Origin of the sequence: Streptomyces sp. CA-135486, from assembly GCF_050936555.1 — a bacterium.
GTDB lineage: Bacteria > Actinomycetota > Actinomycetes > Streptomycetales > Streptomycetaceae > Streptomyces.
The window spans coordinates 3230793-3692165 of the sequence record NZ_JBNJMM010000002.1; the positions used below are offsets into that span (position 1 = coordinate 3230793).

At 69.4% G+C, this 461373-nt stretch carries 361 protein-coding genes and 5 pseudogenes (1 of these 366 cut by a window edge); 189 read left to right on the forward strand and 177 right to left on the reverse strand.

Features of this window, described 5'->3' with window-relative positions; translation table 11 throughout:
* The first annotated feature begins 38 nt into the window (after window positions 1-38).
* A complete protein-coding gene (locus ACQEVG_RS34410) occupies window positions 39-962 on the forward strand; it encodes a glutamate ABC transporter substrate-binding protein (RefSeq protein WP_432991222.1) in 924 nt (307 codons plus the stop codon).
* A gap of 184 nt (window positions 963-1146) precedes the next feature.
* Window positions 1147-1998, forward strand: a complete 852-nt coding sequence (locus ACQEVG_RS34415) for an SAM-dependent methyltransferase (protein ID WP_432991224.1) — start codon at window positions 1147-1149, stop codon at window positions 1996-1998.
* Window positions 1999-2073: 75 nt separating this feature from the next.
* Here the strand turns inward: ACQEVG_RS34415 and ACQEVG_RS34420 are convergent, their stop codons facing one another.
* Complete coding sequence (locus tag ACQEVG_RS34420; RefSeq protein ID WP_432993099.1) at window positions 2074-4059, reverse strand: APC family permease; 1986 nt, start codon at window positions 4057-4059, stop codon at window positions 2074-2076.
* Between the two features lie 166 nt (window positions 4060-4225).
* Window positions 4226-5524 (reverse strand): hypothetical protein, encoded by a 1299-nt coding sequence (locus ACQEVG_RS34425; RefSeq protein WP_432991226.1) that lies wholly within the window; start codon window positions 5522-5524, stop codon window positions 4226-4228.
* A gap of 125 nt (window positions 5525-5649) precedes the next feature.
* Between ACQEVG_RS34425 and ACQEVG_RS34430 the strand changes: the two genes are divergently transcribed.
* The 9 genes and pseudogenes from ACQEVG_RS34430 (at window position 5650) to ACQEVG_RS34470 (ending at window position 12994) form a co-directional block, all read left to right on the forward strand.
* Window positions 5650-5973 carry a cellulase family glycosylhydrolase gene (locus tag ACQEVG_RS34430; RefSeq protein WP_432991228.1) on the forward strand — a complete coding sequence of 108 codons (324 nt, stop codon included), beginning with the start codon at window positions 5650-5652 and terminating at the stop codon, window positions 5971-5973.
* 171 nt (window positions 5974-6144) lie between these two features.
* Window positions 6145-7443, forward strand: coding sequence for an alpha/beta fold hydrolase (locus ACQEVG_RS34435; protein ID WP_432991230.1), 1299 nt, complete (start codon window positions 6145-6147; stop codon window positions 7441-7443).
* A 28-nt stretch (window positions 7444-7471) separates the two neighbouring features.
* On the forward strand, window positions 7472-8206 hold the full coding sequence (locus ACQEVG_RS34440; RefSeq protein WP_432991232.1) for a PIG-L deacetylase family protein: 735 nt from the start codon (window positions 7472-7474) through the stop codon (window positions 8204-8206).
* A 12-nt stretch (window positions 8207-8218) separates the two neighbouring features.
* Window positions 8219-8314: pseudogene (locus ACQEVG_RS34445) on the forward strand (XRE family transcriptional regulator); the annotation flags it as partial.
* A gap of 81 nt (window positions 8315-8395) precedes the next feature.
* Entirely contained in the window at window positions 8396-9364 is a 969-nt protein-coding gene (locus ACQEVG_RS34450) for an NADPH:quinone oxidoreductase family protein (protein WP_432991234.1), read from the forward strand.
* Window positions 9361-10542, forward strand: coding sequence for an acyl-CoA dehydrogenase family protein (locus ACQEVG_RS34455; RefSeq protein ID WP_432991236.1), 1182 nt, complete (start codon window positions 9361-9363; stop codon window positions 10540-10542). The genes ACQEVG_RS34450 and ACQEVG_RS34455 overlap by 4 nt, the downstream gene beginning before the upstream one ends.
* Complete coding sequence (locus ACQEVG_RS34460; RefSeq protein WP_432991238.1) at window positions 10539-11618, forward strand: acyl-CoA dehydrogenase family protein; 1080 nt, start codon at window positions 10539-10541, stop codon at window positions 11616-11618. Before ACQEVG_RS34455 ends, ACQEVG_RS34460 begins: the two co-directional genes overlap by 4 nt.
* A 194-nt stretch (window positions 11619-11812) precedes the next feature.
* A complete protein-coding gene (locus ACQEVG_RS34465; RefSeq protein WP_432993102.1) occupies window positions 11813-12679 on the forward strand; it encodes a phosphatidylinositol-specific phospholipase C/glycerophosphodiester phosphodiesterase family protein in 867 nt (288 codons plus the stop codon).
* Window positions 12680-12799: 120 nt separating this feature from the next.
* Window positions 12800-12994, forward strand: coding sequence for a hypothetical protein (locus tag ACQEVG_RS34470; protein ID WP_360865410.1), 195 nt, complete (start codon window positions 12800-12802; stop codon window positions 12992-12994).
* On the opposite strand, the gene ACQEVG_RS34475 is transcribed toward ACQEVG_RS34470, so the two are convergent.
* Both ACQEVG_RS34475 and ACQEVG_RS34480 read right to left on the reverse strand, forming a co-directional pair.
* A complete protein-coding gene (locus ACQEVG_RS34475) occupies window positions 12984-13421 on the reverse strand; it encodes a hypothetical protein (protein ID WP_432991241.1) in 438 nt (145 codons plus the stop codon). The genes ACQEVG_RS34470 and ACQEVG_RS34475 overlap by 11 nt on opposite strands.
* A gap of 26 nt (window positions 13422-13447) precedes the next feature.
* On the reverse strand, window positions 13448-13804 hold the full coding sequence (locus ACQEVG_RS34480) for a DUF779 domain-containing protein (RefSeq protein WP_432991243.1): 357 nt from the start codon (window positions 13802-13804) through the stop codon (window positions 13448-13450).
* A 148-nt stretch (window positions 13805-13952) separates the two neighbouring features.
* On the opposite strand from ACQEVG_RS34480, the gene ACQEVG_RS34485 reads away from it, so the two are divergent.
* Window positions 13953-14519 (forward strand): dihydrofolate reductase family protein, encoded by a 567-nt coding sequence (locus tag ACQEVG_RS34485; protein ID WP_432991245.1) that lies wholly within the window; start codon window positions 13953-13955, stop codon window positions 14517-14519.
* A gap of 75 nt (window positions 14520-14594) precedes the next feature.
* Window positions 14595-15035 carry a nitroreductase family deazaflavin-dependent oxidoreductase gene (locus ACQEVG_RS34490; protein ID WP_432991247.1) on the forward strand — a complete coding sequence of 147 codons (441 nt, stop codon included), beginning with the start codon at window positions 14595-14597 and terminating at the stop codon, window positions 15033-15035.
* Between the two features lie 91 nt (window positions 15036-15126).
* On the opposite strand, the gene ACQEVG_RS34495 is transcribed toward ACQEVG_RS34490, so the two are convergent.
* Window positions 15127-15744 carry a TetR/AcrR family transcriptional regulator gene (locus tag ACQEVG_RS34495; RefSeq protein WP_432991249.1) on the reverse strand — a complete coding sequence of 206 codons (618 nt, stop codon included), beginning with the start codon at window positions 15742-15744 and terminating at the stop codon, window positions 15127-15129.
* A 107-nt stretch (window positions 15745-15851) separates the two neighbouring features.
* On the opposite strand from ACQEVG_RS34495, the gene ACQEVG_RS34500 reads away from it, so the two are divergent.
* The 5 genes from ACQEVG_RS34500 to ACQEVG_RS34520 are packed head-to-tail and all read left to right on the forward strand — an operon-like array spanning window position 15852 to window position 22447.
* A complete protein-coding gene (locus ACQEVG_RS34500; protein WP_432991251.1) occupies window positions 15852-17057 on the forward strand; it encodes an alpha/beta hydrolase family protein in 1206 nt (401 codons plus the stop codon).
* Complete coding sequence (locus ACQEVG_RS34505) at window positions 17054-18406, forward strand: MFS transporter (RefSeq protein ID WP_432991253.1); 1353 nt, start codon at window positions 17054-17056, stop codon at window positions 18404-18406. Before ACQEVG_RS34500 ends, ACQEVG_RS34505 begins: the two co-directional genes overlap by 4 nt.
* A 6-nt stretch (window positions 18407-18412) precedes the next feature.
* Entirely contained in the window at window positions 18413-19585 is a 1173-nt protein-coding gene (locus tag ACQEVG_RS34510; protein WP_432991255.1) for a thiolase family protein, read from the forward strand.
* Window positions 19585-21534: an AMP-binding protein gene (locus tag ACQEVG_RS34515; protein ID WP_432991257.1), complete on the forward strand. Its 1950-nt coding sequence runs from the start codon at window positions 19585-19587 to the stop codon at window positions 21532-21534. Before ACQEVG_RS34510 ends, ACQEVG_RS34515 begins: the two co-directional genes overlap by 1 nt.
* Window positions 21535-21592: 58 nt before the next feature.
* Complete coding sequence (locus ACQEVG_RS34520) at window positions 21593-22447, forward strand: MBL fold metallo-hydrolase (RefSeq protein ID WP_432991259.1); 855 nt, start codon at window positions 21593-21595, stop codon at window positions 22445-22447.
* On the opposite strand, the gene ACQEVG_RS34525 is transcribed toward ACQEVG_RS34520, so the two are convergent.
* Genes ACQEVG_RS34525 through ACQEVG_RS34555 form a run of 7 tightly spaced genes read right to left on the reverse strand, consistent with a single transcriptional unit; the run spans window position 22410 to window position 31595 of the window.
* On the reverse strand, window positions 22410-23216 hold the full coding sequence (locus ACQEVG_RS34525) for a thioesterase II family protein (protein ID WP_432991261.1): 807 nt from the start codon (window positions 23214-23216) through the stop codon (window positions 22410-22412). The genes ACQEVG_RS34520 and ACQEVG_RS34525 overlap by 38 nt on opposite strands.
* Window positions 23213-23452, reverse strand: a complete 240-nt coding sequence (locus ACQEVG_RS34530; protein WP_432991263.1) for an acyl carrier protein — start codon at window positions 23450-23452, stop codon at window positions 23213-23215. The genes ACQEVG_RS34525 and ACQEVG_RS34530 overlap by 4 nt, the downstream gene beginning before the upstream one ends.
* A gap of 2 nt (window positions 23453-23454) precedes the next feature.
* A complete protein-coding gene (locus tag ACQEVG_RS34535) occupies window positions 23455-25410 on the reverse strand; it encodes an HAD-IIIC family phosphatase (protein ID WP_432991265.1) in 1956 nt (651 codons plus the stop codon).
* Window positions 25407-26429 (reverse strand): 3-oxoacyl-ACP synthase III family protein, encoded by a 1023-nt coding sequence (locus ACQEVG_RS34540; protein ID WP_432991267.1) that lies wholly within the window; start codon window positions 26427-26429, stop codon window positions 25407-25409. The genes ACQEVG_RS34535 and ACQEVG_RS34540 overlap by 4 nt, the downstream gene beginning before the upstream one ends.
* Window positions 26426-29455 carry a type I polyketide synthase gene (locus ACQEVG_RS34545; protein ID WP_432991269.1) on the reverse strand — a complete coding sequence of 1010 codons (3030 nt, stop codon included), beginning with the start codon at window positions 29453-29455 and terminating at the stop codon, window positions 26426-26428. The genes ACQEVG_RS34540 and ACQEVG_RS34545 overlap by 4 nt, the downstream gene beginning before the upstream one ends.
* Window positions 29452-29766 (reverse strand): acyl carrier protein, encoded by a 315-nt coding sequence (locus ACQEVG_RS34550; RefSeq protein ID WP_432991271.1) that lies wholly within the window; start codon window positions 29764-29766, stop codon window positions 29452-29454. Before ACQEVG_RS34550 ends, ACQEVG_RS34545 begins: the two co-directional genes overlap by 4 nt.
* A gap of 29 nt (window positions 29767-29795) precedes the next feature.
* The gene (locus ACQEVG_RS34555; protein WP_432991273.1) at window positions 29796-31595 is read right to left on the reverse strand and encodes a fatty acyl-AMP ligase; all 1800 of its coding nucleotides are present in this window, start codon (window positions 31593-31595) and stop codon (window positions 29796-29798) included.
* Window positions 31596-32079: 484 nt separating this feature from the next.
* Between ACQEVG_RS34555 and ACQEVG_RS34560 the strand changes: the two genes are divergently transcribed.
* From ACQEVG_RS34560 to ACQEVG_RS34580, 5 genes are all read left to right on the forward strand, one after another.
* Entirely contained in the window at window positions 32080-32619 is a 540-nt protein-coding gene (locus ACQEVG_RS34560; protein ID WP_432991275.1) for a 4'-phosphopantetheinyl transferase family protein, read from the forward strand.
* A 143-nt stretch (window positions 32620-32762) separates the two neighbouring features.
* The gene (locus tag ACQEVG_RS34565) at window positions 32763-34361 is read left to right on the forward strand and encodes an MFS transporter (protein WP_432991277.1); all 1599 of its coding nucleotides are present in this window, start codon (window positions 32763-32765) and stop codon (window positions 34359-34361) included.
* Window positions 34362-35066 carry a TetR/AcrR family transcriptional regulator gene (locus ACQEVG_RS34570; RefSeq protein ID WP_432991279.1) on the forward strand — a complete coding sequence of 235 codons (705 nt, stop codon included), beginning with the start codon at window positions 34362-34364 and terminating at the stop codon, window positions 35064-35066.
* A 133-nt stretch (window positions 35067-35199) separates the two neighbouring features.
* Window positions 35200-36417, forward strand: coding sequence for an alpha/beta hydrolase family protein (locus ACQEVG_RS34575; protein WP_432991281.1), 1218 nt, complete (start codon window positions 35200-35202; stop codon window positions 36415-36417).
* A gap of 285 nt (window positions 36418-36702) precedes the next feature.
* Window positions 36703-37521, forward strand: coding sequence for an AfsR/SARP family transcriptional regulator (locus ACQEVG_RS34580; protein WP_432991283.1), 819 nt, complete (start codon window positions 36703-36705; stop codon window positions 37519-37521).
* Window positions 37522-37762: 241 nt separating this feature from the next.
* On the opposite strand, the gene ACQEVG_RS34585 is transcribed toward ACQEVG_RS34580, so the two are convergent.
* From ACQEVG_RS34585 to ACQEVG_RS34610, 6 genes are all read right to left on the reverse strand, one after another.
* Window positions 37763-38653: an RNA polymerase sigma factor SigF gene (locus ACQEVG_RS34585; protein ID WP_432991285.1), complete on the reverse strand. Its 891-nt coding sequence runs from the start codon at window positions 38651-38653 to the stop codon at window positions 37763-37765.
* 97 nt (window positions 38654-38750) lie between these two features.
* Window positions 38751-41288 carry a SpoIIE family protein phosphatase gene (locus ACQEVG_RS34590; protein WP_432991287.1) on the reverse strand — a complete coding sequence of 846 codons (2538 nt, stop codon included), beginning with the start codon at window positions 41286-41288 and terminating at the stop codon, window positions 38751-38753.
* A 57-nt stretch (window positions 41289-41345) separates the two neighbouring features.
* The gene (locus ACQEVG_RS34595; protein ID WP_432991289.1) at window positions 41346-45644 is read right to left on the reverse strand and encodes a HAMP domain-containing protein; all 4299 of its coding nucleotides are present in this window, start codon (window positions 45642-45644) and stop codon (window positions 41346-41348) included.
* A gap of 398 nt (window positions 45645-46042) precedes the next feature.
* Window positions 46043-46213 carry a hydrophobic protein gene (locus ACQEVG_RS34600; protein ID WP_405996981.1) on the reverse strand — a complete coding sequence of 57 codons (171 nt, stop codon included), beginning with the start codon at window positions 46211-46213 and terminating at the stop codon, window positions 46043-46045.
* A 126-nt stretch (window positions 46214-46339) separates the two neighbouring features.
* Complete coding sequence (locus ACQEVG_RS34605) at window positions 46340-47263, reverse strand: anti-sigma factor RsbA family regulatory protein (protein WP_432991292.1); 924 nt, start codon at window positions 47261-47263, stop codon at window positions 46340-46342.
* On the reverse strand, window positions 47260-47577 hold the full coding sequence (locus ACQEVG_RS34610) for an STAS domain-containing protein (protein ID WP_432991294.1): 318 nt from the start codon (window positions 47575-47577) through the stop codon (window positions 47260-47262). The genes ACQEVG_RS34605 and ACQEVG_RS34610 overlap by 4 nt, the downstream gene beginning before the upstream one ends.
* Before the next feature lie 196 nt (window positions 47578-47773).
* Here ACQEVG_RS34610 and ACQEVG_RS34615 point away from each other — a divergent pair, with 196 nt between their 5' ends.
* The 3 genes from ACQEVG_RS34615 to ACQEVG_RS34625 all read left to right on the forward strand — a co-directional run bounded on the left by ACQEVG_RS34615 (window position 47774) and on the right by ACQEVG_RS34625 (window position 49808).
* On the forward strand, window positions 47774-48670 hold the full coding sequence (locus ACQEVG_RS34615) for a SigB/SigF/SigG family RNA polymerase sigma factor (protein WP_432991296.1): 897 nt from the start codon (window positions 47774-47776) through the stop codon (window positions 48668-48670).
* 78 nt (window positions 48671-48748) lie between these two features.
* On the forward strand, window positions 48749-49003 hold the full coding sequence (locus tag ACQEVG_RS34620) for a DUF5133 domain-containing protein (RefSeq protein WP_432991298.1): 255 nt from the start codon (window positions 48749-48751) through the stop codon (window positions 49001-49003).
* Window positions 49004-49187: 184 nt separating this feature from the next.
* Window positions 49188-49808 carry an L-threonylcarbamoyladenylate synthase gene (locus ACQEVG_RS34625; RefSeq protein WP_432991300.1) on the forward strand — a complete coding sequence of 207 codons (621 nt, stop codon included), beginning with the start codon at window positions 49188-49190 and terminating at the stop codon, window positions 49806-49808.
* Between the two features lie 48 nt (window positions 49809-49856).
* Here ACQEVG_RS34625 and ACQEVG_RS34630 read toward each other — a convergent pair whose 3' ends face one another.
* The gene (locus ACQEVG_RS34630) at window positions 49857-52619 is read right to left on the reverse strand and encodes an ABC transporter substrate-binding protein (protein WP_432991302.1); all 2763 of its coding nucleotides are present in this window, start codon (window positions 52617-52619) and stop codon (window positions 49857-49859) included.
* A 179-nt stretch (window positions 52620-52798) separates the two neighbouring features.
* Between ACQEVG_RS34630 and ACQEVG_RS34635 the strand changes: the two genes are divergently transcribed.
* The gene (locus ACQEVG_RS34635; protein ID WP_432991304.1) at window positions 52799-53062 is read left to right on the forward strand and encodes a glycoside hydrolase domain-containing protein; all 264 of its coding nucleotides are present in this window, start codon (window positions 52799-52801) and stop codon (window positions 53060-53062) included.
* Here the strand turns inward: ACQEVG_RS34635 and ACQEVG_RS34640 are convergent.
* From ACQEVG_RS34640 to ACQEVG_RS34670, 7 genes are all read right to left on the reverse strand, one after another.
* A complete protein-coding gene (locus ACQEVG_RS34640; protein WP_432991306.1) occupies window positions 53041-53751 on the reverse strand; it encodes an ABC transporter ATP-binding protein in 711 nt (236 codons plus the stop codon). The genes ACQEVG_RS34635 and ACQEVG_RS34640 overlap by 22 nt on opposite strands.
* Window positions 53744-54559: an ABC transporter ATP-binding protein gene (locus ACQEVG_RS34645; RefSeq protein WP_432993105.1), complete on the reverse strand. Its 816-nt coding sequence runs from the start codon at window positions 54557-54559 to the stop codon at window positions 53744-53746. Before ACQEVG_RS34645 ends, ACQEVG_RS34640 begins: the two co-directional genes overlap by 8 nt.
* Complete coding sequence (locus ACQEVG_RS34650; RefSeq protein ID WP_432991308.1) at window positions 54559-55596, reverse strand: branched-chain amino acid ABC transporter permease; 1038 nt, start codon at window positions 55594-55596, stop codon at window positions 54559-54561. The genes ACQEVG_RS34645 and ACQEVG_RS34650 overlap by 1 nt, the downstream gene beginning before the upstream one ends.
* Window positions 55596-56489, reverse strand: a complete 894-nt coding sequence (locus ACQEVG_RS34655) for a branched-chain amino acid ABC transporter permease (RefSeq protein ID WP_432991310.1) — start codon at window positions 56487-56489, stop codon at window positions 55596-55598. The genes ACQEVG_RS34650 and ACQEVG_RS34655 overlap by 1 nt, the downstream gene beginning before the upstream one ends.
* A 15-nt stretch (window positions 56490-56504) precedes the next feature.
* Window positions 56505-57704, reverse strand: a complete 1200-nt coding sequence (locus tag ACQEVG_RS34660; RefSeq protein WP_432991312.1) for a branched-chain amino acid ABC transporter substrate-binding protein — start codon at window positions 57702-57704, stop codon at window positions 56505-56507.
* 217 nt (window positions 57705-57921) lie between these two features.
* The gene (locus ACQEVG_RS34665; protein ID WP_432991314.1) at window positions 57922-58362 is read right to left on the reverse strand and encodes a hypothetical protein; all 441 of its coding nucleotides are present in this window, start codon (window positions 58360-58362) and stop codon (window positions 57922-57924) included.
* Window positions 58363-58566: 204 nt separating this feature from the next.
* Window positions 58567-61461 carry a helix-turn-helix transcriptional regulator gene (locus ACQEVG_RS34670; RefSeq protein ID WP_432991316.1) on the reverse strand — a complete coding sequence of 965 codons (2895 nt, stop codon included), beginning with the start codon at window positions 61459-61461 and terminating at the stop codon, window positions 58567-58569.
* A gap of 290 nt (window positions 61462-61751) precedes the next feature.
* Here ACQEVG_RS34670 and ACQEVG_RS34675 point away from each other — a divergent pair, with 290 nt between their 5' ends.
* The gene (locus tag ACQEVG_RS34675) at window positions 61752-62717 is read left to right on the forward strand and encodes a LysR family transcriptional regulator (protein WP_432991318.1); all 966 of its coding nucleotides are present in this window, start codon (window positions 61752-61754) and stop codon (window positions 62715-62717) included.
* Between the two features lie 67 nt (window positions 62718-62784).
* Here the strand turns inward: ACQEVG_RS34675 and ACQEVG_RS34680 are convergent, their stop codons facing one another.
* Together ACQEVG_RS34680 and ACQEVG_RS34685 are read right to left on the reverse strand one after the other, a co-directional pair.
* A complete protein-coding gene (locus ACQEVG_RS34680; RefSeq protein ID WP_432991320.1) occupies window positions 62785-63978 on the reverse strand; it encodes a M6 family metalloprotease domain-containing protein in 1194 nt (397 codons plus the stop codon).
* Between the two features lie 250 nt (window positions 63979-64228).
* Complete coding sequence (locus tag ACQEVG_RS34685) at window positions 64229-65455, reverse strand: M6 family metalloprotease domain-containing protein (RefSeq protein WP_432991322.1); 1227 nt, start codon at window positions 65453-65455, stop codon at window positions 64229-64231.
* Window positions 65456-66014: 559 nt separating this feature from the next.
* On the opposite strand from ACQEVG_RS34685, the gene ACQEVG_RS34690 reads away from it, so the two are divergent.
* From ACQEVG_RS34690 to ACQEVG_RS34700, 3 genes are all read left to right on the forward strand, one after another.
* Window positions 66015-66572 (forward strand): ATP-binding protein, encoded by a 558-nt coding sequence (locus tag ACQEVG_RS34690; protein ID WP_432991324.1) that lies wholly within the window; start codon window positions 66015-66017, stop codon window positions 66570-66572.
* Between the two features lie 86 nt (window positions 66573-66658).
* Window positions 66659-68317 carry an FAD-dependent oxidoreductase gene (locus ACQEVG_RS34695; protein ID WP_432991326.1) on the forward strand — a complete coding sequence of 553 codons (1659 nt, stop codon included), beginning with the start codon at window positions 66659-66661 and terminating at the stop codon, window positions 68315-68317.
* Complete coding sequence (locus ACQEVG_RS34700) at window positions 68314-69780, forward strand: ATP-binding protein (RefSeq protein ID WP_432991328.1); 1467 nt, start codon at window positions 68314-68316, stop codon at window positions 69778-69780. The genes ACQEVG_RS34695 and ACQEVG_RS34700 overlap by 4 nt, the downstream gene beginning before the upstream one ends.
* 16 nt (window positions 69781-69796) lie before the next feature.
* Here the strand turns inward: ACQEVG_RS34700 and ACQEVG_RS34705 are convergent, their stop codons facing one another.
* Entirely contained in the window at window positions 69797-70762 is a 966-nt protein-coding gene (locus ACQEVG_RS34705) for a YihY/virulence factor BrkB family protein (protein ID WP_432991330.1), read from the reverse strand.
* 221 nt (window positions 70763-70983) lie between these two features.
* Here ACQEVG_RS34705 and ACQEVG_RS34710 point away from each other — a divergent pair, with 221 nt between their 5' ends.
* Entirely contained in the window at window positions 70984-72186 is a 1203-nt protein-coding gene (locus tag ACQEVG_RS34710) for a PP2C family protein-serine/threonine phosphatase (protein WP_432991332.1), read from the forward strand.
* Window positions 72187-72359: 173 nt separating this feature from the next.
* Here ACQEVG_RS34710 and ACQEVG_RS34715 read toward each other — a convergent pair whose 3' ends face one another.
* Window positions 72360-72866, reverse strand: a complete 507-nt coding sequence (locus tag ACQEVG_RS34715) for a MarR family winged helix-turn-helix transcriptional regulator (protein WP_432991334.1) — start codon at window positions 72864-72866, stop codon at window positions 72360-72362.
* A 413-nt stretch (window positions 72867-73279) separates the two neighbouring features.
* Here ACQEVG_RS34715 and ACQEVG_RS34720 point away from each other — a divergent pair, with 413 nt between their 5' ends.
* From ACQEVG_RS34720 to ACQEVG_RS34730, 3 genes are all read left to right on the forward strand, one after another.
* The gene (locus tag ACQEVG_RS34720) at window positions 73280-74197 is read left to right on the forward strand and encodes a YihY/virulence factor BrkB family protein (protein ID WP_432991336.1); all 918 of its coding nucleotides are present in this window, start codon (window positions 73280-73282) and stop codon (window positions 74195-74197) included.
* Between the two features lie 193 nt (window positions 74198-74390).
* The gene (locus ACQEVG_RS34725; RefSeq protein ID WP_432991338.1) at window positions 74391-78692 is read left to right on the forward strand and encodes a HAMP domain-containing protein; all 4302 of its coding nucleotides are present in this window, start codon (window positions 74391-74393) and stop codon (window positions 78690-78692) included.
* Between the two features lie 224 nt (window positions 78693-78916).
* Complete coding sequence (locus ACQEVG_RS34730; protein ID WP_432991340.1) at window positions 78917-81370, forward strand: SpoIIE family protein phosphatase; 2454 nt, start codon at window positions 78917-78919, stop codon at window positions 81368-81370.
* A 54-nt stretch (window positions 81371-81424) separates the two neighbouring features.
* Here ACQEVG_RS34730 and ACQEVG_RS34735 read toward each other — a convergent pair whose 3' ends face one another.
* A complete protein-coding gene (locus tag ACQEVG_RS34735) occupies window positions 81425-81814 on the reverse strand; it encodes an STAS domain-containing protein (protein ID WP_432991342.1) in 390 nt (129 codons plus the stop codon).
* A 308-nt stretch (window positions 81815-82122) separates the two neighbouring features.
* Between ACQEVG_RS34735 and ACQEVG_RS34740 the strand changes: the two genes are divergently transcribed.
* On the forward strand, window positions 82123-83313 hold the full coding sequence (locus tag ACQEVG_RS34740; RefSeq protein ID WP_432991344.1) for a PP2C family protein-serine/threonine phosphatase: 1191 nt from the start codon (window positions 82123-82125) through the stop codon (window positions 83311-83313).
* 94 nt (window positions 83314-83407) lie between these two features.
* On the opposite strand, the gene exaC is transcribed toward ACQEVG_RS34740, so the two are convergent.
* From exaC to ACQEVG_RS34770, 6 genes are all read right to left on the reverse strand, one after another.
* A complete protein-coding gene (gene exaC, locus ACQEVG_RS34745) occupies window positions 83408-84931 on the reverse strand; it encodes an acetaldehyde dehydrogenase ExaC (RefSeq protein ID WP_432991346.1) in 1524 nt (507 codons plus the stop codon).
* Window positions 84932-85034: 103 nt separating this feature from the next.
* Entirely contained in the window at window positions 85035-86597 is a 1563-nt protein-coding gene (locus ACQEVG_RS34750) for a GMC family oxidoreductase (RefSeq protein WP_432991348.1), read from the reverse strand.
* Between the two features lie 25 nt (window positions 86598-86622).
* On the reverse strand, window positions 86623-88311 hold the full coding sequence (locus ACQEVG_RS34755) for an APC family permease (protein WP_432991350.1): 1689 nt from the start codon (window positions 88309-88311) through the stop codon (window positions 86623-86625).
* Window positions 88308-89777, reverse strand: a complete 1470-nt coding sequence (locus tag ACQEVG_RS34760) for an aldehyde dehydrogenase family protein (protein WP_432991352.1) — start codon at window positions 89775-89777, stop codon at window positions 88308-88310. Before ACQEVG_RS34760 ends, ACQEVG_RS34755 begins: the two co-directional genes overlap by 4 nt.
* Before the next feature lie 162 nt (window positions 89778-89939).
* On the reverse strand, window positions 89940-91193 hold the full coding sequence (locus ACQEVG_RS34765) for a GAF domain-containing protein (protein ID WP_432991354.1): 1254 nt from the start codon (window positions 91191-91193) through the stop codon (window positions 89940-89942).
* A gap of 147 nt (window positions 91194-91340) precedes the next feature.
* A complete protein-coding gene (locus ACQEVG_RS34770) occupies window positions 91341-92054 on the reverse strand; it encodes a TetR/AcrR family transcriptional regulator (RefSeq protein ID WP_432991356.1) in 714 nt (237 codons plus the stop codon).
* A gap of 64 nt (window positions 92055-92118) precedes the next feature.
* Here ACQEVG_RS34770 and ACQEVG_RS34775 point away from each other — a divergent pair, with 64 nt between their 5' ends.
* Window positions 92119-93627, forward strand: coding sequence for a monooxygenase (locus tag ACQEVG_RS34775; protein WP_432993108.1), 1509 nt, complete (start codon window positions 92119-92121; stop codon window positions 93625-93627).
* Window positions 93628-93673: 46 nt separating this feature from the next.
* Here the strand turns inward: ACQEVG_RS34775 and ACQEVG_RS34780 are convergent, their stop codons facing one another.
* The 3 genes from ACQEVG_RS34780 to ACQEVG_RS34790 form a co-directional block, all read right to left on the reverse strand.
* Complete coding sequence (locus ACQEVG_RS34780) at window positions 93674-95050, reverse strand: esterase-like activity of phytase family protein (RefSeq protein WP_432991358.1); 1377 nt, start codon at window positions 95048-95050, stop codon at window positions 93674-93676.
* A gap of 121 nt (window positions 95051-95171) precedes the next feature.
* A complete protein-coding gene (locus ACQEVG_RS34785) occupies window positions 95172-96467 on the reverse strand; it encodes an SWF or SNF family helicase (RefSeq protein WP_432991360.1) in 1296 nt (431 codons plus the stop codon).
* On the reverse strand, window positions 96467-99340 hold the full coding sequence (locus ACQEVG_RS34790; RefSeq protein ID WP_432991362.1) for a DEAD/DEAH box helicase: 2874 nt from the start codon (window positions 99338-99340) through the stop codon (window positions 96467-96469). The genes ACQEVG_RS34785 and ACQEVG_RS34790 overlap by 1 nt, the downstream gene beginning before the upstream one ends.
* A 248-nt stretch (window positions 99341-99588) precedes the next feature.
* On the opposite strand from ACQEVG_RS34790, the gene ACQEVG_RS34795 reads away from it, so the two are divergent.
* Window positions 99589-99771 (forward strand): hypothetical protein, encoded by a 183-nt coding sequence (locus ACQEVG_RS34795; protein ID WP_360865215.1) that lies wholly within the window; start codon window positions 99589-99591, stop codon window positions 99769-99771.
* Window positions 99772-99871: 100 nt separating this feature from the next.
* On the opposite strand, the gene ACQEVG_RS34800 is transcribed toward ACQEVG_RS34795, so the two are convergent.
* Window positions 99872-100363, reverse strand: coding sequence for an SAM-dependent methyltransferase (locus ACQEVG_RS34800; protein ID WP_432991364.1), 492 nt, complete (start codon window positions 100361-100363; stop codon window positions 99872-99874).
* Between the two features lie 797 nt (window positions 100364-101160).
* Here ACQEVG_RS34800 and ACQEVG_RS34805 point away from each other — a divergent pair.
* Entirely contained in the window at window positions 101161-102003 is an 843-nt protein-coding gene (locus ACQEVG_RS34805; RefSeq protein ID WP_432991366.1) for a hypothetical protein, read from the forward strand.
* Between the two features lie 54 nt (window positions 102004-102057).
* Here the strand turns inward: ACQEVG_RS34805 and ACQEVG_RS34810 are convergent, their stop codons facing one another.
* The 3 genes from ACQEVG_RS34810 to ACQEVG_RS34820 form a co-directional block, all read right to left on the reverse strand.
* Window positions 102058-102861: a hypothetical protein gene (locus tag ACQEVG_RS34810; protein ID WP_432991368.1), complete on the reverse strand. Its 804-nt coding sequence runs from the start codon at window positions 102859-102861 to the stop codon at window positions 102058-102060.
* Window positions 102862-102999: 138 nt separating this feature from the next.
* Window positions 103000-103296, reverse strand: coding sequence for a hypothetical protein (locus tag ACQEVG_RS34815; RefSeq protein WP_432991370.1), 297 nt, complete (start codon window positions 103294-103296; stop codon window positions 103000-103002).
* A 182-nt stretch (window positions 103297-103478) separates the two neighbouring features.
* Window positions 103479-104093, reverse strand: coding sequence for a class I SAM-dependent methyltransferase (locus tag ACQEVG_RS34820; protein WP_432993111.1), 615 nt, complete (start codon window positions 104091-104093; stop codon window positions 103479-103481).
* 151 nt (window positions 104094-104244) lie between these two features.
* Between ACQEVG_RS34820 and ACQEVG_RS34825 the strand changes: the two genes are divergently transcribed.
* The 4 genes from ACQEVG_RS34825 (at window position 104245) to ACQEVG_RS34840 (ending at window position 108544) form a co-directional block, all read left to right on the forward strand.
* Window positions 104245-105066 (forward strand): MHYT domain-containing protein, encoded by an 822-nt coding sequence (locus ACQEVG_RS34825; protein ID WP_432991372.1) that lies wholly within the window; start codon window positions 104245-104247, stop codon window positions 105064-105066.
* Between the two features lie 40 nt (window positions 105067-105106).
* Complete coding sequence (locus tag ACQEVG_RS34830) at window positions 105107-107662, forward strand: nitrate- and nitrite sensing domain-containing protein (protein ID WP_432991374.1); 2556 nt, start codon at window positions 105107-105109, stop codon at window positions 107660-107662.
* Entirely contained in the window at window positions 107659-108081 is a 423-nt protein-coding gene (locus ACQEVG_RS34835) for a roadblock/LC7 domain-containing protein (RefSeq protein ID WP_432991376.1), read from the forward strand. Before ACQEVG_RS34830 ends, ACQEVG_RS34835 begins: the two co-directional genes overlap by 4 nt.
* A gap of 64 nt (window positions 108082-108145) precedes the next feature.
* Window positions 108146-108544, forward strand: coding sequence for a DUF742 domain-containing protein (locus ACQEVG_RS34840; RefSeq protein WP_432993114.1), 399 nt, complete (start codon window positions 108146-108148; stop codon window positions 108542-108544).
* A 63-nt stretch (window positions 108545-108607) separates the two neighbouring features.
* Here ACQEVG_RS34840 and ACQEVG_RS34845 read toward each other — a convergent pair whose 3' ends face one another.
* Window positions 108608-109195 carry a GNAT family N-acetyltransferase gene (locus ACQEVG_RS34845; protein WP_432991378.1) on the reverse strand — a complete coding sequence of 196 codons (588 nt, stop codon included), beginning with the start codon at window positions 109193-109195 and terminating at the stop codon, window positions 108608-108610.
* 330 nt (window positions 109196-109525) lie between these two features.
* Between ACQEVG_RS34845 and ACQEVG_RS34850 the strand changes: the two genes are divergently transcribed.
* The 4 genes from ACQEVG_RS34850 to ACQEVG_RS34865 all read left to right on the forward strand — a co-directional run bounded on the left by ACQEVG_RS34850 (window position 109526) and on the right by ACQEVG_RS34865 (window position 112507).
* Window positions 109526-110131, forward strand: a complete 606-nt coding sequence (locus tag ACQEVG_RS34850) for a GTP-binding protein (RefSeq protein WP_432991380.1) — start codon at window positions 109526-109528, stop codon at window positions 110129-110131.
* Window positions 110132-110214: 83 nt separating this feature from the next.
* Window positions 110215-110619, forward strand: a complete 405-nt coding sequence (locus tag ACQEVG_RS34855; protein WP_432991382.1) for a roadblock/LC7 domain-containing protein — start codon at window positions 110215-110217, stop codon at window positions 110617-110619.
* 136 nt (window positions 110620-110755) lie between these two features.
* Window positions 110756-111763 (forward strand): DUF6397 family protein, encoded by a 1008-nt coding sequence (locus tag ACQEVG_RS34860; RefSeq protein ID WP_432991384.1) that lies wholly within the window; start codon window positions 110756-110758, stop codon window positions 111761-111763.
* Between the two features lie 222 nt (window positions 111764-111985).
* Entirely contained in the window at window positions 111986-112507 is a 522-nt protein-coding gene (locus ACQEVG_RS34865) for a response regulator (RefSeq protein ID WP_432991386.1), read from the forward strand.
* 74 nt (window positions 112508-112581) lie between these two features.
* Here ACQEVG_RS34865 and ACQEVG_RS34870 read toward each other — a convergent pair whose 3' ends face one another.
* Entirely contained in the window at window positions 112582-112929 is a 348-nt protein-coding gene (locus ACQEVG_RS34870; protein WP_432991388.1) for an SH3 domain-containing protein, read from the reverse strand.
* Window positions 112930-113326: 397 nt separating this feature from the next.
* Between ACQEVG_RS34870 and tdh the strand changes: the two genes are divergently transcribed.
* Genes tdh through ACQEVG_RS34885 form a run of 3 tightly spaced genes read left to right on the forward strand, consistent with a single transcriptional unit; the run spans window position 113327 to window position 116482 of the window.
* A complete protein-coding gene (gene tdh / locus ACQEVG_RS34875) occupies window positions 113327-114355 on the forward strand; it encodes an L-threonine 3-dehydrogenase (RefSeq protein WP_432991390.1) in 1029 nt (342 codons plus the stop codon).
* Between the two features lie 34 nt (window positions 114356-114389).
* The gene (locus tag ACQEVG_RS34880; protein ID WP_432991392.1) at window positions 114390-115571 is read left to right on the forward strand and encodes a glycine C-acetyltransferase; all 1182 of its coding nucleotides are present in this window, start codon (window positions 114390-114392) and stop codon (window positions 115569-115571) included.
* Window positions 115568-116482 (forward strand): LysR substrate-binding domain-containing protein, encoded by a 915-nt coding sequence (locus ACQEVG_RS34885; RefSeq protein ID WP_432991394.1) that lies wholly within the window; start codon window positions 115568-115570, stop codon window positions 116480-116482. The genes ACQEVG_RS34880 and ACQEVG_RS34885 overlap by 4 nt, the downstream gene beginning before the upstream one ends.
* A 100-nt stretch (window positions 116483-116582) precedes the next feature.
* Here the strand turns inward: ACQEVG_RS34885 and ACQEVG_RS34890 are convergent, their stop codons facing one another.
* From ACQEVG_RS34890 to ACQEVG_RS34915, 6 genes are all read right to left on the reverse strand, one after another.
* Window positions 116583-117095: an SRPBCC family protein gene (locus ACQEVG_RS34890; RefSeq protein ID WP_432991396.1), complete on the reverse strand. Its 513-nt coding sequence runs from the start codon at window positions 117093-117095 to the stop codon at window positions 116583-116585.
* Between the two features lie 44 nt (window positions 117096-117139).
* Window positions 117140-118753, reverse strand: a complete 1614-nt coding sequence (locus ACQEVG_RS34895) for a cation acetate symporter (RefSeq protein ID WP_432991398.1) — start codon at window positions 118751-118753, stop codon at window positions 117140-117142.
* Window positions 118750-119163 carry a DUF485 domain-containing protein gene (locus tag ACQEVG_RS34900; RefSeq protein WP_432991400.1) on the reverse strand — a complete coding sequence of 138 codons (414 nt, stop codon included), beginning with the start codon at window positions 119161-119163 and terminating at the stop codon, window positions 118750-118752. Before ACQEVG_RS34900 ends, ACQEVG_RS34895 begins: the two co-directional genes overlap by 4 nt.
* A 206-nt stretch (window positions 119164-119369) precedes the next feature.
* Window positions 119370-119549 carry a hypothetical protein gene (locus ACQEVG_RS34905; RefSeq protein ID WP_432991402.1) on the reverse strand — a complete coding sequence of 60 codons (180 nt, stop codon included), beginning with the start codon at window positions 119547-119549 and terminating at the stop codon, window positions 119370-119372.
* Window positions 119550-119741: 192 nt separating this feature from the next.
* Window positions 119742-121922, reverse strand: a complete 2181-nt coding sequence (locus ACQEVG_RS34910) for an RICIN domain-containing protein (RefSeq protein ID WP_432993117.1) — start codon at window positions 121920-121922, stop codon at window positions 119742-119744.
* 159 nt (window positions 121923-122081) lie between these two features.
* The gene (locus ACQEVG_RS34915) at window positions 122082-123350 is read right to left on the reverse strand and encodes a ricin-type beta-trefoil lectin domain protein (RefSeq protein WP_432991404.1); all 1269 of its coding nucleotides are present in this window, start codon (window positions 123348-123350) and stop codon (window positions 122082-122084) included.
* Window positions 123351-123691: 341 nt separating this feature from the next.
* Here ACQEVG_RS34915 and ACQEVG_RS34920 point away from each other — a divergent pair, with 341 nt between their 5' ends.
* Complete coding sequence (locus ACQEVG_RS34920) at window positions 123692-124066, forward strand: peptidase inhibitor family I36 protein (RefSeq protein ID WP_432991406.1); 375 nt, start codon at window positions 123692-123694, stop codon at window positions 124064-124066.
* 296 nt (window positions 124067-124362) lie between these two features.
* On the opposite strand, the gene ACQEVG_RS34925 is transcribed toward ACQEVG_RS34920, so the two are convergent.
* The 4 genes from ACQEVG_RS34925 to ACQEVG_RS34940 form a co-directional block, all read right to left on the reverse strand.
* On the reverse strand, window positions 124363-126288 hold the full coding sequence (locus ACQEVG_RS34925; protein WP_432991408.1) for a transglycosylase domain-containing protein: 1926 nt from the start codon (window positions 126286-126288) through the stop codon (window positions 124363-124365).
* Window positions 126289-126357: 69 nt separating this feature from the next.
* Window positions 126358-127602, reverse strand: coding sequence for a sensor histidine kinase (locus tag ACQEVG_RS34930; RefSeq protein WP_432991410.1), 1245 nt, complete (start codon window positions 127600-127602; stop codon window positions 126358-126360).
* Between the two features lie 2 nt (window positions 127603-127604).
* Window positions 127605-128324: a two-component system response regulator CseB gene (cseB, locus tag ACQEVG_RS34935; protein ID WP_432991412.1), complete on the reverse strand. Its 720-nt coding sequence runs from the start codon at window positions 128322-128324 to the stop codon at window positions 127605-127607.
* A complete protein-coding gene (locus ACQEVG_RS34940) occupies window positions 128321-129019 on the reverse strand; it encodes a hypothetical protein (RefSeq protein ID WP_432991414.1) in 699 nt (232 codons plus the stop codon). The genes cseB and ACQEVG_RS34940 overlap by 4 nt, the downstream gene beginning before the upstream one ends.
* 72 nt (window positions 129020-129091) lie before the next feature.
* Between ACQEVG_RS34940 and ACQEVG_RS34945 the strand changes: the two genes are divergently transcribed.
* Window positions 129092-129289: a hypothetical protein gene (locus ACQEVG_RS34945; protein ID WP_432991416.1), complete on the forward strand. Its 198-nt coding sequence runs from the start codon at window positions 129092-129094 to the stop codon at window positions 129287-129289.
* Between the two features lie 225 nt (window positions 129290-129514).
* Here the strand turns inward: ACQEVG_RS34945 and ACQEVG_RS34950 are convergent, their stop codons facing one another.
* A complete protein-coding gene (locus ACQEVG_RS34950) occupies window positions 129515-130252 on the reverse strand; it encodes a VOC family protein (RefSeq protein ID WP_432991418.1) in 738 nt (245 codons plus the stop codon).
* A gap of 371 nt (window positions 130253-130623) precedes the next feature.
* Complete coding sequence (locus ACQEVG_RS34955) at window positions 130624-131106, reverse strand: hypothetical protein (RefSeq protein ID WP_432991420.1); 483 nt, start codon at window positions 131104-131106, stop codon at window positions 130624-130626.
* Between the two features lie 326 nt (window positions 131107-131432).
* Here ACQEVG_RS34955 and ACQEVG_RS34960 point away from each other — a divergent pair, with 326 nt between their 5' ends.
* The gene (locus tag ACQEVG_RS34960; protein WP_432991422.1) at window positions 131433-132182 is read left to right on the forward strand and encodes a dienelactone hydrolase family protein; all 750 of its coding nucleotides are present in this window, start codon (window positions 131433-131435) and stop codon (window positions 132180-132182) included.
* Between the two features lie 103 nt (window positions 132183-132285).
* Here ACQEVG_RS34960 and ACQEVG_RS34965 read toward each other — a convergent pair whose 3' ends face one another.
* From ACQEVG_RS34965 to ACQEVG_RS34985, 5 genes are all read right to left on the reverse strand, one after another.
* Window positions 132286-133077, reverse strand: coding sequence for a hypothetical protein (locus tag ACQEVG_RS34965; protein WP_432991424.1), 792 nt, complete (start codon window positions 133075-133077; stop codon window positions 132286-132288).
* On the reverse strand, window positions 133074-134696 hold the full coding sequence (locus ACQEVG_RS34970; protein ID WP_432991426.1) for a serine/threonine-protein kinase: 1623 nt from the start codon (window positions 134694-134696) through the stop codon (window positions 133074-133076). Before ACQEVG_RS34970 ends, ACQEVG_RS34965 begins: the two co-directional genes overlap by 4 nt.
* 225 nt (window positions 134697-134921) lie before the next feature.
* Window positions 134922-136643: an L-arabinonate dehydratase gene (gene araD / locus ACQEVG_RS34975; protein WP_432991428.1), complete on the reverse strand. Its 1722-nt coding sequence runs from the start codon at window positions 136641-136643 to the stop codon at window positions 134922-134924.
* On the reverse strand, window positions 136640-137551 hold the full coding sequence (locus tag ACQEVG_RS34980; RefSeq protein WP_432991430.1) for a dihydrodipicolinate synthase family protein: 912 nt from the start codon (window positions 137549-137551) through the stop codon (window positions 136640-136642). The genes araD and ACQEVG_RS34980 overlap by 4 nt, the downstream gene beginning before the upstream one ends.
* Window positions 137548-138192, reverse strand: coding sequence for a GntR family transcriptional regulator (locus ACQEVG_RS34985; protein WP_432991432.1), 645 nt, complete (start codon window positions 138190-138192; stop codon window positions 137548-137550). The genes ACQEVG_RS34980 and ACQEVG_RS34985 overlap by 4 nt, the downstream gene beginning before the upstream one ends.
* A 480-nt stretch (window positions 138193-138672) precedes the next feature.
* Here ACQEVG_RS34985 and ACQEVG_RS34990 point away from each other — a divergent pair, with 480 nt between their 5' ends.
* Complete coding sequence (locus ACQEVG_RS34990) at window positions 138673-140058, forward strand: FAD-binding oxidoreductase (RefSeq protein WP_432991434.1); 1386 nt, start codon at window positions 138673-138675, stop codon at window positions 140056-140058.
* A 176-nt stretch (window positions 140059-140234) separates the two neighbouring features.
* Window positions 140235-141266: an ArsR/SmtB family transcription factor gene (locus ACQEVG_RS34995; protein WP_432991436.1), complete on the forward strand. Its 1032-nt coding sequence runs from the start codon at window positions 140235-140237 to the stop codon at window positions 141264-141266.
* 53 nt (window positions 141267-141319) lie between these two features.
* Here ACQEVG_RS34995 and ACQEVG_RS35000 read toward each other — a convergent pair whose 3' ends face one another.
* Both ACQEVG_RS35000 and ACQEVG_RS35005 read right to left on the reverse strand, forming a co-directional pair.
* The gene (locus ACQEVG_RS35000; protein ID WP_432991438.1) at window positions 141320-144217 is read right to left on the reverse strand and encodes an AAA family ATPase; all 2898 of its coding nucleotides are present in this window, start codon (window positions 144215-144217) and stop codon (window positions 141320-141322) included.
* A 191-nt stretch (window positions 144218-144408) separates the two neighbouring features.
* Window positions 144409-146100, reverse strand: coding sequence for a S8 family serine peptidase (locus tag ACQEVG_RS35005; protein ID WP_432993120.1), 1692 nt, complete (start codon window positions 146098-146100; stop codon window positions 144409-144411).
* A gap of 549 nt (window positions 146101-146649) precedes the next feature.
* On the opposite strand from ACQEVG_RS35005, the gene ACQEVG_RS35010 reads away from it, so the two are divergent.
* A complete protein-coding gene (locus ACQEVG_RS35010) occupies window positions 146650-147435 on the forward strand; it encodes a VOC family protein (protein WP_432991440.1) in 786 nt (261 codons plus the stop codon).
* 20 nt (window positions 147436-147455) lie between these two features.
* On the opposite strand, the gene ACQEVG_RS35015 is transcribed toward ACQEVG_RS35010, so the two are convergent.
* Genes ACQEVG_RS35015 through ACQEVG_RS35035 form a run of 5 tightly spaced genes read right to left on the reverse strand, consistent with a single transcriptional unit; the run spans window position 147456 to window position 154764 of the window.
* Window positions 147456-148520, reverse strand: a complete 1065-nt coding sequence (locus tag ACQEVG_RS35015) for a trypsin-like serine peptidase (protein WP_432991442.1) — start codon at window positions 148518-148520, stop codon at window positions 147456-147458.
* Between the two features lie 10 nt (window positions 148521-148530).
* Window positions 148531-149655, reverse strand: coding sequence for a trypsin-like peptidase domain-containing protein (locus tag ACQEVG_RS35020; RefSeq protein ID WP_432991444.1), 1125 nt, complete (start codon window positions 149653-149655; stop codon window positions 148531-148533).
* Window positions 149652-152651 (reverse strand): ATP-binding protein, encoded by a 3000-nt coding sequence (locus tag ACQEVG_RS35025; protein ID WP_432991446.1) that lies wholly within the window; start codon window positions 152649-152651, stop codon window positions 149652-149654. Before ACQEVG_RS35025 ends, ACQEVG_RS35020 begins: the two co-directional genes overlap by 4 nt.
* Complete coding sequence (locus ACQEVG_RS35030; protein ID WP_432991448.1) at window positions 152632-153756, reverse strand: hypothetical protein; 1125 nt, start codon at window positions 153754-153756, stop codon at window positions 152632-152634. The genes ACQEVG_RS35025 and ACQEVG_RS35030 overlap by 20 nt, the downstream gene beginning before the upstream one ends.
* Window positions 153757-153804: 48 nt before the next feature.
* On the reverse strand, window positions 153805-154764 hold the full coding sequence (locus ACQEVG_RS35035; protein ID WP_432991450.1) for a hypothetical protein: 960 nt from the start codon (window positions 154762-154764) through the stop codon (window positions 153805-153807).
* Window positions 154765-154967: 203 nt separating this feature from the next.
* Here ACQEVG_RS35035 and ACQEVG_RS35040 point away from each other — a divergent pair, with 203 nt between their 5' ends.
* On the forward strand, window positions 154968-155819 hold the full coding sequence (locus ACQEVG_RS35040) for a caspase family protein (protein ID WP_432991452.1): 852 nt from the start codon (window positions 154968-154970) through the stop codon (window positions 155817-155819).
* 27 nt (window positions 155820-155846) lie between these two features.
* Here the strand turns inward: ACQEVG_RS35040 and ACQEVG_RS35045 are convergent, their stop codons facing one another.
* Together ACQEVG_RS35045 and ACQEVG_RS35050 are read right to left on the reverse strand one after the other, a co-directional pair.
* Window positions 155847-158042 carry an endonuclease gene (locus ACQEVG_RS35045; protein WP_432991454.1) on the reverse strand — a complete coding sequence of 732 codons (2196 nt, stop codon included), beginning with the start codon at window positions 158040-158042 and terminating at the stop codon, window positions 155847-155849.
* 221 nt (window positions 158043-158263) lie between these two features.
* Window positions 158264-159160 (reverse strand): LysR family transcriptional regulator, encoded by an 897-nt coding sequence (locus ACQEVG_RS35050; protein ID WP_432991456.1) that lies wholly within the window; start codon window positions 159158-159160, stop codon window positions 158264-158266.
* A 343-nt stretch (window positions 159161-159503) separates the two neighbouring features.
* Here ACQEVG_RS35050 and ACQEVG_RS35055 point away from each other — a divergent pair, with 343 nt between their 5' ends.
* The 11 genes from ACQEVG_RS35055 (at window position 159504) to ACQEVG_RS35105 (ending at window position 182127) form a co-directional block, all read left to right on the forward strand.
* The gene (locus tag ACQEVG_RS35055; RefSeq protein WP_432991458.1) at window positions 159504-166331 is read left to right on the forward strand and encodes an SDR family NAD(P)-dependent oxidoreductase; all 6828 of its coding nucleotides are present in this window, start codon (window positions 159504-159506) and stop codon (window positions 166329-166331) included.
* Window positions 166324-170853, forward strand: a complete 4530-nt coding sequence (locus tag ACQEVG_RS35060; RefSeq protein ID WP_432991460.1) for a beta-ketoacyl synthase N-terminal-like domain-containing protein — start codon at window positions 166324-166326, stop codon at window positions 170851-170853. Before ACQEVG_RS35055 ends, ACQEVG_RS35060 begins: the two co-directional genes overlap by 8 nt.
* On the forward strand, window positions 170843-171145 hold the full coding sequence (locus ACQEVG_RS35065) for an acyl carrier protein (protein WP_432991462.1): 303 nt from the start codon (window positions 170843-170845) through the stop codon (window positions 171143-171145). The genes ACQEVG_RS35060 and ACQEVG_RS35065 overlap by 11 nt, the downstream gene beginning before the upstream one ends.
* Before the next feature lie 7 nt (window positions 171146-171152).
* Window positions 171153-171962 (forward strand): alpha/beta fold hydrolase, encoded by an 810-nt coding sequence (locus ACQEVG_RS35070; protein WP_432991464.1) that lies wholly within the window; start codon window positions 171153-171155, stop codon window positions 171960-171962.
* On the forward strand, window positions 171959-173128 hold the full coding sequence (locus tag ACQEVG_RS35075) for a glycosyltransferase (protein WP_432991466.1): 1170 nt from the start codon (window positions 171959-171961) through the stop codon (window positions 173126-173128). The genes ACQEVG_RS35070 and ACQEVG_RS35075 overlap by 4 nt, the downstream gene beginning before the upstream one ends.
* The gene (locus ACQEVG_RS35080) at window positions 173125-174990 is read left to right on the forward strand and encodes a methyltransferase domain-containing protein (protein WP_432991468.1); all 1866 of its coding nucleotides are present in this window, start codon (window positions 173125-173127) and stop codon (window positions 174988-174990) included. The genes ACQEVG_RS35075 and ACQEVG_RS35080 overlap by 4 nt, the downstream gene beginning before the upstream one ends.
* A gap of 5 nt (window positions 174991-174995) precedes the next feature.
* Entirely contained in the window at window positions 174996-175871 is an 876-nt protein-coding gene (locus tag ACQEVG_RS35085; RefSeq protein ID WP_432991470.1) for a galactokinase, read from the forward strand.
* Window positions 175872-175953: 82 nt separating this feature from the next.
* Window positions 175954-177534: an adenosine deaminase family protein gene (locus ACQEVG_RS35090; protein ID WP_432991472.1), complete on the forward strand. Its 1581-nt coding sequence runs from the start codon at window positions 175954-175956 to the stop codon at window positions 177532-177534.
* Between the two features lie 77 nt (window positions 177535-177611).
* Complete coding sequence (locus ACQEVG_RS35095) at window positions 177612-178142, forward strand: hypothetical protein (protein ID WP_432991474.1); 531 nt, start codon at window positions 177612-177614, stop codon at window positions 178140-178142.
* Window positions 178143-178455: 313 nt separating this feature from the next.
* A complete protein-coding gene (locus ACQEVG_RS35100) occupies window positions 178456-181836 on the forward strand; it encodes a pyruvate carboxylase (protein ID WP_432991476.1) in 3381 nt (1126 codons plus the stop codon).
* A gap of 27 nt (window positions 181837-181863) precedes the next feature.
* The gene (locus ACQEVG_RS35105; protein ID WP_432991478.1) at window positions 181864-182127 is read left to right on the forward strand and encodes a zinc-binding dehydrogenase; all 264 of its coding nucleotides are present in this window, start codon (window positions 181864-181866) and stop codon (window positions 182125-182127) included.
* Between the two features lie 60 nt (window positions 182128-182187).
* Here the strand turns inward: ACQEVG_RS35105 and ACQEVG_RS35110 are convergent, their stop codons facing one another.
* On the reverse strand, window positions 182188-182712 hold the full coding sequence (locus ACQEVG_RS35110) for a hypothetical protein (RefSeq protein WP_432991480.1): 525 nt from the start codon (window positions 182710-182712) through the stop codon (window positions 182188-182190).
* A gap of 182 nt (window positions 182713-182894) precedes the next feature.
* Between ACQEVG_RS35110 and ACQEVG_RS35115 the strand changes: the two genes are divergently transcribed.
* The 8 genes from ACQEVG_RS35115 to ACQEVG_RS35150 all read left to right on the forward strand — a co-directional run bounded on the left by ACQEVG_RS35115 (window position 182895) and on the right by ACQEVG_RS35150 (window position 191711).
* The gene (locus ACQEVG_RS35115) at window positions 182895-183437 is read left to right on the forward strand and encodes a (2Fe-2S)-binding protein (protein ID WP_432991482.1); all 543 of its coding nucleotides are present in this window, start codon (window positions 182895-182897) and stop codon (window positions 183435-183437) included.
* A complete protein-coding gene (locus ACQEVG_RS35120; RefSeq protein ID WP_432991484.1) occupies window positions 183434-185821 on the forward strand; it encodes a xanthine dehydrogenase family protein molybdopterin-binding subunit in 2388 nt (795 codons plus the stop codon). Before ACQEVG_RS35115 ends, ACQEVG_RS35120 begins: the two co-directional genes overlap by 4 nt.
* On the forward strand, window positions 185818-186675 hold the full coding sequence (locus ACQEVG_RS35125) for an FAD binding domain-containing protein (RefSeq protein ID WP_432991486.1): 858 nt from the start codon (window positions 185818-185820) through the stop codon (window positions 186673-186675). Before ACQEVG_RS35120 ends, ACQEVG_RS35125 begins: the two co-directional genes overlap by 4 nt.
* 4 nt (window positions 186676-186679) lie before the next feature.
* Window positions 186680-187558 (forward strand): AAA family ATPase, encoded by an 879-nt coding sequence (locus ACQEVG_RS35130; protein ID WP_432991488.1) that lies wholly within the window; start codon window positions 186680-186682, stop codon window positions 187556-187558.
* A gap of 5 nt (window positions 187559-187563) precedes the next feature.
* Window positions 187564-188709, forward strand: coding sequence for a vWA domain-containing protein (locus ACQEVG_RS35135; RefSeq protein ID WP_432991490.1), 1146 nt, complete (start codon window positions 187564-187566; stop codon window positions 188707-188709).
* Entirely contained in the window at window positions 188702-189814 is a 1113-nt protein-coding gene (locus ACQEVG_RS35140; RefSeq protein WP_432991492.1) for an XdhC family protein, read from the forward strand. The genes ACQEVG_RS35135 and ACQEVG_RS35140 overlap by 8 nt, the downstream gene beginning before the upstream one ends.
* Window positions 189815-189824: 10 nt before the next feature.
* Window positions 189825-190454, forward strand: a complete 630-nt coding sequence (locus ACQEVG_RS35145; protein WP_432991494.1) for an SRPBCC family protein — start codon at window positions 189825-189827, stop codon at window positions 190452-190454.
* Window positions 190455-190739: 285 nt separating this feature from the next.
* Complete coding sequence (locus ACQEVG_RS35150; RefSeq protein ID WP_432991496.1) at window positions 190740-191711, forward strand: aminoglycoside phosphotransferase family protein; 972 nt, start codon at window positions 190740-190742, stop codon at window positions 191709-191711.
* A gap of 326 nt (window positions 191712-192037) precedes the next feature.
* Here ACQEVG_RS35150 and ACQEVG_RS35155 read toward each other — a convergent pair whose 3' ends face one another.
* Together ACQEVG_RS35155 and ACQEVG_RS35160 are read right to left on the reverse strand one after the other, a co-directional pair.
* Window positions 192038-192667: a pyridoxamine 5'-phosphate oxidase family protein gene (locus tag ACQEVG_RS35155; RefSeq protein WP_432991498.1), complete on the reverse strand. Its 630-nt coding sequence runs from the start codon at window positions 192665-192667 to the stop codon at window positions 192038-192040.
* Window positions 192668-192910: 243 nt separating this feature from the next.
* On the reverse strand, window positions 192911-193744 hold the full coding sequence (locus tag ACQEVG_RS35160; protein ID WP_432991500.1) for an alpha/beta fold hydrolase: 834 nt from the start codon (window positions 193742-193744) through the stop codon (window positions 192911-192913).
* A gap of 295 nt (window positions 193745-194039) precedes the next feature.
* On the opposite strand from ACQEVG_RS35160, the gene ACQEVG_RS35165 reads away from it, so the two are divergent.
* Window positions 194040-195050: a D-cysteine desulfhydrase family protein gene (locus ACQEVG_RS35165; protein ID WP_432991502.1), complete on the forward strand. Its 1011-nt coding sequence runs from the start codon at window positions 194040-194042 to the stop codon at window positions 195048-195050.
* A 58-nt stretch (window positions 195051-195108) separates the two neighbouring features.
* Here the strand turns inward: ACQEVG_RS35165 and ACQEVG_RS35170 are convergent, their stop codons facing one another.
* Window positions 195109-195876, reverse strand: a complete 768-nt coding sequence (locus ACQEVG_RS35170; RefSeq protein WP_432991504.1) for an acyl-CoA thioesterase — start codon at window positions 195874-195876, stop codon at window positions 195109-195111.
* Between the two features lie 244 nt (window positions 195877-196120).
* On the opposite strand from ACQEVG_RS35170, the gene ACQEVG_RS35175 reads away from it, so the two are divergent.
* From ACQEVG_RS35175 to ACQEVG_RS35190, 4 genes are all read left to right on the forward strand, one after another.
* Window positions 196121-196846 carry a hypothetical protein gene (locus ACQEVG_RS35175; RefSeq protein WP_432991506.1) on the forward strand — a complete coding sequence of 242 codons (726 nt, stop codon included), beginning with the start codon at window positions 196121-196123 and terminating at the stop codon, window positions 196844-196846.
* A complete protein-coding gene (locus ACQEVG_RS35180) occupies window positions 196843-197361 on the forward strand; it encodes a SixA phosphatase family protein (protein ID WP_432991508.1) in 519 nt (172 codons plus the stop codon). Before ACQEVG_RS35175 ends, ACQEVG_RS35180 begins: the two co-directional genes overlap by 4 nt.
* Before the next feature lie 548 nt (window positions 197362-197909).
* Window positions 197910-200129 carry a BTAD domain-containing putative transcriptional regulator gene (locus ACQEVG_RS35185; RefSeq protein WP_432991510.1) on the forward strand — a complete coding sequence of 740 codons (2220 nt, stop codon included), beginning with the start codon at window positions 197910-197912 and terminating at the stop codon, window positions 200127-200129.
* A 15-nt stretch (window positions 200130-200144) separates the two neighbouring features.
* A complete protein-coding gene (locus ACQEVG_RS35190; protein ID WP_432991512.1) occupies window positions 200145-201407 on the forward strand; it encodes an RICIN domain-containing protein in 1263 nt (420 codons plus the stop codon).
* Between the two features lie 21 nt (window positions 201408-201428).
* Here ACQEVG_RS35190 and ACQEVG_RS35195 read toward each other — a convergent pair whose 3' ends face one another.
* From ACQEVG_RS35195 to eccD, 9 genes are all read right to left on the reverse strand, one after another.
* Entirely contained in the window at window positions 201429-215756 is a 14328-nt protein-coding gene (locus ACQEVG_RS35195; protein ID WP_432991514.1) for a hypothetical protein, read from the reverse strand.
* 1 nt (window position 215757) lies between these two features.
* Window positions 215758-216129, reverse strand: coding sequence for a hypothetical protein (locus tag ACQEVG_RS35200; RefSeq protein ID WP_432991516.1), 372 nt, complete (start codon window positions 216127-216129; stop codon window positions 215758-215760).
* A gap of 4 nt (window positions 216130-216133) precedes the next feature.
* A complete protein-coding gene (locus tag ACQEVG_RS35205; protein WP_432991518.1) occupies window positions 216134-216637 on the reverse strand; it encodes a YbaB/EbfC family nucleoid-associated protein in 504 nt (167 codons plus the stop codon).
* Window position 216638: 1 nt separating this feature from the next.
* On the reverse strand, window positions 216639-219962 hold the full coding sequence (locus tag ACQEVG_RS35210; RefSeq protein WP_432991520.1) for an AAWKG family protein: 3324 nt from the start codon (window positions 219960-219962) through the stop codon (window positions 216639-216641).
* Between the two features lie 55 nt (window positions 219963-220017).
* Complete coding sequence (locus tag ACQEVG_RS35215; RefSeq protein WP_432991522.1) at window positions 220018-220530, reverse strand: type VII secretion system-associated protein; 513 nt, start codon at window positions 220528-220530, stop codon at window positions 220018-220020.
* A 150-nt stretch (window positions 220531-220680) separates the two neighbouring features.
* Window positions 220681-221004 carry a WXG100 family type VII secretion target gene (locus tag ACQEVG_RS35220; protein WP_432991524.1) on the reverse strand — a complete coding sequence of 108 codons (324 nt, stop codon included), beginning with the start codon at window positions 221002-221004 and terminating at the stop codon, window positions 220681-220683.
* 70 nt (window positions 221005-221074) lie between these two features.
* Window positions 221075-221416 (reverse strand): hypothetical protein, encoded by a 342-nt coding sequence (locus ACQEVG_RS35225; protein ID WP_360864977.1) that lies wholly within the window; start codon window positions 221414-221416, stop codon window positions 221075-221077.
* Between the two features lie 139 nt (window positions 221417-221555).
* Window positions 221556-223034: a type VII secretion protein EccB gene (eccB, locus tag ACQEVG_RS35230; RefSeq protein WP_432991526.1), complete on the reverse strand. Its 1479-nt coding sequence runs from the start codon at window positions 223032-223034 to the stop codon at window positions 221556-221558.
* 18 nt (window positions 223035-223052) lie between these two features.
* Window positions 223053-224453, reverse strand: a complete 1401-nt coding sequence (gene eccD / locus ACQEVG_RS35235; RefSeq protein WP_432991528.1) for a type VII secretion integral membrane protein EccD — start codon at window positions 224451-224453, stop codon at window positions 223053-223055.
* A 348-nt stretch (window positions 224454-224801) separates the two neighbouring features.
* On the opposite strand from eccD, the gene eccCa reads away from it, so the two are divergent.
* Window positions 224802-228770, forward strand: coding sequence for a type VII secretion protein EccCa (gene eccCa, locus ACQEVG_RS35240; RefSeq protein ID WP_432991530.1), 3969 nt, complete (start codon window positions 224802-224804; stop codon window positions 228768-228770).
* 14 nt (window positions 228771-228784) lie between these two features.
* On the opposite strand, the gene ACQEVG_RS35245 is transcribed toward eccCa, so the two are convergent.
* Window positions 228785-230005: a S8 family serine peptidase gene (locus ACQEVG_RS35245; protein WP_432991532.1), complete on the reverse strand. Its 1221-nt coding sequence runs from the start codon at window positions 230003-230005 to the stop codon at window positions 228785-228787.
* A gap of 43 nt (window positions 230006-230048) precedes the next feature.
* Here ACQEVG_RS35245 and ACQEVG_RS35250 point away from each other — a divergent pair, with 43 nt between their 5' ends.
* The gene (locus tag ACQEVG_RS35250; RefSeq protein ID WP_432991534.1) at window positions 230049-233363 is read left to right on the forward strand and encodes a right-handed parallel beta-helix repeat-containing protein; all 3315 of its coding nucleotides are present in this window, start codon (window positions 230049-230051) and stop codon (window positions 233361-233363) included.
* An 8-nt stretch (window positions 233364-233371) separates the two neighbouring features.
* Here the strand turns inward: ACQEVG_RS35250 and ACQEVG_RS35255 are convergent, their stop codons facing one another.
* The 5 genes from ACQEVG_RS35255 to ACQEVG_RS35275 all read right to left on the reverse strand — a co-directional run bounded on the left by ACQEVG_RS35255 (window position 233372) and on the right by ACQEVG_RS35275 (window position 239752).
* Window positions 233372-234133: a DeoR/GlpR family DNA-binding transcription regulator gene (locus ACQEVG_RS35255; protein ID WP_432993123.1), complete on the reverse strand. Its 762-nt coding sequence runs from the start codon at window positions 234131-234133 to the stop codon at window positions 233372-233374.
* A 146-nt stretch (window positions 234134-234279) separates the two neighbouring features.
* On the reverse strand, window positions 234280-236346 hold the full coding sequence (locus ACQEVG_RS35260) for a SpoIIE family protein phosphatase (RefSeq protein WP_432991536.1): 2067 nt from the start codon (window positions 236344-236346) through the stop codon (window positions 234280-234282).
* A 417-nt stretch (window positions 236347-236763) separates the two neighbouring features.
* Window positions 236764-237237 carry an ATP-binding protein gene (locus ACQEVG_RS35265; RefSeq protein WP_432991538.1) on the reverse strand — a complete coding sequence of 158 codons (474 nt, stop codon included), beginning with the start codon at window positions 237235-237237 and terminating at the stop codon, window positions 236764-236766.
* Window positions 237234-237428, reverse strand: a complete 195-nt coding sequence (locus ACQEVG_RS35270) for a DUF5999 family protein (RefSeq protein ID WP_432991540.1) — start codon at window positions 237426-237428, stop codon at window positions 237234-237236. The genes ACQEVG_RS35265 and ACQEVG_RS35270 overlap by 4 nt, the downstream gene beginning before the upstream one ends.
* Window positions 237429-237622: 194 nt before the next feature.
* Window positions 237623-239752 (reverse strand): ATP-binding protein, encoded by a 2130-nt coding sequence (locus ACQEVG_RS35275; protein WP_432991542.1) that lies wholly within the window; start codon window positions 239750-239752, stop codon window positions 237623-237625.
* Between the two features lie 152 nt (window positions 239753-239904).
* On the opposite strand from ACQEVG_RS35275, the gene ACQEVG_RS35280 reads away from it, so the two are divergent.
* Window positions 239905-242274 (forward strand): ATP-binding protein, encoded by a 2370-nt coding sequence (locus ACQEVG_RS35280; protein ID WP_432991544.1) that lies wholly within the window; start codon window positions 239905-239907, stop codon window positions 242272-242274.
* A gap of 50 nt (window positions 242275-242324) precedes the next feature.
* Here the strand turns inward: ACQEVG_RS35280 and ACQEVG_RS35285 are convergent, their stop codons facing one another.
* From ACQEVG_RS35285 to ACQEVG_RS35305, 5 genes are all read right to left on the reverse strand, one after another.
* Complete coding sequence (locus ACQEVG_RS35285; protein WP_371583691.1) at window positions 242325-243473, reverse strand: ISAs1 family transposase; 1149 nt, start codon at window positions 243471-243473, stop codon at window positions 242325-242327.
* A gap of 134 nt (window positions 243474-243607) precedes the next feature.
* Entirely contained in the window at window positions 243608-244444 is an 837-nt protein-coding gene (locus ACQEVG_RS35290; RefSeq protein ID WP_432991546.1) for a carbohydrate ABC transporter permease, read from the reverse strand.
* Window positions 244441-245421 carry a carbohydrate ABC transporter permease gene (locus tag ACQEVG_RS35295; RefSeq protein WP_432991548.1) on the reverse strand — a complete coding sequence of 327 codons (981 nt, stop codon included), beginning with the start codon at window positions 245419-245421 and terminating at the stop codon, window positions 244441-244443. Before ACQEVG_RS35295 ends, ACQEVG_RS35290 begins: the two co-directional genes overlap by 4 nt.
* Before the next feature lie 14 nt (window positions 245422-245435).
* Window positions 245436-246731 carry an ABC transporter substrate-binding protein gene (locus tag ACQEVG_RS35300; RefSeq protein WP_432991550.1) on the reverse strand — a complete coding sequence of 432 codons (1296 nt, stop codon included), beginning with the start codon at window positions 246729-246731 and terminating at the stop codon, window positions 245436-245438.
* A 78-nt stretch (window positions 246732-246809) separates the two neighbouring features.
* Window positions 246810-248042: an aminotransferase class V-fold PLP-dependent enzyme gene (locus tag ACQEVG_RS35305; RefSeq protein WP_432991552.1), complete on the reverse strand. Its 1233-nt coding sequence runs from the start codon at window positions 248040-248042 to the stop codon at window positions 246810-246812.
* A 438-nt stretch (window positions 248043-248480) separates the two neighbouring features.
* Between ACQEVG_RS35305 and ACQEVG_RS35310 the strand changes: the two genes are divergently transcribed.
* A complete protein-coding gene (locus tag ACQEVG_RS35310) occupies window positions 248481-249188 on the forward strand; it encodes a FadR/GntR family transcriptional regulator (protein WP_432991554.1) in 708 nt (235 codons plus the stop codon).
* Between the two features lie 77 nt (window positions 249189-249265).
* Here ACQEVG_RS35310 and ACQEVG_RS35315 read toward each other — a convergent pair whose 3' ends face one another.
* Window positions 249266-250012, reverse strand: a complete 747-nt coding sequence (locus ACQEVG_RS35315) for a TetR/AcrR family transcriptional regulator (RefSeq protein ID WP_432991556.1) — start codon at window positions 250010-250012, stop codon at window positions 249266-249268.
* 152 nt (window positions 250013-250164) lie between these two features.
* Between ACQEVG_RS35315 and ACQEVG_RS35320 the strand changes: the two genes are divergently transcribed.
* Window positions 250165-251388 carry a saccharopine dehydrogenase family protein gene (locus ACQEVG_RS35320; protein ID WP_432991558.1) on the forward strand — a complete coding sequence of 408 codons (1224 nt, stop codon included), beginning with the start codon at window positions 250165-250167 and terminating at the stop codon, window positions 251386-251388.
* A gap of 134 nt (window positions 251389-251522) precedes the next feature.
* Window positions 251523-252071: a hypothetical protein gene (locus tag ACQEVG_RS35325; protein WP_432991560.1), complete on the forward strand. Its 549-nt coding sequence runs from the start codon at window positions 251523-251525 to the stop codon at window positions 252069-252071.
* A 44-nt stretch (window positions 252072-252115) separates the two neighbouring features.
* Here the strand turns inward: ACQEVG_RS35325 and ACQEVG_RS35330 are convergent, their stop codons facing one another.
* The 5 genes from ACQEVG_RS35330 to ACQEVG_RS35350 form a co-directional block, all read right to left on the reverse strand.
* On the reverse strand, window positions 252116-253336 hold the full coding sequence (locus ACQEVG_RS35330) for an AI-2E family transporter (RefSeq protein ID WP_432991562.1): 1221 nt from the start codon (window positions 253334-253336) through the stop codon (window positions 252116-252118).
* A 229-nt stretch (window positions 253337-253565) separates the two neighbouring features.
* A complete protein-coding gene (locus ACQEVG_RS35335) occupies window positions 253566-254756 on the reverse strand; it encodes an ABC transporter ATP-binding protein (protein ID WP_432991564.1) in 1191 nt (396 codons plus the stop codon).
* A gap of 38 nt (window positions 254757-254794) precedes the next feature.
* Window positions 254795-255628, reverse strand: a complete 834-nt coding sequence (locus ACQEVG_RS35340) for a carbohydrate ABC transporter permease (RefSeq protein ID WP_432991566.1) — start codon at window positions 255626-255628, stop codon at window positions 254795-254797.
* A complete protein-coding gene (locus ACQEVG_RS35345) occupies window positions 255628-256569 on the reverse strand; it encodes a carbohydrate ABC transporter permease (protein ID WP_432991568.1) in 942 nt (313 codons plus the stop codon). Before ACQEVG_RS35345 ends, ACQEVG_RS35340 begins: the two co-directional genes overlap by 1 nt.
* On the reverse strand, window positions 256566-257885 hold the full coding sequence (locus ACQEVG_RS35350; RefSeq protein WP_432991570.1) for an ABC transporter substrate-binding protein: 1320 nt from the start codon (window positions 257883-257885) through the stop codon (window positions 256566-256568). Before ACQEVG_RS35350 ends, ACQEVG_RS35345 begins: the two co-directional genes overlap by 4 nt.
* Here ACQEVG_RS35350 and ACQEVG_RS35355 point away from each other — a divergent pair.
* From ACQEVG_RS35355 to ACQEVG_RS35365, 3 genes are all read left to right on the forward strand, one after another.
* On the forward strand, window positions 257884-258462 hold the full coding sequence (locus ACQEVG_RS35355) for a ricin-type beta-trefoil lectin domain protein (protein WP_432991572.1): 579 nt from the start codon (window positions 257884-257886) through the stop codon (window positions 258460-258462). The genes ACQEVG_RS35350 and ACQEVG_RS35355 overlap by 2 nt on opposite strands.
* A gap of 86 nt (window positions 258463-258548) precedes the next feature.
* Window positions 258549-259127, forward strand: a complete 579-nt coding sequence (locus ACQEVG_RS35360) for a hypothetical protein (RefSeq protein WP_432991574.1) — start codon at window positions 258549-258551, stop codon at window positions 259125-259127.
* A 251-nt stretch (window positions 259128-259378) separates the two neighbouring features.
* Window positions 259379-259720: a hypothetical protein gene (locus ACQEVG_RS35365; RefSeq protein WP_432991576.1), complete on the forward strand. Its 342-nt coding sequence runs from the start codon at window positions 259379-259381 to the stop codon at window positions 259718-259720.
* Between the two features lie 61 nt (window positions 259721-259781).
* On the opposite strand, the gene ACQEVG_RS35370 is transcribed toward ACQEVG_RS35365, so the two are convergent.
* Together ACQEVG_RS35370 and gdhA are read right to left on the reverse strand one after the other, a co-directional pair.
* Complete coding sequence (locus tag ACQEVG_RS35370; protein ID WP_432991578.1) at window positions 259782-260618, reverse strand: hypothetical protein; 837 nt, start codon at window positions 260616-260618, stop codon at window positions 259782-259784.
* Between the two features lie 182 nt (window positions 260619-260800).
* Window positions 260801-262156: an NADP-specific glutamate dehydrogenase gene (gdhA, locus tag ACQEVG_RS35375; RefSeq protein ID WP_432991580.1), complete on the reverse strand. Its 1356-nt coding sequence runs from the start codon at window positions 262154-262156 to the stop codon at window positions 260801-260803.
* Window positions 262157-262501: 345 nt separating this feature from the next.
* Here gdhA and ACQEVG_RS35380 point away from each other — a divergent pair, with 345 nt between their 5' ends.
* The 5 genes from ACQEVG_RS35380 to ACQEVG_RS35400 all read left to right on the forward strand — a co-directional run bounded on the left by ACQEVG_RS35380 (window position 262502) and on the right by ACQEVG_RS35400 (window position 271804).
* A complete protein-coding gene (locus ACQEVG_RS35380; protein WP_432991582.1) occupies window positions 262502-264346 on the forward strand; it encodes a glycoside hydrolase family 47 protein in 1845 nt (614 codons plus the stop codon).
* A 238-nt stretch (window positions 264347-264584) separates the two neighbouring features.
* A complete protein-coding gene (locus ACQEVG_RS35385) occupies window positions 264585-266042 on the forward strand; it encodes a DUF1996 domain-containing protein (RefSeq protein WP_432993126.1) in 1458 nt (485 codons plus the stop codon).
* 220 nt (window positions 266043-266262) lie between these two features.
* The gene (locus ACQEVG_RS35390; protein ID WP_432991584.1) at window positions 266263-269058 is read left to right on the forward strand and encodes an ATP-binding protein; all 2796 of its coding nucleotides are present in this window, start codon (window positions 266263-266265) and stop codon (window positions 269056-269058) included.
* Window positions 269059-269284: 226 nt separating this feature from the next.
* Window positions 269285-270379, forward strand: a complete 1095-nt coding sequence (locus ACQEVG_RS35395; RefSeq protein WP_432991586.1) for a terpene synthase family protein — start codon at window positions 269285-269287, stop codon at window positions 270377-270379.
* Window positions 270380-270382: 3 nt separating this feature from the next.
* Window positions 270383-271804, forward strand: a complete 1422-nt coding sequence (locus ACQEVG_RS35400; RefSeq protein ID WP_432991588.1) for a cytochrome P450 — start codon at window positions 270383-270385, stop codon at window positions 271802-271804.
* A gap of 40 nt (window positions 271805-271844) precedes the next feature.
* Here the strand turns inward: ACQEVG_RS35400 and ACQEVG_RS35405 are convergent, their stop codons facing one another.
* Window positions 271845-273947, reverse strand: coding sequence for a SpoIIE family protein phosphatase (locus tag ACQEVG_RS35405; RefSeq protein WP_432991590.1), 2103 nt, complete (start codon window positions 273945-273947; stop codon window positions 271845-271847).
* Window positions 273948-274243: 296 nt separating this feature from the next.
* Between ACQEVG_RS35405 and ACQEVG_RS35410 the strand changes: the two genes are divergently transcribed.
* Both ACQEVG_RS35410 and ACQEVG_RS35415 read left to right on the forward strand, forming a co-directional pair.
* Window positions 274244-274753: a mycothiol transferase gene (locus ACQEVG_RS35410; RefSeq protein WP_432991592.1), complete on the forward strand. Its 510-nt coding sequence runs from the start codon at window positions 274244-274246 to the stop codon at window positions 274751-274753.
* Between the two features lie 174 nt (window positions 274754-274927).
* Entirely contained in the window at window positions 274928-275728 is an 801-nt protein-coding gene (locus ACQEVG_RS35415; RefSeq protein WP_432991594.1) for an intradiol ring-cleavage dioxygenase, read from the forward strand.
* 85 nt (window positions 275729-275813) lie between these two features.
* Here the strand turns inward: ACQEVG_RS35415 and hemC are convergent, their stop codons facing one another.
* Entirely contained in the window at window positions 275814-276749 is a 936-nt protein-coding gene (gene hemC, locus ACQEVG_RS35420; protein ID WP_432991596.1) for a hydroxymethylbilane synthase, read from the reverse strand.
* A 200-nt stretch (window positions 276750-276949) separates the two neighbouring features.
* Here hemC and ACQEVG_RS35425 point away from each other — a divergent pair, with 200 nt between their 5' ends.
* On the forward strand, window positions 276950-277291 hold the full coding sequence (locus tag ACQEVG_RS35425; protein ID WP_432991598.1) for a hypothetical protein: 342 nt from the start codon (window positions 276950-276952) through the stop codon (window positions 277289-277291).
* A 123-nt stretch (window positions 277292-277414) separates the two neighbouring features.
* Here the strand turns inward: ACQEVG_RS35425 and ACQEVG_RS35430 are convergent, their stop codons facing one another.
* From ACQEVG_RS35430 to ACQEVG_RS35440, 3 genes are all read right to left on the reverse strand, one after another.
* Window positions 277415-278131, reverse strand: coding sequence for a CAP domain-containing protein (locus tag ACQEVG_RS35430; RefSeq protein ID WP_432991600.1), 717 nt, complete (start codon window positions 278129-278131; stop codon window positions 277415-277417).
* Between the two features lie 394 nt (window positions 278132-278525).
* The gene (locus tag ACQEVG_RS35435; RefSeq protein WP_432991602.1) at window positions 278526-278825 is read right to left on the reverse strand and encodes a hypothetical protein; all 300 of its coding nucleotides are present in this window, start codon (window positions 278823-278825) and stop codon (window positions 278526-278528) included.
* Between the two features lie 93 nt (window positions 278826-278918).
* On the reverse strand, window positions 278919-279287 hold the full coding sequence (locus ACQEVG_RS35440; RefSeq protein ID WP_432991604.1) for a low affinity iron permease family protein: 369 nt from the start codon (window positions 279285-279287) through the stop codon (window positions 278919-278921).
* Between the two features lie 199 nt (window positions 279288-279486).
* Here ACQEVG_RS35440 and ACQEVG_RS35445 point away from each other — a divergent pair, with 199 nt between their 5' ends.
* From ACQEVG_RS35445 to hypE, 15 genes are all read left to right on the forward strand, one after another.
* Window positions 279487-281271, forward strand: coding sequence for a hydrogenase maturation protein (locus ACQEVG_RS35445; protein WP_432991606.1), 1785 nt, complete (start codon window positions 279487-279489; stop codon window positions 281269-281271).
* 60 nt (window positions 281272-281331) lie between these two features.
* Window positions 281332-282420, forward strand: coding sequence for a hydrogenase expression protein HypE (locus tag ACQEVG_RS35450; protein WP_432991608.1), 1089 nt, complete (start codon window positions 281332-281334; stop codon window positions 282418-282420).
* 80 nt (window positions 282421-282500) lie between these two features.
* Window positions 282501-284285 carry a nickel-dependent hydrogenase large subunit gene (locus ACQEVG_RS35455; RefSeq protein ID WP_432991610.1) on the forward strand — a complete coding sequence of 595 codons (1785 nt, stop codon included), beginning with the start codon at window positions 282501-282503 and terminating at the stop codon, window positions 284283-284285.
* Window positions 284282-284887 carry a hypothetical protein gene (locus tag ACQEVG_RS35460; protein WP_432991612.1) on the forward strand — a complete coding sequence of 202 codons (606 nt, stop codon included), beginning with the start codon at window positions 284282-284284 and terminating at the stop codon, window positions 284885-284887. Before ACQEVG_RS35455 ends, ACQEVG_RS35460 begins: the two co-directional genes overlap by 4 nt.
* Window positions 284884-285552, forward strand: a complete 669-nt coding sequence (locus ACQEVG_RS35465; RefSeq protein ID WP_432991614.1) for a DUF5947 family protein — start codon at window positions 284884-284886, stop codon at window positions 285550-285552. The genes ACQEVG_RS35460 and ACQEVG_RS35465 overlap by 4 nt, the downstream gene beginning before the upstream one ends.
* Entirely contained in the window at window positions 285549-286247 is a 699-nt protein-coding gene (locus tag ACQEVG_RS35470) for a DUF6084 family protein (RefSeq protein ID WP_432991616.1), read from the forward strand. The genes ACQEVG_RS35465 and ACQEVG_RS35470 overlap by 4 nt, the downstream gene beginning before the upstream one ends.
* A complete protein-coding gene (locus ACQEVG_RS35475; RefSeq protein WP_432991618.1) occupies window positions 286244-287683 on the forward strand; it encodes a hypothetical protein in 1440 nt (479 codons plus the stop codon). Before ACQEVG_RS35470 ends, ACQEVG_RS35475 begins: the two co-directional genes overlap by 4 nt.
* Window positions 287680-288228: a hydrogenase maturation protease gene (locus tag ACQEVG_RS35480; protein WP_432991620.1), complete on the forward strand. Its 549-nt coding sequence runs from the start codon at window positions 287680-287682 to the stop codon at window positions 288226-288228. Before ACQEVG_RS35475 ends, ACQEVG_RS35480 begins: the two co-directional genes overlap by 4 nt.
* A gap of 10 nt (window positions 288229-288238) precedes the next feature.
* Window positions 288239-288376 (forward strand): DUF6893 family small protein, encoded by a 138-nt coding sequence (locus ACQEVG_RS35485; RefSeq protein WP_432991622.1) that lies wholly within the window; start codon window positions 288239-288241, stop codon window positions 288374-288376.
* 331 nt (window positions 288377-288707) lie between these two features.
* Entirely contained in the window at window positions 288708-289103 is a 396-nt protein-coding gene (locus ACQEVG_RS35490) for a hydrogenase maturation nickel metallochaperone HypA (protein ID WP_432991624.1), read from the forward strand.
* A gap of 3 nt (window positions 289104-289106) precedes the next feature.
* Window positions 289107-289883 (forward strand): hydrogenase nickel incorporation protein HypB, encoded by a 777-nt coding sequence (gene hypB, locus ACQEVG_RS35495; RefSeq protein WP_432991626.1) that lies wholly within the window; start codon window positions 289107-289109, stop codon window positions 289881-289883.
* The gene (hypF, locus tag ACQEVG_RS35500) at window positions 289880-292282 is read left to right on the forward strand and encodes a carbamoyltransferase HypF (RefSeq protein ID WP_432991628.1); all 2403 of its coding nucleotides are present in this window, start codon (window positions 289880-289882) and stop codon (window positions 292280-292282) included. Before hypB ends, hypF begins: the two co-directional genes overlap by 4 nt.
* 53 nt (window positions 292283-292335) lie before the next feature.
* Window positions 292336-292656, forward strand: coding sequence for a HypC/HybG/HupF family hydrogenase formation chaperone (locus ACQEVG_RS35505; protein WP_432991630.1), 321 nt, complete (start codon window positions 292336-292338; stop codon window positions 292654-292656).
* Complete coding sequence (gene hypD, locus ACQEVG_RS35510) at window positions 292653-293777, forward strand: hydrogenase formation protein HypD (protein ID WP_432991632.1); 1125 nt, start codon at window positions 292653-292655, stop codon at window positions 293775-293777. The genes ACQEVG_RS35505 and hypD overlap by 4 nt, the downstream gene beginning before the upstream one ends.
* Before the next feature lie 82 nt (window positions 293778-293859).
* Entirely contained in the window at window positions 293860-294909 is a 1050-nt protein-coding gene (hypE, locus tag ACQEVG_RS35515) for a hydrogenase expression/formation protein HypE (RefSeq protein ID WP_432993129.1), read from the forward strand.
* Between the two features lie 127 nt (window positions 294910-295036).
* On the opposite strand, the gene ACQEVG_RS35520 is transcribed toward hypE, so the two are convergent.
* Together ACQEVG_RS35520 and ACQEVG_RS35525 are read right to left on the reverse strand one after the other, a co-directional pair.
* Window positions 295037-295570, reverse strand: coding sequence for a hypothetical protein (locus tag ACQEVG_RS35520; protein WP_432991634.1), 534 nt, complete (start codon window positions 295568-295570; stop codon window positions 295037-295039).
* A gap of 49 nt (window positions 295571-295619) precedes the next feature.
* Window positions 295620-296906, reverse strand: coding sequence for a YncE family protein (locus tag ACQEVG_RS35525; protein WP_432991636.1), 1287 nt, complete (start codon window positions 296904-296906; stop codon window positions 295620-295622).
* Window positions 296907-297102: 196 nt separating this feature from the next.
* On the opposite strand from ACQEVG_RS35525, the gene ACQEVG_RS35530 reads away from it, so the two are divergent.
* Window positions 297103-297762, forward strand: coding sequence for a TetR/AcrR family transcriptional regulator (locus ACQEVG_RS35530; protein ID WP_432991638.1), 660 nt, complete (start codon window positions 297103-297105; stop codon window positions 297760-297762).
* On the opposite strand, the gene ACQEVG_RS35535 is transcribed toward ACQEVG_RS35530, so the two are convergent.
* Window positions 297690-298241, reverse strand: coding sequence for a hypothetical protein (locus ACQEVG_RS35535; RefSeq protein ID WP_432991640.1), 552 nt, complete (start codon window positions 298239-298241; stop codon window positions 297690-297692). The two genes, ACQEVG_RS35530 and ACQEVG_RS35535, sit on opposite strands and share 73 nt — an antisense overlap.
* A gap of 9 nt (window positions 298242-298250) precedes the next feature.
* Window positions 298251-298505 carry a hypothetical protein gene (locus ACQEVG_RS35540; RefSeq protein WP_432991642.1) on the reverse strand — a complete coding sequence of 85 codons (255 nt, stop codon included), beginning with the start codon at window positions 298503-298505 and terminating at the stop codon, window positions 298251-298253.
* Between the two features lie 225 nt (window positions 298506-298730).
* On the opposite strand from ACQEVG_RS35540, the gene ACQEVG_RS35545 reads away from it, so the two are divergent.
* Both ACQEVG_RS35545 and ACQEVG_RS35550 read left to right on the forward strand, forming a co-directional pair.
* Window positions 298731-299816 carry an S-(hydroxymethyl)mycothiol dehydrogenase gene (locus tag ACQEVG_RS35545; RefSeq protein WP_432991644.1) on the forward strand — a complete coding sequence of 362 codons (1086 nt, stop codon included), beginning with the start codon at window positions 298731-298733 and terminating at the stop codon, window positions 299814-299816.
* Entirely contained in the window at window positions 299816-300454 is a 639-nt protein-coding gene (locus ACQEVG_RS35550; RefSeq protein ID WP_432991646.1) for an MBL fold metallo-hydrolase, read from the forward strand. Before ACQEVG_RS35545 ends, ACQEVG_RS35550 begins: the two co-directional genes overlap by 1 nt.
* Window positions 300455-300484: 30 nt before the next feature.
* On the opposite strand, the gene ACQEVG_RS35555 is transcribed toward ACQEVG_RS35550, so the two are convergent.
* Complete coding sequence (locus ACQEVG_RS35555; RefSeq protein WP_432991648.1) at window positions 300485-301861, reverse strand: L-serine ammonia-lyase; 1377 nt, start codon at window positions 301859-301861, stop codon at window positions 300485-300487.
* 168 nt (window positions 301862-302029) lie between these two features.
* Here ACQEVG_RS35555 and ACQEVG_RS35560 point away from each other — a divergent pair, with 168 nt between their 5' ends.
* The 3 genes from ACQEVG_RS35560 (at window position 302030) to ACQEVG_RS35570 (ending at window position 304799) form a co-directional block, all read left to right on the forward strand.
* Window positions 302030-302392, forward strand: a complete 363-nt coding sequence (locus ACQEVG_RS35560; protein WP_360864803.1) for a bifunctional 3-phenylpropionate/cinnamic acid dioxygenase ferredoxin subunit — start codon at window positions 302030-302032, stop codon at window positions 302390-302392.
* Window positions 302389-303552, forward strand: a complete 1164-nt coding sequence (locus ACQEVG_RS35565) for an NAD(P)/FAD-dependent oxidoreductase (protein ID WP_432991651.1) — start codon at window positions 302389-302391, stop codon at window positions 303550-303552. Before ACQEVG_RS35560 ends, ACQEVG_RS35565 begins: the two co-directional genes overlap by 4 nt.
* A 113-nt stretch (window positions 303553-303665) precedes the next feature.
* Window positions 303666-304799, forward strand: coding sequence for an aromatic ring-hydroxylating oxygenase subunit alpha (locus ACQEVG_RS35570; protein ID WP_432991653.1), 1134 nt, complete (start codon window positions 303666-303668; stop codon window positions 304797-304799).
* 330 nt (window positions 304800-305129) lie between these two features.
* On the opposite strand, the gene ACQEVG_RS35575 is transcribed toward ACQEVG_RS35570, so the two are convergent.
* Window positions 305130-305927 carry an IclR family transcriptional regulator gene (locus ACQEVG_RS35575; RefSeq protein WP_432991655.1) on the reverse strand — a complete coding sequence of 266 codons (798 nt, stop codon included), beginning with the start codon at window positions 305925-305927 and terminating at the stop codon, window positions 305130-305132.
* Between the two features lie 143 nt (window positions 305928-306070).
* Here ACQEVG_RS35575 and betA point away from each other — a divergent pair, with 143 nt between their 5' ends.
* Window positions 306071-307732: a choline dehydrogenase gene (betA, locus tag ACQEVG_RS35580; protein WP_432991657.1), complete on the forward strand. Its 1662-nt coding sequence runs from the start codon at window positions 306071-306073 to the stop codon at window positions 307730-307732.
* Between the two features lie 2 nt (window positions 307733-307734).
* Window positions 307735-308562 (forward strand): 5,10-methylenetetrahydrofolate reductase, encoded by an 828-nt coding sequence (locus tag ACQEVG_RS35585; protein ID WP_432991659.1) that lies wholly within the window; start codon window positions 307735-307737, stop codon window positions 308560-308562.
* 161 nt (window positions 308563-308723) lie between these two features.
* Here ACQEVG_RS35585 and purU read toward each other — a convergent pair whose 3' ends face one another.
* Window positions 308724-309596: a formyltetrahydrofolate deformylase gene (gene purU, locus ACQEVG_RS35590; RefSeq protein ID WP_432991661.1), complete on the reverse strand. Its 873-nt coding sequence runs from the start codon at window positions 309594-309596 to the stop codon at window positions 308724-308726.
* A 220-nt stretch (window positions 309597-309816) separates the two neighbouring features.
* Between purU and ACQEVG_RS35595 the strand changes: the two genes are divergently transcribed.
* From ACQEVG_RS35595 to ACQEVG_RS35640, 10 genes are all read left to right on the forward strand, one after another.
* The gene (locus ACQEVG_RS35595; protein ID WP_432991663.1) at window positions 309817-311286 is read left to right on the forward strand and encodes an aldehyde dehydrogenase family protein; all 1470 of its coding nucleotides are present in this window, start codon (window positions 309817-309819) and stop codon (window positions 311284-311286) included.
* A 20-nt stretch (window positions 311287-311306) separates the two neighbouring features.
* Complete coding sequence (locus ACQEVG_RS35600) at window positions 311307-312395, forward strand: quaternary amine ABC transporter ATP-binding protein (RefSeq protein WP_432991665.1); 1089 nt, start codon at window positions 311307-311309, stop codon at window positions 312393-312395.
* Window positions 312395-314386 (forward strand): ABC transporter permease, encoded by a 1992-nt coding sequence (locus ACQEVG_RS35605; protein WP_432991667.1) that lies wholly within the window; start codon window positions 312395-312397, stop codon window positions 314384-314386. The genes ACQEVG_RS35600 and ACQEVG_RS35605 overlap by 1 nt, the downstream gene beginning before the upstream one ends.
* Before the next feature lie 47 nt (window positions 314387-314433).
* Complete coding sequence (locus ACQEVG_RS35610; protein WP_432991669.1) at window positions 314434-315432, forward strand: ABC transporter substrate-binding protein; 999 nt, start codon at window positions 314434-314436, stop codon at window positions 315430-315432.
* A gap of 196 nt (window positions 315433-315628) precedes the next feature.
* Window positions 315629-318067, forward strand: coding sequence for a GcvT family protein (locus tag ACQEVG_RS35615; protein ID WP_432991671.1), 2439 nt, complete (start codon window positions 315629-315631; stop codon window positions 318065-318067).
* A gap of 28 nt (window positions 318068-318095) precedes the next feature.
* Window positions 318096-318947 carry a bifunctional methylenetetrahydrofolate dehydrogenase/methenyltetrahydrofolate cyclohydrolase gene (locus ACQEVG_RS35620; RefSeq protein ID WP_432991673.1) on the forward strand — a complete coding sequence of 284 codons (852 nt, stop codon included), beginning with the start codon at window positions 318096-318098 and terminating at the stop codon, window positions 318945-318947.
* Window positions 318944-320221: a serine hydroxymethyltransferase gene (gene glyA, locus ACQEVG_RS35625; RefSeq protein ID WP_432991675.1), complete on the forward strand. Its 1278-nt coding sequence runs from the start codon at window positions 318944-318946 to the stop codon at window positions 320219-320221. Before ACQEVG_RS35620 ends, glyA begins: the two co-directional genes overlap by 4 nt.
* Window positions 320218-321450, forward strand: coding sequence for a sarcosine oxidase subunit beta family protein (locus tag ACQEVG_RS35630; protein WP_432991677.1), 1233 nt, complete (start codon window positions 320218-320220; stop codon window positions 321448-321450). The genes glyA and ACQEVG_RS35630 overlap by 4 nt, the downstream gene beginning before the upstream one ends.
* Window positions 321451-321463: 13 nt before the next feature.
* A complete protein-coding gene (locus ACQEVG_RS35635) occupies window positions 321464-324742 on the forward strand; it encodes a sarcosine oxidase subunit delta family protein (protein ID WP_432991679.1) in 3279 nt (1092 codons plus the stop codon).
* The gene (locus tag ACQEVG_RS35640) at window positions 324735-325328 is read left to right on the forward strand and encodes a sarcosine oxidase subunit gamma (protein WP_432991681.1); all 594 of its coding nucleotides are present in this window, start codon (window positions 324735-324737) and stop codon (window positions 325326-325328) included. The genes ACQEVG_RS35635 and ACQEVG_RS35640 overlap by 8 nt, the downstream gene beginning before the upstream one ends.
* 131 nt (window positions 325329-325459) lie before the next feature.
* On the opposite strand, the gene aspA is transcribed toward ACQEVG_RS35640, so the two are convergent.
* Entirely contained in the window at window positions 325460-326908 is a 1449-nt protein-coding gene (aspA, locus tag ACQEVG_RS35645; protein ID WP_432991683.1) for an aspartate ammonia-lyase, read from the reverse strand.
* Window positions 326909-327016: 108 nt separating this feature from the next.
* Complete coding sequence (locus ACQEVG_RS35650) at window positions 327017-328039, reverse strand: asparaginase (protein WP_432993132.1); 1023 nt, start codon at window positions 328037-328039, stop codon at window positions 327017-327019.
* A gap of 233 nt (window positions 328040-328272) precedes the next feature.
* Here ACQEVG_RS35650 and ACQEVG_RS35655 point away from each other — a divergent pair, with 233 nt between their 5' ends.
* Window positions 328273-328728, forward strand: coding sequence for an Lrp/AsnC family transcriptional regulator (locus ACQEVG_RS35655; RefSeq protein ID WP_432991685.1), 456 nt, complete (start codon window positions 328273-328275; stop codon window positions 328726-328728).
* 12 nt (window positions 328729-328740) lie between these two features.
* Here the strand turns inward: ACQEVG_RS35655 and ACQEVG_RS35660 are convergent, their stop codons facing one another.
* The 4 genes from ACQEVG_RS35660 to ACQEVG_RS35675 all read right to left on the reverse strand — a co-directional run bounded on the left by ACQEVG_RS35660 (window position 328741) and on the right by ACQEVG_RS35675 (window position 336112).
* Window positions 328741-329988, reverse strand: a complete 1248-nt coding sequence (locus ACQEVG_RS35660) for a PP2C family protein-serine/threonine phosphatase (RefSeq protein ID WP_432991687.1) — start codon at window positions 329986-329988, stop codon at window positions 328741-328743.
* 168 nt (window positions 329989-330156) lie between these two features.
* Window positions 330157-331602, reverse strand: a complete 1446-nt coding sequence (locus ACQEVG_RS35665) for an amino acid permease (protein WP_432991689.1) — start codon at window positions 331600-331602, stop codon at window positions 330157-330159.
* Window positions 331603-332084: 482 nt separating this feature from the next.
* Window positions 332085-333446: an NAD-binding protein gene (locus ACQEVG_RS35670; protein WP_432991691.1), complete on the reverse strand. Its 1362-nt coding sequence runs from the start codon at window positions 333444-333446 to the stop codon at window positions 332085-332087.
* Window positions 333447-333745: 299 nt separating this feature from the next.
* A complete protein-coding gene (locus tag ACQEVG_RS35675) occupies window positions 333746-336112 on the reverse strand; it encodes a chitinase C-terminal domain-containing protein (RefSeq protein WP_432991693.1) in 2367 nt (788 codons plus the stop codon).
* A 682-nt stretch (window positions 336113-336794) separates the two neighbouring features.
* Between ACQEVG_RS35675 and ACQEVG_RS35680 the strand changes: the two genes are divergently transcribed.
* From ACQEVG_RS35680 to ACQEVG_RS35690, 3 genes are all read left to right on the forward strand, one after another.
* Entirely contained in the window at window positions 336795-337154 is a 360-nt protein-coding gene (locus ACQEVG_RS35680; protein WP_432991695.1) for a UBP-type zinc finger domain-containing protein, read from the forward strand.
* Window positions 337155-337279: 125 nt separating this feature from the next.
* Window positions 337280-337639, forward strand: coding sequence for a CU044_2847 family protein (locus ACQEVG_RS35685; protein ID WP_432991697.1), 360 nt, complete (start codon window positions 337280-337282; stop codon window positions 337637-337639).
* A 101-nt stretch (window positions 337640-337740) separates the two neighbouring features.
* A complete protein-coding gene (locus ACQEVG_RS35690; protein WP_432993135.1) occupies window positions 337741-341772 on the forward strand; it encodes a trypsin-like peptidase domain-containing protein in 4032 nt (1343 codons plus the stop codon).
* Between the two features lie 15 nt (window positions 341773-341787).
* On the opposite strand, the gene ACQEVG_RS35695 is transcribed toward ACQEVG_RS35690, so the two are convergent.
* The 3 genes from ACQEVG_RS35695 to ACQEVG_RS35705 form a co-directional block, all read right to left on the reverse strand.
* Entirely contained in the window at window positions 341788-342606 is an 819-nt protein-coding gene (locus ACQEVG_RS35695) for a rhomboid family intramembrane serine protease (protein ID WP_432991699.1), read from the reverse strand.
* Between the two features lie 52 nt (window positions 342607-342658).
* Window positions 342659-343603 (reverse strand): DUF5996 family protein, encoded by a 945-nt coding sequence (locus ACQEVG_RS35700; protein WP_432991701.1) that lies wholly within the window; start codon window positions 343601-343603, stop codon window positions 342659-342661.
* Between the two features lie 154 nt (window positions 343604-343757).
* The gene (locus ACQEVG_RS35705; protein WP_432991703.1) at window positions 343758-345068 is read right to left on the reverse strand and encodes an alpha/beta hydrolase family protein; all 1311 of its coding nucleotides are present in this window, start codon (window positions 345066-345068) and stop codon (window positions 343758-343760) included.
* Window positions 345069-345227: 159 nt separating this feature from the next.
* Between ACQEVG_RS35705 and ACQEVG_RS35710 the strand changes: the two genes are divergently transcribed.
* Both ACQEVG_RS35710 and ACQEVG_RS35715 read left to right on the forward strand, forming a co-directional pair.
* Complete coding sequence (locus ACQEVG_RS35710) at window positions 345228-346217, forward strand: ArsR/SmtB family transcription factor (RefSeq protein WP_432991705.1); 990 nt, start codon at window positions 345228-345230, stop codon at window positions 346215-346217.
* A 195-nt stretch (window positions 346218-346412) separates the two neighbouring features.
* Complete coding sequence (locus tag ACQEVG_RS35715) at window positions 346413-346742, forward strand: hypothetical protein (protein WP_432991707.1); 330 nt, start codon at window positions 346413-346415, stop codon at window positions 346740-346742.
* Window positions 346743-346786: 44 nt separating this feature from the next.
* On the opposite strand, the gene ACQEVG_RS35720 is transcribed toward ACQEVG_RS35715, so the two are convergent.
* The 7 genes from ACQEVG_RS35720 to ACQEVG_RS35750 form a co-directional block, all read right to left on the reverse strand.
* Window positions 346787-348670 carry a sulfatase gene (locus ACQEVG_RS35720; RefSeq protein ID WP_432991709.1) on the reverse strand — a complete coding sequence of 628 codons (1884 nt, stop codon included), beginning with the start codon at window positions 348668-348670 and terminating at the stop codon, window positions 346787-346789.
* Window positions 348671-349004: 334 nt separating this feature from the next.
* Window positions 349005-349355: a VOC family protein gene (locus tag ACQEVG_RS35725; protein ID WP_432991711.1), complete on the reverse strand. Its 351-nt coding sequence runs from the start codon at window positions 349353-349355 to the stop codon at window positions 349005-349007.
* 36 nt (window positions 349356-349391) lie between these two features.
* Window positions 349392-350018: a class I SAM-dependent methyltransferase gene (locus ACQEVG_RS35730; protein ID WP_432991713.1), complete on the reverse strand. Its 627-nt coding sequence runs from the start codon at window positions 350016-350018 to the stop codon at window positions 349392-349394.
* Between the two features lie 75 nt (window positions 350019-350093).
* Window positions 350094-351602: a glutamate synthase subunit beta gene (locus tag ACQEVG_RS35735; RefSeq protein ID WP_432991715.1), complete on the reverse strand. Its 1509-nt coding sequence runs from the start codon at window positions 351600-351602 to the stop codon at window positions 350094-350096.
* Window positions 351603-351710: 108 nt separating this feature from the next.
* Window positions 351711-352028 (reverse strand): hypothetical protein, encoded by a 318-nt coding sequence (locus tag ACQEVG_RS35740; protein ID WP_432991717.1) that lies wholly within the window; start codon window positions 352026-352028, stop codon window positions 351711-351713.
* Window positions 352025-352528: a DUF2785 domain-containing protein gene (locus ACQEVG_RS35745; protein ID WP_432991719.1), complete on the reverse strand. Its 504-nt coding sequence runs from the start codon at window positions 352526-352528 to the stop codon at window positions 352025-352027. The genes ACQEVG_RS35740 and ACQEVG_RS35745 overlap by 4 nt, the downstream gene beginning before the upstream one ends.
* Before the next feature lie 152 nt (window positions 352529-352680).
* Complete coding sequence (locus tag ACQEVG_RS35750; protein WP_432991721.1) at window positions 352681-353529, reverse strand: HAD hydrolase family protein; 849 nt, start codon at window positions 353527-353529, stop codon at window positions 352681-352683.
* 214 nt (window positions 353530-353743) lie between these two features.
* On the opposite strand from ACQEVG_RS35750, the gene ACQEVG_RS35755 reads away from it, so the two are divergent.
* On the forward strand, window positions 353744-355429 hold the full coding sequence (locus ACQEVG_RS35755) for a ricin-type beta-trefoil lectin domain protein (protein ID WP_432991723.1): 1686 nt from the start codon (window positions 353744-353746) through the stop codon (window positions 355427-355429).
* Window positions 355430-355452: 23 nt separating this feature from the next.
* Here ACQEVG_RS35755 and ACQEVG_RS35760 read toward each other — a convergent pair whose 3' ends face one another.
* Together ACQEVG_RS35760 and ACQEVG_RS35765 are read right to left on the reverse strand one after the other, a co-directional pair.
* Window positions 355453-356334, reverse strand: coding sequence for a diacylglycerol/lipid kinase family protein (locus ACQEVG_RS35760; RefSeq protein WP_432991725.1), 882 nt, complete (start codon window positions 356332-356334; stop codon window positions 355453-355455).
* 28 nt (window positions 356335-356362) lie between these two features.
* Entirely contained in the window at window positions 356363-357958 is a 1596-nt protein-coding gene (locus ACQEVG_RS35765; RefSeq protein WP_432991727.1) for an FAD-binding oxidoreductase, read from the reverse strand.
* Between the two features lie 69 nt (window positions 357959-358027).
* Between ACQEVG_RS35765 and ACQEVG_RS35770 the strand changes: the two genes are divergently transcribed.
* The 4 genes from ACQEVG_RS35770 (at window position 358028) to ACQEVG_RS35785 (ending at window position 362003) form a co-directional block, all read left to right on the forward strand.
* A complete protein-coding gene (locus ACQEVG_RS35770) occupies window positions 358028-358627 on the forward strand; it encodes a TetR/AcrR family transcriptional regulator (protein ID WP_432991729.1) in 600 nt (199 codons plus the stop codon).
* Window positions 358624-360180, forward strand: a complete 1557-nt coding sequence (locus ACQEVG_RS35775; protein WP_432991731.1) for a glycerol-3-phosphate dehydrogenase/oxidase — start codon at window positions 358624-358626, stop codon at window positions 360178-360180. The genes ACQEVG_RS35770 and ACQEVG_RS35775 overlap by 4 nt, the downstream gene beginning before the upstream one ends.
* 218 nt (window positions 360181-360398) lie before the next feature.
* Window positions 360399-360839, forward strand: coding sequence for a hypothetical protein (locus ACQEVG_RS35780; protein WP_432991733.1), 441 nt, complete (start codon window positions 360399-360401; stop codon window positions 360837-360839).
* A gap of 144 nt (window positions 360840-360983) precedes the next feature.
* A complete protein-coding gene (locus ACQEVG_RS35785) occupies window positions 360984-362003 on the forward strand; it encodes a zinc-dependent alcohol dehydrogenase family protein (protein WP_432991735.1) in 1020 nt (339 codons plus the stop codon).
* A gap of 94 nt (window positions 362004-362097) precedes the next feature.
* Here ACQEVG_RS35785 and ACQEVG_RS35790 read toward each other — a convergent pair whose 3' ends face one another.
* Together ACQEVG_RS35790 and ACQEVG_RS35795 are read right to left on the reverse strand one after the other, a co-directional pair.
* Window positions 362098-362313 carry a helix-turn-helix transcriptional regulator gene (locus tag ACQEVG_RS35790; protein WP_432991737.1) on the reverse strand — a complete coding sequence of 72 codons (216 nt, stop codon included), beginning with the start codon at window positions 362311-362313 and terminating at the stop codon, window positions 362098-362100.
* Between the two features lie 11 nt (window positions 362314-362324).
* The gene (locus tag ACQEVG_RS35795) at window positions 362325-362753 is read right to left on the reverse strand and encodes a hypothetical protein (protein ID WP_432991739.1); all 429 of its coding nucleotides are present in this window, start codon (window positions 362751-362753) and stop codon (window positions 362325-362327) included.
* A 461-nt stretch (window positions 362754-363214) separates the two neighbouring features.
* On the opposite strand from ACQEVG_RS35795, the gene ACQEVG_RS35800 reads away from it, so the two are divergent.
* Both ACQEVG_RS35800 and ACQEVG_RS35805 read left to right on the forward strand, forming a co-directional pair.
* Window positions 363215-364741: a nucleobase:cation symporter-2 family protein gene (locus ACQEVG_RS35800; RefSeq protein WP_432991741.1), complete on the forward strand. Its 1527-nt coding sequence runs from the start codon at window positions 363215-363217 to the stop codon at window positions 364739-364741.
* 223 nt (window positions 364742-364964) lie between these two features.
* Window positions 364965-366212 (forward strand): RNA-guided endonuclease InsQ/TnpB family protein, encoded by a 1248-nt coding sequence (locus tag ACQEVG_RS35805; protein WP_432991743.1) that lies wholly within the window; start codon window positions 364965-364967, stop codon window positions 366210-366212.
* Window positions 366213-366225: 13 nt separating this feature from the next.
* Here the strand turns inward: ACQEVG_RS35805 and ACQEVG_RS35810 are convergent, their stop codons facing one another.
* Window positions 366226-367782: a M4 family metallopeptidase gene (locus ACQEVG_RS35810; protein ID WP_432991745.1), complete on the reverse strand. Its 1557-nt coding sequence runs from the start codon at window positions 367780-367782 to the stop codon at window positions 366226-366228.
* Between the two features lie 355 nt (window positions 367783-368137).
* Here ACQEVG_RS35810 and ACQEVG_RS35815 point away from each other — a divergent pair, with 355 nt between their 5' ends.
* On the forward strand, window positions 368138-368686 hold the full coding sequence (locus ACQEVG_RS35815; protein WP_432991747.1) for a CchlQ: 549 nt from the start codon (window positions 368138-368140) through the stop codon (window positions 368684-368686).
* Between the two features lie 21 nt (window positions 368687-368707).
* Here ACQEVG_RS35815 and ACQEVG_RS35820 read toward each other — a convergent pair.
* Window positions 368708-369091: pseudogene (locus ACQEVG_RS35820) on the reverse strand (alpha/beta fold hydrolase); the annotation flags it as partial.
* Window positions 369092-369205: 114 nt separating this feature from the next.
* Between ACQEVG_RS35820 and ACQEVG_RS35825 the strand changes: the two are divergent.
* The 4 genes from ACQEVG_RS35825 to ACQEVG_RS35840 all read left to right on the forward strand — a co-directional run bounded on the left by ACQEVG_RS35825 (window position 369206) and on the right by ACQEVG_RS35840 (window position 374453).
* Window positions 369206-369850 carry a TetR/AcrR family transcriptional regulator gene (locus ACQEVG_RS35825; protein WP_432991749.1) on the forward strand — a complete coding sequence of 215 codons (645 nt, stop codon included), beginning with the start codon at window positions 369206-369208 and terminating at the stop codon, window positions 369848-369850.
* A 58-nt stretch (window positions 369851-369908) separates the two neighbouring features.
* Window positions 369909-371594: a response regulator transcription factor gene (locus ACQEVG_RS35830; protein WP_432991751.1), complete on the forward strand. Its 1686-nt coding sequence runs from the start codon at window positions 369909-369911 to the stop codon at window positions 371592-371594.
* A gap of 199 nt (window positions 371595-371793) precedes the next feature.
* Window positions 371794-373179: an FAD-binding oxidoreductase gene (locus ACQEVG_RS35835; protein ID WP_432991753.1), complete on the forward strand. Its 1386-nt coding sequence runs from the start codon at window positions 371794-371796 to the stop codon at window positions 373177-373179.
* 125 nt (window positions 373180-373304) lie between these two features.
* On the forward strand, window positions 373305-374453 hold the full coding sequence (locus tag ACQEVG_RS35840; protein ID WP_432991755.1) for a serine hydrolase domain-containing protein: 1149 nt from the start codon (window positions 373305-373307) through the stop codon (window positions 374451-374453).
* A 42-nt stretch (window positions 374454-374495) separates the two neighbouring features.
* Here ACQEVG_RS35840 and nhaA read toward each other — a convergent pair whose 3' ends face one another.
* The gene (gene nhaA / locus ACQEVG_RS35845) at window positions 374496-376328 is read right to left on the reverse strand and encodes a Na+/H+ antiporter NhaA (RefSeq protein ID WP_432993138.1); all 1833 of its coding nucleotides are present in this window, start codon (window positions 376326-376328) and stop codon (window positions 374496-374498) included.
* Between the two features lie 204 nt (window positions 376329-376532).
* On the opposite strand from nhaA, the gene ACQEVG_RS35850 reads away from it, so the two are divergent.
* Entirely contained in the window at window positions 376533-377141 is a 609-nt protein-coding gene (locus ACQEVG_RS35850; RefSeq protein WP_432991757.1) for a rhomboid family intramembrane serine protease, read from the forward strand.
* A gap of 116 nt (window positions 377142-377257) precedes the next feature.
* Here ACQEVG_RS35850 and ACQEVG_RS35855 read toward each other — a convergent pair whose 3' ends face one another.
* Together ACQEVG_RS35855 and ACQEVG_RS35860 are read right to left on the reverse strand one after the other, a co-directional pair.
* Entirely contained in the window at window positions 377258-377476 is a 219-nt protein-coding gene (locus ACQEVG_RS35855) for a hypothetical protein (RefSeq protein WP_432991759.1), read from the reverse strand.
* Between the two features lie 666 nt (window positions 377477-378142).
* Window positions 378143-378838 (reverse strand): SDR family NAD(P)-dependent oxidoreductase, encoded by a 696-nt coding sequence (locus ACQEVG_RS35860; protein WP_432991761.1) that lies wholly within the window; start codon window positions 378836-378838, stop codon window positions 378143-378145.
* 135 nt (window positions 378839-378973) lie between these two features.
* Here ACQEVG_RS35860 and ACQEVG_RS35865 point away from each other — a divergent pair, with 135 nt between their 5' ends.
* Window positions 378974-379831 carry a helix-turn-helix transcriptional regulator gene (locus ACQEVG_RS35865; RefSeq protein WP_432991763.1) on the forward strand — a complete coding sequence of 286 codons (858 nt, stop codon included), beginning with the start codon at window positions 378974-378976 and terminating at the stop codon, window positions 379829-379831.
* Window positions 379832-379922: 91 nt separating this feature from the next.
* Here ACQEVG_RS35865 and ACQEVG_RS35870 read toward each other — a convergent pair whose 3' ends face one another.
* A complete protein-coding gene (locus ACQEVG_RS35870) occupies window positions 379923-381383 on the reverse strand; it encodes a M1 family metallopeptidase (protein ID WP_432991765.1) in 1461 nt (486 codons plus the stop codon).
* A 462-nt stretch (window positions 381384-381845) separates the two neighbouring features.
* On the opposite strand from ACQEVG_RS35870, the gene fusA reads away from it, so the two are divergent.
* The 5 genes from fusA to ACQEVG_RS35895 all read left to right on the forward strand — a co-directional run bounded on the left by fusA (window position 381846) and on the right by ACQEVG_RS35895 (window position 389072).
* A complete protein-coding gene (gene fusA / locus ACQEVG_RS35875; protein ID WP_432991767.1) occupies window positions 381846-383957 on the forward strand; it encodes an elongation factor G in 2112 nt (703 codons plus the stop codon).
* Window positions 383958-384190: 233 nt separating this feature from the next.
* Complete coding sequence (locus ACQEVG_RS35880) at window positions 384191-384850, forward strand: DUF4232 domain-containing protein (RefSeq protein ID WP_432993141.1); 660 nt, start codon at window positions 384191-384193, stop codon at window positions 384848-384850.
* Between the two features lie 285 nt (window positions 384851-385135).
* On the forward strand, window positions 385136-386884 hold the full coding sequence (locus tag ACQEVG_RS35885) for a S8 family serine peptidase (RefSeq protein WP_432991769.1): 1749 nt from the start codon (window positions 385136-385138) through the stop codon (window positions 386882-386884).
* Window positions 386885-387073: 189 nt separating this feature from the next.
* Window positions 387074-388003, forward strand: coding sequence for a class I SAM-dependent methyltransferase (locus ACQEVG_RS35890; protein WP_432991771.1), 930 nt, complete (start codon window positions 387074-387076; stop codon window positions 388001-388003).
* A gap of 112 nt (window positions 388004-388115) precedes the next feature.
* Entirely contained in the window at window positions 388116-389072 is a 957-nt protein-coding gene (locus ACQEVG_RS35895) for an aldo/keto reductase (protein WP_432991773.1), read from the forward strand.
* An 18-nt stretch (window positions 389073-389090) separates the two neighbouring features.
* On the opposite strand, the gene ACQEVG_RS35900 is transcribed toward ACQEVG_RS35895, so the two are convergent.
* The 3 genes from ACQEVG_RS35900 to ACQEVG_RS35910 all read right to left on the reverse strand — a co-directional run bounded on the left by ACQEVG_RS35900 (window position 389091) and on the right by ACQEVG_RS35910 (window position 393471).
* Complete coding sequence (locus ACQEVG_RS35900) at window positions 389091-389684, reverse strand: TetR/AcrR family transcriptional regulator (RefSeq protein WP_432991775.1); 594 nt, start codon at window positions 389682-389684, stop codon at window positions 389091-389093.
* A 162-nt stretch (window positions 389685-389846) separates the two neighbouring features.
* Window positions 389847-391838 (reverse strand): discoidin domain-containing protein, encoded by a 1992-nt coding sequence (locus ACQEVG_RS35905; protein ID WP_432993144.1) that lies wholly within the window; start codon window positions 391836-391838, stop codon window positions 389847-389849.
* A gap of 1153 nt (window positions 391839-392991) precedes the next feature.
* Window positions 392992-393471 carry a DUF6194 family protein gene (locus tag ACQEVG_RS35910; protein ID WP_432993147.1) on the reverse strand — a complete coding sequence of 160 codons (480 nt, stop codon included), beginning with the start codon at window positions 393469-393471 and terminating at the stop codon, window positions 392992-392994.
* A 47-nt stretch (window positions 393472-393518) separates the two neighbouring features.
* On the opposite strand from ACQEVG_RS35910, the gene ACQEVG_RS35915 reads away from it, so the two are divergent.
* Window positions 393519-394274 (forward strand): MerR family transcriptional regulator, encoded by a 756-nt coding sequence (locus ACQEVG_RS35915; protein ID WP_432991777.1) that lies wholly within the window; start codon window positions 393519-393521, stop codon window positions 394272-394274.
* A gap of 124 nt (window positions 394275-394398) precedes the next feature.
* Here the strand turns inward: ACQEVG_RS35915 and ACQEVG_RS35920 are convergent, their stop codons facing one another.
* Window positions 394399-395157, reverse strand: coding sequence for a FadR/GntR family transcriptional regulator (locus tag ACQEVG_RS35920; RefSeq protein ID WP_432991779.1), 759 nt, complete (start codon window positions 395155-395157; stop codon window positions 394399-394401).
* Window positions 395158-395362: 205 nt separating this feature from the next.
* Here ACQEVG_RS35920 and ACQEVG_RS35925 point away from each other — a divergent pair, with 205 nt between their 5' ends.
* The 6 genes from ACQEVG_RS35925 (at window position 395363) to ACQEVG_RS35950 (ending at window position 401453) form a co-directional block, all read left to right on the forward strand.
* The gene (locus tag ACQEVG_RS35925) at window positions 395363-397099 is read left to right on the forward strand and encodes an L-lactate permease (RefSeq protein ID WP_432991781.1); all 1737 of its coding nucleotides are present in this window, start codon (window positions 395363-395365) and stop codon (window positions 397097-397099) included.
* A 36-nt stretch (window positions 397100-397135) separates the two neighbouring features.
* On the forward strand, window positions 397136-397933 hold the full coding sequence (locus tag ACQEVG_RS35930) for a (Fe-S)-binding protein (protein WP_432991783.1): 798 nt from the start codon (window positions 397136-397138) through the stop codon (window positions 397931-397933).
* Window positions 397930-399372 carry a LutB/LldF family L-lactate oxidation iron-sulfur protein gene (locus tag ACQEVG_RS35935; RefSeq protein ID WP_432991785.1) on the forward strand — a complete coding sequence of 481 codons (1443 nt, stop codon included), beginning with the start codon at window positions 397930-397932 and terminating at the stop codon, window positions 399370-399372. Before ACQEVG_RS35930 ends, ACQEVG_RS35935 begins: the two co-directional genes overlap by 4 nt.
* The gene (locus tag ACQEVG_RS35940; protein ID WP_432991787.1) at window positions 399369-400013 is read left to right on the forward strand and encodes a LutC/YkgG family protein; all 645 of its coding nucleotides are present in this window, start codon (window positions 399369-399371) and stop codon (window positions 400011-400013) included. The genes ACQEVG_RS35935 and ACQEVG_RS35940 overlap by 4 nt, the downstream gene beginning before the upstream one ends.
* Window positions 400014-400046: 33 nt before the next feature.
* A complete protein-coding gene (locus tag ACQEVG_RS35945) occupies window positions 400047-400550 on the forward strand; it encodes an ATP-binding protein (protein WP_432991789.1) in 504 nt (167 codons plus the stop codon).
* Between the two features lie 87 nt (window positions 400551-400637).
* Window positions 400638-401453: an alpha/beta fold hydrolase gene (locus ACQEVG_RS35950; protein WP_432991791.1), complete on the forward strand. Its 816-nt coding sequence runs from the start codon at window positions 400638-400640 to the stop codon at window positions 401451-401453.
* Window positions 401454-401638: 185 nt separating this feature from the next.
* Here the strand turns inward: ACQEVG_RS35950 and ggt are convergent, their stop codons facing one another.
* Window positions 401639-403474: a gamma-glutamyltransferase gene (ggt, locus tag ACQEVG_RS35955; RefSeq protein WP_432991793.1), complete on the reverse strand. Its 1836-nt coding sequence runs from the start codon at window positions 403472-403474 to the stop codon at window positions 401639-401641.
* Window positions 403475-403755: 281 nt separating this feature from the next.
* Window positions 403756-404322, reverse strand: a pseudogene (locus tag ACQEVG_RS35960) (short-chain fatty acyl-CoA regulator family protein); the annotation flags it as partial.
* A 2-nt stretch (window positions 404323-404324) separates the two neighbouring features.
* Here ACQEVG_RS35960 and aceB point away from each other — a divergent pair.
* Window positions 404325-405795 (forward strand): annotated as a pseudogene (aceB, locus tag ACQEVG_RS35965) (malate synthase A); the annotation flags it as partial.
* Window positions 405792-406661, forward strand: coding sequence for a 3-hydroxybutyryl-CoA dehydrogenase (locus ACQEVG_RS35970; RefSeq protein WP_432991795.1), 870 nt, complete (start codon window positions 405792-405794; stop codon window positions 406659-406661). The pseudogene aceB and the gene ACQEVG_RS35970, both read left to right, overlap by 4 nt.
* 318 nt (window positions 406662-406979) lie before the next feature.
* Here ACQEVG_RS35970 and ACQEVG_RS35975 read toward each other — a convergent pair whose 3' ends face one another.
* Entirely contained in the window at window positions 406980-407864 is an 885-nt protein-coding gene (locus tag ACQEVG_RS35975) for a LysR family transcriptional regulator (protein WP_432991797.1), read from the reverse strand.
* Between the two features lie 264 nt (window positions 407865-408128).
* On the opposite strand from ACQEVG_RS35975, the gene ACQEVG_RS35980 reads away from it, so the two are divergent.
* Window positions 408129-409232, forward strand: a complete 1104-nt coding sequence (locus tag ACQEVG_RS35980; protein ID WP_432993150.1) for a M20 family metallopeptidase — start codon at window positions 408129-408131, stop codon at window positions 409230-409232.
* Window positions 409233-409309: 77 nt separating this feature from the next.
* Window positions 409310-409801, forward strand: coding sequence for a hypothetical protein (locus tag ACQEVG_RS35985; RefSeq protein WP_432991799.1), 492 nt, complete (start codon window positions 409310-409312; stop codon window positions 409799-409801).
* A 23-nt stretch (window positions 409802-409824) separates the two neighbouring features.
* Here the strand turns inward: ACQEVG_RS35985 and ACQEVG_RS35990 are convergent, their stop codons facing one another.
* Window positions 409825-410430, reverse strand: a complete 606-nt coding sequence (locus ACQEVG_RS35990) for a cupredoxin domain-containing protein (RefSeq protein ID WP_432991801.1) — start codon at window positions 410428-410430, stop codon at window positions 409825-409827.
* Between the two features lie 984 nt (window positions 410431-411414).
* Here ACQEVG_RS35990 and ACQEVG_RS35995 point away from each other — a divergent pair.
* Window positions 411415-411777 (forward strand): peptidoglycan-binding domain-containing protein, encoded by a 363-nt coding sequence (locus ACQEVG_RS35995; RefSeq protein ID WP_432991803.1) that lies wholly within the window; start codon window positions 411415-411417, stop codon window positions 411775-411777.
* Between the two features lie 173 nt (window positions 411778-411950).
* Here ACQEVG_RS35995 and ACQEVG_RS36000 read toward each other — a convergent pair whose 3' ends face one another.
* The 6 genes from ACQEVG_RS36000 to ACQEVG_RS36025 form a co-directional block, all read right to left on the reverse strand.
* Window positions 411951-412175, reverse strand: a complete 225-nt coding sequence (locus tag ACQEVG_RS36000; RefSeq protein WP_432991805.1) for a hypothetical protein — start codon at window positions 412173-412175, stop codon at window positions 411951-411953.
* A complete protein-coding gene (locus tag ACQEVG_RS36005) occupies window positions 412172-412570 on the reverse strand; it encodes a hypothetical protein (protein WP_432991807.1) in 399 nt (132 codons plus the stop codon). Before ACQEVG_RS36005 ends, ACQEVG_RS36000 begins: the two co-directional genes overlap by 4 nt.
* Window positions 412571-412627: 57 nt before the next feature.
* Complete coding sequence (locus ACQEVG_RS36010; RefSeq protein ID WP_432991809.1) at window positions 412628-414121, reverse strand: sensor histidine kinase; 1494 nt, start codon at window positions 414119-414121, stop codon at window positions 412628-412630.
* Entirely contained in the window at window positions 414118-414828 is a 711-nt protein-coding gene (locus tag ACQEVG_RS36015; RefSeq protein WP_432991811.1) for a response regulator transcription factor, read from the reverse strand. The genes ACQEVG_RS36010 and ACQEVG_RS36015 overlap by 4 nt, the downstream gene beginning before the upstream one ends.
* Before the next feature lie 175 nt (window positions 414829-415003).
* Window positions 415004-415462: a hypothetical protein gene (locus tag ACQEVG_RS36020; RefSeq protein ID WP_432991813.1), complete on the reverse strand. Its 459-nt coding sequence runs from the start codon at window positions 415460-415462 to the stop codon at window positions 415004-415006.
* Between the two features lie 137 nt (window positions 415463-415599).
* The gene (locus ACQEVG_RS36025) at window positions 415600-416364 is read right to left on the reverse strand and encodes an SDR family NAD(P)-dependent oxidoreductase (RefSeq protein ID WP_432991815.1); all 765 of its coding nucleotides are present in this window, start codon (window positions 416362-416364) and stop codon (window positions 415600-415602) included.
* A gap of 153 nt (window positions 416365-416517) precedes the next feature.
* On the opposite strand from ACQEVG_RS36025, the gene ACQEVG_RS36030 reads away from it, so the two are divergent.
* Complete coding sequence (locus tag ACQEVG_RS36030) at window positions 416518-416967, forward strand: PaaI family thioesterase (RefSeq protein ID WP_432991817.1); 450 nt, start codon at window positions 416518-416520, stop codon at window positions 416965-416967.
* 159 nt (window positions 416968-417126) lie between these two features.
* Here ACQEVG_RS36030 and ACQEVG_RS36035 read toward each other — a convergent pair whose 3' ends face one another.
* Window positions 417127-417303: a hypothetical protein gene (locus tag ACQEVG_RS36035; RefSeq protein ID WP_432991819.1), complete on the reverse strand. Its 177-nt coding sequence runs from the start codon at window positions 417301-417303 to the stop codon at window positions 417127-417129.
* 225 nt (window positions 417304-417528) lie between these two features.
* Between ACQEVG_RS36035 and ACQEVG_RS36040 the strand changes: the two genes are divergently transcribed.
* Both ACQEVG_RS36040 and ACQEVG_RS36045 read left to right on the forward strand, forming a co-directional pair.
* Window positions 417529-418407, forward strand: coding sequence for a hypothetical protein (locus ACQEVG_RS36040; RefSeq protein ID WP_432991821.1), 879 nt, complete (start codon window positions 417529-417531; stop codon window positions 418405-418407).
* A gap of 1067 nt (window positions 418408-419474) precedes the next feature.
* Entirely contained in the window at window positions 419475-419948 is a 474-nt protein-coding gene (locus tag ACQEVG_RS36045) for an SsgA family sporulation/cell division regulator (RefSeq protein WP_432991823.1), read from the forward strand.
* Between the two features lie 182 nt (window positions 419949-420130).
* Here the strand turns inward: ACQEVG_RS36045 and ACQEVG_RS36050 are convergent, their stop codons facing one another.
* Window positions 420131-420952: an alpha/beta fold hydrolase gene (locus ACQEVG_RS36050; RefSeq protein WP_432991825.1), complete on the reverse strand. Its 822-nt coding sequence runs from the start codon at window positions 420950-420952 to the stop codon at window positions 420131-420133.
* Between the two features lie 141 nt (window positions 420953-421093).
* Between ACQEVG_RS36050 and ACQEVG_RS36055 the strand changes: the two genes are divergently transcribed.
* Together ACQEVG_RS36055 and ACQEVG_RS36060 are read left to right on the forward strand one after the other, a co-directional pair.
* Window positions 421094-421675: a TetR/AcrR family transcriptional regulator gene (locus ACQEVG_RS36055; RefSeq protein WP_432991827.1), complete on the forward strand. Its 582-nt coding sequence runs from the start codon at window positions 421094-421096 to the stop codon at window positions 421673-421675.
* 145 nt (window positions 421676-421820) lie between these two features.
* Complete coding sequence (locus ACQEVG_RS36060; protein ID WP_432991829.1) at window positions 421821-422981, forward strand: PP2C family protein-serine/threonine phosphatase; 1161 nt, start codon at window positions 421821-421823, stop codon at window positions 422979-422981.
* Between the two features lie 33 nt (window positions 422982-423014).
* Here the strand turns inward: ACQEVG_RS36060 and ACQEVG_RS36065 are convergent, their stop codons facing one another.
* From ACQEVG_RS36065 to ACQEVG_RS36075, 3 genes are all read right to left on the reverse strand, one after another.
* A complete protein-coding gene (locus tag ACQEVG_RS36065) occupies window positions 423015-423521 on the reverse strand; it encodes a hypothetical protein (protein ID WP_432991831.1) in 507 nt (168 codons plus the stop codon).
* A gap of 179 nt (window positions 423522-423700) precedes the next feature.
* Window positions 423701-425674, reverse strand: a complete 1974-nt coding sequence (locus tag ACQEVG_RS36070) for a collagenase (RefSeq protein WP_432993153.1) — start codon at window positions 425672-425674, stop codon at window positions 423701-423703.
* A gap of 597 nt (window positions 425675-426271) precedes the next feature.
* The gene (locus tag ACQEVG_RS36075) at window positions 426272-427039 is read right to left on the reverse strand and encodes a TioE family transcriptional regulator (RefSeq protein WP_432991833.1); all 768 of its coding nucleotides are present in this window, start codon (window positions 427037-427039) and stop codon (window positions 426272-426274) included.
* A gap of 58 nt (window positions 427040-427097) precedes the next feature.
* Here ACQEVG_RS36075 and ACQEVG_RS36080 point away from each other — a divergent pair, with 58 nt between their 5' ends.
* The 6 genes from ACQEVG_RS36080 (at window position 427098) to ACQEVG_RS36105 (ending at window position 434500) form a co-directional block, all read left to right on the forward strand.
* Window positions 427098-428300 carry an erythromycin esterase family protein gene (locus tag ACQEVG_RS36080; protein ID WP_432991835.1) on the forward strand — a complete coding sequence of 401 codons (1203 nt, stop codon included), beginning with the start codon at window positions 427098-427100 and terminating at the stop codon, window positions 428298-428300.
* A gap of 856 nt (window positions 428301-429156) precedes the next feature.
* Window positions 429157-430221, forward strand: a complete 1065-nt coding sequence (locus ACQEVG_RS36085) for a phytanoyl-CoA dioxygenase family protein (RefSeq protein WP_432991837.1) — start codon at window positions 429157-429159, stop codon at window positions 430219-430221.
* Entirely contained in the window at window positions 430203-431528 is a 1326-nt protein-coding gene (locus ACQEVG_RS36090) for a DUF6271 family protein (protein WP_432991839.1), read from the forward strand. Before ACQEVG_RS36085 ends, ACQEVG_RS36090 begins: the two co-directional genes overlap by 19 nt.
* Entirely contained in the window at window positions 431525-432778 is a 1254-nt protein-coding gene (locus tag ACQEVG_RS36095) for an alanine racemase (RefSeq protein WP_432991841.1), read from the forward strand. Before ACQEVG_RS36090 ends, ACQEVG_RS36095 begins: the two co-directional genes overlap by 4 nt.
* Complete coding sequence (locus tag ACQEVG_RS36100) at window positions 432768-433337, forward strand: GNAT family N-acetyltransferase (protein ID WP_432991843.1); 570 nt, start codon at window positions 432768-432770, stop codon at window positions 433335-433337. Before ACQEVG_RS36095 ends, ACQEVG_RS36100 begins: the two co-directional genes overlap by 11 nt.
* Window positions 433338-433342: 5 nt before the next feature.
* Complete coding sequence (locus ACQEVG_RS36105; RefSeq protein WP_432993156.1) at window positions 433343-434500, forward strand: MFS transporter; 1158 nt, start codon at window positions 433343-433345, stop codon at window positions 434498-434500.
* A gap of 123 nt (window positions 434501-434623) precedes the next feature.
* Here ACQEVG_RS36105 and ACQEVG_RS36110 read toward each other — a convergent pair whose 3' ends face one another.
* The 6 genes from ACQEVG_RS36110 to ACQEVG_RS36135 all read right to left on the reverse strand — a co-directional run bounded on the left by ACQEVG_RS36110 (window position 434624) and on the right by ACQEVG_RS36135 (window position 441233).
* A complete protein-coding gene (locus ACQEVG_RS36110; RefSeq protein WP_432991845.1) occupies window positions 434624-435703 on the reverse strand; it encodes an ABC transporter ATP-binding protein in 1080 nt (359 codons plus the stop codon).
* Between the two features lies 1 nt (window position 435704).
* The gene (locus ACQEVG_RS36115) at window positions 435705-436793 is read right to left on the reverse strand and encodes an ABC transporter ATP-binding protein (RefSeq protein ID WP_432991847.1); all 1089 of its coding nucleotides are present in this window, start codon (window positions 436791-436793) and stop codon (window positions 435705-435707) included.
* Window positions 436790-437599 (reverse strand): carbohydrate ABC transporter permease, encoded by an 810-nt coding sequence (locus ACQEVG_RS36120; RefSeq protein WP_432991849.1) that lies wholly within the window; start codon window positions 437597-437599, stop codon window positions 436790-436792. The genes ACQEVG_RS36115 and ACQEVG_RS36120 overlap by 4 nt, the downstream gene beginning before the upstream one ends.
* Window positions 437600-437631: 32 nt before the next feature.
* Window positions 437632-438510 (reverse strand): carbohydrate ABC transporter permease, encoded by an 879-nt coding sequence (locus ACQEVG_RS36125; protein WP_432991851.1) that lies wholly within the window; start codon window positions 438508-438510, stop codon window positions 437632-437634.
* An 81-nt stretch (window positions 438511-438591) separates the two neighbouring features.
* Window positions 438592-440190: an extracellular solute-binding protein gene (locus ACQEVG_RS36130; protein ID WP_432991853.1), complete on the reverse strand. Its 1599-nt coding sequence runs from the start codon at window positions 440188-440190 to the stop codon at window positions 438592-438594.
* Between the two features lie 17 nt (window positions 440191-440207).
* Complete coding sequence (locus ACQEVG_RS36135; protein WP_432991855.1) at window positions 440208-441233, reverse strand: NAD(P)-dependent alcohol dehydrogenase; 1026 nt, start codon at window positions 441231-441233, stop codon at window positions 440208-440210.
* Between the two features lie 177 nt (window positions 441234-441410).
* Here ACQEVG_RS36135 and ACQEVG_RS36140 point away from each other — a divergent pair, with 177 nt between their 5' ends.
* The gene (locus ACQEVG_RS36140; RefSeq protein WP_432991857.1) at window positions 441411-443195 is read left to right on the forward strand and encodes a sigma-54-dependent Fis family transcriptional regulator; all 1785 of its coding nucleotides are present in this window, start codon (window positions 441411-441413) and stop codon (window positions 443193-443195) included.
* Here ACQEVG_RS36140 and ACQEVG_RS36145 read toward each other — a convergent pair.
* Window positions 443188-444057, reverse strand: a complete 870-nt coding sequence (locus ACQEVG_RS36145) for an alpha/beta fold hydrolase (RefSeq protein WP_432991859.1) — start codon at window positions 444055-444057, stop codon at window positions 443188-443190. The two genes, ACQEVG_RS36140 and ACQEVG_RS36145, sit on opposite strands and share 8 nt — an antisense overlap.
* Window positions 444058-444381: 324 nt before the next feature.
* Between ACQEVG_RS36145 and ACQEVG_RS36150 the strand changes: the two genes are divergently transcribed.
* Window positions 444382-444714, forward strand: a complete 333-nt coding sequence (locus ACQEVG_RS36150; protein WP_432991861.1) for a putative quinol monooxygenase — start codon at window positions 444382-444384, stop codon at window positions 444712-444714.
* Between the two features lie 93 nt (window positions 444715-444807).
* Here ACQEVG_RS36150 and ACQEVG_RS36155 read toward each other — a convergent pair whose 3' ends face one another.
* Window positions 444808-446622 carry a sensor histidine kinase gene (locus tag ACQEVG_RS36155; protein WP_432991863.1) on the reverse strand — a complete coding sequence of 605 codons (1815 nt, stop codon included), beginning with the start codon at window positions 446620-446622 and terminating at the stop codon, window positions 444808-444810.
* Window positions 446612-447307 (reverse strand): response regulator transcription factor, encoded by a 696-nt coding sequence (locus tag ACQEVG_RS36160; RefSeq protein WP_432991865.1) that lies wholly within the window; start codon window positions 447305-447307, stop codon window positions 446612-446614. Before ACQEVG_RS36160 ends, ACQEVG_RS36155 begins: the two co-directional genes overlap by 11 nt.
* Window positions 447308-447677: 370 nt before the next feature.
* On the opposite strand from ACQEVG_RS36160, the gene ACQEVG_RS36165 reads away from it, so the two are divergent.
* Entirely contained in the window at window positions 447678-448409 is a 732-nt protein-coding gene (locus ACQEVG_RS36165; protein WP_432991867.1) for a L,D-transpeptidase family protein, read from the forward strand.
* A gap of 77 nt (window positions 448410-448486) precedes the next feature.
* Window positions 448487-451252 (forward strand): hypothetical protein, encoded by a 2766-nt coding sequence (locus tag ACQEVG_RS36170; RefSeq protein WP_432991869.1) that lies wholly within the window; start codon window positions 448487-448489, stop codon window positions 451250-451252.
* A gap of 116 nt (window positions 451253-451368) precedes the next feature.
* Here the strand turns inward: ACQEVG_RS36170 and ACQEVG_RS36175 are convergent, their stop codons facing one another.
* The 7 genes and pseudogenes from ACQEVG_RS36175 to ACQEVG_RS36205 form a co-directional block, all read right to left on the reverse strand.
* Window positions 451369-451818: a MarR family winged helix-turn-helix transcriptional regulator gene (locus ACQEVG_RS36175; RefSeq protein ID WP_432991871.1), complete on the reverse strand. Its 450-nt coding sequence runs from the start codon at window positions 451816-451818 to the stop codon at window positions 451369-451371.
* The gene (locus ACQEVG_RS36180; RefSeq protein WP_432993159.1) at window positions 451805-451993 is read right to left on the reverse strand and encodes an oxidoreductase C-terminal domain-containing protein; all 189 of its coding nucleotides are present in this window, start codon (window positions 451991-451993) and stop codon (window positions 451805-451807) included. The genes ACQEVG_RS36175 and ACQEVG_RS36180 overlap by 14 nt, the downstream gene beginning before the upstream one ends.
* A 42-nt stretch (window positions 451994-452035) precedes the next feature.
* Window positions 452036-452410 carry an antibiotic biosynthesis monooxygenase family protein gene (locus tag ACQEVG_RS36185; RefSeq protein WP_432991873.1) on the reverse strand — a complete coding sequence of 125 codons (375 nt, stop codon included), beginning with the start codon at window positions 452408-452410 and terminating at the stop codon, window positions 452036-452038.
* 19 nt (window positions 452411-452429) lie between these two features.
* Window positions 452430-453350 (reverse strand): annotated as a pseudogene (locus tag ACQEVG_RS36190) (VOC family protein).
* Between the two features lie 19 nt (window positions 453351-453369).
* On the reverse strand, window positions 453370-454215 hold the full coding sequence (locus ACQEVG_RS36195; protein ID WP_432991875.1) for a fumarylacetoacetate hydrolase family protein: 846 nt from the start codon (window positions 454213-454215) through the stop codon (window positions 453370-453372).
* A gap of 30 nt (window positions 454216-454245) precedes the next feature.
* Entirely contained in the window at window positions 454246-455418 is a 1173-nt protein-coding gene (locus tag ACQEVG_RS36200; protein WP_432991877.1) for an acyl-CoA dehydrogenase family protein, read from the reverse strand.
* Between the two features lie 50 nt (window positions 455419-455468).
* Entirely contained in the window at window positions 455469-455999 is a 531-nt protein-coding gene (locus ACQEVG_RS36205; protein WP_432991879.1) for a flavin reductase family protein, read from the reverse strand.
* Window positions 456000-456145: 146 nt separating this feature from the next.
* Here ACQEVG_RS36205 and ACQEVG_RS36210 point away from each other — a divergent pair, with 146 nt between their 5' ends.
* The 6 genes from ACQEVG_RS36210 to ACQEVG_RS36235 all read left to right on the forward strand — a co-directional run.
* A complete protein-coding gene (locus tag ACQEVG_RS36210; RefSeq protein ID WP_432991881.1) occupies window positions 456146-456934 on the forward strand; it encodes a FadR/GntR family transcriptional regulator in 789 nt (262 codons plus the stop codon).
* 243 nt (window positions 456935-457177) lie between these two features.
* Entirely contained in the window at window positions 457178-458155 is a 978-nt protein-coding gene (locus ACQEVG_RS36215) for a TAXI family TRAP transporter solute-binding subunit (RefSeq protein ID WP_432991883.1), read from the forward strand.
* Window positions 458152-458856 (forward strand): class II aldolase/adducin family protein, encoded by a 705-nt coding sequence (locus ACQEVG_RS36220; protein WP_432991885.1) that lies wholly within the window; start codon window positions 458152-458154, stop codon window positions 458854-458856. The genes ACQEVG_RS36215 and ACQEVG_RS36220 overlap by 4 nt, the downstream gene beginning before the upstream one ends.
* A gap of 139 nt (window positions 458857-458995) precedes the next feature.
* Window positions 458996-459742, forward strand: coding sequence for a dienelactone hydrolase family protein (locus ACQEVG_RS36225; RefSeq protein WP_432991887.1), 747 nt, complete (start codon window positions 458996-458998; stop codon window positions 459740-459742).
* A gap of 49 nt (window positions 459743-459791) precedes the next feature.
* Window positions 459792-460775: a hypothetical protein gene (locus tag ACQEVG_RS36230; protein WP_432991889.1), complete on the forward strand. Its 984-nt coding sequence runs from the start codon at window positions 459792-459794 to the stop codon at window positions 460773-460775.
* Between the two features lie 30 nt (window positions 460776-460805).
* Window positions 460806-461373, forward strand: the 5' portion of a protein-coding gene (locus tag ACQEVG_RS36235; protein WP_432991891.1) for an alcohol dehydrogenase catalytic domain-containing protein. Its footprint extends 533 nt past the window's final position; the window shows 568 of its 1101 coding nt (coding positions 1-568); its start codon is at window positions 460806-460808; its stop codon lies beyond the right edge, outside the window.

Here is a 461373-nt window from a genome sequence, read left to right on the forward strand (position 1 = left end):
GAATCTGTTGAATCTGCTGAACCGAAGGACGCCCCACGATGAAGCCCCACAAGTCCGCCACGGCCTCGGCGATCGCTGTGTTCGCGATCGTACTCACCGCAACCGCCTGTGGTGGCACGTCCGACAACGCCGATGGCAGGCCCACCGGCGCTGCGGACGGCCTGGTTCGGCCGTCACTGCCCACGTACAAGGTCGCGACGAACGTCAAGATCGACTCTCCGACCCTGCGGAAGGCTCAGAAGGCCGGCAAGCTCGTCATCGGCGCCAAGAACGACCAGCCGTTCCTCGGGTTCGAGGAGGGGGACGGCAAGCGGTCCGGCTTCGACATCGAGATCGCCAAGATGGTCGCCGCCGACCTCGGCTTCTCGCCCGACATGATCGAGTTCAAGACGGTCGACACCAGCGTCCGCGAGAGCACCATCGCCGGGGGCGAGGTCGACCTGTACGTCGGCACGTACACGATGAACGACGAGCGCAAGAAGCACGTGGGGTTCGCCGGCCCCTACTTCATCGCGGGCGCCGACCTCCTGGTCCGCGAGGACGAAAGGACGATCGGAGGGCCGTACTCGCTGCAGGGCAAGAAGGTCTGCTCGGTCAAGGGCTCGACCGCGCTCCGGGAGATCAAGAAGTCCGACTACAACACCACGACTGTCGAGACGGCCAAGTACACGGAGTGCGTTCAGAAACTGCTCGACGACAAGGTCGACGCCGTCACCACGGACGACGCCATCCTCATGGGTTACGCCGCCCAGCGCCCGGACAAGCTGAAGGTCGTCGGTCAGCGGTTCACCGAGGAGCCCTACGGCATCGGCATGGACAGGGATGACAAGGCCCTGCGTGACGCGGTGGCGGACGCGATCGAGGCGCACGACGTGAACGGCGACTACAGGGCGGCGTTCAACGCGACCCTCGGTCTGTCCGGTTCCAAGTACGTCGGGCCGCCGATGGTCCAGCGCTACTGACACCACGCACGCGCGGTGCCGTCGACAGGGAACTCCGGCTGCGCGTGCCCTCGCGCCAACCCCCGTTGCACAATCGCGTGTTGGGAAGACCAGCGATCGGCCCACCCGGTTGTGGATCGGGGGTAATCTCGCCACGACGGAGCTGGGCAGCCCGCACGGATGCGGGAGAGGCGGAGAGCGCGCTGTGGTGAGTGACAATCGGTCCGAAGCGGCCTCGATACCCTTCGATGTGCCGACCTCGGCACGGGCCTACGGCTGGATGTTGGGTGGCAAGGACAACTACGACATCGACCGGAGCTTCCTGCTCTCCACGTTGCCGGACTTCCCGGAGTGCGTGGACATCGCCCGGCAGAACCGCCAGTTCCTCTTCCGCGCGGTGCGCTACCTGACGCAGGAAGCGGGAATCCGTCAGATCCTCGACATGGGCTGCGGACTGCCGACCGACAACAATGTCCACCAGGTCGCCCAGCGCTTCGCCCCGGACGCCCGCGTCGTCTATGTCGACATCGACCCTATCGTGCTCGCACACGGCCGGGCACTGCTGGCCGACGACGAGTCCACCACCGTCATCACCGCTGACATGCGGGACCAGCAGTCCGTGCTCGACCATCCCGAAGTGCGTCGACTGATCGACTTCCGCGAGCCGGTCGCGGTGCTGTTCTTGTCGGTGGGCCACCACCTCTTGGATGCCGACGATCCCCGCCGGATCCTGCGCACTGTTATCGACCAAGCGGCACCGGGCAGTTACCTGGGCCTTTCCCAGGTCGTCTCGGACGACCCGGCCAGGGGTGCCGAGATGTCCGCGCACATCTCGGGCAGCGGTATTCCCTGGCAGACCCGCACCCCGGCCGAACTCGACGCCTTTCTCGACGGGCTGGAGCCGGTGGAGCCGGGCCTGGTCAATCTCGCTGCCTGGCGCCCGGACTCCGATCAGCCGGCACTCGCCCCGGTGCAGCCGCCGCTGGCCCCCTACCTGGGCGCCACCGAGAACAACAAGACCATCTACGAGTACGGCGGGGTACTGCGCAAGCCCTGACGGTGCGGCAGTTCGTCAGTCTGCCGATGTGGGTGGCGCAGTGCCCGGGCCGGGCCGGGGGACCACCGGGCCCGGCTATCGATGCGTGGTGACCTCGCCGTTCCTCTCCGCGGTGGGTTCTCCGCGGCGGACCGAGCCGGGTGCGCGGGCGGCGGGGTGGTCCGCCCGGGCCGAGGAGCTCAGTTGCCAGGGGACGCTGATCACCATGACGCCCGGGGTGAAGAGGAGGCGGCTCTTGAGCCACAGGGCGGACTGGTTGTGCAGCAGGGTTTCCCACCAGTGGCCGACGACGTACTCGGGAATGAAGACCGCGACCACGTCCCTCGGGCTGTCGCGTCTCATGGAGCGTACGTACTCCACGACCGACCCGGTGATCTCGCGGTAGGGGGAGTCCAGAACCTTGAGCGGTACCCCGATGCCGTAGGCCTCCCACTGCCGTTGGAGCTCCAGAGCCGCGCCGCGGTCGACCGCGACGGTGAGAGCTTCCAGGTGGTCCGGTCGGAAGGCGCGGGCATAGGCCAGGGCGCGCAGGGTCGGTTTGTGGATGGTGGAGACCAGCACGATGGCCAGCACCCGGGTGGGCGGCGCCATTTCGCTGCGTGGGTCGGTGACGGCGAGTTCGGCGGCAACGGCGTCGTAGTGGCGGCGGATGCCGCGCATCATCCCGAACAGCACGATCGCGGCGAGTACGGCCAGCCAGGCGCCCTCGGTGAACTTGGTGGCCAGCACGATGATCAGGACCAGGCAGGTGATGACCGCGCCGGTGGCGTTGATGACCCTCGCGACCCGGTGGCGGCGGCGGACGGCCGGGTCGGTCTCGGTGCGCAGCTCGCGGTTCCAGTGCCGGACCATGCCGGTCTGGGAGAGGGTGAAAGAAGTGAACACGCCCAGGATGTAGAGGTGGATGAGGCTGGTGACGTTGGCCTTGAAGCCCCAGAGCAGCAGGCCTGCCACGATGGCCAGGGCGAGGATGCCGTTGGAGAAGGCGAGCCGGTCGCCGCGGTTGTGGAGCTGGCGTGGCAGGTAGCGGTGCTGGGCGAGGATCGAGGCGAGCAGCGGGAAGCCGTTGAAGGCGGTGTTCGCGGCCAGGATCAGCACCAGGGCGGTGGCGGCCTGCAGGAAGTAGAAGCCGAAGCTGTTCTCGCCGCCGAAGACGGAGGCCGCGAGCTGGGCGATGACGGTGCGCTGGGTGTACGAGTGGCAGTCGCCGGGCAGGCCGGTCAGCCGGCAGGCTTCGTCGGTGATGTGCACCTTGGCGACGATCGCGAGCGTGGTGACGCCGACGAACATGGTGATGGCGATGATGCCCATCGCGGCCATGGTGGTCGCGGCGTTCTGGGACTTGGGCTTGCGGAAGGCGGGCACGCCGTTGGAGATCGCCTCCACACCGGTCAGCGCGGTACAGCCGCTGGAGAACGCGCGCAGGACCAGCATCACCAGGGCGAGACCCGCCAGGTTCGTGTCCCCGGGCTGCGGCGTGATCCCGTACGCGGCGGTCTCGGCCACCGGCGCGTCCCCGACCAGATAGCGGAACAGGCCCGTGCCGACCATGATCAGTACGCCGCCGATGAACAGATAGGTGGGGGCGGCGAACAGCTGGCCGGACTCGCGTACGCCACGCAGGTTCATCGCGGTCAGGACGGCGACGAAGATGAGCGCCATCAGCACGCGGTAGTCGACCAGGGCGGGCACCGCAGAGATGATGTTGTCCACGCCGGAGGCGACCGAGACGGCCACGGTCATCACGTAGTCGACCAGCAGCGAGGCGGCGACCACCAGACCGGCGGAGGGGCCCAGATTGGACGAGGCGACCTCGTACGAACCGCCGCCGCTCGGATAGGCGTGCACCACCTGGCGGTAGGAGAGCACCACCACGGTCATCAGGGCGACGACCGCGCCCGCGATGTACGGCGTGAAGTGCAGATAGGCCAGGCCGCCCAACGTGAGCACCAGCAGGATCTCCTGGGTGGCATAGGCCACCGAGGACAGCGGGTCGGAAGCGAAGATCGGCAGGGCGAGCCGCTTGGGCAGCAGCGTCTCGCCCAGCTCCTCGCTGCGCATGGCCCGTCCGATTACCAGCCGTTTGAGTATTCCGGTCACGTTGAGCACGGCGCGAGCGTATGTCGCCCCACCAGTCCGAAAGCACGGTGAGAGGGGCCTGAGGCCATCAAGAACTCGTTAGGATTCCCCGTAGGTTCGTATATATGGCGCAATTGCGCCATATCTCCTACGCCGGGCGGCCCGAGTGCAGGCTCTCCAGCCGCCGTTGCAGCACCTGAAGCGCCCCGCGCTGACGCCCCGGAACGCTGCGCCGCAGCCTGACGAGCACCGGCGCGAGCGCCCGCGCCCGCTCCGGATCCCGGATCTGCTCCCACTGGTGATGGGCTCGGTCGACGGCGCCCTCGACGTCGGGATCGTCGGACGCCTGCTGACGGGCCAGCCGGGCATCGGCGGCGGCCATCCACAACTCGCAGCTGAGTCCCGGATCGCGGGCCAGCCGGGCGAGGTCGGCCCGCACTTCCAGCCAGTGAATGGCCTGCACGGAACCGGGCCCGTGGATCCGCAACTCCTGCTGCTCCCAGGCGCCGGCCGCGGCGGCGGCCTCGGCATGCCGCCCGGCCCGCGCGGCGGCGAGAATCGCGGGGTGGGGGTCGTCGGCCCGGGGAGCGGCCTGTGCGGCGGTGGCGAACTGCGGCGGGGAGGCCGCGTTTTGCTGGGCCGCGGGCGCGGCCTGTTTCGCGGGGGCCTGGGGCTGCCCGGGGGCGGGCGCCGGCTGCCCCGCCATGGGTGGCGCGTGCCCCGCCATGGGTGCCATGTGCTCCGCCATGGATGGCGCGAGCCGCGCCGCCTCAGGCGCGTCGACCGCCAGCAGGAGCGCTTCCTCCGCGTCCGCCCGTGCCGACGCCTGTTCGTGCAGCGTCGCCAGGGCCGGCCGTGCGCCGCTGCGCCAGATTGTCGCGTATGCCTTCAGATAGTCGGGACTCGCCGCGTCCCGCCGTTGCGAGACGGGGACGACACGCCCGTAGACCCGGATGCCGGGCCCGAGTGCAAGTCCCTTCGACGCGATGTACTGCCATGCCTCGGCATCGGCCGCCAGGTCGACGACCACCGTCGTCGTGCCGGGACGCCGGATCGCCACTTCGGCGGCGACCCAGTGCCAGGGGAGCGCCGTATAGCGCATAGTCGCCGGCGTGGACCTGGCCAGCGCGAGATGCAACAGGCGCTGTTTGCGGTCCAGTTGGAGCTGGCCCGCGATGTACAGGAAGAGCGGTCCCTCCGCCGCCGCGGCCGCCCGGATGCGGGTCAGAACGGTCTGCGGATCGAGGGGATCGGCGAGTTCGACCACCGTCGCCGCCGGTGTGCCGGTCAGTGCGCTGGGCGGGACCGCAGCGAGCGCGGGCAGCACGGAACTCGCGTCGACGAGACGCCCCTTGCCGACCGGCGCGGCCGCGATCAGCAGCGCGGTCCCCGGCGCCGCTGAGTCCCCTCCCGTGATCACCACACCCAGCACCGTAGCCGACTCCACGGACTGCCCCTGCCCGAAGGCCCCTTCACGCGTGCGCGACCGAGTCGACCGGCCAGTCACCGCCTTCGGCTCCAGCTGCACGCTGGAGTACCCCGCGCGCTGCGGTTGATGGTGGGGGAGCGGATATGGACCCGCGGCCGCCGCTGATTCTGGTGATGACCCCCTCGCACGGCACCGAGTATCTGAGCACCCTCTCCCGTGCCGCCGACAAACTCCCCATGTTCGTCACGGAGTTCGGGACCCAGACCGCATCCGGCGACGGAGGCAACAACTTCAGCAGGTCCCAGCAGTACCTCGATCTGATGGCGAGCAAGAAGATCAGCTGGTCCAACTGGAACTACTCCGACGACGAACGCTCCTGGCGCCGTCTTCAAGGGCGGCACCTGCAACAGAAACGGTCCCTGGACCGGCAGTGGGCCGCTCAAGCCCGCCGGCGTCTGGGTCCGTGACCGGGCCAGGACCCCGGACGACTTCCCGACCGGCTGATCCTGCCCGGCTGACCCCGGCCGGCTGATCCTGCCCGGCTCCGCGCCCGGATTCGTTCGTTGCCGGCTCCGTACTCTCCCCGTCCGCCCATGTGATCCCATGGGCGGACGGGGACGTACAGAACAGGAGCAGCAGTGACCAGCTACCGCCAGCCGGGAATCGTTCTCACCGACCGGCACTTCACCGTCCCGCTCGACCACGCCGACCCGGCGGGGGAGCAGATCGAGCTGTACGGCCGCGAGGTCGTGGCGAGCGAACGGGCCGGAGCCGATCTGCCCTGGCTGGTCTATCTGGAGGGCGGCCCCGGCTTCGGCGCCCGCCGTTTCCACGGCAAGCAGGCCTGGCTGGGACGCGCCGTGCAGGAGTACCGCGTACTCCTCCTCGACCAGCGCGGCACCGGGCGCTCGACCCCGCAGAACCGCCAGACCCTGCCCCGGCGGGGCGGACCGAAGGCGCAGTCCGAGTACCTCGCCCACTTCCGGGCCGACAGCATCGTGCGCGACTGCGAGACCATCCGGCCGCAGCTCACCGGGGGCGCGCCCTGGACCGTACTGGGCCAGAGCTTCGGCGGATTCTGCGCCACCCACTATCTCTCCACCGCCCCCGAAGGTCTGCGTACGGTGATCATCTCCGGCGGTCTGCCCGCCCTCGACGGCCACGCGGACGACGTCTACCGGGCCGCGTATCCCCGTATGCAGCGCAAGGCCGAGGCGCACTACGACCGCTACCCGCAGGACGTGCGACGGGCGCGCCGGATCGCCGCGCACCTCGCCGAGCACAAGACCGAGCTGCCCGGCGGCTACACACTCACCCCCGAAGCCTTCCAGTCCCTCGGCATCCTGCTCGGCGGCGGGGACGGCAGCCACCAGCTGCACTATCTCCTCGAGAACGCCTTCGTACGCACGGCAGGTGGGCACGAGCTCTCCGACGCCTTCCAGGAGTCCGTGCGCGCCACGCTCTCGTACGCCGCACATCCGCTGTATGCCGTGCTGCACGAGTCGATCTACGCCCAGGGCGCGGAGCCGACCGCGTGGGCGGCCGAGCGGGTCCGGGCCGAGTTCCCGCAGTTCGACGCCGAGACGGCGCTGAACGGTGACGAGCCGCTGTTGTTCACCGGCGAGACCGTCCACCCCTGGCACTTCGACGTGGACCCCGCCCTGCGCCCGCTGCGCGAGGCCGCCGACCTCCTCGCCGCCCGCACCGAGTGGGCGCCGCTGTACGACCCCGCGCGGCTCGCCGCCAACGGGGTGCCCGTCGCCGCCGCCGTGTACCACGACGACATGTATGTCGACACGCAGCACTCGCTCGGCACCGCCCGGGCGATCCGCGGGCTGCGCACCTGGATCACCGACGAGTACGAGCACGACGGGGTGCGCGCGAGCGGTCCGCGGGTGCTCGACCGGCTGCTGTCCCTCGCCCGCGGTGAAGCCTGACGCTCAGTCACCGCCCTATCCTTCGGAGATGACCGAGCAGCTTCAGCCCATGCCCGACGACTGGCAGCGCGCACTTGCCGTCGTCGCCCACCCCGACGACCTCGAGTACGGCTGCGCCGCGGCCGTCGCAGCATGGACCGACGGCGGCCGGGAGGTGTCGTACCTCCTCGCCACCCGCGGTGAGGCGGGCATCGACACGATCGAACCGGCCAGGTGCGCCGCGCTGCGCGAGCAGGAGCAGCGGGCGAGCGCGGCGGTCGTCGGCGTGTCGACGGTGGAGTTCCTCGACCACAAGGACGGCGTGGTCGAGTACGGCACCGGACTGCGCCGGGACATCGCCGCGGCGATCCGCCGGTACCGCCCCGAGCTGGTGATCACGCTCAACCACCGTGACACCTGGGGCGGCACCGCCTGGAACACCCCCGACCACCGGGCCGTGGGCCGCGCCACGCTGGACGCGGCCGCCGACGCCGGGAACCGCTGGATCTTTCCCGAGCTCATCTCCGAGCAGGGTCTTCAGCCGTGGAACGGGGTGCGCTGGGTGGCGGTCGCGGGCTCCAGCACGCCCACCCACGCGGTCGACGCGACCGCGGGTCTCGAGCGTTCCATCCGCTCGCTGCTGGAGCACCGCACTTATATCGAGGCGCTGACCGACAAGGACCCCGAGAAGTACTGCCGGAGCTTCCTCACCGGATACGCCCAGGCCGCCGCCGAGAGCTTCGGCGGCCGGCCCGCTGTCACCTTCGAGCTGTTCGGCAGCTGACACCGACGCGGGTTCGGCCCCGCGGGCGACGGGCCGGTGGAGTCCCTGAGACTGTTCGGCCCGCAGGGCGAGCGGACGGATGTGCGGGCCAGGATCAGGGGTGGCTGAGAGGGGTCTTCCCCGGAAGGCAAGCGACCGCTTAGTATGTATCGCAGCGTGGTACTGCCTACGGTTTGTGGAGGCCCCGAAATGCAGGCATGGCGAGTGCACCGGAACGGCGAGCCGAGCGAGGTGATGCGGCTCGATGAGGTGGACCGGCCCACGCCCGGCGAGGGGCAGCTGCTGCTGAAGGTCCGGGCCGCGAACATCAACTTCCCCGACGCGCTGCTCTGCCGCGGCCAGTACCAGGTGCGACCGCCGCTGCCGTTCACGCCCGGCGTGGAGATCTGCGGCGAGACCGAGGACGGCCGCCGGGTGATCACCAACCCCGCGCTGCCGAACGGCGGACTCGCCGATTATGTCGTCGCCGACGCCGCAGCGGTGCTGCCCGCGCCCGAGGCCCTCGACGACGCCGAGGCGGCCGCCCTGCACATCGGCTACCAGACGGGCTGGTTCGGGCTGCACCGTCGCGCGCACCTCCAGGCGGGCGAGACGCTGCTCGTGCACGCCGCGGCGGGCGGCGTCGGCAGCGCGGCCGTCCAGCTCGGCAAGGCGGCCGGCGCACGCGTCATCGGCGTCGTCGGCGGCGCGGACAAGGCGCGCACCGCGCGGGAGCTCGGCTGCGACGTCGTCATCGACCGCCGCGAGGACGACATCGTCGCCGCGGTCAAGGAGGCCACCGGCGGCCGCGGCGCGGACGTCGTCTACGACCCGGTCGGCGGCGACGCCTACGCCAAGTCCGTGAAGTGCATTGCCTTCGAGGGCCGGATCGTGATCGTCGGCTTCGCCAGCGGCACCATCCCCAGCCCGGGCCTCAACCACGCCCTGGTGAAGAACTACTCGATCGTCGGCCTCCACTGGGGGCTGTACAACCAGATGGATCCGGCGGCGATCCTCGGCTGCCACGAAGAGCTGACCAGGCTCGCCACCGAGGGCGCCATCAAGCCGCTGATCAGCGGACGCGTCGCCATGAAGGACGCGGCCGACGCCGTCCAGCGGGTCGCCGACGGCACCACCACCGGCCGCCTGGTCGTCATTCCGGAAGGAGAGAGCCGATGACGGACGCCGCCGCACTGCGCAGCCTTACCAAGGAGTTGCTGGCCGCGCACCCCCCGGCCACCACGGACCGTACCGACTTCCTCAAGGCCCGCTTCGATGCCGGCCTCGCCTGGGTGCACTACCCGAAGGGGCTGGGCGGCCTCGACGTGCCGCGCTCGCTGCAGGCCGTCGTGGACACCGAGCTGACGGCCGCAGGCGCCCCCGACAACGACCCGGGCCGTATCGGCATCGGCCTCGGCATGGCCGCGCCGACGATCCTCAAGTACGGCTCCGAAGAGCTGAAGCAGCGCTTCCTGCGGCCGCTGTGGGTCGGCGAGGAGGTGTGGTGCCAGCTGTTCAGCGAGCCGGGCGCGGGATCGGACCTCGCCGCGCTCGCCACCCGCGCCGTCAGGGACGGCGACGACTGGGTCATCAACGGGCAGAAGGTGTGGACGTCCAGCGCCCATGTGGCGCGCTGGGCGATCCTCATCGCCCGCACCGACCCGGACCTGCCCAAGCATCGCGGCATCACGTACTTCATCTGTGACATGACCGACCCCGGCGTCGAGGTGCGGCCGCTGCGCCAGATCACCGGCGAGGCGGAGTTCAACGAGGTCTTCCTCACCGATGTGCGCATCCCCGACGCACACCGGCTCGGCGAGATCGGCGAGGGGTGGAAGGTCGCCCAGACCACCCTGATGAACGAGCGTGTCTCCATCGGTGGCAGCCGACTGCCGCGCGAGGGCGGCATGATCGGCCCGATCTCGGCGACCTGGCGCGAACGCCCCGAGCTGCGCACCCACGACCTGCACCAGCGGCTGCTGACGCTGTGGGTGGAGGCGGAGGTCTCGCGCCTCGCCGGGGAACGGCTGCGCCAGCAGCTCGCGGCGGGCCAGCCCGGACCCGAGGGCAGCGGAATGAAGCTCGCCTTCGCCCGCCTCAACCAGGAGATCAGCGGCCTGGAAGTGGAACTGCTCGGCTCAGAAGGCCTGTTGTACAGCGACTGGACCATGAGCCGGCCCGATCACGTCGACTTCACCGGTCGGGACGCCGGCTACCGCTATCTGCGCTCCAAGGGCAACTCGATCGAGGGCGGTACGAGCGAAGTGCTGCTGAACATCGTCGCGGAACGCGTACTCGGACTGCCCTCCGAGCCGCGCAATGACAAGGACGTCGCCTGGAAGGATCTCGCGCGATGACTGACCTGCTGTACTCCGAGGCCGAGGACGACCTGCGCGCCGCCGTACGCTCCCTGCTCGCCGACCGCAGCGACACGACGTCCGTGCTCGTGCGCGCCGAGGACGGCGCGCCGTACGACGCCGAGCTGTGGAAGGCGCTCGCCTCCGACATCGGCGCTGCCGGTCTGCTCGTACCCGAGAAGCTCGGTGGCCAGGGTGCGAGCCACCGCGAGGCCGCGGTGGTGCTGGAGGAGCTGGGCCGCGCGGTCGCCCCCGCGCCGTACCTCACCAGCTCGGTGATCGCGACGGAGACGCTGCTGGGCCTCGACACCGGGGCGCCGGAGGTTGCCGAGCTGCTGACCGCGCTCGCGACCGGCCGCAGGACCGCCGTGCTCGCCGTGCCGCTGTCCGCCTCACCGCACGGCCCGCTTCCGGTTGACGCATCCACGATCACGGGGGTGGCGGACGCTGCCGTCGCCGATGTGCTGCTGGTGCTGAAGTCGGACGGCCTGTACGCGGTCGAGAAGTCCGGCGTCACTGTCGAGGCCCGGACCCCGCTCGATCTGACCCGCCCGCTCGCCGCCGTCACCCTCGGCGACCAGGCGGCGGCCATCCGCCTGGCAGATGCGGGCGCCGCCGAGCGGGCCGTGCGCCGCGGACTGCTCGCCGGTGCCGGGCTCCTCGCCTCCGAGCAACTGGGACTCGCCGAGTGGTGCCTGGAGGAGACGGTCCGGCACACCCGCGGGCGCCACCAGTTCAACCGGCCGATCGGCTCCTTCCAGGCGCTGAAGCACCGGATGGCGCAGCTGTGGCTGGAGGTCGTCTCGGCCCGCGCCGCGGCCCGCAACGCGGCGGACGCCCTGGCCACGGACAGCCCGGAGGCCGCTCTCGCGGTGGCCGTCGCGCAGGCGTACACCTCCCGCGTCGCCGTGCACGCTGCCGAGGAGTGCATCCAGCTGCACGCCGGCATCGGCATGACCTGGGAACACCCCGCGCATCTGTACCTCAAGCGCGCCAAGTCCGACGAGATCGCGCTCGGCACGCCCGGCGGCCACAAGGAGGCCCTGGCCGAACTGGTCGACCTGCAGGCTCCATAGCCGCTGCCTGCCGGCTTCCCGGCCGCCGCGCCGAACATCGGTGCGGCGGCCGTGGTATGTCACGGGAGCTGACGGTCCGTCACGACTGACGCCGGGTGACGGATGGCCGAACTCTTCGCGCTGCTCTGCCCATTGGGCCGCCCGGGACGGATACTCACCGATGTCCCTCCCGACCCGCAGAGCCCGGAGGCGCCATCGTGCTGACCACCCGCCGCACAGCCGTCACCACCATCGCCGCCGCACTGGCCGGCAGTATCGCCGCGCCCGCCTACGCGCAGGCCGCCGAGAAGAACGGCGGGCACAGCGGTCCACGGCCGCTGCGCCGGGCCCACGCCCACAACGACTATCTGCATGAACGGCCCCTGCACGACGCCCTGTCGCACGGCTTCACCAGCGTGGAGGCCGACATATTCCTGGTCGACGGGGAACTGCTCGTCGCCCATGAACCGGCGGACCTCGACCCGGCCCGCACCCTGCGCTCGCTCTACCTCGACCCGCTGCTCGCCCGGGTGAAGGCCAACCACGGCTCCATCCACCGCGGTTACCACCGGCCCGTCCAGCTGCTGATCGACATCAAGACGGACGGCGTCGCCGCCTATCTCGAACTCGACCGCCAGCTGCGGCACTACCGGCGGATGCTCAGCAGCTACGCGTACGGCCATGTGCGCCTCGGCGCCGTCACCCCGGTCATCTCCGGCGACCGCGCCGCCCGCGCGCCCATGGAGGCGCAGCGCGTGCGGTACGCCTTCTACGACGGGCGCCTCGAAGACCTCGGCACCGCCGCCCCCGCCTCGTTCATCCCATTGATCTCCAGCAACTGGACGCAGAGCTTCAGCTGGCTCGGTACCGGCCAATTCCCGGTCGCCGAACGGGAGAAGCTGCATGCGCTCGTCGACGAGGCCCATGGCAATGGTCAGCGTGTCCGCTTCTGGGCCACCCCCGACGCGGCCGGTCCCGACCGTGACGCCCTGTGGAGCGAGTTGCTCGCCGCCCGCGTCGACCACATCAACACGGACGATCTCGCCGGCCTCGAGCGTTTCCTCCGGTCCCACCGCGGTTAGGGCCGAAACCCGGGCAGAGAGCACCCGTACGGCGGACACGCCAGTCGGCCGTACGGGGCCTCGGCTGCGCCAGACTGACCGCCGAATGCCGCAATCCCGGCGCGGCGGAGGAGGTTGGCGATGGCCATTTCGATCTCGGTGGTGCTCCTGCTGACGGTTCTCGCAGTGATCTTTCTGCGGAACGGCGGGCTGAAGCTCTCCCATGCGGTGGTCTGCGCCCTGCTCGGGTTCTATCTCGCGAGCACCAGCATGGCGCCGACCATCCAGGAAGGAATCGCTGCCACCGCCAACGTGGTCGGCAGCCTCAGGCCGTGACGTCTGCGGGCAGTTCGAAATAGCTGCCGCACTCGTCGTCCACATGCACCACATGCCTGCCGACGCGGACGATCTGAGCCGTCCCCATGCGCCAGGATCCGCAGGCACCTGCGCTGTCCGGCAGCGGCGTCCACACTTCGCGGAACGTACTGCCGTCCGGGTTCACACCCGTCTCGATCATCCCGGCATCCGACGGCTCGAGTCTTCCCACATCCTCGCCGGGATCCCCGACGTCATGGTGGAAGCGCACCTCGCCGCCTTCGTACGTCGTGACGCCGGCGAAGCCGCGGCTGTCCGCGTAATAGGCGTCGATCTGCAGCCAGACCACGTGCTCGTTCTCCAGCAGTGGTCCGCCGTTCCGGCTGATTCCGGCGCGCAGCCATGCGCCGCGGGTGGGGACGTTCACGCTCACCAGCATGTCAGGCACGCTCGGCATTCTCCGGCCGAAGCCGATCAGCCGTCGACCACATGGGACCGGATCAGGAATCGCACCCCCTCCGGCGCCTCCAGCGAGAAGCCGCTGCCCCTGCCCTCGACGACATCGACGACGAGACGGGTGTGGTTCCACAGCTCGTACTGGCTCCTGGACATCCAGAACGAGACCGCCTCGTCGAGGCCCTCCACCCACAGGCTTTCGAGCAGGACGTCGGACTCGCCCGTGCGGAACTCCCCGTCCGGGTAGCACATGGGCGCGCTGCCGTCGCAGCAGCCGCCCGACTGGTGGAACATCAGAGGACCATGAGCGGCCCGCAGCCGCCGCAACAGCTCGGCGGCCGCCGGGGTCAGCTCCACGCGCGGGGACTGTGTCATCCGGCCAGCAGAGCACCGGCGAGGTTGCAATGCCGTTGCAGCCCCCTGGCAGAAGATTTTTCCGCCGGGGTGTCGATCGGGCGCGATCCCGTTCGACATACCTGTGAAGGCGCCCGCGGGGGCGCACCGCGCACCAGGAGGAACGGCCATGCGAAAGCTCATTCACTGGGTCCACACCTCGCTCGACGGACACATCGACGGTCCCGGCGGAGCCTTTGACTGGCCGGTGCTGGGAGCAGACCTCGCTGCGTACGGCGACGCCCTCCACGAGCGGGTCGACACCTTCCTGTACGGGCGCGTTGTCTGGGAGATGATGTCCGGCTTCTGGCCCAACGCCGAAGCGATCTCGAACGATCCGCACGACCTTGCCTTCGCACCCGTGTGGCGGCGCACACCGAAGATCGTCTTCTCCAGGTCGCTGCCGCAGCCCGAAGGGGATGTCCGGGTGATCCGCGACAACCTCGCCGAAGAGGTCACGGCCCTCAAGCAGAGCCCGGGCAAGGATCTGCTGCTCAGCGGCGGCTCGATCCTGCCGGCTGCCCTCACCGAGCTCGGCCTGATCGACGAGTACCACATCGTCGTGCACCCGGTGGTCCTCGGTGGCGGCAGGCGGCTGTTCCTGGAGCCCATGGGCCGACTGACTTTCGAGCTCGTCGAGTCCCGGACCTTCGACTCGCGGACGGTGCTGCTCCGCTATCAGCGCCCGGCGGGATGATTGCCCGGCCCCGGCACGTTGAAGGGGGCAAGCGTCTTCGACGACGAGTCATCGACGATGGGACGGAAGGAAATCATGCCTCTTGAGGGTGAGTACGAGCCGAGCCCGGAGAAGTGGGTACGTAACCAGGTCGAGCTGTACGAGAGCTCAGGCGGTACCAAGGGGACGACGTTGCGGGGCATGCCCGTCATCGTTCTGACCACCAAGGGCGCAAAGAGCGGCAAGATCCGCAAGTCGCCGCTGATGCGCGTGGAGCATGACGGCACCTACGCGGTGGTCGCGTCGCTGGGCGGCGCGCCCAAGCATCCCGTCTGGTACCACAACGTGGTGGCCGACCCGCACGTCGAACTGCAGGACGGCCCGGTGCGCCAGGACCTGACGGCCCGTGAGGTGACCGGGGACGAGAAGGCCCTGTGGTGGAAGCGCGCGGTCGAGGCGTACCCCGACTACGCCGCGTACCAGCAGAAGACGGAGCGCGAGATCCCCGTCTTCGTCCTGGAGCCGGCGGCACAGTAGCCCGGAGCCCGGAGCCCGGAGCGCAGATGGGCCTTGGACCGGCGCGCCGGTCCAAGGCCCTTGGCCTGCCCGCCGCGCGGGTCGGCGAGTCTCAGTGGCTGGCCGAGATGGCGGCCACTATGGCGTTGGTGAGCCGACTGACGTACGCGTCGTCGGTCGGCCCGCCGACGGCCAGCATGCGGAAGTACAGAGGGGCGCCGAACAGGTCGATGGCGAGGCTTGTGTCGATGTCGGACGGCAGTTCGCCACGGTCCGCCGCCCGGCGCAGGAGTGTCGACACCGCGGCACGGCGGGGCGAGAGGACCGCCAGATGGAGCGCCTCGTGCAGGGTGCTGTTGCGAGCCGATTCGGCCAGCAGATCAGGGATGATCCTGCCCACGAGCGGATGCCGCAGAGAGTCCATGGTCTCTTTGACGAACCTCTCGACATCGCCGCGGAGTGACCCCGTGTCCGTGGTCGTGGGGATGTGTTCGGCCGCCGCCTCGGACACCAGGCCCACCACCATCGCCTCCTTGGAGGGCCAGCGGCGGTAGAGCGCGGCCTTGCCGACGCCCGCGCGGCGGGTCACGGCCTCCATGGACATCCGGGCGTACCCGGCCTCCGCCAGCTCATCGAACATCGCCTGACGGATCGTCATGGTGACGGACTCCCGCAGGAGGGCGGCGCCGGTGCGGGGGCGACCGAGATCGCTGTCGCTGCTCATGTCCATGATCGGAGATTAACACGGAACGGAACGGTTGCGTTCCGTCATGGCCAGGTGTACGTTCCGGCCAACGAGGCGGAACGGTTCCGTTCCGTTCTGGGGAGAGGGGGTCCGTGGTGAAGTTCCTTTTCGACGACAAGGCGTTCTCCTTTCAGGCGCTGCGGACGGCGGGCCACGCCGCGTACGGGGGCGCCGATCTCGGCGAGGTGCTGGTCACCTGCCAGAACATCGCCGACGGTGACGAGGCGGCGTGGTGTCGTGAGTGGGCGGCCACCGCGGAACGGCTGCACCGGATCGGCGTCGAAGCCCGCAACGCCGGCCACTGGGTGAGTGCGCGCGAAGCCCTGCTGCGTGCCTCGAACTACTACCGGACCGCCGACTTCTTCCGCGTGGCGGACCGGGACAACGATCCCGAGTCGGCTCGCCTCGCCCGGCAGTCACGCAGGTCCTTCGCCCGGGCCGTCGAGCTGTTCGACATCCCGGCGAAGCGCCAGGAGATCCCGTACGAGGGCACCACCCTGCCGGGATATCTGTTCCTCTCCGGGCCGTCGGACGAGCCCCGGCCGACCCTGATCCACCACGGCGGGTACGACTCCACATTGGAGGAGCTCTACTTCATGGTCGGCGCGGGCGCACTGCGCCGGGGGTTCAACGTGCTCGCCTTCGAAGGGCCCGGCCAGCAGTCGGTACGACGCGAACAGGGACTGATCTTCCGGCCCGACTGGGAGAAGGTCCTCACGCCGGTGGTGGACCACGCGCTGACCCTGCCCGAAGTGGATGCCGCGCAGCTGGTGCTCTTCGGCACAAGCCTCGGCGGACTTCTCGCCGCCCGGGCCGCCGCCTTCGAGCAGCGCATCGCAGCCTGCGTTCTGCACAACGGGATCTACGACTTCTACGAACTCCTCCTGAGGGCCTTACCGCCCTTCCTCGCCGAATGGATCGCGGACGGCCGCGACGAGGTGGCCGGGCCCCCTCTCCAGCTCACCATGGCCCAGAGCACTGAGGCCCGGTGGTTCCTGCAGCACGGTATGTGGGTCTTCGGCGCCAAGTCGCCGGCCGAAGCCCTGCGCGCCTGCGCTCCGTACCAACTCGACGGTGTCGCCGAGCGCATCGCCTGCCCGACGCTCGTGCTCGACGCCGAGAACGATCTCGTCTGGCAGGGCGAAGCCGAACGAGTCCACGGCGCACTGCGCTCGCAGAAGGAGCTCATGCTCTTCTCCGCGGCCGAGGGCGCCGGGGAGCACTGCCAGGAAGGCGCGGCCCTGCGCTTCCATCAGCGGGTCTTCGACTGGCTGGACGAGCGGCTGGGCGCAGGATGACACTCGAAGCCGATGCGCCCCCCGACGGCGCGGCCGTCGACACCCGTCGGCGCGCCCGTACCGTCCTGGTCGTCCTGGCACTGTTCATCGTGATCAACGCGGCGGACAAGGCGGTCCTCGGCCTCACCGCGGACCCGGTCAGGGACGATCTGGGCCTCACCGCCAGCGAGTTCGGGGCTGTCGCCAGTAGCTTCTATCTGCTGTTCAGCCTCTCGGCCATCGGGGTCGGCTTTCTCGGCGACCGGATCCGCACCCGGCCGCTGCTTGCCGCGCTCGCACTGGTCTGGGCCGCGGCGCAGCTGCCGATTCTGCTCCCCGCGGCGGGCTTCGGCGCCCTCGTCGCCACTCGTGTGGTGCTCGGCGCGGGCGAGGGACCGGGGTATCCCCTGGCCAACTACACGGCGTTCACCTGGTTTCCGGAGAAGGAGCGTTCGCTGCCCTCGGCCGTGGTGGTCGCCGGGGGCGCGGGCGGCACCGTGGTGGCAGCCCCGCTCGTCATCCTGGTCAGCAACACCCTTGGGTGGCGTGCCGCGTTCGGTCTGCTCGGCGCGCTGGGGATTCTGTGGGTGATCGTCTGGCTGCGGCTCGGCGGAAGCGGGCCCTATGCCGCTCGGCTCGGCGCCGCCCCGGTCGTGGATGCCCCGGTCGTCCCGGTCTCGGATGCCCCGTCCGGGGCATCACGGCGCGCGGCCGCCGGTGAGACGCCTTTCCGGCGGATCGTCACCAGCGGGACCTGGCTCGGGGCCACGTTCTCCGCCTTCACCGTGATGTGGACCCTGGCCCTCGGCTTCGCCTGGCTGCCGCTGTTCCTGGAGGAACAGGCGGGGTTCAGCGATGCGGAGATCAGCGGGATTGTCGGGTTGCCCGCCCTGTCGATGGCTGTCCTCGTCCTCGCGGCCGGGGCCTTCGCCCAGCGGCTGCTGCGCCGAGGCAGCACCGCCCGCGTCGCCCAGGGCCTGGTGGGCGCGGTACTGCCGCTGCTCGCCGGGGCCTGTCTGCTGCTGACCACCCGGGTGGGGCCCGCCGCGCTCCTGCTGCCGCTGCTGGTGGTGGCGTTCTCCGCCGGCAACGGGCAGACACCGCTGACCAACTCGGCCATCGCGGACATCTGTCCGCCCGGACGACGCAGCGCCGCCCTGGGCCTGTCCTACGCACTCGCCGCCCTTTCCAGTCTGCTCGCGCCGTACGTCACCGGCCGGATCATCGACGCGGCGCCGAACGAGGCGCTGGGGTACGGGCGGGCATTCGACGTCGCGGCCCTGCTGCTGATCGCCGGCGGTGTGGTCTCGATGCTGCTCATCCGGCCCGACAGGGATGCCCTCTTGATACGTGCCACAGCGAAGGAGTGAGATCTGATGCTGCCCGACATCGCTGTCGTCCAGGGAGCTCGTACGCCCGTGGGGCGGTACAAGGGCGCGCTGCGTTCCGTCCCCGCCCACCAGCTCGGCGCCCTGGTGATCCAGGAAGCGCTGCTTCGCGCGCGCGTCGACCTGCACGCCGTCGATGAAGTGGTCATGGGCTGTGTGGGGCAAGTGGGGCCGGACGCGTTCAACGCCCGGCGCGCCGCGCTCCTGGCCGGGCTGCCGGTCCAGGTCCGTGCGTACAACGTCAACCGGCTGTGCGGGTCCGGACTTCAGGCCGTCTGGTCGGCCGCGCAGACGCTCGCCCTCGGCGAGGCCGAGACCATGGTGGCCGGGGGCAACGAGTCGATGACCCGTCAGCCGCTGCTCGACTACAGCGAGCGGGCGCCCGATGAACTCCTTGGGGAGCCCCGGATCGACGGCACCCTCTCGCTCGTCACCGACCCGTTCGGGCACGGCCCGATGGGCCTGACCGGGGAATGCGTGGCCGACCGGTTCGCCATCTCCCGGCACCGCCAGGACCGATGGGCCGCCGAGAGTCAGCGCCGGGCAGCCGTGGCTCTCGCGGAGGGGCGCTTCGCCGGCCAGATCGTGCCCATCATCACTCCGGACGGCGCGGTCGAGCAGGACGAACACCCGCGCCCCGGCACGACGGCGGTGACACTCGCGGCGCTCGCCCCCGCGTTCGCCGAGGACGGCACGGTCACCGCGGGGAACTCGGCCGGGATCAACGACGGTGCCGCCGCCGTGGTCCTGATGCGCGGAGCAGATCTCGCCCCCGGCGCAGCCCCCTTGTGCTGGCTGCGCGACACGGTCGTGACGGCCCTGGAACCGGAGATCATGGGATTCGCGCCCGCCGGAGCCATCGGGAAGCTGCTGCAGCGCGCCGGCCTCACCCTCGACGACATCTCGGTGATCGAGCTCAACGAGGCCTTCGCCGCCCAGGTCCTCGCCGTGGTGGACGACCTCAAACTCGATCCCGACCGGGTGAATCCGAACGGCGGGGCGATCGCGCTCGGGCATCCCATCGGCGCCACGGGCACCATCCTGCTGCTCAAGGCCGCGCATGAACTGCGCCGTACCGGCGGGCAGTTCGGCGTGATCGCCCTGTGCATCGGCGGCGGTCAGGGCATTGCCGCACTGATCGAGAACCCGGCAGGTGCCTGATGGGCGAGTATGTCTGGTCCCCGAGCCGTGAGTTGACCGAGCACAGCAATGTCGCCGCGTTCTGCCGCGCCCACGGCATCGACGGCTACCGCGAACTGCACGCCCGTTCCGTCGCCGATCCGGAGTGGTACTGGTCCCAGGCCGCCGGTGACATCGGCATCGTCTGGCACACCCGTCCCCAGCGCACCTGCGACGACCGCGGCGGGATCGCCACCACGCGCTGGTTCCCGGGCGGGCGCACCAATCTCGTCGACTCCTGCCTCGAACGCCATGTGCGGCAAGGGCGTGCCGACGCCGTCGCACTGCGCTGGGAGCGCGAGGACGGGACCGGGGGCCGGCTCGGCTACGGCGAGGTGGCGCAGCTCAGTGCCCGGATCGCCGGCGGACTGCGCGGCCTGGGGGTGGGGAAGGGGGACCGGGTGGCGGGATATCTGCCGCCCGGTCCCGAAGCCTTTGTGCTGCTCTTCGCCTGCGCCCGGATCGGAGCCGTACTGGTGCCGATGTTCTCCGGCTTCGGCTCCGAGGCGCTTGCCGTACGGCTCGCCGACGCCGAGGCGCGGGTGCTCGTCACGGCTGCCACCACGACCCGGCGCGGCGCCCGGCACGACATGGAGGCCCTCGCCCGTACCGCGGCGGAGAAGGTACCGGCCGTATGCCATCTCGTCGTCGTCACAGGAGAGTTGGCCGACGATTCGGCAGAAGGGATGTCTTCGGCCCGTCCGGTGACGACGACGTGGAACCGGCTGGCCGCGGCGGAGCCCGCCGGGATGCTCTCGCTTCCCGGCAGCGCCCCCTTCCTCCTCATGCACACGTCCGGCACCACGGGACGGCCCAAGGGCGCGGTCCACACCCACGGCGGCTTTCCGTTGCAGGTCGGCTCGGAGGTCCGCTTCAACCTCGACGTCCGGCCGGACGATGTGGCCTTCTGGGTCACCGACCCCGGCTGGATCATGTTTCCGCTCGTCGCCATCGGCTGCACCCTTGCGGGCGCGTCCGTTCTGACGTACGAAGGCGCGATCGACCACCCCGACCCCGCCAGGCTGTGGCGGCTGCTCGACGAGCAACGGGTCACGGTCTTCGGCAGTTCGCCCAGTCTGTCGCGGACGATGATGGCGCGCGGCGTGGTCCCGGCCGGCCCCTCCCGACTGAGGATCCTGGGCTCCACGGGGGAACCCTGGACCGAGGACGCGTGGCAGTGGTACTTCGCCGAACTCGGCGGCCGGCGCTGCCCCGTGATCAACATCAGCGGAGGCACGGAGGTCGGCGGCTCACTGCTCGGCTCCTCGCCCACGGTGCCGCAGTCGCCCTGCAGCTTCGCCGGTCCCTGCCTGGGCATCGATGCCGCCGTCGTGGACGCGGACGGAGAGGAGGTCGCCCGGGGAGAACTGGGAGAGCTCGTGGTCCGGCACTCCTGGCCGGGGATGACCCGAGGGCTCTGGCGGGCGCCGGAGCGTTTCGCCCGTACGTACTTCAGCCGCCGGCCCGGCCGGTGGTCCCACGGTGACCTCGCGTCCCGCGTCGGCGACGAGTGGTTCCTGCACGGCCGGTTGGACGACATCATCAAGGTGGCAGGCAAGCGGCTCGGACCCGCCGAGGTCGAAGAGGCCGTACTCGGGGACCCGGCAGTGGCCGAGGCCGCGGCCGTCGGGGTCCCGCACCGCATCAAGGGGGAAGTCGTCTGGTGCTTCGTGGTCCCCTCGCACGGGGCGCTGGACGCGGCTGACGCCGAACGCATCCGCGCGCGCGTGGCCGACGCGCTCGGTCACGCCTTCCGGCCCGACCGCGTGGTCCCTCTGCCCGAACTGCCCAGGACCCGCAGCGGAAAGGTGATGCGGCGGCTCATCCGCGACTGTGTCACCGGCCTCCCGCCCGGAGATCTGTCCACGCTCGTGAATCCCGGGAGCCTCGAAGCGCTCCGTGCTGCCGTCCCCGGCGCGCCGGACCACTGACCTCGCCGTGGACGCGAGGGGCGCACGCATCGACACCAGCCAGCGAAAAGGGAGTTCCATGCCGACGATCGACATTCTCCTGCCCGGCTTCGCCATCGACACCGACCAGGGCTATCCCGCCTTCTGCGGAGTGTTCCTGGTCCGGGGGGCCGACTCCGCGGGACGGGTACGCAACATCCTCGTCGACGCCGCACACGTCGGGCGGAGGCCCCATCTCTGGGACGCGCTCGCCGCCCGGCAGCTCACGGCGGCGGACATCGACACCGTGGTGCTCACCCACGCCCACTGGGACCACGTACAGAACATCGATCTGTTCCCGCACGCGACCCTGCTGATCCACGCCGACGAACGCCGGTACGCGCACACGCCGCACACCAACGACTGGGCAACCCCCGCTTGGACCGGGCTGCTGCTCGAACAGCTCCCCGTCCGCGAGATCGCGGACGGGGAGGAGATCATCCCCGGCGTCACCGCCATCGGTCTGCCGGGGCATTCGCCCGGCAGCATCGGGGTGCTCGTGGACACCGACGCCGGGCGCAGTGCCATCACCGGTGACGCACTGCACTTCGCCTATGTCGCCCAGACCCGCCACAATCCCCTGGTCTTCTGGGACGCCGAGCTGGCAACGCGCAGCATCGAACGTGTCGTCGAGCTGGCCGACGTCATCTACCCCGGCCACGACCGCCCCTTCCGGCTCACGTCCGCAAACGAGATCGACTACCTCGAACCGTTCGCACTGACCGTGACGGGGCTGCGGCCCGACACCGACGGCCTCGCCTTCGCGGACGGTTCGGCCCGCCCGCTGTGGGTCATGCCCGGCATCCAGGACCAGCGCACGATGTACGAGAAGAACGCCGAGGAGATCGCCCGCCGGATCACGCGGGTTCCGCGCGTCGTCCGCCCGGCTCGGTGATCAGTTCCGCCAGGGAGCGGTTGAGTACGTCGAAGAACGGCGCGGGTTGTTCGCGCGGGAAGAAATGGCCGCCCGGCACCGTGGACATCCGAAAGCGCCGGGCGTACCGCTCCCAGGACCGCACGGCCTCCGCGTCCACCAGCGGATCGTCCTGACCCGCGAAGGCATGGATGTCGAGCGGCAGCCGCGCCACCTCGTCGTCCGGATCCGGCAGCCCCGCCCGCCGGTGGCTGGCACAGATGCGCAAGTCGTCCCGGATGATGGGCAGCAGGGCCTGCAGCCAGTCGTCCCGGCCGAGGAACTGAGGGTTCAGCCCTCCGACGTCCACCAGGAAACGGGCGAGGTCCGCGTCCGCGTACCGGTCGGCCGGCGGCAGTGGGGGAGTGAGATGCGGGGCGCCGTAGGCGCCGACGTACAGCGTCCGCGGTGCCCGGCCACCGCCCCGCATCCGGGCCGCCACCAGGGCGAAGGCCACGAGGGCGCCCATGCTGTGGCCGTAGACGGCGTACGGCCGGTCCAGCCACGGGGCGAGTTCGCCCTCAAGAGACTCGGCCAGCCGCCCGGCATCGCGGAAACGGCGTTCCCGGAAGCGGGACTCGCGACCGGGCAACTGCACTGGCACGACGTCCACTTCGGGTGGCACCCGGTCGCGCCACGGGGCGAAGAAAGAGGCGCCGCCGCCCGCGTGGTGGAAGCAGAACAGCCGCAGTGGGATGCCCTCGCGGGGTGCCCGGACGAGGCAGGCCGGCGTCGCGGTGACCGTTGTCATGCGCGGGCCACCACGTCGTACATCTGGCGGAAGGTGGCGGCCTCCAGCAGTTCGGCCACCGGGATGCGCCGGCCGGTGACGCTCTCCAGGACGGTGACCAGGCGCAGCAGATGCACCGAGTCCCACTCGTGTACGTCGTCCAACGGACGGTCGAGGTCCTCGGGCGTGACGTGGAAGCCGAGTTCCTCCCCCAGGAGCGTGCAGAACTGCGAGGGGTCGGCGATTGCGGTGCTCATGTTCACTCTCCTACGAGGGCGGTGTGCAGTCGCAGATGGGCGGGGGCGGGGGCGAGGTCGCGCAGGTCGTGCCGGAAGAACGCGCCCTCGGGTTGGTAGGGGTCAGGACCGGCGGGGACGAAGCCGTGATCGGTGTAGAAGGAGGCGAAGGCGGCGTTCCTGGGCGTGGGCAGATAGCGGGCGGTCGCGCTGCGGGCGCCGGTGTCGCGGGCGTGTTCGAGCACCGCGCTCAGGCACGCGCTCTCGATGCCCCGTGAGAACACCCGGCAGCTCAGCACATAGTTGTGGATGCGCAGTTCCTCGCCCTCGCGGCGCAGAAACACCGCGCCGACCAGGCCGTGGTCGCCGAACCGGTCGCCGGCGCAGACCACGAGCACGTCGGCGCCGGGCTGTTCGGCCCACTCGAGCACCTGCGGCACCGGCAGGCGCTCGGTGGCGAGATGGAACTGGTTGGTGCGCAGGGTGAGTTGGGAGACGCGCGGAACCTCCGCCGGGGAAAGCGGCCGTACGGTGACCTCGATCCCGAGGCCGTCCAGATAGTCCTGGTAGGAGCCGACGTCCTCGCGGAACTCCTGCCGCCGGGTTTCCGTACGGTAGCGGCCCGCCCGCTCGCGGTCCTCCTCGGTGAGCCGGTGCAGATTGAACCAGCCGTCGGCGAGCAGCGCGGTCGGGTGCAGGGCGGGCTCCTCGTCGACGTGGATCACCGCGACCTCGGGCAGCTGCTCCCTGACCAGGCCGCATTCGAAGAGGCTGTCGTCGACGAAGACGAAACTGTCCAGGCCGAGGCCCAGCCGCTCGGCGATGTCGCGCAGATTGTCGTGCTTGGCCGACCAGTTGGCGTTGACGCAGACGAAGTCGTCCTCGCGCAGCCGCATCGCGGGATGGTCGCGCAGCGCCTCGCGCACCGCGCCCGCGTCGTTCTTGCTGCTGACGGCGAGCAGCACGCCCTGCGAGCCGAGCTGGGCGAGCACCCGCTGGAACTCCAGGAACGCCTCCCCGCGGAACCCGGAGCCGAGCTCGATGCCGTCCGGGCCCTCCTCGCCGAGGATTCCGCCCCACAGCGTGCCGTCCAGATCCAGTACCAGGCATTTACGGGTTCTGCCCAGGCGGCCCAGGACGAGATGGCCGGCCTCGCGTGCGTAGTCGGCGAGCAGCCCCTCGGACAGCCTGGCCCTGGCGTACAGGCCGGTGCGCGGCTCGTACGCTGGTGTGCCGAGGCTCACCAGCGGGTCGAGGTCGATGACGACCAGCCCGGGATGCTCGTGGGCGAGAGCGAGCAACCCGCTGTTGAACTCGCGCCACACGGCACCGAGCCGGGCCCGCGAGCGCAGGTCGACCAGCTGGTGCGCATGGCGGTGCAGCAGCGGCACGGTGTTGAGTACCAAGGGCCCCCGACCGCTGTCCTGGTGGGTGCGCACGGCATCCACGAGGAGCGCGAGTTTGCGCCGGGCCGCGGCCTCGACGTCCTCGACCGTCCAGGGGACGGCCACCTCCTCGAAGACCGTGTGCGGGTCGAGGATGCAGAGCGTGAGCGCGGGCTGCGCGGCACCGTCGCCGGGCGCCGCGGGACTCAGCAGGTCGTGCAGATACGAGCCGTAGGGCGACACCACCGGGTCCAGCACCAGTCCGTGCCGGGCGAGTTCGGCGGTGAGCGGGGCGGTGAGCGGGGCGACGGTGGACTGGCCGGTGACGGCGACGGTGACAACCGGCAGATCGGGGTGGTGCCGGTGGATCGCCTCCCGGTCGAGGCGGGCCAGCAGCTGGCCCGCCGCCGGCAGATCGCCCTGCGGCATACGGGCGAGCAGGGTGCGGACGGATCCGTACTCCGCCTCCAGTCGGCCGTCGGCGTACAGGCCGCGCAATGTGCGCAGCGCCGAGGGATCCTGCCATGCACCGCTGTCGCCCGTGCCGGCGACAACGGTGGTGGCGACGACAGCGGTGTGTTCCGTCGTGGTCATGTGCGCTCCAAGGCGATGCCGGACTTGATCCACTTGCTCGATTCGACGGCGATCGTGACGGCGCGTCCGGGCCCCTGCCACTGCTCGGTGAGCTCGGCGAGCTGGAGGAACGGGAGGGCGTTGCCGTTGTTGCCGACGGTGCGTACGACATTGATGCGCCGGGCGCCGGGGGCCGGCATCCCCTCGGAGATCCGGTCGCTCATCCGGCCGGAGAGCTGGGGCGGGAGCAGGTAGTTCACCTGGTCGGCCGTCCAGCCCAGGTCGGCGAGGAGTTCCCAGAACATCTGCGAGGCCAGGGCCGGCACCGCCGCTTCGATGGCCTTGTAGTCCTCGGAGACCACCGTCCGGTCCGTGTGCCGGTCGGCGAGGCCGAACCAGTCGATGACCTGTCCCGGCTTCTTGCCGAGGCCCACCAACCGGTTGAGCACCTGACGGATCTCGATGCGCTGCCCGAAGGACTCGGTGCTGAGCACGGCGGCACCTGCTCCGTCGCCGAAGAGCACATAGTTGACGAGTTCGGCGGAGGTGCGGGAGCCGGGGTCGAAGTCCGTCTCCAGATGTTTGGCACACACATCGCCGCCGATCACCAGCACGGTCGTACAGCGTCCGGCGAGCAGCAGGGTGCGGGCCACATCGAGTGCCTGAACGGCCCCGGCGCAGCCGGACTGGAGCTGGTAGGTGGGGACGTTGTCGATGCCCAGCCGGTCCGCGACGAGGTTCACGGTGGCGGGCATCAGCTGGTCCGGAGTGGCGGTGCCCATCACGATGCAGTCGATGTCGCCGGGGTCCAGGCCCGCCTGGGCAAGGGCCCGGTCCGCGGCGGTCGTGGCGATGTCGGTGAGGCTGTGCCGCACGTGACCGGTCGCGAGATCGACGGCGAAGTACCTGCTGGTGTTGCCGATGAGCATCTCGGCCCACTGCTCGTCGATGCCGACGAGCTTGGCCAGTGTCGCGTTGTCGACGGGTTCTCCCGGCAGACAGGTGCCGACCGAAGCCAGATGCGCTGTGGGTACGGTCATGAGCGCGTTCCTTCCGGTGCGGACGGTGTCTGGAGACGGTCGCGCAGATAGCCGGTGAGGTCGCCCACCGTTTCCAGGCTCGCGAGCAGCTCCTCGATCGGGAGAGTGCCGACCTGCGGGAGTTCGTTCTCGATACGGGTCTTGAGCTCCATCACCTGGATCGAGTCGAAGCCGAGGTCCTCGTGCAGGCGTGAACGGCTGTGTACCTGAGACGGTTCGTGCCCGCCGACCCGGCATACCAGACGGTGCGTCACCTCAGCCACGAGGTGCGGGGGGTCACCGGGGAGGGTCGGCGGGCACGATTCTCCGCGATCCGCCGTGGGCGGTACCGCGGCTGCCGCGTCCATTGAGAGGGGTGTGGACACGGTCAGTTCGGGGGCGTCGGCAGTGCGCCAGGCGCGAAAGGTGTTGTCGAAGACGTACGGCGGCAGACGGCGCGGCACCCGGGCCGAATCCTGGTACAGCGCGTCCCAGTCGGGGGTGAGTCCGGCGCACCACAGCTCCCCGAAGAGCTGGTGCATCCGGTGCTGTGGCGCGCGGTGTCCGGGGTGGGCGGCGTGGCAGCTCACCGGGTGGCCGGTGGCCGGCTTCAGCCGGGCGAGCAGCGGGGTGAGTGCGGCGCGCGGGCCGATTTCCACGATGTGGGTGGCTCCGGCGGCGAACAACCCGGCCGCCGCGTCGGCGAACCGTACCGGCGCGGTGATCTGCTGCGCCCAGTAGTCCGCGTCCATGACCTCGTCGTCGGCCAGCCGGCGGCCGTGCAGGGTCGAGAAGAAAGGCACGGTGGGCCGGTGCACCGGCACGTCGGCCTCGCGGCGGAAGTCCTCCACGACCGGCTGCATCAGCGGCGAGTGGAAGGCGTGCGAGACCGTCAGCGGGCGCGAGGCAATGCTCTGTTCGTCCAAAGTGGCGCGCAGCGCCTCGAGTTCGGTGAGATCGCCGGCAACGACTGTGCTGTCGGGCCCGTTGACCGCGGCAACGCACAGCTGTGCACGCTCAGCCAGCAGTGCCTGCACTCCGTCCGGGCCGAGAGGTACGGCGAGCATGCCGCCGCCGTCGGGGAGTGCCTCCATCAGGGCACCCCGGCGCGCGACCAGCCTGGCGGCGTCGGCGGCGTCGAGCGCACCGGCCGTGCAGGCGGCGGCGAACTCGCCGATGCTGTGGCCGATGACGAACGAGGGCCTGATCCCGGCCTCGACGAGGGTGCCCGCCATCGCGTACTCCACGGCGAACAGGGCCGGCTGCGCCAGGCCGGTACGGTCGATGCCCGGGTCGCCGTCCAGCACCGCGTCGCGCACCGAGAGCCCGAGGTGGGCGGCGAGCATCTTGTCGATCTCGTCGAACAGCCGCGCGTAGACGGGGGACGAGGCGTACCAGGAAGCGGCCATACGGGGGTGCTGTGCGCCCTGGCCGGTGAAGGCGAACGCCACCGCGGGTGCGGCCCTCCGGGCGTTGCCGGCCGGTCCGCCGTCATGGGGGCGCTCCGCCTCCTCGCGAAGCCCGGCCACCAGCTCGGGCAGACTCGCGGCGGCGACGGCCACGCGGTGCGGCAGCCGGGACTTGACCCGGTTGCTGGTCCAGCACAGCTGCGTCAGCCGGTCCTCGGGCACCCGGGCCAGGGCTTCGGCCTGGGCCAGCAGATTGGGGCGCAGTTGTCGCACGGAGCGGGCGGACACGGTGAACACCCCCGGTGCCCTGCCACCTGATGGGTGCGCCGAGCGAGGCGCGGAGGACAGGACCGCGTGCGCGTTGGTGCCGCCCATACCGAAGCTGCTGACGGCGGCGTGCACAGTGCCGGACGGAAGCCGCAGCGGGGACTTGAGCAGCGACAGCCGTCGCTCGGACAGCTGGAGCTTGGGGTTTTCGTTCTCGGCGAATCGGCTGGGCGGCACCGTCCGGTGCTGCAGGGCGAGCACCGACTTGACGAACCCGGCGATCCCGGCCGCTCCCTCCGCGTGGCCGAAGTTGCTCTTGACCGAGCCCAGGGCGATGCTCCCGCCGCTGCGGCCGGTGGTCAGGTGACCGAGCGCCTGCGCCTCCATCATGTCGCCGAGGAGGGTGCCGGTGCCGTGCGCCTCGATGAACTGGATGTCGTCCGCGGTGACCTCGGCCGACTGCCAGACCCTCTCGATGAGTTGCTGCTGGGCCCACCGGTTGGGGGCGGTGATCCCATTGCTGCGTCCGTCCTGGTTGACCCCGCTGCCGCGCAATACGGCGTACACGGGTTGGCGGTCGGCCAGGGCGTCACTGAGGCGGCGCAGTACGAGGACCGCGACGCCCTCGGCCCGTCCGATGCCGTCGGCCGAGGCGCTGAAGGGCTTGCACCGTCCGTCGGGCGCCGAGAGGCCCGCCTGGGAGTAGAAGATGTTGATGACGGGCGTCATGATCAGGTTGGTGCCCGCCGCGAGCGCGTAGTCGCAGTCGCCCGTGCGCAGTGCGCCGGCCGCGAGATGGACGGCGACCAGTGAGGACGAGCAGGCCGTGTCCACCGCCAGGCTGGGGCCTTTGAGGTCGAGGTGGTACGAGACCCGGTTGGCGCCCATGAAGTAGCCGTTGCCGGAGCCGTAGCGGGCGGTGATCCTGTCGTAGTCCGACAGCTGCAGATACGCCCACTCGTTGGCCATGACTCCGACGAACACTCCGGTGTTGCTGCCGGCCAGATCCTCGGGCGGGACCGTCGCGTCCTCGATGGCGCGCCAGGAGCACTGCAGCAGCAGCCGCTGCTGCGGGTCCATGGCGGCCGCCTCCCGCGGAGCGATGCCGAAGAACTGGGGGTCGAAGGAGTCCGGATCGTCGAGGAAGCCGCCGCGCACGGTGTTGCTGCGGCCGGGCGGCCGCGCCTCGGACGTACCGACGGGACCGGTCGGGGGCGCCGAATAGTAACGGTCCGCGTCCCAGCGCTGTTCCGGGATACGAAGGGTGCCGTCCCGGCCTTCCATGAGGAGTTCCCAGAACTCCTTGGCGTCGCGGGCACCGGGGAAGCGGCAGTCGAGGCCGACGACCGCGACCGGTTCGCGCTCGGTCATGACGCCGCTCCGGCTTCGCCGCCGAGGCGTTCGGCGAGGTGCGTACTGATCGCACGGACCGTGGGGAAGTCATAGGCGATCGTCGCGGAGACCGACAGCTGGTGGCGTGCCTCTATCTCGCCGCAGATACCGATGGCCGCGACCGAGTCGATGCCGTAGTCCGCGAGCGGCGTGTCCGGGTCGATCTCTTCGGCGGGCCGGTGCAGATGGAAGGCCACGCGATCGGTGAGCCACTGCTCGAGCTCCGATGCGGTCAGGTCCGGCAGCACGAGGTCCAGATTCTCGGTACGGGTTTCGGGGGCGATGGGCATGGCGTACCTCTCCCTTGGGGGTTCGGGTCTCAGCGGCCGGGGGCGGCGAGCGAGGCTGTCTCGGGGCTGCCGTCGGCGCCGCCGTCGATCAGGGCCGCGACCGGTTGTTCCAGACGTTGGTGCAGGGCGGGCAGAGCGCCGTCGAGGAAGAGCTGCCGCATGAGAGTGCGCTGTGTCTTGCCGCTGGTCGTCTTGCGGATCACACCCGGGCGCACCAGGACCACGTTCGCGGCCGGCAGCTGGAACTGGCGGCTCACCAACTCCCGTACCGACACGGCGAGTCCCGGCAGGTCCGGCTCGTCGTAGGCGTGCGGGCGGATTTCCTGCACCACGACCACGTGGTCGCGTTCGGCCTCGCTGCCGGAGACGGTGAACACGGCGCCTCCGCCCTTGCGGAAGGCCGGTCCCGAGTCCTGCACGGCATGCTCGATGTCCTGCGGGTAGAGGTTGCGGCCGTGGTGGATGAGCATCTCCTTGATCCGCCCGGTGACAAACAACTCCCCGCCGAGCAGGGCGCCGAGGTCGCCGGTGCGGAAGTACCCGGTGCGCCCGTCCGCTGTTGACGCCTGGAAGGACTCGGCGGTCGCCTCGGGGCGGTTCCAGTAGCCGGCGGCCACCGACGTGCCGCGCAGCCATATCTCGCCGACCCGGGATTCCGGCAGGACCTCCAGGGTCATCGGGTCCACGAGGAGTACTTCGGTGCCCACGGGGCGGCCGCAGCCGATGAGCGTCCTGGTCGCCCGACCGTCTCGTGCGGGCTGCAGCTCGTCCTGCTCCAGGCAGTGGGCGTCCACGGTCAGTTCGACATGCTGCCTGGCGGTGTCGCCTCCGGAGACCAGCAGTGTGTTCTCGGCCAGGCCGTAGCAGGGGAGCATGGCCTCGGGGCGCAACCCGTTCGCCGCGAAACGGGCGGTGAAGGCCCGGATCGTGTCGGCACGGACCGGTTCCGCTCCGTTGAGAGCCACTCGCAGGCTGGACAGATCGAGCCCGGTGGACTGTTCCTCGGTGGTCCGGCGGGTGCACAGCTCGTAGCCGAAGTTGGGCGACGCGGTGCCCTCGACCTGGTAGTCGTGAATCATGCGCAGCCAGCGGTGCGGCTGTTTGATGAAGGAGATGGGTGACATCTGGACGCTCGTACCGCCCATCCACAGAGGGTGCAGGGTCATCCCGATCAGGCCCATGTCGTGGTAGAGCGGCAGCCAGCTGCCTGCGACGACGCCCTGCTGGGTGTCCATGGCCCGCCGGATGGCTTCCTGATTGGCAGTCAGATTTGCGTGCGTGACCATGACTCCCTTGGGCGTGCTGGTGGAGCCCGAGCTGTACTGAAGGAAGGCCACGTCCTGGTCGCGGATCTGCGGCGGGAACCAGGCGTCGGGGTCCCCGTCGAAGTCGCCACCGGCCGCGAGACATGCCACCTCCTGTTCTCCGGAGGCGGCCAGCCAGGCGGAGAGAGCCTGACGGTGCTCGGGAAGCGTCAGCACCGCGCCCACCGAGGCATCGCGCAGGATGCCGCTCACGCGGGCGAGCCGCTCGCCCGGCTCATCGGGCAGCGGCGCGGGGATCGCCGTGCGCCCTGCGTAGAAGCAGCCGAGGAACGCGCTGACGAAGTCCAGTGTGGGCGGGTAGAGCAGCAGTACCGGGCGTGCGTCGCCCTTCTTTGACGCCTCGCGCAGACGAGTGGCCACGAGGCGGGCGCGGCGGTCCAGTTCCGCATAGGTGAGCCGCTCGGGCCGCATGATGCGGTCGTCTTCGTGCAGGTACACGAACGCGAGGCGCTCGGGGTGCTGTTCCACGCCGGCGCGTACGGCGTCCGTCAAGGTCCTGCGCATCTCATCCCCTGTCGATCGCTGTCGGTTGCTTCGCGGTACGGGATAGAGCCCGTACGGCACCAAGTGCCATCCGTTGGCCCCATCGTTGGAGAGCGGTGAAAAGGAGGCGTAAAGCCGGGCTTGATGCGCACGTCGCAGGTCCGACGTTCCCCGGACGGCGTCGCCCGAAGGCGCTAAAACAGTGGGTGCGCACTCGAGTACGCCACGTGTTGGCACGCGGTGCCGCTCTGATGTGACGCGGTGTAGGCGCAACCCACGTGAGGACGAGGGGAGGGTGGCGGTGGTGGAACGAGGCGCGGTGCCCATCTCTGCCGGCCCCCTCCTGCCCGATTCCGGGAACTGGGCTGCGGTCGGGGAGAGCGTGCGGCGGCATGGGTACGCGGTGTGTCACGGACGGCTGGCCGACTGGGCGTCCGCCCCGTGCACACCCGCGCGTGAACTACTGGGCGCGGACTGGCCGAGGTATCGGGCGACGCGTGAACCCATGTCGCGGGCGCGGCTGTTCGGCTCCCGGCTGCTGTTGCGCCGCGCCGTCGCCGCCGCGGGCGGCACCGATCCGGCGAACGTGATGCTGGAGCGGGGCGCGGGCGGGCGCCCCGGCGTACGCGTGCCGGCCGGCTTCGACGGCGGTATCAGTCACACAGCCGGTCTGCTGCTGGTGGGTGTCGCCAGAGGGCGCCGGATCGGTGTGGATGTGGAGGAGCGGGACCGGTCGCTGCTCACGCCGGGGCTGCCGGAGAAGGTCTGCCATCCGCAGGAGCTCGCCGCGCTGCGCATGCTCCCGTACGCCGATCGCAATCGCATGCTCGTACGTCTGTGGACGCTCAAGGAGGCGTATGCGAAGGCCTTGGGCATCGGGCTGGGACTGGACTTCTCGAGTGTGTCCTTCCGGCCGCGGTCGGTGGGCCGGGGTACCACTGTCTGGCGCTGTCCGGCCGCACCGGGCTGGCACTTCCAAAGCGGCACTGTCGGGGGCCACTTCGTTGTCGCGTGCGCGGTGGGCCCGCGGTCCGGGCCGCTCTGATGGCAAGATGCGAGTCAACGTTGTTTCGATTCAAGGTTGTTTCGATACACCATTGACTCGGTTGTGGGTCGGGCCTAGCGTCGAAGTGCACGGCATCAGACGGCAGTTCACGCAGCACCCTCTTCTTCCGAGGAGCGGAATCCGTGACGACGCAACCCCAACTCCGTACCGCCGAGACGCCCACCGCCTTCGACACCCGCCGCTGGTGGGTCCTGGGCGTGCTGCTCGTCAGCCTCCTGCTCGTGGTACTCGACACCTCCATACTGAGCGTGGCGCTGAAAACGCTTGCTCAGTCCGAACCCGTCGGCCTGGGCGCCTCGCAGAGCGCTCTGCAGTGGTCGGTCGACTCCTACACGCTCGTCTTCGCCGCGCTGCTGTTCACCACCGGTGTGCTCGCCGACCGCTGGGGACGCAAGCGCACGCTGCTCGCCGGGCTCGTCGTCTTCGGCGGCTGCTCGCTCTGGTCCGCCTACGCGGGCAGTGCCGACGAACTGATCGTCGCCCGCGCCGGTCTCGGGGTCGGCGGCGCGCTCGTGATGCCCGCGACTCTGGCGATCATCATGGATGTCTTCCCGCCCGCCGAGCACGCCAAGGCCATCGGCATCTGGGCCGGTGCGGCCGGCCTCGCCGTGGCCATCGGACCCATCGCCGGCGGTGTGCTGCTCGAACACTTCTGGTGGGGCTCCGTCTTCCTGATCAACATCCCGATCGTGGTGGTGGGAACCGTCGCCGCCCTCGCCGTCGTACCGGAGTCCAAAGACCCACGGCGCGGCGGCTTCGACCCGGTCGGCGTCGCACTGTCCGTCGTCGGCCTGACTCTGCTGGTGTTCGGAGTCATCAAGGGCGGTGAATCGGACGACTGGGCGGAAGCACAGGTGTGGGGACCCATGCTGGGCGGACTCGCCGTGCTGGCCGCCTTCGTCGCGTGGGAGCGGCGAAGGAGCCGTCCCGCCCTGGACATCGCCCTCTTCCGCATTCCCCGTTTCTCGGCGGCCGTGACCGTCATCGGCCTCGTGTTCTTCGCGCTGCTCGGCGGGACGTTCTTTCTCGTCTTCTATCTGCAGAGCGTGCGCGGATGGACACCGCTGGAGGCCGGGTACTGCCTGCTTCCGCTGGCCGTGGCGCAGTTGGCCTTCTCCCCGCCGGCCACCCTCGCCGCCAAACGGATCGGGGTCCGCCCGGTGTGCGTCACCGGCACGCTGCTGACCACGCTCGCGTTTCTCGCCGTGGGCACCGTCGATGAGCACACCGAGGTATGGGTCCTCGAAGCCATCCTGTTCGTCCTGGGTGTGGGCATCGCATGCGTGATGCCACCGGCCACGACCGCGGTCATGTCCGCGCTGCCGCGGGAGAGGGCGGGCACGGGCTCTGCCGTCAACACCACGTTCCGCCAGGTCGGCGGCGCTCTCGGCGTCGCCGTGCTGGGTTCGGTCCTGTCCACGGCCTATCGCTCCAACGTGGCGGACCGGCTGACGGCACTGCCCCGCGAAGTCCGGGACAAGGCGGAGGACTCGGTCGAGAGCACGCTCGCCGTCGCCGCCTCGCTCGGCCCGCGCGGCTCCGGAATGGCGGCCGCAGCCGTCGACTCCTACGTATCCGCCATGCATGTTGCCGCTCTTGTCGCCGCCGGGGTCACCTTTCTCGGCGCCCTCGTCAGCCTGCTGCTCCTGCCTGCCCGTACGAGCGAAGCCCGTCCGGACAGGGAGGCAGTGGCAAGAACCAGTCACACCACGGAGGTATGAATGGCACCACACGTTGAGCCGGAGGCCGAGGGCGGCATGCCCGACGGCCTCCGGCCCATGTCTGTATCCGGATCCGGGGACCGGTCCGGAACGACGGCCGTTACGGGGCGTACCGCCCGGGGCGGCCGCCAGCGCGATCCCGCCGCCGACCGGGCGATCCTGGAGAGCGCCCTCGGCCTGCTCGGCGAAGGGTGCAGCTTCAGCGCCCTGTCCATGGACCTGGTGGCGCAGCGGGCCCGGGTCGCCCGTGCCACCATCTACCGCCGCTGGCGCAACAAGGAGGAGCTGGTGCTCGCTGCCCTGGGCAGCCTCGACCTTCCCGTTCCCCCGCTGGACGAACTCCCGCTGCGGGACAAGCTCGTGACCCTTGTCGACCAGATCCGGCACCGTGGTGAGGACACCAACCTGCACCGCCTGCTCGCCGGACTGCTCGGCGAGGCGGCGCGACGCCCGCAACTGGTGGAACGGTTCGAGGACTCGGTGGTCGCCGCCCGGCGGGACGCGCTGCGCCGGGCGCTGCGCGCGGGCATCGCCGACGGAGAGCTGCGACCCGGCCTGGATGTGGACGAGGCCATCGAACTGCTCACCGGACCGATGCTCTCCAGGCTGATCCTGCGGCAGCGGCCACTGGTGTCGGCCGCGTTCGCCGAGTCGATCGTCGACACCTTCCTCAACGGGACGAGGACGCACCCCGAACCGCGGTAGGCGTCCCCTGCACATCAGCCACCGCAACCCGCAGCCGCACCAGCCACCGCAACCCGAACCAGCCACCGCAGCCGCACCCGCACCGCTCAACGTACGGCCCTGTACCACCCCCTCACTCTCAGGAGCCGCAGCCATGAAATTCCTCTTCGACGATCCAGCCTTCGACTACGAGGCGCTGCGCGCCGCCGGATACGCCGACTTCGGCGGCGCACAGCTCGGCGAGGTCATCGCCGTCGCCTCGCGCATCCCGAACGGCGACACCGATGCCTGGCGGCGCGAGTGGACCGCCCTGGCCGAGCGCGTACACCGGCTGGGCACGGTGGCACTCGGCGAGAAGCGGACCGTCGACGCCCGTGCCGCGCTGCTGCGCGCGCACAACTACTACCGGACCGCCGAGTTCTTCCTGCGCGACGACCCGGCACACGACCCTGAGGCCGGCCGCCTGATACGGCTCTCCCAGGACACCTTCGGGCAGGCCGCCAACCTGATGGAACGCCCGCCGCAGCCCGTCAGCATCCCGTACGAGAACGGATCACTTCCGGGCTACTTCTACCGCGCGGACGACTCCGATGGGCCTCGGCCCACCCTCATCCACCACGGCGGGATCGACTCCACACTCGAAGAGGGCTACTTCTTCGTCGCGGCCGCCGCTCTGGCACGGGGCTACAACTGCCTCTGCTTCGAAGGCCCCGGGCAGGGCTCGGTACTGCGCGAGCAAGGGCTCACCTTCAGGCCCGACTGGGAGAAGGTGGTCACACCGGCGGTGGACTTCGCCCTGGCACAACCGGGGGTGGACCCTGAACGCCTCGTGCTGATCGGCACGAGCCTCGGCGGCCTGCTGGCCGTACGGGCCGCGGCATTCGAGCACCGGCTGGCCGGATGTGTGGCGCACGACGCCGTCTGGCAGCTCGGTGATGTGGTGGCACTGCCGCCGTTCGTGCTGGAGTGGGTCGAGCAGGGATGCGACGACTTCGCCAATCCCGTCATGTACGGGATCGCCGTGCAGCAGACCTTCACTCGCTGGCTGCTGCGGCAGGCGCTGTGGACGTTCGGCGTGCAAACCCCCGCCGAACTGCTGCGCCGCATGCCCGCTTTCAACCTCTCCGAGGTCGTGGGTCAGGTGCGCTGTCCCGTTCTCGTGCTCGACGCCGAGGAGGACATGTTCTTCGCCGGTCTTGAACACGCGAAGAAGGTGTACACGGGGCTGAACAGCGCCAAGTCGCTGCACGTCTTCACCTCCGACGAGGGCGGGGGCGCGCACTGCCACTCGGGTGCCATGACCCTGTACCACGAGCGGTTGTTCTCCTGGCTGGCCGAGACACTCGCTCCTGAGCAGGTGTCCGTCGTCTGATGTGACGCACAGGCCCGACAAGAGGCGGCCCGCGAGGGGGAAATCCCCGAGCCGGCCGCCTCTTACCGCTCTGCCGCCAATAGTTCAACAATTCAATTCCGGCTGATTCAACGGCCGGAAATGAGACATTCGGGCCCCCGGGGCCGCTGTTATCTTCCATTTAATGACCACGTAACTACCGCCGGGCTATGGTGTTTACGGAAATAGCGTGCTCCGTCAGGCATCCTGGATTAAACGGGGGATTTCTAACTAGTTGAATGCGTCGCGCGCATTCAGGGGGTTTCTGTGTCCCTGCACTTCGCACAATCCGGCCAGCAGTTGCGCTACCAGGTGCTCGGCCGGCTGAGGGTGACCCGCGGCGATGTCGACCTGACGCCTGCGCCACCGAAGATCGCCAAATTGCTTGCACTGCTGACCGTCCGAGCGGGGGAGGCCGTACCGGGAGACAAGCTGGTCGCCGAGTTGTGGGAGCAGCGTCCGCCGCGCTCCGCGACGGCGAGCCTGCGCGTATATGTTTCGCAGTTGCGAAAACTCCTCGGTGAACCCGGCAGCGGGCCGCCGCCGATCATGACGGTGTCGCCCGGCTACATTCTGGATGTGCGGAGGGCTCAGCTCGACGTACGGCTGTTCGACGAGCTCTACGAGAACGGCAGAGTCCGGTACTTCGCGTCAGACTACGTGGGCGCCTCGGAGCACCTTGGACAGGCCCTCGCTCTCTGGCGGGGGCCTGTTCTCGACGGGATCGCGGGTTCTCTGGAGATCAACTCGTTCGCGGCGGTCGAGGAAGAAAAACGGCTCAACTGCATCGAGCTGAATATTGAGTCCGCCCTGGCGCTCGGCCGCCACTACGCCGCGATCGAAGAGCTCAAGGGTCTGGTGGTCCAGCATCCGTTGCGGGAGCCCTTCTACCGGCAGCTGATGGCCGCCCTGTACCGGGTGGGACGCCAGGGCGACGCACTGGGCGTGTACCGCAGGGCGCGCAAGATCATCAGGGATGAGCTGGGGATCGAACCGGGCCCACCGCTGCGCCTCGCGCAGGAGGCCATTCTCCGCGCGGACCCGGCCGGGCTCGTGGCCGGGGGCGTGACGCCGTCCCTTCGCTGAGGGTGCGGGGCGCGAGGGCGCCCTGATGCGTGCCTCGGCCCCCTCCGCCTCCGTGGAGGCTGTCCTCGCGGCCCTCGCCGGTGCCGTCGACGACCTCCTCCTCCTTGACTCCCTCGCTGACGGGGGTGGGCAGCTGCCCGGCATGGTCGTCGAGGAGGAGGAGCGAACGCCGACGGCGGCGGCGGTCGTGTTGCCGCGCGTCACACATGGCCAGATGTGCTCAGGGGACCGGTGCGGGTGGTCAGCGGTCGGAGAGCATGCCGGTCCGGAGCTTTTTCAGTGTGCGGGCCAGCAGGCGGGAGACGTGCATCTGGGAGATGCCGAGTTCCTCGCCGATCTGGGACTGGGTCTTCTCCTGGCCGAAGCGCAACTCGATGATGTGGCGTTCGCGGTCGTCGAGCCGGTCAAGGAGCGGGGCGAGGGCGTTGAGGTCTTCGACGAGTTCGATCGCGGGATCGCTGTCGCCGAGGATCTCGGCGTAGGCGGGGGCGTTGCCGTCGCCATCGTCGGCGGAGCCGCCCGGCGTGTCGAGGGAGCCGGCGGCGTATCCGTTGGAGGCGATGAGGCCTTCGACGACTTCGTCCTCGCTGAGACCGAGCTGCTCGGCCAACTCCGCCACGCTGGGCCGGCGGTCCAGGCGTGTGGTGAGTTCTTCCTTGGCCTTGGTCAGCTCGACATGCAATTCCTGGAGGCGACGGGGGACGTGGACGGCCCAGCTGGTGTCGCGGAAGAACCGCTTGATCTCGCCGACGATGCAAGGGATGGCGAAGGAGGTGAACTCGACTTCGCGCGAGAGGTCGAAGCGGTCGATCGCCTTGATCAGACCGATGGTGCCGACCTGGATGATGTCCTCCATCTCACCGTTGCCCCGGTTGCGGAAACGGCGGGCGGCGAACCGGACCAGGGTCAGGTTCATCTCGATGAGGGTGTTGCGCGCGTACTGGTACTCGTGGGTGCCTTCCTCGAGGACCCGCAGTCGAGCGAAGAACAGCTTCGACAACTCGCGCGCGTCCTTCGGTGCGATCTTCTCCGTGTCCTCGATCCACGGCAGTTCACCGACCCTGTCCTGGACGTTGTCCAGGGGCTGCGACTCCGTGTCGATGCGTCGTGTGGACGGTGTGGCTGTCGACATGCGTCATCCTTTCCAGAGTGAAGGTCCGGTGTGAACGCGCGTTCCCCGACTGCGCACAAGCATTCCCCCCGGCCGACCGCAACGTCGGAGTGCGCGATCACTCCACTCGGAGGCCGACGACGCATGTGTCGTCATCCGTGTCCGCCCGGCTGTGCGTGAGCAACCGGTCCAGTTGTTGTTCCAGCGACGGGGTGGCAACGCTCGCGGTGGCGATCAGATGCTGCAGCGAGTCGTTGATGGAGGAGTCCCTCCGCTCGACCAGTCCGTCGGTGTACATCAGCAACGTGTCGCCCACCTCGAGTCGTACTTCGCCCTCCTCGTAGTCCGTCTGTGCGACGGCACCGAGCAGCATGCCGCGGATGAGCGGCAGTTTCGTGGTCTCCTGCTCGGTCACCAGGACGGGCGGCAGATGACCGGCACGGGCCCAGCGCAGGATACGGCGGCCGGGATCGTAAAGACCGCAGACCGCAGTGGCGGTGACCGGCTCGGTCAGGTGGTGAGTCACCAGGTTGAGCCAGGTCAGCAGCTGCGCGGGGCCCGCGCCGGTGACAGCGAGGCCACGCAGGGCGTTACGGAGGACGATCATGCTGGTCGCCGCCTCGATGCCATGGCCCGCGATGTCACCGACGCATACGAGTACCTGCCCCGACGGCAGGACGAACGCGTCGTACCAGTCGCCGCCGACCAGGTGCTCGGTCTCCGCGGGCCGGTAGCGCACTCCGATGCTGAGCCCGGGCGCGTCGATCGGCCCCCGGGTGGGCGGCATGATTGCCTGCTGGAGTTGCAGAGCGAGGCGGTTGCGCTCGGCCGACTCCTGCTCTGTGTGGGCGAGTTGGTCACGTGTCGCTGCCAACGCCACCTCGGTCCAGTGCTGGGACGAAATGTCCTGGAAGGCACCTCGGACAGCGAGCAACCGATCGTCCGCGTCGAGGACCGGCTCGGCGACGACGCGGACGTGCCGGGTGACGCCGTCGGGACGTTGCAGGCGGAAGGCGGTGGAAGCGGCCCGCTGGTGCTGGAACAGGGTACGCAGAAAGCGGCCGATGGCGACTGAGTCGTCGGGGTGGGCGTGCGCGGGCAGTTGCTCCAAGGGGATGGGAGCAGCGGTGGGCGGCAGACCGTGGAGGCTGTGCAGTTGCTGGTTCCATGTGATCTTGCCGGTTGTGTTGTTCTCCTCGAATCCGCCGATGCGGCCCAGGCGCTGGGCGTGCTGCAACAGGCTGGCCAGCCGGCCTGCTTCGTCTTCTATCCGCCAGATGAGCAGTACGGCAGCGCCATGCCTGCTGATGCTGATGTCGGCGACAGCTTCGAGCGGCACCTGATCGACCAGCGCGGTGAGAGCCATCCGCTGGGCGTAGAAGGGTTCACCGGTGGCATGCACCCGCTCCACCTTCTCGAACAGTTCACTGTCGCCGGCGGCCATGGGGTAGGCCTCCAGAAGCATCGCTCCGCTGACGGCGCTGCGCGGTCGCCCGGCGGGATCGACGAAGTGCCGGTTTGTGTGATGGATGCGGAAGTCGGTCAGGTGCCCGTCGGCCTCGAGGTGGGGCAGCAGCACCAGAGCGGGATCGTGCAGGCCGTCGACGAGGTCGACCAATTCGGCGAGGTCTCGTTTCAGCGCGTTGGGTGCGCCTGGGAAACCGATGACTGCGGCCGTGTGCGTTTCCAGTGTGCGGGCACACAGTTCAGCGAGGGCTTCCACTTGACGCTGGATCTGGGGCGGCTGCGGCTCAAGCCGGTGCGGCCAGCAGATTTCCAGGACTCCGATGATCCGGCCGCCGGCGCCGGCCGGTACGGCCACCCGGCCGCCACCGGTTGCCTGATAGTCGCTGATCGAGGGAAGGCCCGCTTCTGCGAGTGCCTGGAACCACACGGTCCGGCGTTCGGTCAGCGCGCGGCGGGCCACGGTCTCCACACCGGGCGGCACATAGCGCCAGCGCCCGGCTTCTTCCGCGGCGAATCCGGCGTTTCCGGCGAGGGTGAGAGACGCGTCATGTCCTGCCGCCCAGATGGCGACCGCAGTGGCACCCAGCGGGGCGAGGGCGTGGTGCAGGACGGACTCGGCCACGGCCTGCGTGTCGTCTGCGGCCAGTGCGCCGCTCTCGGCCGCGCGCAGCCGCACCGCGACGGATCCGCCCGTCCCGTCGGAGGTCTCATCGGCACTGTTGGTCCGAGAAATGAAGTCGCGGGCCGCCTCGGTGAAACTGTCCTGTGCGGACTGATTGATGATGTCGGCAGCCAGCTCAAGCTGTGACATGCCCGTTTGTTCGGCCAGCCCAGCGAGGTGCCCGGCTGCCTCGGTAGGGCCGCAGTGGAACCGCTCGATCAGGACGCCCTTGGCGATCTCGATCAGGGCACGGCCATCAGCGGCGGCATGGGCCGCCTGGACTTCACGGCGAAGGCGATCCACCGTCGCGGCCAGTCGGCCGACCGCCGACGCGCCGGCCGGATTGTCGCCGACCTCGGCCTGGGCGTCCGCCACGACGGCGGAGAGAGCGGAACCCGCCTCGTCGTCGATGCCCACTTCCGACCGGGGCGGGGGCACATGGTTGACGCGGGCGTACTGGCGATCGGAGGCAGCCCCCAGCGGCCCGTCATCCCGGACGGGCTCTTCGGGCGGCTGGGGAGTATTCACCGTAGTGCTGCTCCTGACGGGATGGTCGACGCGCGACAGTGAGGGGCGGGGCGCCGGCTACGTGTTCACCCAGCGGCGGACGCACGCGATGAGTTCATCGGCGTCCAACGGTTTGGTGACGTAGTCGCTGGCTCCCGCGGCCAGGCACTTCTCGCGGTCCCCGGGCATGGCCTTGGCCGTCACGGCGATGATGGGCAGAGCGCTGTGGGCCGGCCTCCGCCGGATCTCGGCGGTGGCGGTATAGCCGTCCATCTCCGGCATCATCACGTCCATCAGAATCAGGTCGATGCCCGGGTTCTCGGCGAGCGTGTCGATGCCCTTACGGCCGTTCTCGGCCCGCAGAACGTGGACGCCGTGGAATTCCAGGATGCCGCTGAGGGCGTACAGATTACGGGCGTCGTCATCGACGACGAGGATGGTGCGCCCGGCCAGGGTCTCGTCAGTGTCCTGGGGCGATGCGTGTGCGGCTTCCTCGGGACGCAGGAGTGGCAGGACGTCGCCCGGCTGCTCGGCGGAGAGGTGCAGGGCGATGCGTTCCCGCAGTTCGTCCAGGCTGGAGAGCAGCTCCAGCGGTTGGGTCTCGACGCGCGACTGCAGTGTCCGTTCCTGTGCCGGATCCATACGTCGGTTGTTGTGGGCCAGGACGGGCACGCCGCGGAGTCCCGCGTCGCCGTCCATGGCGTCAAGGAACCGAAGAGCCTCGCCGTCGGGCATGTCAAGGTCCAGTACGACGCAGTGGCAGGATTCCGCGGCGAGCGCGGCGGCCGCTTCCTGGGCTCCGAGGGCGCTGACGACTTCCACTGAGGCACGCGGGTCGGTCAGTTCGCGGCTGTCGGTGAATTCGGCGACGGTGCTTTCGGCGACCAGCGTCATGAGTCCACGCGGCCGATCCTCGATCACCAGAAGGCGTCGCTGCCGCGGGGACGTGTGAAGGGCGGGGGGAGCGGCGGGACGAGGGGTGTCGTCGGATGATGTTTCACTGCTGACAATTTCAGCGCTCTGCGCCAGTGCGGCACGGTGTTCGAAGTCCGCGCGGCACGCGGGCAGATAGAGGGTGAAGGTGCTTCCCTCGCCCAGCGTGCTCTCAGCGGTGACCGCGCCTCCGAGCAGATGGGCAATCTCCTTGCTGATGGACAGACCCAGCCCGGTTCCGCCGTAATTCCGGCTTGTGGTCCCGTCTGCTTGCTGGAAGGCGCCGAAGATGGATTCCAGCTGCTGCTCAGCGATGCCGATTCCGGAATCCTTGACGCGGAACGCCACGGTGGGCCCGACCCGGCGCATGGTCTGGGGCAGTTCGCTTTCCGCGGCCGGCTCGATCCGAAGTTCGACGCTGCCGCGTTCGGTGAATTTGACCGCGTTGGACAGCAGATTGCGCAGTACCTGACGCAGCCGCGCATCGTCGGTGAGCAGATCGGCCGGCACTCCCGGGGCTGTGGTGACCGTGAAGCCGAGGCTCTTTTGAATGGTGAGTGGCTGGAAGGTGGCTTCGACGTACTCCAGGAGCCGGCGCAGCTGGACTCGCTCCGGATGGATGTCCATCTTGCCGGCCTCGACCTTCGACAGGTCCAGGATGTCGTTGATCAATTGCAGTAGATCGGAGCCGGCCGAGTGGATGATGCCCGCGTACTCGACCTGCTTGGGCGTGAGATTTCGCGTGGGGTTCTGCGACAGAAGCTGCGCGAGAATGAGGAGGCTGTTCAACGGCGTCCTCAGCTCGTGGCTCATGTTGGCCAGGAACTCCGACTTGTACTTCGAAGCGAGGGACAGCTGCTGAGCCCGGGCTTCCAACTCGCCGCGGGCCTGCTCGATCTCCAGGTTCTTGGCCTCGATGTCGCTGTTCTGCGCGGCCAGCAGCGCGGCCTTCTCCTCCAGCTCGGCGTTGGACCGTTGCAACTCCTCCTGCTGCACCTGCATTTCCTCCGAGCGCGCCCGGAGCTCGCTCGCCAGGCGTTGCGACTCACCGAGCAGTTCATCGGTACGGGCGTTGGCCACGATGGTGCTGACGTTGACGCCCACGGTTCCCATGAGCCGCTCGAGGAAGTCTCGGTGGACGCGCGCGAACGAGGCGAAGGACGCGAGCTCTATGACACCGAGGACCTGGTCCTCGACGAGAATCGGCAGCACGATCAGGCTGCCCGGCGAGGTGTGGCCCAGGCCGGACGACAGGGTGATGTAGTCGCCCGGAACCTTGTCCGTGGAGATGACGCGACGGCTGCGCGCGGCTTGGCCGACCAGGGATTCGCCCAGCCTGAACCGTGTGTCCGGGTCGGATCCCGCGGGGCGGCCGTAGGAGCCGACAAGCATCAGCTCCAGGCCCTTCTCCCCCTCCACGGCGAGATAGAAAGCACCGTACTGAGCCTCTACCAGAGGCGTCAGCTCATCCATGATGTTCTCAGCTACGACAGCCAGGTCACGATGGCCCTGCATCAACGCGGAGATGCGCGCCAGATTCGTCTTCAGCCAGTCCTGCTCATGATTGGCCCGGGTCGTCTCCCGCAGCGACCCCACCATCGAGTTGATGTTGTCCTTGAGCTCGGCGACCTCGCCGGAGGCGTCCACGGTGATGGAACGGGTCAGATCACCCTCGGCAACAGCGCTGGTCACCTCGGCGATGGCCCGTACCTGCCGGGTCAGATTGCCTGCCAACTCGTTGACGTTCTCGGTGAGGCGCTTCCACATGCCCGAAACACCCTCGACCTCCGCCTGGCCCCCGAGTCGCCCCTCGCTGCCGACCTCCCGGGCGACACGCGTCACCTCGGCCGCGAAGGACGACAACTGGTCGACCATCGTGTTGATGGTGGTCTTGAGTTCCAGGATCTCGCCGCGCGCATCGACGTCGATCTTCTTCGACAGGTCGCCCTTGGCGACGGCGGTGGTCACCAGGGCGATATTGCGTACCTGGCCGGTCAGGTTGTTCGCCATCGAGTTGACGTTGTCGGTGAGGTCCTTCCAGGTCCCGGCCACGTTGGGGACGTGCGCCTGGCCCCCGAGGATGCCCTCGGTACCGACCTCACGCGCCACGCGCGTGACCTCGTCCGCGAACGCCGACAGCGTGTCGACCATGGTGTTGATCACCCCGGCGAGCGCGGCCACCTCGCCCTCGGCCTCAATGGTGATCTTCTGCGACAGGTCGCCACGCGCCACGGCGGTGGCCACCTGGGCGATGGACCGCACCTGGCCCGTCAGGTTGGAGGCCATGACGTTGACGTTGTCGGTGAGATCCTCCCAAGTGCCCGACACACCGCGCACGGTCGCCTGGCCTCCCAGATTGCCCTCCGTGCCGACCTCGCGTGCGACGCGGGTCACCTCGTCGGCGAATGCGGAGAGTTGGCCGACCATCGTGTTGATGGTGTCCTTGAGCTCGAGGATCTCGCCGCGGGCGTCGACGGTGATCTTCTGGGACAGATCCCCCTGGGCCACCGCGGTGGCCACTTGCGCGATCGATCTCACCTGAGCGGTGAGGTTGCCGGCCATGAAGTTCACCGAGTCGGTCAGGTCCCGCCAGGTGCCGGAGACCCCCTTGACGTCCGCCTGCCCGCCGAGCCTGCCCTCCGTGCCCACGTCGCGTGCCATGCGGGTGACTTCGTCGGCGAATGCGGAGAGTTGGTCGACCATGGTGTTGATCGTGTTCTTGAGCTCGAGGATCTCGCCGCGGGCATCGACGGTGATCTTCTGGGACAGGTCGCCCTTGGCGACAGCCGTGGTGACCTGGGCAATGTTGCGGACCTGATTGGTGAGGTTGCCGGCCATGAAGTTCACCGAGTCGGTCAGGTCCCGCCAGACTCCACCGACACCGGGTACCTGCGCCTGACCACCGAGGCGGCCCTCGCTGCCGACGTCGCGTGCCATGCGGGTGACTTCGTCGGCGAATGCGGAGAGTTGGTCGACCATCGTATTGACGGTCTCCTTCAACTCCAGGATCTCGCCGCGGGCATCGACGTCGATCTTCTGGGACAGGTCGCCCTTGGCCACGGCGGTGGCCACCTGCGCAATGTCACGTACCTGTGTGGTGAGGTTGCCGGCCATGGCGTTCACCGAGTCGGTGAGATCCGCCCAGGTGCCGGACACGCCGGGTACCTCGGCCTGGCCGCCCAGGGTTCCTTCGGTGCCGACCTCGCGGGCGACGCGGGTCACCTCGGAGGTGAACAAGGAGAGTTGGTCGACCATGCCGTTGAAGACGGTGGCGATCTCACCGAGCAGGCCGTCGGCCTCACTGGGCAGCCGGGTGCCGAAGTCACCGTCGCGGACAGCGGTCAGCCCGGCAAGCAACTGCCGCAATTCCAGCTCACCGACCTTGGCGCCGCCGCGGGCAGCCGTGCTGCCCACCGCAGACCGTGATCCGGTCGTGTCAGCCATGTCTACCTCACTCGAATTCGGCCGCTACGAGAGCAGTACACGGAGTTACGAAGTGAACACCAAATTCGCCAAAGACTAGCCCAACAGCTGTGACGCAGACAAAGATCTGCGGAACCATGGATTCCGGCAGCGATGAGGTGTATGCGCGTCGCCCGGGGGCGAGCCGTCGGACGTGGCTGGAGGGGCCGGGAGTTGGTCCTGCGGACTGCTGTTCGAAGAGCCACGTGCCGGGCATTTGTGGACACTTACCGGAAATGGAGAAGTGCCCAGGAATGCAACCTTCTTCTGTCCTGGATTCGCTCCTGTGTGCACACCGTAACCCTACTTCGCCAGAATGGCGCAGGGCGGCCCCGGACATGAATGTCCGGGGCCGCCCTGCGAATCTGGTGTCGCGCCGGCTACCAGCGGTACCAGCGGCCGCGACTTCCTCCTGTTCCGGCGGAGCGCATGACGAAGCCGAGCAGCCACACGGCGAGCACGACCACCGCTACGATCCACAGTGCCTTCAATGCGAATCCAGCACCAAAGAGAAGCAGGGCGAGCAAGAGAACGAGAAGCAGGGGAACCATAGTTATCAACCTCCAGGACCTCGTGTGCCCAGGGGTTGGCCCTCCATGCGCGCGTTTTCAGGTGGCTCGCATTTCGCTCGGCACGCATTCCCTTCGCGTCGGGCCGGAGCCGCTGGACAATGGCGTTCAGTTCCCGAGGTGGAAGCGGATCGCGGTGCCCTCCGGACTCGTGTGGACACGCACCAGGTCGGTGAGGTAATTGACCATCAGCAGGCCCCGGCCGCCGAGTTGGTCGCGCAGAGGCGGACGACGGCCCGCCAGTGGGTCCGTCAGCTGCCCTGAGTCCCTGACTTCGCACAGGACCTGCCCGCCCTCGCCCCAGACCCACAAGCTGCCCGATCCACCGCCGTGCACCACGCTGTTGGTGGTCAGCTCGGCGACAGCCAGGGCGAAGTCCCCCAGACGCTTGCCCGCCAGACCCAGGTGCTGGGCCCGCTCAACCGCGAAGTCCCGTGCATCGGGGAGGCGTTCGGCATCAAAGGTGAACGCGTGGGCCCGCAACGGGCGTGCCAGCGGCTGGTTGTAGGCAGCCACGGCGCGGTCGGGGTCGTATGTATCGCTGTGCTCCTCACGTCCTCCGTCCACCACCACGGGGTGTGTGGCGTACGCGTCGGCCAGCACCGCGGCATCGAGCCCTGCGGCGTCATAAGGGCAGACGATGGTGACGTCCCGTTCGCGGAAAGCGATGTTGATCAGCGCCTCATGCTGGACACAGGCCGGGTATTCGTCCGGAGTACGGCCGGGCCAGATCGGCTCACCGATGATCCGCACCCGTCCGGTGGGATGGGCATCGGCAAAAGCCCGCAGCACCTTGGGAATGATCCGCCCCGGGTTGCGCCCGGCCTCTTTCATGTCGATGAATCGCACCGCTTCGGCGCTTTCCCCCAGCTCCGCGCGGAGCAGTTCGAGATTGCTCCCGGGTGCAGCCACCGCCACCGGTTCGCCCGCGGCGAGACCTTCCTGGATGAATGGCACCGTCCCGGCCAGGTACTCCTGGCTTCCCCGGTAGAACAGTGCCGGGTGGACGAAAGACTCAGCCCCGTGCGTCACGCCTTCACCTCGATCGCCGCCAAGCCGGGCCAGAACATCTCCAGAGCACGCCGTAGCGTGGGCGGCGGGCCCTCAAGAACCATGCGCCTCCCACTGCCCAGCTGTTGGGCGGCGACCGCCACGGCGGACGCACCCGCGACGTCGACGAACGTCACCGCGGACATATCCAGGTGCACGTCACCACCCCCGCCGACCAGACTCTCAAGTGCCCGCTCCCACGCCGTGCGCGTGGTCAGAGTGATCTCACCGGCCGCGTGCACTCCCGGCCGATCCGTCAGCGGACAGATCGCCAACTCGGCCAGCCTGTGCGGCACTGAGGCTGCCGGCGGGTCCGCTCCTCGTGAGGCATCCACACTCCCACCCCCTCCACACAGCATCTCACCCTCGCCCTTTCGTCATCCTCTACCCCGGATCGAATCGGCATACGAACAAGAGGACAACAGGCATACAGCACGCACGACCGGGCAGGCGCGGTCCGGGAAGAGAGCACGACGAGGGAAGGGTTGAGACATGACAGCGACTTCTGCACAGACGGCCGACGCCGTGCAGACGGATGCCGCAGCTTCTTCTCCGGTCGGCGCATCGGCCAGGGGCGATGTGCTGCCCTGGATCGAGGACGCGGGGAAGGTCGCCCCGAAGGACGCCAAGGCCCTTTCGAAGCTGTTCTTCGACCAGCTTCACGTCCTTGAGGAGGGCACGCACGAGTACCAGTACGCGCGCAACACCCTCATCGAGATGAACCTTTCTCTGGTGCGGTTCGCCGCGAACCGCTTCCGTAACCGCGGCAGCGGCGACATGGAGGACATCATCCAGGTCGGCACCATTGGGCTCATCAAAGCCATCGACCGCTTCGACCTGTCCCGCGAGGTCGAGTTCACCTCCTTCGCCGTTCCCTACATCGTCGGCGAGATCAAGCGGTTCTTCCGCGACACGAGTTGGGCCGTGCACGTCCCCCGGCGCCTGCAGGAACTGCGTGTGGAGATCGCCCAGGCGAAGGAACGGCTCGCCGGCAGCCTGGACCGCGACCCCACGGTCAAGGAACTCGCCGAGTATCTGAAGCTCAGCGAGGAGGAGATCATCCAAGGCCTCATTGCCTCCAACGGCTATACCGCAGGCTCCCTCGACATGCCCAACGACCCCGGCGACGACGGCCGGCCCAACCAGGGGCGCACGATCGCCGACCTGAGGGGAGAGCCGGACCCCGCGCTTGAGACGATGGAGGACCTGCACACCCTGGCCCCCCTCCTGGAACAGCTCGAGGACCGGGAGCGACGCATGATCGAGATGCGCTTCGGCCAGGAGATGACCCAGTCCCAGATCGGCGCCGAACTCGGCATCTCCCAGATGCACGTCTCCCGGCTCCTCACACGCACACTCACCAGGCTTCGCAGGGGCATGTTCGCCTAGCCACCAGGGCACAACGCGGCGCCAGGCGCCCTGTACGCAGGCGGGCCGAGATCGGCCCTTTCAGAAGGAGGACCACCCGTGCTGACGGCCCACCCCGCGTTACTGCGAAACCTTGTCGAGCAGTACCGGACCCTTCACGACCGGCATGCCGAGCAGAGCTCTCCCGAGATCCGACGGCAGCTGGAGGACGTCACCTACACGCTCTGCGTCTCCACCGGTACCTGCACCGCGGAGGAGGCCCTGACCGTGGCAGAACAGCAACTGGCCGCCGCCCTCACCAACCCACCGGCCACGCTGCGCCCGGCGCCCGGTGACGAGGAGCTCACCGCCTGACGGCTGGTCATGCCATCCGGCCGATCTTGCCGGGCTCGCGTGCCCTGGCACGCACTCCCCGTAGCCCTTCGGGCACGGGAGGTGCCCCCACCGCCTGGGCTCCATCCTCCGCCTTGCATCTGCCCGCACCAGACCCCGCTCACTGATCCGGCCAGATCGACCGGAAAGGACCTAGACTCGGCGGATGGCGAAGTATTTCGACGTGCACCCCGAGAATCCTCAGCGGCGCACCATCAGCAATGTGGCCGACAGTATCCGAGCCGGTGCGCTCGTCGCGTATCCGACGGACTCCTGTTACGCACTGGGATGCCGGCTGGGCAGTCGAGACGGCATCGGCCGGATCCGGTCGATCCGGAACCTCGACGACCGTCACCACTTCACCCTTGTGTGCCAGAACTTCGCGCAGCTGGGTCAGTTCGTGCACATCGACAATGACGTGTTCCGCGCGATCAAGGCGGCGACGCCCGGCAGTTACACCTTTATCCTCCCGGCGACGAAGGAGGTGCCGCGCCAGCTGCTGCACCCGAAGAAGAAGACCGTCGGAGTCCGGATTCCCGACCATGCCGTCGCTCAGGCCCTGCTCGCCGAACTCGGTGAGCCGCTCCTCTCCAGCACTCTGCTCATGCCCGACGAGGACGAGCCGATGACACAGGGCTGGGAGATCAAGGAACGGCTCGACCACGTGGTGGACGCCGTGGTCGACTCGGGCGACTGCGGCACCGAGCCGACCACGGTCATCGACTTCTCCGGCGGCGAACTCGAGATCGTACGCCGAGGGGCAGGCGACACCACGCGGTTCGAGTAGTCGCGTCGATGGCATCACCACGAGCCCTGCCCGCGTGAGCCGACGCGGTTACGGGCACCGGTGCTCCGTGCCCTTCGGCCCCCACGTCGTGCGTTCATCGCCGCGCGCCACCGTGCCGCACAGCAGCTCGGTCGTCGGCTCGGCGCTGCTGCCCCGCAGCACCGCAAGCAGTTTGTCCTCCGTCAGCCGTCCCCCGCCCGCTGCGCCGTGCGCGTCGATACGGCCGGTGGCGCCGTCGAAGCCCCCGCCGCCCAGGCCCTGGTAGAGCACCCCTTGCAGCAGCCCGCGGTCGAGGCGGTCGTCATGTCCGCCGGTGGTGCGCCAGGCCTGGTCGATGCCTTCGGCGAGATAGCGCAACGCGTCCCAGGCGAGCGCGACATGGCCGTCCTCGCGCATGGCCTTCGTCCTGGCGCTGTGGTCGCCGCCGTACGCACGGTCGTACGCCGCGAGGAACGCCGCGGCCTCCGGGCTCCGTGCCGCCAGCGTGGGCGCGTAGCCGTGCGAGACGTAGAAGAGGGTGAGGCCCTTGAAGTCGTCCCAGGGGCGCCGCTCCTCCGTCAGCGTGTTGGTGACGTCGTCGCCGCCGAGCACGCTGATCTTTGGGCAGTCGCCGGAGATACGGACGATCTCGGCCAGGAACAGCTGGAACTGGCTGGCCCGCGCCGACCACACCACCGCCGTCCGCGGCTCCTCGCGCACGGCCCGGCAGACCTCGCGGGCCAGGTCCTCCACGGTCGAGGCGGGTCGCCCGCCGAGCGCGCCCGGCACCGGTCCCGGTTCCGGTGCGTCGGTGGGGGTGTAGAGGAGCACGTCGGTGCGTCCCGGCCCGTATGAGGCACGGAAGGACGCGGCAAGGCTGTTGCTGTAGGCGTCGGTGGCGTCGGCAACGAGACTCACCCGGCGGGCCTTCTGTCCGCCCGTGGTCATCCCGGCGCTCGCAGCGAACGCCGCCATCAGCTCGGCTGCCCGCGCATCGGTGGGGGCCGTCTGGTAGTAGTGCTCGCCCTGGCGAAGGAGTTCATCGGCGGTGCCAGAGGTGCCGACCATGGGGATGCCGGCCTTGTCGAGGGTGCGTATCGCGTCGTACGTCTTGCGGCGGCTCTGCCCGATGCCGACGACGCCCGCGATGGACGGATCGCTCGCGGCGAGCTCCACGATCCGGTCGGCGACGGCGGGTGCGTCCTTGAAGCGGTCACCGGCGTTGGCGGCGAGCACCCGCAGTGGGACGCGCTCGCCGGAACGCAGCGCCTGGGCGTTGATGTGCTGCTGTGCCAGCGCGATGCCGCGCAGCTCCGCCAATGTGCCGCCGCGCACCGGGTCTTCGGCGTCCTTGCCGCCGGTGAGCGGGCCGAAGTAGACGACGGTGCGGCGACCGGGGCGCGGGTCGTCGCCGGGCCGGCCCGCGAGCTCCCTGTCGACCTCCTCGTTCTGCCGTTCGATCTGCTGGAGCACGGCCCGTACGGCCTGCTCACTGGGTTCCTTGCCGAAGCCGGCCGCGCCTTCGGCGACGCCGACGCAATGACCGTCCGTACCGAGGAAGGTGGAGCCCTGGCAGGGGTCGTCCTTTTCGCTGCTGCCGATGTCCGGTACGAGAACGAGGCCCGCGGCGAGTGCGAGTGCGAGCGTGCCGATGCCGAGCACTCCGGCCACCTCGGCGCCGGGACCCCAGCGCGGCGACGGCGTCACCAGTGTCGGCCAGCGGCCGAGCCAGTACACCGCCGCCTGGTCGTCCTCGGGTCCCTCGGCCACCGGCACGACGATGCCGGTCGGCTGACCCGGCGTCATCCCGCGCCGCTCGATGTTGATCAGCTCGGCGCCGGCGTGGGCGAGGCCCGTTGCGTCGATGTCGGGGATGCGCGAGGCCAGCGAGCGTACGCCGCCCGCCACCGCGAACACCGAGGTACAGCGCAAGTCCTCCATGGCGGAGCGGAGTTCACGCAAAAAGCGCTGGATGCGCGAGTCGGCGGGCCCCGCCTCGTCGAAGAGAAGCACGAAGCGGGAGGTGCGGCGCCGCCGCCAGGGGCTGAAGAGACGGGCCCGGCACGCCTGGTCGAGGTCGGCGAGCAGGGCGTGCATGAGCACTCGGTCCATACGCTCCGGCTCGTTGGCGGCCTCGCCGTGTACGAGGTCGAGCGCCGAGCGGAAGAAGTCGGTGGGCGGACTGCCGTGCTGACGGCGCACCCACTCCGCGTACCAGCTGCGGCTGCGGGCCCGCCCGAGCATGCGGCGGTTGGCGCGCCAGCCGTAGAAGGCGCGCGGCAGCCGCTGGAAGAGCGGGCCTGCGACGAAGTTCCACAGCAGCTCGAGCAGCGTGCCGCCGCTGGCCTGGTCGCGGCCGCCGAGCCACCACAGGGTCTGGGCGGTACGGGACCAGTTGCGGTACTCCGCGTAGCAGTGGTTGCGCAGCTCGGCGTGGCGGCGCTCCATGAGCCCCTCGATGGCGGGCGCGGTGACGACGGATCGCAGCAACCGGTAGCTGTGCAGCCGTAGTTCACCGGTGCCGGGCGGCATGGTCTCGGCGAGCTGAAGAGTCAGATGCTCGAAGAGTTCGAGCGGCGGCGGGTCGGCCCCGTCCGGGATCTGCGGGATGTACGCGTGCGGGGCGAGGACCTCGCTGCGGCCGCGCATACGTGACCGCAGCCCCGTGACGATCCGGCGTCCCGCATTGCCGCCGCCCGGCTCACTGAGCAGGACGACCGGCACTCTGCTGCGGCTGCGCCGCGGCTGTACCACCAGTTTGTCGAACGCGTCGATGAAGCGATCGACGCCCGGATAGGCCGGAATACGGCTCTGTGGATCCCCCGCAGTCATGAGCAGGCCCCCCTTGTTCCCCCTGAGAAGTAAGGGCTATTCCCCCTAACTGCCATACCCAAGCGTGGAGTTCGATCACTTGGCAAGTACGGTTTTCCCGCGGGCGTCCCCGCCCTCGGCTTCTTGAAGCCCTCGCGCGCCCGCACGAGCCGCGGCAGGCGGTGTGGGCGGCCGCAGGAGTGTGGCCCGCGGGACAGCACGGCATCGGCGCCGGAACGTACATTTACTTCGGGGTTGACTACGAGGCGAGGGACGAGGAGATCGGCACCAACGTGGTGCCGTACTTCAAGGGCGGACCGACTGAGCCACCATCGTCAAGCCGAGTCTCCGCGCTGCTCCCCGCTGTGATCGGACCGCGCAGAAGACGCCTGACGGGCGTCAGCCTGGTCAGGCGCCTTCGATCCGAGCCGTTCGTAGCCGGCTATGAAACCCCGCCCAGATAGGCCTGGACGACGCGGGGGTCGGCGGACAGATCGGCCGCTGTGCCCTCCAGCACCGTCTCCCCGTTCTCGATCACACATCCCCGATGCGCGATCTTCAGCGCAGCCGTGGCGTTCTGTTCGACGAGGAGCACCGACGTGCCGCCGAGGTTGATGTCCCTGATCACGTCCATCACCGCGGCGACCATGAGCGGGGCCAGGCCCATCGACGGTTCGTCCAGCATCAGAAGGCCGGGGCGGGCGACGAGGGCCCGGCCGATGGCGAGCATCTGCTGCTCCCCACCGGACAGCGTCCCGCCGTGCTGGGACCGCCGTTCGGCCAGCCGGGGCAGCAACTCGAAGACCTCCTCGACCCGTCGGGCGAGTTCGGCGCCGTCGCGCACCAGATAGCCGCCGAGCAGCAGGTTCTCATGCACGGTCAGCGTGCTGAAGATCCGCCGACCCTCGGGGACGTGCACCACCCCTCGCGCGACGATCTTCGGCGGAGAGGTCCGCGTGATGTCTTCACCGGCGTGCGTGATCCGGCCCGCGGCGGGTCGGACCAGCCCTGACACTGCCGACAGTGTGGTGGTCTTGCCCGCGCCGTTGTTGCCGAGGAGGGCGACCGTTTCCCCTTCGGCCACGCTGAGGTCGAGCCCTCTCAGTGCCCGCACTCCTCCGTAATGGACGTCGAGGCCGCGGATCTCAAGCATGGTGTGCCCCCTCTCCTTCCCATCCGGCGCGAGCGGCCTGGACTTCGTCATCGTCGGCCGCCCGGCCGAGATAGGCCTCGATGACGTTCGGGTCCTGCCGTACCTCCTGCGGACGACCGTCGGCGATCTCCTTTCCGAAGTTCAGTACGACCACCCGCTCGGACACCTCCATGACCAGGCCCATGTCGTGCTCGATGAGCGCGATCGCCACGCCCAGCTCCCGGATCCGGCGGACGAGGGCGAGCAACTCGGCCTTCTCGCCGTGGTTGAGCCCGGCGGCCGGCTCGTCGAGCAGCAGCAGCTTCGGCCGTCTGGCCAGGGCGCGGGCGATCTCCACCCGGCGCTGCTCGCCGTACGGGAGGTGACGCACCAGACCGGCCCGGTCGCCGCGGAGCCCGACGAAGTCCAGCCATGCGTGCGCCTCGTCGGTGCTCTCGCGCTCGCTGCGCCGGTAACGGGGGGTGTGCAGCACCGCGTCGAGGGTGCTCTGCCTCAGCCACAGATGGGTGCCCGCCCGCACGTTGTCCAGCACCGACAGCTCGCCGAACAGCCGCAGGTTCTGGAAGGTGCGGGCGAGGCCGCGGGCGGCGACCGCCGACGGGCGCAGGCCCGTCACCGCCTCTCCCGCCAGCCGGACGGCGCCCCCGGTCGGCTGGTAGAACCCGCTCACACAATTGAAGGCTGAGGTCTTCCCCGCGCCGTTGGGGCCGATGATCGAGACGATCTCGCCCTCACCGACCGAGAAGGTGAGGCCGTCGACGGCGCGGACTCCGCCGAAAGCCAGCCGCAGATCCGTTACTTCGAGCATCACGTTTCCTCCTTCGCCGGGGCGCCGGGTGCACCGGGCGTGCTCCGCGCCGCCGTGTGGCCGGGCTCGCGCGAACGGTGCGGCCAAAGGCCCTGCGGGCGGAGCAGCATCACGACGATGAGCAGCACGCCGAACACGAAGTAGCGGTAGTCGGCCAGGCCCCGCAGCAGCTCGGGCAGCAGACTGATGACCACGGCGCCGACCACGACGCCGGGGGTGGAGCCCATACCGCCGAGCACGACCGCCATCAGCACAAGGGCGGACTGCAGGAAGGTGAAGCTGGCCGGGGAGATCGCGGAGAGCTGGCCGGCGAACAGCACGCCCGCGAGCCCGCCCCAGACCGCACCCGCGACGTAGGCCGCCAACTTGACCCGGTAGGTATGGATTCCGCTGGCCTCGGCAGCGTCCTCGTCCTCTCTGACGAATCGCCAGGCGCGGCCGATACGGGAGCGGCCGAGCCGCGCGGCGAAAAGCACCGCGACCGAGACGATCAGTACGGCGGTGTAGTAGAAGACCACCGGGTCGGAGAGCGGGTCACCGAGCAGGCCGGGGATGCCGTAGATCCCCGATGGACCACCGGTGATGTCCAGATTGCTCGCGACGATCCGGATGATCTCCCCGAAGCCGAGTGTCACGATGGCCAGATAGTCGCTGCGCAGCCGCAGCGTGGGACCTCCGATCACCACTCCGGCCACCACGGTCACCACGACGACGACCGGTACGGTGGCCAGGAGCGGGACCTTCAACTCCGTGGCGAGTACTCCGCCGGTGTATGCGCCGACCGCGAGGAAGGCGGCGAAGCCGAGGTCGAGCAGGCCGCAGTAGCCGACGACGATGTTCAGACCGACGGCGAGCATCACGAAGATGACCGCGCTGGTCATCACGTTCATCGCGTACGGAGTGGCGATGACGAACGGGGCGAGCAGGGCGGTCATCAGCCCGGCCCAGCCCAGCCTTCGGCTTTCCAGCAGCCGTGAGACGGGCGAGGGGCCACGGCCCTTGACGGGCTTCACCGGTGGGTTCTGGACGGCCGTCATCACACTCGCTCCGTCACACGCTCGCCGAGCAGGCCGGTCGGCCGCACGGTCAGGAAGAGGATGAGGAAGCCGAAGGCGAACACATCGCGCCACTGGCCTCCGAGCCAGTCGGTGCCGAAGGACTCCAGCAGCCCCAGGACCAGGCCGCCCAGCATGGTGCCCTTCATATTGCCGATGCCGCCGATGACGGCCGCGGTGAATGCCTTGAGCCCGATGATGAAGCCCATCAGGAAGTCGATCTTTCCGTAGTACGCGCCGGACATGACTCCGGCGGCGCCGGCCAGGGCCGAACCGATGAAGAAGGTACGGGAGATGACCGCGTCGACGTTGATGCCCATCAGCAGGCACGCTTTCGGGTCGAGCGCGATGGCGCGCATCGCCCGCCCCTGGCGGCTGCGCATGACCAGGGTGTTCAGCGCCACCATCAGCCCGGCGGCGACCGCCATGAGTACGAGCTGCTGAATGGTGATCTTGGCACCGAGCACCGCCACGGCGGTGCCGTCGAGACGTACCGGATAGACCCTCGGGTTGGGGCCGGCGACGATGCGGACGCCGTACTCCAGCGCGAACGACGCGCCCACCGCGGTGATGAGCAGCGAGAGGCGTGGCGCCCCGCGCAGCGGCCGGTAGGCCACCCGCTCCAGTGCGACGCCGCCCAGACCCGTCGCCAGCATCGTCAGCACGAGCACGACGAACAGTGCGAGCAGCGAACTTGAGGGTACGAAGCCGCCCAGCGCGCCGAGCATCGCGAACCCGGAGAACGCTCCGAGCATGTAGAGGTCACCATGGGCGAAGTTGAGCAGCTTGATGATCCCGTAGACCATGCTGTAGCCCAGGGCGACCAGGGCGTAGAACGAGCCGACGAACAGCCCGTTCCAGATCAGCTGTGCCATGCGAGCTCCTCCGGGCTACTTGAGGGAATCCCGCAGGACGAACTGCCCGTCCTTGACGGCGAGGATCACGAAGCCACCGTTGCTCAGCGTGTGGTCGGCGGTGAACTTCAGCGGGCCGGAGAAGATCTTGAAGCCGTCCATCGCCTCCAGCGACGCGGTGACCTTGTCGCCGTCGGTGCTGCCGGCCTTACTGATGGCCTCGGCGGCGACCCGGACGGCGTCGTAGGACTGGGTGGAGTACGGGCCGGGTTCGGCGCCGAACTTCGCCTTGTAGGAGGCGATCCAGCTCTCGGCGCCCGGAGTGGTCTGGGGGGTCTGGGTCATGGTCGCGAAGGCGCCCTCGCCGTGTTCGGCGCCCGCGATCTTGACGAGCTTCGGGTCGACCGAGCCGTCGCCGACGAGGAACTTGCCCTTGTACCCGGCCTGGCGGAACTGCCGGATCAGCAGACCGCCCTCCTGGTAGTAGCCGGTCCAGTAGACGTAGTCGGGGGCCGACTTCAGCACGCTGGTGACATTGGGGCTGTAGTCGCTCTCACCCGGGTTGACCGCTTCCTCGACGGCCTTGGCCGGAGCGCCCGTGGTGCCCAGCTTGGCCCAGGTGAGGTCGGCGATGTCCTTGGAGTAGCTGGTGTTGTCATCCATGACGGCGACCTTCTTGGCCCCGTCCTTGCTCAGCCAGGCGACCGCGGCGGCAGCCTGCTGGCTGCCCGTGCCGTTGATGAGGAAGACATGCTTGAGGTGCTGGCTGACGAGCTGGTTGGAGTTGGCCGCTGGAATGACCATGGGGATGTTGCGCTTGTCGAAGATCGGCAGCGTGGGCAGGGTGGCGCCCGAACAGTAGCCGCCGACCGAGACGGCCGCGTGCGCCGCGACCAGCTTGTTGGCTGCCGCGACCGCGGTCTTCGGGTCGCAGGCGTCGTCTTCCACCTGCAGCCGCAGCTTCCGGCCGAGAACGCCGCCCTTGGCGTTGATCTCGTCGACCGCGAGCTGCGCACCGTTCTTCATGTACGGGCCGGTGTCCGCACTGCTGCCGGACATCGGTATGGCCATGCCGAGCACGATGGGGCCCTTGTCGTCACTCTCGGCGCTGCGGCCGACCAGTCCGTTGCAGCCCGTGGTGGACAGCGCGGCCACCGTAAGGAGCGAGGTCAGCGCCACGACGCGGCACGTGGTGCGGGCGGTGGAGGGCAGAGCGGGAATGGTGGGTCTCTTCACGGGACGCTCCTCTGCGAGGTAATGCGGACGGTCGGGAGTGACGACCTGGGGGGTTCGGTCACGGGAGTGACGACCTGGGGGGATCGGTCACGGGTGTGAGGATCCGGGGGGATCGGTGAGCGGGCTGCACGGCTATGGGCATTCGGTGCGCCGCGCAATGTGGCGTGTGACATTTCACATGGGGCCGCAGTGGTCGTCAATGGCTGGAACCCGACCGTTATCCCGCCCAGTCCTTCGCGAGCCTCTGCCGGCCCGCCGGACGGGCCGCAGACAGCGCCATCGCGCCCGGCGGCTCCGGTCCGGAGTGCCTCGGGACGTGAAGGGGCGGGAGTTCCAGCACCATGCAGCCGGAGCCAGTGATCCGTCCGAGGGTTGCGGAGGCCTCGAGATCGCGCACGGAGAAAACGAACGGCCCGGGTATCAGCAGCACGTTGTAGCTGCCGCAAGTCACCTGGTCCATAAGCCTTTCCAGGCCCGGCAGCGGCCCTCGGGAGCACAAGCCGTTGTCCAGATAGATCGTGGGCTCAGGCAGTCCAAGTTCTCCGGCGTACCTGCGAAGTGCGATCCGATGCGTTTCCATTCCCCAGATATCGAAGGGAAAGCACCGGAGGTACCCTGCGATCCTGACTGTGCCGGGCTCAGTATCGTCGAGGCTCACGAATGTCTCCTCTGCCGTCGGATTCTCCGGCCATAAGGGGATTTCCCCGGATACATGTGGCCGGTGATTCCAGGAGACAGAGAGCGGGCGGCCGAGTCCATGGCCGGACGAACACGGTCCGGTCACCGATGGCAGCCCGTACCGGGGATGGCTGGGTAGGGAGTACCGCCCGCGAAATGGAACGCTGGGTAGTACAGCGGCGACTTATGGGTTGTTGGTGGTCAGGGCGTCGCGGACCGCGTGGCGACTGGTGACCCCGAGTTTCTTGAGGACGCTGGCCACATGGTGTTCTGCGGTGCGGGGGGAGAGGAAGAGGGCCTGGGCGATGTCGCGGTTGGTGGCGCCGGTGGCGAGGAGGCCGGCGACTTCCTGTTCGCGGGGGGAGAGCTGCTCGCCGTAGCCGCGGCGTCCGACCGGGGGGCGGGCTTCGCCGAGGTCGCGCAGAGTGCGCTGGCAGCGGGCTGCGTCGAAGGTGGCGCCAAGGCGCCGGTAGATCTCGTCGATCTCGGTCAGGTCCTGCGCGGCACGGTGGGGCGTGGTGGGGATCAGGGTGCGGGCGGCGTGTTCGGCGGCCTGGGCCGCGGGGTAGGGGCGGCCGATGCCCTGGAAGGTGGCACGAGCACGGTCGAAGTGGTCGCGAGACCGGGCCGGGTCGTCGTCGCGCAGCAGCAGTCCGAGGCAGAGGTGAAGGTGGGCGATGCCGGCCGGCGCGTCCCGGCCTTCGACTGCGCGCTCGAACTCCCTGGTCAGCTGCGTGGCCGAGTCGGGCCGCCCGGTGGCCAGAGCGGCTTCGACGGCGACCGGAACCACGGATGAAGCTCTGAGCCAGGGCCCGTTGTGCCGCAGGCTGTCTGTCGCCGGGGCGCTGATCACCCACGCTGCCTCGGGCTCTCCCTGGGCAAGCCTGACCCGGCCGATACCGGCGGCCGCATCGGCGCTCCAGACCGCGTAGTCACTCGCCTCCCGCGCGGTGGTGTACCTCTTCAGCGCCTGGCTCCACTGTCCGCGGGCCTCGGCGAGCGCCCCGAGAACCAGCGATCCCTCGATCTCCAGCATCTGGATGTCCGGGATCTGAGCGAACAAGGACGCGTAGGCGGCCTCCAGATCGCTCCAGGCGCCCGAGTACCAGGCGAGTTCCTGGCGCAGTATGCGGCAGGTGACGTCAAGATGCGGCGCACCGGTGCGGTGGGCGAGGTCCCGGCTCTGTTCGAGCAGCGTGCCCACCCGATCGTCGTGGCCGAGATCCAGCGCGGCATCGGCCGCGTTGTACAGCGCCCTGGCGGTCTGCCTCAGAACGGCCAGGTCTCTGCCTTCCCGGGGCAGGCGGTCGACCAGCTCCCACACCTCCGGATGCCCGAGCTGGGCCAGCACCGCGATCTTGTTGGCGTGCACCGTGGCCCGTGCCGCCTCATCGGGACTTGCCTGCACAGCGCGCTCGGCGCGCTCGATCCAGGCCAGTGCTTCCGCGCCGGGCCGCCCTCTGAACGTCGCCCACAGGGCCAGATGACTCATCGCGTGCGCGGCGGTCTCGGGCCGCTGGTCGCTCAGCTCCTCGATGGCACTTTCCAGCTCCCGGATGCCTGCCGGGTCGCCGGCCTGACTGGTGAGGATGAGGCCGAGTCCGACGCGGATCTCACCGCGGGTGGTGGCCGGCAGCTGAGGGTCGGACAGGATTCGCTGCAGGACCGCCACCGACGCCGTGTACTCGACGCTGTAGGTGGCGGTGCGGCTGAGGGCCAGCGCTACGCGGGTACGCACATCCTCATCCAGTCCGGGTTCGGCGAGGATGGTGTGCAGAAGGGCGGCGGCGGTGCCCTGGTCACCCAGCGCGAGTGCCTGAGCGGCGGCCGCCTCGGCCTGTGTCAGCCAGCCCTCCCGGTCGCCCAGGGCACGGAAGTGATGGGCGATCTGCACCAGCGGGGGGCCGTCCAACGCGCGCAGGGCCGCGATCGACCGCTCATGCAGGCGGCGACGCTGCGGACCCGGGATGGTCTGGTAGACGGCCTGCTGGGCGAGAGCGTGGCGGAACCCGTACTGCATCGGCTGGTTCTCGCGCAGCACCGCGGCGCCCAGTACCTCCATCAAGGCCTCCATGCCCTGTTCGGGATCGAGATCGGCGACCTGAGTCAGCACCGGTTCGGCGGTGGGCACCGCCAGCACCGCGGCGGCCTCCACCACCGCCACCGCCTGCGCCGCCAGGCCTTGCACCCGTGTGGTGACCGCCTCCCGCAGTCCCCGAGGCACCACCGCCTGGCCGAGCCTGGTCACCGGATCGACCACCTCAACGCTCAGGTGTCCCCGATGTCCCTGTTCACTCAAGGTGATCAGGTCCTCCTCGACCACCAAGGGCAAGCCCGCACTGCGCTCGAACAGGATGCGGCCCAGTGAGTGAGTGGCGCGCGGGCCCAGGGCGGCGGCGGTCAGGTCATGGATGTCGGATTTGGTCAGCGGAGCCAGGTGGATCTCCGCGCCGCTGGTGCCCGGAGGGCGGCGATAGGCCGCGCCCAGGACGGGCGCGCGCGGCGGCAGCTCTTCCTGCCGGTAGGTGAGCACCAGGCCCAGGCGCGGTGGCAGGTCGCGGGCCAGGAGCAGCAGCAGCTCGCGGGTGGCTTCGTCCACCCAGTGCAGATCCTCGATGACCAGGATCGCAGTGCCGCAGGCCTCCAGGACCGTGCGCACCGCCCGAACCAGCTGGTAGCGCTCGGCCCCGGTCTCCTGTACGTCGGCGGGGGCGGGAGGCAAGTGGTCGGTCAGCTCCGGCAGCAGCGGCGCAAGGACGCCGGCCGGCGGGGACATCTCGGGGGCCGGCGGCAGGTAGGGGCCCGCCTGGCGCAGGGCGTCGATGACCGGCCCATAGGGAAAGGGTTCGCGCAGCGGGTGGCAGCACCCGTACAGGACCCGCCCGCCCTTGCCGACCAGGTCCGCGGTCACCTCGCTGACCAGGCGGGACTTGCCGACCCCGGCCTCTCCCTCGATCAGCACAACTGCGGGTGGATGTTGCAGCGCGCCCAGCAGCAGGCCGGACTCCTGTCGACGGCCCACAAAGGCGAAACCTCCGCCGCCCGCCGCGCGGGGGCTGGGATCGAGACTCACCATCATGACGCACCCAGCCGTTCTGGGCGGCCACGGGCCGGGCGGCTGCCCGTCACATCCCGCGTCACACCCGCAACCTCGTACTCACCACGCTAGTCCCGCTCCCGCGAAGCGAGAAAGGGACGACCGTCGGATGATCACGGCCTCGTTGATCAAGAGGACCCTCGCTTCGGCCCGGGCGCAGGGTCCTCGCGCTCGCATCGGACGTCTCCATGAATTACATGTGACATTTCACATAAGACTGGGGGAGTCCCTCCTCTGTTCGGGAGCTCCCGCCGGTTCATAACATCCGCGCCATGGATCTCGAGGTACGGCATTTGCGAGTGATCTGCTCGATCGCGGAGGCCGGGAGTCTCACCCGCGCCGCTGCGTCGCTGCGCATGACCCAGCCAGGGCTCAGTGCCCAGCTGCGGCGCCTCGAGACCATGCTGGGCGGGGCGATCTTCGACCGCGGAAAGGCCGGGGTCGTCCCCACAACGTTCGGCGAGCTGGTGCTCACGCGAGCACGTGCCATCCTGCCGGGCATCGACGACCTGCTGGCCGACACCGCTCGCGCCGCACGCTGCCGAACGACAACCGACCGCGTCCGCCTCGGATCGGTGGGCGCCCCGTTGCTTGCCGATCTCATCGTGGTGGTAAGGGAGTTGACGCCCCGATCGGAGGTGACGGTCCGATGCCAGTACTCCCCGTCGCCGCTGCTCGACGACCTCGCGGCGGGACGCCTGGAGGCGGCGGTCCTCGGTGACAACCCCGGCCAGGAGCTCTCGCCACGCGATGAGGTCGTGCTGCGCCCACTGGCCACCGAGCCCGTCTTCGCCCTGCTCCCGTCCGCCCACCCGCTGGCAGCGCGGGAAGAGGTGGGCTTGAACCAACTCGTCGAGGAGGACTGGGCCGTGCCCCACCCCGACACCGACCGCACCCGGGAGTACTGGGCGTCCGTCTTCGCCCTGGCGGACCGTCAGCCGAAAACGCCCTACGAGGCGGAGGGACGGCAGCTGATCGAGCTCGTACGGCGGGGCCTGGCCGTCAGCCTCTGCCAGGCCACGTTCATCGCGGTGCCCGGCGTCGCGGTCCGCCCTCTCGCCGGGAATCCGATCTGGTACCGCCATGTGCTTGCCTGGCGTCGCGACGGCCCGCTCGCCGCACACGGCGACGAGATCTTCCGCAGGGTCGGCAAGGGCTATCTGGCCACCTGCGCCGCCACTCCGGCATACGCACGGTGGCGCGAACGCCATCCGCGCTCGGTGCGGCTGCTGGACTGAGCCGGATGCCGCCGCGGTGGAGGGTGACCGAAGACAGCATGGTCGCCCTCCACCGCGGCAGCACGCCCTACTGCTTGGTGATCGATATGTCGTCGTGGAGAGCGCTGCTGCGCTTGACGTCGATCCGGACTCCGGTGGTGGGATCGGTGAAGGACTGTCCAGGTCGGAACGCGGCCATGTCCAGCGGCGCGCAGCCCGACGGCGGTGTGGCCTCGGGGTTGCCGTTGACGACCTGGATCGGACCGTCGCCCGTCTGGGTGGACGAGTCGACCTTGTAGATGAGCACGCCGGTGGAACAGGCCTTGGCATCGCCGCCGACGGCCTTGCGGGACTCGGCGACGTACGCGGTGGTCTCGCCCGTGCGGATCACCGCGATCTTGGTTCCGCCGGGCTTCTCGACGGCCTTCAGGTGGACGTCGTGGCTGCCGGCCGCGGACAGGCAGTTGACCTGTTCGTCGCGGATCCAGCCGAGCTTCCAGCGCTCCCAGCCGACGTGCTGCGGCGCGGGCCCGGCGATGTTGCCCATGAGGTCCCAGCCGCGGACGTAGCGGTGGTAGTCGGTTCCGGTGAAGGCATACAGGTCGGGCAGCCCGAAGATGTGGCTGGTCTCGTGGTTGGCGACCTTGAAGCCCCAGCGCCACATGTCCTGTCCGAACGTCACCCCCCACTTGACGCGCTTTCCGTCGGCGACGATGCCGGAGGTGGCGGGGTCGTACAGGTAGGTCGGGGAGAATTTGACCGCCTGCGCGGCCTTGGTCGGGACGATGTAGACCATGTCGTACCGGGAGAAGTCGGCATGCGGATCCGCGGCCTGGACAGCCTGACGCACGTACAACTCGTGCTGTTCGAAGGTGATCCCGCGGTCGAAGCCGTAGGTGGTGGACTCCTGCGGCATCCGCAGCCAGCGGCTCAGCGGGGTGATGTCGAGCTTGACCCGCCCGTAGGAGGCCTTCTGCATCCAGTCGGCCGCCGGGGCGAGTTCCTTGTAGTAGCCGGTGGTGGAATCGGTGGCCTGGGCGTCGGGGAAGTCGACGAACAGCATGAGGACGCGCTTGGTGCCGAGGGGCTGCTGGAACTGGTTGTAGTCGGTGTTGTGGCCCTCGTCGGTCCAGCCGGTCCTGCCGGGGAGGGCGCAGTCGGCGGCGGGGGTGGTGGTCGGGACCTCGGAGACCGCACTCGCCACTGGCGTGGCTGCCGCCAGCGGGATGAGCACGGTCAGGGCGACGGCGAGCCGCCGGACCTTGCGGGTGGGTCTGTCCATTTCCTCAATTCCTTCCTTGCGGTGGCTGCCGGATGTCGGGCCCGTCCGGTCGCCCTTGCCATGTGACATTTCACAGATTGGGGACAAGGTTGAACGCGACCAGTCCTTACGGACAGCCCCCGTATCTCCATAACTTGGCGTTATGGGGTTGCTCCGCGGGGGCATGTGCGACGCACGCCAGGACGGTGTGGCCGGCGCATGCCGCGCCGGCCACACCGTCCGTTGACCAGAAACATCCCGCGCTATGCGGTCACCACTTGTAGGTCCAGACGGTGTCGTTGAACGAGTCGGAGCTGCTCACGTAGATCCTGATGCGGGCCGTGTCGTCCTGGAACGACTGGCCTGGCTTCCAGGTCTGCATGTCCAGCGTGGTGCAGTTCCCGGTGGGTGCGGCGGCGGCGGGGTTCGTCACGATCCGGATCGGCCCGTTGCCGGTGGTGATGGAGGTGTCGACCTTGTAGATGACTACGCCGGTGGCGCAGGCGTTGGAGTCGTTGTTGGCGGCCTTGCGGGACTCGGCGACGTAGGCCGTGGTGGCGCTGGTCTTGATCACCGCCAGCTTGTAGCCGTTCCCCCCGTACTCCACCCCGTTCAGGGTGGTGGCATACGTGTTTTCAGTGGACAGGCAGGAGACCTGGCTGTCAGTGATCCAGCCGAACTTCCACGCGTGCCAGCCGAAGAACTGCGGAGCCGGGCCGTCGGCCTTGCCCATGATGTCCCAACCGCCGACGTACTGGTGCAGAGTGCCGCTGAAGGCGTAGAGGTCGGGCAGGCCGAAGGTGTGGCCGGTCTCATGGACGGCGACCTTGGAGCCCCAGGTCCACAGGTCCTGACCGAAGGTCACCGTCCAGCGGATCGTCACCCAGCTGTTCGTCTGCCCGTTCCAGACCCAGGTCACGTTGTTGGGGTCCTGGATGAAGGTGGGGGAGTGACTGATCGCGGCAGCGGTGCTGGTCGGCACGATGTAGAAGGTGTCGTAATTGGCGAGGTTGACGCCGGCACTGGCGGCGCCTGTGAGCGCGTCTTTGACATAGGTCTGGTGCGTGGCCCAGGAGAAACCGCGTTGCCAGTTGTAGTCGGTGGAGTTCTTCGGCATGCGCACCCAGTTGCCGTACGGGGCCTGCAGGTCCAGCCAGGTCTTGCCGTTGGAGGCGTTCCACAGCCAGTTGGCGGCGCCGGAAATCTGGTTGTAGTAAGGGGTGAGAGGCGTGCTGGTCCCGACGGCGTCGGGGAAGTCCACGTAGATCACGCCTACGCGCTTTGTGCCGACCGGGTTCTGGAACCGGGTGTAGTCGGTTTGCTGGCCCTCATCGGTGTAGCCGGTCGTCCCCTGGAGCGCACAGGTGGAGGTGCTCCCGTTGTATGCATGGGCGGGGTTGGCGGGGACGGTGACCAGGGTAAGCAGAGCGAGCAGGGCGGAGAGGAGGATCAGGGACGCCGCGGGGAGTGGGCGCCGCGTCCTGGTCGAAGAGCGCAAGGTATGCCTCCGGGGGGAGAGTGGTCCGGGTTCGGGCACGGCAGCTGCGACCCTCCGGCAGGCGACGTGGCGGCTGCCGATGGCGGGTGGGCGGGTCGCCGACTCGGCTCGCCGTCTCTTCGCAGCTAGTGCGATGTGGCGGAGGGCAGGTCGGCAGCTCGTTCAGGGGAGCTCTCACCTGTCCCGGGGATCGCACCTGGCATCGGAGGTTCGCCCTCCGGATCATCTGGGCGATCGCGGAGCGTACCTGCCCGTCCAGACTGGGTGCCGCCTGGAATTGCCGCTGAGCAGGATCCGCTTGACTGTCGGTTCGGGGACATGGTGCGGCCCGGTCAGCGCTTCAGGCAGCTCTCGCCTGTTCATCACATGGCGTTATGAACCTGGAAACCCGCCGCCTGTAGTCAGCGCACAACGGGGCAGTGATCACCGTACGTGCGTGCCCGGCCACTGCTCGAGAGCGCCGTATGCCTACCGCACCGCGCTACCCATCGTTCCCTCCACTTAATGGGTGCGCTTACGCGTTGATCTCTTGGTCGCCGCCGACGTTCTGTGGAGACAGATGTCCAAGACATCGGGAACGCGAAAGGGCGGCAGCAGCATGACGACCAATGAAGTGGATGGCCCGCTGATCGGCCGCCTGGCCCATGTCCTGGCCCACCTCACCCGCCTGGTTCCGAGGCCCTGCCGAGGTGAGAACAGATCTCAATGGTTCGATCGCCACCCCGCCTCCGTGGCCGCCGCTCGGAGCTTCACCCGCGACACCCTGGTCGAACAGCCCCTTGAGGAATCGGAAACCGCCGAGCTGCTCGTCAGCGAACTGGTTACCAACGCTGTACGCCACGGAGCCGGCCCGATCCTGCTGAGTGTGACTGTCCGCGGCACGTCACTGCGGTGCGAAGTCACCGACGCGCATCCGGCTGTCCCCCGTCTCGAGGCGGCCGGCGCTGACGACGAATCCGGTCGAGGCTTGCAGTTGCTCCATGAGCTGTCGCACCGCTGTGGCGTCCGACCGGCTCGCCAAGGAAAGACGGTCTGGTTCGAACTGCAGGCTCCGGGCATGACCGAAGCCTCCGTCCCAGCCTCCGTCCCCGCCCTCGGCCCCTTCGCCCACGCGTAGACAGCTCCGGGTTGTCGACCAGGTCCACGGCCGCTGCTTCCGGTGCCTCATCGCGTGCGTGCTCGGTGGAGAGCAAGATGGAGGGCATGGCGAAGCCGACGATCCTGACCGTCGATGACGATCCGGGCGTGTCCCGAGCCATCGCCCGTGACCTGCGGCGCCGGTACGGCGAGCGGTATCGGGTGCTCCGCGCGCCCTCCGGTGCGGAAGCTCTGGAGGCTCTGCGGGAGGTCAAGCTGCGGGGCGAGCCGCTTGCCGTGATGATCGCCGACTACCGCATGCCGACGATGAACGGAGTGCAGTTCCTCGAGGCGGCCATGGACCTCTTCCCTCTGGCCAGGCGTGTACTCCTGACCGCCTACGCCGACACGGGCGCCGCCATCGACGCCATCAACCTCGTGGACCTCGATCACTACCTCCTCAAGCCCTGGAGTCCGCCCGAGGAGAACCTCTACCCCGTCCTGGACGGGCTGCTGGAGCTGTGGGCGGCAGCGCCCCATGAGGAAGCCGGCGAGACGCGGATCGTGGGCCACCGTTGGTCGGCACCGTCCTTCGCCGTAAGGGAGTTCCTCGCCCGCAACCTCGTCCCCTATCGCTGGCTCGCGGCCGACGAGCCAGAGGGTATGAGGCTGCTGGAAGCGGCCGGGCTCACCGCGGGCGACGTGCCGCTGGTGATCACTGCCGACGGCAAGACGATGCAGGCGCCGAGCGAACCGGAACTCGCCGCGCACGTGGGACTGACCACCACCCCCGCCGCCGCCTTCTATGACGTCGTCGTGATCGGTGCGGGCCCCGCCGGGCTCGGTGCCGCCGTCTACGCGGCTTCCGAGGGACTGCGCACTGTACTGGTGGAACGCAGCGCGACGGGTGGGCAGGCCGGCCAGAGCAGCCGGATCGAGAACTATCTCGGGTTTCCCGATGGAGTGTCGGGGGCCCAGCTGGCGGACCGCGCCCGCCGCCAGGCCATGCGCTTCGGCGCCGAGATCCTCACCGCACGTGAGGTGGTGTCCCTGGAGGCCGCGGGTGCGGGGCGCGTGCTGCGGTTCAGCGACGGGACATCGATCGGCGCCCACACCGTCGTGCTGGCCACCGGGGTCTCCTACCGGCGGCTGGACGGTCCGGGACTGGAGGAGTTCACCGGGGCGGGCGTCTACTACGGCTCCGCTTCCTTCGAGGCGGCCAGTTGCCAGGACCAGGACGTCTACATCGTGGGCGGAGCGAACTCCGCGGGCCAGGCCGCGGTGTACTTCTCCCGCTACGCGAGCCAAGTCCATCTCCTGATCAGGGGATCCGGCCTGACCCAGTCCATGTCCCACTACCTGGTGCAGCAGATCGAGGCCGTCGCCAACATCGAGATCCACGCGCACACCGAAGTCGCGGGCAGCGAGGGCGAGAGACGCCTGCAACGCCTGATCCTGCGTGACAACGGGACGGACGCCCTCACCACGGTCCCCGCGTCGCACCTGTTCGTCTTCATCGGAGCCGAACCACCCACACAATGGCTGGACGGCGTCATCTGCCGCGACGCGCGGGGATTTGTCCTGACCGGCCCCGACCTGCTGGCCGACGGGGCCCGTCCCGCCGGGTGGCCGCTGTCCCGGGATCCGTACCACCTCGAAACCAGCGTGCCCGGCGTCTTCGCCGCCGGAGACGTACGCGCCGAGTCGGTGAAACGTGTGGCCTCCGCCGTGGGGGAGGGCGCCATGGCCGTCTCCTTGGTACACCGCTACCTGGAGGCGCAATGAACGCTCAGAGCGAGCGCACCACGCTCACCGCCGCCGAGCTGCGCGGGTTGTTCCTCTTCGAATCCCTCGACAGCACGCAGCTGGACTGGCTCGCCGAGCGTGGCCGGGTCGAGAATCGGCAGGGCGGAGCTCCTGTGTACTCCGAAGGCGAGCCCGCGACCTGCTTTTTCGTACTGCTCGGTGGCACCGTGGCCGTCCTGCGCCGTCTGCACGGCGACGACATCGAGGTCAGCCGCACGGACCAGACCGGCGTCTACGCCGGCGCCACGCAGGCCTATCTCGGAGACCGGGTGGACCAGGCCTACCCCAACACGCTGCGAGCCATCACCGACGTCGAACTGTTCGTCCTGCCCGCGGACGAGTTCGCCCAGGCCATCCGCACTTGGTTCCCCATGGCCCTGCACCTGCTCGAGGGCCTCTTCTTCGGCACCCGCGCCACCAACACCATCCTCGCCGAACGCGAGCGTCTGGTTGCGCTCGGCTCCCTGGCCGCGGGCCTCACCCATGAACTCAACAACCCCGCGGCAGCGGCCGTGCGCGCCACCGACTCCTTGCGCAGCCGGGTGACAGGAATGCGCCACAAGCTCGCCCTCCTCGCCGACGGCCGCCTCGACGGCAGCCAACTGCACCAACTGGTCGCCATGCAGGACGCGGCCATCACACGCGCCACCGCGGACCGTACGCTCTCGGCCATCGAGGCATCCGACGCCGAGGACGAACTCGCCGACTGGCTCGAGGACCACGGCATCCGCCAGGGCTGGGACATCGCGCCCACGCTCGTCGCCGGCGGCATCGACGCGACATGGCTGTCCGACGCCACTGCCGCGGTGGGGGAGGAGCACCGGGAAGCGGCAGTGCGCTGGCTCGCCTACACCATCGACACCGAGCTGCTGATGGGCGAGATCGAGGACGCGGTCACCCGAATCTCGGGCCTCGTCGACGCGGCACGCCAGTACTCGCAGCTCGACCGCGCCGCCCAGCAGCCGGTCGACGTCCACGAACTCCTCGACGCCACGCTGGTGATGCTGCAGGCCAAGATCCCGTCCGGTGTGAATGTGGTGAAGGACTACGACCGCGGCGTGCCGCCGATCCCGGCGTACGGCGCCGAGCTCAACCAGGTGTGGACGAATCTCATCGACAACGCGCTCGGAGCGATGGACGGAACCGGAACCCTCACCCTCGCGTCCCGGCGCGAGGGTGACAGCATCGTTGTCGAGGTGCGCGACACCGGACGCGGCATCCCGCCCGAAATCCGCCCGCGGATCTTTGAACCGTTCTTCACCACCAAACCGGTCGGCGAGGGAACCGGCCTGGGGCTCGACATCTCCTACCGGATCGTGGTCAACAAGCACCACGGCGACATCAGAGCGCACTCACGGCCCGGTGACACGAGGTTCGAGGTCTGCCTGCCCATCACACCACCGCTCGAGGAGCAGGACGCGCCCGTCGAGCGCGGTCAGTAACAGACACGACGGTTTGTCAGGAGCCTGGCCCGGGGTCCGGATGAACCGGATCGGTGATGCCCGCTCGCGCGGCCTCGAGCTGAGCGGCGAACGCCACGCCGAGCAACAGCGCGATGCCGGTGAGGTTCGCCCAGAGGAGCATCGCGACGAAGGCTGTCAGGGGACCGTAGACGGCTCCGAACGACCCACTGCGCTCCACGTAGAAGGCCAGCAGCCACGTCGCCGCGATCCAGAGAGCCAAATGTGCCGCTGAGCCGAACGCGAGCCATGTGTATCCCGGTTGGGTGCGCCGCGGCGCCCAGCGGAAGATCACGGCCGAAGCGATCCATGCCATGGCGACGCCGATGGGTATCTGCACCCAGTGCCACCATCCCGGCAGCCCGGAAGAGGTGCCGAACGATTCGACGACTGCCTCGGCGACCGTGTCGCCGGCCACCAGCACGAGGAAGCCGATTGCCATGGGCGCCCCGGCCGCGACCGAAAGGAGCAGGCTCCTGCCGTACTTGTGGCCAAAGGGGCGGTCGCGCTCGATTCCGTAAATGCGATTGGTGCCGCGCTCGATCTGCGCCATGGCCGACACCATGCTGACCACGGCGAAACCGAGGCCCACCCACATGGCGACCGCGCCCGCGGCATCCGTGTCCGCGCTGCGGCGCCCCTTCGCGAGAGCATCCTCGATCAGGCCGGAACTGGCACCGGGTGCGACACGCGTCAGGGTGAGCTCGACGACCCGGCCGACGCTCTCGGTGTGGAGAGTTGTCGCGACACCGACCAGAGCGATGGTGAAGGGCACCATCGCGAGAGCGACCTGGAATGCCAGTGCACGGGAATGGCTGAAACCGTCGGCGTACCGGAAGCGGAGGAAGGCGTCGACGAGGAGCTTCCGCCCGCCGTACCGCCTGAGCGCCGCCCACGCCTCGTCCGCCGAGAGCTCCTCGCCCACCATGTCCCGTGTCTGCGGAACATGCACTGCCGTACCCATTACCCGCCCGCCCTCGTCTCTGCTGACCGGTCGTCGGCGCAGGTCGCGCCCCCACGAGGAAGACAGCCGATTATCGTTGCCGTGTGGCAAATGTTGTCTCGGGTTCGTAGTATGGCCAGTGTAAATCGTGCCTCGCCCCGGCGTACGCTGGCGTCGACGGGCGCGCGCGTGGCCCGGCATGCAGGGCCGCGTGTTCCTGGCACATAGAGAAGCAGGATGACGTGGACAAATCCGCCGCTGTTGAGCGGGCTCTGCGCAGCGCTGCGCCGCACACCCTGCTGAGTGTGGTGACCGGCGCGCTCACGGAGCAGTACGGTGCCGAACGTGTCGAGCTCCGGTTGGCCGACTACGGTATGCGCTCGTTGCAGGCCGTGGAGAATGCTCGGTATGCGACGGAGCCCGTGCTGATCCACGGCAGTCCGCAGGGACGTGCTTTCGGCTCCCAGGAGCCGTGCGTGACGAAGGATGCCGGCGCGGTCGATGTCCATCTGCCCGTCACCGTCCGCGGGGACCGCACGGGCATCCTGACGGTGAGAATGCCGGAGGGGGCCTACTCGGGGTCGGTGCTGCCGGAGTTGCAGCACGTCTGCGAGGCGCTCGGCCACGAGATCCTGGTCGCCGAGCGCGACACGGACCTGTACGTCCTCGCGCGCCGCGCCGCACGGCTGACGCTGGCGGCGGAGATGCAGTGGCAACTGCTTCCCGGCCGATCCTGCGCCCGCGCGGAATTCGCTCTCGGTGCACACCTCGAGCCCGCCTACGCGATCTTCGGCGACAACTACGACTGGTCCGCCTCGGCCGACCAGCTGACTCTGACGGTCACCAACGGAATGGGGGAGGGGATCGAGGCCGCCCTGCTGACGAATCTCGCGGTCAACGCGCTGCGCAACGCCCGCCGTGCCGGTCTTGACCTCGCCGGACAGGCGGCTCTGGCGGATCAGGCCGTATATGCGCAATACCGCGGCAATGCGTACGTCTCCGTGCTGTTGCTGCGCATCGACCTCGGCACGGGCGATGTGGAAGCGGTGGATGCCGGTTCGCCCCGCATGTGGCGGTTGCGTGAGCGCTCGGTCGAGTCGATCCCCTTCGAGGCTCAGCTGCCGTTGGGGATGTTCGAGGACTCGGTCTATGTTCCCCAGCGTTTCACGGTGCAGCCCGGCGACCGTCTGCTGTTCGGGAGCGACGGTGTGTACGAAGCGTCATCCCCCGAGGGGGGACGCTACGGCGAGAGGGCGCTGGCCCGGTCTCTCCTGAGTACGAGGCTGCTGCCGCCGGCTCAGGTGCCGGGTGCTGTGCTGCGTGAGCTCGCCGGGTATCACGGGGAAACCCCTCTGGACGATGACGCATTGGTCGTCTGCCTCGACTGGAGGGGGCGCGAGGAAGGCGGCGACGGTGGTGGTGCACCAGACGCACCTGCGAACTGATCCGCGCCGGTCGTCAGCTATCGCCCACAGTTGCCGTTGGGTAACTGTATCCTTGAGACAACACCCTCGGGCTCGGGCCCGAGGGGGCCGATCGTGCTGTTCGGTATGACGAAGCGAGAACGAGAAGTGGGGCAGTGGCCAATCGACTGGGCTGTTGTCGTCGAGCGCGGGGGTCAGGCGGATCGGGCGCCTTTGGCCGACGGTCTTCGTCCTGGGACACTGCCTGCTTCGTCGAGTGCGTCCTTGAAACTCGTAAGCCCCTTCAGCAGCGCCTTGCGTGCCGACGGCGTCATCGTGGCGATCACCGACAGCAATGCCTCCTGTCGCTGGGCCCTCAGGTTGCGCAGGTACGCCTTTCCTCGACTGGTCAGATGCAGTTCCAGTTCCCGTCGGCTGACCGGGCTCGGGAGCCGCTGGACGAACCCGAGAGCCTCCAGCCGATCGCACAGGCGACTCACCGATGGCGGAGCGGAACCCAGCGCCTCGCCCAGAGTGCGGAGGTTGATTCCCCCGTAGCGGTCAAGGCTGTACAGGACACGAAGCTGGGACGCCGACACGGGGGCCGGGGAAACCATGTCTTTGCCGCGCTCCCACAACACCTCCAGGAGCTCGATGAGCTCGCGGGCCGCCTGAGCGGTCTCCTGCGGCCAGCTCTCAGAGGAAGCGGGCTTCGCGTCCATATCTAGTGACACTCCGAATCAGACGTCCTTGGCCGTTGGAGCCGGCCCCGCGTCGCGCTCCTGTTCTCCGCATCTCTCCGGAAGGCGGCGTTGGTTCGGTGGAGCGACGCGTGCTGGTGGAAAGCTTTTTGCGGGGAGCACCGGCGGTGGCTGTGGATTCGAGCCCGTGGGCCAGAATCTACTCCGCACAACAACCATATCTTTCCACCGGCGACGGGCCCACGGTGACGGCCTGCCTCCCTGTGTCGGTTCGAGGCGACCAGTGTGCGTTCTCGTGGTCACGATCTCCACGGGTACTTCACACCTGCCCATGCCTTCGGTCGGCACCTGTTCGACCGGTCGGCCCGGTGGCGGATGAAGGCTCGTGCCGTGGGGGTAACAGGGCGGAGTGACCCTCTGCCGCAGGAGACATCATGCACAGCGATCAGGCCGCGCACCCCGGAGCGCGAGAGAGCACAGGCGCAGCCGCCCAGGGCCTGCCTCCGTTGTCCGACGTGCTGAGCGCATTGCGCCGCACCCCTGTGTCGATCTGGACCGATGACGTCACCGACTGGGCGGCGGCTCTGACGTACTACGCGGTCCTCGCCCTCTTCCCGACCCTTCTCGTCACGCTGTCCTTCATTGGAATCGCCGACGCTTCGCAGACCGAGGCGCTCATCGAACGGGTGGCCGCAGTTGTCCCCGCGACATCCCGGTCGACCCTGGAGAACGCCCTGCAGGACATGGCAGGCCGCCAATCGGCTGCCTGGCTTCTCGCTGCCGCGGGCACCGGCGGCGCACTGTGGTCCGCATCCAGCTACCTTGCGGTGTTCCGCCGGGCGCTGCACTCGATGCACGGGGTGGAGGACCGTGGTGCCGTGTGGCGAACCGCCCCGCGCGTTGTCCTGACCGCTTGTCTGCTACTGGGTGTTCTTGTCTCCAGCGCGCTCGTGCTCATGCTCAGCGGTCAGCTGGCGGAAAGCCTCGGTCAGGCGCTGGGGTTGGGCGGCGTGGCAGCGGCTACCTGGGACGTCATGAAGTGGCCGCTTCTGTTCTGCCTGGTCGCCACGATGGTCCTGGTGCTGTTCCGCTCGGGACCCGCCCAGACCCGAGGAGTGCGGCGCAGGGCTCTCGGGGGTGCCCTCGCCGGTGTTCTCTGGCTCGCGTGCTCCGCGGGATTCGCCCTCTACACGTCCAGCGTCGAAACCTACGACCGCCTTTACGGACCTCTCGCCGGGTTCATCGTGTTCCTGGTCTGGCTGTGGGTGTCGAACCTCGCGCTGCTGACCGGCGCGCAATTCAACGCCGAACTGGCGAAGCTCAATTGCATCCCCGGCGATGAGGACGGGTGAGCAGGGCTTTCAGGCGCCACCTCTTGCTCGCTTTCCTCCGGGAGTCACGCCGGGGTACTCTGCCTCGACCTTTGCCGTACGACAACTATCGAGCCGACGGGATGAGGCGTCGAGGGGGGGCGGCCCGTGTCCTGGGCCGCGGCGGTGCCCCGTCTTCCGACGGGGTGCCCGGCGAGCGTAACGAGGATTGGTCATGTCTGAGACGACGGTCGAGAACTCGCCTCCGGTGCCGCGGTCACGCGCGCGCGGCGCGGGCAAAGTGGGGGAGCCGGAGCTGAGGCAGCTGCTGGCCGGGCTCACAGCGGTGCGCGACGGTGACTTCGGCACACGTCTGCCGGGCGAGGCGGGCGGTCTGCTCGGTGAGATCGCCACCGTGTTCAACGGCATGGTCGACCAGCTGTCCCTGTTCACCTCCGAGGTGACCCGCGTCGCCCGCGAGGTCGGTACCGAGGGAACCCTGGGAGGGCAGGCCGAGGTTCCGGGCGTCTCCGGCACCTGGGCGGACCTGACGGACTCGGTCAACGCGATGGCGGGCAACCTCACCACGCAGGTCCGCGACATCGCCCACGTGGCGACCGCGGTTGCCAAGGGTGATCTGTCACAGAAGATCGATGTGGATGCCCGCGGTGAGATTCTGGAGCTGAAGAACACCATCAACACGATGGTCGACCAGCTGTCGTCGTTCGCCGACGAGGTGACCCGTATGGCCCGCGAGGTCGGTACGGAAGGCATCCTCGGCGGCCAGGCCGACGTCAAGGGTGTCTCCGGAACCTGGCGGGACCTGACCGACTCCGTGAACTTCATGGCCGGCAACCTGACCGCCCAGGTGCGCTCCATCGCCCAGGTCGCCACCGCCGTCGCGAAGGGTGATCTGTCGCAGAAGATCGATGTGGATGCCCGCGGTGAGATTCTGGAGCTGAAGGAGACCATCAACACGATGGTCGACCAGCTGTCGTCGTTCGCCGACGAGGTGACCCGCGTCGCCCGCGAGGTCGGTACGGAAGGGCGCCTCGGCGGCCAGGCCGACGTGAAGGGCATCTCCGGCACGTGGAAGGACCTCACCGAGTCCGTCAATGTCATGGGCGACAACCTGACGGCTCAGGTGCGCTCGATCGCCCAGGTCACGACGGCCGTCGCCCAAGGTGATCTGTCGCAGAAGATCCGGGTGGATGCCCGTGGTGAGATTCTGGAGCTGAAGGAGACCATCAACACGATGGTCGACCAGCTGTCCGCATTCGCCGACGAGGTCACGCGCGTCGCCCGCGAAGTGGGCACCGAGGGCAACCTCGGCGGACAGGCCACGGTGCGCGGCGCCTCCGGCACGTGGAAGGACCTCACCGACAACGTCAACGTGATGGCCTCCAATCTGACCGGCCAGGTTCGCTCCATCGCTCAGGTGGCCACTGCGGTGGCGCGCGGTGACCTGTCGCGGAAGATCACGGTCGAGGCCAAGGGCGAGGTCGCCGCCCTCGCCGAGGTGATCAACACGATGGTGGACACCCTGTCGGCGTTCGCCGACGAGGTGACCCGCGTGGCCCGTGAGGTCGGCACGGAGGGCCGGCTCGGCGGCCAGGCTCGCGTGCCGAACGTCGCCGGCACATGGAAGGACCTCACCGACAACGTCAACTCCATGGCGAACAACCTGACGGGGCAGGTACGTAACATCGCCCTGGTCACGACTGCCGTCGCCAACGGAGACCTGTCCAAGAAGATCGATGTCGACGCCCGGGGCGAGATCCTTGAACTGAAGACGACCATCAACACGATGGTCGATCAACTGTCCTCGTTCGCCGCCGAGGTGACCCGCGTCGCCCGCGAAGTGGGCAGCGAGGGCCGCCTCGGCGGCCAGGCAGAGGTCGAAGGCGTGTCCGGCACCTGGAAGCGGCTCACCGAGAACGTCAATGAGCTCGCCGGTAACCTCACCCGCCAGGTGCGGGCCATCGCCGAGGTCGCCAGCGCTGTCGCCGAGGGGGATCTGACGCGGTCGATCACCGTCGACGCCTCCGGCGAGGTCGCCGAACTCAAGGACAACATCAACGCAATGGTCGGCTCCCTGCGCGAGACGACCCGGGCCAACCAGGAACAGGACTGGCTGAAGTCCAGCCTCGCCCTGATCTCCGGACTGATGCAGGGCCATCGCGACCTGGCCGTGGTGGCGGAGCTCGTCATGGACGAACTCACGCCCCTCGTCTCCGCCCAGTACGGGGGCTTCTACCTCGCCGAGGAGAGCTCGGACGGTATCGACCTCCGGCTCGTCGGCTCCTACGGGCGCCCCACGGACAGCACCGGCCACGAACGCTTCAAGCTGGGTGAGTCCCTGGTCGGTCAGGCGGCGCGCAGCCGCCGGATCATCGCCGCCGACGGTGTGCCCGGGGACTACGTCGCCATCTCCTCCGGACTGGGCCGGATGACACCGGGCAGTCTGATCGTGCTGCCGATCGTCGTGGACGACCAGGTTCTCGGCGTCATCGAACTGGCCTCCTTCACCGCCTTCACACCCGTCCACCGGGACTTCCTCGAACAACTCATGGAAACGGTGGGTGTGAACGTCGCCACCATCGTTGCCAATGCCCGCACCGACGAGTTGCTGGGCGAATCCCAGCGGCTCGCCGGTGAACTCCAGTCGCGCTCCGAGGAGCTGCAGATCCAGCAGGAGGAACTGCAGCGCTCCAATGCGGAACTGGAGGAGAAGGCCGCCCTGCTCGCGTCCCAGAACAGCGACATCGAGACCAAGAACCTGGAGATCGAGCAGGCGCGTCAGGAGCTGGAGGACCGGGCGCAGCAGCTCTCCCTCGCGTCCAAGTACAAGTCCGAGTTTCTCGCCAACATGAGCCACGAGCTGCGGACCCCGCTCAACAGCCTGCTGATTCTCGCCCAGTTGCTGGCCCAGAACCCGACGCGCAATCTGACCGCCAAGCAGGTCGAGTACGCGGGCATCATCCACTCGGCCGGTTCCGACCTGCTTCAGCTGATCAACGACATCCTTGATCTGTCGAAGATCGAGGCCGGCAAGATGGACATCAACCCCGAGCGCGTCGTACTCCGGCAGCTTCTCGACTATGTCGAGGCCACCTTCCGGCCCATGACCACCCAGAAGAGCCTTGACTTCACCATCACGACGGCACCCGGAGTGCCTGGGGACCTGCTCACCGACGACTCCCGGCTGCGGCAGGTCCTGAGGAACCTGATCTCCAATGCCGTCAAGTTCACCGAACGGGGGAGCGTGGAGCTCCGTATCGAGTCGGCCGCCGGCGATGAACTGCCGGCGACGGTGCACGGCGGCGGTGCCGTCGTGGCGTTCCGCGTCAAGGACACCGGCATTGGAATCGCCGAGCAGCAGCTTGAAGCGATCTTCGGCGCCTTTCAGCAGGCGGACGGTACGACCAGCCGCAAGTACGGCGGCACGGGACTCGGTCTGTCCATCAGCCGTGAGATCGCGCACCTGCTCGGCGGCGCCCTCACCGCCAGGAGCACACCCGGCCGGGGCAGCACGTTCACGCTGTACCTGCCCATCGCGCGCGCCGACTTCCGGGAGCAGCCGGCGGACGACCCGGCCGCCTCGGCCGGGGACGGCGGGATCGTCGTCGCCTCCGACGGGCAGCGCGCCGGCTCGGCCACGGCTGCGTCGTCGCGAAAGCCTCGCCGGCTGCTTGTGATCGAGGAGCGCGTGCGTGGGCTGTTGTCCCTCGTCGCCGAGAGCGCGGTCGCGGAACTCGCCGGCGGACGCGACTCCACCGACCGCGAGGACATCGAGGTCATCGCGGCGGTAGGACCGCAGGAAGCCGCGAGTGCCCTTGCCGCGCAGCCGTTCCACTGTGTGGTGCTCGAACTCGACATGGCCAACAATGAGGCGCTGCGCTTCCTCGACGCGATGGACGGCGATGCCGCTCTGCGGACTGTTCCCGTACTCGCGCACAACAACCGCCGCCTCGACGCGGCACACGAGCGAACCCTGCAACTGCGCGCACAGGAGCGGCCGATGGAGCTGCTTTCCAGCCTGGACGAACTGCGCGAACGGATCGCGCTGCACCTGTCGGCCGAGCAGCCGGGCGATGTCGTCCCCCTGGTGCGGGCCGAGGAACCCCGCACGCAGGCTCCGCACACCGTGGACGACGGTCTGCACGGCCGGACCGTCCTCGTCGTCGACGACGACGCCCGTAACCTCTATGCCCTCAGCGGCATCCTGGAGCTCCACGGCATCCAGGTCCTGCACGCCGAGAACGGCCGTGAGGGAATCGAGGCACTCGCCGAACACACGGACATCGATCTCATCCTGATGGACGTGATGATGCCCGAGATGGACGGCTACGCGGCGACCGCGGAGATCCGGCGGATGCCCGCACACACGGAGCTGCCCATCATCGCCGTCACCGCGAAGGCCATGCCCGGAGACCGGGAGAAGAGCCTCGCCTCCGGCGCCAGCGACTATGTCACCAAGCCGGTGGACGCCGACGACCTCATCGCCTGCGTCCGCCGCTGGCTGAACGACCGGTAGACGACGCTGTCTTCGCCAGGTCCCCATGCATGTGTCCATCCCACGGCAAGCAACCACCCCACCGAGGAGTCGGCGCCTTGAGTACTCCAGAGCACCACGGAGATTCCAACGGCGACGACCCGCCGGTGTCACCCGGCTCCGGGCACGACCCCTTGGCGGAATCGGTGTCCCGCACCGCCGACGCCGCTCCGCGGCCGGCTGCCGAGCTGACGCCAGGTGACCTCATGAGCGAGAGACGGCCGCACCTGCGGTCTTCTCACCCTTCGGCGGGCGGGGGAGAGGCGTCGACCGGCTCCGTTCCAGCGTCGAGGACCGGACCGGAAGAGACCCGCTCCGGTCGGACCTCGACAGTCGGTCGCCTGGCGGCCACTGTCGAACGACTCCGCGCAGAGGTGCGTGAGGCGCACGCTGCCGCCGACGGCCGGGCCCTGGTCGAACTCGCCAAGGGCGTCATGATCGAGCGGCTCCAATGCGGCCCGGCACAGGCGGCACGGCAGTTGGCCGAACTTGCCGATCAAGCCGGCCTGTCACAGCTGGAGCTGGCCGCGGACATCATCAACCAGGCCGCCTGCGACCAGGTGGCCGAAGTCGCGGGCGACTTCCTCAGGCGGGCGAGCGGCGATCCGCGGCACGAGGAAGAGGCCGGCTCGTCCGTCGCCGTGCGACTGCGCACCGCGGAGTGCGCCGCGCTCGCCGCCGCCGACACCCAGGCGGTCGCCGAGTCCCTGCTCGAACACGCGCTGGCTCCGCTGGGGGCCACGGCTGTGGCCGTGTGGGCCATCGGTTCGGACGCCTCGCTCACCCTGTACGGCCACGCAGGTTTCAGCGCCGACGAGGCCGGACGCTGGCGGTACGTGCCACCCGGTGTGGCGACCGTGGCCCGACAGGCACTCAGCGAGCGCCGCACCTTGCCGATCACCTCTCTCGCCGAGGCCGGCATTCCCTCCATCGGGCACAGCCAGGCCCCGGACGGTGGCCGGGTCGCGCTGCCCGCGGGCACGGGCGGCCGGATACACGGCGTTCTCGAGATCTGCTGGCCAGGGCCGCTCACACCGCAGTCGCCCGCCATAACCCGACAGCTCGAAGCCCTGGCCGAGCTGTGCGCCCACACCCTCGAGGATCTTCCCGGCTCCGGAGTGTTCCTCCCGGCAGCGCGGGAGCTGGTCGACGTCTCCGAACTGGTGGACCTGTCCGACGGGCTGTACGACCCCGCGCTGGTCCTCACACCACACCTCGATCCCGAGGGCCACCTCACCGACTTCCGTATTCGTCACGCCAACAGCAGCTTTGTCGACCCGGCCGGACGGCCCAGGAGCGCCGTCAACGGGGCGCTGCTGCTGGAGGCCTACCCCATGGCCGCCGGTCACAGCGATCTGTTCGAGAAGGTGGAACACGTCTACGCCACCGGTGAGCCCTTCCGCGCCCGGCGGATGACGCTCACCGCGCTGGTCGACCAGGTGCCGCTCGCCTCCGTCGCCGACCTCAGCATCAGCAGACAGGGCGACAGCGTCCTGCTCATCTGGCGCATCGAGGACGAGACCGTGCGGCTCGCCAGCCTGCTCCAGCACGCGCAACGCCTCGGCCGCATCGGCGGCTTCGAGGAAAACCTCGTCACCGGGGAGATCACCTGGAACGGCGAGCTCTTCGCCCTGTACGGGCGTACGGGCTCGGACAGCCCGGTGTCCCTTCAGGACCTCGCCGACCATGCCCACCCGGACGACGCCGTTGCCATCGGCCGCTTTGTCCAGTCGGTGCTCCACCATCGCCGTGCCACCTCGACGGCCTTCCGCCTTGAGCGCCCTGATGGAGTCACGCGCCATATCCGGGTGATCGCCGAGCCCGTCCTCGACGCCGACGACCGGCTCCTCGCGGTGCGCGGGGCCTACCAGGACATCTCATCCCAGCACTGGACCGAGGTGGCGCTCGCCGCCACCCGCGACCAACTCGCGTACACGGAACAGGAATCGGCCGAGCGCAACCGTCTCGCGCTGCAACTCCAGCACGCCATCATGCCGCCCACCCCGGACATCGTCGAAGCCCCCGGGCTGCAGGTCGCCGTACGCTACCGGCCGGCGGAGTCGGAGTCCCTGGTGGGCGGCGACTGGTACGACGCGGTCGTCCTGCCGTCCAAGCGCATCCTGCTGTGCGTGGGGGACGTAGCAGGCCACGGCATAGACGCGGCGACCGGCATGGTGGTCCTGCGCAACGCCATGCGCGGTCTCGCCGTCACCGGAGCGGGCCCCGGCCAGCTGCTCTCCTGGCTGAACATGGTGGCCCATCACCTCACCGAACAGGTCACCGCCACGGCCGTCTGCGGCCTGTACGACCCCGAGACCCGCATCCTGCGCTGGGCCAGGGCGGGACACCTGCCGCCGGTGCTGGTACGTGGCAACGACGCCGATACCCTGCCCGTGCTCGGCGGAATGCTCCTCGGTGCTCTCGCCGGGGCCCAGTACCACGAGGACGAGGTCCAGCTCGAGCCGGACGACACGCTGCTGATGTACACCGACGGCCTCGTCGAGCGCAGGGACACCGCCGTGCACGAATCCCTGGCCCAACTGATCGCCACCGCCCAGGCCCCCGCAACCACCCTGGAACGCCGGCTCGACCGACTGCTCACCCACAGCAAGTCCGATACGGACGACGACACCTGCCTCATCGGCATTCAGGTGTCGTGACCACTCCTGAGTGCGTTCAGCGGTTGGTCCGGCAGGGCTCTGCCGCTCGGAGGGTCATGTCGTCTCCTCGGCCTGAGGCGCGGAAGTCGCCGCTGTTGCGAGCGCCTTGTCGACGTTGGTGTGAATGGGCGTGGCAACGCTGAGGCCGGTGATCTCGAAGAGGCGGCGAACGGCAGGAGTGGGCGCGGCGAGGTGGAGGTCGCCCCCCGTGTTGCGCGCTTCGCGACCGGCCTTTATCAGCACGTTCAGACCCGATGAGTCCATGAACTCCAGATCCGAAAGGTCCAGAACGAGGTGGCGGCGTCCATGGACGAACTGGTTGGCCATGTGGTGGTGAAGTGATGTGGCGGTATCGATGTCCAGCTCGCCGCCAATGGTCAGGACGGCAGTTTCGGTGTCGTGGACGACGACCTCGATGTTGAGGTTGGTCTCCGTGCGGGACATTCTGCGGCCTCGTCTCCGTGGGTTCATCGACTGGTGCGCCTGTGCTGCGATCACAGCGATCGACTACTGCTGTGCCGCCACGCCTTTGTTGCTGCACGGCAAATGTTAGCCTGCGGTGCCCGCTGCTGATCCTGAGGTTCGTCCTGAGTGGCCGAGCTCTCCGCGGTCCGGGGTGGCGCGGCGTAGCCTGGGGTGCGGGGTACCACGGGCCTTGGTGAGCGTGCGTAGGCCGACTGCGGCGTGCACCGGCGGTCCACACCGCAGTCCCGCCGGGTCTCGGTTCCGGCCTACACGAGAAGCAGGATGACGTGGACAAATTCGCTGCTGTGGAGAAGGCGCTGCGCACGGCCGCGCCCCACACCCTGCTCAGCATCGTGACGGTCGCGCTCACCGAGCAGTACGCCGCGGAAAAGGTGGAGCTGAGGCTCGCCGACTACGGCATGCGCAGCCTCCAGGCCGTGGAATCCGTGCCCTTTGTCACCGAGCCGGTCCCCATCCACAACAGCCCGCAAGGCCGCGCCTTCGGGGCCCAGGAACCGGTGGTCACGAGCGATCCCGCCGACCGGTCGGTGGAGGTGCACCTCCCGGTCACGATTCGCGGCGACCGGATGGGCGTGCTGTCCGTGAGGCTGCCGGAGAACGGCTACACGCAGGCAGCCCTGCCGGAGATGCAGCACATCTGCGAGGCCCTGGGTCACGAGATCCTGGTCGCCGAACGCGACACCGACCTCTATGTTCTCGCCCGGCGTGCCGCCCGGCTCACCCTCGCCGCGGAGATGCAGTGGCAGCTGCTGCCGGGCCGGTCCTGCTCCCGCCCCGAGTTCTCCCTGGGCGCGCACCTGGAACCGGCCTACGCGATCTTCGGCGACAACTACGACTGGTCCGTCTCCGCCGAAAACCTGACGCTCTCCGTCACCAACGGCATGGGGCAGGGCATCGAAGCCGCCCTGCTCACCAACCTCTCCGTGAACGCCCTGCGCAACGCGAGACGCGCCGGTCTCGACCTCGCAGGCCAGGCCACCCTCGCCGACCAGGCGATCTACGCCCAGTACCAGGGCCGCGCCCACGTCTCCGTACTGCTGCTGCGTTTCGACCTCAACACCGGCGACGTGGAAGCGGTCGACGCCGGCTCACCCCGCGTGTGGCGGCTGCGCGACCGAACCGTCGACCGGATCTCCTTCGAGCAGCAGCTGCCCCTGGGCATGTTCGAGGACACCGTCTACACACCTCAGCATTTCACCGTGCGTCCCGGCGACCGGCTGCTCTTCGGCAGTGACGGGGTGTACGACGCCTCTTCCCCGGCCGGAGAGCGCTACGGCGAGCGGGCGTTGGCCCGCTCGTTGACCGGCACGAGACTTCTCCCACCGCCGCAGGTTCCCAGTGCCGTGCTGCATGAGCTCGCCGGACACCACGGGGAGAGTCCGCTCGACGACGACGCACTGGTCGTCTGCCTCGACTGGAACGGACGACCTGCCGGGAAGGCATCGACTGACGGGTAACGCCCCGCGCGGGGCGTCTCGCCCACGCACGGCCGGAACGGCAGAAGGCGCCTGACGGGGCAAAATCCCAGTTCAGGCGCCTTCGCTTGGGTCCCTAGAAGAAGCCCAGCTTCTTGGGGGAGTAGCTCACCAACAGGTTCTTCGTCTGCTGGTAGTGCTCCAGCATCATCTTGTGGTTCTCCCGGCCGATCCCGGACTGCTTGTAGCCGCCGAACGCCGCGTGCGCAGGATAGGCGTGGTAGCAGTTCGTCCAGACCCGGCCCGCCTGGATGGCGCGCCCCGCCCGGTAGGCCGTGTTGATGTCCCGCGTCCACACGCCCGCGCCGAGCCCGTACAGCGTGTCGTTCGCCGTCCTGATCGCGTTGTCGAAGTCCGAGAAGGATGTGACGGCCACGACCGGGCCGAAGATCTCCTCCTGGAATACCCGCATCCTGTTGTCACCCTCGAAGACCGTGGGCTGGACGTAGTAGCCACCCGCCAGCTCGCCGTCGTACTCGATTCGCTGACCGCCCGTCAGGATCTTGGCGCCCTCCTGCTGGCCGATGTCCAGATACGAAAGGATTTTCTGGAGCTGGTCGTTGGAGGCCTGGGCGCCGATCATCGTGTCGGTGTCGAGGGGGTGGCCCGGGAGGATCTTCTCGGTGCGGGCGATGCCCGCCTCCAGGAACTCGCTGTAGTGCCCCCGCTGGATCAGTGCTCGCGACGGACAGGTGCATACTTCGCCCTGGTTGAGGGCGAACATGGTGAAGCCTTCGAGGGCCTTGTCGCGCAGTTCGTCGTCCGCCGCCCAGACGTCGTCGAAGAAGATGTTCGGCGACTTGCCGCCCAGCTCCAGGGTGACGGGCCTGATGTTCTCTGAGGCGTACTGCATGATCAGCCGCCCCGTGGTGGTCTCACCCGTGAACGCGATCTTCGCGACGCGCGGGCTGGAGGCGAGGGGCTTGCCCGCCTCGACGCCGAAGCCGTTGACGATGTTGACGACTCCCGGCGGCAGCAGATCGGCGATCAGGCTCAGCCAGAAGTGGATCGAGGCCGGGGTCTGCTCGGCGGGCTTGAGTACCACCGCGTTGCCCGCGGCCAGCGCGGGTGCCAGCTTCCATGTGGCCATCAGGATCGGGAAGTTCCACGGAATGATCTGGCCGACCACGCCCAGCGGCTCATGGAAGTGGTACGCGATCGTGTCGTCGTCGACCTCGCTCAGTGAACCCTCCTGGGCGCGGAGGGCGCCGGCGAAGTAGCGGAAGTGGTCGATGGCGAGCGGGATGTCGGCGGCCAGCGTCTCGCGGATGGGTTTGCCGTTCTCCCAGCTCTCCGCGACGGCCAGCTTCTCGAGGTTCGCCTCCATGCGGTCGGCGATCTTCAGGAGGATGCTCGCGCGCTCCGCCGGTGCGGTACGGCCCCAGCCGGGCGCGGCCGCGTGCGCCGCGTCCAGGGCGAGTTCGACGTCCTCGGCGGTGCCGCGGGCGATCTCGGTGAAGGGGCGGCCGTTGACCGGGCTCGGGTTCTCGAAGTACTGGCCGCGGGCGGGCGGCACATACTCGCCGCCGATCCAGTGGGCGTAGCGGGACTCGTACGAGACGATCGCGCCGTCGCTGCCCGGCGCTGCGTATCGGGTCATCTCCATGGCCTCCCGGAGAGGGTGCCGCCGTCCGTCTTTGGACGGCGCTCGCCGCGACGCTAGGAGCCCGGACGTTGCAAGGAGGTTGCGGTGAGCCCGGCGCTCAGGTCCCCTTGATCATGTCGGCGCACTTCTCGCCGATCATCATCGTGGTGATGCACGGATTGACCCTGGGCATGAGCGGCATGATCGAGGCGTCGGCAACCCGCAGCCCGCTGACTCCCTTGACCCTCAGCTGCGGATCGAGCGGCGAGTCCGCGTCGTCCACCGCCCCCATCCGCACGGTGCCCGCCGGGTGGTAGACGGTGTTGTGCGTCTCGCGGATGTAGGAGAACAACTCGTCGTCGGACTCCAGCGACGGGCCGGGAGCCAGTTCCTTGCCTGCCCAGTCGGCCATCGGTGCCTGCCCGACGATCTCGCGGGCGAGCCGCAGGCCGTAGGTCATCACCCTGATGTCGTGCTCGTGCGTGAAGTAGCGCGGGTCGACCTTCGGCTTGTCCCGGAAGTCGCGGCTGCGCAGGCGCACCGTGCCCATGGACCGGGCGCAGGTGACGTTCGGCGTGAGACAGAAGGCGTTGTCGGAGGTGGGGAATCCGCGCCGGTAGGTGTTCATGTCGAACGGCACCGAGCCGTAGTGGAACATCAGGTCGGGCCGGTCCAGGCCCGGTTGTGTATCGGCGAAGATGCCGATCTCCCACCACTGGGTGGACGAGGTGACCATGGGCTGCTTCGCCTCCCACATGATCACGCCCTCCGGGTGGTCCTGGAAATGGGAGCCGACGCCGGGGGAGTCGACGCGCACCTCGACCCCGCTCTCCCGCAGATGCGCGGCAGGTCCGATGCCCGAGAGCATCAGCAGCTTGGGCGAGTCGATGGCGCCGCAGGAGACGATCACTTCGCGGCGCGCGGCCACCGACCCGCTGTGGATGGTGTCCGGCTCCAGGTACTCGACGCCCGTGCAGCGTCCCCCGTCGCCGAACAGCAGCCGCTTGGCCTGAAGCCCGGTGCGTACCTCCAGGTTCCTCCGCCTGCCGAGAATCGGGTGCAGATAGGACACGGAGGCGGACGAACGGGTGCCGTCCTCACGGGCGTTGATCTGGAACCGGTTCGCGCCGCGCACCACCGTGCTGCCGGCGTTGAACGGCGTGGTGGGGATGCCCGCCGCCGCGCAGGCCGCGAGCAGTGCGACTCCGCACGGGTCGTGCGGCGGCACGGTGCGGATGGTGACCGGACCCGAACGGCCGTGGTGCTCGCCCGGCGCGTCATTGCTCTCCAGACGCTTGTAGAGCGGGAAACAGTCCTTGGCGCTCCAGCCCGTACAGCCCAGCGTGCCCCATTCGTCGAGGTCCTCGGCGGGCGCCCAGAAGGCGATGCAGGAGTTGTGCGACGAGCAGCCGCCCAGCACCTTGGCGCGGGCGTGCCGCATAAAGCTGTTGCCGTTCTCCTGCGGCTCCACCGGGTAGTCCCAGTCGTAACCCGACTCCAGGAGGGCCATCCACCTCTCGAGCCGGAGGACGTTGTCGTCGCCGACGTCGGACGGCCCTGCCTCCAGCACGCAGACACTGACGTCCGGGTCCTCGGTCAGCCGGGCCGCGATGACGGCACCGGCCGTGCCGCCGCCGACCACCACATAGTCGAACTCGTCGACGGGGCTCTGTGCGGACATCGTTTCTCCAGGATCGAAAGGGGAGTCAGGAGGCGGCCGGCGGCGGCTCCTCCGCGACGACGGCACGGTGTTCGGCGAGCACTCCCGTACGGTGCCGCTGCACGAACCAGTAGTAGGCGAAGCCGCCGAGAGCGACGACGCCGATGAACAGGAATGCGCCCCAGCGCAGATACCAGTGCTGCGGGCCGGTGGCGTTGTAGACCTCGGCGCGCGGCCAGGCGAGGTTGATGGACATGGCCGCGCCCCACAGCACGGCCAGGATGTTGACGGGCAGTCCGAACCTGCCGAGCGAGAACTTGCCCTCGGCGGGCTGCCATCTGCCGCGCAGCCGCTGGATCAGCATGGGGACGGTGACCAGCAGATAGGCCACATAGATCATGATGATCGCGATGCTGGTGATCACCGAGAAGATCTGCGGCTGGTTGATGTTGATGACCAGGATGACGACGCCCACCAGACCGATCACCACGGCGGGCACCACCGGCGTCTTGAATCGCGGGCTGACGCGTGCCAGCAGCGAGCCGGCGGGCAGGTTGTTGTCCCGCGCCATCGCGAACATCAGCCGGATGCCCGCAGCCTGCACGGCCAGTACGCAGACGGTGATGGCGATGACCACGCACCACAGCACGATCTCGCCGATGGTCGAGCCGAGTGTCTCCAGCACGACGTACTGCAGACCTTCCGTGGAGAGCTCCTTCGCCTTCAGGTTCGGCACGGCCATCAGGGCGAAGAGCAGGATCAGGCCGCCGATGACGAACGATGCGACGAGGGCCCGCAGGATCGCGCGCGGCGCGTTGCGGCTCGGATCGTGTGACTCCTCGCCGAGCGAGGACGCCGTGTCGAAGCCGTACATGACATAGGCGGAGGCCAGCGAGGCGGTGAGGAACGCGCCGAAGTAGCCGAGACTCTCGCCGCTGCCGAGGCCGTACGTCTCGGTCAGGACGCTGCTGGGGCCGCGGGTGATATGGGCAGCGAGGAGGACGACGAGGGTGACGGCGGCGATCAGTTCGATGAACACACCCGCGGAGTTGACGGTGGCCATGAGCTTGACGCCGAAGGCGTTCACCAGGGTGGAGAACAGGATGAGGACCGTGCCCAGCAGAACGGCATTGGCAGCCGCGTCGGTCTTGCCGGTGCCGTCGCCCACGAACTGGAACCAGTCGTCGATCTGCGGCAGCGTGATCTGATAGGCGAGGGCCACGGCGGAGAGCGTCACCATGGTCGCCGTCATCATCATCCAGCCGCCGAGCCAGCCGACGTGCGGACCGCCCATGGTCTTGGCCCAGTTGTAGACGGACCCGGCGACCGGGTAGCGGGCGGCGAGCTCGCAGAAGCACAGGGCCACCATCAGCTGGCCGACGAAGACCATCGGCCAGGACCACCAGTACGCGGGTCCGCCGAAGGCGACGCCGAAGTAGAAGAGCTGGAAGGTGCCGGTCAGGATGGAGATGTAGCTGATCCCGGCGGCGAAGGTGTGGAAATTGCCGAGGGTGCGCTTGAGTTCGGGCTTGTAGCCGAGGGCGCCGAGCGCGTCGTCGTCATGCTTGCCCTGTGCCAGGAGCCCGTCGGCGCGGCTGCCCTGCACCGTGAGCCGTTCGGGGGGCCCTCCCTGATCCCGGTGTCTGCCGTCGTCGGCGGGCCCCGAGCTGTCCCGGTCCCTGCCGCTGCCGGCGGGATCTGTGCCGTCCCGGCCGCTGCCGGTGTCGCCGCTCATACGAACCACCTCTGCGGGCGTGGGGCGAGGTTGCGCCACATGTGTTTGGCCTCCTGGTACTCCGCCAGTCCCGTGGGGCCGAGTTCGCGGCCGAAGCCGGACTGCTTCATGCCGCCCCACTCCGCCTGCGGTACGTACGGATGGAAGTCGTTGATCCATACGGTTCCGGCGCGCAGCCGGGACGCCACCCGGTGCGACTGATCGACATCCTGCGACCAGACGGCCCCGGCCAGCCCGTAGACGGTGTCATTGGCGAGCGCGACCGCTTCCTCCTCGTCGCGGAACGTCTCGACGGTGAGGGCCGGGCCGAACGACTCGTCCCGTACCACGGACATGCCAGGGGCGCAGTCGTCCAGCACCGTCGGCAGGTAGTAGAAGCCGTCCCGCAGCGCCGGGTCGTCGGGCCGCGCGCCGCCGCAGCGCAGCACCGCGCCCTCGGCGATTCCTGCGGCCACATAGGCCTCGACCTTGTCGCGGTGGGCGGCGGAGATCAGCGGCCCGGCGCGGGCGTTCGGGTCGAAGGGTCCGCCGAGCCGGATCTGCTTCGCCTGCGCCACCACCGCGTCGACGAACCTGTCGTGCAGCTCGTCCTGGACCAGTAGCCGTGCTCCGGCCGAGCAGACCTGGCCGGAGTGCAGGAACACTGCCAGCAGCGCATAGTCGACCGCGGTGTCGAAGTCGGCGTCCGCGAAGACGATGTTGGGATTCTTGCCGCCCAGCTCCAGGGCGACCTTCTTCACGGTGGGTGCCGCGGCCGCCATGATGCGGCGTCCGGTGACGAGCCCGCCGGTGAACGAGACCAGGTCGACCCGCGGGTCCGCGCTCAGCGGCGCGCCCGCGACGGGACCCGCGCCGAGGATCAGATTGGCGACCCCGTCCGGCAGCCCCGCCTCGGCCAGCAGGCGCATCAGGATGATGGCCGTGTGCGGGGTCAGTTCGCTGGGCTTGAGAACGAAGGTATTGCCCGCGCCGAGGGCCGGCGCGACCTTCCAGGCGGTCTGCAGCAGCGGATAGTTCCAGGGGGTGATCAGCGCGCACACGCCGACCGGCTCGTGGACGATCCGGCTGTCCGCTTGGGGGTTGCCCGTGTCGACGATCCGGTCGTGGCCGCCGGCGGCTGTCAGATTGCCGAAGTAGCGGAAGCAGTTCGCGATGTCGTCCATGTCGTACTCGCTCTCCACCAGCCGCTTCCCGGTGTCCAGGGATTCGGCGCGGGCGAGTGCGTCCTTGTCGCGCTCCAGCAGCTCGGCGACGCGCAGCAGCAGCCGGCCGCGCTCGGCGGCCGGGGTGCCGGGCCATGGTCCGCTGTCGAAGGCGTCACGGGCCGCGGCGATCGCCGCGGCGGCGTCCTTCGGCCCGGCCTCGTCCACGGTCGCGACGAGAGTGCCGTCCGCGGGGCAGCGGATCTCGCGCACCTGCCCGTCGAGCGCCGCGGTCCACTGACCGCCTATGAACAGCTCCGGCATGAGGGCTCCTCCGGGTTCGGATGGCCGGGCAGCGGACGCGGGGCCGGCCGGGTCATGCCCTGTGGTGCTCCACCCATTGACAGTAAGGAGATCGGGCCGTGTCCGCAGCGTGGGCGGGTCAGCCGATGGGGAATGTAAACGGCGCAGGTGTTCGAATGACTGTCACGTTCCCTGCCAGCCATCCAGTTCGCGTACGCGCGCGAGCGCGGACGGACGCTGCTGTATAGGGAGCGCGGCGGCGAGCGCCCGCCACACCGGAAGATCGTCCTCGCCCCACGGGCTGTACGCCCAGTCGGCCAGCAGTCCCGGATCACCGCGTGCGATCAGCGCCGCCCGCAGCTGATCCTCCAGACGGTGGCGCAGCCTCGCCACCGCGGGCGCCTGCGAAGCGGGCAGCAGCGGACCGGCGTAGGCGCTCAGCGCCCCGGTCACCGCCCCCGAGACCAGCCGCCGGGTCACCGTGTCGAAGTCCGCGTCGACCGGCACCGCGAGCCGGTAAGGGCGCGAGCGCAGGAGCTCCGGTCCCAGCAGCCCGCGCAGCCGCGAAAGCTCGGCCCGCAGGGTGACCGGGGTGACCGACTCGTCCTCGTACAGCTCGACCAGCAGCTCGTCGCCGCCGACGCCCTCGGGGCGGTGGGCCAGCAGCACCAGGATCTCGCTGTGGCGGCGGCTCAGGCGCACCTTGCGCCCGCCGGCAACCAGCAGCGCCTCGTCCCTGCCCAGCGCCGACAGCCGCACACTGTCCGCGACGGGCGGCGGGGCGAGAAGCGCCAGCTGCGACTCGGCCGCCCGCGCCACCGCCCCCACGAACGCGAGGCTGTGCGGATGCGCCAGCCGGTCCCCGCCGGTGATGTCCACCGCGCCGAGCAGCCGCCCGGTGGCCGGGTCGTGGACCGGGGCGGCGGCGCACGTCCAGGCCTGCACGGGCCGCCGGAAGTGCTCGGCGGCGAACACCTGCACCGGCCGGTCCACGGTGATCGCCGTGCCCGGGGCGTTCGTCCCGACGACCGTCTCGGCCCAGCGGGCGCCCGGCACGAAGTTCATCCCGTCCGCCTTGCTGCGCGTGGCAGCGGGCCCTTCGACCCACAGCAGCCGCCCGTGCGCGTCGCAGACCGCAACCAGATGCTCGCCGTCCCGGGCATAAGCCCCCATCAGCTCCCTGACCAGCGGCATCACCCGCGCCAGCGGATGATTCTCGCGGTACGCCGCCAGCGCCTCGGCGTCCAGCTCGACACCCGCTGTGCCCTCCGGGCTGACGTGCGCACGGGCCGAGCGCCGCCAGGATTCGGCGACCACGGAACGTACCGGCCGCTCGACCCGTCCCGCCGTCAGATACGCGTCGTACGCCCTGCGCAGCTCGGCGATCCGCTCCGTGGGATCCGCGCCGGACTCAAGAGCCACCCATGCGTCGCTCAACTCGGCCTCCTGCGCCCATCGTGGCCCAGGCCGCTAAGGCCGACAAGCGTGCTCGCGTCAGGCGAAGTTCACGAGGCGGATGTCTCCGGCGGGGGAGTCAGGGGGTGGCGGCGGAGAGAACCGGTTCCGCACGGATGCCGCGGGCCCCTATGTGGTGGGCCTCGCCCGAAGGCGCGTTGATTCTTCCCGCAACCCCCCAATGAGCAGGCGAAGCCCGTACTCGAAGTGGGCTGCGAAGTCGGTGCTGGTGAGCACGTGAGCGGCCGCGGTCAGATGAGGGAAGTGGCCCTGTGCCAGTGCCTTGCGCAAGGACTCGACGTCTGCCGCCGCATCGTTCGCCCCATGAGGCAGCGCGGCTTGTTCTTCGAGGGTGTGGCCGATCGTGAAGTGGACGATCGCGTAGGCCGCCCGAGCCGCATCGTCGGCGGTGAAGCCTGCCTCGCGCAGAGTGCCGACCAGGGTGTCGGCGAAGCCCAGGGTGTTCTCGCCCGTCGAGTGGGTTCCGGCATGAACGCGCGCGCCGTCGCGGTGGCCGAGCAGCGCCGTGCGCATCCGGCGGGCCAGGCCGGCCAGCCGCTCGGTCCAGTCTTCCTGTGTCGGCGGCGGGTCCGCACAGGCGGCGAGCATCCGCTCGGCCATTGCTGTCAGCAGGTTCTGCTTGGTCGCGAAATAGCGGTAGAGCGCGCCGGCCTGGACGCCCATGGCGTCGGCCAGCCGCCGCATGGTGAGTGCGTCGAGCCCGGCCTCGTCCAGCAGTTCCAGGGCGGTCTCGACGGTGCGTGCCTGGTCCAGTCGCGCCGGGCGGCCTCGCGGCGCCCGGGCGGCGGCTTCGGTGCGGCGGGGGGTTGACGGGGAGCTCATGGATCTCACTATAGTGAACAACGTTCACGTGAACACTGTTCACTAAATGCGGGAGGAAGCACCGATGGACATCGATGTGATCGTCGTGGGAGCCGGCCCGACCGGGCTGCTGCTCGCCGGTGAACTGGCGCTGGCCGGCATACGCGTACGGGTCGTCGAGCGGCGTACCGAGCCCCAGCGGGACTCCAGGGCACTGACCCTGCACCCGCGCAGTGTCGAACTGATGGACCTGCGGGGGCTGGCCGACCGCTTCCTCGCCCTGGGCCCGCACATGCCCGGCTGGCACTTCGCCGGCCTGAACACAAGGCTGGACTTCACCGCCCTGGAATCCCGGCACGGATACACCCTCTTCCTGGCCCAGGCGCGCACCGAGGCGCTGCTGGATGAGCGCGCACGGGAGCTCGGCGTGGAGATCCTTCGCGGTCACCGGGTGGTCGGGCTGCGTCAGGACACCGAGGGCGTCGAGGCCGAGGTGCACGGCCCCAGCGGCGTCGAGACCATACGTTCCAAGTACGCGGTCGGGTGCGACGGCGGGCGGAGCTTCGTCAGGCGGGCAGCCGGCATCGACTTCCCGGGGACTGACGAGTCACTGACCGGGATGCTCGGCGACTTTGCGGTTGCTGACCCCGGCAACCTCGACCGGGCCCGGGAGCGTGGCGTGATCATCGCCCCGCTGGAGGGTGGGCTGACCCGGTTCGTCCTCCTGGATCCGGAGCGGATCCGCACGCCCGCCGCCGAGCCGGTGACGTTGGAAGAGTTCCGTGCCTCGCTGATACGGATCTGCGGCACCGACTGCGGTGTCGCAGCGCCCCGGTGGCTCTCCAGGTTCGGCAATGCCACCCGGCTCGCCGCGAGTTACCGCTCCGATCGCATTCTGCTGGCCGGCGACGCCGCCCATATCCACTTCCCCGCGGCCGGACAGGGGCTCAACACCGGACTCCAGGATGCGATGAACCTGGGCTGGAAACTGGCCGCCGAGATTCAGGGATGGGCGCCGCCCGGCCTGCTCGACAGCTACCACGAGGAGCGCCACCCGATCGGGCAGGCGGTCACCGCGAACACCGAAGTGCAGACGCTGCTTGCAGAGTTGACCCTCGTGCCCCAGTACCAGCGTCCCGCGACGGCCCTGCGCGCGCTGCTGGACGAGCTGTTGGGCATCAAGGAGGTCAACCGCCGCCTGGCCGGGCAGGTGTCCGCTCTCGACACCACCTACCCGCCCGCGGTCGCCGGCGCCGATCCCCTGGTGGGTCGGCGCATGCCCGACATCACGCTGAGCGCGGACGGTTGCGAGGCGGCAAGGGTCTACGAACTCCTTCACGCGGGTCGCTTCGTCCTGCTCCACCTCGAGGCTGCGGACACCTGCGTCAAACAGACCGCCGGCCCGGGGTGGGGTGCCCGAGTCGCCGTTGTTTCCGTCACCGAGCACGACGACCACCCGGACCTTGACGGCGTGGCCGAAGTCCTCGTACGCCCCGACGGCCATGTCGCCTGGGCCACCCGCACCACCGATGCGCACACCCGGCACACAGAGCGAGTCCGTGCGCTGACCGCCTGGGCCGGCGCACCCGAATGAAGGCCGCCCGTGATGAGGCGGGCCACCCTCCGCCCCCGCCGCTCGGTCAGCCGCGCAGCGGCCGCGGCAGGCGCACGTACGTCACCGTCGTCTCGATGCCGCTGTCCACCAGGCGGCCCCCTGCGTCGAAGGCATCGGGGCCGTCCGTCATGCCGAAGTCGTTGTCGTTGATGAGTGCGAGGGTGTCCCGGCCCACCAGCGCGACACCTTCGATCTTGCCGGGAACGCCCGCGACCTTGCCGAAGTCGGCCACCAGACTCTTGCGGAGCACCGGCACGCCCGCCGCCGAGGGGTCATCGAGCTGCTCGTACGAGGGGGAGGTCGCCGGGTCGTCCCATGCGCCGCCCAGGATGCCCGCGCCGTGCGGCAACGTGACGCGGTGCAGCCGGAAGGTCCTGTCCGTGCGCTCCTGGACCAGCATGCTGTCGCGCCCGATGGCCACGAGCGAGGAGATCTTGAGTTCCGAGGTGTCGTCCTCGCCCGGGTCGACGACGTCCACCGCGTCGAAGCGATAGGCGTACTCCGCCGTCGCGGCGCGCTTCTTCGGCGAGAAGCGCAGCAGCCGCGCGTTGCGGGACTTCTCGCCCGCGGCCGTGTCCGGCACGGACAGCGGGCTCTGCACCGCGAGCACCAGGTCGCCACCGGGGAGCTGGGCCAGCCCCTCGAAGCCCCGGTTGGTCTTGCGCTGGAGCACAATGCCCGGCAGCGACTCCACCACCGGATAGTCGGCGCCCTGGAGCTTCAAGCCCCTGGGCACATGGCGCGCGAGCACGTTGCCCTGGGCGGAGACATGCACGAGGGACGGGCCGTACTCGTCGGCGAGCCAGAAGGTGCCGTCCGCGGCACGCACGATGCCCTCGGTGTCGAGGCCGTTCGGGTGGTACGAGAGCGGGGTCTTCGCGTCGTACGTGTACGGAGCCTCGTCCCGCGCGGCCTGGTTGGAGAGACCGGTGACGGCCTTGCCGGACCGTGTGGTGATCGCGATCGCCTTGACCACATGTACGTGGTCGCCGACGACGCGGACCTTGACGATCGCCGGATCGAAGCCGGGGACGGGGAAGGTACGGCGCTTTGTGCCGTCCACCTTGATCTGGCCGTTGGGACCGCGGTCGGTCACCGTCCAGAACTCGCCCTTGCGGCCCGCGGGGTAGATGTCGCTGCCGATGCCGCCGAGGTCGACCCCCCGGTCGTCGGCGACCGAACCGGGCAGCAGCGCATTGCTGAACCGGCCCAGCGGCACGTCCCCGAGCACCGCGCTGCCCACGACGCGCGGAGCCCGCTTCTGTCCGCCGTCCTCGCCGCCCTCGTGACCCGGCACGCCCGTGGCGGTCCCGGCCACGGCGATCGCCGCGAGCAGGGCGATCGGCAGCCCCACGGCGAAGGAACGGCGTACGGTGCGCTGCTTGTGCGCATGCGGGGACATGGGGCCTCCTGGCCGACGGATCATGTGACAGAGGCCAGGCTGAGCGCTCCTCCCGAACGCCGTGGGACATCGGGATGAACACCGCCCGACGCACTGCCATCACGCACGCGGGCCGGGCTGTTCAGCCTGTCTCGGCCAGGGCATCCGCCAGTGCCGCCGCCGGATCGTGGTCGGCGGGACCGGCCGGCGCCCAGCGGCCCCGCTCCTTGCGACAGGGCCACCAGCGGCCGTCCTGCCCGAGGCGCAGCTGTGCATCGGCGCCCACAACCGTCCAGCGGCCGGAGCCGAGTGGACGCAGCTGCGGACGTTCGGTCTCCTCCCATGCCTCGGCGAGGGCCGTCCTCGCCCGGGCGAGAAGCTCCGGCTCGGGCGTCCACTCCTCCTCCAGTGCCGCGAGCGCGGTGGCACCGCCGAAGTGCCAGGCGCGTACGGCCAGGTCCAGTTCGGCGAGCCCGCGGCCCGTGCCCGTCGCCAGACGTCCGGCGATCGCCGGTCCCGGCGCCGCGGCCGAAAGCCGCACCGCGTCCGCGGCCGGAGTCAACTCCACCTCGGAGGAATGCTGTTGATGTGCCGAAGAGAGCGCTTCGGTGAGCATGCGGTGCGCCCGCGCCGCCGCATCCGCGGCAAGGAACTCCAGCGCCGCCGCGTCGACCCCGGGCGCCGGAGGGGTCTCGGTGTCCAGAGCGGGCGGCAGCCCCGGTTCGTCCGGCAGTGGCGGAAGAGCGGGCAGCGGCGGCCGGATGTCCCCTGCCGCGAACGCCTCGTCGGCCCGCACGCCCTCGGGTGTTTGAGCCGGTTCGGGCTCCGGTGCCGCCGCGGTCGCCCGCGCCATGCTCCGTATCTGCAGCTCATCGAGGAGACGGCGCTCCGAGCGCCCTCGCATCAGCAGCAGCACGAACGGATCCTGGTCGAGCAGTCGCGCCACCTGGTAGCAGAGTGCCGCCGTGTGCGGGCAGTGGTCCCATGCCCCGCAGGTGCACTCAGGCTCCACGTCGCCGATCCCCGGCAGGAGTTCGACCCCGGCCGCCGCCGCGTCCTCCACCAGGTGCGGCGGCATCTCCCGGTCCAGCAGGGCCGCGATGTGCCCCGCCCGGTCGACTGCCATGTCGAGGAAGCCGTCCCACTCGGCATCGCTCAGCTCCTGGAGCAGCACATCGCTGCGCTGCGGGGTGCCGTCCCGGTCCCGTACGACAGCGGTGATCCGCCCGGGGCGCACCGTAACCGCCCCGACCGCGCCCTCGCGCGCCTGCCGTCGGCCCCGCTTCAGCTGCTTGCCGTCGAGCGCCGTGTCCTCGAGAGCCTTGAGCCAGGACTGGCCCCACCAGGTCTGGGCGAAGCTGCGGCCGTGCGCGGGCGCCAGGGCGGCGAAGGTCCGCTCGTTGTCGTCCCGGCCGTGAACCTCGTCTGTGCCGCTCATCATCCGCTCCCTCGCAGCTCCACCAGATCCGCCAGCTCTGCGTCGGTCAGTTCGGTCAGTTCGGTCAGTTCGGTCAGCGCGGCTTCGCCGGAGCCGAGGACCGCGTCCGCCAGCTCCCGTTTGCGCGCCAGCATGGCCGCGATCCGGTCCTCGATGGTTCCCTCGGCGATCAGCCGGTGGACCTGGACGGGGCGGTGCTGGCCGATGCGGTACGCACGGTCGGTGGCCTGCGCTTCGACGGCCGGGTTCCACCAGCGGTCGTAATGCACGACATGCTCGGCGCGGGTCAGATTCAGTCCGGTGCCCGCGGCCTTCAACGAGAGCAGGAAGACAGGCACTTCACCGTCCTGGAAGCGCTGCACCATCGCCTCTCGCCCGGCGATCGGCGTGCCGCCGTGCAGGAACTGAGTCTCCACCCCGCGCGCCGCCAGATGCTGTTCGAGCAGCCGCGCCATCTGTACGTACTGGGTGAAGATCAGCACGCTCGCGTCCTGGAGCAGAATCGTGTCGAGCAGCTCGTCGAGCAGCTCCAGCTTCCCGGAGCGGCCCGGGATCCGCGGCCGCTGCTCCTTCAAATACTGCGCCGGGTGGTTGCAGATCTGCTTGAGGGCGGTCAGCAGCTTGACGACCAGACCGCGCCGCTCCATGCCGTCCGCCTCGGAGATCGCGGCGAGGGTCTCCCGCACCACTGCCTCGTACAGCCCGGTCTGTTCCCTGGTCAGCGAAACGGCCCGGTCGGTCTCGGTCTTGGGCGGCAGCTCGGGCGCTATGCCCGGGTCCGACTTGCGCCGGCGCAGCAGGAACGGCCGTACCAGCGCGGAGAGTCGCCGGGCTGCCGCGGGATCGTTGCCGCCTTCCACCGCTCGCGCATAGCGGGTACGGAAGGTGCCGAGCCTGCCGAGCAGTCCGGGCGTGGTCCAGTCGAGGATCGCCCACAGCTCGGAGAGGTTGTTCTCGACGGGGGTGCCGGTGAGCGCGACGCGCGCCTTCGCGCCGATGGTGCGCAGCTGCCTGGCGGTGGTGGAGTACGGGTTCTTGACGTGCTGCGCCTCGTCGGCGACGACCAGGCCCCACGCCACCAGGCCCAGTTTCTCGGCGTCGAGTCGCATCGTGCCGTATGTCGTGAGCACGAACTCCCCGTCGGCGAGGGAGGCGAGGCTGCGCGATGCGCCGTGGAAGCGGCGTACAGGTGTGCCGGGCGCAAACCTCTCGATTTCGCGCTGCCAGTTGCCCATCAGGGACGCCGGAGCTACGACGAGGGTGGGGCCCGCGGCCGACTCGTCCGTCTGGCGGTGCAGATGCAGCGAGATGAGCGTGATGGTCTTACCCAGGCCCATGTCGTCGGCGAGACAGCCGCCGAGGCCGAGCGAGGTGATCCGGTTCAGCCAGTTGAGACCACGCAGCTGGTAGTCGCGCAGGGTCGCGGCGAGGGCCGCCGGCGGGCCGATCTCCGGCCGGCCGCCCTCGGGATCGGCGAGTTGGTCACGCAGCCGCGCCAGCCAGCCGGAGGCTTCGACGTCGACGCGGCGTCCGTCGACCTCGGTGGAGCCGGTGAGTACCGCGCCGAGCGCGTCGACCGGGGTCAGTTTGCGGTCCTGGCTCTCGCGGGCGCGCCGGGCCTCCGCCGGGTCGATGAGCACCCACTGGTCGCGCAGTCGCACAACGGGCCGACTGGCCTCGGCGAGGCGGTCCAGCTCCTCGCGGGTCAGCCGCTGATCGCCCAGCGAGAACCACCAGTTGAAGGCGAGCAGGGCGTTGGCGGACAGGAAGGACGGCAGCCCCGAGTCGTCCTTGTGCGGGCCGTCGAACTCCTGTGGAGGGCCGATCACGGCGCGCGCGGTGAGCTTGCGTGCCATCTCCTTCGGCCAGTGCACCTGCACGCCCGTCGCCGCAAGCGCCCCGGCGGCCTCGCCAAGGAGCTCGGTCACCTCCTCGTCTGCGAGTTCGACCGCGTCCGGCACTGGGGCATGGAGCAGTGGATTCAGCGGCGTCCAGGCGCGGGCGGCGCGGCGCAGCGCGAGCAGGGCGTCCATCCGCGCGCGCGGCCCGAAGGCCGCACCGGATCCCCCCGCCCACAGATCGGCGGCATCGGCGACCACGGTTGGATCGCTGACGCTGTGCAGCTGCAGGACGGCGCGGAAGGCCGGACGCTCGCCCTCGGCCTGTTCGAGCCGGGGCACCTCGATGCGCAGGGAGAGCCGTACGCCCGCGTCATGGCCCGCGGCGACGTCCGCCGCCCAGGCGCGCTGTTCGGGCAGCCGCTGCGGCTCGAGGCCGGCAAAGGCGGGGCCGCCCGCGGCGATCGGTGCGGCCGGTGTGCGGGGCAGACCGTCGGCGACAGCGTCGAGGAACGCCCGCAGCAGCCGCTCCGGGTCGGGCAGCAGGAGCGGCTGGGCCCTCGCGTCGAGCGGCACGCAGTGCGCGGTGGGCGGCATCGAGGCCGCGAGCGTACGTACCCGTTCCAGATCCTCCGGGGTCAGCGGCCCGACCCGCCAGGCGTCGTGATCGGTGGCGGTCAGCCCCGGCAACAGCAGTCCGCGCGCGGCGAGTTGAAGGGCGAGGAGCGCCGCCGCGCCCCAGAAGGCGGCCGCGGGCGAGACGTCCGCACCGGCCCGCGCCCTGGTGAGCACCGGCAGTGCGTCCCGTACGGGCAGCAGCAGAGCCTGTACGGCGTGCGTGCCGGCGTCGTCGCCGACCACGGTCAGCCGCTCGACGGAGCCGGGCGTGGTGGAGAGTTCGCCGCCGTCAGTACGCCAGAAGGCGATACGTCCCGTACGCGGCGGATCTCCGGGCATGAAGACGGCGGAGCAGCGGGCGAGTTCGGTGAGGGCTTCGGTGGTCGGGGAGGGCGTTGCCGCGGGGGGTCTCTGCACAGCGATGACGCATTCCTCAAATTTGACTACTGGGGGCCGGAGCCGCCGAGGGTACTCCCCGCCGGCTCCGAACGGAGGCGACACGAATGTGACGTGGCCCACTCGGACTGGCAGGGTGTACACGGCGGTACCCCTGGGTCACGGGACGGGTCGGCGAAGCGCAGCGGACCAGCGCATAGTGGAACCGTGGAACGTGCGCGCACGTTCTCACCGCAGGAGCGGCCCGGGCCGCGGAGGAGGCGTCGAACATGTCGACACGTACGAAGCTCGTCATAGGGGGAGTGGCCGTAGGCCTGCTCCTGATGCCGTTGATCGGATTCTGGCTGTCGCTGCTGGTGGTCGTCGGAGTGCCGGCGGTGGCGTATTTCATGCTGGACCCCAGCCAGCGCCGCAGGCTGCGCCGTGTCTCCCGCAAGGAGATCGGCCGCTGACCCGCAGCTCGTGGGCCGTGCCGGGTGGCGCCGAAATCGATCACCGGCACGGCACGGCACAGCGCCCGCGGACGATCCGCGGGCGGCGCCGTGCGGCAGCTCAGTAGTAGTCGCGCATCAGCTCCACCGACCAGCGCGGCTGCACCGTCTCACCGATCGGCCCGAACTCCGCCATATACGGTTTGAGGTCCAGAACCGGCGTGCCGGCCACCGCGTCAAGACCCGTCACATGGATGTCGAGCCCCTCGACCTTCACCAGGCGGCAGCGCGAAACCCCCAGCCGATTGGGCCGGTTCTTCCCCCGCTGCGCGAAGATCCCCACCAGCGGCCACTCCGTATTGCCGCGCGGGTGACGAGCGCCCGTCTGGATCTTCTCCGGTGCCACCCGGTCGAAGTGAAAAACGACCTCCAGATGCGAGAAGTCCTCGAGACCGAACAGCACCTCGGGCCCGAACTGCGCGCCGTCCAATCGGATCACCGCGCTCTCCCGTCCCCAGTCGTCGTCCTCCACGAGGCTGCGACCGCCGACGACCCGGCCGACCGGGCGGCACTCGACCAGCCCGCCCTGTCCCTCCGCTGCACTGTCCGGCATGCCGGCTCCTCCCCGTAAACCCTGCGCGACGCCAAATCCGTTGCACCCGTGATCCTTCTGCTGTGAGTATGACGTGCATGATGACTGGAAGGGGGGCCTCGCGATCTCTCGGTGATCGCTGATGGCCGGACCCCGAACACCCCAGACCCCGCCCCAGCCCGAGCCGCTCACTCCGGCGCGGCTGACGGCTCACTTCGACGCACTGCCCTTCCCTGCCCGTTCCAGCGCCCTTGCGCGCTACGCACGGGCTCTCGCCCCGGACGCCTATGCCGCACTCAAGCGCGCACTGGACGCAGGCGACCCGGACCAGCGCCACACGGCGCTCTTCCTCGCAGTCGCCCGCCGCGATCTCGAAGCGGTGGCCACAGCTCTCGCCGATCCCCTGCTGCGCCGTCGTGCGCTCTCGGCGGCGATCCGGCTCCCGGTCCCTGATGCGACCCTGGCCGGGCTCGCGTTGAGCGAGATCAGAGCCGTACGCCACGAGACATACCGGGTCCTCGGGCTCAGCCGCCGCACCCACCTCGCCGACTCTCTCGTAGCGCGCGTGCACGAACGGCAGGGCGGTCAGGAGGCGGCGTACCTGCTCACCGCATGCTCGCCGGAGACGGTCGCGCAGTGGCTCCCCGCCTGTGAGCCCCCGCCCGGAGTCCTCGGCAGGCTCGCCCGCACCGCCCCGATGGCCGTGGCGGAACACCTCGCCCACGGATACGCGAGCGGACGGGGAACCTGGCCCGGGAGCTCGCCGCGCGCCACCAGGCAGCTCACGGAAGGACGTCGCGCAGCGGCTGCGGGACCACGTGCGGGAACCGGCTGTCCGGGATGTGGTGATCACGGCGAGGCCCGATGCCGTCCCGCGCACGGCGCACGCCGCGTACACCCGGTTCCTCGCAGGGCTCCTCGACTCCTGCGAGGAGGCCGACAAGGAGCTCGGGCACGCCGTGTGCTCCGCCCTGCCCACCTGGTCGGCCGCGGACCGGGAGACCGCGTACACGGCGCTGGCCGCGGCCGTTCTGGGGCCCGCGCACAGCGACTCCGTGTGGACGTCGGCCGTCACGCATCTGGGCGGGCACGGCGGAGACGAGCGGGCGAGCGGGCCCCTCATCGAGGCCCTCCGCACCCTGCTGGAGCGGACGCGCGACGAGAAGCCGCACACCAGAGCGTGGGCGCTACGGCGGCTCGACAGCTGTGCCGCCGCGCTCTGCCGGTTTCCGGCGGCCTCGGATCCGCTGCCACTCGCCGATCCGGTGGCCGAGATCCTGGAGGACGCAGGGCTGTTCGCCCGTTCCGCGCGTCTGCGCTGGGCAGCCGCACTCGCGTCCGTACGGAACGGAGATCCGGCGCCCGCCCCGTGGAAGCGGCTGCTGAGGCTGATCGAGGACCGGCCCGAGCGGCTGCCCCTGGACGACGACCACACCTTCGCACTCGACAACGACCCCCGGACGCTGCTGGGCTGTGTCCGGTGGCTGCGGGAACGCGGCACACCGGCTGCGGGCCGCTGCGCCCTCCACCTCGTGAACCGGATCGGCCGCACCACGTCGTGGCAGGAACCATGGCTCGGGGAGGTCGAGGCGCTGCGCGCCCATCCGGATCCGGACACAGCGCTGGCAGCGCTGCTGACGGGACCGGCGCCGAAACCCTGAGGGGCGACGGCCGCCGGCTCGGGCCGGGCGCACCGCTCGGGCCAGGCGCACCGCTCAGGCCGGGCGCACCGCCATCTTGTCGAGCGCAGCGAGCAGCGCGGGCAGCTGCGGCCCGCGACCCACCGGCAGCACCTCGCGGGGCTCCTCGTCCAGCAGCACAAAGGCGATGTCGTCGGTCCTGGCGACCATGGACCAGCCGGGACCGTCGGCACGCAGGGTGCGCGCGCCGCCGGGCGCGAAGCTGGAACGGACCCGCCCAACCGGCGGCGGCGACTCGACATAGCCGTGCGCTTCCTTGAGCGCCCGCTGCACGCCTTCGTGCGGTGCCTTGGGTTCGCCCTCGGGGGTGTCAGGCGAGGCCGATGTCTCGTCGTCGCCGATCTGCTGGCGCCATTCCGCCCACTGGAGCGCGATCTCGTCCGCCCCGAGGCGGCGCTGCGCGGGCCCCCACTCCTCGGTGCCGGGCGGCGCCAGCGGCGGCCGGTCGCCCTCCTCGGGCGCCGGATCGTGCGGCGCGGGCACACCGGGCGCGGAGACCGCGACGGGCAGCGGCCAGCCGGGGAGCGCGGCGACCACCGTGCGTTCATTGGGGGACAGCTCGTACTCCATCCCGCAGTCCCAGGACGCGATGGCGACGGCGACGAGCGACACATCGTCGATCGCGACCGTCCAGCGGGCACCGTCGGAGTCCTGACCGAGCACGAGGCCGTACCCCCGGGCGTACGGCTCCAGACCCAGCGCGGCGCACGCGGCCGGGAAGTCGTCGCCGAGCACGCTCGGGAACTGCGCTGGCGTCAGCAGCACCGCGGTCAGCACATACAGCGCGTCATCATCGACGGCTTCGTCCGTCCCGGCCACGTCACCCTCCCCATCCGATCGTTCGTCGGCGCACCATAACCAGTGGGTAACCCGGTCGTCGAGGGCTCGCGGTGGCGAAAATGTTTCGGTCCATTCCGCACGGGGGTCCCCTCAGGGCATGCGCCGGCGCGATCGACGTCACGCGGCGGGCAGGCCGAGGAGACTGCGGGCCACCGTCTGCGGCGACTCGTCCCGCTCGCGGGCGAGGGCGATCACCGCACGGCAGGCCAGTTCGCTTATTCCGAAGGACAGCGCCTCCGGGGACACCCAGGTCACCGCCTCGTCCATCTGCTCCTGATCGTCCTCCGCGCACCCGGCCACATAGACCGCCGCGGCCTCGAAGATGTTGTGCTGCCGCGCGTGCGGCCGGACGGGCGGCGCGTCCCCGGGTCGGGGTGCGAGGAACGTACGGAGCCTGCGGAGTCTGCTGAACACCCGGACCACCTTTCCCCTGGCGGCGGTCGCCGCCGATCTTCCAAGTCTTTCATCCTCGCGCGGAGTTGGACCTGCGGCGACGGAAAGGGAAACGGCTCGCGACCCTCCGCGGCCGCGGCCCGGACACCATGTTCCAACCCCGCCGCCTTCGTACGGGCCGCGCCTCCCGGCCCTGAGCGAGCTCAGTCCCGGCGGACGGCCAGTGCGAGGAAGCGGGCGTCCTCGTCCACGTACGAGACCATCCGCCAGCCCGAACCGGCCAGCAGGGAACGGAGGTTGGGCTCGGCGCGCAGATCGTCCTCGGTGATCCGACGGCCCTGGCGGGTGGCGAGGGCCGCCCTGCCGATGGGATGGAAGAGCGCCAGCTGTCCGCCCGGCCGGACCACCCGCGCCAACTCCCGCAGATTCTCGCCCGGTTGGGGCAGATGCGCGATCAGGCCTGCCGCGAACACGGCGTCCAACGACTCTGCCCGCAGCGGCATCCGGGCCACATCCGCGAGCACCAGCTGCCCGCTCTCGCCGCGCCCCGCACGCAGGCCCTCGGCCAGCATCTCGGGGGTGAGGTCCGCCCCGATGACGGTCCCCCGCGGTCCCACGGCGGAGCGCAGGAGCGGCAGGGCGCGGCCGGTGCCGCAGCCGGCGTCGAGCACGGCGTCGCCGGGGCGCAGCTTCAGTTCGGCGACGGCCATGGCAAAGGCCGGACCGTCGTCGGGGAAGCGCCTGTCCCAGTCGGCCGCCCGGGTGCCGAAGAATTCCTGCACATGTGTGTGGTCGTCGGCGGTGTGGTTGTCGGCCATGGGGACATGATCCCTCAGCAGTACGGTCGAGCGTACGGCGCACATGTTCGAGCGCGGCACGATCGTGCAGAAACCTCTCTCTGTCATATTCCATCAGCTTTCGAAATGCGCCCCAATAGTGCGCCCCCCGCGGGTCTACCGTCCCGGAGCCATGGGACACCTGGACCACGCCGCCTTCGGCTTGCTCACCCCCGTGCTGTCGTACGCGATGGCCGTCATCGGCGCCGCCCTCGGACTGCGCTGCACCGTGCGTGCGCTGGGCACGAGCGGCCGATCCCGCCGCAACTGGCTGATCACCGCCGCATCGGCGATCGGCACCGGCATCTGGACGATGCACTTCGTCGCGATGCTCGGCTTCGCCGTGCGCGGCACCGACATCCGCTACGACGTGTCGCTGACCATTCTCAGCCTGCTCGTCGCGATGCTGGTCGTCGGCGCGGGAGTGTTCTGCGTCGGCTTCGGCCGTGACCGTGTCAGATCGCTCCTGGTCGGCGGACTCACCACCGGGCTCGGCGTCGCCAGCATGCACTATCTCGGCATGGCCGCCCTGCGGCTGCACGGCTCGGTGCGCTACGACCCGCTGCTCGTCGTGCTCTCCGTGGTCATCGCCGTGGTCGCGGCAACCGCGGCCCTGTGGGCGGCGCTCAACATCAGGTCGCCGATCGCGGTCGCCGTCGCCTCGCTCGTCATGGGCGCGGCGGTCAGCAGCATGCACTACACCGGAATGCTCGCGGTCGGCGTACGGACCGACCCCGCCGGAGGCGAGCTCCCCGGGGCCACGGCGATGCAGTTCATCTTCCCCCTCGCCGTCGGCCTCGGGTCGTACCTCTTCGTCACCGCCGCGTTCGTCGCACTCTCCCCGACGGCACACGAGCGCGCCGCGTACACCTCGGCCGAGCGGCCGTCCGGTGGTGTCCCGGCCCAGCCCCCTGCGACCGGACCCGCGACGCCCACCACCACTGCCACCGCCTAGCCGGACCGGCTGCCGGCCCAGAAACCGGAACGAGGAGGCCATGCGCACACCCCACAGGATCCCGGGCGCCGACCCCGCACCGCCGCCCGCGCCGCCGTCGGCGCCCGCGCCGGCAGCCCGCGGACGACGCGCACACGCCGGTCCGCCCGCACTCGAACACACGGGACAGCAGCCGCCGGAGTACGACATCCCGCGCCCCGCCGTCGTACGCGGGCGATGGCTGCCGCGCCCCAGAACCGTACGAGCGAAGATCATCTCGCTGCTGATGGTGCCCGTTGTCTCGCTGCTCGCGCTGTGGGGATACGCCACGGTCAGCACCGCTCAGGAGGTGTCAAGGCTGCGCCAGCTGCAGCACGTCGACACCCGGATCCGCGAACCCGTCGCCGCCGCCGTCACGGCCCTGCAGGCCGAACGGCGCGCGGCCGTACGCCAGGTGGCGGCCCCCTCGGACGAGCGCGCTGCCGCACTCCAGCAGGAGGCCCGAAGAACACAAGAGGCCATCAAGAAGCTGCGGATCAACGACAGGGCAACCGTCGCCGCGGACGGCAGCATCCCGACGGGCGTGGCGAGGCGCCTCGACCAATTCGTCACCCGCGCGGAGAAGCTGCGCACCCTGCGCACCGCCGTCCTCGGCCACAACGCCGCCTGGGACACCACGTACGAGCAGTACAACGCCGCCGTCACCGCGGCCTTCGGCGTCTTCGGGGGGCTCACCGGCATCCAGGACGCCGGGCCAGGCTCCGACGCCCGCGTCCTGCTGGAATTCGCCCGGGCCGGCGAAATGCTTGCCCGGGAGGACGCCCTCCTCGGCTCGGCGCACCTCAGCAACTCTCTTGCCGCCGAGCGTCTGCGGCTGTTCACCGGAGCCGTTTCGACCCGCAGGAGCCTCACCGAATCGACCGTCGCCGATCTGCGCGGCCCCGAGCGCACAGCCTGGCGTGAACTCGCCACGCAGCGCGGCTACCGGCAACTGCGAACGGCCGAGGACAAGGTGCTCACCGCCCCCGCCGGCCGCAAGGCCGCCCAGGTCGTCCCCGCAGCCACCTGGGACGAAGCACGCACGGCCGTCGGCGACGGCATGCGTGCCATGGAGACGGACGCCCGCCGGAGCGCCGCCGACCGGGCGGACCCCGTCGCGGACGGCCTCCTCACCCCGGCCGGAGCCGCCGTACTCCTCGGACTCGCCGCGGTCGCCGCCTCGTTGGTCATCTCCGTACGCATCGGCCGCGGCCTCGTCGTCGAACTGATCAGCCTGCGCAACAGCGCACTGAGGATCGCCCGGCAGCAACTGCCGCACGCCATGCGCAGGCTGCGCACCGGAGAGGAGATCGACATCCAGGCCGAGGCCCCACCCGGACCTCCCGCGGAGGACGAGATCGGCCAGGTCGGCGAGGCTCTCGGAACAGTTCACCGGGCAGCGCTGAGCGCTGCGGTTGAACGTGCCGAACTCGCCGGCAGCATCTCGGGCGTCTTCGTCAATCTCGCCCGCCGGAGCCAGACCCTGGTCCACCGCCAGCTCACCCTGCTCGACACCATGGAGCGCCGAGCCGACGACCCGAACGAACTCGGTGACCTCTTCCGGCTCGACCACCTCACCACCCGTATGCGGCGGCACGCCGAGAGCCTGATCATCCTGTCGGGCGCCGCGCCCGGGCGCGCGTGGCGCCTGCCCGTACCGCTGACCAGCGTGGTACGAGCCGCCGTCTCGGAAATCGAGGACTACGCGCGCGTGGAGGTGCGGCAACTGCCCGAGACGGCCGTGGTGGGCGCCGCCGTCGCCGACGTCACCCATCTGCTGGCCGAACTGGTCGAGAACGCCGCCCAGTTCTCCCCGCCGCACACCAAGGTGCGTGTCAGCGGCGAGCCCGTGGGGAACGGCTACGCCCTGGAGATCGAGGACCGCGGACTCGGCATGGGCAGGGACGCCCTCGACGAGGCCAACCGCAAGCTGGCGGAGTCCGAGGCTCTGGATCTCTTCGACAGCGACCGGCTCGGCCTCTTCGTCGTCAGCCGACTCGCCTTCCGCCGCGACATCAAGGTCAATCTGCGTACGTCACCGTACGGCGGCACGACCGCGGTGGTGCTGCTGCCGACCGCACTGCTGCAGAGCGCCCTGACGGCCGCGGCGGACTCCGCTGCCGGGCCCGCTCCGGTCGGTCACGGCCCGGGCGCCCACGACCCGGGGGACGAGGCGTCGGCCCCGCCGCCCCGGTCGGCTCCGCGCACCCACGTCGCATCCGTCCCGCCGCCGGCCCACCGCCCGGTGCTCGAGGCGCAGCCTCAGCTTCCCACCACACCGCCAGGGGTCACCGCCCTGCGGCTGCGCGGAGCCCCGCCTGGGACCGAGACCGGCGAACTCCCGCGCAGGATCAGGCAGACACACCTCGTCGCACAGCTGCGCGCGGAGCCCCCGGCAGAGGAGCCGGACGACCGCGGGGCAGCCGCCGATGACACCCCGGAACGCACCCCCGAACAGGTGCGGGACCGCATGACGGCGTACCGCAAGGGCTGGGCCAGGGGCGGCGGCGCCGCGCCGGGCAAGGCCGTCCGCGACAGCGCCGCCCCAGACCCCGGCAGCGAAGGAGACAGAGCATGACCGAGTACGAGTCAGCCGTAGCCCGCCACACCTTCGGCGACCTCGACTGGCTGCTGGACGACCTCGTCCTGCGCGTCGGCGAGGTACGCCATGTGGTCGTGCTGTCCGGCGACGGCCTGCCGGTGGGCGCATCGAAGGCGCTGACCCGCGAGGACGCCGAGCATCTGGCGGCCGTCGCCTCGGGATTCCACAGCCTTGCCAAGGGGGCGGGCCGCCACTTCCACGCCGGTGGGGTGCGCCAGACCATGGTCGAGATGGACGGCGGCTTCCTCTTTGTGGCGGCCGCGGGCGACGGCTCCTGCCTTGCCCTGCTCACGTCGGTCACGGCCGACATCGGCCTGATCGCCTATGAGATGGCCCGCCTCGTCAAGCGTGTCGGCGAGCATCTGCGGACCCCGCCGCGCCTCACCGCGACGTGACGACATGACCGACGGTTCAGACAGGGCAGCCGACGCGTCGGCCGCGGCCGACGGGACAGGCAGCATGGGCAGCGGCGGCAGTCCGGGCAGTCAGTGGTACGACGCCGAGGCCGGCCCGCTGGTGCGTCCGTACGCGATGACCGGCGGGCGGACCAAGCCGGGACCCAGCAACGTACGGTTCGACCTCATTGCGCTTGTCGACATCGCCGCCGCCGCACCCGGCGTCGCCGAGGAGTCCCTGCTCGGACCCGAACACCGCGCACTGCTCAGCCTGTGCCGCTGCGAGACCCAGTCCGTCGCGGAACTCGCCGCGGACGCCGATCTGCCGGTGGGTGTCGTACGGGTGCTGCTCGGCGATCTGCTGGAGGCGGGCCATGTCAGGGTCAGTCGTCCCGTGCCGCCCGCCCAGTTGCCCGACGAGAGGATCCTCAGGGAGGTGATCGAAGGGCTGAGGGCGCTGTAGAAGCCGGCGGTGCCCCGTGTTGTCGGTTTGTCGGTTTGTCGGCGGTGTCCGCGCGGCGAGGTCTCAGCCGGTCTGCCGGCGCGTCCACGTCACCTGCTTCGCCTCCCAGGCGGACCTGGTGAGGGCGTACTCGACATCGCCGAGTTCGGAGCCTTCGATCGTGTCCGGCCACTCGTCGAAGAAGGTCCGCACGTAACGCAGACCCACCCTTTCCATCACGCGCCGCGAACGGGCGTTGACGGTCATGGTGTTCGCGGTGACGCGCTGCACACCGAGTTCCGTGAACCCCTTGCGGAGCAGGGCGTGTGCTCCCTCCGTCGCATAGCCACGGCCCCAGGCGGCCCGGCCGAGCCGGTAGCCGAGTTCGACCAGAGCCGCACTGTCGTCCTCGAGCGGCCGGAAGACGAACCAGCCCAGGAAATTGCCGGTCGTCCGCTCCTCGGCCGCCCAGAAGCCGCGGTTGGAGATGCACGGATAGTGATGGAGGAACCGTGGCAGGGAGTCGGCGCGGATCGCCTCAGCCGTGGTGGGCCGGCCTCCGTTGATGAAGCGCATGACCTCGGGGTCGTTGTCGAGGGCGAGCAGATGGTCCATGTCCGCCTCGGTGACGGGCCGCAGCGCCAGCCGGTCGGTCTCCAGGAAGTAGGGCATGACCCGATCCTCGGACACCGTCGGCTGCGCCCGCCAGCCCCTTTTTACCCGGTCGGCGAGGTCCATCCCCGTCGGGGAGAAGGCTGCCCGCTTCGGCGAGGTGGATCGATTTGGCTACAGAAATGGTCTTCGAATGGGCAGCCGAACAGTCAGAACGCTCTAAATATGATCCCTTCCCGCGGGGAAGGGCCGCCCTTGCCATGCTGGCTTGCGTACTGGCAGGGACCAACACTGAGAATTTGCTGACCCCGAGACCTCAAAGATGGTTCCGACCTGCGGTTTCAATAGCCGGACGGATATCTTGAGGCTCACTCCCGAGAGAAGTGACCGATGGCTTCCGAGAGCTCTCAAAGCACTGGTGGGGAGACCACCGACCTCGCGCTGAAAATACTCGTCGCCGGCGGCTTCGGCGTCGGCAAGACCACCCTGGTCGGTGCGGTCAGCGAAATACGGCCGCTGCGTACGGAGGAACGGCTCAGTCAGGCGGGCCGTACGGTCGACGACACCGGGGGAGTCGACCAGAAGACCACGACGACCGTCGCCATGGACTTCGGACGCATCACCATCCGCTCGGGGCTGTCTCTCTATCTCTTCGGCACTCCCGGACAGGACCGCTTCTGGTTTCTGTGGGACGAGCTTTCACAGGGGGCCCTGGGGGCGGTCGTCCTCGCCGACACTCGGCGTCTCGTGGACTGTTTTCCCGCTGTCGACTACTTCGAGCACCGCCGGATCCCGTTCGTCGTCGCGGTCAACTGCTTCTCCGGCGCCCGTACTTACGGCGCGCACGAAGTATCACGTGCCCTCGATCTGGAACGCGGAACGCCCGTTGTGCTGTGTGACGCACGCGACCGCGACTCCGGAAAAGAGGTGCTCGTACGTCTGGTCGAATATGCCGGGCGGATGCACACGGCTCGGCTGCTGGATTCGGTGGGCTAGCGGCACCTTGCCCTGTCGTCCCGCGTACGAAAGGCTTACGGAAAACGGGGCCACGGGGAACGTACGAGCGGGGAGGACCGACCATGCCGTTGGACAAGGGACTTGACTGGCTGCTGGACGACCTGACGAAGCGGATCGAGCACATACGGCATGCCTTGGTGCTGTCCAACGACGGGCTGGTGACGGGGGCGAGCACGGGGCTCGCGCGGGAGGACGCGGAACACCTCGCCGCGGTCTCCTCCGGACTGCACTCCCTCGCACGCGGGTCCGGCCGGCATTTCCGTGCGGGCAAAGCGCGCCAGACCATGGTCGAGTTCGACGATGCGCTGCTCTTCGTCACGGCGGCCGGCGAGGGAAGCTGTCTGTGCGTACTGAGCGCGGCCGAGGCCGATGTGGGTCAGGTCGCGTACGAGATGACGCTGATGGTCAACCGGGTCGGCGAGCATCTGGGCGTCGCGGCCAGGCAGGCGGGTGGAACCGACCGCTGAGCTGCGGGATTTCGGCCGGGCAGCGTCCGGTCCCACAGCTCGGTCCGGGAGTTATCCACAGGCCGGGCGGGAAGCCCCCGGGTCGGGCTACGGTCGTCACCGAGAGTATTCGCAACTCACGGGGGACCTGACCGACATGAAGGTGACGGAAGCAATGACGCCCGGCCTGGTGCTCAGCCCGGGAACGACGGGCACCCAGGCGGACATTCCGGAAGTCCGCAGTCTCGCGCTGGGCCGGGCGGCTCAGGAGCTGGAGCTCAAGCGAGGAGAGCTGGATCTCGCTGTCCAGTTGGGGCATGTCCGGACCATGCCCGGCGCGAGCGGCGGCCCGCCGCGAGTCGATCAGCGCGAGGTCGACCGGCTGCGCAGGGCGGATGGATTCCCGGATGCTCTGCGGGGGCGGGTGCGCACCATGGGCACGGTGGAGGGCGCGCGGCTCATCTCGATCACTTCGGCTCGTTTCACCCGGCTCGCCCGCACCGGCCATTTCACGCCGATCCGGTTCTATCTGAACCGGTATCGCGCGGTCGTCTGGCTCTATCTGGCAGAAGAGCTCAGCGACTTCGCGCTCGCTCATCCCGCCCTCCTGGCCGGCCGGACCCCACCCGCGCTGCGGACGATGCTGGATGCGGGCGAGGACAGGCGCGCACGCAACTGGCGGGGCAGACGGCTGGGGCTGCTGCTGCGCGCCACCCAGGATCCCTGGGAGCGGGCTGCGGTGATCACGTCCGTCCTCGACCCGGTCACGGTGGCCGAGGTGACGACCGATCCCTATGAGCGCTCGTATCTGCGAGTGCTCCGGCCCGAACTGGCTCCCGGCCGCCCTCAGACACCGGCCGCCGGAGAGGTGGTGGAGCGGCTGCTCCTGGCGGACCATCCGGACGAAATCCTCTGGCACCGGGTGAACCTGGCGGACGCGCTGCGCCGGGCGCGCGAGCTGCGGCCCGCACCACGTCCGGGCGCAAAGGCGCCGGGGCTCAGATCCGTAGTCGTACGTGAGCCGGTGGCGCCGTCTCCGCGTCCGCGCGGGCGAGGCCTGCTCAGGCGGCTGCGCGCATCGGCGGAGCGTTGTCAGAGCCGGCGGTCGCGGTTCCGGCCTGACGGGAAGCCAACGGAGTTCACCACTGCACTGCGGGGTTCGTGAGGCTGATGGTCCGACAGAAGCGGTTACGGAGCGCCCGGTTCAGTTCCCGGACAACAGGGGCGCGTTCCCGCCTGGTGCCTGAGGCGCCCCGAGGCTTCATACTGCCCCTACGACCCGAAGCCCCGCGGGAGCCGGAGACACGGACGGGGCCACCCTTGCCGCAGCGGGCGGCGTTCGCTGATGTGGCCGACTGTCGAGGGAGGCACAAATGGGGGTTGTGCCTTGAAGATTCTTGTGGTGGACGACCGCGAGGACAATCTCTTCGCGATCGAGAGTCTGTTACGGCCCGTGGGGCGCCCGGTGGTACGGGCGCGCAGCGGGGACGAGGCGCTGAAGACCGTTCTGCGCGGCGGTATAGCGGTGGTGATCCTCGATGTCGTGATGCCACAGATGGACGGCCTGGAGGTGCTGGCCTATCTCAAGCGCCTTGACCACACCCGGAATCTGCCGGTCGTGCTGATGACCGGCCTCGGCAGGGACGACGACCTGGCCGCCCGTGCGTACGGACTGGGCGTCTCCGACTTTCTGGTCAAGCCGGTCGACCCGTGGGTCGTGCGTACGAAGGTCAGGGCGCTCGCTGAGCTGTACATCGAGAACCAGGGCCTGCGTGCTCAGCTCAGCGCTCTGACCGATCGCAGAGCCGACGCATCCGCCTCCGACCTGCCGAACCTCGTCGACGCACGGGTACCGCGCCGGCCGGGAGGCAAGGGCGGCCGTGCCCGGAGCATCCGGGGCATCGACTGACGGCAGCGGCACCCGGCGGGGCCGGTGGAGCCGGCCCCGCCGGGTGCCGCAATCCCCCGTGCGGTGTTGCGGGATCAGCACTCGGCACTGGCCGGCAGGCCGCCGCGCGCGTCGCCCTTGAGGTACACGGCGCTGACATAGCCTTCGGCCAGCCGCACCCAGATGTCGTTGGAGTAACCGTTGTCCTTGATCAGCTGGCCGTGCTTCCAGCACGAGGCCCCACGGGGCTCGCCGGCCTTCACATGGCCGACGATGGCGCTCGCGGTCGTGGCTTCGGCACGGACGTTGACGTTCTCGTACGGAGTGACGGCGTAGGGCAGCCCCAGGGCGGATGCCTGGGCTGTGGCCGCACCGGTCATCAGCAGTCCGATGGAGAGTGCGCCGACGGCGATCGAAGCCATCGCCTTGGTCCTCTTCACCATGGTGTTCCTGTCCTTCCGTTGGTGAACGAGTTCGAGCATCGCGAAGCGGCAGATCGGCTCGCAATCATTTCGATGAGCGTTGAAGAATGAGCGGAGCCCCGGGCAAGGCAACAGACGGTCAGCTCGCTGAAGCCCTGGACCCACCGGTCCCCTCGGCACCGGCCGTTCGCCTCCCCGTTCGCCGTACAACCTGTTGGTGCTTCCGGGTGTCGCTCCCTCTCGGAAATTCCGGCCGACGCCCCTGCCCTGCCCGGCCTGCATGAAGCTGGGCTGTTGGCCCGCTTAAGAAATCCTCGATGGACTCTGCAGTCACGGCTGGGCAGATTGGTCCAGGTCCACTGACTGGAGCTGTCGAGCCGCCTGGCCTCGGCCCCCACCACGCTTGGAGCCGCCCCCGATGAAGGCACTTGTCAAGCAGCATGCCGAGCCCGGCCTCTGGCTCATGGACGTGCCCGAGCCGGGGACCGGCCCCGGCGATGTGCTGATCAAGGTGCTGCGCACCGGGATCTGCGGGACGGATCTGCACATCAGATCCTGGGACGGCTGGGCCCAGCAGGCCGTGAGCACGCCCCGTGTGCTCGGCCACGAGTTCGTCGGGGAGGTCGCCGCCGTCGGCGCCGACGTCCAGGACATCGAGGTCGGCGATGTGGTGAGCGGCGAGGGCCATCTGGTCTGTGGCAAGTGCCGCAACTGTCTGGCCGGCCGCCGCCATCTCTGCCGCAGCACCATCGGTCTCGGCGTCGGCCGGGACGGCGCGTTCGCCGAGTATGTGGCGCTGCCCGCGTCCAATGTGTGGGTGCACCGTACGCAGGTGGACCTCGACATCGCCGCGATCTTCGACCCGTTCGGCAACGCGGTGCACACCGCGCTCTCGTTCCCGCTGGTCGGCGAGGACGTACTGATCACCGGCGCGGGCCCGATCGGCATCATGGCCGCGGCCGTCGCCCGGCACGCGGGCGCGCGCAATGTCGTGATCACGGATGTCAGCGAGTCCCGCCTGGAGATCGCCCGCAAGGCCGGCGCCACGCTCGCGCTGAACGTCGCCGAGAGCGAGATCGCCGATGCCCAGCGGCAGCTCGGCCTCAAGGAGGGCTTCGACATCGGCCTGGAGATGTCCGGCCGCCCCGAGGCCATGCGCGACATGGTCGACAACATGACGCACGGCGGCCGCATCGCCATGCTGGGTCTGCCGGCCGAGGAGTTCGCCGTCGACTGGTCGAAGATCGTCACATCGATGATCACGGTCAAGGGCATCTACGGACGCGAGATGTTCGAGACCTGGTACGCGATGACCGTCCTGCTCGAAGGCGGCCTCGATCTCAGCCCGGTGATCACCGGCAGCTATGGCTACCAGGACTTCAACGCCGCCTTCGACGAGGCCGCCACCGCACGCAGCGGCAAGATCATCCTCGACTGGACCGTCTGAGCCTCTCGTCCGAGCTTTCGTAAGGAGCCCCACCATGTACGCGTCCGTCCGCGACGACCTGCGCAACACCCTCGACGAGATCCGCGCCGCCGGTCTCTACAAGCCCGAGCGGGTCATCGGCACCCCGCAGAGTGCCTCCGTCTCCGTCGCCACCGGCGAAGTGCTCAACTTCTGCGCCAACAACTACCTCGGTCTCGCCGACCACCCCGAGGTCGTCGCCTCCGCCAAGGAAGCACTGGACCGCTGGGGCTACGGCATGGCCTCCGTCCGCTTCATCTGCGGCACCCAGGACGTCCACAAGGAGCTCGAGGCGCGCCTGTCCGCGTTCCTCGGCCAGGAGGACACGATCCTCTACTCCTCCTGTTTCGACGCCAACGGCGGCGTCTTCGAGACCATCCTCGGCCCCCAGGACGCGGTCATCTCCGACGCGCTCAACCACGCCAGCATCATCGACGGCATCCGCCTGTCCAAGGCCCGCCGCCACCGCTACGCCAACCGCGACCTCGCCGACCTGGAGCAGCAGCTCAAGGAGACCCAGGACGCCCGCCGCCGCCTCATCGTCACCGACGGCGTCTTCTCCATGGACGGCTACGTCGCCCCCCTGGCCGAGATCTGCGACCTCGCCGACCGCTACGACGCGATGGTCATGGTCGACGACTCGCACGCCGTCGGCTTCGTCGGCCCCGGCGGCCGGGGCACCCCCGAGCTGCACGGCGTCATGGACCGTGTCGACATCATCACCGGCACCCTCGGCAAGGCGCTGGGCGGCGCGTCCGGCGGCTATGTCGCGGCCCGCGCCGAGATCGTCGCCCTGCTGCGCCAGCGCTCCCGCCCGTACCTCTTCTCCAACTCCCTCGCCCCGGTGATCGCCGCCGCCTCCCTCAAGGTCCTTGACCTGCTGGAGTCGGCCGGCGACCTGCGCGAGCGGCTGAACGCGAACACGGCTCTGTTCCGTACCAGGATGACCGAGGCGGGCTTCGAGATCCTGCCCGGCGACCACCCCATCGCTCCCGTCATGATCGGCGACGCGGCCGAGGCCGGGCGGATGGCCGAGCTTCTGCTGGAGCGCGGTGTGTACGTGATCGGCTTCTCGTACCCCGTCGTGCCGATGGGCCAGGCTCGGATCCGGGTCCAGCTCTCCGCCGCGCACTCCACCGAGGACGTGGAGCGGGCGGTGGCGGCGTTCGTCGACGCACGAGCGACAATGGCGGGGTGATCGACCCCCGGCGGCTGCGTATTCTGCGGGCCGTGGCGGACCACCGTACGGTGACCGCCGCGGCTTCCGCGCTGTATCTCACCCCCTCGGCAGTCTCCCAGCAGCTCAACGCGCTCGAGCAGGAGACCGGCCACGCCCTGCTGATCCGCAGCGGCAAGGGGGTGCGGCTGACGGCCGCGGGGGAGATCCTGCTGGCCCACACGCATGCCGTGCTCGCCCAGCTGGAGCGGGCGGAGGCAGAGCTCGCGGCCTACGCGGGCGGCGCGGCCGGCGAGGTCACGGTCGCGGCCTTCGCCACCGGCATCGCGGAGGTCGTCGCCCCCGCCATCGGGGCTCTCACGGTCAAGCACCCGGACATCCGGGTACGCGTACGGGACGCCGAGGGCGACGAGAGCCTGCCGCTCGTGCTCGACGGTGAGGCGGATCTGGCCGTCGCGGTCGAGTACCGGGGAGCGCCCCGCGAGGACGACCGGCGACTCGCGCGCGTGCCGCTGTACGCGGAGCCCTTCGACGCCGTGCTGCGCGCCGACCACCCCCTCGGCGTGGCCGAACGCGTCGAGCTCGCCGAACTCGCGGACAGCGACTGGATCGGTCCGTACCCCGGCAACCCGTGCCACGACATGGTCCTCCTCGCCTGTGAACTCGCAGGTTTCCAGCCCCGCTTGATGCACTTGTCCGACGACTTCCGCGCCGTGGTCGCCCTGGCCGGGGCGGGCGCGGGGGTCGCGCTGGTGCCGCGCTCGGCGCTGCGTGGGATGGAGCTGAAGGACACCGTCGTACGGCCGGTGGCGGGCCCGGCCGCGACCCGCCGCGTGTTCGCCGCCGTACGCAGCGGAGCCCAGGCACACCCGCTGATCCGGCCGGTGCTCGACGCACTGGCGGACTCCGCCGCTGGACTCTCCACCGACTGATCACGACCACCCGCGTCCCTCAGCAGGTCCTGACCAGACCGTTTTGAACGCCGGGCTCGCCCACTTCGCAGGGCGATGGCGAGCGGGCCGCACGCGAGTCTCAGAAGGCGGTGGGCGTCGCCTCCATCGCCTTCTTGAGGTTGCTCAGAGTGGTGCGTATGTTCGCGCGCTGGAAGTCGGCGAACACCTGTCCGCGGGTGGCGAGCCTGTCGAACGCGTTGGCCAGGGCATCGGGCCAGGCGCGTCGGTCGTCCGTCCAGATCTCGGTGACCCGCGTTCCGCCGTCGACCGCCTCGAAGCGATACTCCCAGGTGGCGATGCGACCGGGCAGCAGGGGCTTGCGCCTGCCGATCGCCCGCACTTGGAAGGCGAACCGCTCACCGGGATCCGCCACGGTCACCGTGCAGCGTGTGGTCCACCGCATCGGTCCCCGCTTGTTGTAGCCGTCGAAGACCATGCCCACGTACGCCTCCTGGGTGCCGTCGGGCACTGTCGCGCCCTGGTTCTCCGGGCTCCAGCGGCCCATCAGAGCCGGATTGCTGACCTTCGCGTAGATCTCCGAGGGGTCGGCGTCGATGACGACGCTGTCCGACACCGAGTACGTACGTGCCATGGAGCGACTCCGATCGTTGGCTTTGGCGGACAGGGTCGTCGGCGTCATCCCCGCGGTCGTCCCGCGTCGGCCAGGATCGAAGCGTCGACGTCGTACGCGTCGTCCTCTCGGCGGAGACCTTCTGCCCTGTTACGGGTGAGGTGAGTGCCGAGCCAGCCGGCGAGGAATCCGACGGGGACGGAGACCAGGCCCGTGGTGGTGTACGGGAACCAGGTGAAGTCGTCGTCGGGGAAGATCGCTTGAGGGGATCCCGACACGAGCGTGGTGCCGGTGATGAGGATCAGCACGCTCACCGTGCCGCCGATGAGCGTGCTCAGCAGCCCGCTGCGGTTGTACTGGCGCCAGAAGAGGCTGTAGATCAGCGCGGGCGCGATGGCCGAGGCACCCAGGCAGAAGGACAGCGTGACCATCGCCTGCAGGTTCACATGCCGCGAGACCGCCGCGAGGAAGATTGCGGCGAGGCCGATCGCGGCCGCCGTCCCACGGGCCAGCATCATCTCGGTGCTGTCGCGCGAAGCCTTCCTGCGGCGCAGACCGTGCGTGATGAGGTCGTGCGCAAGGGTATTGGCGCAGGCGAGCGTGATGCCGGCGACGGAGGCGAGCAGCGTCAGGAAGATCGCCGTCGTCATGGCCGTGAACAGCAGTGTCTCGAGGGCCGACACATCCGCGCCCATAACCGCCCGGCTGACCATGAGGATCGAGGTCTTGCCCTGCGGGTCGCCGAGCATGATCTGCTGGCGGCCGACGATCGCGGCGGCACCGAAGCCGATGACGGCGCTCAGCACGCACACGACGACGACGGTCGAGACCGCCCAGGACATGGAGCGCCGCACGGCTTGTGTGCTGCGGGAGCTGAACATACGCATCGTGATGTGCGGGAGGCATGCCGCGCCGAGGACGACGGTCAGCTGTGCGCTGATCATGTCGAGTCCGTCGCCGCCGAACTGGAGCCCGGGCGCGAGATACGCGTCGCCCGCACCGCTCCCGCGGGCCGCCGCGTCCAGCAGCGAGGGGATGCTGAAGTCGAAGCGGTTCAGGACGAGCGCGGCGATGGCGACGGCCGCGGCGAGCAGCACCACCGTCTTCACGATCTGGATGAATGCGGTGCCCTTCATGCCGCCGATGGCCGCGTAGATGATCATCAGCAGGCCGAGCAGCACGATGGACCCGGTCTTGAAACCCGCGGCGTTGATCCCGAGAACGAAGGCCAGCAGGTCCCCGGCGCCCGCCAGCTGGAAGATCAGCAGGGGGAAGAGGGCGAGGAGGGTGACGACGCACGCGGTGATGCGCACGGCGGGGCTCGGGGCGCGACGCGTGAGTACGTCGCCCATGGTGAACCGGCCGGCGTTGCGCAGTGGTTCGGCCAGCAGGAACATCAGCAGCACGAGGGAGAGCGCGGTGCTGAGGGCGAGTACGAGCCCGTCCTGGCCGAGTAGCGATATGACGCCGATGGTGCCCAGCACACTCGCGGCGGAGATGTAGTCGCCGGCGATGGCGAGGCCGCTCTGGACGGGGGACAGCGAGCGGGAGCCGGTGTAGAACTCCTCCAGGTCGTCGCGGTCGGGCCCGGTCATCACGCACAGCAGCAGGGTCACTGTGGTCACCGCGATGAAGGCGACGAAGGACATGGTCTGGGTCTCGGAGCCGAATCCGTTCATCGGCGTGCTCCCTGGGTGTTCGGGGCCGCCTGGAGGCGTACGGCTTCGGTGAGCGGGTCCACCCGCCGGCGCGCGGTCCTCTCGTACGCGGCGACGGCAATGAGGGTCACCGGGAGCTGGATCAGACCGAGCAGGAGGGCGATGTTGAGGCCGCCGGTGATCTTGCTCGTCATCAGTCCCGGCGCCCAGGCGGAAAGGAAGAGGAACAGCACGAAGTACCCGAGGGCTGTCAGGGTCGCGACCCGGCGCAGCCGTTTGTACGCGGCGCTCAGGGCGCGGATGTCGCGGTGGGGATCGACCGGCGGCTGCGGAGGCGGGGGCGGGGCCGCGGGCTCCTGCCAGGAGTGGAAGGAGCGTCCTTGTGGCTCGGGGAACTCGGGATATGAGGGTGGTGGGGAGTAGTACGACATTGCGTTGGTTCCTCGTGCCTGTGCGGTGCGGCAGGGGCAGGGCATGCTGGCGGAGCGGCTTCGTTACCCGTGGGTAGCGACGGCCGGTGCATTGTTGCATGAACTTTTCGGTCGGTCAGCGGGCGATTCAACTGGCGGACCGGGGTCCTGTCGGCCTCCGGATGTTCGGCGCTACGGGCCGCTGCCCAGCGCTCGGCGGCCCGTCGTCAGCGCACCGCGGTCGGCGAGCCGACGGCCTGCCCGGCTTCCACGAGCGGCGATGCGGAATTTGTCCGCTTCCGCCACCGCGTCAGACCGACACCGGCGAGCACGACGACCATCCCCGCGACGATCCGGAAGGTGAGCACCTCGTCCAGCACGATCGCCCCGAGTGCGATGGAGACCACAGGCGGCAGTCACTGGGCAACCGCCATCCCGGAGTCGTCGTACCCAAGGTCGGGGACCCGAACCGATCCGCACAATCCACGCGGCGGTGCGGAAGACCTCGCTGACCCGGCCCGCATTGCGCGGACTGCTCGACGCTTTGAGGGGGGCGGCTGCCCAGTAGGACCAGTAGGAATCGGACGAGACGGTCGGTGTCAGGGATGGCTGACGACATTGGCCACATTCGTCGAGGAGTTGGACGGTCCGCCCCGGTCATTGATGACATGACGGATCGTCCCCGTGCCGCCCAGCGATACCGTCACCATGCTCCTGAAGCGCACATTCGGAGTGTTCGGAGCCTCGAAGGCGCGCTCGGCCGTCACGCTCGGATTCGCGTTGAAGAAGCAGTAGCTGCCGAGCCCGAATGCCTCATGACTGGTCACCTGACTGCCGACCTTGTACGCGGCATAGCCCTGGCTCGAACCGTTCATCCACGCCGCCTGGTTGGGCGGGTCGTACGGCATCTCGTTCTGGTAGAAGTATGTGCGCCCGCCATTGCCGTTCCAGACCGTCTGATGCTTCTGGTAGTGCTCCACGAACAGCCCGTACATGGTGACGTCGTCGCCGTTGACCACAAGTCCGGTGTCCGCCGTGTTGCTGGTCCAGCCGATGCCGGTGCCGTGGTCGCCGCGCCAGATCCACATATGGTCGCCGATGACGTTGTCACTGTTGACCACCAGGCTCGTCGTCGCCCTGCCCACCGCGGCACCGCCGACCCGGAAGAAGACATCGTGCAGGGACGTCGGGTTTGCGGCGTGTCCCGCGGAGGAGCCGGACGGGCCGGCCTCCATCAGGGTCTGCGAGCTGGTCGTACCGGCGTCGAAGAGGATGCCCGCGACCTTGACGCCGTCGACGTCCGCGACAGTCATCGCGGTGACGCCGTTGTCCGGGACGAACGTGGCGAGGCCGAGCCCGAGGACCACGGTGTCCGGGCGGGTCACCCGCAGGGTCTGGTTCAGATGGTAGACACCGGGGGTGACCAGCAGGTTCTTGCCCTCCGCCAACGCGGCGTTGATCTGCGCGGCACTCGCGCCCGGCCTCACGACGAAGAACCGGTCCATGCCGAGGGAGGTGCCTGCGGCGTCGCCGCCCGCCCAGGTGGTGGCTGAGGAGTTGGCCCGCAGGGACGGTACGAACACCTTGTAGGCGCCGGCGCTGTCCACATAGAGGAAGGGCTTCTCACGGACGGTGGGTGACTGGTTCACGGTGGTGTAGGGAGGGCTGGGGAAGCTGGTGGTTGGGACGCCCTGGCTGCCGACGAAGACCATGTTCCAGTTGGCGCCGGTCCAGCTGCCGAGCTGGGAGTTACGGGTCAGCCACTGCTGCTGGGTACCGGACCGCACCTGGCCGTCGATCTTGGTGTCGGCCATGAAGCCGCCGCTGGCCCAACCGCCGTCGTCGAGCGCCAGATTGCCTCGGACGTGCATACGCCGGTAGGGAGCCGCCTGGGACACCGCCCATCGGTCCGTGCCGCCGGCCGGGTTGACCGAGAGGTTCTCGGCGCCGCGCCAGAAGTTCTGGGTGGCGTTCTGCGGCGGGAACCAGTCGGCCTCGACGTGCACCGAGCCGTTGATCGTCACCGAGTCGGGCGACTGGCCGAGGCCGAGGACCTGGGTGTAGAAGCCGACGTTGACATCGTTGTTGTAGGTGCCCGGCTTGAACATGACTGCGTAGCGCTGGGAGCCGAACTGGTTGGTCTCCTGCTGCTGGAAGATCGAGTCGAGCCGGTTCTGAATGGTCGACGACGGCATCGACGGGTCGAAGACGACCACGTTCGGACCGAGGTCGACATCAGCGGGAGGGGTGCTCACCGGTGCGACCTGGAACCGCTGGGCCGCTGTGCCGTTACAGGTGTACTGCACGAGCTGGACGCTGTCCGCCGTCGAGGCGGAGGGGACATCCAGGCACTTGCCGCTGTTGCGGTTGACGAAGTGGTACCCGCCCCCGCCCTCGTCCACCGGCTGCCACTGCTGGTTGCTGCCGCCGCCGTAGGCCCACAGGTGAACGGCCGCGTTGTCGGCGGTGGACACGTCGCTCACGTCCACCACCTGAGCCGGGTCATTGCGGTTGTCGATCCGGACGGAGCCGTCGCTGGTGGCGGTGAAACTCCACTGCTGGGCCGTGGTGTTGTTGCAGGCGTACTGCTGTACGGCGGTGCCGTTCGCGGTCGCGGCCGAGCGCGCGTCCAGGCACTTGCCACTGCCGCTGTTCACCACGGTGGCCCAACCGGTGGGCAACGCGGCCGCCCGGGCTGCCTTGTGAGGCGTCGCCGCCTCGCTGGACGGCACGGCGACCAGAACCGAGAAGGCCGAGGCCGCCACGGCGAAGGCGGCCACGAGGGGCCGGGTGCTGCGGCCGGCTTTGAAGGTGTGACGGCCCGCGCTGGGCCTGCGCTGCGATCGAAGCACGATTTCTCCTGTGCTGGTGGGGTCAGCGGTTGTACGGCGGTGAGGACACTTGTGAAGTCCAGGGGCTGCTGCGGGAGGCCCGCGGGCTCATCGGCCCGCCACCGTCCACTTCTGGTTGGCGGCTCCGGTGCAGGTCCAGATCTGCAGGCGGGTGCCGTTTGCCGAGCTGTTGCCGGTGGCGTCCAGGCATTTGCCGGCCTGGGGGTTGACGATGTCGTGGGCGGCGGTGACGTTCCAGCGTTGGGCGGCTGTTCCGTTGCAGTCCCAGAGTTGGGTCGGGGTGCCGTCGGCGGTTCCGCCGGAGGTGACGTCGAGGCACTTGCCGAGGGCCTGGAGGGTGCCGTCGCTGCGGACGTTCCATTGCTGGGCCGTCGTCCCGTTGCAGCCGTAGAGCTGTACGGGTGTGCCGTTGGCGCTGCCGGCCCCGGCGATGTCGACGCACTTGCCGCCAAGGCCCGTGATGCGGCCGGTCGTGCCCGGCCCCTTGTCGCTGGTGGTGACCCGTACATGGTCGACGACAAGCTGCTGAGGGAAGACGGTGCTGCCGTCCGGGTCGCCCGGCCAGTAGCCGCCGACCGCGAGGTTCAGGATCAGGAAGAACGGCTTGTTGAACACCCAGGTACGGCCCCCGAGATCGGCGGGCGTACGCCGCTGGTAGACCGCGCCGTCCACGGACCAGGTGACCGAGTCCGGGGCCCAGTCGACGGCGAACGTGTGGAACGCGTCGGCGAAGGCCTGCCCACCGGGCAGCGAGTAGGCGGCGCCGATGCCTCCGGAGCCGGAGTATCCCGGGCTGTGGAGCGTGCCATGGACGGTCGAGGGCTCGAAGCCGACGTTCTCCATGACGTCGATCTCGCCCGAGTCGGGCCAGCCGACCTGGCCGATGTCATTGCCCAGCATCCAGAAGGCGGGCCACATGCCCTGTCCGCGCGGCACCTTCAGACGGGCCTCGACATGTCCGTACGTCTGCGTGAACCTGCCTGCCGTGTTCAGCCGGGCGGAGGTGTACTCGCATCTGCCGTACCAGCACTGGTAGTTGGCCGGGTTCTCGCGACGTGCGGTGATGACCAGATGACCCTGGCCGTCGAGAGCGGCGTTGCGGTTGCCCCCCGTGTAGTACTGCCGCTCGTGGTTGTTGACGTTGTCGCCCGTCTCGATCTGCCACTTGCCGCCGTCGACGGCGGAGCCCGCGGGACCGTCGAATTCGTCGGCGAACGTCATGGCGGCCGGCGCGGCCGCGGCTGTCGGTGGCGCGGGGGCGGGGGCGCCCTGCGCCAGGCCGGTGGTGACAGCCGCCAGGGCGAGGACCGAGAGAACAGAGAGGAGCAGGCGTCGCGGTGAGCACGGGGAGTCCATGACTCTCCCTTCCAGGTCTGGCATGCATATGACAGACCACGGAACGGCGTGGGGGGCGTGGGGCTGGGCGGGGACACTTAGTTCACTCTGTGATTTAAGAAGTGAACTAAGGGCCTGTCAAGGTCTTGGTATGGACCACGCCGGGAAGCTTCGCCGCCGCGGCAGCCGCAGCACTCGCTGCCGCGAACCTCAACCGACCTTTGCCGCGTCGGACGTTTTAAGCGTCATCGAAAGGCGTGACGAGGTCATGTGGCCGCTGCCAGCATGAAATGCGGCTCCTGCCCGTTCCGGGGCCAGGAGCGAGAGCCCCCTTTCCGCAATGCATGCAAAGGAGCGCTACCGTGCGCAAACAAGTCCTGGGCATTCTCGCAACCGCCGCCGCATTCACCGGCGTCATGGCCGCCGCGCCGTCCGCTTCGGCCGAGCCGAACCCGCCCGGCTGTCCCAAGGGTTACTTCTGCGCCTACAGCGGCGAGAACCAGACCGGCTCACTCGTGGTGAAGGCGGCGGGCAACTGGTCCGGCAATGTGGCCTTCCGCTCCGCGTTCAACAACGGCGTGCGCTACCCCGGCGCCGACCACATCAACATGACGTACGCGGTGGAGGGCGGCACCGAGACCGTGTGCCTGCACTACAACCCGGGCCCCGGCACGTACAAGGGGAACGCCGCCCCCGGAACCCGGATCGTGAAGGTCGTCTGGCGCGGCGAGTGCTAGTTGCACCGTCGTGGACGACCGGGTTGACGACGGGGGCCTGCCGACATTCGGGTCGGCGGGCCCCGCGGTGGCCGACCCGATGCGTAACCTCGCTACGGAGAGGGGATGCCCCGGACGGCACTTGAGCCTCCTCCGCGCCGGCGCCGCACCCTGCTGCGCCAGGCGCACGGCGAGGGGCTCAGCACCGCCGAATCGGCTCTCATGACCGAATGGCTGGACCGGCTCTCGAACACCCCGTGGCCCCGGTGCCGCAGGACTCGGCCGTCGAGGAGCCGAGCCCGCGGGCGTGAGACGAGTCAGCGCGGCTCCGCTCCGTACAGTGCCCGCTTGGTGTAGGTGCCCCAGATCAGCGCGGGGTACCCTTCGCCGATGTTCTTGAGGGTCACCTGTTTCTGAGTTTTCGCGTCCTCGCCGAAGCGGCCGATCGCCGTGACGAGGTCGTCGGCGGAGCCGATGAACCACTCGGCCTTCCTGTCGTCCGTACGGCCCGAGGTCGTCGTCCCGGCTTTCTCTGCATCGGCCGCGAACGTGGGATCGCCCAGGTCGCGTCGGCCGAGGGTCCCACTGAGGTACGAGGTGACAAGCTCGGCGGTCTGGGAGGTGATCGCCTGCTCGCCTATCGCACTGCGCAGCTGGGTGCGTTCGCCGTCCCGCTCCGCGGACTTCACGATCGACGGGGTGACCTTCTTGCCGTCGTGGCGGAAGGAGGCGTAGGCGCCTGCCAGTTCCATCGGACTGGCTCCCATCAGCCCCAGCGACGACGCCTCCGGCGATGCGAATTCGTCCTTGCTCACGTCCATGCCGAGCGCCTTGGCGGTCTGCTGGACGTTGTCGTCCGTTGCCGACAGGCCTGACGGGTCCTCGTCGTTCTCGGTCTTGGCCTGCATGGAGGCGGCCATGGCGATGGGCCCGAAGGTGGGGCCGGCCTGGTAGTCGGAGCGGGTCGCGTTGCTGACGTAGTGGCGCAGATAGTCGCGGCCGCCGTAGAGAGCGACGATTCGGCCGGACTTCGGGTCCACCGATACGGCTCCGGCCTGCTGGTTGGCGTCGGCGGCCGCCGCCCCGGCCACCTCGCCCGACTCCGACTCCGACCCCGATTCCGGTTCAGGCCCCGCCACACCGCTGAGCCCCGAGGCGACGGCCTGCTCCAGCGCTCGCTGCTTGTCCGGATCGATGTTGAGAGTGATGCGCCAGCCACCGCCCGCCAGCTCCTGTTCGCTGACGCCGGAGGCCATCAGCTCACGCGTGGCGGCATCCACCAGATAGCCGGTCCGACCGGAGAGCCCGGACGCCGGCGCCGGCGCCGCCGGTACGGGGAACTTCATCGCCTGCCGCTTCCCCCTGTCCAGCCAGCCCTCCTCCACCATGTTGTCGAGTACGTAGTTCCAGCGCGCCGTGACCAGCTGCTTGCCTTCGGGACTCGCGATGGCCCAGTCGTACTGGCTGGGAGCCTGCAGCAACGCGGCCAGATACGCGCCCTGTTCGACGCTCAGCTCCTCGACCTCCCGGTGGTAGTAGGCGCGCGATGCGGCCTGCACGCCGTAGGCGAGGCGTCCGTAGTAGCTGCTGTTCAGGTACCCGGCGAGGATGTCGTCCTTCGAGTACTGCCGGTCGACCTTGAGGGAGATGACCAGCTCCTTCACCTTGCGGCTGACGGTCTGCTCCTGGCTCAGGTAGTAATTCTTGACGTACTGCTGGGTGATGGTCGAACCGCCCTGCTTGCCCTCGCCGGTGACCGTGCTGACGATGCCGCGGGCGGTCCCGGACAGTGAGACGCCGGAGTCGCTGTAGAAGTCCTTGTTCTCCGCCGCGACAAAAGCGCGCTGCACATCCTCGGGCACCCGGCTGAGCGGGACCGTCTCCCGGTTGATCTCCCCCGTGCGGGCGAGGCGGCTGCCGTCGCTGAACAGAAAGACATTGCTCTGCGCCTTGGCCAGTGCATTGGCCTGGGGGATGTCGATGGCGACGTAGAGGACGGTGAAGCCTCCGATCAGCAGGGCGATGACGCAGATCAGCGCGGTGAGTGCCTTCCGCCAGCTGAGGAAACGGCGGATTCCGGTCCGCTTCGGGGCGGGAGCCTTCCGCCGGCCCCGACGCGCGAACCGGCCCTCGCGGACCGTCCCTCTCGCCTCTGTGGGTGACCACGCCTCGCTTACCTCGTTGCTGATCTCGCTCGCCTTCTGCCGATCCACCGTCCGGTTCGGACTCCAACTGGTGCGCATGGCGCCATCCTCAGCGCCGAAGGTCTTCATAAACGCAAAGGGAGACATCGGCTGGGCCTCGGAGATGTATCAGCCGTGTATCGGACGCTCCGGTTCCGGGAGATGGAGGGTGGCGTGTGCACCGCCGCCGGGGGCGTTGGTGAACTCCAGTGCCGCGCCGATGACTTTGGCCTGACCCAGGGCGATGGTCAGCCCCAGGCCATGGCCCGTGCCGCGTTCGCGGGCGCCCGTACGGAAGCGCTGCGGCCCGTCCCGCAACAGCGAGTCCGGATAGCCGGCACCGTGGTCACGTACCGACACGGTCCTGCCGTCCGCCGCCACAGCGACGGTGACCGGAGCGAGGCCGTGCCGGTGTGCGTTGACGATCAGATTGGTGAGAATGCGCTCCAGCCGGCGTGGATCGGTCCACACCGTCGTCGTTCCGTCCGTGCCGTCCGCGCAGACGAGTCGTACGGACAGGCCGGTGCGGGCGGTGATGTCCTTCACCAGGAGGCCGAGGGGGCAGGGCGAGAGGTCGGCCTCTTCCGCGCCGGTGTCGAGCCGGGAGATCTCCAGCAGGTCCTCGACCAGCGCGGCAAGGACGCGCACCCGGTCGCGGACATACCCGGCAGCCTCGTCCCCCTCGGGGAGCAGTTCGGCGGCGGTGACCAGGCCCATCAGGGGCGTACGCAGTTCGTGGGCCACATCGGCGGTGAACCGCTGCTCGCTGCGCAGGCGTTGCTGCAGGGCCGCGGCCATGGTGTCCACGGCCGTGGAGATCTCGGCGATCTCGTCGCTGGGGCGCGCCGCGGCATCGATACGGGCGTCGAGGTCTCCGTCGGCGATTCGCCGCGCCGTGCCCGCGGCCGTACGAAGGCGCCGGCTCATCCGCCCCGCGCTGATCACACCGAGCGGCAGCACGGCCGCGGTGGTCAGGGCCCCGGCCCAGGCGATGGTCGCGTCGAGTGCGCTGATGTCACGCAGGGTGATGGTCATGTCGACCTGTACGGACAGCACTTGCTCGCCGGCGGGGCGGGCCGCCCACATGGCCGGACCGGCGGGACCCGTCGCGTACTGCGTCCCCTGCCGGCCGCGGGCCGCGAGGTTGCGCAGCCCCGCGGGCAGTCCGGGCGCGTCGAGCACGGCACCGGTGCCCTGCACCGTCCCGCTGCGGGTATAGGTGATGGCGGCCCGGTCGAGGGTGGTGCGGGCCGCCTCGCGGGCCTGGGACATCTCCCGGTCGCGGGAGGCGTGGTGGACGAGTACGCCGACGGCGACAGCGACCGCGCAGATGGCGGCGGCGACAAGGGCGGCGATTCGCCATCTCAACGGCATGGTCAGCGCCGCAGCTTGTAGCCGAAGCCGCGGACCGTTTCGATCCGTTCGGCGCCGATCTTCGCCCGCAGCCGCTGCACATGCAGATCGACGACACGAGTGTCGCCGTGCCAGGCGTGGTCCCACACGCGGCTGAGCAGCGTCCTGCGCTCCAGTACGACACCGGGCGACCCGCCGAATTCGAGAAGCATCCGCAGCTCGGTCGGGGTGAGGGCGAGCGGCTGTCCCGCGCGGTGGACTTCCATGCCACGGGTGTCGATCGTCAGGTCCCCGAACGTCATGGTGGCGGTGTCGGCGCCGCCCGCGTCCGCGGGGGAGGGGGTGAAGGAGGCGCGACGCAGCAGTGAGCGGATACGGGCGACGAGCACCGCGCTCTCGCACGGCTTGACGACATAGTCGTCGGCACCCGCTTCAAGGCCTGACACGACGTCGAGGGCGTCGCCGCGCGCCGACATCATGAGGATGGGGGCAAGGCTCAGTTCGCGGATACGGCGGCAGAGTCCGATGCCGTCGAGCTCCGGGAGCATGACATCGAGCAGCAGGAGATCCGGGCGCCGTTCGCGGAAGATCTCAAGCCCGGACAGTCCGTCGGCAGCGGTGGAGACGGTGAAGCCGTAGCGCTCGAGAAGCATCCGGACGGTGTTGCGGATGACCTCGTCGTCCTCGACGAGCAGCAGATGGGCCTCGGCGGCGCTGCCGGGCAGGGCGGGGGGAGAGGTCATCGGTCCGTCCTGGTAGTGGGGAGCGGTGACGGACTCGCCACGGTGCGGGGCTGGTCCTGTTGCACGGCTGCGGTGAGGACATTGCCGTCCCACCGGTAGCGGGTGGTGAAGCGGCCGTCGTTGCCGGTCGAGGTGAGAACCAGATCGCGCCCGAAGGTCTCGCCGGTGAGCCCGAGCGGCCCCCAACTGATCAGCACCGGCCGCACCGCGGTGCCGAAGGCCCCGTAGACCTGGATCAGCGTGAGCCCGGCCTCCTGCGCATCCAGCGCCACCACCAACTCGTCCTGCCCGTCCCCGGTCAGATCCCGGTAGACGGGCCGGCGCAGCCCGCAGTCGGGACCGGGGCAGTTCTCCATCGCGGCCTGCACCAGCGGGGGCACATTGGGGTCCTTCTCCAACAACTCCTTCACGGCTATGCGTTTCAGCCCGGCCGCGGGCACCTCGACACCCTTGATGCTCAAATACGGACGGTCGGGGCCGGTGGGCGTGGGTGTGGGCGGCGGGGCGTACTCCGGCCACAGCGGCGACGCGCTGGTGGGCGGCGACAGTGTGGGCGCCGGACCCCCGTCCCGTGCGCCGGCCTCCGCGGCACATCCGCCCAGGCCCACGACTGCCGCGCAGGCGGCGAGAGCGGTGATGAGCGTCCGCCTGCGGTGGTTCGGAGCGGTGCGGGGAGTGTGGGGGATGCGGAGCATAGGCGTATCAGCGTACCGGCGGGGGCGGGCGGGGCTGAGGCTGGACGTCCGCATGCTCGCGGGGCAGTGAAAGTGGCCCACTCGATCCTGGGGGGCGCTCAGTACGACATGGCCCAGACGGCCGACGAGTTCCTGGCGGGCGCGAACGCCTTCATCGTCGGCTGCCTTGCCGACATCGGCGCCGCGCTGCTGGCCGTCGTCGTCGTGCAAAGGCTCACGCGTATGCAGCTCACCAAGGCGGTGCGACAAGCGGAACAGGCCGCAGTATGACCCCCCGGGGGGCGGGCGGACTCGCGCGTCACCGCGACGGCCCCGACGGAGGGCGACGAGCGTCAACAAGTTGAGTGTTGTGGTTGGCGAGCGAGCTGATCTCGCCCCCCTACACGCAAGCTCTCAGCGCCCGAATCGACCGAGAGGCCGCAGCCCAACCCACCCGGGGTCATGGCGCATGATGCAGACAGGGCTCACGTGTCAGGGTGACGTCAAGGCTCCGCGTCAGGACCGGGCGAGGACGCAGAACTCGTGGCCCTCCGGGTCGGCCAGGCACGTCCACGGGACGTCGCCCTGGCCGAGGTCGAGGTCGGTGGCGCCGAGGGCCCGCAGCCGGGACACCTCCGCTGCTTTGTCGTCACCGGGGTCCGGCACCAGGTCAAGATGGACGCGGTCCGGCACCGTCTTCACGCCGGTGCGGAGGAACTCGAGATACGGGCCGACACCCTTGGCGGAGCGCCACACCGCGTGATCGTCGGTCACCTCGTGCAGGGTCCAGTCCATCGCCTCGTCCCAGAACCGGGCCATGGCCCGCGGATCCGCGCAGTCGACCACCACCCGGGCGATCGGCCCGGTGTCCCGGTAGATCTCCCGAGGCTCCAGCACGCAGAACTCGTTGCCCTCCGGGTCGGCAAGGACCGTCCACGGCACATCGCCCTGGCCCACGTGGGCAGGCGTCGCACCGAGAGCCTGGAGGCGGGCGACCAACTCCGCCTGATGGGCCGCAGAGGTGGTGGCGAGATCGAGGTGCACACGGTTCTTTGTCGTTGTCTTGGGTTCCGGGACGGCAATGACGTCGACGCAGACGGTGACCGGGTCCAGCCAATCGAAGCCGACGGGTTGAGCGGCGGTCGCGCCGGGTTCCTCGCTGGTAACACGCCAGCCGAGCGCCTCCGCCCAGAACCGGCCGACCGCCGAGTCATCAAGAGCCTTTATGTTCACCAGGACAGGTCGCAGTGTCATGCCGGCGATCCTATGCAGCCCCTCTGGCGCAGGCCCGGCAGGTGGCCAAGAACGCCGACGTGGCGACGTACGCCGACGCGGTGTCGGGGTACGCCGCCCTGGGAGCGTGGAATGGCGCCGAACGGCACCGGGCGACACCGGATGGCGTCAAGCTGCGCCACTGTGATGCCATGCGATGTTGCAAGGGAGTAACCTGCCCCCGCCTCGCGGTCTGCCACTGGGCCGAGCCCACCCGAGGCGGCATGATCGGGCCCGCCCCGCCTAGCCAGAGCATGCGGCTGCCACGGTGTGATCGTCTCGCCCCAGGAAGTGGCGCCGCTGCGACGTCCGCTGGGCCCGGAGCCGTTGATCGTCACGCCGGGAGCGCTCGTTCAGCCGGGCAGCGCCGATGATGGGCCCGGCTGAGGGCCGTCACCGTCGTAGGCGGCCAGCGCGGCCAGACGGCTCTCCATCAGCTCGCGCAGATCTTCGGGCGTCAGGTGCTCGTGCGCCAGCTTCACGCTTGCCCTGCCCTCCACGTCCGCCCACGCCTGCCGGGCGCGTTTGTTGGCCACGCGCCTGGCATCGCTCCGCAGGAAGCCGGCCCCGGCCGCCAACCCGGCAGAGGCCAGGGCGAGCAGCGCCGCGGGGACGCGTGCGTCCGCCGTGGCCAGTCCGGCGGCGCCGGCCACGCCCGCGAGCAGAGCCGCTGGGAAACCCAGCACGATGTGGGCCCTGTTCCAGAATTCGGCCCTTCGATGGGCCAGTGCCTTCTGTTGCGCCGCTTCGTCGTGCAACCGCTCGATCTCGGCGCGCAGGCGACGCGAGGGCTCGTCCGGGGCGAGTCGCGTGGATCCGTCGGCAGGAGTGGCCATGCCTGAAATTCCAACACGGTTGCGCCTGGGGGGACTTGGTTCGGTAGTGACAGGCTTGCCGGGCGCGAATGGTGGGCTCTCGCCAGAACCGTCCGCCCTCGAACGCGGTCACCTTGCGTATGCAGCACCACAGGCGTAGCGCTGTCCCTGCTTCCGGTGGTGAGTTGTCGCTGGATGTGCAAACTTCAATGCGTTTGGTCAAAGCCCTGCGGGTGCTTGAGGGGGTAGGCGAAGATCGGTTTTGGTGGGCATCGCCACCATCCGTGTTGACCTCAACCCTGATAGAGGCTGTGCACTGGCATCAGTCCAAGGAAGGAAGATCCGCCATGCCCACCAAGACGCTGCAGATTCCCACCACGGACGGCCAGGCCGACGCTTTCGCGGCCTTCCCCGACCGTGGCGAGCGGCGCCCGGGGGTGCTGCTGTACATGGACGCCATCGGCGTGCGGCCCGTGCTGCGGGAGATGGCCCGCGAACTGGCCGAGCACGGGTACTACGTGCTCGTCCCCAACCTCTACTACCGGCACGGCCCGGCACCGGTGATCGAACTTCCCGAGCACATCGGAGCAGAGATCCGGCCCGCGGTCTTCGCCCAGCTGATGCCCTTGATCGAGGCGCACACCACCGAACGTGCCCTGCGCGACGCCGACGCCTACCTCAGGTTCCTCACCACCCGGCCTGAGGTCAGCGCCGGACCGGTCGCCGTGATCGGCTACTGCATGGGCGCCGTCCTGGCGATGCGCACCGCAGCGGCCCACCCCGACCAGGTGGCCGCCGTCGCCGGATTCCACCCCGGCCCCTTGGTCACCGACGCGCCCGACAGCCCGCACCGCCTCGTCCCCAAGCTCACCGCCCAAGTCCACCTCGGCCTCGCCGAAAACGACCTGACGCCCGAGGCCATCAGCGAGCTCAACCAGGCCCTGGACGCCGCAGGTGTCGGCTACACCTCCGAGATCTACCCCGGCACCGTCCACGGCTTCACCATGTCCGACACCGACGCCTTCAACCCCTCCGCACTGCAGCTCCACTGGGACCGCCTGCTCCCCCTCCTCGACCGCACCCTGGCCAACGGCTGAGGCTCCGGCCCGGAAACCAATCCTGAAGTACCCGGCTCCGGAGTCCGGTGCACTGGGCGGAGAAGGCCGGAACCACGGCGGCGTACGCCGGTTGAGGCGGCAGTCAGGCGCAGCGGTAGGTGACCTGCGCGGCGGCCGTGTGCGCGGAAGGAGAGACGATGCGCAGTTCCGCCGCGGCCCGGTACTCGCCGCGGCCGTGGAACGTCCACAGCAGGTGCAGGCGTGCCTGCTTCTGGCCGCGCGTCAGCTTCTCGCGCAGCAGGCCCGAGGTGGTGCCGTCGCTGCGGATCCAGCGGTAGGTCACGGTGCCCGGCCGGCCGTTGGTCTTCACCACGCCCACCACATCTGCCGTGCCGTCGCAGCCCGGCCCCTCCGTGGAGGTCTGCACGGCCACGTTCTGTACGGCCAGGGCAGGTCCGTAACGCTGCCAGGCGAGGAAGACGAGCACGGCCAGGAGTACGGTGCCGGCCAGGGTGTACCGGCGCAGTCCGCCGCGGCGGCGTTCGCGGGGCTGCTCCGGACCGTCGGACTGGCCGGCCAGTGTGCCGTGCCAGATGGCGGCGGTGGTGTGGTGGGGGACTCGGCCCGCGACGACCGCGGTCACTCCCGGGCCGAAGCGGAGGACATCGCCCTCCACGCGGTCGGGTGCGACGTCGGCCGGCTGTCCGCCCTGGACCAGGGTGGCCTTCTCCGTCGCCGGCTCCGGCTGCCGCAATGTCTCCGGCTCCGGCCGCTCGAACCAGTGGCTGCCCAGAGCGGTCGCGCTGTACCCGTCGCTTTCGGCCTCGCCGTGAGCACGGTCGGCGGACAGACGCGCGGTGATCTGGTCCGGCACGTGCTCGTGCTCGTGTGTGCGGTCGTCGTCGCGGTCGTGGGGGATTCGTGGATCTCTCATGAGATGGTGCACCGCCGGGTCAGAATCTGCTGCGAGGAACTGCCGTTCGCGGCGGTTGGGATCGTCGTCGCCCGTACGCCCCAGTAGCAGCCCTGGCCCTGGAAGGTGTGCTTGAGGCCGATCGTGTACTGCGTCGCGCCGCTGCGTTCGAAGGTCTCCGTGCCGTCCGGCGTACCCAGTGCGCCCTTTTCCTGGCCGGTGAACCAGGTGACGACGATGGTCACGGGACCGGTCCCGTCCGTGGCGACGTCGATGGTCGCTGCCCCGCTCGTCGTACTCGTCTGCCGGAGGCTTGTGACGGATACGGACTTCACGCTCACAGCGGGCCTACTGGGTGCGGAAGGACTGGGCTCGGTCGACGGAGCGGAGGTTGACGGAGTCGGCGGGGAAGCGGGCGTCGAGGACACCGTGGGTGTGGGCGTGGTGGGCCCGGCGGTCGCGCTTGCCGAAGGAGAGGGCGAGCTGCTGGCGGAGGCGCTTGCCGACGGTGACGGGCTCGCGGATGCGGACGGGTCGGAAGGTGCATCGGTGTCCGTGCCCGGTACGGCACTGGTGGTGGCGAGGCTCTGAGCCGTCGCCTGCTTCGGGCCGTCTCCGGTGGCGTTCGCGGCGACTGCGACCATCACGGCCACCACCAGCGCGGCGACGCCCGTCAGAATCCCTCGCAGGCCCGGCTTCCAGCTGCCGCCCCAGCCGCCCGCGCCGCCGACCGTGGTCGTCGCCAGCTCGGTGGTCCCGGCGGCCTGGCCCCCGGCGGAGGGGAAGAGCAGCGGCAGCAGGGCGGCTAGCGCGGCCAGTTTCCGCTGGCCCCGTTCTTCCCAGTCCGGGCCGTACGCGGCCTGCGCGATGTCCTCCAGTTCGGCCACGAACGCCGCCGCGTTGTCGGGCCGCTCCTGCGGCTCCTTGGCAAGACCGCGCCGGATCAGGGGTCGCACCGGCTCCGGAGCGTCCTGATCGGGAACGGGTGCGCTGATGTGCTGCAGTGCCAGCTCGGCGAAGTTCTCACCGTTGTACGGTTTGCGGCCCGTCAGACACTCGTAGAACGTCGCGGTGGCGGCATAGACGTCGGCCGACGGCGAAGCGGGCTCACCGTTCCATTGCTCGGGTGCCATGTACGCGGGAGTGCCCGCCACGCCGGGCGTCGTGCCACGGCCCGCGGCGATGCCGAAGTCGACCAGCTTGGACGAGCCGTCCGCCGCGACCAGGACGTTCTCCGGCTTGTAGTCACGGTGCACCACGCCGGCCCGGTGCGCGGCGGCCAGTCCCAGCAGCGATCCCTTGAGTACGACCAGCGCCGCCTCCGGGCCGGTGGCACCCTCCTGGCGCAGCAGCGCGCGCAGCGCGATGCCGTCGACCAGCTCCATCACGATGGCGGCGCCCTGCGGCGCTTCGACGTACTCGTACAACCCCACCACATGCGGGGAGTCCAGCCCGCCGAGCAGCCGGGCCTCCGCCCGGAAGTCCCGGACGAAGCCGGAGTCCGTCCGCAGCCGCTCGCTGAGGTATTTGACGGCCACCGGCGTGCCGGTCGCGTCATGGACGGCCAGGACAACATGCCCACTGCCGCCCGAGCCCAACTCCCGGGTCTCGGTGTACCCGGGCACTGCCCATGCGTTCATCACGCCCCCCTGGCGCTGCTTCCGGCGGGGGACTGCCCACAGCCGTACATCTATGACCGCCGCACGGTAGCCCACGTCTTGTCCTCATGAGGGACACATTTCCGTTACGACTGGTTCCCGGGCCGGCATGAGGGTGGCGCTGCGTCCGGTGTCGGCAGGGGTGTGTTCACGCCGATTCAAGATCATGCGGGTGCGCTCTGATCGCGGCATCCGCCGTCCGGTGGCTCAGCCCGCGTACGGGTCGGGGATCTTGCCCCGTCTGGCCAGGAACTCGAAGTCACAGCCCGTGTCGGCCTGGGTGATCTGCTCGGTGTAGAGCGCTCCGTATCCGCGCTCGTACCGCTCGGGCGGCGGCGTCCAGGACGCCCTCCGTTCCGCCAACTCATCTTCGGGCACGCTCAGTTGGAGGGTGCGTGCCTCGACGTCGAGAGTGATCGGATCTCCCGTCCGCACCAGGGCGAGCGGTCCGCCGACGTACGACTCGGGGGCGATGTGCAGCACGCAGGTGCCGTAACTGGTGCCGCTCATCCGGGCGTCGGAGATCCGCACCATGTCCCGGATGCCCTGTTTGAGCAGGTGGTCGGGGATCGGCAGCATGCCGTACTCGGGCATGCCCGGGCCGCCCTTGGGGCCGGCGCCCTGGAGCACCAGCACATGGTCCGGGGTGATGCCGAGCTCCGGGTCGTTGATGGTGCGCTGCATCGTCCGGTAGTCGGGGAAGACCACGGCGGGTCCGGTGTGCTTGAGGAGACGGGGCTCGGCGGCGATGTGCTTGATGACCGCGCCGTCGGGACAGAGGTTGCCGCGCAGGACCGCCACTCCGCCCTCGTCGGCGAGGGCGTGGTCACGGGTGCGGATCACGTCGTCGTTGTGTACGAGGGCTCCGGCGAGCTGTTCGCGCAGCGTGTCGTGCGCGACGGTGGGCCGGTCCAGATGCAGCAGATCGGTGATCCGGGAGAGGAATCCCGGCAGACCGCCCGCAAAGTGGAAGTCCTCCATCAGATAGCGGCCGCCGGGGCGGAGGTTGGCCAGTACCGGGACGGTACGGGCGATCCGGTCGAAGTCGTCGAGCGTGAGCCGTACACCCGAGCGTCCTGCCATGGCGATCAGATGGATCACGGCATTGGAGGACCCGCCCAGGCCGAGCACGGTCGTCACGGCGTCCTCGTACGCGTCCCGAGTGAGCATCCGGGACAGCCTCAGGCCCTGGCGTACGAGTTCCACGATCCGTATCCCGGAGGCCGCGGCCATCCGGTGATGACCGGAGTCGACGGCCGGGACGGAGGAAGCCCCGGGCAGGGTGACGCCCAGCGTCTCTGCCGCGGCGGTCAGCGTGGCGGCGGTGCCCATCGTCATGCAGTGGCCGGGGGAGCGCGCCAGACCGCTCTCCAGCTCCGCCATCTCGCAGTCGCCGATCAGCCCGGCACGCTTGTCGTCCCAGTACTTCCACATGTCGGTGCCCGAGCCGAGGACTTCGTTGCGCCAGTGGCCTGGCAGCATCGGTCCCGCCGGCACGAAGACGGTGGGCAGGTCGACGGATGCGGCGCCCATCAGCAGCGCGGGTGTGGACTTGTCGCAGCCGCCCATCAGCACCGCTCCGTCGACGGGGTAGGAGCGCAGCAGCTCCTCGGTCTCCATCGCCAGCAGGTTGCGGTAGAGCATCGGGGTCGGCTTCTGAAAGGTCTCGGAGAGTGTGGAGACCGGGAATTCGAGCGGGAACCCCCCGGCCTGCCACACGCCCCGCTTCACGGCCTGGGCCCGGTCCCGCAGATGGACATGGCAGGGGTTGATGTCCGACCAGGTGTTGAGGATCGCGATGACCGGCTTGCCCAGGTGCTCCTCGGGGAGATAGCCGAGCTGGCGGGTGCGGGCCCGGTGACTGAAGGAGCGCAGCCCGTCCGTGCCGTACCACTGGTGGCTGCGCAACTGCTCGGGCCGCAGCGTCATACCCCCCACCCGGCCACCAGTCCGGCGACCGCCGCGCGATTGCCTTCGGGCAGGGTGCGGCTCGGCGGACGGATGTCGCGCCGGCAGAGACCGAGCGAGGCCAGTGCCTCCTTGACCACCGTCACATTGTCGGCGGACTGGTGGGCGGCGCGCAGTTCCTCGAACGGACGGATCCGTTCCCAGATCTTCATCGCTGCCGGGTAGTCCCCGGTGTGGAGTGCGGCCAGCAGGTTCAGCGAGACGGCGGGGGAGACGTTGACGAGACCCGAGGTGAAACCGGTGGCTCCGCTCGCGAAGTAGGAGGGGGCATACAGCTCGGCGAGGCCCGCGACCCACACGAACCGGCCCAGACCGGCGTCCCGCGCGAAGGCGGCGAACCGCGCGGCATCCGGCACGGCGTACTTCACCCCGATGACATTGGGACACAACTCCCCGAGCTCGGCGAGGCGGTCACCATCGAGCTGCGGATTGCGGATGTACGGGACGATGCCGAGCTCCGGCACGGCATCGGCGATCGTGCGGTGATAGTCCGTCCAGCCGTCCTGCGAGACATACGGATGGACGGGCTGATGCACCATCACCATCGCGGCCCCCGCGGCGCGGGCGTGCTCTGCGGCTGCGACAGCGGTCGGCAGATCGAGGCCGATACCGACCAGAACCGCGGCCCTCCCGCCCACCTCGTCGATCGTCAACTCCGTGACCGTGCGCCGCTCTTCGGGGCTCAGGGCGTAGTACTCCCCGGTGTTGCCGTTCGGCGTGACCGTGCGCACGCCGTTGTCGAGAAGGCGCCGCAGCAGCGCGCGGTGAGCGCCGGTGTCCAGGGTGTCCTCGGCCGTGAAGGGCGTGACCGGGATTGCCACGACATCGGCGAGCGCGTACCGCTGGGACGTGAAATCGGGGCTGCTCATACTTCTGCTCCTTCAGGAAACGCCCGTTGTACGAAGCCGGCGATGTGCTCCTGCAGGGCGCGCGCCGCGCAGTCGGCGTCCCCGGCCAGCGCGAGCCGCAGAATCTCCCGGTGCTGGGCGGCCTCTTGCTCCCAGGACGGCTCGGCGGCCCAGGCCACGGCGGAGACGAGGGCCGCCTGGTCGCGCACCTCGTCGAGCATCCGGGCGAGCAGCGGATTGCCGCACGGCAGATACAGGGCACGGTGGAACTCACGGTTGGCCAGCGAGCGTTCGGCCGGGTCGGCCGCCTCGTCCGCGCTGATGAGGGCGGACCGCGCGGGCTCCAGCGAGGCCCGGCGATTGACGGTCCGCCGCAGCGCCTCCGGCTCCAGCAGCAGCCGTACGTCATACACCTCGCGCGCCATGGCCGCGTCGACCATGCGCACGGTGGTGCCCTTGTACTGGCTCATGACGACCAGGCCGGTGCCCGCCAACGTCTTGAGCGCTTCCCGTACCGGTGTCTTCGACACCCCGAACTGCGCGGCGAGTTCGGTCTCGACGAGAGCCTGGCCGGGGCTCAGTCTGCCGGTGAGTATGCCGTGTTTGATCGCTTCCAGTACGAACTGGGTGCGGGAGGGGATCGGAGTCGGGACGAAGGCCATGAGCGCTCTCAGATCTCGCGTATCACGTCTCATATATGACGTACGAAATGCATCGCGGTGAAGCTAGAGCCGTGCCCGTGGTTCGTCAATGCTTCGCGCAGCAGCCGCCTGAAGTCCGACTGGTCGCTGTCGGGCCCGCTACTTGCGGCGGCGGTGCCACCAAAGGCGCGTCCGGGCCGACGCGATGGCGGCCCACGCTGGACGCTGGGGGTCTCGTCGTTGATCTGTAACACTCTGATGCCAATATTGGACCTTACGTCGTTCGCTGCGGCGCGTGGCGGAATTGCGACGCACCCCAGTCGGCGGGACGCTGGACATATCAGCCCCGCGGCGTCCGACTGCGCCTGCGGCCCGTGAAAGGTGCCCCGGACCAAGCTCCCGCCGGCGGGGGAGAACCGCAGCGGCGGGGCACCTGATGGTGCGGCCGGAACGGCCATGCGGCCGGCGGGTTGCGCTTCCCACCTCGCCTGGGAGAACGCCATGGACGGCACCATTCTGGAAGAGATGCGGACAGCACTGCGCGGCCCGGTCATCGGCCCGCAGGACCCGGAGTACAACGACACTCGCAAGATCTACAACGCAATGATCGACCGGCGCCCGGCCGCCATAGTGCGGTGCTCGGACGTGGCCGACGTCATGAACGCGGTCGACTTCATCCGCGACCACGGTCTCGAACTCGCCGTACGGGGCGGCGGGCACAGCGGCCCCGGCCTCTGCCTGGTGGACGACGGCGTCACCATCGACCTGTCGCCCATGCGCTGGGTGCGCGTCGATCCCGTATCGAAGGTCGCCTGGGTCGGTGGCGGCAGCCAGCTGGGCGACCTCGACCATGCCGCCCACGCCTTCGGTCTCGCCACTCCGGCCGGCATCATGTCGACGACGGGCGTCGGCGGCCTCACTCTCGGCGGCGGTCATGGGTACCTCACCCGCAAGTACGGACTGACGATGGACAGCCTGCTGGCCGCGGACGTCGTGCTCGCCGACGGCAGCTTTGTCACCGCGAGCGAGACCGAGCATCCCGACCTGTTCTGGGCACTGCGCGGCGGCGGCGGAAACCTCGGCATCGTCACCTCCTTCAGCTTCCGGATGCACCCTGTGCACTCCGTGGGCGTCGGCATCACCGTGTGGCCGGTCGACCAGACCCGCGAGGTGCTCCAGTGGTACCGCGAGTTCCTGCCGCAGGCACCCGACGACCTGTACGGCTTCTTCGCGCTGCTCACCGTGCCGCCGGGCCCACCGTTCCCGGAGGAGATCCACGGGCAGAAGATGTGCGGCGTCGTGTGGTGCTGGACAGGGGACCTGGCCCGTCTCGACGATGCCCTCACGGTCGTGAGCGAGCCCGGCCGGCCGGCCTTCCACTTCGCGACACCGATGCCCTACCCCGCGCTGCAGACCTTGTTCGACGGGCTGATCCCCACCGGGCTGCAGTGGTACTGGCGCGGCGACTTCTTCGACCGGATCACGGACGAAGCCATCGATGTGCACCTCAAGTACGGCGAGAACCTCCCCACCGACCTGACGACCATGCACCTCTATCCGGTCGACGGAGCAGCCGCCCGGGTCCCCAAGGACGACACCGCGTTCGCCTACCGGGACGCGGTCTGGTCCGGCGTCATCGGCGGTATCGACCCCGATCCGGACAACGCGGAGATCATCAAGCAGTGGGCTGTCGACTACTGGGAGGAACTGCACCCGTACTCGATGGGCGGTTCGTACGTGAACTTCCTCGGCGCGGGCGAGGGCCAGGACCGGGTCAGGGCGACCTACCGCGATCACTACGACAGGCTCGCGGAAATCAAGCGGATCTACGACCCGAACAATCTCTTCCACGCGAACCAGAACATCCAGCCTGCCGGGCAGAGCTGACCGCCGCGGTTTGCCGGGCGGCCGTCCCTCGGAGCCGAGGGACGGTCTGGCTTGTCTTCTTCGGTGCCGAGGACCGCGGGCAACCATGAGAGGGCGCCTGCTCGTCCCCACCTGTGGCCGCGCTGAACGGGGGGCGGCCGTGGGCCCGTACAGGGCCGGCGAGTGAAAGAGGCTGCATGCTCCGCATTCACTTCACCTCATCCGACCTCCAGAACATCCGCATCGCCTCGCAGCCCGATCCACTGTGGGAACTGGTCTGCAGTGTCTGCCGATTACAGACCGGACAGGGACGGCTCGACTTCGGCGACTGGCGTGGCTCGGCCCACCACAGGCTTCGCAAGGACCCGGTGGTGCACCGGTCCCTGCAACTGCTGCGGACCTTGATCCCCGCTTCCGGCTACATCCCGGACTTCCTCACACCGACCAACAGCGGCGCCGATCTCGCCGAGGGCCTGGAGCAGGTGCGCGGCACCCCACGCGGGCAGCTGGCCGACGAGATGATGCGGCTGGCCGCATCCCGCCCGATCCCGAACTGGACCCGTTCCCTGGGCCTGGGGCGCGTCGGGCTCAACTCCCTGACAGGCGCCCTGGCGACCTATCACGGGGCACTGCTGCGACCCTACTGGCCGACCATCCGCACCGCGGTCGGCAACGATGTCAGTCAGCGGGCACACGCACTGCTGGAAGGGGGCACCCAGACACTGCTGGAGGGGTTGCACCCGCTGGCGCGATGGAACTCCCCGGTGCTGGAAGTGGATTACCCCGTCGACCGCGACCTGCATCTGGAGGGGCGCGGTCTGCTTCTCGTCCCCTCGTACTTCTGCTGGCGCCGGCCGACCGCTCTTGCGGACCCCGAGCTGCCCCCGGTGCTCGTCTATCCCGTACCGAAAGCACCGCTCGACGTCGCGCGGGCGACGGAAGACGGCCTGGTGCGACTGCTGGGCCGCACCCGGGCGGCGGTCCTGACCGAGGTGGCCAACAGGCGCGCGCGGACCACGTCCGAGGTGGCCGAGGCGGTCAGAATTTCGCTGCCGAGCGTGAGTTACCAGATCAGCGTCCTGCGTGACGGCGGTCTTGTGACCAGCCGCCGCGAGGGCAAGTACGTTCTGCATGCGGTGACTCCCTTGGGCCTCAGGCTGCTCGGCGCCGGCCTGCCGGCCACGGCGGAGCCGCTCGGCGGCGGGAGAGCTGCCCAGCCGGCGACCTAGAGGTGTCACTGCTGCCCGGCGGGGACCTGCTTCATCCAGATCTGCACCGCTCGTCAGTCCGCCGCCGGGCCGTCCGTCGTGTCCGTCGGCGGCCGATGGGCGGGCCACGCGTTGAGGGCGCTTGCCAGCTGGGCACGCGAACGGACGTCCAGCTTCTGGTAGATGCGGGTGAGCCGTGCCTCGACCGTCTTCACGCTGAGGTACAGCTTCGCCGCCGCCTCCTGGTTGCTGGCTCCCTGGCCGACCAGCAGCGCGAGCCGCAGCTCCGCCTCCGTGAGCGAGGACACGGCGCCGCCGCGGGCCGGGTCGGGTTCGGTCGTACGGGACGGTGTCTCCGTCACCAGTGCCAGCCAGGGCGACGCCCCCGCCCGTTCGAAGACCGCGGCCGCGGCCTGCAGCGCGTTCTGCGCGGCCGACCGTCTGCGGCGGCGGCGTTCGACCCGGGCGAGCGCGATCAGCGCCCGCCCGCGTGCCAGCGGCAGCCCCGCCGCCGCGAAGCGATCGGCGGTCTCGGTGAGCAGCCCCGCTGCCTCGTCGGGCTTTCCGGCCGCCGCCAGATACAGGGCGTACGCGCGGTCGCAGCCGAGCAGCACCGTGGAGCGGCCCAGGCGTTCGGCGACGGGTCGCACATCGGCGAGCAGGGCCGCGGCCTCCTCGGGGGCATCGTTCGCGATCAGCGCCTCGGCCAGTTCCTCGTGCCAGCGCAGCATGGAGGGGTCGACGGTCGACTGGGCGCGCTCACCGGACTGCACCCGGCGCAGGGTCTCCAGGGCGTTCGCCACATCCCCGGTCACGAGCTGGACCCGGCCGAGTGCGTAGAGACTGCGGGAGAGGAAGACATGATCGCCCTCCTCCTCGGATGCCTGGACACTGCGCCGGGCGTAGCTCGCGGCGCGCGCGAAACTGCCACCGGCGCTCTCCGCGAGAGCCAGCATGTACCAGGCCGGCCCCGGCGAGAGGCCGGCCTCCAGTGTCAGGGCGAGCGACCGTCCGGCGTGCGCGAGCGACGCCGCGCATTGCCCCTGCCGGGCGTCGATCTCCGCGAGCGTACGGAACAGCTCGATGGCGTCCTCCACCGGGCCACGGCGCTCGACCAGCGGCAGCAGGGCGTTGAGCTGGTCGCGGGCGTCGGTGAGCCGGTCGTCGAACAGGGCATGCCGGATCGTCAGGATCTGCGCGGCGTTGCGGATGCCCAGCGGCCGCTCGACCATCTCGAGGGCTCGTGCCTCGGCGAGGACCCGCTCCGCGTCCGGCGAGCCGAGTACGCGGTCCATGCGTGCCTGGACGGTCAGCGCCGTGACCGCCGTCGTACGGTCGCCGACCGATCCGGCCAGCACCGCGGACTCGACGGCGGCGGCCCGGGAGCGTACGGGATCACCGTCGGCCAGCACGTGCTTCACCGCCAGCCGGAGTTGGACGGCCGCCCGCAGAGCCGCATCGCCCTCGGAGTCCTCCATGGCGTGGACGTAGATCTCGTCGAGGTCGGTCAGTCCCTGTCCGGCCGTGTCCAGCACCGCGAGCCGCGCACGAACGCGGTCGGCGGGCGCGGCGTCGCGGGCGAGGAGATCGGTCGCGGCGCGCATCGCAAGGTCCGCGCGGGCGGCGCGGGCGGCTTCCTCGGCGGCGTCGACGAGCCGGGCAAGCCGCTGCGCGCTGTGCCGGCCGGGCGTGGATTCGGCGGCGAGCAGGGCGAGTTCGGCAGCCAGGGCGCTGTTTCCGCGGCGTCGCGCCGTGTCGGCCGCGGCCGCGACCTCCGCCGCCAGTTGCTCGTCGGGGATGTCGGTGGCCAGCGCCCGGTGCCGTACGGCCTCGACGGGGTCGTCCACGACCCGCGCGAGCGCCGCATGACCGTCGCAGCGCTCGGCCCAGCCGGCGTCGTGCACCAGGGTGGAGGGCAGCAGTCCGGCCGTGAAGGCGACCGTCCCGTCCTCCGTGAGTTGGATGAGGTTCGCCCGCTCGGCGGCGGCGAGGTCGGCCTCGGCCGTGGGGCGGCCCGTGCGGCGGATCAGCGAAGCCGTCGGGCGCAGCGCCAGTGCGGCCAGCAGGAGTGTGTCCCGCACGTCGGGGGAGGCGGCGCCGAGCAGTTGACGGGCGAGATCGCGTGCGCGCCCGGACAGGGACAGTGCCTCGGCGTGGTGCACCGGCGTCCTGGCGTCGGCGAGGGACCGGCCGACGGCGAGCGCGAGACGCGGATTGCCGCCGCTGGCCTTGTGGATACGGCCGGCCATCCGGGACGGCAGCCGGTGGTGGATGAGGAGTTCGGCGATCTCGTCGGCGTGCAGCGGCGCCACGTTCAGGACGTCGGCCTCGGACGGCACCCACAGGGGCTCCGGGCAGGCAGCGTCCTGCGGCGAGGTACTGGGGGTGGAGGTGTCGGGTCCGTACGCCGCCGGGGTCTCGACGGCGACGACCCGCAGCGCCGACGGAGCCAGATGCAGGGCGAACCGCAGCAGGTCGGCGCTGTCGGCGTCGATGCGCTGGACGCCGTCGACGACGAGCAGGACGGGGCCGTGCGCGGCGAGCGTCCGCAGGATCCGGGCGAGGGCGAGCCGCAGGGCGATGGGGTCCCAGCCGTCGTCGGGCACGGGCGCCTCGCGGCACAGCATGGCGACGGCGGTCCGCTGCGGTCCGGGCAGTCCCGAGAGGATGTCGTGGCTGCCGGGGCCGTCGTGCGGCCGGGCCGCGGGCCAGGACGCGCAGGCCGAAACGGTCGCGACCAGGGCGGCGGCGGCCGCGCCGGGTATGTCCCGGTCGGCGGGCAGTGTGGCGAGCCACAGTACGGTCTCGCCGCGGGACTCGGCGCGCGCGGCGGCGGCCAGGGCGACCTCGGTCTTGCCCACCCCGGCAGGGCCGGTGAGCAGGGCGCGCCCGCGGGTGTGCAGGACCCGTTCGAGCCGTGTGAGGAGTTCCTCCCGCCCGACCGGTGCAGGGCGGTGCGCCGCCGTTGTCACCTCCCCACCACCCTCCATCTGGCCCGCGCGGGACTCTGCCCGTTGAGAGCAGAGCATACGAATCAGGCCACCGCAGTCCAGGCTTCGTTCCGGCATGCGGACCGGCGCGTCCGGACAGGCGGCGGGGCGCGCCCGCGGCGATATGCCACGAACGCGCCCTGACCAGCTGTGATGCGGTTGTTTGCGGTGGTTCAGAAGGTGAGACTCCAGGAGTCGATGTAGCCGGTGTCACCCGATGCCACATCGCGGACCTGAAGCTTCCAGGTGCCGCCTGCCACCTCGCTGGACGCGTCGACCGTGTACGCCGCGAGGACGTTGTCGGCGCTGTCGGACGACGACGAGGCCTTGAGGCTGCGCACCGTGCCGTCCGGCGCGATCAGGTCGATGACCAGGTCGCCGCGCCAGGTGTGCTTGATGTCCACGTTGACCTTGAGGGCAGCGGGGGCGTTGCCGGTGAGGCCGGTGACGGCGATCGACGAGCTGACGGTCGAGTTGTCCGCGATCGTCACGTCCGCCGTGTTGCTGAACGTCGTACCGCCGGTGGTGCCGGTGATGGCGTTCACGGTCTTCGCGGCGTCGGCGATGCCGGCGCCGCAGCCGTCGGTGCAGGTGCCCGGCAGCGGCCTGGCGTTGCTCTTGATCGCGGCCTCGATCTCGGCCGGGGTCAGAGTGCTCTTGGCCGACTTGAGCAGCGCGGCGAGCCCGGCGATGTGCGGGGCGGCCATCGAAGTGCCCTGGTAGGGCTTGTAGTTCTCGGTCGACTGGGTGGTGGCCCCGGAGTTCAGCGTGGAGAGGATGCCGTTCTGGGGGGTGGTGACGGTGCCCGGGGTGTCGGTGGCGCGGCGGGTCTCGCCGCCGGGAGCCGAGACATCGACGATGGAACCGAAGTTGGAGTAGAACGAGCGGTTGCCCTCGCGACTGGTGGACGCCACGTTGATGACGCCCGAGCAGTTGGCCGGGGTGAAGCCGGAGGCGTTGGCGTTGCTGTTGCCCGCCGCCACGACGACCGTGGTGCCGCGCGACACCGCGCCGTTGATCGCGTTCTGGTAGACGCTGGGGCAGCTGGCGCTGGCGCCGCCGAGGCTCATGTTGATGACCTTGGCCGGGTTCGGGTTCGCCGGGACGCCCGGGACGGTGCCGCCGGACGCCCAGGTGATCGCGTCGGCGATGTCCGCGGAGGAGCCGCCGCACTTGCCGAGCACACGGACCGGCTGGATCTTCGCGTTGTACGCGATACCCGCAACGCCCTTGCTGTTGCCCGCCGTTGCCGCGATGGTGCCCGCGACGTGAGTGCCGTGCCAGGAGGAGTCGCCCGCCTTGGAACCGGTGCCGCACTCGCCGTCGGTCGCGTTCCAGTCGCCCTCGTCCTTGGCGTCGCTGTCCCGGCCGTTGCCGTCCCGGGCGTCCGCGGCGGTCGAGATGAAGTCGTAGCCGGACACGACATTGGCGGCCAGGTCCGTGTGGGCGGCGTAGCCGGTGTCGATGACGGCGACGGTGACGCCGCTGCCGGTGGTCTTGTCCCAGGCGCCGGGCACGTTCATGCCGCCGGTGGCCTCGAACAGGTCCCACTGCTTGGTGTACTCGGTGTCGTTCGGGGTGACCGCCATCGCGTAGGCGCGGATGTCGGGCTCCACGGACGCGACCGACGGGTCGGCGCGGAAGGCGTCCAGAACTTCGGTGAGGTCCTTCTTGGACGCCTTGCCACCCAGGTCGACCAGAGCCGCGCCGCCGGCCAGCCGGCGCTCGAACGACAGGCTCTCGCCGGTCTCGGCGGCCTTGGCCGTCGCGTCGCTCCTGGCCGCCGTGTTGGAAGTGGCCTCGGACGTCTTGGACTTGTAGGTGACGATGACCCTCTCGACCGCGGCGACCGGCAGCGAGGTCATGGACTGCGAAGCCGGAGCGGGCTTCGGCGAGGGAGCCGGCGGGGTGGCGGCGAGTGCCACGGACGACGTGGCGGCGACGGCGGCGATCGTCGCGCTCGCGGCCACGACGGATATGAGTATCCGTCTGGAACCGTTCAAGGTGTTCCCTTTCAACTGACGGTGCGGAGGCGGCGGGCGGCGCGGGAACCGCGGTTCGCTGTGGGGGTGCGATCCGCGGTTCCCCGGGCCGGGTCGCCCTCGCGCCGCCGTCGACGCGACGGCCCCTGGTCAAGGGCCGTCGCGGCGGAACCGGCGATTTACATGCGCCTGACATCCAACGGTCAGGGGCTGGAATGCGCCGGTGCGGCAGACAGTAGGGAACGCCGAGATGAACCCGATACGGGGAAAACCCTTGTCACCCCGTGGCGGGATCCCTCAGCAGTGACCGGGGTGCGGCAGGGTCACGGCGTGTCGCGTCGCATGCAACGGCGGATGTCAGTGCGGGCTGGCACGCTGAGGGCGACTGGCCACAATCCGTCATCCCCGCGCGCGTACGGGAGGAGAACCGCGATGCTGACGACCACATACGTTCCGGGCGCGCCGAACTGGCTCGACCTGGGAACCCCCGACGTCGAAGCGGCCGCCGCCTTCTACGGAGCCCTGTTCGGCTGGGAGCTCACGACCATGGGACCGGAAGCCGGAGGGTACGGCTTCCTGCGGCTGAACGGGCAGACCGTCGCCGCGATCGGCCCGCTCACCGAGGAGGGCGCGGCCTCCGCCTGGACGCCGTATTTCCACACCGCCGACGCCGACGCCACGACCAGAGCCGTCGAGCAGGCGGGCGGCAGCGTCCGCGTCCCGCCCATGGACGTCTTCTCGGAAGGCCGGATGGCCGCGTACACCGACCCGACCGGCGCCCGGTTCGCCGCCTGGCAGCCAGGCGACACGAAGGGCCTGGAAGCGGTCAACGATGTGAACACGCTGTCCTGGACCGAGCTGTACACCACGGACGCTGCCGCCGCTAAGGACTTCTACCGCTCCGTGTTCTCGTGGGACTACGGGGACATGCCGCTCGCCGGAATTACCTACACCGTCGTCTCTCCCCAGGGCGGCGGCGAGAGGGCCACGCAGGGCGGCATCATGCAGCTACCGAAGGAGAACCTGGAAGCGGGCTCCCGCTCGGAGTGGCATCCGTACTTCGAAGTGACCGACGTCGACGCCACCTTCGCCGAGGCCAACCGGCAGCGTGCCACCCCGCTCATCCCGCCGATCGAGGCGGAGGGCGTGGGCCGGCTGGCCATGTTCACCGACCCCTTCGGTGCGCCTGTGGCCATCATCCGCGGCGCTGACCGCTGAGTCCGTGGCTGCCTCGGCGGTCAGACGAAGTTGACCTCGGCGCGCCGCAGCAGAGGATCGTCCACCATCCTCCACAGAGGTACGGCGTAGTTGCCGAGACCGTAACGGCCACCGAAGTGGAGGCCGAGAACGCGGTGGTCGGTGAGGTCGAAGACTGGGGAGCCGCTGTTGCCGCCCAGGGTGGAGCAGTCGTGCTTCACGACGTTCTGCTGGGACACGAGCTCCGTGGTGGTGCCGGGCTGGAGGCGTTTGACGTTGTAGATGTCCATGAAGATCCTGCTCATCGACTCCGGTTCGTTGCGCCGGCCGTCGTACGCCGGATAGCCGACGCAGTACACCGGATGTCCGGGCAGATCGGCGGGGGCGTCCGCGGCCACCGGGAGCGGGGTCGGCAGGGCCGGAACGCCTTCGGCGGGGGAGACCCGCAACAGGGCCATGTCGACGTCCTGGTGGATACCCAGTACCTCATCGACGTGGTACGCCGGTCCGCCGTCCACCTGGAGCGCGCCGTACTCCTCGGTCAGGTCGATCCGCGCGGTCATGCCCGGCTGGAAGGTCCACCCCGCGCCGTCGTCGCGAGCGAATTCCATCGCCACATGACGGTTCGTCATGACGATGTCCGCGCTGACGAGGAAAGCGGTGCCGAGCCAGTCCAGGCTGGCGTGCCCCGAGACCTCGACCCTTCCCACCCGCGCGATCGACTCGCGGATCGCGGCACGGGCGGCGTCGAGGACCGCCCAGTCGCCCTCCTGCGGCGCGAAGTCATGGTTCTGGATGAGGATGGCGGGTCTGCCCTCGAGCAGGACGATGGCCTCCATGCCGAAGGACTCGTCGTCGCTGATCTCGTCCGCGCGTCCCTCGGCGAGCTTGTCCAGGCCGTTCGCGCCCGCGGACAGCACACGGTCCCGTTCCTGCTGGGCGAACTGCGACATATGTCCGGCCAGCTGTTCCTCCGGGGGGAGTTCCTCCGACGATTCGGGGACTTCCCGCCACAGTCCCTCCCGTACCCGCCGCGCGACCTCCCGGAGGTCGGTGAAGACCTGCCGGGGGTCGGTGGCCACCGGTGACCTGCTGCGCTTGCCCATGTCGCCCTCCTCAGTCGTGCTGTGCCGTCTCGATCTCGGCATGGATGTCGGGGTTGTTGGCCTCCAGATGGCGCATGACACTGATCATCTGGGTACCGACGTTGACGAAGGCCGTCGCCCTGCCCTGGAACATCACGTCCTCCACGCGCCGCGTCCCCCGGTGGAGCGCGACCACCCTCCAGTCGTCCGTGAAGACAGGTGATCCGGAGGAACCGCCGCGGGTGTCGGTGAAGTAGCGGACATCGTGCTCGTCGGCTTCGTAGACGAGGTTGTTGCGCAGGGCGACGCGCTTCGGCCGGCCGCCGGGGTGCTGGATGATGTTGACCGCCACGAAATCACCCTGGGTGACGGCCAGTGGTTGCCTCGCCAGCCTCAGCACCGGCCGGGAGGGCTCGGCGGTCAGCCGGAGGATCGCGTAGTCGAGTTCCCCGTCCGCGGCGACGAGTTCACTGACGGTGGCCTCCTCCGTCTCCACGTCGTCCGTGTCGTAGTCGAACCGGGCGTACGCGTGCCGCGCCTGGAGCCGCAGGTCTTCGGCGTCGGCCCCGGGGCGGTCCTTGCCCGTACCGGTCCGCGCGTTGACCACATGGTGGTTGGTGATGAGCAGGGCAGGGGCGATGAGCCAGCCGGTGCCGGCGTGCGGGAAGCCGTTCGGCTGGAGCGGGGTGCCGCCCTGGTAGGGGGGAACCTTGAGGCGGGCGACCGCCATTCCGGCCAGGTCGCCGCCGCGGAGGAAGTCGAAGGGGACCGTGTCGTCGCGGTGGACTATCTCTTCCTTGATTTCCGGGGCGGGCAGCTCCGCGGTGATGTCCGGCTCGCCTCCGGCGCTGCGTGCGACATCGTCCAGGGCACGCTGCAGGACGGCGAGAGGTTCGGCCTCGGTGGTCTGGGCGACGGCGTTGCGCAGCCAGACCTCCAGTGGCACCGAGCCGTCCACCAGCCGCTCGACCCGGTTCATTTCGTTGAGGTCCGAGTGCACCTGCCGTCCGGGTGCGGGAAGCAGCGGCAGCGTGCCGCGGTACTTGGGCATGATGCCGTCGAACAGCAGCGGCCGGACCATCGGGTCGGCGAGCCCGGTCTCCAGAGCCGCGTCCCGCACCTGGAGGATCTCTTCCGGCGTGAGGTACGTGTTCATGCCCGATCAGGCCGTGGTGGGCCGTTCCCTTCGCGTCCGCTGTTCTTCATGGCCGCGCGGCGGGCGCGTGTCTGCGTCGCACGACCGCCGGCTCCCGCGCCCATGGCGGCGGCCACCCCGGCCGCGATCCCGCCGCGCTCGTCATGGACGGCAAGCAGCCGCCGGGCGAGGACGTCGAGGGTGCCGCGGTCGCGAGCCAGCCGCAGGATGTCGGTGGTGCTGGAGGGGCCGGCTCCCTCCGGCGAGCGGGCCGGTCCCGCGGCGTCGCGGAGGATGTCCATCAGGGTTCCGAGCAGCGCCGGTTGGCGGGAGGCCGCATGCCGTATCGCCGTGCCGAGGGTTTCCAGTGCCGCGTCGTCCGTCGGCATCCCCACGACCTCCACTGCGTGCTCCAGCGCCCCGGGATCCTGCGTGTAGACCTGCGACGCGACGGCGCGTACGAGTACGGGCTGGTCGGCGAGAACGGCGTCGGGCAACCGGCGCAGCTTTTTGGCGAGCTGGTTGTCGGCTTCGAGATCCGGGACCGCGGCGGCGGCCGCGAGACAGGACCGGGCGAGCAGCGCTCCCATCGCCTCGAGGTCCTGTCCGAGGCCGACCGCGATGTCCTCCGCCGTACGCAGGTCGCGGTCGGCGCCCGCCAGGTCGCCCGCGTCCTGAGAGAGACGGGCGGCGAGCAACAGCAGCTCCAGCTGACGCTCCGTGCATCCCGCGCTCTGAGCGGAGGCGATGGCGTCCGCTGTCGCCCTGCGGGCCTCCTCCCGCTGCCCGAGCCGGTTCAGGGTCTCGGCCAGCAGGGAGTGCAGTGGGCTGCACGGTGTCCAGGGCCGGCGTTCCCCGAGCCGGACGAACGCCTCGTCGGCGAGGCCCTGCGCCAGCAGATCCTCCACCTCGTGGGCGGCGATCCGCTCCCAGTCCTCCTGGTCGGCGCCTGCCATGACGTGGTCGGATGCCCCGCCGCCGAGCTTGGCGGTGAGCAGGCCGGCCGCTCTGGGGGCCATCTCCTGCTGTGCGCCGACGAGGAACCGCTCCACTCCGGGCAGCCACCGCTCCTCCACCGACCGCGGGTTCTCATTGAGCCGCAGCCGGTGGTAGATCTCCTCGGCGCGTGCCTCAAGACCGTCCCGCGCGGCGTAGTAGGCGACCGCGCGCCGTTCGACGGTGCGCATCACATCGGTGCGGTCGCTGCCCGGTAGCCGCAGCATGATGGCGCGTACGTCGCCGCGGTGCCGTACGGCCTCGGGCCCGGCCGGCTCCACCAGGTCGAGGCGGGAGAGCTCGTCGAAGAGGAGGCGGGCGTCGTCGAGGGTGTCCACCCGCAGGCCGCACGGCTCGGCGAGGACGTCCTTGATGATGTCGGGGGTGATGACCCGGAGCACCATCCCCGGATGGGCGAGACGGCGTACGTCCGGGTTCGCGATGTGGTTGAGGATGCGGTCGTAGAGGATGCCCTGGACGAGCATCTGGTCGACGCGGCGGAAGACGTGCCGGCGCCGGGCGGGCAGGCTGCGGATCAGTTCGCCCATCTGCTCGGCTTCGCTGCCGGCGAGTGTGGCTGCGCGGGCGGCCAGTTTCAGACTCAGCGGGTGGCCGCCGACCCGGTCGGCCAACGCCTGCGCCACATCGGGGTCCTTGATGCCGCAGGACATCAGGAGACCGACGGCTGCCGGCGGTTCGAGTTCGTGCAGTTCGATGTCCAGGGGTGTCATGGCGCCTGCCGGATGGCCGACAGGAGCCCGCCCGGAGACGACGACCCGCAGTCGGGGGTAGACGTACTGGAGCGCGACGCAGATCGCCCACATCCTCCCCACCACCGGGGAACCGCGGTACTGGGCCTCCTCGAACGAGTCGATGACCAGCACGAACGGCGGGATCTTCTGGTGTGCTGCCGCCACGGCGCGGACCAGGACGTCGGCGACCCGCCGGATGAGGTCGGTCTCGCGCGCGGTGGCGAGCAGCTGGAACTCCTGCGAGGAGCTGCGTCCGAGGACGGACCGGGTGGTGGCGAGCTCGTGCAGCTGTGTCACACGGTCCTGGCCCTCCCGTTGACTGCGCGCCGCCTGCTGGCACTCGTCCGCCAGGGCGTTCAGCTCGGCACGGTGAGTGGGGTACTGGATGCCGAGCTGCCGCGCGGCCTCGGCGATGAGGGTGACCGGCTCGTGGATCGAGAGCGTGGGCCGCTCGAAGTCGATGTAGGCGAAGGGGAAGCCGGCGGTGTGGCCGTGGACGCTGTTGAGGAGGAACTCGGCGAGGAGGGTGCTCTTGCCCATGCCGCCGGGCCCGTGGATGACCAGTGGGGGCACGGGTGCGCTGTCGACGCCGGCGGAGGAGGTACGCCCTGCCTGTTCCGTTCGGGCGGCATCGGCCTCGGCCTCGGTGGGCAGGTCGATGTAACTGCGCAGTTCGTCGAGTTCGCGGGTGCGCCCCTGGAACGTTCCCTGCGCGAGCCGTTCGAGGGGTTGCAGGAGTCTGGCCCGCTCCAGGGAGTGCTGGAGTTCGCCGGCGTCCGGCAGTCCGCTCATGCCCGGTATGCGCGACAGCCACAGCACCGCCTGGAGGGTGTCGGCCAGTTCGTCGGAGCTCTGGCCCGTCGGCGGCGGCCCGTCGCCGGAGAGATAGGCCACACAGATGCGCTCCGGCCCGGACTCCTCCTCCTGGAACTGGTCGAGGCTGCACTCCAGCGCGAGCCGGGCCGCTTCCGGGCCGGCGAGAGACCGCAGCGCGCGGTCCCGGACATCGGCCTTGAGGCTCCACAGGGCCGTGTCCTTCCTGCCCATGGTCGTGCAGTCGTCGACCAGCTCGAGGAGCGCGCCGCCGTGGGCGCGCTCCTCGCCGGGCAGCCGGAGCAGCATGGGATCGAAGTGGGTGAGCAGGCAGGCGGCCTGCCGGTAGGCGCCGCGGGTGTCCGAGACGGCGTGGGTGCGGTCGTCGCCGCCGCGCAGTTCCCGGCGCAGTCGTTCGGTGAAGATCTTCCGCGCCTCAGAGGGTTCGGTAGACACGAATCGCCCCCTCCGCTGCCGTGCAGATCTTCCGCATGTAGCTCTCGCCGCCGTTGGCCACTTCCGCCGCCCGGAGTACCTCTTTGACGGCCGTGTCGACGAACTCGGCGATCGTCGACTCCGCGGGTGGCCCGGCCTTGAGGAATGCGGGAGGGGATTCGTGGAAGTACTGGTCGAAGAAGCTGCGCAGATCGGCGGGGTCGGCGACCCGGGCCGTGTCCCAGCAGAGGCTTCCCCGCAGGTCGTACGGCAGTTGACGCATCGCGGGCCCGTAGCCGAGGAGCACCAGGCGGGGGGCCTGGTCGCCGCGTACCGCCGCGTGCTCGTAGATGGCGAGGGCCAGTTGGCCGATGAAGTCCCACACGTCGGAGCTGGGGGCGAGTTTGTCGCACTCGTCGAGGACGAGCCAGAAGCGGTCCTCTTCGGCCGTCGCCCGGCCGACCACCCAGTGCACGGCATCGTCGATCGAGGGCAGCAGGTCGTTCAGTTCGGTGGGGTTCAACGGTGACATTCCCGCGCCGGGATCGGAGACGAACTCCGCCATCCGGCGGATGACCTTGTCGGCGGAGGAGGTCTGACACAGGGTGACTCGTGCCGGACGGAATCCGTGGTGCTGCCCGATGTGGCGGATGAGGTTGTAGGTGTACGACCTGCCGCTGTCCGGTTCCCCGTCGACCAGCAGCACGGACTTCTCGGGGTCCTCGACGAACCGGCGCAGCGTTTCCCGCAGGTTCTGACGGTCGATGAAGACCTCTGTCCCGTTCTTGAGGACGCAGGTACGGAAGTTGTCCTCCGAGGCATGGGCGCGGCAGTCCTCGCGCAGCCGGTCGCGGAACTCTAGGGCCTTGGAGATTTCCGGCAGCACGGCCAACCGGTCGATCGAGGCGACGGCCTCGACGAGGGTGAGCTGCCGCTGGATATCTTTGCGTGAAGCTTGAACGAGTGCGCGAGCATTTTCCGCACTGACCGCCGTCAGAGCGAGGGCGGAGACGAAATCCGCGGAGAATCCGTACTGGGCGAGTTGGGTGTGGGGATCGGTGGTGTCGAGCAGGTACTCCCGTACCCAGAGGGTGACGAGGTCCCATTCCGTTTCGGCCAACGGCATAGCGCACCTACCCAGCCGCCCCCTGGGGAGCACGGGCCGGACCAACTGCTACTTGTCATGTTTACACCCGGTCTGTCCTCGTGCAACGTCGCTGAAGATCCGCTGGAAAGGCTCTCTGACCTTTGGGTTTCCCAAGTACTCGGCGATGCCGTGATGGTTGTGGCTGTCGTTCGTCACCAGCAGGTCGGTGACCCGTTCCGGCGGCGCGTACTCGGGCCGCAGTGTGTGGTCGAGGGCCACCAGATCCCGCAGGTCCGAGGCGTTGCGCCAGGCCCGTACGCCGGCCGGGACCGCGGGCGGCTTCGCCAGGTGGTCCTGGACCTCGGTGATCGCCAGCGGCGATCCGACCGTGGTGAAGAGCTCGACCTCCCGGCCCTGCTCCGCCAGTACTTCGTAGGCGACGATGGACCCGAGGCTGTGGCCGACCACTGCGAGGGGGGCGTCGTCCAGGCCCTCCAGGGTCTCCTGCACCACGCCGCGAATCGTCTTCCCCGCGCCGCCGAAGAAATAGGCGTGCACGTCCTTGAACGTGTGCTTGACGAGCAACCGGAACACCGCCTTGCGCGGTGTCGCGGGCAGTGGCAGCGCCTCGAGCGGGTGGCGGTCCGCCGGCCCGGCGTCCTCCATCTCGGCGAGTGTGTCCGCAAGAGCGGTCATTTCGCTCAGCCAGTCGACGAGCGCGTCCTTCTGCTCGCCGACCCCGGGCGTGGACTCGGGCCCGATGCCACCGGCCTCGAACCGTGCTTCGGCAAGGGTCCTCGCCACGAATTCCTCGGGCGGCTCGAACTCCACGGATGCGACCGTCTCCTCGATTTCCGCGGGTCCGCCGTCCAGAGGGCCGAGCCGGAAATCGGGCAGGGGCGTGTCGTACCGGACAGGAGCCCAATAGGCCATGCGCGAGAAGTCGGCCATGTCGCTGCCGAAAAGCGCCCGGTCCCACTGAGACTTGAGCAGTTCCGAGCGGACTTTGTTCCCGTTTCCATGGACATACACGACTCTGGGCCGCATGACTGCCTCCCGCCTCCGCACGGACGCCGGTCACTGTCAGTATTGGTTCGGGGGGATTCGATCGCCATTCGGCCGTCCGCGGCTCGTCCGGCGGCGCCCGACAGGCCCGTTCAGGCGGTAGCGGCCGCTGCCGGGTTCGGACGCTGGCGGCGCACGGAACGGATCCCGGTGATGCCCGTCGCCCCAGGTGCAAGGAGACCCCCATGGCCGCCGGCCTCTCCCTCCATGTCGGACTCAACAAGGTCGACCCAGCGAAGTACGGCGGCTGGGACGGCGAACTCGTCGCCTGCGAGAACGACGCCCGCGACATGGCCGGCCTCGCCCGCGAGGCCGGGTTCGACGAGACGACCCTTCTCACCACCGACGGCACCGTCGAGAACGTCACCGCCGAACTGAAGAAGGCGGCCAAGAGGCTGAAGAGCGGGGACATCCTGCTGTTCAGCTACTCCGGCCACGGCGGCCAGGTACCGAACACCGTCGGCTCCGACGACGAACCGGACGAGTTCGACGAAACCCTCGTCCTCTACGACCGTGAGTTTCTCGACGACGAGCTGTACAGAGAGTTCAGCCGTTTCGAGGAGGGTGTCCGGATCCTTGCGCTGCTCGACTCCTGCCACAGCGGCAGCGGCATCGAGGTACGCGAGATCCTCAGCCCCGAGGCCATGCAGAAGCAGTTCCAGACCCTGGACCCGGACCAGATCGAGAACACCTCACGGCTCATGCCGGTCGTCAAGCAGTACGAGATCTACCAACGGGACAAGGAGTTCTTCGAGGAGATCCAGCGCGGCCTCGGCCCGAAGAAGACCCGTGAGTCGGAAGTGAGCGCCCTGCTCATCTCCGGCTGCCAGGACAACCAGCTCTCCTCCGACGGCCCGGTCAACGGCAAGTTCACCGGCACCCTGCTGGAGGTCTGGGACGGCGGGACGTTCCGCGGCGGGTACCGGGCCTTCCACCGCGACATTCTGCGCAGCATGCCGGCGACCCAGAGCCCGAATTTCTATGTGACCGGCCAACCCGGTGACCGGTTCCTGGAGCAGCGGCCCTTCACCGTGTGAGTCGAGCAATCGAGGTGCGCGGCCTCGTCACGGCCAGGCGCCGGCGAAGTCGATCTGCTCGGCCCACTCCGGGTGATCGATCAGCGGATTGCGATTGCCCTGTATCTCTGCTATCGCCGCATTGCGGTGCCGCTCGTACTCGCTCACCGCGTTGTCACTGTGCCAGGACAGCAGCAGGCTCAGGCGCTCCCGCTGGAGCTCGCGTGCCTCGTCGCCGATCAATCCGGGGTAGCGCAGCAGGAAATACAGCGTCGCCCTGGCGACCGGGCCCTTGCCGGCCGACGGCTCGAACTTCTCCGGCTCACGGCGCCCACAGGCCTGCCGGACGACTTCCTCGCTGTCCGCGAAGTCGAAGTACGGGATGTTCCCGCGGAAGCTGTTGCACCCCGACTCACAGGCGAAGAGGTGATGCAGATCCCCGCGCATCGGCTCCTTCTTGGCGAACCAGGACTGGGGCACGACATGCTCGCAGTTGAACGGCAGCGCCGCCTCCAGGGCGTCGAACTGGGCCTCGAGAGCGGCAGGGCCGGGTGCACTCTCGTGCAGCAGGAACTCCTGCCAGCGTCCGATCCGGGCGGCCTCCACCGCGGCGTCGGCCTGTATGAGCTCTTCGGGCGTGAAGTCCTTGCCCGAGTAGATGCTGCGCAACTGCTTGTCCGGATGCAGGTCGACCCACGGGTAGACCATGCGCATCGGCTGGTACGCGGGCCGGTGCGCATGGGTGGCCTCGAGCAGTTCGGTGAGCGCGTGGCGCAGCCCGCTGGGGCGGTCGGCGCGGATGTTCGCGTAGTAGGCGTCGCGCGCGGTTTCGTCCGCACGCGCGTCGTAGTAGGGGCGTCCCCGTGCGGCCGTCAGGTTGACCAGCGCGGCAGCCAGGTCGGTCTCGGCGGGCGACTGACCGTCGATGCGGCCGACCCCGGAATCCGGCGCGAGAGGGGCGTCGGCTGCCGGCAGCGGCGGTGACTCGGTAACCTGGGCCTGCGCCTGGGCCTGGAGTGTGGCCGGGTCGAGGCTGACGCTGATGTGCAGCGGAACGCTCCAGCGCACGGTCCCGCCGGATGCCGACTGCTGTGCGGCCCCGTCAACTGCGAGGCTCTGGGGGACGACGCCGTTTGTCCCGCTCGTCGGCGGCGGTGACGTCTCCACCGGGTGGAGGGCCGCTCCGGCCGCGAAGAGCTCTTCGCGGAGTGCGGCGCCGGCGCCGGTCAGGGGGGCCTGCCGGAGCGCGCCGAGGACGCGGCTGATACGCACCCCCTCATTGGCCTTCCAGGCCAGCCGGTGCTCACCCATGGCCGGTTCCCAGCGGGACCCGTCGACGGCAAGGGGCTGGCCGTGTTCGTCGGTGCGCGGAACGCCGGCGTGATGCAGCGCCACGACCTCCCACTGGTCGTTGAAGACCGGCGACCCCGATGAGCCGGGTGCCGTGTCGGTCTCGTAGTGCAGGAACGTCTCCAGCAGGTCCACAACCCTGTTCTCACGCAGCGCGAGCTGCTTGGGCTCGCCGTTGGGGTGCTGGACGATGTTGACGATCTCTCCGAGGATGACCTTGCCCTCGGCCTCCTTGAGCGGCAGCCGGCCGAAGGACGACACCGGTCGGCCGTCCCGGGAGTGTTGGGCGACGGCGACCACGCTGAAGTCGAGGTCACGGTCCGTGACGAAGAAGGCCCCCGGCTCCAGTGAGAACACCACGGGCGCGAGCAGTTGTCCGTCCAGGCCCTCCTGGAAGTTGAATTCGACAACACCGCGGGCCGCTTCGTCAGCCGTGTGCAGCACATGGTTGTTCGTCATCAGCAGCGAGGGGGACACCAGAAATCCGGTGCCGTGGAAAGTTCCGCCTCCGCCACGGACAGTCACTCGCCCGATCGAGCGGGACGCCAGGAATCCCGCTTCGAGGAAGCCGACCCCGATGAGGTCATTGCGCCCCATCAGGCGCTCCAGCCCCAGCAGATCGGCTCCGGTCGTGTCAGGGTCCAGGCCCAGACTGCTGCCCGGGGTGGCTTCCTCGGGCGTCCGTTCAATCTGCTTGGCCATCGCCAGGTCGGCGCCCAGACGTGCCAGCCTCTTGGTGATCCGTTCCGGCGAGTCGGCGTACAGGATGCCGCTCTCGTCGAGCACCCGAAGATTGGTTGCCCGCTCCGCGGTGCGCATCGCGTAACGCTCGCCGGCTCGCTTCACTTGCGAGAGGTATTCCGCCTCCGCCCGGGACAACTGCTCCACTGTCATGGCGGCCCGACCTCCTCGTGGCCCTCGTCCGTATGTGGGTTTGGCAGGTTTTTTCGCCCCTCTTTCATTAGTGCACGGAATGTGCGGCACTGCTCACTCGAATGGGGTAATGCTTCGCCCTTCAACACTCGACACTGAAACAGTGCCAATTTCTCATTCCCGGGCCGCCGGTCGAGGTCAGGGCCAGTTGACGGTGAGGGGGAGGGCGGCTGCCCGCCGCCTCAACTGGCAGGTTCGCGTACGGGTGCGTAGTGCCGGGCGTGCGACAGGAAGGCGCGGGCGGGGCGGCTGAGCGGGCGGCGTGGGTGGACGATGCCGACGGCGCGCAGCAGCGGCGGGGTGAAGGAACGGACCTCGACGCGATGGCCGAAGGCCCGTAACACCATGTCCCGGTACCAGATCAGCGAGCCGAGCCCGTCCGTGACACTGGTGACCCAGGCCAGCCGCTCGTCCGCCTCCACCACCGGCACAGGGCGTACGCCGAGCCGGCCGAACATCGCCTCGAGCTCCGTGCGCCGGCCGGTGCCGGGGGTGGGCAGCACCATCCGCAGGCCGCTCAGCATCCGGTACGGCATGGGGTCGGGGAGCCCGGAGCCGCGCGGCGAGATCAGTACGACCTCGCGGTCCCGGAGATGGTGCGTCGACAACTCCTTGTCCACGGGCAGATCGACCAGGCCCAGCTCCGCCGCACCGTCGGTCAGAGCCCCGACAAGCGCCTCGCGGTTGTCGTGCTGGAGCAGCCGTACCTCGATGCCGGGGTGGCGTTCGGTGAAGGAGGGCACGAGGTCGGCGGCGAGGTCGAGGGAGAGTGTGGGGGTGACGGTGACGGTGAGCGTGCAGGCGCTCGAACTGCGGCCGCGTGGGGGGCGGATGTCCTCGATGGCCTCCACGGCCTCGAGGACGGTGCGGGCCAGTCGTACGACCCGGGCGCCCACGGGGGTCAGGGTCGCTCCCCGGCTCCTGCGGTCCAGGAGTTCCACGCCGAGGTCGCGTTCCAGGGATTGGATGGAGCGGGAGAGGGCGGGCTGGGCGATGTAGACGGAGTACGCCGCGGCGGTGATCGAGTGGCAGTCAGCGACGGCGACGAGGTAGCGCAGCTGCTGGAGTGTGGGGGTCATGGACGGACGGTAGCCGCAGGGCCTTGCGGGGGTAAGAGCCGCTCTATGAACAAATCCCGGTCCGCACAAGGAAGTTGATGCTCCGTCAGCAGGCTCCCATACCTCTGAGGCATGGGTGGCGGATGTGCTTGACAGCGCCCGCCGACCGCCGCAACGATTCTTCGCGGCAAGCAATGTTACTGCTGATTAGCTTCACTGGTGCCCATACACCTCTCAGCCCGCCGTGGTCCGACCTGCCCGGCCGTGGCGCCGCGCAGCCCTGTGTGCCGTGAACCACCGCTCGACGCTCCCTCGCCCGGCCCTGCTCGGAACCCCGGCCCTGCTCGGAACCCAAGGAGAGCCCGTGACCTCTCAGCCGACCCGGTACTCAGGCCGGGACCTCGTCGTCGTGCTCACCCCGTTCGAGGAGCCCAACGCCCCGATGGTCGCGGCCGCGGAACGGGCCGGCGCGCTGGGCCTGCTGGACCTCGGCAGGGACCGCGAACGGGCGCGCGCCGCGATGGACGGGCTGCGCGGGGGTTACGGAGTGCGCGTACCGGCCGGATGCCGGGTCACCCCGGCCGAACTGCCCGCCGCGGTGTACACCGTTCTGCTCGCCGAAGAGCACTGGCGCACGGGGACGGGCGAGTGGGCCGGGGGCGGCAGCCGCCGGGTGTGGGCCGAGGTCGTCAGCCCGGCCGAGGCCACGGCCGCCGTCGCCGCCGGAGCGGCCGGAATCGTGGCCAAGGGACACGAGGCGGGCGGCCGGGTCGGCGAACTGACCACGTTCGTACTGCTCCAATGGCTGCTGGCCGACCCCGAGATGACCGTCCCGGTCCTCGCGGCGGGAGGCATCGGCCCGCACACGGCGGCCGCGGCCGTCGCGGGCGGAGCCGCCGGAGTCGTACTCGACACACAGCTCGCGCTCACCACCGAGGGCGCCGACCCACTGCCCGCCGCGGTCGCGGCCGCCATCCGGTCCATGGACGGCAGCGAAACCACCCTTGTCGCGGGCCATCGCGTCTATGCCCGTCCCGATCTGGCACCACCGAAGGGAAACCTCGCCGGACTCCTCGGCGCGCGCGGCCTGCACACCCAGCCGCTGCCCGTCGGACAGGACGGTGCGACGGCGGCCCGGCTCTCCTTACGACACCGCACCACCGGCTCCGTCGTACAGGCCGTGCGGGCCGCCATCACCGGCCACCTCGAAGCGGCAGTCCGGGCCCGCCCCCTCCTGCCGCGCCCGGACGCAGGCCATCTGCCCGTTGCCCAGGGGCCCATGACCCGCGTCAGCGACCGGCCCGCCTTCGCCCGGGCCGTGGCCGACGCGGGCGGGCTGCCCTTTCTCGCCCTGGCCGTGATGGACGGCCGGGATGTACGAGAGCTGCTCACCGAAACCGCCGAGCGGCTGGCCGGCCGGGACTGGGGCGTCGGGCTGCTCGGCTTCGCCCCCGACGAACTGCGTCGCGAACAGCTCGCCGCCGTCGCCGACGTGCGGCCGCCGTACGCGATCATCGCGGGCGGCCGGCCCGCGCAGGCCGCCCCCCTCGAAGCAGCCGGGACCCGGACCTATTTGCATGTGCCCTCGCCCGGACTGCTGGAGCAGTTCCTCGCCGAGGGGGCGCGGCGGTTCGTCTTCGAAGGGCTCGAGTGCGGCGGACACATCGGGCCGCGCGCCGCCTTCCCGCTCTGGGAGGAGCAGATCGAGCGGCTGCTGGCATGCCCGTACGCCGCCGAGCTCGATGTGCTCTTCGCCGGTGGCATCCACGACGAACGGTCCGCCGCGATGGCCATGGCCGCCGCCGGCCCGCTGGCCGAGCGCGGCGCCCGGATCGGCGTCCTCATGGGCACCGCCTATCTGTTCACCGAGGAGGCAGTGTCCTCCGGAGCCGTACTGCCCGGCTTCCAGCGCACAGCCGTCGACTGCCGCGCCACGGAGCTGCTGCACACCGCCCCCGGCCACGCCACACGCTGCGCCGCCACCGCGTACGCCGAGGTCTTCACCGCCACCGCCGAGCGGCTGCGGCAGGACGGCGCGAGCCCCAGCGAGATCTGGGAGGAGCTGGAGAAGCTCAACCTCGGGCGGCTGCGCATCGCCAGCAAGGGCCTGCGTCACACCGCGGCGGGGCCCGTCGCCGTGGACGAGGAGGAACAGCGCGACGAGGGCCTCTACATGCTTGGCCAGATCGCCATCGCGCGCACCGCCACCACCACGGTCGCCGCCCTGCACACCCAGGTCACCGAGGGCGCCACACAGCTGCTCGCGGAGCGTCTGGAGGAACTGCGGGCCGAGGCATCCGAACCCGTGAGGGAGGAGGCTCCGCTCGACATCGCGGTCGTCGGCATGGCCTGCCGCTACCCCGGCGCCGACGACCTCGCCGGATACTGGTCGAACATCGTCGCCGGTACCGACTCCGTCACCGAAGTGCCCGCCGAGCGCTGGGACACCGCCGCCTACCACGACCCCGATCCGGCGCGGGCGGGGGAGCAGACTCCGTCCCGCTGGGGCGGCTTCCTGCAGCCCGCCCCGTTCGACGCGCTCGCCCACGGCATCGCCCCGGCCTCCCTCGGCAGCATCGAACCGGTGCAGCTGCTCGCCCTCGACATCGCCGCCAGAGCCCTCGCCGACGCCGGATACTCGGAGGAGCGGCACTTCGACCGCTCCCGCACCTCGGTCGTCTTCGGCGCCGAGGCCGGTACGGATCTCGCCGGGGCATACGGCTTTCGCGCCCTGCACCCCGGCTATCTCGGTGAACTGCCGCCCGAGCTGGACGCCCAACTGCCGCGGCTGACCGAGGACTCCTTCCCCGGAGTCCTCGCGAATGTCATCGCCGGACGCGTCGCCAGCCGGCTCGACCTCGGGGGCGCCAACTGCACCATCGACGCAGCCTGTGCCTCCTCGCTCGCCGCCCTCGACCTGGCCTGCAAGCAACTGCGCGACCGGGACAGCGACATGGTGCTGTGCGGCGGAGCCGATGTGCACAACGGCATCAACGACTACCTGATGTTCGCCTCCGTACGAGCCCTGTCGCCCACCGGCCGGTGCCGCCCCTTCGACGCCTCGGCCGACGGGATAGCCCTCGGCGAAGGTGTCGCCTGCCTCGTACTCAAGCGTCTGGCGGACGCCGAACGCGACGGCGACCGCATCTACGCCGTGGTGAAGGCCGTCGGCGCTTCCAGCGACGGACGTTCCCTCGGCCTCACCGCACCCCGGCCCGAAGGGCAGCGCCGCGCACTGGAACGCGCCTACCGGCGGTCCGGGATCGCGCCAGCCGAGATCGGTCTCGTGGAGGCGCACGGCACCGGCACGGTCGTGGGGGACAGCACCGAACTGGCCGTCCTCACCGAGGCCTTCGGGGGCTCGGACGCGGGTGGCTGCTCGCTCGGCTCGGTCAAGTCGCAGCTCGGTCACACGAAATGCGCGGCGGGACTGGCCGGGCTGATCAAGGCGGCCCGGGCCGTGCACTCCGGCGTACGGCCGCCGACTCTGCATCTGACCTGCCCCAACCCCGACTGGCAGCCGGACACGAGTCCTTTCTGCTTCGACACGGAGGCCAGGCCGTGGGCCGAGCCCGCCCGCCGACGGCTCGCCGCCGTCAGCGCGTTCGGATTCGGAGGCACCAACTACCACGCCGTCCTCGCCGGGTACGGGGATGCGGACGAGCCCGCGCACGGGCTGGACACCTGGCCGGCCGAGCTGTTCTGCTTCCGGGGCGCGGACCGTCCGGCCGCTCTGCGGGCGATCGACCGTCTCGCCGCCCGGCTGGACCAGAACGACGCGGCGGGACGGCCCTGGCCGCTGCGCGACCTCGCCGCTGAGACGTCGGCCGGGGAGGGTGAGATCCAGGTCGCGGTCGTCGCGACAAGCCTTGACGACCTGGCGTCCAAGCTGGACCGGGCCCGGGAGTTCGCCACCGCCGACGGCATTCATGTGCGCAACGCCGCCCAGGAGTTGGGCAGGACAGCCTTCCTCTTCCCGGGGCAGGGCAGCCAGCGTCCCGGCATGCTCGGCGACCTGTTCATCGCCTTCCCGCGGCTGCGGACGATGCTGTACGCGGCGGACCCTGCCCGCGTGACCAGGATGTTCCCGCCCGCCGCCTTCACACCCGAGGAGCGGGCCGCCCAGCGCGCCGCCGTCACCGACACCCGGACCGCCCAGCCCGCCCTCGGCCTCACCGGGGCGGCCGCCCACCTCCTGCTCACATCGCTCGGCATACGCCCCGACTGCACGGCTGGGCACTCCTACGGCGAGCTGGTCGCCCTCTGGGCCGCCGGCGCCTACGACGCCGCCACCCTCCTGCGTCTGAGCGACCGCCGGGCGGAGGCGATACTCACCGCCGCCGGAGTCGACCCCGGAGCGATGGCAGCGGTGCCCGCGCCCCCGGGAGCCCTGCCCGAACTGCCACCCGGCTGCGTTGTCGCCAACCACAACTCGCCGTCCCAGTGCGTCATCTCAGGGCCCACGCATGCGGTCGATGCCGCGATCGGCGCGCTGCGCGACGCGGGAATCGCGGCCGAGCGGATCCCGGTCGCCTGCGCCTTCCACAGCGAAGTCGTCGCCGGCGCCGCCGACGTGCTGGCAGCGGAACTCGCCGCTTCTGCGGTGGCCCGGCCGGCTCTCCCGGTCTGGTCGAACACCACGGGCCGCCCCTATCCCGCCGAGCCGGTGGGCGTACGGGAGTTACTGGCCCGACAACTCGCCGAGCCGGTGCGCTTCGCCGAGCAGATCGAGGCGATGTACGCCTCCGGGGTGCGGACCTTTGTGGAGGCCGGCCCGGGCCGGGTGCTGACCGGACTGGTCGGCCGCATCCTGGGCGACCGGCCGCACACCGCCGTCCCGCTCGACGTCCCGGGCGATCACGGCCTGACCCGCCTGGTGACCGCGCTCGCCGAACTCGCCACGGCAGGCGTCTCCTTCGACCCGGAGCCGCTGTTCAAGGGGCGCGCGGCGGCGCTGCCCGCCGAGCCGCCCCGGCGTGCCGGATGGCTGGTGGACGGCCATCTCGTACGGACGGCGGACGGACAGCCCGTCGCGGGTGGACTGCGCCCGGCCCAGCGGGTGGCGGTGGCTCGTCCCGCGGCTGCCGCGGACCGGCGGGAGGACGCCGTACTGGAGTACTTGCGCGGTGCGCGGGAACTGGTTTCCGCGCAACGTGACGTGCTGCTGGGCTACTTGGGCGCGGACGGCGCACCACCACCCGCGCCGGCGGTCGTGCCCGAGCCCGAAGCCCGAGAGGTCTCCGCGCCTCGGCCGGTCGCAGCCGGGACCGAGAGCCGCCCCCTCACGCGCGACGAGCTCATGGATGCCGTACTGGAGATCGTCCATCTGCGCACCGGGTACCCGAGGGAGATGCTCGACCCGGCCCTCGACCTGGAGGCCGATCTCTCGGTGGACTCCATCAAGCGGGTGGAGATCATCGGGGCGCTGGCGGACCGGATCGGGCTGCCGCGCGGTGCGGACGGCCCGGCGGAGTCGGCCGTCGAGGAACTCTCCCGGCTGAAGACCATCAGCGGCATCGTCGAGTGGATTGTGGCCCGCGGCGCGACGGCGGAGCAGGACCCGGGCGCGGGCTCGGCCGCCGATCTTTCGACCGAGCCGCCCGCCCGCGAGGACGGGCTTCGTCCAGCGCTCCCTGACCGCGAGGATGCCCCTCGCCCCACGCTCCCCGCCCGCAAGGACCGGCAACGTCCAACGCTCCCGGCCCGGCTCCTGGTCGAGGTCGCTCCCGTGGGGCCGCCCGCAGGCCGCGATCCCGCCGATGTGCTGCCCGGCCTGCGGTTCGCCGTCGTCGACGACGGTCTCGGGGTGGCCGTTGCCCTCGCCGCCGAGTTGGAGTCCCACGGAGCCGAGGTACGCACCCTCCACCCGGACCGTCTGGCGGACGCCGCCGGGGCCGACGGCGTGGTGGATCTGAGCGCCCTGCGCCCCGGCCCGGCACCCGTCCTGCCGGAGAACTTCGGCGCGCTGCGCGCGATCCTGACGGCGGGCACCGCCCGGCTGCTGCTCGTGACCGGCCGCGGCGGAGCGTTCGGCCGTACCGAGTCGTCACACGCATCGCCGGGTACGGCCGACCCGATCCCCGGCGCAGGTCTCGCCGGCTTCGCCCGTACCGCGGCGATCGAACACCCCGCCACCGCCGTTCGCGCCGTGGACGTCGACCCCAAGGACCGCCCCGAGCGGATCGCGGCCCATCTGGTCGCCGAACTGTGCGCCGCTGAGGAGCCCGTGGCCATCGGCTACACCAACGGCACGCGCAACACCCTGCGCACCGTCCCCGCTCCTCTGCCCCGCGGTGAAGCGCCACCACTGCTCCCGATCGGCCGTGACGCGGTGGTGCTGCTGACCGGCGGGGCACGCGGCATCACCGCCCGTACAGCCATCGCACTCGCCGAGGCCACCGGCTGCCACATCGAACTCATCGGCCGTACGCCACCGCCCGACGACGCCGAGGACCCGGCCGTCGCCCACGCCCATGACCGGGTCGCGCTGCGCGCGGCCCTCGTCCGGCACGGCCTGCGCACCCCCGCCGAGATCGAGACGGCCGCGAGCCGCATCCTCGCCGCCCGCGAGATCCGCAGCACGCTGGCCGCCCTCAGCGGCACGGCCGCTTCCGTGCGCTATCACGCGGCGGACGTCACCGACCGCGATGCCGTACGCGCTGTCGTCCATGACGTACGCATGCGGCACGGCCGGCTCGACGGCATCGTGCACGGCGCCGGCACCATCGAGGACAAGCTGCTGCGCGAGAAGGACCCGGCGTCCTTCGCGCGGGTCTTCGCCACCAAGGTCGATGGCGCACGCCATCTCGCCGACGCCGCCGCCGACCACGGTGACGGCCCGGCCCCCGGCTTCCTCTGCCTCTTCGGCAGCGTCGCCGGCGTCTTCGGCAACCGCGGACAGGCCGACTACGCGGCCGCCAACGAGGCCCTGGACACCCTCGCCACCGCCCCCGCCTGGTCGCGACGCTTCCCGGGCCGGGTCCTCGCCGTGGACTGGGGCCCGTGGGCGGCCGAGGCAGGCGGCATGGTCACCCCCGAGCTGGAGCGGATGTACGCGAGCCGCGGCGTCCCGCTCCTCGATCCGGCCGCGGGCACCTCCGCGCTCCTCGCCGAACTGGCGCGCGGCACCACCGGCCAGGTCGTCCTTCTTGCCGAAGAGAGCCGGGCCTCGGCGGAGGCCCACCATGGCTGACCGCGGCCCCCGTCCTACCGACGCCGCCATCATCGGCATGGGCGCCGTCTTCCCCGGGGCCGCCGATCTGGCGGCGTACCGCCGCAACCTCGTCGCCGGTACGGACGCCATCAGCGATGTGCCGCCCGGCCGCTGGGACCCCCAGGTCTACTACGACGCGAACGGCACCGAAGGACCTGCCCGCAGCGACCACTTCTACTGCCGACGCGGCGGCTTCATCGACGACCTCGCCGCCTTCGACCCGACCCGCTTCGGCATCATGCCCGCCGCCGTGGCCGGTGCCGAGCCCGATCAACTGCTCGCCCTGCGCGTCATCGCCGAGGCCGTGGCCGATGCCGGGGGCGAGGAGCGGCTGCCCGCCGACCGCTCCCGGATCGGCGTCATCCTCGGCCGCGGCGGGTTCATGGGCGTCGCCACCGCCCGCCTCGACCAGCGGGTGCGCACCGCCCACCAGTTGTCCGCGACCCTGCGCGAACTCGCTCCCGAACTGGGCGAGAAGCGCATCAGCCAGGTGCGCGAAGCCTTCCAGGCAGGGCTGGGCCCCGAACGGCCGGAGGCGTCCATCGGCCTCGTACCCAGTTTCACCGCGGCGAGGGCCGCCAACCGCCTCGACTTCCAGGGCCCCGCCTACACCCTCGACGCCGCCTGTGCCTCCTCGCTGCTCGCCGTCGAGCAGGCGGCCGGCCTGTTGGCCTCCGGCAGCTGCGACCTGATGGTCGCCGGAGCCGTGCACCACTGCCATATCGCCACCCTGTGGAGCGTCTTCACCCAGCTGCGTGCATTGAGCCCGAGCCAGCAGATCCGGCCGTTCGACCGCCGCGCCGACGGGACGCTGCTGTCCGAAGGCACCGGCGTCGTCCTGCTCAAGCGCCTGGCGGACGCCGAGCGCGACGGCGACCGCGTCTATGCCGTCGTACGCGGCGTGGGCGTGGCGGGCGACGGCCGCGCCGCGAGCCTGATGAGCCCCCTGGTCGACGGCCAGGTGCGCGCCCTCCACCAGGCCTGGGCACAGGCCGGGCTCGATCCGGCCGCGCCCGGCGCGCTCGGCCTGCTGGAGGCGCACGGCACCGGTACGCCGGTCGGCGACGAGGCCGAACTCACCACCCTGGCCCGCGTATTCGGTCCACGCACGACCGGCGCGGAACCGGTCGCGATGGGGTCCGTGAAGTCGATGCTCGGCCACACCATGCAGGCATCCGGGATGGCCGGGCTGATCAAGGCCGTACTCGCGGTGCACGACGGAACGCTGCCCCCGACCCTCCATCTCGAAGTGCCGCACGAGGGCTTCGCCGCGACGCGGATGCGACCCGTGACGGAGTCGGAGCCCTGGACGCGCGGGCACGCGCCGCGTCGGGCCGGCGTGAACGCCTTCGGCTTCGGCGGGATCAACGCGCATGTGGTGCTGGAGGAGGCACCGGGTGCGGGCGCGTTCGTCCCACCGGGCAGGCGTGGGTCGGACCGACGGGCCGCGATCAACACGTCCCCGGTGACCCTGCTCGCCGCTGCCACTCCGGGCGGACTCGGTCGCCTGGTCGACGAGTTGGCGGACTCGGGACAGTCCGCGCCACCGCCGTCGTCCGACTGGCCCTGCCGCCTCGCCGTTCTCGGTCTCACCCCGAAGCGCCGGGCTCTGGCCATGGCGGTCGTCGCCCGCGGAAGGCCGTGGCGCGGTCGCGGCGGTGTGTGGTTCACGCCGAGCCCGCTGCTCGCGGACGATGCGCGACTGGCGTTCCTCTTCCCGGGTCTGGAGCCGGACTTCACGCCGTACGTCGATGATGTCGCCGACCGCTTCGGTCTGCCCCGGCCCGCGCCGACCGGCGGCGGCACCCTCGTGGAACGGGCGGTGGACGCCATCGCCGTGGGCCGCTTCTTCGCCCGCGTACTGCCCGAACTGGGTATTCAGGCCGACGTGCTGGCCGGACACAGCCTGGGGGAGTGGACCGCCATGGTGGTCGCCGGGATGTATCCCCGGCAGGCCGTCGACACCTTCCTCGACTCGCTGCGGCCGGGCGATCTCGATGTGCCCGATCTCGTGTACGCGGCACTCGGCTGCGGGGCGCGGCAGGCCGGGGCCGCCCTGCACGGGCTGGACCGCGTCGCCGTCAGCCACGACAACTGCCCCCACCAGTCGGTGCTGTGCGGCGAACCGCGTCCCGTGACCGAGGCGCTGGCCAGGCTTGCCGGGCAGGGCGTACTCACCCAGGAGCTGCCCTTCCGGTCCGGCTTCCACACGCCCATGTGGGCGCCCTACCTCGATCAGGTCCGCGCCGCGTTCGCCGGACTCCCGCTCCGGCCGCCGACCGTGCCCGTCTGGTCGGCGACAACGGTTGCCGCGTACCCCCGCGGCGAGCGGGAAGTCCGGGAGGTGGTGCTGCGCCATCTGCTGGAACCGGTGCGCTTCCGGGAGTTGACCGCACGGCTGTACGCGGCGGGAGTACGGGCCTTCATACAGATGGGCCCGGGCAGCCTGCCCGGTTTTGTGTCGGACACCCTGCACGGCCGGGACCACCTGGCCGTCTCCGCGGGCGCGGGGCGGGGCGGCAGCGGTCTCGACCAACTGCGTCAGCTGGCCGCGGCACTGTGGACGGAGGGGCTGAACCCGCGCTGGGACCGGCTGGCGGAGGACGAGCCCGTGGCGGTCACCGCGCCTGCGGCCCCCGCGGCCGCGCCTGCCGCAATCGCCCCGCCCGCAGCGGACGGTGCGCCCGCGGCCCCCGAACGCGCGGCCCCCAAGCCCGCCCTCGTACGGCTCGACCTCGGCTCTCCGCTCGTCAGCCTGGGAGCCGCCGCGCCCCCGCTCGGTCTCACCCACTCGTCCCACCCGCCCCACTCGCCCCGGGCGACCACCCCAGATCAGCCGGTACTGCTGTCGGCCCTCGACGCCGTACTCGACGAAACGCATGACGCGGTCCGCGCCGTCGCCGATGCCTGGCGCGCGAAGCCCGCCTTGCAGCCGCGGGCGTCAGCTGCCCACCGCACCCGGCGACGGCTCTCCCTCCAGACCATGCCCTACGTCCGTGACCACTGCGTCTACCTCCAGCCCGACAGCTGGCCCGAGGCCTCGGACCGCTTCCCCGTCGTCCCCATGACCACCCTTCTCGAACTCGCCGCGGACGCCGCACGCCAGGCCGCCCCCGGGCGGGTCGTCACCGGCTTCGACGACGTGCGGGCCCTGCGCTGGCTGCCCGTCGCGCCTCCCGTCGACGCGGAGTTCCATGTGACTCCCGACCTCGCGGGCGACCGGGTACGCGTGGAGATCGGCGACTGCGCGACGGTCACCGTCGCTCTCGCGGACCGTCATACGGCACCTCCCGCCCCCGACCGCTCGGCGCTGACCCGCGAAGGGCCGCCCCCTGTCAGCGCCGAGGCTCTCTACCGCGACCGGTGGATGTTCCACGGCCCCGCGTTCGCCGGAGTCCACGCGGTGACCGCCGTCGCCGACGACGGCGTGCGCGGGGTGCTGCGCGCCCTGCCCGCGCCCGGTGCGCTGCTGGACGCCGCAGGACAACTCCTCGGCCACTGGATGCAGTTGCGGCTGCCCGCCGACCGGCTGGTCTTCCCCGCCTCGTTGGAACGGGTCAGCCTGTACGGACCCGCCCCGCGCGAGGGCGCCCTGCTGCGGGCCACCGCCCGCATCCGCGCCGTACGACCCGGCTCCGTACAGGGCGATGTGGAACTCGCCGCCGACGACGGGACGGTGTGGGCCCGCCTGGAGGGCTGGACGTACCGGCGTTTCGCCGCCGACGAGCGGGTGTGGCCGATGAAGTTCACCCCGGAGATCTGCGGTATCGGCGAGCCGCAGCCCGGCGGCTGGTGCCTGGCCAGGCGCCGCTGGACCGACCCCGCGTCGCAGGAGCTGGTGATGCGGCGCTATCTGGGTGCCGCCGAGCGAGCGGCGTACGAGAAGCGCCCGCCCCGGGCCCGCACGGCCTGGCTGCTGGGGCGGATCGCCGCCAAGGACGCCGTACGTCACCTCTTGTGGGACGGCGGCGCGGGACCCCTGTTCCCCGCGGAGGTCCCGGTCGGCAACGACGACGCGGGCCGCCCCCGCGCCGGGGGCCCGCTTGCCGCCGGGCTCCGGCTCTCCCTCGCCCACAAGGACCGGCTGGCCGTGGCCTACGCGCACCCATGTCACGCCGTCGGTATCGACATCGAGACCGTCACCGAGGACCCGGAGGCGCTGAGCCGCATCGCCCTCACCGCCGGCGAGTGCCGGCTCGCCGACCAACTCGCCGCGCGCGAAGGGTCCGGCAGGGCGCAGGCGCTCACCGCCCTCTGGTCCGCCAAGGAAGCCGCCGCCAAGGCCGAGGGCACCGGTCTGGGGGGAAGACCGCGGCAGTGGACCGTCACCGGCACCGGCCCCACAGGGCTCCGGGTGATCTCTCCCGAGGGTCGCGGCCACACCGTACGGATCAGCACGGTCGACGATCCGCCCGGCCCGGACAACCGCCCCACCACCCATGTTGTCGCCTGGACCGAACCCCCCATCCCCACCCCCACGGAGGCAAGCCATGGCATCTGATGCCACCGCCGAACAGATACTCGCCGAGATCACCGCCATGCTCGTCGAGACCGTCGGCGACGAGTTCCTCCTCGCGGACGAGGTCACCCTGGCGACCACCTTCAACGAGGACCTGGCGTTGGAGAGCATCGAGTTCGTCGCGCTCGCCGAGCTGCTCCAGAAGCGCTACGGGGCAGCGGTGGACCTGATCGCCCTCCTGGCCGAGAAGGACATGGAGGAGATCCTCGCCATGACGGTCGGCGACCTCGTGGCCCATATCGCCGCCGCACCCGCTTCGGCCCCGGCGCTCTGAGCCTGCCATGGCCGAGATCATCGCCAACTCCCTCCGCTTCCATGTCCAGCGCCTGCCCGCCGCCGACGCGGGCTCGGGCGCGACGGCCGTCTTCCTCCATGGCCTGGTCGTCGACAACCTCTCCAGCTTCTACGCCACGCTCGCCGTCCCCGCCGCCCGGGCCGGACACGACGTCGTGCTGTACGACCTGCGCGGCCACGGCCGCAGCGAGCGCCCGCCCACCGGATACGACACCCGGACCTCGGTGGCGGACCTGACGGCCCTGCTCGCCGCGATGGACCTCGAGGAACGCCCCGTACATCTCGTCGGCAACAGTTACGGCGGCACACTCGCACTGCACACCGCGCTCGCCCGCCCCGACCTCGTCGCCGGGCTCGTACTGATCGAGCCCCCGCTGAACGGGCCCTGGATCGAGAACATGCTCGACACGCTCTCCGTCGCCGCCCTCGGCCTCGAAGGCAGCCAGGTGCCGCGCGAACTCGCCTCGCTCGGCGCGCGCAAGGCCGCACGGCTGACCACCACGGCCGACGAACTCCTCAACCGCACCAGCCTGATCGACGACATCGCGGCGGCACGGACGTTCACGGCCGAGGACTTCGCCCGGGTGCGCTGTCCGGTGCTGGCCGTCTGCGGGGAGCACTCCGAACTCGTCCCCGGCGTCCGGGAACTGGCCCGCCACGCCCCCCGGTGCACCGTCCGCATCCTGCCGGGTCTCGGCCACGACGTCCTGCAGGGCGGCACCGGCGAGCTCCGCCGCGCGGTCCTCGACCGGCTGGCCGAGGCCGCGTTGCGGCAGCCCGAGGCGGTGACGGTATGAGGGTGCTGTTCGTCGTCCCGCCGCTCGCCGGACACCTCAACCCCACGGTCGCCGTCGCCACCGAACTCACCGCGCGCGGACACCAGGTGGCCTGGACCGGCCCCGCCGAGGTCCTGCCTGCTCTGCTGCCCGCACGCGCCACCCTCCTCCCCGCCGGCGACCGTACCGGGTCCGGGGGCTACGGCACGCTGCACGGCCGCTGGCGCGATCTGCGGGGCGTCGCCGCCCTGCGCTTTCTGTGGGAGGAGGCGCTCGTCCCGCTCGCCCACGCAATGCTGCCCGGAGTCGAGGCGGCGGTCGATGCGTACGCCCCCGATGTGCTCGTCGCCGACCAACAGGCCCTCGCCGGGGCGGTGATCGCCCGGCGGCGCGGACTGCCGTGGGTGACCTCCGCGACGACCACAGCCGAGTTCACCCGGCCCTTCGCCGGATTCCCCAAGGTGGGGGAGTGGGTGACGGACCGGATCGCCGGATTCCTGACCGAGGCCGGCGCGCCCGCGGACTGGGACCCGCGCTTCTCGGACCGATTGGTCCTGGTCTTCTCCACCCCCGAACTCCTCGGCGCGGACGATGCAGGTCCCGATCACCACGCCTTCGTCGGACCCGCGCTGGGCGTGCGCCCGGCAGACGCCTCGTCCTTCCCCTGGCGGCGGCTGGATCCCGTACGACGCCGGGTGCTGGTCTCGCTCGGCACCCTCAACCGCGAGGCGGGCGGCCGTTTCTACACCGCGGTCCTGCGGGCCGCGGAGCGCCTGGCCGACCAGGTCCAGCTGATCGTGGCAGCACCCGCGGACGTGGTCGGCGAGGTGCGTGCGGACCATGTCCTGCTTCAGGAGTACGTCCCCCAACTCCCGCTCTTGGCACACCTCGACGCCGTGATCTGCCACGGCGGGCACAACACCGTCTGCGAGGCACTCGCCCACGGTCTGCCCCTGGTCGTCGCGCCGGTCCGCGACGACCAGCCGATCGTCGCGCAGCAGGTCGAGGCGGCCGGGGCAGGCATCCGGGTGCGCTTCGGCCGCCCCCGCGCGGACGAGATCCACGCCGCTCTGAGCGCCGTTCTCGACGGCCCGGACCACCGCCGGGCCGCCCGCCGTATCCAGGCATCCTTCGCGGCGGCCGGCGGTGCCGCGGCCGCGGCCGACAGGTTGGAGAAGCTGCTATGACACAGTCCCGTACGCGCCACGTCCCGTGGGCGGCGCTCGCCGCCCTGACCGGCCTCACCGCAGGCACGGTGCGGGCCCGCCGCCGACTGGCCGCCGTACCCGTGCTGGATCCGGCGGCCCCCGCGGACGGCGTGTCCCTGGACGGCTGGCAGCTGATCACCGGGCAGGGCGTCGAGGTCGACAAGGCCACCCTGACCGCCGCCGTCGCCCACGCGGAACGCACCGGCCTGCAACTCCTCGACCTGTTCCCCGGTCGCATCGACACGGAGCGCGCGCTGGCCCTGCTCCGTGATCTCGACCTCAAGGACTCCCGCTTCGCCCGCACGGGCAAGCTGCGCGGCGCAGGACACGCCGTACTTGTCGCGGACGGCGTCCGGGACCGGTCGGGAACCGAGGCAGGGACCGACCTCGGCACCGCGGAACTGCACACCATGCTCTGCCGGTTGAAGGAGTACGCCACCGCCGCGACCGGCACCGCCATCGCCCCCGGGCTGACCGCCCCGGCCCCCGACCTCGCCGGGCGCGTCGCGGAGCTGCGCGCCCAAGGACTGCCCCCGCGTCTGGTGGCCGCCGCTCAACTGGCCGGCCTGGTCCTGCTCGTCCGTGCGGCCGCCAAGGACCGCCGCTGGGGCGCCGCCGCGCTGGCCCTCTACTGGCTGCAACCCGCCCTGGTCCTCGGCGGCCCGCGCAGCCCGCTGCGCCCGGCGGACCTGTCGCGCGCCACGGCCGCGCGCCCACTGCACTCCTTCGGCGCCGCCCTGGGCACCGCGGCGAGCCACGATCCGAGCTCGGCAGAAACAGTGTCCGCGCTGGCAGCGCTGCGGCCCGCCTACACCGCCGACCTCAAGGAGGGCACCGAGCGGTTCCTCGAACCGCGCCGTCCCGACTGCCCCTGGTGCGGCTCGGCCGAACTCACCGTACGCGTGCAGATGCCTGATCTGTTCCAGGGCAAGCCCGGCCACTTCACCCTCGAAGAGTGCGGTGACTGCGGGCATGTCTTCCAGAACCCCCGCCTCTCCCTCGACGGCCTCGACTTCTACTACCGCGACTTCTACGACGGCCTCGGTGTCGGCGGCGCCGCCCATGTGTTCGGCACGATGGGCGCCTCGTACCGTGGCCGCGCGGCCATGCTGAAGCCGTTCGGCACGCCTGCAGCCTGGCTCGATGTGGGCACCGGCCACGGCCACTTCTGCGACAGCGCGCGCGAGATCTGGCCCGGGACCCGCTTCGACGGCCTGGACATGTCGGACGCCGTGCGCGAGGCCGAGGCCCGAGGCTGGATCGGCACCGCTCACCGGGGCCAGTTCCCCGAGCTCGCCCCCGGACTCGTCAACCGCTACGACACCGTCAGCATGTACCACTACCTCGAACACACCCGGGACCCGCTCGCCGAACTCGACGCGGCCGCCGAGGTGCTGCCGCCCGGCGGGCATCTGCTCATCGAGCTGCCCGACCCCGAGTCACGGCTCTCCCGGCTCCTCGGCCCGTACTGGCTGCCCTGGTTCCAGCCCCAGCACCAGCACCTCATCCCGATCGGCAACCTCCGGCAGGCGCTCGCCGACCGCGGGTTCACGGTCCTGGCCGAGGAGCACGCCGAGGCCCATCAGGCGTGCGACTTCGTCGGCGCCGTGCTGCTCACCGCGAACCGGCTCGCCCCCAATCCGTACGCCCCGTGGGGAGCGGGCAATGCCACCGTGCCGCGGCGGGCCTTCCGCACAGCCGTACAGACCGTGGCGCTGCCGTGCTACGCCGTCGCCGCGGCCCTGGACAGAGTGCGCGCGGCAGTGGCCCGTGCCACCGACGGGGGCAACGCCTACCGACTGATCGCCCGCAGGACGCAGGCGGCCCCCGGGCCGCGGTGACGGGCATGCTGGACATCGCCCGCCGCCACACGGCCGACCCGCTCTTCCGGCTGGTCGCCTACGCCCTCGAATCGGCACACGACCGGCCTCCGGCCACGGTGTGGAGCGCCCCGCACGCCTTCCACCTCGGCTCGCCGCATCTCGTCGCCGCGGCCGGCTGGCCCGTGGCCGCCGCCGCGGCACCGCGCGAAGACGGCGTCGTACGGCTGAGTTCGCTCGGCCACCCCGCACACAGCTGCGAACTACCGCTCGGCGGCCCGCCGTCGCCCCACCCCGACTGGGCAGCCCGTACCTACGCCCTGCTGCGGACCATGGCCCGCCACGGATACGGCCGCGGCGGCATCGACCTGCACATCCACTCCACGCTGACCGCCGCGACCGGGCTGTCGAGCGCCGAACCGCTGGAGTGCGTGGTGGCGCTCGCGGTCGCCGACCTGCACGCCGGACGCAGCCGACCGCGCCCGCCGCGCGGCAGGCTCGCCGCCCTCGCGCGGGCCGCCGTGCCCGGCGGCGACGAGGCCCTGCGCGAGGCAGTGCTGTTCACCCGCCCAGGCCGGGCACTGCTGCTCGGCGAGCACGGCAGGCGCCGCGTTCGCTTCGACCCGGCCGAGTACGGGGCCCGGCTGATGCTGCTGGTGACCCGCGGCGAAAGCCCGGGCCCGGGCGAGATACAGCGCGTCGTGGCGAGCGCCCGGCGCGGGGGCGCGACGGCCGCTTGGTGGCCCGGGCTGCGGCCGGAGCGCAGCGCCCTGGTGCTGCTCCCGCAGGACCGGGTGAGTGACATCCGCACCACCGTCGCCGAGGAATTACGCACCGGCGGACACCGTGTGCCGCGCTTCGTGAACATCACCGTGGCGGGTGCGGCCCGCCGCGAGGAGTGAGGGCACCGGACGTGTCGGCTCTTTCAGGTGATCGTGGCCCGTCACCGGGGTGCTTCGGGACGGTGCTGGCCACTATGGCCACATGATCAACAAGAGTCACGGCCTTGCGCGGAGTCGTCGGTCGGTGCCGCTTGCCCTCGCGCTGACGATGCTCGCCGTAACGCCGGTCGCCGCCGCCGGTGCCGACACCGGTGCGGTCCCGGCTCCGGCCGCCGAGCGCCGCGTAACGGCCTACCTGGAGAGCATCCATGACCAGCCGGAGGAACTCGCCTCGTTCTTCCGCCGACTGCCCAAGGGCGGCGACCTGCACAGCCATCTCTCCGGCGCCGCGTCGACCGAACTGCTGATGCACCTGGCCGTCGCGGACGGTCTCTGCATCGAGAACGACACCCAGCGGGCTCTCCCGCCGCCCTGTCCGGCGAGCAGCCGGCCCGCCGCCGGGTTGAACACCGACGCCCGCTTCCGGCAACAGGTGCTGCGTGCCTGGTCGATGCAGGACTTCACACCCGGCGCCGAGTCCGGGCACGATCACTTCTTCGCCACGTTCGGCAAGTTCGGCGAGGCGACCTGGCGACATCCCGGGAAACTGATGGCCGAGGTCTCGAACACGGTGGCCGGGCAGAACCAGTTCTACCAAGAGCTGATGATCACGCCGACCAGCCAGGGTGCCAGGACACTCGCCGACCGGGTCGGCTACGACGCGAATCTGCCCCGGCTGCACCGCAAGCTGCTCGCCGACGGCGCGATGGACCGGGTCGTGCGGCAGGCCCAGGCCGAAGCGGACCGGGGACTCGCGGAGTTCCGCGCCGTCGCCCACTGCGACAGCGCACATCCGGACCCGGGCTGCGCGGTGCCGTTTCTGTTCATCTCGCAGGTGTCGCGGAACTCAACTCCGGAGCGGGTGTTCACCCAGATGGTGCTGGCCATGGAACTGGCCGAACGCGACCCGCGGTTCGCCGCGGTGAACCTGGTCCAGCCCGAGGACGGGACGGAATCCCTGCGGGACTACCGCCTGCACATGCGGATGCTCGACCATCTGCACGGCGTGCACCCCCGGGCGCACATCACCCTGCACGCCGGCGAACTGGCCCCCGGCCTGGTCAAGCCCGAGGACCTGGCCTTTCACATCCTGGAGGCGGTGAACGTAGCAGGGGCCGAGCGCATCGGGCACGGCGTCGACATCCGGCACGAGGACGGGAGGGACGAACTCCTGAAGACCATGGCCGCGCGCCATGTCGCGGTCGAGGTCCCACTCAGCAGCAACGACCAGATCCTCGGCGTGTCGGGCCCCGAACATCCCTTCCCGCTCTACCGGCAGCGTGGCGTCCCCGTCGTGCTAGCCACGGATGACGCGGGGGTCTCCCGGATCACCATCAGCGACGAATACGAGCGCGCGGCCCGGACGTACGACCTCTCCTACCGCGACCTGAAGGACCTGGCCCGCGCCTCACTCGAGTACGCCTTCCTGCCGGGCCGCAGCCTGTGGGACGCACCCGGCCGCTACCGCCGGGTGCGCGAGTGCCGCGCCGGGCGACCGGGGGAGCGCGAACCGGGCCCCGGCTGTTCGGCATTGCTCGCCGCCAGCCCGAAGGCGAGCGTGGAATGGCACCAGGAGGCGGCGTTCACGGCTTTCGAGCGGGAGGTTCTCGCGTCCCGGCCCTGAACGGATGCCCGGCCGGGGAGTGAGGCCGCCGGGGGGTCCACTGGTCTCGCACAGCTTCGTCGTCCATACTGCCCGCCGTGGACCAGCGCATAGATCCAGATATTCAGCTCGAGGGCACCGTTGGGACGGACCCGGCGTACATTCCCGGCCTCAGTCTCCCGCGCCCTGCCGGGACGGAGGAGGCAGACCCGGAGCAGACCCGGGAGGGAAAGCCCGACGAGGCCGCCCCGCAAGACGCCGAGCCGCACGACTCCCAGGCGGAGGGCGGCGCCGAAGATACGGCTGCCGTCGGTGAGAAAGCCGCCGCCACGGAGGCGGAGGAGGCAGGCGGTCCCGTCTTCGAGGTCAGCGACCGGCGTGGGTCGATCACCGTGGACCGCGACGGTGTCCGGTTCCGGCTGGACGACCAGGAGGCCGAGTTCCGGTGGGACGAGATCGGGGCAGTCGAGGTCAAATCGCCGCGATTCGGGCGCCGGTTCGCCGTCACGGTCCACCTCTCGACCCGCCGCTGGTTCGACGCCGAGGTCGAGGCCCCGGCCAGGAGCCTCCTCAAGGACTGGACGGCAGAGCTCGACGCGGTCCTCGACACCTACTTCGAGGAGACCTGACCGGCCCGTCCGGCGATCCCGCCGTCAGGGTCTCTCGCCGAGTGATGACGGCACGGGCGTGAACGGGTCGTAGCAGGTGCCCGCGGTGCCCGCAGCGTGTTCAACGCCACGGACGACTACCCGCGATCTGGTCAGAGGCCGTCGGGTACGGTGACGAACGCTCCGGCCTCCGAAGTATGGAGTCCGGCAGCACGGCCGATCGTCATCGTCGACGTCGGCCGATCTGGTGTACAGACCAGCAAACTCATCGACACCGTCCACGAGGACGCCGGATGCCATGGCGGCGCCCGGTGCGACACGACAGGGGAGTTTGATGTTCCGCAAGGTATTGGTCGCCAACCGAGGTGAGATCGCCATCCGCGCGTTCCGCGCGGCGTTCGAGCTCGGCATCTCCACGGTGGCGGTGTTCCCTTACGAGGACCGCAACTCACTGCACCGGGCCAAGGCGGACGAGGCGTACCAAATCGGTGAACGCGGCCATCCCGTACGGGCGTACCTCTCGGTCGATGAGGTGATCAAGGCAGCGCGCAAGGCCGGCGCCGACGCGATCTACCCCGGCTACGGCTTTCTGTCGGAGAACCCGGACCTGGCCGCAGCCTGCGCGGAGGCAGGGATCACCTTTGTCGGACCGCCCGCGTCCGTACTGCACCTGACGGGCAACAAGTCCCGTGCCGTCGCGGCGGCGCGGGAGGCCGGCGTCCCGGTGCTCGAGTCGTCGGAGCCGTCCACGGACGTGGACGTGCTGCTCGCGGCCGCCGACGGCATCGGTTTCCCGCTGTTCGTCAAGGCCGTCGCAGGTGGCGGCGGACGGGGCATGCGCCGGGTGGCCGAACCCGGGGAGCTGCGGGAGTCGATCGACGCGGCCATGCGCGAGGCGAAGTCCGCGTTCGGCGATGCGACGGTCTTCCTCGAGCAGGCCGTGGTGAATCCGCGCCACATCGAGGTGCAGATCCTGGCCGACGCGCAGGGCAATGTCGTGCACCTGTACGAGCGGGACTGCTCGGTGCAGCGGCGTCACCAGAAGGTCGTCGAGATCGCGCCCGCACCGCATCTGGACCCCCGCCTGCGCGAGCGGATCTGTGCCGACGCCGTCGCATTCGCCCGTCACATCGGGTACGTGAACGCGGGCACCGTGGAGTTTCTCGTCGACGAGCGCGGCAACCACGTCTTCATCGAGATGAACCCGCGCATCCAGGTGGAGCACACGGTGACCGAGCAGGTCACCGGCCGGGACCTGGTGATCGGGCAACTGCGCATCGCCGCGGGTATGACTCTGCGCGAACTGCGCCTGACCCAGGACGACATCGTGCTGAACGGCACCGCACTCCAGTGCCGCATCACCACCGAGGACCCCGCCAACGGCTTCCGGCCCGATACCGGCGTCATCTCCGCCTACCGCTCACCGGGCGGGCCCGGCGTCCGGCTCGACGGTGGCACCGTGCACACCGGCGCCGAGGTGTCGGCGCACTTCGACTCGATGCTGGTCAAGCTCACCTGCCACGGCCACGACTTCGCCAACGCCGCCCGCCGCGCGCGCCGGGCGATCGCCGAGTTCCGCATCCGTGGGGTCGCCACCAACCTGCCCTTCCTCGGCGCCGTACTGGACCACCCGGAATTCCGGGCGGGCCGCATCACGACCAGCTTCATCGACGAGCATCCGGAGTTGATGCGGGCCCGTCCGTCGGCCGACCGCGGCAGCCGCATGCTGAGCTACCTCGCCGAGACCACGGTCAACCGGCCCCACGGTCCCCGCCCGGACGTCATCGACCCCATCGACAAGCTTCCTCCCACGTCACTGGGCGCGCCGCCGCCCGACGGCTCCCGGCAGCGCCTCGCGGAACTCGGACCGGAAGCGTTCGCCGCCGCACTGCGCCGTCAGTCGGCCGTCGCCGTTACGGACACGACGTTCCGTGACGCGCACCAGTCCCTGCTCGCGACCCGGGTGCGGACCCGCGATCTGCTGGCCGTGGCTCCGCATGTCGCACGTACGGCGCCGCAGCTGCTCAGCCTGGAGTGCTGGGGCGGCGCGACCTACGACGTGGCGCTGCGATTCCTGGCCGAGGACCCCTGGGAGCGACTCGCGGCCATCCGGGAGGCGGTACCCAATGTCTGCACACAGATGCTGCTGCGCGGGCGCAACACGGTTGGCTACACGCCCTATCCGACGGAAGTGACGGAAGCGTTCGTCGCCGAGGCCGCAGCGACCGGGATGGACATCTTCCGGATCTTCGACGCGCTCAACGACGTCTCACAGATGCGCCCGGCGATCGACGCGGTGCGTGCCACGGGCACGGCCCTGGCCGAGGTCGCGCTCTGCTACACCGCGGATCTGTCGGACCCCGGCGAGACGCTCTACACGCTGGACTACTACCTGCGCCTGGCCGAGCAGATCGTTGAAGCGGGCGCGCACGTACTCGCGATCAAGGACATGGCCGGGCTGCTGCGCCCGCCCGCCGCCCGGACGCTGGTGACGGCGCTGCGCGAGCGGTTCGACCTCCCGGTGCATCTGCACACCCACGACACGGCGGGCGGACAGCTCGCGACGCTGATCGCCGCGATCGACGCGGGGGTCGACGCCGTCGACGCCGCGGTCGCCTCGATGGCGGGCACCACCAGCCAGCCGTCCCTGTCGGCACTGGTGGCGGCGACGGACCATACGGACCGGGCGACCGGGTTGTCGCTGCAGGCCGTCGGGGATCTGGAGCCGTACTGGGAGGCGACGCGGAAGGTCTACGCGCCGTTCGAGTCCGGTCTTGCCTCGCCCACGGGGCGGGTGTACCACCACGAGATCCCCGGCGGGCAGCTGTCGAACCTGCGCCAGCAAGCCATCGCGCTCGGCCTCGGCGACCGCTTCGAGCTGATCGAGGACTGCTACGCGGCGGCGGACCGGATGCTGGGCCGGCTGGTGAAGGTGACTCCGTCGTCGAAGGTGGTGGGCGACCTCGCGCTGCATCTGGTCGGAGCCGGGGTCGAGGCCGCGGACTTCGAGTCCGACCCCGGCAAGTTCGACGTGCCGGACTCGGTGATCGGCTTCCTGCGCGGCGAGTTGGGCGACCCGCCCGGGGGATGGCCCGAGCCGTTCCGCACGCGCGCGTTGCAGGGCCGCCCGCCGGAGGCGAAGGCCCCCACGCTGTCGGCCGAGGACCGGCGCAGTCTGCAGGACGCGCCCCGGGCGACGCTGAACCGGCTGCTGTTCCCGGGCCCGACCAAGGAGTTCGACACCCACCGTGAGGCGTACGGCGACACCTCCGTACTGCGTACGCAGGACTTCTTCTACGGCTTGGAACCGGAGACCGAGCACACGGTCACCCTTGAGCCCGGCGTCACGCTGCTGATTGAACTGGAAGCCATCTCCGAGGCCGACGAACGGGGCTTCCGCACGGTGGTGGCCACGCTCAACGGGCAGCTGCGGCCGGTGGCGGTGCGGGACAAGTCCATCGCCACGGAGGTCAAAGCGGCGGAGAAGGCCGAGCGGGGCAACGACCGCCATGTCGCTGCGCCGTTCGCCGGGGTGGTCACGCTGCAGGTTGAGGAGGGCGCATCGGTGTCGGTCGGGCAGACGGTGGCGACCATCGAGGCCATGAAGATGGAGGCCTCCATCACCGCCCAGCGTGCCGGCACCGTTCAGCGGCTGGCGATCGGCAGGATCCAGCAGGTCGAGGCAGGCGACCTGCTGATCGAGATCAACGGCTGACGCCGACATCGGCGACGACCCGAAGGCGTGGCGGTCGCCGCGTCTTCGGGTCATCGGGCGGACGGGAGGAGCCCACGGCGGCGCTCCTCGCACCGGAGCGGTGGCCGGGGCGCCCGGATCGGCTCGTTCCAGGCAGAGCCGGGCGATCTCGAGGACCTGGGGGCCCGGGCGGCGGACGGGCGGCTGCGGGTCGAGATCGGTGGCCGTTACGCGTTCGAGGACGCCGCGCAGGCAGTCCTCGACTTCGCCCAGAAGCACATCCGGGGCAAGGTCCTCATCACCGTGACATGAGTGAGGCGTGGGCGCCGGCGAAGTTCCGTACGCGCGCCTCCGGCCGGGCCGGGGGCGAGGTCATGCGGCGTCGGGGCCTTGCGCCCGTACCTGCTGAACGTGCTCGAGGGAGTCGCGCAGGTCGCCCAGCCACTCGTCCGCGTTGCGCTGCACCAGACGCACGCACCAGGCCAGCGCCTCGCTGCGGCTTCGGGCGACGCCGCCCGCGATCAAGGTGTCGAGTGCCTGGCGTTCGGGCTGGCGCAGTCGGGTCATCACGGGTGCCGCGACCGTGGTGTACATGGCTCGCCTGCCCCCGCACTCCACACCCCACGAGACCTTGCGCCCGAAGCGCTTCTCGGCCTCGCGCGCGACCGCGATGCGCTCATCCCGAGTTCGCTCGCGGAACTCCGAGATGCGCCCGTCCAGGGACGCGTCGCGTTCCACCTCGGATGCTTCCGCACCGAGTTCGGGCTCCGGGATCCGGCCGATGACGGTGATCTCCTCACGGTCCACGGTGACGTCGAGGAGTTCGACGAAGAGTCCCTCCGGCAGCCGCCCGGCGAACCAGCCGCGCAGCGCCTGTTCCTGCTCCTTTGTAATCACGTAATCCAGATTACGCCGCACGGGCGTGGAGGGAAGGGGCTCAGCCCAGGGCGTAATGCGGCGCTGCTCCCGTGCGCATCGGGCGGCGTCGGAGGGCTCGCGTGGCCCCATGCCCCGGCCTAAAGTTGCGTATATCGGGGCGGAATGACAGATACCTCCTGCCCGTGTCTCTGGGAGGGCACATGACCCGTATCTCGTTGGCGGTTGACGGCACGACGTACGAGGACGAGGTGGAGCCCCGTCTTCTCCTGGTGCACTACCTGCGCGACCGTCTGGGCCTCACCGGAACACCCGTCGGATGTGACACCACCAATTGCGGGGCCTGCACGATCGACCTCGATGGTGACAGCGTCAAGAGCTGCACGGTGCTCGCCGTGCAGGCCGACGGCTGCGAGGTGACGACCATCCAAGGGCTCGCCACCGACGCAGAATGGGATCCGCTGCAGACGGCGTTCCATCAGCAGCACGCCTTGCAGTGCGGCTACTGCACCCCCGGCATGATCATGGCCGCGCGGGACCTGCTCAAGGAGAACCCCGACCCGACGCCGGACGAGATCCGCCACGGTCTCGAGGGCAATCTCTGCCGGTGCACCGGCTACCAGAACATCGTCCGCGCTGTCCTCGCCGCGGCCGCCGAAGAGCGGCGCCGCCGCGCGCCCGCGCCCCATGCCGCGACAGAAACAGCCACGCCCAAGGCCCCGGCCGGGCGGGAGGCGCCGGTATGACCGATCAGCTTTCTGCCCCCGAAGCAACCGCCGAAGTCGGTCGCTCCCGCATCCGCAAGGAAGACGCCCGATTCCTCACAGGCCGGACCACCTGGACCGACAACATCGCCGTCCCGGGCCTGCTGCACATGGCCATCCTGCGCAGCCCCATGGCACACGCCACCATCGACCGCGTCGACGTCTCGCCAGCGCTCCGGCGCCCTGGCGTGATCGCCGCTTTCAGCGGACGCGACCTGGCCGACGAGCTCGGCTCCATGCCCTGTGTGTGGCCGGTGACCGAAGACATCGTCATGCCCGACCACCCACCGATCGCCGTCGACGAGGTCCGGTACGCCGGCGACCCCGTGGCCATCGTCATCGCGCGCGACAGCTACGCGGCGGCCGATGCGCTGGAAGCCGTAGAAGTCGACTACACGCCACTGCCTCCCGTACTCGACCTGGAGGCCGCACTGGCCGACGGCTCCCCGCTGGTCCACTCCGACAAGGGCACGAACCGCTGCTACACCTGGCCGCTCGCCACGGGCGACTACGAAGCGGAGAAGGCCCGGGCCGACCTGGTGGTCCGCCGCCGTTACACCCAGCAGCGCCTCATCCCGAACGCGATGGAGCCGAGGGCCGTCGTCGCCACTCCGCCCACAGCGTCCAACGAATACACCCTGTACTCATCGACCCAGGTCCCTCACGTGGCCCGGGTGACGCTCTCGATGGTCACCGGGATTCCCGAACACAAGCTGCGGGTGATCGCCCCGGACGTCGGCGGCGGCTTCGGCTCCAAGCTCCAGGTATACGGCGAGGAAGCCGTTGCCCTCGCCGTGGCCAGGCGGCTCGGCCGGCCGGTCAAGTGGACCGAATCCCGGTCGGAGGGCTACCAGGCCACCCACCACGGCCGCGGCCAGATCCAGGACATTGAGATCGCCGCGACCCGGGACGGCAAGGTGCTTGGCCTGCGGGTCGACCTGCTCGCCGACATGGGCGCCTACCTGATGCTGATCACACCAGGCACCCCGCTTCTCGGCGCGTTCATGTACTGCGGGATCTACAAAATGAACGCGTACGACTTCACGTGCACCGGCGTCTTCACCACCAAGACGCCCACGGACGCCTATCGCGGCGCGGGCCGTCCGGAGGCGACGTTCGCGATCGAGCGCACCATGGACGAACTGGCCGCGGAGCTCGGCCTCGACCCGATGGAGCTGCGCCGCCGCAACTGGATCGGCCACGACGAGTTCCCGTACACCACCATCGCGGGGCTCACCTACGACAGCGGCAACTACGAAGCGGCCACCGACCGGGCGCTCGCCCTCTTCGGCTACGACGACCTTCGGGCCGAGCAGCGCGCGCGAAACGAACGAGGCGACCCGGTGCGGCTGGGCATCGGCATCTCCACCTACACCGAGATGTGCGGCCTGGCGCCGAGCCGGATCCTGCGCGATCTGCGCTACGTCGCCGGAGGCTGGGAGGCGGCCAGCATCCATATGCTGCCCACCGGCAAGGTCGAGATCGCCACCGGCACCAGCCCGCACGGGCAGGGGCACGCCACCTGCTGGAGCCAGATCGCGGCCGACGTGCTCGGCGTGCCCTTCGACGACATCGAGGTGGTGCACGGCGACACCAAGGCGGTGCCCCAGGGCATGGACACCTACGGCTCCCGCTCCCTGGTGGTGGGTGGACTCGCCGTCCACCACGCCGCGCAGAAGGTGGTGGCCAAGGCGCGCAAGGTCGCCGCGCATCTGCTGGAAGCGAGCGAGGCCGACCTGGAGTTCTCCGACGGGACCTTCTCGGTGAAGGGATCGCCGGAGGCAACGAAAACCATCCAGGAAGTGGCCTTCGCGACGTTCTCCTCCCACGACCTGCCCGACGGAATGGAACCGACGATCAACGCCGAGCACCTGGTCGACCCGGACACCTTCTCCTTCCCGCACGGCACCCACCTGTGTGCGATCGAGGTCGACACCGAGACCGGCCGTGCCCGGATCCGCAGCTACGTGTGCGTCGACGACGTCGGAAAGACCATCAACCCCATGATCGTCGAGGGGCAGATACACGGCGGTGTGGCACAGGGCGTCGCCCAGGCGCTCTATGAGGAAGCGGTGTACGACACCGAGGGCAATCTGGTCACCGGCACCATGGCGGACTACCTGGTGCCCTCCGCGGTGGACCTGCCCGACTTCGTCACCGACCGCACGGAAACCCCGGCGACGTCCAACCCTCTGGGCGTCAAGGGCGCCGGCGAGACCGGCACCATCGCGTCCACACCGGCCGTCGTCAACGCGGTCCTGGACGCGCTGCGGCCGCTCGGTGTGACCGATGTGGACATGCCCTGCACGCCGCAGCGGATCTGGCAGGCCGTCCAACAGGCCAGGGCCGGGAAGGAGTCGTCATGATTCCCGCTGCATTCGACTACGCACGGCCGCAGACGGTCGACGAAGCGGTACGCGCCCTGGCGGACGGCGGCGAGGACGCCAAGGTCCTGGCCGGCGGGCAGAGCCTGATCCCCCTTCTGCGGCTGCGGCTCGCCTTCCCCGAACTGCTGGTGGACGTGGGCCGGATCCCGGAGCTGCGCGGCGTCCGCGACGACGGCGACGCGCTCGTCATCGGGTCCATGACGACACACCACGACGTCATCAACGATCCGCTGGTGCGCCGCCACGCCGGGCTGCTGGCCGCGGCGACCGCGACGGTCGCCGACCCCTCCGTACGCCATCGCGGCACGCTCGGCGGCTCGCTCTCCCACGCCGATCCGGCGGGGGACCTGCCCGCGGTGCTGCTCGCCCTGGACGGTGAGATGACCGCGCAGGGGCCCGAGGGCCGGCGCACCATCCCGGCACGCGAATTCTTCACCGACTACCTGCAAACAGCGCTGCTGCCGGACGAAGTGCTGGTCGAGGTCCGGATTCCGCTGAGCGACAACTGGGGTTTCCACTACGAGAAGTTCCATCAGGTCGCACAGGCCTGGGCGATCGTGGGCGTGGCAGCGATGGTGCGGCGCGACGACGGCCACCTCGTCGAATCCCGGGTCGCCCTCACCAACATGGGTGCAACGCCCCTGCGCGCGACCGCCACCGAAGAGGCGCTCGCCGGGGCGGACGCCGACCCGGCAGCGGTGGCGCGGGCTGCCGGGTCGGCAGCGGAGGGCACCCACCCGGCGTCCGACCTGTCGGCCTCGCCCGAGTACCGCGAACACCTCGCGCGCGTGCTCACCCGGCGAGCGGTGCTGGCTGCGGCCGGGATGGAGTGAGGGTGTGACACAAGGGCCGGACGAGCTGCGAGCTCGACTGGAGAAGACCGGCTATCTCGTCGACGACGGTCTCGCCATCGCATGCTTCCTGGCCCTGAAACTGCACCGGCCGATCTTCTGCGAGGGCGACGCGGGCACGGGCAAGACCGCGCTGGCCTCCGCCCTTGCGCAGGTCCTCGACGCACCCCTGATCCGTCTTCAGTGCTACGAGGGCATCGACGCCTCCCAGGCCCTGTACGACTGGGACTTTCCGCGCCAGCTGCTGCATCTGCGGGCCGCCGAAGCCGCCGGCGTCACCGATGCCGACTCGCTGGAGAGCGAGTTGTACAGCAGGCGCTTCCTCATTGCGCGTCCGCTGCTGCAGGCCCTGGAGACGCAGCCCTGCGTGCTCCTTGTCGATGAAGTCGACCGGGCCGACGACGAGTTCGAGGCCTTCTTGCTGGAACTGCTCTCCGAGTACAGCGTCACCGTCCCCGAGCTGGGCACCCTTGGAACCTCGTCGCCGCCCACGGTGGTACTCACCTCGAATCGCACCCGGGAGGTCCACGATGCGCTGAAACGGCGCTGCCTGTACCACTGGTTCGACCACCCCGGCTTCGAACGCGAACTCGCCATCGTCCGCAGACGGCAGCCCCAGGTGACCGAACGGCTCGCCGCTCAGGTGACCGCCGTCGTACAGACACTGCGCAACCAGGATCTGCTCAAGCCGCCCGGAGTGGCCGAGACCATCGACTGGGCCCAGGCCCTCGACGCACTCGGCGCGACAGAACTTGATGCGGAGCTGGCCCTCGCCACGCTCGGCTCGGTACTGAAATACCGCGAGGACGCGGAACGGGCCCGGTCCCTGGATCTGTCCGCGGTCCTCGCGGCGAGGGGAACGTGACCACCATGCCCGCAGCACCAGCGGTGGACGCGATCGCGGTCCTGGTCGGATTCGTCCGGGCACTGCGCGCGGCCGGAGTCGCCACCGGGCCGGACCGCATGCAGACCTTCCTGGGTGCGCTTTCCAGCCTCGGTTCCGAGCTGCGCTCCGACGTCTACTGGGCGGGCAGGCTCACCCTCTGCGGCAGCCAGGACGACCTGGAACGGTACGACCGCGTCTTCGCCGCGTACTTCGCGCAGCGACCGCACCCCGGCGACCAGGTGCGTCGGATCCCGGTCCCCGTGCCACAGTTCCGCCTGCGGGCCGCCGACGCCGCCCTGGCCGGTGGAACGGAAGGAGATGGCGGCACGGTGCAGCGGGCAGCCGCTCTGGCGAGCTCCGCGGAGGTCCTGCGCCACCGCGACATGGCCGAGTTGTCCGCCGCCGAGCGGGCTCAACTGCGGTGCCTGCTCGCGGCGTTCTCGTTGAGCGGGGAGCCGCGCCGCACTCCGCGTCTGCGGGCGGCCCGGCGCGGCGGCGTCGATGCCAGGCGCACCGTACGTGAGCTGCTGCACCGTGGCGGGGAGCCGGCCCGGTTGCGCTACCGTGCCCCCGGCGCCAAGCCGCGCCGTGTCGTACTGCTGCTGGACGTGAGCGGCTCGATGGCTCCGTACTCGGACGCCCTGCTGCGCTTTGCGCACGCCGCCACACACGGGCCGAAGTCTCCTGCCCCGACCGAGGTGTTCACCATCGGCACCCGCCTTACCCGGGTGACCCGGGAAATGGCCCACCGCGATCCGGACATGGCGCTGGCCGCTGTCGCGTCGGCGGTTCCCGACTGGAGCGGAGGCACCCGGCTCGGCGAGATGCTCCGCGCCTTCCTCGACCGGTGGGGGCAGCGTGGCGTCGCGCGCGGAGCGGTGGTCGTGCTGCTCTCCGACGGGTGGGAGCGTGGCGACCCGGCGCTGCTCGCGGCTCAGATGCGGCGCCTGCACCGGCTGGCGCACCGGGTGGTGTGGGCCAACCCGCGCAAGGCGCGCCCGGGTTACGAGCCGCTTGCGGCCGGTATGGCGGCGGCGCTGCCCAGCGTGGACGCGTTTGTCGAGGGGCACAGCCTGGGTGCCCTGGAGCGCCTGGCAGAAGTGGTGAGAGGCGGTGCGTTCAATGCGTGAGATCCTCCCTGTGCTGAGCGGCTGGTACGCATCCGGAACGCCGTTCGGGCTGGCCACCGTTGTCGCGGTCAGCCGCAGCGCGCCGCGCGGCCCCGGGGCGGCGATGGCGGTGGGTCCGGACGACGAAGTCGTCGGCAGCGTCTCCGGCGGCTGTGTGGAGGGGGCGGTCTTCGAACTGGCCAAGGAGGTCGCGGAGACCGGTCAGGCGCAGCTGCAGACTTTCGGCTTCAGCGACGAGGACGCGTTCGCCGTCGGGCTCACCTGCGGCGGTGAGATCACTGTCCTCGTACGTTCCGTGACGCCCGAGGCCGACGCCTCCTTCGCCGAGGTGGCCGAGTCGGTCGCCGAGCACCGGCCGGTGGTGGTGGCGACGGTGATCGACGGTCCTGCCTCGCGGGGCGCCACGCTCGCCGTGTGGCCGGACACGGTGTCCGGCTCTCTGGGATCGAGCGGCCTCGACGCGGCGGTCACGGCCGACGCGCGCGGGGAACTGGCGCAAGGGGCGACTGGACGGCGTCACTACGGGCCGCAGGGCGAGCGGCGCGAGGACGACGTCACCGTGTTCCTGCAGTCCTTCGCCCCGCCGCCGCGGATGCTGGTCTTCGGCGCGATCGACTTCGCTGCCGCGGTGGCCGGGATCGGCGCGTTCCTCGGCTACCGGGTGACGGTGTGCGACGCGCGCCCGGTCTTCGCCGACTCCCGCCGGTTCCCGGACGGGGTGGAGGTGGTGGTCGACTGGCCGCACCGGTATCTGCACGAAACGGACGTGGATGAGCGGACGGTGATGTGTGTGCTCACCCACGATCCGAAGTTCGACGTTCCGCTGCTCGAGGTGGCGCTGGACTCCCCGGCCGTGTACATCGGCGTGATGGGCAGCCGTCGCACACACGAGGACCGCCTGGCGCGGCTGCGGGAGAGAGGAATCGGCGAGACGGAACTGGCGCGCCTGCGCTCGCCCATCGGTCTCGACCTCGGTGCCCGTACGCCCGCGGAGGTGGCCGTCTCGATCGCCGCGGAAATCGTCGCCCTGCGCTGGGGCGGCAGCGGCAGCCCGCTGGCAGAGACCGCGGGAGCGATCCACCATCCGCATCTGAAGCCGGTGTAAGGAGGAGACCATGGAGCTGCACCACTCCTTCACCGTCCCGGTCCCGGTCGACGAGGCGTGGTCGGTGCTTCTGGACATCGAGCGGGTCGCCCCGTGCATGCCGGGCGCCAACGTCGAGGGCTTCGACGGCGAGACGGTCGAGGGAGCCGTGAAGGTGAGGGTCGGCCCGATCACGGTGACGTACCGCGGCACCGCGATGTTCCGGGAGAAGGACGAGTCGGCACACCGCATCGTCCTTGCCGCCCAGGGCAAGGAAGTCCGCGGCCAAGGCACGGCAAGCGCCACCGTGACCGCAACGCTGGCCGATCGCGACGGTGCCACGGCCGTCATCGTCCTCACCGATCTGACAATCACTGGCCGGCCGGCCCAGTTCGGCCGCGGGGTCATGGCCGAAGTGGGCGACAAGCTCATCGGCCGCTTCGCGGACTGCCTCTCCCGGCAACTGGCCGACACGGAACCGGCTGCGGCAGCGCCCGCCGAGACGGAGCCCGAGGCCGTCGCGAGCACCGGAACACAGGAGGCGGAGCCGATCGACCTCTTGCGCACGGCGGGCCTCCCGGTCGCCAAGCGCGCGGCGGGAGCTCTCGTCGTGGCCGCTCTCGTCGCGCTGCTGGTCATCCTCATCCGAAGAAGGCGGTGACGGGCGCTTCGGCTACCGCCGCACCTCGATGGACCTGCTCGCTCAAGCGGCAGGGATGTCCCGTCCCGCGTTTTCCATGCCTCGATCGGCGTGATCGGCAGGGCGAGCGGCGACAGCGGCTCGAGTGACGCGGACGGCAAATGAGTTGACGGGCGCTGTCCCCAAGCGGTTGGCTCGCGCTCGGTCCGCGGTCCGGAAAGCGCCGTCGGCCTGTCCCTCCGCGCAGTCGCGTCGCCCGCGTCGCCCGTTTCGCGCTGCGCCCTTACTCCGCTTCGGAAGGTGCCCATGCCCGCCGGCAAGATGCATGCGAACGAGCTCGACATCGATGTGTCCCTCGTACGCCGGTTGCTTGCAGCGCGGTTTCCGCAGTGGGCAGACCTACCCGTCGAGCTGGTCGACTCCCACGGGACGTCCAACGCCATGTACCGGCTCGGCGAGGACATGGTGGTGCGGCTTCCCCGTGTCGAGTGGGCCGTGAGCGATGTGGAGACGGAGCAGCGGTGGCTGCCGCGGTTTGCCGCGCCGCTTCCGGTGGCCATTCCCGTCCCGCTGGGGATGGGAAGGCCGACGGGGGACTATCCGTGGCCCTGGTCCGTGTACCGCTGGCTCGACGGCGAGACCCCGGCCGTAGGCCGGGTCGCCGAACAAGGTGTGCTGGCAAGGGATCTGGCGGAGTTCGTGACCGCGTTGCGCCTGATCGATCCCACTGGCGGGCCGTCCGCCAACCGCGGTGTGCCTCTGGCGACGCGAGACGCTCCGACGCGCGACGCGATCGGGAAGCTGCACACCGTCATCGACACCGACACGGCGACGGCTGCGTGGGAGGCAGCCCTGCGGGCTCCTCGGTGGACCGGCCCCGCGGTCTGGGTCCATGGAGACCTGCAGCCCGGGAATCTGCTGACCGTTCGTGGAAGGCTCAGCGCCGTCATCGACTTCGGGTGCCTGGGCGTGGGTGATCCGGCGGTCGACGCGATCGTGGCATGGAGCCTGCTGACTGACGACGCGAGGAGCGTCTTCCGCGCCGCGCTGGGGAGTGACGACGCGACCTGGGCCCGGGGTCGCGGCTGGGCACTGTCGATCGCGCTCATTGAACTCTCGTACTACCGGGAGACGAACCCGGTGATGGCGGCCATCGCCCGACATGTGATCCACGAAGTGCTCACCGATCACGAGCCGGCCGCACCCCATGGCGCGGATCTCAAGGCGCCTGAGCCGTATCAATTCACTCCGTCGTCGTCAGATGTGATGACAGGTTGAGCTGATTGTTGCTGAGTGACGGTTCAATTACATGACCGCGGATCGCAGTTCCGTTGGCCATGATGCGTCGTTGGGCGTGACATGGAGGTCTACGACAACGACCCGATCCCGGTCCCCGATGCGCGGCTCACGGGCGCGTACTGGCTGTCCTCTCGTATGCATGGCGAGGACAGCTGCACATGGTGTGCGCAGCTGAGGGAAGCCGACACCCGCGCCACCCTGGCAGCCGAGGAGAGAAAACGTTCCCCCGCGACCTGGGTCGTGCCGCCAGGTCTGCCACCCCGTCCGCAGTAGCGGGTGGACGCCGCCCGGCGTGCGCCCACGCGTCACGCAATACTGCTGGGGAACGCTCCGGGGCAAGCCGGCTCTCGTTCGGTGAAGTACGCGGCGTCCTTGGGGCGATGCACGTCCGAAGCGCGCGGCCGCGGGGCGGGTTCCAGGTGCGGGATGTGCTTGGAGCAGTGGACGTACGCCTCGTCGACCGACACGTGTATCCACAGCTGCGGCTGCCGCCCGGGTGCCGCGTCGCTCGGCAGGTGGGGATACCCGGCGCGCTGCTCGTCATCGGTGCGCAGCTGGGCGGACCCGTTGATGTGCAGGCCGATGTGGTCTCGGGTGAAGTCCATGAAGAGCAGGCCGAGACGGGGATTCTCGGTGATGTTTCCGACACTGGCCAGTACGCCGTTGCCGCGGTACTCGGGGTAGGTCAGCGTGCGGTCGTCCAGCACGGTGACGAATCCGGGCGGGCCGGCGCGAAAGGTGGAGTCGCAGGCGCCGTGAGCGTCGGCCGTGGCCAGGAACACCATGGTCTGGCGGGCTATGAACTCCCGCATGGAGGGTGTGAGGAAGTCATGCATCTGCCGGTCGTAGAAGTCGGCCGCGCGGTCGGAGGTGCCGAACTGCTTCTGCATCATGCGCTCGCCGTGGGAGCCGAGGGTTTCGTTGTGTCCGGTCACGGCTGACGGGTCTCCTCCTGAGGGCGGGCAAGGTCCAACTGCGAGGACAGGACGGGCACATCCCCCGGGGGGCGTATCGCATCCGCGCTCGCGGTGGTCCGCGCCGCCGCATGAGCGCATGGGCGGCGCGGCCATCTGGGTGAGCTTACTGAGACAGGGACTCATACTCGTCCGCGGAAAGGAGCTCGTCCAGCAAGTTGGGGCACTCGCTCGGGCGGAGGGGTTGGGCGGGCGCGGCGATGCTCACTTGGCGAGGAACGTGAGCAGGGCCTGGTTGACCTCCTCGCCGTGCGTCCACAGCAGACCGTGCGGTGCGCCTTCGATTTCGACGTAGGTCGCTTGGGGAAGGACCTTGTGGAACGGGCGGCCTGTCGCGTCGATGGGCAGAATGTTGTCTGCCGTGCCGTGCAGGATGAGCGCCGGTACGTCGATCTTCGGGATGTCGCCGCGGAAGTCCGTGATCCAGGTCGGCACGGCGGCGCTGGAGGCGAACCACGACGCTCCCGCCGCCACGTTCCAGCTGTTGCGCAGGGCCTCTTCGGACAAGCGGCTTCCGAGGGTGTCGTCGGTGTTGTAGAAGCTCTTGTAGAAGTCCGTGAAGTAGGCGTAGCGGTCGGCCTTGACCGCGGCGAGGATGCCGTCGAACACCTCCTGCGGTACACCGGTCGGGTTGTCGTCCGTCTTGAGCAGGAAGGGTTCAAGGGAGGCGAGGAACGCCGCCTTCGCGACTCGCTGCGAACCGTAGGTGCCGAGGTAGCGGCCTACTTCGCCGGTGCCCATCGAGAAGCCGACGAGGACGACGTCCGTGAGGTCGAGCGTGTCGAGGACGACCTTGAGGTCCGCTGCGAAGGTGTCGTAGTCGTATCCAATGGTGGGCTGGCTGGAGCGGCCGAAGCCCCGGCGGTCGTAGGTGATGACCCGGTAGCCGGCGTCGAGCAGGGCGGCGCTCTGCTTCTCCCACGAGTGCCCGTCGAGCGGGTAGCCGTGGATGAGGACGACCGGCTGCCCGGTTCCGTGGTCCTCGTAGTAGAGCTCGATGCTCGCGGTGTTCTCGGAGCCGACGGTGATGAATGGCATCGTGCTGTTTCCTTTCGCGAATCGTGGAGAGCGACTGTTGTCCACCCGTTGTTACGGCCTTGATCACGTCAGGCGCTGGTCGTCGACGGCACGGCCTCGCCGACTCCTGACGCTACGGCCTCGCGGGCCCACGGGCGCGTGGTCCCAGCGGCGCGTTGGGGAAGCCGCTCGCTCGCGCGCGTCGCACCGGCATGAACAGTTGGCAGGGGCAGTGTCATGGCACACCGGCCGGCTGCCGCGCGGGCAAGATGGCCCGCGAACCCCGACGACGGCCTGGCGGACAAGAGTGGTGACGATGACCCCGGACGACAGCAGCAGCCCGCAGCGAGCACCGCTCGGCACCTGGCCGACCCCGCTCGAACCCATGCCACGGCTGGCCCGTGCGCTGGGGCTCGGCGCGGACGACCTGTGGGTCAAACGTGATGACCTCACCGGCCTCGGCGGCGGCGGAAACAAGGTACGCAAGCTTGAGTGGCTCTGCGGTGCCGCGCTGGCCGACGGCGCCACCGTTCTGGTGACGATCGGAGCGCCGCAGAGCAACCACGCGCGGCTGACCGCGGCCGCCGGCGCCCGGCTGGGGCTCGACGTGGTCCTCGTACTCGCCGGCGCACCCGGATCGTCGACCTCGGGCAACCTCGCACTCGACGGGCTCTTCGGCGCCACCGTCGTATGGGCCGATGGTGACGACAAAGAGGCTCTCCACTTCACCGCCGAGCAGGTGGCCGCGCAACTGGGGCTGCGGGGCGCTGTCCCGGCCGTGATCCCCTTCGGCGGTTCCAGCGCGGTCGGCGCGCGCGGCTATGTCGAGTGCGCGCGTGAACTCCTCGCCCAGGCACCCGACTTGGCGATCGTCGTCGTCGCGGTCGGCTCCGGGGGGACCATGGCCGGCCTCGTTGATCAGCTGGGAGCGGAGCGAGTGCTCGGTGTCCACTGCGGCGCCGTCACCGATCCCGCCCGGACCGTGTCCGAGCTGACCTCCGGCCTGTCCGGCACGCCCTGCGCGCCGGAGACGTTGAGAATCCGGCTCGACCAGGTCGGCGACGGCTACGGCGCGTTGACCGAGCCGGTCATGGCCGCTCTGCTCCAGACCGCCCGCACCGAGGGCATCGTGCTCGACCCGGTCTACACCGGCCGGGCGATGGCCGGCCTGATCGCAGCGGTCCAGGAAGGCGACGTCGTCCCCGGGCAGCGCACGGTCTTCCTGCACTCGGGCGGTATGCCCGGCCTGTTCGGCCACGCGGAGGCGCTCGCGAAAGCAGAGGCCGCGCTGAACGTCGAAGATCATCGCGGTCTGCCCCGAGGGTAGTGGCGATGACCGGCCGCCACGGTCGACAGGCCCTAAGGGGGTGGGCGGCGTGCGGTGATCATGTCGGCGGGGCCAGGATGCGCCGGGCCTGACGACCCGAGCCGAGCAGTCGGCCGTCCGCCGCCCACACCGTGCTGTCGTCGACCGCCCAGCCGCTTCCCGCGTGATCGGTACGGATACGGACCAGCGCCCAGCCGTCCACGGGCCCACGGTCCAGGGCATCGCCGTAGTGGACGGTCAGTTCGGCCGAGGGAACGGGCCGCGGCGCGGTCCAGCGCGCGAAGAGCGCGGGAGGCAGGGCGTCCGCCAGGATGACGACCGCTCCGGCGTCCAGGCTGCGCCCGTCGGTGAAACGTATCCAGGCCGTCAGCTCGGCGCGGTCGCCGCCGCCCAGAGGCCGGGCCGGCGTCGCCGGACGTATCTCGAGATGCCTCGCGAACGCGGCCAGCCGCTCCGGCAGCTCCAGCGCCTCGCAGTCCTCGGCTCCGGGCACGCCGGGGGCCTCGCTGCCGTCGTAACCGGGGCCGGGGTGCGGCGTGCCGAACACCGCTGAGCCCCGCAGCACTACGGCGCCACCCTGCTCGGCGCTGAACGACGAGAACGAGGTTCCGCGCCCGGCACGCTCGACCGTGGCCCGGACCCGGAGGGGACTGTCGTCGACCGGCGCCAGGAAGTGTGTGGTGAGCGTCCGCGCCACGGGCGCCTCGCCGAGCAGGGCGCGCATTTCGACCAGGCCCTGCGCCGCCAGATACCCGCCGTGGACGCCCGCCCACGACCACCACGAACGACCGACGCTGACCGTAGTGCCCTCAGCCGTCATGCCCATGCCGCCGCCCTTATCGGAGTGAGTTTGAAAACTGGACTTAGGCGCTCACCATACTCCGGTCGGCTCACAGGGTGAACGCGCTGCGGAAACAAATGCCGCAGGCGAGGGGTAGATTTGCATCCGTAAAGGACGCCGGGGATCCGGCTCCATGACCGAAGGAACACGCTGCCCGGCCCGGGGCCGGTGCCTGTTCCGGTGCCGCTCCCGATGCGGAGTCGGGGTCGGGGCGCCTAGGCTCGACGGTGTGCTGCGCATCGTTGACGAACTGGCAGGCCGTGGGCCGCTGCGGATCTGCGCCCACGTGCCATCGCCTGGCGAGCCCGGCGGCCTCACCGGCCTGCGCGTATTGCTGGTCGCCGACGTGCTGGCGCGCGTCGTCGAGCTGCGCGGCAGACAGGTCCTGATGGGGTGGACCGGCCCGAGGGTCCCCTTCGCCACCGCTGTCGGTATCCGGCCGGCCGACGCCCACGGGACCGCGGACCAGATCGCCGACGTGCTCGGCGGCCCACCCGGCGTACACCTCACCCACCGCGCGTACGAGGGCGGAGGCGGTGCCTTTGTCCAGGTCGCAGAGGCGCGTACCTCGGTATCCCTGGCGGGACTTGAGGAACAGGACCTGCTCGCCGTCCGCCTGCTGCTGCTCTCCCACGCTCACCACGAGCCGGCCGCGCTGCGCCCCGAAGCCCTCGACGAGGCCCGCCGCACGCTGGCGCGATGGCGGCGTGCCGTGGCCGACTGGGCCGAGCAGCCCTCGAAGCCGATGCCCGCCGACCTCCTGAGCCCGGCCCGCAGCGCACTGGAGGACAGGCTGGGCACCCCCGACGTACTCGCGCTGCTACGGGATCTGGAGACGGCCGCGGACGTGCCGGCCGGAGCGAAGTTCGAGACCTTCGCCCACCTGGACCGCGTCCTCGGCCTGGAACTCGCCCGCGCGATCGGCCGCCCGCACCCCGCCGGAGCGCCGGCATGAGCCCGCTGCGGCGGCTTGTCGTACTGCGGCACGCCAAGGCGGCCCGGCCCGAGGGTGTTGCCGACCATGCCCGTCCTCTCGCGGAGCGCGGTCTGCGCGACGCCCCCGCCGCCGGCCGCTGGCTGGCAGCGGCCGACTGCGAGCCCGATCTCGTCCTGTGCTCCACCGCCCTTCGTACCCGCCAGACCTGGGAATTGGCCGCCACGGAACTGGGCAGTACTCCACCGGTCCGGTACGAACCGCGCGTCTACGCCGCGGACGCCGAGGAACTGCTCGATGCCGTACGTGAAGTGCCTGACCACATAGAGACGTTGCTGCTGATCGGACACAACCCCGGGCTTGAGGACCTGATCCTGCTGCTCGCCGCGGAGGCGCTCGGCGACACACTGCAGCGCGTACGGAGCAAGTTCCCGACCTCCGCCGTCGCCGTACTGACCTGGCAGGGCACCTGGTCGGACCTCGCACCGGGCGTCGCACTGCTGACCGATGTGGCCGTCCCGCGCGGACAGCGGTGAGCCCGCGTTTCAGACAGAGGAGGCGTTCGAGGCCGGCTGAGGACCGGGCCCGAAATGCCACCGCGCCCGTACTTCATGACTCCGGTGGAACGGGCTGAACGCCGCCCGCCCGGCGGGAAATTGAGGCTGCGATCGCGGACCCGTATCGCCCGGTCCCGTGCCCGCTTGCCGCCCGTTCACCCCCGGAAATACGTCGCTTACCGCGCCTACTTTGGACTTTTCGCCGCCCTGCACTGCCTGTTTCGCGCGGAGTCAATTGACTTTCCTGCCCGAAGCGAAATGGTGCGGCGGAGAACATTAAATGGATTGCTTGACATGAATACAGAGGGATCGATCCAATGGGCCCCTGACAGGCGAAGCAACAGCGGATGCAGAGCAGGCCGTGGCGGCCTCAGCGGCTCTCAATGCGCGCATTGATTCCGTTTCCGTGCGCGGCGTATCCGTTTCCTGACGGCGCCGCTCGACCAGCGGATAGGGGGACAGGGTGCCTGACGCCACGCACCGTTCACCGGGATTCAACTGCATTCGGCGAATGGGGGGAAGCGGACATGCTGGACCATGGACTTCGATTCGGACTCCTCGGCCCCCTCGAGGCGTGGCAGGGAGCCAAAGCCCTGGACCTGGGGCCCCCGAAGCGCCGGGTGCTGCTGGCCCGGCTGCTCATCGAGGCCGGCCGGCCCGTATCCGTCGAGCAGCTGTGCCGGGATCTGTGGCCGGCTGACCGCCGCCCTTCGGGGGCCGTTTCGTCGGTGCACGCACATATCAGCAGGCTGCGTACGGTACTTGAGCCAGGCCGTGCCCGTAATGAGCCGGCGACCCTGCTCGTACGCAGACCGGCCGGGTACGCCCTGGAAGTACCATCCGACTCGCTGGACAGCGTTGTTTTCGAAGCATCGCTCAACCGGGCCAGGGAAATGCTGAATTCGGGGCGTACGGCGAACGCACGTCAGGAGATCGATCGCGCATTGAAGCTGTGGCGGGGTCCGGCGCTGTGTGACGCCGCCGACCTTGCGTTTGCCGCACCGGACATCGCCAGACTCCAGGCCGGCCGTCAACTGGCCGAAGAACTCCGGGTGACCCTCCTCCTGGAAGGAGGTGAGGCTCAGGCCGCGGTGGGTCTCGCCGAGGGTCTGATCGTTTCCGCACCGCTGCGCGAGGCATCCTGGGCGCTGCTGATGAGGGCGCTGTATGCCACCGGGCGTTCGGCTGAGGCACTGCAGCAGTACGAGCGATTCCGCATCGCACTCGCCGAAGACCTCGGCGTCGATCCCGGGCCCGCGCTGCGCGACCTGCACCTTGCCATCCTGCGCCACGATTCCGCCGAGCTCCCCACGGCCCGCCCCCAGGGGACGGCGGGCGCCGGATGCGCCGAGGGGAAGGACAGCCAACTGCCCCTCGTCGGGAGGTCGTGGGAGTTGGCCCGGCTGGGTGCTCTGCTGACTGCGGCAGCCGGCGGGCGGGTGTGCTGGGCCGTGCTGTCCGGCGAGGCCGGTTCGGGGAAGACCCGGCTGCTCGAGGAGACCGCGGCACGTGCGGCAGAACAAGGCTTCGCCGTGGCCCGGTTGCGCTGCTGCCCCGCGGTCGACAACAGCCGCAAATGCGCCGGCCTCGGCCCCGCCGCACGACTGCTCACCGAGCTCCGCAGCCAAACACCCCTCCCGCAGGACTCGGGGGAGTGCCCCGCCGAGCCAGGTCCGCAAGACCGGTCCGAAGACACCCTCCTCGCCGAACTGGTACGGCAATTCGCTGCCCGGCCGGTGTTGTGCATGGTGGACGACCTCGACGGAACCTGTCCCGCCTGCCTTCGCCTGCTGCACCGACTCGCCATCCTGTTACGCCAGGAGAAGCTCGCCGTGCTGTGTGCCGTAAGCGCCCCGGACGAACCGGAGACCGGCCGGCTCCTGGCCGAACTGGCACGGCAGCGCGCGGCCCGCCTGCACCTGGCACCGCTGGACGTCCAAGACGTGGCCCAGCTGCTGACCGCTGCCGGGGAGGCCGACTCGATCGTCGAGGCGACCGCACTGCACCGCCGCAGCGACGGCAACCCGTTCCTGCTGCTCGAACTGCTCGAACTGCCCCCCGCCCAGCGCATGGGCCCCACCGCACAGATCCCCGCCGCCGTCCAGAGCGTGGTGCTCACCCGTCTCGAAGCCCTGCCCGACCAGGTACGCACCATGCTCGTGCACGCGGCCGTGAACGGTGAAGTCCTGGACATCGAAGTCCTCGCCCACCTTCAGCACCTCTCCCGCGAAGAACTGCTCGCGCTCATCGACAACGCCTGCCAGGCGCGGATCCTCCTCTGGCAGGACGCCCAACCGGACGGGCCCGCCGGACGCTACAGATTCCACGGCATGCTGCGCGACGCGGTCCTCGCCACCCTCACCCCCGCCGCCCGGCAACTGCTGCACGCGAACCTCGCCACCACCCTGGACACACTGCCGGGCCGTCATCCCGCCCTCACCGCAACCCACTTGCTACAGGCCGGACCAGTGGTGCCGGCCGAGGAACTCGCCCGTGCCCTCCTGAGAGCCGGACAGCGCTGCGCACGCGACCGGCAGGACGACGCCGCGATCGGAAGGTTCGAACAGGCCGCCGAGGCGGCCCGGGCGGAGCATCCGGCAATCCACCGAGAAGCCATACGCGCCGCACAGCCACTGACACCAGACCCCCACAACCGACGAGCACGGGCAGTGGGCACACCCACCCCCGCACTCGCCGTCGTACACCGGCTCCCACGCCCTGGCGGCCTACGCCCGGCGACCCGCTAGCCCACAAGGAGACCCATGCCCGAACAGCAGAACGCCGGCGAATCCGCCAGCACGCCCAAGACAGCCCCACCGTCCGGGGAAGCACCCTCCGGACAGCCGCCCGCCACCGAGCCGCCCGGCACCGGGTCGGCCGCCACCGAGCCCGCCGCCTCGGCTCAGCGGCCCGGCACCGAGCCCGCCGCCTCGGCCTCGACCACGGCCGGGGAAGCGACCTCTCCACCTTCGTCCGTCCCGGACACGGGCGGCACGGGATCTCTCCCCGCCGTCTCCGGCGAGACCTCCGCGCGATCCGGTGCTACGACGTCACAGGCCCCACAGACGTCACAGGCCCCGGAACCGGGGGCCACGACGCAAGAAGGGGAGCCCCGCGCGGCAGGGGCCTCGCCTGCGGCCGCAGGACTCGCTGCCGTCGGCGGTGTGCGCCCGGAGGAGCCGGATCCGGCCGGCGCGTCAAACGGCCCCAATAAGCCGGTCCTGGCCGGAGCAGCGATCGTCGGCGCCGTATTGGTCGCCATCCCTCTTCTGCTCACGGGTTCCGCTTCGGACGACGAAGAGAAGTCCGCCGCCGTAGTGGATGCGGCGAACACCGTCCTCGACGAAGAAGGCCCGGACCGGTCCGGTGCGTTCGTCCCACAGCCCTCGTCGCCACCCAGGAAACGGGCCCCCGCCGCTCCGCCCTTGAGCAAGGGACCGGCCCGTGAGGCGCCACCAGCCACCCGGAGGCAGGACAGCGGGACCACGGCGCGCGACCGGTCCCAGGCCCCGCGCAGGCGGGCGTCGGCCCGCCGGAGCGGCGCTACGGGCCCGGACCTCAGCCGGGTGCTGATCAAGAACTGGAAGAACCAGACCTGTGTGGACATACCTGCCTTCGGCAAGGGAGTTCAGGACGGTCCGGTCAACCAGTCGACGTGCAACAGCACGGCCGAGGACAACCAGCTGTGGAATCTGGAAGCCGCGAGCAGTGGGTCGGGGCCCGGTGGGGCGAAGCTCTACGTCATCCGGAATGTGAAGGACGGTCAGTGCCTCGACCTGCCCTACTACGGAGGCACCGGCGCCACGACTCGGATCACCGAGTACCCGTGCAACCGCACGACCGGCGACAACCAGTTGTGGTGGCTGCAGAAGAGGGCGAACAACACCTACTGGATCCGCAACCATGCGAGCAGTGATCTGTGCCTGGATGTCGCAGGCAGTAACGACCGCCGCCGGGATGTGCGCCTGACGCTGTTCTACTGCAGCGACACCGACGACCAGAACTGGCTGTTCACAAGCCGATAGCCGCTGCCGGACCGCCGGCTGTCAGCCGCTCGGCGGGAGCGGGGGCGGCGGAGGGGTCCAGAGCGCGGCGAAGAAGGGCCCGTCATCCGTCGTGCAGAGCAGAATCGGCACGCCGCCCAGCGGACCGAAGTAGTCGACCCCTTTGCTGCCGTCCACAGTCCGTCTGACGACTGCCAGCCGGATTCCGAGTTCATCGGCCACCAGCGTGGCGACCACCGGGCGGACTGCTTCGGACCAGTCCGCCCGCCGGTTCAGAAGCAGTCGGAACATGTCCATTCGGTCGAGCCCGGCCTCGGCCACCGTAAGAGAGCCCCCCATGAGGACCGCCTGCGTCCGCTGAACCGTCGGCAGCCGCACTTCGATGGCGTCCAGTTCCCCGAGCGACAGCTTGGCACTGGGATCCAGCAGCGGGATGTCGGCGGGTACGTCGGCCGCGGTGATGTGAGTGCTCACCCAGCGACGCAGCGTCGTCGAGGCGTCGGCGGCCGGTCCGCTGCGGCCCAAGGCGGAGGCGAGGGCGGAGACGCTGTCGAAGACCTGAGGCGCGTTCTCCCTCAGGGCATACGCCAGCGCCTCCGTGAAGCGGTCCCCGGCGCCCGCGACCTCGGCGAGCCGGTGCGGGAGCGTATCGGGTGCGGGCGGCGGGGGCGGCAGGGGCGGCTGCACCCGGGCGGGCTCCGGGTCCCGCGGTGCCGGGTCCTGAGGCTGTGCGGGTGTGGTCGGCTCCGCCGCACGCGCCAGTACGGTCAGATAGGTGCCGCCCCGCTCGTAGAGCATCACCTCGGTCAGATCGTCCGGCCCGGTGGCGGCCGGATGACTGTCGAAGCTTCCGTCCTCGTGCACCAGGGTGACGCGCACGCCGAGCACCCCGGCGGCCAACTGGGCTGCCAGCGCGGCGGTGGCCGGATCCCAGCGGCGGCCCGAACGCAGCTGGGACCGGATGAGCGCCGCGGTCTGCCGCTCGTCGAGCCCGGTGCCCGGCGGCAGCGTTCCGCCGCTTCCGTGGAGCGTGTCGAGGGTCGCGGCAGGCAGTCCGGCGTCGCCCACGCCGGGATCGCCGGCGCGGAAGACGGCCTGCGGATCCAGTCGCGCGTCCGACGGCAGTGCCGAAGCGGCGACCGCCATGGCGATGCCGTCCGAGGTTCTCGGGCGGTGCCGCCCCGGCGTGGCCGGACCGGCGGGCAGGGCTGCGGCGAGCGCGGTGTAGAAACGATTTCCGTCCCCCTGAGCCTCGACGAGGTCGTACTCCGCCCCGTCGGGACCCGTGAGGCGGAGATGGTCCGAAGCCGCGTCGAACCGGGGTGTGTTCTGAGCGTCGGACGGCGGCTGCCACGGGGGTGCGGCGTGCGCGGGGCGTACGGGCCCGGCCGGGGTCGCGGCCGGACGTGCCGAGGCGTCCGCGGCGCCGCTGTGGACGAGACCGCGCACCGCGGCCTGGAAGTGCCGGTCGGCCAGATACAGCACGACGGGCGGCGCCCCGGTGTCCGTCGCGGGCGGGAAGGTCTGGAATCGCCCCGCGTCGTCAACGACCGTCACCGGCACCCCGAATGTGCGGGCGGCCAGCGCGGGCAGCAGATCCGCCGCACCGTGGTCCCAGCCCGTGTCGGCCGTCGCTGCTCCCGGCCGCAGCAGCTGGGCTCTTGCCAGGTCCAGCCGGGAATCCGCGGACAGGTCGGTGGAGTGCGGGACGACACCGATGGCGTCGAACTCACGCCGTTCGGGGGTGTCCTCCGCCAAGTCGACTGAAGCCCGGGCGAGTTCAGCAGGGGAGAAGGTGTCCCGCTCGTCGGGCGCGACGGAGTCCAGCAGATCGGCGTTGGCCGGGTCGCGCAGCCGGCCGGCGAGCAGCGTCCGCAGCGCGGACGGATGCCCGGCGAGGGCGGCTGCCGCGCCTGGGCCGTCGTGGCGCACCCCTTCGGCGAGCGCGTGGAAGAACGACTCGCCGTCCGCCGGCACGTCCAGCAGGGTATGGCGCTCGCCGGTCGGGGACGTCAGCGTCGTGATCCCGTTCTCGCCCGTCTCCTTCGTGTACGTGGGTGCCTCCGGGTCGGCCTGGGGATCGGTGAACGTGACCTCGGGGGGCTCGGCCAGGTCCCCGAGCACGGCGCGGCCTTCGGGCGTCGAGTGGAGCACGTGCCAGCGGGTGAGCCGGTCGGCGGCCGACCGCACCTGGTGATACGTGCCGGCGAGTTCTTCCGCCGTGGCCAGCAGCGGGGCGAGCTCCCGCTGGTGGCCCTCGTACACCGTCTGCGCGCGGTGCAGCTCGCCGCCCGCGGCGTCCAGTTGGGTGCGGGCCGCGTCGCGCCGCGCGGTTGCGTCGGCGCGCCGCTGTGCGGTCTGTTCACGCGCCGCCGCGACCATACGGTCGGCCTCGGCGTCCCACTGGCCTGCCCGCGTCCGGTCGCGGTCGAACCGGTCCCTGGCCTCGGCGAGGTCCGCGAGAGCCTCCAGCGCTGCGGGCCCGGTGTCCGGGTCGGGCCCGGCCGCGAGCCCCTCCCGTGCCTCCGCGTCGATCCGTTCGGCCACCGCCTCCGCCTGCCGCAGCGCGGTCTGCGCCTGCTCACGCAAGGAGGTCGCCAGGCCCCGCACTGCGTCGGCCTCAGTGTTCGCGGCAACGAGCGGCCTGCGCGCGATGTCGTACTCGGTCCGGGCCAGCTCGTGTTCGGTTTCGGCCGTCTCGAACTGTCCCTGTGCCGCGGTGAACTTGGTATACGGGGTCGTACCGGCCTCCCGCCGGGCCAGCCAATACGCCTTGTCCGCGTCGGCCCATGCCTTTGACACGGCCTTGACGGCGTCCCAGGCCTTGCCGGCACGCTCGGGGAAGTTTGTGGCGTCGATCAGGCCGAGTTCCCGTGCGACGTCCTCGGCCACCCAGGCGAGAATGGCCGCATCGGTCTGGTACGCCTGTTGCCCCGCATTCCCGAAGTGGGCCGGCGCCAGTGCCTGCAGGGGCGAGATCAGGGCGCGGCCGATCCGGCCGTCCTTGAAGTGCCGGTGCACCGAGGCCACGGTCAGCCAGCTCGCCGGAACGGAGAACAGGAAGGCCCGGCCCTTGACTTCGACCTTCGTGTTGTCGGTGCTCGCCAGGCCGCCGGGCAGGGTGTCGGACCCGGCGGCGTTCGGCCCGGGCAGAGCGGCGCCCGGAGCGACGGTGCCCGCCCGCCCGGCGGGTACCACAGTCACCTCGCCGACCGAGCTGCTCGCGGACTCCGATCCGCTCACCGATTGCGAGCCTTCGGTGGTGCCGCGCCGGGAGTGTTCCATCTTCACGCCGTCGGCCACGGTCAGTAGTTGGGCACGGTCCAGATGCGGTTTGCAGTACACGGTGAGTTGCCCGTCGGCGCCGCCGACCACGCTGTCCTCGATGAGGCCGGGCACCGTGTGACCACCGAGCCCCAGGGCCTTGCCGGCGAAGGAGCTCAGCACCGTGCCCGTGGTGCCCTCCTCCAGGTTGTACGCGGAGCCGGTGCCGATCCGGGTGAGCGGGGTGTCTCCCCTCCACCTGGGGGCGGTCTGCGCGCTGTCGGTGTCCCGGAAGCGGATGTCGTACGCCTTGGCAAGGGCCCGCCCGGCAGCCTCCCTCACCTGCGCCGAGCCGATCACATCGCGGATGACGAAACCGTCTTCCGGCAGGACGAACGGCTTGACGCTGCCGTCCGGATGCCTGACCGCCCGCCAGTTGGCGTCACCGGTGAAAGCCGGCAGCGGCGCCAGGCGCACCGGACCCGGCGCGGGCGGAGTGAAGGGTGTGTCCAAAAGGGTCGTGGCGCCCTGGGCGGGCAGCGTCAGGCTCAGTGAGGTGTGGGTGCGCAACTCGCCCACACCGTCCTCCTGCACCACCCGCTGCTTGCCCCGGAAGGCCGCCGCGACGGGCCCGTGCGCGCTGCCGTCCGTGGTGTCGTCCTGGGCGCCCTCGACCTCCAGGGTCAGCCGCAGCCGGTAGGGCGTGACGTGCTCGGCGTACGGATCGGTCAGCTTCACGCTCCATGCTTCACGGGCCGCCTCGCTGCGGTTCGCCGACCTCGTCACGAGGCTGGACCCCGTTTCGCTGTACGTGGGGCCGACCAGAGGCGCGGCCGTATGTCCGGTCTGGGCGAACTGGGTCGTCGTCAACCCGAGTTGGGGCCCGCGGGTGCGGCTGATGCCGAAGCTCTTCGACTCGGTGGCGGACAGACTGTCCTTGAACTCGGCACTGTGGTCGATGCCGACGAACCGGCTTTCCCCCGGCAGGAGTTCGGCCCGCACCCGCACCTGTCGGCCGCCCACCCGCCCGATGTCCCAGCCCCACCGGCCGATCCGGGCCGGTACCGACGCACCTGCGCCGGACATCTCACCGCGCATCGCCCGCACGACCCGGCCGGAAACCAGCCTGCGTACGGTGTCGCGGTCGGACTCCCTGGCGAACAGCCGGCTCAGCTGCCGGTCGAAATCGGCGAGCACGGCCGCGGTGTTGAGGGCGTTGACCGGATAGCTGCCGAAGCGGCCGGTGGGCAGCCAGCCCTGGGGCGTCCAGAGGTGGTTCGCGTAGCGAGGGACCGGGCCGAAACCGTCCTGGATCAGGCCGAGCTCGACGGCGCTCTTCTCCGGCAGGTGCCCGATCCAGCCGCCGGGCACCAGCACCCTCCGTCCGGCGGCCCCGCCCAGCGACCGGGGCACCAGCGGCGAGTTGGCTGCGGACATCGTGCCCAGCGCGGTCGAGGCGGCCGCGACCTCGTGGTCGGCGTTGCCGCTCACCAGCACTTGGTGGCCGCTGTCGGAGCGGCTCACATCGGCGGACGCGGACAGGTTGAGGGTCTCACCGATCGCCCTGGTGTACGTCCACGGCATGAGCGTCGGGCCGATACCGAGGACGCCGCCGTCCCCGACGGCATGGGTGTTGGCCGCGACGATCGAGCCACCGAACGAGAACGTCAGCGACTTGGTGTTCTTCCCCGCCGTCTGGGTTCCGCCGGTCAGGGTGTGCCCGAGCGCGATCGGCGCGGGTCCCGCCAGTATCCGCAGGCCGCGCAGCACCATGCGGTGGGCCAGTACACCGCTGCGGTTGAGGTAGGGGCCGGGCGCCCACAACCCGCTCACCCGGTAGCCCGCGGGGCCCATGCTCTGATCCGAGTTGGCGGTTAGATACGGGGACTGGAAGACGGTCAGCGCCGCATCGTGCCCCGGCGCGCCCTGCTGGGTCTGATGCCAGGAGCCGCCCGAGGCCCGCTGCAGTACCGCTTCCGCCGCCGCGATCAGTTCGGGCCGGCCCACCACGATGAGGGTCTGGAAGGGATGGTTCTCGTACGGGGCCGGAATCCGCCCGGCAACGGCCCGCATCTGCGCGGGTGAGCCCGTCGCCAACTGGAACGCGTCCGAGTCGTGCATGGGCCGGTCGCGGACCGTGCCGGTCAGAACGCGGTACGGGTGGTCCGCGTCCGGGAGGTCCGGGTCGGCCTCGGAAGAGTGCTCGGCCGGCACGCTCAACAGCACCCGGCCGGTGAGCGCCCCGTCCGCCCCCTCACCTGTCGGCCCGCCGATCAGGGGCCGGTGCCCCTCGCGGAAGACGAAGGCCTGCGTGCCCAGCAGCCCCGCCGATATCGCGCCGCGCAGCAGCCCGGGCAGCCGCCAGTAGCCTCCCCGGCTCGCCGTGACGGACAACTGGTAGCTGAAGAGATGGGGTGGTGCGCTGCTGTCCGCCTCGATGTCCCTGGCCACCGAGGGTCCGAAAGCGCTGCTCTCGTCCCGCTGCCCGCCCCCGGTGCCGCCCAGCGTGAGTGTCCCGGCGTGCATCGAGACACCGATCTCGTTGGCCTTGGTGCCGCGCAGAGTGATCAGCGCCTGGATGCCGCCGTCCGCGCCGTGCGAGACACCGAGCTCACTGTCCAGTTTCTCCCCGCCCGCCGCGCTGAACTCGATCTTCCGGGTGCTGTCGGTGCCTTCGTAGCGGCGCCCCGTCAGTTCCCCGTCGAGCCAGATGTAGCGATAGCCGCGGTGCAGCCGTCCATGCTCGCGCAGATCGATGCGCAGCCCGGTCGTGGTCAGCGCCTCCAGGTTCGCGGCCATGCCGGTCTGCGCCAGCGTCGCGGACACCTCCAGGGCGTTGGACAGGGCCAGCTGGAAGTGGTCGGCATTGCGCCAGCGCGGGTTCGCCGGGTCCAGCTCGGAGAACGGGGCGACCAGATCGGGGTAGGCGCGGGAGGCCTCGGCCAGCACTCGATCCGTGAAGTGGTCGAGGAGGGTGCTGCTGTCCGGACCGTCGGGACCGTCATGGGTGAACTGCCCGTCGGAGAACGTGAACAGCTCCACCCGGCTGACCCCCAGCGTGGGCGGCCGGTTCTCGGTGAGATACGGCGGCGGAAACGGGTCGGGGCGCCCGCCGCGGGAGCGCATCGACGTGCCGTCGTCCCAGCCCGCGAGCCGCCGGGCCTCGGAGCCCGGGATCCGCTCCAGACTCCAGGTGGTGAACTCCTGTACGCCGTACTGGGGCTTGTCCCCGTTCTGCCGCGCAGGAGCGCCACGGTCCCGCCCGGTCCGCTGGACCCGGATGGTCTTCTGCACCAGATACAGGCCGGTGGCGGCTTTGTCTCCTGTCACGCCCGTCGCCTGTACGGAGCCGGAGCCGCCCGTGGTGGAGGCGCGGGAGCTAGTGTGCCCGAACCGCCCCGTGATACCGATCAGCAGCCGCAGATTGAGGCGGGCGTCGTTCAGGCCCATCCACTGGAGCAACGGCCCCACGGTCGGGGCGATCTCCTGCGTGTTGCTCTTGGTCAGCGAGCGGCTGTCGGTCTGGGTGAGCTGGGCCTGGCTCCGCAGTGCGTGCACGACGGAGTCGGTCAGCAGCAGGGCGCGCCGCGAGGTGGCCCGTACGGTGAACACACCGAGCGGCCGGGCGTTCTTGCCGTCGCCGTACAGTGCCGGAGTGGTGATCCGGCCGGTGGCCAGGAGGGGCGCCACGCGCTGGAAGTTGCGGGCGGAGAAGAACGCGTCGAGTTCGCTGTAGGCGCTGCTGCCCGGCTTGGCCCCGATCTGTCCGGCGGCCCAGTCCCTGATGTGCGCGACCGGTCCGTAGTTCTCGGTGCCGACCAGCCGGAGATCGGGCTGGCTGCTGAACTCCAGTGTGCGGGGGATCCGCCCGGGCTTGTTCTCCGCGGTCGTTCCGTCCGGCAGCCGGAGCGCCAGCCCGGACCGGACGGCGAAACCGGTCAGCCGGGGCCGGCCGTTCCTCGACCCCCGCTCAGTGACCGGGTTGCCGTCCGCGTCGGTGACGCTGAAGTCGTAGTACGTGTCATCGAGATGGACGTGGGACGCCCCGGACACCTTGCTCTCCACCTGGGCCGTCGCCTGAGAGTTGAGCGTGTACCCGAGTGAGCGGCCTTGCCCGAATCGCAGACCCAGGCGGGCGAAGACATGCGCCGGTTTGGTCACCGGGAACAGCGGCACCATCGGATTGAACATGCGGGAGGTATTGACCTTCGGGGTCTGACCCGTGGTCAACGCCGTCTGCCACACCTTGCCCAGAGAGGACGGGCCGGCGCCGCCCACGTCGGAGAACTTCTCCCACTGCCCGTACGGCCGCAGCCGGAGCTTGAGCACCCGGGGCCGTCCCTTGCTGTCCGTGTAGGGGAAGTCGCGTCCGTCTCCGACCAGGCCGTCGAGATCGTCTCTCAGCGCGGTGGCGACGTCGGCGAGCAGACCGGTGCCCGAGGGGGACTTGCCACCCGGCGGCTTGGGACGCAGCGCGGGAACCTCGTCGAGCTGCCGCGCGATCTCGTTCAGCGCGAGATCGGTTCCGCGCAGCGTGAAGTCCTTGAGCCCGAACCCCGTGGAACGCGATGCCACATCGGCCGGAAGATCCGGGATCAGGCTGCGTACGGAGTCGCCGAGCGCGGGCATTTGGGTGTTGTCGGAGTAGTGGACCGGCTGCGGCTGCAGGGCCGGTGGGGGCAGTTCGCCGTCGACGCGGGGCGGCCGGCGCAGCTCCAGTTGCCGTTCGATCGGCTTCTGCGCCGCCTCGGACGGCTTGAGGAGGGTGGAGAGGGCGCTGCCCGGGGCAGGACGGGAGTCGGCATGGCTGCCGGCGGAACCGGCCTCCGACTGCGGCGAGGCTGTGACCGGGGCCGACGGGGCTGATGGCGAGCGTGCCGGTTCGGGACCGGGCTGCCTGGTTGTGGGGGGCGGGGGCAGGGGCGTGGTCAGTGGTCGGGTGTGCTGTGCCAGGGTCTCGGCCATTTGCCGGACGGAGAAGGAGCCCTGGAACAGTTTCGCCAGGTCTTTGGTGACGACCGGCGAGAATCCCTGCTCCAGCAGGAGCTTGTGGAGGAGCAGATGGACGTTGACCCGCCGGTTGGCATCCTGGAACGGATGAATGATCTGAAGGGCGCGGACAGCCCTGGCGATCGCCGAGAGTTTCCCGAGATCGTCCGTCGACCGGGCAGCTTCGTCGTAGTACCGGTCAAACGCCTGGTCGACCAGTGCGGGTGCCTCGCCGGGCTGGTAATTGGTCTGCAGAAGCGCCTGGCCGGGCTTGGAGAATCGGTCCAGAGCCGTGATCGGGGAGACCTCCTTAGGCCCCGCCCAGTCGTATGTGGACAAGTCCAGCACCAGCTGTCGCCCGCCGAGTGTCTCCTCGAGGACGTCCTGGCTGAGATCCGCGTTGCGCAACGGGAAGCTGGTCGGCCCGCCGCCCGACCAGCCCGGCTTCTTGTCCAGATACTTGATCACCAGGCTGTGCAGCCTCAGATACAGCCCCGAGTTCATCCGATGCCCCACCCCGCGGGAGGAATCCATTGCCTCCCGATAGGCATCGACCATCCCCTGCCTGAATCCCGGGGACTGCTCACGTTCGTAGATGCCGCCGGGATCCTCGGGATGGAACTCAAGAGCGCGCTCATGGTCCCGCGGGTCGATGAAGAGTTGCCACCAGTCCTTCTCCGGCATGACCGCAGAAAGCCGCAGTGACCGTGAACCGGAAGGCGAAACGGACTCTTCGAACGTCACTTCATCCGACACCGAAGGCCCCGCCGCCCCCATGTCCGGTGCCGGAATCACCTCACCGGCCGGACTCGCAACCACATCCGGCCTCGGCCTCAAGCCGACCGCGAACAACCCGTCGTCCGATTCGTCGGACGGACTCGACGGAACATTGCCCTGCGCCCTCAACGGCACCGCGAACAGACCATCCTCCGAATCCGAGCTCTCGCTGCCGTTCGCCGGAGGCGGGGCCAACGGCGGCAGCGCGGGCGTGGACCCGGCCGCCGAGGTCGAGATCGCGGGCGCGGGATCGTGCGGCTGCGGCCGGTGGGTGTTCTCGACCTGGTCCCAGAACGCCCGGTAGCCGTCGTACAGTTCGTTCTCCCGCTGAGTGCGGTGGACCGGATTCGCCTGCCCGGAGTGAACGGCCACGGGATCGGTGCCGTACAGCCGCTCCAGGATCGGCAGCAGCGCGGGCTCGTGCTGCCGCACCCAGTCAGGGCCGTTGTTCCGCGGCTGGCCCGTGTAGGCGTCTGTCCCGGCGTTCGTCCCGAGGTAGGCGTTGGAGACCTGGGCGAAGTACTCGAACTCGTTGGTGGACGAGTAGTTGTACGTGGGCCGGCCGGCCGTGTTGTAGAGCGGTCCGTCCGGCCATGCTGCGGCGTGCCCGCGGGACAGCTTGTCGTGAAACACATCGGTGATGACCTGCCGGTCCGCGGCGGACAACGCCTTGGTGTGGATCGCGTGCGCGAACTCGTGCGTCGTCGTGGAGTAGCCGTCCGGGTAGAAACCTCCGGGCAGACTCGTGAGCTCACCGAGGAGGTTCTCCTCCGTCACCGCCGACATGAGGCCACCCGCTCCCCGTACGGTGTCCCACGTCCGGCCGTCGGACCCGCCGATCTGCTGTCCTGCCAGGTGGCGGAAGGGGGCCAGCGAGGTCATCGCCTCGCTCTTGGGCACGATGACCACGCGGGCGCCGCGGTTCAGCAGCTCCGCCGCGACCTGAGGGTCGCGCAGCATGCGCGCCATCTGCGCCTGCATCTCGTGCCGAGCCGACACCGGCTGATCCACCCCTGGCGACATCCGCATCATCAGCTGTGCGGCCGCGGCCGCGAACTCCGACGGGGGCAGTGCCGTCCGCAGCGCATCCACCAGCGTGGGATCCACCGCCAGCGACTCGAGTTCGTCGGCCGACAGCAACGCCAGCTCGGACGCCCGCTCGTCGGCAGGCATCCCCGGCAGGCGTGACCTCAGCTCCTCGACAAGTGCCGTGCGCGGTGCGCGGTTGGGAGGAGGCGTGGAGGTGGTCGCAACCGGGGGCGGGGGTTGGGTCGGGTCGGCGGTGGTCTGTCCGCTCGCAGGCGGCGGAGGCAGCGGGGAGGTGAGGGTCCGGGTGTGCTGCGCGAGGATTTCGGCCATCTGGGGTACGGAGTACGAGCCCTGGAACAGTTTCGCAAGGTCTTTGGTGACGACCGGCGAGAATCCTTGTTCGAGCAGGAGTTTGTGCAGGAGCAGGTGGACGTTGACGCGTCGGTTGGCGTCGTGGAACGGGTGGATGATCTGGAGGGCGCGGACGGCTCTGGCGATTGCTGAGAGCTTGCCGAGTTCATCCGTCGAGTTTGCGATTTCGTCGTAGTACCGGTCGAACGCCTGGTCGACCAGTGCGGGTGCCTCGCCGACTCTGTAGTTGGTTTGCAGAAGCGCCTGCCCGGGCTTGGAGAACCGGTCCAGAGCCGTGATCGGGGACACGTCCTTCGGCCCCGCCCAGTCGTATGTGGACAAGTCCAGCGCCAGCTGTCGCCCGCCGAGTGTCTCCTCGAGGACGTCCTGGCTGAGATCCGCGTTGCGCAACGGGAAACTTGTTGGCTCTCCGCCCGACCAGCCCGGCTTCTTGTCCAGATAGTTGATCACGAGGCTGTGCAGCCTCAGATACAGCCCGGAGTTCATCCGGTGTCCCACCCCGCGGGAGGAGTCCATTGCCTCCCGGTAGGCATCGACCATCCCCTGCCTGAATCCCGGGGACTGCTCACGTTCGTAGATGCCGCCGGGGTCCTCCGGGTGGTATTTGAGGGCCCGCTCGTGATCCCGCGGGTCGATGAAGAGTTGCCACCAGTCCTTCTCCGGCATCACCTCGGAAAGCCGCAGTGACCGTGAACCGGAAGGCGAAACGGACTCTTCGAACGTCACTTCGTCCGACACCGAAGGCCCCGCTGCCCCCGTATCCTCCGGTGTCGAAATCACCTCACCGGCCGGACTCGGAGCAACGTCCCTTTCCTGCCTCAAGCCAATCGCGAACAGGCCGTCATCCGAATCCGAGTCCTCGGACGGACTCGACGGAACATTCCCACGCAACCTCAACGGCACCGAGAACAGACCATCGTCCGAATCCGAATCGCTCCCCTTGCCCTGGGACGGCGGGTGAGCGGGGAAGCGGTCGGTGGGCGGGAGCAGGGATGCGGGGTCGGTGGAGGAGGTGGCGATGGCGGCCGGGGCTGACCGCGGGTGGTCGCGCACCACCGGGCCGGAGTCGATGACGTCCTCGATGGTCTGGACGTTGTCGAGCGGCACGGCCGGGCCGGGCAGCGTGTCCAGGTCGGCCATGATCCCGACCGGGTGGACCTGCCCGCCCGCGATCCGGCGGAACAGCGAGGAGTCGTCCTGCATCCGGTCCTTCAGCCCGGTGTAGTGCATCAGCTCATGCAGGGCGGTCGCGTCATTGCGCCGCCGGCGCCGGTCGTACTCGGACGGGTCGAGGGCCGGGTCGTCGGAGTACATCCGGAAGTGGAACTGGTCCGAGTCGGCCGGCTGGTCCGTCGCGCTCAGCTCGATCGCCTCAGGATGATCGGGCGCATGGACGAGGTTCACATCGATGTGGAGCTGGTCGCCGGAGCGCGGCAGCACCAGTCCATGGTTGAAGTGCTCATCGAGCAGACCCCGCATGTGATGCTCGAACTGCCGAAGTTGATCGGCGTGGAATCCGTCGCCGAAACGCACCGGAAGTTCCAGGGTCAGGTTCCGCACCCAGCGGCCGTCGTCTGCCTCAATACGCCGGATCCAGGTACGGATCACCGTGTCGTGCCCCGCCAGAGTGTGGGCCGTACGGTCCGGTCCCAGCGGATCGGCCGCCGGGTCGTACCGCTCGGTCCACAGGGGCGACGCGGGCGCGTCCTGCCGCCGGGGCCTCCACTGCTCCGGGCGTACGGGATCCGGCACCGGGTCGACCATCGCCGGCTGCGAGCGCGGTACGGGGGTGTGGATGGAGGTGTCGTGATGGACGGCGGGGCCGGTGGTCTCGGGATGCGTCGTGGTGCCCGGGGCTGACGTGGTGGCGGGGGCCGTGGACGGTGGCCCCGATTCCGTGCGCGGCCGGATGGGGTCCGCGGAGGTGTGGGCGGGAGTGGTGGCAGGTACACCGCTCCGATCGGGTGCGTGGGTCTCGATGTCCTGCGGAGTCTCGTCCGGCAGCTCCTCCGGAACCGGCTGCCCGGCCGACGACCCGTCGGGCGACGAGGTGGACGAGCCGGCGGGAGTGGGTGCTGGAGTGGCGGAGGGCAGGGACGTGCCGGGCGTGCTCGTGCCGCCCGCGGGCGACGTGGTCTGGTGCGGAGTCGCGGTGGGCGGCAGCGAAAGGTCCTCAGGAGAGTGCGACGGCTCATCGCCCTCCGTCGAACTCGGGGCAGTGGATGTGTCCGGCACGGTGCTCGGGCTCGGGGCCGGACTCGGAACAGGGCTCGGGACAGGGCTCGGGGCCGGACTCGGAACAGGACTCGGAACAGGGCTCGGAGCCGGACTCGGAACAGGGCTCGTACTCCAAGTCGGGCTCGGAGTCGGGCTCGTGACCGGCGGTGTGGTCAAGGCCGGACCGGTGCTCGGTGTCTGGCTGCCGACCGGCGCCGGGAGCGTGCTGCCTGCCGGAGCCGGAAAGACCCCAGGCGGTGTGACCGCGCCCGGAAGCACCGGAGAGGAAACCGGGCTTACGTCGGCGGCGGATCCGGTCGACCCGGTCGCCCCGGCCGCGCCGAGCGGAGGAATCGAGCGGTTCACCGGCGGCGGGGCACTGGAAATTCCGCTCGCGCCCGAGGGGACCAGTCCTGGACCGTACCCGGGCAGTGGAGGGTTGTCGGCCAGATCCGGAAGCGGCGTGGAGCCGGCCGCTCCATTCGCCACCGTGTCAGTGGCGCTGTGCGGACCGGGTACGGGCAAGGGGTTGTTCGGCACCGGATGCAAGGCCGCCGGAGCCGACGTACCGTAGCCGTGTCCCACGCCATTCGGCTGCGGTGTGGGTGGCGGGGGAGGTGTCGCCAGGCTGTTCGGCCCGGAGTCTGCGTAGTCGATACCGCCGCTCACCAAGTCGTTCCGGGGCAGGGGCAAGGGGGTTGCGCTGTCCGAGCCCGTCGAGCCACGGCCCCCGCCACCACCCGAATCGGGCAACTCGTTGTACTCGCTGAAGTTCTGCGGTCCGAAGAACTTGTTGTGCAGGAACAACCCGCCTGCGGCGACGCTGCCCATGACGACGAACTCGGAGATCGCGCTGAGCCCGGCGCCGAGGAAGGTGTCCCACTTCCACTCCCACTTCCCCTCGTAGGCGCCGTTGACGATGAACTCGGCCCCGGTCTCGCCGATGCCTTCGGACAGGAACTCCTGCCCCATCCGGCTGCCGCCCCACGCCCACTTGTTGTCGCCGAAATCGTTGAAGTAATTCTTGAAGAACTTGTTGAACGCGCCCGACAGGCCGCCGATGAAGAAGCCGGCGAGCGCACCGGCCGCCGCGGACTTGCCGATGTCACCCCAGTCGATCCCGTCCGGCCGGCGGTCGCCTGTGTTGAGCGACAGCATGGCCAGCCGCACCGCGAAGGTGGTGAACGCCTCCTGCAATGCCTCACTGAAGGCAGGCAGCAGATTGGTGCTCCTGAGCAGCCGGTCCAGAATCAGCAGAACGGTGAAGCGAGTCCTGGACTTGGCGAGCGCCGCCTCCCCGAACGAGAGACCACCGGTGAAGAAGGCCATCGCCGCGATAAAGGCCAGCTCTATCAACAGCTGGATGATCTCGGCGATGATCTCCCACTTGGACTCCATGATCTTTCTGGACTGCTCGACCTGTCCTTCTGCCAGGGCATCGAGCTGCTGGATGAACTCCTCGAAGTGGTCCACCCCGTTAGTGCCGGTGAGCGTCGACATCGCCTGGACGTACTGCTCCGCGACCTGCGGCGGCAGAGCTCCCTGAACGCTGGACACGGAGTCCGTGATCCTGTTGCGCAGGTCCATGAGCCGGTCCGCGAAGTCCAGGAACGGAACGCTGCTTCCGTACGCCAGGTCCGAGTTGGCCTGCAACGGCCGGTCGCCCAGGAGGACGAACAGCATGTCCCTGACTTCGTCGCTGAACTCGATGTCGGCCGGCACGTCAGCGCTTTCCGCCGCCCCCGCCGTCGGCGCCGATGCCCTTTGTGGCCGCGAGCGCCGCGTCGATGTTCTCCTGCGCGAACCCCTGCGCGCCGCTGATCTCCTTGAGCTCCAGGAGACGCCCGTTCACGATGGATTCGACAGCCTTGGCGATCGCTCCGCCGGTCTCCGTGACACCGAGCACGCTCTTGTCGAACTTGGCGCCGACCTCGATCGCGTACTCGTCGTCCACACCCTCCCAGCCGTTGTACGCCGCAATGGCCGTCGTGAACTCCCCGACCATGGCCAGGGCCTGGTGGGCGATGGCCTCGATCTCGCCGATCGCTGCCTGGATTCGACCCGGGTCCGCCTCGTAGGCATCGGACGCGACCATCGCGCTACCGCCCTTCCGCGTGCCCGCGGGCGGCGCGGCCCGGGGGCCGTGGGCTGGTTTCGTCGCCGGCGTCCTCGTGGATCTCGTCGCGCAACCGGCCGGCGCCCGCTCGGCCGGGAACGCCGTCCGCCGCGGTGGCCGACAGCGGCCCGAAAATCCTCTCCCACTCGATACCGGAACCCGCCACCTCCGGCAGGCGGCCGGCGCGCTCGGAGAGGGGCTGGAAGGCGTCGAGCACGAGCCGGGCCATCCGGGTGCGTCCCTCCCGAACGGCCTCCAGCACGGCGGCCGACAGTTGCGCGGATCCCATGTTCCGGTACTTACCGTCCAGGAACCGTATCTGCGTCAGCTCGCCCTGCGGCCCGACCGTGACCTCGACGGAGCGGTCCCGCGAGCGCACCGTCGCCGAGGCCGAGCGCATGCTCTCCTCGGCCTGCGCCACCGCCGCGTGGGTCCGCTTGAGTTCCGCCATGGCCTCGGTCAGGCGCTCCTGCATGGATTCCGTCACGTCAGTCCCTCCCAAGGGCGGCTGGAGCCCCGCCCTCATCGGTGCCCCATACGTCCTCGTCCTCGGCAACCCACGACTCCCTGTCGCGGTCGCTGCTCTGCGTCTGCGGCTGACCGCCACCGCCCGGTGAACCCGCCATCGGAGGCATGAAGGGCGTGCCGGCGTTGCTGGTCGCCATCCCTCCCCGCTGAGCCGCGCCCACCTCTTCGTACGCGGAACGCCCGGCACCGGACGCCGGGCGCCGGCGTGTGACGACCTGCTGCCCGTCGTCCAGCACGTTGCGCACTCGTTCGCCGTCGCTGCCCCCGCTGGTCGTGCCATTGATCCGGGTGCCCATCGGCAGCATCGGGCTGCCGCCCCCGCCCGGTGCGCCATAGCCGCCGGAATCCTGGGCCGTGGCCCCGAGGCCGGCCGGGGTGAGGGGCGAGCCCAGGTCGTCGGAGTAGTCCGGCAGCGTGTCGAACAACTCCTCCTCGTAGTTCGGGAAGTACGAGGAGGGGCCGGACTGGTGCGGATTGCCCGGGTGGCTGGGCAGCGAGTGTCCGGGCTCGATCGGTGAGGTGACGGATGTGCCGTCGGGGAACATCGTCGTTGTCGTGCCCTTGGCGGGGTCGACGACGGTGGAGCTCCCGTCGGGGAAGTCCGTGGTCAGCGTGTGGTCGGGGTTGAGCGTCGTCCAGCTGCCGTCCTTGTTGTGCAGCGACTCGCCGGGAGCGAGATCGCTGATCTCGCGGCTGCCGTCGGGCAGCCCCACCGTGGTCTCGCCGGTCGCCGGGTCGACCGTGGTGTAACTCCCGTCGGGGAAGTTCGTGGTGACCGTGCCGTCGCGATTGAGGCTCGTCAGCCCGCCCTCGGAACCGGGTACCGAGTCCGGTCCGCCAAAGGGGGGCTCCCACGACCTGCCGCCGGGGGCCAGGGCCTCGCGACGCTGCTGGTCGTAGCGGCTCTCGGCCTCGGACTGCCGCTGCTCCTGCTTCCGTTCCTGCTCGGCCTGCAGCTGGTCCTGCCTTGCTTGCTGTTCGGCCTGTTTCTGTTCCTGTTCGGCCTGGAGTTGTTCTTGCCGGGCCTGCTGTTCGCCTTCCTTCTGCTCCTGTTTGGCTTCCTGTTCGGCCTGTTTCTGCTCCTGTTCGGCCTGGAGTTGTTCCTGCCGGGCCAGCTGCTCCGCTTCCTTGCGCTCCTGCTTGGCTTCCAGCTCCGCCTGCTTCGCTTCCTGCTCCCGCTCTTTCTCCTGCTGCTTTGCCTCTTGCTCCTCCTGCTTCGCCTGGTATTCGGCCTCGGTCCTGATCTGACGCTGCTGCTGTTCCTGCTCCTTCTCCTCCTGCTCGGCCTCCAGTTCGGCCTGCTTCTGTTTCTGCTCGGCTTCCTTCTGCTCCTGCTTCGCTTCCTGCTCCCGCTCCTTCTCTTCCTGCTTGGCCTCCAGTTCCTGCTGCTTGGCTTCCTGTCTGGCTTCCTGCTCGGCCTGCTTCGCCTCTTGCTCGCGTTCTTTCTGAGCCTGTTCCTGTTTCTGCTGCTCCCGGTCCGCCCGCGCCAGATTGGTGGCGATGACCTGCTGCTGCTCCTGCTCGGCTTCCTTCTGCTCCTGCTTGGCTTCCTGCTCGGCCTGTTTCTGTTCCTGTTCGGCCTGGAGTTGCTCCTGCCGGGCCTGCTGTTCGGCTTCCTTCTGCTCCTGTTTGGCCTCTTGCTCGGCCTGTTTCTGTTCCTGTTCGGCCCGGAGCTGCTCCTGCCGTGCTTCCTGTTCGGCTTCCTTCTGGTCCCGTTCGGCCTTGGCCTGCTCTTGCTCGGCTTTCTGTTCCGCCTTCGCTGCTGCCGCCTCGGCTTTCTGTTCGGCCTTTTCGGCTTCGCGTTCGGCCTTGGCTTGCGCCACCTCCGCGTCGTGTTCGGCTTTTGCCGCTGCGGCGGCTGCTTCCTGTTCGGCCTTTTCTGCCTCACGTTCGGCTTTGGCCTGCGCCACCTCCGCGTCGTGTTCGGCCTTTGCTGCTGCCGCGGCTGCCGCCGCCTCGGCCTTGTCCGCATCACGCTCGGCCTTCGCCGCCGCAGCGGCGGCCTCCGCGTCGGCCTTGTCCTTGTCGGCCTTGTCGGAGGCGTACTCCTGACTCAGGTTCGTGCTGACCGTCGTGATGGGGGCGAAGGTCTGGCCGTTCCAGGAATTCTGCACATCGACGATGGCCTGCTTGCCCGCGACCACCAAGGTGTCGACGACAGACTGCTGCCATCTCCTGATCGCCTCCTCGCCGATCTTCTTCCAGGTTCCTTTGTCCTCCAACGCGCCCCAGTCGAGGTATCCGCCGCTGAATCCGTCGAACTTGACCTGGTGGTGACCCGTTGTTCCTGCCCGGCCGGCGGAGGTCACCTTGAAGCGGACCTTCTTGATGTTGTTGTTCCACACCTCTTCGCTCACGTCGAGCAGCACATCGTGCAGCCAGCGCAAGGGGTTTCCCGTGAGCAACTGCCAGCTGTCCCAGGTGTTGAACAGATTCTGGCCGGCCGTTTGGACCACCTGTCGGAAATCCCTGAGGTCCTGGCCGTATCGGGAGGTGGCCTCGGTGGCGAGAGGAAGCTGATCGCTGTACTTGTCGTAATTGCGGGCGAGGCCGTGGACCAGGTCGCGGAACACGCCGGCGGCCTGGCCCTTCCACGAGGCCTCTTCCGTACCGAGGTCGAATTCCCAGTCCTGAAGCTCTCGGTGCTGCGTGCGGAAGAAGGTCGCCGCCCTGTCGAACGCGTCGGCCGCCTCCTCGAAGGACTTGAGATTCACCGCGTTCTTGTTCTCCACCCGGAGGTCGTTCCACGAGAATCCGATGGTGGACTGCGCCTCTCCCAACAGATGATCGAGAGCCTTTCCACCTCCGTAGCTGTACTGGGAGAGCGCCTTGTTGCTCCACTCCTGGTGCGCGTCGAGGCCGTCGAATTCCTTGTCGTTGTTGCTCTTGAAGTCACTGCCCAGGACCGCGCCGCCGGCCGGTGGCGCGTCTGTCGAGGTGGTTCCCAAGAGGGTGATGCGCGCCTTCTTCATGACGACCTTGGTCCCGACGGACGCGGTCGTGATCGGGCCGTGCTTCCCGGAGTAGAACGGGATCACGAAGTCGGTGTTCTCGATGCGCCACCCTGAGTTCTGGGCCCGCCACCCCAGGGAGTCCGCGGCCTCGACGACGGCGTTCGACGGTTCGCCGTCGTAGTCGGAGAACTCGATCTTCATCAAGGGGATGCCCTGGTTTCCCAGCAACTTGTCGAAGAGCGATTCCCGCAGAGGCATCTCGTACCCCGTAAGCAGCTTGACCGCGAGATGCCAGTAGTCGTCTGTCGAGTACGCGGGGTGGACAGCCACGGGGGGAACCTCCTGGTGAGAGCGGATGGATCACGGGTGGTGGCGAGCGAGCGCCTTACGAGTTGCTGTCGTCCCCGTCGCCGCCGTTCCCGCCGCCCTTGTTGCCGCCCAGGTCGTCCGCGGTGTCCTCGAAGATGTCGAGGAACTTCTTGCCGTCGACATTGGTCAGGTTGGCATCCTGAGTGCTGAGCAGCGAGTCGATGGTCTCCTGGAGGTTCTCCTCGATGTCCGCGAACAGCTGTGTCTGCTCCTTGAGGATCTTGACGATTGACGCGGCCGCCTTCACGATGCCCTGGTTCAGGTCCTTGCCCTTGCCGCCCAGGTTGTCCGGCAGCGCCATGAATCCGATGGCCAGGGGCTTTCCGGTGCCGTAGGAGTCGAACTCGGCGCCCGGATCGATGTCGCCGTCTCCCAGGAGCGTGGCCATCGCGGGCCCGAAGTGGGGGTCGTCCACCCCCAGCTTCCGGATCTCTTCCTTGAAGGGCAGAACGCGGTTGGCGAGGAATTGTTCAAGCCCCGCCTTGTCCATGGCCAGCTTGCCCGTGCTCGGATTCGGGTCGTTCGCCATGCTCTCTCCTCTGCAGCTTCCGGCTCACCCGGCCCGGCGCCGGATCTGCGTTCCGGTGGTGTTGCTCGCGCGCCGGCCGGCCCGGGGGACCGGGCGGCCGGCGCGCAGCGACCGTCCGCAGCGACACCGGGGGTGTGCCGCTCGACGGCGTCAGCGGCCGATCTTCACCGAACCCCACATCTGCGTGAGGGAGCCCTCGCTGTAGCGGTAGCTCTCGGAGACGTCGGTCAGCAGCGCGGAGTGCTTGGTGAGGAGGTCCTCCATCGCCTTCACGGCGTTGTCCCAGGCCTGCTGCTTCTGGGTGTAGACATCGCGGTCGTCACCGATCCAGGTGTTGCGGAGTTCGCCCAGTTCCATTTCCAGATTGGACAGCGTGGTCGCGATCGCCTTGGTCTGCTGGACCATGTCGTCGGCCGCGTTGTTCATGTGCGAGTAGTCGACGTAGATGTATCCGTCGCTGAAGTTGTCCGTCATGGGAGCCGTCCTCGGGTCGCCGCGGGTGTACGGGGTGGGCGGACAGGCCGCACGCGCGGCCTGCGGGCCGTCAACCGGTCAGCGTGTCGAAGACCGACTCGGACTGGTTGTACGCGGTGTTGATCTGCTCGTTCGAGGAGCCCTGCTGGAGCCCGTGCTCGGTGAGCGTCTGGTTCAGCGTCTCGATCATGTCCTGGACGTTCTTCAGGATGACGTCGGCCTGTTCCTCCCATGCGGTGATCAGGCCCTGGAAGGCGCTGCCGTCACTGCCCTGGTAGCCGGAGGACAGGTTGAACTTCGTGGCCTCGACGTCCTGACGGCTCTTGACGATGCCGCTGAAGGCCATTTCCAGGGCCTGAACGCCATTCCGTGTCGCGTGCTCGGCCGACTGCTGCATTCCGTTGGCAGACACGTGTGCCCCTCTCGTGGTCGACCTGCCACCGGGCCTCTCGCGCCGGGCGGCGCGTACAGCCGAGCATGACCAGCCCGGCTGTTCCGGTGACCGGAGGCTAGGACGGGGCGTTTGCTTTTACGGCTTCAAAGGCATGCCGCTACCTTGTCGCGATCTTGTCGTCCCAGTCGCAGCGAGGCGCGGTGGCACTGCTGCGCCCCTGCTCGGCGGCGCGTGGGGACAGGTCGGGACCGGACGGCAACATGGCGAGCAACAGCGAGGGGAGGCCCAGGACTTCGGCCTTCTCATAGCCGAGCGCCTTGACCGCGTCAGCCGTCGCGATCCGGTACTTCACCCCTGTGTCCGTCACCAGGTACACGGTGCTGCCCAACTTCCCGCCTCCGGCACCGAGCGCATGGATCAGTGCCCCGCCGCCCGGCGGCACGGTGACGCGGTCGACGGGGAGGCAAGCGGCGGACACACCTTCAACCGCCGTCTGGACGGCCGGCCCCAGCGAGGGCTGGGTGGCGAGACTGATGCTGGTCCTCGGTCCCTTGTCGCCCCGGCTGTCGGGAGTGATCTGCACACAGGGGCCGTGCTCCACGGGTACGCCAACGGCCTTGGGGGGTGCGTCCGGCAGTCGGCCAGGACCATCGGACTCGGCGGTACGAGGAGCCAGCCGGCCCCGGAGCGCGTGGGAGCCGATCGTGGTGATGGTGGGGGAGGCGCCCTCGTAGGCCAGTTGCCTGGTGCGGGCATCGCCGAGCACCAGCGCGGCCAGGGTCGAGGTCAGCGGGGCCAGTCCGTCGCGCCGCAGGAGGTACAGCTGTGAGCCCGATCCGGGGACGGACACCGTGAAGACCTGCCCGACCCTGGTGGCACGGCCGCCCAGTTCGGCGGCGGGCTCACCGAGACCGGTAGTGGTCGGTGGGGTCAGGTCGGGGCCGGAGGGGAGCGCGCTCAGGAGTGCCCCGGACACCTTCACCGGGGTGACGGAGCCGTAGCCGAGCGCCTCGGGCGCGCCGGCCCTCCGGTCGAGGCGCAGCCGGCTCCCGCCCCACAGCAGATAGTCGGCGCCGTCGGGCCCGGAAACCAGCACGCCCTGGTGCTTGTCCAGGGGCGTGCCCACGGTCTTGCGGCCCACCGCGAGCGTGCCGGCCGTCTTGCCGTCCACGGTGGGGATGGAGCACACCTGCCAGGGATCCGGGCTGAGTTGACCGGCACCGGGCAGCGAGTCGGGGGCTCCCAGGATGCCCACCGGTGCGCCGTGCGGAGTTCCGTTCAGCGAAGCCGAGCCGACGGTCGCGGCTTTGAGGTCCGCGCCGCCGAGCAGCCGGGCCGACGCGTAGTTGCGTACCGGACGCAGCCGGCCGTCAAGGTACAGATAGCGGGAGCCCGTCTGCTTCTCGACGATGAGATCGCCCGAGCTCCGCCAGGATCCCTTCGTACCGGGCGACAGCAGGCCGAAGACGAAGGCTCCGGCCGAGACGAGCACGGCGAAGATCACTCCGAGGGCGATACCCCGGTTGGTGCGTCCCTGTGGGCTCTCCGGTGCGTCCGGGTCCGCGCGCAGCATTCCGGAGGTGAGGCGGCCCATGAGAAACATGTGGGCCTGTACCTGGTCGCGTTTGTTCTGCATCGTTCCCTTTTCCCGGCGTCAGCCGTTGAGTCCCCGCAGATATCCGTAGACGCCAAGCACCCACAGGGCCATGGGCAGCATGGCGATGGCGGTGGCCGAGTGCAGCAGCTCCGCGGCGCGGCCCCAGTAAGGGACCAGCCGCCGGCCCGGAACGGTCCAGGCGGCGATGGCGAGCGCGGCGGTGACCGAGAGCAGGGAGGCTGTCAGGAGCAGTCGTCCTGTCGGCGAGAACGTGACGACGGCGGAGTACACCAACAGGGCGGCCCCGGCGGCGGCGGGGCCGAGCAGGGCGAGCCGTTGCAGGGTGTTGCCCAGGCCTCGGCTGTGCAGGAGCAGGAGAGTTGAGAGTACGCCGATCATCAGGATCTCGGCCAGCCCCGGTTCGGTGGCCAGCCCGACCAGCGTGGCGGCGCACACCGCTCCGGTGGCTCCGTACAAGCCCGTCATCCACCCGTCGGCGACCACGGCGCGGGCGGCGACGGCCGACGGGGAGTGGGGTTCGATGCCCTCCTGGAGCTGCTGGGCGTTCGTCGGGAGCGGGGGCATGCGCAGTCCGGCCAGCCGGAACGACAGACTGGGTACGAAGGCGCCGAAGACGACGGCGAGCAGTGCGATCAGCCCTGCCGCGTGGGCCGGTGCCAGATCCGCCGCGACGATCAGCGCGCCGGCGAGCGCGCAGGCCGAGGCGATCACCGCGGCGGCGACGAACAGCGCGGCGAAGGAGGCGACGACCGCGACCGCCAGCATCGCGCCACCCGCGGCTGCCGCGCCGGACGCCAACAGCCGTGAGCCCAGCACCTCATGGGCGTGCGGGCCGGTCAGCGCACCGCCCGTTACCAGCCACCCGGCCAGCGCCAGGCAGCACACTGCGGGCAGGCCGAGTGCCGCGCCGGCACCGGCGTCTCCGACGGCGCGGCTGGCCGAACCGGCTCCGGCGAGCAGCAGTAACGCGGTGGCGGCGGCGCCCAACGCCCGTATGTCCGCGGAGAATCCGGGTATCGCGAGCACCACGAACGCGGCGGCCGATGCGGCTGCCGCAAAGGCGAGCAGCAGTCGTCGGGAGATCTGCGGCGTCCAGCTGTAGGGGCGGTCCTGCATGGTGGTGGCGATGCCGTCCACCAGATCGTCGAGCCGTACTTCCGGCAGCGCGTCGGTGTGCGGCCGCAGGTAGACGGTGTCGCCATCCCGCAGGCCGAGGGAGTCCAGGCTGCTCTCCTCGTCGAGGCGTTCTCCGTCCAGCCGTTGGAGCAGCCAGCCTCCGTGCTCCAGGCCGCTTTCCGCCAGATTCTCACCGGCGTACTCCACCAGGGTGGGCAGCAGGTCGATCACGGGGATGTCGGCGGGTACCGCCAGGTCGATCAGCTTCTCGGGTGCGTGCACCGTGAGGCGGCACAGCGCTGCGACTGTGTTGTCTGTCATGGATTGCTCACGATTCTCGATGTGCCGTGGCCACCGAACGGGCCGACGGACCGACGTGATGGATCAATCGTTGGACGTGCGCGGGAATCGGCTGCACACTACTTGCTGAACGTCTGCTCCTGTACGGGCCCCGATGCGGCACAGCCGCCGGTGGGGCCTGGCGCACCGCACCGTATCTCCCGCCGGCCCGCTTCCCCGGCCGGGAGAACCGACGGTTCGGCCGCACGGCCTCCTGCCGTGCTTCCTGACGCGTGCCTGCTCGCCGTATGAGTGATCCCGCCCACATTCGCTGTGCCGTGCGGGCCGATATGAGCATTCAGGTGTCAACGCGCCGAAGGAGAACGTTCGTTGAGTGTCGTGCTGTTCCGCAGGCCGGCCCGCCGTCCCGGTCCGGACATGCCCGAGGGGGAACTGAGCCTTCAGGAGCCGCCCACGCTTCCGGAGATGCTGCCCGACAGTTCCGCCGTGTGGCAGTACCTGCCCATGGCGATGATGTCCGCCTCGATGATGCTCATGTTCATGAGGCCCGGATCCCGCGGCGGATTCATGTATCTGGCGCTCGGCCTCATGGTCGTCGCGTCAGCGGCGATGGTCGTCGGCCAGTTCATGCGCCGCAGCGGTGAACGCAAGCAGCGGCTCAAGGCCGAGCGGCGCGACTATCTGCGCTATCTGACCCAGATCCGGCGCAAGGTCCGGGCGAGCGTGCGGGATCAGCAGCGCGCCCTGGCCTGGCGGCATCCGGAGCCCGCGGCGCTGTGGTCTCTCGTGGGCACCACTCGCCTCTGGGAACGACGGCCGGTCGACCCCGACTTCGGCGAGATCCGGGTGGCTGTCGGCGACCAGAAGCTCGGCCTGCGGCTGACCCCGCTGTCCACCAAACCGGTCGAGGACCTGGAGCCGCTGAGCGCCCATGCGCTGCGCAGCTTCATCCGCGCCTACTCCGTGGTCCCCGACCAGCCGATCGCCGTCTATCTGCGGGCCTGGGCGCGGGTCCTGTTCCGCGGTGACGAGGAGCGGATACGGGCCACGGTGCGTGCGATGCTCGCCCAACTGGCCACCCTGCACTCCCCGGAGGAGCTGTGGATCGCGGTCTGCGCGGCCGATGAGCGGCGGGCCGAGTACGAGTGGGTGAAGTGGCTGCCGCACAGCCTGCATCCGCAGGAGAACGACGGGGCGGGCGCCGCGCGCCGCATCGTCTCGTCGTTCAACGAGCTGGAGGACCTGCTGGGAGCCGAGTTCTCGGAGCGGCCGCCCTTCGACCCCGACGCCGTACCGGGCCGGGAAGAGCCCTTCACCGTGATTGTGCTGGACGGAGTCGCGGCCCCCGGCGGTCACCGGCTCGACGGCCCCGGACTGCGCAATGCCGTCGTGCTCGACCTCGGCTCCTCGCTGACCTGGCGGCCCGGCCGGGCGACGCTGCGGCTGGAGCTCTCCGACGGCCTGCTGCGCCTGATCCGTACCGACCGTGAGCGCAAGGAACAGACCACCGCACTCGGGCGGCCCGACCAGCTCGGCACCGTCGGTGCCGCCTCGCTGGCGAAACAGCTGGCGCCGTACCGGATGGGACTCGGCACGGACACGGCCGAGCCGCTCAGCACCAACGTCGAACTCACCACCCTGTTGGGCATCCCCGATCTCCACCGGCACGACCCGCCCGCGCTGTGGCAACGGCGCACCGGAGCCGACCGGCTGCGGGTGCCGATCGCGGTGGCCGCCGACGGGGTGCCGGTGGAACTGGACATCAAGGAATCGGCCCAGGGCGGCACGGGACCGCACGGCATGCTCATCGGCGCCACCGGCTCCGGCAAGAGCGAGCTGCTGCGCACCCTGGTCCTCGCGCTGGCCCTGACCAACTCCTCCGAGACACTGAACTTCGTCCTGGTCGACTTCAAGGGCGGCGCGACCTTCCTCGGCCTGGACGAACTGCCGCACACCTCGGCGGTGATCACCAACCTCGCGGACGAGGTGGCCCTCGTCTCCCGTATGCAGGACGCCCTGCACGGTGAGTTGATGCGCCGTCAGGAGCTGCTGCGCAGCGCCGGAAACTACACATCGGCCCTGGAGTACGAGAAGGCAAGGGCGGCCGGCACTCCGCTCGACCCGCTGCCCAGCCTGTTCGTCGTGGTCGACGAGTTCAGCGAACTTCTCTCCGCCCACCGGGAGTTCATGGAGCTGTTCGTCATGATCGGGCGACTGGGACGCAGCCTCGGAGTCCATCTGCTGCTGGCCTCACAGCGGCTGGACGAGGGCCGAATGCACCAGCTGGAGAGCCATCTGTCCTACCGGGTGGGACTGCGTACCTTCTCCGCGATGGAGAGCCGCGGCGTACTCGGTGTGCCCGATGCCTATGAGCTTCCGCCCCAGCCCGGCAGCGGCTTCCTGAAGACGGGAGTCGAAGCACTCACCCGCTTCCGGGCGGCCTATGTCTCCGGTCCGTACCGCAGGCGCGGTGGGGCGATCAACCAGGCGCGGGTGGCCAGCCAGGTGGTGCCGTGGACGGCCGGCTGGGTGGTGCCGAGGAATGTGCCCGACCCGGGGGCGACCACGCCCCCGCCGGTCGCGCCCGACGAGGAGGAGGGCGACTCGCTGCTGTCCGTGGCGGTGGAGCGGCTGCGGGACGCGGGACCGCCAGCTCATCAGGTGTGGCTGCCGCCGCTGGATCTGCCCGCGACGCTGGACGAGTTGCTGCCGCCGCTCGCTCCGCACCCCGTATACGGTCTGACCGCCGCCGACTGGCCCCGGCGCGGCACGCTGCGCGTCCCGGTCGGCATCGTGGACCGGCCGTTCGACCAGCTACGCGACGAACTGGTCGTGGACCTGTCCGGATCCGGCGGCCATGTCGCCATCGCGGGCGGTCCGCAGAGCGGCAAGAGCACGCTCGTACGCACCCTGATCACCTCGCTCACCCTCACCCACACACCCCGCGAAGTGCAGTTCTACTGCCTGGACTTCGGCGGCGGCACCCTGGCTGGCCTGGCCGGACTGCCGCATATGAGCGGTGTCGCCGCCCGCCTGGACGAGGAACGGGTGGGCCGGGTCATCGCCGAGGTCACCGCGCTGCTGGCGCAACGGGAGCGGCTCTTCCTGGACGAGGGCATCGACTCGATGGGCACCTTCCGCCGCCGCCGCGCCGCCGGGGAGTTCCCGCAGGAGGCACACGGGGACGTGTTCCTGGTCATCGACGGCTGGTCGACCGTACGCCAGGACTTCGACCGGCACATCCAGACCTTCAACGCACTTGCCGCGCGGGGTCTGAACTACGGCATCCATCTCATCGTCACCACCGCGCGGTGGGTGGAACTGTCCTCCGCCGTCCGCGATCAGGCGGGGACCCATCTGGAACTGCGCATGGGAGACGCGATGGACTCCGGGATCGATGCCCGCAAGGCGGCGACTGTTCCGCGCACACCGGGCCGCGGACTGACCCGGGAGGGCAAACTCCACTATCTGACGGCGCTGCCGCGCATCGACGGAAAGCCGGACTCGGACGACCTCTCCGAAGGTATCGCTGCCATGGTCGCCGCCGTACGGGACCAGTGGTCCGCCCCGCCCGCACCTCCCGTCCGCATGCTGCCGACCATGCTCCCGGCCGCTGAACTCCCCGCGCCCGAAGGGAAACTCCGCGTACCGCTGGGACTGGAAGAAGACCGGCTGTCCACGGTCTGGCACGACTTCACCGAGAACCCGCACATGATCGTCGTCGGCGACTCCGAGAGCGGAAAGACCAACCTCCTGCGGCTGGTGGCGGCCGCGATCATGCGCACGTACACGCCCGCCGAGGCCCGCATCATGGTGGTGGACTACCGGCGTGAGCTGGTGGAGGCCGTTCCGGACGAGTACCGGCTCGGGCACGCGGTCTCCATCGACGCACTCAAGGACCTGGTCGACGGCGCGGCGCGGGCCGTAAAGACCCGGCTGCCGGGACCGGACATCGCGCCGTCCCGCATGCGAGCGTGCGACTGGTGGACGGGCCCCCGGCTGTTCATCCTCGTCGACGACTACGACATGGTCGGCGGCAACCCGATGAACCAGCCGTTCGGCCCGCTCCTCGACCATCTCGCACTCGGCTACGAAGTGGGCCTGCACCTCGTCGTCGCACGCTCGGCGGCCGGTGCGGGCCGGGGACTCAACGAGTCGATGATGCGGCGCCTCCAGGAGGTCAACACGCCCGGATTGCTGCTGTCCTGCCCGCCGGCCGAAGGGTACGTGTTCGGCAATGTGAAGGGCCGCATTCTGCCGCCGGGGCGTGGCACCCGTATCGCGCGCCGCAAGAGCGTGCAGATCCAGACGGCGCTCGCCGGACCGGAGGAGTCATGACCGGAGGCGCCGGCTCAATGGCCCGCGGCACGCCAGCCGCGGGCCCGGCCACGGGGAATCACCGCCACCGCGCCGAGCACCAGCAGCCCGAGCACGCCTGCCGCTCCCGCGATCACCAGCGCCTTGGTGCGCGGGCCCCTGGGGGAGTGGGGAGTCATGTGGGCCTCGGCCGCCCGTGGAGCCTTCGCGGGCCTGCCGTCCAGAACCGCGGTCAAGGAGGCGTAGGGATCCAGACGGGGAGTGTCGGCCGGGTAGGCGGCGGCGACCAGCCGGCGGGCGACCTCGGCGGCGGACAGCTGCGGATACCGGGCGCGCACCAGGGCGGCCACGCCGGCGGCATGCGCGGCGGCCAGCGAAGACCCGGAACCGATGAAGTGGCCGCTGCCCTTCGGCCCGCCACCGACCACCGCATCGCCGGGCGCGGACAGATCCGGTGCGAAGGCACCGGGCGCGTTCGCCGGACGGCTGCCGTCGAGGCCGTGGTCGACGACCGAGAGGACCTGCGGTACGAAGGCGGGGAAGTACGGCCGTGCCGTGGTGTCGGGGCGGTGCGTCACGGCGTCCACGGGGGCGGTGTCCGGCGCCGCCGGCGCGACGACCAGCACATCCCGCTCGGTGGCGTGTGCGACGGCCGCGGTCAGTTCCGCCCTCCCGTCGAGCAGCGCCTGACCCACGTAGACCACGCGGGCGCCCCCGTCCACCGCCGACCGGATACCGGCTGCGACGGTCGCTCCTGTGCTCCGCCCGCGCAGGTCCGTGCCGCGCACGGCGAGCACCCGTGCCTGCGGGGCAACACCGGTCACCCCGCTCCCGGGCGTGGGTGCTGCGGCGATCAGACCTGCCGCGAAACTCCCGTGGCCCACACAGTCCTGCCCGGCGTCGCCCGCCGCCTCGACCCGGCCGGCCAGGGCGGGCAACTCCGTTCCGACGCCGGTGTCCACCACCGCCACCGGCACGCCGGCTCCCCGGGACAGCTGCCAGGACCGCGACAGACCCAGGGCCCGGCGGGTCCAGGGCTCGGCCTCGGCGGTGACCGGCGAGGGTCCGGTGCAGTCCTCGTCCGGGCCTATCCGGCCGCGCATAGCGGGCAGTTCCACGGGCTTGTCGTCCGCGGCCCGGGCAACAGGCAGAGCTGCCCGGGCGGTTACGGCCTCGGCGGGTGGCACCAGAGTCAGGGTCGGTACGGCGGCGGCAGCCGCGAGAAGCAGAACACGCGGGTAACGGTCGTGTCGCATGCGGCACATGATGCCACCCGTCGGCAATCAAGGAGGAACAGGCGTGTCACGGCAGGTACTTGTGGTCTCCCAGGAACAGCCGGACAGCTTCCGGACCATCAGTGAGGCGCTGGCTGCGGCACGCACCGGAGCCGTGATCCGCGTCCGGCCCGGCCGCTACGCCGAGAACCTCACCGTCAAGACCCGGGTGACCGTCGTTGTCGACGGCGAGCCCGGCAGCGTCGAGATCTGTCCACGGCGCGGCTCGGCCGTCGTCCTCGTCGCCGACGCGGTGATGCTCACCGACCTGGTCCTGCGAGGCGGCAGCGAGGACGTGGCGGTCGTCGACGCCGCGCGAGGCCAGCTGGCCATGGACGGCTGCACTGTCGCCGGTTCGGGCTGGACGGCGGTCCTGGCCCGGCAGACCGGCTCACTGGCGATGCGCAACTGCCGTATCAGCAACCCCGAAGGCGCCGGAATCGTGGACACCGCCCCCACCGGCAGTGTCATCGAGGACTGTGTCATCGAGAAGCTTGGCACGTCCGGAGTGGTCTTCAGCGAGCACTCACGCTCGACGGTTCGCAACTGCCGTATCCGTGACGCGCGTGGGAACGGAGTCCTCGCCAACGGCGAGGCCCAGGGCACCGTCGAGGACTGCGAGATCTCCAACACCGACAAGCCCGCCGTCGCGCTGGAGGGCAACAGCAGCACCCAGGTGCGGCGCGTCGCCGTCCACGACGTCGCGGTGGGTGTCTATCTCACCAGCGCCTCCCGGCCGGTACTGGAAGATGTCACCGTCTCCACCACCACCGGTCCCGGGATTGCCCTCTCCGCGGGTGCGGACCCGCTGCTCCGCCGCTGCCGCACGACCCGCACCAAGGGCAACGGGCTGTTCGTCACCGACCGTTCCCGGGGCACCTTCGAGGACTGCGAGTTCACCGGATCCACGGCAGCCGCGATCCAGGTGGCCGGCAGCAGCTCTCCCTCCTTCGCCCACACCGTCGTACGGGACTGCGCCGACGCTGCGGGGGCGGTGCTGCTCGCCGAGGAGTCGGCGGCGGAGTTCGACCGCTTGGAGGTGGTCGACGCGGCGGGCACAGCCCTCACGATCCGCTCGGGGGCCAACCCGCTCATCCGGCGTGCCAGGATCGTCGGCCCGGCCGGCACCGGGGTGGACATCGGTGACGACGGACGTGGACGCCTGGAGTCCTGCACCGTGGAGGGCGCCGGAGGAGCAGGCATACGCGTCGCGGACGGCGGCCACACCCACGTCAGTGACTGTGTGCTGCGCTCGGTGTCCGATGTCGCTCTGCTCGTCGGGGCGCAGGGCGTCGCCACCGTGCGCGACTGCGAGATCGAATCCAGCGGGGCTTCCGGTGTCCTGATCGCCGAGGGCGGCGAACTGACCCTGACCCGTGTACGTATCAGTGCGGCAGGCGCCCATGGCGTGCTCGTACCGGCGGGCGCCCGCGCCGATCTGCGGTCCTGTGAGATCACCGGCAGCCTCGGCGACGGCATCAGGACCGACAGCGCCGAGGCGGTCACCGTCACCGGCTGCTCCGTACGCGACAACCGGGGAGCCGGTCTGCGCCAGACACGGTCGGGGGACCGCCTGGAGGTGACCGATCTGACCAGTTCGGGCAACGGCGCCCCGGACGCCTGGGGCGCTGCGGCGGACCTCGCGGGGGCCGGCGGTGACGCGGGCCGCGGCGGCGCGAAGCCCGAACCCCGGGGCCCACTGGACGAGTTGGAGTCGCTCATCGGGCTCGACGCGGTGAAACACCAGGTCCGCACACTCGTCAACCTCAACCAGCTCGCCCAGCGCCGGATCAGGCTGGGCATGCCGGTGCCCACCATGAGCAGGCATCTGATCTTCGCCGGCCCGCCCGGCACCGGAAAGACCACCGTCGCCCGACTGTACGGCGGCATCCTCGCCGAACTGGGCGTACTGCGCTCCGGCCATATCGTCGAGGTCTCCCGCGCCGACCTCGTCGCGCAGTTCATCGGTGGCACGGCGATCAAAACGACGGAGGCCTTCACCGAGGCCCTCGGCGGAGTCCTGTTCATCGACGAGGCGTACACCCTGGTCTCCGACTCCAAGGGTTCCGGCGCCGACTTCGGCCGTGAGGCCATCGACACCCTGGTCAAACTGATGGAGGACCATCGCGACGACGTCGTGGTGGTGGCCGCCGGCTACTCCGCGGAGATGGAAGGCTTCCTGTCGGCCAACCCGGGAATGGCCTCTCGCTTCACCCGGAGCATTGAGTTCGCCAACTATTCGGTCCCGGAACTGGTCACCATCACCGAGAGCCTGTGCGCCGACAACCGATACGAACTCGGCCCCGGAACGTCGGCCGCGCTCGCCGCACACTACGAGGGGATGACCCGCGACGCCACGTTCGGCAACGGCCGTGCGGCCAGGCGGGTCTTCGAGGAGATGGTGGACCGCCAGTCCTTCCGGCTGGCCGCCATGCCCGATCCGGCCGAGAAGGACTTGACGCTGCTGCTGCCCGCGGACGTCGCTGACGAGACCGCAACGGCGGCGCAGCAGGCCGGTGGCCGGGAGGAGATGCTGGCCCAACTGGAGAACATGATCGGACTGGCCGCCGTCAAACGGGAGGTCACCGACCTGGTGAACCTCCTGGCCACGGCCAGACAGCGAGAGGCGGCGGGCCTGCCCGCACCGCGTATCAGCCAGCACCTGGTCTTCGCCGGACCACCCGGCACCGGAAAGACCACAGTGGCGCGTCTCTACGCCCAACTCCTGCATGCCCTGGGTGTGTTGCCCAAGGGGCAGCTGGTGGAGGTGGCCCGGGCCGATTTGGTGGGCCGCTATGTGGGCCACACCGCGCAGCTCACCAGGGAGGTCTTCCAAAGCGCCCTCGGCGGAGTGCTGTTCATCGATGAGGCCTATGCCCTCGTCCCCGAGGGCAACTCCTCGGACTTCGGCCGGGAGGCCGTGGACACGTTGCTGAAACTCATGGAGGACCACCGCGACGAGGTGGTTGTCATCGTCGCCGGCTACAGCGAGGAGATGGGGCGTTTCCTTGATTCCAACCCCGGACTCGCCTCACGTTTCTCGCGCCATGTGGCCTTCGAGAACTACACCACGGACGAACTTGTCACGATCGTGGAACGCCATGCCGTGTCGTCCGGATACGAGTGCCTGCCCGAGACCCTGGAAGCGCTCCGCGGCCGGATCGCCACCCTGCCCAGGGGCCGCTCCTTCGGCAACGCCCGGCTGGCCCGCCAGCTCCTCGAGACGATGATCACTCATCAGGCCCGGCGGCTCGGCACAGTGCGCGCCCCCGGCGTGGACGACCTGCGGATGCTGATGCCGCAGGATCTGCCGCCCCACCCGGTGGGCACCGCAGGCTGAGCGCACGGTCACACCCGCAGGACCTGGGGGCCCAGCAGCGCATAGCGCTGGGCCTCCACGGCGGTGAGCGAGGTGTCGGTGATGATGGCCTCGAACTCCCGTACTTCGGCGAAGCGGCAGAAACTCACCGCGCCGAATTTGGTGTGGATCCCCGAGAAGACCCGCCGCCGGGCGGACGTCATGGCCTGCGCCTTCACATGGCCGACTGCCGGGTCGGGGGTGGTCAGCCCGTACTCACGGGAGATTCCGTTGGCCCCGACGTAGGCAAGATCGATGACCAGGCCGGCCAGCATGTCGGTCACCCAGTGGTCCACAGTGGCGAGCGTGTTGCCCCGCACCCGGCCGCCCAGCAGGAGCACCTGGGTGTTCTTCCGAGGGGCCAGTATGCCCGCGGTGGTGAGCGAGGCGGTGACGATGGTCAGTGGCCGGTCCTGGGGCAGCGCCTCGGCGATCAGCTGTGGGGTGTAGCCCTCGTCGATGAAGACGGTCTCCGCGTCCCCGAGCAACTCGACGGCTGCCGTGGCGATGCGGGCCTTCTGCGGTACGTGCCGGGTGGTGCGGGCGGCGAGGGTCGTCTCGAATCCGGCGCTCTCGACGGGATAGGCCCCGCCGTGCCTGCGCCGGACGAGGCCGCTTTCCTCGAGCATCCGCAGATCGCGCCGGACGGTCTCCAGGGACACCGCCAACTCCGTGGCGAGGGCAGTGACTTCCACAGAACCGTCGCGTCGCGCGACGGTGAGAATTGCCCGCCGACGTTCGTCGCCGTCCAGGGTCTTCTCCTCCTTCGGTCGGAAGGGCCCTGGCCTCCCCGTTGAGCCTGCCAGGGTTCTCCGTAGGATCCTTCGGCATTCACCACCATGTCTGTACCGGGATTGAGTGTGATGAGCAGCACTGCTCTGTCGCTCCCACCCTCGTTCTAACCCGGGGGACGTCGAGTTCTGGCCAGGAGCACCGCCACATCGTCCTGGGCCGTGGAGGGCAGCAATCGGCCGAGGATACGGTCGCAGATCTCCTTCAACGGGTGATCGAGGTGTCGTAGCGCCTGGGCGAGCTGTTGCATGCCGTGGTCGATGTCCCTGTCGCGAGCCTCGACGAGTCCGTCGGTGTAGAGCACCAGCAGACTTCCGGGGGGCAGTGGCACCTGTTCGGTCTGGAAGTCCTGCCCGCCCGCGCCCAGGGGAGTACCGGAGGGGCCGTCCAGGAAAGCGATCGTCCCCCGGGCGTCGGCCACGGCCGGAGGCGGATGACCGGCCCTGGCGATCAGGCAGCCGCCGGCGGCCGGGTCGTGGACCGCGTAGACGCACGTCGCCATCTCGTTCTCGCCCAGGTCGGCCACGACAACATCCAGGGAGCGCAGCATCTGAGCCGGGGGGATGTCGAGCCGCGCCAGCGTGCGCACCGCTGTGCGCAGCTGTCCCATGACGGCCGCCGCATGGATTCCGTGTCCCATGACGTCGCCGATGACCAGCCCGGTCCTGCTGTCAGGCAGGGGGATGACGTCGAACCAGTCGCCGCCGACCTCGTGGTCGCTGGCGGGGAGGTAGCGCCCGGTGAGGTCCAGGTCTCGTACGTCGGGCAGCGCGCTGTTCGTCAGGCTGCGCTGCAGAGTGAGGGCCGCCGCACGCTGGCTGGTGTACATGCGCGCGTTGTCGATGTTCAGCGCCGCGCGGGCGACCAGCTCGTCGATGAGCACGCAGTCCTGCACGTCGAACGGCTCGCGGCCGCGCATACGCGTCACCACCACGGCGCCGAGCACTGTGCCGCGGGCGACCAGCGGGACCAGTCGCGCTGAGCCGACATTGGCACTGAGGTACGCACGCAGCCGCTCGGCGCTCGGATCGCTGACCAGCGCCGGGATGTCGGCCAGATAGAGGTTTATGGGGCGGCCGTCGGCGATGACCTGCTCGTACACCGAGCCGAGCGGGACCTGGAAGGTCATGCCCACCGCCAGGTGCTCGGTGGGGGCGGCCGGATCCGGGAAGGAGACCGCGATACGACGCACCACGCCGTGGGTGGATGCGGCGGCCTCATCGGGGTCGATCACCTCTGCCAGCAGTTGGACGTCGGCCGAGTCGGCCAGCTGGGGCACCAGTAGCTGCACCACCTCTTCGGCGGTCTGCCGCAGGTCCAGGGTGGTCCCTATCCGAGTGCCGGCCTCGGCCAGCAGCGCGAAGCGGTGCCTCGCGCGGACGGCATCGACGTGTGCCTGCTGGCCGGCGGTGATGTCGATGAGGGAAGCGATCAGTCCGAGCCTGTGGCCGGCGTTGTCGAGCAAGGGAGCGTAGGAGCAGGACCAGGTCCGGTCGTGGTCGGGATCGGCTGCGGTGCGACCTGTGCGGCGTACGTCGACCACCGGCTCGCCGCGATCCAGGGACTGCCGCATCACCGTCTCCAGTGCGGCGGCGTTGACATCCGGCGCGACCTCGACCGTGCGTTTGCCGATGTGCTCGGCCGCGGAGACGCCGTTCATCCGCGCCAACGCGTTGTTGACCCGCAGAAAGCGCAGATCGGGGCCGAGCATGGCCAGACCGATGGGGGACTGGGTGAACAGACCTTCCAGGGCCGCCAGCGAATCACGCATCCGCAGAACCGCGGAGGTCTCCACGGCGATGACCAGGACGCCGGTGCCTCCCTGCCGGTCCACAGCCGGGCAGATCCACATCTCCATCGGCACCAGATGCCCGTCGCGATGGCGCACCGGGAGAGTCGCGACAATGGCCTCACCCGCCACGACCTTCCGCGTCAGCTGCTCGGCCGGCTCCCAGTTGGCCTTGGGGACCAGCATCGGGATCCCGTACCGGCCCAGCAGCTCCTCCGGCGCGTAGCCGAGCAGGTCCTGAGCGGCGAGCGACCACTCGGCGATGCGCCCTTCCGCATCGGCCCTCCAGAGCGCGATCGGAAGCAGCTCGCGGAGCACCCCCGCGTACCCGATCGCCGTCAGGAGGTGATCCGGCGCGTCGCTCGTCGACTCGTGTATGTCCAAGGCAATGACCTCACCCCGGGGTGTGGGGGCCCTCTGCCTGCCGACCACTCCCTGGCTTCCGGCCGAGCGCTGCCGACGCATTGCCGATGCGGCGTCTTCGTCACAGCGACTTGGGGCGCAGCGCTTCTTCGGGTGCAATTGCTGACACATCAGCCTAGCCGAGGCGTCGGCAGGGGCGAGCGGAGCCGACGCGGTCACCTCCTGTCAGGAGGCTGTTCCGGTCGGCCACGGTGATCTCAGCGGAGCCGGGCGTGCCCCCGTTCGGTGAACGCGATCGTCAGGGCCATGGTGAGGCCCAGGGGTGGGAGGCTGCGATGGATCTCGTCTCCCCGACCCCTGGGCCCATTTCGATGGCCATCATGCTGTGTGCGTGTTGTGGCGTCGATAGGTCCTCCTTCCGTCGTCGGGCCCAGCCCGCTATGCGGGGCCGGCGCAGACATGAAGCTCGAACCACACCACCTTCCCGGCGCGTGTCCGGTGGCTGCCCCAGCAGCGGGACAGCAGGCTCAGCAGATGCATCCCCCGCCCCGCCTCGTCGTGCTCGCGGGCCTGGCGCCGCAGGGGGCCTGCCGGGTTCGCGTCTTCGATCTCGCAACGCAGCCTGCCGGCCTGGGAGGGCAGGGAGAAGGTGAGCCGGATCGGCCCCCAGGCGTGGCGCAGGGCGTTGGTGACCAGCTCGCTGACGAGCAGCTCCGTGTCGTCGATCTGCTCATGGAGCGCCCACTGAGTCAGCTGGGCGCGGGCGAGTCGCCGGGCTTCACGCACGGATGACGGGTCGGGGGGCAGAAGCCAGGAGCTTGTACGGGCTGGCTCGTCCTGGGTGGCGCCGAGCCCGGCCGACCGCGCCGCCACAGGCGCGGGCGGGGGCGGTGGCGCGGCGAACGGCTTCATACCGTCCTGCCCTCCATGGCCTGAACGACAGACGCGGAACTGCCGTCGGGCAGGAGCTCACCCATGTCCTCGAACACCGTCACACCGTTGCAGAGGAGGCCCCAGCCCTGCTCGGGGTGGTAGGCCACGAGGCGGGCGGCGTCACGGTCGGGCGCGGTCGAGGAGGGGCAGGACGGCTGGTGCTGGCACATTGCTCGGACCTTCGATTCTCCGCCCCGGCGGGGCGGATCTCGTATGACCCGACCATCCTGTGCCGACGGCAGGCGTGCCGGGGAGGGGATAAATCCCCGGATTGATACCTGGTACCACGGGTAGTGGATCCGGCGGGCTTCGGAGGGTGACGGTGGGCTTCGGAGGGTGACGGTTGGCTTCGAGGGTGATGGCGTCATCGCTCGGCGTGCGGTGCCGTCCCCGCATACAGGGCCCAATCGGCCGCCCCGTCGCGACCCATCCTCGCTCCACGCCGGACTGCCGCGGCGTATTTGCGCTCGCCGAGGTCGGTGCGGAGCCGGGATTCGGTCCTCCTGTGACCCGCGGCCAGGTGCCGGAACCCCGACTGCGAGATCCCAGTGGAACGCCACTCCACCTCTGCCGCGCCCAGCAGCCGGGCACCGCGCTCGGCCTCGCCGGCCGAGGCGGCGGTCCAGGCCAGCGCCTCCAGGCACAGGGCGATTCCCCACCCGTCCCCGACCACCCGGCGGGTCTTGAGGGCATCGCGGAGGAGCTCCGCCGCACGCAGTGGCTCGCCCTGGCGCCACAGGTGGAGGCCGAGCGCCCACAGGGCATAGGAGCGGGACCAGGGAGCGTGCGCCTCATTGCACAGGTCCAGGCAGTCCTTCCCGAAATCCGCGGCACGGGGATCGCCGGACATGGCGCAGGCCATGGTGAGCTGATAGAGGGCGGTCATCAGGCCATTGCGATCGCCCACCGCGCGGTGGCCCTCCACGGCCTCCTCCAGCAGACCGATGGCCCTGGGGAAGTCGCCCTCGTACAGCGCGCGTCCGCCCAGGAACTGCTTGGCGTGGATCAGGGTGGGGCCGTCGTGGAGCCGGAGCGCGAGGGCCCGGCACTCCTCCAGCTGCGGCAGCGCGGAAGCCGTGTCGCCCCGGAGCACCGACAGCCAGCCGTCCACCCACAGCGCCTTGCCGCGGGCCACCGTGTCCTGGTGTGCGAGGGCCAGCGCCCTGCCGAGCCAGTGGCGGCCCTCGCCGAGGAAGCCGCTGCACAGCCAGTGGAACCACAGCGACGCCGCGATCTCCAGCCCCGCCTGTGCCTGGCCGGGCTCACTGAGACAGAAATCCAGGGTGGTGCGTAGGTTGGCGTGCTCGCTCTGCAGCCGGGCGAGCCAGGTCTCCTGGCGCGGGCTCAGCCAGTCCGCCTCCGCGCGGTTCACCAGTTGCTGGTACCAGTCCCGGTGGCGGTACCGCAGGACCCGCGTCTCGCCGGCCTCGGCCAGGCGCTCCGCGCCGTACTGCCGGATCGTTTCCAGCAGGCGGTAGCGCACCTCGCTGCCCTGCTCCTCCCGGACCAGGACCGACTTGTCGACCAGCCCGGCCACCAGGTCGAGGATGCGTTCCTCGGGTATGCCGTCACTCGAGCAGACCGCTTCGACCGCCTCCAGCCCGCAACTGCCGGCGAAGACCGACGTGCGCGCCCAGACCCGCTGCTCAGCGGGAGAACACAGACCGAAGCTCCAGTCGATCGACGCGCGCAGGGTCCCGTGCCGGGGCAGGTCCGCGGTGGTGCCGCCCTCGGACAGCTCGAGGTGTTCGTCCAGGCGCCAGAGGATCTCCTCGGGCGTGAGCGCCCTCAGCTGCGCCGCGGCCAGCTCGATGGCGAGCGGAATGCCGTCCAGGCGCCGGCAGAGCTGGACGACCGTCTCCAGGTTCTCGGGGCCGAGGGTGAACTCCGGCGACGCCTCCGCAGCCCGCCGCTCGAACAGCCTGACCGCCGCATAGTGCGTGGCCGCCGTGGGGCGGAGGGCTCTACGGGGTTCCGGCACCGCCAGTGCGGGCACCGGGAGGACGGACTCGCCGTACACCCCCAGAGGCTGGCGGCTGGTGGCCAGCACGCACAGCCGGGGAGCCGCGCGCAGCAGGCGGTCGGTGAGCGCCGCGCAGCTTTCCAGGATGTGCTCGCAGTTGTCGAGCACTATCAGGGAGCGTGCGTCGCTCAGGTGGTCGCAGAGCAGGTCCAACGGGTGGCGGGCCGACTGGTCCCGCAGACCGAGTGCCGTCGCGACGGTCTCCGGGAGCAGTCCTTCGTCCTCCAGCGCGCCGAGTTCGACCAGCCATACGCCGTCCGGGAACGCCCTTCGCACCTCGTCGGCAACTCCTGCTGCCAGCTTGGTCTTGCCCACGCCGCCCACACCGGTCAGCGTCACCAGGCGGGAGTGCCACAGCATCCGTTTCGCCTCGGCCAGTTGCTGCCGGCGGCCGATCAGGGAGGACTCTTCGCCGAAGGCTGTGCCCCGCCGGAGACGGGGACCGGTGCCATTGGCGCCGTGGGCGGACATATCACCATGGTTGCACCCTGCCGCCCCAGGAGCAGGTTTCCACTTCGGCCTTCGCCGGACCGGCACGCCGGAGCCGCGGAGGAATAGGCTGGAAGGCGTCGGCCCGGTTCGCGAACGGATTGGTGCTCCGCGGATCGGACTCCGAGGAATCGATGGCTGTCGTGGCACCAAGCGTCTCGGCACGTCGGCAGGACGGCAAACTGCCCGCCGAGGTGACGAGCTTCGTGGGACGTCGGCACGAAGTGGCCGAGGTCCGCCGAAGACTGTCCGGCTCGCGCATGGTGACGCTCACGGGCGTGGGTGGCGTGGGCAAGACGCGGCTGGCGTCACGTGTCGCGGCCGAGGTCCGGTCGGCGTTTCCGGACGGCGTGTGGCTGGTCGAACTGGCGGCCCTGGAGAATTCCGAGCTGCTGGCCCAGACCGTGGCCGAAGCGCTGGAGATCCGTGACCACTCCTCCCGGCAGCCCTTGGACGTCCTCACCGACCACCTCCGGGACAAGCGCACGCTGGTGGTCCTGGACAACTGCGAGCATCTGCTGCCGCAGTGCGCGGTGCTGGCCGATTCGCTGCTGCGCTCCACCCCCGACCTGAAGATCCTGGCCACCAGCCGGCAGGTGCTGGGGCTCGCCTACGAGCACACCCTGGCCGTGCCGACGCTGGACCTGCCGAGCGCCGGGAACCACCGGCTCTCCATCAAGTCGCTGGCCCGGTGCGACGCCGTACGGCTGTTCATCGAGAGGGCGGGCGCCGTCCTGCCCGGCTTCGCCGTCACCGAGGACAACCGCGAAGCGGTGGAACGGATCTGCCGGCAGCTGGACGGTATCCCCCTGGGAATCGAGCTTGCCGTTGTGCGGCTGCGGGCCCTTTCCGTACAACAGCTGCTGGAGCGGCTGGACGACCGGTTCCAGCTGCTCACCGCCGGTTCGCGGGTGGTGCTCCCGCGCCACCGGACGCTGCGCGCGCTGATCGACTGGAGTTACGTCCTGTGCACCGATCAGGAGAGGCTGCTCTGGTCTCGCGCCTCGGTGTTCACCGGCGGCTTCGACCTGGAGGCGGCCGAGGAGGTCTGCTCCGGCGACGCCATCAGCCGCGAAGAGGTCCTCGACGTGGTGACCGGACTGGTCGACAAGTCCGTCCTGCTGCGGGAGGAGCCCCATTCGACGGTCCGCTACCGGCTGCTGGACACACTGCGCCAGTACGGCCGGGAGCGGCTCGTCGCAGCGGGGGAGACGGCGCCTGTGCAACGGCGCCACCGCGACTACTACCGGCGGCTGGCGGGCGACGCCCGTGCCGAGTTGTTCGGTCCGTCCCAGGTCGCCTGGTTCACACGGCTCCACCTTGAGCACACCAATCTGCGCACCGCCCTGGAGTACAGCTTCGCCGAACCCGGGGAGGCCGAGACCGGCCTGAGCATGGCCTCGGACCTGCTCTACCACTGGATCACCAGTTACTACCTCGGCGAGGGACGACGCTGGCTGGACGGGGGGCTCGCCGTCTGTACCGAACCGAGCCAGGTCCGGGCCCGAGCGCTGTGGACCAACAGCTGGCTGGCCGTCATCCAGTCCGAGACCGATGCCGCGGCGGCCATGCTCGCGGAGAGCGGGAAGCTCGGCGAACGACTCGCGGACGAGTCCGTGGTCGCCTACACCGCGCTGTACTCCGGCATGATCGCCATGTACCGGGGGGACGCCGAATCCGCGATTGGGCTCTACGAGGAGGCGGCTGCCCGGCACCGGGCCACCGGCGACCCCGTGGGGCTCGCGCTGTCGCTGATCCGGCTCTCCATGGTCCACTCGTTCCTCGGTGACTCGCCGCGCGCCATCTCCATCGGCGAGGAGTCCTTGAGGGTGTGCGACGCCTACGGAGAGGGCTGGCACCGGGCCTACACGACGATGGCGCTCGGAATCGAGGTCTGGCGCCAGGGCGACACCCGTCGCGCCGCCGAGCTCGAGAAGGAGAGCCTGGCCTTCAACCGTTCGCTCGACGATCCGCTGGGGGTCGGTGTCAACCTTGAGGTGCTGGCCTGGATCGCCGCCACCCAGGAGCAGTACGAGCGCGCAGCCCGGCTCCTGGGCGGCCTGCGCACCATCTGGCAGGCGATCGGCGCGCCGCTGTCCGGGTACGGGCACCTCGTCAAGTACCACGACGAATGCGAGTCCCGCACAAGCCGTGCCCTCGGCGCGACGGCCTTCCGTGCAGCCATCCGGAAGGGCTCCCAGCTCTCCTACGATGAGGTGCTCGGTTACGCGCTCGAGGAGCACCTGGTGGCGGTGGAACCGAGCGCGGAGGGTGAGCTGCCGTCCCCGCTCACCCGTCGGGAGACCGAGATAGCCCGTCTCGTCGCGCAGGGGCTGAGCAACAAGGAGATCGCGGCCACGCTGGTGATCGCCCAGCGCACGGCGGAGGGCCATATCGAGCACATACTGAGCAAACTCGGCTTCACCTCTCGTGCCCAGGTGGCTGTCTGGGTCTTCGAACACGACCGCACGGAAGCAGGCGGCTCCGCGGCACCTACCCCTTGACCGCACCCCAGGGCTGATTCAAAGTCCTGGTGATCATGTGGTGTTGCTGGTCAAGGCAGTCCGATCAGGTCCAGTGGGCGGGTGAAGGGCGTGTAGGAGAGCTCGCGCAGGCCGGCGGCGATGCTGTGGTGCCCAGCGGTGCGTAGGGTGCTGATCGCGAAGCTGCGCAGGGTGGCCATGTTCTCCGGTCCGTGGCCGGTGCGGATCTTCGAGGCGTCCTCGCCGAACGTGGTGTCTCTTACGTGGTGCACGGCCTCGATGCCCCATTGCGCGCGGGCGAGTTGGCCGATGGCCTGGGGAGATGCCGCACGCGCCGTCAGGTCGGTGATGGCGTAGACGGTCTCACGGGTGATCTTGCCGGTTTTGAGGTCGGTGCGATGCCGGTGGATCTTCGCGGCCTGCGCCACGTGCGGGAAGTCCAGCCCGAGACTGGTGACGGTGAGGGTGCGCACCGAGCGGGTCTCACGTCGCCCGTGCCCCGCCTCGCGGTCGTAGCGGCGGGCGGTCACCTCCTTCCACGGCAGCGAACGCAACGCGTTGTGCAGCGTCGGCTGGTTCCGCTTGACCACGAGCAGGTAGTGCGCCCTCTTCGCTTCGACCAGCCACCTGGCGTGGTCACGGTGGGTGTGCAGGGCGTCGGCGGTCACCACGACACCGGTCAGGTCGAACGGGGACAGCAGCTTCGTGAAGCCGGTGACCTCGGTGGTCTTGTCCGGCACCCGCAGCTGGCTGACGGTGCGTCCGCCTTCCAGGACGGCGGAGAGCAGGTGGGCGGCCGGGCCGGTGTCCGTGCGCGAGCCGCGGGCGGTCTTGCCGTCCATGGCCAGGTGCCGGCTGCCCGTGGGGTCGCATCCGAGTAGGTCGGCAAGCCCGCCGGGACATACGAGAGTCAGCAGACGGCGGATGGTTGAGCTGGACGGTGCGCGGCGCACGCCCAGTGGGCCGGTGGCGCGCACGCCGAGGCGGGCCAGTGCGTCCAGGGGCGCGTGGCGGGCCCACTGGCCCACGGCCAGATAGGAGCGAGCCCCGGCCAGCACCGCGCAGCAGGCGGTGAGCAGGACCGATGCCAGCGAATGGCGTCGTCCCCGCCGATCTCGCGGATCGCGAAGAACGGCCAGTCGTTCGGCGACACCCTTCACGCCTCGCTGGGCGGCGGTGGGCGACTTGGTCAGGCAGACAGTGGCAGACTGGCGGCACATCGAAGCTCCGGACGGGCAGGGCGACTTGGGAAGGTCACCCCGTCAACCGGAGCTTCGTTGTGTTCGTGACGGACTTCCGCCGGATCGTCGCACCTCCGCGACCTGCACGTTTCCATGACCCCCAAGACTTTGAATCAGCCCTGGACCGCACCCGAGGTGAGCCCCTGGACGATATGGCGGCTGGCGAAGGCGAAAAGCACCATGGTCGGCACAATCGTGAGCACGGCTGCCGCGGACATCGAGCCCCAGTCGATGTTGAAGCTCGAGATGAATCCGTTCAGCGCTGTCGGGATGGTCTTGTTGTCGTCGCTGTTCATGAGCGTGACCGAAAGGAAGAGCTCGTTCCAGCAGTTCACGAAGTTGAAGATGAACGCGGCGATGATGCCCGGCTTCATCACCGGCAGAAGTACCCGGAAGAGCGCCCCGAACCGCGAAAGGCCGTCGATCATGGCGGCCTCCTCCAGCGCGTCGGGGATGTTCGCGAAGAATCCGCGGAGCATCACCGTGCAGAAGGGGATGCAGACTCCGACGTACACCAGGACGAGACCGAGCCGGTTGTCGACCAGTTTCAGTTCGGTCATCATCAGATACAGCGGTCCCAGCGCGATGAACGAGGGGATCATCTGCGTGATCAGAGCCGCCATCAGCAGCGCGCTCTTGCTGCGGAACTCGAAGCGGGCGAGCACATAGGCCGACAGCATCGAGATCGCGGTCGCCACCACCCCCGCGGCCGTCGCGACGATCAGACTGTTCGTCAGATAGACACCGAACTGCGCATTGCTGAACAGTCCGGCGTAGTTCTCCAGGGAGAAGTGCTGTGGCCAGTAGGCGATCGGGAACGTGAAGATGTCGCCGGGGCGCTTCAGCGATGTGATGGTGATCCAGTACAGCGGGAAGACCGTGACGGCCAGCCAGAGCGAGAGGAAGAAGACTCTGGTGACACGTTCTGGAACGGACTCCTTGTTGATCACGAGTATGCTCCCTTCCTCTCGCGCGTTGCCAGGAGGTAGAAGACCGAGAAGACCAGCAGCACCGCGACGACGATGAGACCGAGCGCGGACGCCTTTCCGTAGTCGCCCTGTTGGGTAATCGTGATCATCCACGTGGTCACAATGTGCGTCTCGTTGTTCGGGCCGCCGCCGGTCATCCCGAAGATGATGTCGGGGAAGTTGAAGATCCAGATCACCCGGAGCAGCACGGTCAGCGCCAGCGTCATCCGGATGTAGGGAATGGTGACCTGGAAGAGCGTGCGGACCTTGCCGGCGCCGTCCAGTTCGGCTGCCTCGTACAGGTCATTGGGGATCGACTGCAGGGCGGCGAGGATCATGATCGAGAAGAATGTGACGCCGTACCAGATATTGGCGACGATGACGGCGATCATCGCCATCTTCGGATCCGCGAGCCAGGCGATCGGCTCGTCGATCAGTCCCGCCTTCTCCAGGAGGTCGTTCACCACCCCGAACTCACTGTTGAACATCCAGCGGAACAGGATGCCGATGAGGAAGCCCGATATGGCCCAGGGGAAGAAGACAAGGGCCTGGTACAGCCCGCGGAAGCGGAAACGGCGGCGCAGCCACAGCGCGATGGCGAAACCGATCACGAACTGGGGAACGATGGAGGCGAACACCCACAGCGCGGTATTGCTGAGTACGGTGCTCCATGCCGGGTCCGTGAAGATCGCCTGGAAGTTCCCGAAACCCACCCAGGAGGTGTCGGTGAGGTCCGTGAGGTTCCAGTGGCGGAAGGCCATCTGACTGCCCCGGAGCATGGGGTAGTAGATGAAGACAGCGACGAAGAGCGCGGCCGGGGCCATGTACGCGGCGATGACGAGTCCGCGGCGCGCGGTGAAGGCCGGCTTGCGCCGACGCTGACTGGGCGTTGCCGGTGCGGGCCGAGCGCCCCCCTTGAGGGAGGGGCGCTCCACCTGCTCGTAGGTCGATCGGGTCACGTCCCGCCTTCCCCTCAGCCCTGGCTCTTCCACTTCTCGGTCCAGTACGTGTCCCAGCTGTCGAGCAGCTGCTTCGGGGTCATCTTGCCGAGCAGCACCCGCTGGATCTCCGCGTCGGCCTTCTGGGACCACTCGGTCCACCAGGGCGCGTCACGGGGTTGTGTGACGGTGATGTACTTGTCCGGGTTCGCGGTCATCGTCACGTAACTGGCCCATGGACCGGTCTTGTAGAACTCGTCCTCGCTCGCCGCCTTGAGGATCGGGACCAGGCTGTTCTCCTTGCTGAAGGTGGTCGACGCCTCGCCCTGCGAGAGGAACTTGATCAGCTTGATGGACTCCGCCTTGTGCTTGCTGCCCTTGGCGATTCCCCAGCCGGCGGTCGCCAGCGGCTGGACGGCCTTTCCGCCGGGACCGGCGAGCAGGGGAGCGGTGGTCCACTGGTCCTTCTTGATCGCCTTCGACTGCCCCACCGTTGCGATCACTTCGGGGTCCTGCAGCAGAAAGGCGGTGGAGCCGTTCGAGAAGCCTTCGACCATCTCGGGGTATCCCCACGCGACCGACGACGGCGGCGACGCCTGCTTGAACAGCTTGAAGTAGGTGTTCAGCGCGTCGAGGGCCTCCGGTGCGGAGAAGATCGTGCTGCCATCGGTGAGCTTGTACCCGTTGGCGCGGTCGACCTTGTCGGCGACATACGCCTCGATGGCCGCGGTCACATTGCCGTTGGCATTGGTTCCGCCCCGGAAGGCATAGCCGTACTGGCGCTTGCCCTTGTCCTGGATCGCGCTGGCCTGCTCCAGCAGTTCGTCCCAGTTCGCGGGCGGACTGGTGGCTCCGGCCTTCTTGATCAGGTCGGTGCGGTAGAAGAGGCTCAGTCCGTAGAAGCCGTACGGGACGAAGTACGTGTTTCCCTTGGCGTTCTTGGCGGCCTTGGTGGCGTTCTCGGTCATGTCCTTCCAGCCGCCCCACCCCTGAAGGTCCTTGCCCATGTCGTAGAGCCAGCCGTTGGTCGACCATGGGCCGGCGGTGATGTCCCGTACTTCGAGGGTGTCGACGCCGCTGCCGGACTGGAGCATCTGCTGGATCTTCTGATCAGCCTGGTCAGTCGGCGGCGAGATCAGATTGACCTTGATCTTCGGGTTTTGCTGGTGGAATTCCGCGACCAGTTTCTTCAGGAGCTCCGTTCGGGCGGGGTTCGTCAGGCTCTCCACCATCTGAAGGGTGACGGTCCCGTCACTCGCACTCGTGGAGCAGCCCGTCAGTACCATCGCGGCGGCGATGCCGAGGGCGACTACTGCCTTCCTTCTTCTCAACTGTCCTCCTCCAGAGGTGTGAATCCGAGGGTGTGAATCCGCACAGCGGCATCGGGTGGGAACATGGCTCGTGCGCCGCTACGCTGCGGCGTCCGCAGTGCGGGCCCATGCGCCGAGCACCGGGACGCAGCGCTCGGCGAAGTACTCGAAGTCGGCGGCCGTGTTGTACACGTGCGTCGACAGGCGGATGTAGCCGGCTCCGTCGAAGCTGGTGAACGCCGCAGCGACGCCCAACTCCCGTGCCACCCGGTCGCGCAGCGCGTCGGCGGCGGCCGGGCTGGTCGCCAGGCCTTCGGGGAGACGCACCAGCCGCAAGGCGTTGACCGGCATGCCGACGTCGACTGCGCAGCTTTCACCCGTGAGTTCGGCGAAGGCGTCGCCGACGATCCGCTCCGCATAGTCGGCCAGATCCCTCATGTACGTACGTGCCGACTTCCAGCCCCAGGTGTGCTCGATGAAGTCGAGCGCGGTCGGCGCCGCCAGATAGCTGGTGACGTCCACCGTTCCCTGGGTGTCGAAGCGCTCGGGGAAGGGATCAGCGGCGCCCCACGAGTCGATCAGGGGATAGAGGGCGTCGCGCAGCCCACCGCGGGCGACCAGAGCCGACGTGCCACGGGGGGCGCAGCCGAACTTGTGAAGGTTGCCGATCCAGAAGTCGCACTCCACAGCGGAGAGGGGATCGTCGATCAGGCCCGGTACGTGTGCCCCGTCCACGAGGAGTGGGATGCCGCGCTTTCGTGCCTCCGAGCCGATCCGTTCCACGGGCATCCGGCGCGCGGTGGCCGAGGTGATGTGGTCCACGACGATCAGTTCCGTCGCGTCGCCGAGTTCGGCGGCCACCGCTTCGTAGGCCTGCCTCTCGTCGGCGTCGAGGGGAACCCTCACCGTGCGGACGGTGGCGCCGCAGCGCCGCGCGAGGCGCTGAGCCCCCATGGTGACGGCTCCGTAGCCGTGGTCGGTCACCAGGATCTCGCCGCCACGCCCGATCGGCTGGTTCGCGTAGACGACGCTCGCGCCGCCACTCGCGTTCGGTACCAGAGCGAGGTCTTCCACGGCGACGCGCAGAAACGCGGCGATGGCGGCCCTGGCGGTCGCGACCCGCTTGGGGAGCGCCGGGAACCACACCAGCGGGGACCGTTCCATCTCCCCGCGCAACCGCTCTTGTTCGCCCTGTGCGACGAGGGGGACCGCCCCGAACGACCCGTGGTTGAGATGCCTCTGCGCCGGGTCCAGCGACCACGCTTCCGCGGCGGCTCGGCCATCGGGGAGGAGCAGCGGGCGTGGTGCTGGGCTGAGGTGGGACTCGCTCACATGACTCCCAATCTCCCGTGATCTTCAAGATCCGCGTGCGACATCAGACGATTCTCAGAAGAGATATGATGACTTGGGGCGGCATCCTGGCACGCCCGCTCCGGCGAGGGCAATAGTCCCGCACCCCTCTTCGAGCTGTTGTGTCAGCCTGAAGGGCCGCGGGCAATCAGCCTCCCGTGCCGATATCCCGACTACGACCTGGTGAAACGGGGAAAGTTGGTGTTGTTGGCCTGCTGTTGCCCGCCGCCGCGTGGGGTATGACTGCGCGCCTGCCCGCTGCCGGTCCCGCGTCACGGGGCGGGTCGCGAAGGCGTCTCCGGCGATGCCCCTCGCCCTAAGTCATCTAATGACTTGCTGCTGATCACCATGCACTGTCTGATGACTCGGTAGACTGTCCCGGGACCGGGCGGTGCTGCCGGGTCATCCGGGGAGGAAGCGATGTCCGCAGTCGACAAGGCATTTCACGGCCTCAGACACATGATCGCCACCGGTCGTCTGGGCGCGGGGGAGCGTATTCCGCCCGAGAACGAATTGTGCGAGGAGCTTGGTGTGTCCCGGGGGCCGCTCCGCGAGGCGGTGCGGATGCTGGTGGCCCTGCGTATCGTCGAGCCGCGGCACGGCTCCGGAACCTTCGTCTCCCAGCTGCGGCCCGAAGACATCATCGGCAGCCTGTCGTTGACCGTCGACCTGCTGCCGCTGAGCGGGCTGCTCGAGGTGTACGAGATCCGGCGCGTTCTGGAATCCCACATCGCCGCTCAGGCGGCTGCTCGCGCGACCCCTGAAACGCTGAAGACGATCTTCGAACCCATCGAGGCGATGGAGGCGACGGAGGACCCGTCCGAGATCTCCGAGCTCGACAACCGCTTCCACTCGGCGATCGCCCGGATCGGAGGCAACCCGACGCTGGAGTCCCTGCTCGGCGTGTTCCGCGCGCGCTCCCGCGCCTACCAGTTGTTCACGCTTCCCGAGAGCGCCGAGATCAAGCGCGCAAGCGATGAGCAGCACCGGGCGATTGCCACCGCGATCGCCAATCGGGACCCTGTCGCCGCTGCCAGCGCGGCGGCGACCCATGTCGCTCACACGGAGAGGTGGCTGCACGTCTTTCTGCCGCCTGCGGAGGGGGACGGCCCGAGCGCGTCCTCGTGACAGCGGCGCATGCGCGTGCGGCCCGCCCGCAGGATTACGGCGGGACGCATTCGCAAGGATGCGGCATGTACGGCGGATCAGCTGCTCCCGCCTCCGCCTCCGCCTCCGCCTCCGCCACCGGCCTGCGCCTCGCTGAGCCGGCTGGACGCGCTGTCCAACAACATCGCCAGCGCGGTGGGATACGCACTGTGGTTCATCCGGGCGACCAGCAGATGCGCGGTCGCCGCGATGTTCGGATGGGTCGCGGCGGGCAGCCGGGCATACGTGGCCTGCCACACCTCCTCGTCCGCCGCGCGTGCCGCCGCCGGCAGCGCCAGCGAAGCGGCGTCCAGCGCGGCGAAAGCCAAGCTCTGGTCGATGAACGCGTGATAGATCCGGACCGCTTCGGCGTCCGGGAAACCGGCTGTGCGCAGCAGCCCCAGGATCGTCTCGTCGGCCGCCACCTCGTAAGCCTTGCCGGTCACACGGCTGGCGGTCAGCACCGCCGCCTGCGGATGTTCGAGATACGCGGCGTGGATGCGCAGCCCCAGCTCCCGCAGGTCGGTGCGCCAGTCCCCGGTGCTCTCCCACCCCGCCAGAGCACGTCCGATGAGCACGTTCCCGACGGCAAGCGTCAGGTCGTCGATGCCGCTGAAGTACCGGTACAGCGTGCTCGGGTCCGCCCCCAGGGCGGTGCCGAGGCGTCGGACGGTCAGGCCCGCGCTCCCGTGCTCCCGCAGCATCCGCAGCGCGGTCTCCACGATCAGCTGCTCCGAGAGCACCGCGCCGTTCTTTGTGGGGCGCCGCCGTCTCCGGGCCTCCTCCGGCACCACGGGCTTGGGCACGACACGCTCCTTCCGCCGCCTTCTCCAGGACTCCACCCACCTTATGCCAACATGATTGACGTTAAGCCCGAGGGGCGCGTTGGATCGGATCCGACAGGCGCCGCGCCCGCAAGCGGCACCCTGCACCCTGTGTCTGGGAACGGAGTTTGGCCATGCGTGTTCTTCTCGTGGGAGCCGGCGGCGTCGGCACCGCCATCACTCGGATCGCTGCCCGCCGGTCCTTCTTCGACCACGTGGTCGTGGCCGACTACGACCTCGCCCGCGCCCAGGCCGCTGTCGCGGCCCTGGAACCGGACGGCCGCTTCAGCGCCGAACGGATCGACGCGAGTGACGAGGGTGCCGTCACCTTCCTGCTGCGCCGCCGGGGCTGCGACGTCCTGCTCAATGCCACCGACCCCCGCTTTGTGATGCCGCTGTTCCAGGCGGCCCTGGCCGCCGGGGCGCACTACCTGGACATGGCGATGTCGCTGTCCCACCCGCACCCGGAGCGCCCCTACGAGCTGTGCGGCGTCAAGCTCGGCGACACCCAGTTCGAGCGGGCCACGGAATGGGAGAAGGCCGGATTGCTTGCCCTCGTCGGCATCGGTGTCGAACCGGGACTGTCCGACGTCTTCGCCCGCCATGCCGCCGACGAACTCTTCGACGAGATCGAGGAGATCGGCATTCGCGACGGGGCGAACCTCACGGTCGACGGCTACGACTTCGCGCCGTCGTTCAGCATCTGGACCACCATCGAGGAATGCCTCAATGCGCCTGTCGTCCACGAGGCCGGCCGCGGCTGGTTCACCACCGCACCCTTCAGCGAGCCCGAGGTCTTCGACTTCCCCGAGGGGATCGGCCCCGTCGAGTGCGTCAACGTCGAGCACGAGGAGGTCCTGCTGGTGCCGCGGTGGGTGGACGCGGGCCGCGTCACCTTCAAGTACGGCCTGGGCGAGGACTTCATCCGTACGCTGCAGACGCTGCATCTGGTGGGCCTGGACCGCACCGATCCGGTGCCGGTGCCCGCGGCGGACGGATCGGGCACGGTCCATGTCTCCCCGCGGGACGTGGTCGCCGCCTGCCTGCCGGACCCGGCAGCCCTCGGGGAGCGTATGCACGGCAAGACCTGCGCGGGCACCTGGGTCAAGGGCACCAAGGACGGTCGCCCACGCGAGGTCTACCTGTACCACGTGGTCGACAACCAGTGGTCCATGCGTGAGTACGACTGCCAGGCCGTCGTGTGGCAGACGGCGATCAACCCCGTCGTGGCCCTGGAGCTGATCGCCGCCGGCACCTGGGCCGGCAGTGGTGTCCTCGGCCCCGAGGCTCTGCCCGCCCGGCCTTTCCTGGATCTGCTGACGGAGTACGGCTCGCCCTGGGGCATGCGCGAGCAGTGAGGTGCCGTGTTCGGTCGGCTACCGTTTGTGACAGAAAAGTGTATTTAGTGCACATTGGCCTCACGTTGGAAGGGCGCACGCATGAATCCGAATCCGGCCGGCGCTGTGCTCGGTGAGCCCGGACCCATGTCGGCATGACGACACCGGAGCCGGAGCCGCGATCGCCCGACTCCGAGCACAGCGCCGCCACGGCAGCCCGGGCCGGCGACATCGCGGCCGGGCGGCTCAAGGAACGGATCTACGCGACCATCACTCTGACCGCGGTGGTGGTGACCCTGGCCGAGGCGGAGGCACCCGATCACCTCGAAGCCGGGCTCACCGTGGCGGTGTCGGCGCTCGGAGTCTGGCTGGCCACCCTGGTCGCCGACGAGCAGGCCCACCGTGCCGTGAGCGGGCGCAGCGCGAACCGGACGGAGATCCGGACGGCGTTGCATGTCTCAAGTCCGTTGCTGCTGAGCGCCGTGGGACCACTGGTGCTGATCGGCATGTCGGCGCTGGGCGTGGTGGGGCTGGAGACCGCGCTGATGACAGCCGCGGGCGTGGAAGTGGTGACCCTGTTCCTGTGGGGCTGGTGGATCGGCAGGCGGATGGGCAACGGGCCGCTGAGCGCGCTGATCTCAGGCCTTCTGGACACGGCGATCGGCGTTGGGGTCGTGACAGTGAAGCTCATCGCGGGGCACTGAGCCTTGCCCGTCAGCGCCCGGCCGCCGGTTTGCGCGCCTGACGGTCAGCCCCCGGCAGGTAGTCGCGCCTTGCGCAGCGCCTGGTGGACCGACCAGAGGACGGACACCAACGGCACGGCCACCACCGCCCCCACTACTCCGGCCGCGATGGCGCCGCCGATGACCGTGAGCGCGACCACCACCGGATGCAGCTGAACGGCCCAGCTCATCACAAGCGGGTGCAGCAGATGGCCCTCGATCTGCCCGATGACCACGATGAGGGCGACGACCAGGGCCGCGATCAGCGGGCCTTTGGCCGCCAGGGCCACCACGGCGGCGACCGCGAGGGCGATGGGTGAGCCGATCAGCGGAACGAAGGCGGCGAAGAACTCCAGCAGAGCCAGCGGGACCGCGAGCGGCACGCCGAGAGCGAAGAGGGCCACGCCGACCAGGATCGCGTTGGTCCCGGCCACCAGCACGATGCCGTGGGTGTAACCGGTGAAGGTCCGCCAGGCCGCGCTGCCCGCGGTCGACACCCGTTCCCGTGCGGTCGGCGGAAGCTGGTCGCAGAACCAGCTCCACTGCCGGTCGCCGGAGTGGATGAAGAAGACCGAGGAGAACAGCGCCAGGGCGAACACGGTCAGCACTTCGACCACCCGGCCGGCGCCGCTGATTGCCGTACTGATGAGGGTGGCCCGGTGGGTGGACAGGAACTTCCCGATCCGGGACTGGAGGTCGTTGAGTGCCCCCGGGTTGAGCCGGAGCGGCGGCCCCTCCAGCCAGCGCTCGATCCTCCCGAAGCCTGTCCGGAACTCCCGTACCAGCCCGGCCTGCTCTCCCGCCACCGCCTGGCCGACCAGCGCCAGGACCCCGAGGACGAGGAGGATGCTGCCGAGCAGGGACACGGCGACGGCGAGCGGTCGCGGCATGAAGCGCCCGAGGAGGTCGGCCACCGGCCGGAGCATGGCGGTGATGACCATGCCGAGGAAGGCGGCCACGGCGACCTCGTGGAACCGGCCCAGCAGCGAGAAGACGGTGTAGATGACGGCGCCCACGACGAGGATCCGCCAGGCGTACGCGGCAGTCGTCCGCAGGGTGGGGGACACCCGCAGCTCGACGCCGGGTGGCGAGTGGGGCGGTGGCCGCCGACCGCCCCGGTTCCCGGCCGGTGGGCGGGTGCTGCCGCTCAGTGCCTGACGCGACGCCGTACGGATCCGGTGCCGGCGCCCGGCGGACGGCGCGCCGGGGTCCGGATTCCTGGGCTGCGGATCCATTGGCCTGGACATCCACAAGCTCGTACCACCGCGAACCCTTCATGCCACGCCACCGGCGTGATATTCGCCCGAAGGCACCCGGACCGTTTGCCGGGGTCCACACAGCGAGGGGACCCACACAGCGATGGGACTGCGATGGCCCCGCCGTCGGCGCGCACTCGATCGGCCGCGTGGCCGAGCGCGAGCAACGCGGCCATGAGTGGAACGCTGTGGGCCGCTCGGCCGCGGCCCCCGTTCGGCCTCAGCCGCCGTTGTTCTCCCGGTGCGTGAGGTTCACACCCGTGCGCGGGTCGAAGACATGCATCCTCGTCGTGTCCACCCACAACTCGGCCCGGCTTCCCTCGTGGACGCGCGTCTCCGTGTCGAGCCGGGTGACGATCTTGTTGGCTTTGTCGCCGGTCTCGGTCAGGCCGGAGTCGGCTGCCAGCTCTTCGAGCTCCGAGGTCACGGTCGGCTCCCAGCCCTCCTCGGTGAAGTAGGCGAAGACATCCGATCCGAGGTACTCGACGACGTCCACGGTGGCGGTGAACCGCGTACCCTCCCGCGCCGGATCGACCAGCGAGGCGTCCTCGAACGCTTCGGGCCGCAGCCCGACGATGAGATCGCGCGGTGCTTCCTGGCGCTCCAGACTGCGACGAATCTCGTCGTTCACCGGAAACGCGCCGAGGGCGGTCTGCAGCCTGTTCTCCTCCAGCGTGGCGTGGATGAAGTTCATGGCGGGCGAGCCGATGAACCCCGCGACGAACAGATTGCGTGGCTCGTCGTAGAGGTGCTGCGGGGTGCCGACCTGTTGAACGACGCCGCTGCGCATCACGACCACGCGGTCCCCGAGCGTCATCGCCTCGACCTGGTCATGGGTGACGTACACGGTGGTGGTGCCAAGCCGCTGCTGAAGACGCGAGATCTGGGTGCGCATCTGTACCCGGAGCTTGGCGTCGAGGTTGGACAGCGGCTCGTCCATCAGGAACGCCTTGGGATTGCGGACAATGGCGCGGCCCATGGCGACGCGCTGGCGCTGGCCACCCGAGAGGTTCGCGGGTTTGCGGTCCAGATGATTCGTCAGGTCGAGGATGCGGGCGGCTTCCTCCACCTTGGTCCTGATGGTGTCCTTGTCGGCCTTGGCCAGACGCAGGGCGAAGCCCATGTTCTCCCGCACGGTCATGTGCGGATAGAGGGCGTAGCTCTGGAAGACCATGGCGATGTCGCGGTCCTTGGGCGCCTTGTCGTTGACGACCTGATCACCGATGCGGAGGGTGCCCTCCGTGATGTCCTCGAGTCCGGCGATCATGTTCAGGGTGGTGGACTTGCCGCAACCTGAGGGTCCGACCAGGATGACGAACTCCCCGTCGCCGACGGTGAGGTTGACGTCCCGCACGGCCAGGGCGCCGTCGGGATACCTCTTGGTGATGCCCTCGAGAACAATCTCGGCCACGGTCGGTGCTCCTTGTCCTGACGATCGGCTGCTGCCGGTCAGCCCTTGACGGCCCCGGACGTCAGTCCGGCGACGATGCGCCGCTGGAACAGCAGCACGAAGATGATGATCGGAATGGTGATCACCACGGCGGCGGCGGCGATCGAACCGGTGGGCTGCTGGAACTGACTGCTTCCGGTGAAGAAGGCGATGGCCGCCGGCACGGTGCGGGCCGCCGTCGTCGAGGTCAGGGAGATCGCGAACAGGAAGTCGTTCCAGCAGAAGATGAAGACAAGGATGGCGGTGGTGAACACGCCCGGTGCGGCCAGCGGCGCGATCACCATCCGGAACGCCTGGGCCTGGGTGGCCCCGTCGACCTTGGCCGCCTTCTCCAGATCCCAGGGGATCTCCCGGAAGAACGCCGAGAGGGTGTAGATCGCGAGCGGCAGGGAGAAGGTCATGTACGGGATGATCAGCCCCGGCCAGGTGTCGAAGATCCCCAGGATGCGCTCGATGTTGAACAGCGGGGACACCAGGGAGATCGGCGGGAACATCGCGATCAACAGCGACATACCGATCAGCAGCTTCTTGCCGGGGAAGCGCAGCCTCGCCACGGCATAGGCAGCCATCGTGCCCAGCACAACGGCGATCACCGTGGCGATCAGGGCGATGCCGATCGAGTTGATCAGGGCACGGGTGAACTCCGAGGTCTCGAAGATGCCGCGGTAGTTCTCCCACGTCCACTTCTGCGGGACGAAGTTGCCGTCCGTGAGGGTGCTCGGGTCCTTGAACGACAGTGCGGCGATCCACCAGACCGGGAACATCGCGTACGCGATCACCACGGTGTTGGCGATGGCCCAGCCTGTGACGTGCCTCTTGCCTGCGCCGGCCATCAGCGTCCCGCCTCCTGTGAACCGGGAGCGGCAGCCCCGAAGAGTTTGATGAAGGCGAAGGCGATCACACCGACGCAGATGAAGATGAGCACCGAGATTGCCGACCCGATGCCGAGGTTGAGCGCGGTGAACAGGTTGTCGTAGCCGAGGATCGACACCGATCCGGTGCCATGAGCGCCGGAGGTCAGGATGTAGATGTTGTCGAAGATCCGGAAGGCGTCCAGGGTGCGGAACAGCAGGGCCACCAGGATGGCCGGCTTCATCAGCGGCACCGTGACCAGAGTGAAGCGCTGCCAGGCGGACGCACCGTCGACCATCGCGGCGCGCAGCGTCTCCTCGGGCACCAGGGCGAGTCCGGCCAGCAGGAGAAGTGCCATGAACGGGGTGGTCTTCCAGACCTCGGCGAGGATGATCAGCCCGATGGCCGGCCACTGCTCGGTCAGCGGGGCTTCACCCGACGGAAGCAGTGCGGCGAGATAGCCGGTGTCCGGTGTCCAGGCGTACTGCCACGAATAGGCGGCGACCACGGTGACGATGCCGTAGGGGATCAGGATGGCGGTACGCACGCCCCCCCGGCCGAAGATGGCGCGATGCATGACCAGGGCCAGCGCGAAGCCGAGGACGAGTTCCACGGCCACGGAGACCGCGGTGATGAACAGCGTGACCCAGAACGCCTCCCACCAGAAATCGGAGGAGAGCACGGCCCCGTAATTGCTCAGGCCCACCCATTTCGCCTGGCCCGGGAAGCGCAGGTCGTAGCGCTGTAGGGAGAGATAGATCGCGTAGCCGATGGGGTAGGCCGTGACGGCGAGCATGACGACCACGGCGGGCGCGCAGAGCAGCCAGCCCAGGCGTCGTTCCTCGCGTGCGCCCTCGGACAGTGCTTTCGTGTCGGGGGCCGGAGCCGGAGCCGCCGTGGTGGCGGAGGTCGGGGTGTTCATGGGATCAGCCCCTTGGACTGAAGAGCGTCCTCGATCTGGCTGCCGATCGTGTCGATCGCACTCCGAGGTTTGATACCGACGGGCGGGGAGAGGGTGTGGGAGATCGCGATGGACACGTTCTGATAGGCGGGCGTCTGGGGGCGGGTACTGGCGTTCTCCAGTGCCGAGAGCACGTCGGAGGCGAACGGGTAGCTCTTGATGAGCCCCTTGTCGGAGTACAGGTCGCGCAGGGTGGGCGGCAGTCCGCCCTTCAGCGCCGCGGTCATCTGGTTCGGACGATTGCGCAGACACAGCGCGGCCTCGTATGCGAGGGCGGGGTGGCGCGAGAAGGCGCTGATGGCGAGGTCGATACCACCGATGGTGGGTTTCGAGGGCCGGCCGGGGTCCACCCCGGGGTAGGGCGCCCAGCGGAAGCTCTTGAACAGCTTGGGGTTGTTCGACTGCATCGACGGATACACGAAGGGGTAGTTCAGCTCGAACGCGGCCGTTCCCGACTCCATCGCCAGCCTGTTCTGGTCCTCCATCTGATTGGACAGGGAGGGGTCGGCGGCGGGCGAGGTGGCCAGATTGCGCATGATCGTGGCCGCCTGGACCGCGGGCGGTCCGAGCGATGGCGCTGTGGCGGCGGCGTTGAGGATGGAGCCGCCCGCGCTCTCCACCAGTGTGTTGAACCAGACCGTCAGCCCCTCGTACTGGGCGCCCTGGATCTCGACGAAGTGGGGCTTGCCCTGCTTCGCGAGGGCGCGTGCCATGCCCAGCATCTCGGCCCAGGTCGTGGGCGGCTTGGGCACCAGGTCGCTGCGGTACCACAGCAGTTGGGTATTGGTGTTGTACGGGACGGCGTACAGCCTGCCCTTCCACGTCGCCGTTTGCAGCGGCACTTCGAGGGTGCCCTCGGTGGCGCGCCGGCGATTGCTGCCCGTCCACGGCAGGATCCACTTGGCCTCGGCGAACTCCGCGGCCCAGGTGACATCGAGACCCAGGATGTCCAGGGTGCTGTCCTCCGCGGCGAGCCGCCGGACGAGCTGCTGACGCTGGCCGTCCGCACCGCGCGGGAGTTTGTTGTACGCGATGCGGTACCGCCCGCCCGAGGCGCGGCTGCAGTTGTCCGCCGCGCTGGCCAGGGCACCTGAGTCGTCGGGGAAGTTGTACCAGTTCACGGTGACCGGGCCGGCCTGGCTCGAACTGCACGAGGTGAGCAGCCCGGCCAGCAGGGGCAGCACGGCGAGGCTCCGCAGCCGCACCCCGGCGCCACGACCGGCGATCCGCGGCGATGCCTCGCCTCGCGCCCGTGCCGGGTGGGCCCGTCCGTTCATGCGCCTCACCACTCACTCCCCGATCCGGCGCGGCCACCAGGTGTCTGGTCACCCCGCGCAGCGCCTTCGTCGCCGTGAACCTAACGGTTCCTCCGCTGTTGCCAGGGGAGGGCGGCGTGTCGGCGACGGGAGATCCCCCGGATGGCCAGGGGGTGCGGGGCGTGGTGATGACGGACTTCCCGGGTCACGCTCTGACGCGGCGATCGTCCGCCACCAGCCCGGTGGGCTGTCCGGATATGTCCCCTCGGGCCTGTCCGGTAAGTGCCTCGACGCGTGCGGCAATTCGGGCGCGAACGGCACCAGGGCCGCGCTGTGGACGTGCAACGGCAGCGCAGCCCAGTTCTGGACGGCCCATCCCGACGGCACCCTCCGGATCAACGGCGGTTGCCTGGACGTGGCGGGTGGAATTCGGACGGGTGATCTGGACATGCCATGGCGGCGCGAAACCAGCAGTGGTTCCTGCGCTGGGCCGCCAGGCGTGCTCGGGTTCGGCGCGGCCTGTTCGTTCAACGGTGCGGACGCGGCCGTAGGGGGCTCGCACTACTTGTGCGCGTCGCTGTGCCGACAGTCACCTTGACGACGCTCGATAATTAGGTGAGCCTTACCTTCGCTCGCAACCGCAGTGGTGTGGGCTCCTGCCGCACGACACCACCTGGAGCAGCTGTGTTCGCCGCCGACGCACCCTCGACCGGGCGAAGATCTCGGCAGGAAGCCGAACTCCTTCGGCTGCCCCAGTGGTGCGGACCCGCGTTCGCCTCCCTGGCGGTGTGCGCCGGATGGGCAGCGAGCACCTGGGTCGCCGTCCACCTGCGCGCCGACGCCGCCCTCCACACTGCGGCCCTCTTCGTTCACCTTGCCAGTCTGGTGCTCGGATTCGGCGCCGTTCTCGCTGTCGACTACTACGGCGCCCTGTGGCTCGGGGGCCGGAAGACGCTGCGCGAGGTACTCGACTTCACCGCGCCCTTGCACACGCTCGTCTGGGCGGGGCTGATCGGCCTGATCGGCAGCGGAGCCCTTCTCCACCCCGACCTCGGCTCGCCGCTCACGTGCGTCAAACTCTGTCTTGTCCTGGTCATTGCCCTCAATGGAGTCCAGGCCGGCGCACTGCACAGACGCCTGGCAGCCCTCGACTGCCGACCCGTCAGCCGCTCACTGCTGCTCCGCGGTGCGGCCACCGCGTCCCTCTCGCAGGTCGCCTGGTGGGGTGCGCTCGTCATCGGCTTCCTCAACAGCCGGCACTGACGGGAGGTCCCGGCCCTCGAATGTGCTGCCGGCGTTCACATTCCGCGCGGTGTGTCGCACGGGACGGACGAGCTTCTTCAGGGCGTCGTCGTGGGGGCAAGGGCGAGCCGGAGCCTGCATCGGCGAGATGATGCCTGACACGAAGCGGCGTCGGACCTGTAGCCCGCCCGGCGGCGCACCGGATGCCGCCCCGCCCGGAACCCGGCAGGGTGGCATCCACCAGGACCATCCCGTACAGACGAGGACCGCCCATGTCCGTGACCCATCACCGGCGCTTTGGCGTCCTCGCCGGGGCAGCGCTCCTGACCATCGCCGTGGCGGGCTGCTCCGAGCTCGGCCGCACCGCGGTGGGCACCATCTCCTACGAAACCCCGAGCGCGCGCCATGTGAAGGTGTCGAATCCGCCGGTCAAGGGCTGCCACAGCCTCGGGTCCGTCGGCGCGACCACGGTCACCAACAACACGCTCGTCGACATCATCCTGCATCCCAGCCGGGACTGCTCCGGGGACGATACGACCTATCTGCCGACGGAGACGTCCGACACCATCGCGCCCCACGCACAGCCGTGGCGCAGCTACTCCCTGGTTCACTGAGGCCTGCCCGGGCGGGGCACCGGACCTTCGCCGGCTGCGCAGGCAGCTGCCCACGGCGGAGTCAGGGGCGTTCGAAGAGCTGCAGCACGCCGCCGATGGAGAAGCAGGCGGCGCCCGTCATGGTTCCCCAGTCGGAGACGGCGACGTTGAGCGGGTTTCCGGTGGACGGGTCGGTGAAGTCGGCCAGTGCCGAGACCATGAACAGCACCGAGCCGAGCTGGTTGACGGCCACGATCCACCAGCCGAGGCTCCGCACGCGCAGGCCGGGACGGCCGTGGCTGACCTCGACGAGGGCGAGATGCCCCGAGACCAGGAAGAGCAGGCACCCGATGATGTCGGGCGTCCAGATCAGCCGGTTCGTCTGCTGGACGGACAGTCCATGGAGAAACGAGTCGAGCAGGTTGACACCGAACACCAGCGTGCCTGCGAAGAGCACGAAGGTGCTCACCCAGTCGATCCGCAGGGGCTCGTAGCTCCACCACCGCCAGCGCCGGGAGACCAGGGAGCCGGTGCCGCTCGCGCGCCGAGGGGCGTTGATCGTCTGCAGCAGGGAGGCATAGGCGCCGGTGTTGAAGAACAGGCCCCCCGCGAAGTAGAGCGTGGCGCTCTGGAGCGGGTTGCCGGATCCGAACTGGGCGAGCGCGGCGCCGAGAGCGAACAGGCTCCCACCGGCCGTGAACGCCACCGCGGCCACGGTGTTCAGGGTCCGAAGCCGGTGGAGGGCTTCCTTGTCCGCGTACTGAGAGGTGGCCTGGGCGCCTTCGGGCCCGACCGTGAGGACCCCGCGCTTGCGTGCCGCGCGCGATTCCCAGATCGCGATGCCACCTTCGGCGAGGCGCCAGGTGAGACGGGTGGTGAACGGTCCTGCGCCCTCGGCGCGCTCCTCGGTGTGGCCCACGCGCCGAGCCTACGAGGGAGCGCGGGCATGGGCGCGGACCGCCTTGCGCATTCCTTGCGCACTGTCGTGCCCGGAGCCGCAGTCGATGGTGATCGCTGACAGGCGCTCAGCTCCCCGTCGTCCGGGATGCCGTCGCCGGCCGGCCACCCGGCCGTCGACGGCTACCATCGTCGACTGCTGCCTCAGATGAGCCCCTGGGCGAGCATCGCGTCCGCGACGCGCTCGAACCCGGCGATATTCGCTCCTGTCACATAGTCGCCGGGTGCTCCGTAGCGCTCGGCGGTCTCGTAGGTGACCCGATGGATATCGCGCATGATCCCCGCGAGTTCGTCCTCCACGCGCCCTGGTGTCCAGGAGTCCCGGGTGGCGTTCTGGCGCATCTCCAAAGCGCTGACGGCGACGCCGCCCGCATTCGCGGCCTTGCCCGGGCCGAAGGCCACCCCCGCGTCCTGCAGGATGCGAACCGCCTCCGGAGTGGTGGGCATGTTGGCGCCCTCGGAGACGGCCTTGACTCCGTTGCGGACAAGGGCGAGAGCGTCCTGGGCGTCGAGTTCGTTCTGGGTGGCCGACGGGAAGGCGACGTCGCAGGGCACCTCCCACACCCGGCCGCCGGGAACGTAACGGGCGGAAGCGCCACGGCGCTTGGCGTACTCGCTGACGCGTGCGCGTTCGACCTCCTTGATCTGCCTGAGCAGCTCGAGGTCGATTCCCTTCTCGTCCACGACATAGCCCTCGGAGTCGGAGCAGGTCATGGGATGGGCGCCGCTGCGCGTCAGCTTTTCGATGGTGTGGACGGCGACGTTGCCCGAGCCGGAGACCACGGCCCCTTGGCCCTCGAGCTCCTCACCTCGCCGACTCAGCATTTCGGCCGCGAAGAGCACGCTGCCGTAGCCGGTCGCCTGTGTGCGCATCGCAGAGCCGCCCCACTCTTGGGCCTTGCCGGTGAGGACTCCCGCTTCCCAGCGGTTGGTGATGCGTCGGTACTGGCCGAAGAGATAGCCGATTTCGCGGCCGCCGACCCCGATGTCGCCGGCCGGGACGTCGGTCTGCTCGCCGATGTGCCGGTGGAGCTCCGTCATGAAGGACTGGCAGAAGCGCATGACTTCGGCGTCCGAACGGCCTCGTGGCTCGAAGTCGCTGCCGCCCTTGCCGCCGCCGATGCCCAGCCCGGTGAGGGCGTTCTTGAAGATCTGCTCGAAGCCGAGGAACTTCACAACGCCCAGGTTCACAGAAGGGTGGAAGCGCAGGCCGCCCTTGTAGGGGCCGAGCGCGCTGTTGAACTCCACTCTGAATCCTCGGTTGACGTGCACTGCTCCATGATCGTCCTGCCAGGGCACCCGGAAGATGATCTGCCGTTCGGGCTCACAGAGGCGCTCGATGAGCCCTGGCTGCGCGTACTCGGGACGAGCAGCGAGCACGGGAGCCAGGGTCTCCAGCACTTCCCTTGATGCCTGATGGAATTCGGGCTGTGCCGGGTTGCGGCGCTCGAGTTCGGCGCGCAGGGAGGCCAGTTGGGCCTTCGAGGAAGACAGGGTCACAGCATGTCCCTTCCTGCCCGGCCGGCGGACGACAGCCCGGCCGTGGCGGTGACGGTCCAGGTGTCGTTGCCAGTCAGCAGTACGGCCTGGTCGCTCTTGCTGTTCATTGCAACAGCGGTTTCGAGTCATAGGTCACCACGTCATCTCCGGGGGAGTGACGGGACGGAGGTCATGAGATTCCGCGGCCTTCACCCAAAGGGTTGACGGTGGCATGCCATGTCTCCACACTCTGCTACCAATCGCAGCGGCGCTCTCAGTAGCCGTATCCCTCCCGCATTCGCACACATGAGCCGTGAGCGCCCGGCGACAACGTTGTCAACAGCCCGCCCCTGATGGAGGCACCGCATGACGACACCACTGAACGCCCGGTTATCGCGGCGCGCCCTGTTCCGTACCGCGGCAGGCGCAGGAGCCGCGCTCACTGTCGTTGGACTCGGGGCGCAGCCCGCGTTCGCCGCCCTCGGCCCGCCCAATCCCCAGCTGGCCAACGAGGTTCGGCAGGAGTTCCTCACAGCCTGGACCGCCTACCGCCGGCTCACCTGGGGCCGCGACGAGCTGCATCCGGTGAGCGGCACCGGTTCGGAGTTCTTCATCAGTGGCGTGCCGCTCGGCCTGACCATCGTCGAGTCGCTCGACACGCTGTACCTGATGGAGCTCGACGGCGAGCTGGATGCCGGCATCGCCTGGATCAGCGGCAATCTGAACGTCAATCGCAACGCCAGCGTCCATGTGTTCGAGACGATCATCCGGCTGGTCGGCGGTCTGCTCTCCGGGTACCACGCCACCGGCAACGCCGTGCTTCTGACCAGGGCCCGCGACCTGGCGGACCGCCTGCTGCCGGCGTTCACCTCGTCGCCGACGGGTGCCCCGTACCGGTACGTCAACCTCCGGACCGGCGCGGTCACCGGAAACCAGGTGCCGCTCGCCGAGATCGGCAGCAACATCACCGAGTTGGGCCTGCTGTCACAGCTCACGGGTGATCCGAAGTACTTCAACGCGGCGAAGAAGGCGCTGCGGGCCGTGTACGACCGGCGGTCGTCACTGAACCTGGTCGGCACGACGCTCAATGTGGAAACCGGCGCCTGGACCGACGCCACCGCCCGCGTCGACCCGCCGGTGGACTCGTTCTTCGAGTACCTCTGGGACGCGTACCAGTTGTTCGGCGACACCGAGATCCGCGGCTGGTACCAGACGCTGACCACAGCGGTCCTGCAACGCCTCGGCGAGACCTACAACGGCCGGCTCTGGTTCAGGGCCGTCAACATGAACACGGGCGCGCTGGCCGGTCGGTACCAGTCGGAACTGACCGCCTTCTACGCCGGGCTGCTCGCGCAGGGCGGCAATGTGAGCGAGGGGGAGTCGTATCACAGTTCGTGGGCAGCGGCGCTGGCCCAGTACCGGCTGCCACCGGAGGGCATCAACTACGCAACGCTCGCGGCGACGAGCAACGAGTACCAACTGCGCCCCGAATACGTCGACTCCGCGCTGTTCCTGTGGCTGCTCACCGGCAAAGAGGTCTACCGGGACCGCGCCCAGTGGCTGTGGAACGGCCAGAAGGCGCACTGCAAGGTCGCGGGCGGCTACACGATCGTCTCGAACATGACGACGACGCCCACGACCAAGGGCGACCTCACTCCGGGCTACTGGTACTCGGAGAACATGAAGTACTTCTACCTGCTCTGGGCGGGCGCGCCGCGGTTCGACTACGCGACCAACTACCTCACCACCGAGGGCAATGTGCTGCTTGGCATCAAGAAGGTCGCGGCCCCGTCCGTGAGTGCCACGTACCGGCTGGTCAACCGGGCGACGGGAGGTGCGCTCGATGTGAGCGGCGCGTCGACCTCCGACGGCGCCGCCGCCATCGCGTGGACCGTCAGCAGCGGCGCGAACCAGCACTGGATCGCGACCACTTCCGAGGGGTACACACGGCTGACGAGCCTGCACAGCGGCAAGCTGCTCGAAGTGCCGCAGTCGTCCACGACGAACGGCACAGGACTCGTGCAATGGGGACACAACGGCACCAACACGCAGCAGTGGACGCTCCAGTCCACGGGTGACGGATACCACCGGCTCGTCAACCGCAACAGCGGCAAGGCAGCCGACCTCGTCGGCACCGGCAACGGAGCGGCGGTGGTGCAACAGTCGCCGAGTGCCGCCGCCACCCAGCACTGGCAGCTGGTCAGGGTGTGATCGCGATGCGTGCCGTGGCGACGTCGCCGTGCGCCGTGGCCCCGCGTGCCCGGGACAACCCCCGTTCCTTCGACGCCCGCGCCGCGGGCGGACTTTCAAAACTCTTCGGTCATCGCTGAGCAACACCGCCCCGGTTTCCGTATCTCTGTGCGTTGAGCTGTGTTCTCGGCCCGACCGGTCGAGGCACAGTCCGACGCTGCCGAGGGGCAATGAAGCCCCCGGTATGCGACCACGAACAATGAGGGGCGGAGCCGTGAGGTACAGGCAGAGACACAAGCGGTCCAGATGGATCGGCGTGACAGTCGCCGCAGTGGCAGCGATGGCGGTGGGAGGCGGGGCTCTCCTGATGACCGACAACAACGCCTCGGCCGGTTCCGCGAATGCCACGCGCCAGGACGCCTGGGCACAGGCGCCGAAGACGATCAACTGTCCTGACGTCGCAGTCGGCTTGTCGAGCGTGCCGCAGCAGTCGCGGCCCACCGTCGACCAGGAACTGGCGCAGCTGGACAGCCAGGTCGCGGCGGCCTATGGGCAGCTCGCCGCGGGCGGCGCGAAAGCAGACCAGGACTGGGTGCGCACACGAGTGCTGGAGCCGCTGTCGTCCCAGCGCCGCCGCACGCTGGACCGTATCGCCGCCGAAATCTACCGGGCCTCGAACAGGCCGGACGGATGGAACTCGCTGGCCTCCTGCACTGTCAAGCGGGACGACGTGGCCCCCCTTGCGGCGTCCGGATCCCCCACCGGAACTCCGAGCGCCCCGGCTCCTGGTGCCTCCGCTCCGGCCGCGGGCGGAGCCGCAGCCGGTCAGGGGCAGGCCGGTCCCCGGAGGTCGGACTTCGTGAGCATCCGTACAGTCCGGCCCAATGTCGCCAACCCTCCTGTACAGCGCAATGGCTCCCGCGGCACCTTCCGTTCGCGCTGCGGGCGCAACGAGAACAAGCACTTCAACCCCGACAACGTGATCGTCGCCCCCGGGGTCAGCAACGGCGCCCACCACATGCACGACTACGTCGGCAATCTCGAGACCGACGCCTTCGCCAGCAATGACGACCTGGCCGCCGCTGGGACGACCTGCACCAACGGAGACCGCTCCACCCACTACTGGCCGGTCCTGCGACTGCGCAACGGAAAGAACGAGGCCGACGCGAACCTCCCCGGCGGAGGACAGGACGGCAACGTCGGACGCATTCTGCAGCCCGCTTCAGTGCAACTCACCTTCCGCGGCAGCCCCGTCAGCAAGGTGACCGCGATGCCCACCTTCCTGCGCATCATCACCGGCGATGCCAAGGCGTTCACCAACGGAACAGCCAACGCCAACGCCTCATGGAGCTGCACCGGCTTCGAGAACCGGCAGTTGAAGGACAAGTACCCGCTGTGTCCGCGGGGCAGCGATGTGGTGCGCACGTTCAAGTTCCAGAGCTGCTGGGACGGCAGGAACACCGACAGCGCGAACCACCGGACGCATGTGACCTTCGCCCGCGCCGACGGCTCGTGCCCCGAGGGATTCAAGGCCATCCCGCAGCTGGTCCAGCGGATCACGTACCGGGTTGCGCCCGGCTCGGTGTTCGCCGTCGACAGCTTCCCCGAGCAGTTGCACAAGCCGGTGACGGACCATGGCGACTTCATCAACGTGATGTCCTCGTCGCTGATGAGGAACGCGGTGAGCTGCATCAACAGCGGCCGGAGGTGCGGCTGACGCTCAGGACCCGGCACGGCGGACGCCTCGTTGCTGCCGGGTCCACCGCGGTGCGCCCGTTCGGTACACGCGTGGGAATCCGGACATTGTAGTGCCTGGCCACTCATGGGGAGTATCTACGTCACCTTTCTCTCACTAACTGCTATTCGGGGGATACGCTACGTGAAGAGCGAGGGAGAGATCGTCGACGTGCATGCTCACCGTCCCGGGAGGAAATCGGGTGGTCACGGATCGGTCCGGCAAGCAGCGAGCCGTAGCCCGGGCGGTGGACGACAAGCAGCGCGAGCGGGAGGCGCGGTTCGTTCCGAGAACCCTTGAGCGGGATGCCGAGCTGGTCACTGCCGAGTCGGCGGTGGACGCCGTGTGCGGCGGTTCGGCGACGGGTGCGGTGATCCCCTCCGTACGCTGCGGCGGACTGCTGGCGTTCACCGGCCCGGCCGGAGCGGGCAAGACGACCCTCCTTGAGGAGGTGCGTCGCCTCGCGGCCGAGCGGGACTGCACGGGGCTCTTCGCGAAGGCCGGCGAACAGGAGCAGAACCTGGCCTTTCACGTGGTGCGACAGCTGCTCCAGCCGCTGCTGGCCTCGTACTCCGAGAGCGAGCGCCGGGAAATGCTGGGCGACTGGTACGGCATCGTCGGTCCGTGTGTCGGCCTGTGTCCTGCCGCACAGGGCGCGGTGCCGGATCCGCAGGGCGTGCGGGACGGTCTGGACTGGGTGGTCACTCAGGTGGCCGTGCGGCGCGGCCCCTTGGTCCTGGTCGTCGACGACGCTCACTGGGCGGACGCGGAGTCCCTGACCTGGCTGACCTCCTTTGCCGGACGGGTCGAGGAACTGCCGGTCCTCGTGGCCGTCTCCTACCGTCCGGAGGAACTGCCCGATGAGGCCAGGGCGTTCGACGACATGGTCGGGCGGAACCGGGTGCGTCCGCTCGACCTGGCGCCGCTGACGCCGACCGCCGTCGCCGACGTGATGTGCGATGCACTGGGCACCGCGCCCGACGACGACTTCTGTCATGAAGCCTGGCTGGTCACCGGCGGCAATCCCTTCGAGACGGTCGAGCTGGCGGCGAAGGTACGTGACCGCCGGCTGGCCCCCAGGAAGGAGAACGCTTGCGCGCTGCGGGACCTTGCGGCCGAGATCAAGGGCGGCGGCGTGGCGGACCGGCTGGAGCAACTGGGCACGACCGCGGTGCGGCTGGCCTGGGCTGTGGCCGTCCTTGGTTCGGAGGCGACTTTCAGCATGGCCGCGTCCCTGGCGGCGCTGGGACCGGCCCAGGCCGCGGAAGCGACCGATGCGCTGCGGACCGAGCGGGTTCTGACGTACGGCATGAAGCCGGAGTTCGTCCATCCGCTGATCGCGACGGCGGTCTACCGGGCCATCCCGTCCGGGATGCGGGTGGCACTGCACGGCAAGGCCGCCTGGGAGCTCGTCGAGGCGGGCGAGGGCCCGGCCGCGGCGGCCCGACATCTGCTCGAGACACAGCCGGAGGGCGACGCCTGGGTGGCGGAGCAACTGCGCGACGCGGCCCGTGAGTATGTACGCCGCGGCGCTCCCGACGCGGCCCGGCGCTGTCTGAGCCGCGCACTGCGGGAGCCTCCGCCCGCGGGACTGCGGCCCATGGTGCTGCACGAACTCGGCGCCCCGGCACTGCTGCACGATCCGACGGTGACGGTGAACCACTTGCGGGCCGCGTTGGAGGAGCCGGATCTGCCGCCCGAATTGCGGCAGAGCATCGTGATCCGTCTCGGGCGGGCGCTGTCGTACTGCGACCGGCTCTCGGAGGCGGCGGAGGTGGCGATGGGGGAGGTCCGCATCGCCACGGACTCGCGAGTACGCCTGCGCATGCTCATGGAACACTTCATGATGTCGGCGTTCACCTCCGACGACCGGGAGGCCCCGGTCCTGTCGCGCCGGCTCAGCCACCTCACCCGGCGGCTCTCCGGGGAGAGCCAGACCGAGCGCTATCTCTACGGGCTGCGCGCATGGGACGCGATGGTGCGCGGCGAACCGGTGGCGACCGCCCTGGAGTTCGCGGAGCGGGCGCTGGGCCGCGACGGGATGAGCTGGACGGACGAGCAGTGGGGCTTCGAAGTCCCGTCCCTGGTGGCCCTCACCTTCCTTTACTGCGACCGCCCGGACCGGGCCGAGGAGCTGTACGCGGGAGCCATCGCGGAGTATGAACAGCAGGGCTGGCGCGGGGTGCACCTCTCGCTCGGCCACAGCCTGCTCGGGTACATCCGGCTCTGCAAAGGCCGGCTCACCGATGCCGAGGAGTTCGCACGCGCCGGGCTGCAGCTCGCGGACCGACTGGGGCCCGCGGGCATCCATGCGCAGTGGTACGCGATGTCGGGCCTGATCGAAATCCTGATCGCCCGCGGGGAGACCGAGGCTGCCCAGCAGCTCGCGGTGGAACGCCGGTTCGGCAAGCCGTTCCCGTCGGCCGTGACCCTTCCCGACGCCGAGACGGTCCACGGGGAGCTGCTGTTGGCGCGGGGCAGGCACAAGGAGGCTGCTGAGGAGCTGGCCGCGGTGGGCAGCCGCCTCGACCTGCGCGGTATGCGCAATCCGGCGTGGTGCCCGTGGCTGCCCCATCTCGCGCTGGCCACCCGGACGACGGATGCCGGGCGAGCGCTGGAGCTGGCGCAGGAGGCACTGCGCCGCGCCGAACGCTTCGGTACGGCAACGGCGGTGGGCAAGGCGCTGTGTGCACTCGCCCGGGTGACGAACGGGCCCGGGGAGATCGCCCTGCTGCGGCGTGCCGTCACCCGGCTGGAGTTGGCGCCGTCGCCGTACGAACTGGCGGTCGCTCTGGTCGAGCTCGGCGGCGCGCTGCGCCGTGCCGGACTTCTCTCGCAGGCTTCTGAGCCCCTGCACCGTGGTGTGGATCTGGCCGGTCAGTGCGGGGCCGGAGGCGTTGCGGCACGGGCGCGCGACGAGCTGGTGGCGGCGGGACTGAGGCCGCGCCGCCTGGAGGTGGTACGGCGGGGGCCCCTTAGCGGAGCGCCATCCGCGTAGTCAACGGCGCACGGTAGCCCGTGCAGGCCATGCCGTGCACCACATCGTTGGCCATGGTACGCCAGGGGCGGCATCGCCGGTTTCTGCCGGCGCCGAGTGGTGAAGCATCAAGGGCGAACGAAGGGGCCCTTGCTGTCCTGCGGGCCGCTCCCGCCCAACTCCGCCTTCTGCGAGCTCTGGTGGGCCGTCCCGACCTGACCGAGGAGCCCGCTTCTATGAGGACGTTATGACCGAATTTTTCCTGCCCGAGCTGCCTCGGCTGCTTCCGGTGGCGTACCACCCCAAGGCGGCGCAGATCGAGTTCCGTTCGAACGGCTGGGTGGGTAGCCGACTCGGCGAATGCTTCGCGAGTGAGGAGGACCTGCTGTGCTTCCTGCGTCAGCGGAACGGACTGTACGGGCCACTGACCGTGCCGTACGCCGATGAGCGGCGGGCGCTCGATGTCGCCGACTGGTACCAGTACGTCACCGTCATCGACAGCCTTGTTTCGGACCGCTCGGCGCTGGGAGCCGATGAGGCCAGTGCCCGCGACGTGTTCGCCGGAATCATGGACGACTTCCACGGTGACGGTGGCGGGAACGAGACATTTCCCTACGGCGTGGCGGGCAAGGAGCTGTGGCGTCGGATCAGCCCCGGGCTCGCTCCCGGACAGATACGAAGGTTCGCGGGTGCTCTCGAAGCCTTTCTGCGCGGGTGCGTCACCGAGATCCGTTTCAAGCTGACGGAGCGGGTGCCGGACTACGAGACCTGTATGACGGTGCGCCAGGACAGTTTCGGCTGCGACTTCATCCGGTTGATGACCGAATATGCGGCCGGCGTCGACATGACCGGACACGATCGGCTGCTCGCGGACGTACACACGCACTGCATGCGACAGATGATCACCGTCAACGACCTGCTCTCATGGCGCAAGGAGCATGCCCAGGACGACAGGATGACGGTGGCTCGCGTGCTGATCGAGCGCGAGGGACTCGGTCTGCAGCAGTGCGTCGACCGCCTTCGTGAGCTGGTCGATCACCATGAGAGGGCCTACATCGCGGCTCGCGACCAGGTGCTGAACGGTCCACACGGAACGCGCGCGGACATGCGGGCGTATCTGAACGGCCTGGACCATCTGATCGGCGGCAGTGCGGAGTTCGAGTACCTCACGCCCCGCTACTTCGGCGACGGCTACGTCTGGGACGGCTCCACCTCGGGCTGGATCAGCCTCACCGCTCCCGTCACCCGATTCCGGACACGACCCACCGCCGATGCCGATGTCGATACGGATGTCGAAAGCAGCGGGCCGCAGGCAGCGACACCCTGCATGACGAGGAGTTGAAGAGTGGCAGACACCGCACGTGTACGGCCGAGGACCCAGCCTTCGTCGACCGCCACGGCTGCGCCGTCGACGAACGGCAAAGCTCCCGGCCGGCTCCCCGTTCTCGGCCATGCGATTCCTCTGCGACGCCATCCGCTGGAGTTCTTGGCCGCCCTGCCCACACACGGCGACCTGGTCGAGATCCGTCTCGGCCCTCAGCCTGCCTACGTGGCCTGCCACCCCGAGCTCGTACGGGAGGTCCTGCTCAACCCGCGCACCTACGACAAGGGCGGCCCGCTGTTCGACAAGGTCCGGCCCCTTGTGGGCAACGGCCTGTTCACCGCCGCGTGGGCGGATCACCGATTGCAGCGCAGGCTGGTGCAGCCCGCCTTCCACCCCGGCCGGATGGCGTCGTACGCAGCCGTGATGTGCGAAGAGATCGATGGCATGCTCGGTTCCTGGCAGGAAGGCCGTGCCATCGACTTCGGCGCCACGCTGCATGCGCTGACGGTCCGGGTCACCACACGAACGCTGTTCTCCACCACCATCGGTGGCCGGGCCGTTGCCGACGTACAGCATTGTCTGCCCATCCTCCTTCGGGGCATCTACCAGCGGATGACCTCGCCGGTCGGTCTCCTGGAGAGACTGCCCACACCGCAGAACAGGCGCTTCGAGCAGGCACGCGGGAGGCTGCGCGCAGTCATCGACGAGACGGTCCAGGGCTGTCGGCGGTCGGGGGCGGACCATGGGGACCTGCTGTCGACCCTGGTCGGCGCCCGGGACGAGGAGAGCGGTGAGCGCTTCACCGATGACGAACTCCGCGACCAGGTGCTGACCTTGCTGATTGCCGGCACCGAGACCACCGCGAGCGTCCTGGGATGGGCCTTCCACCTCCTGGCGCGATACCCCGAGGCCGAGAAGCAGTTGCACGACGAAGCCGACCGCGTCCTCGATGGCCGACTGCCTGCCTTCGCCGATCTGTCCGCCCTGGACTTCGCCCGACGTGTCCTCACCGAGACGCTGCGCCTCTACCCGCCGGCCTGGCTGATCAGCCGGATGGTCACCGTCGAGACGGAACTCGCCGGGCAAAGGCTGAAGCCGGGCGCGAGCGTCCTGTACAGCCCCTACCTCCTGGGCCGCAATCCCGGCCTCTTCCCCGATCCCGATCGTTTCGACCCCGACCGCTGGCTTCCTGAACGGGCGGCATCAGTGCCCCGTGGCGCGATGGTGCCTTTCGGCGGTGGCAGCCGCAAATGCATCGGTGACGTCTTCGGCCAGGCCGAGGCGACCCTGGCTCTCGCCGCCATCAGCTCGCGCTGGCAGCTCCGTCCCGTGCCCGGGACGACGGTGCGGCCGAAGCCGGAAGCGGCCCTTGGCACGGGTCCCGTCTGCATGCTGCCGCAACCTCGCCGCCTCGGGGCAGGCTCGGAGCGCCCGGACCCCTGACGCCGACGCGCTCGCCGCTCGGGCTTGAGCCGGGCGGGCTTCAGGTCGCAGTCGTCGCCCCGGTCTCGGGACGGGGCCGGGCCCGGGCGATGAGCAGGGCCACATCGTCGTGGTCTCCCGGCCGGCGCAGCGCATTCAGAAGCAGGTCGCAGGTCTCGTCCAGGGATCGCTGAGGCTTTGCGAGGAGAGCAAGAAGATCGTCCAGACGCTCATCGATGGCCAGGTCGCGGGTCTCGACCAGGCCATCGGTGTAGAGGACGAGTTCGTCGCCGGGGTGCAGAGCGACGGTGGTGGTGTGGAACTCGACGTTTCCGACGCCGAGCGGGGCGCCGCTGGGGAGATCGAGAAGTTCGGGGAGCCGGCCGGGCCGTACCAGAGCGGGCGGCAGGTGTCCGGCGCTGGAGATGAGGCACTCGCTCCGGTGAGGGTCGTAGACGGCGTAGATGCAGGTGGTGATGGTCTGCCCCATGCGGTCGGTGATGCGGTCGAGGTGGCGCTGGACTTGGGCTGGGTCGAGGTCGAGTTCGGCCAGGGTGCGGGTGGCGGTGCGGAGTTGACCCATGGTGGCGGCGGCGCTGATACCGCTGCCCATGACGTCGCCCACAACGAGCGCGGTCTTGTCGCCCGTCAGCGGGATCACGTCGAACCAGTCGCCGCCGACTTCACTGGCGGCCTCGGCGGGCTGGTAGCGGTAGGCGATCTCCAGGCCGGGTTGGTCCGGTGGCTGCTGGGGGAGAAGGCTGCGCTGGAGGGTGAGAGCGGTGTTACGCACCTGCCGGTACCAGCGGGCGTTGTCGATGCACACCGCGGCCCGCGCGGCGAGCTCGCCGGCCAGGACCTCGTCGTCGGCGTTGAAAGGCTCCGGGTTGTGGGTGCGCTTCAGGTCCAGGGCGCCGAGGACTTCGCCGCGAGCGATCAACGGCACGGCCAGGTAGGAGTGCACGCCCGCGTCCGCCAGCAACGCGGCGGCTTCGGGACTGCGAGCGATACGCGACAGATCGTCGTGCTGCACTCGCGATACGCGGACGGGGCGACCGGTGTTCACGCAGTGGGTGACCAGCCGGTCGGCCTCGTACTGGGCAACCTCACCGGGCTGATCAGCCGCGCGTAGGGCGTCGGTGGAATGCGAGGCGGCCACGGCGAGAGCGCGGAATACCGCGGGGCCTTCGTGTATCACGGTGGCTGAGCGCCCGTTGAGGACGCTGTCGAGGACATCCACCGCGGCCACGTCGGCCAGCTCGGGCACCGAGACCGCGGCGAGTTCACGGGCAGTCTGGTCGAGGTCGAGCGTGGTGCCGATGCGTATGGATGCGTCGGCGACGAGCGCGAGGCGCTGCCGGGCCCGGGCGGCCTCGGTCGTGGCCACATGCCGCTCGGTGATGTCTACGACGGAGGTGGCCAGCCCCAGCACTTTCCCATTGGAGGACTCCAGCCGGTAGAAGGAGACCGACCAGGCGTGCTCTCGGTCCGGGTCGGCAGGGGTGCGCGCCACGGACTCGCGATCAAGGATCGGGATGCCGGTGGCGAGGACCTCGCGCATGGCGGCCTCGATGGCCTCGGCGTCCAAGAAGGGCAGCGCCTCACGGACATGTCGGCCAACATGCTCGGCGGCGGGCATGCCGTTGATGCGCTCCAGCGCCGGGTTGACCATGACGTACCGCAGATCGGTGTCCACGACCGCCAGCCCTATGGGGGACTGGGAGAACAGCCGGGTGGACAGCGCCAGGTCTCGCTCCACCCTCCGCAATGTCGTTTGCTCGGTGGCCAGGCCCAGGGCGTAGAAGTCCTTGTGGTCGTCCTCCAACCGCATATTGCGGAACTCCACCAGCATGGTGCTGCCGTTCTTGTGCCGCACGGGAAAGACACCCGTCCAGCCCTCCCCGCCCGCCATGACCTCGGTGAACCATCGGCGCACCAGTTCCATGTGCTTGTCGTGCACCAGCAGGCGACCCGCGTTCCGGCCGAGTGCCTCGTCGGCGGCATACCCGAACAACTCCGCGGCCTGGGGACTCCACAGCACGATCCGGCCATCCGCATCCAGCACCACGGCGGCGACGCTCAGCACATCCAGGAGGCCGCCCGGCTCGGACCTGCCTTCCCCGGACCGGGTGGGGTCGGCCGGGAATGACTCGATTGCACTCATCCCAGGCCCTCCGTCCGCCTGCCGCCATCCCTGCCCAGTGCCGACTCCGCCCCGGGCGCCGCCTGCCGCACCCGATCACTCCCATCGTCCACTGTCCTGGCCGAGACCGTACCCATGCCGAGCCCGGTACTTCGCGCGTGCCCGCCCGAGCAGGAAATATGGCTCAGCTACGGCGCCGCCACGGACCAGGCCCCTCTCGGCCATTCTGGCGGCTCTGCGGGGACAGCGCGTAGTGGTTGCCCAATGACGCGTGTCGTGACGCGATCACTTGAAGACGCCGTGCCAAGGATTCGTGTATGAACAGCGCAGATTTGCTGGCGGACGCGTTCGAGCGCGTCCGGGAGGCAGTCCATGCCGCGGTCGAGGGGCTGTCGCCGGATGACCTGAATGCCCGGCTGGACGCCGACGCGAATTCGATCGCCTGGCTCGTGTGGCATCTGACGCGCATCCAGGACGATCACATGGCCGATGCGGCCGCAGTGGAGCAGGTCTGGTTCTCCCAGGGCTGGGCGGATCGTTTCGAGCTGCCCTTTCCCAGGGGAGCCACAGGGTTCGGGCACTCCAGCAAGCAGGTCGCCGCGGTGCGGGTCCAGTCCGCCGAGCTGCTGCTCGGCTACTACGACGCTGTCCACGAGCAGACTCTGCGGTTCGTCCACGGCCTCGACGACGCGGCGCTCGACAGCGTTGTGGACGAGTCCTGGTCCCCGCCGGTCACCCTGGGTGTCCGTCTGATCAGCGTCCTGGCGGACGACCTGCAGCACGTGGGACAGGCGGCATTCGTCCGAGGTCTGGTGGAGCGCCGATAGGGAGCGGGGAGCAGAGCCACGCCTCGCGTACGCGCCCCCCGCACCCGTCGTCCGCCATACCGGTGGCCCATGAGACCCGGCTCCCGATCGCGAATCCCTGTACAGTCAGAGAATCGTTTGTGGCCAAAAGATGACCTTGTCATGGGCATGTCGGCCCACCTATCTTCTCGGGTCATGAGTGAATCCCCCCACCCCCAGAGCGAGCCGTCCAACGGCCGCGAGAGCTCATCCCGGCGCGCAGTCCTCACCGGCCTCGGCGCCACCGCACTGTCACTGGCCGCCGCAGGACTCGTGGCCCCCGAAGCCCTCGGCGCGAGCCCGCAGGGCAAGACATCGGCACCGGCGGCAACCCAGCTCGAAGCCGCATGCGTGCTGACTCCCGAGCAGACGGAAGGTCCCTACTACCTGGACCTGGAGACGGTCCGCAAGAACATCACCGAGGGCAAGGCCGGTGTGCCGCTCACCCTGCGCACGACGGTGATCGACACCAGAACCTGCGCCCCGATCCCCGATGTCGCCGTCGACATCTGGCAGTGCGACGCGGTCGGGATCTACTCCGGCTACGTCGCCGGCGGGTCGACCCCGGACACCACCTTCCTGCGCGGTGTGCAGCTCACCAACTCCAGCGGCGTCGCCGAGTTCACCACCATCTACCCCGGCTGGTACGTCGGCCGCGCCCTGCACATCCACCTCAAGACGCACGTCGGCGGCGCCGTCTCCGGCGGTACGTACGAGGGCGGCCACGTCTCCCACACCGGCCAGCTGTACTTCCCCGAGAACTACAACACCCAGGTCGCCGCCCTCACCCCGTACCGGACCAACACCGCCCGCCGCACGCTCAACTCCCAGGACGGCATCTACCGCAACGGTGGGTCGTCCACCCTGCTCGGTATCACTTTGGTCGGCAGCACGCTCAGCCAGGGCGTCATCGGCACAGTGATCCTCGGCATCAATCCCACCGTGACAAAACCCTGAGAGATTCGCTGACCGGAGGATCAGCTCGTGACAGCGCGGCCGTCCCCCAGCGGCTGCGCTGTCCCATGTGCGGTGGAGGCCCCCGTCAGTGCGCGATCGAGTCGATCAGCTCCCGTGCACCCTGGCGCAGGAGCGAGACGGCGACGGAGGTGCCGAGGGTGGCCGGGTCGAGAGGGCCCGCCCACTCGTGTGCGTTGAGGACGGTCTTCCCGTCGGGGGTGAACACGCAGGCCCGAAGGGAGAGGTCGCCATTGCGCCCGGCCTTGGCGTACCCGGCGATCGGGCTGTTGCAGTGGCCCTGCAGGACGTGGAGGAACATGCGCTCCGCGGTGGCCTCGCGGTGGGCATCGGGGTCGCCGAGGCCGCTGACCGTATCGATCAGCTCGGTGTCGCCCTCGCGACACTGGAGCGCCAGGATGCCCGCGCCGATCGGTGGGCACATCACCTCGGGCGCAAGGATTTCGCTGATCACGTCCGTACGGGCGATGCGTTCCAGGCCGGACACCGCCAGGAGCAGCGCGTCGGCCTCGCCCGCGGCGAGCTTGTCCAGGCGGCGGTTGGCGTTGCCGCGCATCGGGACGCAGATAAGCCGCGGGTGCGAGGCGGCGAGTTGGGCGATGCGGCGTACGGACGAGGTCCCGATTCTCGTGCCGGCCGGGAGCTGATCGAGGGTGAGCCCGTCGGGATGGATGAGGGCGTCGCGGATGTCGTCGCGCTTGAGGAACGCTGCGAACGTCGTACCGGCCGGCAGGGGCCGGTCGGCGGGCACGTCCTTGACGCAGTGCACCGCCAGATCGGCCTCGCCGGCGAGCAGAGCCGCGTCGACCTCCTTGGTGAACGCCCCTTTGCCTTCGACCTGAGAGAGGTCGCCCATCCACTTGTCGCCGGTCGTCTTGACGGCGACGACCTCGGTGCGGATGCCGGGATGGAGGGCGGCCAGTTCGCTGCGCACGCGCTCCACCTGGGCGAGCGCCATGGGCGAGTCCCGGGAGACGATGCGGATCAGTTCAGGGGTGGACATGGTCTCCACGATAGAGCGTCAGGTCTGCCCTTCCAGCACCGAAGCCGACCGCCATCTCAGCCCTGTGGAAAGCGTGTTGGGGCATCGGGCACCTGTGCGATGGAGTCACCGCACGCGAGAGGGCGCGGAGTCCGACTGTGTGACGGTGCTTCGTCTTGACGCCGTGCCGTTTGAACCTGGACGTTTTGAACGTCATGGCCATGGACTACTACCGCGGCATCGACTACGGCGACGCCGCGGTACAGGCGGCGCAGAGCACCTTCACCCAGCTGAAGTCGCTGTACCCGGCCAGGATCGACGCCCAGCTGTGGGCGTTGGTCGGCGTGACGCCGATGCTCGGCCAGAACGACGACGGACGCATCTACGACCAGGCCGACGCACGTCAGCTGGTCCCCTTCGCACAGGGCAAGCGCCTTGGAGAGCTTGCCTTCTGGGTGACGACACGCGACCGCAACGCGTGCACGGGCGCCCCCTACATGTGCACGAACATCCCGCAGTCTCCATACGAGTTCTCGAGGATCTTCGCGGCCTACACCGGCTGACGCCTGGCATTCCGTTCCTGGCAGCGTGATGAGGCGCCCCGGTCCCGGCGGGGACCGGGGCGCTTCGGAGTCCATGCCCGCGGGCCGCGGAGCCGGCCGTGGTTGCCGGACTCGTTGTGCTCGCTATCGGGCCGCTGCGAAGTCCTGCGTCCAGTAACTGCCGGGCTGCGCGAGGCCGACGCCGATCTCCTTGAACGAGCAGTTGAGGATGTTGCGCTTGTGGCCGGGGCTGGCCATCCAGCCCGCCATCACGCTCTCGGGTGTGGTGTACCCGTAGGCGACGTTCTCGCCGTAGGTGCTCCAGCTGTAACCGGCACGCTGGATCCGGTCGCCCGGAGATGATCCGTCGGAGCCCGTGTGGGACATGTTGCGATGGGCTGCCATGTCCTTGCTGTGATCCTGAGCGGCCTTTGCCAGTTTCGCGTCCACGACCAGCGGTGCGCACCCGACCTTGCTGCGCTCGCTGTTGACGAGTTGCACGATGCGGGCCGAAAACCCGGAAGCCGGGGCAGTGGTTTTCGGAGCGCTCGGAGCCGCAGTGGTTTTCCGGGCGCTGGGAGCCGCGGTGGTTTTCGGGGCCCTGGGAGGCGTGGTGGTTTTCGAAGCGCTCGGAGTCGCGGTGGGCTTCTTCGATGCTCGCGCAGTCGGCTTCGGGCCCCAATGGGCTTCGGTCCATCGGTGATCGGAGCGGGCACCCTTCCAATGTCCGTAGGACTGACTGCCCCCGTTCTCCTGGTGGTCCAGACAGGCCATGGCGACGGAGGGCACACCCACGGCGCCTATGGCGACGGCAGCGATGGTGATCTGCCGGTAGCGCGACTTCCTGCGATGCTTCCTCATGCGTGACCTCACTCGCTGATCGCGGAGCGTCCCTGAGTGGCCGGCTCGGCACAGACCATGCCTGAGCTGCGGAGACGCCTTGCGGGCCGTCATTCTTAGGACCGCGGCGGGCACAAGGCAACGGGGGTTAGTACTACCCCGGCTAGTAGTAGTGGAGGCCTCTTGCAATAGGCGCACAGTCGTGCTTGTCCGACCCAGGGGGGCTTCACGGGAAGTTCTGTCGCTCCGTCAGAAGTCCCTATGCACCCCATGGGCGGGCGAAAGGGCCGAGCGGATCGAATGCCGTCAAACGCCGTGCGGGATATGTCCAATTCAAGATGGACAAATCTCTTATGTCGCCGGAGTGTCATCTACTATCCAGCGGCCTCAGAACATGAAGTCGATGTGACGGTTGTCATGAGGCCGCGGGTTCGAGCACCATGATCCCCACCGCGGATGGCCGGGGGCGGAGTGCCGGACCCGGCTGGATCTCCTGGACGAAGGGCGGAACCTCGTCGCAGTGCGGTCCTTCCGACCCGGCCACGGCCAGTCGCTCCACCGGCGCCCCGGTACCGCGCTCGACGTCGCCAGTCAGGTGGCCGAGCCGGCCTTCCGCCAACAGCGCTGCGTGGACGGTCCGTTTGGTAGCGATCAGCCGCAGCCCCCATGCGTCAGGGGCGTCCTCACGCCAGTCGGCGTACGCCCGCCACCTCATTCAAACGACGGGCCACGGCGTACCTTCGATTGCGGTTTTTGTGATCATGTCGGGTCCGGCGCGCCTCAGGGGGCTCTAAGCCAGTCGTATCCGTCAGGTCTCCTCTTCGACGCGGATCGCCTTCCTGAGGTCGTCGAAGGCCTGGCCGGTTTTCCCTTCCTGCATCTCCAGCAGCGCTGCGGCGATGGCGTCGAGCTTGCGCTGGATCGCCCGCTCGGCCCGCCGTTCCGCGTTCTTGAGCAGGGCCAGGAGCAGCAGGGCGACGGCAGTCATCGAGTCTCCGGCGAGCAGCAGCCACTCGGACGGAAGTTTTACGGCGTGTGCGATGGCGGCGGCGGCCACCACGGCCAGGCAGAAGCCGAAAAAGGCCGGTGAGCTGGTGAAGTTCGAGGCGTGCTCCGCCAGCTGGGCGAACCATCCGCGCTTGTCGCCACCTCGGTCGGCGGGGTGCTGAAGAGTCATACGACGTGCCTACCCGACCCGTGGAGACCATGCGCGCCGGCCGCGACCGGTAGGACCCAAACCGCCGGGTGGCGGTCATTATGTCCGCTTTAGGGTGACCCCGCGGCTCCGCGTCGGCCATTGCCGGTCAGGCGTACTCGACGATCACAGGCGGCCGGGGGAGTCCCTGCCGGAGACGTTGCTCGCTGGGAGGACTGCCTTGCACATCCTGCTCGTCGCCGGCGCGTTCAACAGCCTCACCCAGCGGCTCCACGCCGAACTGGGGGACCGCGGTCACACCGTGGCGGTGGAACTCGCACTGCACGAGGAGTCCCTGCCGGACGCCGTACGCCGGCACGAGCCGCAGCTCGTCGTCGCGCCGATACTGAAGACGGCCATCCCTCGCGAGGTGTGGTCCGCGCACACGTGTCTCGTCGTCCACCCGGGACCCGTGGGCGACCGTGGGCCCTCGTCCCTCGACTGGGCGATTCACGAGAACGCCGGCCAGTGGGGCGTGACCGTCCTGCAGGCCAATGCGGAGATGGACGCAGGCGACATCTGGGCCTCGGTCGCCTGCCCGATGCCGCCGCTGTCCAAGAGCGACGTGTACCGCGGTGAGGTGTCCGACGCCGCGGTGGCGGCCGTACTGCTGGCGGTGGAGCGGTTCGCCGCAGGGACGTACACACCCCAGGCGCAGACCGCCGAGAGCGGGCGAGGAACCGGCCGCACCCGGCCATATCTCGATCAGAGCGTCCGGCGGATCGACTGGGCTTCGGAGCCCACCGAGGCGATCGCCCGCAAGCTGCGCGCCGCGGACTCGCAGCCCGGCGTACTGGACGAACTGCTCGGCGACGAGTGGTACTTGCACGGGGGCCACCCCGAGGACGAACTGCGCGGGCAGCCCGGCGAACTGCTCGCCACCAGAGCCGGGGCGGTCTGCAGGGCGACGACGGACGGCGCCGTGTGGATTCCCGAGCTGCGGGCCCGGCGCAGGCCCGGGCAGCCCGCCACGTTCAAGCTGCCTGCCGTTCAGGCGCTGGCCGGCAGGCTGCCCTCCCTGCCGGAGCGTCCCGCGCCCCTGCGTCCGGACGCGCAGCGCAGTACCTGGACCGACATCAGCTACCGGGAAGAGCGCAACGTCGGCTTCCTCTCGTTCTCGTTCCCCGGCGGCGCGATGAGCACCACGCAGTGCCGTCGTCTGCTTGCGGCCTACCGGGATGCCTGCTCGCGTCCCACCTCGGTGCTGGTGCTCGGCGGCAGCAGGGTCTTCTCCAACGGCATCCACCTCAACGTCATCGAGGCGGCCGAAGACCCCGGTGCGGAGTCCTGGGCCAACATCAACGCCATCGACGACCTGGTCGAGGCCGTCCTGACGACCACGGACCGGCTGGTGGTCTCCGCGGTCGGCGGGCATGCCGGTGCGGGCGGGGCGATGCTCGCACTCGCGGCGGACGAGGTGTGGTGCAGATCGGGCGCCGTGCTGAATCCGCACTACCGCCTGATGGGGCTGTACGGCTCGGAGTACTGGACGTACACGCTCCCGCGTCGCGTCGGGGCGGCGGTGGCCGAGCGTCTGACGCGCCAGGCTCTGCCGGTGAGCGGGACGGCCGCGCAGCGGCTTGGCCTCGTCGACCGGCTGATCGAATGCACCCCACAGGACTTCACCGAAGAGGTCGGCCGGCTCGCCGGGCACCTCGCGTCGCTGCCCGCGGTCCAGTCACGGATCGCTGCGAAGAAGGCGGAACGGGACCGCCAGGAGAGTCTCAAGCCGCTCGCTGCCTTCCGCGAGGAGGAGCTGGCCCGCATGCTGGCGACCTTCTCCGACCCGCGCGCCCCGTACCACGCCTTGCGACGCGCATTCGTCCTCAAGGAGAAGCCCCTGCGTACGCCGCCGCACCTGGATGTACCCGCGCCCCGGGGGAGAGCGAGGGATCAGCCCCGGCCGGAAGCCCGCGTCACTGGACCGGACCTCGAAAACTCGGCTCCGGCACCGGATGCCTGCTAGCAAGAAGGGTGGGTTCACAATGCGGACTTTCAACTCATACCTCCCCGAGAGGGCGCTCCGATGAATGCAGCCACGCCGACCGCAGCCGACGCCACGGACGCCACCGGGGCGCCCGCCGACGACGCTTCCCCCATCCACATCCTCTGGATCAACGCCGGACTGAGCTGCGACGGTGACTCGGTCGCGCTGACGGCAGCGATGCAGCCGAGCATTGAGGAGATCGTCACCGGCGCGCTGCCCGGCCTGCCGAAGATCGCCGTGCACTGGCCCCTGATCGACTTCGAATGCGGTCCGGTCGGGGGTGCGGACACGTTCATCGAATGGTTCTTCAAGGGCGAGCGCGGTGAGATCGACCCCTTCGTTCTGGTGATCGAGGGGTCCGTCCCCAACGAGGCGATCAAGCCGGAGGGCTACTGGTGCGGCTTCGGCGACAATCCGGAAACCGGCCAGCCGATCACCACCAGTGAGTGGATCGACCGGCTCGCTCCCAAGGCGCTGGCCGTCGTCGCCATTGGCACGTGTGCCACCTACGGCGGCATCCACTCCATGGCCGGCAACCCGACCGGCGCGATGGGCGTGCCCGACTACCTGGGCTGGGACTGGACGTCCAAGGCCGGCATCCCGATCGTGTGCGTGCCCGGCTGCCCGATCCAGCCCGACAACTTCTCCGAAACTCTGACCTACCTGCTCTACCAGGCGGCAGGCGCGGCTCCGATGATCCCCCTGGACGACAAGCTCCGGCCGACCTGGCTGTTCGGAGCCACCGTGCACGAGGGGTGCGACCGGGCCGGCTACTACGAGCAGGGACAGTTCGCGGAGGCCTACGACTCGCCCAAGTGCCTGGTCAAGCTCGGCTGCTGGGGTCCCGTCGTCAAGTGCAACGTCCCCAAGCGCGGCTGGATGAGCGGAATCGGCGGCTGCCCGAACGTCGGTGGCATCTGCATCGCCTGCACCATGCCGGGATTCCCGGACAAGTTCATGCCGTTCATGGACGAACCGCCCGGCGCCAGGGTCTCGAGCGCGGCGAGCGGAGCGTACGGGGCGGTGATCCGCAGGCTGCGGTCCATGACGCTCAAGACCGTGGACAAGGAGCCGAAGTGGCGCCACACGGGTCAGAAGCTGACCACCGGCTACCGGCCGCCCTGGTGATCCTCCATCTCATCCGAACCAGACCTCTCCGCGCGATCCGACCTCCCGCTTGAAGCTTGAAGAAGGGCACGGCACACACGATGGCACCGAAGACGAAGGCGGCCGGCGACGGCAGTGGCCTGGTGGAAATGTCCTGGGATCCGATCACCCGGATCGTGGGCAGTCTCGGCATCCACACAAAGATCGACTTCAAGCAGAAGCGGGTCGCGGAGTGCTACAGCACCTCGTCGGTCTTCCGTGGCTACAGCGTCTTCATGCGCGGCAAGGACCCCCGGGACGCGCACTTCATCACCAGCCGCATCTGCGGGATCTGCGGCGACAACCACGCCACATGTTCGGTGTACACACAGAACATGGCCTACGGGGTGAAGCCCCCACACCTCGGTGAGTGGATCATCAACCTCGGCGAGTCCGCCGAGTACATGTTCGACCACAACATCTTCCAGGAGAACCTGGTCGGGGTCGACTACTGCGAAAAGATGGTCCGCGAGACCAACCCCGGCGTCCTCGAACTCGCCGAGCGCACCGAGGCGCCCCATGCCGGGGAGCACGGCTACCGCACGATCGCCGACATCATGCGCTCGCTCAACCCGATCGAGGGCGAGTTCTACCGCGAAGCCCTCCAAGTGAGCCGCTACACCCGCGAGATGTTCTGTCTGATGGAGGGCCGCCATGTGCATCCCTCCACGCTCTACCCGGGCGGCGTGGGCACCATCGCCTCCGTACAGCTCTTCACCGACTACCTCACCCGCCTCATGCGCTACGTGGAGTTCATGAAGCGCGTCGTCCCGCTGCACGACGACCTGTTCGACTTCTTCTACGAGGCCCTGCCCGGCTACGAGGAGGTCGGCCGCCGCCGCGTGCTGCTCGGCTGCTGGGGCGCCCTCAACGACCCCGAGTACTGCGACTTCACCTACGCCAACATGACCGACTGGGGACGGAAGATGTTCGTCACCCCCGGCGTCATCGTCGACGGGAAGCTCGTCACCAACGACCTCACCGAGATCAACCTCGGCATCCGCATCCTGCTGGGCAGCTCGTACTACGACGACTGGCAGGGCCAGGAGCAGTTCGTCACCCACGACCCGCTCGGCAACCCGGTCGACCCGCGCCACCCGTGGAACCAGCACACCATCCCCGCCCCGCAGAAGCGCGACTTCAACGACAAGTACAGCTGGGTGATGTCCCCCCGCTGGTTCGACGGCACGGACTACCTGCCGCTGGACACCGGAGGCGGCCCCATTGCCCGCCTGTGGTCCACGGCTCTCTCCGGGCTCGTCGACGTCGGCTACGTCAAGGCCACCGGGCACAGCGTCCTCATCAACCTGCCGCGCACGATGACCAAGCCCGAAACCACCTTCGAGTGGAAGATCCCGCGCTGGAGCAACGCGCTGGAACGCAACCGCGCCCGCACCTACTTCCAGGCCTACGCCGCGGCCATCGCCCTGCACTGCGCCGAAAAGGGCCTCGACGAAGTACGCGCCGGCCGCACCCAGACCTGGGAGAAGTTCGAGGTGCCGGACGAGTCCATCGGCGTCGGATTCACCGAGGCCGTGCGCGGCGTCCTCTCCCACCACATGGTCATCCGGGACGGGAAGATCGCCAACTACCACCCCTACCCGCCGACCCCGTGGAACGCCAGCACCCGCGACACATACGGCACCCCCGGTCCGTACGAGGACGCCGTGCAGAACACCCCGATCTTCGAGGAGAACTCCCCGGAGAACTTCAAGGGCATCGACATCATGCGCACGGTGCGCAGCTTCGACCCCTGTCTGCCCTGCGGCGTGCACATGTACGTCGGCGGCGGAAAGACCGTGAAGTCGATGCACGTGCCCACCGGACTGAGCGGTCTCGCCGGATGAGCGCGACAGCCCACAACGCCGCGCCGCCGGCCGCCAGGGTGATGAACGCGGAGCAGGCCGGACGCCGCGTGGAGGAAGTGCTCGAACGGCTGGCCGCCACCGGAGACGAGTCGGCGCGTGCCGGGGCCGAGGAACTGGTCCGGGTCCTGATGGACTTCTACGGTGCCGGGCTGGCCCGTATCGTCCGACTGCTCGAAGCCCCCGCCGCCGGCAGACCCTCGGGCAGCGCCCTGGCCGGGCTGCTCGCGGACGAACTGGTCTCGAGCCTGTTGGTCCTGCACGACCTGAACCCCGAGGACACCGCCACTCGGATCGCGCGTGCCCTGGACACGGTCGGCGACCCTGCCTGGGAGGTGGTGGGCTTCGACGACGCCACGGCAACCCTGCGCCTGCGGTCTTCCGGCGGTGCGGGATGCGGCTGCGCGAGCACCGGTGCGGCGGCGCAGCAGGCGGTCGAGGACGCGATCGCCTGTTTCGCGCCCGAGGTGACCGCGGTGGAAGTGGAGCCGGTCGGCGTCTCCCGGGAGCCGGCTCTGCTCCAGATCGGGACAGCTCGCACGGCCGCCACGGCGTCCGGACCGGCCACGGCGAAGACGCCGTGAGCGCGCCTCTGGTCCGGCCGCAGCCTCGTGGGCCGGCCGGAGAACCGCGGGGCCTGCGCCGGTTTCTGACGGAGCGTCCACTCCGGCTGGAACGCTGCGAGCTGTGCGGCGTGGCGGTGGCCGACGACGGCCACCGCCACCTGGTGGACACGGAGAAGCGGGCACTTGCCTGTGCCTGCGTCTCGTGTGCCCTCCTGTTCGAGCGGCCGGGTGCCGCGGGCGGCCGCTTCCGGGCTGTTCCGGACCGCTATCTGTCCGACGCGGACCATCGCCTGGACGACAGTGCGTGGGAACTCCTGCAGATCCCGGTCGGCGTCGCCTTCTTCTTCCGCAACGCGGCGCTCGACCGGCTGGTCGCCCTCTACCCGAGCCCGGCCGGCGCGACCGAGAGCGAACTCGAGCCGTCCGCCTGGCAGAGCGTGCTCGGCGGCAGCCGGCTGGCCCGGCTCCTCGAACCCGACGTGGAGGCGCTGCTGTTGCGCCGCACGCAGGGCCGGGCCGAGTGCTATCTGGTCCCGATCGACATCTGTTACGAACTGGTGGGCCGCATGCGGCTGCTGTGGCAGGGCTTTGACGGCGGGGCCGAGGCCCGGGCCGATCTGGAGGCGTTCTTCGAGCATGTCGGGCGCCGCGCCCGGCCGGTGCAGGGAGAGGACCGGCCATGACGGAGTTCGCCTTCACCTGCACCGGCGTACGGGCCGACCAGTACGCCGCCGGTCCCACCCTCGTCTTCCGGCTGCGCATCACCGCGTCCGAGAACGCCCGTGTGCATGCGCTGGCCCTGCGCTGCCAGATCCGCATCGAGCCCGCCCGGCGCGGCTACGAGCCCGCGGAGGCCGACGGTCTCGCGGACCTCTTCGGAGAGCGCTCGCGCTGGGGCAGCACGCTCCAGCCGGTTCAGTTCGCCCAGGTCTCGCACATGGTCCCCGGCTTCACCGGGGAGACGGAGACCGACCTCGCCGTGCCGTGCACCTACGACATGGACGTCGCCGCCACCCGGTACTTCAACGCCCTCGAAGCGGGCGAGGTGCCGCTGCTCATGCTCTTCTCCGGAACGGCGTTCACCGGATCGGGCGGTTTCCGCGTCGAACCGGTGCCGTGGGACCGGGAGGCTGCGTTCCGGATGCCGGTGAAGGCCTGGCAGGAGATGGTCGAGCAGCACTTCCCCGGCTGCGGCTGGATCCGGCTGCCCCGCGACACCGTGGACGCGCTGCTCGCCTTCCGTTCCCGGCGGGCGCTGCCCTCCTGGGAGGCGGCCGTGAAGGCCCTGCTGGCCGAGGCGGGCGCGCCCGACCCGCCGGAGGGCCGCGCCCTGACCGCCGCCTTGCTGCCACGCGCCACCGGGAGGCCGGCACCGTGACGACAACTGCCTTCGCACCCGGGGCGGAAGCCCGGTTCGCCGTCGCGCGCCAGGTGGCCGACGCTGTTCTCTTCGAGGGCTATGTGCTGTATCCCTACCGGGCCTCGGCGGCCAAGAACCGGCTGCGCTGGCAGTTCGGGGTGCTCGTACCGCCCGCCTGGGGCGCCGAGTGCGAGGAGTACGACTTCCAGCGCACCGAATGCCTGATGGAACCGAAGGCGGGCGCGACGCTGACGGTCGAGGTGCGTTTCCTGCACGCCCAGCGCCGGACCGTGCAACGGGCCCGGCAGGACGGCGGCTTCGAGACGGTGCCCGAACTCCATCTCGAGGACCGCGTCCTGGTGCCCTGGGACGAGGGCGTCGAGGAACGTGTCGAGGTGGTCACCAGCGTGGCCGACCTGACCGGCGACGGTGTCTCGTTTGAATTCACCCGCCTCGCGCGCGAGGAGACCGAGCCTGTCCTCGACGCGGTCGGCCGGACAGTGGGCCGTCTGATCCGCTGTCGTGAGGAGATCAGCGGCGCCTTGCGGCTGTCCGCGCGTGAACTCGACGGGCCCTACCGGGTGTTGCGGCTGACGGCCGTCCTGGAGAACACCAGCCCATGGACCCCGCCGGACGGCACGACCGCGGACCGTGACGCCGCGCTGCCGCGCTCGCTGGTGGCCGCGCACCTCCTGATGGGCCTCAGCGCCGGGTCGTTCCTGTCGATGACGGATCCGCCCGAGTGGGCCAGGGGAGCGATCGCGTCCTGTCGCAATCTGCACACCTGGCCGGTCCTCGCCGGCGAACCCGGCCGCGCGGACGTGGTGCTGTCGTCCCCGATCATCCTGGAGGACCACGCCGCCATCGCCCCCGAGAGCCCCGGGGCGCTCTATGACGCCACCGAGATCGACGAGATCCTCGCGCTGCGCACCGCGGCCCTCACCGACGAGGAGAAGCGCGAGGCCCGGGGCACCGACGAGCGGGCGGCCGCGGTGATCGACCTGGCCGACTCGATGCCCCCCGAGGTTCTTGAGAGGCTGCACGGCGCGGTGCGTGCGCTGCGGGAGGTGACCGGACCCGACGCGTCGGACGCACCTTTGCCGGCCCCCGGCGGCTTCCCCGACGAGTACGGGGTTCAGGCGCCGGACACCCCGTGGTGGGACCCGGCGAGCGATTCCGGCTTCGACCCGGCGCGCGACCGGGTCGTGGTGGACGGCCGGTCGCTGGGCGCGGGCAGCCGCGTGCTGCTGCGGCCGGGTCTGCGGCGCACCGACGCACAGGATCTGTTTCTGCACGGCTGCAGCGCCAGGGTCGAGGCCGTGCTGCGCGACGTGGACGGGGCAGTGCACCTGGCCGTGACCGTGGAGGGCGATCCAGGCGCCGACATCCGCCGTGAGCAGGGCCGGTTCCTGTACTTCCAGCCCGACGAGGTCACCCCGCTGGAGGACGTATGAACCGGCTTCCGCACAGCAGCGACCGGACTCTCGTGGCGGGGGTGGGAAACATCTTCCTCGGCGACGACGGCTTCGGGGTCGAGACCGTGCGCAGGCTGGCCGAGGAACGGCTCCCCGAGCACGCCGAGGTCGTGGACATCGGCGTACGGGGCCTGCACCTGGCGTACCAGCTTCTCGACGGCTACGACACGCTCGTCCTGGTCGATGCCACCGCCCGTGGCGGTGTCCCCGGCACGGTGTATCTGATCGAACCCGACGGCACGGGCGGTATCGAGTCGCAGGAAGCGCTGCTCGACGGGCACCGGATGTCCCCCGACGCGGTCCTTTGCCTCCTGGAGACCCTGTGCTCCGGCACGGGCGCCCGCCCGCCGCGGCGCACGCTGGTCGTGGGATGCGAACCGGGCTGTGTGGAGGAAGGCATCGGCCTCAGTCCACCCGTGGCCGCCGCGGTGCCGGAGGCCGTACGGCTGATCATGGGCGTGCTGCGGGACGAGAAGCAGGGATCGCCCGCGTCGCGGGCTGCGGTCGGCGAGGCCGCGAAGTGAGGAGAACAGCATGAAAAAGACCGTCAACCACACCGCGACGACCGCCACAGCTGTGGCTGCGAGCGCGGTGACCGCCACCGCTCTGGCTGTGTTCGTCAAGCAGTTCCTGCCCGACATCATGCGCTATCTGCGCATCCGCAGGATGTGAGGCGACCGACCGCACCGCTGTGTCGGCGCAGGTCGCCCGCAGCAGCACCCCACTTCCTGTGGCCCGACGCGCTTGCGGAGTCGGTACGACTCGGCCCGCCCGCCGCGGCGGTTCGCCACCGCGCCCTTCGAGATGTCGCCCAGAAACGGCCGAGGGCTGCACCGAACGGTGTACGCGGCCGTGCGGTGTCGGCGTGCCGGTCTCCCCGCCGCCGGGTCCCCGCCTGTAATGGTGCCGAACGGGCCCCGGCGGTCCGCCTCGTAGGTGCCGGGCGCCGCCGATATGGGCCCAGGGCGGTCATTGCGGTCGGCCTGTGCCAGGACGGAGAGCGATGCACGAGATGTCCATCGCGGTGGCTGTCGTCGGCCAGGTGGAGCAGGCGGCGGCCGAGGCAGGCGGTGTCATCGCGGTGAGGTCCGTACGCCTCCAGGTCGGCGAGCTCGCCGGCGTGGTCCCCGACGCCCTCTCCTTCTGCTTCGAACTGGCCTGTGCCGGGACCGTTCTGGAGGGCGCCGAACTGGTCGCGGAGACCGTGACCGGCCGCGCCCGCTGCAGGCAGTGCGCGGACGAATGGGCGGTCGGTATGCCCCCGCAGCTGTGCTGCCCGGTGTGCGGCGAGGCGAGTGCCGAACTGCTCTCCGGCCGTGAACTGCAGATCGTCAGCGTGCACTGGGACGACGGCCAGGCGCACGAACGCACCCGTGAACACATCTCCGAGGAGCGCTGAAGCATGTGCCGTGTGGTCGATCTGCAACAGGCGGTGCTCGCCAAGAACGACGCGACCGCGGACGCGCTGCGCGCCGAACTCGCTGCCCGCGGGACCACGGTCGTCAATCTGCTGTCCAGCCCCGGCAGCGGGAAGACCGCGCTGCTGGAGGGTGAGCTGCTGCTCGCCCGGGGGCGGGGGGTACGGGTCGCGGCCCTGACCGCCGACCTCGCCACCGAGAACGACGCCGTACGCCTGGCCCGTTCAGGAGTCCCGGTCAAGCAGGTTCTGACCGACGGTCTGTGCCACCTGGAGGCCGGGATGCTGGGCCGGCACCTGGACGGATGGCTCCCCGAGGACACCCGGCTGCTGTTCGTGGAGAACGTCGGCAACCTCGTCTGTCCGGCCTCGTACGACCTCGGCGAGTCCCTGAGGGTCGTGCTCGCCTCCGTGACGGAAGGGGAGGACAAGCCGCTGAAGTACCCCACCGCTTTCGGTCTGGCGCACGTGGTGGTGGTGACCAAGACCGACATCGCAGGCGCCGTCGAGTTCGACGAGGCGGCATTCCGCGCGAACGTCGCACAGGTCAACCCGGGGGTGGAAGTGCTGCTGACCTCCGCGCGACGGGGCGACGGGGTCGGCGCGTTGCTCGACCGCGCGACGGCGGTGGCCGGCGGCGGGGCGGTCCACGCGCCTGTCATGGCCGGTCGGCAGAGTCTCCACCGCCACGAACATCGCCACGATCACGGGGCGCACACCGATGCGGCGGGCTCCGGCGCCATGGCGCAGTCCTGCTCGTGAGTGGTCCGCAGCCGGTCGTCGCCGTCGTCGAGGAGGCGGTTCAGCGCAGGAGGGTCACCGTCCGGGGCGTGGTTCAAGGCGTCGGATTCCGACCGTTCCTGTACACACTCGCCACCGGGCTGGACCTGGTCGGCCATGTGACCAACACCGGTGAGGGCGTTGTCGCGGAAGTCGAAGGGACACCGTCTGCCGTATCCCTGTTCTGCGAGCGGATCTCCGCGGATGCCCCACCGCTCGCCCAGGTGGAGTCCGTTGACCATCGGGAGGTCCCCGTCGCGGGCGGTGACGGGTTCATCATCGCCGGCTCCACGGCGGACGGGCCCGCGCGCACCCTGGTCTGCCCGGACATGGCAACCTGCGCCGCCTGTCTCGCGGAACTGGCCGATCCTGCCGACCGGCGCCACCGGCACCCTTTCATCACCTGTACGCACTGTGGCCCGCGCTTCACCATCGTGAGCGGCCTTCCGTACGACCGTTCGCACACGACCATGGCCGACTTCCCGATGTGCGCCCACTGCGCCCGCGAGTACGCCGATCCGGCCGACCGCCGCTTTCATGCGCAGCCCGTCGCCTGTCACGCCTGCGGCCCCCGCCTGCGGCTGCTCGTGGCGCCACCGGACACAGGCGGCCCGCCCAGATCCGTATCCGCCGCGGACCCCGTCGCCGAGGCCCGCAGGCTGCTGTCCCGCGGGGCGATCCTCGCCGTGAAGGGCCTCGGCGGCTACCACCTCGCCTGCGATGCCGCCAACTCCCGGGCCGTGGCCACGCTGCGCCGCCGCAAGGCCCGCGGAGACAAGCCGTTCGCCCTGATGGCCAGGGGGATCGCCGACATCGAGCACCTGGTGCACCTGGGCCCCGAGGAGCGAAGCCTGCTGACGGGCGACGTCAGGCCCATCGTTCTGCTGCGCCGCCGTGCCGGTGCTCCGCCGCGGCCGGGGCCTTGGTGCCCCTCGCGGGAAGTCGCCCCGAGAAGCCCCGATCTCGGGGTGATGCTCCCTTACACACCGCTGCACCATCTGCTGCTCGGTCTGCCCGGGGACACCGACGGGCCGCGCCTGCTCGTGATGACCAGCGGGAATCTGGCGGGGGAACCGATCGTCACCGACGACGCCGACGCGCTGACCCGGCTGGCGCACCTGGCCGACGCCTGGCTCACGCATGACCGCCGGATCCATGTGCCGTGCGACGACTCGGTGGTGCGTGTGTGCGACGGGGAGCTGCTGACGGTCCGCCGCGCCCGCGGCTACGCCCCCTTGCCTCTCGTGCTGCCCGTACCCGTGCGGGCGGCTCTCGCCGTGGGGGGCGATCTGAAGAACGCGTTCTGTCTCGCCGAAGGTCGCAGGGCCTGGCTGTCCGCCCATATCGGAGACATGGACGACCTGGCCACACAGCAGGCGTTCGAGTGCGCCGAAACGCAGCTGGAGTCGATCACCGGGGTGAAACCCGAGCTGCTGGCGGCCGACCGGCATCCCGGCTACCGGTCCGGGCAGTGGGCCGCGCGGCACGCGGCCGCCCGGCCGGTCGTACGGGTCCAGCACCATCACGCCCATATCGCCGCCGTGATGGCCGAGCACGGACTGGACGATGGCCGGCGGGTGATCGGGGTGGCGTTCGACGGCACTGGCTACGGTGACGACGGGTCGGTGTGGGGCGGGGAGATCCTGCTGGCGGACTACGCCGGGTTCACCCGCTTCGGGCACCTCGCCAACGTCCCGCTGCCGGGAGGCGACGCCACGGTGCGGCGGCCGTACCGTATGGCACTCGCACATCTGCGCGCGGCCGGCATCGCCTGGTCGCCGGACCTTCCGTGCACGGCCGCATGCCCTCCCGGCGAACTCCGCCTGCTGGAGCGCCAGTTGGAGCGGGGCCTGAACTGCGTGCCCACCTCCAGCATGGGGCGGCTCTTCGATGCTGTCTCGTCGCTCGCGGGCGTATGCCATCAGTCCGGATACGAAGCCCAGGCAGCCATCGAGCTGGAGGCCGCCGCCCTGAACGCGCCGGTGGACAACGGCGTCGGCTACGCCTTCGCCGTGCGGCCTTCGGATGCGCTCGGCGGGGGAGCGACCGCTGACCCTGCACCGGTCCTGGAAGCAGTCGTCGACGACGTACGGGCGGGCACGGCCTCGGCCCTCATCGCTGCGCGTTTCCACCGAGCGGTCAGCGGCCTCGTACGCGACTTCTGCGTCAGAGCGCGAGAACAGCACGGGCTGGACACGGTCGCCCTGACCGGCGGTGTGTTCGGCAACGCCCTGCTCTCCTCGGCGTGCGCACGGGCGCTGCGCGAGGACGGCTTCCACGTCCTGCGCCACCACCGGGTTCCTCCCAACGACGGGGGACTGGCGCTCGGTCAGCTGATGGTGGCCGCACATGCCGATGCCCCGCGCAGAGGCAGCGATTGACGACGCGTCCCGGCAAGACCGGGCGACGAAACACCGACAGCGAGGAGAGGCCCATGTGCCTGGCGGTACCCGGGAGAGTCCTGGACATCGAGGAACGCGACGGCACCCGAATGGCCAACGTCGATTTCGGCGGCGTCGTCAAGGAGGTGTGCCTGGAATATCTCCCGGACCTCCAGGTCGGCGAATACGCCATCGTCCATGTGGGGTTCGCCCTGCAGCGCCTGGACGAGGAGTCGGCCAAGCAGACACTCGAGCTCTTCGCCACGCTCGGGATGCTCCAGGAGGAGTTCGGCGATCCGTGGGAACTGGCGGCGGAGGCCGGCGGATCCCCGCTGCCCGCCGGCATCGACGTATCCCAGGAGGCACAGAAGTGAAGTACATCGACGAGTTCCAGGACCCCGACCTGGCGCGTCGCCTGCTCGACGACATCCACTCCACCGTGACCAGACCATGGGCACTGATGGAGGTCTGTGGGGGACAGACGCACACCATCATCCGGCACGGCATCGACCAGTTGCTCCCTGACCAGGTGGAACTGATCCACGGGCCGGGTTGTCCCGTGTGCGTCACCCCGCTCGAAGTCATCGACAAGGCGCTGGAGATCGCCTCCCGCCCCGAGGTGATCTTCTGCTCCTTCGGCGACATGCTCCGGGTGCCGGGTACGGGGCGCGATCTGTTCCAGGTCCGCAGCGAGGGCGGCGATGTACGGGTCGTCTACTCGCCGCTCGACGCCCTGAGGATCGCCCAGCAGAACCCGGGCCGGGAGGTGGTGTTCTTCGGCATCGGATTCGAGACGACCGCCCCGCCCAACGCCATGACGGTGTATCAGGCGCGCAGGCTGGGCATCGCGAACTTCAGCCTGCTGGTGTCCCATGTCCGGGTGCCCCCGGCGATCGAGGCGATCATGCAGTCCCCGAGCTGCCGGGTGCAGGCCTTCCTCGCAGCCGGGCATGTGTGCAGCGTGATGGGTGTCGAGGAGTACCCGGAGCTGGCCGAGCGGTTCCGCGTGCCGATCGTCGTGACGGGCTTCGAACCTCTCGACATCCTCGAGGGCGTGCGGCGGACCGTCCGGCAGCTGGAACGCGGTGAGCACACCGTCGACAACGCCTACCCGCGCGCCGTCCGCTCCGAGGGAAACCTCGCCGCCCAGACGATGCTCGCCGATGTCTTCGAGGTCACCGACCGCGCCTGGCGCGGCATCGGCACGATCCCCGGCAGCGGCTGGCGGCTGTCCTCGCGGTACCGGGACTACGACGCCGAGTACCGCTTCTCCGTCACCGGCATCCAGACCCGGGAACCGGCCGAGTGCCGCAGCGGTGAGGTGCTGCAAGGCCTGCTGAAACCCCATGAATGCGAGGCGTTCGGCACGCTCTGCACGCCCCGTACGCCGCTCGGCGCCACGATGGTCTCCAGCGAGGGCGCGTGCGCCGCGTACTACCTCTACCGGCGGCTGGACATCACGAACGCATCGCTGGAGGCGAGCCCCGTTGTCTGAGACCACTGAAGTACCGAAGCTCAACGCGCCGTTGAACGGCACCGCCGCACAGAACGCCGCGCCGAGGGCCGCCGCACCGCGGGTGCCGGACCTCACGGCGTGGACCTGCCCCGCACCCTTGCGTGACCAGAGCCGTGTGGTGATGGGCCACGGCGGTGGCGGTGCGCTCTCCGCCGAGCTCGTCCAGCACATTTTCGCGCCGGCCTTCGGGGGAGAGGTGCTCGGGCAGCTGGGCGACTCCGCGGTGGTCCCGCTCGGCGGAGTCCGGCTGGCGTTCTCCACCGACTCCTACGTGGTGCGGCCGCTGTTCTTCCCCGGCGGCAGTATCGGCGACCTGGCTGTCAACGGCACCGTCAACGACCTCGCCATGAGCGGCGCCCGCGCCGCCTATCTCTCCTGCGGGTTCATCCTGGAGGAGGGCGTCGAGCTCTCGGTGGTGTCAGGGGTGGCGGAGGCGCTCGGTGCGGCCGCGCGCACCGCGGGGGTCGAGGTGGTGACGGGCGACACCAAGGTGGTTGAGGCCGGCCACGGTGACGGGATCTTCATCAACACCGCGGGGATCGGCATCATCCCGACGGGCGTCGATCTGCGCCCGCAGCGTGTCGTCCCTGGCGATGTCGTGATCGTCAGCGGTGCCATCGGCGTCCACGGTGTCGCGATCATGAGCGTCCGCGAGGGCCTGGAGTTCGGCGTGGAGGTCGAGAGTGATTGCGCGGCGCTCGGCGGCCTGGTGGAAGCCATGCTCGCGGTCACCCCGGACCTGCATGTGCTGCGCGATCCCACGCGCGGCGGCCTGGCGGCCGTGCTGAACGAGATCGCGGTGGCCTCCGGCACCGGAGTCGTCATCCAGGAGCGCAACGTGCCGGTCCCCCCACCCGTGGCCAACGCTTGCGCCATCCTGGGGCTGGACCCGATGTATGTCGCCAACGAGGGCAAGCTGGTGGCCTTCGTGCCGCGCCGGCATGCGGACGCGGTACTGGACGCCATGCGCGCGCACCCCCTGGGCGCTGACGCCAGGGTGATCGGCGAAGCCGTTGAGGCGCACCCCGGCATGGTGGTGGCGCGTACCGGACTGGGCGGCACGCGCGTGGTGGACCTGCCGATCGGGGAACAGCTGCCGCGGATCTGCTGATGCCGGAGGGCGGACATGGCCGGGCGCTCCGGCAGTAGTTGCTGCCGGAGCGCTGGAGCCAAGCCCGGGCGAGTGCGCCACCGAGGACTGGCTCTGCCCCCCATGTCCATCACCAGGCGACGTTGAACTACGCGGCGGCAGCGACCGGCACCGGCGCGTCCGCCCGCACCGTCAGCGCCTCCAGCTGTTTGATCTTGCGGCGCACGACGTACAGCGGGATCACTCCGAAGACCCCGAACGACATGTCGATGACCGTCCACCACAAGGGGATCCCGCGGATCGGGCCGCAGACCAGGGCGAGCGGGATGATGCCGGCGCAGGCGATCATGCCGAACTCGATGACCCAGATGTTGCGTACGGGATCGCGGTACGGGCCGTAGAAGGCGACCGCGATGACGAGATGGGCGAAGGCGAGCCAGTCGGTGCCGTAGAGCACGAAGGGGTACTTCTCGTCGGTGGCGTCCAGCCCGACCCGCACCCGCTGGATCCACTCGAAGAGCCCCGGGAGCCGGCCCTCGACCCCCGTGGACTTCAAGAGGTCTTCCGCCCAGTGCAGTTCGTGCACCAGTGGGAAGGCCGTCAGCCCGCTCAGCACCAGACAGACGATGAAGACGGCCAACCACCCGCGTATACGCCGCAAGAGGGCTCTGGGTTCGCTCATGCCCGCAGCGTACCGCTGTATTGAACGTGTTCAAAACTGGCCTGCGAAGTCAGTCCGTGGAAGAGCTGCTCCAGTCGGCTGCCACCTGGGCGAGGCGCACGCGCTGCGGATGGTCGCCGACCGCTACGGACGCGACCTTCTTGCCGGTGGCGAAGTCGATCGCGGTGACGCGGTCGGCGCCGCTCTCGGAGATGACGCAGGAGGCGCCGTCGCCGCTCACGGTCGCCCAGTACGGTTTCGAGGCCGTCACCAGGGGCCCCTCCTGAAGCGAGCTCCGGTCGACGATCGTCGCGTAGTCGTCCATCGTCCCGGCGACGCACAGCTTGTCGCCGACGGCGTTCATCGACAGGCCGTGGTGACGGGAGTCGTTGACCCATGTGGTGCGGTCTTCGCTGGTCGCGGGGTTCTTCGGCAGCGTCTTCGCCCGGGTGATCCGGTCGCCGGCGACGTCGTACTCGAGGAAGCCGTTGAAGAAGGAGACCTGGAAGTAGAGCTTCGACTGGTCCGGTGTGAAGGCGACGGGCCTCACCGCGTCCGACAGGTCCTTGCGGCCGAAGGCGTCGAGCCGGGGGCGCATGTCGATGACCTTCATCTCTTTGAAGGTGGTGGCGTCGACGACGGTGATGCGCCGGTCGCCCTTCGTCCAGTCCATCGCGGGGTCGTCGAGGGCGGTGTTGACCTCGCCGATCGACATGTTCCACAGATACTTGCCGCCGTCGGTGAAGACGTTCTCATGCGGCTTGTCCCCGGTCTTGAACGACCCGAGCTGCCTGCCGGTCCGGATGTCGAGCACATGGACGGTGTTGGAGGTCGAGGCCGAGACGGCGACGCGTGTGCCGTTGGGGGAGACCGCCATATGGTCCGAGCGATATCCGGCGACGGGGAAGCGCCAGGTGATCCGGCCGGTGGCGAGGTCGATCGACACGACGTCGGCGAAGCTCGGGCGGGAGACGACCATGGCTGAGCCGTCGGGCGTGGAGTACATGTCGTCGACGAACTGGTCGTGTCCCTCACCGGGGCCGTTGCGGACGCCGAGGAAGTAGATGAGCTTGACCGGGTTGAGGTAGATCTCCGCGAGCCGCTGATCCTTGTCCGGTATGACGTTGACGCGGCCGATCCTGGCGAAGTCGCCGCGGGCTGCGATGACGTCAGCGGTGCCGTCCCAGTTGTTGCCCACGAACATCACCTCCTTGAGCCCGGTGGCACCGGCCTGGCCGGCGGCGGCGGGCGTTGCCCGGAGCGCGGCAGGGGCGGTGGACGCGGCGGCCGCCGTCACGGAACCTGCGACGGCCATGGTGAAGGCGGTGGCGAGAGCGCCGAGCGTGCGCAGAGACATCGTCGGTCCTTCCGTGGGGGCGGGCAGGGCCTCGTTGTAGGGGCGCTTGCGGTGCGGAAGTCGTGCTGGAGCGCGGCGAGTTGTGCAATCTGAATACGCTTCCGTTCAGATTGGGCTACTGGAAGGTAACGACAGGCGGGTTGCTCCACAAGGCTCACGACACGAGAAAATGGCGCGGACCGACGAGGGAGGGCCATTGGCGGGCAGGCTCAGACAACCGACCGGCCGTTACGCGGGCAGGTCCGCCGAGGAACGGCAGGCCGAGCGGCGTCAGCGGTTCCTTGCTGCCGGACTCCAGCTCTTCGGCGACAGCCCGGGCTACCGTGCCACGACCGTGGCCGCGTTGAGCGAGGCCGCGGGGCTGTCCACCCGTCAGTTCTACGAGGAGTTCCGCACCCTTGAAGACGTGCTCGCCGCGGTGCACCTGCAGGTCAACGACTGGGCGGAGGAGGCTGCCCTGGCCGCGCTCGCCGATGTCGGCGGCCTGCCGATCGCGGACCGCGCGGCGGCGGCCTTCCGCGCCTATGCCGCCAACGTCACCGGCGACCCACGTCGTATCCGGATCGCGTTCGTCGAGATCATAGGTGTCAGTCCGCGGCTGGAGGAGCAGCGTCTGGCTCGCCGCGCACGCTGGGTGGATCTCATCTGTGCCGAGGCCGCGGCGGCGGTCGAGCGCGGTGAGGCCGCGGCCCGTGACTATCGGGTGGCCGCGGCAGCCTTCATCGGAAGTGTGAACGGCCTCCTGCACGACTGGAGGGCCGGCTGGGTGGACGCGACGCTCGATCAGGTCGTCGACGAGCTGGTGTTGTTGCTGCTGGGCATCATCCGCCCGGCCGGCCAGTGGCCGGCCGGGTAGCTCGCGGTGGGAGTCTCCGTGGCCGCGGCGATGATACGAGCCACGTCCGTACCGGCCTTGAGCGACCGCGGGTCGGTTGTGGCCCGGAGGCGGCCGAGCGCCGGGTCGTACGTCATCGCGATGACTCCGGCATGATCCGTATCCAGCTCCTCGAACTGCACGGGCCAGTGCCGGGCGCGCAATGCGGTGTGGAGCTCACGGGAGTGGTGGCTGCCGACCACCGAGTCGGCCGACCCGTGTACGAGTCGGACAGGGACCGGCGACGCGGACGTCTCGGCAAGATCGTGAAGGGGGATGGACGCCGTGCTGCGGGCGGGCCGGTCGTAGGCACCGGCGATGCCGACCACCGCGGCGGGGCGCAGTCCGTCCGTCAGGTCCGGGCGCAGGGCCAGAGCAATCGCGGCGCCCGCTCCGGCCGACCATCCGGCCACCACGACGTGCCGCGCATCGGCGCCATGGGCCCCGGCGTTGTCCCGCACGTAGCGAAGTCACGCCATGAGGTGGGAACGGCCGCCGTCGGGAGCGTCCGGGCGCCAGTCGGGGACGAAGACGGTCCTGCCGTGTGAGGCCGTCTGCTGGGCCAATGCGGCCATGACGTGCCGTTCGTCGGGACCGACGCCGTGCCAGAGCAGTACGCACGGTGTCGGAGTGCGCTGCCCAGCGGTCCGGTACACATCGAGGTACTGGCTCGCCGGATCGTCCGCGCATAGATACGGCACGGTGTGGGCTTCGGTCGTCTGCATGTGCCACCCCCAGGTCTCCGACCGAGCCTAACGAAAGGGCGCCCCAAGGGCCGCTGCGGGTTCGATGGGTGGACGTGGGGCGGGAACGGCTGAATCCGGCAGTGGCTGATGCGCGGCTCCTTGACCGCGGGTCGGGCCTCCACGATGCTGTTGTTGCGACACGTGAGATGCGTGCCGTAATGAGCAACGCTTGCCCCATGGGTTCGTAACAGTCGAGGAGTGGCCATGACTCACCAGGTCCGTGCTGTTGTCGCGCGAGCGAAGGGCGCCCCCGTCAGCCTGGAGACGATCATCGTGCCTGACCCCGGCCCCGGGGAGGTGCTGGTGAATGTCGAGGCCTGCGGGGTCTGTCACACCGATCTGCACTACCGCGAGGGCGGCATCAACGACGACTTCCCCTTCCTGCTCGGCCATGAGGCGGCGGGCCGGGTCGAGGCGGTCGGCGAGGGCGTCACCGAGGTCGAACCCGGCGACTTCGTCATCCTGAACTGGCGTGCGGTCTGCGGGCAGTGCCGGGCCTGTCTGCGCGGGCGGCCCTGGTACTGCTTCAACACGCACAACGCCAAGCAGAAGATGACTCTGGCCGACGGCACCGAGCTGTCGCCCGCCCTCGGCATCGGCGCCTTCGCCGAGAAGACGCTGGTGGCTGCCGGGCAGTGCACCAAGGTCGACGAGCGGGCGTCGGCCGCGGTCGCCGGGCTCCTGGGCTGCGGAGTGATGGCGGGCATCGGCGCCGCGATCAACACCGGCGGCGTCGGGCGCGGCGATTCCGTCGCCGTTATCGGCTGCGGCGGCGTCGGCGACGCGGCGATCGCGGGATCCCGGCTCGCGGGTGCGGCGAAGATCATCGCGGTGGACATCGACGACCGGAAGCTGGCCACCGCGAAGAAGATGGGCGCCACCCACACCGTCAACTCCAAGGAGACCGATCCGGTGGAGGCGGTCCGCGAACTGACCGGCGGCTTCGGCGCGGACGTGGTCATCGAGGCCGTCGGCCGCCCGGAGACGTACGAGCAGGCTTTCTACGCCCGTGACCTGGCCGGGACCGTCGTTCTGGTCGGGGTGCCGACCCCGCAGATGAAGCTGGAACTGCCGCTCATCGACGTCTTCGGGCGCGGTGGCTCGCTCAAGTCGTCCTGGTACGGGGACTGCCTCCCGAGCCGGGACTTCCCGATGCTGATCGACCTCCATCTGCAGGGTCGGCTGGATCTGGACGCGTTCGTGACCGAGACCATCGCGCTCGACGACGTGGAGAAGGCCTTTGAGCGGATGCACCACGGTGACGTGCTGCGCTCGGTGGTGCAGTTCTGATGAACCCCCCAGACTGCGGGATCGACCGCCTGGTCACCTCCGGCACCTTCTCGCTCGACGGCGGTACCTGGGACGTCGACAACAACGTGTGGATCGTCGGCGACGACAGGGAGGCGGTCGTCATCGACGCCGCGCACGACGCGGAGGCCATCGTGGCCGCGCTCGGGGGCCGTACGCTCCGCGCGATCGTCTGCACACACGCCCACAACGACCACATCGACGCAGCCCCGGCGCTGGCCGAGCGGACCGGCGCGCCGATTCTGCTGCATCCGGACGACCTGCCGCTGTGGAAACTGACCCACCCGGACCGCGCTCCCGACGCCGACCTGGCCGACGGCCAGGTCATCACGGTGGCGGATGCCGAGCTGACGGTGCTGCACACCCCCGGCCACGCCCCCGGAGCGGTCTGCCTGTACGCGCCGGCGCTGAACGCCCTGTTCAGCGGTGACACGCTCTTCGCGGGCGGGCCGGGGGCGACGGGTCGCTCGTACAGCCATTTCGGCACCATCATCGAGTCGATCAGGGACCGGCTGCTGGCGCTGCCGGGCGACACCGTCGTGCACACCGGCCACGGGGACACGACGACCATCGCCGCGGAGGCCCCGCATCTGCAGGAATGGATCGACCGCGGGCACTGACCCCCGAGGCCGCCTCGCGGTGGCCTGCGGTCAGCACTCGATGACGTTGACCGCGAGGCCGCCGCGCGAGGTCTCCTTGTACTTCACCTTCATGTCGGCTCCGGTCTCGCGCATGGTCTTGATGACCTTGTCCAGCGAGACCACATGGCTGCCGTCGCCGTGGAGCGCCATGCGCGCCGCATTGATCGCCTTGACGGAGGCGATCGCGTTCCGCTCGATGCAGGGGATCTGGACCAGGCCTCCGACCGGATCGCAGGTCAGGCCGAGATTGTGCTCCATGCCGATCTCGGCCGCGTTCTCGACCTGCTCGGGCGTGCCGCCGAGTGCCTCGGCGAGACCGGCGGCCGCCATGGAGCAGGCGGACCCGACCTCGCCCTGGCAGCCCACCTCGGCCCCGGAGATCGAGGCGTTCTCCTTGAACAGCGCCCCCACCGCGCCGGCGGCCAGCAGAAAGCGGATCACTCCGTCCTCGTCGGCCCCGGGAACGAAGCGGGTGTAGTAATGGAGCACCGCAGGCACGATCCCGGCGGCGCCGTTGGTGGGCGCGGTCACGATGCGGCCGCCCGAGGCGTTCTCCTCGTTCACGGCCAGGGCGAAGAGATTGACCCAGTCCATGACCTTCAGCGGGTCCGCGGGCTGCGCGTCCTCGGTGAGGGCGCGCAGCAGCTGCGGAGCGCGGCGTGGCACCTTCAGCCGCCCGGGCAGGGTGGTCTCGGTCCGCGAGCAGCCGCGCTCGACGCACTCCTGCATCACCGTCCAGATCCGCAGCAGACCGGCCCGCACCTCGCTCTCGCCGCGCCAGGACAGTTCGTTGGCGAGCATCACTCCGCTCAGCGGCAGGCCGGACTCGTAGGCGCGCAGGAGCAGTTCGGACGCGGAGCCAAAAGGCAGGCGTACGGGTGTGTCGTCGGGTTTGATCCGGTCGGCTGCGGTCGCGCTCTCGTCGACGACGAAGCCGCCGCCGACCGAGTAGTACGTACGTGACCTCAGCTCGCCGCCGTCGTGGTCCAGGGCCTGGAACCGCATGCCGTTGGGGTGGAAGGGAAGGGCGCGGCGGCGGTGCAGCACCAGGTGCTCGCGCTCGCGGAAGTCCACTTCCCTGACGCCCAGGAGTCGCAGCCGGCCCGTCTCGCGGATCCGGCCCACCCGGTCGTCCACGGCGCTGGTGTCGACGGTCTCGGGGTCCTCGCCCTCCAGGCCGAGGAGTACCGCCTTGTCGCTGCCGTGACCGTGGCCGGTGGCGCCGAGCGATCCGAAGAGCTCCGCCCGAACCGAGTGGACGTGGGACAGCAGTCCGTCCTCGTCCAGTGCGGTGACGAAGAGGCGGGCGGCCTTCATCGGCCCCACGGTGTGCGAGCTGGAAGGCCCGATACCTACTTTGAACAGGTCGAAGACGCTGATCGCCACGTCGTTCCTTCCGGACGGGAAGTTGTGTAGTGCGCACAGCGTTGCGTAAAAAGCAACGGGGAACAAGGGGTCGGAGTGTCCGGGCGATGCCTTGACAAGGGTTTGGGGGGCGCTCCAGACTGTTGTTGCGCTTACCGCAATCCGTTTCGCTATATGCACCGAGGTGTCATGATGATTCCCGCGTGCCGTCTCGTGGATCTGCCGCGAGGCGAGGCCATCCGGCTCGACATCGATCCGCCCGTCTCGGTGTTCCACACCGACGACGGCGAGGTCTTCGCCATCGACGACACCTGCACCCACCAGGATGCGTCGCTCGCTGACGGCTGGCTGGAGGGGTGCGAGGTCGAATGCCCGCTGCACGCCTCGAAGTTCGACCTCCGTACCGGAGCCGTCGACTCGCCGCCGGCCAAGCTCCCGGTCCGCACCCACCAGGTCCTGATCGAGGACGGCATGATCTACGTGCAGCCGTCCACGGCGGCCCCGAATCTGCCCCCCTGCGTCGCGTCGCGGCTCGCCGGAGGTCTCGCGTGAGGACCGTGGCCGTGGTCGGCGCCTCGCTCGCGGGGCTGTCGGCCGCACGCTCATTGCGCAAACAGGGCTACGACGGACGGCTCGTCGTGATCGGTGACGAGCAGCACCGCCCGTACGACAGGCCGCCGTTGTCCAAGGAGTTCCTCGCCGGAAAGATCGGCGAAGTGGATCTCGCGCTGGAGGCGGAGGGCGAGGACCTGAGCGCCGAGTGGCTGCTCGGCGTGCGGGCCGCGGGATTCGACCGGGGCGACCGCGCGGTGCGGCTCGCCGACGGCCGGTCCGTCCGGGCCGACGGCGTCGTCATCGCGACGGGCGCGACCGCGCGCATGCTGCCGGGCGGCGAGGGCCTCGCCGGGGTGCATACGCTGCGCACCCTGGACGATGCACGCGCCCTGCGGGCCGACCTGGCCATGGGTGGGCGACTGGTGGTGATCGGCGGCGGGTTCATCGGCGCCGAGGTCGCCTCCACCGCGTACGGCATGGGGCTTGATGTGACGGTCGTCGAGGCCGCGCCGACGCCGCTGGCCGGACCACTCGGCGAGATCATGGGAGGCGTTGTCTCCACGCTCCACGCGGACCACGGCGTACGCCTGCTGTGCGGCGTCGGCGTCAAGGGGCTGAGCGGCCAGGCCCGCGTCGAGGCGGTCCTGCTCCAGGACGGCCGCAGCATCCCGGCCGACACCGTGGTCGTCGGTGTGGGTGCCCGCCCCTGCGTCGAGTGGCTGGACGGCAGCGGCGTCGCACTGGAGGACGGCGTCAAGTGCGGCGTGGACGGCCGTACAAGCGTGGCCGGTGTGGTCGCGGTCGGAGACTGCGCCTCCTGGTACGACCCTTACGCCGGGGTCCACCGTCGCGTCGAGCACTGGACCGGCGCACGGGAGCGGCCCGACGCGGCCGTGGCCACGCTGCTGTCCGGCGGTGCGGCAACGCCGGCGGCGCCCAAGCCTCCGTACTTCTGGTCCGACCAGTACGGCGTACGGATCCAGTTCGCCGGGCATTCCGCCGGGGCCGACAGCGTGACGGTCGAGGAGGGGCTCCCGGACGAGCGCAGCTTCCTGGCGGTCTACCGGCGGTCGGGCCATCCGGTCGCGGTCCTCGGGATGAACCAGCCGCGCCTGTTCACCCGCTGGCGCAAGCAGCTCGCCGCCGCCACCCCCTGACGCCGCTCCCGCGGCGTGACGCGCTACTGCCACCCCATTCATTGCATACCGCACAGCGCCGCTCGGACTTCCTGGTCCCACGGCGCGACGACGCCACCCGCGAGGAGTGCCCTGTGACCTCGACCAGCCTGCCGGACAGCCTGATCGCCACGCTCCCCGGCTCCTATTACACCGATCCCGGGATCTTCGCCCAGGAGCAGGAGCACATCTTCGAAGCGATGTGGTTCTGCGCCGCGCGCTCCTCCGACCTGGCCAAGCCCGGGGCCTTCCGGACCGTTGACGTGGGCCGCGAGAGCATCCTCATCACCCGGGCCCGGGACAACTCCGTCCGCGCCTACTTCAATGTCTGCCGGCACCGCGGCGCCAAGCTCTGCACCGAGGAGACCGGCGAGGTCAAGCGTGCCTTCCAGTGCCCGTACCATGCGTGGACGTACGACCTGAACGGCAAACTCGTCGCGGCGCCCAACCTCACGAAGATGCCCGACGTCGGCCGCACCGAGTACGGCCTGGCGAGTGTGGCCACCCGCGAATGGCTGGGCTATGTCTGGGTCTGTCTGGCGGAGAACCCGCCCTCGTTCGATGAACAGGTCGTCGGCGAGGTCGTCGCCCGGCTCGGCGACGTCGAGTCGATCGAGCGCTACGGCATGGACCACCTCGAGGTCGGCAGACGGATCGTCTACGACGTCAAGGCGAACTGGAAGCTCATCATCGAGAACTTCATGGAGTGCTACCACTGCGCCACGATCCACCCGGAACTCACCGAGGTCCTGCCGGAGTTCGCCGACGGCTACGCCGCGCAGTACTACGTCGGCCACGGCGCCGAGTTCGGCGCGGAGATCAAGGGTTTCACCGTGGACGGCTCCGAAGGCCTGGACCGCATCCCCGGGGTCCTGGAGGAGCAGGACCGCCGCTACTACGCGATCACCGTCAGGCCGCAGGTATTCATCAATCTCGTCCCCGACCACGTGATCTTCCACCGGATGTACCCGGTCGCCGCCGACCGCACGATCGTCGAGTGCGACTGGCTGTACCTCAAGGACGTGGTGGACAGCGGCAGGGACGTCAGCCGGTCCGTGGAGCTCTTCGACCGGGTCAACCGGCAGGACTTCGACGCGTGTGAGCGCTGCCAGCCCGCGATGAGCTCCCGGCTGTACGCCAAGGGCGGCGTACTGGTACCCAGCGAGCACCACATCGGCGCGTTCCACGACTGGATCCACGAGCGGCTCGGCACCCAGCAGCCGCAGTAGCGTCGGCGACGGCGCGCAAGGCGCCGCGAGAGGAGCCGGGGACGAGCAGGGGCAAGACCTGGGCCGCCGCGATCCCCGCGGTGACCCACGCCCTGTGCTAGGGCCTGTCTTCCGGATCCTGCCGGGCTCGCGTGCCCTGGCACGCACTCCCCCGTAGCCCTTCGGGCACGGGAGGTGCCCCCACCGCGTGGGCTCCATCCTCCGCCTTGCATCTGCACGCACCAGACCCCGCTCACTGATCCGGCCTGACCCGAAAGACAGGCCCTTGGCGCACGACCGGACGGTCGTGCACGGTCCAGCGGCTCCGCCCGGACGGGGAGTGCGCCGGGGTCAGCCCAGGTAGCCCATCCGGTGACTGATCTCTTCCGCACCCTGGATCAGGGCCGGGGCCAGCTCGCGCATACGCTCCTCGGTCAGCCGGTACGAGGGCCCCGAGGCACTGAGCGCCGCGATGACGTCTCCGTCCCGGGAGCGGATGGGCGCGGCCATGGCGTGAAGCCCGATCTCCAGTTCCTCCAGGGTCCAGGCGTAGCCGTGCTCTCTGGCGTCGGCGAGGTTCTTCTCGAGCTTCGTCTTCGCGGTCAGGGTGTTCGGGGTCACCTTCTTCAGGCCCGCCTGCGACAGGAGCTCGGCGCGCTCCTTGGCGGGCATGTGGGCCAGCAGGATCTTGCCGCTGGAGGTGGCGTGCAGCGGGGTCAGCTGGCCGACCCAGTTGTGTGCCGCGACCGCCGCCGGGCCGCGCACCTGAAAGAGATTGATCGCGAAGTGCTCCTGCATGACCGCGATGTTGACGGTCTCGCCGAACTCCTCTGCGAGGCGCTCACAGACAGGGCGGCCCTGCTGCGTGATGTCGATGCGGCCCGTGACCGCGCCGGCCAGGCGCACGATGCCGAAGCCGAGGCGGTACTTGCCGCGCTCGCCCGCCTGCTCCACCAGCCCGCGCGCCTCCAGCGCGCCGAGCAGGCGGAAAGCGGTGGATTTGTGGACCTCGATCTCGGCTGCCACGTCGCTGACGCCCACTTCACCGTGCTGGGCAAGGATTTCCAGCACGCTGATGGCGCGGTCGACGGACTGGACCCCGCCCGTCTGCGAACCGGTCGTTTCGGTATCTGGACTGTAGTTGCTCACAGCGAAACTATACGCGCAGTAAACAACGACGGTGTGAAGGACTCGTGACCCTGTAAGTTGCGTCGCTCGCAACCTGGTGCGTATAGCGCTACTCGTATTAGCATGCCACGCGTATCGAACGGCGCGATCGAGACGAGGCAGCCATGGCTTCCCAGCAGTACGACTTCGTCATCGTCGGCGGCGGATCGGCCGGCAGCGCACTGGCGAACCGGCTCTCCGCCGACCCGGGCAACCGTGTGCTGGTGCTGGAGGCCGGCCGGCCCGACTATCCGTGGGATGTGTTCATTCACATGCCCGCGGCGCTGACCTACCCCATCGGCAGCCGCTTCTACGACTGGAAGTACGAGTCCGAGCCCGAGCCCCACATGGGCGGCCGGCGCGTCTACCACGCCCGCGGCAAGGTGCTCGGCGGTTCCAGCAGCATCAACGGCATGATCTTCCAGCGCGGCAACCCCATGGACTACGAGCGGTGGGCGGCCGACCCGGGCATGGAGACCTGGGACTACGCGCACTGTCTGCCGTACTTCCAGCGGATGGAGAACTGCCTGGCGGCCGACCCCGACGACCAGTTCCGCGGCCACGACGGCCCCCTCGTCCTCGAACGCGGCCCGGCCTCCACCCCGCTCTTCCCCGCCTTCCTCGAGGCCGTCCAGGAAGCCGGCTACCCCCGCACCGACGACGTCAACGGCTACCGCCAGGAAGGCTTCGCCCCCTTCGACCGCAACGTCCACCGCGGACGCCGTCTGTCGGCCTCGAAGGCGTACCTCAAGCCGGTGAAGCGGCGGCCGAATCTCACCGTCAAGACCCGTGCCCTTGTCACCCGCGTGATCTTCGAGGGCAAGCGCGCCGTCGGTGTCGAGTACCGGCGCGGCCGCGGCAAGCCCCAGCAGGTCCGCGCCGGGGAGGTCATCCTCTGTGGCGGTGCGATCAACTCCCCGCAGCTGCTGCAGCTCTCCGGTGTCGGCAATGCCGAGGAGCTGAGCGCGCTCGGCATCGACGTCGTCCACGACCTCCCCGGCGTCGGCGAGAACCTCCAGGACCACCTGGAGGTGTACGTCCAGTACGCCTGCAAGCAGCCGGTCTCCATGCAGCCGTACATGGCGAAGTGGCGCGCCCCGTTCATCGGCCTGCAGTGGCTCTTCCGCAAGGGTCCGGCCGCGACCAACCACTTCGAGGCCGGCGGCTTCGCCCGCAGCAACGAGGACGTGGAATACCCCAACCTGATGTTCCACTTCCTGCCCATCGCGGTCCGCTACGACGGCTCCTCGCCGTCGGGCGGGCACGGCTACCAGGTGCACGTCGGGCCCATGTACTCCGACGCCCTCGGCTCCGTGAAGATCAAGAGCAAGGACCCGCGCGAGCACCCGGCGCTGCGCTTCAACTACCTGTCCACCGAACAGGACCGCCGCGAGTGGGTCGAGGCGATCCGGGTGACCCGCAAGCTCCTCAACCAGCCCGCGCTCGCCCCGTACAACGACGGCGAGATCTCGCCCGGACCGTCCGTGGAGAGCGACGAGGAGATTCTGTCCTGGGTCGCGAAGGAGGGCGAGACGGCCCTGCACCCCTCCTGCACCTGCAAGATGGGCACCGACGAGATGGCCGTGGTCGACCCGGAGAGCATGCGGGTGCACGGCGTGGAGGGGCTTCGCGTCGTGGACGCCTCGGTGATGCCCTATGTCACCAACGGCAACATCTACGCGCCGGTGATGATGATCGCGGAGAAGGCCGCCGACCTCATCCTCGGCAAGAACCCGCTGCCGCCGTCGAAGGCCCAGTACTACCGGCACCGCGACGCCGCCAGATAACCGTGCTCCGTTCATTGCTGGAGCACGTCCGCTACGAGGTGCTCCCCGCCAGGGCGACGCAGGACAAGGTGCTGGCCCATTTGCCGCGCGACGTGGTGGTCACGGTCACCGCGTCGCCGGTCAAGGGCCTCGAGCCGACCCTCGACCTCGCCACCCGGCTGGCGGCGCACGGCCATCGCGTCGTTCCGCACGTGCCCGCGCGGCTGCTGCGGGACGGCGCCCATGTGGCGGAGGTCGTCCACCGGCTGCGTGAGGCAGGGGTGGACGACGTCTTCGTACCTGCCGGGGACGCCGATGCGCCTGCCGGCCCGTACGAGGGCGCGCTGCCCGTGCTGCGGCAGCTCAGCGAGCTGGGCAGCCCCTTCGCGAGGGTCGGGATCACCGGATACCCGGAGAGTCATCCGCTCATCGACGACGACATCACCATCCAGGCCATGCGCGACAAACACCCCCATGCCACGTACATCGTCAGCAACATGTGCTTCGACTCGCGCGTGCTGGGGGAGTGGGTGACGCGGGTGCGGCGGCGCGATGTCACGCTGCCGGTGCATGTGGGCGTGGCGGGGCCGGTCGAGCGTACGAAGCTGCTGGCGATGGCGGCGAAGATCGGTGTGGGCGAGTCGACGCGCTTCCTGGCCCGGCACGCCTCCTGGTTCGTACGCTTCGCGGCGCCGGGCGGGTATGCGCCGGAACGGCTGCTGCGGCGGAGTGCGCCCGTGCTGACGGCGCCGGGGGCGGCGGTGGCGGGTCTGCACCTGTTCACGTTCAACCAGATCGCGGAGACGGAGCGGTGGCGGCGGGGCATGCTGGACCGGCTGGGGGGTTGTTAGCCCCCGCCCCTTCCCGTAACTGGGGCTCCGCCCCAGACCCGCCCCTCAATCGCCGGCGGGGCGCCCGCTGACGCGCGGCCGGGCTCGGGGTCCGGGGGCGGGGCCCCCGGTTACGGGAAGGGGCGGGTAGGGGGACAGACCCGCCCCCGATTGCGTACCGCTCAGCGGAAGACCACCGTACGGTTCCCGTCCACCATCACGCGGCTCTCGCTGTGCCACTTCACCGCATGCGCCAGCACCTGCGCCTCCACGTCCCGCCCGACCGTGACCAGCTCGTCCGGGTCGAGCGAGTGATCCACTCGGACCACGTCCTGCTCGATGATCTGCCCCTCGTCCAGGTCCGGCGTCACATAGTGCGCCGTGGCGCCGACGAGCTTCACGCCGCGGTCGTACGCCTGTCCGTACGGGCGCGCGCCCTTGAAACTGGGCAGGAAGGAGTGGTGGATGTTGATGGCCCGGCCCTCGAGCTGCTTGCACAGGTCGTCGGAGAGGATCTGCATATAGCGGGCGAGCACCACCAGATCGATGTCCAGGTCGCGCACCAGCTCCAGCAGGCGTGCCTCGGCGTCGGCCTTGGTGGCCTTGGTCACCGGGATGTGGTGGAAGGGAATGCCGTAGGTCCCGGCCAGCTCCTCGAACTCCTCGTGGTTGGAGACGATGGCCGGTACTTCGATATTGAGGGCGCCGGTGCGCAGCCGGAAGAGCAGGTCGTTCAGGCAGTGGCCGAACTTGGACACCATGATCAGCGTACGGGTCGGGGTCGAGGCGTCCCGCAGGGTCCACGAGATCCGGTAGGCCTCGGCGACGGGGCCGAAGCGGTCACGCAGATTTTTCACGTCGGTGTCCGGGTCGGACACATCGAAGTGGACCCTCATGAAGAAACGGCCCTGAAGTCGATCATCGAACTGCTGGCTCTCCAGGATGTTGCCGGAGTTCCTGACCAGATAGCCGCTCACGGCGTGAACCAGTCCGGCCTGGTCCGGGCACGAGAGCGTGAGGACGTATTCACGGCCAGGTTGCGGTCGAGGGGACATTCGCGGCCTCCGTTGGTGCGTATTGCACAACACGGTGAGTGATACGCAACATGGTCGGTCCCTCGGGGTCCGTGGTCAAGAGAGTCGGGACAACTGACACCCGGGGTGGAATCCGCGCGTCTCGCCCTCTTGACGTAGGTCACACGTTCGGGCCAATGTGTTCCACCACAAGCAATGCGGTGCATGATGCGCAACGAACTTCGGTCGAAGGGCTCCGCTCGTGGCAGACCTGTATCTGGACGGAGAATGGTGCGATCCGGTGGCCGGTGGCCACCGGGAGATCTGTTGCCCCGCAGATGGGACGCTTTCGGCGGTCGTGTCCGAGGGGACGCGGGCGGACAGTGAGGCCGCCATCGCCGCGGCCCGCCGGGCTTTCGACCAAGGCACCTGGCCGCGAACCCCCGAGCGGGAGCGCGGCGCACTGCTGCTGCGGACCGCCGATCTGATCGAGCGCGACGCCAAGGAGTTCGCCCGCGCCGAATCGCTGGACACCGGCAAGCGGCTGGTGGAGAGCGAGTACGACATCGCCGATGTCGTCTCCTGCTTCCGCTACTACGGCGGGATCGCGGGCACCAGTGCCGGCCGGGTCATCGACACCGGGCGCGACGACGCCGTCAGCCGAGTCACCTACGAGCCGGTCGGCGTGTGCGGGTTGATCACCCCGTGGAACTACCCGCTGCTCCAGGCTTCGTGGAAGGTCGCCCCCGCACTTGTGGCCGGCAACACGATCGTTCTGAAGCCGAGCGAGCTCACCCCCTCCACATCGATCCTGCTGATGCGGGCACTCGAGGAGGCCGGTCTGCCGGCCGGCGCCGCCAACCTCGTGCTGGGTACCGGTCCCGAGGTGGGCGCACCGCTGTCCGAAGACCCCGCCGTCGACATGATCTCCTTCACCGGGGGCCTGGACACCGGCCGAAGGATCATGGCCACGGCCGCCGCGACCGTGAAGAAGGTCGCCCTCGAACTGGGTGGCAAGAACCCCAACGTCGTCTTCGCCGACGCCGATTTCGAGGCCGCGGTGGACTTCGCTCTCACCGCCGTCTTCCTGCACTCCGGGCAGGTCTGCTCGGCCGGCGCCCGTCTGATCGTCGAGGACTCGCTGCACGACGCCTTCGTCGACGAGGTGGTGCGCCGTGCCGGGCGAATCCGGCTGGGCGGACCCTTCGACCCCGAGGCCGATACGGGACCGCTGGTCTCCGCACAGCACCGGGAGAAGGTCGAGGCATATGTCGCGGCGGGCCTCGCCGAGGGCGCCGTACTGCGCTGCGGCGGCAGCCGCCCCGAGGACCCCGCGCTCGGAGGCGGCTTCTACTACCCGCCGACCGTGCTCGACGAGTGCCACCAGGGCATGCGCGTGGTGCACGAGGAGTCCTTCGGCCCCGTACTGACCGTCGAGCGCTTCAGCGACGAGGACGAGGCGGTACGCATCGCCAACGACACCGAGTACGGACTCGCCGGAGCCGTATGGACGCAGGACGCCGGCAAGGCCCAGCGGGTGGCCGGGCGGCTGCGCCACGGCACCGTGTGGATCAACGACTACCACCCCTATGTGCCACAGGCGGAGTGGGGTGGCTTCGGGCACTCGGGCGTGGGCCGGGAACTGGGCCCGGCAGGCCTGGACGAATACCGCGAGCCCAAGCACATCTGGCAGAACATCCAACCCCGGCCGCAGCACTGGTTCCGCGGCTGAACGCCGAAGAGAGGTCGATCGTGACCCCAACGCAGACTGAACTGCCGCAGCGGCGCGGCATGTCCAAGGACCAGGACCGAACACCGGTCATCTCCGTGCGCGGGCTGTGGAAGGTGTTCGGGCCGAAGGCCGACCAGGTGCCGGGTTCCGAGGAGCTGTGCGGGCTTACGCGCCGCGAGCTCATGGACCGCACGGGATGCACCGCCGCCGTACGGGATGTGAACTTCGAGGTGTCCCCCGGCGAGGTCTTCGTCGTCATGGGCCTGTCCGGCTCCGGCAAGTCCACGCTGGTGCGATGTCTCACCCGGCTGATCGAACCCACCGCGGGCGAAGTCAACTTCGAGGGCGAGGACATCCGCGGCGCGGACGCCAGGCGGCTGCGCGAGCTGCGGCGCCGCAAGTTCTCCATGGTCTTCCAGCACTTCGGACTGCTGCCCCACCGCAGGGTCGTCGACAACGTCTCGTACGGCCTGGAGATCCGCGGCATGGCCAAGGCCGAGCGCGTCAAGCGGGCCCTGGAGGTCGTCGAACTGGTGGGCCTCGCCGGATACGAGAACTCCTATCCCGACCAGCTCTCCGGCGGCATGCAGCAGCGCGTCGGTCTCGCGCGGGCGCTCGCCGGCGATCCGGACGTGCTCTTCTTCGACGAGCCGTTCTCCGCGCTCGACCCGCTGATCCGCCGCGACATGCAGAACGAGGTCATCCGCCTGCACCACGAGGTCGGCAAGACCATGGTGTTCATCACCCATGACCTGTCCGAGGCACTCAAGCTCGGCGACCGCATCCTCATCATGCGCGACGGCAAAATGGTTCAGTGCGGCACGGGTGACGAACTGGTCGGCGCGCCCGCCGACGACTACGTCCGCGAGTTCGTCAAGGACGTGCCCCGCGCCGAAGTCCTGACCCTGCGCTGGATCATGCGGGCTCCCGAGCCCGACGACGCCCTCGACGGCCCCGAGTTGGGGCCGGACGTCGTGGTGCGCGAGGCGACGCGGGCGGTGCTCGCGGCGGACAAGCCGGTCAAGGTCGTCGAGGACGGGCGGCTGCTGGGGATCGTGGGCGACGAGGAGATCCTCGCGGTCGTCGCCGGACAGGAAGGCGGTGCGTGATGGCTGTCGCCGCCGACACGGCCGCCGCCCCGGTAGCGGCCGTACGCCGAGTGAGCCGGCGCGGGGTGGTGGCCGCGATCCTGATTGCCTGGCTGGTGCTGTTCGCCGTACTGCGCGGGCGGCAGACGCTGACGCTGGCGGCCGCCGACCTGACCGATCTGCACCGCTGGTTCAACTCGGTCAACGACACCATCGGGGCGAACCGCAACAGCAACCCGCTCTTTCTCTACTTCTTCAATGAGATCCGGCTGGTCATCGACAATCTCGTGACCTTCGTCCAGTCGCTGATCTCCCAGCCGCAGGGCGACCGTCCGGTCCCCGTCATCGGCTGGCTGGGTGTTGTCGCCCTCGCGGGCTATGTGTCCTGGGCCTTCGGGAACATCCGCGTCGCGGCGCTGGCCGTGGCCGGGTTCACTTTCTTCGGGCTGCAGGGACTGTGGCAGGAGAGCATGGACACCCTGGCCCTGACCCTGTCGGCGGTCTTCGTCTCCCTGCTCGTCGGGATCCCGCTCGGCATCTGGGCCGGACTCTCCGACCGGGTGAACCGCGCCATCACGCCCTTCCTGGACTTCATGCAGACGATGCCGACCTTCGTCTATCTGGCCCCGCTGACGCTGTTCTTCCTCATCGGCCCGGCATCGGCCACGATCGCCACGCTCATCTACGCGGCGCCTCCCGCCATCCGCATCACCGCGCACGCCATCCGGGGGGTGCCCGCCACCACGGTCGAGGCTGCCGAGTCGCTGGGATCCACCCGGCGGCAGACGCTCACCAAGGTGCTGCTGCCCATGTCCAAGCGGACCGTCGTGATGGGCGTGAACCAGACGATCATGGCCGCGCTGTCCATGGTCACCATCGCCGCCCTGATCGACGCGCCCGGCCTGGGCAAGACCGTCGTCAAGGCGCTTCAGACGCTCGACGTCGGCGTCGCCTTCAACGCCGGCCTTGCCATAGTCGTCATGGCCATCGTGCTGGACCGGGTGACGACCGCGGCAGGCGATCGGGTGGAGGCCGCCCGCAAGCGCGGCGCCGGCCGGTTCACCGAGTGGCGCCGGCCCCTGCTGATGGCCGGCGGCGCGGCGGCCGCGGTGTGCGTGTGGCTCTCCCACACCTTTGTGTGGGCCGCCGAGTTCCCCGGCGAGGCCGGAGTCGGCAGCGCGATCGCGCGTACGGCCGACTCGGTCACCCTCTGGACGCAGGACACCTTCGGCGGGCTGACCAACGGAATCAGGGACCTGATCTCCACAGTGCTGCTCAACCCCTTCGAGGCGCTGCTCACCGACTCCCCGTGGTGGCTGGTCGGCGCGGTTCTCGTCGCCGTCGGCGCCGTGCTCGGCGGATGGCGCGCGGGTTTCACTGCGGGGGCCTGCGTTGCCCTGCTCGTCGCGACCGGCGTGTGGTCGGACAGCATGACGACGCTGGCCTCCACGGCGGTGGCCACGCTGATCGTGCTGCTGTTCGGCGTCGTGGTCGGCGTCTGGATGGGCCGCAGCCCGCTGGCAGACCGGCTGATCAGACCCAGCCTCGACGCGGGCCAGACCATGCCCTCGTTCGTCTATCTGGTGCCGTTCCTGGCGCTGTTCGGCGCCACGCGCTTCACGGCGATCATCGCCGCGGTGGTCTTCGCGGCCCCCGTGACGATCAAGATCATCGCGGACGGTGTGCGAGCGGTGCCCCAGACCACGGTGGAGGCAGCCACGGCAGCCGGCTCCAGCACCTGGCAGATCATCACCAAGGTGCAGCTCCCCATGTCACGCAGCGCTCTGACACTCGCGACCAACCAGGGACTGATCTACGTCCTGTCCATGGTGGTCGTGGGCGGTCTGGTCGGTGCGGGTGCCCTGGGCTACGACGTCGTAGCCGGTTTCTCCCAGGGCCAGTTGTACGGCAAGGGCCTCGCGGCAGGACTCGCCATCGTCCTGCTCGGGGTCATGTTCGACCGGATAACCCAGGCAGCGGCACGGCGCACGACGCGACCCGGCGCACGCTGAGCCGGCCACAACCCAGCGGCCAGAGCACAAAGCACAGGAGGCAGCACATGTCAGGGAACTTCATCACCCAGTCGCGGCCCGCGAGACGGCGGGCCGTGGCGGCCGGACTGGCGCTGGGCCTGGCCGCGCTCACCGGCTGCGGCGGCGCCAAGGTCGGAGAGGCGGGATCGGACAAGGCGGGCGGCGCCTCCGGCAAATGCGGCACGTTCAATCTCGCGATCAACCCCTGGGTCGGGTACGAGGCCAACGCGGCGGTCATCGCGTATGTCGCCGAGAAGGATCTCAAGTGTCAGGTGACCAAGAAGGACCTCAAGGAAGAGGTCGCCTGGCAGGGCTTCGGCACCGGCGAGGTGGACGCCGTGGTGGAGAACTGGGGCCATGACGACCTGAAGAAGAAGTACATCTCCGACCAGCGGACCGCCGTGCAGGCGGGTACGACCGGCAACAAGGGTGTCATCGGCTGGTTCGTGCCGCCGTGGCTGGCCAAGGAGCACCCGGACATCACCGACTGGAAGAACCTCAACAAGTACGCCGCCAACTTCAAGACGTCGGAGTCGGGCGCCAAGGGCCAGTTCCTCGACGGCGACCCGTCGTTCGTCACGAACGACGCCGCGCTGGTGAAGAATCTCAAGCTGAACTACAAGGTTGTCTACGGCGGCAGCGAGGCGGCGCTCATCCAGGCGTTCCGGCAGGCGGAGGCGAAGAAGACCTGGGTGATCGGGTACTTCTACGCGCCGCAGTGGTTCCTGTCGGAGGTCGACCTGGTCAAGGTGAATCTTCCGAAGTATGCGGCCGGCTGTGATTCCGATGCGGAGAAGGTCGCCTGCGACTATCCCGAGTACCAGCTGGACAAGATCGTCAGCAGGAAGTTCGCCGGATCGGGCAGCCCTGCCTACGACCTCGTGAAGAACTTCAGCTGGACCAATGAGGACCAGAACCTGGTGGCGAAGTACATCGCCGAGGACAAGATGACGCCGGAGGCGGCGGCCAAGAAGTGGGTGGACGCCAACCGCGACAAGGTCGATGCCTGGATCAAGAAGAGCTGATCCGTAAGAGGGACCGGGACGTACAGCCGTGCCCGGCGGGCTGCCGTGACAGCCCGCCGGGCACGGCTGTTTTTTGCCCCGGTTACAGGGGTGAAGGCCCCTTGACACCCACCTCGGCGACCGGCATCGTGAGTTGCGCAACCTGAAGCATGTTGCGCTGACAGCAACTGGACTGCTTAAAGGCGGAGGTGCGGCGATGGCGGGACCCCGAGTGGTCATCATCGGAGCGGGCGTCGTGGGAGCGGCGCTCGCGGACGAACTGGCCTCCGCAGGCTGGAGCGACATCACGGTCGTTGACCAGGGCCCCCTTCCCGCCACCGGCGGGTCGTCGTCCCACGCACCGGGGCTGGTCTTCCAGACGAACTCCTCGAAGACCATGACCGAGCTCGCCCGCTACACCGTCGAGAAGTTCTGCAGCCTCGACGTCGACGGAGAGCCCTGCTTCCTGCAGGTCGGGGGACTCGAGGTGGCCACCACCCCCGAGCGCCTCACCGAGCTGCACCGCCGCCACGGCTGGGTCACCGCCTGGGGCATCGAGTCCCGGCTGCTGAGCCCCGAGGAGTGCATCGAACTGCACCCCCTGGTGGACCGTGAGCGCGTCCTCGGCGGCCTGCTGGTCCCCACCGACGGCCTGGCCAAGGCGGTGCTCGCCGTCGAGGCGCAGATCCGGCGGGCCACCGAGCGCGGCGTGCGCTTCCTCGCCCGCCACGAGGTCCTCGACGTCGTACAGAGCGAGGGCAGGGTCAGCGCGGTCGTCACCGACCAGCAAGAGATCCCCGCCGACATCGTCGTGTGCTGTGCGGGCATCTGGGGCCCGAAGATCGCCCGCATGGTGGGCATGAACCTGCCGCTCACGCCGCTCGCCCACCAGCTCGCCTGGACCGGCCCCGTCCCCGCGCTGGAGGGCCAGGCCGAGGAGGCCGTCCGGCCGATCCTGCGCCACCAGGACGCGGACCTGTACTACCGCGACCGCTTCGACCGCATCGGCATCGGCTACTACGGGCACCGGCCCATGCCCGTCGACCCGGCGGACATCGCTTCGGTGGACGAGGCCGAGCAGATGCCCTCCGTCCTGAAGTTCACCGAGGACGACTTCGCCGACGCCTGGGCCGAGACTCAGGCGCTGCTGCCCGCGACGCGCGACGCCAAGATCGAAGAAGGCATCAACGGCCTCTTCTCCTTCACCACCGACGGCCTGCCGCTGCTGGGCGAGTCACCGGACGTCAAGGGCTTCTGGGTCGCCGAGGCCGTGTGGGTCACCCACTCCGCAGGCGTGGCCCGCGGGGTGGCCGAATGGCTCGTGGACGGTCACTGTTCGACCTTCGATCTGCACGAGTGCGACGTCAACCGCTTCGAGCCGCACCAGCTCTCGCCCGAGTACGTCCTGGCCCGCGACTGCCAGAACTTCGTCGAGGTCTACGACATCCTCCACCCCCTTCAGCCGGCCGGCGCGCCCCGACCCCTGCGCACCAGCCCCTTCTACGCCCGCCAGCAGGAACTCGGCGCCCTCTTCCTGGAGGCCACCGGCTGGGAGCGGCCCCAGTGGTACGAGGCCAACGCCCCGCTCGTCGAGGGCCGTTCGATCCCCACCCCGAACGACTGGGCGGCGCGCTACTGGTCGCCCATCGTCGGCGCCGAGGCCCAGACCACGCGCGAGACCGTCGCGATGTACGACATGACGGCACTCAAGCGCCTCGAAGTCACCGGCCGCGGCGCCGCCGCCTTCCTCCAGCGTCTTGCCACCGGCAACGTCGACAAGTCGATCGGCTCGGTGACGTACACGCTGCTCCTCGACGAGGGCGGCCGCATCCGCAGCGACATCACCGTCGCCCGACTCGGCCGCGACCACTTCCAGGTCGGCGCCAACGGCAACCTGGACCTCGACTGGTTCGGCCGGCACCTGCCGGCGGACGGGTCGGTCCAGGTACGCGACATCACCCCCGGCACCTGCTGCATCGGCCTGTGGGGCCCGCTGGCCCGCGAGGTCCTCCAGCCGCTCGCCGACGCGGACTTCTCCAACGACGGTCTGAAGTACTTCCGCGCCAAGCGCGCCCACATCGGCTCCGTCCCCGTCACCGCGATGCGCCTGTCGTACGTCGGAGAACGCGGCTGGGAGCTGTACACCACCGCCGACATGGGCCAGAAACTGTGGGACACCCTGTGGCAGGCCGCCCAGCCCCTCGGCGGCATCGCCGCCGGCCGCGGCGCCTTCAACAGCCTGCGTCTGGAGAAGGGTTACCGCTCCTTCGGCACCGACATGACCTATGAGCACGACCCCTACGAGGCGGGCGTCGGCTTCGCCGTCAAGCTCGACAAGGACGACTTCATCGGCAAGGCCGCCCTCGAACGGCGCAAGGCCGCTGTGCGGCGCCGCCTGACCTGTCTGACCATCGACGATCCGCAGGCCGTGGTCATGGGCAAGGAGCCGGTGTACGACGGTGACCGCCCCGTCGGCTACGTCACCAGCGCCGCGTACGGCTACACGATCGGCAAGGGCATCGCCTACGCGTGGCTGCCCGCCGAGCTCGCCACGACCGGCACCGCCGTGCAGATCGGCTACTTCGACCAGCGCGTCGAAGCGGTCGTCGCCGACGAGCCGCTGTTCGACCCGTCCATGTCCCGCCTGCGCGGCTGAGCCCGCACCGCCCAAGAAGGGGAGCGATGTGAACGCACGCATCCTGGACGGCAAGCGGACCGCCGCCGCGATCCGCACCGAACTCGCCGAGCGCGTCGCCAAGCTGGCGACACTGGGGATCACCCCGGGCCTCGGCACCGTACTGGTCGGCGACGATCCCGGCAGCCACGCATACGTCGCCGGTAAGCACCGCGACTGCGAACAGGCCGGCATCGCCTCCATCCGGCGCGAACTGCCCGCCGACGCCACGCAGGAGCAGGTGGAGGCCGTCATCGACGAGCTCAACGCCGACCCCGCCTGCACCGGCTACATCGTCCAACTGCCGCTGCCGCGGGGCCTCGACGCCAACGCGGTACTGGAGCGCATGGACCCGGCCAAGGACGCCGACGGTCTGCACCCCGTCAGCCTCGGCCGCCTCGCGCTCGGCGTCGAGGCTCCGCTGCCCTGCACCCCGCGCGGCATCGTGGAACTGCTGCGCCGCCATGACGTCCCCCTCGCCGGAGCGCGGGTGTGCGTCATCGGGCGGGGCATCACGGTCGGGCGGCCGATCGGGCTGCTGCTCACCCGTAAGTCCGAGAACGCCACCGTGACCCTGTGCCACACCGGGACCAAGGGGCTCGCCTGGCATGTACGCGAGGCGGACATCGTCATCGCGGCCGCCGGATCGCCCGGACTGATCACCGCCGAGATGCTTCGGCCCGGTGCCGTCGTCCTCGATGTCGGCATCACCCGCACCGACGAAGGGCTGATCGGCGATGTGTACCCCGATGCCGCCCGAGTCGCCGGATGGGTCGCGCCCATGCCCGGCGGCGTAGGACCCATGACCCGGGCGATGCTGCTCGCCAATGTCGTTGAGGCCGCCGAGAGGAACGCCGCATGAACACGCTGAACGCGCCGCTCGCCGAGCTGGACCCCGAGGTCCACGCCGCCGTGTGCGCGGAGCTGGACCGCCAGCAGTCCACCCTGGAAATGATCGCGTCGGAGAACTTCGCTCCCTCGGCGGTCATGGAGGCCCAGGGCTCGGTCCTGACGAACAAGTACGCCGAGGGCTACCCGGGCCGTCGCTACTACGGCGGCTGTGAACACGTCGATGTGACCGAGCGGCTTGCCATCGAGCGGATCAAGTCCCTCTTCGGCGCCGGATTCGCCAATGTGCAGCCGCACTCGGGTGCCCAGGCGAACACCGCCGTCTTCTTCGCCCTGCTGAAGCCCGGTGACACCGTCCTCGGCCTCGACCTCGCGCACGGCGGGCACCTCACCCACGGCATGCGCCTCAACTACAGCGGCAAGATGCTCAACGTCGTGCCCTACCACGTCGACGAGACCGACACCCTGGTCGACATGGACGAGGTGGAGCGGCTCGCCAAGGAGCACAGCCCCAAGATGATCATCGCGGGCTGGTCGGCGTATCCCCGGCAGCTGGACTTCGAGGCCTTCCGGCGGATCGCCGACGAGGTGGGCGCGTATCTGATGGTCGACATGGCCCACTTCGCGGGCCTCGTGGCCGCCGGGCTGCACCCCAATCCGGTACCGCACGCCCATGTCACCACCACGACCACCCACAAGACGCTCGGCGGCCCGCGCGGCGGTGTCATCCTCACCAATGAGGCCGATCTCGCCACGAAGATCAACTCGGCGGTGTTCCCCGGTATGCAGGGTGGTCCGCTGGAGCATGTCATCGCCGCGAAGGCAGTGTCGTTCAAGGTCGCCGCGTCGCCGGAGTTCGCCGAGCGGCAGACCCGCACGCTGGCCGGCGCCCGCATCCTCGCCGAACGGCTCACCCGGCCCGACGCGGCCGCGGCCGGAGTCAGCGTGCTGACCGGCGGCACCGACGTCCATCTGGTCCTGGTCGACCTCAGGGAGTCCGCACTGGACGGCAAGCAGGCGGAAGACCTGCTCCACGACATCGGCATCACCGTCAACCGCAACGCCGTCCCCTTCGACCCCCGCCCACCCATGGTCACGTCAGGGCTACGCATCGGCACCCCGGCGCTGGCCACCCGCGGCTTCACCGAAGAGGACTTCGCGGAGGTCGCCGATGTGATCGCGCTCGCGCTCCAGCCCGCGCCGGATGTGAGGGCGCTCCGCGCCCGTACGCAGGCGCTGGCCGCCAAGCACCCGCTGTACCCGCACCTGTCAGGAGACGCCCGATGAGCCCCCGCACCCCGGGTGCCGACCTCCCCGAGCACCCCGACTGGCTGTGGCGCGCGCCCGAGCCGAAGCGTTCGTACGACGTGGTGATCGTGGGCGGCGGCGGACACGGTCTCGCGACCGCCCACTACCTGGCCAAGAACCACGGCATCACCAATGTGGCCGTGCTGGAGAAGGGCTGGCTCGCGGGCGGCAACATGGCCCGCAACACCACGATCATCCGCTCCAACTATCTGTGGGACGAGAGCGCCGGAATCTACGAGCACGCCCTCAAACTGTGGGAAGGGCTGGCGGACGAACTCGACTACCCGATCCTCTTCTCCCAGCGCGGCGTGCTGAACCTCGCCCACAGCCTGCAGGATGTCCGCGACAGCGTGCGCCGCGTCGAGGCCAACCGGCTCAACGGCGTCGACGCCGAATGGCTGGACCCGCAGCAGGTCAAGGACGTCTGCCCCATCGTCAACATCTCGCCCGATGTGCGGTATCCGGTGATGGGCGGCACCTACCAGCCGCGGGCCGGTATCGCCAAGCACGATCACGTCGCCTGGGGGCTGGCGCGTTCCGCCGACGCCGCCGGCGTCGACATCATCCAGAACTGCGAAGTCACCGGCATCGACATCGCCGGCGGTCGGGTCGTCGGCGTACAGACCACGCTCGGCCCCATCGCCGCGGGCAAGGTGGCGCTCTGCTCGGCCGGTCACTCCTCGGTGCTGGCCGCCATGGCGGGCTTCGAGGTGCCGCTGCAGAGCCACCCGCTGCAGGCGCTGGTCTCCGAGCTCCTCGAGCCGGTGCACCCCACGGTGGTGATGTCCAACGCGGTGCATGTGTACGTCAGCCAGGCGCACAAAGGCGAACTGGTGATGGGCGCGGGCATCGACGCGTACAACGCCTACACACAGCGCGGCGCCTTCCACATCATCGAGCACCAGATGTCCGCCGCCCTGGAACTCTTCCCGGTCTTCGCCCGTGCCCATGTGCTGCGTACCTGGGGCGGCATCGTCGACGTCAGCCCAGACGCCTCGCCGATCATCGGTCTCACCCCGGTCGACAACCTCTACCTCAACTGCGGCTGGGGGACCGGCGGTTTCAAGGCCACCCCGGGCGTCGGCTCGGTCTACGCCCACACCATCGCCCACGACTCCCCCCACCCGCTCAACGCCCCCTTCTCGCTCGACCGATTCACCACCGGCGCGCTCGTCGACGAGCACGGCGCGGCCGCGGTGGCCCACTGAGGAGCTTGAATCGATGCTGCTCATCCCATGCCCCTGGTGCGGGCCCCGTGACGAGTCCGAATTCCACTACGGCGGTCAGGCACACGTGCCCTATCCCGAAGACCCCGCCGCCCTGACCGACCAGGAGTGGGCGCGCTACCTCTTCTTCCGCGACAACCCGAAGGGCCCGTTCGCGGAGCGCTGGAGCCACGCGGCGGGATGCCGTCGCTGGTTCAACGCTGTGCGCAATACGGCGACGAACGAGATCCTGGCGGTGTACCGGGCGGGCGAGCCGAAGCCGGACCCGGCGGCCTCCCCTTCAGCCGGTAGGGTCGGTGGACAGGCCGCCCCGCACAATCCAGCCCCTCCGGCGTTTGAGGTGGGGGTCCCCCCACGCCCGCCAGGGCGTAGGGGGAGGGGTCCAGGGGCGGAGCCCCTGGTTACGGGAAAGGGCGGGGTGGGGGAGTCAACCCCCGCCCCCGCCGTCGGCACCGGCACTCAGCCCTTCCGCCTCACCACGGGCGGTCGCGTAGCCCGTACCGAACCCCTCACGTTCACCTTCGACGGCACGACATACGAAGGCTTCCGCGGCGACACCCTCGCCTCCGCCCTCCTCGCCAACGGGATCGTCCAGGCCGGCACCAGCATCAAGCTCGGCCGCCCGCGCGGCATCTTCTCCGCCGGAGTCGAGGAGCCCAACGCGGTCGTCCAGATCGAGGAGCCGTTCCCCGAGCCGATGCTGCCCGCGACGGCCGTGGAGCTGTACGACGGGCTCGTCGCGAGCAGCCTCCCCGGTCAGGGACGGCTCGCAACCGAGCCCGACCCCGCCCGCTACGACGCCGTCCACGCCCACTGCGACCTGCTCGTCGTCGGCGCGGGACCGGCCGGACTCGCGGCCGCGTCCGCCGCCGCCCGCAACGGGGCGCGGGTCATCCTCGCCGACGACCAGCCCGAGCTGGGCGGCAGCCTCCTCGGCAGTGGCCAACTCCTGGACTGGGCGGCCGAGAGCGAGGTGCTGCTCGAAGCCGCACCGGAAACCCGCATCCTCCGCCGCACCACCGTCTTCGGCTACTACGACGACAACCACGTCCTCGCCGTCGAGCGGCGCACCAACCACCTCGGCGGGGATGCCCCCGAGCACGTCTCCCGCGAGCGGGTCTGGAGGATCCGTGCCCGCCGTGTCGTCCTGGCCACCGGAGCCCATGAGCGCTCGCTGGCCTTCGCCGACAACGACCGCCCCGGCGTGATGCTGGCGGCCTCGGCCCGTACGTACGCCAACCGCTACGGCGTCCTGCCCGGCCGTCGCGCCGTCATCTTCACCACCAACGACAGCGCCTACGCGGCCGCGCTCGACCTGGCGGCGGCAGGCGTGGACATCACGGCCGTCGTCGACACCCGCCCCGAACCGGGGGAGTGGGCGCGCCGCGCCCAGGACGCCGGAATCGAGGTGCTGGCCGGGCACGCCGTGGTCGCGACCGAGGGCGAGCAGCGGCTTTCGGCGGTCACCGTCGCACCGTACGGAGAATCGGCGGGGCGCCGTGAGTTCGCCGTCGACCTGCTGCTGGTCTCCGGCGGCTGGAACCCCGTCGCGCATCTGTTCAGCCAGGCGGGCGGAAAGCTCCGCCACGACGACACGCTGGGCACATTCGTCCCCGACGCCTGCGGACAGGCGGTCGAGGCCGCCGGCTCCGCAGCCGGTGTCTTCGATTTGGCCGGCGTCCTCGCCGGGGGCGCCGCAGCCGGTGCCCGCGCGATCGAGGCCGAGGGCTATGTGGCCGACGCGCCCAGGCTCCCGGTCGCCGCCGACGAACCGCAGTCCCCGCCGATGCACGTCTTCCTGGTCCCCGGCGCACCCGGCGCGCCCCGCTTCGTCGACCTCCAGCGTGATGTCACCGTCGACGATCTCGCCCGCGCGACCAGCGCCGGTATGCGCTCGGTCGAGCACACCAAGCGCTACACCACCGCCGGCACCGCCAACGACCAGGGCAAGACCTCCGGCGTCCTCGCCAGCGGCACCGTCGCCCACCTCCTGGGCGTGGACATCTCAGCCCTCGGCACGACGACGTTCCGCCCTCCCTACACGCCTGTCTCCTTCGCCACCCTCGCGGGCCGCGACCGGGGCGCGCTGCACGATCCCGTCCGCGTGACCGCCCTGCACGACTGGCACGTCGACCACGGCGCACTCTTCGAGAACGTCGGTCAGTGGAAGCGGCCCTGGTACTACCCTCAGGACGGCGAGGACATGTTGGCCGCCGTGCTCCGTGAGTGCCGTGCCGCCCGCGAGGGCGTCGCCTTCATGGACGCCTCCACCCTCGGCAAGATCGACGTGCAGGGGCCGGACGCCGCCGTCTTCCTCGACCGGCTCTACACCAACATGATGAGCACCCTCAAGGTCGGCATGATCCGCTACGGCGTCATGTGCCGCCTCGACGGCATGATCTTCGACGACGGCACCGTCATCCGCCTCGCCCAGGACCGTTTCCTCGTCACCACTACCACCGGCAACGCGGCCACCGTCCTGGACTGGATGGAGGAGTGGCTGCAGACCGAGTGGCCCGAGCTGCGCGTCCACTGCACCTCCGTCACCGAGCAGTGGGCCACCGTCGCCCTTGTCGGCCCCCGCTCCCGCGAGCTGCTGGCCGGCCTCGCCCCCGAACTGGCCGTCGCGAACGACGACTTCCCCTTCATGGCGTGGCGCGACACGACCGTCGCGGAGATTTCGGCCCGGGTCTGCCGTATCAGCTTCTCCGGTGAACTGGCCTACGAGATCAATGTGTCGCCGTGGGACGCCCGCGCCCTGTGGGAGGCGCTGTACGCGGCAGGGAGCCCGTACGGCATCACCCCGTACGGCACCGAGACCATGCACGTCCTGCGCGCCGAGAAGGGCTATCCGATCATCGGTCAGGACTCCGACGGCACGGTCACCCCGCAGGACCTCGGTATGAGCTGGGTGGTGTCCAAGAAGAAGCCCGATTTCGTCGGCAAGCGCTCCTACGCACGTGCCGACACCACACGCCCCGACCGCAAGCACCTCGTCGGCCTGCTCCCGGAAGACCCGGAATCCTTCCTCCCCGAGGGCACCCATCTGGTCGCCGACAGCGTGCTCCCCGCGCCGCCGGTGCCGATGCTCGGCCATGTCACCTCCAGCTACCACAGCGCGGCTCTCGGCCGGACCTTCGCACTCGCCCTGATCAAGGGCGGCCGGGACCGCATCGGCGAGCGGCTGTATGCCCCTGTGGGCGACCGTCTGGTCCCGGTGACCGTCGCAAGCCCCGTCCTCTACGACTCCGAGGGAGCCCGCCGCGATGGCTGACACCGCAACCCGCCGAAGCCCCCTGGGGCACGTCGCCGGCCGTTTCGCCGCCGCCACCCGCGCCTCGGGCGGCGCCCTGCGCCTGGCCGAACTGCCTTTCCTCGCCCAGGTCAACGTCCGGCTCGACCCCAAGGGTCCGGCTGCCGACGCCGTCGGGCTCGCTCTGGGTCTCCAACTGCCCCTCGAACCCGACAGCGTGGTACACGCCGGTGACCGCTACGCCCTCTGGCTCGGCCCCGACGAACGGCTCGTCGTCGGCCCGCCCGGCAGCAGTGCGGATCTGGAGAATGAGATCCGGGCGGCTGCCGGCGACGAACCGGCAGCGGTCACGGACGTCTCCGCCCAACGCACCACCCTGCTCGTCGCGGGCCCGCGCGCCCGCGACCTGTTGGCCCACGGCTGTGCGCTGGACCTGCACCCGCGTGCCTTCGGGCCCGGGCGCTGCGCCCAGACCACCCTGGCCCGCGCCCAGGTCGTGCTGGTGGCACGGGACGAACTCAGGGCGGGGTTCTGGGTGCTGGTCCGTTCGTCCTTCGCCGAGTATCTGGCGGACTGGCTGCTGGACGCCGCGTCGGAGTACGTCTGAGTGCGACGGTGCCGCCGTCGGCGACGCGGCGCAGGGCGTCCAGGAACTCCCCGACATGGCCGACGCGGTCCCTCAACCGGCCCGCGAACCTCCCCACGGCCGCGCGAATCAGTCCCCCGATCGATCTCGGATCAACCGCCGAGCGCACTCGCCGCGGCGGCGGGGACGTGCGGACGGACGAGATTGCTCGGCAGCAGGATGAGCCGAAGCTCGGCCTGGGTCAGCAGCCCCTTGTCGAGGACGAGTTCATGGACGCTGCGGCCGGTCTGCAGGGCTTCCTGGGCCACGGCGGTGGCCTGCTCGTAGCCGATGTGCGGGTTCAGCGCCGTCGCCAGGCCGATGGAATGGGCGACCAGGTGAGCAAGGTGCTCCCGGTTGGCGGTGATGCCGGTGACACAGCGCTCGGCCAGGGTCAGACAGCCGGCCCGCAGGTGCGTCAGACTCTTCAGCAGGCTGTGGGCGATGACCGGTTCGAAGGCGTTGAGCTGGAGCTGGCCCGCCTCGGCGGCCATGGTCACGGCCATGTCGTTGCCGATGACCTCGAACGCGATCTGGTTGACCACCTCGGGCACGACAGGGTTCACCTTGCCGGGCATGATGCTGGAACCGGCCTGCACCGGCGGCAGGTTGATCTCGGCGAAGCCGGCGCGCGGTCCGCAGGAGAGCAGCCGCAGATCGTTGCAGGTCTTGGAGAGCTTGACGGCGATCCGCTTCAGCACTCCCGACAGCTGGACGAACGCGCCGGCGTCCTGAGTGGCCTCGACGAGATCGTGGGCGGTCGTCAGCGGAAGTCCCGTGATGGTGCGCAGATGCCGGGCGGCCCGCGCCGCGTACTCGTGATGAGCGTTGAGTCCGGTGCCGATGGCGGTGCCGCCGAGATTGATCTCGCGGATCAACTCACATGCCTCGGTGAGGCGTTTGTGGTCCTCCTCCAGCATCACGGCGTACGTGGCGAACTCCTGGCCCAGGGTCATGGGCACCGCGTCCTGCAGCTGGGTGCGGCCCATCTTCAGGACGTCCGCGAACTCCTCCGCCTTCGCGGCGAAGGCGGAGCGGAGCACCTCCATGGCGTCCAGCAGGCGCTGGGCGGTGAAGTCGAGGGCGATCTTGACGGCGGTCGGGTAGACGTCGTTGGTGCTCTGTCCCGCGTTGACGTCCTCCAGCGGGTGCAGGTGTGCGTACTCGCCCTTGTGGTGACCGAGCAGCTCCAGGGCGCGGTTGGCGACGACCTCATTGGCGTTCATGTTCGTCGAGGTGCCCGCGCCGCCCTGGATCACGTCGACCACGAACTCGCCGTGGAACCTCCCGGCGCGGATCTCCTCGCAGGCGCTCACGATCGCGTCCGCCTTGCGGCCGCCCAGCAGGCCGAGATCCCGGTTGGCGAGGGCCGCTGCCTGCTTGACACAGGCGAGGGCGGTGACGAGGTCCGGGTAGGCCGAGATGGGGGTGCCGGTGATGGGGAAGTTCTCCACCGCCCGCAGCGTGTGGATGCCGTAGTAGGCGTCGGCGGGGACGTCCCGGTCACCGAGCAGATCGTGCTCGGCGCGGACCTCGGCGTGTGGGTGGTCGTGCGTGGCCATGGAGGTGCGGACTCTCCTGTCGGGTGTGTACGGCGAGTGGCGGGATGAGCCGGCCTGAGGTGGTGGGGGCCGCTGGATCCGGGGGGAAGGGGAGCCAGCGGCCCCGGTCTATGCGGGGACGAGTTCCGCCGACGGGTCGGCGTCGGCTGAGACCGCCTCGCCGAGCACGTGGCGCAGGACCCGGTTCCGCTCCTGCGGGTCGGTGGCGGCGAGCAGCGCGGTGAGCACGGCGATCCGGGCCTGGCCGGCCCGCAGGGTGCCGGTCGGCACGGCGCCCGCGGCCACGAGGTCGACCCCGCCGCCGTGGGTGTAGATCTCGGCGACCGGTCCGGCGTGGACACGGGTCGTCAGGGCGACGAGCACGCCGCGCGCCGTGGCGGCGGCGACGGCCTCGACGATCTCGGGGGTGGCGTTGCCTGCGCCGGTGGCGACCAGGACGATCCCTTGGGCCCCCGCGTTCACGGCCGCGTTCAGCAGCAGCGGGTCGGCGTCGCAGTGGTGCATCACCATGTCGACGCGGGGCAGGTCGTCCGGGATGGCGGGCAGGGCCAGCGCGGCCGGGCGCTGGGGGTGGCGCAGTACGGAGATCCGGCCGAAGCCGACGTTGCCGATGCGGGGGCCGGACGGATCGCCGAAGGCGTCGGCGGCGATTGTCTGGGTCTTGACGGTGCCGCGGGCGGAGTGCACCTTGCCGTCGAAGGCGATCAGTACGCCGAGACCACGCGTCGTCGTGGCGGTCAGCAGCGCGTCGTGGAGGTTGCCCGGTCCGTCTCCGTCGGCCGCGTCGAGCGTACGCTGGGCGCCGGTGAAGACGACCGGTCGCGGGTCGTCGTGGTGGAGGTCGACCAGGAACGCCGACTCCTCCATGGTGTCGGTGCCGTGGGTGACGACAATGCCGTCCACGCCGGGGTCGGCGAGCACCTCGTGCACTGTGCGGAGCAGGGTGAGCTGGTGAGCGGTGGTGAGACGCGGGCTGTTCACGCTGAACAGATCGACGACCTCGATGGTGACGCCTTCGGGCACGGCGGCGGTCGCCATGATCTCCTGGCCGTGTGCGTCGGCGGCGAATCCCGAACCTTGCCAGCGGCTGGCTATCGTCCCGCCGGTGCTGATGACGACGACCCGTCCCACAGTGTCCACTCCTCGTCCGTGCCGCTGGTGAGCGGCGAATTCGTTCGTGCCGCGGGTGAGCGGCGCATGCGACGGGGCACGCGGCCCGGCCTCGCTCGTGGCCCCGACCGGGCTGCGCCCCATGGCTGACCCGGGGATGCCGGAGCAGTTGGACGCAATGATAGGAGCATTGCCCCGCAATATGATCGCAAATTTTGGCCTGGACGCAACATTGGGTGGTGGATAATCGCGTCATGGATGAGATCGACCGCGATATCTTGCGTGAGCTTCAGAATGATGGGCGGCTGAGCAACCAGGAGCTGGCGCAGCGGGTAGGGCTGACGCCCTCACCGTGCATGCGCCGGGTGCGGCAACTGGAGCAGGACGGGGTGATCCAGGGCTATCGCGCGGTGATCGACCCGGAGGCTGTCGGCCGGAGCTTCGAAGTCCTCGTCTCCATCGAGGTGAAGCGCGACCGGGAGGTGGTCGAGGCTTTCGAGGCGGGCCTCCAGGACATCCCCGACGTCATCGAGGCGTACCGGCTCTTCGGCAGCCCGGGATGCGTGCTGCGTATCGCGGTCGCGGATCTGCGCGCGTACGAGCGGCTGTGGATCGAGAAGCTGACCGCGCTGTCCGGCGTCACGGAGGTCAATTCGCAGATCATCATGAAGCGGATCAAAGAGCCTCGCGGTCTGCCGGTGGACGGCTGACGCCGGGAAGCGTCACAGCCGGACGACGACCAGGGCGATATCGTCCCGGGCGCCACCGCTGACGCCGAGGCGGGCCAGCAGGGCGTCGGCCAGGTGGTCCGGGCTGAGCCGGCCGAACTGGGCGAGGGCGTCGGTCAGACGGGCCAGACCGGTGTCGATGTCCTGGCCGCGGCGTTCGATCAGCCCGTCGGTGTAGAGGACGAGGGTGTCGCCCCGGGTGCAGTGCAGCTCCCTCTGCGGGCGGGCAACGTGTTCGGGGCGGGCGCCCAGGGGCGGGTCGGTGGCCTGGTCCAGCAGCTCGTGGGTGCCGTCGGCGTGGAGCAGGACGGGCGGTGGGTGGCCGGCGCTGCTGTAGGTGACCCGGGTGTTGCTGATGTCGATCACGACATTGACCGCGGTGGTGGCCAGCGCTCCTTCGACGGAGCGCGCGTACAGGCCCAGCACTTCCAGCGCTTTCGCGGGCCCGTCCACGGCGCGAGTGGCGGCACTCAGGGCGCTGCGGAGCATGCCCATGACGGTGGCGGTCTCCAGGCCGTGGCCGACGACGTCACCCACCGCGACGGCGAAGCAGTCTCCGGGCAGGTCGGCGACGTCGTACCAGTCGCCGCACACGTTCAGTGATCCGGTCGCGGGCAGGTATCGCACCGCCACGTCCTGGTGCCGGGCCAGGTCCGGGGAGTGCAGCATGGCTTCCTGGAGGGTGAGGGCGACCTGGCGCTCACGGGCATGGGCCTTGCGGAGTTCCTCGTTCAGCAGTTGCAGCTCACGCCCCCGGGCGTACAGCTCGGCCTCCATCGCCTCCGCACGCTCGCTCAGGTCTCCGCCCTGCCCTTGGTGACGGGAGCGGCGGGAGTGGACGAACGCGGTCACGTCCTCCACCCGGTGGATGATCAACGTCACCCTTCCGTCCGGCCCGAGGAGGGGGGTGTTGATCGGGGACCACCACCGCTCCTCGAACTCTCCGGGTCTGTGCGGGAGGGGGATGTCGTACTTCTGCAGCGCCATTGTGTCCGGCTTCCGGGTGGTCAGGACCCGGTGCAGCGAGGCGCTGAGGTTCTCCACCCCGTCGGCGTCGGGGTCTGCGGGATTGTCCGGGAAGGCGTCGAAGAGGTATTGCCCGATCAGATCATCCCGGGTCTGCTCGGTCGCCTCGAGATATGCCTGGTTGACGTCGACGATCACCAGGTCTGTGCCCAGCACCAGATAGGGACTGGGCGTGGCGGCGAAGAGTGCCGCGTAGTCGATCTGCTGTGATGCCACAGGCTGCCTGCCAGTCCTTTTCCGGCGACGGACCACCCATGCTGTCAATCTACGAGGTCTGAGGTCCCGGCGCCCGTCATGACGCCGCGAGCGCCCCGCGCCCACCGGCGGGCACGCCGGCTCGGGCAGGCCTTGTCAGGACGAGCCCGAGCGGCGCGGGGGGCCGTGCTACCGCGTGGTGAACGCGTCCTTCGTGTCCGCGCGCAGTCGGTCCCGGACCACCGAGATGGCCACGACGAGCGCCGCCACCAGTACGGAGAGGATCACCTGGTCACGTCCGGCGTCGTCCGTGAGCATGTAGACAAGGACGAACGAGATCATCGCGATGGTCGCCCACGTCAGGTACGGGACGAGCCACATCCGTACGACCAGCTTGTCCGGCGACTCGCGCAGCAGGATCGCGCGCATCTTCAGCTGGGTGAAGCAGATGACCAGCCAGACGAACAGCGCGACCGCACCGGAGGCGTTCAGCAGGAACAGGAACACCGTGTCGGGCCACTGGTAGTTGAAGAAGACGGCGACGAAACCGAAGACGACCGATCCCAAAATGGCGGCCTGCGGCACACCGCGGCTGTTCGTGCGGGCGAATGCCCTCGGCGCGTCGCCGCGCTCGCCGAGCGAGAAGGCCATGCGCGAGGCCGTGTACAGGCCCGAGTTCAGACAGGACAGCACAGCGGTGAGCACGATCACGTTCATGATCTGGCCGGCGTGCGGGATGCCGATCGTGTCGAGCGCCGCGACGTACGAGCCCCTCTCGGTAATCGCCGGGTCGTCCCACCTGAGCAGGGACACCACGACCAGGATCGAGCCGAGGTAGAAGATGCCGATCCGCCAGATCACGCTGTTGGTGGCCTTGGTGACGGCCCGACGCGGGTCCTCGGACTCACCGGCGGCGAGAGTGACGATCTCACTGCCCATGAACGAGAAGACGACCATCAGGATGCCGGTGAGGATGGCCCCGGGCCCATGGGGCAGGAAGCCGCCGTGGCCGGTCAGATTGGCCAGGCCCGAGGCTTCGTGGCCGGAGCCGGGCAGTACGCCGAAGACCGCCAGGCCGCCGATCACGATGAAGCCGGCGATGGCGACGACCTTGATGCCCGCGAACCAGAACTCGAACTCGCCGTACGACGACACCGAGGCGAGGTTCGTCGCCGTCAGCACGACCATCACGATGAGCGCCCAGCCCCACTGGGGAACCGCCGGTACCCAGCCCTCGAGGATCTTCGCGCCGGCAGTCGCCTCGACCGCCAGCACCACGACCCAGAAGAACCAGTACAGCCAGCCGATGGAGAAGCCGGCCCAGCGGCCGAGCGCCCGGTCCGCGTAGGCGGAGAACGAGCCGGACGTGGGGTGGGCCGCGGCCATCTCGCCGAGCATCCGCATGACGAAGACGACCATGGCGCCGACCAGCGCGTACGACAGCAGGATGCCGGGGCCGGCGGCCGCGATGCCGGAGCCGGAACCGACGAACAGGCCGGCGCCGATCACACCGCCGATCGCGATCATCGACAGATGACGGTTCTTGAGCCCGGCACGGAGGCCGTCCGCGGGGGGCGTCTGCCCGCTCTCGCGGGGTGGCGAAGCCACGTCGGTGTTCGTGGGTTGCGCGCTCATGCTCAGTCCTTACGGAGGGAAAGAGGGGCAAAACCGGCCTGAGGGGTCGCACACGTGCCGAGCACGGGTGGGACGACGGTGTGTGCGACCACCGGAGAGGCCGACCCCGCTGCAGCAGGTCGTGCCTGTTGGCAGTCCTGCTCGCCGTTGCCGGCGCCCACGTGCCGAGTGATGACGGTCGCCCGGCCCGGCGGCTCGCGTACTGCGAGCCGCCGGGGGGCGGACACGGGGCGGGTATGGAACGCCGGGGGGTGACCCGGCGCGCGGAATCGGGGTATGCAGAAGGTAGGAGCGAACGCGACCGGCCCACCATGGACAGATGTCACGCGTGGCCGAGCCCTCTTCAGACAAATGCTCAAACGCCGTCGTGCAGGCGCGGCGGAATCCGCTCCACGAGCACGCCGATACGGCGAAGGTCCCGGCAGCCGGTAGCTGCCGGGACCTTTTACGGACGGGTGGTGGGATGCCCCTCAGCCCGGCCGTCACGCACTGGCGGTGATCTCCGCCCGGGCATCGTCCTCCTGCGGGTGGTCGCAGCGGTCTGCGAGCGGCCACGGCACGAAGTCCCCGTCCGCGCGCTGCACCAGCAGCCGCTTGCCGTGTGTCACGACGCCCCGCGGCCGCAGTCCGCTCAGGCTCGCGGTCGTATACGCGGCGGTCAGGCTGTTGAGATCGTGCACGTCGCCGATCCTGAACAGGGAGCGGGTCTCCGCGATGGCCTCGTGCTCACCCGCGCGCATCACCACGCGCAATTCGGGCGCGACGGCCAGTGCCGCCACCGAGACGGCGATGTTGTCCAGGTCGTCGGAGGCGACGGCGGCCAGCGCCTGCGCCTGTTGCAGCCCGAGCGTGCTCAGCACGAACCGGTCGGTCGCGTCGGCGACGACCACGGGCACGCCAAGTGCCCTGGCCAGTCGCAGATTGGGCGCTGCCGGGTCCCGCTCGACCGCGATCACGCCGATGCCCAGGGCCTGCAGCTGGGTGCAAAGCCGCAGGCCGACCTGCCCGAGCCCGACGACGACCACATGGCCGGACCGGGGCAGGGCACGCGAGCCCACGATGCCCACCGCGCGCGGTCCCAGCAGGCGATCGACCATGCCCGCGGTGAAGACCGCGGTGAAGACAATGGTGACGAGCATCGCGACGGCGGAGAACACCAGATAGGCGTCAGAGCCATGGGCGGCCGCGGGGCCGACGGCCGATACGACCCGCGCTGCCTCGAACAGTGCCTCGACGGGCGAGCGGTGGTGGAAGGCCACGGCCCAGGCCCAGTCGGCCAGCAGCACCGTGAGCAGCCCGATCAGGCCCATCAGCATGATCCGCGAGCTGCCGTCGTGCGGTCGCAGCTGCCCTTGGATCCTGCCCAGCCGGGCCCGGTATCGCAGAGTGCGCGGTGGCTGCCACGGCTCCTGACGCACGGCGTCGTCCTGCCAGCGGGCGCCGATGTGGCCCGCATGTGTCCTGGTCAGGCTCAGCAGACCGGGCTGGAGGCAGGCGGCCAGGAGTACGGGGGCGGCGATATCGGCAGGGGAGGTGACCTGGCAATTGGGGAGGACACGCAGCAGCTGCTCGCCGACCGTACGGTCGAAGACCGTCACGACCAGCTTGACGTGGGGGCGGATGTGCTCGACGGCGAGTGCGTAGCGCAGGGACTCGACGTCGTCGTCGAGGAGGACCGCGACGCCTGCCACCTCCCGCCGCAGCGCCCGGCGCAGATCCTCGTCCGTGGGGCGGTCGAAGTGGCGCACGAGGTGCCCTGCCGCTTGCAGAAGCCCGCACACCCTGCGGGCCATGTCGCTGCCGATCACCACGAAGTACTGCTGTGGCGCTTCGTTCTCGGGCATCGCGTACGTGCTCCCTCGCCTCTCGGGTGGTGAGAACGCTATGGGTGCGGACCGTCCGTGTGCTTGTCTCCGCGGCTAACATCGATGGCCATTGGTTGTACGGAGTGCACAAGGCCGAAGAGGTGGGGGCATGGCTCATCAGGACGGTTTCCCGGTCCCGCCCGCGCAACTGCCTTCCGCCGTGGAGGCCGGGGTCAGCCTGCGGCATCTGCTCACGACGGCGGGCTCGTCCCGTCGATGTGCGAGGGCCCGGCGGCGGCAAGGGCCGGGTTTGCGCCGCCGGGCTGTCGGGGTGGGCGTCAGCAGGCGCCCAGGTCCTGCCAGACACCCCAATCACCAGTGGTGCCGGGTTCCTCGCCCTTCGTCCACCACTTGGACTTCCAGGTGTGCGACTTGTGGGACACGGTCGTGGGACTGCTGTACTCGGTCGCCGCGCTCCACGCCGGCGCGGTGCAGGTGCCGGGGGTGCCCGGACCGGTCGGGTCCGTAGCCGGACTCGGGCTTGAACTCGGGCTCGTGCTGGTGCTTGGGCTCGGGTTCGTGCTGGTGCCCGGCTCGACCACCGTCGTTCCGCGCGCCAGATCGCCGACGATCGCGTAGGTCTTGCCACCGAACGTCACCGTCCAGTTCGACGGTGTCGAGGTGGGCAGGTAGTACACGAAGTCCAGCTCGACGGACGCCCCCGGCGCCAGCGTCTGCCAGCTGGGCAGCTTCAGCGACACCCGGTTGAAGTCGCCGTTCAGCCCACCCACGTTGCTGCCGCTGTGGTCGCTGCGCACGATGGTCGTCCCGAAGCCGGACTGGTCCTTGGCATTGGCGGGAGCGGAGGTCGCGTAGTCGAACTGGAACTCCGTGCCGCCGGGCAGCGCCGTGTTCGTGTTGTTGGTGATCTTCAGCTTGGGGCTGATGGGGTAGTTGGAGTCGCCGAGGGGGAACTGGCCGAAGTCCACGTCCACTTTGATCGCCTCGCTCGGCAGCGCGATGCCGGACCGCTTCGCGCCGTACGGAGCAGCGGACTTGAACTTCTCGTACATCGCCGTGGTCAGCGTGTCACCGATCTCGTACTGCCCCTTGGCGGCGTTCCAGCCGTAGTCGCCCGCGAGCTCCCAGACCATCGTGCCGCCGATGCCCCGGTCCACCACGTAGTCCGCCTTGGCGGCGACCGACTGCTCGTCCTCGGTGGACAGGAAGACCTTCTTCTGCGCGTTCCACAGCCAGGGCGCGACCAGCGCCGAATCGAACTTGCGGGCATACGTACCGGTCAGCGTGGTGCTCGCGGGGAAGCCGTACTTGGTGACGTAGTCGCCGACGACGCCCTTCTCCAGGTTCTTCGCGTGCCACATGGGGTTGGAGCCGGCCGGGGACTCGTTGCCCGCCGTGTCCTTGTCGTGCCAGAGGTTGTCGATGCCGACCGCCCCGTCACCGCACTTGGTCAGACCGGCCCCGGCCGGGCAGCTGGTCGAAGGGGCCTTGCCCCACAGTCCGTCCGTGCCGCCCTCCACATTCTTGAAGCCGCGGGTGTAGTACGGGAGGCCGATGTTGATCCGCCCGGCCGGCATCGACCCGCGGAAGTAGTGGTACGCCCAGTCGGTGTTGAGGTATCCGATGCTGCCGTACTGTGAGGTGGAGTACACGCCCGCCGCGGCCAGTTCGGCGTCCTTGCCGTCGTCGAACAGTGAGGCGTTGGGCCCGACGTACTCGTTCCAGGCGCCGTGCAGGTCGTACGACATGATGTTGACGTAGTCGAGGTACTTCTGGACCTGGAAGGTCTCCATCCCGCGCAGCAGATAGCCGGACGACGGTGCGGCCACGGTCAGCAGATAGTGCTTACCGTCCGCCGCGCCGGCCCGGTCGAGCTTCTCCCGCAGGCTCTTCATGAGCGCCGCATAGCCCTTGACGAGACCTGCCCGGCGGGCGTCGGAGAGCTGGTGGTCGAGCGGGTTGCCCGCGTCCTTCATCGAGGTCGGGTACTCGTAGTCGATGTCGACGCCGTTGAAGCCGTATTGCTTGATGAAGGTGACGGCCGAGTCCGCGAAGGTGTCGATGCCGGTCTGGTTCACCGAACCGTCGGCGTTGGTAGCCATCGAGTAGAAGCCGCCGGAGTTCACCCGGGCGCCGCTGTCGTCGAAGTAGCCGCCGGTCTCGGCCCACCCGCCGACGGAGATCAGGGTCTTCACATTCGGGTGCTGCTTCTTGAATTTGGTCAGCAGATTGAAGTGGCCCTTGTACGGCAGGTCGGGGTCCATCTCGGCTCCGGCGACGCCGGGCCAGGTCATACCGGTGGCGGCGTTGTTCGCTCCGTCCGCGCCGACCGACAGTTTGTTGGCGGAGTCGATGTGCCCGAAGGCGTAGTTGATGTGGGTGACCTTGTCCCACGGAATGTCCGAGGCGAGGTAGGCGGGTGTGCCGTCCTTGCCGGTCCGCCAGCCGGTGAAGTAGCCGATGACGCGACGCTGGTGGTCCGCGCCCATCTTCTCGCGGCCCTCGGTGTCGTAGACGGAGCAGTACGGAACGTCGAGGCCCGGCGTCGTATAGAGCCCGTCGGGACGACATGCCTCCTGGTCGGCGGCCTGAGAAACGCCTGACGAGAGCGAGCCGGCCAGCAACGCGGCGGCGGCCGCGCCGACTGCGAGCAGCGATGCTCTCGTACGGGTGGGGGACGGCACGGTTGATCCTCCTGGTGGGGGTCTCCCTGCATCCGCCGGCGGCGCAATGTCTTTCGGCGGCGCGCAACTGGCCGGGGAGTGGGGGGTGTTGGGTCCTGGAGGTGCGCACGCACCACAGGACAGGATCGGAGAGGGTGACGCAGAGATTAAGAGGACTAGACCATCAGGTCAATAGGTCTGGACCATTTCTGAGTCACAGCGCGTCCCCCCGTCGCGAGGAAACCGGCGGGGCGGCGGCCCGGGCGGTCGTACCGGCGGCGGAGGTTCGACGTCTGCCGGAAGCCGAAGGGCGGTTCGTCCGGTACGGCCTCACGCGGCCAGTCGGCGGGAGGCGTGCGCCAGACCCGTGTCGATGGTCCTGTTCTTCAAAGTGTGCATAACCGGTCGCCGGATCGAAATCGCCAGGCCCCCACCGTTATTAGAGTCATAAACGCGGCAAAAGAAATCAGATAAAGGCGCCTGCTGCCCGCCCGGCGAAAGGAATTCGAAGATCGGCCTCTCGGAGAGTCGGCATTGGCGCGGGCGGGAAACTCAGTCGCGAGCCGTCGTGGGGTGCGTGCCGTGGTGGAGGCGCTCCGTGCTGCCCGGCCGGTTACGATGCAAGAAGGCGGTCCGATGACCTCGACACGCCGAGCCGGCCCCTATGGGCGCCTGCCTCGGCCTCGTCAGGGAGGCATGCCATATGGCACACGAACAGATCCCAGGTATCGATCCGACTGCGACTCCGAGCGGCGAGGGTTGCGTGGAGTGCCTCGCGGGCGACGGACCGGGATGGTGGTTGCATCTGCGGCGCTGTGCCGCCTGCGGGCACATCGGATGCTGTGATTCCTCCCCCTCGCAGCACGGTACGAAGCATGCACGCGAGGCGCGCCATCCTTTCCTGACCAGCTTCGAGCCGGGAGAGAGCTGGTTCTGGAACATCGAGACCGAGCAGTACTACGAGGGGCTGGAGCTGCCGCCGCCCACCTCGCATCCGACCTCCCAGCCGACCCCGGGCCCGCGGGGCCAGGTCCCCGCCGACTGGCAGCGGCACCTCCACTGACACTGCAATTGATGCTCAACTCGCCGTCGAACACCTCCTCGATCAGTTTGGGCGCGGCATGAAATACGCCGTTCGCGCACGTGCCAGGTGCCCGCGGAGTACGATCCAGTCTCGCTGGTCGGACAATGAACTTGTACAACACGGCGGGGGCGCACGTGTCCACTCAGGTTGTGGCCTATTCACTTGATGACTCGACAACGGTCGAGTTCGAGATTGACCCCGGTGACGACTTCCGGCCAGTCGGCTCCCGTGACGTGGCAGGCCGAGTTCGCGAGGCTGTAGGCCCGGCTGTGGAAGCCGCTCGTGAGATGCTGGATCGAGTAGCAGCGGTCAAACCGGCAGAGGTTCAGCTCAAGTTCGGTATCAAGGTCAACGGAACAGCCAACTGGCTGGTGGCGAAAGCGGCGTCCGAGGCCAACTTTGAAGTGACGCTGACGTGGCGGCCGGGTACGCGGCTCTCAGACGGGAGCGAGTCCTCCGAGTGAGTGGCATCGGAGGAGGCGGCACCGTAGAACCCGAGTCACGGCTGTGGATCGCGGCGGTACACGAGAGCGTCGACGATCGAACCCCGCGGGGCAGCGGCTTCGTGGTTGATACGGACCGCGTCTTGACCTGCGCCCATGTTGTGGCCAGAAGCCTGGCTGAGGGTGGAGCCCTGTGGGTCGCGTTCCCCCATGCGTGGGAGCTCGTGGACAGGCGCATCAGAGTCCGGGACGTCGTTCAGCCGTCGGCCACGGCCGAAGACGTCACCGTACTCAGGCTCGAGGAGCATGTTCCTGAAGAGCTTGTGGTGCAGCTTCGCTGCCCGTCTCCCGGAGACCTGCTGGGTGGACGCTGGTGGTCTTTCGGGTTCCCCCAGCGACTCGCATGGGAGGGCAACGCGTCGGCCGGCGTTGTCGGCGCAGAACTCGGTTATGGGGCACTACGCCTGGACACGGAGTCGACCTTTGCCGTCGAGCCCGGGTACAGCGGTGCCGGCCTCTGGTCTCCGGACTACAAGGCTGTTGTGGGCATGGTGGGCAAGGCGAGTGCAGGCAGCAAGGCGGCTACCGCCCTGTCGATGTCGTGGATCGACCGTTGCCTGCCGGAACAGAAGATCCGTTCACTTGCCGAGCGTTGGCGCGTCCAGGACGCCGGTGAAGCCGCTCTCGCGGCGTGGGGCTGGAGCCTGCAGCACGACCCGGAGGCAGGTCGGCACTGGAGACCCAGAGCGCGCGGAGTGAGCGTCGACTCTGAGCGCGGGTTCAGGTTTCGTGGCAGGGAGACGGCACTCAGGACTGTGATCGACTGGATCAGTGCGGCTCCCACACGTAGAGCCCTGCTGGTGACCGGGTCGCCGGGCGTTGGGAAATCCGCTGTTCTCGGAAGAGTTGTCACGACGGCGGACGCGGGTGTCGTGGCATCGCTGCCACCGGAAGACGATGCGGTGCGCGCGGGCATCGGGTCCATTGCTTGCGCGATCCACGCGAAAGGCAAGACTGCGCTGGAGGTCGCGACAGAGATTGCACGTGCCGCCTCCGCCCCGCTTCCCGAAATCGTGGAGGATCTTGCGCCGGAGCTACGGTCGGCGCTGTCGGGCGGAGAGTCTCGTCCGTTCACGATCGTGATCGACGCGTTGGATGAAGCTGCTACTCCCACACAGTCCCGCACGATCGTTACTCAGCTCGTCCTGCCGCTGGTTGAGACGTGCGCTGATGTCGGAGTGAAGGTTGTCGTGGGCAGCCGTCGGCGTGACGACGACGGAGACCTCCTGGCGGCTTTCGGGCTTTCGGCCGAGCTGATCGACCTGGATGAGGCTCGGTTTTTCGCGCAGGAGGACCTGCAGGCGTATGCCCTGGCGACCCTGCAACTCGTCGGCGACGAACGCCCCGGCAACCCCTATGCCGATCCTGAAGTGGCTCGTGCCGTGGCTGAACGCATCGCGGCCCTCTCGGATCAGAACTTCCTTGTCGCGGGCTTGGTCGCGCGCGGGCACGGCCTTTACGACAGCCAGGCTGTCGACCCCGGCGAAATCTCGTTCACGCCAACGGTCGACGCGACGCTGGCCAGTTACCTGGACCGTCTTCCCGGCATCAGCGGGGTGCCCGCCCGCACCGTACTGGCGGCGCTTGCCTACGCCGAAGCGCCTGGATTCACGACAGGGCTGTGGAGCACGGCAGTCGAGGCGCTCAATGGCAAGCGCCTGAACGAGCGGGAGCTGCAGTCCTTCGCGCAGTCATCCGTCGCCAACTTCCTCATTGAATCGAGCAGCGATACTCACAGCCGTGCATTCCGGCTCTTTCACCAGGCACTCAACGACTCACTCATCGCCACACGTGAGCGTTGCGGGTCCCGAGTCGCTGACGATCGTGCGCTGGCTGAGGCGTTTCGGCAGGCGGGGCAGTGTCAAGGCTGGGCCAGTGCCTCGCCCTACCTGTTGCGCTCCTTGGCCGGACACGCGTCTCGGGGACATGTGCTGGATGCCTTGCTGGGCGACGCCACTTTCCTGCTCCACGCCGACCTTCGCCGGCTGATCCCTCTCGAGCACCTTGCGGCCACGGACGAGGGTCGGCGGCGAGCCAGGCTGCTCCGCATGACGCCGGGGGCCATCGACGCCGGTCCCGCAGACCGCGCTGCTCTCTTCAGCATCACCGAGGCTGTGGAAGACCTGGGAAAGACCTACCAGAGAACTCGAGAGTGCACCCCGTACCGGGCGCGCTGGGCCGCGGCGGATCCGGACGCCGCAGTGGCGACGTTGATCGGTCACACCGCCGGAGTGCAGGTTGTATGTGCGGTACGCAAAGGGCGGCAGCACCTACTGGCCACTGCGGCCGAGAACGGCACAGTTCGAGTCTGGGACCCCGCCACCGCCCATGAAGTATTCGCGTTTCAGACTGGCTCCTCCGACATCGCCACAGCTTGCGCAGTCCCGGCAGGGAAGGACTTGCTACTGGCCATTGCGGCTGGTGTTGGGCATAGCGAGGTGAAGGTATGGGACCCCAGCAGTGGGCACATGACGGCCGAAGTTTCGCAGCACACCGGCGAGGTGCGGACCATGTGCTCGGTTCAGCGGGGAAAGAACGCGGTGCTGGTTACGGCGACTCGCGGTTATGAGGGCGAGGTGCGCCTGTGGGAATTCTGCTCCGGCAGCGAGATCGGCGCCCTGCGGGGACACGCGGGCGGTGTCAGTTCCCTGTGTGCTGTGCAAGCCGAGGGCATGACTCTCATCGCTACCGGCGGTGGCTATGACGGCGTGGTGCATCTCTGGGATCCGGAGAACTGTGTCATATTGCATTCACTTGCAGGTCACAAGGTCGGAGTGAGCTCGATATGTGCCCTGTGGATGGATGGAAGAAAACTTTTGGCGACAGGCGGTCACGACGGAGTCGTGTGCCTGTGGGACATTGAACGAATGCAGCTCTTGGTTTCGTGGAGAGCGCACGCCGGAGAGATCCGAACTCTGAATCCCATTCGCGTAAAAGATCGGGAGCTTCTCGGATCCTGCGGAACAAACGATCGTGCGCTTCGGCTGTGGGAACCGCACACAGGCCGCCTCGAGACGGAGCGCATCGACCCCGGATGGATTCGCTCGCTGTGTGCTCTGCGGGTTCCGCAGAGGGATTTGTGCGCCATTGCTGCAGACCACAGCGGTGACAACCGCACGGTCCGGCTCATCGACCCGGGCGCGACGGAGCCGAAGGCGCGGTCGCTCAGTCCCGGTGCTGTCGACGCGATCGTTGCGTTCCCCGGAGGCAACGGCGATCGGGTGGTCACTAGGGGGCGTGACGGGATCGTCAGAGTGTGGGACCTCGATACTGGTGCGCATATCGCCCATCATCCTGAAAAGCAGGACCCTGGCGCGGTGCTCCTTCCGGTCACGGTGGGGAATGAGCATATTCTGGCCATTAATTATGCAGCGGGATTGGAGTTCTGGAAGCCGGAGGTCGGAAGAGTCCGCTTTGTCGGAGATGCAAGAAGGCATCGATTTGGTATGTCGTTACCAAATGAGAAAACGGCTTGTTTGCTCGAGGGTGGTTCAAAATCTGCCATTGCACTGTCGACCGAAAGGGGTGTTGACGTATGGGATGCCCACGAGCCCACGAGCCTGCGACACGCCTTCCACTTTCGCTCGAGGTTCCTGGTAGCAGTGAAGGGCCATGCGGGGCAGCGGCTGATGTGCAGCATGGATGGGAGAGCGGGACTCAGGGAAATGCGCCTCTGTGATCCTGATGAAGGAGTGGTCCTGGAGAAATGGAATTTTCCCCAGCAGTACTCGAAATTCTTCGGGACGGTCGAACGTGCGGGGCGTACCTGGCTGACCTATTCGTCCGGCGCCGATGGTCTGCACCTCTGGGATCCCCTGACCGGTGAATGGGAACCGTGGCCCACAGTTGATCACACCAGCGAAGTCACGGCCGTCGCCACGGTGAGAACGGGCGGGACCGAGTGGCTCTGCACCGCCGGTGGTCATGATCGAACCGTGCGCGTGTGGGACCCCGCCCGTCTCTGCTGTGTGCTGACCATTCCCACGGCTCAACCGGTGTGGGCGGTGAAGCAGGTGGGCGAGCGGTTGATCATCGGAACGCGTTCCGGCGTCATGGCACTGGAACTCGACGCGGTCGGCTTGGGTCAGACCTGACCCGGCGCAATGAGCTCACCAACGCGGTGGTACCTGCGGCCCTTGGTACCGCCGTCGCGGTTCGGGCGGGGGCGGGGTATTGGCCCGCAGCGGAAGCGCCAGCAACGCCCCGGCCACGAAACCGGCCACATGGGCGAGATAGGCAACGGTGCCGGCCTCAGCGACGCCGTAGCCGGCCGAGTAGAACGCCTGCAGGACGAACCACAGTCCCAGCACCGCCCAGGCGGGGAGCCGCAGGGGGAAGAAGAACAGGAAGGGCACCAGGCCCCAGATCCGAGCCCGCGGGTAGAGCACCAAGTAGGCGCCCAGCACGCCGGCGATTGCCCCGGACGCCCCGATCAGCGGTTCGGCGGAATCAGGGTTGGCCAGCGCGAAGCCGTACCCGGCCACGTATCCGCAGAACAGGTAGAACAGCAGGTACCGCACCCGGCCCAACCGGTCCTCGATGTTGTCGCCGAAGATCCACAGGAAGAGCATGTTGCCGAGCAGGTGCAGCCAGCTGCCGTGCAGGAACATCGAGGTCAGCACGGACAGCGGAGGGGCCTTGTCGTAGTGGGGTGGTCCAAGCAGGCACCCCGGCCCCTGGGGACCCACCGCGGGGGTCCCGGTCGGGACCAGGTCCGGTACCCGGTTGTGGATCAGCTCCCGAGGGACGGCGCCCCAGCGCTCGAGGAAGGCCTGCAGATGGCACAGTTGCGCGAGGCTGCTGTCGCCCGCGAACGAGGACACCGCCACGGGCGTGCGCAGGAACACCACCACGTTGGCCAGGATCAGCGCGTAGGTGACCCAGGGGGTGCGCCGCACCGGATTCGAGTCGTAGACGGGAATGACCACACCGGGAACCTGCCCCTATCGGCACGGAGAATCCGGCCCGGCCCCTGCCATCTCAGCCGCCCGGCCCTATCAGCTGCGGGTCGGTGATCCCGCCGGGACTGGCCAATCCGGCGATGTCCCAGCCCGCGCGTACGGCTCCGGCCTGGTACGCGCTCTCGTAGAAGGCGAGCACGGCGGCACGAGGATCGCTCTCTGCGCGGGCCGCGTCAAAGGGCAGCACGGCCAGGTGGCCGGTATTGCGCGCAACCCAGTGTGCCGACGCCGGTGTGAGCGGCTCCGCGGCCAGTGCCGCCGGCTCCGGGGCGGTGTAGGAGTAGAAAGCCGGCTCGACGAAGGTGTCGTCGCCGAACCAGAATCCGAAGCCGATGAGCTCTCGGGAGTATGCCTCCCGGGTTACCGGGTCGACCTGCGGAGGCTGGTCGATGCGACGCTCGGAGAACCGGCTGTGGGCGATGTCGAAGGTATGCCAGAAGTGGTGTACCGGGCTGGCCTTGCCCGCATAGCCGCCCGCGAATTCCTCCAGTACCAACGCCACCTGACTGAGGACCCGCCAGTAGCGGTTCGCCTGCACGGGATCGTAGGTCGCATGCTCGGTGTCCTCGGCGAACGGTCGGGCGGCATCGGGCAGGTCGTACGGCCTGGGAACGCCGAGCTCCGCCCGGACGCCCAGTGAGGCCAGCGCGGCCAAGGTCTTGTCGTGGAAGGACGCCACGGACTGGCCCAGGAGCGGAAAGGATGTCGAACTGCCGTTCAGCGTCGCGAGCACCAGTTGATGGTCGACAAAGTCGAAGTCGATGGTGAAGACCGGATTACCGTCGACCTGCCCCATTGGACGGGTGGTGATGCCGCGTCCGGTGAGGTGGAACGGAACGTTCCACCAGTGATTGCGCCGGGCACTCGCGGCGAGGCGGATTTTGCCGACGACTTGCGCGAAGCGGTGCAGCGTTTCCTTGGTGTCCCGCCAATCGGCGAGCGGTATCGGCGGGAACAGCTCCATCGCGGTCCCCTTTCTGTCCGGAGCTCCTGCTGGCCGGGCAGTTCCATGATGTCCTTGGCTCGCAGCTCCGGCATCTCGCCGGCCCCCGGGAGGCGCTCGGAGGACGGAGCGCCTCCAGAAAGGTCAGTCCCCCCGCCGGACAGCCCACCGCCGGTCAGTGTGACGGCAGATGCCGGTCGAAGAACGAGAGCACGTGCTTGCGCACCGCGGGCACCGATTCGTCCGGATCGTTCGCGCCGACCAGCTCGATCCGGTCGGCGGCGGTCATCAGCCCGGCGGCTTGCAACTGGGGTGCCATTGCGGCGTAGTCGGTGAACACCCAGTGGTTGGCGTTGTTGAGCTGCCGCCGGCGGGTGCATCCCTGCGGGTGGGCCAGCATGGCCGACCAGGAACGCTCCAATGCCTCCTCGTAGGGGAAGCCGTCGGTTCCCAGCAGGAGCAGCGGCCGGTCCACCCCGTACCGGGCGACCGGGAACAGCTTCCCTTCCTGGCCGGGCCCGTCCGGTGGGTAGTCCAGATAGCCTTCCAGGTTGATCGCCGCGCCGATCCGGCGGTCCTCGTACATCGTCTCGGCCGCCGTGGTGCCGCCGGCCGAGTGACCGTAGATGCCCACTCGCCGCAGATCCAGGGCACGACCGAGGTGCTCCGGCAATGCGCGTCCCGCCGCGTCCGGGTTCCGCCCGTCCGCCAGAACAGCCAACTGGTCCAGCACAAACCGGGTGTCCGCGATCCGGGTGCCGATCGCGGTACGGAAGAGCTTCGGATCCGCCCTGGGGTCGCTCCTGAAAACGGTCTCGCGGATGACCTCGTCCCTGTATGCCGTCGTGCCGGGGAACTCGACCTCGCCGGCATCCCCCGGGTGATCGATGGTCACCACCACATAGCCGTGGCCGGCGAGCTCTTCGGCGAGCCCGGCGCCCATCGTGCGCGGATCGCCGCCGCCCGGGCTGTACAGCAGCACCGGTCGCCGCAGGGCCTGTGCCGGCGCGCCCATGTGCGAATGGCTCCTGGTGGCTGCCCAGTTCACACCCGACGCCGGCAAGTGGTGCACGGGTACGTCGATCTGCTTGAACGCTTCCGCGGCACCTTCGGTCATCTGTGGTGCGACCGGGTAACCGCGGACGGTGCGGGCCGGATAGAACACCGTGACCATCACTTCCCGAACGGGGATTGTGGGCTGCCACGGGTCGCGCCTGGAACGATCCACCAGATACAGCGTGGTGACCCCGATCCGATACGGGCCGGTCGGCCTCGGCAACCGCAAGGTGACGTCGTCCGCGGCCTGTGCCCGCGCTACGCGCCCGCCGCCCGCGACCAGCAACGCGGCGGCCAGTACTGCGGACTTGGTGACGGTCCGCCGGTCCACTCCGGCGACACCCTCACCCCCGGCAACGACATCGAGGCCTCCCTCGGGCCCCTCGGTTCGGACTACCCGCTCACCGTCGCCGGACGTGTGACGAAACATGACTCCCCTTATGCCGCTGTGACTTCAGTTCTTGCGCCTTCCGGCGGCCCCCTGAGTGAAGTGAAGGGGGCATGACTGGAATGCTGGCGGCCGACGGGGAGTGCGGGCGAGCGTTTAGGCACTGCCCTAAACGATGGCGCAGTGCCTCCAGGGGGAGTAGTGATGCGGATCCATTTCACGGCCGACGACCTCGCGCGGGTCCGGTTCGCGCCCCGGCCGGCCCCGTTGCTGGAGCTGAACGTAGCCCTCATGAGGATGTGCCGTCCCGACGACGAGCTGCTCCTCGGTCGCTGGAGACGACGGCTGCTGCACTCGTTGCCGGTCGCCGTAGGGCCGCTGAGTGACCTGGTTCCGGCGGAGGCAGCCCCGAAATTCATCGACGTGTTCAGCGGCACTCTGAAGGAGGGACTGGACACCGTCCGCGCCTCACGCCCGGAACTGGTCCGATCCGAAATCGAGCGCGTGTACGCCAAGCACGCATCCCCGGCTCCGCTGTGGATCCGCGATCTGCACCGGGGCGATGCCGATGCCTGGCAACTCCTGCGCGGGGCACAGCACGCGGCTTTCGAGACAGTACTGCGCCCCGTGTGGCCCTTGGTGCAGGACCTGCACCAGACGGAGTTCACCGGCCATGCCCTGACCGTGGCTGAGCACGGCATCGGCGCCGCACTCGCCGCCCTTGTCCCGGGCACCCGGCTGGACGAGGGCGGCGTCTGGGAGTTCGAGGGGCCCGATGAGCGGGACATCAAGCTGCTCGGTCGCGGCGTGGTGCTCCAGCCCACCTTCCACTGGACCGGCCATCCCCTCATCTCCGACCTGCCCGACCGCCCCTTGTACCTGACCTACCCGGCCGGCACGGGCTTGCCGCTCGCGCCGGCCGGGGCGGGCGGCACGGACGACGCGCTGGCCGCCGTCCTCGGGCGAACCCGCGTCGACATACTGCTCCTGCTCGCGGAGGAGCACACCACCGGCGAGCTCGCCCGGCGGCTGCGCGTCAGCAATGCAACCGCTTCCACTCACACCGCCGCGCTGCGCGGCGCGGGCCTGATCACCACGGTGCGCGCGGGACGGGCGGTCCTGCACGGGCGCACGGCTCTGGGGAGCCTGCTGGTTCAGCGACGTGGTGGAACGCGGAGCGTGAACCACTGACGTTCCGGCAGGCCTTTGGCGGGGAAGCGCGGTCTCCGGGCCGGTCGGAGCGTGGTGATGAGCCCGTCCCGGCCTGGCCGTGATGACCCGTACGCCCTTTGGCCGAACTCCCGTCAGGGACTCCTTCGGAAGCGGAAGTGCGCAATCCGCACTGGCGCGATCGCAGCACAGGGCGCTGCATCTTAGGATCGGCGCATGTCCAAGCACGCAGACTCACCGCTGTCCCTCTGGTCTCAGGACTCTGTGCTGTCGATCGGCTCACAGGGCTCGGTGCTCTCCATCGGTTCGGTCGGATCCGTCCTGTCCGTCGGCTCGGTCGGCTCGGTCCTGTCGCTCGGCTCCATCGGCTCCGCCCTCTCGCTGATCTCGGCCGGCTCCTGGCTGAGCACCGGCTCGGTGCTGTCCGCCCAGTCCCGGTGGTCCGCACTGTCCTGGCGGTCCAGCCGGGGCTTCCTGGCCGCCGGGGTGGTCGCGGCGGTCGCCTGTGCGGCGCTGGCGGGCGTGCCGTCCTCCAGGCCGAGGTAGGCCCGGAGGACGAGCAAGTCAGCAGAGGCTTCGAAGGCGGGCCGTTACCGCCTCGACGGGGACGGGGACGGGGACGACGTGGCGCCGGGCTTCGGACCGTAGGCGGTCAGGAAGCGGTCGCGGAAGGTGTCCATCCGCCAGACCGGAGCCTTCGGGCCGGGCTTGAGGCCCTCCTGCCAGCGCCAGCCGGAGATCCGGTCCAGCACGGCCGGGTCATGGGCGACGATCGCGATCGGTACGTCCCGGCTGGCGTTGTCGCCGGTGACGATCGGTGCGGGCTGGTGGTCGCCGAGGAAGACGAGCACGGTGTTGTCCTTGCCGTACTTCTCCACGTAGGAGATGAGGCTGGTCACCGAGTACTCGATGGAACGCCGGTACTCGTTGCGCACCTGGTTGGGGTCCTTCCACACCTCTTTGGGATCCTTGCCCTCCTTGCCGATGGCGTTGTAGACCGAGCCGTCACCGACCTTGTCCCAGCCGATCATCCTGGGGAGCGGAGCCCACGGATTGTGGCTGGAGACGAGGATGATCTCGCTCATCAACGGCTTGGGGCCCGGCTTGCCGTGCTCCAGGCGTTCAAAGCTCAACAGGCTGTACTGGTCGGGTACGGGCGCCCAGCTGAACCTCGGGCCCTTGTACCCGAGCTGCCGGGAGTCGTAGATGTTGTCGAGGCCGTAGAACTGCCCCTCCGGCCAGGCCCGGGTGACGCCCGGCATGATGCCGACCGTTCGCCAGGCGTTGGCACGCTGGAAGGCGCCGGTGAGGGACAGACGGTCGCTCGAGGTGACGGTGCGGTAGCGCTGCTGGTTCTTGATCCACAGGCCCGACATGAAGGTGGAGTGGGCCAGCCAGCTGCCGCCGCCGAACGTCGGTGAGGTGAGGAAGGCGCTCCGGGAGGAGAACCCGGCCGCGCGCAGCCTGTTGGTCCCGTCCGCGAGCACCGCGCCGACCTGCGGCGCCATCCTCGGGTCCTCGACCGCGCTGCGGCCGTAGCTCTCAATGAAGGCGAAGATGACGTCCTTGCCGCGCAGCCCGGTGAGCAGCTGGTCGGCCGGGGTGTCACGGAAGGCGTCGTCGGCGATCTCCTTCGGGAACGCCTGCTCGTCCTTCAGGCTCGCACGCACCTGGTGCGCACGGTCCTGGACGAACTGGGCCGTGTTCCTGGAGGCGACCGGTGCGCCGGCGATCTGCACGCCGAGCGCCGCGAAGGTGATCCAGGCGGTCGCGAGCACCAGGGTGGTACGGGTCGTTACGGCGCGGTGCCGGACTATGAGGTGGCTCAGCCGGACGACCGCCAGCGTCATGAGGACGAGCAGGGCGACAACGAGGGCCACGACGCCGATCACGGCACCGATCGCGCCGGCCTGGCCGACCGAGTCCCTGAGGAACGACTCGGCATCGTCGAAGAGGATCCAGTCGAGGACCAGGTCGAACGGCCGGTCGAAGACCGAGTAGAAGCCTATGTCGAGGAAGTTCAGGATGGTCAGCAGGCCGAGGCCCACCCCGCCGAGCATCGCCGCCACCCGCCTCGGCTTCGGCGGCAGGACGAGCAGCACGGCGGCGCCGAGTATCGCCTCCACCGGTATGCGCGCGAACGCGCCGGGTGTGAGGCGGGTGAGCTGGTTCGGCAGGAGGAGGGCGAAGAGCACAAGTACGGCGGCCAGGGCAGTGGTCGCCCGCGTCACGGCCCGCGCCGCGGCCGGATGCTTGTCCCGCCAGCCGCCGCCTGCCACGGGCTCGTCCGGGTCCTCACTGACGGCGTCACCTGCGGTGGCTTCCTCGTGGACGGCAGCGCTATCACCGGCGTCGGAGTCCTGATCCGCGGCAGTGTCACCCGGTATGTGCTCCGGGGAGCCGTCCGGCGTCAGACCTTCCTCCGCGGTTGCCTTGTCCTTGTTCGGCAGCTGGCGCGAGCGCGTGAAGAGCACTACCCGAAGGTCCTTCCGTGCGAAGCCCGTTGGTGACACGGCGGACCAGGCTCGGGAGGCCGGGGGCCGCCCTCATCTGTACGGCCTGCCGGCGGCTTCTGTTCAATCACCAGGGTCAGCCGCGCGGGAAGCGTACGCCCGTGCGGGTGAACCGGTAGGTGCGGGGGTGGCCTGGCAGGCGGGGCACTCGCCGGTGGTTCCGGTCCCACATCGCATCAGCGATCACTCACCGGACGGACACAGCCCATCGACTGGCCGGCCGATCAACCGACCGGCCCATCAAAGAGCCATGCTCTGCCTGCCGTTGTCGCTTTGGCGGTGCGAGGGCTGATCGTCACAGATCGGTGGCCCGTTCATGGCGGGGTTCGTACATGCCGATCTCTCCGCCGCCCGGCAGCCGGAACCTGGTCAGAAGTCCCCAGCCCGCATCGGTGATCGGCTGCGTGAACTCCACCCCGCGCGCGGTCAACTCCTCAAGAGTTGCCCCTACGTTGTCGCACATCAGGTAGAACTCGTGCGACTCCGGGCCGTCCGTGGGGTGCACGGCGATCTCGGCCGGTGGAAGTCTGAAGATGAGCCAGCCTCCACCCGCGTCCACATGCGGGTACTCCAGCACGTCCCGGAAGAAGGCGCGGTCGGCTTCCGCGTCGCGGCTGTAGATGATGACGTGACCACCATTGATCATGCGGCGAGCATAGGTGCTGCCCACCCGGGCACCGCGTCACTGGGGAGACACGGCGGTGCCGAGGGAGTCGGCGCCCATCGACTTCGGGGCGCCCTTCTCGTAGAAGACGTCCACGTCTGCAATCGTGAATCCCGCGTTACTCAGCATGTCGACGATCGGCCGGGTGAGGTGGCACCCGCCGAAGAGGCGTTTCTGCATCGGTTCGAGGCGCCGCTGCCAGCGGCGTACGTTTTCGTCCTCGGCCGGGGCCAGACCGTGCTCGATGAAGTGCAGGGTCCCGCCGGGCTTGAGCACGCGCCGTACCTCGCGCAGGGCGGTGTCGGCGTCGGGGATGGTGCAGAGCGTCCAGGTGGACAAGGCGGCGTCGAAACTGTCGTCCGCGAACGGCAACGCCTGGCCGTCCAGACCGGCGCGCTCCACAGGGATGCGCGACGACCTGACGCGTCCCTCGGCCAACTTCCATCCGACGTCGGAGGGCTCGACCGCGGCCACGCGGGTGACGGCGGCCGGATAGAAGGGAACGTTGTGTCCCGTGCCGAAGCCGATCTCGACGACATCGCCCTTCATGCCCGCGCAGACTCGCTGCCGTAGCGGCTGGGCCGTCTTGACCCCGCAGGCGACATTGATGATCCGTGGCAGGACTCGCTCGTCATAGAACCCCATCGCGGCCTCCATGTCCCCTTTGCAGCATGACACCGGCGCGGCCCGGCTGCACGGCCCCGCTGGTGCCGCCGGGTCTCACGCCACCAGGGGCCGGTCCTTTGCGGTGACGGGGGCCGGCAGCACGGTGGACCCGGTCAGATAGCGGTCCGTCGCCGACGCGGCAGCCCGTCCCTCCGCGATGGCCCACACCACGAGGGACTGTCCGCGTCCCGCGTCGCCCGCGACGAAGATCCCTTCCGTCCTGGTGCGGCCCGTCCGCCCGGCCCGCTCCGCCGTTTCGGCCGCGAAGGCCTCGTCCCGCGCGAAGTTTCCCCTGTCGTCCAGCGTCAGCCCGAGCTGCTTCATCAGACCGGTGCCCCGTTCGGGACCGGAGAAGCCGAGGGCGAGCAGGACCAGCTCCGCCGGGATCACCCGCTCGGTGTCCGGCCGCGGCCTTCTGGCCCGGGGTTCCACCTCCGTCAGATGCAGCTCGCGTACGTGCCCGGCCGGGTCTCCTTCGAAGCGGAGGGTGGCGGACGAGAAGACCCTCGGATCCGTGCCCTCCCGCCCCCGCGCCTCTTCGTGGGCATGGGAGATCCGGTAGACCTTCGGATAAATGGGCCAGGGCTCGGTGTCCGGCCGGGCGTCGCCCGGCTCCGGGTTGATGTCGAGCTGCACCACGGAGACCGCGCCCTGGCGCAGGGCGGTGCCCAGACAGTCCGAGCCGGTGTCCCCGCCGCCGACGATCACCACATGCTTGCCCTCGGCGGTGACGGGGGAGGAGGCGTAGTCGCCCTCCCTGACCCGGTTGGCGAGGGTCAGGTAGTCCATGGCCTGATGGATGCCGTACAGCTCGCGGCCGGGGACGGGGAGCTCCCGCTGCTCCATGGCGCCGACGGCGATCACCATCGCGTCGTGCCGCCTTCTGAGCTCGGTGGCGTCGAGATCGCTGCCGACGTCCACACCCGTGCGGAACTTGGTGCCTTCCGCCCGCATCTGCTCGATACGGCGGTCCAGGTGCCGCTTCTCCATCTTGAAGGCGGGGATGCCGTAGCGGAGCAGTCCGCCGATGCGGTCCGCACGCTCGTACAGCGCGACCGTGTGGCCCGCCCGGGTCAGCTGCTGGGCCGCCGCCAGTCCCGCGGGTCCGGAGCCGATGACGGCGACGGTCTTCCCGCTGAGCCGCTCGGGCGGCTGCGGTGGCGCGTACCCGCGCTCCCAGATCTGGTCGGCGATGGCCTGCTCGACATTCTTGATCGTCACTGGATCGGCATTGATGGCCAGTACGCAGGCGTCCTCACACGGCGCAGGGCAGAGCCGCCCGGTGAACTCGGGGAAGTTGTTCGTCGCGTGCAGCCGCTCGGCCGCTGCCTGCCAGTCACCCCGCGCCGCGTAGGCGTTCCACTCGGGTATGAGATTCCCGAGCGGGCAGCCGCTGTGGCAGAACGGTATGCCGCAGTCCATGCAGCGCCCCGCCTGCTCGGACACCAGAGGAAGCAGCGCCTGACCCGCGTAGACCTCGTTCCAGTCGCTCAGCCGTTCCTCGACGGGGCGCGCCGGGACGGGCCGACGGGGGATCTTGAGGAAGCCGAAGGGGTCGGTCATGCGCCGCGCCTCCATCGCTCATTCGCGGTGCAATACGGCGTTCTGGCCAGCCTACGCCTGCTTTGTGCCGCTTTCATCGGCCGGAGGGCTCGAGCCGGCAGTCGGCGATCAGGCGAGCCAGCTGTAAGGCAGCCGGAGGATCGCGGCAACACGTGCGGCAACGACACGGGCGTGCGGCGGAACGCCTCCGTCGGCAAGGCCGCGCGTCAGGTGGAGATGAAGGGACTGAAGCGTGGCGAAGGTGTTGAAGGCCCACGGTGGGACCGGGCCGGGGCCGCCACCGTCGAGGGCGTCCGCCACCACGTCCAACCAGTCGGTGGCCTGCTCCGCCGTCAGGTCAGGAGCGAGCAGGATGAGACTGAGCGCGCGGGCAAGGCGTGCATCCTCCAGGTGCGCATAGCGGTAGTCCGCGTGTGCGGCCGTCATCCGGTGGGCGCACAGTTCCAGCAGTCCGGTGCGGCGGCAGGCAGGGCCTGTGCGAACGCCGAAGCCGCGTCCGCGCCATGGGCGACAGCGTGCAGCCAACCGAGGGAGTCGTCCCAGCCACGGGTGTCGCGCTCGGACGGGTACCAGGACGAGAAACCGGCATACCAGCGCTCCGCGGCCGCCTCCGGCACGGTGCCAGGGACGGCGTATCCGCGCGTCAGAACGCACCGGAGAACGAGCGGAGCGAAGGTGCGGGCCTGAATCTCAGGATGGGTGAAACGGTCCGCGGCAGTGTCACCGAGGTCTGCCAAGACCTCATCGAGGTGCCCTTCCCGTATCCAGCGCGCGGCGGCGGTGTAGGCATGATCGTCACGGACCTCGGGGTCGGGAGACACGAGCATGGCCGACACTTCGTCGCGGATCCGGGAGGCCGATACGGCGTCGGGGAAGGGGAAGCCCTCGGCGGCGATCGCCGGCCAGTGGACAAGATCCGTACTCACCGCAGCAGCTTTCCACGCGACCGCGGAGACGGGCAAGGAACCGGGTCGAACCCGCCCAGTAGCCACACCAGTTGTGAGAAGGGTGCGGAGCAGCGGGTACGCGGTGCTGTGCAAGAGGCCCAAGTCCGGGCGTACCGACCGGACTTCCGCGATCACCGGTCGTGGCTGCGGCTTCGGGTGCGCCGAGCGGGCGAGGCCTCGCTGAAGAGCTGTTCGAGGATGAGGGCCACCCCGTCATCCTCGTTGGAGGCGGTGTGCCGCGGCACTGCGGAGAGGACTGTCGGGTGGGCGTTGGCCATGGCGTAGCCGGTACCCGCCCATTGCAGGATGGTCAGATCGTTCGGCATGTCACCGAAGGCGACGACTTCCGAGGAGTCGATTCCACGCGCGGCGCACAGAGCGGAGAGAGTGCCCGCTTTGCTGACGCCCGGCGCGCTGATCTCCAGCAGACCCCGGCCGCCCGAGTGGGTGAACTGCGCCACGCCGCCGACCGACGCTTCCGCGAGGGCGAGCAGGAAGTCCGCATCGAGCTGCGCCGACCAGGCAAGCAGCTTGGTGATGGGGACGTCGGTCAGCCACAGGTCCAGCAGGGACGCCACCGCCACCTCGGTGTCGGCGCCTCCGGGGAAGCGCAGACCGAACCCCGGTTCGTACAGGACCTGGTGGCCGGTCTCCACAGCGAAGCCCAGCCCCGGGGTCGCATCCGACAGCGCGGTGGCCACCTGGCGGGCGGCGGGTAGCGGCAGGGAGCGTGTCTCGATGACGGTGCGCGACGCGATGTCGTAGACAAGGGCACCGTTGCTGCACACCGCGGTCCCGACCATGCCTGTCGCGGCGGCGAGCATGTCGACGAACCGGGGTGGCCGGGCGGTGACGAGGACGACCTCGGCGCCGGCGTCAACTGCGCCGCGCAGGGCACGCAAGGTGCGTTCCGAGAGAGTGCCGCCGCGGCGCAAGAGCGTGCCGTCGAGATCGGTGGCGATCAGTCGAGGACGGTTCATCGCCCGATGCTACCGATGCCCCGGGCGTCCCCGTCCACATGCTTGGCAGCTGCCGTTGTCACGCGAGGCTGCCGTTGGCGACGACTTACCCACGGAAACACCTTTCCCTGCGGAACCGGCTGCTCCACTATGGGCTCCAGTTTTCTGCTGGTAAACCCGGCGTGTTTCCGTCTGGACAGGCGGGTCGGTCACGCCGTAGTGAGGAGTCAAGAGGGTGCCAGAGCTCCACCAGGTCGGTCCGCATTCCGCGGACGAGACACCGCTCTACACCGCCCTGTCGGACGCGGAGCTTACCGAACGCATCCGCGCCGGTGCCCCGCGCGCCTATCCCGCCGTCCAGGAGCTCAAGCGCCGCCACCTGCCCAATGTCCTCACCTACGCCCGGCTCTGCGGACGCAACCAGGTCGCCGGGAACCAGCTGGCCGTCCAGACCTTCGATCTCGCCGCCCAGGAGGCGTGCCGGGGCATCGAACCCCGGGGGAACTGGCGTCACCATTTGCTGATGCTGGTTCAGCGGGTGGGCCTCAGCTGGGCCGACAGCAGCCGGGTGGACCGGCTCGAACCCGATTTCGTCGCATGGATCGATGACACCGCCGACATCACCGCACCGGGGCTGCCGGAGCCCCGGCGCCTTCGGTTCGAGGAGTCGTCCGCCATGCTCACCGGCTTCTACCGACTGCCGGAGCTGACGCGGGGCGTCCTCTGGTACGCGCTGGTGGACGAGGAGCCGGACGCCACGGTCGCCGGCTTCCTCGGCGTCGAACCGAACTTGGTTCCCGAGCTGCGGGAAAAGGCGCAGAACGCCATGCGACAGGCCTATGTCCGGGCGTATCTGGAGCGTTGCGGGGACAGGAAGTGTCTGGGATTCCGCCGCATCATCGAGGTGTCGGCGCGGCCGGGGGACGGGCGCCGCAGCGAGGATCTGACGCTCCATCTGACGGAATGCCCCAGCTGCACCCGGCTGGTCGCGGAGCTGACGCGGATGGCGGACAAACCGCAGGCCGTGTTCGCCGAGGGCCTGCTCGGGTGGGGCGGCGCGGCCTACGTGGCCCGCGGCCCCGTGCGTGGCCTTCTTGACGCCGTACCGGTCCAGCCCGACCGGTCGAAGCCGACGGCCGGCATGTCGGCTGCATCCGCGAAGTCGCCGCAGGGCGACGGGATGCCGCGGAAGAGCGCATGGCGGCCGTCCATGCCCGTCGTCCTGGTCGCTGTGGCGGTCGCGCTCGCGGGCGTCGTCGTCGCCGGCACTCTGCTGGCGGCCGCCTCCGGGAACTCCGGCCCGGCCCGCGACCGGGCGGAGGAGCCGCCGCTCCGGGAATCCTGGCCCACCGAGGCCACGCCCACTCCCACTCCCACCCCGTCGGCGAGCCCCACCGCGGCGCCGTCCAAGAAGCCCTCACCCTCGCCGAGCGCCACTAGTTCAGCCCCGGCCCCCAAGCCACCGGCGCCCGCTCCCTCGAAGAGCGTCCCGCCCCGGCCCGTGCCGATCGTCCCGGGTGGCGGCTTCAGCCAGGTCGTCAACGCCGATTCCGGACTGTGCCTGGACATCGCGAACGGTGTGATGGCGAACCGCACCGACGTCGTCACCGCCCGCTGCAGCGGTGCCCGGACCCAGCAGTGGAGTCTGGACTCCATCGGCCTCCTGCGCAGCAACGCAGATCCCGACTACTGCCTGGACTCGCGCGGCGACACCGACCGAGGCGTCGGCATTTGGTCCTGCGCCTCCGTCAATGGCCAGAACGGCGCCAATCTGCTCTTCATCGTCGATGGATCAGGAGCCATACGTCCACAGATCGCGCCGGACTTCGCCCTCGAACCCCTGGGAAGCTCCGAGGGCAATCCGCTCGACTTCGACCCTGCCGACGGAGACAGCGACCAGCGCTGGACCGCCGGGACCTAGGGCTGGGGCTGCACGCCTGTCCGTCAGCAGAGCACGCTGAGTGCCCCCGGCTGCACCCTTGCCGTGACGGGCAGCGTCGCCTCGATCTCGCCGTCCGCGCCGTAGGGGATGTCGCGATCTGCCTCGATGCGAATCTCCTTGCCCCGCAGGATCTCGACTTCCGGGCGCCGCACGTGTGCCCCCGTCTTGAGCTCATTCATGATCGCGAAAAACAGCCGCCTGGGTGCATGCCGGATCACGACCACGTCCAGCAGGCCGTCGTCGAGCCGTGCGTCGGGGGCGATCTGGCGGCCGAACCCGTAGAAGCGGGAGTTGGCGGCCACCACCGTGTAGCCGCGCCGTTCGTGCAGCACGCCGTCCACGGTGATGCGGTACGAGACGGGTCGCCAGGTCAGCACGGCGCGCATACCGCCCGCGTAGTACGAGGCGGCGCCCGTCAGCAGCCGGGAGGTGTTGGCGTACTGATTGGCCACCGCGTCGACTCCCGCGTACACACTGCCCAGCACGCATGTTCCGGGGTGCACCGCTGATTCGACCTGGATGGTGTCGATCGCCCGCGGCGAGGCGTTGAGCAGCACTTCGGCCAGGGCGGGTGCGTCGGCCGGAAGGCCGAGCGCGCGGGCAAAGTCATTGCCACGGCCTGCCGGGACGATGCTGAACACGGTGTCGGTGCCACTCAGTGCCCCGCCGACGCAGCCGGCAATTCCGTCGCCGCCCACGGCGAGCACCACGTGCCCGCGCTCGCCGGCCTGCCGTGCCAACTCCCGCGCGTGCTCCAGGCTGCGGCTGTACTGGGTGTCGAGCTGCGCCCCGGCCTCCCGCAGCAGGCGGCCCAGCGGGAGCAGGGCCGCCGTACCGCTGGAACCGCCTGCGGTGGGGTTGACGATGGCGGTGAAATCTCGCATGAATGCGCCTCCGGTCGGCCAGGGCCAGTCAGCGGACGGGGATGAGGACGCCGGGGTTGAGGACTCCGGACGGGTCGATCTCGTTCTTGACGGCCTGCAGGATGTTGACCCCGACAGGGCCGATCTCCCGCGTGTACCAGTCGCGGTGGTCGGTACCGACGCCGTGATGGTGGCTGATGGTGCCGCCGGCGAGAAGGATCGCGTCGTTGGCGGCCCGCTTCACGGGGGCCCAGTGGGCGATCGGATCGTCCCCCTGCGCCGAGACCACGGTGAAGTAGAGGGACGCGCCGTTCTCGTACACATGGGAGATGTGGCACATGACCAGGGGCGGGGTGCCCGCGTCGGTCAGGGTCGTGGTGAGTGCCCGGCGCACCGCGTCGTACAGACCCGGCAGCCCGGACCAGAACGTCGCCGTCTCCAGGGTCTCGGCGAACGCGCCGGCGTCCAGCAACGCGTCGCGCAGATACGGGGCGTTGTAGCGGCCGTGGGCCCACCGGTCGCCCGGTTCCTCGCCGAGGAGTTCACCGCCGCAGGCGAGCAGCACCTCCCGGGCCCTGGCACGCCGGCCCGCGGTGTCCTCAGCGGTGCCCTCGTAGCCGGTGATTGCCATGCAGCCGGCCCCCTGCGGGGCGTCGGACCCGCCGATGGCGTCCGGCTGCGCGAGGCCGATGAAGGTCTCCGTCTCGTCCGACAGCCGTAGCACGGTCGGCAGCGGACCGTCCTGGGCGAGCTTGCGCAGTGCCACCGCGCCCGCCTCGAAGGACGAGAAACGCCAGCCCTCGTAGATCCTGGTCTGCGGCACGGGCCGGATCCGCACGGTCACCGATGTGATGACACCCAGTGCGCCCTCGGAGCCGAGGAACAGCTGGCGCAGATCCGGTCCCGCGGCCGATCGGGGCGCGCGCCCCAGTTCCAGGGTGCCCTCCGGGGTGGCCACGGTGAGGCCGAGCACCATCTCGTCGAATCGGCCGTATCCGGCCGAGGCCTGGCCACTGGAACGCGCCGCGGCGAACCCACCGATCGAGGCCCACTCGTACGACTGCGGGAAGTGGCCCAGGGTGAAGCCCTGTTCATTGAGGAGCGCCTCGCACTCAGGTGCGCGCAGCCCGGGCTGGACAACGGCGGTGCGGGAGACTTCGTCGAGGGCGAGCAGACTGTCCAGTCGGCGCAGGTCCAGCGCGATGAAGCAGCGCTGTGCCTCGGGGGCCAGTCCGCCGACGACGGAGGTCCCGCCCCCGAACGGCACGGCGGACAGTCCGTGTTCGGCGCAGACTCGCAGCAGGGCGAGCACCTCGTCGTGGCTGCCCGGCAGTGCGACGGCTGCCGGGATGTCGTCGACCTCGCCGGCCCGGATGCGCAGCAGGTCGGGAGTGGACTTCCCTCGGGTGTGCCGGATGCGCGCCTCTGCGTCGGTGCGCAGATGCGTGGCGTCCCCCAGACAATCGACGAGCGCCTTGCGGGTCTCGTCCGTGAGGGGGCAGTCGGGAGCGGGGATGCTGTCGATGTCCGCGGGTCCGCTCTCCCTCGGCGTGACGCCCAGCAGGTCGCGCAGCAGGCCGACCACCGTGTCAGGCAGCGGGGCCGCCTTGGCCGGGTCTCCCCAGCCGCTCCACAACATGTCCACTTGGATCCTCACCCTCGGTTTTGCGGGTCGTCGTGCCGCACGGCCTGTCCTGCGATTACACTGTGACAGATGACGCCCATTCGTCACAACCGTTCGGACGGAGATGCCGTCCTCGACGCGGCACGCGACTGTGTCCTGGCTGTCGGTGTACGCCGCACCACCCTGACCGACGTGGCCCGGCGCGCCGGTGTCTCCCGTATGACGCTCTACCGCCGCTGGCCGGACGTACGGACCCTGGTCGGCGACCTGATGACCCGGGAGTGGATCGCACTCGCCGTCGGCACGATGACCGGCCCGGAACCCGACGTCCCCACCCGGACCCGGCTCATCGACGGAATGGTCGCCGGAGTCACCGCCTTTCGCGCCCATCCGCTCTTCCGCAAGATCATCGACGTGGACCCCGAGCTGCTGCTGCCCTACGTGCTCGACCACCGGGGCACCAGCCAGGACGCACTGCTGGGGCTCATTACCGGTGCCCTGCGGGACGGCCACACCGACGGGTCCGTCCGCCGGATGAACCCCGACCTTCAGGCCCGCTCGCTGCTGCTCGTCGCACAGTCCTTCACGCTCTCGCTGCGCACGATGACCGACGAAACCGACCCTGAACTCACCGAAGCGGCCTTCCTCGAAGAGCTGCGGACCCTCCTGGAGAGGACCCTTACGCCATGAGCCGCTCGAGTGGCCGTGCTCCTGCCCCCTCCTCGCTCAGCGCGGCACGCCGACGCCGCGAACTCGCCGAACTCGCCGACGGCGCCCGGGTCGACGTCCTTGTCATCGGCCTCGGCGCGACGGGCGCCGGAGCCGCACTCGACGCCGCCTCACGCGGGCTGACCGTCGCCGCCATCGACGCCCATGACCTCGCCTTCGGCACCTCACGGTGGAGCTCGAAGCTCATCCACGGCGGACTGCGCTATCTCGCCACGGGCCAGCTCGATGTGGCCCACGAAAGCGCCGTCGAACGCGGCGTCCTCATGGAACGCACCGCCCCCCACCTGGTACGCGCCCAGCCCTTCGTCCTGCCGCTCACCCCCATGGTCTCCCGCGGCCAGGCGGCGCTCGCCTGGGCCGGCTTCAAGGCGGGAGACCTCCTGCGCGCCTCCGCCCACACCTCGCGCACCACTCTGCCCGCTCCCCGCACGCTCTCCGCGGTGGAGACGCGGCACATGGTCCCCGCGCTGCGGCCGACAGGCCTGCGCGGGGGACTGCTGTCCTGGGACGGTCAACTCACCGACGATGCACGCCTGGTGACCGCGATAGCCCGCACGGCGGCCGCGCACGGCGGCCGCATCCTCACCCGCACCCGCGCGCTCTCGCTCACCGGCTCCGGCGCCAGGGCGCGCGACGAACTCACCGGAGAGGAACTGGAGATCCGTGCCCGCACCGTCATCAACGCCACGGGGGTCTGGGCAGGCAGCCTCGTCGACGAAGTACGGCTGCGCCCCTCTCGCGGCACGCATCTGGTCCTGCGCTCCGAGGAGATCGGCGGCCTGGCCGCCGGGATGCACATCCCGATCCCCGGGGAGTCCAACCGGTTCGTACTCGTCCTGCCGCAGGGCGACGGCCGGGTGTACGTGGGGCTGACCGACGAGCCGATCGAGGGCGCCGTCCCGGCCGTACCGGAGGCGCCCGAGACGGACATCGGCTTTCTCCTGGACGTGCTGGGCTCGGCCCTCGACGTATCCGTCAGCCGCGATTCGGTGGTGGGAGCATTCGCCGGGCTGCGTCCGCTCCTGGACACCGCGACGTCGGGCACCGGCCGCACCGCCGACATCTCACGCAAGCACGCCGTTGTGACGTCAACCCAGGGTGTGGTCACGGTCGTCGGTGGCAAGCTCACCACCTACCGGCGGATGGCCCAGGACGCCGTCGACGCCGCCGTCACCGGGAGTGGTCTGAGCGCCGACCGGTGCCGCACGACCTCGATCCCTCTGGTCGGCGCCGCCCAGCCCGGCACGCTCGCGACGCTTGCCGCGCCCCGCCGCCTCGTCCTCCGCTACGGATCCGAAGCCCCGGCCGTCCACGCACTCGGCGTGGCCGACCCGTCTCTGGCCCTGCCCGTGGTTCCCGGGCACCCCGTCACCGGCGCCGAGCTGCTGTGGGCGGTCCGCCACGAGGGAGCCCTCGACGAGTCCGACATTCTCGACCGGCGCACCCGTATCGGCCTCGTCCCGCACGACCGCCGAGCGGCGTGCGAAGCCGCCCGCGACGCGCTGGCCCGCTGAGCTCGGGCGGACCCTTTCACGCATCCGGTTTCAGGCGTCGGACCGCCTGAAACCGAAGTGAAACCGCGGTGAAGGCGACCGCCCACAAGCTCTGCGGCATCGCGCTAGGAGACCCGGGCCAGCAGCATCAACTCGGTGGTCATCAGAGAAGGTTAGCCCTTGGGATAAAGTGCCGAGGCCTGCCAAGGCCTGATGAATTGCGCAATAAGGGATGCTGGATGGACCCCATGAAGGACCCTCGGATCAAGAGATGGGCGGAAGGTGCGCGTGCTGACCTCGATTACCTGGACTTCCTCTCCGCGCATGTAGGGCTGACCGAATGGATCGCCCTGTCGCGCGTGTTCCTTCCGCAGTTCGTCGAGGTGGAGGGGTGTGTGTTGTGGGATCGTTCGTACGATCCCGACAACTTTCGGATGTGGCACAGGGAATTGAAGGGGGATGTCGTCTCGATCGAAGCGACCCTGAATCAATTCAGGCTGTGGCAGTACATCGGTATCGAGGAAGACGCCGAATCCGAGGCCAACGCCTTTGCGCTGGCCCAGGAGATCGCGAACTCGTGGCGTCTCTCACTCGGGCGGGCATTTCCGCAGCGGAGCTTTGAGGTGCAGGCGACCGACACGGTGGACGGCCCCATCGTGTCCTTCACGAGCCGGCCGTAGGACTCGCGTCTCTCCCGCTCGCGTGGCCGGCTGCCCGCATCCGGGTGCCCCCGCCCCCGTACGGGGGCATCCTGGGGTCGGGTGCAGCTCCAAGCCTCCTGACCGTGAGCAGGCAATGCGGCCCAAGCGGAGAGGAGAGCGACGATGGCGCAGCCGATCCCCGCTACGACGTCCGCCTGGGTGGTCGAGCGCCCGGGACCGATCGCGTCGGGCCCCCTGCGGCTGGTGGAGCGCCCGCTGTCGGCGCCCGGCCCGGACGAGCTGCTGCTGCGCGTGCGCACCTGCGGGGTGTGCCGGACCGACCTGCATCTGGCCGAGGGCGACCTGGCACCCCGCAAGGAGCGCTGTACGCCGGGCCACGAGGTCGTCGGCGAGGTGATCGCCACCGGGCCCACTGTCGAGCAATTCCGCGCCGGTGACCGGGTGGGGGCCGCCTGGCTGGCGGGAACCTGCGGGCAGTGCGGGTACTGCCGTACCGGCCAGGAGAACCTGTGCCCCGACTCCCGTTACACAGGCTGGGACATCCACGGCGGATTCGCCGACCATGTCGTCGTGGACGCCCGATACGCCTACCGCCTGCCGGAAGGGTGGAGCGACGAGGAGGCCGCACCCCTGCTCTGCGCGGGAATCATCGGCTATCGGGCACTGCAGCGGGCCGAACTGCCGCCCGGTGGACGGCTCGGCATCTACGGGTTCGGGGCTTCCGCACATCTGACCGCTCAAGTCGCCATCGCCCGCGATGCCGCCGTCCATGTCGTGACCCGCTCGCCGCAGGCGCAGCAGTTGGCGCTGGACCTGGGGGCGGCGTCCGCGGGAGCCGGTGATCCCCCGCAGCCGCTGGATGCCGCGATCTTGTTCGCACCGGTCGGCGCTCTGGTGCCGGTGGCGCTGGCCGCGCTGGACCGCGGCGGCACACTCGCGATCGCCGGGATCCATTTGAGCGACATACCGCCGCTCGACTACGCGAGCCATCTGTTCCAGGAGCGGACCGTACGCAGCGTCACCGCCAACACCCGCGACGACGGTCGTGCCTTCCTCGCCGAAGCGGCCCGGACACGGCCCACGGTGCGGGTCACGCGCTATCCGATGCGGCAGGCCGACCGGGCCCTCGGCGATCTGGCGGCCGGACGGGTCACCGGGGTGGCCGTGCTCGCCACGGGGTGAGCGCCGTCTCACACGGTGATGACGACCTTGCCGCGTGCGAGGCCGTTGCGCAGATGCACATCGGTTGAGCCGTACACGTCCTGGACGATGGCCTTTATGGTGCCTCTCCTTCAATTTCCGTGTACTGGAACACGGTGTCGAGCGGGACGTTGAACACCCGGGCGATCTGAAAGGCCAGCTCGAGGGAAGGGGAGTAGCGGCCCTTCTCGATGGCGATGACGGTCTGGCGGGTCACGCCGATACGGTCCGCCAGCTGCGCCTGCGTCATCTCTTTGTTCGCGAATCGGAGGGCTCGGATCGAGTTCGTCACTCTGGTCGGCCTCACCACGGCTGAAAGCCCCGGCGGTAGGCGACGAGTTTTGCCGCGCAGCCGAGGACCGACGAGAGGACGAACGCCAGGTAGATCGCGTTGGCGATCCAGAAGTGGTTCAGCTCTGCCATCGACATGCCGAGTGCCGCAACGCCACCGATGACGACGAACGAATGGCCGATGTACTCGCCGAACCGGCCGATCTCCCTGTCCCGTTGGTCCTTCTTGTCGGCGTCCTTGGGTGAGGCGGTGGCCACCACGATCTGGAGCACGATCGTCATCGCGATCGCGGCGCCGATCGTCCACAGCAGCGTCGAGACGTACGGCACTTCGGTCAGGGGGGTGCTCTCCGCTCGCCCGAGGATGATGGCGAGGTAGGTCGCATACGCGCCGACCGTGACCACCGCCATGATCCACGTGCGCTTCTCTTCGAACGACACGCCTGCTCCTATGTAAAAGAAACTTGACATGGGTGAATGTAAGGAACTGTGGACACCATGTCAAGAATTCTTGACTCCAGCTGGGTCGATGCGTCGGCCCGCCGGACAGCCGGAGGCCGGGAAGGTTCGTCGTCTCACTCGGGTGGATGCGCGGATCTCGGCCTGAAGTGGCCCCGCCGCAGGGGCACTTGGCGCTGCCCAGCGCCAGGGAAGTCGACCCGGCCTTGGAGGTTTGGCCAGGTGGGGGCCCCGCACGCGACCCCTTCTTTGGAGGAGTCTACGATGTTCGCCGAGTTACCGTCTGGCGTTGGATATGCGTTCAACAGGACGAAGGGCCGACGGAGACACCGCGAAGCTTCGATCCCCATGCGACTGGCTGAAACCAGGGTGCGCCGTCGTTGTCGCGCCAGGGATAACCAGAGCTTCCTCTCACTACCTACCTCTTGAAGGGCAAGGCGGAGATGGCACGAGTCGCTTGGCTTTCCGCTGCCGGAAAGCAGAGCGAGCACCCGGTCGACGAGGTGCTCCCCCTCCCGAAACTGGCACTCTACGGTTTCCAGCACGTCCTGGCGTTCTACGCCGGTGCCGTGATCGTCCCCATCATCGTTGGCGGGGCCCTCGGCCTCAACCGCGAACAGCTCGTCTACCTGATCAACGCGGACCTGTTCACCTGCGGTATCGCCTCGATCATCCAGGCCTTCGGCATCGGCCGGATCGGCTCGCGGCTGCCGCTGATCCAAGGAGTCACCTTCACCGCGGTGTCCCCGATGATCGCCATCGGCCTGGGCGCCGGCGGCGGCACGGCCGCACTGCTGGTCATCTACGGCGCGGTGATCACTGCGGGCCTCGCCACCTTCGCCTTCGCCTGGCTGCCCGCTCCGGCCTTCAGGGCGGTGCTGAGGCTCTTCCCGCCGGTGGTCACCGGCACGGTCATCACCGTCCTCGGGCTGGTCCTCATCCCGGTGGGGCTGAACGACGCCGCGGGCGGTGTGGGCAGCCCGCACTTCGGCGATCCCGAGAACTTCGCCTACGCGGGCGGCACCATGGTCTTCATTCTGGTGCTGATGAAGCTCGGCCGGCCGTTCCTGTCCAGCATCGCCATCCTGCTCGGGCTGGTGGCCGGCACCGCGGTCGCCTTCCTGCTGGGCGACACGAGCTTCGCGGACGTCGGCAAGGCGAACTGGCTGGGTGTCATAACGCCCTTCCACTTCGGCGCCCCGCAGTTCCAGTGGTTCCCGATCCTGCTGATGCTGATCGTCATGCTGATCACCATGGTGGAGACCACCGGTGACACGTACGCCATCGGCGACATCGTCGGCAAGAAGATCGACGGCGAGACCGTGGCCCGCGCCCTGCGCGCCGACGGCGCCGCGACCGCCCTGGGCGGTGTGCTCAACTCCTTCCCGTACGTGGCCTTCGCCGAGAACGTCGGCCTGGTGCGGATGACGAAGGTGAAGAGCCGCTTCGTGGTCGTGGCGGCCGGCATCTTCATGATCGTGCTGGGCATGCTGCCGAAGGCCGCCGCCGCGGTCGCCTCGGTCCCGCACCCGGTGCTCGGTGGCGCCGCGACCGTGATGTTCGCGATGGTCGCGCTGGCCGGTATCCAGACCCTGGCCAAGGTGGATCTCAAGGAAGAGAAGAACGCCCTGGTGGTGGGCGTCTCGTTGGCCGTGGCCCTGCTGCCCTCCACCGTCCCGGTGCTGTTCCAGGACCATATGAACGAGGACCTCTCCTCGCTGCTGAACAGCGGCGTCACGCTCGGCGCGAGCACCGCGATCCTGCTGAACCTGCTCCTCAACGGCCTCGGCCCGAAGGAGCCGGTGATCGAGGCGGGCGTGGCCGACAGTGTGCTGACGGGCGTGGACCCGGCGGACGCCGCCGCGGACCCCGCTCCCGCCCCCGCAGGCGTAGCGGCTCAGAGAGCCCCGGCGAGCGGCGCCCCGGCGGGTGCGTCCGGGCAGCCAGCGGAGGAGCCGGAAGGCGCCTAGGAACTGCCGCCGGGCTCGCTCGCGGGCCCGGCGGTCATCTGCACATACAGCGCAGCGATGGGCGACGACCGGTACCGGGACTCCTGCAGAATGCCCCGGCGTTCACGCCGGGGATGAATGCATCTCAGGACCGCTCTGACCTGCACCTAGAGCGGGTGATTTTGCTGCCTCGTCTGTAATCGTTCTGCTCGTCCATGAGACCAATCGTCGTAGGGTCTTGGTTGTGCAACTCCGCTACAACTACCGGGCCTACCCGGATGCCACTCAGCGCCGTGCGCTGGCCCAGGCGTTCGGGTGCGCCCGCGTGGTGTGGAACGACTGCCTGCGCGACCGCAAGGAAGCTCACGCGGCGGGGCTGCCGTATGTGAAGTCGGCGGGGTTGTCCCGGCTTCGCATCACCCAGGCCAAGCGCACCGAGGAACGGGCCTACCTCGCCGACGTGTCAGCGGTCGTCCTGCAACAGTCCCTTCGGGACCTCGACACCGCCTACAAGAACTTCTTCGACAGCCTGGGGGGCAAGCGGCAGGGCCGCAAGGTTGGGCCGCCCCGGTACAAGTCGAAGAAAGACGCCCGGCAGTCGATCCGCCTCAACACCAATGCCTTCTGCCTCCAGGAGAACGGCACGGTGTACGTGGCCAAGGTCGGCAACCTCAAGGTCAAGTGGTCCCGCCGGCTGGCGGTCGCACCCACGTCCCTGACCGTCACCAAGGACAGCTGCGGCCGGTACTTCCTCAGCTTCGTCGTGGACACCGGGCCGGACATCCTCCCGGAGGTGCAGGCGGAGTCCGGTATCGACCTGGGCCTGTCCGCCTTCGCGGTCCTGTCCGACGGCCGGAAGATCGACAGCCCCCGCTTCCTGCGCCGGGCGGAGAAGAAACTCAAGCGCCTTCAGCGGGAGCTGTCCCGCAAGGCCAAGGGATCGAAGAACCGGGCCAAGGCCCGTATCAAGGTCGCACGCCGGCACGCCAAGGTGGCGGACCGGCGCCGGGACTGGCACCACAAGGCTTCCACACAGATCATTCGCGACAACCAAGCGGTGTACGTGGAAGACCTCGCGGTGTCCGGCCTCGGCCGCACTCGGCTCGCCAAGTCTGTGCACGACGCGGGATGGTCCGCGTTCGTCGGCATGCTGGAATACAAGGCGGTCAAGCACGGCCGCACCTTCGCCAAGGTGGACCGTGCTTTCCCGTCCTCGCAGGTGTGCTCGGCCTGCGGATTCCGGGACGGCCCCAAACCCCTGCACGTCCGGGAGTGGACGTGCGGCGAGTGTGGCACCGTGCACGACCGCGACTACAACGCAGCATGCAACGTCCTCTTCGAAGGACGCCGTATCGTCGCCGCCGGACGGGCGGAGACGCTAAACGCCTCGTGGAGCGCAGGTAAGACCAGGACGAACGTCCCGGCACAGCGCGTTGAAGCAGGAAGCCCCCGGAAGGGCCAGACGGCCCAGGCCGGAATCCCTGGACTTTAGACCAGGGAGCACGTCAATTCACGTTGACCGCACCCCAGGCCGCGGCGACCGTCTTCGCCTCCGTGCCGTCCGCGCCGTACAGGTCGTTGGCCGCCTTCACGGTCGCCTCACGGGCAGCCTTGTAGTCGGTCGTCGAGGTCATGTACGTGGTGAGCGCCTTGTACCAGATCTTGTAGGCCTTCTCCCGGCCGATCCCGGTGATCGTCGAGCCGTCCGAGGTCGGCGAGTCGTAGTCGACCCCGTTGATCGTCTTCTTGCCGCTGCCCTCGGACAGCAGGTAGAAGAAGTGGTTCGCGATGCCGGAGGAGTGGTGTACGTCCAGGTTGCCGGCGCCGGCCTTCCAGGCGTCCAGGGATCGCCCGTCCTTGCTGGGCTTGTCCATGTAACGCAGCGGCGTGCCGTCGCCGTTGATGTCGATCTCCTCGCCGATGAGGTAGTCGCCGACGTCCTTCTTGTTGTTGGCGAAGAACTCCACCGAAGTGCCGAAGATGTCGCTTGTCGCCTCGTTGAGACCGCCTGACTCGCCGCTGTACTCGAGGCCCGCGGTACGGGAGGTCAGGCCGTGGCTCATCTCGTGGCCCGCCACGTCGAGCTCGGTGAGGGACTTCTTGTTGCCCTCGCCGTCGCCGTACGTCATGCAGAAGCAGCTGTCGTCCCAGAAGGCGTTGACGTACGACTGACCGTAGTGGACCCGGGAGTACGCGGCTTTGCCGTCGCCCGCGATGCCATTGCGGCCGAGCTCGGTCTTGTAGAAGTCCCAGGTCGTGGCGGCGCCGTAGGCCGCGTCGACGCCGGCGGTCTGCCGGTTGTCGTTGGTGCCGCTGCCCCACTTGTCGTCATCGTCGGTGAGCAGCTTGCCGGTGCCGCTCTGGCCCTGGTTGAGGTCGTACGTCTTGTGGCCGCCGCGCTCGCCGTCGGTGAGCTCGAAGCCGGAGCCGCTCTTGGTGGTGGAGAGGGGAACTTCGCCGCTGTACTGGCTGGCGCCGGTGCCGGTCTCGACACCCTCGTACTGGTGCAGCTTCTTGCCCGTGGTGGCGTCCGTGATGATGTGCAGCTTGCTGGGCGTACCGTCCTTCTGCACACCGGCCTTGACCGTCTCGAAGGCGAGGACGGGCTTGCCGTCGCCCGCCCAGATCACCTTGCGGGCGCCCAACGCGGCTTTGCGCACGGCATCGGTGGTCGCCACCGATATGCGCGCGTCGTTCGCCTTGTCCACGCCCTTGAGCGTGCCGTTCTTGGCGGTGTGCGTGACGAGGTCACCGCCGAGGACGGGCAGTCCGGCATAGGTGCGCTCGTAGCGGGTGTGCACCGTGCCGGCGGCATCCTTGATGACGTCACGGACGACCAGCTTTTCCTTGGCACCGAGGCCGAGCCCTGCGGCGGCCGAAGTCGCGTCGGCCTGGGCGGACTTGATGGCAGCGGCACGTGCGGACACGTCCGTCGGGGCGGGGGTGGGGCCGTCCGCCCGGTCGGGTGCTGCAGTCGCGGAAGCGGTCTGCACGCCGACGACGACCATGGCGGCCGCGGCCACGAGGGCAGCGCCGCGCAGGGTGTTCTTGTGGGGGGTCATGCGATCTCCGTCGCTCGTTCTGTGGGGGGTTGATCGCTGCCGAGCGTGTCATCGAATGATCGAAATTGACGGAGTGTCGACAATTACCTCACAAGCTTTTGACCAGTTCTTGTCCGAATGGAAGTCGCTGTTGTCCGCTAACCGGCGAACCTCAGAGACTTGGCCAACTCGCCGCAGGGGCGGGGGAGTAGGTGGCGTCCCCTGTGCGCAGAGGCGCGGGTGGTCGACGCGAGGCTTGCCGGGGAAGGGAGTTCGCGCGGCCGGTACGGGCTCCAAGTGGCGCCGGACACTGTTCTCCGGGCGAAGTCGCGCGTAGATTCCAGCCTTTGACGTTTGATCACAGCTGGGGGAAGACGTGGACTGGGGGACGCTCGTCGCGGCGGTAAGCGGTGGCTCTCTTGCCATTTCCGGCACGGTGCTGGCTGATCACCTGCGCCATCGCCACGAAGAGGACCGCGGAGTCGGGACCCGGCGGCGGGCGGTGTACATCGAGTTCATCTCCGCTGTGGGGGCGTGCCACGCGCGGTTGCGCCAGATCGCCGAAGTCCCCGGCGCCGAAGCCTGCCTGGACACGGCCACCCGTGCGGCACTGAGTGATGCAGCGATCTACGAAGCGCGCGAACGGCTGTTCATCGATGCGTCCGCCGCCGTCGCCAGTGCCGGGCAGGCGATGTTCGAGCAGCTCCGCGCTCTGCAACGCGCGGTTGCGGCAGGCGCGACGCTGACATCACCCGCCTTCCACGATGCCTACCACCCTTACCTCGGCACGGTCTGGGCCTATCGGGTCGCAGTACGCAAGGAGTTGGAGGGAAAGCCCCTCTCGCCCGCGGCCTTCGGATGGGACGGGTGGGATGGCAAGGACCGATGCCCGATATGCCAAGGGACGGCCGTCCCCGGAACGTGAACGGGCTCTGACCTGCGAGGCGACGGAGTCCATGAAGTTCAGCATCCGGCCGTTGATCTGTTCCGCATGGTCGATCTGCGGTCCGTGGCCGGTGTTTGAGACGGTCTCGGCGCGTGCGCCCGGTATCAGGCGCGGGACGCGCTTCACTTGCCGCCGCGGATGCACGAGCAGGCTTCGCTTGCAGAGCACGAGATAGAGCGGGGTGCGGATGGTGCGCAGTTCGCCCTCGGTGAGGGGAAACGGAGCCGGACGGTGTATGCGGTGGGCGCGCACGCCGGACCTGATCATCGTGTGCAGCTCCGGCACGATGAGGACCGGCTGTTCCAACCAGGCCGCCAGGCGGAGGCGTAGCGACGTGGGCGCGAAGGTCGCGAAGAGGCTGGCGAAGATCCAGACGAAGAAGCGGCGGGAGCATCCGTTCTTCGTGGTACAGCCGTACCATCTAAATGGTACGGCTGTACCAGGAAAATGACCCGGCAAGAGGCCGAGCAGAGGGACCGACGAGCGGAGACGCGGCAGATGCCCAAGCGCGTGGACCACGATGAACGGCGTACCGAGATCGCCGAGGCACTCGTCCGCGTCGCCGGGCGGCGCGGACTGCACGCCGTGGGGATGCGCGACGTGGCCGCAGAGGCCGGGGTGTCACTGCGACTGGTGCAGTACTACTTCCAGACCAAGGAGAAGTTGCTGCTCTACGGGCTGCAACACCTGGCCGGCGGATTCGGCGAGCGGGTCGCCGCCCGGGTTCGGGCCGCCGGGGACGACCCGGGGCCGCGCGCGATGGTCGAGGCGCTGCTGAAGGCGTCGTTGCCGACCGACGAAGAGAGTCGCACCTTCCAGCTCGTCCATACCTCGTACGCCGTTCTGGCCGTGACGGACGAGGCGCTCGCCGCCCAGCCCTTCATCAAGAACCCGGACGCCGCTGAGGATGCCGTGACCGACCTGCTCCTGCAGGCGAAGGACGCGCAACTCACCCGGCCCTGTACGGATGCGCGATTGGAGGCGATCAGCCTGCTCGCCATGGCTGCGGGACTCGGCACCAGCATCCTGGTCGGCCGGCGCAGCCCGGAGTCCGCCGCCGCGGTCCTGGACCACCACCTGGCCCGGATCTTCCAGGACGGCGGGCGCAGCGACGGCGAACCCGGCGAACGGCCTCGAGGGTAGCCCGCTCCTATCCTGGTGAGGTGGGGTGCGGCTCGCGGAGCGCGAGAAGGGAGCCTCGGTGGCTGAGCAGATCACCCACAGCGAGCAGGCGATCGAACAGGCCAGGGCTGCTGTCGCCCGCGAGGCGTGGGCCGATGCCTACGCCGCCTTGCGCGACCTGGACAACGACGGGACGACCCCGGACGACTTCGCCGCGCTCGCCGACGCCGCGTGGTGGACCAGCCGCATCGAGGAGTCGATCGCAGCGCGCACAAAGGCCTACTCCGGTTATGTGGCGGCAGGCGCCGCCCGGCAGGCCGGATTCAGCGCCTGGATGCTCTTCTACGAGTACCAGCTCGCGGGACGTACGGCCGCGGCCGCCGGCTGGCTGCGCCGGGCACGTCAGCAGCTCAGCGGCGAGCCCGAGTGTGTCGAGCAGTGCTATCTCGCCTGGGTCGAGGCAGAAGAGGCACAGCAGCGCGGCGCGTTCGACGAGGCCATGGGCTCTGCCCGCCGCATGGCCGGCATCGCGCGGCGCTGCAGCAGTCCGGATCTCCTTGCCATGAGCACCCAGGCGCAGGCGAGCGTGCTGCTGGCCCAGGGGCGGATCGCCGGCGGGCTCGAACTGCTCGACGACGCCATGTGCTCGGCCATGGCGGGCGAGCTCAGCTCGTTCTTCACCGGGTGGACCTACTGCCTGGGGCTCCAGAAGTGCATGGCCTGCGCCGACCTGGAACGAGCCGTCGAGTGGACCGACGCTGCCATGACCTGGTGTGCGTCGATGCCCGAGGAGAACAACTTCCGGGGTCTGTGCCGGGTGCATCGGGTGGAGGTGCTCGAGCTGCGCGGGGAATGGTCCCGGGCCGAGACCGAGGCGGTCATGACGTGCAGGGAGCTGCTGCCCTACGAGGCCCGGATCGCCGCGGAGGCGTTCTACCTGACTGGAGACATCCAGCGACGGCGCGGCGATCTGGCCGCGGCCGAGGCGTCGTACGGCCGCGCGCACGAGCTCGGCCGTGACCCGCAGCCGGGCCTTGCGCTGCTGCGCCTGGCCCAGGGCAGGGCCGACTCATCCGCTGCTGCCCTGCGGCTCGCGGTGGCAGCCGAGGCCGGTGCGGGTGAGGGCGGCGCACCTGGCCGCCTCAGGCGCTGCCGGCTGCTCGCGGCCCAGGTGGAGACCTCGCTCGCCCTCGGACAGCTCGACCAGGCCCGTACGGCGGCGGACGAACTGGAGTCGACCGCTCGCGAGTGGCAGCAGCGGCGCGAGTCCGAGACCACCGCGCTGCATGCGATCGCCGCCGCGGCGGGCGGCGCGGTGGCATTCGCCGACCGTGACCTCGGACATGCGCTGCCGCTGCTGCGCCGGGCGCTGTCGCTGTGGCTGGAGCTGGGAGTTCCGTACGAGGCGGCGCGGGTCCGGATGACCCTCGCCGCCGCCGACCGTGCCGCGGGGGACGACGAAGGCGCACGGCTGGAACTCCACGCCGCACACACGGCCTTCGAGCGCCTCGGCGCAGTGCCCGATGCGCGGCGGGCGGCGGCCTTGCTCAGCACTGTGCACCACCGTCGCCCCGGCGAACTCACCGACCGGGAGGCCCAGGTGCTGCGCCTCGTCGCCGCAGGCCGGACCAACCGGTCCATCGCCTCCGAGCTGGTGATCAGCGAGCACACCGTCGCCCGCCACCTCAACAACATCTTCGCGAAACTCGACGTGTCCTCGAGGGCCGCCGCCACGGCGTACGCGTACACGCACGGGCTCGCGTGATCCCGAAGCCGCGCATGATCCCCGTACGTGATCCGGCCCATGGGCTGTTCTGCCCATGCCCGCTTCGCCGAAATGGGCGGTTCCGCCGATGAGAGTCTGCCGGCGCGGTGCCTACAACAGTGCTGTCCCCATTTCCCGAGAACCCCGAATTTCCCGAGAACCCCGAAAACCCCGAGATCGCGGAAAGCCGGTGGCGGCCATGACCACCTACACATCGGTCCTCGACGACAAGCTGCTGGCGCGCCTGCAGGGCGCCGTACGCGGCGAGATCGTCCAGCCCGGCGACGCCGACTACGACGAGGCCCGCAAGGTCTACAACGCGATGCACGACAGGCGGCCGGCGATCATCGTCCGGGCAGTCGACGTGGGCGACATCGCCGCCACCGTGGACTTCGCCCGCGAGCAGCATCTGCTGCTGGCCGTGCGCGGCGGCAGCCACAGCGTCCCGGGCTACGGCACCTGCGACGGTGGCGTCGTGCTCGACCTCGGTCGCATGCGTGGGATCCGGGTCGACCCGCAGGCGTCCACGGCTCGGGCCGAGGGCGGCTGCACCTGGGCGGATTTCAACCACGCCACCCATGCCTTCGGCCTGGCCACCACGGGAGGGGTCGTGTCCAGTACCGGTATCGGCGGGCTGACCACGGGAGGAGGCATGGGGTATCTGGCCCGGCGGTGCGGGCTGGCCTGCGACAACCTGATCTCGGCCGATCTGGTCACGGCGGACGGATCCTTCCTGACCTGCACGAAGGAGCACAACGCCGACCTGCTGTGGGCGGTCCGAGGCGGAGGCGGGAACTTCGGGGTCGTCGCGTCCTTCGAGTACCGGCTGCACCCCGTGGCCGACATTCTCGGAGGGCCGACGTTCTACCCACTCGACGGCGACGTGATGCGGCGATACCGGCAACTGATCGCCGATTCCGACGAGAAGCTCGGCGCTCTGCTCGTCGTCGCGCTCGGCCCGCCGGTACCGTTCCTGCCCGAGCACTGGCACGGGCGGCCGCTCTGCGCAGTGGTCACCTGCTGGAGCGGCCCCGAGGATGAGGACGACCAGATCCGTGCCCGTCTCGCCGACCTCGGCCCGGTCCTGGGGCAGTACGTCGACCGCATGCCGTATCCGGTGATCAACACTCTCTTCGACGAACTGCTCCCCGCCGGCCTCTTCCACTACTGGAAGGGAACCTTCAGCCAGGGCCTGCCGGACGGAGCCATCGACGCGTATGTCGATTACGGTGCCACGACGCCCACCATCCAGAGCGCGACGGTGGTGTTCCCCATCGACGGGGCGTGCCACAGGGTGCGGCCCGAGGAGACCGCATTCACCTACCGGGACGCCGACTTCGCCACCGCACTCAGCCCGACCCTCCTCACCCGCGCCGACTGCGAGGCCAGCGTGGGCTGGGCGCGCGCCTTCTCCGGGGCGCTCGAGCCCCACTCGTTGGAGGGCGGTTACGTGAACTTCATGGACCACGACGACCAGGACCGCGTCCGGGTCAACTACCGGCAGAACTACGACCGCTTGAAGGCGATCAAACGGCGCTACGACCCCGGCAACCTGTTCCGCCTGAACCACAACATCGCGCCCTGACAGCCGGCCCGCGCCCGACCTGGCCCACCCAGCAATCGGCCTTTCGGATTCGACGGCACCGGCACGATGATTCTGCGCCGCGCCGGGCGTCCTACCTTCGACCGCACACTTGAGAGGGTGGGCCCATGGGCGAACTGCGCGACACTCTGGAGTCACACGTCAGTAAGGGCTCGGTACCGGGCGCGGTGGGCCTAGTGGCCCGCGGTGACCGGGTCGAGGTGGCGGCCGTGGGGTCCGCTGACATCGAGGGCACCGCCCCGATGGGCAGGGACTCGATCTTCCGCATCGCATCGATCACCAAACCCATCGTCGCCGCGGCCGTCATGATGCTGGTCGAGGACGGCCGGATCGCGCTGGACGACCCGGTCGGGCAGTGGCTGCCGGAGCTGGCGTCACCGAGCGTCGTCCGTACGCCGGCCGCGCCGGTGGACGACGTGGTCCCGGCGGTCCGGCCGATCACTGTGTTCCATCTGCTCAGCTCCCGTGCCGGGTACGGCTTCCCGTCCGACTTCTCGCTGCCCGCGGCCGCGCCGCTGTTCAGCGAGCTGAAGCAGGGACCTCCGCAGCCGCAGACCGTCCCCGCGCCGGACGAGTGGATGGCGAGGCTGTCCCGCATTCCGCTGCTGCATCAGCCGGGCGACGGCTGGTTGTACAACCTCAGCTCCGACCTTCAGGGCGTGCTGATCGCCAGGGTCACCGGGCGACCGCTGCCCGAGTTCCTGGCCGAGCGGCTGTTCGAGCCGCTCGGGATGGCCGACACGGCATTCGCGGTACCGGCCGCCAAGCTCGACCGGTTCACCGGGTACTACCGGACCGATCCCGAGGGCGGTCTCGAGCTGGTCGACGCCGCCGACGGGCAGTGGAGCAGCACGCCGGCGTTCCCGAGCGGCGCCGGCGGGCTGGTCTCGACCGTCGACGACTGGCTCGCCTTCGGCCGGATGCTGCTCGCCGAAGGGACGGCCGGCGGCCGCCGGGTGCTCATGCCCGAGTCGGTGCGGCAGATGACCGCCAATCACCTGACCCCGTCCGAGCGTGCGTCCGCCGGGTTGTTCCTCGAGGGAATGGGCTGGGGTTTCGGCGGCGCGGTCGACGTCGAGGCCGTCCAACTGTGGAGCGTGCCGGGACGCTATGGCTGGGTCGGCGGCACCGGAACGACAGCGCACATCACACCGTCCACGGGCGCGGTCACCATCATGCTCAGTCAACTGGAGATGGGGGGACCGAGCTTCCCCGCGCTGATGCGGGACTTCTGGCGGTACGCGGCCGGCGTCTGAGGCGGGCCGTGGTGCGGGGCGGTGGCGTCGGACCCTCGGGAACTACGACCGTCGGACGGCTGCGTGCTGACGGGCCGTTCGTACGGCGGTGGTGAGGTGGGCGATGTCGTAGGCGCCGTGGTGGCGCCGTCCGTTGATGAAGAAGGTGGGTGTCCCGGACACGCCGCTGAGGTCGGCGGATTCGACATCCTCGGCCACCCGCGCGGCGCCGATTCGCTCTCGCAGGTCGCGCTGGAAACGCTGTGCGTCCAGGCCGATCTCCCTCGCGTGGCGGACGAGGTCGGATGCCTTCAGAGCGTCCTGGCGTTCGAGGAGGAGGTCGTGCATTTGCCAGAACGCGCCCTGTGCGGCGGCGGCTTCGGCCGCTTCCGCGGCCAGTTGGGCGTGGGGGTGGACATCAGTCAACGGCAGATGCCGCCAGACGTAGCGGACATCCCCGAAGTCGGCGAGAAGAGCGCGGACGACGGGTTCCGCCTGACCGCAGTAGGGGCATTCGAAGTCGCCGTACTCGACCACCGTCACCGGAGCGTCCGACTGCCCGCGGATGTGGTCGCGTTCGGCGTCGACAGGCGCGGCCAGGTCGACGATGCCCTCCGTCGCGCCCAGTAGCGCACGAAGCTGCGTACGGCGCGGCAGCAGTCCGATCACGGCCGTGACCGCCCAGGTGAGGGCGAAGGCACAGACGACCGCGCCAAGGATGCCGATCTTCGCCTGTTCCAGCTGGTCGCCGGTGAAGGCGAGGGTCGCGATCAGCAGGGACACGGTGAATCCGACGCCTGCGATGGTGCCGCCGGCCGCCGTCGCGCCCCAGCCGACCGGCGGACGCACCCGTCCGCGGCTGAGCCGGCTCGCAAGCAACGACGTACCCAGGACCGCAATCGGCTTGCCCAGCACGAAGCCGAGCAGGATGCCGAGAGTGACCGGTGAGTTCACGGCGCTCGACAGCCGCTCGGCGCTGACAGGGATGCCCGTGTTGGCCAGCGCGAACAGCGGCACGATCACATAGCTGGTCCACGGGTGGAACATCCGCTGCAGCCGCTCGTTCGGCGAGATGGCCGATGCCAGTCCCTGCCGTACCGAGCGCTCGAGCTCCGGTGTGGGCTGTTCACGGAACAGCCGGAACAAGCTGCTCGCGCGCTCCAGGTCGCTGCGGGCCGCAGGGTAGGCGTAGGTGAGCAGCCCGACGGCCAGACCGGTGACGACGGGGTCGACGCCGGACTTCAGCAGCGCGGTCCATGTCGCGATGGCGAGCACTGCGTACACCGGGCCGGGGCGTACGCCGGAGGCCCGCAGCAGCAGAATGACGCCGAAGAGGCCCAGTGCCACCACGAGGGCGGCCACGGCGATGCGGTCGCTGTAGGCGACTGCGATGACGACGAGCGCCACGAAGTCGTCGACGACGGTGACCGTGAGGATGAAGCCACGCAGGGCCGCCGGCAGGCGCGAGCCGAGCAGGGCGAGCATGCCCAGGGCGAATGCGGTGTCCGTGGACATCGCGGCACCCCAGCCGTGCACTGAGGCGTGGCCGCTGTTGATGCCGAGAAAGATGGCCACCGGTACGAGCATGCCGGCGATACCGACGAGCAGCGGCAGGGTAGCGCGGCGCCGTTCACGCAGCTCCCCCATGTCGAACTCGCGGCGTGCTTCGAGTCCGACGACAAAGAAGAACAGCGTCATCAGACCGTTGTTGACCCACTCGCGCAGATCGAGCGACACGCCGTGGGAACCCAGCTCGAGCGACAGGTGCGTGCCCCAGAAGGCTTCGTAGGAGGCCGGCCCGATATTCGCCCAGGCAAGCGCCGCCAGCACCGCGACCAGCAGGAAGGTGGCACTGCCCGTCTCGGTCCGCAGAAAGGCGCGCCACGGCGTTCGCATGTCGTCGCCGCAGACGGTCTGCCCGCCCAGGCCGGGAGCCGCTGAAGGTTCGGTCACCACGTGATTCTCTCCCGCATCGCGCGGTCGAGCCTGCTCGCGCACCGCTACCGAGTTGGCCGCCCCCGGGTGGGGCGGACGTGGAACCGAGTAAGGTGCGCTGGTCGTTTCCAGGGTGGACGCATTCGTACGGCGCAGGGGGCTGAAATGGCAGGCACAGACGTCACGCAGTGGCGCGGGTCCGACCGGGCCGTGGCTGCGGCCAAGCTGATGGTCGGCTGGGTGGCGCTGCTGTGGGTGCTCGAAGCGGTCGACGCGGTAACGGGCCACGCGCTCGACGCATACGGAATCGTGTCGCGTGAGCCGGCCGAGCTGGCCGACATCATCCCGGCAGCCTTCATCCACTTCGGCTTCGGGCACGTCGCGGGCAACAGCATCGCGCTGCTGGCCTTCGGCTTCCTCGCCGCGCTCGGCGGAATCCGCCGCTTCCTGGCCGTGTCGCTGCTGATCGTCGTGGTGGACGGCCTCGGCGTCTGGCTGATGTCCCCGTCCCACACGAACACGGCGGGTGCGTCGGGTCTGATCTTCGGCCTGTTCGGCTATCTGGTGATGCGCGGGTTTGTCGACCGCAAGCTGCTGGACGTGGGCGTGGGCCTGCTGATCGGCGCGATCTGGGGCAGCACGATCCTGCTCGGCATATCCCCGGCCAACACCGAGATCAGCTGGCAGGGCCACCTCTTCGGCCTGATCGCGGGCGTGGTGGCGGCGTTCGTCTTCCGCCGCCGGGCCGGGAAGTCCAGCCCGGCCGGCGGTTGACTCATGAACCCCGGAACTGGAGGTTCCGGGGTCCTGGCCGACCTGCCGGTCCGCAGATGGACCGGTTGGTCGAATGAGGCTCCTGGGCTGTAACGCCTTGTCGCAGACGCCGCTTGTCAGATGGCGGTGGTCTGCACCGTGACGAGGCCGGAGAGCTGCGAAACAGGCAGGGCGGGCGCGAGGGACTGGGCAGTCCCGACGACATCGCCGACGCCCACGGAGGCGCCCTTACCGGCGACATCGGCACCGGCGCTGGCGACACCACCGGAAATGTTGTCCAGCTCGCTGTCGGAAATCTCGCCGGTCTCGATCGCAGGGGTGAAGTCCTGACGCATGACTTTCCCTTCCTTTCATGTTCTGAGGGTTCCTGAACTGGCACCCGGCGGGTTTACGGCAAAGCAAACCCGGCCGGTTCAACGGTCGTCTGCCGCCCCAAATCGGGCATCAATAATTACGACTCCCGCACTCGAAGGATGCAATCACGCCAACGGACCGCCCGGCAACTTACTGCGCGGTTCTTTTCGGTGCACGCACTTCGTCACCACAACATGCTCTGAAGTGCAGTTTCTTCGCCCGTCGGTGGGTGACGAACCCCCTCGCACGTAATGTACCGGCCAACACTCACGGAAAAGCCTGCACACGCCCCTGACAGGGCATATCTGCATTTACTGTTCAACGGAGGCCCGGTGAGGCGAGATGACATGAGATGTCTATTTCTTCTGGTTATCGGCGTATAGGCGAACGGAAAACGGCATTTAGTGACGAGGTGCGCGCCGGCGCACCTGCCTTCTCCCTCCCGGGGCAGCGGAGAGGGAATTACTCCGTCGCGTGGAAAGCGCCCGCACGAGAAATACCAGCCACGAAATGACATGGGCCGTCGCGCGATTTCGCAGCACGTTTTCGGTATGCGCTGCTGAGGCAGCCCACGACGATCCACTGTCGAAACAGATAGAATTCCGGCAGGCTGCTGGCTGCTTATGCTTTCGTCGTGGGCTCCGGGGTCACCAGACGACCGGGCCGGTCCTGTCGAAGAAGCCGCCGGTCGGCCCGTCCGCGCCGACGGCAGCCATGCGGACGATGACGTCCGCGCCCTCTTCGACAGTGTTGGTGCCCTGGTGGCCGTTGAGGTCGGTGGCGGTGTAGCCGGGGTCGACGGCGTTGAACCTGATGGCGGGGTACGCCTTGGCGTACTGCGAGGTGATCATGACCAGGGCGGTCTTGGAGGAGTTGTAGTCCAGCAGCGCCACATGGAACTCTATGCGGTTGGGGTCGGCGGTCGCCGCGAGCGAGCCCAGGCCGCTGCTGACATTGACGACGACCGGGGTGTCGCCGGCCTGCAGGAGCGGCAGGAAGGCGTGAGTGACGCGCACGACGCCGAAGACATTGGTGTCGTACGTGGTCCGCATGTCGGACCCGGTGACCTCGCCGACCGGCTTGCCCGCGCCGCCGATCCCGGCGTTGTTGACCAGGACGTCGAGGCGGCCGGCGTCCTCGCGTACGAATTCGGCGGCGGCCTTGACGGAGTCCTCGTCGGTGACGTCGATCTGGACAAAGCGGGCGCCGAGCCTGGCGGCCGCCTCCCGACCGCGCCGGGCATCGCGTGCCCCGACGTAGACGGTGTGCCCGGCCTCGATCAGGCGGCGGGCCGTCTCGAAGCCCAGGCCCTTGTTCGCTCCGGTGATCAGTGTGGTGGGCATGATGTTCACTCCGTTGATCGGTGGGTTGGTGATGCCTCCACCCTCGTCGCACTGCGGACGAACAGGCAGTACCCGCCGTTGCCTATGGACTGGCAGTACCAGGCTGAAGGGGCGCGATGGCCGGATACTGAAGAAGTGAGCGAATCCAAGGAATTGGGCAGGGCACTGCGCGGTTGGCGTGACCGCACGGCTCCCGCGGCGGTCGGACTGCCCGTCGGCGGGGTACGGCGGGCCGCCGGTCTACGACGCGAGGAGCTGGCCCAGCTCGCCGGTCTGTCGGTGGACTACGTCGTCCGCCTGGAACAGGGCCGGTCGACCTCCCCGTCCCAGCAGGTCCTGTCCGCGCTGGCCCGCGCACTGCGGCTGTCAGCGGCCGAGCGTGAGCACCTGTTTCTCCTCGCGGGCCAGCCGGCGCCCGCCCCCGGACAGCTGTCGCAGCACATCCCTTCCGGAGTCCGGCGACTGTTCGACCAGCTGGACGGCGTACCGCTGAGCGTGCACGACGCCGCCTGGAACCTGATCCTCTGGAATCCGTTGTGGGCCGCCGTGTTCGGGGACCCGTCCGCGCAGCGCGGTCGGGAACGCAACGTCGTGTGGCGCCACTTCACCGGCCTGCCGGGCCGGGTCAGCCACACCCGCGAGCAGCAGATCCACATGGAGGCGGCCGTGGTCGCCGATCTCAGGGCGGCGACCGCCCGCTACCCCGCCGATGCCGGTCTGCGCTCCCTGATCAAGGACCTGCGGGCGGCCAGCACCGACTTCGCACGCCTGTGGGAGACGGGAATCGTGGGCGTCCACGAGACGGACACCAAGACCGTCCACCACCCCGATGTCGGAACGCTCACCCTGGACTGCGACGTGCTCATAGCCGCGGGCAGCGATCTGCGCGTCGTCGCCTACACCGCCGCCCCCGGCAGCGACACCGCCGACCGGCTCAAGCTCCTCAACGTCATCGGCACGCAAGCCATGACCGAAGACAGCACCCCGGCATAGCAGTCGGCGGGTGTGGGTCCTGATCCGGGCGACCACGTGCCGCACCTGTCCGGCCGCCTCAACAAGCGTGGCCGGACAGGTCGTTGGGGGCTCAGGGACGGGACGGCTTGCCCTTTGTGCCGATCCAGCTGTGGAACAACGTGTCGAGGTCCTTGCCGGACTGCCGCTCCGACAGGCGGATGAACTGCGCCGTGGTTCCGTGCCCGTTGCGGTGCTCGGCCGCCCACGTGCGCAGGATCCGGAAGAACGTCTTGTCGCCGACCGTCGTACGCAACTTGTGCAGGGCCATGGCCCCGCGCGAGTAGACGGGCGCGTCGAAGATGTGCGCTCCGCTCCCGGGGTTGGCGGGCGGGAACGCCCACAGCTCACTGCTCGCCGGGCTGGCGTACAGGGAGTCGAAAGTCTTCTGTGCGCTCTTGCCGCCGTGCTGCTCCTCGTAGAGCCACTCGGCGTACGTCGCGAAGCCCTCGTTCAGCCAGATGTCCTTCCAGGTGGTGAGGGAGACCGAGTCCCCGAACCACTGGTGCGCGCTCTCGTGGACGAGGGTGCTCAGGTCCGGCGCACGGTCGTACAACGGCCGTGCCTGGGTCTCCAGTGCGTATCCGGCCTGCGGGGCGTGGTCCACGATGGCTCCCGCGCACTTGAAGGGATAGGGGCCGAAGAGCTTGCTCTCCCACGCCAGGACGGACGGCAGCTTCTTGAGCACAGGCGCCGAGGCAGCGGCCTCGCGGGGATCGACGGCGTTGTAGACCTTGAGGCCACCCGGGGCGGTGTACTGCTCGACCTTGAACGTGCCCACCGTCGCCGTGGCGAGGTACGCGGCCATCGGCTCGGTCTGCCGCCAGCGGAACGTGGTGCGTCCATGGGCTGTCCTCTGCCCGCGGAAGACACCGTTGGCGACGGCGGTGTGTCCCTCGGGGACGGTGACTGCGAAGTCGTAGGAAGCCTTGTCCTTCGGGTGGTTGTTGGCGGGGAACCACGTCATGGCGCCTTGCGGCTCCCCGGCCACGAACGCCCCGTCGTCGGTGGGGATCCACCCGTCCAGGGAGCCGTCCGGGTCGGTAACGGGCTGGGGGGTGCCCGCGTAGGTGACGGTCGTACGGAACTCGTGGTCCTTGAGTATGGGATTCCTCGGGGTGACCACGAGCTCCTGTCCATCGCGGCGGAAGGCTGCCTTGGTGTGGTTGACCGTGATGCTCGTGACCTTCAGCCCTTTCAGGTCGAGGTCGAAGCGGGTCAGCCGCTGAGTGGCCCGGGCCGTGATGATCGCCCGTCCCTCGAGACGACGGGTTTTCGGGTCGTATCCGAGGGTGAGGTCGTAATGGCGGACGTTGTAGCCGCCGTTGCCCGCCAGGGCGAAATAGGGGTCCCCCACACCGGACGAGCCCGCCGTGGCTGCCGCCGCAGGCCCGGCGGCCGCGGCGAGCAGCGCCACGAGGGCGACGGGGAGGCCCGCCGCGACAACGGCGTTCCGCCGATGGGTGGTTGGGCGCGTGTCGGGCTGCTGCGGGGATGGCGTCGCAGGGGCTCCTCCGGGCTCAGTGGTGATCATTTGGGTCAGCCTATGGGTCTCCTACGCCCCAGAACTCCCTTGAACGGGTCAAGTCACGCCCAGTCGCCCGGCGCGGGGACGGCAGGTCCCTGGTGGGGGACGGAAAATCAGGTGCCCGGGCACTCCCGGCTCACTACAGTCGGCTCGCGCGCCAATGACATCCAGCGCGCGCTTCGACGAATTGAGGGGAGCCCGACCGTGCGTTACCGCACCGCTGTCGTCGTTCCCCGGTCACGGTACGACGTGATCCTGATGTCTATCACTGCCCGGTGTCGGCTGCGCGGCCGCCACCGGAAGCCCGTGACGAACGCCTGACCCCTGTCCGGCCGACTGGCCGAGTACGTCCCGATGCGCTGCATCAGGGATGATGCTGGATCAGGGGATTCGCCTGGCCTGGCCCCAGACCGTTTCGTCCGGGAATCGCGCTGCCCTGTTCTCGATCACCCTGAAAGGCCTTGGGCCGTGCGCACCAACCAGCAACTCCATCCCACCAGTCCGCTGGCCGACGTCCGAAATCTGGGCATCCTCGCCCACGTTGATGCCGGCAAGACCACCGTCACCGAGCGCATCCTGTACCTCACCGGCGCCACCCACAAGCGGGGCGAGGTCCATGACGGTACGACCGTCACCGACTTCGACTCACAGGAGCGCGACCGTGGGATCACCATCTTCGCCGCGGCGGTGAGCTGCCTCTGGGACGGCCACCGGATCAATCTGATCGACACACCGGGCCACGTCGACTTCTCCGACGAGGTGGAACGCTCGCTGCGGGTGCTTGATGGCGCGATTGCGGTGTTCGATGGTGTCGCGGGAGTCGAACCGCAGAGCGAGTCGGTGTGGCGACAGGCCGACCGGCATGGAGTGCCGCGGATCGCGTTCGTCAACAAGCTGGACCGTGCCGGTGCCGACCTCGACACGGCGGTCGAGTCGATCCGAACGCGGTTGCATACGGTCCCGTTGGTGGTCCAGCTGCCGATCGGACAGGAGGACGGGTTCACCGGGGTGGTGGATCTGCTGCGTATGCGCTCGCTGGTGTGGGGCGCGGGCCGCGACACGTTCGAGGAGGGTCCGGTGCCCGACGCCCTGCGGGAAGAGGCGCACCGTCGCCGCCGGCTGCTCGAGGAGGCAGTGGCGGAACTCCATCCGATCGTGTTGGAGGAGTACTGCACGGAGTCGACGGTCTCCGCCCAGACTCTGGCCGCGGCACTGCGCGACCTGACCCGTAGTGGTGAGGGCGTGGTGGTGTTGTGCGGATCGGCCTACCGCAACTGCGGGATCGAGCCGCTGCTGGAGGCTGTCGCGGCCTACCTCCCGTCGCCTCTGGACGTGCCGGCGGTACGCGGCACCCTGGGCGGCACGGTGCAGGAGCGGGCCGCCGACCCGGCGGCGCCGTTCGCTGCACTGGTCTTCAAGGTGAATGCGACCGCCACCGGGCGGCTGACCTACCTGCGCGTGTATTCAGGAACGATCCAGAAGGGAGACACGGTGCTCGACGTAGGCGCGGACCGCACCGAGCGGGTCGGCCGGATCCTGCGGGTGCAGGCCGACCGGCACGCGGAGGTGGACCGGGCGGTGGCCGGGGACATCGTCGCCGTGGTCGGCCTGAAGGCAGCCCGCGCCGGGGCCACCCTGTCCACACCCGCAGCGCCATTGCTCTTCGAATCGCCCACCGTGGCCGATCCGGTCGTCTCCGTGGCGGTCGAGGCCAGCAGGAGCCTCGAAACCGACCGGCTGGCGTCGGCATTGGCACGGCTGGTCGAGGAGGATCCTTCACTGGCGGTCCGGACCGACCCCGAGACCGGCCAGACGGTGCTGTCGGGGATGGGCGAGCTGCATCTGGAGGTCGGGGTGGAGAAGATCCGCCGCAACCAAGGGCTGGAGGTCGCAGTCGGCCGACCGCAGGTGGCCTACCGTGAGACGGTCGCCCGCGGGGTGTCCGGGCTGCTGTACCGGCACGTCAAGCAGGACGGAGGCGCGGGCCAGTTCGCGCACGTCGTCCTCGACGTGGAGCCGCTGGAGTCTGCGGCCGACGCCGCCGGTGACAACACTCCGGGCAGTGCAAGGGACTTCGTGTTCCGGTCGACCGTCGTTGGTGGACGGGTGCCGCAGGAGTACATCCGCGCGGTGGAGGCCGGTTGCCGGGACGCTCTGGCCGAGGGCCCGCTCGGCGGCCACCCGGTGACCGGACTGCGGGTCACACTGACCGACGGAGCCACCCATTCCAAGGACTCCTCGGAGATGGCGTTCCGGACAGCGGGCCGGCTCGCACTTCGGGAGGCACTGCGCTCCGGCGTGATGGCGCTCCTGGAACCGGTGGTTGAGGTCACGGCCACCGTGCCCGAGGACGCCGTGGGCGGGGTGCTCGGCGATCTGGCGGCACGACGCGGCCGGGTCTCGGGCTCGACCGCGCGGGCCGGCACAGCGGTAATCACCGCGACCGTGCCGCTGGCCGAGCTGTTCGGCTATGCGACCCGGCTGCGCAGTCGGACCCAGGGGCGGGGAACCTTCACCACCCGGGCCACCGGCTACGCCCCTGCGCCCGCAGCGGTATCCAACGGAATGCAGTCACGGTAGATCCAAATGATGGCCCCGCCCGCGGGCGGGGCCATCGTGACCGCCTGGACGCGGGGCCGATTGCGTTGATCCTTGCATTGTCACCGCTGTGTCACAGATGATCAATGGCCGAAACCTGACGTCGGCGGGCGCTGTCTCCAGTGATGAGTGCCGGCGAGAGGCCGGTACCTTCCACTTCTCAATCGGGGGGCGTTATGAAGTACGGAAACAGCATCCGCAGAGCCGGGATGGCGATGGTCGCGGCGTCGGCGGCCGCACTGCTGGTGACAGGGTGCCAGCCCAGCGGCGGCGACGCACAGGAGGCCGGGGAGCCATCGGGTGCGCCGGGCACGGCAGGGTCGCCGACGGCGGGGGGCTCTTCGGGGGCGCCGGACTCTGCTGCCTCAAAGCCGGCCGAGGGGGGCACATCGGCGGAGCCGGCGGCGAGCGCTTCTTCCGCGGCGCCGGGTTCCGGAAACTGTCCGGGGACCGGGCTGAAGGTGGCCGCGTATCAGGCCGCTGTTCGACCTGAGGGCACTGGCACCGGTGCGGTGGTCGTCGAGTTCGCCAACACCTCTGGGCGCGCATGCACTCTGCAGGGTCACCCGACGGTGGCGGGGGCGGGCAATGGTTCCCCGGAGAAAAACGCTCCGCTGACGGTGACGCCCACGGGATCCGCGTCTGCGGTGCGGCTGGCGCCCGGCGGCAAGGCATGGGCGAAGCTGACCTTCGTCCAGGTTCAGCGCGAGGCGGACGGCTACTGCAAGTCCGGCTCCGAACCGGTCGTGTACCCGACGCTGGTGGTAGGTCTGCCGGGGGCGGGGGCCCACCAAGTCGCTCTGGAGGACGGGCAATTCGCCGAGTGCGACAACAAGGTGACCGTCACCGCCGTGACCGCGACGAAGCCTTCCTGAACGGGACCCTTTGATCCGAGCCCGGCACCCCGGCGGTGCCGGGCTCGACTTGCCCCTCCACCAGTGCCTGCACGCCTCGCCGTTCACCCTCGAGACACCCTCCAAGAGTCAATCGCCTGTCGGATAAGGGCACTTGCCTGACCGGAACATTTCCATCCGGGACCGTTGTCTGACATCTTGCGTCCACCACTTCCCACACTCGGCCCGATCGGCGCCACCAGCGCCGCCGGGCTTTCGGAGGATGCATTGCTTACCCTCATATCCGGCCGCCTGAGACGCTCGGTCGTGGCCACCGCTGCACTCGGCGCGGCCGTGGCGTTGGTAACTCCCGTCGGGGCTGCCCAGGCAGCGACGACCGCGTCGGGGACCTCTGCGGTGTCCGCTTCGCCCACGGCCTCGTGGGCCGCCGGTACCCGGGCCTACCTGGTCATCACCGCACCGGGCGACACGTCGGCCGTACAGACCGCCGTCGCGAACAACGGCGGCACGGTGTTCGCACACTACGACGCGATAGGCGTGATCGTGGCGCACTCGGCGTCCACGACCTTCGCGGGCACCCTGCGCGGCGTCAGCGGGGTTCAGCAGGTCGGCGCCACCCGGACCTCGGATGTTCCGGCCGACGCGTACAACCCCGCAATTCCCGCCACCCCCGGGCAGGCCACGACCACTCTCACCGAGTCCAACCGCTGGGACATGACCCAGATCAATGCCGACAAGGCATGGGCAGTGACCACCGGCTCCGCCGCGGTCAAGGTCGGTGTCCTCGACACCGGCGTCGACGACCTGCATCAGGACATCGCCCCCAACTTCGATGCGGCCGACTCCGTCTCCTGTGCCTGCGGCAAGGCGGACACGAGGACCGGCGCATGGCGCCCTGTCGGCGACCACGGCACGCATGTGGCGGGCACCATCGCGGCGGCCAAGAACGGCAAGGGCGTCATCGGTGTGGCCCCGGGCGTCAGGATCGCCTCCGTCCGGATCGCCGAGCCGAACACCAGCATGTTCTTCGCCGAGAACACCGTCTGCGGCTTCATGTGGGCCGGCGACCACGGCTTCAAGGTCACCAACAACAGCTATTACACGGACCCGTGGATGTTCAACTGCCCGGACAACGTGGACCAGGCGGCGATCATCGAGGGCGTCAGGCGTGCCCAGGAGTACGCGGAGAGCAAGGGCTCGCTGCAGGTCGCGGCCGCGGGCAACTCCAACTACGACCTGGCGAACAAGCGGACCGACACCTCGAGCCCGAACGACTCGACCCCCGTCACCCGCACCATCACCAACGCCTGCATCGACATCCCCACCGAGCTGCCAGGTGTGGTGACCGTCGCAGCCATGGGCAATGGCAACGTCAAGGCCTCGTACTCCAATCTCGGCCGGAACATCATCGACATCGCGGCCCCGGGCGGCGACGGCGCGTCGGGGGTCTACTCGACACTGCCGGGCGGCAAGTACGGCACCAAGAACGGCACGTCGATGGCTTCCCCGCACGTCGCCGGTGTGGCCGCGCTGCTGGCGAGCACCAACCCCGGCTCCACCCCTGCCGACCTCCGGGCCAAGCTGGCCGCCCAGGCCACCGACACGGCCTGCCCCTCCGACAGCCGCTGCACGGGCACGACCGCCAACAACGGTTTCTTCGGCGAGGGCCAGGTCGACGCGCTGAAGGCCGTCGGCGGCACGCCACTGCCCGGCGCGTACTTCGAGAACACCGTGGACATGGCCATCGCCGACAATGCCACGGTGGAGTCTCCGCTCACCGTGACCGGGGTCAGCGGCAACGCCCCGGCCACGCTCAAGGTCGGTGTGGACATCAAGCACACCTACCGCGGCGACCTCGTGCTCTCGCTCGTGGCTCCCGACGGCACGGTCCATACGCTCGAGGACTTTCCGGACAACGACGGCACCGACAACGTCGCCAAGACGTACACCGTGAACGCCTCGTCGGAAGTGGCCGCGGGCACGTGGAAGCTACGCGTCCGTGATGTCGCCTCCCAGGACATCGGCAAGATCGACGCCTGGAACCTGACCTTCTAGTACGTCACCGGGTCCCGGTGGGAGCTGTACGCAGCTCTCACCGGGACCTGCCGGTGTGTCGCCCTGCCGCGGAGCACAGCGTTCCGTCGTGACGACGTCACAGTTCCGCCGCCGCAAGGCCATCAGGACTTCACCTGCGCAGCATCCCGCCGTGGCCCGCCGGGTGGCGCTGCGGCGTACCTTCCCCGCATGCCCTCTCTCCTTCGGAACCGGCTGGCAAAGCGAGTCCTGAGCCCAGCCCTCACCATGATCGAACGGCGCATCGAGCAGCATGTGACGCGTGCTACCCAGGACTTGCGGGCCGATCTCGACGCTCTCCACCGAAAAGTCGCCGCTCTGCAGAACCCGCAGTACGGACTCGGCCTGCTTGTCGACGGGACGGGAAGAGGCACCCACCGGATGCCCACCGCCTCCCAGATCGCCACCCTCGTACACCAGGTACAGGGCGTGGCGGACGGCAGTGAACATGCCCGGCGCAGTGTGACCGTCGCCTATCGCACCGTGGTGGCTCTGGAGTCACTCGGCGTGGGCAGGCTGGCGGGGTCCACCTCGAACGTGTGCGGAAAGCTCGCTACGGTGCCGCTGCTCTCCCCGCCGAACGGCAATGTCCTCGAAATCGGCACTCTGTACGGGATGTTCGCCGCGGGACTGCTGCGGATGCTGCACAGGTCCGGGACCGAACCGCATCTGACGATCGTCGATCCGCTGGCGGGCGCGCAGCTTCAGCCCGGCGCCGCCCCGCAGGGCGCGGATCCCACCGGCACGCCGGTGCGCGAGGACGTCGTACGGGCCAACCTGGCACTCGGCGGCGTCGGCTCGGTGATCGATGCGCGAATCCAGCAGGGCTTCTCCGCTGATCCGGAGGTGCGGGCCGCCGTTTCCGACAGGGAGTACGGGGTGATCGTGGTGGACGGCGATCACTCCATGGACGGCGTGCGGTCCGATCTGGAATGGGTCGAACAGATCGTCGCCCCGGACGGAATCGTGGTGCTCGACGACTACGGCGACAAGGCCTGGCCCGGAGTGCAGGACGCCTTGGACAAGCATCTGGCGAGCGGGACTTCGCGGCTGAGCCTGCTGGGCCGGGTGTCCACCTCGGCGTATCTGCGCGCAAGCTGATCGTTCTCGCGCCGCGGCAACGGCACCCCGACCACGGTCGCCCACGGCGGCCTGGTCACCCTGGGACACCCTGCTACCGGCACGGCAGGCGGTGTCGTGGAAAGGTAGTGGCGTGACGACGAAGACTGACGCGCGTGAGGACCGGCTGCTGTACGGGTGCATGGGACTGGGCGGAAGCTGGGACACCCAGCCCCACCGTGCGGCGGACATCAATGATGCCGAGGCCGCGATCAAAGCCGCGCTGGACAGCGGGATCACCGCATTCGACCATGCCGACATCTACCGTCACGGGAAGGCCGAAGCGGTTTTCGGTGAGGTCCTGGCTCGCACGCCGGGGCTGCGCGAACGCATTACCGTGCAGACCAAGTGCGGTATCCGCCTCGCGGACGGCGACCGGCCCGGCATCTACGACCTGCGCGGGCAGAGCATCATCCAGCGCGTCGAGGAAAGTCTCACCCGACTGCGCACCGATGTCATCGACGTACTGCTCCTGCATCGGCCCGACCCGCTGACCGGTGCGGAAGAGATTGCCCAGGCGCTCACCTCGCTGCACCGGCAGGGCACGGTACGGCGCTTTGGTGTGTCGAACATGAGCGCCGCGCAGATCGCGCACCTCCAGGCAGCCGTCGATGTCCCCCTGGTCGCCAATCAGCTGGAGATGAGTCTGCAGCGACGGGACTGGCTCGAAGCCGGAGTCCTCGTCAACACCTCCGAAGGCGCCACGAACAGTTTCCCGCTGGGCACGATGGAGCACTGCATGGCCAACGGCATCCAGCTGCAGGCGTGGGGATCGCTCGCTCAGGGACGCTTCACCGGCCGCCAGGAGACGGCGACCGAGCACGCGACCGCGCAGCTCGTCACCGCCCTGGCCAAGAAGAAGGACACGACAGCGGAAACCATTGTGCTGTGGTGGCTACAGCGTCACCCGGTCCGGATCGCGCCGGTCATCGGGAGCGCCCGACCCGAGCGCATCCACGCCTGCCGCGACGCCGCGCTGCGGGAACCCGACCTCACACACGAGGAGTGGTACGAGCTGTGGCTCACAGCCCGCGGCACCGCGCTGCCATAGGCCCTTGATGGCTGTCGGTTACTCGTTGACGAGGTTGGTGAGGTGGTTGGCGACGGTGTCCAGTACTTGAATGGCGCCGGCCTTGTCGCCGAGTACCAAGTAGTTGAGGGTGAGGCCGTCGGTCATGACGGCCAGGTAGCGGGCCAGGACGGGGGCGGGGACGAGGAGTTCGTACCCTCTCGTGCGGCCGAGCTCCTCGAGGAGCTCGGTGTAGATGTGGGTGTACTGCTCGTACTGGTGTCGAGCCAGATGTTCAAATCCTGGCTGGCGCAAGGCGTATTGGGTGAGTTCGTAGGTGAGCATGTGCTCGCCGGGGTTGGCGGCCACGTGGTCGAAGTAGGCGTGGATGCCCGCAAGGAAGGTTTCCCGCAGGGTGGCTTTGGGCTGGATGGCCTCCCTGACGCCGGCGATGTAATGGTCGGTGATGGATGTGATCACGGACTCGAGCAGCGCCTGCTTGGAGTCGAAGCAGTAGTGGAAAACGCTCAGGGAGACGCCTGCTTCGGCGGCGATGGACCGTGTTGTTGTCTTGGCGACGCCGTCGCGGGTCATGGCCCGGATGGCTGCTTCGATCAGCTGCCGGCGCCGTTCGGCCGACGGCTTGCGTGACATGTGCCTTCCCCTTCCGGGCCCGGTACCTCCCCGGGGGCGGACGTGCTTCCGAGGCTGCGGCATGCTCGCTTCGGCGGCGGATGCCGGTGACGGCGGCCCCGGACACGTGCGTGCCCGGGGCGTGAAGCGGGTCGAGCCGATTGTTTCAGCTGCGGTAGACCATCAGCTGCTGTAGACGCCGACTTCGTGGAGTGAGTAGCCCCAGCCGGTGCCGCGTTTGATCCCGTGGATGCGTACGTACCGGGCCGAGACGCCGGTGAATTCGGCGGTGTCGAGACCGCCGTTGCCGGCGGTGGTGGACCACACCGGCCGCCAGTTGGTGCCGTCGGTGGAGATTTCGATGCGGTATTCGGCTGCGTAGGCGCGTTCCCAGTCGAGGGTGACCCGATTGATCAGCCTCGGGCTTCCGAGGTCGACTCGGAGCCACTGGTCGTCGCTCCAGTCACTGGCCCAGCGGGTGCCCTTGTCGCCGTCCACGGCCCTGTCGGGGGCGTAACTCGTGAACAGGTTCCACTCCGACGAGCTGGCCGTAGCGGGCACGTTCGCGGCAAGGTTGACCCCCGGCTTGTGGGACTCCGTCGCCTTCCAGGTGTCCAGGTAGGACTCGGCGCCCTTGAACAGGTCGTCGACCACGCCCTGGCCGCCGAGGAGCCGGACCTCCTCGACCCAGTCCGGAACCATGCCGTAGTGCGCGGTGCCGTCGACGTTGATGTCCCAGGTGCGGTCGCCGGTGACCTGCCGGTCGATGACGGAGCCGCCGTCGGTGCTGCGGAAGGGGTACTTCACCGGGGTCGGCGCGTCCGTACCGCGGCCCAGCGAATGCTTGCCGAGGCCGTTCATGTCGCTGCCGAGCCCAAGACCGACCTTGTACTTGTCGCGCAGTGCGTCGGCGAACTTCGACTCGTTGCTGAAGCCCTCGGCGCCGTTCATGTACTGGGCGACGAAACCGCCGAGACGGTAGACCCGCTCGATCCAGCCGAGGTCCATCCAGCTGTGCGAGGAGATCACGCCGGGGTACGCCTGAGACTCGAGGATGTCGAAGGCCTGGCCGGTGGCCTTGACGCTCATGTGGTCGATCTCCAGCATCATGCTGCGCTTCATCATGCCCCGTACCGCGTACTCGCCCAGCCCGGTGAGACCCCGGGTGTTGCACTGCGCGTCGGCGGCGTATCCCGGGACTTCGACGCCGGCGGGGAGCTTCTCCTCCTCGCGTGCCGATGCGTTTCCGATGGGGTTGTCATGCTGGGGGCCGGTGCACTTCTCGGTCTTCCAGAACGTGCCGGTCGACAGGAACTGGCCGACGTTGATCGCGGTGCCGAGTGTGCCGGAGTCGAAGCGGACGCCGCACAGCGCGTTGTCGAACTTGTGGCACAGGAACATGCTGCGTACGCCGAGTTTGTGCAGCTCGTCCAGGCCGCGGTCGATGTCGTCCTTGCCGCACTGCGCGATGTCCAGTATCTGCTTGCATCCGAACGGCTCGGAGGTTTCCACGCCCAGGATGACGGCCAGCTTGCCCTGTTCGACGACCCGGCGTGCCTGGGTGGCGTCGGTGACGATCCTGAACCAGCCCCTGCCCGGGCCGCCGTACATTCTGTCGACGTAGTCCTGCAGTTCGTACGTCTTCTTCGCCTGCAGGCGGATGGATGTCATCTCGTCGCATCCGCGGTCCTTGAAGGGGGAGACCGAGCAGATCACGCCGTTGGTGACGAGGTCATTGACCAGGATGCGCTGGCCGCCACGCCAGGCCCGCTCGACCCAGGCGTAGTAGTTCTGCTGGTGGGTCAGGGAGTCGGGGGCCGGCCAGTCCTTGAACGTCGGCCATCCGTTGGGGTCGTGCTTGCCGTCGCCGCCCTTGGTGATGAGGTCGAACAGCGCGAGCGAGCCGTCCGGGTAGTGCTCAGGACAGTCCTTGAGGGCGTCGGCGACTCCTTGCTCGGAGAACGGCTTGCCGCACACGAGGCGGCCGCCGAAGGCCTCGTTGGACATCAGGTGGTCGTGCGCGTCGACGAATCCCCGCACCTCGCCGTGGGCGTCGGTCCCGGTGAACGGCTCGCCGGTGACGTTGATCTGGGAGTCGGGGGCCGGCCGGGCTCCTGGGGACCACCAGTTGACGTCTGCCTCGGCGGAGGAACTGGTCCCCGCACCGAAGACCATCGTGGCCAGGGCGAGGAAGGACGACAGGATCGCGATCAGTCTGGGCCTTCGGTGCGTGTGTGGGGTCACGGTACGGCCTTCCAACGGGGGGATGGTGTGAGAGGTAAGGAGCTGAGGCCGCCACCTGGGCCACAGCCGCCGGACTGTCCGGCAGTTCGCTGCGCAGCGACGGTTGGTGCGTACAGCAGGGACACCGGCCGGTCGCATCACTCGCCGGCCCGCGGGCGTAGTCGGCCGGCGCAGCATGCCGAAGAGAATCCCTAGGTGCTGAACTGGAGTCAATAGTCTGGGACAGATGACCTACTCGCGGGTTCAGAGGATTCAACTCCGGGACCAGAAAGCCGGGTTGGACGCCCTGAGCGTGCAGCCCCGTCGCTCCTTGAGGTGGCGGCTGCCGACTCCGAGCGCTCTACCGTTCGGGTGACATGATGTCAATATGCTTGTCAACGACGTGGTGCAAATGGGTTGCTGTACGCATCCGAACAGTGGCTGCCCGTCCCTCCACGGGAGAGTGGCAGTTGGCCCACCGTCGGCCCCAGGGACGGTGTTCCAGGCCGGGGTTCGGCTGCCGTCCTGACCGTTTTCCTGAGTGCCCGCTGAGGCAGCGGTTTCGGGTCGGCGTGTTCCCTCACCACTGTTTCGATCGGCCTGAGCGGGAGGGCCGTCCGCGTTCTCGGTGACAGAGCGCTGGCCCCTTCCCAGGCCCATGGGTCGATGTGGCCACGTCGGCTGATCGGGCTCCCGGGCGGCTGTGAGCCGCCGACTCCAGGCCAATTGCCGCCGGCGATGTCGTTGTCGACACCGTTGCGAACGCCGACGACATGACGTACTGCCACGATCAGATCGAACTTCCACAGCCGGCGTGGGCCCCCTGCCCACGCTCGACCTTAGCCAGGCCAACCTGCCATTCGTGCTGGCTGCCGCTGTGAAGTTGAAGGACGTTTCACACCACGTGGACGGTCCAGTCCCTGCCGTCCGCCGAGCCCGGTCATCACCTATGCCATCGAATGAGCCGCGCGATGGGCTGCGTCCCGGCGTAAACCCAAGGTCTGGCGCACGGCGTCAGCGAGTGCCCCGCAAGCGACTGTCCACTGCACGAGCTCGCGGGCGGTCGGATCCAGGCAAGGTCAAGTCGGCTTGGTCTGGAACTGTGTCAGTCAGTCTCCAGCGACCTTCCCGGTTCGTATCGCCGCGCGATCCTGGCACGAGCTGCGTCGTGGGCGCCGCGCAGAAGCTGCACGACCGTGTCCCTTGTCCTCCCACCAGGATTGACGACACAGATCCAGCCGAGCGCGCCGTATACCGGGTGCGGCATCACACTGTCGGCGGCTGCGTAGTCGCGAGGTCGGGTGAGGCTGCGCGGCTCCTCTCCCGTGAGCTCCCGGAACGTCGCACGGTCAACGTGGATGTTGACGCGCCAGCGGCCCGGAGGGTCGAGGTCGGAAGCAGTGTCGTCGGGGTAGTTCTTGATGACGATCGTTCCGTAAGGCTGGACGTTCTGAGGCATCTGACCGTCGGGGGCGTAGTAGAAGAACGCATCCCCCCACGCGAACTCGGGGAAGTCGCCGCCCGGCTCCGGGACAACTACGAGCGCGCCGGCGAAGCCTCGCACGGTCGCGATGATCTGTTCCATACTCATGGTTCAAGCATCACCTTCAAGTGCCTGTGTGGGGTTGTCTGATGGGGGAGCTGGTGAGCGGTTCGCAACGAGTGCTGCTCCGAACCGTCGACGTCGCCAGAGAGACCGGGTACTCGGTGCAGCAGGTTCGCAACCTGGAGCGGCTGGGAGTCGTTCCCCCAGCCGCTCGATCGAGCAACGGTTACCGTTCCTACACACCGATTCACGTGCAGGCTCTTCGCGCCTATCGAGGGCTCGCGGGGGCCGTTGGGGCTGTCGCAGCCCGGCAGATGCTCGCGGAGCTGCGAACAGAGACGATCGCGGAGGCGGCTGCGGCGATCAACGCGGTCCATGTTCGGCTCGCGCGGGAACGAGAGGAGGCTCTGCGCGCTCAACGAGCGTTGCGCGCGATCCAGGCCGAAGCGAACACAGCCGAGTTCGAGCAGGAGAGTGACGCGATGACGATCACGGAGCTCGCCGGAGCGCTCCATGTACGTCCCTCCACCCTGCGGTTCTGGGAGCAGGAAGGGCTTGTCACCCCCGAGCGAGTGACGTCACTGCGGGCACGTCGCTACGGTCTGTCAGCCATCAGAGCGGCCCGCATCGTTGTGGCCCTCCGCGGCGCCGGTTACAGCATTCCCGCAGTGCGCGAGATCATGGGCTCCCTGCACCGGCTCGACGGCCCGGGAGAGACCCAGCACATCCTGCGACAACGTCTGGACCAGATCGCCACACGGACCGTGGCGCTCCTCCGAGCGGGCGCAGACCTGGCAGCCGTCGTTACATCCGCGCAGGAACCGGATGGCGTTTGCACCTGAACCGGGATCGGGCCCAGGCGCCTGTCGGGGCAGGGCTCAGGCTCTGGCAGGTTCCACCGGTGCCGCGTTGGGCCTGCTGCGCCTGGTGAGAACCTCCGCCGCGGAATCCGTGGCGTGGCCCGGGCTACGACGGTCCGGCTTCCGGTCCTTCCAGGACCGTCCGGACGATGTCGTGGTGGAAGCCCCTGATGTGCTCCTCCACGAGATCACCGGCCCGCTCGGCGTCTCGCTCCACGATGGCTTCGTAGATGGCGTGATGCTCCGAGCGCAGCCGGTCCGCGACGGCTTCCCAGTCCGAGAGCTTGTGGAACGCCGTGAGCAGCGTGTGGCGTACGGCGTTGCGGACGGCGATCGTCATGTCGGCCACCAGCCGATTGCCTCCGGCTTCGGCGATGGCGACGTGGAAGTCGGTGTCACAGTCGTTGAACTGCTCGCGCGCCAGTCCCGCCACATCCATGCGGACGAGAGAGTCGCGCATCTGGGCAAGATCGTCCTCGGTGGCCCGTTCAGCCGCGAGGCGGGCGCTCGACCGTTCCAGCGTGGCGCGCGCCTCGACGACGTCACCGAGCGGGAAGTTCGCGAGCGCCATATGGAGCCGCAGCAGCTGGGTGAGGCCGGCGCTGGGCATGGCGGCGATGACGGTGCCCGACGCCGGTCCGGTGCCCACACGTGAGCGCAGTACACCCTGCGCCTCCAGCACCCGCAGAGCCTCTCGTACGGCGGCACGGCTCACGCCGAGAAGGTCTACGAGCTCCCGTTCCGGCGGCAGCCGGTCGCCCACGCGCAGGTTGCCCGCCAGGATCTGTTCCTCGATCCGGGCCAGGACGAGCTCGAAGGTGCGGGAGCGCGGTACCGGTTCCCAGGCCGCGGTCGTCTCAGCCAATGGAAAGCCCTTTCACCCTTTGGTGGCCGCGTCTGCGGTCGGGGCGAGTCCCCCTGTTGTCGCATCCGATCATAGCTTGAGGCATCCAGTGTTTGGTCAGACCAAGTTAAATTCTGGCGACACAACCCTGGACATGAGTGCTTCCGGATGCCTAGCGTGAGAAGGCCAAAGCATGGTCTGACCAAACACCTGATGTGAGAGTCGCATGTATCAGCCCAGTCTTTCCCCCATCGCCGACAGCCTCGCGGTCTCCGCACTCGTCGCCGCCCTGCCGTTGCTCACACTCTTCCTGCTGCTCGGCGGCTTGCGATGGAAGGCCCACTGGGCCGGCCTCGCATCCCTCGCCGTGGCGATCGCCGTCGCCGTGATCGGCTATGACATGCCCGCGGGCCTCACCCTGCTGTCGGCGAGTGAGGGGGCCGCCTTCGGTCTCTTCCCGATCATGTGGATCGTTCTCACCGCCATCTGGCTCTACCAGCTGACCGTCGTCAGCGGCCGCTTCGAGGATCTCCGCAGGGCCTTCGGCCTGATCAGCGACGATCCACGGATCCAAGCAGTGATCATCGCGTTCTGTTTCGGCGGCCTGCTGGAAGCTCTGGCCGGATTCGGCGCCCCCGTGGCGATCACCGGCGTGATGCTGATGGCGCTGGGCTTCGCTCCCGTACGCGCGGCGATCACCGTACTGGTTGCCAACACCGCCCCTGTCGCGTTCGGCGCCATCGCGATTCCGATCATCACGGCAGGCAATCTCACCAAGATCCCCTACACCGACATCGGCGCCTACGTGGGCCGACAGACTCCGCTGATCGCCCTCTTCGTGCCCCTGCTGCTCGTAGCGCTCGTCGACGGCCGACGCGGGATCCGCCAGACCTGGCCGGCGGCGCTGGTGTGCGGTGTGGTGTTCGCGGTCGCCCAGTTCGTCAGCTCCAACTACATCTCGGTGGAGCTCACCGACATCATCGCCTCACTGGCGGGTCTCGCGGCGATGGTCCTCTTCCTCCGGGTGTGGCAGCCGCAGGGCGCCGATCAAGCCAGGGCCGCCCTTGAGGCCGACAGCGCCTTGGACCGGACCGGTGACTCCGGCCCCCGGACCCACGGTGGCCGGCCCGCGCGCGGCGCCGAGCCGAGCGGCAGCGCCGGTCCGGCCGCGCAGAGCCGCCCGGCTGCGGGTGGCATAGCGACGGCCGAAGACCGCGGCAACGGCCGTGTTGTGATGGCGTTTCTGCCCTATCTCATCGTGATCGCGGTGTTCTCGGTCGCAAAACTGTGGACGCCGGTCAAGGAGTTCCTCACCGCCAGCGATCTCAAGATCAGCTGGCCTGGGCTCGACGGGCAGGTCCTCACGGCCGCGGGCAAGGCATCGACCACCACGGTCTACACCTTCCCTTGGCTGTCCTCCCCGGGCACGCTGCTCCTGCTGTCCGGGCTGGTTGTCGCCGCCGTCTACCGGGTGAGCCCGGCGTCCGCGGCCCGTGAGTTCGCCGCCACGGTGGCCAAGCTGCGCTGGGCCATGCTCACCGTCGCCTCCGTCCTCGCGCTCGCCTACGTGATGAACCTGTCCGGGCAGACGATCACCATCGGCTCGTGGATCGCCGGTGCGGGCGCCGCCTTTGCGTTCCTCTCGCCGATCCTCGGCTGGCTGGGCACCGCGGTCACCGGTTCGGACACCTCGGCCAACGCGCTGTTCGCGACCCTTCAGCAGGCTGCCGGGAGCAAGGCCGGTCTCGATCCGACCCTGCTCGTCGCCGCCAATACCTCGGGCGGCGTGGTCGGCAAGATGATCAGTCCTCAGAACCTCACGATCGCCGCCACCGCGGTCGGTCTGGTCGGTCGGGAGTCCGTGCTGTTCCGGGGCGCGATCAAGTGGAGCCTGCTGCTCCTGCTGGGCATGTGCGTGCTGGTCTACCTGCAGTCGGGCCTCCTCGCCTGGATGCTCCCGTAAGCGCCGTCGCGCCCCCTGCCACGCATCGGAGGAATCATGCGGATCGCGCTGTTCATCACCTGCTTCAACGACACCCTCTTCCCGTCGACCGGCCAAGCGGTGGTGAAGCTGTTGGAGCGGCTCGGCTGCACGGTGGAGTTCCCGCTCGAGCAGACCTGCTGCGGTCAGATGCACTTCAATACCGGCTACCAGCGCGAGTGCGTGCCGCTCGTGCGGCGCTTCGTCGAGGTCTTCGCCGGATACGACGCGGTGGTGACGCCCTCGGGCTCGTGCGCCGGCATGGTGCGCGAGTACCACGGCCGGGTGGCCGAGGTGGCACAGGACACCGGGCTGGCCGCGGCTGTAGGAGCTGCTCCGAAGGTGTACGAGCTGTCCGAGTTCCTCGTGGACGTCCTCCATGTCACCGATGTCGGGGCCTACTTCCCGCACCGGGTCACCTACCACCCGACATGCCACTCGCTGCGCATGCTCGGCGTGGGCGACAAACCGCTCACCCTGCTGCGGGCGGTGCGCGGCATCGACCTTGTCGAGCTGCCGGCGGCCGACCAGTGCTGCGGATTCGGTGGCACCTTCGCGCTGAAGAACTCCGATACGTCGGTGGCGATGTGCGCGGACAAGGTCAGCCATGTGCTGCGCACCGGAGCCGAAGTCCTGTGCGCGGGCGACAACTCGTGCCTGATGCAGATCGGTGGGGTGCTGTCCCGGCTGCGTACGGGTGTGCGCACCTTGCACCTGGCCGAGATCCTCGCCTCCACCGAAGAGGAACCGGCACCGGACGAACTGCGGCCGTCGGGCCCGTCCCGGCACATGACGGAAAGGGTGAAGTCCCTGTGAACGACACGACGTTCCTGGGCATTCCGGCATTCCCGAGCGCGGCGAAGAGCGCTCTCGCCGATGCCCAGCTGCGCCGCAATCTCGCGCACGCCACCGGCACCATCCGGCAGAAGCGGGCGGACGCGGTGGGCGAGTTGGCGGACTGGGAGGAACTGCGCGAGGCCGGGCGGGCGATCAAGGAACGCACCCTGCGTCACCTGGACCGCTATCTGCTGGAGCTCGAGGAACGGGTGACCGCGGCAGGCGGCCGGGTCCACTGGGCCCGCGACTCCGAGGAGGCGGGCCGGATCGTGGTCGACCTCGTCCAGGCCACCGGGGAACGGGAGGTGGTCAAGGTCAAGTCGATGGCCACCCAGGAGATCGGGCTGAACCAGGCGCTCGCGGACGCCGGCATCGCCGCGTACGAGACCGACCTGGCCGAGCTGATAGTCCAGCTCGGCCAGGACCACCCCTCGCACATCCTGGTCCCGGCCATTCACCGCAACCGGGCAGAGATCAGGGAGATCTTCCGGAGCGCCATGGCCGACTACGGCACCCCGGCGCCCGCCGATCTGGGGGAGGAGCCGCGTGAGTTGGCCGAAGCGGCCCGGATTCACCTGCGGGAGAAGTTCCTGCGGGCGAAGGTCGGCATCTCGGGAGCGAACTTCCTGGTGGCCGAGACCGGTTCCGCGGTCGTGGTGGAGTCGGAAGGCAACGGGCGGATGTGCCTCACCCTCCCCGAGACGCTCATCTCCGTGGTCGGCATCGAGAAGGTCGTGCCCACGTGGCGGGACCTGGAGACATTCCTGCAGCTCCTGCCGCGTTCCTCCACGGGGGAGCGGATGAATCCGTACACCTCGGTGTGGACCGGCACCTCCGCCGGGGATGGACCGCGCGCATTTCACCTGGTGCTCCTGGACGGTGGGCGAACCGACACCCTCGCCGACCCGATCGGCCGCCAGGCACTGAACTGCATCCGCTGCTCAGCCTGCCTCAATGTCTGTCCGGTCTACGAAAGGGTCGGCGGGCACGCCTACGGTTCGGTCTATCCCGGCCCGATCGGCGCCGTCCTCAGCCCCCAGTTGCGCGGTACGGCCTCGGAGGTGGACCGCTCCCTGCCGTACGCCTCGACGCTGTGCGGCGCGTGCTACGAGGTGTGCCCGGTCAAGATCAACATCCCGGAGGTGCTCGTCCATCTGCGTGCGCGGGTGGTGGACGAGAGCCGCGCCCGCCGGGCGCCGAAGCTGGAGCGGCTGGCGATGACGGCGGCGCGTTGGGTGCTCTCCGACCCGTCCCGGCTGGCGGCGGCACAGCGCGCGGGCTCCGCGGCCGGGCGACTGCCGGCTCGGCGCGGACGCATCGGCCGACTGCCGGGGCTGTCCGCCTGGACCGACGCCCGTGACGCGCCGCTCCCGGCCCAGGAAACCTTTCGAACCTGGTGGAAGAAGAGGCATCGATGAACGCACGCGAGGAAGTCCTCAACCGCATCCGCCGTGCGCTGACGGACGTACCGGAGACCGAGCGGCCCGAGGACGTGCCGGTGGCCAGGCACTACTCGCCCGGAGGCAGTCCGCCTGCCGGGTCGCGCGAGGCGGTCGAGTTGCTCGCCGAACGGATGGCGGACTACGGGGCTCCGGTGCGGCTGGTGACGGCTGAGACGGCCGCAACGGCCGTCGCGCAGGCCCTCGCCGCTCGCGGAGCCGGCTGCGTGGTGATCCCCCGCGGGTTTCCGCCGGAGTGGCAGGGCGAACTGGCCCCGGAGCGGGTACTGAGCGACCACCCGCAACTGCCCGTCCGTGAACTGGACCTGGTCGACGGCGTGGTCACCACGGTTTCCGCCGCCATCGCCGACACCGGCACGCTCATCCTCGACGGCGGCCCGGGGCAGGGGCGCAGGGCCTTGACCCTGGTGCCCGACTACCACCTGTGTGTGGTGCGAGCCGAACAGGTCCTCGCCTCCGTACCGGAGGCACTGGCCCGGCTCGATCCGGTGCGGCCACTGACGTTCGTGTCCGGCCCGTCGGCCACCAGCGACATCGAACTAGACCGCGTCGAGGGCGTCCACGGCCCCCGCAGGCTGGAAGCCCTCGTCATCATCTGACACACATTCGATCCGTTCGTCCAGGGAGCTGTGATGCAGACCCGATACCCGCCATCACCACGACGCCGCCTCCACGCGGCGGCACTCGAACCGTCCTTCAGGCAGCCGATACGCCCCAGCGCTCTCGCATGCTGCACCCTGCCGGCCGCAGAGCAGGCGGTATCCCGAGCACGAGCCTTCACCAAGGCGCGGCTCGCGGCATGGCGGGTCGGTGACGAGGTGGCCGACGCGGCACGCGTCATCGTCTCGGAACTCGTCACCAACACGGTCCGGCACAGCGGCTCCACCAACGTCAGCCTTCGCCTCGCACACTCCTGTTCCACGGTGCGGATCGAAGTCCTCGACAAGGGGCTGTGGCGGGTTCCGGACCGGCCGGGCCAGGGCGAGGACATTGCGGAAGGCGGTCGGGGACTCCACCTTGTGGAGGCTCTCTCTCAGCGACACGGCGTTCACCGGACGCCCACGGGCACCCGTGCCTGGGCGCTCCTGCCGGAAACGCCGTCCGGCGGACCTGCGGAGACATCCAACAGTCCCTGACCGCCACTCCTGGCAAGCGACGCTGGTCTTCCGCGTCCTCCGCAGTCGTAGCATTGGCGCAGAGGTGCCGAGACGAGGCGCGCAGCCATGAGAGCAGTGGGCAGGCACACTGTCAGGGAAGGCCGCTTCTGGCATCGCCGGGCTGAGCTGCACTACGACGACGCCGGTGAGGGCCCGCTCGCCGTGTACGCACACGGCGGGTTCGTGAGCCAGGCCACCGAGGACCGGATGGACCTGTTCGACTGGGCGCCGGTCCTGGACGCGGGGCATCGCCTGGTCCGTTATGACGCCCGGGCGCACGGGCGATCCACCGGCGGACCTGTGGAGACCGACTACACCTATCCCTCGCTTGCCGACGATCTGCTGTCCCTCCTCGATCACCTGGGTGCCGCCGAGCCCGTCACCGCCATGGGCGCGTCGATGGGATGCGGCAGCGTGCTGCACGCCGCTGTCCGAGCACCCGACCGGTTCTCCCGACTGGTCCTGCTCATCCCACCCACCGCATGGACGACGCGCGAGGCGCATGCGCGGGCCAACCGGGAATCCGCCGACACCATCGAACGAGAGGGACTGGACGCTTGGCTCGCCGCCAGGGGGACACAGCCCCGCCCCGCGGTCGTAGCCGACGTTCCCGAGTTCCCACCGACGCCCCCCGAGCGGGTACTGCCGTCGGTCCTGCGCGGCCTGGCGCTGTCCGACCTGCCCTCCCGCACGGCAATCGCCGCGCTGCGCCGGCCGGGCTTGATCCTGGCCTGGGCGGATGACCCTGGCCACCCCCTGTCGACCGCTGAAACGCTGGCCCAATTGCTGCCGCACGCCGACCTGCATGTGTCCCGGACGCGCGCCGACATCCGTACATGGGGGGAACGCATCGCGGAGTACCTGACCCTGCCCGGGCCCTGATCGGGAGATCGGCACCCTGTCGAACGCCTCGTCGAATTGACGCCCGGTCGGGCAGCGTTGGCAGCCGAACGTCACAACTGCTCGAACTGGGACGCACCCATCGGCAGTGCGCCGAGGCGGCTCCTGGCACGCCGATCTGCAGGCCCCGGGCCTGCAGATCGGCGATCAGGTGGTGAGACCAGTGGTCAGTCGTTCTTCCGGAGAACCATCGCGGAGCCACCACCGCGGCGTGCCGCTTCCGCCACGGCCTGGATGTCGCCGTTGTCGAGGAATTCCAGCGCCGCGACCGCTCCGATTTCCGGCGCGGGGGTGAATGTCTGGCTGGCGAGTACGAACTTGTGGCCGAGCTTTTCCAGTTCGGCCCTCGCGGGGGAGTCGAGGAACGCAGGCTCGACCTCGGTGTTCGCGCGGTTGCGTTGCGAGAGGCGAGGTGCGGCGACCGCTTCCGGCAGGGTCATGCCCAGGTCCACGCGGTTGACGAGGGTCTGGAGGACGGTGGTGATGATCGTGGCACCGCCCGGTGAACCGACCGCGAGCAGGGGCTTGCCGTGCTGCAGAACGATGGTGGGGGACATGCTGCTCCGGGGGCGCTTGCCGGGTCCGGGCAGGTTCGGGCCGTCCACCTCCGCGGAGTAGGGGGTGAAATCGAAGTCCGTCAACTCGTTGTTGAGCAGGAAACCACGGCCCGGCACGGTGATGGCGGAGCCGCCGGTCTGCTCGATGGTCAGGGTGTACGAGACCACATTGCCCCAGCGGTCGGCGGTCACCAGATGAGTGGTGGAGGGCCCCTCGTAGGGTTCGGCGCGTCCGGTTCCCTTGGTGCAGTGGGAGCCGGGGCTGCGCGGGTCGGCGGGAGCCAGCGGACTGGTGAGCGCCGAGTTCGGACTGATCAGGCAGGCACGGTCCTTGGCAAACTTCTTGGACAGCAACTCTCGGGTGGGCACGTTGGAGAAGGCCGGGTCTCCCACCCACCGGTTGCGGTCGGCGAAGGCGATACGGCTGGCCTCCAGATAGCGGTGAAGTGCCTGGGTACGGTCGCTCGGCGGCGCCGCGGACAGGTCGAAGTTCTCCAGGATGTTCAGAGCCTCACCGACGGTGGTTCCACCGGAGGAGACGGGCGCCATGGAGTAGACGTCCAGGCCCCGGTAGGTGGTGCGGGTCGGCGCGCGCCGCACAGTCCGGTAGGCGGCGATGTCGCTGGTCTCCATGAGCCCGGAGCGAACGTGCGTGTCCGAGTCCGGTGCCACGGGAGGGTGTTGGACCGTATTGACCATCGCGCGGGCCATCTCGCTGCCGTAGAAGCCGGCGAGGCCCTTCTTGGCGAGCAGGCGGTAGGTGCTCGCGAGGCCGGGGTTTCGGAAGCGTGAGCCCACGACGGGGAGTTCGCCGCCCGGCAGGAACAGGTCCGAGGTGGAGGTGAAGTCCCGGAAGCGGTCCTCGTTCATGGCCGTCTGCGCCCGGAACTCCTTGTTCACGACGAAGCCCTCGTCGGCGAGCCGGGTGGCGGGGGCCAGCGTCCGTCTGAGGGGCATCGTGCCCCAGTCGTCCAGAGCGTTCTCCCATGTCGCGGGTGTTCCGGGTACGCCGACGGAGAGACCGGAGTTGACGGCTTCCGTGAAGGGGACCGGCCGGCCCGTGGCCGGGTCGATGAACGCGTCCGACCGCATACGGGCCGGTGCGGTCTCCCGCCCGTCGATGGTGTGGACCTTGCCGGTCTTCGCGTCGTAGTACACGAAGAACCCACCGCCGCCCACGCCTGCCGAGTAGGGCTCGACCACACCGAGTGCGGCAGCGGTCGCCACTGCGGCGTCAACGGCGTTGCCGCCCTTGCGCAGAATCTCGAGGCCGGCCCGGGAGGCGTACGGGTTCACACTGGCGACTGCTCCACCGCTGCCGGTCGCGACCGGCTCCTTCGCCGGGGGCTGTTGCGCGGGTGCGGCCTCCACCGGTGTCAAGGACAGGACGAGCGGAACGCTCAGGGCGGCCAGGAGAGCAGCACAGGCACGACGACGTATAGGCATGGAGCCTCCGGATCAAGGGTTGCCTGCTCGGGGGTGGCGGAATGGAGATGACCTTGACAGCGGAGGGCTGCTCACGACAACGCCTGCCTGGAAGATTTGCGCAAGATCTGAGGTTGACGGCCCCTGCCGGCCGTCTGCGCGCGAAGGCGATCCTGCTTGCCCCGGCTGACAGTGAGGACCGGTTCAATGTGGTTCATGGAGATGGATACGCAAAGGCGTCGCTTGTTTTGGGATGTGCAGGCAGGGCGGATCCCACGGCCTCCCTGTGACGGTGCTTCAGATCAAAGGGGTTTGCCATCCCGTACCGGATAGGGGACGAAGGTGCTGCTGTTCTCGTCGATGGCGAGCGACTGCCCGAGCGGGGGCACGGCACGTTGCGGGCAGTCGACGCGTTCGCAGACGCGGCAGCCCATGCCGATCGGGGTTGCCGCGGAGGCGTTGTCCAAGTCGAGCCCGTCGGAGTAGACGAGCCGTGAGGCGTGGCGGATCTCGCAGCCCAGGCCGATGGCGAAGATCTTGCCGGGCTCGCCCCAGCCGCCGCGCTGCCGGGTGACGGTGCGGGCGGTCCACAGATACCGCTGTCCGTCGGGCATGGCGGCAATCTGGACGTGGATGCGGCCGGGGGCGCTGAACGCCTCGTAGACGTTCCACAGTGGGCAGGTGCCGCCGGCGCGGGAGAAGTGGAATCCGGTGGCGGACTGGCGTTTGGGCATGTTGCCCGCCCGGTCCACGCGGACGAAGGAGAAGGGCACCCCGCGCAGCCGCGACCGCTGGAGGGTGCTGAGGCGGTGGCAGACGGTCTCGTAGCCGAGGCCGAAGCGGTCGGTGAGCTGCTCGATGTCTCGTCGGCCGCCGCTTCGAACTCCTCGCCGAGCGCCGTCGCCGCACCTCTCGGCTCGCCGACGGCGCCCCGCTCGACTTCTCCCGCGCCACCTCCGCCGTCCGCACCGACCCCGACTGGCGGGTCGCCCCGCCCGCGCCGGGGCCTCGCCGACCGCCGGGTGGAGATCACCGGTCCGCCCGAGCGGCGCATGACCGTCAATGCCCTCAACTCTGGCGCCCATGTGTGGATGGCGGACTTCGAGGACGCCACTTCACCGGCCTGGGACAACATCGTCGGGGGTCAGCTGAACCTGCTCGACGCTTGTCGGCGCCGGATCGACTTCACCACGCCGGAAGGCAAGGAGTACAGGCTCGGCGACGATCTGGCGACCATCATGGTCCGCCCCCGGGGCTGGCACCTCACGGAGAGGCACCTCGTCATCGACGAGCGCCCCGTTCCCGCCTCGCTCGTCGACTTCGGCCTGTACTTCTTCCACTGTGCCCAGCGGCAGATCGACGCCGGAAGCGGCCCGTACTTCTACCTCCCCAAGCTGGAGAACCACTACGAAGCCCGCCTGTGGAACGACGTCTTCGTCCTCGCCCAGGACCTGCTCAACATCCCCCGCGGGACCATCCGCGCCACCGTCCTCATCGAGACGATCACCGCCGCGCTCGAGATGGAGGAGATCCTCTACGAGCTCCGCGAACACAGCGCCGGACTGAACGCGGGCCGTTGGGACTATCTCTTCAGCCTGATCAAGAACTATGCGCACCGCCCCGACTTCGTCCTCCCGGACCGGGCGAAGGTCACCATGACCGCGCCGTTTCTGCGCGCCTACACCGAACTGCTGGTCCGCACCTGCCACAAGCGTGGCGCGCATGCCACCGGCGGCATGGCGGCCCACGTCCCCAGCCGCGACGCGCAGGCCAACGAGGCGGCTTTCGCCAAGGTGAGGCTCGACAAGGAACGTGAGGCCGAGGACGGCTTCGACGGGTCCTGGGTCGCCCACCCCGGACTCGTGCCCGTCTGCCGCGACGTCTTCGACAACGTGCTGGGCGACCGGCCCCACCAGATGGATCGCATCCGCGACGACGTCGAGGTGACCGCTGCCGACCTCCTCGCCGTCCGCCGCAGCGCCGGCCCGCCCACTCTCGATGGTGTCCGCGCCAACATCGCCGTCGCCCTGCGCTACTTCGACGCCTGGCTGCGCGGCCACGGCGCCGTCGCCCTGTACGGGCTGATGGAGGACGCCGCGACCGCCGAGATCGCCCGTGTGCAGATCTGGCAGTGGATACGCCACGACCTCGTCGAGCGCGACACGGTCATCGAGCTGCTGGACGACGAGATCGCCGCCCTCGGGGCGGATTACCCCTGGGCCCGAGTGGACGAGGTCCGGGCCATCTTCGAACGCACCGCCCTGGCCAGGGACTTGCCGGCGTTCTTCACCGCAGACGCCTACGCCCGCCACCTCGTACGCCGATCGGGAGTGCAGTCATGAGCGGAACCATCACACGGGTCGGCGTGGTCGGTGGCGGCCAGATGGGTGCCGGGATCGCCGAGGTGTGCGCCCGCGCCGGGCTCGACACAGTGGTCTGCGAGGCGGACGCCACAGCGGCCCGCGGAGCCCGCGAACGTGTGGCGACGTCCCTCGAACGCGCGGTCCAGCGCGGCAAGCTGGATCGTGTCTCCGCCGAGGATGCCCTCGCCAGGCTCGTCTTCACCGGCAGTCTCGACGACCTGGCCGACCGGCAGCTCGTCGTCGAAGCCGTCATAGAGAACGCCGACGCCAAGACGGAGATCTTCACTGCTCTGGACAAGATCGTCGAAGACCCCGAGGCGATTCTTGCCAGCAACACGTCGTCCATACCGATCATGCGGCTGGGCATGGCCACGCACCGCGCCGACAGGGTCCTGGGGCTGCACTTCTTCAACCCGGTACCCGTCCTGCCGCTGGTGGAAGTCGTCGCATCCCTCCACACCGCACCGCACAACGTCGCGGCCGTCGAGGCGTTCGCCCGCGACACCCTCGGCAAGACCCCGATCCGCTCCAAGGACCGGGCAGGCTTCGTCCTCAACGCCCTGTTGATCCCCTACCTCCTCTCGGCGATCCGCATGGCCGAGTCGGGCTTCGCCACCTCCGCCGACGTGGACGCGGGCATGGAACTCGGCTGCGCCCACCCCATGGGCCCGCTCAAGCTCGCCGACCTCATCGGCCTCGACACAGTCGCCTCCATCGCGGAATCCCTGTACGACGAGTTCAAGGAACCCCTGTACGCCCCGCCGCCGCTGCTCCAGCGCATGGTCGAAGCGGGGCTGCTCGGACGGAAGACCGGCAGGGGATTCCATCAGTACGACCGGGGCTGAGGGGCCCGGGTCGCCGCCGGGGCTGAGGGGCCCGGGCTGCTGTGGAGCGGGGCGCGGAGCGACGGCTTGAGGGTCGCTCCGCGCCCGCGTCCTCCGTGGAGGCTCCCTCAGGCGACCTGAGTGGCCAACCGCCACCAGGGCGGCGGTGACCGGGTGGGCCGGGTAGGCGAAGATCTGCCCTGGTTGGGCCAGTCGGGAGACCCGGCCTCATCTCCGCCTTCGAATCCTGCCGCCAGACAACGCCAAATCGACTGCCCCGCAGCGGTCAGCCTGTACGGCCGCCGTCATGCATCGCGACAGATCGCTCTGGAGAACGGTTCAATCGACGGCGTCGCGCAGCAGATCCCACAGTTTCAGTGCCGCCGGCAGCGGGGCAGCAGGCAGCGCCACATGTACGGTCCGGCGCAGGGCCGGGTCGGTGAGGCGGCACAGGACGAGTTCGTCGGGGACCGCCAGGGCGGCCAGCGAGGGGACCAGCGCCACCCCCACCCCGGCGGCCGCGTAGCCGAACTTCCCTGCCCACTCCGCGATCCGGATGATCTTCCTGGGTGTGAAGCCCGCCCGCGCGCAGGCGTCGGCGAGCATCGTGGGACGGTCGCCGTAAGCGTTCTGGAGCCAGGCCTCGTCGTGCAGTTCGTGCAGGTCGATCGTCCCGGCTCCGGCGAGGCGATGCCCCCGCGGGAGGGCGACGAGCAGCTCGTCCTCGCACAGCACGTTCGTCGTGACACCGTCGGCCGACGGCAGACCGGACGGGTAGTCGCTGACGACGGCGAGGTCCAGTGTCCCGTCCGCGAGGCGCTCCATCAGCGTGTCGGTCGGGCCCTCGACCGGGACGACCTCGACATCCGGCCTGGCGTCCTGGAGCGCCCGCAGGGCGGTGGGCACCAGCGAGATGTTGGCGGTGGCGAACGCACCCATGTGCAGCAGCCCGCCGTGCCCCGCGTGCAGCACGGCCAGCTCCCGCTCCGCCCGCGACAGCCGGTCTAGCACGTCCATGGCGTGCCGGTGCAGCGTGCGGCCGGCGGGATTCAGCCGTACGCCCCGCGGGAGTCGTTCGAACAGCGGTCCGCCCGCCTGCTGTTCCAGTGAGGCGATCCGCCGGGACACCGCGGACTGCGTGTAGTTGAGCCGGACCGCCGCTTTTGTGAATGATCCGGTCTCGGCCACGGTCACGAGCAGCCGCAGCGCGTCGATCTCGAACACGTTCCCCCCGCCTCCAAGATCCTCCTCCGGCCCTCACCATCTTCCCTCAACACATTCCTCGTAGGCATAGATCCCATGCAATCCAGTCGCTGGTGGAATGCCTTGCCCCGTCCTAACGTCGTTCACGAGGCGGTGCTCCGGAGGGGGAATGGACTCCGCCGCTCCAGTGGCCCATGAGATCCGAGGGGGAAGTGTGCTGTTCCGGCGGGGAGTTGAGACGGGGCGGAACCGGTGACCCGGGGGCCCGCGCTCGTGGTGCCGGCGATGCTGGCCGATCTGGAGGAACTCGTACTCTGCGAGTCCTTCTCGGCCGACCACGCGGCGGTGGCGCGCAGCGCCGAGGTGGTCGGCGCCCTCGGGACGAGGCTGCTGGGGGCCGGGCCGGAGACGATCGTGATCGACGGTGTGACACATCTGCGGTGGACCTTTGGTACCCCGCGGGTCCTGTTGGTGGGACACCACGACACGGTGTGGCCCATGGGCTCGCTCCAGGACCACCCCTGGTCGGTGACCGCCGGGATCGCCCGCGGCCCCGGGGTCCTGGACATGAAGGCGGGCCTGGTGCAGATGTTCCACGCGCTGGCCTCCCTGCCCTCCCCGGACGGGGTGTGCGTACTGGTCAACGGGGATGAGGAAGTCGGCTCCCAGACCTCCCGGGGACTGATCGAGGATTCCGCGCGCGGGTGCGCGGCCGCCTTCGTACTGGAGCCGGCTGCGAACGCGGAGGGCGCACTCAAGACCGCCCGCAAGGGGACCTCACGGTACGAGGTCGTGGTGCACGGCAAGGCCGCCCACGCGGGTCTGGAGCCGGAGAAGGGGGTCAACGCCGCGATCGAGGCCGCCCACCAGGTCCTGTCCATCGCCGACCTCGGGGCCTCGATGGGTGCCGCTGGTGCCGCCCACTCCGTCCTGGGCGCCCCAACGGTCACGCCCACCCTGCTGTCGGCCGGCAGCGCGCGCAACACGGTGCCCGCGCTGGCGCGGGTGTCGGTGGACGTGCGCGTGCCCACCTCGACGGCGCAGGACCGGATCGACGCTCTCATGCGGGGGCTCACCGCCCAGACACACGGAGCCCGGCTGAAGGTGCTGGGCGGCGGACAACGGCCGCCCATGGAACCGGAGTCCTCCGCCGAGCTGTTCGCCCTCGCCTCCCGGCTCGCCTCGGAACTGGGCCAGGAGCCGCTGCGGGGGATCGCCGTCGGCGGCGCCTCGGACGGGAACTACACCGCGGCGGCGGGCTGTCCGACGCTGGACGGCCTGGGCGCCGTGGGCGATGGCGCTCACGCGGACACCGAGTACGTCGAGGTCGCACAGATGGTCCCGCGTACCCGCCTGCTCGCCCAGCTGATCACGCAGACACGGCGATGACCTCACCGACCTGCGCGAACTCCGGCCCACCGAGCCGCCGGCCCCACTCACTCACCTCACACGCGAAGCAGAGGCTCATGACGTCACCGACCCCGCCACCACCCGAGGCCACCGGACTGGCCACCCGTCACCTCAAGCGTGGCCCTGCCCTGGCACTCACGGCCGTCACCGCCGTGCTGCTCACCGCCTGTACCGCAACCCCCGCCGAAGATCTCGAGAGCTGGTGGGGCTCAGGGGGTAGAACCCATATCCGCACCGTCAGCGACGACGCGAAAAGGGTCAGCGAACTCGTGAGAAGAAGCCGCGAGCGGGGGGCCCTGGACTCCACGGCCGCTGCCTTGCCCGCCTGCAAGGACCTGAGGACACATGTCGCTGCAGCCGAAGCGTACGACCCCATCCCGGACAAGGACGCCCAATCCTTCTGGTCGTCCGCCCTCGGAAGCTTTCGAAAGGGCGCATCCGACTGCATCGCAGGAAGCTTCATGGGCGTAATGGAGATCGAAACCGAAGGCAGCAGCAACCTCCAAGTGACCGTCTCGACCATCAGAAGAATCATGGTCGGTCCATAACTCGTGGGCATCGAGCCCCGGCGTCAGCTGACGGTGACGGTGCCTTTCATGGTCGGGTGGATGGTGCAGATGTAGGGATAGCTGCCGGATGTGGACGGAGCGATGAAGGTGGCTGTTTCGCCGGCATCGATGCTGCCCGTGTCGAATGCCTTTTCCCCGGTGGCGGTCACGGTGTGCGTGACCGAGTCCAGGTTCTCGACGATGACCTTCGTCCCGGGGCGTACCTGAAGATTCGCCGGGCTGAAGGTGAAGTTCTTGATCGAGATGTGCGCTGCGCCGGTGTTGGAGGTGCTCGGGGCGGATGAGGCGCTGGTGGTGTCGTTGCCGTTGTTCGAGCAGCCGGCCAGGGCGAGCAGGACGCAGGCTCCGGCCACTCTGAGGGCGGTGTTGACCCGGTGCGGATAGGTGAGTGACATGCCGGGCGGACCTTTCCGACGAGGGATGCCGTGGTCTGGGCGCGGCCGCTGATCGGGCGCCGCCCACTCAGGTTCACCGTCCTCGGTGGCGCTCGCCAGGGCGGTACGGCCAGTCGCGGCGCCGTTCACCTGAATGCCGACGGAGTCGCGCTTCATGCCGGCGCAGGACTGCTCGTGGGCGAGGACTTTGGGAACGGCTGCCGCAGGCGTCAACTCCTTGAGGGAATCAACGAGATGTGGGCCACATCCCGGAAGGCAGGTTGAGACAAGGCCGCACGGGCTGCGTATCGCCTCACAACGAAACAGCGCAGCCCGACCCGTGCCCCCACGCTCTCCGTCACAGACCCACCCCCGACCCCCATCCGACGTTTTGGTGCGCATCCGCCCATGAAAGACATCGCTGGCCTGTCCGCTGCAAGACATTCCACGGACGCTGGTTGAGGAGGACTGCCGGTGGGATTCAACGACGCCGAACCTCAGCGAGCTCACAGTCCAGGTCCTGATCTCACGCAAGAGATACGGGACTCCTTCCAGGCCGTGCTGGACGCCTTGGACGCCGCACGTGCCGACCTCTATGCGGTCGACAAGCACGAGGGCCGGCCCGAGTCCCCGCCGCCGACCTGGCAACATCCCAGCGAACCGGCCAGGGACGCAGGTTTCACTCGCCCGCCCCCGTCTCTGTCCTTGCCCCCGGCTCCGCCCCCACCCCGACGGACACAGCCAGTGGGGTCTGGGCCCGAGTGCCTGGATCCGGATCCTCCGCACGCCGTCGAGCCGCATGTGGTGGAGCCGCTGTGGACCGGTGGCGCACGGCAGGTCGCTCCGGAGGATGTCGTGGTGGAGCCCCTGTGGTTGCGCGCCACGAATCTGGAGCCTGTTCCACCCCCGTCATTGGGAACGCCACCGCCGGTGGGAAGGTCGCCGATGGCAAGTGGCGCAGGCACGACGTACGCCGCACCGCCGCCGACGTTCCCGCTCCCGCGGGAGGGCGTGCGCGCCCGGACAGGCCCGCGGCCGTACACCAACTGGTCGGCTGCTCCCGAGCGCCCGGCCCCGGACTCGGACCAACTCCTTGCCCCGCCCTCGGAGGGGCCAACGCCACCCGTCCGCGCGCACGCGAGGAACAGAAGGCGAGGATGGCGGCGCTTCACCGACCGGCGGGGCACTCGTGTCGCCGGAGTTTTCGGACTGGGTGCCGTGAGCGGACTGATCCTCGCCTCTTCGCTGCTGGTCAGCGAAAACCCCGGACCGGCGGTCCCGTCCGCGCCCTCCGAGCAACCGGACCGGCCGCCGGTGCCCGACAACCCCGCTCCCGGGCTTCCTGAGATCCCGGGCACGGGCGTGCTGCGTCAGGGCGACAGCGGCCATGGGGTATACGAGCTGCAGGTCCGGCTGCTCCAGGTCCCGAACATGTACGACGGCGGCGCGATCGATGGCCGTTACGGCAAGGAGGTCCGAGCGGCCGTGGCCAGATTCCAGCAGTGGTACGGCGTCCGCGGCGACGAGACAGGTGTCTACGGCGACAACACACGCCTGGCGCTCATGTTGCGAACCAAGTAGCCGGACTCGGATAGGTGGGCGTGGGGCGTTCACCATGATTCGACATCTCCTCGGATGCGGCAGTGGAGCAGTTCGCCACCTGGCCGGGGAGTTCGACCATGTTGTCGTCTCGGCGGGGGAGACGCCCGTGCGTCGCGTCGACACGCTGGCGCTCACCCCCTGCCTCCGTCTGGTCAGTCCTGCCCGTCTGCTGCCGCCGCGGATTCCGCTGCCGCGGCGGCCGATTCGGCGGCATCCACGAGTCGCTTCATTTCGGTGACCTCCGCGGGGCTGGTAGCCACGGGGCGGTCGGTGGTCGCGCTGCCCTTCTCGTCACCGCCCTGCCCGCAGCCGGTGAGGGCGGCGAACAACAGGAAGGTGGCCGCGGCGGCGGTGGCGGTGCGTCGGCAGGGCATCATTTGTCGCTCCCGTTGTTGTTCGCCTTGCACCAGGTCTTGACGGCGGTCAGGTCCTTTTGGCGCTTTTCGAGAGTGGGCACGAGGGAGCGGCGGAAGGTGAGCTTGTCGTTGAGGTAGGTCTCGATCTCGGTGTGGCCGGCTGTCCTCGCGTTTTCGACCCGCTTCTCCAGCCGGGCGATGGAGCCGCGCTGCGTCGCGTCCCCGCCGAGCCGGTCCAGGGCTCGCTCAAGACGCTTCTCGATCCTCGGTATCCGCTTGCACAGCGCCTGCGCTCCGTCTCCCGTGGGCGTGGCGGCCGGCGCGGGTGTCGAGCCGCCGGCCGAGGCCGTGCCTGCTGCGGCGAGCAGTGCGGTGACGGCGGTGAGAGCCAGGGCAGCGGTCTTGGCGGTACTCATGACGGTGTCTCCTCCGTTGGCGGGTGCGAGGCCCAGCTGCCTGCGCATGCCGAGAATTTAGGAGCCGTCTTTGTGGAAACCTTGTGGGCGCTCGGCGGTGCCGGTCAGCCAGTCCCGCTCGGCCGGCAAGGGGATCTCGGTCTGCCCGTCGTCCCGCACGGGGAGCCGGACCTCGATCCGCGTGCCTCTGCCGCCGGGGCAATCCTGGATCTGGACGCGGCCCGAGTGCAGGGCGGTCTGCTGCGCGACCAGGGTGAGGCCGAGTCCGGAACCGGGGCTGTCCGGCCTGCGCTCGAAGCGATGGAACACAGCATCACGCTGCGAGGGAAGAATGCCGGGGCCGTGGTCGTCGATCGTCAGCACGGCGACCGAACCGGTGGGGTGGCCGCCCGCTCGAAGGCCCAGTTCCACTCGTGCGCGTCCGTCGCCGCTCCGGCCGTGAACCAGGGCATTGGCCAGGAGGTTGTCGACGATGGTCCGTACCCCGGGCTCCCATGCGTGCACGCACAGGCGCGGCATGACCGGCACAGTGATCTCCGCCGTGGGGTGCCTGCGCCTGGCGTCGGCGACCGAGGCGTCGATCACTTCGGTCAGGTCCACCGGGCCGAACGCATCGGCCTCGATCAGATCGCCCCTTCCGAGTTCCCGGAGCATCACCAGCAGGCCCAGCAGCCGAGCGTGCTCGGCCTGGAGGTCCCCCAGGACCTCATCCCGGTCCGCCGCTGCGAGCTCGGGATGCTGGGCGAGGATCTCCAGGTTCGTCTGCATGCTCATCAGCGGGGTGCGCAGTTCATGCGCCGCGGCGGCGGCGAACGACCGGGCGGTGGTCAGGGCCCCCGTCGTCCGCGCGGCCTGTTCGTCGTAGCGGGCCAGCACGGTCTGCAGCGTCCGCGCCAGGTCGTCGACCTCGGTGACCCCGGTCCGGGTGTGGTCGAGCCTCGCCGCATCCGCTCTCGGGTCGAGGCCGCTGGTGCGCTGTTGCAGTCGGCGCAGCGGGCGGCTGGCCCGCGAGGCGACGGTCAACGCCACCAGACCGGACACCGGGGCTGCCAGCAGCGCCACTGTCACCACGCGCCTGCGTACGAGGGTCAGTTGATCCTTGCTGGCGGTATCGGGGGAGAACAGCCACAGTGTGCCGTCGACACCGGGGCGCGAGCCGTGCACACGGACCGACAGCACCCGCCAGCTCCTGGCCTTGTCCTCGATGGTCACCGGCATCCGGGCGCTGGCCGGCAGGGGCACGGAAGCGTCGGGCTGCGGGCCGCCCGACACGGTGCCCTGCGGCCCGGCCAGCCGGATACCGACATCCAGGCCGGAGGCGTACAACTGCCGCTCACGGGCCTGCTCGACCGCTGCGGGACGGTCGGCGGCGGTGACCCGCAGCAGCCGACGGGCGTTCCCGGCGGCTACCGCCGCGCGCTCTTGCAGATGTGCGTCCTGTTCAGCATGCAGGTCACGGGCTACCAGCAGGAGCAGCAACCATCCCGCCGCCAGCACCAGCACCGGCACGGTGGCGCCAACGGCGAGCGCGATACGCGTGGACAGCTTCACGGGTTGCCGCCCCCGTTGTCCGAGCGCAGGACGAATCCGACTCCCCGCACCGTATGGATCATCCGTGCCCGGCCGCCGCTCTCCAGCTTGCGCCGCAGATAGCTGACGAAGGTGTCGACGGCATCCGTACGCACCTCGAAGTCGTACCCCCAGACGCGCTCCAGCAGCTGGTCCCGGGTGAGTACGATCCCCGCATTGCGCGCGAGAACCTCCAGCAGTTCGAACTCCCGCCGGGTCAGCGCCAGCAACTCGCTCTCCAGCCGCGCCTCGCGGGCAGCCGGATCCAGCACAAGATGGCCGACCCGGACCATGTCCGTCTCCCTGGGCGGCCGCCGGCGCAGCAGTGCCTCCAGCCGCAGCACCAGCTCCTGCAACGCGAACGGCTTGACCAGGTAGTCGTCGCCACCGGCCTGCAGCCCGGCGATGCGGTCCGCCGTCTCGTCCAGCGCCGAGAGCATCAGCACGGGCAGGTCGTTGCCGTCCTCGCGCAGCGCCCGGCACACCTGGATTCCGTCGAGATCGGGCATGGAAATATCGAGCACGACCACATCGGTCGACTCCCGGCGCACATGGGCCAGGGCAGGCCGCCCTCCCTCGGCAAGGGCCACCGCGAAGCCGGCCAGCCGCAGTCCCCGCTCCAGCGAACGCCGGATCGCCGGATCGTCGTCCACCACCAGTACCTGTCCCCGACCTGCGCTACCACTCATCCGGCCCTCCCTCTCTCGACTTCCCGCACCAGGCCGGCACTCACCCGATCGTGCTACCGGGACAATGCCAGAACCGCATCGCTGTGGGCGTACGAGGCGGCGACATCGGCAGACGAGGGCCACCGTGCGGCACGCTTCGCCAGAGCGGTTGACGGGGACCGGCGGAGTTGGGCCTTCACCAGCGCCAGGTCAGGCAGGCGCCCTCCTCGACGGCCGCCCAGCGGGCAGCGACCGCGTCGAGAGCAGCGCCGGTGCGGGCCAGATCGGCCTCGTCGAGCGGCCCGCGGCCGATGCCGCGGCCTTCGGTGGGCAGGCCGCTCCAGACCCGATAGGCCCAGTTCACCGCCAGCTCAGCCGCCATCACCGCATCACCTTTGCGGCGCAGCACTTTGAGACCCGAGCGGCGGTGCCTGCCCGGGGCGACCAGTTCGAATCCTTGGAAGGTCGCGCCCTGCGCGACAGCGCCCCAGAAGCCGTCGGTCAGGCCGAGCGCCTGCTCGACAGCGGCATGGACAAGGTCGTGCGGCACGGTCGGGCCGGTCGGCTGCGCGGTCAGCCGGATGTCGGGTCCGCGGCGGTCACGGACCAGAATCTCGTGCTGGTTGTCCGGCAGCTTCCGGAAGAGAATATCCATCGCGTCCGACGGTAGGGCGCAACCCCTGCGCCACCAACTGGATTACCGTTGCGGCGCTGATCGGGGCTGCGATACGGGACGGCGACGGCCCCGCCGACCCGTCTGACCCCGCACAGGGTTCGTAGGGTCCGACGACCCTATTGGCGTGGTTTGCGGGAGCGGGCCATCTTGGCCGAGAGGGCACGCGGCACATGGCGGACTGCGAAAGCGTATGCCTTGTACTGCAGTCCCGTGATGCTGACCGGGCGGTTTCGGCTCAGATCCTTGACCGCCTGCTCCACGACACGGTTGGCGTCGAGCCACGCCCATTCGGGGAGCGAGCTGACGTCCATGCCGGCACGCTTCTGGAATTCCGTCCGGGTGAAGCCAGGGCACAGGGCGAGGACCTTCACTCCATGGGGAGCGAGGTCGACGCGCAGTGATTCACTGAAGGCCGTGAGCCAGGCCTTGGCGGCACCATAGGTGCCGGTGGGCAGCAGAGCGGCAACCGAGGAGACATTGAGGATCGCCCCCTTTCCGCGGGCGGTCATGCCGGGAATGGCCGCGTGAGTGAGTCGAAGCGGCGCGCGGACCAGTAGGTCGAGCATCCGTTCCTCGTCGTCGATCGCGCTGTGGGGGAAGGGCGCCGGAAGTCCGAAGCCGGCGTTGTTGATGAGGATGTCGACCGGGGCAGTGGCCGAGGAGAGCCGCTCTTCCACCCGTCCGCACTCCGCCGGATCGATCAGATCGGCGGCCATGACCTCGACCTGGACGCCGTACCGGGCTCGCAGCTCGTCGGCGCTCGCCTCGAGACGGACCTTGTCCCGGGCGACGAGGACGAGGTTGCATCCGGAGGCAGCGAATCTATGGGCGAAGGCGGCACCGATTCCCGAACTGGCACCGGTGATAAGAGCGTTGGGCACGAAACCTCCAAATTTCTCGGGTATACGGACGATCCGAGCCTAGGGCCGTTCCGCGGAAGCCCCGTAAGGTTCCCGTCATTTCTGGGACCTCACCGATTGTGGGCGTATGCGAGGACCCTCCGGTTGCCGGGGCTGTCAGTGGGAGCCTGTTCAATGTCCTTCATGGAGATGGATACGCAAAGGCGTGGCTTGTTTTGGGACGTGCAGGCGGGTCGGGTCCCACCGCCCCCTGCGGCGGTGCTTCTCGGCTGGGAACTGGTCGGTGTGGATCCGGAGCAGGGGACCATCGAGGTGGCGTTTGCGGCGGGTGATCAGTTCGTGAATCCTGCCGGTGTCATCCAGGGCGGGTTCTTGGCCGCGATGCTCGATGACACATTGGGTCCGGCGCTGGTCGCGACGTTGCCGGAAGACCAGTTCGCGCCGACCCTCGATCTTCATGTTCAGTTCCTCCGCCCCGCCCGCCCGGGACGGCTTCTGGGGCGAGGACGGGTCGTGCAGCGTGGCAAAGAGGTGTGCTTTCTGGCCGGTGAGCTGCTCGGCGACGACGGCAGGCCGGTGGCTGTGGCGACCGCGACCGCACGAATCCAGAGTGTTCGTCAGTAGCCTTGGGCGGTCAGCGTCGTGACGGGGCGTCAGTTGTGCGGCGGTGCCGGATGACGGCTGCCTTGGCTCTCCGTACATGCGGTGTACGAACAGGCTGCCCCTGCCCTCAGTTCCGTGGAGCTGAGGGCGAGGGTGGCCGGCCCGGAGCCCGTGTTCGGGCTATTCGATGATGGTGTGGAAGAAGGTGACGGCGGCGGTGAAGGTGGCGCCGCCGATGAGCGTGGCATCGGCGAGGGTGCCGCCTTTGGAGGCGGTGAGGGCGCCGGCGGCGAGGGCGGTGAGGGTGCCGAGGAGGAGGATGACGGCGGCGCGCTGGCCCAGGAGGGGAGCGTTCACGGCAGCTCCTGTTGCTGGCAGGGCGACACGGCAGAGGCCGTGTCCGGTTGTTGTTGCTGTAGCCGCGTCCGACGCCGTTGCCCCCGCATGAGGACTCTCTTGCCCGGTTAGTGAGGATTATTGGGATATGCCCGGGGGGAGATCCGCGCATCGGAGCTATCAGAAGGTCGTGAGCGAATTGCCACGCACCCGATGACGGGTCCGCGACTGCGCGAAGGAGCCGGTGTGTCGAGTGAGATCACAGCTGGTGCCCCCGGGTGCCCCGGTCCGCAGTGCTCCGGCCCGTCCTCGGATGCCGGCAGCGAGGGATCGTTCCTGCCGCCACACGGGCAGGAGCTGGCCCGGATCGAGGATCTGCTGGCCCAGGGAGTGGAGCGGGAGGCCGCGGCAGCCCGCACGGAGCGGCTGGCCGGGGACGCCCGAGTGGTGGAAGTGCTGCGCGCCGATGGCTTCACCGGCCCCCGCTACCGTAAGTTCGCAGGTCAGCTGATGGAGTACGGCTGGCCGATCATGATCGGCTGGAACAGTACGGGGGAGATCTTCCGGCAGACCGGCATGATTCACAGGCCGGTCCCGGATGGTGCGATCATCCACGACTGGGACCGGGACGACCGTATTGAGGTCGCCACCGACACCGTCCTGGCGGGTCTGGAGCTCTTCCGCACCCACGCGCTCGAGAACGGCAGATGGACCCCGGACGGCGGCGCGAGGCTGACGACGTATTACGTCGGTGCCTGTGTGCGCGCTTTCCGGCCGGTGTACGTCCGCTGGAGCCGGGAGCGTATGACACGGCAGGGCATGCGGGCGGCACCTCTGGGCCCGGAGGATGCCGATCCGCTGGTCGGCATCCCCGATCAGCGTGCCGCCGATCCCTGCCACGCGGCTGCCGTCCACGACGAGATCAATCGCGTCCTCCCGCTGCTGACCGACTCTCAGGTGCGGATCGGCGTCGGCTGGCGGGCCGTGGGATGCAGCCAGAGCGAGGCCGCCGCGTTGGCGGGACTGACCGAGAAGGCCCTGGAACGTCGCTTGAGCCGGGTACGCGTCAGGCTCCGCGCCACTGCGGAGCGGTGGCAGGGACCCGGTACGGGGGGAACGGAATGACTGAGCCGACAGGTGGAGCCGTGGACTTCAACCGAGCTCCCAGCGTGAGTGATGATTTCGATGCCCTGCTGGCAGCCTCCAGTCTGGGAGCGCCCCGGGTGATGGCTGTACGCGCCCACACCCGCAGCGGCGTCCGTGATCTTCTCGAGGCCCGTCTCGAGAACCAGAGGCCGCAGACGGCGCCCAAGCCGCTCCCGGCGAGTGACGTTTCGGGGCCCGCGATCTCCGTCGACGCGCCGGTCTGCGCCGCGGCCGGGTGGCTCTTTCCCCGGGCACGGCACGAGCTGGTCATCGTCCCGGCCGGGTGGAGAGTGCTGAGGGGGATATGGCGACAGACCGCCGGCAGCGCAGCTCCGGAGCTCTCTCCCGTTGCCCCGGAAGTGGTCCTGTGGGACACGCCCGGCCTGGGGGAGAGCCTGAGGGAGAAGGAAGCCTGGACGTCTCCGACGACCGTCGCGCCGACGAGCCTCAGCGCCTGGAGCCCGCATCCAGGATTGCTCGAACGGACCCTGCGGCTGTCTGCCCGACGGCGCCCGCTGAACTTCCCCGACCTGTACGGCGGTCTCGGCCCGTGGCTCCAGCCGCCGCCGGGTGGAAGGCGACAGCTGTGCCGCTGGTGCGCCCGCCCGCAGGCGCCAGGGCTTGGCTTTGGCGACCTGCCGCGCCGGGCCGACCGGTGCGGGGACCGGCTGTTGACGTGCGTTTCGTTGCCGGGTCTCCTGTCGCACGCCGATCTCCCTTTCGGATGGACGATGTTGGAGGCCGTGCCGGCAGAGCGGCTTCACCATGGGCTATTCCACGCCCACCGGGATTTCGGCCGACCGGTGCGGGCGCAGACGGGGCTGTGCCTTGCCTTGCGCTTTCCCATGCCGCCGCAGACGACCATGCCGGGACCGGGCGTGCTGCCCGGGGACGGCGGGCCACGACGCAGGCTTCTTGTGGTCGCGCGGGGGACGGATGCGCTCTGGCACCTGCTCCCAGGGCGCGACCTGGCACATCCACGGCCGGAGCCCGCTCCCGCCACGGGTAAGGACGCAGGGCTGCCCGCGGTTCAGCAACGGGCGCCAATGGCTTGCACCGTGGAGACCGAGCGGGGGGTGACGACCGTCCGGGCCCACACCCAACTGCAGCTCCTCGGGGACGGCCCGCCACGCCCCCGGCTCCTTCCCGCCACCTTCACCTACCGTTCGGACGACCCGTACGCGGTGCGCGTCGTCTTCGGAGAGCCCCCTGGTGCTCAGGTCGAGTGGGTCTTCGCCAGGGAACTTCTCGTCGAAGGCCTGCGCCATGCCTCCGGTACGGGAGATGTCAGGGTCCACAGGGAAGCGGCCGTCGCCGGGCAGGAGGGGCCCGACCGTGTGCACATCAGTCTCAGCTCGCCCGAGGGGAGAGCCCTGCTGGCCATGCCCTCCGGCGACCTGGAGACGTTCCTCGCGAAGACGCGTGCTGCGGTCGTGTACGGATCCGAGCACCGGCACATGCGCGTCCCGTGGGAGACCCTGACCGAAGAACTGTGGTGGCACCCCAACTCTCATCGGTAGACCTCCGGCGGGGGCAACGAGCGCCGACGCCAGGGGCTGCCGTTCTCGCCCTCCGGGGAATCGGGGAGTTGGGGGGCATACGAGGTATGCGTCGTCTTCCGGCCTTGTGCCGGGCCCTGCAGGTGGGGCTCTGGGGTCGTCCCCACCTGAGGACCGCGGATGCTTCGGGCTGCCGCTGGGGGTTACTTGGTGATGAAGTCGAGCAGGTCAGCGTTGAATGCCTGCTCGAAGGCTCCGGTCAGGCCGTGCGGGGCGCCCGGGTAGATCTTGAGGGTGGCGTACTTGACCAGCCGGGCCGCCTTCTGCGCCGAGTTGGCGATGGGCACGATCTGGTCGTCGTCACCGTGGGCGATCAGGGTGGGCACATCGATGCGCTTCAGGTCCTCGGTGAAGTCGGTCTCCGAGAACTGCGCGATGCAGTCGTACGCCGCCTTCAGGCCGGCCTGCATGCTCATCAACCAGAAGGCGTCACGGGTGCCCTGCGAGACGGAGGAACCGGGCCTGTTGGCACCGTAGAAGCTCTCGCTCAGCGTCCGGTAGAACTCGGAGCGGTCGAGGCGTACGCCTTCGCGGATGCCGTCGATGACCTCGATGGGCAAACCGCCGGGGTTGCTGCCGGTCTTGAGCATCTGCGGCGGGACGGCGCCGAGGAGCACCGACTTGGCGACGCGGGCAGTGCCGTGCCGTCCGATGTAGCGGGCGACCTCGCCGCCGCCGGTGGAGTGGCCGACGAGAACGACGTTGTCCAGGCCGAGGTGCTCGATCAGTTGGGCGAGGTCGTCGGCGTAGGTGTCCATGTCGTTGCCCTGCCAGGGCTGGGCGGAGCGGCCGTGGCCGCGCCGGTCGTGGGCGATGGCGCGGAAGCCGTTCTCTGCGACGAATCGCATCTGGCCGTCCCAGGCGTCCGCGTTCAGCGGCCAGCCGTGACTGAAGACCACGGGCTGTCCGCTGCCCCAGTCCTTGTAGTGGATGTCAGTGCCGTCGGTAGTGGTGAAGACGCTCATGGGCGGAACTCCCCTTGCGGTTTGCGGGCGGATAAAGCGACCTTGGCAGTAGACAGAACGTTCTGTCTGCCTCAGATGGAATCCCTCATCGCGTCCCCTGTCAAGCCCAAAGAGACAGACCGGTCTGTTAATGTTTGGTTTATGTCCGTTCAACCCGACCCGGCCGCCAGGTCGTCCGCTCGTGATCGCCTCGTCGAGGCAGCGGCGGGCACCTTCTACGCCGAGGGCATCCACTCCGTGGGCGTCGACCGCCTGATCGCCGCCGCGGGCGTGACGAAGGCGACGTTCTACCGGCACTTCCCCTCCAAGGAAGACCTGGTTGTCGAGTACCTCCGCCTGCGGGACGAGGCGATCCGGTCGCAGGTGGAGCAGATGGCCACCGAGAGCCCGCACCCCCGCGATGCGCTCACCGCCGTAGTCGAGTGGCTCGCCGACGAGGTGTGCGGCGCGGGGTTCCGAGGCTGCCCTTTCATCAACGCCGCGGCCGAGTACCCTGACCCCGCGCACCCGGTCCGGCTCCTGGTCACCAGGCACCGGACCTGGTTCCGCGATGCCGTCGCCGACCTGCTGCGGGCCAACGGCCACCCCCACCCCGTACCGGCCGCGGCATCTCTTCTGCTGCTGCGCGACGGCGCGATGGTCGGCGGCTACCTGGACGGGGGCGAGGCCCGGGACCTCATGCTCCGCACGGCCGACGCGCTCCTCAACGACGGCGGCAGCTGAAGCTCGGGACGCTCCGGCGCCGGCACCTGGCGGGGGTGTACAGGGAACTGATGGAAGCGTCGCGAGGGCCGGCGAGAGGCGAATCGGCGGGTGTTCCGGGTGCCGCCGAGTAGAGCATGGCGCTTCAACGAGGCAGGCTGTATGCATGCGGTCGCTCTTCCGCTCCGCTCCTCGACCCGGGGCGGGCGGTCACAGTCGGGTCCTCTTCACCCTCGCGGAGTGTGTGCCATTCGCCATCGCATTGCTGGTGGTGGGTATCGAGCTCTCGCCTGCGCACTTCCTGTACACCGGCCCCCTCCTCACCGCGACGCCGGCATTGGCCGCGGTTGCGATGGGCCCCAAAGGCACCCTCGCGGCAGCGGCCTTCGCTCTGGCAATAAGCGTTGCCACGGCTACCTACAACCAAGCGTGGGGAACCCAGCAGGTCTACACCAACTTCCTGGCTCTGCTGCTGGTCTCCGCGGCCAGTGTCACGACCAGTAGGGCCGTGCACACCCGCAGGCAGGGCGAGCTCAACCAGGTACGCCGGATCGCCGTGGCGGCACAGAGGGTGCTGCTGCGGCCCGTGCCCGCCCGACTCGGCCCCGTGCGGGCGGCCAGCAGGTATATCGCGGCAGAGACGGGGGCGCAGATCGGCGGCGATCTGTACGAGGCCGTTCAGACCCGGTACGGGGTCCGGATGATCGTCGGAGACGTCCGCGGCAAGGGGCTTCCTGCTGTGCGTTCGGCCGCAGCCGTGGTCGGCGCTTTCCGGGAGGCCGTGCACTATGAAGAAGACCTGGTGGAGGTCATCAACCACTGCGCGGCTGCGCTGCGACGTGAGCGCGCGATGCCGCGTGGGATCGATCAGGACGACGAGGTGGAACAGGCGGAATCGTTCGTCACCGCGCTCGTGGCTCAGGTGTCGGACGGACGCGTGGTGGAGTTGGTCAACCGTGGCCATCTGCCTCCGCTGGTGCTCAATGAGGGCAAGGCCCAGGCCCTGATGCCGACCTCACCACTGCCGCCCCTTGGCTTGGAAGACTTCATCACCGGTCCTCCCGCCAAGGCGGAGAGCTATCCGTTCGTACCCGGCGATCGCCTGCTGCTGTACACCGACGGCGTCATAGAAGCCCGCAATCGCGACAACGAATTCTTCGCCTTGCCCGAGGCCATGGAAGCGATGCACGACTGCACTCCGCCCGAGTTCGTGGAACAGTTGCACCTGGACTTGATCCGCCACACCGAGGGCAGCCTGGTGGACGATGTGGCGATGATCGTCGTTGACCGGCTCGACGACGAATTGGGCAACAGACTCGACTGGTAGGTCATTTGTTGCATCAACCACATGCCGTCCGGTTCACAGCTGATTGATCCATCCCACGAACAGCACCGCTCCTGCTACGGCCAACAGGATGGCGAGCGGCCTGCTCCACCGGTGGGACCTCGCTCCGGTGGACGATTCCTGGTTGTAAGAGCCGAGTGCGACCAGGCCACGCAGTAGCCATACGGCAGCCACGAGAATCGGCACGGCCAGCGCCGCGTGAGCCGCCCAGGCACCCGCCAGGGTCGGGCCGCCCCAGGAGTTCTGGTAGTCGTGCGCATCCAAGAGCGGGTAGAGAGCGCCATTTACGGCCGCTTGTGTGCTGATCAGGATGATGAACCAGGCGACGAGCCCCAGCCCCATCCCCAGGAGCGCCACCGGCACCGCGGCGAAGTGCCCTCTCAATACTGTGCGCATGAGCCGGGCAGCCGACACCGGCAGCAATGTGATTCCCCGCCAGACGCACGACTGGGCGGGCTTGCCCATGGTCTTCGAAACGAACGAACGGGCGGAACGGCGATATGAGTGCTGCGTGATCTCCATGCATCCACGATCACAGTCGTTGTACGCCGGATCGATCGTGCCTGTACGAACGTCCGCGGTGGGGTTTTCCCCCGCCGTCCTCGGCGACAACCTCGTTGAGAAGCGGTGTCCCGCGCACGAACGATGCGCGGGACACCAGGCTCTCCTGGCTCAGTTCTTGCCGGTGACCGAGGCCCCGGTCACCGGCCGCTCCGGGCCGGCAGTTGGCCGCAGTCGCCGCCGGCGCACTTGCTCAGCCAGTCGGCGAAGTCGGCGTCGTACTTGGTGCCGATGGTGTCGCGGAGCAGGCCGTGGGCCGCGTCGTACTCGCCCGCGCGGTAGTGGCCGAGCAGGGTGGCCACGTCCTCGGGGTGCGACTGGAGCATGTAACGGACGCCCAGATAGCCCCACTGGTAGATACGGGTGGTGTCGGCCTTGTCGTAGGTGGTCCCGAAGAGCTGGCTGAGCTTGTAGGTGCTCTTGCCCGCCTCCTCGATCGCCCTGTCGTAGGTGATGCCGCGGTACGAGTAGGAGACGTACTCGGCGAAACCCTCGATCCACATCACGGTCGGGGTGGTCTGCCCGGCTGCGAAGTCGCCGTACAGGTCGTAGCGGCCGTCGAGATAGTGGGTGTACTCGTGGTTGAGGTTCCAGATCTGGAAGGCGCCGTCCTGGGCCGGCTGCTCGTAGGCGATGAAGCGCGGCTGGTTGTCCTCAGCGGCCGGGTCACCCTCCAGGTATATGCCGCCGTTGTTGGTGTCGACGCCGAAGACGACACCGGCGTAGGTCTTGTAGTCGGTACTGGAGTTGAAGGCGACGATCTCGATGCTGGTGTTGTTGTCGTCCTTGACCGGACCGTTGTCCCTGACGATGTTGTGGAAGACCGGGTCCTGCTTGAGGATGCTGTCGCACGTGGCCGACAGTTCGGACGCGGTCAGCGCCTGTGCGAGGATCTTCACGCTCGGACCGCATGCGTGCTTGACCGTCAGCACGGCGTCGCGCACGCGGTTCTGCAGGTCACAGGTGTCGTACTCGGCGCAGTTCTCCTTGTCGTGCTCGTCCGTCATCTCGGCAAGGCCGACCCAGAGTGGGGCGGTGCGTCCAGTGATCTCGCTGCGGCCGAGCAGCTCCTTGACCAACGGCTTGACGGTGTCCTTGAGGTCGGCGTGCCGCAGGAAGCGGCCGAGTTCGCGTCCGGCGTTGCTGGCCAGGTAGGACTTGTCGGTGCCGAGCAGATCGTCGTGGGCGACGGCGAAGTCACGCAGTCCGGTGAGGACGCTCGGGTCAGCCTTCACGGCTTCCACGAACTCCGGCAGCTGGTGGCCGCGGAAGAGCACGGTGTAGGTGTTGTTGACCGCCGCGAGCATCCCGTAGAACTGGTCGTACGACGGGTTGTAGTCCTTCTGTAGACGCTTGACCAGGTCGAGGTAGCGGGCGTTCTCTCCGGAGCTGTCGATCAGGGTGACCGTCTCGGCCAGGGTCTCTCCGTTGGCCTCGGTGACGTCGAAGGCGTGGGACGAGCCGAAGAAGGCCGCCAGGGCCCCCTGTATGGCGCTCTTCAGCGTCGGGCCGTATTCGCCGACGTTCTCCGGCTGGTTGTACTGGATGTAGTAGCCGGCGCGCAGGTACAGCACCACCTGGGTTGCGAAAGTGCTGTTGTCCCCCGGGTAGTTGGTCGCGACATCCTTGAGTGCGTTCGCCACCGTGACCATCTGTTCCTCGCGGAAGAGGGCCTTGGAGTCCTCACCGGTCACGCTGAACAGCGTGTTGATGCAGGTGGTTTCCGACTGCTTGACCTGCTCGACCAGGGCAGCGCCGGTCTTCGAGGTGAAGTCGCTGACGTTGCAGTCGGCCGCGGCCTTCGCCGCAGAGCGGGCCTGCTTGCGCTCCCCGGCGTTCTGGGCCGCGGGGAGCGGAGGGCGTTGCGCGGGGTTCGAGGTCTTCGTGGCGGATCGCGCGGGGGCGACGGCGTGTCCGGGTGCGAGATCGGCGGCAAGCACGGTGGCGGAGGCGGGCTGTGGGGCGGGGGCCGACCTCGGTGCGGGCTTGGGTGCCCCGGCGCCGGCCGGGGACGCCGCGCCATGGGGGGCGAGCATGGTGAGCCCCAGGCCGGCGGCGGCCACGGTAGGTATCAGCAGTTGAGCGAGTTTCCTGAGCGTGGGGGGTCTGCGCATGGCGATGGCCTCCAGGCCGGTCGGCAGCCGTGCGTGGGGCACGGCGGTGGGGGGGGTGCGGACCGTGATGGCAACGGAATTGAGCACTTCCGGAGCTGTCATGCCCGCCGAAAGTGTGACCGTACAATTTCACAGTTCACATGACAGTGAAAGAGGGTTGCAACGACAGAAGGAACTGATGAGCCGTCAGGGATGCACCCCTCAGGGGACCTTGAGATTCCCGGACGGAACTACATGATCGCTGGGCATGCTCATGCCGGTTTCGACGGACGACCGTCCTCCCTGAGGTGAGCCGGTGCCCCTCCATCCCCACTCCGGTGCGCGGATTCCGCCCCGGACCGTGCGGGTGGCGCGGGCGGGCAATTCCGGTGACACGACGGCGGCATGGGTACGAGACCGGCTGGATGGGAGGTGGAGTGACGAGGACTTCGTCGGCTGGTCGCAGGCGAAGGTGCGGACGGCGGCGGCTGCTTCAGCCTCGTACTCGCCGCCGGCGCTGCGGGCGGCTCTGCCCAGGACCAGGCCGACATCGGCGGACGGGTCAGCCGAGACGGAACCGTTGGTGACCCTTGTTCTCTTCGGCTGGCGACCGAAGTCTCATCCGCGCTTGCGGAGGTACGCCTCCAACTCGGCGGCCCCGGTCAGCATCGCCCGCCCGCGGGCGGACAGCCGACCGCGCCAGTCGCACAGTGCGGCCTCCAGTGGCTCCAGCCCGCCGGCCGCCCGCACCTGGGCGATCAGCGGGGCGATCTGCTCCAGCAGGTAGCCGCCCCGCCTGAGTTGGTGGGCCAGCCGGGCGTCCCGTACGTCGGCCTCGTCGTAGACGCGGTACCCGGTCAGCGGCGCGCGGCGCGGGCGCACCAGCCCGGCGCGCTCCCATTTGCGCAGCGTCGCGGGCCGGATTCCGAGCTTCTCTGCCAGCGGCCCGATGAACGTGCCGCCGGGCCCGGACACCGCGGCTGGCTCGGACCCCACACCGGGCTCGGACCCCACACCGGGCTCGGGCGCCGTGGTGGGCTCCAGGTCGCGGAGGGCGCTCTCCACGGCCTGGAGGGTCCGCCGGTCGTCGAGGAGCTGGGCGTGGCTCTCGTCGATGAGGCGGAACGCCTCCTCGGCCGCGCCCTCGTTCACCGCCCGCATGATCGACGTCGCCGTCTGGTGGCCGTGGCCGGGCACCAGGGCGAGGAACGCGCGCAGGGCTGCCGCGTGCAGCGAGGTATAGGTGCGGTAGCCGTGGGGTGTGCGACCGGCGGCCGGAAGGATGCCGGCCTCCTCGTAGTTCCTGATCGCCTGCGTGGACAGACCGTGCCCGCGCGCCAGGTCAATCGGCCTGAGTCGCGCACCGTTTTGAAGGTTTCGCCCCATGAGACTGACGATATCGCGGAAAAGTTTCAACCGAAGGTTCAACGATACCGTTGAAGGCATGGCTACTGACATCGAGGACACCGTCCATGCCGTCGAGGCTGCCGCCGTCATGAGGCTGCTCCCGGCCCGGCCTCGGCTGCTCGCTCTGGGCGAGCCCACGCACGGCGAGGACACTCTGCTCGACCTGCGCAACGAGCTCTTCCGGCAGCTCGTCGAGCAGGAGGGCTACCGGACCATCGCGATCGAGAGCGACTGCATGATGGGCCTCATCGTGGACGACTACGTCACCTCGGGCACGGGCACTCTCGAGGAGGTCATGGAGCGCGGAATCAGCCACGGGTGGGGCACCTCCGCGGCCAACCGCGAGCTCGTGCGCTGGATGCGCGCCCACAACGACGGCCGGCCCGCGTCCGAGCGGCTCCGCTTCGCCGGTTTCGACGGCCCGCTGGAGATCACCGGCGCCGCGAGCCCCCGACATGCCCTCACCGCTCTCCACGGCTACCTCTCGGCCCGGGTGGACGCGGACCTGCTCCCCTGCACCGGGGAAACGCTCGACCGCCTGCTCGGCGCCGACGACCGGTGGACCAATCCCGCCGCGATGATGGACCCGGCCCGGTCCGTGGGGCAGTCGGCCGAGGCCAGCCGGCTGCGGCTGCTCGCCGACGATCTGGTGGCGCTGCTCGACACGCAGACGCCGCACCTGATCGCGTCGACCTCGCGGGACGACTGGGACCGGGCGCGCCTGTACGGGCGCACCGCGACCGGCCTGCTGCGCTACCACTACTGGATGGCCGACACCTCACCGGCCCGCATGACCCGGCTGGTGGGCGCGCGGGACCAGATGATGGCCCACAACCTCCTCGCCGTCGCCGCTCGGGGCCCGGCACTCATCCACGCCCACAACTCCCATCTCCAGCGGGAGAAGAGCACGATGCAGATGTGGGAGGGGCGGGTGGAGTGGTGGAGCGCCGGTGCGCTGGTGAGCGCCCAACTCGGCGAGGGGTACGCCTTCGTGGCCACGGCCCTCGGCACGATCCGGCACCAGGGAGTGGACACGCCGCCGCCGGACACCGTCGAAGGACTCCTGTACGCGCTCCCGGCGGACCGCTGCGTCATCGACGCCCCGCGGCTGGCCACCGCCCTCGGCGACACGCGGCCCGCGGCCCGCGTATCCCCCTGGTTCGGCTACTCCCCGCTTGACCCGGCCCACCTGGCGGACAGCGACGGCATCGTGTTCGTCAAGGACGTCCCGCGGAGCTAAGCGATGTCACGCAGTATCCAGCCCGGTGCCACGGTGCCCACGAGCCCTGGCTGCAGGACAGAGAGCGCGAGTCGTCGCAACTCCTTGCTGTGCTTGCTGGAGGACATCGGCTGCGCCTTCCGGGTAGTGCCGCCACACCGATGACATCGATGAGCTCTGGTGCAGACCAATGGATAATTGCTTAGGTCAATTGCCAGTGTCAAGGCGCCTGTTGACCGGAAGGGCGGCATGGTGCCCCACGGTCCGACCGTCGCGTCGGCAGTGTTTTCGGAGCTCACCGGCGCCCTCATTCGCGGGTCGCTCACCTGCGGTTCAAGGCGGATTGACGGATCACGCCGGGGGGTCCGGTCAACTGGCCTGCTCAATTCCCTTGTTGACAAGTGCATTTGGTCTAGTCCAACTTGGTGGGGTGCAAGTGCAGCAAGGGGCGGGTGTGACACTTCGCCCGGCGGACGTGATGCGCGCCTGCCAACACTGCAAGGGAGACCATCGGCGTCCGCGATCGGCGACGGACACCGCTTTCACATGGGGGCATCGAGCCGGTAAGTCACGTAAGTCACTGCTGTATCCGCGGGCAACCACTACTTCTCGAGGGCCGGTCGGCCCGACCATCCGCCCTTCCAGGATCCGCCGCCCGCCACGGGCGCGGACCTGGCAGCGACGGACGCCGAACGCCGCCCGCCCGACACCGGAGCTGAAGCCTTCCGGTGATCGCGTTCCGGTCCGCGTCGCCATTGGGCGCCCTGGGAGCGCGGAGAGGCTCCCGGCGGAGACCGGCCGCACTTCGCACAGTTGACGCCTCGGGTCCGGAAGCGAGCCGGGAGCGACGGAGAAGAACTGAGCACTGGAGCACTGCATGGCAACACCTGACCGTTATCTCCACCGATCCCCTTCGGACGTCCCGTACTTCAGCTCGGACGGCGAGACGTACCTGGCGCAGACTCAGCTGCGAGACCTTCGCAAGACACGGCAACTCAGGGTGCTGTCCGAGGAGGACTTCACCTTCTGGCAGACCTACGGCTACGTCGTGGTGAAGCAGGCGATCCCCGCCTCGGCGGCACGACGACTGCTCGACTTCGCCTGGGATTTCCAGGGGCTTGATCCCGACCGTGCGGACACGTGGTACGAGGAGCGTGAGTTCCGCTCGGACCTGGATCGGGAACTGCACATCTACGGGTTCGTCGAGGCATACCACCACCAGCTCATATGGGACAGCCGCCAGACGCAGCGGGTCTACGACGCGTTCGTCGACGTGTGGGACTGCGAGGAGCTCTGGGTGAGCCTGGACCGGCTCAATCTGAACCCTCCCAATGTCAGGAACCGAGACCGAGCACTGATCGCACCCACGGAAAGAGGGTTCGACATCGAGCTCCACTGGGATGTCGACACCTCGCTCGGTGTGCTGCCGCAGCGGGTCCAGGGGATCATCGCGCTGAGCGACACCAGGGCGGACCACGGCGGCTTCCAGTGCTGCCCCGAGCTGTTCCGGCAGTTCGACCGGTGGAAGGCCCTCCAGCCGACCGACCGCGACCCGATCCGGCCGAGGATCGACCGGGCCGAGCTGCCTGTGGTCCGACCGGAACTGGAGGCCGGCGACCTGCTGATCTGGAACGGTCTCCTGGCGCACGGAGTAGCGCCCAACACCTCGGAGAACGGCGTGCGGGCGGTCCAGTACCTCTCGATGATGCCGGCGCTGGAGTCCCACCGGGAGCTGACGCATTCACGGATCCAATCGTGGCGCCACCTCAGGACGCCGGACTGGAACGGAACGCTTCTCGGCGACGCAACCAAGAACGAAGCCCTCCGATACGGAGCTGCCACGCTGAACGAACTGGGTGCCAAGCTGCTGGGGCTGCAGCCCTGGAACACGCGGGATCTCGACCAGCGGGCCGGAGAAGTGGCATGCGCAGCATCTGTCTGACACTTCCCACCAACAGGCCGTGCCCGTCGACGATCGCGGCCATCGCCGAGGAGGCGGCCTACGCCGCCGAGCACTTCGACGTCGAGGTGCACCTCCTGATCCTGGACAGCTCCGACGCATTCAAGGAGCACGCCGAAGCCGTACGCGGAACGCGCGGGGTTCGCCAAGTCGTCGTACACCACCTCGACGAGGCGGAGCAGCGGGACTTCCTGCAGCGGGCGATCCGCCGGACCGAGACCACGAAGCCCGACCTGATGCTGGATCTGATGCTTCCGGCCGACCTCTCCTACGGTGCCTGCACCAACCGCGCGTTCCTGATCAGCATCGCGCTCGGGTGCGAGTCCGTTCACCGGAGAGACTCCGACAGCCGCTACCAGGTCGTGAACGGGGAGCCCGTCTTCCCCATCCACCACGAGCTCACGTCGCTCGGTAAATGCGCGGCCGACGCCGCGGACGGCGTCTCCGAGACGGCGCTGGCTGCGGAGCACACGGACAAGCGGGTAGCGATGGTGGGCAGCTCCTTCGTGGGTGAACTGTCCGTGGACATCGACGAGATTCGTCGGCTCGACAACGATGTCTACTACGACGTGGTCAGTCTGTGGGCGCCTGTCCACTGGCCCTGGGAGCAGAAGAGGCAGCTCGTCGACGAGTCCTTCCAAGGGGCAGGCTCCGACGCGTTCGCCCAGGACCACTCGACGCTGACCCTGGTCGACCCCATGCGGGTCGACATGTGCAACATCAGCTTCCACGGGGTGCACGAACGTGTGCCGCTGCCGCCCGCGACCGACACGATCGGCAGTGACTACTTTCTGATCCATCTGGTCCACGACGCCGCGCTGCCGGGTGTTCTGCACAATCGCAACATCGTGAACTTCTACACCGGCGAGCGCAGGACCGATCCGGGTTTCATGGCCTACCAGATGCGCTTCGCCAAGTTCTTATTGTCGATGCTCTACTTCAACTTCATCTACGACAGGATGGCCCGGGCCGGCACATCGCTGCTCGACGGCCGGGGGCAGGTGCGGGCATCCGCCGTCGCCGGGTTCGCCAGGGAGAGCACCCGGCTGGACCGGGCGGAGAACGTCCAGCGGCTGGACCGCCTCGACACCGCCTACCGGAAGCTGGGCGGCAGGTACGCCACATTCGCCGATCTCCTGGCTTCGCGCCGCGAACGCCTCCTCGACGAAGCCCAGAGCGACATCGCCGATTTCGCCCTACTGGTCGAGGCGTGGGAACCGCTGGTGCGTGCGAGCAGGGTCACCGGTCTTCAGCAGCCACCGGGTCGACCGGGTGGAGAGCGACCATGACGCACGAGGACACGTCCTTGTTCGCCGCGCTGGCAGCCGCGGCCGAGGATCAGATCATCTTCGACCTCGCCGGCATCGAGGAGCGCCACGAGACCCTGCGCCGGGAACTGCCCGGAGTCTCCATTCGCTTCGCCATGAAGGCCTGCCCGGTGGACGAGGTGCTTGCCCGGCTGGCAGAGAAGGGCGCCGGAGTCGATGCGGCAAGCCCGCAGGAGATGGAGCAAGCGCTCCGGGCCGGTGTGCCGATCGGCAGGATGCACTACGGCAACACGGTCAAGTCCGACCGGAACATCATGGATGCGTATCGCCTCGGTATCAGGGACTTCGCGACCGACAGCCTGGAGGACGTGGCGGCGATCGCAGACCATGCTGCCGGTGCCCGGGTGTTCTGCAGGCTCGCGACCAGCGGGGACGGGGCGCTCTGGAGACTCAGCAGGAAGTACGGGTGCTCGCCCGCCGACGCGGTACTGGTGCTCGAGGCGGCGCGGACCAGGGGCCTTCGCCCCTCGGGGCTGTCCGTACACGTTGGTTCCCAGCAGATGACGCCCGAAGCCTGGCAAAGGGCTTTCGAAAGCCTGGCTGACACTCTGACCGCCCTTCAGCGTCGCGGTATATCCCTGGACCACGTCAACCTCGGCGGCGGCCTGCCGGCGCTCGGGTACCTCGACAAACGCGGCAGGCCACTCAACCCCCCGGTGGACAAGATATTCGCCGTGATCCGCGAGGGGATGGAGTCTCTCAGGAGGATCCCCGGGCACCATCTCGACTTCGTCGTGGAGCCCGGGCGCTATCTCGTGGCGGACCACGGGGCGATCCGGGCGCATGTGTCCCGGCTGTCCTCACGGCGGAACGCGAACGGCGAGTGCCGGCACTGGTTGTACCTGAGCTGCGGGAAGTTCAACGGCCTGTACGAGATGGACGAGCTGCAGTACCGGCTGGCGTTCCCCTCGCACTGCGGTGTCGAGCAGATCCCGGTCGTCGTGGCGGGTCCCACCTGCGACAACGACGACGCCTACTCCCTCGAACACGGCCTGGTCCGGGTGCCCAGGACGCTGGCGTCGGGCGATCCGGTCTGGGTGCTCTCCTGCGGCGCGTATGCGACCAGCTACATGACGCAGGGTTTCAACGGCTTCAGCCCACTGCCGTACACCTGTATTGACGGCGGGGACGAGGGGCGGAGCAGCCGACGGCACCAGGAGCCTGCGCCCGGCGCGGCATGTCCGGGAAGGCGTACGGCAGATGAGCGATGAGGCCCGAATACGTCGCATCGCTGACGGTGACTGGGACGGCATCGTGGCAATGGAGTCCCGTGCCTACGCCGACCTCGGGCTGTCGGAGGGGCGGGATGCGCTGGAGTCCCGGGCGCGCGTGTCGCCGACCACGTGCTGCGCGCTGGACCTGGGCCCCCGGCTGGCGGGATATCTGCTGGCACTGCCCTATCCGATGTTCCGGTACCCGGACCTGGACCGGACAGAGGAGTTCGCGTTTCCGTCCCGCAATCTGCATCTGCACGACCTCGTCATTACGGAGGGCTTCCGTCGCAGGGGACTGGCGCAGCGTCTCCTGCACCACCTCACCGCGACGGCCTGCTCGCGCGGGTACGAGCAGATCTCCCTGGTCGCCGTCGCCGACAGCGAGACGTTCTGGTCCGCGCGCGGGTTCACCGGCCATGAGGGAGTCGTCCCCCCGGGCAGTTACGGCCCGCGCGCTGTGTACATGACCAGGGCTGTGCCCGCCGATCGCACCGGGAAGCCCGAGTTGACCGGCGCGTTGCGGCGCGGCTCGTCATCGCAAGAAGAATTGGGTTGAAGCACATGCTCCGTATTCAAGATCCCTTCATTCGCAGCCAGTTGGCGATTGCCGCGCTGTTCTGCTCTCTCGGTTTCCAGTACGCCACCTGGGCGTCGCGCATCCCTGCCATCAAGACGCACCTCGGCCTGACGACAGCGGAGGTAGGCCTGTTGCTGATGGCCGCCGGTGTCGGTGCGGCAGCGTCGTTTCCCGTGGTGGCGATGTTGATGAGGCGGCTGGGCTCACGGCGCCTGGCGCTGCTGTCGGCCCTGGGCCTGACTCTTCTGCTGGTAGCCCTGGCCGCGGCGCCGAACTATCCTGTCGCTCTGGTGATCTTGTGCTGCGACGGAGTCCTCGTAGGGTGTCTGAACGTCGCCATGAACGCACAGGGAGCCGCGCTCGAAGTCAGACATCAGCGAAACGCCATGGCCAGACTGCATGCGATGTTCAGCGGCGGTTCGTTGCTCGCCGCCGTCCTTGCATCCGGCGTGAACGCGGTGACCTCGACGATTGCGGTGCACTTCGGCGTAGCCGCCGTCATTCTGCTGTTGCTGTCCGGGTACGCGCGGACGGGACTTCTGGCAGATGACCAGCCGGTTGCGGCGAAGGAGAAGAATGGCCGCGGCAGATGGACCCGACCGTCCCGCGTGACGTTGTGGATGTGCTGCGCCATGGCGTTCGGCACCGTGACCGAGGGCGCCATAAACGACTGGTCGGCCCTCTATTTGAAGGACGTCGTCAGGGCCTCGGTGGAACTGGTGCCCCTGGGCATCGCCGTAGTCTCGGGCATGATGGTGTTGGCCCGCCTCTTTGCCGACGGCTGGCGCAGCCGCTGGGGTGACAGCCGCGTCGTCGTCCTCGGGAGCGCACTGGCGGGGGTGGGGCTGACCCTCGCCCTGCTCAGCGGCGGCGTGGTGCCGGCCCTGATCGGGTTCGCATGCGTCGGACTGGGTATCGCAGCCGTGACCCCTTGCGTCTACGTGGCCGCGGCGAGCCAGGGCCCGGACGCGTTGACCCTGGTCGCCGCCATGGGAACGACGGGACTGCTTGCCGGGCCGCCTGTCATCGGCCTCATAGCGAATGCCAGCAGCCTGGTGTGGGGCCTGGGTGCCGTCGCCGCCTCGGCGCTCGTCGTGTCCCTCTGCAGCACACAGATTTGGTGGACGCCTGCGAGAGTCTGATCCGCGCCGCAGTCGGCAGCGTGGCCGCGGTCACGTTCCCGGGTTCACTGTGCGTGGGAGCCGGCGGGTTCGGGACTGTTGCTTCCCCGACTGCAACTGACCTGCCGTCGGCAACCACTCGCTCTACGACTGGAGAACCAGGCAACCGTCCGAATAGGGGAGAGCCTTGGCGCGCGGCAGATGCACCAGGAATTCCTCGATCGCAGGAACCCCGTCCTCCCGCGGCACCTTCGCCCTGATGAGTTGGCCGGCCACGTCGATCTCGAGCACGCGCTGAGGGCCGTGATCCTGGACACCGCGAAGCCTGGCGGCAAAGGTGTTCGGCCCGGGTTCCGTGACGACCTTGACGTACTCGGGCCGGATTCCCACCTGGACCTCGCTGGTGCTCTCCGGGATGTCCCACGCCACGGCGAGGGTCCGGCCTCCGAGGGTGAACTCCTGGTGTGCCCGGTCCAGGGTGAGGAAGTTCATGGCCGGTGATCCGATGAAGTAGCCGACGTACGTTGATGAGGGTGCCTCGAAGAGCTGCTGCGGCGTGCCCTGCTGCATGGCCTGGCCGTCCCTCATGACCAGCACTTCCTGTGCAATGCTCATGGCTTCGTACTGGTCGTGGGTCACATAGATCACTGTGGGCTGGAACTGCTCAGTGATCTCACGGATCTTGCGCCTCAACGAGTGCTTCAGCTGCGGATCGATGACGGTCAAGGGCTCGTCCATCAGTACGGCCGCCACGTCGTCACGGACAAGGCCGCGGCCGAGCGAGATCAGCTGCTTGTCGTCGGCGGTGAGGCGCCGGGCGGGCTGCCCCAGCCGGTCGTCCAGGTCCAGCGCCTCGGCCACCTGACGGACCTTGGCGTCGATCCTCGCCTTGTCCCACCGGCGGCATTGCAGCGGGAAGGCGAGGTTCTCGTACACCGTCATCGAGTGGTAGATGACGGGGAACTGGAACACCTGGGCTATGTTGCGTGCCTTCGTCGGCAGGGCCGTGACGTCCACGCCGTCGAACAGGACCTGGCCCTGTGACGGTCTGATCAGCCCGGACAGGATGTTCAGCAGTGTCGTCTTGCCGCAACCCGAGGGCCCGACCAATGCGTAGGTCTTGCCGGCCTCGAAGGTCAGCCTCAGTGGCTTGAGAGCCCACCGCTTCTCTTCGGCGCCGGGCGTGTAGCTGTGCCCGACGTCGATGATGTCCAACTGCGCCATCTCAACGCCCTCCCACTGAAACAAGATCGTACGAAGGTGTCCGCACGAGCGAGCCCTTCTCGTCGAAGGCGTACAACCGCTCGGGGCGTAGCCGGAGTTTCACAAGATCACCGAGAGCGACGTCATGGATGCCCTCGATCTGTATGACGAACGGAGTCTTGCCGACAGCCGCGTGAACGAAGGTCTCGGAGCCGGAGATCTCCACGAAGGTGACCTCGCCCTCGACACCGGCGGAGGCCAGGCTGACATCCGTTGCCCGCAGGCCGAACTGGTAGGCGCCGTCGGGCAGGTCGGCGAGATGCGCGGACACGTGCGTGGCCTGGAAGCCCGCCACGGTGACCTGACCGCCCTCGATCCGGCCGGGGAAGATGTTCATGGGCGGGTCGTTGATGATGGATGCCACGGTGGTCGTCGCCGGGCGCTCGAACACCTCCTGCGGGGGGCCGACCTGGAGGATCTGTCCCTCGTGCATGACCAGCACCACGTCGCCGAGCATCATCGCCTCGGCGGGCTCGGTCGTCGTATAGACCACTATCGTGTCGCCCTGATCCGAGAACAGGGTCTTGAACTCGTCGCGCAGCTGTTCGCGCAGTTTGTAGTCGAGGTTGGCCAGTGGCTCGTCGAGCAGGAGAATTCCCGTGCCGCGTGCGAGGGCGCGCGCCACGGCGACGCGCTGCTGCTGTCCGCCGGAAAGCTGGGACGGCTTGCGCCGCTCGAAGCCGGTCAGGCCGACCAGCGCCAGGCTCTTGCTGACCCGTTGTTGGATCTCCTCCCGTGACAGCCTCTGCCGCCGGAGCGGGAAGGCCACGTTGCCGAACACGCTGAGATGTGGGTAGTTGATGAACTGCTGGTAGACCATGGCGGTGTCGCGCCGCCAGACCGGCGTTCTCAGGATGTCGGCTCCGTCCCTGGTCAGGGAGCCGGAGTCCACCTCCTGCAGGCCGGCCAGGGCCCGCAGCAGCGTCGTCTTTCCTGCCATGGTCCGGCCGATGACAGTGTGGAGCCGTCCCGGTTCAAAAACTGCGGTCACGCTCTTGAGATGGTCAACGCCATCGACGGTCAGGCTCAGATCAGTGGCACTCAGGGTCATCGGACTGCTCCCGACAGGTTGCCTTTTGACAGATAGCGCTCCACCCAGATGGCGAGCAGGACCAGCGGCGCCACACCGAACAGGGCAGCCGCGGACAGGGTCCACCAGGGCGGGATGGAGGAGTTGAGGGCGACGACCGCCTGGGGCAGGGTCTGGACCTCGGTGAAGGTCAGCCTGAAGGCGAAGAAGAAGTCGTTCCAGCCGAACACCGCGCAGAACATAGCGGCCACGGTCAGCCCGGGCAGGGAGTTCGGCAGGATCGCCCGCACGAAGGTCTGCAACGGCCCGCACCCGTCGAGCATGGCCATTTCGTCGATCTCACGCGGGATGCCGTTGAAGAAGTCCACCATCACCCAGACCGCGATGGGCAGCAGCAGGGCGACCGTCACGATGACCAGTCCCGGGATGGTGTCCAGGAGGCCCGCCCACTGCAGCAGGTAGAAGAAGGGGATCACCAGGACGACGGGCGGCATGATCCGTTGTGACACGAAGAAGAAGACGATGTCGCTGTTCTTGATGAAGCCGATCTTGAACCGGTAGCGGGACAACGCGTAGGCGGCCAGGGATCCGAGGACGAGGCTGATGGCCGAGGCGGCGATGGTGACGATGGCGCTGTTGAGGAAGGGCTGGATCACATCGACACCCCCGGCTCCACCGAAGATGTTGCGCCAGCCGGTGGCGGTGGGCTGGTACTGGACCCATGGAAGGTATGTGGCGCCGCCCTGCACTGCGTTGGCGTCCTTGAAACTGGTCGTCATGGCCCAGAAGAACGGTCCCGCGACGAAGCAGGCCCACAGTGCGATCACGGTGTATTTGAATATGGGATAAAGGCGCGGCCTCATGAGTGCCCCTTCAGCTTGAAGGCCCTGGTGAGCAAGGCGGCGACAACGGTGAGCGTGACGATCATCAGGACCAGATAGGTCAGGGACATCGCCCCGCTGTAGCCGGTCTGCTGATCCCGGAGCCCCTGGATATAGAGGTAGTAGCCCGGAGTCTCCGTGGAGGAGCCCGGTCCGCCGGAGGTCAGCACGTAGACGCTGTCGGAGAGCTTCGATGCCTCGATCAGCCGGATGATGACCGCCGCTACCGACACCGGCGCCATGAGCGGGAAGGTCACCTTCCAGAACGTGCGCCACACGTCGGCGCCGTCGATCGCGGCGGCCATGAACGGTTCCTTGGGCAGGCTCAGCAGGCCGGCCAGCAGCAGTAGGAACATGAACGGCGTCCACTGCCAGACCTCTACGGTCATCAGCGCGACCAGCGCCGGCCCGGACTCGGTGAGCCAGGCAACCTTGGTCAGGCCCAGCATCCCGAGCAGATCGTTCAGCGGCCCCAGCGACTCGTGGAAGATCATCTGCCAGATGGCGGCCATCACCACGGGAGTGGTCATCATGGGGACGAGGAACAGCACCCGCCAGAACCTGCGGCCGCGTACATCGCGCCAGACGAGCAGGGCCATGCCGAATCCGATGACGTACTGGATCAGGACGGTGCCGCCCGCCAGCAGGATCAGGCGCATGATCGAGGACCAGAAGCGGCTGTCGTGCAGCATCGTGGCGTAGTTGGCCCCTGCGATGAAGTCCATCTGAGGGCTGCTGACGTTCCAGCCGGAGAAGCTGACGCGGATGGTGAACAGAAGAGGGAAGATGATGATCAGTAGGAGTGTGAGCAGTCCTGGGAGCAGGAACATGCTCTTGTGCCGGCGCAGGCCGTACATGGTGCTCCTTGTGGAAAGGGGCGGTCGCCCCCGGGTGACCGGCCGGAGCCGGCCGGTCACCCGGGGCGTCCTGTGGTCGGGTCAGCGGTAGTCCTCGAGTGCGACCACGTTGCGATAGGCGTCGTGGACCGTGTCCTTGCCGATCTGCTCGGTGATCTTGGCCCATTCCTTCGCCACTTCGTCCAGCGCCCGCTGCGGAGCCTGCTGTCCCGCCAGCGCCGCGGCAATGCCGTTGGCCAGCGCGGACATGTACTGGTTGACACCGGGGACACGCAGGTCGAAGACGCGGTTGGTGCTCTTCTCCATGCCGGAGAGCGTCTGCACGTAGGACTTCGCGACGTTCTTGTCCCAGCCCTGCTTCTCCCAGAACGCCGCGTCGAAGTGGGCGTTGCGGTAGGGATTCACGCCGAAGCGGCCGATGGTCAGATCGAGCGCGGCATTGGCCTCGTTGCTGAAGAAGCACAGATAGTCGAAGGCCATCTTCTGGTGGCCCGAGGCCTTGGACACCGCCGAGGTCCACCCCCAGGTGAAGTAGGGAGCCTGGTTCGGCTTCTTGTCCCACGCCTGTGTGGTGCGGTTGTAGACCTCGGTGGAACCGGGCAGCGCCGCCGCTTCGATCTTGTTGCGTATCCTGCTGTCCGGCTGCTGGGCCTGGATGAACGCGTCGTCCCACGAGTAGGACATCAGCGTCTGGCCGCCTCCGAAGGAGAAGATCTCGTCACCCAGACCGAAGTTGGCGCCGCCGGGTGCCCAGGTCGACTTGGCCTTGACCATGTCGTCGAGGGCTCGCACGAAGCCGGGGGTGTTGATCAGCGGCTTCATGGTCTCCAGGTCGAAGAAGAGGCCGCCCTTGACGTCGGGGTGCTTCACATACGGTGCCGCACGGCTGATGAACGCGGAGAACGTCAGGTCGTCCCGCTTGGTCACCTCGGCGCTGCCGAAGTTGGGCTTGCCGTCGCCGTCCACGTCCTTGCCGCTGAAGAACGCGGCGACCTCCTGGTATTCGGCCCACGTCCTGGGCGTGCGCAGGTCCTTGCCCGTGGCCGCCTTGTACGCCGCCTGGCGCTTCGGGTCCTTCAGTACGTCCGTGCGGACCTTGAGGTAATGCCGGTCACCGTCCACGGGGTACTGCACGACCTGCCCGTTCCAGGTGGCCACGTCCATATAGGCCTTCGTGACGTCCTTCATGCCGGGGGTGTCCAGGTACTCCTGCGGCACCGGGGCCAGATACGGGGCCATGTCGCCTATCCACAGGGAGGGGTAGAACATGACGTCGTACGCCGGCTGATTCGCTTGCAGGGGCGTGAGGATCTTCTGGTGCAGCTCCCCGAACGGGACGTTGACCACCTCCACCTTCGCCCCGGTGATCTCCTCGAACTGTCTGGCGTGCAGCTTGGTCGGCTCGCCGATGACGGGGACGGCATGGCTGATGATCTTCAGCGTCTGTCCGGAGTAGTCCTTACGGCTGATCGACTCGTAGCTGCAGGGCCCCGGTACGTCCTTGACCTTCGCGTCCGGGTAGTCCTTGCCGTACTTTCTGTAGCTGATCTCCGAACCCGGCTTGAACAGCGCCGGCTTGTCGGCCTTGCTCTCCGCCTGGTCCTGGCTGGTACATCCGGTGGCGCTGAGGGCCACGACTGCCGCGACGGCGATCATGCCCTTGTACGAACTTTTGCGCATGGGTCTGCTCCTTCGACTCAGGGGATCAAGATCGCTCGGCCGCGGACGGCACCGGCGGACAAGTCGTTGAGGGCGTCACGGAAGGACACGAGGGGGTACCGCTGGGTGTGCAGGCCGACCTTGCCCTGGGCCGCCAGGACCATCAGCTCGGAGAGGTCGTTGTAGGACCCCACGAGGTTGCCGATGAAGTTGATCTCGGTGGAGATGACGTCGATCGTCGGAACGTCGAGCCGGCCGCCGTAGCCGATGACGTAGTAGTTGCCGTTGCGGCGCAGGCAGGCCACGCCCGTCTCGACGGCACCCCCCTCGCCGACGAAGTCCAGAACGGCCTCCGCCCCATGACCGCCGGTGAGTTCCAGGACGCGCTCGGCCTCGGTGCCGTCGGCGACAAGGGTGTGTTCGGCACCCAGTTCCTTGGCCAGGGCGAGCGCATCCGGGCTCCGGTCGATCACGATGATCTCGACCGGCGACAGGGCCCGGAGCACTTGGATGCCGATGTGCCCGAGGCCTCCGGCGCCGATCACCACGGCCCGGTCGCCCGGTCGCAGGGCCCGGGCCGCCTTGGCGACAGCGTGGTATGCCGTGAGCCCGGCATCGGCCAGGGCCGCAACCGAGGCCGGCTCGAGGGACGGGTCGAGTGCCACCACTGAGCGGGCGGTGGTCTTCAGGTACTCCGCATAGCCCCCGTCGGTGTCGATGCCCGGGAAGGCCGAGTTCATACAGTGCACATCGTCGCCGGCCCGGCAGGCACGGCACAGACCGCAGGTCACGAGCGGGTGCAGGATGACCGGGTCGCCGACCTTGACGTTGGTGACGGCCTGTCCCACCTCCTGCACCCAGCCGGCATTCTCATGACCGATGGTGTAGGGCAGGACAACCCCGCTCTTGTCGCTCCACTGTCCTTCGAGAATGTGCAGATCGGTGCGGCAGACCCCCGCGCCCCCGACCTTCACGATCACATCCAGCGGACCGGTGATCTGCGGGTCCGGCACATCCACGAGCTCTGGCGGCTCGTCGTACTCGATGACCTGCACGGCTTTCATGGCACTCCCTGCGAATCGGCGGGTGGGGTGCGCCGATTACACAGCCCGCCGCGCGCAGGCGGATGTCTCACAAACGGTCCGCGAATGTATCAATGTGATACAGGCCATAGGCGCGGCGTCATCGAGCTGTTCCAATCACTTCACCGAGGGATGACGCGTGCGATACGGGAGTGTTAAATGCCCCGACCTCAACCTGGCAGCGCGCTGACAGCAGCCAGAGAGCTTTACCAGGAAGCCACCAAGGATCCGAGCGCACGCCCGCTCGTGGTCGCGTCGTGGCAACGCTCGATCGAGTACGAAGTGAAGTCGAGCTGCATCGACGCCCCCTACTTCGAGAACCCCAATCTGGAGAGCCCGCTCGCCAGAGCAGCGCTGCCGATCCTGAACAGGCTGCACGAGCAGCTTGCCGACGACCCGGTGTCCACGATGGTCACAGACCGGAACGGCGTGGTGCTGTCCCGCATGGTCTCCCACGAAGCTCTGACGACGCGGCTCAACCGGGTGCAACTGGCTCCGGGCCATGTGTTCGCCGAGCGCTACGTGGGCACCAACGGCATCGGGACCGCATTGGCCAGCGGACGCCCGGTCATGATCGCGGGAAGCGAGCACTACGTCGAGGCGCTGCGGGACTTCCACTGCGCGGCCGTGCCGATTCTGCATCCCATCCGGCGGACGACGCTGGGAGCCTTCAACCTGACCACCGTCCGTCAGGGCTCTGCCGGCATGCTCATGGCCTTGGCCCGCTCTGTCGCAGCCCAGATCGAGAGTGAGATCGCCGCGATCAGCTCGCGACGGGAGCGGGCCCTGTTCCAGGACTACATGGACGCGTGCTCCTCGGTGCGCCCGGGACCCGTCCTGGCTCTCAACCGTGATGTCGTCATGATGAACGAGCAGCTGAGATCGGCCGTGACAGGGCCGGATCAGCATGCTCTGCTCGACCACGCACGTGAAGTGGCCGACGATCCCCGGTTCCAAGGGACCCGGAACATCGCCCTCCCCTCCGGACGAGTCGCCGAACTCCGGGTCAGCCGTAGCCGGCGGGAGGACAGCGACGCGGGCACGATCTTCCGAGTGCGAGTCATCGGACGTCCCCAGTCCGGACCGGTCGTTTCCGCCGGAGCTACGCGATCGGGCCTGGGCCTGGTGGGCTCATCGCCGCAATGGCTGAGCGCGGTCGCCGAAACCGAGGCGGCATTCGTCGCCGGGTCCTGGCTTCATCTCGTGGGTGAAGCCGGGGTGGGTAAGAGGACGCTGATCGAAGCCATCCACCGAGCCCGCGGTGCCGGGCGCCGGCTCGAGAAGATGGAAGCGCCGCTGTCGGAGTCGCCGCAGGCCGCCGAGCAGTGGCTCCGCAACGTCCGCGAGCTGCTGGCCGAGCCGTCGAACGTGGTCGTCCTGCGCGATGTCCACCTTCTGGGCGACCTCCTGCGCCGGCAGCTGCGAAGCCTCCTGACGCAGCTCGGCGGGACCGCCACGGGGCAACTGGTCATGACCAGCCAGCCGTCCATGGTCACGACCGAGGACGAGCTCGACCGTCTGTGCGGCGCCTCGGTTGAGGTGCCGCCCCTCCGCCATCGCTATGGGGACATCGAGCACCTGGTCCGGTTCTTCCTGCTCAAGTATCGGCCGAGCGGAGAGAGCAGCTGCGCCCCGGATGCGCTTGCGATGCTGCAGCGCTGTTCCTGGCCGGAGAACGTCCGGCAACTCGAGTCGGTGATCCGTGGACTGGCACGGCGGCCGTCCGTCCGGACCATGCGAGTGGAGGATCTCCCGCCGGAATGCCGGGTGTCCTCGCACAAGGTCCTCACCACCATCGAAGCGCTGGAACGGGATGCCATTCTCCGCGGGCTGATGGACCGCAACTCCAACGTCCAGCGCACCGCACAGGATCTTGGTATTTCCCGCGCCACCATGTACCGCAAGATGCGGCGTTACGGGATCGTCCCGTCGAGCCTCACCTAGGGGGCCTGTCTTCCGGATCTTCGACGTCCTCGTGCAGAAACCGTGTCACGTGGCGGAGGAAGAGCGGCGGCTGCTCGTTGAAGGGCTCATGACCCGTCGGCAGAGATACGTACCTGGCATGCGGCAGGGAGCGACGGGCGCGGCGGCCGTCGAGGAGCGCCGGAAGGACCGGGTCTCGTCTGCCCCAGATCAGGAGAGTGGGCACGGTCAACTCGCTTCCGTCTCCGGTCAGGTCGAACCCGGAGTCGGCGAAGCTCCGCCAGATCGCGCAGTGCACCGCGAGTCGTATCGGGTCGTGCCGCACCTGGCGAGCCCTGGCGTAGGTGGCACGGGCGCTGGAGGTGCGCAGCGGTCCCAGATAGGCGCGGGCGAGGGGCGCGACGATATGGCGGGCGAGCGCCTCTCTGCCCATCAGCCGGCGGCAGAAGGCCCGGGTGAGCGGGTTCTGCCGGGTGAAACCGGCGGGGTCGACGAGGACGAGCCCGGCGACCGCGTCCGGACGGCGCTGTGCCAGCCGTACGGCCACATAGCCGCCCACGCTGTTGCCGACGAGCACCAGTCGTCGCACTCCGCGCTCGTCCAGTGCCTGGACCAGCAGCTCCGCCACCGTGACCAGGCCGTCTGCCGTCGTCCGGTCGGGGTCGACGGCCGGGGACTGCCCGAAGCCGGGCCAGTCCATGGTCACGACCGTCCGGTCCTGTGCGAGTGCGGGTACGACGGCGTCGAAGTCGCGGCCGTCGCCGGGGTTGGCGTGCAGAAACAGCACGGCGGGTGCGGCGGGCCGTTCCGTGCCCTCCGTCATACGCACCCATACCTCGCCCATCGGCGTGGGAACCCTGAACGTCGCCCGGACCGATTCCATCGCGTACCTCCCTCGGGGATGCCCCATCATGCATACCGATCCGGCCGGTCGGCCAGGCCGCACCTCCTTGCCGGCGGGGCGCCGGACGCCGCTCGCTGTCCGACAAGACCCGAAAGGACAAGCCCTGGCCCGCTCGTCGGCCTGCTGCAACCGGCGGCGACGCCACTCCGGCGATCGGCCACCTCACCCGGGTCGGGTACGAATGATGGATGATCACATCACGTAACCTGTCATGCGTCGCATGGCACCCGGTGTCCACTCCCGTGGTTCAACCTCAAGCAGGCGGCGCGCGCATTTTGTGGACAGTCCAGCGAGAGGAATCCGATGATTTTCATCACGGCCAAGTTCAAGGTCCGCCCTGAGTACGCCGACCAGTGGCCTGAGATCGTTGCGGACTTCACCGCCGGCTCGCGCGGTGAGCCGGGCTGTCTGTGGTTCGACTGGTCGCGGAGCATTGAGGAGCCTACGGAGTACGTGCTGGTCGAGGCCTTCCGAGATGACGATGCCGGGGCCGCGCACGTGCACTCCGAGCACTTCAAGAGCGCGCAGCGGACGCTGCCACCGCACCTGGCTGAGACACCCCGGATCGTGAACGTGAAGGTCCCGCATGACGACTGGTCACTGCTGGGTGAGATGGCTGTCACCGGCACGGAATAGCCCCGGTCTGTCCGCGACGGGGGACGCGGGCGGACCGAGGCGGCGGTGGGGCGGGCGCCACCGGTGTACGCATATCGGCGTCGCGGAGGCACTTCATGGCGAGAGGCGCTCGGGCTCCGGTGCGCGGGGGAGCCGGATGGTGAACACCGCCCCGGCGCCGGGCTCGTTGTCGGCGGTGACGGTTCCACCGTGCGCCTCGACGAACTGGCGGACGATGGACAGGCCCAGTCCGCTGCCGCCGGTGCGTCTGCTGCGGGACTTCTCCGCCCGCCAGAAACGCTCGAAGACATGGGGCAGGTCCTCGGGGGCGATGCCGCCGCCCGTGTCCTCCACGGTGAGCACGGCCAGGTCACCGGTCTGCCGGGCGGTGAGCGTGACCGTTCCGTTCTCGGGGGTGTGCCGAAGCGCGTTGGCGAGGAGATTCCCCAGCGCCTGGCGCATCCTGACGGGGTCGGCGTCCAGCCAGAGACAGGGGTCGGTGCGGGTGCGCAGGCGGATGCCCGAGGCCTCGGCACGGGTGCTGTGGGCGGACACTGCCTGGGCCACGAGTTCGTGCACGCCCACCGGCTCTCGGCGCAGCTTCAGGGTTCCGGCGTCGACGGCCGCAAGGTCTTGCAGATCGTCGATGATGTGCTGCAGCAGCAGCGCTTCGTCGTGCAGGGAAGCGATGAGGTCCGGGTCCGGGTCCAACAATCCGTCTCGGGTGACTTCCAGCCAGCCGCGGATATTGGTCAGCGGGGTCCGCAGCTCGTGGGCGATATCGCTGACCATGGCCTTGCGCTGGGCTTCCATCTGCTCGCGGCGCGCGGTGAGTTCGTTGAAGGCGGCGGCGAGATAACCGGTCTCGTCCTTGGTGGTGACGGCGACGCGCGCATGCCGCTGCGGTGGTTGCTGGGCCGCGGCCGTCAGTGCCCGCAGGGGACGGACGAGGCGGATCGCGACGACTGCGGTCATGGCGACGGTGATGGCCAGGACGAGCCCTGTGACGCCGACGATCTTGGCTTTGTTGGCGGGGGAGAGGTTGAAACCCGCGGGCTGCTGGCCGAGGCTGCCCAGATAGAGTCTGGCCCTTGGGGCGACGAACGGGTCGAGTTGTGTGCGGCGCGCGCTGTCGACACAGCTCTGCGTCCGCTGGCTGCCACCACGCCGCCGGGCGCTGTCGCTCGCCGGGGTGCTGGAGCCGGGAACCAAGTCGATGCCTGCTCCGGCCAGCGGGATACCTCGTTCCTGCTCGAGACCGGGGCAGGAGGCGATCAGGGCGTTGAGCTCGTCCAGTGCCTTCTGTTCGGTGCGCGTGGGTGTGTTGAGTTCTCCATCGGCGCACTGCAACGGAACGGATGCCTCCCCGTCGTCGGACGTGACCATCGTGCGGCCGCTGGGGCTCTGGTGGCTGCTGCCGCTTCCGTACCGCCGCATGCACGCCAGGCGCTTCTCGGCGAGCATCCTCACCTGTGCCCGTTCGGCCGGTGGGAGAAGATAGGGTCCCACCGCCCGCGGGTCGATCCCGGCGAGCTGGGCCCCCGGTTCGGTGTACGTGTCGGTGTTCAGCGGTTCGACGGTTGCCGAGGCGCGCGCGGGCAGGGCGGTACCCGGGGCGGCGGAGTCGGCGATGGGGTAGCCCGTGTCGGTCGTCAGGGCGATGCGCCGGGCCATGGTGTCTGACAGCGTGCGCACCAAGGACTGCACGCCGTCCCAGTCGGCGTGGGTCGCGGCGAAGCCGCTGAGCTGCCGCAGGATGTCGGTGTCGTCGGAGAGCACCTGACCGCGCTCCTCCTGGATGGCACGCGTCGTGGTCTCCACGGCCAGCCAGGACGTGGCGCCCACGGAGACGACGGTGATCGCCACGGAGGTGAGCACAAGCCGTACCAGCAGGCTCTTGCGCCAGGGAATACGAGGACTAGGCGTCATGGCGGCCGTCGACGAGTTTGTAGCCGACGCCGAAGACCGTCAGCAGCCGCACGGGCCTGCGCGGGTCGGGTTCGATCTTCTTGCGCAGATTCATGATGTGTACGTCGATGGCGCGTTCGGTGGAGGCGCGGTCGTGGCCACGGGTGTACTGCAGCAGTTGACGGCGCGAGAACACCCGGTCGGGTTCCGCGGCCATGGCGTGGAGGATGGCGAATTCGCCGGGGGTGCACGTAACGGGGGTGTCGTCACAGGTCACCAGGTGCCGTACGGGATCGACGGTGATGCAGCCCGCGCGCGGCAGAGGGGAGTTCTCCATGGGCCGCATGGAACGGCGCAACACGGTGCGTATGCGGGCCATCAGCTCCCGTGGGCTGTACGGCTTGGTCATGTAGTCGTCCGCGCCGAGTTCGAGGCCGAGCAGCACGTCGTCCTCGGTGGAACGGGCGGTGAGCATGAGAACGGGTACGTCCCCGTCCTGGCGCAGCACGCGGCACACGCCGAAGCCGTCGACCCTGGGCAGCATCAAGTCCAGGACGACGAGGTCGGGTCTGCCGCTCTTGGCCTCGTCGATCGCGGCCCGGCCGTCGTGGACCACGACGGTGGTGTGACCCTCCTGAAGCAGCAGCCGGCCTATGAGCTTGGCCTGCATTTCATCGTCTTCCGCCACGAGAATATGTGCGCACACGCTACTGACTGTAAGCGCGCGGGATCGATGCCGGGCCGATGTGCGGGCCTTCCCACACCCTGACAGGTTCCTGATATGCGTGCGCCAGGCTGGCGCTGCCCTTGGCCGCGTTCGGCGCTGCCACAACGCAGGGCGGCTGCCGGGCGTGACGGCAACGGCGGGCCGAAGAGCCGGAGCTGACGAGTTCCTGACTTGTCTCATCCAGGCTGACGACATGGCTCCATCAACCAGTCGCCCGCCCCTACGGCGTCCCAGTGCGCCATTCGGGAACCACCAAGCGACCCCCTTCATACCCCCGGGCCTTAACCGTCTGGGAATACCGGCAGCTGTCCTGGCCGCCCTGTACGTAACCCTCACCGGGTGCGGGGACATGCACGCAGGGACAGCTGCCGACGCCCCGTCGGCGGCCGTTGGTGCGATCGACGCATCAGTGGCGCCGTCCGGCGCCCGAGGCACGACCCAGCCCAAGCCCCGGCCGACAACCACGGACACCGGCGCGTCCGCCGCATCGGTCCCCGCGCAGCTGCCGGGCCTGGGCCCCCAGACGCTGGCCCAAATCCCCAAGAACGCGCGGCAGGTTGTCCTGGTCACCGGCCGCGGCAAGAACTCCCCGAAGTCGCAGGTGGTGCTCTACCGGCGCACGAGCGCGGGCTGGGAAGCGGGAGCCACCTGGCCGGCCCACAACGCACTCAAGGGCTGGACGGACAACCACCACGCCGGCGATCTCCACTCGCCCATCGGCGTGTTCACCCTCACCGATGCCGGCGGGCTGCTCGCCGATCCCGGCACCAAGCTGCCGTACGACCAGTCGCAGGGCTTCACCATCGCCGGGACGGGCTTTGAGGGCGAGCCGCTCGCGGGCTCCTTCGACTACGTCGTCGCGATCAACTACAACCGCAGGGCCGGAGCCTCCCCCCGCGACTGGACCCGCCCGCTCGGCGCGGACAAGGGCGGCGGCATCTGGCTGCACGTCGACCACGGCGGGCCCACGCACGGCTGCGTCAGCCTGACGCAGAAGCACATGAAGGAGCTGCTGCTCACACTCGATCCCGACCAGCACCCGGTGATCGTCATGGGAGACGCCGAAGCCCTCAAACGCTGACACGACCGGTCGAAGACGAAACAGAGGGGCTTCCCGGAGACCGGGGGCTTGGGAAAGTGCCAACCAGGAGTGGAACATTGATCCGTGCTCAACGCTTAGTCGTCGCCGCTGCGGCTGTACTCGCGACAGTGGTGTCGCCGGGGTCGGCTGCCGCTCAACAGGCCGCTGATCCCGAACCGTCCGCGCAACAGGTCGGCCCTGCCGGCCAACTCCCGTCCGGTTGGCAGATTACCGGTAAGGGCTCCGGGCAACAGCTGATCTGGCACTCCGCCGACCCGGTGCCCATGAGCGACGCTGGCGTCGAGTTCTATGCCGGAGACCGCTTCCTCGGCCGGCCGGCTGCGGGGACGGACCAGCGCACGTTCCGGCTCGACCTCCACGGTGCACACCTTGGACCGGCGACGGACCTGCAGGTGCGGGCGGGGGGACGCCGTCTTGACGAAGCCGGCGTCGCCGTGGGCCCGCACAGCCGACGCCCTGCACCGGCGGCCAAGCGGCCGACCTCGCTGCCGGCCAACCCCGTCGACCCTGGCAAGCCGGGCCGGTACCGGACGGTCACCGGCGAATACACCTTGCCCTCGGTGCGGTTGCCCGGATTCTCCGCCCCCGTGGAGATGCGTGCCGTGGTGGTGGCACCGACCGGGGCATCGGGCCGCCGGCCACTGGCACTGTTCCTTCACGGCCGCCACGAAACCTGCTTCAGGGACGGCGGAGACCGGTTCGGCGCATGGCCCTGCCCGGCCGACTCGAAGCCGGTGCCGAGCTACCGAGGTTATCTGCGGGATCAGAAAATCCTGGCCTCTCAGGGGTACATGACGGTGTCCATCTCCGCCAACGGGATCAACGCGCAGGATGTGATGGAGGACGGCGGGGCCCAGGCCCGTTCCTCCCTGGTGCGGCTGCACCTCGCCCACTGGGCGGACTGGGCGGCCGACCCGGCCGCGGCACCGGCCATCGTGCGAACCGCGTCGCCGGCCGACCTGTCCCGTGTGTTGCTGGTCGGCCACTCGCGGGGCGGGGAGGGCGTGAACCGGTCCGCCATGGACAGCCTCTCGCGGCCGCCCGCCGATCAGGACGGCTACCGGGGCGCGGTGCGCTGGCGCATCCGCGGCACCGTCCTCATCGGCCCCACCGCCTTCGGGCAGAACCCGACCCCCGACGTGCCGTCGATGACGATCCTGCCCGGCTGCGACGGCGACGTCGCCGATCTCGAAGGTGAGATGTACCTGGACGGCGCGCGCGGAGTCAGCCGGGGTGAGGCACTGCACAGCGCGGTCTACATGGTCGGCGCCAACCACAACTTCTTCAACAGCGAGTGGACACCGGGGCAGGCCACAGCCCCGGCGGGAGACGACTTCGCGGACGCCGACCAGCCGGACCCGGTGTGCTCGCCGGGCAGGCCAACCCGGTTGACGGCCGTTCAGCAACAGGCCGCGGGCGCCACGTACATCGCCGCGGCGGCCCGGCTGTTCGTCGCGGGCGACGACCGCGTACGCCCGCTGCTCGACGGCTCGAACCTGCGGGCGCCGTCCGCGGATCCCGCGCGGGTGCTCACGCACGCCGTCGGCGCGAACCGGACCGCCGCTTTCGTGCCGGACGCCTCGGTCACCGTGAACGGCGGCCGGCTCTGCTCGGCGGTGGATACCGACCCGGTGGCCGCCTGCCTGGATCCCGACGGGACCGGCGTCTCGCCGCACTTCGCCGAATGGGAGACGGCGCCTGAACCAGGCCGTCACGCGGTGGCCCTGCGCTGGTCGGCATCGGGTTCCCCGGTGCGGGTGCGTTCCGCGAAGCCGGTCTCCCTCTCCGGCGCCAAGGCGCTGGCCCTCCGGGTGATCGTGCCGCCCAACACCACGGGAACTCAGATGGACATATCTCTCGCCGACACTTCCGGCCGCCGGGCCACCCTCGGCCGGGTCCGTGTCGACGGGCTGCCGGGGAGCGACCGGACCGCCTCGTACTGGGGGCAGGGGATCCGCGTGCCGCTGACAGCCGCGACCCGGGCGGGGCTGGATCTGAACCGGGTGAAGACCCTGCAACTGACCCCGCGTAACCGCTCCGGACAGGCCTGGCTGATGGACGCCTGGGGCTGGCGTCCCGGCACGGCGGCAGTGCGGCAGACCGCACTGCCCCGTGTCGACATCGGCCGGCTGAAGGTCAAGGAAGGGAACTCGGGAACCCGGACCTACCAGGTGCCGGTGCGAGTCTCCGGCCAGGGCCGCGGTCAGGTCCGGCTGTTCGTACCCGATCCGGACACCGGCCGGGCCACGGCCCGTCTGGTGAGTGTGCGGCCCGGCAGCCACGTCATCGACCTGCCGGTGACGGTGCAGGGCAACACCCGCTACTCCTACGACGTTTCCCACGACGTGTTCGTGAAAGCGGTTCACAACGCGGTGATCGGCTCCCATTACGGCGGCGTCACGGTGCAGAACGACGACCCGATGCCCGAGGTGACCGTGACACCGGTCGCGGACCGGGTCACCGAGGGACAGAGCCTGACGTGGCGGGTGTCCCTGTCCGCGGCCGCCGACACCGATGTGCCCGCCGTTTTCAGCATTCTGCCGGTCAACAGCGGCACGGAGCTGTCCAGCACGGACGTGGACCGGCAATGGCTGACGGAGAACTCCGGCCGGTCGCCGCTCCCGGAGCGCCCCCTGTCCAAGGTGGAAGGACTCTCGCTGCTCGCAAACATCCCCGCTGGCGGGCTGAGCACCGAGGTGGCCGTACCCACCATCGTGGACGGGGTGAGAGAACCGGAGGAGTCGCTGCGGATCCAGCTCTTCGGCTTCGAAGAGCCACCGGTCGGCCCGGTGTTCACCGGCAAGGTGCTGGACGCGTCGTAGGCCACGCACCGCACGGTTTCAGACGGGTGGGGTGTCACCCCGCCTTCGCGCCGTTGTTGTGTGTGAGGCGACTGGGCCGCCGCTCTATGGGCTGTGGCCCAGTCGGAGCATGAGGGTCAGCTCTGGACGGGGGCGAGTTGCTCGGTCAGTTTCCACAGGTCGGGCAGTGCGCCGGCGATGCGCTCGGTTGATGCGGCGGGCAGATTGCTCAGAGCTTCGGCAACGCCGGCGTACAGGTCGGTGCTGGTCTGCTTGCTGGCTTCGAGCATCTTGGGGGTGGGGTGCAGCTGTACGAATCGACGGTCGGCGGGGTCCGGGATGCGTTCGAAGAATCCGTCCTTGACCAGCTTTGTTACCAGGCTGCTGACGTTGTGGGGCTGCATACGGAGAGCCTCCGCGGCTTGCCGCACCGTGATGCCCGGTTCCTCGGCCACGAGATGGAGGAGCTCCACCTGGGCCGGCGGCCGGACGTTCTCGTTCGTGGGGGGCTTCAGTGCCTGAAGCAGCCTGCGATGGAGGGTCCAGACGACACGGGTGAGTTCTGCGGGCAGCTCAGGGGCGGTCATGCTGGTGGATTTTACCTCTACGGCGAGAGGGGTATGACGGATTTCCGCGCACGACCACCCGGTCGGCACTCAGTGCCAGGCCGGCCAGCTGGAGCCCGAGGTCCACCTGGCCGGACCAGAACCACGGCGTCCTATACGGAGGCTGTCGCTGCCCGCAGACCGGCGGCAGCCGCAGGTGGTCAGTCCGCCGGCGCGGATGGCCGGCGGGTTGTGCGGTTCACGCAGTGCACACGCCGGTGACGGCCTCCTTGCGAACCAGGATCGGAAACGACAGGGAGCCGTCCGGGTAGTGGGGGAGCAGCTCCTGGAACTCCGCGCTGATGAAGGCGTTCCTGAGGTCGGTGAGGGATTCCCAGACCGCCACGTTCGTCAGCACGCGGCTGTCGCCGATGCCGCGGTGCAGCTGCGCCGAGATGAAGCCGGGTCGGTCTTTCATGACGAAGGAGTCCTGCTGCCAGACCTCGATGACTGCGTCGACCTGTCCCTCCGGGGCGACGAATGTGTTGATGATGGTGATGGGCCGCCCGTCGTCGTTGCCCTGGAGCTGGGTCAGGAAGGGAAGCGAAAGGTCGATGTCTTTGATCTCGATCATGCGCAGTGCCTTTCAGGAATCAGGTGTTGTGAGAGCCGGTCATGAGGCCCGCGAGGTCGTCGGGCTTGATGAAGGAGGGCGGCGGGGGCGGCCCCCAGTTGAACAGCCCCTTCGCCCCTTCGAAGACCTCCGGTGTCCACAGCTAGTCGTCGACGACGCAGTCCATGTCGGAGTAGTACTCGCTGAAGTTGCCCGCGGGGTCTTTGAGATACCAGAAGAAGTTGGATCCGGCGTGGTGGCGGCCGAGCCCCCACACATGGCGCTCGGGGTGTTCCTCCAGCATGTTCATCGCGCCGCGGCCGACGTCGTCGACGTCGTCGACCTGCCACGACGTGTGATGCAGGAAGGCGACCGGTGCGGCCAGGACGAGGATGTTGTGGTGATCGGTCGAGCAGCGCAGGAAGGCGCCGACGTCACCCATCAGGTCGCTGACCTTGAAACCGAGGCCGTCGCGGAAGAACGCGGTGGTGGCTGCGAAGTCGGTGGTGCCCAGAACCGCGTGGCCGAGTTTGCGGGGACGGATGGGGTCAGTGCGCAGGATGCCCGGCGCGCGGACGCCGGCGCGTTCCAGACGGCCGGGGCCGTTGTAGGGGGTGGCCGGCGTCACGGCCTGCGTGTCGCGGGCCTCGACCTGGAGCACGGCGCGAACGCCGGTGGTCTTCTCGTACGCGGCGAGGGTGTCGTCGTGGGTGTCGTGGCCGATGCCCAGCCGCTCCAGGCGTGCGGCGGCCGACGCGAGGTCGTCGGGGTCGTCCACGCCGATGCGGACCTCGACAAGGCGGCGGGTGGGGGCGGACAGGACGCGCAGCTGACGGCCGCCGTCGCGGGTGGTGAACCAGTTCTCGCCATCGGGCACGAGCCCGAAGTCCGCGTAGTACGCGGCTGTTTCCAGGCGGTGGGGAACTCCCATGGTCACGGATGACAGGCGGTGCAGGGCCACGGTGTGCCTCCTCGGATGGTCAGGCGCGGAAGGTCTGCCGCAGTTCGCCGACGCCCTCGATATAGGAGACGAGCTCGTCTCCGTCGGCCAGCCGGCGCTGTGGGCTGCGGCCCAGTCCGACCCCGGCCGGCGTGCCGGTGAAGATGACGTCGCCGGGCAGCAGCGGCAGCACCGCCGACAGCTTCGCGACCAGGGCCGGAACGGAGAAGATCAGGTCCCGGGTTCGGCCTTTCTGCATCTCCTCGCCGTTGAGGGAGCAACCCAGCTCCAGGTCGTCGGGGTCCGCGAAGGCGTCCGGGGTGACCAGACAGGGCCCGGTGGGAGCGAAGCCGGGATAGGACTTGCCGAGACTGAACTGCGGAGCGGGACCAGCGAGCTGTGAGATGCGTTCGGAGATGTCCTGGCCGACGGTGAGCCCCGCGACATGGAGCCAGGCGTCGTCTTCGGCCACGCGGTAGGCCTCCTTGCCGATGACAGCGACGAGTTCGACCTCCCAGTCGGTGTGGCCGCCCTCGGGCAGTCGCACTTCGGTCACCGGCCCGGTCAGGCTGCTGATGTACTTGGTGAAGACGGGCGGAAGGGTGTCGGGCAGGGCGAAGCCCGACTCGACCACGTGGTCGCGGTAGTTGAGGCCCACTGCGAGGACCTGGCGCGGGGCGGGCACCGGTGCGCCCAGGTCCCGTACGTCGAAGGGTGAGCCGGCCGGGAGGTCTGAGTCGGTGGCCCACGCGTGGAACTCCGGCCAGCGTGAGTAGACGGCCTGCGGGTCGGCGCCGAAAAGACCGTCGCTGGCTTGCTCGACGTCGACGGCGGTGCCGTCGTCCCTGATGAGGACGAGGCGGCCGGACAGATTGGCGGTTCGCACGGATTGACTCCTGTGTGGGTGCGGAACGGGTCAGACGAGGGGGGTGATCTGCTCGTCGATTCCGAGGAGGGCCTTGCCATAGACCTCGGTGGCGACGGTGGGTGCTGCCACGGCGTGCCGACCGGCGGTGTTGGCGTCGCGCCAGATCCGCTGGAGCGGATTGACCTCGGCGAAGGAGCCGGCGCCGTGCACGGAGACGAGGGTGTTGATGGCATCGAGGACGTTGTGGATGGCCCAGCCGGTGTCGGCGCGTACCCGGGCGCGCGTGAGCAGGTCCGGGTAGTCGCCGCGCTCTGCCGCGTCGTCGATGTCGGCAGCGGCTCGCTGTGCGTGGAGGTGGGCGGTGTCGATGCGCAGGGCGGCCTCGGCGATCTGCATCTGCACGGCGACCGAGTCTGCCTGGCTCTCGTAGAACGTGTAGGAGACCGGCTTCTTGGCCGCTTTCTCCGTGACGTATTTCAGGGCGGCCCGGCCCAGGCCCAGTTGGGGGCCGACCAGCACGAGCGCGAGGATCGGGACGAACGCCGACCGGGCCAGGGTCTCGTCCGTGTGCTCGGTGGCGTATCGGCCCTCGATCGCGGCGGGGACGGACAGCACGCGGTGTTCGGGGACGAAGACGTCCTCGGCGACCAGGCAGTTGCTCGCGGTGCCCTTCATACCGGCAACGAACCAGGTCTCCTCGAGGTCCAGATCGCAGCGGGGGACGAGCACGAGTCCCTGGTCGATCACCTCGCCGCAGTCGTCGGTGAGGGGCACGCCGAGCACGGCCCAGTCCGAGTGCGAGGAGCCGGAGTTGTAGTACCAGCGTCCGGTCACGCGCCAGCCGCCCTCGGCCTTGACGGCGGTGGAGGTGGGGCTGAGCACCCCTGTGACACGGGCCTCGGGGTTGGCTCCGAACACGTCGTCCTGTGCCTTGCCCGGGAAGAGGCTGGTGAGCCAGTTGCACACGTTGACGAGGGTGACGACCCAGGAGGTGGAGCCGTCGCCCTCGGCGAGCGCGGCCGACACGTCGAGCATGGTGCGCATGTCGCTCTGGTGGCCGCCGTAGCGCTTGGGGGTGGCCAGCCTGAACAGCCCGGCCTCGGCGATGGCGTCGATCACCTCGTCCGGGACCCTGCGGTCTGTCTCCGTTGTTCCCGCGTGCGCGCGCAGGAGCGGCTGAAGGGCCGCGGCACGGGCGACGAGTTCTTCCCTGGTCGTCATGGGTGTGTCCTCTCTGAGGAGCGAGACAGGGGTGCGCGGACTGACGGAAGTCAGCGGGCGCACGCCTCCACGTGGTCGGTAATGGCACGGCGCGGGCGGTCCGCGTACGCGGAGTGCGTGCCGAAGGTGCGGTGGCCGTAGACAAGAGGCGCGGCGGGTCTCGTGCGGGCGTGGGTGACGGTGCCGAGCAGCAGGAGGTGGTCCCCGCCCTCGACGGCCTGGGTCACGTCGCACACGAGCCAGCCCGGAGCATCCGCCAGACGGGGCAGGTGGTGGTCGTATCGCCAGTCCACGTCGGTGAAGCGATCGGTTCCGCGTCGTGCGAAGTCCAGGGCGAGGTCGCCCTGGACGCGGCTGAGGATGTTGACGCCGAAACGTCCGGTGGCGGTGATGCGAGCGAGAACGTTCGAGCCCCGGTCGAGCGCGACGGTCACCATCGGAGGCCTCAGCGAGAGCGAGGCGAAGGCGCTGACAGTGGCGCCGTACGGAATGTCGTCCTGGGCTGCGGTGACGATCGTGACGGGTGCGCAGACACCTGCCATGAGGTCACGGAACTCCTGCTCACCAAGTGTGGCGACCACGGGATCTCCATTCATCATGATGATTATGGTGATGCTGCATCCGGGTTACGAGGAACGTCAAGGGGTGAGAGGCTATTCGTCATAATCAAAGACGTGGTCGGGTGAAGGCGTGTGTGCCTGGTCGGCAGGCGCGAGGGGAGTACGTGGTGGCGAAGGACGGCGTCGACGCGAAGCGCGACCGGGGCGAGAGTGCGGGCCGGCAAACGGTCGACCCCCCGGCGCTGCGGCGCGGTGACTGGGGGCAGTCCGGCGGGCAAGGGCGGGCGGAGATGGCGGCGGACGTAGTGGCGGCGCTGGTTGCCCAGGCTGAACCGGGGGCGCGGCTGGGCACCAAGGACGAGCTGCGCGCGCGGTGCGGCGTCTCGGTGGGCACCTTCAACGAGACGCTGCGCTTGCTGCAGGCGCGGGCCCTCGTCACGGTCAAGCCGGGCCCGGGCGGCGGCCTTTTCGCGGCGGAACAGTCCCCGATGGTGCGGCTCGGCCACTCGGTCCTGGCCCTGGACGCCGGCGCGTCGGACGTCTCGGAGGCCGTACGGATCCGCAACGCCCTCGATCCGCTGCTGATCGAGGACGCCCTCTGGCACGCCTCGCCGGCCGACATCCAGGACATGCGCCGACCCCTACGGGAGATGGAGGACGCCGCGCACGCCGAAGACCCGGACGCGTTCATCCGCGCCAACTGGCGTCTGCACGCGAGGATTGCCGCGGTCAGCCCGAACACGCTCCTGCGCTCGCTGTATCTCAGCCTGCTCGACCTCGTCGAGGAGCACACGCTGTCCGTGCGCCCCGACGGTGAAAGCCCCCTGTCCGAGCACATTCGCGATCGGTGCCGGCTGCACACCGCGCTGATCGACGCGCTGGACAAACGCGACCGTGACGAGGCCATGCGCCTCATCGCGGAGCACACGACCGCGCGCGAGGGCCCCGCCGACTGACGCCTGCGGGCAACGGGGAGCTCCGGAGGCAGGCGAGCCGGGCTCCACCTCCTCCCAATACCTCTATTGCTAGAGGTATGCTCATTGACGTGACGTTCTGCGACCCGGGAGCCGCCCGTCAGTCGCACCCCACGTTGCCGCCGGATTACCTCTAGGGCTAGCCTTTTCTGCATATCAGGACCATAGTCCTCAATATCAGGACGGCGCTACAACGGCGGGCGCCACCACGGCTTAGGGAGTGACATGTCTCAGCACATGGCCAGGGATGGACGTCCCCAAGAGCCCACGATCGACCGGTCCCTCACGCTTCATCTGCGGGGTGACTGGGGCAGCGCGAACCTGCACCGCGTGTGCGGCTGGATCTCCCAGGAGCTCACTGACCGCTGCGGCCCTCACACCAAGGTCGCGATCTGGAACAGCCGCGGCTTCAGCGACGCGGTACGCGCGGTCGGCCGCGGGGAGGTCGACGTCGCCATGACCACCCCGGTGGCCTTCACCACCGCCGCACTCGACGGGCGAGGGGTCTTCAGCGAGGAGCACTTTCCGCAGCTGCGCGCCCTGGGCGTGGTGCCGCAGCGCGACCGGCTCGTCGTGGGGATACGCAAGTCCTTCGGCATCAGCTCCTTCCCCGAACTGCGGGAGAACAAGCCCGCCGTGAAACTCGCCACCGCGGTCAACGACGGAGTGAACTACGTCGGACTCGCCGCCCACGAACTCCTGACCCGCTCCGGCGTCGACATCCTGGGATGGGGCGGTGAACTCCTGGAGGACGAGCGGCCCTTCGAGACCCTCGATCACGTCCGGGACGGCCGGGCCGACGCCATCGTTCACGAGGCATACATGCTGCCCGCCTGGCAGGAGATCGGCACCGACCTCAACTTCCTGGAAGTCGAGCAGGACGTCCTGGACAGCCTGCGCGACGACTACAGCTGGCCCGCAGCGACCGTCGACGAGGGCCACTTCCCGGGCTGCCGGAGCTTTCGCACCCTGGACTACTCCGACTTCCTCGTCCTCACCCGCGCCGACCTGCCCGAGGACGTCGCCTACGCGATCGCCTGGGTGCTCGGCGAGACGCGCCACATCATCGAGGGCCAGTACCGCCACCTCGCCCCGGAGCGCAGCCCCATCACCTACCCGCTCGATCCGGTCACGATGGGCAAGACGCCCGTGCCCCTGCACCCGGGTGCCGCCCGCTACTACGACGCCCTGCCCACGCCGTGACTCCCCTGGAGGCCCGGGACCTGGCCGTCAAGGCATCGCACGCACTGGCAGCGGCCGGCCAGGGCGACATGGTGTGGGGGCATGCCGCGGTCCGCGACCCGGACGGCCGCGGTATGTGGATCAAAGCCCCGGGGTGGGGGCTGGGAGAGGTCCGCGAGGACCGGCTTCAGCTCGTCTCGTTCGAAGCCGACGTACTCGAGGGCGAGGGCACCCCGCACAAGGAATGCCACATCCACCTCGAAGTGTTGCGCGCGCAGCCGCAGACGGTGTGCTCCGTGCACACCCACGCCCCGGACGCCGTCGCGTTCGCCGCGCTCGATGTGCCGCTGCTGGCCGTGTCCCACGAAGGCGCGCTCTTCGGCGGCGAGGACGTCCCGCGCTTCCGTGACACCGGGGGACTGGTCAGCACGCCCGAACTCGGCAAGGCGCTCGCCGCCGCGCTCGGTGACGCCCCGGCGGCGCTCATGCCCAAACACGGCTTGGTGGCAGCGGGACACAGCGTTCCCACCGCGGTGATGCACGCCGTGCTCCTGGGCCGTGCCTGCCGCACGCAGCTGACGGCCCTCAGCGCCGGAGGCGTCCGCACTCACTCGGACGCGGACGAAGCCCGCGCCAAGCGCGCCGAATGCTGGCCGGACAGCCAACTCGAGGCGGGCTGGGGCTACTTGCTCCGCCTCGCGGCCACGAGCCGGGCAGCCTGACGCGCCCTGCCTCGACCCGAGACCCGCAACAGACCGCCAAAGGATCTTGGCGGACCTGAACTGCGTCCAAGACCGCCCGCCGGGTGACGGCGCCTTTCCCCCTCCGCCCGCTCACCTCCATCAGACGAAGGACCGAAAGATGAGCGACCAGCCCCCTCCCGCTTCTGTGGCGACCGACTGGGTCACCCTGCCGACCGCGGACGGCCCGATGCGCACGTATGCCGCCCGTCCCGCCACACCGGCCAACCGGGCCGTCGTTGTGCTCCAAGAGGCCTTCGGCGTCAACCATCACATCCAGGACATCGCCCACCGCTATGCCGCCCGCGGCTTCCTCGCCCTGGCCCCGGACCTCTTCCACCGGAACGGGGCCGGCACCCTCGGCTACGAGCAGCACGCCGAAGCCATGCCGCTGATCGGCGCGATCGGCCCGGACGCCATCGTCACCGATGTGAACGCCGTCCTGGACCACCTCGCGCAGGCCGAGGCCATCCCCGCGGCCCGTACGGCCGTCAACGGCTTCTGTTTCGGCGGCCGCGCCGCGTTCACCGCCGCCGCCTCGATCAGTGGTCTGGCCGCCACCGTCATCTTCTACGGGCCCGGCATCGCCGCCGGGCCGCACGCCGTCCTGGACCGCGCGAAGTCCATCGACGCACCCATGCTGCTGCACGTCGGCGCCGAGGACCCGACCATTCCCGCCGACCAGGTGGCAGCGATCGACGCCGCGCTGAACGCCGCCGGAGTCACGTTCGACAGCTACGTGTACGAGGGCGCGGGCCACGCCTTCGCCTGCGACGCCCGCCCCCACATGTACTGCGCTGATCCGGCGGAGACCGCCTGGCAGCGCACCCACACCTTCCTCAAGCGCCACCTCCCGCAGACCGCCTGAGCAGCCCGCCGCCGGACGGTCCACCACTCGACGAAGCGAGGTAGTCCCCATGGGAACAGTGCAGGAAATCATCCAGGTCGTCTTTTCGGAACAGCCGCCGCGGACCGTCGAACGCGACGAGGACCAACTCCTCGCCCCTCCCCACCCCAGCCCGTTCCCCGTCAAGCTGTGGCACGACCACGACCTGCTGACGGTGGTGCACTTCCCCCAGGAGTACACGGCGCAGCCGTTTGCACCGCCGCGGGGCGTCTACGAGAGCGCCCAAGTGCGGGTGGAGTGGCAGACGATGGACAACCGGCAGCCCTTCTACCACCGCAACTGCGACGTCGACGAGATCTCCTACCAGGTCGCGGGCGAGCGCACTCTCATGACCGAACTGGGTGTCGTGGAGCACCGCCCCGGCGACTTCTCCCGGCTGCCGCGCGGGGTGGCCCACGACAACTACGGCCGCAAGGAGAGCCACCTCCTCTTCTACACGCCCGCCCCGGTCACAGAAGGCCGCGCGGCCATATCCCAGTCGGAGCCGGTGTTCCCCGCCTTTCCCGGCTGGCAAGCGGGAGCGGTCAACGAGGCGGTCACCCAGTGCATGGGCACCCCGGGGCACGACATCACCGTGTTCCCCGTGGACGAGCGCGTCCTGCTCGAGCAGGTCCACGCGGAGAAGGACCGGCTGCAGGTGCTGCGCGGGTCCGAGGCCTACGGAGTGACCTGGCTCTACCGTTCCCCGGCCTTCCGGCTTGCCACCATCCGCCTGGCCTCCTGTGACGGCCGCGTCTACCGGCGCACCCTGGACGCGGACGAGATCCAGTACCAGATCAGCGGCCGCCGCACCCTGGTCTCCCAGCGGGGCACCGTCGAACTCGGCCCCGGCGATTTCGTCCGCATCCCGCTGGGCCTCGCCCACACGAGCATCAGCGCGCGGGACACCGAATACATCGCCCTGTACTCCGACCGCGACCTGCCCCAGATCGCCGAGACGTCCAGGACCGCCGAACCGTACTCGCCGCAGCGGCTCGCCGCCCTGCGCGCCTGACTCCACCGCACACGTCAAGGAGCCGCATCCATGACTGCCATGCTTGCCGCCCGGGCCCAAAAGGGATCCGGCGCACTGCAACTGCACAAGATCGCCGTACCGGAGCCGGGCCCCCAGGATGTCCTGGTCAAGGTCGCCTCCGCCGGGCTCGCCCCCGGCATGATGACGCTGCTGGCCCAGGGCGCCTTCAAACACCTGCCCACGACCCTCGGCCACGAGGCCGCGGGCATCATCGTCGGCGTCGGCAGCGATGTCACCGGTATCCCGCTGGGCCGGCGCGTACGCGTGCACCCCAATCTGAACTGCCGCAGCTGCGACTTCTGCCGCACCGACCGCGACATGATGTGCCCCCAGCAGGCGATGATCGGCCACGCCGCCTTCGGCGACGTCCCCATGCCGTTGTACGACCGCTACCACGACGGCGGCCTCGCCGGGTACGTCCGCGTGCCGCACTGGCTCGTCGACCCGCTGCCCGACTCCGTCAGCTTCGACATCGGCGCCAAGGTGCACGATCTCGCCAACGCACTGCGGGCGTTGAAGCTGGCTCAGCTGCCCAAGGGAGCGACGCTGATCGTGACGGCCGCGACAGGCACCATGG

What these genes read in the sequence shown, in the direction of transcription:
- ACQEVG_RS34410 (WP_432991222.1), top strand. Translation starts at nt 39, where the DNA reads ATGAAGCCCCACAAGTCCGCCACGGCCTCGGCGATCGCTGTGTTCGCG.
- ACQEVG_RS34420 (WP_432993099.1), bottom strand. Translation starts at nt 4,059, where the DNA reads ATGCGCAGCGAGGAGCTGGGCGAGACGCTGCTGCCCAAGCGGCTCGCC.
- ACQEVG_RS34430 (WP_432991228.1), top strand. Translation starts at nt 5,650, where the DNA reads ATGGACCCGCGGCCGCCGCTGATTCTGGTGATGACCCCCTCGCACGGC.
- ACQEVG_RS34440 (WP_432991232.1), top strand. Translation starts at nt 7,472, where the DNA reads ATGACCGAGCAGCTTCAGCCCATGCCCGACGACTGGCAGCGCGCACTT.
- ACQEVG_RS34450 (WP_432991234.1), top strand. Translation starts at nt 8,396, where the DNA reads ATGCAGGCATGGCGAGTGCACCGGAACGGCGAGCCGAGCGAGGTGATG.
- ACQEVG_RS34455 (WP_432991236.1), top strand. Translation starts at nt 9,361, where the DNA reads ATGACGGACGCCGCCGCACTGCGCAGCCTTACCAAGGAGTTGCTGGCC.
- ACQEVG_RS34460 (WP_432991238.1), top strand. Translation starts at nt 10,539, where the DNA reads ATGACTGACCTGCTGTACTCCGAGGCCGAGGACGACCTGCGCGCCGCC.
- ACQEVG_RS34470 (WP_360865410.1), top strand. Translation starts at nt 12,800, where the DNA reads ATGGCCATTTCGATCTCGGTGGTGCTCCTGCTGACGGTTCTCGCAGTG.
- ACQEVG_RS34480 (WP_432991243.1), bottom strand. Translation starts at nt 13,804, where the DNA reads ATGACACAGTCCCCGCGCGTGGAGCTGACCCCGGCGGCCGCCGAGCTG.
- ACQEVG_RS34485 (WP_432991245.1), top strand. Translation starts at nt 13,953, where the DNA reads ATGCGAAAGCTCATTCACTGGGTCCACACCTCGCTCGACGGACACATC.
- ACQEVG_RS34490 (WP_432991247.1), top strand. Translation starts at nt 14,595, where the DNA reads ATGCCTCTTGAGGGTGAGTACGAGCCGAGCCCGGAGAAGTGGGTACGT.
- ACQEVG_RS34495 (WP_432991249.1), bottom strand. Translation starts at nt 15,744, where the DNA reads ATGGACATGAGCAGCGACAGCGATCTCGGTCGCCCCCGCACCGGCGCC.
- ACQEVG_RS34505 (WP_432991253.1), top strand. Translation starts at nt 17,054, where the DNA reads ATGACACTCGAAGCCGATGCGCCCCCCGACGGCGCGGCCGTCGACACC.
- ACQEVG_RS34510 (WP_432991255.1), top strand. Translation starts at nt 18,413, where the DNA reads ATGCTGCCCGACATCGCTGTCGTCCAGGGAGCTCGTACGCCCGTGGGG.
- ACQEVG_RS34515 (WP_432991257.1), top strand. Translation starts at nt 19,585, where the DNA reads ATGGGCGAGTATGTCTGGTCCCCGAGCCGTGAGTTGACCGAGCACAGC.
- ACQEVG_RS34520 (WP_432991259.1), top strand. Translation starts at nt 21,593, where the DNA reads ATGCCGACGATCGACATTCTCCTGCCCGGCTTCGCCATCGACACCGAC.
- ACQEVG_RS34525 (WP_432991261.1), bottom strand. Translation starts at nt 23,216, where the DNA reads ATGACAACGGTCACCGCGACGCCGGCCTGCCTCGTCCGGGCACCCCGC.
- ACQEVG_RS34530 (WP_432991263.1), bottom strand. Translation starts at nt 23,452, where the DNA reads ATGAGCACCGCAATCGCCGACCCCTCGCAGTTCTGCACGCTCCTGGGG.
- ACQEVG_RS34535 (WP_432991265.1), bottom strand. Translation starts at nt 25,410, where the DNA reads ATGACCACGACGGAACACACCGCTGTCGTCGCCACCACCGTTGTCGCC.
- ACQEVG_RS34540 (WP_432991267.1), bottom strand. Translation starts at nt 26,429, where the DNA reads ATGACCGTACCCACAGCGCATCTGGCTTCGGTCGGCACCTGTCTGCCG.
- ACQEVG_RS34545 (WP_432991269.1), bottom strand. Translation starts at nt 29,455, where the DNA reads ATGACCGAGCGCGAACCGGTCGCGGTCGTCGGCCTCGACTGCCGCTTC.
- ACQEVG_RS34550 (WP_432991271.1), bottom strand. Translation starts at nt 29,766, where the DNA reads ATGCCCATCGCCCCCGAAACCCGTACCGAGAATCTGGACCTCGTGCTG.
- ACQEVG_RS34555 (WP_432991273.1), bottom strand. Translation starts at nt 31,595, where the DNA reads ATGCGCAGGACCTTGACGGACGCCGTACGCGCCGGCGTGGAACAGCAC.
- ACQEVG_RS34560 (WP_432991275.1), top strand. Translation starts at nt 32,080, where the DNA reads ATGTCGCGGGCGCGGCTGTTCGGCTCCCGGCTGCTGTTGCGCCGCGCC.
- ACQEVG_RS34570 (WP_432991279.1), top strand. Translation starts at nt 34,362, where the DNA reads ATGGCACCACACGTTGAGCCGGAGGCCGAGGGCGGCATGCCCGACGGC.
- ACQEVG_RS34575 (WP_432991281.1), top strand. Translation starts at nt 35,200, where the DNA reads ATGAAATTCCTCTTCGACGATCCAGCCTTCGACTACGAGGCGCTGCGC.
- ACQEVG_RS34585 (WP_432991285.1), bottom strand. Translation starts at nt 38,653, where the DNA reads ATGTCGACAGCCACACCGTCCACACGACGCATCGACACGGAGTCGCAG.
- ACQEVG_RS34595 (WP_432991289.1), bottom strand. Translation starts at nt 45,644, where the DNA reads ATGGCTGACACGACCGGATCACGGTCTGCGGTGGGCAGCACGGCTGCC.
- ACQEVG_RS34600 (WP_405996981.1), bottom strand. Translation starts at nt 46,213, where the DNA reads ATGGTTCCCCTGCTTCTCGTTCTCTTGCTCGCCCTGCTTCTCTTTGGT.
- ACQEVG_RS34615 (WP_432991296.1), top strand. Translation starts at nt 47,774, where the DNA reads ATGACAGCGACTTCTGCACAGACGGCCGACGCCGTGCAGACGGATGCC.
- ACQEVG_RS34625 (WP_432991300.1), top strand. Translation starts at nt 49,188, where the DNA reads ATGGCGAAGTATTTCGACGTGCACCCCGAGAATCCTCAGCGGCGCACC.
- ACQEVG_RS34630 (WP_432991302.1), bottom strand. Translation starts at nt 52,619, where the DNA reads ATGACTGCGGGGGATCCACAGAGCCGTATTCCGGCCTATCCGGGCGTC.
- ACQEVG_RS34640 (WP_432991306.1), bottom strand. Translation starts at nt 53,751, where the DNA reads ATGCTTGAGATCCGCGGCCTCGACGTCCATTACGGAGGAGTGCGGGCA.
- ACQEVG_RS34645 (WP_432993105.1), bottom strand. Translation starts at nt 54,559, where the DNA reads ATGCTCGAAGTAACGGATCTGCGGCTGGCTTTCGGCGGAGTCCGCGCC.
- ACQEVG_RS34650 (WP_432991308.1), bottom strand. Translation starts at nt 55,596, where the DNA reads ATGACGGCCGTCCAGAACCCACCGGTGAAGCCCGTCAAGGGCCGTGGC.
- ACQEVG_RS34655 (WP_432991310.1), bottom strand. Translation starts at nt 56,489, where the DNA reads ATGGCACAGCTGATCTGGAACGGGCTGTTCGTCGGCTCGTTCTACGCC.
- ACQEVG_RS34670 (WP_432991316.1), bottom strand. Translation starts at nt 61,461, where the DNA reads ATGATGGTGAGTCTCGATCCCAGCCCCCGCGCGGCGGGCGGCGGAGGT.
- ACQEVG_RS34675 (WP_432991318.1), top strand. Translation starts at nt 61,752, where the DNA reads ATGGATCTCGAGGTACGGCATTTGCGAGTGATCTGCTCGATCGCGGAG.
- ACQEVG_RS34680 (WP_432991320.1), bottom strand. Translation starts at nt 63,978, where the DNA reads ATGGACAGACCCACCCGCAAGGTCCGGCGGCTCGCCGTCGCCCTGACC.
- ACQEVG_RS34690 (WP_432991324.1), top strand. Translation starts at nt 66,015, where the DNA reads ATGTCCAAGACATCGGGAACGCGAAAGGGCGGCAGCAGCATGACGACC.
- ACQEVG_RS34695 (WP_432991326.1), top strand. Translation starts at nt 66,659, where the DNA reads ATGGCGAAGCCGACGATCCTGACCGTCGATGACGATCCGGGCGTGTCC.
- ACQEVG_RS34700 (WP_432991328.1), top strand. Translation starts at nt 68,314, where the DNA reads ATGAACGCTCAGAGCGAGCGCACCACGCTCACCGCCGCCGAGCTGCGC.
- ACQEVG_RS34705 (WP_432991330.1), bottom strand. Translation starts at nt 70,762, where the DNA reads ATGGGTACGGCAGTGCATGTTCCGCAGACACGGGACATGGTGGGCGAG.
- ACQEVG_RS34715 (WP_432991334.1), bottom strand. Translation starts at nt 72,866, where the DNA reads ATGGACGCGAAGCCCGCTTCCTCTGAGAGCTGGCCGCAGGAGACCGCT.
- ACQEVG_RS34720 (WP_432991336.1), top strand. Translation starts at nt 73,280, where the DNA reads ATGCACAGCGATCAGGCCGCGCACCCCGGAGCGCGAGAGAGCACAGGC.
- ACQEVG_RS34725 (WP_432991338.1), top strand. Translation starts at nt 74,391, where the DNA reads ATGTCTGAGACGACGGTCGAGAACTCGCCTCCGGTGCCGCGGTCACGC.
- ACQEVG_RS34730 (WP_432991340.1), top strand. Translation starts at nt 78,917, where the DNA reads ATGAGCGAGAGACGGCCGCACCTGCGGTCTTCTCACCCTTCGGCGGGC.
- ACQEVG_RS34735 (WP_432991342.1), bottom strand. Translation starts at nt 81,814, where the DNA reads ATGTCCCGCACGGAGACCAACCTCAACATCGAGGTCGTCGTCCACGAC.
- exaC (WP_432991346.1), bottom strand. Translation starts at nt 84,931, where the DNA reads ATGACCCGATACGCAGCGCCGGGCAGCGACGGCGCGATCGTCTCGTAC.
- ACQEVG_RS34750 (WP_432991348.1), bottom strand. Translation starts at nt 86,597, where the DNA reads ATGTCCGCACAGAGCCCCGTCGACGAGTTCGACTATGTGGTGGTCGGC.
- ACQEVG_RS34755 (WP_432991350.1), bottom strand. Translation starts at nt 88,311, where the DNA reads ATGAGCGGCGACACCGGCAGCGGCCGGGACGGCACAGATCCCGCCGGC.
- ACQEVG_RS34760 (WP_432991352.1), bottom strand. Translation starts at nt 89,777, where the DNA reads ATGCCGGAGCTGTTCATAGGCGGTCAGTGGACCGCGGCGCTCGACGGG.
- ACQEVG_RS34770 (WP_432991356.1), bottom strand. Translation starts at nt 92,054, where the DNA reads ATGAGCTCCCCGTCAACCCCCCGCCGCACCGAAGCCGCCGCCCGGGCG.
- ACQEVG_RS34775 (WP_432993108.1), top strand. Translation starts at nt 92,119, where the DNA reads ATGGACATCGATGTGATCGTCGTGGGAGCCGGCCCGACCGGGCTGCTG.
- ACQEVG_RS34780 (WP_432991358.1), bottom strand. Translation starts at nt 95,050, where the DNA reads ATGTCCCCGCATGCGCACAAGCAGCGCACCGTACGCCGTTCCTTCGCC.
- ACQEVG_RS34785 (WP_432991360.1), bottom strand. Translation starts at nt 96,467, where the DNA reads ATGAGCGGCACAGACGAGGTTCACGGCCGGGACGACAACGAGCGGACC.
- ACQEVG_RS34795 (WP_360865215.1), top strand. Translation starts at nt 99,589, where the DNA reads ATGTCGACACGTACGAAGCTCGTCATAGGGGGAGTGGCCGTAGGCCTG.
- ACQEVG_RS34800 (WP_432991364.1), bottom strand. Translation starts at nt 100,363, where the DNA reads ATGCCGGACAGTGCAGCGGAGGGACAGGGCGGGCTGGTCGAGTGCCGC.
- ACQEVG_RS34820 (WP_432993111.1), bottom strand. Translation starts at nt 104,093, where the DNA reads ATGGCCGACAACCACACCGCCGACGACCACACACATGTGCAGGAATTC.
- ACQEVG_RS34825 (WP_432991372.1), top strand. Translation starts at nt 104,245, where the DNA reads ATGGGACACCTGGACCACGCCGCCTTCGGCTTGCTCACCCCCGTGCTG.
- ACQEVG_RS34830 (WP_432991374.1), top strand. Translation starts at nt 105,107, where the DNA reads ATGCGCACACCCCACAGGATCCCGGGCGCCGACCCCGCACCGCCGCCC.
- ACQEVG_RS34835 (WP_432991376.1), top strand. Translation starts at nt 107,659, where the DNA reads ATGACCGAGTACGAGTCAGCCGTAGCCCGCCACACCTTCGGCGACCTC.
- ACQEVG_RS34840 (WP_432993114.1), top strand. Translation starts at nt 108,146, where the DNA reads ATGGGCAGCGGCGGCAGTCCGGGCAGTCAGTGGTACGACGCCGAGGCC.
- ACQEVG_RS34845 (WP_432991378.1), bottom strand. Translation starts at nt 109,195, where the DNA reads ATGCCCTACTTCCTGGAGACCGACCGGCTGGCGCTGCGGCCCGTCACC.
- ACQEVG_RS34850 (WP_432991380.1), top strand. Translation starts at nt 109,526, where the DNA reads ATGGCTTCCGAGAGCTCTCAAAGCACTGGTGGGGAGACCACCGACCTC.
- ACQEVG_RS34855 (WP_432991382.1), top strand. Translation starts at nt 110,215, where the DNA reads ATGCCGTTGGACAAGGGACTTGACTGGCTGCTGGACGACCTGACGAAG.
- ACQEVG_RS34860 (WP_432991384.1), top strand. Translation starts at nt 110,756, where the DNA reads ATGAAGGTGACGGAAGCAATGACGCCCGGCCTGGTGCTCAGCCCGGGA.
- ACQEVG_RS34870 (WP_432991388.1), bottom strand. Translation starts at nt 112,929, where the DNA reads ATGGTGAAGAGGACCAAGGCGATGGCTTCGATCGCCGTCGGCGCACTC.
- tdh (WP_432991390.1), top strand. Translation starts at nt 113,327, where the DNA reads ATGAAGGCACTTGTCAAGCAGCATGCCGAGCCCGGCCTCTGGCTCATG.
- ACQEVG_RS34880 (WP_432991392.1), top strand. Translation starts at nt 114,390, where the DNA reads ATGTACGCGTCCGTCCGCGACGACCTGCGCAACACCCTCGACGAGATC.
- ACQEVG_RS34890 (WP_432991396.1), bottom strand. Translation starts at nt 117,095, where the DNA reads ATGGCACGTACGTACTCGGTGTCGGACAGCGTCGTCATCGACGCCGAC.
- ACQEVG_RS34895 (WP_432991398.1), bottom strand. Translation starts at nt 118,753, where the DNA reads ATGAACGGATTCGGCTCCGAGACCCAGACCATGTCCTTCGTCGCCTTC.
- ACQEVG_RS34900 (WP_432991400.1), bottom strand. Translation starts at nt 119,163, where the DNA reads ATGTCGTACTACTCCCCACCACCCTCATATCCCGAGTTCCCCGAGCCA.
- ACQEVG_RS34915 (WP_432991404.1), bottom strand. Translation starts at nt 123,350, where the DNA reads ATGGACTCCCCGTGCTCACCGCGACGCCTGCTCCTCTCTGTTCTCTCG.
- ACQEVG_RS34925 (WP_432991408.1), bottom strand. Translation starts at nt 126,288, where the DNA reads ATGCGCACCAGTTGGAGTCCGAACCGGACGGTGGATCGGCAGAAGGCG.
- ACQEVG_RS34930 (WP_432991410.1), bottom strand. Translation starts at nt 127,602, where the DNA reads ATGCCGTTGAGATGGCGAATCGCCGCCCTTGTCGCCGCCGCCATCTGC.
- cseB (WP_432991412.1), bottom strand. Translation starts at nt 128,324, where the DNA reads ATGACCTCTCCCCCCGCCCTGCCCGGCAGCGCCGCCGAGGCCCATCTG.
- ACQEVG_RS34940 (WP_432991414.1), bottom strand. Translation starts at nt 129,019, where the DNA reads ATGCTCCGCATCCCCCACACTCCCCGCACCGCTCCGAACCACCGCAGG.
- ACQEVG_RS34950 (WP_432991418.1), bottom strand. Translation starts at nt 130,252, where the DNA reads ATGACACTGCGACCTGTCCTGGTGAACATAAAGGCTCTTGATGACTCG.
- ACQEVG_RS34955 (WP_432991420.1), bottom strand. Translation starts at nt 131,106, where the DNA reads ATGGCCACTCCTGCCGACGGATCCACGCGACTCGCCCCGGACGAGCCC.
- ACQEVG_RS34960 (WP_432991422.1), top strand. Translation starts at nt 131,433, where the DNA reads ATGCCCACCAAGACGCTGCAGATTCCCACCACGGACGGCCAGGCCGAC.
- ACQEVG_RS34965 (WP_432991424.1), bottom strand. Translation starts at nt 133,077, where the DNA reads ATGAGAGATCCACGAATCCCCCACGACCGCGACGACGACCGCACACAC.
- ACQEVG_RS34970 (WP_432991426.1), bottom strand. Translation starts at nt 134,696, where the DNA reads ATGAACGCATGGGCAGTGCCCGGGTACACCGAGACCCGGGAGTTGGGC.
- araD (WP_432991428.1), bottom strand. Translation starts at nt 136,643, where the DNA reads ATGACGCTGCGGCCCGAGCAGTTGCGCAGCCACCAGTGGTACGGCACG.
- ACQEVG_RS34980 (WP_432991430.1), bottom strand. Translation starts at nt 137,551, where the DNA reads ATGAGCAGCCCCGATTTCACGTCCCAGCGGTACGCGCTCGCCGATGTC.
- ACQEVG_RS34985 (WP_432991432.1), bottom strand. Translation starts at nt 138,192, where the DNA reads ATGGCCTTCGTCCCGACTCCGATCCCCTCCCGCACCCAGTTCGTACTG.
- ACQEVG_RS34990 (WP_432991434.1), top strand. Translation starts at nt 138,673, where the DNA reads ATGGACGGCACCATTCTGGAAGAGATGCGGACAGCACTGCGCGGCCCG.
- ACQEVG_RS34995 (WP_432991436.1), top strand. Translation starts at nt 140,235, where the DNA reads ATGCTCCGCATTCACTTCACCTCATCCGACCTCCAGAACATCCGCATC.
- ACQEVG_RS35005 (WP_432993120.1), bottom strand. Translation starts at nt 146,100, where the DNA reads ATGACCTCGCTGCCGGTCGCCGCGGTCGAGAGGGTCATCGTCACCTAC.
- ACQEVG_RS35010 (WP_432991440.1), top strand. Translation starts at nt 146,650, where the DNA reads ATGCTGACGACCACATACGTTCCGGGCGCGCCGAACTGGCTCGACCTG.
- ACQEVG_RS35015 (WP_432991442.1), bottom strand. Translation starts at nt 148,520, where the DNA reads ATGGGCAAGCGCAGCAGGTCACCGGTGGCCACCGACCCCCGGCAGGTC.
- ACQEVG_RS35020 (WP_432991444.1), bottom strand. Translation starts at nt 149,655, where the DNA reads ATGAACACGTACCTCACGCCGGAAGAGATCCTCCAGGTGCGGGACGCG.
- ACQEVG_RS35030 (WP_432991448.1), bottom strand. Translation starts at nt 153,756, where the DNA reads ATGCCGTTGGCCGAAACGGAATGGGACCTCGTCACCCTCTGGGTACGG.
- ACQEVG_RS35035 (WP_432991450.1), bottom strand. Translation starts at nt 154,764, where the DNA reads ATGCGGCCCAGAGTCGTGTATGTCCATGGAAACGGGAACAAAGTCCGC.
- ACQEVG_RS35040 (WP_432991452.1), top strand. Translation starts at nt 154,968, where the DNA reads ATGGCCGCCGGCCTCTCCCTCCATGTCGGACTCAACAAGGTCGACCCA.
- ACQEVG_RS35045 (WP_432991454.1), bottom strand. Translation starts at nt 158,042, where the DNA reads ATGACAGTGGAGCAGTTGTCCCGGGCGGAGGCGGAATACCTCTCGCAA.
- ACQEVG_RS35050 (WP_432991456.1), bottom strand. Translation starts at nt 159,160, where the DNA reads ATGACCCCCACACTCCAGCAGCTGCGCTACCTCGTCGCCGTCGCTGAC.
- ACQEVG_RS35060 (WP_432991460.1), top strand. Translation starts at nt 166,324, where the DNA reads ATGGCTGACCGCGGCCCCCGTCCTACCGACGCCGCCATCATCGGCATG.
- ACQEVG_RS35065 (WP_432991462.1), top strand. Translation starts at nt 170,843, where the DNA reads ATGGCATCTGATGCCACCGCCGAACAGATACTCGCCGAGATCACCGCC.
- ACQEVG_RS35070 (WP_432991464.1), top strand. Translation starts at nt 171,153, where the DNA reads ATGGCCGAGATCATCGCCAACTCCCTCCGCTTCCATGTCCAGCGCCTG.
- ACQEVG_RS35075 (WP_432991466.1), top strand. Translation starts at nt 171,959, where the DNA reads ATGAGGGTGCTGTTCGTCGTCCCGCCGCTCGCCGGACACCTCAACCCC.
- ACQEVG_RS35080 (WP_432991468.1), top strand. Translation starts at nt 173,125, where the DNA reads ATGACACAGTCCCGTACGCGCCACGTCCCGTGGGCGGCGCTCGCCGCC.
- ACQEVG_RS35085 (WP_432991470.1), top strand. Translation starts at nt 174,996, where the DNA reads ATGCTGGACATCGCCCGCCGCCACACGGCCGACCCGCTCTTCCGGCTG.
- ACQEVG_RS35090 (WP_432991472.1), top strand. Translation starts at nt 175,954, where the DNA reads ATGATCAACAAGAGTCACGGCCTTGCGCGGAGTCGTCGGTCGGTGCCG.
- ACQEVG_RS35100 (WP_432991476.1), top strand. Translation starts at nt 178,456, where the DNA reads ATGTTCCGCAAGGTATTGGTCGCCAACCGAGGTGAGATCGCCATCCGC.
- ACQEVG_RS35115 (WP_432991482.1), top strand. Translation starts at nt 182,895, where the DNA reads ATGACCCGTATCTCGTTGGCGGTTGACGGCACGACGTACGAGGACGAG.
- ACQEVG_RS35120 (WP_432991484.1), top strand. Translation starts at nt 183,434, where the DNA reads ATGACCGATCAGCTTTCTGCCCCCGAAGCAACCGCCGAAGTCGGTCGC.
- ACQEVG_RS35125 (WP_432991486.1), top strand. Translation starts at nt 185,818, where the DNA reads ATGATTCCCGCTGCATTCGACTACGCACGGCCGCAGACGGTCGACGAA.
- ACQEVG_RS35135 (WP_432991490.1), top strand. Translation starts at nt 187,564, where the DNA reads ATGCCCGCAGCACCAGCGGTGGACGCGATCGCGGTCCTGGTCGGATTC.
- ACQEVG_RS35140 (WP_432991492.1), top strand. Translation starts at nt 188,702, where the DNA reads ATGCGTGAGATCCTCCCTGTGCTGAGCGGCTGGTACGCATCCGGAACG.
- ACQEVG_RS35145 (WP_432991494.1), top strand. Translation starts at nt 189,825, where the DNA reads ATGGAGCTGCACCACTCCTTCACCGTCCCGGTCCCGGTCGACGAGGCG.
- ACQEVG_RS35150 (WP_432991496.1), top strand. Translation starts at nt 190,740, where the DNA reads ATGCCCGCCGGCAAGATGCATGCGAACGAGCTCGACATCGATGTGTCC.
- ACQEVG_RS35160 (WP_432991500.1), bottom strand. Translation starts at nt 193,744, where the DNA reads ATGCCATTCATCACCGTCGGCTCCGAGAACACCGCGAGCATCGAGCTC.
- ACQEVG_RS35165 (WP_432991502.1), top strand. Translation starts at nt 194,040, where the DNA reads ATGACCCCGGACGACAGCAGCAGCCCGCAGCGAGCACCGCTCGGCACC.
- ACQEVG_RS35170 (WP_432991504.1), bottom strand. Translation starts at nt 195,876, where the DNA reads ATGGGCATGACGGCTGAGGGCACTACGGTCAGCGTCGGTCGTTCGTGG.
- ACQEVG_RS35180 (WP_432991508.1), top strand. Translation starts at nt 196,843, where the DNA reads ATGAGCCCGCTGCGGCGGCTTGTCGTACTGCGGCACGCCAAGGCGGCC.
- ACQEVG_RS35185 (WP_432991510.1), top strand. Translation starts at nt 197,910, where the DNA reads ATGCTGGACCATGGACTTCGATTCGGACTCCTCGGCCCCCTCGAGGCG.
- ACQEVG_RS35190 (WP_432991512.1), top strand. Translation starts at nt 200,145, where the DNA reads ATGCCCGAACAGCAGAACGCCGGCGAATCCGCCAGCACGCCCAAGACA.
- ACQEVG_RS35200 (WP_432991516.1), bottom strand. Translation starts at nt 216,129, where the DNA reads ATGGTCGCGTCCGATGCCTACGAGGCGGACCCGGGTCGAATCCAGGCA.
- ACQEVG_RS35215 (WP_432991522.1), bottom strand. Translation starts at nt 220,530, where the DNA reads ATGGCGAACGACCCGAATCCGAGCACGGGCAAGCTGGCCATGGACAAG.
- ACQEVG_RS35220 (WP_432991524.1), bottom strand. Translation starts at nt 221,004, where the DNA reads ATGACGGACAACTTCAGCGACGGATACATCTACGTCGACTACTCGCAC.
- eccB (WP_432991526.1), bottom strand. Translation starts at nt 223,034, where the DNA reads ATGCAGAACAAACGCGACCAGGTACAGGCCCACATGTTTCTCATGGGC.
- eccD (WP_432991528.1), bottom strand. Translation starts at nt 224,453, where the DNA reads ATGACAGACAACACAGTCGCAGCGCTGTGCCGCCTCACGGTGCACGCA.
- ACQEVG_RS35245 (WP_432991532.1), bottom strand. Translation starts at nt 230,005, where the DNA reads ATGCGACACGACCGTTACCCGCGTGTTCTGCTTCTCGCGGCTGCCGCC.
- ACQEVG_RS35265 (WP_432991538.1), bottom strand. Translation starts at nt 237,237, where the DNA reads ATGAAGCCGTTCGCCGCGCCACCGCCCCCGCCCGCGCCTGTGGCGGCG.
- ACQEVG_RS35270 (WP_432991540.1), bottom strand. Translation starts at nt 237,428, where the DNA reads ATGTGCCAGCACCAGCCGTCCTGCCCCTCCTCGACCGCGCCCGACCGT.
- ACQEVG_RS35275 (WP_432991542.1), bottom strand. Translation starts at nt 239,752, where the DNA reads ATGTCCGCCCACGGCGCCAATGGCACCGGTCCCCGTCTCCGGCGGGGC.
- ACQEVG_RS35280 (WP_432991544.1), top strand. Translation starts at nt 239,905, where the DNA reads ATGGCTGTCGTGGCACCAAGCGTCTCGGCACGTCGGCAGGACGGCAAA.
- ACQEVG_RS35285 (WP_371583691.1), bottom strand. Translation starts at nt 243,473, where the DNA reads ATGTGCCGCCAGTCTGCCACTGTCTGCCTGACCAAGTCGCCCACCGCC.
- ACQEVG_RS35310 (WP_432991554.1), top strand. Translation starts at nt 248,481, where the DNA reads ATGTCCGCAGTCGACAAGGCATTTCACGGCCTCAGACACATGATCGCC.
- ACQEVG_RS35320 (WP_432991558.1), top strand. Translation starts at nt 250,165, where the DNA reads ATGCGTGTTCTTCTCGTGGGAGCCGGCGGCGTCGGCACCGCCATCACT.
- ACQEVG_RS35325 (WP_432991560.1), top strand. Translation starts at nt 251,523, where the DNA reads ATGACGACACCGGAGCCGGAGCCGCGATCGCCCGACTCCGAGCACAGC.
- ACQEVG_RS35330 (WP_432991562.1), bottom strand. Translation starts at nt 253,336, where the DNA reads ATGTCCAGGCCAATGGATCCGCAGCCCAGGAATCCGGACCCCGGCGCG.
- ACQEVG_RS35340 (WP_432991566.1), bottom strand. Translation starts at nt 255,628, where the DNA reads ATGGCCGGCGCAGGCAAGAGGCACGTCACAGGCTGGGCCATCGCCAAC.
- ACQEVG_RS35345 (WP_432991568.1), bottom strand. Translation starts at nt 256,569, where the DNA reads ATGAACACCCCGACCTCCGCCACCACGGCGGCTCCGGCTCCGGCCCCC.
- ACQEVG_RS35355 (WP_432991572.1), top strand. Translation starts at nt 257,884, where the DNA reads ATGCGCCTCACCACTCACTCCCCGATCCGGCGCGGCCACCAGGTGTCT.
- ACQEVG_RS35350 (WP_432991570.1), bottom strand. Translation starts at nt 257,885, where the DNA reads ATGAACGGACGGGCCCACCCGGCACGGGCGCGAGGCGAGGCATCGCCG.
- ACQEVG_RS35365 (WP_432991576.1), top strand. Translation starts at nt 259,379, where the DNA reads ATGTCCGTGACCCATCACCGGCGCTTTGGCGTCCTCGCCGGGGCAGCG.
- ACQEVG_RS35380 (WP_432991582.1), top strand. Translation starts at nt 262,502, where the DNA reads ATGACGACACCACTGAACGCCCGGTTATCGCGGCGCGCCCTGTTCCGT.
- ACQEVG_RS35385 (WP_432993126.1), top strand. Translation starts at nt 264,585, where the DNA reads ATGAGGGGCGGAGCCGTGAGGTACAGGCAGAGACACAAGCGGTCCAGA.
- ACQEVG_RS35395 (WP_432991586.1), top strand. Translation starts at nt 269,285, where the DNA reads ATGACCGAATTTTTCCTGCCCGAGCTGCCTCGGCTGCTTCCGGTGGCG.
- ACQEVG_RS35405 (WP_432991590.1), bottom strand. Translation starts at nt 273,947, where the DNA reads ATGAGTGCAATCGAGTCATTCCCGGCCGACCCCACCCGGTCCGGGGAA.
- ACQEVG_RS35410 (WP_432991592.1), top strand. Translation starts at nt 274,244, where the DNA reads ATGAACAGCGCAGATTTGCTGGCGGACGCGTTCGAGCGCGTCCGGGAG.
- ACQEVG_RS35415 (WP_432991594.1), top strand. Translation starts at nt 274,928, where the DNA reads ATGAGTGAATCCCCCCACCCCCAGAGCGAGCCGTCCAACGGCCGCGAG.
- hemC (WP_432991596.1), bottom strand. Translation starts at nt 276,749, where the DNA reads ATGTCCACCCCTGAACTGATCCGCATCGTCTCCCGGGACTCGCCCATG.
- ACQEVG_RS35425 (WP_432991598.1), top strand. Translation starts at nt 276,950, where the DNA reads ATGGACTACTACCGCGGCATCGACTACGGCGACGCCGCGGTACAGGCG.
- ACQEVG_RS35430 (WP_432991600.1), bottom strand. Translation starts at nt 278,131, where the DNA reads ATGAGGAAGCATCGCAGGAAGTCGCGCTACCGGCAGATCACCATCGCT.
- ACQEVG_RS35435 (WP_432991602.1), bottom strand. Translation starts at nt 278,825, where the DNA reads ATGAGGTGGCGGGCGTACGCCGACTGGCGTGAGGACGCCCCTGACGCA.
- ACQEVG_RS35440 (WP_432991604.1), bottom strand. Translation starts at nt 279,287, where the DNA reads ATGACTCTTCAGCACCCCGCCGACCGAGGTGGCGACAAGCGCGGATGG.
- ACQEVG_RS35450 (WP_432991608.1), top strand. Translation starts at nt 281,332, where the DNA reads ATGAATGCAGCCACGCCGACCGCAGCCGACGCCACGGACGCCACCGGG.
- ACQEVG_RS35455 (WP_432991610.1), top strand. Translation starts at nt 282,501, where the DNA reads ATGGCACCGAAGACGAAGGCGGCCGGCGACGGCAGTGGCCTGGTGGAA.
- ACQEVG_RS35460 (WP_432991612.1), top strand. Translation starts at nt 284,282, where the DNA reads ATGAGCGCGACAGCCCACAACGCCGCGCCGCCGGCCGCCAGGGTGATG.
- ACQEVG_RS35470 (WP_432991616.1), top strand. Translation starts at nt 285,549, where the DNA reads ATGACGGAGTTCGCCTTCACCTGCACCGGCGTACGGGCCGACCAGTAC.
- ACQEVG_RS35480 (WP_432991620.1), top strand. Translation starts at nt 287,680, where the DNA reads ATGAACCGGCTTCCGCACAGCAGCGACCGGACTCTCGTGGCGGGGGTG.
- ACQEVG_RS35485 (WP_432991622.1), top strand. Translation starts at nt 288,239, where the DNA reads ATGAAAAAGACCGTCAACCACACCGCGACGACCGCCACAGCTGTGGCT.
- ACQEVG_RS35490 (WP_432991624.1), top strand. Translation starts at nt 288,708, where the DNA reads ATGCACGAGATGTCCATCGCGGTGGCTGTCGTCGGCCAGGTGGAGCAG.
- hypB (WP_432991626.1), top strand. Translation starts at nt 289,107, where the DNA reads ATGTGCCGTGTGGTCGATCTGCAACAGGCGGTGCTCGCCAAGAACGAC.
- ACQEVG_RS35505 (WP_432991630.1), top strand. Translation starts at nt 292,336, where the DNA reads ATGTGCCTGGCGGTACCCGGGAGAGTCCTGGACATCGAGGAACGCGAC.
- ACQEVG_RS35520 (WP_432991634.1), bottom strand. Translation starts at nt 295,570, where the DNA reads ATGAGCGAACCCAGAGCCCTCTTGCGGCGTATACGCGGGTGGTTGGCC.
- ACQEVG_RS35525 (WP_432991636.1), bottom strand. Translation starts at nt 296,906, where the DNA reads ATGTCTCTGCGCACGCTCGGCGCTCTCGCCACCGCCTTCACCATGGCC.
- ACQEVG_RS35540 (WP_432991642.1), bottom strand. Translation starts at nt 298,505, where the DNA reads ATGCAGACGACCGAAGCCCACACCGTGCCGTATCTATGCGCGGACGAT.
- ACQEVG_RS35545 (WP_432991644.1), top strand. Translation starts at nt 298,731, where the DNA reads ATGACTCACCAGGTCCGTGCTGTTGTCGCGCGAGCGAAGGGCGCCCCC.
- ACQEVG_RS35550 (WP_432991646.1), top strand. Translation starts at nt 299,816, where the DNA reads ATGAACCCCCCAGACTGCGGGATCGACCGCCTGGTCACCTCCGGCACC.
- ACQEVG_RS35560 (WP_360864803.1), top strand. Translation starts at nt 302,030, where the DNA reads ATGATGATTCCCGCGTGCCGTCTCGTGGATCTGCCGCGAGGCGAGGCC.
- betA (WP_432991657.1), top strand. Translation starts at nt 306,071, where the DNA reads ATGGCTTCCCAGCAGTACGACTTCGTCATCGTCGGCGGCGGATCGGCC.
- purU (WP_432991661.1), bottom strand. Translation starts at nt 309,596, where the DNA reads ATGTCCCCTCGACCGCAACCTGGCCGTGAATACGTCCTCACGCTCTCG.
- ACQEVG_RS35605 (WP_432991667.1), top strand. Translation starts at nt 312,395, where the DNA reads ATGGCTGTCGCCGCCGACACGGCCGCCGCCCCGGTAGCGGCCGTACGC.
- ACQEVG_RS35610 (WP_432991669.1), top strand. Translation starts at nt 314,434, where the DNA reads ATGTCAGGGAACTTCATCACCCAGTCGCGGCCCGCGAGACGGCGGGCC.
- ACQEVG_RS35615 (WP_432991671.1), top strand. Translation starts at nt 315,629, where the DNA reads ATGGCGGGACCCCGAGTGGTCATCATCGGAGCGGGCGTCGTGGGAGCG.
- glyA (WP_432991675.1), top strand. Translation starts at nt 318,944, where the DNA reads ATGAACACGCTGAACGCGCCGCTCGCCGAGCTGGACCCCGAGGTCCAC.
- ACQEVG_RS35630 (WP_432991677.1), top strand. Translation starts at nt 320,218, where the DNA reads ATGAGCCCCCGCACCCCGGGTGCCGACCTCCCCGAGCACCCCGACTGG.
- ACQEVG_RS35635 (WP_432991679.1), top strand. Translation starts at nt 321,464, where the DNA reads ATGCTGCTCATCCCATGCCCCTGGTGCGGGCCCCGTGACGAGTCCGAA.
- ACQEVG_RS35640 (WP_432991681.1), top strand. Translation starts at nt 324,735, where the DNA reads ATGGCTGACACCGCAACCCGCCGAAGCCCCCTGGGGCACGTCGCCGGC.
- aspA (WP_432991683.1), bottom strand. Translation starts at nt 326,908, where the DNA reads ATGGCCACGCACGACCACCCACACGCCGAGGTCCGCGCCGAGCACGAT.
- ACQEVG_RS35655 (WP_432991685.1), top strand. Translation starts at nt 328,273, where the DNA reads ATGGATGAGATCGACCGCGATATCTTGCGTGAGCTTCAGAATGATGGG.
- ACQEVG_RS35665 (WP_432991689.1), bottom strand. Translation starts at nt 331,602, where the DNA reads ATGAGCGCGCAACCCACGAACACCGACGTGGCTTCGCCACCCCGCGAG.
- ACQEVG_RS35670 (WP_432991691.1), bottom strand. Translation starts at nt 333,446, where the DNA reads ATGCCCGAGAACGAAGCGCCACAGCAGTACTTCGTGGTGATCGGCAGC.
- ACQEVG_RS35680 (WP_432991695.1), top strand. Translation starts at nt 336,795, where the DNA reads ATGGCACACGAACAGATCCCAGGTATCGATCCGACTGCGACTCCGAGC.
- ACQEVG_RS35685 (WP_432991697.1), top strand. Translation starts at nt 337,280, where the DNA reads ATGAACTTGTACAACACGGCGGGGGCGCACGTGTCCACTCAGGTTGTG.
- ACQEVG_RS35700 (WP_432991701.1), bottom strand. Translation starts at nt 343,603, where the DNA reads ATGGAGCTGTTCCCGCCGATACCGCTCGCCGATTGGCGGGACACCAAG.
- ACQEVG_RS35705 (WP_432991703.1), bottom strand. Translation starts at nt 345,068, where the DNA reads ATGTTTCGTCACACGTCCGGCGACGGTGAGCGGGTAGTCCGAACCGAG.
- ACQEVG_RS35715 (WP_432991707.1), top strand. Translation starts at nt 346,413, where the DNA reads ATGTCCAAGCACGCAGACTCACCGCTGTCCCTCTGGTCTCAGGACTCT.
- ACQEVG_RS35725 (WP_432991711.1), bottom strand. Translation starts at nt 349,355, where the DNA reads ATGATCAATGGTGGTCACGTCATCATCTACAGCCGCGACGCGGAAGCC.
- ACQEVG_RS35730 (WP_432991713.1), bottom strand. Translation starts at nt 350,018, where the DNA reads ATGGGGTTCTATGACGAGCGAGTCCTGCCACGGATCATCAATGTCGCC.
- ACQEVG_RS35735 (WP_432991715.1), bottom strand. Translation starts at nt 351,602, where the DNA reads ATGACCGACCCCTTCGGCTTCCTCAAGATCCCCCGTCGGCCCGTCCCG.
- ACQEVG_RS35740 (WP_432991717.1), bottom strand. Translation starts at nt 352,028, where the DNA reads ATGACGGCCGCACACGCGGACTACCGCTATGCGCACCTGGAGGATGCA.
- ACQEVG_RS35750 (WP_432991721.1), bottom strand. Translation starts at nt 353,529, where the DNA reads ATGAACCGTCCTCGACTGATCGCCACCGATCTCGACGGCACGCTCTTG.
- ACQEVG_RS35760 (WP_432991725.1), bottom strand. Translation starts at nt 356,334, where the DNA reads ATGCGAGATTTCACCGCCATCGTCAACCCCACCGCAGGCGGTTCCAGC.
- ACQEVG_RS35770 (WP_432991729.1), top strand. Translation starts at nt 358,028, where the DNA reads ATGACGCCCATTCGTCACAACCGTTCGGACGGAGATGCCGTCCTCGAC.
- ACQEVG_RS35775 (WP_432991731.1), top strand. Translation starts at nt 358,624, where the DNA reads ATGAGCCGCTCGAGTGGCCGTGCTCCTGCCCCCTCCTCGCTCAGCGCG.
- ACQEVG_RS35780 (WP_432991733.1), top strand. Translation starts at nt 360,399, where the DNA reads ATGGACCCCATGAAGGACCCTCGGATCAAGAGATGGGCGGAAGGTGCG.
- ACQEVG_RS35785 (WP_432991735.1), top strand. Translation starts at nt 360,984, where the DNA reads ATGGCGCAGCCGATCCCCGCTACGACGTCCGCCTGGGTGGTCGAGCGC.
- ACQEVG_RS35800 (WP_432991741.1), top strand. Translation starts at nt 363,215, where the DNA reads ATGGCACGAGTCGCTTGGCTTTCCGCTGCCGGAAAGCAGAGCGAGCAC.
- ACQEVG_RS35810 (WP_432991745.1), bottom strand. Translation starts at nt 367,782, where the DNA reads ATGACCCCCCACAAGAACACCCTGCGCGGCGCTGCCCTCGTGGCCGCG.
- ACQEVG_RS35825 (WP_432991749.1), top strand. Translation starts at nt 369,206, where the DNA reads ATGCCCAAGCGCGTGGACCACGATGAACGGCGTACCGAGATCGCCGAG.
- ACQEVG_RS35835 (WP_432991753.1), top strand. Translation starts at nt 371,794, where the DNA reads ATGACCACCTACACATCGGTCCTCGACGACAAGCTGCTGGCGCGCCTG.
- ACQEVG_RS35840 (WP_432991755.1), top strand. Translation starts at nt 373,305, where the DNA reads ATGGGCGAACTGCGCGACACTCTGGAGTCACACGTCAGTAAGGGCTCG.
- nhaA (WP_432993138.1), bottom strand. Translation starts at nt 376,328, where the DNA reads ATGCGAACGCCGTGGCGCGCCTTTCTGCGGACCGAGACGGGCAGTGCC.
- ACQEVG_RS35850 (WP_432991757.1), top strand. Translation starts at nt 376,533, where the DNA reads ATGGCAGGCACAGACGTCACGCAGTGGCGCGGGTCCGACCGGGCCGTG.
- ACQEVG_RS35855 (WP_432991759.1), bottom strand. Translation starts at nt 377,476, where the DNA reads ATGCGTCAGGACTTCACCCCTGCGATCGAGACCGGCGAGATTTCCGAC.
- ACQEVG_RS35860 (WP_432991761.1), bottom strand. Translation starts at nt 378,838, where the DNA reads ATGCCCACCACACTGATCACCGGAGCGAACAAGGGCCTGGGCTTCGAG.
- ACQEVG_RS35870 (WP_432991765.1), bottom strand. Translation starts at nt 381,383, where the DNA reads ATGATCACCACTGAGCCCGGAGGAGCCCCTGCGACGCCATCCCCGCAG.
- ACQEVG_RS35880 (WP_432993141.1), top strand. Translation starts at nt 384,191, where the DNA reads ATGGTCGCGGCGTCGGCGGCCGCACTGCTGGTGACAGGGTGCCAGCCC.
- ACQEVG_RS35890 (WP_432991771.1), top strand. Translation starts at nt 387,074, where the DNA reads ATGCCCTCTCTCCTTCGGAACCGGCTGGCAAAGCGAGTCCTGAGCCCA.
- ACQEVG_RS35900 (WP_432991775.1), bottom strand. Translation starts at nt 389,684, where the DNA reads ATGTCACGCAAGCCGTCGGCCGAACGGCGCCGGCAGCTGATCGAAGCA.
- ACQEVG_RS35905 (WP_432993144.1), bottom strand. Translation starts at nt 391,838, where the DNA reads ATGGTCTTCGGTGCGGGGACCAGTTCCTCCGCCGAGGCAGACGTCAAC.
- ACQEVG_RS35910 (WP_432993147.1), bottom strand. Translation starts at nt 393,471, where the DNA reads ATGGAACAGATCATCGCGACCGTGCGAGGCTTCGCCGGCGCGCTCGTA.
- ACQEVG_RS35915 (WP_432991777.1), top strand. Translation starts at nt 393,519, where the DNA reads ATGGGGGAGCTGGTGAGCGGTTCGCAACGAGTGCTGCTCCGAACCGTC.
- ACQEVG_RS35925 (WP_432991781.1), top strand. Translation starts at nt 395,363, where the DNA reads ATGTATCAGCCCAGTCTTTCCCCCATCGCCGACAGCCTCGCGGTCTCC.
- ACQEVG_RS35930 (WP_432991783.1), top strand. Translation starts at nt 397,136, where the DNA reads ATGCGGATCGCGCTGTTCATCACCTGCTTCAACGACACCCTCTTCCCG.
- ACQEVG_RS35940 (WP_432991787.1), top strand. Translation starts at nt 399,369, where the DNA reads ATGAACGCACGCGAGGAAGTCCTCAACCGCATCCGCCGTGCGCTGACG.
- ACQEVG_RS35945 (WP_432991789.1), top strand. Translation starts at nt 400,047, where the DNA reads ATGCAGACCCGATACCCGCCATCACCACGACGCCGCCTCCACGCGGCG.
- ACQEVG_RS35950 (WP_432991791.1), top strand. Translation starts at nt 400,638, where the DNA reads ATGAGAGCAGTGGGCAGGCACACTGTCAGGGAAGGCCGCTTCTGGCAT.
- ggt (WP_432991793.1), bottom strand. Translation starts at nt 403,474, where the DNA reads ATGCCTATACGTCGTCGTGCCTGTGCTGCTCTCCTGGCCGCCCTGAGC.
- ACQEVG_RS35970 (WP_432991795.1), top strand. Translation starts at nt 405,792, where the DNA reads ATGAGCGGAACCATCACACGGGTCGGCGTGGTCGGTGGCGGCCAGATG.
- ACQEVG_RS35980 (WP_432993150.1), top strand. Translation starts at nt 408,129, where the DNA reads ATGCTGGCCGATCTGGAGGAACTCGTACTCTGCGAGTCCTTCTCGGCC.
- ACQEVG_RS35985 (WP_432991799.1), top strand. Translation starts at nt 409,310, where the DNA reads ATGACGTCACCGACCCCGCCACCACCCGAGGCCACCGGACTGGCCACC.
- ACQEVG_RS36000 (WP_432991805.1), bottom strand. Translation starts at nt 412,175, where the DNA reads ATGATGCCCTGCCGACGCACCGCCACCGCCGCCGCGGCCACCTTCCTG.
- ACQEVG_RS36005 (WP_432991807.1), bottom strand. Translation starts at nt 412,570, where the DNA reads ATGAGTACCGCCAAGACCGCTGCCCTGGCTCTCACCGCCGTCACCGCA.
- ACQEVG_RS36015 (WP_432991811.1), bottom strand. Translation starts at nt 414,828, where the DNA reads ATGAGTGGTAGCGCAGGTCGGGGACAGGTACTGGTGGTGGACGACGAT.
- ACQEVG_RS36020 (WP_432991813.1), bottom strand. Translation starts at nt 415,462, where the DNA reads ATGGATATTCTCTTCCGGAAGCTGCCGGACAACCAGCACGAGATTCTG.
- ACQEVG_RS36030 (WP_432991817.1), top strand. Translation starts at nt 416,518, where the DNA reads ATGTCCTTCATGGAGATGGATACGCAAAGGCGTGGCTTGTTTTGGGAC.
- ACQEVG_RS36045 (WP_432991823.1), top strand. Translation starts at nt 419,475, where the DNA reads ATGGCTTGCACCGTGGAGACCGAGCGGGGGGTGACGACCGTCCGGGCC.
- ACQEVG_RS36050 (WP_432991825.1), bottom strand. Translation starts at nt 420,952, where the DNA reads ATGAGCGTCTTCACCACTACCGACGGCACTGACATCCACTACAAGGAC.
- ACQEVG_RS36055 (WP_432991827.1), top strand. Translation starts at nt 421,094, where the DNA reads ATGTCCGTTCAACCCGACCCGGCCGCCAGGTCGTCCGCTCGTGATCGC.
- ACQEVG_RS36060 (WP_432991829.1), top strand. Translation starts at nt 421,821, where the DNA reads ATGCGGTCGCTCTTCCGCTCCGCTCCTCGACCCGGGGCGGGCGGTCAC.
- ACQEVG_RS36065 (WP_432991831.1), bottom strand. Translation starts at nt 423,521, where the DNA reads ATGGAGATCACGCAGCACTCATATCGCCGTTCCGCCCGTTCGTTCGTT.
- ACQEVG_RS36070 (WP_432993153.1), bottom strand. Translation starts at nt 425,674, where the DNA reads ATGCGCAGACCCCCCACGCTCAGGAAACTCGCTCAACTGCTGATACCT.
- ACQEVG_RS36075 (WP_432991833.1), bottom strand. Translation starts at nt 427,039, where the DNA reads ATGGGGCGAAACCTTCAAAACGGTGCGCGACTCAGGCCGATTGACCTG.
- ACQEVG_RS36080 (WP_432991835.1), top strand. Translation starts at nt 427,098, where the DNA reads ATGGCTACTGACATCGAGGACACCGTCCATGCCGTCGAGGCTGCCGCC.
- ACQEVG_RS36085 (WP_432991837.1), top strand. Translation starts at nt 429,157, where the DNA reads ATGGCAACACCTGACCGTTATCTCCACCGATCCCCTTCGGACGTCCCG.
- ACQEVG_RS36090 (WP_432991839.1), top strand. Translation starts at nt 430,203, where the DNA reads ATGCGCAGCATCTGTCTGACACTTCCCACCAACAGGCCGTGCCCGTCG.
- ACQEVG_RS36095 (WP_432991841.1), top strand. Translation starts at nt 431,525, where the DNA reads ATGACGCACGAGGACACGTCCTTGTTCGCCGCGCTGGCAGCCGCGGCC.
- ACQEVG_RS36100 (WP_432991843.1), top strand. Translation starts at nt 432,768, where the DNA reads ATGAGCGATGAGGCCCGAATACGTCGCATCGCTGACGGTGACTGGGAC.
- ACQEVG_RS36105 (WP_432993156.1), top strand. Translation starts at nt 433,343, where the DNA reads ATGCTCCGTATTCAAGATCCCTTCATTCGCAGCCAGTTGGCGATTGCC.
- ACQEVG_RS36110 (WP_432991845.1), bottom strand. Translation starts at nt 435,703, where the DNA reads ATGGCGCAGTTGGACATCATCGACGTCGGGCACAGCTACACGCCCGGC.
- ACQEVG_RS36115 (WP_432991847.1), bottom strand. Translation starts at nt 436,793, where the DNA reads ATGACCCTGAGTGCCACTGATCTGAGCCTGACCGTCGATGGCGTTGAC.
- ACQEVG_RS36125 (WP_432991851.1), bottom strand. Translation starts at nt 438,510, where the DNA reads ATGTACGGCCTGCGCCGGCACAAGAGCATGTTCCTGCTCCCAGGACTG.
- ACQEVG_RS36130 (WP_432991853.1), bottom strand. Translation starts at nt 440,190, where the DNA reads ATGCGCAAAAGTTCGTACAAGGGCATGATCGCCGTCGCGGCAGTCGTG.
- ACQEVG_RS36135 (WP_432991855.1), bottom strand. Translation starts at nt 441,233, where the DNA reads ATGAAAGCCGTGCAGGTCATCGAGTACGACGAGCCGCCAGAGCTCGTG.
- ACQEVG_RS36140 (WP_432991857.1), top strand. Translation starts at nt 441,411, where the DNA reads ATGCCCCGACCTCAACCTGGCAGCGCGCTGACAGCAGCCAGAGAGCTT.
- ACQEVG_RS36145 (WP_432991859.1), bottom strand. Translation starts at nt 444,057, where the DNA reads ATGGAATCGGTCCGGGCGACGTTCAGGGTTCCCACGCCGATGGGCGAG.
- ACQEVG_RS36150 (WP_432991861.1), top strand. Translation starts at nt 444,382, where the DNA reads ATGATTTTCATCACGGCCAAGTTCAAGGTCCGCCCTGAGTACGCCGAC.
- ACQEVG_RS36155 (WP_432991863.1), bottom strand. Translation starts at nt 446,622, where the DNA reads ATGACGCCTAGTCCTCGTATTCCCTGGCGCAAGAGCCTGCTGGTACGG.
- ACQEVG_RS36165 (WP_432991867.1), top strand. Translation starts at nt 447,678, where the DNA reads ATGCACGCAGGGACAGCTGCCGACGCCCCGTCGGCGGCCGTTGGTGCG.
- ACQEVG_RS36175 (WP_432991871.1), bottom strand. Translation starts at nt 451,818, where the DNA reads ATGACCGCCCCTGAGCTGCCCGCAGAACTCACCCGTGTCGTCTGGACC.
- ACQEVG_RS36185 (WP_432991873.1), bottom strand. Translation starts at nt 452,410, where the DNA reads ATGATCGAGATCAAAGACATCGACCTTTCGCTTCCCTTCCTGACCCAG.
- ACQEVG_RS36200 (WP_432991877.1), bottom strand. Translation starts at nt 455,418, where the DNA reads ATGACGACCAGGGAAGAACTCGTCGCCCGTGCCGCGGCCCTTCAGCCG.
- ACQEVG_RS36215 (WP_432991883.1), top strand. Translation starts at nt 457,178, where the DNA reads ATGTCTCAGCACATGGCCAGGGATGGACGTCCCCAAGAGCCCACGATC.
- ACQEVG_RS36225 (WP_432991887.1), top strand. Translation starts at nt 458,996, where the DNA reads ATGAGCGACCAGCCCCCTCCCGCTTCTGTGGCGACCGACTGGGTCACC.
- ACQEVG_RS36230 (WP_432991889.1), top strand. Translation starts at nt 459,792, where the DNA reads ATGGGAACAGTGCAGGAAATCATCCAGGTCGTCTTTTCGGAACAGCCG.